The sequence below is a fragment of the Clostridioides sp. LIBA-6822 genome, assembly GCF_056688955.1.
Genome location: NZ_CP196995.1, coordinates 212,672 through 674,044, shown reverse-complemented (window position 1 = coordinate 674,044; position 461,373 = coordinate 212,672). Strand labels below are relative to the sequence as shown.

General features: G+C 28.9%; 411 protein-coding genes, 3 rRNA genes, 9 pseudogenes, 5 riboswitches and 1 other annotated feature (2 of these 429 only partly in view). Of the genes and pseudogenes, 101 read left to right on the top strand and 322 right to left on the bottom strand.

What is annotated here, in order from left to right; all coding sequences use genetic code 11:
* From ACTG48_RS03460 to ACTG48_RS03440, 5 genes are all read left to right on the top strand, one after another.
* Window positions 1-679, top strand: the 3' portion of a protein-coding gene (locus ACTG48_RS03460; RefSeq protein ID WP_479918141.1) for a sensor histidine kinase. The gene continues 149 nt to the left of window position 1, outside the view; the window shows 679 of its 828 coding nt (coding positions 150-828); the start codon falls outside the window, past its left edge; it ends in the stop codon at window positions 677-679.
* 699 nt (window positions 680-1,378) lie between these two features.
* The gene (locus ACTG48_RS03455) at window positions 1,379-1,753 is read left to right on the top strand and encodes a BlaI/MecI/CopY family transcriptional regulator (RefSeq protein WP_021383268.1); all 375 of its coding nucleotides are present in this window, start codon (window positions 1,379-1,381) and stop codon (window positions 1,751-1,753) included.
* Window positions 1,754-3,475, top strand: a complete 1,722-nt coding sequence (locus tag ACTG48_RS03450; RefSeq protein ID WP_479918140.1) for a M56 family metallopeptidase — start codon at window positions 1,754-1,756, stop codon at window positions 3,473-3,475.
* A 668-nt stretch (window positions 3,476-4,143) separates the two neighbouring features.
* Entirely contained in the window at window positions 4,144-4,773 is a 630-nt protein-coding gene (locus tag ACTG48_RS03445; RefSeq protein WP_479918139.1) for a class I SAM-dependent methyltransferase, read from the top strand.
* A 23-nt stretch (window positions 4,774-4,796) separates the two neighbouring features.
* Entirely contained in the window at window positions 4,797-5,324 is a 528-nt protein-coding gene (locus tag ACTG48_RS03440) for an ECF transporter S component (RefSeq protein WP_021383263.1), read from the top strand.
* Window positions 5,325-5,965: 641 nt separating this feature from the next.
* Here the strand turns inward: ACTG48_RS03440 and ACTG48_RS03435 are convergent.
* From ACTG48_RS03435 to ACTG48_RS03390, 10 genes are all read right to left on the bottom strand, one after another.
* Entirely contained in the window at window positions 5,966-7,207 is a 1,242-nt protein-coding gene (locus ACTG48_RS03435; protein WP_479918138.1) for a M56 family metallopeptidase, read from the bottom strand.
* A 12-nt stretch (window positions 7,208-7,219) separates the two neighbouring features.
* The gene (locus tag ACTG48_RS03430; protein WP_234781089.1) at window positions 7,220-7,597 is read right to left on the bottom strand and encodes a BlaI/MecI/CopY family transcriptional regulator; all 378 of its coding nucleotides are present in this window, start codon (window positions 7,595-7,597) and stop codon (window positions 7,220-7,222) included.
* 512 nt (window positions 7,598-8,109) lie between these two features.
* The gene (locus ACTG48_RS03425) at window positions 8,110-8,679 is read right to left on the bottom strand and encodes a GrpB family protein (protein WP_479918137.1); all 570 of its coding nucleotides are present in this window, start codon (window positions 8,677-8,679) and stop codon (window positions 8,110-8,112) included.
* A gap of 298 nt (window positions 8,680-8,977) precedes the next feature.
* On the bottom strand, window positions 8,978-9,985 hold the full coding sequence (locus ACTG48_RS03420) for a M56 family metallopeptidase (RefSeq protein ID WP_479918136.1): 1,008 nt from the start codon (window positions 9,983-9,985) through the stop codon (window positions 8,978-8,980).
* A 474-nt stretch (window positions 9,986-10,459) separates the two neighbouring features.
* Window positions 10,460-11,209, bottom strand: coding sequence for a GNAT family N-acetyltransferase (locus tag ACTG48_RS03415; protein WP_479918135.1), 750 nt, complete (start codon window positions 11,207-11,209; stop codon window positions 10,460-10,462).
* Between the two features lie 221 nt (window positions 11,210-11,430).
* Complete coding sequence (locus ACTG48_RS03410) at window positions 11,431-13,008, bottom strand: ClC family H(+)/Cl(-) exchange transporter (RefSeq protein ID WP_479918134.1); 1,578 nt, start codon at window positions 13,006-13,008, stop codon at window positions 11,431-11,433.
* A gap of 389 nt (window positions 13,009-13,397) precedes the next feature.
* Window positions 13,398-13,613 (bottom strand): hypothetical protein, encoded by a 216-nt coding sequence (locus ACTG48_RS03405; protein WP_479918133.1) that lies wholly within the window; start codon window positions 13,611-13,613, stop codon window positions 13,398-13,400.
* A 306-nt stretch (window positions 13,614-13,919) separates the two neighbouring features.
* Window positions 13,920-16,004, bottom strand: coding sequence for a bifunctional diguanylate cyclase/phosphohydrolase (locus ACTG48_RS03400; protein WP_479918132.1), 2,085 nt, complete (start codon window positions 16,002-16,004; stop codon window positions 13,920-13,922).
* Between the two features lie 45 nt (window positions 16,005-16,049).
* Entirely contained in the window at window positions 16,050-18,308 is a 2,259-nt protein-coding gene (locus ACTG48_RS03395; RefSeq protein WP_479918131.1) for a response regulator, read from the bottom strand.
* A gap of 25 nt (window positions 18,309-18,333) precedes the next feature.
* Window positions 18,334-18,723, bottom strand: coding sequence for an Hpt domain-containing protein (locus ACTG48_RS03390; RefSeq protein WP_479918130.1), 390 nt, complete (start codon window positions 18,721-18,723; stop codon window positions 18,334-18,336).
* Window positions 18,724-19,119: 396 nt separating this feature from the next.
* Between ACTG48_RS03390 and ACTG48_RS03385 the strand changes: the two genes are divergently transcribed.
* From ACTG48_RS03385 to ACTG48_RS03375, 3 genes are all read left to right on the top strand, one after another.
* The gene (locus tag ACTG48_RS03385) at window positions 19,120-19,743 is read left to right on the top strand and encodes a TetR/AcrR family transcriptional regulator (protein ID WP_479918129.1); all 624 of its coding nucleotides are present in this window, start codon (window positions 19,120-19,122) and stop codon (window positions 19,741-19,743) included.
* Window positions 19,744-19,749: 6 nt separating this feature from the next.
* Window positions 19,750-20,118 carry a hypothetical protein gene (locus ACTG48_RS03380; protein ID WP_479918128.1) on the top strand — a complete coding sequence of 123 codons (369 nt, stop codon included), beginning with the start codon at window positions 19,750-19,752 and terminating at the stop codon, window positions 20,116-20,118.
* Between the two features lie 181 nt (window positions 20,119-20,299).
* Entirely contained in the window at window positions 20,300-20,476 is a 177-nt protein-coding gene (locus tag ACTG48_RS03375; protein ID WP_479918127.1) for a hypothetical protein, read from the top strand.
* Window positions 20,477-21,120: 644 nt separating this feature from the next.
* On the opposite strand, the gene ACTG48_RS03370 is transcribed toward ACTG48_RS03375, so the two are convergent.
* Together ACTG48_RS03370 and ACTG48_RS03365 are read right to left on the bottom strand one after the other, a co-directional pair.
* A complete protein-coding gene (locus tag ACTG48_RS03370; RefSeq protein WP_479918126.1) occupies window positions 21,121-21,657 on the bottom strand; it encodes an IbrB-like domain-containing protein in 537 nt (178 codons plus the stop codon).
* On the bottom strand, window positions 21,654-22,988 hold the full coding sequence (locus ACTG48_RS03365; protein ID WP_021383262.1) for a phosphoadenosine phosphosulfate reductase: 1,335 nt from the start codon (window positions 22,986-22,988) through the stop codon (window positions 21,654-21,656). The genes ACTG48_RS03370 and ACTG48_RS03365 overlap by 4 nt, the downstream gene beginning before the upstream one ends.
* 641 nt (window positions 22,989-23,629) lie before the next feature.
* On the opposite strand from ACTG48_RS03365, the gene ACTG48_RS03360 reads away from it, so the two are divergent.
* A complete protein-coding gene (locus ACTG48_RS03360; RefSeq protein WP_479918125.1) occupies window positions 23,630-23,860 on the top strand; it encodes a hypothetical protein in 231 nt (76 codons plus the stop codon).
* A gap of 6 nt (window positions 23,861-23,866) precedes the next feature.
* Window positions 23,867-24,307, top strand: coding sequence for a DUF3788 domain-containing protein (locus ACTG48_RS03355; RefSeq protein WP_479918124.1), 441 nt, complete (start codon window positions 23,867-23,869; stop codon window positions 24,305-24,307).
* A gap of 571 nt (window positions 24,308-24,878) precedes the next feature.
* Here ACTG48_RS03355 and ACTG48_RS03350 read toward each other — a convergent pair.
* Together ACTG48_RS03350 and ACTG48_RS03345 are read right to left on the bottom strand one after the other, a co-directional pair.
* A complete protein-coding gene (locus ACTG48_RS03350) occupies window positions 24,879-25,322 on the bottom strand; it encodes a GNAT family N-acetyltransferase (protein WP_479918123.1) in 444 nt (147 codons plus the stop codon).
* 401 nt (window positions 25,323-25,723) lie between these two features.
* Complete coding sequence (locus ACTG48_RS03345) at window positions 25,724-26,188, bottom strand: GyrI-like domain-containing protein (RefSeq protein WP_479918122.1); 465 nt, start codon at window positions 26,186-26,188, stop codon at window positions 25,724-25,726.
* Window positions 26,189-26,378: 190 nt separating this feature from the next.
* On the opposite strand from ACTG48_RS03345, the gene ACTG48_RS03340 reads away from it, so the two are divergent.
* From ACTG48_RS03340 to ACTG48_RS03325, 4 genes are all read left to right on the top strand, one after another.
* The gene (locus ACTG48_RS03340) at window positions 26,379-26,522 is read left to right on the top strand and encodes a hypothetical protein (RefSeq protein ID WP_479918121.1); all 144 of its coding nucleotides are present in this window, start codon (window positions 26,379-26,381) and stop codon (window positions 26,520-26,522) included.
* Between the two features lie 276 nt (window positions 26,523-26,798).
* Entirely contained in the window at window positions 26,799-27,185 is a 387-nt protein-coding gene (locus ACTG48_RS03335) for a VOC family protein (protein ID WP_479918120.1), read from the top strand.
* Between the two features lie 421 nt (window positions 27,186-27,606).
* Entirely contained in the window at window positions 27,607-28,338 is a 732-nt protein-coding gene (locus tag ACTG48_RS03330; protein WP_479918119.1) for a CPBP family intramembrane glutamic endopeptidase, read from the top strand.
* 208 nt (window positions 28,339-28,546) lie between these two features.
* The gene (locus ACTG48_RS03325; RefSeq protein WP_021383241.1) at window positions 28,547-28,702 is read left to right on the top strand and encodes a hypothetical protein; all 156 of its coding nucleotides are present in this window, start codon (window positions 28,547-28,549) and stop codon (window positions 28,700-28,702) included.
* A gap of 334 nt (window positions 28,703-29,036) precedes the next feature.
* Here the strand turns inward: ACTG48_RS03325 and ACTG48_RS03320 are convergent, their stop codons facing one another.
* Window positions 29,037-29,231, bottom strand: coding sequence for an IS200/IS605 family element transposase accessory protein TnpB (locus ACTG48_RS03320; protein ID WP_021383244.1), 195 nt, complete (start codon window positions 29,229-29,231; stop codon window positions 29,037-29,039).
* A gap of 959 nt (window positions 29,232-30,190) precedes the next feature.
* On the opposite strand from ACTG48_RS03320, the pseudogene ACTG48_RS03315 reads away from it, so the two are divergent.
* Window positions 30,191-30,475: pseudogene (locus tag ACTG48_RS03315) on the top strand (plasmid stabilization protein); the annotation flags it as partial.
* Between the two features lie 551 nt (window positions 30,476-31,026).
* Here ACTG48_RS03315 and ACTG48_RS03310 read toward each other — a convergent pair.
* A complete protein-coding gene (locus ACTG48_RS03310; protein ID WP_021383245.1) occupies window positions 31,027-31,641 on the bottom strand; it encodes a TetR/AcrR family transcriptional regulator in 615 nt (204 codons plus the stop codon).
* Window positions 31,642-31,979: 338 nt separating this feature from the next.
* Here ACTG48_RS03310 and ACTG48_RS03305 point away from each other — a divergent pair, with 338 nt between their 5' ends.
* From ACTG48_RS03305 to ACTG48_RS03295, 3 genes are all read left to right on the top strand, one after another.
* A complete protein-coding gene (locus ACTG48_RS03305; protein ID WP_479918118.1) occupies window positions 31,980-32,624 on the top strand; it encodes a nitroreductase family protein in 645 nt (214 codons plus the stop codon).
* Window positions 32,625-33,217: 593 nt separating this feature from the next.
* On the top strand, window positions 33,218-33,616 hold the full coding sequence (locus tag ACTG48_RS03300) for a DUF6110 family protein (RefSeq protein WP_479918117.1): 399 nt from the start codon (window positions 33,218-33,220) through the stop codon (window positions 33,614-33,616).
* Between the two features lie 761 nt (window positions 33,617-34,377).
* Complete coding sequence (locus tag ACTG48_RS03295) at window positions 34,378-36,477, top strand: heavy metal translocating P-type ATPase (protein ID WP_479918116.1); 2,100 nt, start codon at window positions 34,378-34,380, stop codon at window positions 36,475-36,477.
* A 158-nt stretch (window positions 36,478-36,635) separates the two neighbouring features.
* Here the strand turns inward: ACTG48_RS03295 and ACTG48_RS03290 are convergent.
* From ACTG48_RS03290 to ACTG48_RS03260, 7 genes and pseudogenes are all read right to left on the bottom strand, one after another.
* Window positions 36,636-39,770: pseudogene (locus ACTG48_RS03290) on the bottom strand (hypothetical protein); the annotation flags it as partial.
* Window positions 39,771-39,896: 126 nt separating this feature from the next.
* Window positions 39,897-41,006 (bottom strand): IS200/IS605 family element RNA-guided endonuclease TnpB, encoded by a 1,110-nt coding sequence (gene tnpB / locus ACTG48_RS03285; protein WP_479918115.1) that lies wholly within the window; start codon window positions 41,004-41,006, stop codon window positions 39,897-39,899.
* Window positions 41,007-41,625: 619 nt separating this feature from the next.
* A complete protein-coding gene (locus ACTG48_RS03280; protein ID WP_479918114.1) occupies window positions 41,626-43,725 on the bottom strand; it encodes a hypothetical protein in 2,100 nt (699 codons plus the stop codon).
* A gap of 14 nt (window positions 43,726-43,739) precedes the next feature.
* On the bottom strand, window positions 43,740-46,235 hold the full coding sequence (locus tag ACTG48_RS03275) for an ATP-binding protein (protein WP_479918113.1): 2,496 nt from the start codon (window positions 46,233-46,235) through the stop codon (window positions 43,740-43,742).
* 267 nt (window positions 46,236-46,502) lie between these two features.
* A complete protein-coding gene (locus tag ACTG48_RS03270; protein ID WP_021383218.1) occupies window positions 46,503-46,790 on the bottom strand; it encodes a hypothetical protein in 288 nt (95 codons plus the stop codon).
* 19 nt (window positions 46,791-46,809) lie between these two features.
* The gene (locus ACTG48_RS03265) at window positions 46,810-47,085 is read right to left on the bottom strand and encodes a hypothetical protein (RefSeq protein ID WP_021383201.1); all 276 of its coding nucleotides are present in this window, start codon (window positions 47,083-47,085) and stop codon (window positions 46,810-46,812) included.
* Between the two features lie 303 nt (window positions 47,086-47,388).
* Entirely contained in the window at window positions 47,389-48,849 is a 1,461-nt protein-coding gene (locus ACTG48_RS03260) for an NADP-dependent glyceraldehyde-3-phosphate dehydrogenase (protein WP_021383207.1), read from the bottom strand.
* Between the two features lie 500 nt (window positions 48,850-49,349).
* On the opposite strand from ACTG48_RS03260, the gene ACTG48_RS03255 reads away from it, so the two are divergent.
* From ACTG48_RS03255 to ACTG48_RS03230, 6 genes are all read left to right on the top strand, one after another.
* On the top strand, window positions 49,350-50,138 hold the full coding sequence (locus ACTG48_RS03255; protein WP_479918112.1) for an EFR1 family ferrodoxin: 789 nt from the start codon (window positions 49,350-49,352) through the stop codon (window positions 50,136-50,138).
* Between the two features lie 337 nt (window positions 50,139-50,475).
* The gene (locus ACTG48_RS03250; protein WP_021383229.1) at window positions 50,476-51,054 is read left to right on the top strand and encodes a TetR/AcrR family transcriptional regulator; all 579 of its coding nucleotides are present in this window, start codon (window positions 50,476-50,478) and stop codon (window positions 51,052-51,054) included.
* A 50-nt stretch (window positions 51,055-51,104) separates the two neighbouring features.
* Window positions 51,105-51,338: a hypothetical protein gene (locus tag ACTG48_RS03245; protein ID WP_044212613.1), complete on the top strand. Its 234-nt coding sequence runs from the start codon at window positions 51,105-51,107 to the stop codon at window positions 51,336-51,338.
* Window positions 51,339-51,346: 8 nt separating this feature from the next.
* Window positions 51,347-51,940: an MFS transporter gene (locus ACTG48_RS03240; protein ID WP_479918111.1), complete on the top strand. Its 594-nt coding sequence runs from the start codon at window positions 51,347-51,349 to the stop codon at window positions 51,938-51,940.
* Window positions 51,941-52,039: 99 nt separating this feature from the next.
* A complete protein-coding gene (locus tag ACTG48_RS03235; protein ID WP_479918110.1) occupies window positions 52,040-52,597 on the top strand; it encodes an MFS transporter in 558 nt (185 codons plus the stop codon).
* Between the two features lie 159 nt (window positions 52,598-52,756).
* Entirely contained in the window at window positions 52,757-53,326 is a 570-nt protein-coding gene (locus ACTG48_RS03230) for a hydrolase (RefSeq protein ID WP_479918109.1), read from the top strand.
* 169 nt (window positions 53,327-53,495) lie between these two features.
* Here the strand turns inward: ACTG48_RS03230 and ACTG48_RS03225 are convergent, their stop codons facing one another.
* The 3 genes from ACTG48_RS03225 to ACTG48_RS03215 form a co-directional block, all read right to left on the bottom strand.
* A complete protein-coding gene (locus tag ACTG48_RS03225) occupies window positions 53,496-53,639 on the bottom strand; it encodes a cyclic lactone autoinducer peptide (protein WP_479918108.1) in 144 nt (47 codons plus the stop codon).
* A 3-nt stretch (window positions 53,640-53,642) separates the two neighbouring features.
* The gene (locus tag ACTG48_RS03220) at window positions 53,643-54,227 is read right to left on the bottom strand and encodes an accessory gene regulator ArgB-like protein (RefSeq protein ID WP_479918107.1); all 585 of its coding nucleotides are present in this window, start codon (window positions 54,225-54,227) and stop codon (window positions 53,643-53,645) included.
* A 73-nt stretch (window positions 54,228-54,300) separates the two neighbouring features.
* Window positions 54,301-55,641: a GHKL domain-containing protein gene (locus tag ACTG48_RS03215; RefSeq protein ID WP_479918106.1), complete on the bottom strand. Its 1,341-nt coding sequence runs from the start codon at window positions 55,639-55,641 to the stop codon at window positions 54,301-54,303.
* A gap of 324 nt (window positions 55,642-55,965) precedes the next feature.
* Between ACTG48_RS03215 and ACTG48_RS03210 the strand changes: the two genes are divergently transcribed.
* From ACTG48_RS03210 to ACTG48_RS03200, 3 genes are read left to right on the top strand one after another with little or no spacing between them, the layout of a single operon-like run.
* Window positions 55,966-56,286 carry a PadR family transcriptional regulator gene (locus ACTG48_RS03210; RefSeq protein ID WP_021383225.1) on the top strand — a complete coding sequence of 107 codons (321 nt, stop codon included), beginning with the start codon at window positions 55,966-55,968 and terminating at the stop codon, window positions 56,284-56,286.
* Between the two features lie 11 nt (window positions 56,287-56,297).
* Window positions 56,298-56,975: a permease prefix domain 1-containing protein gene (locus ACTG48_RS03205; protein WP_021383213.1), complete on the top strand. Its 678-nt coding sequence runs from the start codon at window positions 56,298-56,300 to the stop codon at window positions 56,973-56,975.
* Window positions 56,968-58,005, top strand: a complete 1,038-nt coding sequence (locus ACTG48_RS03200; protein WP_479918105.1) for a DUF4097 family beta strand repeat-containing protein — start codon at window positions 56,968-56,970, stop codon at window positions 58,003-58,005. Before ACTG48_RS03205 ends, ACTG48_RS03200 begins: the two co-directional genes overlap by 8 nt.
* Before the next feature lie 267 nt (window positions 58,006-58,272).
* On the opposite strand, the gene ACTG48_RS03195 is transcribed toward ACTG48_RS03200, so the two are convergent.
* The 12 genes from ACTG48_RS03195 to queG all read right to left on the bottom strand — a co-directional run bounded on the left by ACTG48_RS03195 (window position 58,273) and on the right by queG (window position 72,141).
* Entirely contained in the window at window positions 58,273-58,470 is a 198-nt protein-coding gene (locus ACTG48_RS03195; protein ID WP_021383233.1) for a hypothetical protein, read from the bottom strand.
* Between the two features lie 155 nt (window positions 58,471-58,625).
* Window positions 58,626-60,545: a threonine--tRNA ligase gene (thrS, locus tag ACTG48_RS03190; protein WP_021383236.1), complete on the bottom strand. Its 1,920-nt coding sequence runs from the start codon at window positions 60,543-60,545 to the stop codon at window positions 58,626-58,628.
* Window positions 60,546-60,608: 63 nt separating this feature from the next.
* Window positions 60,609-60,847: a binding site (T-box leader), on the bottom strand.
* 291 nt (window positions 60,848-61,138) lie between these two features.
* Entirely contained in the window at window positions 61,139-61,741 is a 603-nt protein-coding gene (locus ACTG48_RS03185) for a DUF445 domain-containing protein (RefSeq protein ID WP_021383203.1), read from the bottom strand.
* 164 nt (window positions 61,742-61,905) lie between these two features.
* Window positions 61,906-62,697: a putative sporulation protein YtxC gene (locus tag ACTG48_RS03180; RefSeq protein ID WP_479918104.1), complete on the bottom strand. Its 792-nt coding sequence runs from the start codon at window positions 62,695-62,697 to the stop codon at window positions 61,906-61,908.
* 29 nt (window positions 62,698-62,726) lie between these two features.
* Window positions 62,727-63,488 carry a DUF6873 family GME fold protein gene (locus ACTG48_RS03175; RefSeq protein ID WP_021383214.1) on the bottom strand — a complete coding sequence of 254 codons (762 nt, stop codon included), beginning with the start codon at window positions 63,486-63,488 and terminating at the stop codon, window positions 62,727-62,729.
* 152 nt (window positions 63,489-63,640) lie between these two features.
* The gene (locus ACTG48_RS03170; protein WP_479918103.1) at window positions 63,641-64,771 is read right to left on the bottom strand and encodes a BMP family ABC transporter substrate-binding protein; all 1,131 of its coding nucleotides are present in this window, start codon (window positions 64,769-64,771) and stop codon (window positions 63,641-63,643) included.
* 39 nt (window positions 64,772-64,810) lie between these two features.
* The gene (locus ACTG48_RS03165; RefSeq protein ID WP_479918102.1) at window positions 64,811-65,815 is read right to left on the bottom strand and encodes a BMP family ABC transporter substrate-binding protein; all 1,005 of its coding nucleotides are present in this window, start codon (window positions 65,813-65,815) and stop codon (window positions 64,811-64,813) included.
* A 292-nt stretch (window positions 65,816-66,107) separates the two neighbouring features.
* Entirely contained in the window at window positions 66,108-66,953 is an 846-nt protein-coding gene (locus ACTG48_RS03160) for a DegV family protein (RefSeq protein WP_479918101.1), read from the bottom strand.
* Window positions 66,954-66,987: 34 nt separating this feature from the next.
* On the bottom strand, window positions 66,988-67,458 hold the full coding sequence (trmL, locus tag ACTG48_RS03155; protein WP_021383223.1) for a tRNA (uridine(34)/cytosine(34)/5-carboxymethylaminomethyluridine(34)-2'-O)-methyltransferase TrmL: 471 nt from the start codon (window positions 67,456-67,458) through the stop codon (window positions 66,988-66,990).
* A 196-nt stretch (window positions 67,459-67,654) separates the two neighbouring features.
* Window positions 67,655-68,686, bottom strand: a complete 1,032-nt coding sequence (gene nth, locus ACTG48_RS03150; RefSeq protein ID WP_479918100.1) for an endonuclease III — start codon at window positions 68,684-68,686, stop codon at window positions 67,655-67,657.
* 197 nt (window positions 68,687-68,883) lie between these two features.
* Window positions 68,884-71,121 (bottom strand): Lon protease family protein, encoded by a 2,238-nt coding sequence (locus ACTG48_RS03145; protein ID WP_479918099.1) that lies wholly within the window; start codon window positions 71,119-71,121, stop codon window positions 68,884-68,886.
* A gap of 105 nt (window positions 71,122-71,226) precedes the next feature.
* Window positions 71,227-72,141 carry a tRNA epoxyqueuosine(34) reductase QueG gene (gene queG, locus ACTG48_RS03140; RefSeq protein ID WP_479918098.1) on the bottom strand — a complete coding sequence of 305 codons (915 nt, stop codon included), beginning with the start codon at window positions 72,139-72,141 and terminating at the stop codon, window positions 71,227-71,229.
* Between the two features lie 677 nt (window positions 72,142-72,818).
* Between queG and ACTG48_RS03135 the strand changes: the two genes are divergently transcribed.
* Window positions 72,819-73,223 (top strand): RusA family crossover junction endodeoxyribonuclease, encoded by a 405-nt coding sequence (locus tag ACTG48_RS03135; RefSeq protein WP_021383211.1) that lies wholly within the window; start codon window positions 72,819-72,821, stop codon window positions 73,221-73,223.
* A gap of 253 nt (window positions 73,224-73,476) precedes the next feature.
* Here the strand turns inward: ACTG48_RS03135 and ACTG48_RS03130 are convergent, their stop codons facing one another.
* The 10 genes from ACTG48_RS03130 to ACTG48_RS03085 all read right to left on the bottom strand — a co-directional run bounded on the left by ACTG48_RS03130 (window position 73,477) and on the right by ACTG48_RS03085 (window position 84,040).
* Window positions 73,477-74,472, bottom strand: a complete 996-nt coding sequence (locus ACTG48_RS03130; protein ID WP_479918097.1) for an aldo/keto reductase — start codon at window positions 74,470-74,472, stop codon at window positions 73,477-73,479.
* Between the two features lie 129 nt (window positions 74,473-74,601).
* Entirely contained in the window at window positions 74,602-75,438 is an 837-nt protein-coding gene (locus ACTG48_RS03125; RefSeq protein ID WP_021383237.1) for a deoxyribonuclease IV, read from the bottom strand.
* 587 nt (window positions 75,439-76,025) lie between these two features.
* Window positions 76,026-76,589: an ArsR/SmtB family transcription factor gene (locus ACTG48_RS03120; protein ID WP_021383224.1), complete on the bottom strand. Its 564-nt coding sequence runs from the start codon at window positions 76,587-76,589 to the stop codon at window positions 76,026-76,028.
* 97 nt (window positions 76,590-76,686) lie between these two features.
* Window positions 76,687-77,616: a glutaminase A gene (gene glsA, locus ACTG48_RS03115; RefSeq protein WP_021383210.1), complete on the bottom strand. Its 930-nt coding sequence runs from the start codon at window positions 77,614-77,616 to the stop codon at window positions 76,687-76,689.
* Between the two features lie 475 nt (window positions 77,617-78,091).
* The gene (locus tag ACTG48_RS03110; protein WP_479918096.1) at window positions 78,092-79,759 is read right to left on the bottom strand and encodes a uridine kinase family protein; all 1,668 of its coding nucleotides are present in this window, start codon (window positions 79,757-79,759) and stop codon (window positions 78,092-78,094) included.
* A 73-nt stretch (window positions 79,760-79,832) separates the two neighbouring features.
* Complete coding sequence (locus tag ACTG48_RS03105; RefSeq protein WP_479918095.1) at window positions 79,833-80,588, bottom strand: sugar phosphate isomerase/epimerase family protein; 756 nt, start codon at window positions 80,586-80,588, stop codon at window positions 79,833-79,835.
* 9 nt (window positions 80,589-80,597) lie between these two features.
* Complete coding sequence (gene lepB, locus ACTG48_RS03100) at window positions 80,598-81,134, bottom strand: signal peptidase I (RefSeq protein WP_021383221.1); 537 nt, start codon at window positions 81,132-81,134, stop codon at window positions 80,598-80,600.
* Window positions 81,135-81,299: 165 nt separating this feature from the next.
* Window positions 81,300-81,836: a signal peptidase I gene (gene lepB / locus ACTG48_RS03095; protein WP_021383227.1), complete on the bottom strand. Its 537-nt coding sequence runs from the start codon at window positions 81,834-81,836 to the stop codon at window positions 81,300-81,302.
* A gap of 99 nt (window positions 81,837-81,935) precedes the next feature.
* Entirely contained in the window at window positions 81,936-83,246 is a 1,311-nt protein-coding gene (locus tag ACTG48_RS03090) for an RsmF rRNA methyltransferase first C-terminal domain-containing protein (RefSeq protein WP_479918094.1), read from the bottom strand.
* A gap of 77 nt (window positions 83,247-83,323) precedes the next feature.
* A complete protein-coding gene (locus tag ACTG48_RS03085; protein ID WP_021383182.1) occupies window positions 83,324-84,040 on the bottom strand; it encodes a PrsW family intramembrane metalloprotease in 717 nt (238 codons plus the stop codon).
* Between the two features lie 256 nt (window positions 84,041-84,296).
* On the opposite strand from ACTG48_RS03085, the gene sleC reads away from it, so the two are divergent.
* On the top strand, window positions 84,297-85,568 hold the full coding sequence (gene sleC / locus ACTG48_RS03080; protein WP_021383172.1) for a spore cortex-lytic germination protein SleC: 1,272 nt from the start codon (window positions 84,297-84,299) through the stop codon (window positions 85,566-85,568).
* Window positions 85,569-85,926: 358 nt separating this feature from the next.
* Here sleC and ACTG48_RS03075 read toward each other — a convergent pair whose 3' ends face one another.
* The 24 genes from ACTG48_RS03075 to ACTG48_RS02960 all read right to left on the bottom strand — a co-directional run bounded on the left by ACTG48_RS03075 (window position 85,927) and on the right by ACTG48_RS02960 (window position 109,418).
* Complete coding sequence (locus tag ACTG48_RS03075; protein WP_479918093.1) at window positions 85,927-86,583, bottom strand: hypothetical protein; 657 nt, start codon at window positions 86,581-86,583, stop codon at window positions 85,927-85,929.
* 729 nt (window positions 86,584-87,312) lie between these two features.
* Complete coding sequence (locus ACTG48_RS03070) at window positions 87,313-87,888, bottom strand: indolepyruvate oxidoreductase subunit beta (protein WP_479918092.1); 576 nt, start codon at window positions 87,886-87,888, stop codon at window positions 87,313-87,315.
* Window positions 87,888-89,669 (bottom strand): indolepyruvate ferredoxin oxidoreductase subunit alpha, encoded by a 1,782-nt coding sequence (gene iorA, locus ACTG48_RS03065; RefSeq protein ID WP_479918091.1) that lies wholly within the window; start codon window positions 89,667-89,669, stop codon window positions 87,888-87,890. The genes ACTG48_RS03070 and iorA overlap by 1 nt, the downstream gene beginning before the upstream one ends.
* Before the next feature lie 694 nt (window positions 89,670-90,363).
* Complete coding sequence (locus ACTG48_RS03060) at window positions 90,364-90,774, bottom strand: hypothetical protein (RefSeq protein WP_021383191.1); 411 nt, start codon at window positions 90,772-90,774, stop codon at window positions 90,364-90,366.
* Window positions 90,775-90,940: 166 nt separating this feature from the next.
* Complete coding sequence (locus ACTG48_RS03055; RefSeq protein WP_479918090.1) at window positions 90,941-91,336, bottom strand: hypothetical protein; 396 nt, start codon at window positions 91,334-91,336, stop codon at window positions 90,941-90,943.
* Between the two features lie 208 nt (window positions 91,337-91,544).
* Complete coding sequence (locus ACTG48_RS03050) at window positions 91,545-92,918, bottom strand: M56 family metallopeptidase (protein WP_021383168.1); 1,374 nt, start codon at window positions 92,916-92,918, stop codon at window positions 91,545-91,547.
* Between the two features lie 10 nt (window positions 92,919-92,928).
* The gene (locus ACTG48_RS03045; protein WP_021383180.1) at window positions 92,929-93,288 is read right to left on the bottom strand and encodes a BlaI/MecI/CopY family transcriptional regulator; all 360 of its coding nucleotides are present in this window, start codon (window positions 93,286-93,288) and stop codon (window positions 92,929-92,931) included.
* Window positions 93,289-93,489: 201 nt separating this feature from the next.
* A complete protein-coding gene (locus ACTG48_RS03040) occupies window positions 93,490-94,269 on the bottom strand; it encodes a DUF975 family protein (RefSeq protein WP_479918089.1) in 780 nt (259 codons plus the stop codon).
* A 354-nt stretch (window positions 94,270-94,623) separates the two neighbouring features.
* Window positions 94,624-95,235 carry a DEAD/DEAH box helicase family protein gene (locus ACTG48_RS03035; protein WP_021383193.1) on the bottom strand — a complete coding sequence of 204 codons (612 nt, stop codon included), beginning with the start codon at window positions 95,233-95,235 and terminating at the stop codon, window positions 94,624-94,626.
* 92 nt (window positions 95,236-95,327) lie between these two features.
* Window positions 95,328-96,317, bottom strand: a complete 990-nt coding sequence (locus ACTG48_RS03030) for an ornithine cyclodeaminase family protein (RefSeq protein WP_021383161.1) — start codon at window positions 96,315-96,317, stop codon at window positions 95,328-95,330.
* A 66-nt stretch (window positions 96,318-96,383) separates the two neighbouring features.
* Entirely contained in the window at window positions 96,384-97,247 is an 864-nt protein-coding gene (locus ACTG48_RS03025; protein WP_021383164.1) for a DUF3298 and DUF4163 domain-containing protein, read from the bottom strand.
* 121 nt (window positions 97,248-97,368) lie between these two features.
* Window positions 97,369-97,950, bottom strand: coding sequence for a CheB methylesterase domain-containing protein (locus ACTG48_RS03020; RefSeq protein ID WP_044212594.1), 582 nt, complete (start codon window positions 97,948-97,950; stop codon window positions 97,369-97,371).
* Window positions 97,951-97,989: 39 nt separating this feature from the next.
* Window positions 97,990-98,793, bottom strand: a complete 804-nt coding sequence (locus ACTG48_RS03015; RefSeq protein ID WP_021383196.1) for a CheR family methyltransferase — start codon at window positions 98,791-98,793, stop codon at window positions 97,990-97,992.
* Between the two features lie 35 nt (window positions 98,794-98,828).
* Window positions 98,829-99,269, bottom strand: a complete 441-nt coding sequence (locus ACTG48_RS03010; RefSeq protein WP_021383177.1) for a chemotaxis protein CheW — start codon at window positions 99,267-99,269, stop codon at window positions 98,829-98,831.
* A gap of 12 nt (window positions 99,270-99,281) precedes the next feature.
* Complete coding sequence (locus ACTG48_RS03005) at window positions 99,282-101,408, bottom strand: chemotaxis protein CheW (protein ID WP_479918088.1); 2,127 nt, start codon at window positions 101,406-101,408, stop codon at window positions 99,282-99,284.
* Between the two features lie 60 nt (window positions 101,409-101,468).
* The gene (locus ACTG48_RS03000; RefSeq protein ID WP_479918087.1) at window positions 101,469-103,172 is read right to left on the bottom strand and encodes a HAMP domain-containing methyl-accepting chemotaxis protein; all 1,704 of its coding nucleotides are present in this window, start codon (window positions 103,170-103,172) and stop codon (window positions 101,469-101,471) included.
* 41 nt (window positions 103,173-103,213) lie between these two features.
* On the bottom strand, window positions 103,214-104,173 hold the full coding sequence (locus ACTG48_RS02995) for a GGDEF domain-containing response regulator (RefSeq protein ID WP_479918086.1): 960 nt from the start codon (window positions 104,171-104,173) through the stop codon (window positions 103,214-103,216).
* A gap of 135 nt (window positions 104,174-104,308) precedes the next feature.
* Window positions 104,309-104,827: a chemotaxis protein CheW gene (locus ACTG48_RS02990; protein ID WP_479918085.1), complete on the bottom strand. Its 519-nt coding sequence runs from the start codon at window positions 104,825-104,827 to the stop codon at window positions 104,309-104,311.
* A gap of 41 nt (window positions 104,828-104,868) precedes the next feature.
* The gene (locus ACTG48_RS02985) at window positions 104,869-105,354 is read right to left on the bottom strand and encodes a chemotaxis protein CheD (RefSeq protein WP_479918084.1); all 486 of its coding nucleotides are present in this window, start codon (window positions 105,352-105,354) and stop codon (window positions 104,869-104,871) included.
* Window positions 105,351-105,935, bottom strand: coding sequence for a chemotaxis protein CheC (locus ACTG48_RS02980; RefSeq protein ID WP_479918772.1), 585 nt, complete (start codon window positions 105,933-105,935; stop codon window positions 105,351-105,353). The genes ACTG48_RS02985 and ACTG48_RS02980 overlap by 4 nt, the downstream gene beginning before the upstream one ends.
* A gap of 97 nt (window positions 105,936-106,032) precedes the next feature.
* Window positions 106,033-106,395 carry a response regulator gene (locus tag ACTG48_RS02975; protein WP_021383186.1) on the bottom strand — a complete coding sequence of 121 codons (363 nt, stop codon included), beginning with the start codon at window positions 106,393-106,395 and terminating at the stop codon, window positions 106,033-106,035.
* Between the two features lie 985 nt (window positions 106,396-107,380).
* Window positions 107,381-107,680: a DUF6506 family protein gene (locus tag ACTG48_RS02970; RefSeq protein ID WP_021383155.1), complete on the bottom strand. Its 300-nt coding sequence runs from the start codon at window positions 107,678-107,680 to the stop codon at window positions 107,381-107,383.
* Between the two features lie 154 nt (window positions 107,681-107,834).
* A complete protein-coding gene (locus ACTG48_RS02965) occupies window positions 107,835-108,335 on the bottom strand; it encodes a GyrI-like domain-containing protein (RefSeq protein ID WP_479918083.1) in 501 nt (166 codons plus the stop codon).
* A 171-nt stretch (window positions 108,336-108,506) separates the two neighbouring features.
* Window positions 108,507-109,418: a helix-turn-helix transcriptional regulator gene (locus ACTG48_RS02960; RefSeq protein WP_021383170.1), complete on the bottom strand. Its 912-nt coding sequence runs from the start codon at window positions 109,416-109,418 to the stop codon at window positions 108,507-108,509.
* A 408-nt stretch (window positions 109,419-109,826) separates the two neighbouring features.
* On the opposite strand from ACTG48_RS02960, the gene ACTG48_RS02955 reads away from it, so the two are divergent.
* From ACTG48_RS02955 to ACTG48_RS02935, 5 genes are all read left to right on the top strand, one after another.
* A complete protein-coding gene (locus ACTG48_RS02955) occupies window positions 109,827-110,678 on the top strand; it encodes a DUF3100 domain-containing protein (protein WP_479918082.1) in 852 nt (283 codons plus the stop codon).
* Between the two features lie 3 nt (window positions 110,679-110,681).
* Entirely contained in the window at window positions 110,682-111,152 is a 471-nt protein-coding gene (locus tag ACTG48_RS02950) for a hypothetical protein (protein WP_021383183.1), read from the top strand.
* Between the two features lie 12 nt (window positions 111,153-111,164).
* Window positions 111,165-112,475: a M20 family metallopeptidase gene (locus ACTG48_RS02945; protein WP_021383156.1), complete on the top strand. Its 1,311-nt coding sequence runs from the start codon at window positions 111,165-111,167 to the stop codon at window positions 112,473-112,475.
* 327 nt (window positions 112,476-112,802) lie between these two features.
* Window positions 112,803-113,666 carry a MerR family transcriptional regulator gene (locus ACTG48_RS02940; protein ID WP_479918081.1) on the top strand — a complete coding sequence of 288 codons (864 nt, stop codon included), beginning with the start codon at window positions 112,803-112,805 and terminating at the stop codon, window positions 113,664-113,666.
* A 225-nt stretch (window positions 113,667-113,891) separates the two neighbouring features.
* Window positions 113,892-114,638, top strand: coding sequence for an MBL fold metallo-hydrolase (locus ACTG48_RS02935; protein ID WP_479918080.1), 747 nt, complete (start codon window positions 113,892-113,894; stop codon window positions 114,636-114,638).
* A 266-nt stretch (window positions 114,639-114,904) separates the two neighbouring features.
* Here the strand turns inward: ACTG48_RS02935 and ACTG48_RS02930 are convergent, their stop codons facing one another.
* On the bottom strand, window positions 114,905-115,966 hold the full coding sequence (locus tag ACTG48_RS02930) for a GGDEF domain-containing protein (RefSeq protein ID WP_479918079.1): 1,062 nt from the start codon (window positions 115,964-115,966) through the stop codon (window positions 114,905-114,907).
* A gap of 819 nt (window positions 115,967-116,785) precedes the next feature.
* Here ACTG48_RS02930 and ACTG48_RS02925 point away from each other — a divergent pair.
* A complete protein-coding gene (locus ACTG48_RS02925) occupies window positions 116,786-118,327 on the top strand; it encodes an AbgT family transporter (protein WP_479918078.1) in 1,542 nt (513 codons plus the stop codon).
* A gap of 33 nt (window positions 118,328-118,360) precedes the next feature.
* Window positions 118,361-119,467, top strand: coding sequence for a M20/M25/M40 family metallo-hydrolase (locus ACTG48_RS02920; protein WP_479918077.1), 1,107 nt, complete (start codon window positions 118,361-118,363; stop codon window positions 119,465-119,467).
* 138 nt (window positions 119,468-119,605) lie between these two features.
* On the opposite strand, the gene ACTG48_RS02915 is transcribed toward ACTG48_RS02920, so the two are convergent.
* From ACTG48_RS02915 to ACTG48_RS02885, 7 genes are all read right to left on the bottom strand, one after another.
* Window positions 119,606-120,892 carry a transcriptional regulator gene (locus tag ACTG48_RS02915; RefSeq protein ID WP_479918076.1) on the bottom strand — a complete coding sequence of 429 codons (1,287 nt, stop codon included), beginning with the start codon at window positions 120,890-120,892 and terminating at the stop codon, window positions 119,606-119,608.
* 515 nt (window positions 120,893-121,407) lie between these two features.
* Window positions 121,408-124,530 (bottom strand): bifunctional diguanylate cyclase/phosphodiesterase, encoded by a 3,123-nt coding sequence (locus ACTG48_RS02910; protein ID WP_479918075.1) that lies wholly within the window; start codon window positions 124,528-124,530, stop codon window positions 121,408-121,410.
* A gap of 710 nt (window positions 124,531-125,240) precedes the next feature.
* Window positions 125,241-125,945, bottom strand: a complete 705-nt coding sequence (locus ACTG48_RS02905) for a response regulator (protein ID WP_021383194.1) — start codon at window positions 125,943-125,945, stop codon at window positions 125,241-125,243.
* Window positions 125,936-127,543 carry an ATP-binding protein gene (locus ACTG48_RS02900; RefSeq protein ID WP_021383162.1) on the bottom strand — a complete coding sequence of 536 codons (1,608 nt, stop codon included), beginning with the start codon at window positions 127,541-127,543 and terminating at the stop codon, window positions 125,936-125,938. Before ACTG48_RS02900 ends, ACTG48_RS02905 begins: the two co-directional genes overlap by 10 nt.
* A 261-nt stretch (window positions 127,544-127,804) precedes the next feature.
* A complete protein-coding gene (locus ACTG48_RS02895; RefSeq protein WP_021383178.1) occupies window positions 127,805-128,983 on the bottom strand; it encodes a CD0519/CD1768 family membrane protein in 1,179 nt (392 codons plus the stop codon).
* A 224-nt stretch (window positions 128,984-129,207) separates the two neighbouring features.
* Entirely contained in the window at window positions 129,208-129,702 is a 495-nt protein-coding gene (locus tag ACTG48_RS02890) for a threonine/serine exporter family protein (RefSeq protein ID WP_479918074.1), read from the bottom strand.
* Window positions 129,703-130,464, bottom strand: coding sequence for a threonine/serine exporter family protein (locus ACTG48_RS02885; protein ID WP_065388354.1), 762 nt, complete (start codon window positions 130,462-130,464; stop codon window positions 129,703-129,705).
* 699 nt (window positions 130,465-131,163) lie between these two features.
* Between ACTG48_RS02885 and ACTG48_RS02880 the strand changes: the two genes are divergently transcribed.
* Both ACTG48_RS02880 and ACTG48_RS02875 read left to right on the top strand, forming a co-directional pair.
* Entirely contained in the window at window positions 131,164-133,998 is a 2,835-nt protein-coding gene (locus tag ACTG48_RS02880) for a sigma-54-dependent transcriptional regulator (protein ID WP_479918073.1), read from the top strand.
* Window positions 133,999-134,055: 57 nt separating this feature from the next.
* Complete coding sequence (locus ACTG48_RS02875) at window positions 134,056-135,285, top strand: D-alanyl-D-alanine carboxypeptidase family protein (RefSeq protein WP_479918072.1); 1,230 nt, start codon at window positions 134,056-134,058, stop codon at window positions 135,283-135,285.
* Window positions 135,286-135,822: 537 nt separating this feature from the next.
* Here ACTG48_RS02875 and ACTG48_RS02870 read toward each other — a convergent pair.
* The 8 genes from ACTG48_RS02870 to ACTG48_RS02835 form a co-directional block, all read right to left on the bottom strand.
* The gene (locus ACTG48_RS02870) at window positions 135,823-140,259 is read right to left on the bottom strand and encodes a cell wall-binding repeat-containing protein (protein WP_479918071.1); all 4,437 of its coding nucleotides are present in this window, start codon (window positions 140,257-140,259) and stop codon (window positions 135,823-135,825) included.
* A gap of 431 nt (window positions 140,260-140,690) precedes the next feature.
* Complete coding sequence (locus ACTG48_RS02865) at window positions 140,691-142,085, bottom strand: HAMP domain-containing sensor histidine kinase (protein ID WP_479918070.1); 1,395 nt, start codon at window positions 142,083-142,085, stop codon at window positions 140,691-140,693.
* Window positions 142,078-142,725: a response regulator transcription factor gene (locus ACTG48_RS02860; protein WP_479918069.1), complete on the bottom strand. Its 648-nt coding sequence runs from the start codon at window positions 142,723-142,725 to the stop codon at window positions 142,078-142,080. Before ACTG48_RS02860 ends, ACTG48_RS02865 begins: the two co-directional genes overlap by 8 nt.
* A 350-nt stretch (window positions 142,726-143,075) precedes the next feature.
* Window positions 143,076-143,915 (bottom strand): PTS system mannose/fructose/sorbose family transporter subunit IID, encoded by an 840-nt coding sequence (locus ACTG48_RS02855; protein ID WP_479918068.1) that lies wholly within the window; start codon window positions 143,913-143,915, stop codon window positions 143,076-143,078.
* 23 nt (window positions 143,916-143,938) lie between these two features.
* Window positions 143,939-144,697, bottom strand: coding sequence for a PTS mannose/fructose/sorbose/N-acetylgalactosamine transporter subunit IIC (locus ACTG48_RS02850; RefSeq protein ID WP_021382929.1), 759 nt, complete (start codon window positions 144,695-144,697; stop codon window positions 143,939-143,941).
* A gap of 45 nt (window positions 144,698-144,742) precedes the next feature.
* A complete protein-coding gene (locus tag ACTG48_RS02845) occupies window positions 144,743-145,216 on the bottom strand; it encodes a PTS sugar transporter subunit IIB (protein ID WP_021382910.1) in 474 nt (157 codons plus the stop codon).
* A gap of 27 nt (window positions 145,217-145,243) precedes the next feature.
* Window positions 145,244-145,651 carry a PTS sugar transporter subunit IIA gene (locus ACTG48_RS02840; protein WP_021382961.1) on the bottom strand — a complete coding sequence of 136 codons (408 nt, stop codon included), beginning with the start codon at window positions 145,649-145,651 and terminating at the stop codon, window positions 145,244-145,246.
* A gap of 67 nt (window positions 145,652-145,718) precedes the next feature.
* Window positions 145,719-146,771, bottom strand: coding sequence for a galactitol-1-phosphate 5-dehydrogenase (locus ACTG48_RS02835; RefSeq protein ID WP_479918067.1), 1,053 nt, complete (start codon window positions 146,769-146,771; stop codon window positions 145,719-145,721).
* 397 nt (window positions 146,772-147,168) lie between these two features.
* On the opposite strand from ACTG48_RS02835, the gene ACTG48_RS02830 reads away from it, so the two are divergent.
* Window positions 147,169-147,849: a phosphoribosylaminoimidazolesuccinocarboxamide synthase gene (locus ACTG48_RS02830; RefSeq protein WP_021382918.1), complete on the top strand. Its 681-nt coding sequence runs from the start codon at window positions 147,169-147,171 to the stop codon at window positions 147,847-147,849.
* Between the two features lie 136 nt (window positions 147,850-147,985).
* On the opposite strand, the gene sugE is transcribed toward ACTG48_RS02830, so the two are convergent.
* Complete coding sequence (sugE, locus tag ACTG48_RS02825; protein ID WP_021382962.1) at window positions 147,986-148,306, bottom strand: quaternary ammonium compound efflux SMR transporter SugE; 321 nt, start codon at window positions 148,304-148,306, stop codon at window positions 147,986-147,988.
* A 67-nt stretch (window positions 148,307-148,373) separates the two neighbouring features.
* A riboswitch (guanidine-I (ykkC/yxkD leader) is annotated at window positions 148,374-148,479 on the bottom strand.
* 206 nt (window positions 148,480-148,685) lie between these two features.
* Between sugE and ACTG48_RS02820 the strand changes: the two genes are divergently transcribed.
* Window positions 148,686-149,513, top strand: coding sequence for a carbon-nitrogen hydrolase family protein (locus tag ACTG48_RS02820; RefSeq protein ID WP_479918066.1), 828 nt, complete (start codon window positions 148,686-148,688; stop codon window positions 149,511-149,513).
* Window positions 149,514-149,680: 167 nt separating this feature from the next.
* On the opposite strand, the gene ACTG48_RS02815 is transcribed toward ACTG48_RS02820, so the two are convergent.
* Both ACTG48_RS02815 and ACTG48_RS02810 read right to left on the bottom strand, forming a co-directional pair.
* Window positions 149,681-149,857, bottom strand: coding sequence for an indolepyruvate ferredoxin oxidoreductase subunit alpha (locus ACTG48_RS02815; RefSeq protein ID WP_021382925.1), 177 nt, complete (start codon window positions 149,855-149,857; stop codon window positions 149,681-149,683).
* A 28-nt stretch (window positions 149,858-149,885) separates the two neighbouring features.
* Window positions 149,886-150,257: a pyridoxamine 5'-phosphate oxidase family protein gene (locus ACTG48_RS02810; RefSeq protein WP_021382922.1), complete on the bottom strand. Its 372-nt coding sequence runs from the start codon at window positions 150,255-150,257 to the stop codon at window positions 149,886-149,888.
* Between the two features lie 242 nt (window positions 150,258-150,499).
* Between ACTG48_RS02810 and ACTG48_RS02805 the strand changes: the two genes are divergently transcribed.
* The 5 genes from ACTG48_RS02805 to ACTG48_RS02785 all read left to right on the top strand — a co-directional run bounded on the left by ACTG48_RS02805 (window position 150,500) and on the right by ACTG48_RS02785 (window position 156,828).
* Window positions 150,500-151,003, top strand: a complete 504-nt coding sequence (locus ACTG48_RS02805) for an Rrf2 family transcriptional regulator (protein ID WP_021382933.1) — start codon at window positions 150,500-150,502, stop codon at window positions 151,001-151,003.
* 705 nt (window positions 151,004-151,708) lie between these two features.
* Entirely contained in the window at window positions 151,709-152,383 is a 675-nt protein-coding gene (locus tag ACTG48_RS02800; protein ID WP_479918065.1) for a response regulator transcription factor, read from the top strand.
* On the top strand, window positions 152,371-153,531 hold the full coding sequence (locus ACTG48_RS02795) for a sensor histidine kinase (RefSeq protein WP_479918064.1): 1,161 nt from the start codon (window positions 152,371-152,373) through the stop codon (window positions 153,529-153,531). Before ACTG48_RS02800 ends, ACTG48_RS02795 begins: the two co-directional genes overlap by 13 nt.
* A 166-nt stretch (window positions 153,532-153,697) precedes the next feature.
* Window positions 153,698-154,366, top strand: coding sequence for an ABC transporter ATP-binding protein (locus tag ACTG48_RS02790; RefSeq protein WP_479918063.1), 669 nt, complete (start codon window positions 153,698-153,700; stop codon window positions 154,364-154,366).
* Window positions 154,367-154,368: 2 nt separating this feature from the next.
* Window positions 154,369-156,828, top strand: coding sequence for an ABC transporter permease (locus ACTG48_RS02785; protein ID WP_479918062.1), 2,460 nt, complete (start codon window positions 154,369-154,371; stop codon window positions 156,826-156,828).
* 80 nt (window positions 156,829-156,908) lie between these two features.
* On the opposite strand, the gene ACTG48_RS02780 is transcribed toward ACTG48_RS02785, so the two are convergent.
* The 6 genes from ACTG48_RS02780 to ACTG48_RS02755 form a co-directional block, all read right to left on the bottom strand.
* Complete coding sequence (locus ACTG48_RS02780) at window positions 156,909-158,231, bottom strand: sensor histidine kinase (protein WP_479918061.1); 1,323 nt, start codon at window positions 158,229-158,231, stop codon at window positions 156,909-156,911.
* A gap of 120 nt (window positions 158,232-158,351) precedes the next feature.
* Window positions 158,352-159,044 (bottom strand): response regulator transcription factor, encoded by a 693-nt coding sequence (locus ACTG48_RS02775; protein WP_021382947.1) that lies wholly within the window; start codon window positions 159,042-159,044, stop codon window positions 158,352-158,354.
* 51 nt (window positions 159,045-159,095) lie between these two features.
* Complete coding sequence (locus ACTG48_RS02770; protein ID WP_479918060.1) at window positions 159,096-159,875, bottom strand: lantibiotic immunity ABC transporter MutG family permease subunit; 780 nt, start codon at window positions 159,873-159,875, stop codon at window positions 159,096-159,098.
* Complete coding sequence (locus ACTG48_RS02765; RefSeq protein ID WP_479918059.1) at window positions 159,872-160,642, bottom strand: lantibiotic immunity ABC transporter MutE/EpiE family permease subunit; 771 nt, start codon at window positions 160,640-160,642, stop codon at window positions 159,872-159,874. The genes ACTG48_RS02770 and ACTG48_RS02765 overlap by 4 nt, the downstream gene beginning before the upstream one ends.
* Complete coding sequence (locus ACTG48_RS02760) at window positions 160,635-161,357, bottom strand: lantibiotic protection ABC transporter ATP-binding protein (RefSeq protein WP_479918058.1); 723 nt, start codon at window positions 161,355-161,357, stop codon at window positions 160,635-160,637. The genes ACTG48_RS02765 and ACTG48_RS02760 overlap by 8 nt, the downstream gene beginning before the upstream one ends.
* A gap of 268 nt (window positions 161,358-161,625) precedes the next feature.
* A complete protein-coding gene (locus tag ACTG48_RS02755) occupies window positions 161,626-162,138 on the bottom strand; it encodes a hypothetical protein (protein WP_479918057.1) in 513 nt (170 codons plus the stop codon).
* A gap of 204 nt (window positions 162,139-162,342) precedes the next feature.
* Here ACTG48_RS02755 and ACTG48_RS02750 point away from each other — a divergent pair, with 204 nt between their 5' ends.
* On the top strand, window positions 162,343-162,600 hold the full coding sequence (locus ACTG48_RS02750; protein WP_021382953.1) for a hypothetical protein: 258 nt from the start codon (window positions 162,343-162,345) through the stop codon (window positions 162,598-162,600).
* A gap of 120 nt (window positions 162,601-162,720) precedes the next feature.
* Entirely contained in the window at window positions 162,721-163,347 is a 627-nt protein-coding gene (locus tag ACTG48_RS02745; protein ID WP_479918056.1) for a uracil-DNA glycosylase family protein, read from the top strand.
* Between the two features lie 229 nt (window positions 163,348-163,576).
* Here the strand turns inward: ACTG48_RS02745 and ACTG48_RS02740 are convergent, their stop codons facing one another.
* From ACTG48_RS02740 to ACTG48_RS02730, 3 genes are all read right to left on the bottom strand, one after another.
* A complete protein-coding gene (locus ACTG48_RS02740; protein ID WP_479918055.1) occupies window positions 163,577-164,356 on the bottom strand; it encodes an EFR1 family ferrodoxin in 780 nt (259 codons plus the stop codon).
* 68 nt (window positions 164,357-164,424) lie between these two features.
* Window positions 164,425-164,886, bottom strand: coding sequence for a MarR family winged helix-turn-helix transcriptional regulator (locus tag ACTG48_RS02735; protein WP_479918054.1), 462 nt, complete (start codon window positions 164,884-164,886; stop codon window positions 164,425-164,427).
* Window positions 164,862-165,539 (bottom strand): flavodoxin family protein, encoded by a 678-nt coding sequence (locus ACTG48_RS02730; RefSeq protein ID WP_479918053.1) that lies wholly within the window; start codon window positions 165,537-165,539, stop codon window positions 164,862-164,864. Before ACTG48_RS02730 ends, ACTG48_RS02735 begins: the two co-directional genes overlap by 25 nt.
* A 237-nt stretch (window positions 165,540-165,776) precedes the next feature.
* On the opposite strand from ACTG48_RS02730, the gene ACTG48_RS02725 reads away from it, so the two are divergent.
* Window positions 165,777-166,163 carry a BlaI/MecI/CopY family transcriptional regulator gene (locus ACTG48_RS02725; RefSeq protein WP_021382959.1) on the top strand — a complete coding sequence of 129 codons (387 nt, stop codon included), beginning with the start codon at window positions 165,777-165,779 and terminating at the stop codon, window positions 166,161-166,163.
* Between the two features lie 2 nt (window positions 166,164-166,165).
* Window positions 166,166-167,965 (top strand): BlaR1 family beta-lactam sensor/signal transducer, encoded by a 1,800-nt coding sequence (locus tag ACTG48_RS02720; protein ID WP_479918052.1) that lies wholly within the window; start codon window positions 166,166-166,168, stop codon window positions 167,963-167,965.
* 304 nt (window positions 167,966-168,269) lie between these two features.
* Here ACTG48_RS02720 and ACTG48_RS02715 read toward each other — a convergent pair.
* Both ACTG48_RS02715 and ACTG48_RS02710 read right to left on the bottom strand, forming a co-directional pair.
* Window positions 168,270-169,669 (bottom strand): annotated as a pseudogene (locus tag ACTG48_RS02715) (IS3 family transposase).
* 170 nt (window positions 169,670-169,839) lie between these two features.
* On the bottom strand, window positions 169,840-171,918 hold the full coding sequence (locus ACTG48_RS02710) for a penicillin-binding transpeptidase domain-containing protein (RefSeq protein WP_479918051.1): 2,079 nt from the start codon (window positions 171,916-171,918) through the stop codon (window positions 169,840-169,842).
* Between the two features lie 369 nt (window positions 171,919-172,287).
* Between ACTG48_RS02710 and ACTG48_RS02705 the strand changes: the two genes are divergently transcribed.
* Together ACTG48_RS02705 and ACTG48_RS02700 are read left to right on the top strand one after the other, a co-directional pair.
* Window positions 172,288-172,866, top strand: a complete 579-nt coding sequence (locus tag ACTG48_RS02705; RefSeq protein WP_479918050.1) for a TetR/AcrR family transcriptional regulator — start codon at window positions 172,288-172,290, stop codon at window positions 172,864-172,866.
* Window positions 172,859-173,518 carry a CatA-like O-acetyltransferase gene (locus ACTG48_RS02700; RefSeq protein WP_479918049.1) on the top strand — a complete coding sequence of 220 codons (660 nt, stop codon included), beginning with the start codon at window positions 172,859-172,861 and terminating at the stop codon, window positions 173,516-173,518. The genes ACTG48_RS02705 and ACTG48_RS02700 overlap by 8 nt, the downstream gene beginning before the upstream one ends.
* Window positions 173,519-173,636: 118 nt before the next feature.
* Here ACTG48_RS02700 and ACTG48_RS02695 read toward each other — a convergent pair whose 3' ends face one another.
* The 5 genes from ACTG48_RS02695 to ACTG48_RS02675 all read right to left on the bottom strand — a co-directional run bounded on the left by ACTG48_RS02695 (window position 173,637) and on the right by ACTG48_RS02675 (window position 177,729).
* The gene (locus ACTG48_RS02695; RefSeq protein ID WP_021382946.1) at window positions 173,637-174,686 is read right to left on the bottom strand and encodes an ABC transporter permease; all 1,050 of its coding nucleotides are present in this window, start codon (window positions 174,684-174,686) and stop codon (window positions 173,637-173,639) included.
* On the bottom strand, window positions 174,686-175,426 hold the full coding sequence (locus tag ACTG48_RS02690; protein ID WP_021382986.1) for an ABC transporter permease: 741 nt from the start codon (window positions 175,424-175,426) through the stop codon (window positions 174,686-174,688). The genes ACTG48_RS02695 and ACTG48_RS02690 overlap by 1 nt, the downstream gene beginning before the upstream one ends.
* A gap of 4 nt (window positions 175,427-175,430) precedes the next feature.
* Window positions 175,431-176,189 carry an ABC transporter ATP-binding protein gene (locus ACTG48_RS02685; protein WP_479918048.1) on the bottom strand — a complete coding sequence of 253 codons (759 nt, stop codon included), beginning with the start codon at window positions 176,187-176,189 and terminating at the stop codon, window positions 175,431-175,433.
* A gap of 102 nt (window positions 176,190-176,291) precedes the next feature.
* A complete protein-coding gene (locus tag ACTG48_RS02680; protein ID WP_021382939.1) occupies window positions 176,292-177,017 on the bottom strand; it encodes a PadR family transcriptional regulator in 726 nt (241 codons plus the stop codon).
* Window positions 177,018-177,123: 106 nt separating this feature from the next.
* The gene (locus tag ACTG48_RS02675; protein ID WP_479918047.1) at window positions 177,124-177,729 is read right to left on the bottom strand and encodes an MBL fold metallo-hydrolase; all 606 of its coding nucleotides are present in this window, start codon (window positions 177,727-177,729) and stop codon (window positions 177,124-177,126) included.
* Between the two features lie 179 nt (window positions 177,730-177,908).
* On the opposite strand from ACTG48_RS02675, the gene ACTG48_RS02670 reads away from it, so the two are divergent.
* From ACTG48_RS02670 to ACTG48_RS02660, 3 genes are all read left to right on the top strand, one after another.
* Complete coding sequence (locus ACTG48_RS02670) at window positions 177,909-178,547, top strand: TetR/AcrR family transcriptional regulator (protein WP_479918046.1); 639 nt, start codon at window positions 177,909-177,911, stop codon at window positions 178,545-178,547.
* A 116-nt stretch (window positions 178,548-178,663) separates the two neighbouring features.
* Window positions 178,664-179,326: a response regulator transcription factor gene (locus tag ACTG48_RS02665; protein WP_479918045.1), complete on the top strand. Its 663-nt coding sequence runs from the start codon at window positions 178,664-178,666 to the stop codon at window positions 179,324-179,326.
* Window positions 179,326-180,507: a sensor histidine kinase gene (locus ACTG48_RS02660; protein ID WP_479918044.1), complete on the top strand. Its 1,182-nt coding sequence runs from the start codon at window positions 179,326-179,328 to the stop codon at window positions 180,505-180,507. Before ACTG48_RS02665 ends, ACTG48_RS02660 begins: the two co-directional genes overlap by 1 nt.
* A 188-nt stretch (window positions 180,508-180,695) precedes the next feature.
* Here ACTG48_RS02660 and ACTG48_RS02655 read toward each other — a convergent pair whose 3' ends face one another.
* The 5 genes from ACTG48_RS02655 to ACTG48_RS02635 all read right to left on the bottom strand — a co-directional run bounded on the left by ACTG48_RS02655 (window position 180,696) and on the right by ACTG48_RS02635 (window position 186,665).
* A complete protein-coding gene (locus ACTG48_RS02655; protein WP_479918043.1) occupies window positions 180,696-183,356 on the bottom strand; it encodes an ABC transporter permease in 2,661 nt (886 codons plus the stop codon).
* On the bottom strand, window positions 183,353-184,036 hold the full coding sequence (locus ACTG48_RS02650; protein ID WP_021382952.1) for an ABC transporter ATP-binding protein: 684 nt from the start codon (window positions 184,034-184,036) through the stop codon (window positions 183,353-183,355). Before ACTG48_RS02650 ends, ACTG48_RS02655 begins: the two co-directional genes overlap by 4 nt.
* Window positions 184,037-184,184: 148 nt before the next feature.
* Window positions 184,185-184,691: a GNAT family N-acetyltransferase gene (locus tag ACTG48_RS02645; RefSeq protein ID WP_479918042.1), complete on the bottom strand. Its 507-nt coding sequence runs from the start codon at window positions 184,689-184,691 to the stop codon at window positions 184,185-184,187.
* 292 nt (window positions 184,692-184,983) lie between these two features.
* A complete protein-coding gene (gene blaCDD, locus ACTG48_RS02640) occupies window positions 184,984-185,922 on the bottom strand; it encodes a CDD family class D beta-lactamase (RefSeq protein WP_479918041.1) in 939 nt (312 codons plus the stop codon).
* 26 nt (window positions 185,923-185,948) lie between these two features.
* Complete coding sequence (locus tag ACTG48_RS02635; RefSeq protein WP_479918040.1) at window positions 185,949-186,665, bottom strand: hypothetical protein; 717 nt, start codon at window positions 186,663-186,665, stop codon at window positions 185,949-185,951.
* 330 nt (window positions 186,666-186,995) lie between these two features.
* Here ACTG48_RS02635 and ACTG48_RS02630 point away from each other — a divergent pair, with 330 nt between their 5' ends.
* Window positions 186,996-189,239, top strand: coding sequence for an ATP-binding cassette domain-containing protein (locus ACTG48_RS02630; RefSeq protein ID WP_479918039.1), 2,244 nt, complete (start codon window positions 186,996-186,998; stop codon window positions 189,237-189,239).
* A gap of 260 nt (window positions 189,240-189,499) precedes the next feature.
* On the opposite strand, the gene ACTG48_RS02625 is transcribed toward ACTG48_RS02630, so the two are convergent.
* From ACTG48_RS02625 to ACTG48_RS02615, 3 genes are all read right to left on the bottom strand, one after another.
* Window positions 189,500-191,614, bottom strand: coding sequence for a HelD family protein (locus tag ACTG48_RS02625; protein ID WP_479918038.1), 2,115 nt, complete (start codon window positions 191,612-191,614; stop codon window positions 189,500-189,502).
* A gap of 78 nt (window positions 191,615-191,692) precedes the next feature.
* Window positions 191,693-192,547 carry a helix-turn-helix transcriptional regulator gene (locus ACTG48_RS02620; RefSeq protein ID WP_479918037.1) on the bottom strand — a complete coding sequence of 285 codons (855 nt, stop codon included), beginning with the start codon at window positions 192,545-192,547 and terminating at the stop codon, window positions 191,693-191,695.
* A gap of 261 nt (window positions 192,548-192,808) precedes the next feature.
* The gene (locus ACTG48_RS02615; RefSeq protein WP_479918036.1) at window positions 192,809-193,705 is read right to left on the bottom strand and encodes a LysR family transcriptional regulator; all 897 of its coding nucleotides are present in this window, start codon (window positions 193,703-193,705) and stop codon (window positions 192,809-192,811) included.
* Window positions 193,706-193,825: 120 nt separating this feature from the next.
* Between ACTG48_RS02615 and ACTG48_RS02610 the strand changes: the two genes are divergently transcribed.
* Window positions 193,826-195,148, top strand: coding sequence for an MATE family efflux transporter (locus tag ACTG48_RS02610; RefSeq protein WP_479918035.1), 1,323 nt, complete (start codon window positions 193,826-193,828; stop codon window positions 195,146-195,148).
* 158 nt (window positions 195,149-195,306) lie between these two features.
* Here the strand turns inward: ACTG48_RS02610 and ACTG48_RS02605 are convergent, their stop codons facing one another.
* The 6 genes and pseudogenes from ACTG48_RS02605 to vanR form a co-directional block, all read right to left on the bottom strand.
* Window positions 195,307-195,669 (bottom strand): VOC family protein, encoded by a 363-nt coding sequence (locus tag ACTG48_RS02605; RefSeq protein WP_021382950.1) that lies wholly within the window; start codon window positions 195,667-195,669, stop codon window positions 195,307-195,309.
* Between the two features lie 241 nt (window positions 195,670-195,910).
* A pseudogene (vanT, locus tag ACTG48_RS02600) lies at window positions 195,911-198,058 on the bottom strand (serine racemase VanT catalytic subunit).
* Entirely contained in the window at window positions 198,051-198,854 is an 804-nt protein-coding gene (locus ACTG48_RS02595) for a M15 family metallopeptidase (protein ID WP_021382973.1), read from the bottom strand. Before ACTG48_RS02595 ends, vanT begins: the two are co-directional and overlap by 8 nt.
* Window positions 198,854-199,900 (bottom strand): D-alanine--D-serine ligase VanG, encoded by a 1,047-nt coding sequence (vanG, locus tag ACTG48_RS02590; RefSeq protein ID WP_479918034.1) that lies wholly within the window; start codon window positions 199,898-199,900, stop codon window positions 198,854-198,856. Before vanG ends, ACTG48_RS02595 begins: the two co-directional genes overlap by 1 nt.
* Before the next feature lie 140 nt (window positions 199,901-200,040).
* Complete coding sequence (vanS, locus tag ACTG48_RS02585) at window positions 200,041-201,183, bottom strand: vancomycin resistance histidine kinase VanS (protein ID WP_479918033.1); 1,143 nt, start codon at window positions 201,181-201,183, stop codon at window positions 200,041-200,043.
* Entirely contained in the window at window positions 201,173-201,874 is a 702-nt protein-coding gene (gene vanR / locus ACTG48_RS02580; RefSeq protein WP_479918032.1) for a VanR-ABDEGLN family response regulator transcription factor, read from the bottom strand. The genes vanS and vanR overlap by 11 nt, the downstream gene beginning before the upstream one ends.
* A 173-nt stretch (window positions 201,875-202,047) precedes the next feature.
* Between vanR and ACTG48_RS02575 the strand changes: the two genes are divergently transcribed.
* Window positions 202,048-202,188: a hypothetical protein gene (locus ACTG48_RS02575; RefSeq protein ID WP_479918031.1), complete on the top strand. Its 141-nt coding sequence runs from the start codon at window positions 202,048-202,050 to the stop codon at window positions 202,186-202,188.
* Window positions 202,189-202,378: 190 nt separating this feature from the next.
* On the opposite strand, the gene nhaC is transcribed toward ACTG48_RS02575, so the two are convergent.
* The 9 genes from nhaC to ACTG48_RS02530 form a co-directional block, all read right to left on the bottom strand.
* Complete coding sequence (gene nhaC, locus ACTG48_RS02570; RefSeq protein ID WP_021383003.1) at window positions 202,379-203,800, bottom strand: Na+/H+ antiporter NhaC; 1,422 nt, start codon at window positions 203,798-203,800, stop codon at window positions 202,379-202,381.
* 29 nt (window positions 203,801-203,829) lie between these two features.
* Entirely contained in the window at window positions 203,830-204,894 is a 1,065-nt protein-coding gene (orr, locus tag ACTG48_RS02565) for an ornithine racemase Orr (protein WP_479918030.1), read from the bottom strand.
* Window positions 204,879-206,288, bottom strand: coding sequence for a GlmL-related ornithine degradation protein (locus ACTG48_RS02560; protein WP_479918029.1), 1,410 nt, complete (start codon window positions 206,286-206,288; stop codon window positions 204,879-204,881). The genes orr and ACTG48_RS02560 overlap by 16 nt, the downstream gene beginning before the upstream one ends.
* Complete coding sequence (gene oraE, locus ACTG48_RS02555; RefSeq protein WP_479918028.1) at window positions 206,288-208,492, bottom strand: D-ornithine 4,5-aminomutase subunit OraE; 2,205 nt, start codon at window positions 208,490-208,492, stop codon at window positions 206,288-206,290. The genes ACTG48_RS02560 and oraE overlap by 1 nt, the downstream gene beginning before the upstream one ends.
* Window positions 208,486-208,860 (bottom strand): ornithine aminomutase subunit alpha, encoded by a 375-nt coding sequence (locus tag ACTG48_RS02550; protein ID WP_021382945.1) that lies wholly within the window; start codon window positions 208,858-208,860, stop codon window positions 208,486-208,488. The genes oraE and ACTG48_RS02550 overlap by 7 nt, the downstream gene beginning before the upstream one ends.
* 77 nt (window positions 208,861-208,937) lie before the next feature.
* Complete coding sequence (ortB, locus tag ACTG48_RS02545) at window positions 208,938-210,368, bottom strand: 2-amino-4-oxopentanoate thiolase subunit OrtB (RefSeq protein ID WP_479918027.1); 1,431 nt, start codon at window positions 210,366-210,368, stop codon at window positions 208,938-208,940.
* Window positions 210,361-210,669 carry a 2-amino-4-oxopentanoate thiolase subunit OrtA gene (gene ortA / locus ACTG48_RS02540; RefSeq protein WP_021382991.1) on the bottom strand — a complete coding sequence of 103 codons (309 nt, stop codon included), beginning with the start codon at window positions 210,667-210,669 and terminating at the stop codon, window positions 210,361-210,363. Before ortA ends, ortB begins: the two co-directional genes overlap by 8 nt.
* 34 nt (window positions 210,670-210,703) lie before the next feature.
* Window positions 210,704-211,771, bottom strand: coding sequence for a 2,4-diaminopentanoate dehydrogenase (gene ord, locus ACTG48_RS02535; protein ID WP_021382965.1), 1,068 nt, complete (start codon window positions 211,769-211,771; stop codon window positions 210,704-210,706).
* A gap of 230 nt (window positions 211,772-212,001) precedes the next feature.
* The gene (locus tag ACTG48_RS02530) at window positions 212,002-213,375 is read right to left on the bottom strand and encodes a sigma-54 interaction domain-containing protein (protein ID WP_479918026.1); all 1,374 of its coding nucleotides are present in this window, start codon (window positions 213,373-213,375) and stop codon (window positions 212,002-212,004) included.
* 277 nt (window positions 213,376-213,652) lie between these two features.
* Here ACTG48_RS02530 and ACTG48_RS02525 point away from each other — a divergent pair, with 277 nt between their 5' ends.
* A complete protein-coding gene (locus ACTG48_RS02525; RefSeq protein ID WP_479918025.1) occupies window positions 213,653-214,474 on the top strand; it encodes an MBL fold metallo-hydrolase in 822 nt (273 codons plus the stop codon).
* 253 nt (window positions 214,475-214,727) lie between these two features.
* Here ACTG48_RS02525 and ACTG48_RS02520 read toward each other — a convergent pair whose 3' ends face one another.
* Window positions 214,728-215,894, bottom strand: coding sequence for a MalY/PatB family protein (locus ACTG48_RS02520; RefSeq protein ID WP_479918024.1), 1,167 nt, complete (start codon window positions 215,892-215,894; stop codon window positions 214,728-214,730).
* Between the two features lie 14 nt (window positions 215,895-215,908).
* Window positions 215,909-216,814, bottom strand: coding sequence for a DMT family transporter (locus ACTG48_RS02515; protein ID WP_479918023.1), 906 nt, complete (start codon window positions 216,812-216,814; stop codon window positions 215,909-215,911).
* Window positions 216,815-216,992: 178 nt separating this feature from the next.
* On the opposite strand from ACTG48_RS02515, the gene ACTG48_RS02510 reads away from it, so the two are divergent.
* Window positions 216,993-217,883 (top strand): AraC family transcriptional regulator, encoded by an 891-nt coding sequence (locus ACTG48_RS02510; protein ID WP_479918022.1) that lies wholly within the window; start codon window positions 216,993-216,995, stop codon window positions 217,881-217,883.
* A gap of 1,031 nt (window positions 217,884-218,914) precedes the next feature.
* A complete protein-coding gene (locus ACTG48_RS02505; protein WP_021384215.1) occupies window positions 218,915-219,115 on the top strand; it encodes a cold-shock protein in 201 nt (66 codons plus the stop codon).
* Window positions 219,116-219,698: 583 nt separating this feature from the next.
* On the opposite strand, the gene ACTG48_RS02500 is transcribed toward ACTG48_RS02505, so the two are convergent.
* On the bottom strand, window positions 219,699-219,848 hold the full coding sequence (locus ACTG48_RS02500) for a phage tail assembly chaperone (RefSeq protein ID WP_479918021.1): 150 nt from the start codon (window positions 219,846-219,848) through the stop codon (window positions 219,699-219,701).
* On the opposite strand from ACTG48_RS02500, the gene ACTG48_RS02495 reads away from it, so the two are divergent.
* Entirely contained in the window at window positions 219,843-220,355 is a 513-nt protein-coding gene (locus tag ACTG48_RS02495; RefSeq protein ID WP_479918020.1) for a site-specific integrase, read from the top strand. The two genes, ACTG48_RS02500 and ACTG48_RS02495, sit on opposite strands and share 6 nt — an antisense overlap.
* An 84-nt stretch (window positions 220,356-220,439) precedes the next feature.
* Here ACTG48_RS02495 and rlmD read toward each other — a convergent pair whose 3' ends face one another.
* The 3 genes from rlmD to ACTG48_RS02480 are packed head-to-tail and all read right to left on the bottom strand — an operon-like array spanning window position 220,440 to window position 222,870.
* Window positions 220,440-221,795, bottom strand: a complete 1,356-nt coding sequence (gene rlmD / locus ACTG48_RS02490; protein ID WP_479918019.1) for a 23S rRNA (uracil(1939)-C(5))-methyltransferase RlmD — start codon at window positions 221,793-221,795, stop codon at window positions 220,440-220,442.
* A 23-nt stretch (window positions 221,796-221,818) separates the two neighbouring features.
* Entirely contained in the window at window positions 221,819-222,541 is a 723-nt protein-coding gene (locus tag ACTG48_RS02485; RefSeq protein WP_479918018.1) for a pseudouridine synthase, read from the bottom strand.
* Window positions 222,541-222,870 (bottom strand): DUF1904 domain-containing protein, encoded by a 330-nt coding sequence (locus tag ACTG48_RS02480; protein WP_479918017.1) that lies wholly within the window; start codon window positions 222,868-222,870, stop codon window positions 222,541-222,543. The genes ACTG48_RS02485 and ACTG48_RS02480 overlap by 1 nt, the downstream gene beginning before the upstream one ends.
* A 192-nt stretch (window positions 222,871-223,062) precedes the next feature.
* On the opposite strand from ACTG48_RS02480, the gene fba reads away from it, so the two are divergent.
* Window positions 223,063-223,989 carry a class II fructose-1,6-bisphosphate aldolase gene (gene fba, locus ACTG48_RS02475; protein WP_479918016.1) on the top strand — a complete coding sequence of 309 codons (927 nt, stop codon included), beginning with the start codon at window positions 223,063-223,065 and terminating at the stop codon, window positions 223,987-223,989.
* Window positions 223,990-224,099: 110 nt separating this feature from the next.
* On the opposite strand, the gene ACTG48_RS02470 is transcribed toward fba, so the two are convergent.
* From ACTG48_RS02470 to hadA, 9 genes are all read right to left on the bottom strand, one after another.
* Complete coding sequence (locus ACTG48_RS02470) at window positions 224,100-224,486, bottom strand: hypothetical protein (RefSeq protein WP_479918015.1); 387 nt, start codon at window positions 224,484-224,486, stop codon at window positions 224,100-224,102.
* 343 nt (window positions 224,487-224,829) lie between these two features.
* Window positions 224,830-226,461: a sigma-54 interaction domain-containing protein gene (locus tag ACTG48_RS02465; RefSeq protein ID WP_021383016.1), complete on the bottom strand. Its 1,632-nt coding sequence runs from the start codon at window positions 226,459-226,461 to the stop codon at window positions 224,830-224,832.
* 482 nt (window positions 226,462-226,943) lie between these two features.
* Complete coding sequence (locus tag ACTG48_RS02460) at window positions 226,944-227,981, bottom strand: electron transfer flavoprotein subunit alpha/FixB family protein (protein WP_021382901.1); 1,038 nt, start codon at window positions 227,979-227,981, stop codon at window positions 226,944-226,946.
* A gap of 18 nt (window positions 227,982-227,999) precedes the next feature.
* Window positions 228,000-228,785: an electron transfer flavoprotein subunit beta gene (gene etfB, locus ACTG48_RS02455; protein WP_021382957.1), complete on the bottom strand. Its 786-nt coding sequence runs from the start codon at window positions 228,783-228,785 to the stop codon at window positions 228,000-228,002.
* A gap of 32 nt (window positions 228,786-228,817) precedes the next feature.
* Entirely contained in the window at window positions 228,818-229,951 is a 1,134-nt protein-coding gene (gene acdB / locus ACTG48_RS02450) for a putative isocaproyl-CoA dehydrogenase AcdB (RefSeq protein WP_021382942.1), read from the bottom strand.
* Window positions 229,952-229,998: 47 nt separating this feature from the next.
* Window positions 229,999-231,126 (bottom strand): (R)-2-hydroxyisocaproyl-CoA dehydratase subunit beta, encoded by a 1,128-nt coding sequence (hadC, locus tag ACTG48_RS02445; RefSeq protein WP_479918014.1) that lies wholly within the window; start codon window positions 231,124-231,126, stop codon window positions 229,999-230,001.
* On the bottom strand, window positions 231,126-232,352 hold the full coding sequence (gene hadB / locus ACTG48_RS02440) for a (R)-2-hydroxyisocaproyl-CoA dehydratase subunit alpha (protein ID WP_021382983.1): 1,227 nt from the start codon (window positions 232,350-232,352) through the stop codon (window positions 231,126-231,128). The genes hadC and hadB overlap by 1 nt, the downstream gene beginning before the upstream one ends.
* 14 nt (window positions 232,353-232,366) lie before the next feature.
* Complete coding sequence (hadI, locus tag ACTG48_RS02435) at window positions 232,367-233,167, bottom strand: 2-hydroxyisocaproyl-CoA dehydratase activator HadI (RefSeq protein WP_021382982.1); 801 nt, start codon at window positions 233,165-233,167, stop codon at window positions 232,367-232,369.
* Window positions 233,168-233,205: 38 nt separating this feature from the next.
* Window positions 233,206-234,405, bottom strand: a complete 1,200-nt coding sequence (hadA, locus tag ACTG48_RS02430) for an isocaprenoyl-CoA:2-hydroxyisocaproate CoA-transferase HadA (protein ID WP_021382914.1) — start codon at window positions 234,403-234,405, stop codon at window positions 233,206-233,208.
* A 685-nt stretch (window positions 234,406-235,090) separates the two neighbouring features.
* On the opposite strand from hadA, the gene ACTG48_RS02425 reads away from it, so the two are divergent.
* From ACTG48_RS02425 to ACTG48_RS02415, 3 genes are all read left to right on the top strand, one after another.
* On the top strand, window positions 235,091-236,089 hold the full coding sequence (locus ACTG48_RS02425) for a D-2-hydroxyacid dehydrogenase (RefSeq protein WP_021382911.1): 999 nt from the start codon (window positions 235,091-235,093) through the stop codon (window positions 236,087-236,089).
* A gap of 332 nt (window positions 236,090-236,421) precedes the next feature.
* Complete coding sequence (locus ACTG48_RS02420) at window positions 236,422-236,949, top strand: TIGR04002 family protein (RefSeq protein ID WP_021382968.1); 528 nt, start codon at window positions 236,422-236,424, stop codon at window positions 236,947-236,949.
* 26 nt (window positions 236,950-236,975) lie between these two features.
* On the top strand, window positions 236,976-237,572 hold the full coding sequence (locus tag ACTG48_RS02415) for a TIGR04100 family radical SAM protein (protein ID WP_021382917.1): 597 nt from the start codon (window positions 236,976-236,978) through the stop codon (window positions 237,570-237,572).
* Window positions 237,573-237,756: 184 nt separating this feature from the next.
* On the opposite strand, the gene ACTG48_RS02410 is transcribed toward ACTG48_RS02415, so the two are convergent.
* The 11 genes from ACTG48_RS02410 to ACTG48_RS02360 all read right to left on the bottom strand — a co-directional run bounded on the left by ACTG48_RS02410 (window position 237,757) and on the right by ACTG48_RS02360 (window position 247,350).
* Window positions 237,757-238,620: a GRP family sugar transporter gene (locus ACTG48_RS02410; RefSeq protein ID WP_479918013.1), complete on the bottom strand. Its 864-nt coding sequence runs from the start codon at window positions 238,618-238,620 to the stop codon at window positions 237,757-237,759.
* 52 nt (window positions 238,621-238,672) lie between these two features.
* Entirely contained in the window at window positions 238,673-239,605 is a 933-nt protein-coding gene (locus tag ACTG48_RS02405; protein WP_479918012.1) for a D-aminoacyl-tRNA deacylase, read from the bottom strand.
* 143 nt (window positions 239,606-239,748) lie between these two features.
* A complete protein-coding gene (locus ACTG48_RS02400; protein WP_021383018.1) occupies window positions 239,749-240,300 on the bottom strand; it encodes a helix-turn-helix domain-containing protein in 552 nt (183 codons plus the stop codon).
* 225 nt (window positions 240,301-240,525) lie between these two features.
* A complete protein-coding gene (locus ACTG48_RS02395; RefSeq protein ID WP_021382913.1) occupies window positions 240,526-241,017 on the bottom strand; it encodes a hypothetical protein in 492 nt (163 codons plus the stop codon).
* A 28-nt stretch (window positions 241,018-241,045) separates the two neighbouring features.
* Entirely contained in the window at window positions 241,046-241,606 is a 561-nt protein-coding gene (locus tag ACTG48_RS02390; protein WP_021382987.1) for a 5' nucleotidase, NT5C type, read from the bottom strand.
* 151 nt (window positions 241,607-241,757) lie between these two features.
* Window positions 241,758-242,915: a class I SAM-dependent methyltransferase gene (locus ACTG48_RS02385; RefSeq protein ID WP_479918011.1), complete on the bottom strand. Its 1,158-nt coding sequence runs from the start codon at window positions 242,913-242,915 to the stop codon at window positions 241,758-241,760.
* Between the two features lie 36 nt (window positions 242,916-242,951).
* The gene (locus ACTG48_RS02380) at window positions 242,952-243,893 is read right to left on the bottom strand and encodes a hypothetical protein (protein WP_479918010.1); all 942 of its coding nucleotides are present in this window, start codon (window positions 243,891-243,893) and stop codon (window positions 242,952-242,954) included.
* Window positions 243,894-243,979: 86 nt separating this feature from the next.
* Window positions 243,980-244,672 (bottom strand): metallophosphoesterase, encoded by a 693-nt coding sequence (locus ACTG48_RS02375; protein ID WP_021382970.1) that lies wholly within the window; start codon window positions 244,670-244,672, stop codon window positions 243,980-243,982.
* Between the two features lie 109 nt (window positions 244,673-244,781).
* A complete protein-coding gene (locus ACTG48_RS02370) occupies window positions 244,782-245,594 on the bottom strand; it encodes a GTP pyrophosphokinase (RefSeq protein WP_021382941.1) in 813 nt (270 codons plus the stop codon).
* 50 nt (window positions 245,595-245,644) lie between these two features.
* Window positions 245,645-246,556 carry an MBL fold metallo-hydrolase gene (locus ACTG48_RS02365; protein WP_479918009.1) on the bottom strand — a complete coding sequence of 304 codons (912 nt, stop codon included), beginning with the start codon at window positions 246,554-246,556 and terminating at the stop codon, window positions 245,645-245,647.
* A 44-nt stretch (window positions 246,557-246,600) separates the two neighbouring features.
* Window positions 246,601-247,350: a YkgJ family cysteine cluster protein gene (locus ACTG48_RS02360; RefSeq protein WP_021382926.1), complete on the bottom strand. Its 750-nt coding sequence runs from the start codon at window positions 247,348-247,350 to the stop codon at window positions 246,601-246,603.
* 88 nt (window positions 247,351-247,438) lie between these two features.
* On the opposite strand from ACTG48_RS02360, the gene ACTG48_RS02355 reads away from it, so the two are divergent.
* The 3 genes from ACTG48_RS02355 to ACTG48_RS02345 all read left to right on the top strand — a co-directional run bounded on the left by ACTG48_RS02355 (window position 247,439) and on the right by ACTG48_RS02345 (window position 253,417).
* Window positions 247,439-247,690 (top strand): hypothetical protein, encoded by a 252-nt coding sequence (locus ACTG48_RS02355; RefSeq protein ID WP_021382967.1) that lies wholly within the window; start codon window positions 247,439-247,441, stop codon window positions 247,688-247,690.
* A 225-nt stretch (window positions 247,691-247,915) separates the two neighbouring features.
* A complete protein-coding gene (locus ACTG48_RS02350; protein WP_021382997.1) occupies window positions 247,916-248,335 on the top strand; it encodes a hypothetical protein in 420 nt (139 codons plus the stop codon).
* 24 nt (window positions 248,336-248,359) lie between these two features.
* Window positions 248,360-253,417, top strand: coding sequence for a DUF5724 domain-containing protein (locus tag ACTG48_RS02345; RefSeq protein ID WP_479918008.1), 5,058 nt, complete (start codon window positions 248,360-248,362; stop codon window positions 253,415-253,417).
* 162 nt (window positions 253,418-253,579) lie between these two features.
* On the opposite strand, the gene ACTG48_RS02340 is transcribed toward ACTG48_RS02345, so the two are convergent.
* Complete coding sequence (locus ACTG48_RS02340; protein ID WP_021382999.1) at window positions 253,580-254,317, bottom strand: LytR/AlgR family response regulator transcription factor; 738 nt, start codon at window positions 254,315-254,317, stop codon at window positions 253,580-253,582.
* A gap of 18 nt (window positions 254,318-254,335) precedes the next feature.
* Window positions 254,336-255,271, bottom strand: a complete 936-nt coding sequence (locus ACTG48_RS02335; RefSeq protein ID WP_479918007.1) for a sensor histidine kinase — start codon at window positions 255,269-255,271, stop codon at window positions 254,336-254,338.
* Window positions 255,272-255,478: 207 nt separating this feature from the next.
* On the opposite strand from ACTG48_RS02335, the gene ACTG48_RS02330 reads away from it, so the two are divergent.
* Genes ACTG48_RS02330 through ACTG48_RS02320 form a run of 3 tightly spaced genes read left to right on the top strand, consistent with a single transcriptional unit; the run spans window position 255,479 to window position 259,110 of the window.
* Window positions 255,479-258,055: an ABC transporter permease gene (locus ACTG48_RS02330; RefSeq protein ID WP_021382904.1), complete on the top strand. Its 2,577-nt coding sequence runs from the start codon at window positions 255,479-255,481 to the stop codon at window positions 258,053-258,055.
* 11 nt (window positions 258,056-258,066) lie between these two features.
* Window positions 258,067-258,729 (top strand): ABC transporter ATP-binding protein, encoded by a 663-nt coding sequence (locus tag ACTG48_RS02325; protein ID WP_479918006.1) that lies wholly within the window; start codon window positions 258,067-258,069, stop codon window positions 258,727-258,729.
* A 39-nt stretch (window positions 258,730-258,768) separates the two neighbouring features.
* The gene (locus ACTG48_RS02320; protein ID WP_021382906.1) at window positions 258,769-259,110 is read left to right on the top strand and encodes a hypothetical protein; all 342 of its coding nucleotides are present in this window, start codon (window positions 258,769-258,771) and stop codon (window positions 259,108-259,110) included.
* A gap of 360 nt (window positions 259,111-259,470) precedes the next feature.
* Here ACTG48_RS02320 and adhE read toward each other — a convergent pair whose 3' ends face one another.
* Window positions 259,471-262,113 (bottom strand): bifunctional acetaldehyde-CoA/alcohol dehydrogenase, encoded by a 2,643-nt coding sequence (gene adhE / locus ACTG48_RS02315; RefSeq protein WP_479918005.1) that lies wholly within the window; start codon window positions 262,111-262,113, stop codon window positions 259,471-259,473.
* Window positions 262,114-262,990: 877 nt separating this feature from the next.
* Between adhE and ACTG48_RS02310 the strand changes: the two genes are divergently transcribed.
* Complete coding sequence (locus tag ACTG48_RS02310; RefSeq protein WP_021382899.1) at window positions 262,991-264,589, top strand: putative manganese-dependent inorganic diphosphatase; 1,599 nt, start codon at window positions 262,991-262,993, stop codon at window positions 264,587-264,589.
* 82 nt (window positions 264,590-264,671) lie between these two features.
* Here ACTG48_RS02310 and ACTG48_RS02305 read toward each other — a convergent pair whose 3' ends face one another.
* From ACTG48_RS02305 to ACTG48_RS02250, 12 genes and pseudogenes are all read right to left on the bottom strand, one after another.
* On the bottom strand, window positions 264,672-266,336 hold the full coding sequence (locus ACTG48_RS02305) for a collagen-like domain-containing protein (RefSeq protein WP_479918771.1): 1,665 nt from the start codon (window positions 266,334-266,336) through the stop codon (window positions 264,672-264,674).
* Between the two features lie 63 nt (window positions 266,337-266,399).
* Window positions 266,400-266,903: pseudogene (locus tag ACTG48_RS02300) on the bottom strand (DNRLRE domain-containing protein); the annotation flags it as partial.
* A gap of 742 nt (window positions 266,904-267,645) precedes the next feature.
* Window positions 267,646-268,170, bottom strand: coding sequence for a peptidylprolyl isomerase (locus ACTG48_RS02295; protein WP_479918004.1), 525 nt, complete (start codon window positions 268,168-268,170; stop codon window positions 267,646-267,648).
* A gap of 64 nt (window positions 268,171-268,234) precedes the next feature.
* On the bottom strand, window positions 268,235-268,987 hold the full coding sequence (locus ACTG48_RS02290) for a patatin-like phospholipase family protein (RefSeq protein ID WP_021382895.1): 753 nt from the start codon (window positions 268,985-268,987) through the stop codon (window positions 268,235-268,237).
* Between the two features lie 30 nt (window positions 268,988-269,017).
* The gene (locus ACTG48_RS02285; RefSeq protein ID WP_479918003.1) at window positions 269,018-270,316 is read right to left on the bottom strand and encodes a M18 family aminopeptidase; all 1,299 of its coding nucleotides are present in this window, start codon (window positions 270,314-270,316) and stop codon (window positions 269,018-269,020) included.
* A gap of 16 nt (window positions 270,317-270,332) precedes the next feature.
* Window positions 270,333-272,597, bottom strand: coding sequence for a DUF3553 domain-containing protein (locus ACTG48_RS02280; protein WP_479918002.1), 2,265 nt, complete (start codon window positions 272,595-272,597; stop codon window positions 270,333-270,335).
* Window positions 272,598-272,851: 254 nt separating this feature from the next.
* Entirely contained in the window at window positions 272,852-273,670 is an 819-nt protein-coding gene (locus ACTG48_RS02275) for an energy-coupling factor ABC transporter ATP-binding protein (protein ID WP_479918001.1), read from the bottom strand.
* Window positions 273,663-274,361, bottom strand: a complete 699-nt coding sequence (gene cbiQ / locus ACTG48_RS02270) for a cobalt ECF transporter T component CbiQ (RefSeq protein ID WP_021382888.1) — start codon at window positions 274,359-274,361, stop codon at window positions 273,663-273,665. The genes ACTG48_RS02275 and cbiQ overlap by 8 nt, the downstream gene beginning before the upstream one ends.
* A 2-nt stretch (window positions 274,362-274,363) precedes the next feature.
* Window positions 274,364-274,648 carry an energy-coupling factor ABC transporter substrate-binding protein gene (locus tag ACTG48_RS02265; protein WP_021382896.1) on the bottom strand — a complete coding sequence of 95 codons (285 nt, stop codon included), beginning with the start codon at window positions 274,646-274,648 and terminating at the stop codon, window positions 274,364-274,366.
* Window positions 274,638-275,390 carry an energy-coupling factor ABC transporter permease gene (locus tag ACTG48_RS02260; protein WP_479918000.1) on the bottom strand — a complete coding sequence of 251 codons (753 nt, stop codon included), beginning with the start codon at window positions 275,388-275,390 and terminating at the stop codon, window positions 274,638-274,640. The genes ACTG48_RS02265 and ACTG48_RS02260 overlap by 11 nt, the downstream gene beginning before the upstream one ends.
* Window positions 275,391-275,574: 184 nt before the next feature.
* Window positions 275,575-275,767, bottom strand: a riboswitch (cobalamin riboswitch).
* A 132-nt stretch (window positions 275,768-275,899) separates the two neighbouring features.
* Window positions 275,900-277,675: a vWA domain-containing protein gene (locus ACTG48_RS02255; RefSeq protein ID WP_479917999.1), complete on the bottom strand. Its 1,776-nt coding sequence runs from the start codon at window positions 277,673-277,675 to the stop codon at window positions 275,900-275,902.
* Window positions 277,676-277,688: 13 nt separating this feature from the next.
* Window positions 277,689-278,618 carry an AAA family ATPase gene (locus ACTG48_RS02250; RefSeq protein WP_479917998.1) on the bottom strand — a complete coding sequence of 310 codons (930 nt, stop codon included), beginning with the start codon at window positions 278,616-278,618 and terminating at the stop codon, window positions 277,689-277,691.
* Between the two features lie 395 nt (window positions 278,619-279,013).
* Between ACTG48_RS02250 and ACTG48_RS02245 the strand changes: the two genes are divergently transcribed.
* From ACTG48_RS02245 to ACTG48_RS02235, 3 genes are read left to right on the top strand one after another with little or no spacing between them, the layout of a single operon-like run.
* The gene (locus ACTG48_RS02245; protein WP_021382894.1) at window positions 279,014-279,385 is read left to right on the top strand and encodes a GntR family transcriptional regulator; all 372 of its coding nucleotides are present in this window, start codon (window positions 279,014-279,016) and stop codon (window positions 279,383-279,385) included.
* Window positions 279,386-279,399: 14 nt separating this feature from the next.
* On the top strand, window positions 279,400-280,266 hold the full coding sequence (locus ACTG48_RS02240) for an ABC transporter ATP-binding protein (RefSeq protein ID WP_479917997.1): 867 nt from the start codon (window positions 279,400-279,402) through the stop codon (window positions 280,264-280,266).
* Window positions 280,254-280,895: an ABC-2 transporter permease gene (locus tag ACTG48_RS02235; protein WP_021382892.1), complete on the top strand. Its 642-nt coding sequence runs from the start codon at window positions 280,254-280,256 to the stop codon at window positions 280,893-280,895. The genes ACTG48_RS02240 and ACTG48_RS02235 overlap by 13 nt, the downstream gene beginning before the upstream one ends.
* A gap of 205 nt (window positions 280,896-281,100) precedes the next feature.
* Here the strand turns inward: ACTG48_RS02235 and ACTG48_RS02230 are convergent, their stop codons facing one another.
* The 6 genes from ACTG48_RS02230 to ACTG48_RS02205 form a co-directional block, all read right to left on the bottom strand.
* Window positions 281,101-281,709 carry a DedA family protein gene (locus ACTG48_RS02230; RefSeq protein WP_479917996.1) on the bottom strand — a complete coding sequence of 203 codons (609 nt, stop codon included), beginning with the start codon at window positions 281,707-281,709 and terminating at the stop codon, window positions 281,101-281,103.
* A gap of 168 nt (window positions 281,710-281,877) precedes the next feature.
* Window positions 281,878-281,994: ribosomal RNA gene (rrf, locus tag ACTG48_RS02225) — 5S ribosomal RNA — on the bottom strand.
* Window positions 281,995-282,108: 114 nt separating this feature from the next.
* Window positions 282,109-285,006: ribosomal RNA gene (locus tag ACTG48_RS02220) — 23S ribosomal RNA — on the bottom strand.
* A 220-nt stretch (window positions 285,007-285,226) separates the two neighbouring features.
* A 16S ribosomal RNA gene (locus tag ACTG48_RS02215) occupies window positions 285,227-286,729 on the bottom strand.
* Together the 16S, 23S and 5S rRNA genes form the textbook arrangement of a ribosomal RNA operon.
* Before the next feature lie 532 nt (window positions 286,730-287,261).
* The gene (locus tag ACTG48_RS02210; RefSeq protein WP_479917995.1) at window positions 287,262-289,649 is read right to left on the bottom strand and encodes a heavy metal translocating P-type ATPase; all 2,388 of its coding nucleotides are present in this window, start codon (window positions 289,647-289,649) and stop codon (window positions 287,262-287,264) included.
* A gap of 22 nt (window positions 289,650-289,671) precedes the next feature.
* Window positions 289,672-290,037, bottom strand: coding sequence for an ArsR/SmtB family transcription factor (locus ACTG48_RS02205; protein WP_021382879.1), 366 nt, complete (start codon window positions 290,035-290,037; stop codon window positions 289,672-289,674).
* A gap of 198 nt (window positions 290,038-290,235) precedes the next feature.
* Between ACTG48_RS02205 and ACTG48_RS02200 the strand changes: the two genes are divergently transcribed.
* Window positions 290,236-291,108 carry a hypothetical protein gene (locus ACTG48_RS02200; RefSeq protein ID WP_479917994.1) on the top strand — a complete coding sequence of 291 codons (873 nt, stop codon included), beginning with the start codon at window positions 290,236-290,238 and terminating at the stop codon, window positions 291,106-291,108.
* A gap of 271 nt (window positions 291,109-291,379) precedes the next feature.
* On the opposite strand, the gene ACTG48_RS02195 is transcribed toward ACTG48_RS02200, so the two are convergent.
* Window positions 291,380-291,589, bottom strand: coding sequence for a DUF6485 family protein (locus ACTG48_RS02195; protein ID WP_021382880.1), 210 nt, complete (start codon window positions 291,587-291,589; stop codon window positions 291,380-291,382).
* A 104-nt stretch (window positions 291,590-291,693) separates the two neighbouring features.
* Here ACTG48_RS02195 and ACTG48_RS02190 point away from each other — a divergent pair, with 104 nt between their 5' ends.
* Both ACTG48_RS02190 and ACTG48_RS02185 read left to right on the top strand, forming a co-directional pair.
* A complete protein-coding gene (locus tag ACTG48_RS02190) occupies window positions 291,694-292,617 on the top strand; it encodes a helix-turn-helix transcriptional regulator (protein ID WP_479917993.1) in 924 nt (307 codons plus the stop codon).
* A gap of 236 nt (window positions 292,618-292,853) precedes the next feature.
* A complete protein-coding gene (locus ACTG48_RS02185) occupies window positions 292,854-293,156 on the top strand; it encodes a flavodoxin domain-containing protein (protein WP_021382884.1) in 303 nt (100 codons plus the stop codon).
* 122 nt (window positions 293,157-293,278) lie between these two features.
* Here the strand turns inward: ACTG48_RS02185 and tnpB (ACTG48_RS02180) are convergent, their stop codons facing one another.
* The gene (gene tnpB, locus ACTG48_RS02180) at window positions 293,279-294,388 is read right to left on the bottom strand and encodes an IS200/IS605 family element RNA-guided endonuclease TnpB (protein ID WP_479917992.1); all 1,110 of its coding nucleotides are present in this window, start codon (window positions 294,386-294,388) and stop codon (window positions 293,279-293,281) included.
* A gap of 240 nt (window positions 294,389-294,628) precedes the next feature.
* Here tnpB (ACTG48_RS02180) and ACTG48_RS02175 point away from each other — a divergent pair, with 240 nt between their 5' ends.
* Window positions 294,629-294,778 carry a hypothetical protein gene (locus ACTG48_RS02175; protein ID WP_021384555.1) on the top strand — a complete coding sequence of 50 codons (150 nt, stop codon included), beginning with the start codon at window positions 294,629-294,631 and terminating at the stop codon, window positions 294,776-294,778.
* 246 nt (window positions 294,779-295,024) lie between these two features.
* Window positions 295,025-295,498 carry an EFR1 family ferrodoxin gene (locus ACTG48_RS02170; protein WP_479918770.1) on the top strand — a complete coding sequence of 158 codons (474 nt, stop codon included), beginning with the start codon at window positions 295,025-295,027 and terminating at the stop codon, window positions 295,496-295,498.
* A 235-nt stretch (window positions 295,499-295,733) separates the two neighbouring features.
* Here the strand turns inward: ACTG48_RS02170 and ACTG48_RS02165 are convergent, their stop codons facing one another.
* On the bottom strand, window positions 295,734-296,822 hold the full coding sequence (locus tag ACTG48_RS02165) for a hypothetical protein (RefSeq protein ID WP_479917991.1): 1,089 nt from the start codon (window positions 296,820-296,822) through the stop codon (window positions 295,734-295,736).
* Between the two features lie 124 nt (window positions 296,823-296,946).
* Between ACTG48_RS02165 and ACTG48_RS02160 the strand changes: the two genes are divergently transcribed.
* Window positions 296,947-297,675 (top strand): HAD family hydrolase, encoded by a 729-nt coding sequence (locus ACTG48_RS02160; protein WP_021382860.1) that lies wholly within the window; start codon window positions 296,947-296,949, stop codon window positions 297,673-297,675.
* A 183-nt stretch (window positions 297,676-297,858) separates the two neighbouring features.
* On the opposite strand, the gene ACTG48_RS02155 is transcribed toward ACTG48_RS02160, so the two are convergent.
* The 19 genes from ACTG48_RS02155 to ACTG48_RS02065 form a co-directional block, all read right to left on the bottom strand.
* Window positions 297,859-298,356: a hypothetical protein gene (locus tag ACTG48_RS02155; protein WP_021382836.1), complete on the bottom strand. Its 498-nt coding sequence runs from the start codon at window positions 298,354-298,356 to the stop codon at window positions 297,859-297,861.
* A gap of 10 nt (window positions 298,357-298,366) precedes the next feature.
* Window positions 298,367-298,807 (bottom strand): putative 'four-disulfide core' protein, encoded by a 441-nt coding sequence (locus ACTG48_RS02150; RefSeq protein WP_021382842.1) that lies wholly within the window; start codon window positions 298,805-298,807, stop codon window positions 298,367-298,369.
* Window positions 298,797-299,636, bottom strand: coding sequence for a DUF5685 family protein (locus ACTG48_RS02145; protein ID WP_021382868.1), 840 nt, complete (start codon window positions 299,634-299,636; stop codon window positions 298,797-298,799). The genes ACTG48_RS02150 and ACTG48_RS02145 overlap by 11 nt, the downstream gene beginning before the upstream one ends.
* A 218-nt stretch (window positions 299,637-299,854) precedes the next feature.
* Complete coding sequence (locus ACTG48_RS02140; RefSeq protein WP_479917990.1) at window positions 299,855-301,240, bottom strand: M20 family metallopeptidase; 1,386 nt, start codon at window positions 301,238-301,240, stop codon at window positions 299,855-299,857.
* 161 nt (window positions 301,241-301,401) lie between these two features.
* Window positions 301,402-302,145, bottom strand: coding sequence for a glutamine amidotransferase (locus ACTG48_RS02135; RefSeq protein WP_479917989.1), 744 nt, complete (start codon window positions 302,143-302,145; stop codon window positions 301,402-301,404).
* Between the two features lie 19 nt (window positions 302,146-302,164).
* Complete coding sequence (locus ACTG48_RS02130) at window positions 302,165-303,427, bottom strand: M20 family metallopeptidase (RefSeq protein WP_479917988.1); 1,263 nt, start codon at window positions 303,425-303,427, stop codon at window positions 302,165-302,167.
* Window positions 303,428-303,576: 149 nt separating this feature from the next.
* Window positions 303,577-304,575 carry an ABC transporter permease gene (locus ACTG48_RS02125; protein WP_479917987.1) on the bottom strand — a complete coding sequence of 333 codons (999 nt, stop codon included), beginning with the start codon at window positions 304,573-304,575 and terminating at the stop codon, window positions 303,577-303,579.
* Window positions 304,559-306,070 (bottom strand): sugar ABC transporter ATP-binding protein, encoded by a 1,512-nt coding sequence (locus tag ACTG48_RS02120; RefSeq protein WP_479917986.1) that lies wholly within the window; start codon window positions 306,068-306,070, stop codon window positions 304,559-304,561. Before ACTG48_RS02120 ends, ACTG48_RS02125 begins: the two co-directional genes overlap by 17 nt.
* A 53-nt stretch (window positions 306,071-306,123) precedes the next feature.
* Window positions 306,124-307,086, bottom strand: a complete 963-nt coding sequence (locus ACTG48_RS02115; protein ID WP_479917985.1) for a substrate-binding domain-containing protein — start codon at window positions 307,084-307,086, stop codon at window positions 306,124-306,126.
* A 47-nt stretch (window positions 307,087-307,133) separates the two neighbouring features.
* Window positions 307,134-308,027: a ribokinase gene (gene rbsK / locus ACTG48_RS02110; RefSeq protein ID WP_479917984.1), complete on the bottom strand. Its 894-nt coding sequence runs from the start codon at window positions 308,025-308,027 to the stop codon at window positions 307,134-307,136.
* A 41-nt stretch (window positions 308,028-308,068) separates the two neighbouring features.
* Window positions 308,069-309,091 (bottom strand): LacI family DNA-binding transcriptional regulator, encoded by a 1,023-nt coding sequence (locus ACTG48_RS02105; RefSeq protein ID WP_479917983.1) that lies wholly within the window; start codon window positions 309,089-309,091, stop codon window positions 308,069-308,071.
* 219 nt (window positions 309,092-309,310) lie between these two features.
* Window positions 309,311-310,288 (bottom strand): biotin synthase BioB, encoded by a 978-nt coding sequence (gene bioB / locus ACTG48_RS02100; RefSeq protein WP_479917982.1) that lies wholly within the window; start codon window positions 310,286-310,288, stop codon window positions 309,311-309,313.
* Between the two features lie 208 nt (window positions 310,289-310,496).
* Window positions 310,497-310,760 carry a hypothetical protein gene (locus tag ACTG48_RS02095; RefSeq protein WP_021382847.1) on the bottom strand — a complete coding sequence of 88 codons (264 nt, stop codon included), beginning with the start codon at window positions 310,758-310,760 and terminating at the stop codon, window positions 310,497-310,499.
* 69 nt (window positions 310,761-310,829) lie between these two features.
* Window positions 310,830-311,903 carry a DUF362 domain-containing protein gene (locus ACTG48_RS02090; protein ID WP_479917981.1) on the bottom strand — a complete coding sequence of 358 codons (1,074 nt, stop codon included), beginning with the start codon at window positions 311,901-311,903 and terminating at the stop codon, window positions 310,830-310,832.
* 498 nt (window positions 311,904-312,401) lie between these two features.
* Window positions 312,402-313,160: an ABC transporter permease gene (locus ACTG48_RS02085; RefSeq protein WP_479917980.1), complete on the bottom strand. Its 759-nt coding sequence runs from the start codon at window positions 313,158-313,160 to the stop codon at window positions 312,402-312,404.
* Window positions 313,157-314,077 (bottom strand): ABC transporter ATP-binding protein, encoded by a 921-nt coding sequence (locus tag ACTG48_RS02080; protein ID WP_021382865.1) that lies wholly within the window; start codon window positions 314,075-314,077, stop codon window positions 313,157-313,159. Before ACTG48_RS02080 ends, ACTG48_RS02085 begins: the two co-directional genes overlap by 4 nt.
* Complete coding sequence (locus tag ACTG48_RS02075) at window positions 314,074-314,274, bottom strand: PLD nuclease N-terminal domain-containing protein (RefSeq protein ID WP_021382852.1); 201 nt, start codon at window positions 314,272-314,274, stop codon at window positions 314,074-314,076. The genes ACTG48_RS02080 and ACTG48_RS02075 overlap by 4 nt, the downstream gene beginning before the upstream one ends.
* 4 nt (window positions 314,275-314,278) lie before the next feature.
* Window positions 314,279-315,373 carry a helix-turn-helix domain-containing protein gene (locus tag ACTG48_RS02070; protein ID WP_479917979.1) on the bottom strand — a complete coding sequence of 365 codons (1,095 nt, stop codon included), beginning with the start codon at window positions 315,371-315,373 and terminating at the stop codon, window positions 314,279-314,281.
* A gap of 223 nt (window positions 315,374-315,596) precedes the next feature.
* Complete coding sequence (locus tag ACTG48_RS02065; protein WP_479917978.1) at window positions 315,597-316,031, bottom strand: helix-turn-helix domain-containing protein; 435 nt, start codon at window positions 316,029-316,031, stop codon at window positions 315,597-315,599.
* 317 nt (window positions 316,032-316,348) lie between these two features.
* Here ACTG48_RS02065 and ACTG48_RS02060 point away from each other — a divergent pair, with 317 nt between their 5' ends.
* The 4 genes from ACTG48_RS02060 to ACTG48_RS02045 all read left to right on the top strand — a co-directional run bounded on the left by ACTG48_RS02060 (window position 316,349) and on the right by ACTG48_RS02045 (window position 319,392).
* Complete coding sequence (locus tag ACTG48_RS02060; RefSeq protein ID WP_479917977.1) at window positions 316,349-316,915, top strand: sugar O-acetyltransferase; 567 nt, start codon at window positions 316,349-316,351, stop codon at window positions 316,913-316,915.
* A gap of 213 nt (window positions 316,916-317,128) precedes the next feature.
* Window positions 317,129-317,440, top strand: coding sequence for a DUF6442 family protein (locus ACTG48_RS02055; RefSeq protein ID WP_479917976.1), 312 nt, complete (start codon window positions 317,129-317,131; stop codon window positions 317,438-317,440).
* Between the two features lie 4 nt (window positions 317,441-317,444).
* Window positions 317,445-317,654 carry a helix-turn-helix transcriptional regulator gene (locus ACTG48_RS02050; protein WP_021382875.1) on the top strand — a complete coding sequence of 70 codons (210 nt, stop codon included), beginning with the start codon at window positions 317,445-317,447 and terminating at the stop codon, window positions 317,652-317,654.
* 367 nt (window positions 317,655-318,021) lie between these two features.
* Entirely contained in the window at window positions 318,022-319,392 is a 1,371-nt protein-coding gene (locus ACTG48_RS02045; RefSeq protein WP_479917975.1) for an MATE family efflux transporter, read from the top strand.
* Between the two features lie 116 nt (window positions 319,393-319,508).
* Here ACTG48_RS02045 and ACTG48_RS02040 read toward each other — a convergent pair whose 3' ends face one another.
* Window positions 319,509-319,715 carry a hypothetical protein gene (locus ACTG48_RS02040; RefSeq protein WP_479917974.1) on the bottom strand — a complete coding sequence of 69 codons (207 nt, stop codon included), beginning with the start codon at window positions 319,713-319,715 and terminating at the stop codon, window positions 319,509-319,511.
* 407 nt (window positions 319,716-320,122) lie between these two features.
* Window positions 320,123-320,518, bottom strand: coding sequence for a pyridoxamine 5'-phosphate oxidase family protein (locus ACTG48_RS02035; protein ID WP_021382848.1), 396 nt, complete (start codon window positions 320,516-320,518; stop codon window positions 320,123-320,125).
* A 140-nt stretch (window positions 320,519-320,658) separates the two neighbouring features.
* Between ACTG48_RS02035 and ACTG48_RS02030 the strand changes: the two genes are divergently transcribed.
* Window positions 320,659-321,051, top strand: coding sequence for a winged helix-turn-helix transcriptional regulator (locus tag ACTG48_RS02030; protein WP_479917973.1), 393 nt, complete (start codon window positions 320,659-320,661; stop codon window positions 321,049-321,051).
* Between the two features lie 100 nt (window positions 321,052-321,151).
* Here the strand turns inward: ACTG48_RS02030 and ACTG48_RS02025 are convergent, their stop codons facing one another.
* The gene (locus ACTG48_RS02025) at window positions 321,152-322,117 is read right to left on the bottom strand and encodes an aldo/keto reductase (protein ID WP_479917972.1); all 966 of its coding nucleotides are present in this window, start codon (window positions 322,115-322,117) and stop codon (window positions 321,152-321,154) included.
* Window positions 322,118-322,241: 124 nt separating this feature from the next.
* On the opposite strand from ACTG48_RS02025, the gene ACTG48_RS02020 reads away from it, so the two are divergent.
* Window positions 322,242-322,850: a TetR/AcrR family transcriptional regulator gene (locus tag ACTG48_RS02020; RefSeq protein ID WP_479917971.1), complete on the top strand. Its 609-nt coding sequence runs from the start codon at window positions 322,242-322,244 to the stop codon at window positions 322,848-322,850.
* 126 nt (window positions 322,851-322,976) lie between these two features.
* Here the strand turns inward: ACTG48_RS02020 and ACTG48_RS02015 are convergent, their stop codons facing one another.
* From ACTG48_RS02015 to purE, 70 genes are all read right to left on the bottom strand, one after another.
* A complete protein-coding gene (locus ACTG48_RS02015) occupies window positions 322,977-323,393 on the bottom strand; it encodes a DUF3788 domain-containing protein (protein WP_479917970.1) in 417 nt (138 codons plus the stop codon).
* A 14-nt stretch (window positions 323,394-323,407) separates the two neighbouring features.
* Window positions 323,408-324,319 carry an AraC family transcriptional regulator gene (locus ACTG48_RS02010; protein ID WP_479917969.1) on the bottom strand — a complete coding sequence of 304 codons (912 nt, stop codon included), beginning with the start codon at window positions 324,317-324,319 and terminating at the stop codon, window positions 323,408-323,410.
* Between the two features lie 183 nt (window positions 324,320-324,502).
* Window positions 324,503-325,525, bottom strand: coding sequence for a spore photoproduct lyase (splB, locus tag ACTG48_RS02005; RefSeq protein ID WP_021382830.1), 1,023 nt, complete (start codon window positions 325,523-325,525; stop codon window positions 324,503-324,505).
* Between the two features lie 201 nt (window positions 325,526-325,726).
* Window positions 325,727-326,857 (bottom strand): iron-containing alcohol dehydrogenase, encoded by a 1,131-nt coding sequence (locus ACTG48_RS02000; RefSeq protein WP_479917968.1) that lies wholly within the window; start codon window positions 326,855-326,857, stop codon window positions 325,727-325,729.
* A gap of 299 nt (window positions 326,858-327,156) precedes the next feature.
* The gene (gene htpG / locus ACTG48_RS01995; protein ID WP_479917967.1) at window positions 327,157-329,097 is read right to left on the bottom strand and encodes a molecular chaperone HtpG; all 1,941 of its coding nucleotides are present in this window, start codon (window positions 329,095-329,097) and stop codon (window positions 327,157-327,159) included.
* A 114-nt stretch (window positions 329,098-329,211) separates the two neighbouring features.
* A complete protein-coding gene (locus tag ACTG48_RS01990) occupies window positions 329,212-330,615 on the bottom strand; it encodes a tetratricopeptide repeat protein (protein WP_479917966.1) in 1,404 nt (467 codons plus the stop codon).
* A 31-nt stretch (window positions 330,616-330,646) separates the two neighbouring features.
* On the bottom strand, window positions 330,647-331,021 hold the full coding sequence (locus ACTG48_RS01985; protein ID WP_021382745.1) for a FliM/FliN family flagellar motor switch protein: 375 nt from the start codon (window positions 331,019-331,021) through the stop codon (window positions 330,647-330,649).
* A 2-nt stretch (window positions 331,022-331,023) separates the two neighbouring features.
* Complete coding sequence (locus ACTG48_RS01980; protein WP_479917965.1) at window positions 331,024-331,905, bottom strand: FliM/FliN family flagellar motor switch protein; 882 nt, start codon at window positions 331,903-331,905, stop codon at window positions 331,024-331,026.
* A 22-nt stretch (window positions 331,906-331,927) separates the two neighbouring features.
* On the bottom strand, window positions 331,928-332,689 hold the full coding sequence (locus ACTG48_RS01975; RefSeq protein WP_479917964.1) for a flagellar hook-basal body complex protein: 762 nt from the start codon (window positions 332,687-332,689) through the stop codon (window positions 331,928-331,930).
* A 20-nt stretch (window positions 332,690-332,709) separates the two neighbouring features.
* The gene (locus ACTG48_RS01970) at window positions 332,710-333,483 is read right to left on the bottom strand and encodes a flagellar hook-basal body complex protein (protein WP_021382672.1); all 774 of its coding nucleotides are present in this window, start codon (window positions 333,481-333,483) and stop codon (window positions 332,710-332,712) included.
* Window positions 333,484-333,523: 40 nt separating this feature from the next.
* Complete coding sequence (locus ACTG48_RS01965; protein WP_021382735.1) at window positions 333,524-333,709, bottom strand: hypothetical protein; 186 nt, start codon at window positions 333,707-333,709, stop codon at window positions 333,524-333,526.
* Window positions 333,694-334,116, bottom strand: a complete 423-nt coding sequence (locus ACTG48_RS01960) for a flagellar protein (RefSeq protein WP_479917963.1) — start codon at window positions 334,114-334,116, stop codon at window positions 333,694-333,696. Before ACTG48_RS01960 ends, ACTG48_RS01965 begins: the two co-directional genes overlap by 16 nt.
* A 15-nt stretch (window positions 334,117-334,131) precedes the next feature.
* Window positions 334,132-334,833 (bottom strand): sigma-70 family RNA polymerase sigma factor, encoded by a 702-nt coding sequence (locus ACTG48_RS01955; RefSeq protein WP_479917962.1) that lies wholly within the window; start codon window positions 334,831-334,833, stop codon window positions 334,132-334,134.
* Window positions 334,834-334,847: 14 nt separating this feature from the next.
* Window positions 334,848-335,738, bottom strand: a complete 891-nt coding sequence (locus ACTG48_RS01950; protein ID WP_021382671.1) for a MinD/ParA family protein — start codon at window positions 335,736-335,738, stop codon at window positions 334,848-334,850.
* On the bottom strand, window positions 335,735-336,751 hold the full coding sequence (gene flhF, locus ACTG48_RS01945) for a flagellar biosynthesis GTPase FlhF (RefSeq protein ID WP_479917961.1): 1,017 nt from the start codon (window positions 336,749-336,751) through the stop codon (window positions 335,735-335,737). Before flhF ends, ACTG48_RS01950 begins: the two co-directional genes overlap by 4 nt.
* Window positions 336,726-338,801 carry a flagellar biosynthesis protein FlhA gene (gene flhA / locus ACTG48_RS01940; protein ID WP_021382733.1) on the bottom strand — a complete coding sequence of 692 codons (2,076 nt, stop codon included), beginning with the start codon at window positions 338,799-338,801 and terminating at the stop codon, window positions 336,726-336,728. Before flhA ends, flhF begins: the two co-directional genes overlap by 26 nt.
* Before the next feature lie 8 nt (window positions 338,802-338,809).
* Complete coding sequence (locus tag ACTG48_RS01935) at window positions 338,810-340,624, bottom strand: fused FliR family export protein/FlhB family type III secretion system protein (protein WP_479917960.1); 1,815 nt, start codon at window positions 340,622-340,624, stop codon at window positions 338,810-338,812.
* A gap of 11 nt (window positions 340,625-340,635) precedes the next feature.
* The gene (fliQ, locus tag ACTG48_RS01930) at window positions 340,636-340,905 is read right to left on the bottom strand and encodes a flagellar biosynthesis protein FliQ (protein ID WP_003435976.1); all 270 of its coding nucleotides are present in this window, start codon (window positions 340,903-340,905) and stop codon (window positions 340,636-340,638) included.
* A 12-nt stretch (window positions 340,906-340,917) separates the two neighbouring features.
* A complete protein-coding gene (gene fliP / locus ACTG48_RS01925; protein ID WP_021382683.1) occupies window positions 340,918-341,583 on the bottom strand; it encodes a flagellar type III secretion system pore protein FliP in 666 nt (221 codons plus the stop codon).
* Window positions 341,584-341,958 (bottom strand): flagellar biosynthetic protein FliO, encoded by a 375-nt coding sequence (locus tag ACTG48_RS01920; RefSeq protein ID WP_479917959.1) that lies wholly within the window; start codon window positions 341,956-341,958, stop codon window positions 341,584-341,586. It lies immediately after the preceding gene.
* A 13-nt stretch (window positions 341,959-341,971) separates the two neighbouring features.
* The gene (locus ACTG48_RS01915; protein WP_479917958.1) at window positions 341,972-342,415 is read right to left on the bottom strand and encodes a flagellar basal body-associated FliL family protein; all 444 of its coding nucleotides are present in this window, start codon (window positions 342,413-342,415) and stop codon (window positions 341,972-341,974) included.
* A gap of 11 nt (window positions 342,416-342,426) precedes the next feature.
* Entirely contained in the window at window positions 342,427-343,122 is a 696-nt protein-coding gene (locus ACTG48_RS01910) for an OmpA family protein (RefSeq protein ID WP_479917957.1), read from the bottom strand.
* Window positions 343,112-343,930, bottom strand: coding sequence for a motility protein A (locus tag ACTG48_RS01905; RefSeq protein ID WP_021382727.1), 819 nt, complete (start codon window positions 343,928-343,930; stop codon window positions 343,112-343,114). Before ACTG48_RS01905 ends, ACTG48_RS01910 begins: the two co-directional genes overlap by 11 nt.
* A complete protein-coding gene (locus tag ACTG48_RS01900) occupies window positions 343,930-344,133 on the bottom strand; it encodes a flagellar FlbD family protein (protein WP_479917956.1) in 204 nt (67 codons plus the stop codon). The genes ACTG48_RS01905 and ACTG48_RS01900 overlap by 1 nt, the downstream gene beginning before the upstream one ends.
* A 12-nt stretch (window positions 344,134-344,145) precedes the next feature.
* Complete coding sequence (locus ACTG48_RS01895) at window positions 344,146-345,132, bottom strand: flagellar hook-basal body protein (RefSeq protein ID WP_479917955.1); 987 nt, start codon at window positions 345,130-345,132, stop codon at window positions 344,146-344,148.
* A 26-nt stretch (window positions 345,133-345,158) separates the two neighbouring features.
* Window positions 345,159-345,779, bottom strand: a complete 621-nt coding sequence (locus ACTG48_RS01890; protein ID WP_479917954.1) for a flagellar hook assembly protein FlgD — start codon at window positions 345,777-345,779, stop codon at window positions 345,159-345,161.
* Between the two features lie 17 nt (window positions 345,780-345,796).
* Complete coding sequence (locus ACTG48_RS01885; RefSeq protein WP_479917953.1) at window positions 345,797-347,002, bottom strand: flagellar hook-length control protein FliK; 1,206 nt, start codon at window positions 347,000-347,002, stop codon at window positions 345,797-345,799.
* A gap of 28 nt (window positions 347,003-347,030) precedes the next feature.
* Window positions 347,031-347,477, bottom strand: coding sequence for a flagellar export protein FliJ (fliJ, locus tag ACTG48_RS01880; RefSeq protein WP_021382736.1), 447 nt, complete (start codon window positions 347,475-347,477; stop codon window positions 347,031-347,033).
* 31 nt (window positions 347,478-347,508) lie between these two features.
* A complete protein-coding gene (gene fliI / locus ACTG48_RS01875; RefSeq protein WP_021382704.1) occupies window positions 347,509-348,828 on the bottom strand; it encodes a flagellar protein export ATPase FliI in 1,320 nt (439 codons plus the stop codon).
* Window positions 348,829-348,831: 3 nt separating this feature from the next.
* Entirely contained in the window at window positions 348,832-349,572 is a 741-nt protein-coding gene (locus tag ACTG48_RS01870) for a FliH/SctL family protein (protein ID WP_202594848.1), read from the bottom strand.
* Window positions 349,556-350,632: a flagellar motor switch protein FliG gene (gene fliG, locus ACTG48_RS01865; protein WP_021382752.1), complete on the bottom strand. Its 1,077-nt coding sequence runs from the start codon at window positions 350,630-350,632 to the stop codon at window positions 349,556-349,558. The genes ACTG48_RS01870 and fliG overlap by 17 nt, the downstream gene beginning before the upstream one ends.
* A 12-nt stretch (window positions 350,633-350,644) precedes the next feature.
* A complete protein-coding gene (gene fliF / locus ACTG48_RS01860; protein WP_479917952.1) occupies window positions 350,645-352,195 on the bottom strand; it encodes a flagellar basal-body MS-ring/collar protein FliF in 1,551 nt (516 codons plus the stop codon).
* A 24-nt stretch (window positions 352,196-352,219) separates the two neighbouring features.
* Complete coding sequence (gene fliE / locus ACTG48_RS01855) at window positions 352,220-352,537, bottom strand: flagellar hook-basal body complex protein FliE (protein WP_479917951.1); 318 nt, start codon at window positions 352,535-352,537, stop codon at window positions 352,220-352,222.
* A gap of 9 nt (window positions 352,538-352,546) precedes the next feature.
* Window positions 352,547-352,951: a flagellar basal body rod protein FlgC gene (gene flgC / locus ACTG48_RS01850; RefSeq protein WP_479917950.1), complete on the bottom strand. Its 405-nt coding sequence runs from the start codon at window positions 352,949-352,951 to the stop codon at window positions 352,547-352,549.
* 7 nt (window positions 352,952-352,958) lie between these two features.
* Window positions 352,959-353,276 (bottom strand): flagellar basal body protein, encoded by a 318-nt coding sequence (locus ACTG48_RS01845; protein ID WP_479917949.1) that lies wholly within the window; start codon window positions 353,274-353,276, stop codon window positions 352,959-352,961.
* 406 nt (window positions 353,277-353,682) lie between these two features.
* A riboswitch (cyclic di-GMP riboswitch) is annotated at window positions 353,683-353,773 on the bottom strand.
* A gap of 133 nt (window positions 353,774-353,906) precedes the next feature.
* Window positions 353,907-354,404, bottom strand: coding sequence for a GNAT family N-acetyltransferase (locus ACTG48_RS01840; protein WP_479917948.1), 498 nt, complete (start codon window positions 354,402-354,404; stop codon window positions 353,907-353,909).
* Between the two features lie 36 nt (window positions 354,405-354,440).
* The gene (locus tag ACTG48_RS01835) at window positions 354,441-355,532 is read right to left on the bottom strand and encodes a DegT/DnrJ/EryC1/StrS family aminotransferase (protein WP_479917947.1); all 1,092 of its coding nucleotides are present in this window, start codon (window positions 355,530-355,532) and stop codon (window positions 354,441-354,443) included.
* Window positions 355,532-355,942 carry a sugar 3,4-ketoisomerase gene (locus tag ACTG48_RS01830; protein ID WP_479917946.1) on the bottom strand — a complete coding sequence of 137 codons (411 nt, stop codon included), beginning with the start codon at window positions 355,940-355,942 and terminating at the stop codon, window positions 355,532-355,534. The genes ACTG48_RS01835 and ACTG48_RS01830 overlap by 1 nt, the downstream gene beginning before the upstream one ends.
* Window positions 355,943-356,021: 79 nt before the next feature.
* Window positions 356,022-357,626, bottom strand: coding sequence for a glycosyltransferase (locus ACTG48_RS01825; protein WP_479917945.1), 1,605 nt, complete (start codon window positions 357,624-357,626; stop codon window positions 356,022-356,024).
* Window positions 357,627-357,660: 34 nt separating this feature from the next.
* Window positions 357,661-358,800, bottom strand: a complete 1,140-nt coding sequence (locus tag ACTG48_RS01820) for a DegT/DnrJ/EryC1/StrS family aminotransferase (RefSeq protein ID WP_479917944.1) — start codon at window positions 358,798-358,800, stop codon at window positions 357,661-357,663.
* 6 nt (window positions 358,801-358,806) lie between these two features.
* Window positions 358,807-359,340 (bottom strand): GNAT family N-acetyltransferase, encoded by a 534-nt coding sequence (locus ACTG48_RS01815; RefSeq protein ID WP_479917943.1) that lies wholly within the window; start codon window positions 359,338-359,340, stop codon window positions 358,807-358,809.
* A gap of 35 nt (window positions 359,341-359,375) precedes the next feature.
* Window positions 359,376-360,962, bottom strand: coding sequence for a glycosyltransferase (locus ACTG48_RS01810; protein WP_479917942.1), 1,587 nt, complete (start codon window positions 360,960-360,962; stop codon window positions 359,376-359,378).
* Complete coding sequence (locus ACTG48_RS01805; protein WP_479917941.1) at window positions 360,955-362,832, bottom strand: glycosyltransferase; 1,878 nt, start codon at window positions 362,830-362,832, stop codon at window positions 360,955-360,957. Before ACTG48_RS01805 ends, ACTG48_RS01810 begins: the two co-directional genes overlap by 8 nt.
* A 24-nt stretch (window positions 362,833-362,856) precedes the next feature.
* Entirely contained in the window at window positions 362,857-364,998 is a 2,142-nt protein-coding gene (locus ACTG48_RS01800) for a glycosyltransferase (protein WP_479917940.1), read from the bottom strand.
* Between the two features lie 92 nt (window positions 364,999-365,090).
* Entirely contained in the window at window positions 365,091-365,963 is an 873-nt protein-coding gene (locus ACTG48_RS01795; RefSeq protein WP_479917939.1) for a flagellin N-terminal helical domain-containing protein, read from the bottom strand.
* A 101-nt stretch (window positions 365,964-366,064) separates the two neighbouring features.
* Window positions 366,065-366,400 carry a flagellar protein FliT gene (locus tag ACTG48_RS01790; protein ID WP_479917938.1) on the bottom strand — a complete coding sequence of 112 codons (336 nt, stop codon included), beginning with the start codon at window positions 366,398-366,400 and terminating at the stop codon, window positions 366,065-366,067.
* A gap of 2 nt (window positions 366,401-366,402) precedes the next feature.
* Window positions 366,403-367,926 (bottom strand): flagellar filament capping protein FliD, encoded by a 1,524-nt coding sequence (gene fliD, locus ACTG48_RS01785; RefSeq protein WP_479917937.1) that lies wholly within the window; start codon window positions 367,924-367,926, stop codon window positions 366,403-366,405.
* Between the two features lie 22 nt (window positions 367,927-367,948).
* Complete coding sequence (fliS, locus tag ACTG48_RS01780; protein WP_479917936.1) at window positions 367,949-368,305, bottom strand: flagellar export chaperone FliS; 357 nt, start codon at window positions 368,303-368,305, stop codon at window positions 367,949-367,951.
* A complete protein-coding gene (gene fliS / locus ACTG48_RS01775) occupies window positions 368,305-368,700 on the bottom strand; it encodes a flagellar export chaperone FliS (RefSeq protein WP_479917935.1) in 396 nt (131 codons plus the stop codon). The genes fliS (ACTG48_RS01780) and fliS (ACTG48_RS01775) overlap by 1 nt, the downstream gene beginning before the upstream one ends.
* A gap of 22 nt (window positions 368,701-368,722) precedes the next feature.
* Window positions 368,723-368,935, bottom strand: a complete 213-nt coding sequence (gene csrA, locus ACTG48_RS01770) for a carbon storage regulator CsrA (protein ID WP_021382614.1) — start codon at window positions 368,933-368,935, stop codon at window positions 368,723-368,725.
* Window positions 368,929-369,321 carry a flagellar assembly protein FliW gene (locus ACTG48_RS01765; protein WP_479917934.1) on the bottom strand — a complete coding sequence of 131 codons (393 nt, stop codon included), beginning with the start codon at window positions 369,319-369,321 and terminating at the stop codon, window positions 368,929-368,931. The genes csrA and ACTG48_RS01765 overlap by 7 nt, the downstream gene beginning before the upstream one ends.
* Before the next feature lie 15 nt (window positions 369,322-369,336).
* A complete protein-coding gene (locus tag ACTG48_RS01760) occupies window positions 369,337-370,269 on the bottom strand; it encodes a flagellin N-terminal helical domain-containing protein (protein WP_021382616.1) in 933 nt (310 codons plus the stop codon).
* Window positions 370,270-370,287: 18 nt separating this feature from the next.
* Window positions 370,288-371,598: a flagellar hook-associated protein FlgK gene (gene flgK / locus ACTG48_RS01755; RefSeq protein ID WP_479917933.1), complete on the bottom strand. Its 1,311-nt coding sequence runs from the start codon at window positions 371,596-371,598 to the stop codon at window positions 370,288-370,290.
* Between the two features lie 17 nt (window positions 371,599-371,615).
* Complete coding sequence (locus tag ACTG48_RS01750; RefSeq protein ID WP_479917932.1) at window positions 371,616-372,032, bottom strand: flagellar protein FlgN; 417 nt, start codon at window positions 372,030-372,032, stop codon at window positions 371,616-371,618.
* A 4-nt stretch (window positions 372,033-372,036) separates the two neighbouring features.
* Window positions 372,037-372,312 carry a flagellar biosynthesis anti-sigma factor FlgM gene (gene flgM / locus ACTG48_RS01745; protein ID WP_054268788.1) on the bottom strand — a complete coding sequence of 92 codons (276 nt, stop codon included), beginning with the start codon at window positions 372,310-372,312 and terminating at the stop codon, window positions 372,037-372,039.
* 151 nt (window positions 372,313-372,463) lie between these two features.
* On the bottom strand, window positions 372,464-372,778 hold the full coding sequence (locus ACTG48_RS01740) for a FliM/FliN family flagellar motor switch protein (protein ID WP_479917931.1): 315 nt from the start codon (window positions 372,776-372,778) through the stop codon (window positions 372,464-372,466).
* A 23-nt stretch (window positions 372,779-372,801) separates the two neighbouring features.
* The gene (locus ACTG48_RS01735) at window positions 372,802-373,230 is read right to left on the bottom strand and encodes a YaaR family protein (protein ID WP_479917930.1); all 429 of its coding nucleotides are present in this window, start codon (window positions 373,228-373,230) and stop codon (window positions 372,802-372,804) included.
* Between the two features lie 8 nt (window positions 373,231-373,238).
* Complete coding sequence (locus ACTG48_RS01730; RefSeq protein WP_479917929.1) at window positions 373,239-373,907, bottom strand: lytic transglycosylase domain-containing protein; 669 nt, start codon at window positions 373,905-373,907, stop codon at window positions 373,239-373,241.
* Between the two features lie 38 nt (window positions 373,908-373,945).
* Complete coding sequence (gene rfbB, locus ACTG48_RS01725) at window positions 373,946-374,929, bottom strand: dTDP-glucose 4,6-dehydratase (protein WP_479917928.1); 984 nt, start codon at window positions 374,927-374,929, stop codon at window positions 373,946-373,948.
* A 37-nt stretch (window positions 374,930-374,966) separates the two neighbouring features.
* On the bottom strand, window positions 374,967-375,524 hold the full coding sequence (rfbC, locus tag ACTG48_RS01720) for a dTDP-4-dehydrorhamnose 3,5-epimerase (RefSeq protein ID WP_479917927.1): 558 nt from the start codon (window positions 375,522-375,524) through the stop codon (window positions 374,967-374,969).
* A 51-nt stretch (window positions 375,525-375,575) separates the two neighbouring features.
* Window positions 375,576-376,445: a glucose-1-phosphate thymidylyltransferase RfbA gene (gene rfbA, locus ACTG48_RS01715; protein ID WP_479917926.1), complete on the bottom strand. Its 870-nt coding sequence runs from the start codon at window positions 376,443-376,445 to the stop codon at window positions 375,576-375,578.
* A gap of 124 nt (window positions 376,446-376,569) precedes the next feature.
* Entirely contained in the window at window positions 376,570-377,427 is an 858-nt protein-coding gene (rfbD, locus tag ACTG48_RS01710; protein WP_479917925.1) for a dTDP-4-dehydrorhamnose reductase, read from the bottom strand.
* A gap of 208 nt (window positions 377,428-377,635) precedes the next feature.
* Window positions 377,636-381,442, bottom strand: coding sequence for a phosphoribosylformylglycinamidine synthase (locus ACTG48_RS01705; RefSeq protein ID WP_479917924.1), 3,807 nt, complete (start codon window positions 381,440-381,442; stop codon window positions 377,636-377,638).
* A gap of 24 nt (window positions 381,443-381,466) precedes the next feature.
* Entirely contained in the window at window positions 381,467-382,717 is a 1,251-nt protein-coding gene (gene purD, locus ACTG48_RS01700; RefSeq protein ID WP_479917923.1) for a phosphoribosylamine--glycine ligase, read from the bottom strand.
* Between the two features lie 10 nt (window positions 382,718-382,727).
* On the bottom strand, window positions 382,728-384,260 hold the full coding sequence (gene purH / locus ACTG48_RS01695; protein ID WP_479917922.1) for a bifunctional phosphoribosylaminoimidazolecarboxamide formyltransferase/IMP cyclohydrolase: 1,533 nt from the start codon (window positions 384,258-384,260) through the stop codon (window positions 382,728-382,730).
* Window positions 384,253-384,846, bottom strand: a complete 594-nt coding sequence (gene purN / locus ACTG48_RS01690; RefSeq protein WP_054268782.1) for a phosphoribosylglycinamide formyltransferase — start codon at window positions 384,844-384,846, stop codon at window positions 384,253-384,255. Before purN ends, purH begins: the two co-directional genes overlap by 8 nt.
* Window positions 384,840-385,916 carry a phosphoribosylformylglycinamidine cyclo-ligase gene (purM, locus tag ACTG48_RS01685; protein ID WP_479917921.1) on the bottom strand — a complete coding sequence of 359 codons (1,077 nt, stop codon included), beginning with the start codon at window positions 385,914-385,916 and terminating at the stop codon, window positions 384,840-384,842. The genes purN and purM overlap by 7 nt, the downstream gene beginning before the upstream one ends.
* Window positions 385,910-387,277 carry an amidophosphoribosyltransferase gene (gene purF / locus ACTG48_RS01680; protein WP_021382604.1) on the bottom strand — a complete coding sequence of 456 codons (1,368 nt, stop codon included), beginning with the start codon at window positions 387,275-387,277 and terminating at the stop codon, window positions 385,910-385,912. Before purF ends, purM begins: the two co-directional genes overlap by 7 nt.
* Window positions 387,278-387,288: 11 nt before the next feature.
* A complete protein-coding gene (gene purC, locus ACTG48_RS01675; RefSeq protein ID WP_479917920.1) occupies window positions 387,289-387,987 on the bottom strand; it encodes a phosphoribosylaminoimidazolesuccinocarboxamide synthase in 699 nt (232 codons plus the stop codon).
* 5 nt (window positions 387,988-387,992) lie between these two features.
* Window positions 387,993-388,469 carry a 5-(carboxyamino)imidazole ribonucleotide mutase gene (purE, locus tag ACTG48_RS01670; RefSeq protein ID WP_003425290.1) on the bottom strand — a complete coding sequence of 159 codons (477 nt, stop codon included), beginning with the start codon at window positions 388,467-388,469 and terminating at the stop codon, window positions 387,993-387,995.
* A gap of 901 nt (window positions 388,470-389,370) precedes the next feature.
* Between purE and ACTG48_RS01665 the strand changes: the two genes are divergently transcribed.
* Window positions 389,371-389,586 carry a hypothetical protein gene (locus tag ACTG48_RS01665; RefSeq protein WP_021364155.1) on the top strand — a complete coding sequence of 72 codons (216 nt, stop codon included), beginning with the start codon at window positions 389,371-389,373 and terminating at the stop codon, window positions 389,584-389,586.
* Window positions 389,587-389,591: 5 nt separating this feature from the next.
* Window positions 389,592-389,885: a spore coat protein gene (locus ACTG48_RS01660; RefSeq protein WP_479917919.1), complete on the top strand. Its 294-nt coding sequence runs from the start codon at window positions 389,592-389,594 to the stop codon at window positions 389,883-389,885.
* A 247-nt stretch (window positions 389,886-390,132) separates the two neighbouring features.
* Here ACTG48_RS01660 and ACTG48_RS01655 read toward each other — a convergent pair whose 3' ends face one another.
* From ACTG48_RS01655 to ACTG48_RS01610, 10 genes are all read right to left on the bottom strand, one after another.
* Entirely contained in the window at window positions 390,133-392,196 is a 2,064-nt protein-coding gene (locus ACTG48_RS01655; protein ID WP_479917918.1) for a sulfatase-like hydrolase/transferase, read from the bottom strand.
* A 17-nt stretch (window positions 392,197-392,213) separates the two neighbouring features.
* Window positions 392,214-392,939 (bottom strand): sugar phosphate nucleotidyltransferase, encoded by a 726-nt coding sequence (locus ACTG48_RS01650; RefSeq protein ID WP_479917917.1) that lies wholly within the window; start codon window positions 392,937-392,939, stop codon window positions 392,214-392,216.
* A gap of 345 nt (window positions 392,940-393,284) precedes the next feature.
* Window positions 393,285-394,016: an HAD family hydrolase gene (locus ACTG48_RS01645; RefSeq protein ID WP_479917916.1), complete on the bottom strand. Its 732-nt coding sequence runs from the start codon at window positions 394,014-394,016 to the stop codon at window positions 393,285-393,287.
* A gap of 87 nt (window positions 394,017-394,103) precedes the next feature.
* On the bottom strand, window positions 394,104-395,369 hold the full coding sequence (locus ACTG48_RS01640; protein WP_479917915.1) for a class II D-tagatose-bisphosphate aldolase non-catalytic subunit: 1,266 nt from the start codon (window positions 395,367-395,369) through the stop codon (window positions 394,104-394,106).
* A 91-nt stretch (window positions 395,370-395,460) separates the two neighbouring features.
* On the bottom strand, window positions 395,461-395,769 hold the full coding sequence (locus ACTG48_RS01635) for a PTS fructose-like transporter subunit IIB (protein ID WP_021382617.1): 309 nt from the start codon (window positions 395,767-395,769) through the stop codon (window positions 395,461-395,463).
* An 87-nt stretch (window positions 395,770-395,856) separates the two neighbouring features.
* Window positions 395,857-396,912 (bottom strand): PTS fructose transporter subunit EIIC, encoded by a 1,056-nt coding sequence (locus tag ACTG48_RS01630; RefSeq protein ID WP_479917914.1) that lies wholly within the window; start codon window positions 396,910-396,912, stop codon window positions 395,857-395,859.
* A 1-nt stretch (window position 396,913) separates the two neighbouring features.
* The gene (locus ACTG48_RS01625) at window positions 396,914-397,366 is read right to left on the bottom strand and encodes a PTS sugar transporter subunit IIA (RefSeq protein WP_021382613.1); all 453 of its coding nucleotides are present in this window, start codon (window positions 397,364-397,366) and stop codon (window positions 396,914-396,916) included.
* Window positions 397,363-399,393: a BglG family transcription antiterminator gene (locus tag ACTG48_RS01620; protein WP_479917913.1), complete on the bottom strand. Its 2,031-nt coding sequence runs from the start codon at window positions 399,391-399,393 to the stop codon at window positions 397,363-397,365. Before ACTG48_RS01620 ends, ACTG48_RS01625 begins: the two co-directional genes overlap by 4 nt.
* A gap of 261 nt (window positions 399,394-399,654) precedes the next feature.
* Entirely contained in the window at window positions 399,655-401,898 is a 2,244-nt protein-coding gene (locus ACTG48_RS01615) for a GGDEF domain-containing protein (RefSeq protein WP_021382626.1), read from the bottom strand.
* A gap of 326 nt (window positions 401,899-402,224) precedes the next feature.
* Window positions 402,225-402,806: a sugar O-acetyltransferase gene (locus tag ACTG48_RS01610; protein ID WP_021382665.1), complete on the bottom strand. Its 582-nt coding sequence runs from the start codon at window positions 402,804-402,806 to the stop codon at window positions 402,225-402,227.
* A gap of 281 nt (window positions 402,807-403,087) precedes the next feature.
* On the opposite strand from ACTG48_RS01610, the gene uvrA reads away from it, so the two are divergent.
* Together uvrA and ACTG48_RS01600 are read left to right on the top strand one after the other, a co-directional pair.
* Complete coding sequence (uvrA, locus tag ACTG48_RS01605) at window positions 403,088-406,516, top strand: excinuclease ABC subunit UvrA (protein WP_479917912.1); 3,429 nt, start codon at window positions 403,088-403,090, stop codon at window positions 406,514-406,516.
* Window positions 406,517-406,705: 189 nt separating this feature from the next.
* Window positions 406,706-407,539, top strand: a complete 834-nt coding sequence (locus tag ACTG48_RS01600) for a serine aminopeptidase domain-containing protein (RefSeq protein WP_021382615.1) — start codon at window positions 406,706-406,708, stop codon at window positions 407,537-407,539.
* Window positions 407,540-407,875: 336 nt separating this feature from the next.
* Here the strand turns inward: ACTG48_RS01600 and ACTG48_RS01595 are convergent, their stop codons facing one another.
* Together ACTG48_RS01595 and ACTG48_RS01590 are read right to left on the bottom strand one after the other, a co-directional pair.
* On the bottom strand, window positions 407,876-408,442 hold the full coding sequence (locus ACTG48_RS01595; protein ID WP_021382648.1) for a chromate transporter: 567 nt from the start codon (window positions 408,440-408,442) through the stop codon (window positions 407,876-407,878).
* A complete protein-coding gene (locus tag ACTG48_RS01590; protein ID WP_479918769.1) occupies window positions 408,439-409,005 on the bottom strand; it encodes a chromate transporter in 567 nt (188 codons plus the stop codon). Before ACTG48_RS01590 ends, ACTG48_RS01595 begins: the two co-directional genes overlap by 4 nt.
* A 112-nt stretch (window positions 409,006-409,117) precedes the next feature.
* Between ACTG48_RS01590 and ACTG48_RS01585 the strand changes: the two genes are divergently transcribed.
* Window positions 409,118-409,990, top strand: coding sequence for a LysR family transcriptional regulator (locus ACTG48_RS01585; RefSeq protein ID WP_044212096.1), 873 nt, complete (start codon window positions 409,118-409,120; stop codon window positions 409,988-409,990).
* Between the two features lie 151 nt (window positions 409,991-410,141).
* Here the strand turns inward: ACTG48_RS01585 and ACTG48_RS01580 are convergent, their stop codons facing one another.
* Window positions 410,142-411,533: a metallophosphoesterase gene (locus ACTG48_RS01580; RefSeq protein WP_021382641.1), complete on the bottom strand. Its 1,392-nt coding sequence runs from the start codon at window positions 411,531-411,533 to the stop codon at window positions 410,142-410,144.
* 512 nt (window positions 411,534-412,045) lie between these two features.
* Window positions 412,046-412,142: riboswitch (cyclic di-GMP riboswitch) on the top strand.
* Between the two features lie 53 nt (window positions 412,143-412,195).
* Between ACTG48_RS01580 and ACTG48_RS01575 the strand changes: the two genes are divergently transcribed.
* Window positions 412,196-412,372 carry a hypothetical protein gene (locus tag ACTG48_RS01575; RefSeq protein ID WP_021382611.1) on the top strand — a complete coding sequence of 59 codons (177 nt, stop codon included), beginning with the start codon at window positions 412,196-412,198 and terminating at the stop codon, window positions 412,370-412,372.
* A 305-nt stretch (window positions 412,373-412,677) separates the two neighbouring features.
* Here ACTG48_RS01575 and guaA read toward each other — a convergent pair whose 3' ends face one another.
* From guaA to ACTG48_RS01535, 8 genes and pseudogenes are all read right to left on the bottom strand, one after another.
* Window positions 412,678-414,213, bottom strand: coding sequence for a glutamine-hydrolyzing GMP synthase (gene guaA / locus ACTG48_RS01570; protein WP_021382647.1), 1,536 nt, complete (start codon window positions 414,211-414,213; stop codon window positions 412,678-412,680).
* Between the two features lie 220 nt (window positions 414,214-414,433).
* Window positions 414,434-414,535, bottom strand: a riboswitch (purine riboswitch).
* A 59-nt stretch (window positions 414,536-414,594) separates the two neighbouring features.
* Window positions 414,595-415,778, bottom strand: a pseudogene (larC, locus tag ACTG48_RS01565) (nickel pincer cofactor biosynthesis protein LarC).
* Window positions 415,779-415,865: 87 nt separating this feature from the next.
* A complete protein-coding gene (gene larB, locus ACTG48_RS01560) occupies window positions 415,866-416,606 on the bottom strand; it encodes a nickel pincer cofactor biosynthesis protein LarB (protein ID WP_021382633.1) in 741 nt (246 codons plus the stop codon).
* Between the two features lie 164 nt (window positions 416,607-416,770).
* Window positions 416,771-418,399 (bottom strand): chaperonin GroEL, encoded by a 1,629-nt coding sequence (gene groL, locus ACTG48_RS01555; RefSeq protein WP_021382622.1) that lies wholly within the window; start codon window positions 418,397-418,399, stop codon window positions 416,771-416,773.
* A gap of 32 nt (window positions 418,400-418,431) precedes the next feature.
* Window positions 418,432-418,716: a co-chaperone GroES gene (locus tag ACTG48_RS01550; protein ID WP_003420907.1), complete on the bottom strand. Its 285-nt coding sequence runs from the start codon at window positions 418,714-418,716 to the stop codon at window positions 418,432-418,434.
* 192 nt (window positions 418,717-418,908) lie between these two features.
* Window positions 418,909-420,399, bottom strand: coding sequence for a cardiolipin synthase (gene cls, locus ACTG48_RS01545; protein ID WP_021382666.1), 1,491 nt, complete (start codon window positions 420,397-420,399; stop codon window positions 418,909-418,911).
* A gap of 18 nt (window positions 420,400-420,417) precedes the next feature.
* Window positions 420,418-421,293 carry a DNA-3-methyladenine glycosylase family protein gene (locus ACTG48_RS01540; RefSeq protein WP_021382664.1) on the bottom strand — a complete coding sequence of 292 codons (876 nt, stop codon included), beginning with the start codon at window positions 421,291-421,293 and terminating at the stop codon, window positions 420,418-420,420.
* 293 nt (window positions 421,294-421,586) lie between these two features.
* A complete protein-coding gene (locus ACTG48_RS01535; RefSeq protein WP_021382619.1) occupies window positions 421,587-422,618 on the bottom strand; it encodes a YeiH family protein in 1,032 nt (343 codons plus the stop codon).
* A gap of 187 nt (window positions 422,619-422,805) precedes the next feature.
* On the opposite strand from ACTG48_RS01535, the gene ACTG48_RS01530 reads away from it, so the two are divergent.
* A complete protein-coding gene (locus tag ACTG48_RS01530) occupies window positions 422,806-423,696 on the top strand; it encodes a LysR family transcriptional regulator (protein ID WP_021382668.1) in 891 nt (296 codons plus the stop codon).
* 51 nt (window positions 423,697-423,747) lie between these two features.
* Here ACTG48_RS01530 and ACTG48_RS01525 read toward each other — a convergent pair whose 3' ends face one another.
* From ACTG48_RS01525 to ACTG48_RS01455, 15 genes and pseudogenes are all read right to left on the bottom strand, one after another.
* Entirely contained in the window at window positions 423,748-424,674 is a 927-nt protein-coding gene (locus ACTG48_RS01525; RefSeq protein ID WP_021382628.1) for a ketopantoate reductase family protein, read from the bottom strand.
* A 217-nt stretch (window positions 424,675-424,891) separates the two neighbouring features.
* A complete protein-coding gene (gene pyrE / locus ACTG48_RS01520; RefSeq protein ID WP_021382612.1) occupies window positions 424,892-425,476 on the bottom strand; it encodes an orotate phosphoribosyltransferase in 585 nt (194 codons plus the stop codon).
* Window positions 425,477-425,560: 84 nt separating this feature from the next.
* A complete protein-coding gene (locus ACTG48_RS01515; RefSeq protein ID WP_021382631.1) occupies window positions 425,561-426,463 on the bottom strand; it encodes a dihydroorotate dehydrogenase in 903 nt (300 codons plus the stop codon).
* A complete protein-coding gene (locus ACTG48_RS01510; protein WP_021382603.1) occupies window positions 426,456-427,148 on the bottom strand; it encodes a dihydroorotate dehydrogenase electron transfer subunit in 693 nt (230 codons plus the stop codon). The genes ACTG48_RS01515 and ACTG48_RS01510 overlap by 8 nt, the downstream gene beginning before the upstream one ends.
* 38 nt (window positions 427,149-427,186) lie before the next feature.
* Window positions 427,187-428,107 (bottom strand): aspartate carbamoyltransferase, encoded by a 921-nt coding sequence (pyrB, locus tag ACTG48_RS01505; RefSeq protein WP_021382639.1) that lies wholly within the window; start codon window positions 428,105-428,107, stop codon window positions 427,187-427,189.
* Between the two features lie 290 nt (window positions 428,108-428,397).
* A complete protein-coding gene (locus ACTG48_RS01500) occupies window positions 428,398-429,396 on the bottom strand; it encodes a C40 family peptidase (RefSeq protein WP_021382638.1) in 999 nt (332 codons plus the stop codon).
* Window positions 429,397-429,821: 425 nt separating this feature from the next.
* Window positions 429,822-430,070, bottom strand: a complete 249-nt coding sequence (locus ACTG48_RS01495; RefSeq protein WP_021382657.1) for a hypothetical protein — start codon at window positions 430,068-430,070, stop codon at window positions 429,822-429,824.
* Window positions 430,071-430,236: 166 nt separating this feature from the next.
* The gene (locus tag ACTG48_RS01490) at window positions 430,237-430,329 is read right to left on the bottom strand and encodes a hypothetical protein (RefSeq protein ID WP_234781077.1); all 93 of its coding nucleotides are present in this window, start codon (window positions 430,327-430,329) and stop codon (window positions 430,237-430,239) included.
* A 315-nt stretch (window positions 430,330-430,644) separates the two neighbouring features.
* The gene (locus ACTG48_RS01485) at window positions 430,645-431,775 is read right to left on the bottom strand and encodes a M56 family metallopeptidase (protein WP_479917911.1); all 1,131 of its coding nucleotides are present in this window, start codon (window positions 431,773-431,775) and stop codon (window positions 430,645-430,647) included.
* Window positions 431,776-432,105: 330 nt separating this feature from the next.
* Window positions 432,106-432,252 (bottom strand): hypothetical protein, encoded by a 147-nt coding sequence (locus tag ACTG48_RS01480; protein ID WP_479918768.1) that lies wholly within the window; start codon window positions 432,250-432,252, stop codon window positions 432,106-432,108.
* Window positions 432,247-432,759, bottom strand: a pseudogene (locus ACTG48_RS01475) (RNA-guided endonuclease TnpB family protein); the annotation flags it as partial. The pseudogene ACTG48_RS01475 and the gene ACTG48_RS01480, both read right to left, overlap by 6 nt.
* 75 nt (window positions 432,760-432,834) lie before the next feature.
* Window positions 432,835-432,933, bottom strand: a pseudogene (locus ACTG48_RS01470) (transposase); the annotation flags it as partial.
* A 583-nt stretch (window positions 432,934-433,516) separates the two neighbouring features.
* Window positions 433,517-434,431, bottom strand: a complete 915-nt coding sequence (locus ACTG48_RS01465) for a M56 family metallopeptidase (RefSeq protein ID WP_479917910.1) — start codon at window positions 434,429-434,431, stop codon at window positions 433,517-433,519.
* A 169-nt stretch (window positions 434,432-434,600) separates the two neighbouring features.
* Window positions 434,601-435,866 (bottom strand): NAD-specific glutamate dehydrogenase, encoded by a 1,266-nt coding sequence (gene gluD, locus ACTG48_RS01460; RefSeq protein ID WP_021382594.1) that lies wholly within the window; start codon window positions 435,864-435,866, stop codon window positions 434,601-434,603.
* A gap of 128 nt (window positions 435,867-435,994) precedes the next feature.
* Window positions 435,995-436,819 carry an ATP-binding protein gene (locus ACTG48_RS01455; protein WP_479917909.1) on the bottom strand — a complete coding sequence of 275 codons (825 nt, stop codon included), beginning with the start codon at window positions 436,817-436,819 and terminating at the stop codon, window positions 435,995-435,997.
* A gap of 277 nt (window positions 436,820-437,096) precedes the next feature.
* On the opposite strand from ACTG48_RS01455, the gene ACTG48_RS01450 reads away from it, so the two are divergent.
* Window positions 437,097-438,278 carry a class I SAM-dependent methyltransferase gene (locus tag ACTG48_RS01450; protein ID WP_479917908.1) on the top strand — a complete coding sequence of 394 codons (1,182 nt, stop codon included), beginning with the start codon at window positions 437,097-437,099 and terminating at the stop codon, window positions 438,276-438,278.
* 134 nt (window positions 438,279-438,412) lie between these two features.
* Here the strand turns inward: ACTG48_RS01450 and ACTG48_RS01445 are convergent, their stop codons facing one another.
* The 4 genes from ACTG48_RS01445 to ACTG48_RS01430 all read right to left on the bottom strand — a co-directional run bounded on the left by ACTG48_RS01445 (window position 438,413) and on the right by ACTG48_RS01430 (window position 443,218).
* On the bottom strand, window positions 438,413-439,639 hold the full coding sequence (locus ACTG48_RS01445; RefSeq protein WP_479917907.1) for an NAD(P)/FAD-dependent oxidoreductase: 1,227 nt from the start codon (window positions 439,637-439,639) through the stop codon (window positions 438,413-438,415).
* Window positions 439,614-440,087, bottom strand: a complete 474-nt coding sequence (locus ACTG48_RS01440; RefSeq protein ID WP_009895266.1) for a 4Fe-4S dicluster domain-containing protein — start codon at window positions 440,085-440,087, stop codon at window positions 439,614-439,616. Before ACTG48_RS01440 ends, ACTG48_RS01445 begins: the two co-directional genes overlap by 26 nt.
* The gene (gene cooS / locus ACTG48_RS01435; RefSeq protein WP_169467575.1) at window positions 440,080-441,981 is read right to left on the bottom strand and encodes an anaerobic carbon-monoxide dehydrogenase catalytic subunit; all 1,902 of its coding nucleotides are present in this window, start codon (window positions 441,979-441,981) and stop codon (window positions 440,080-440,082) included. The genes ACTG48_RS01440 and cooS overlap by 8 nt, the downstream gene beginning before the upstream one ends.
* Before the next feature lie 169 nt (window positions 441,982-442,150).
* Window positions 442,151-443,218 carry a CapA family protein gene (locus tag ACTG48_RS01430; RefSeq protein ID WP_479917906.1) on the bottom strand — a complete coding sequence of 356 codons (1,068 nt, stop codon included), beginning with the start codon at window positions 443,216-443,218 and terminating at the stop codon, window positions 442,151-442,153.
* A gap of 284 nt (window positions 443,219-443,502) precedes the next feature.
* On the opposite strand from ACTG48_RS01430, the gene ACTG48_RS01425 reads away from it, so the two are divergent.
* Complete coding sequence (locus tag ACTG48_RS01425) at window positions 443,503-443,673, top strand: DUF362 domain-containing protein (protein ID WP_009888017.1); 171 nt, start codon at window positions 443,503-443,505, stop codon at window positions 443,671-443,673.
* 169 nt (window positions 443,674-443,842) lie between these two features.
* On the opposite strand, the gene ACTG48_RS01420 is transcribed toward ACTG48_RS01425, so the two are convergent.
* Both ACTG48_RS01420 and ACTG48_RS01415 read right to left on the bottom strand, forming a co-directional pair.
* Window positions 443,843-444,382, bottom strand: a complete 540-nt coding sequence (locus ACTG48_RS01420) for an FmdE family protein (protein ID WP_479917905.1) — start codon at window positions 444,380-444,382, stop codon at window positions 443,843-443,845.
* Window positions 444,383-444,525: 143 nt separating this feature from the next.
* Complete coding sequence (locus ACTG48_RS01415) at window positions 444,526-445,158, bottom strand: redox-sensing transcriptional repressor Rex (RefSeq protein WP_021382595.1); 633 nt, start codon at window positions 445,156-445,158, stop codon at window positions 444,526-444,528.
* A 135-nt stretch (window positions 445,159-445,293) separates the two neighbouring features.
* On the opposite strand from ACTG48_RS01415, the gene ACTG48_RS01410 reads away from it, so the two are divergent.
* Window positions 445,294-447,207 carry an ABC-F family ATP-binding cassette domain-containing protein gene (locus ACTG48_RS01410; protein WP_479917904.1) on the top strand — a complete coding sequence of 638 codons (1,914 nt, stop codon included), beginning with the start codon at window positions 445,294-445,296 and terminating at the stop codon, window positions 447,205-447,207.
* A 15-nt stretch (window positions 447,208-447,222) separates the two neighbouring features.
* Window positions 447,223-448,599, top strand: coding sequence for an MATE family efflux transporter (locus ACTG48_RS01405; protein ID WP_479917903.1), 1,377 nt, complete (start codon window positions 447,223-447,225; stop codon window positions 448,597-448,599).
* A 136-nt stretch (window positions 448,600-448,735) separates the two neighbouring features.
* Here ACTG48_RS01405 and ACTG48_RS01400 read toward each other — a convergent pair whose 3' ends face one another.
* From ACTG48_RS01400 to ACTG48_RS01390, 3 genes and pseudogenes are all read right to left on the bottom strand, one after another.
* Window positions 448,736-449,425: a Crp/Fnr family transcriptional regulator gene (locus ACTG48_RS01400; protein ID WP_479917902.1), complete on the bottom strand. Its 690-nt coding sequence runs from the start codon at window positions 449,423-449,425 to the stop codon at window positions 448,736-448,738.
* An 85-nt stretch (window positions 449,426-449,510) separates the two neighbouring features.
* The gene (gene tnpB, locus ACTG48_RS01395) at window positions 449,511-450,620 is read right to left on the bottom strand and encodes an IS200/IS605 family element RNA-guided endonuclease TnpB (protein WP_479917901.1); all 1,110 of its coding nucleotides are present in this window, start codon (window positions 450,618-450,620) and stop codon (window positions 449,511-449,513) included.
* A 22-nt stretch (window positions 450,621-450,642) separates the two neighbouring features.
* Window positions 450,643-450,708: pseudogene (locus tag ACTG48_RS01390) on the bottom strand (transposase); the annotation flags it as partial.
* A 1,039-nt stretch (window positions 450,709-451,747) separates the two neighbouring features.
* On the opposite strand from ACTG48_RS01390, the gene ACTG48_RS01385 reads away from it, so the two are divergent.
* The 3 genes from ACTG48_RS01385 (at window position 451,748) to ACTG48_RS01375 (ending at window position 456,734) form a co-directional block, all read left to right on the top strand.
* Window positions 451,748-453,760 carry a sigma-54 interaction domain-containing protein gene (locus ACTG48_RS01385; protein ID WP_479917900.1) on the top strand — a complete coding sequence of 671 codons (2,013 nt, stop codon included), beginning with the start codon at window positions 451,748-451,750 and terminating at the stop codon, window positions 453,758-453,760.
* Window positions 453,761-454,127: 367 nt separating this feature from the next.
* On the top strand, window positions 454,128-455,348 hold the full coding sequence (locus ACTG48_RS01380) for a M20 metallopeptidase family protein (RefSeq protein ID WP_479917899.1): 1,221 nt from the start codon (window positions 454,128-454,130) through the stop codon (window positions 455,346-455,348).
* A 36-nt stretch (window positions 455,349-455,384) separates the two neighbouring features.
* The gene (locus tag ACTG48_RS01375) at window positions 455,385-456,734 is read left to right on the top strand and encodes an APC family permease (protein WP_479917898.1); all 1,350 of its coding nucleotides are present in this window, start codon (window positions 455,385-455,387) and stop codon (window positions 456,732-456,734) included.
* 84 nt (window positions 456,735-456,818) lie between these two features.
* On the opposite strand, the gene ACTG48_RS01370 is transcribed toward ACTG48_RS01375, so the two are convergent.
* The 5 genes from ACTG48_RS01370 to hpdB all read right to left on the bottom strand — a co-directional run.
* The gene (locus tag ACTG48_RS01370; protein WP_479917897.1) at window positions 456,819-457,286 is read right to left on the bottom strand and encodes a VOC family protein; all 468 of its coding nucleotides are present in this window, start codon (window positions 457,284-457,286) and stop codon (window positions 456,819-456,821) included.
* 483 nt (window positions 457,287-457,769) lie between these two features.
* The gene (locus ACTG48_RS01365; RefSeq protein WP_021382583.1) at window positions 457,770-458,732 is read right to left on the bottom strand and encodes a CPBP family intramembrane glutamic endopeptidase; all 963 of its coding nucleotides are present in this window, start codon (window positions 458,730-458,732) and stop codon (window positions 457,770-457,772) included.
* Between the two features lie 292 nt (window positions 458,733-459,024).
* A complete protein-coding gene (hpdA, locus tag ACTG48_RS01360; RefSeq protein ID WP_021382581.1) occupies window positions 459,025-459,975 on the bottom strand; it encodes a 4-hydroxyphenylacetate decarboxylase activase in 951 nt (316 codons plus the stop codon).
* Window positions 459,968-460,225, bottom strand: coding sequence for a 4-hydroxyphenylacetate decarboxylase small subunit (gene hpdC, locus ACTG48_RS01355; RefSeq protein ID WP_021382584.1), 258 nt, complete (start codon window positions 460,223-460,225; stop codon window positions 459,968-459,970). The genes hpdA and hpdC overlap by 8 nt, the downstream gene beginning before the upstream one ends.
* A gap of 3 nt (window positions 460,226-460,228) precedes the next feature.
* Window positions 460,229-461,373, bottom strand: partial view of a 4-hydroxyphenylacetate decarboxylase large subunit gene (gene hpdB, locus ACTG48_RS01350; protein ID WP_021382585.1) — the final stretch only. It continues 1,564 nt past the right edge of the window; the window shows 1,145 of its 2,709 coding nt (coding positions 1,565-2,709); its start codon lies off the right edge, out of view; it ends in the stop codon at window positions 460,229-460,231.

Here is a 461,373-nt window from a genome sequence, read left to right as displayed (position 1 = left end):
AATACTTCTTTTACAACCACTAATTGAAAATGTAAAGATGAAGATAGAAAAACAAGCAAATCATATAAAAGAAAAATACTACGATTTGCTAGAAAATCAACAAATTCAAATACGTAAAATACGACATGATATGAATAACCACTTTCAGATGATTGAATCGTATTTAGAGGTTAACGATACTGATGGTGCTAAAGAATATTTTAATCAGTTGAAAATAAGCCTTGGTACTCTTAGTGGAAAGCAATTTTGTAAAAATCAAGCTCTTAATTCAATTTTAAATCTTCGCCATACAAAATTAGAAGAAAATGGAGTTGATGTCCACTTTAATATAGACATAGACAATCACTTAGGTATAGAGCCTATAGATTTATGTACTATTTTTTCAAATTCTTTGGATAATGCTATAGAAGCTTCTTTGAAGATACAAGATTTATCAAATAGAAAAGTGGTGTTAAAGGCACGTTGTGAAAAGGAGTATTTTAGCTATTTGTTGACAAACAACAAAGTAAATCCTATCAATAAAAAGCAAGATTTATTTGTTTCAGACAAAAAAGATAGTTATTCTCATGGATATGGTATTGAGAATATTAGAGGAATTGTTGATAAGTACAATGGAGAATTAAATATCTCTTATACAGATAATGAATTTTCTTTATTTCTTTATATTAGATTATTTTAACCAAAACTATATTAGGTATCTTAATATAAATCTAAGAATATTCCTATTATCCAATCTCATTACTAGAATCTTTATATAAAAAATTATATATATAAAAACTTGCATATACATGGAATCAATAACAATATTTGTATTTATATGTTATTGGTTCTTCCTTTTTGTCATTAATATTTACTCTTGTTATTTCTTTTGTAATTATCTCTTTTTTTATAATTAATCTTTTATTCTTGTTATTTCTTTTTGTAATTACTTCTTTATTCTTATTTTTTATCTTTGTAATTAATCTTTTCTTCTCGCTATCTCTACTTATTATTAATCTTTTCTATTATTAGACTTTATTCTTATTCTTTATCTTTGTAATTAATCTTTTCTTATCACTATCTCTACTTATTATTAATCTTTTCTATTATTAGACTTTATTCTTATTCTTTATCTTTGTAATTAATCTTTTCTTATCACTATCTCTACTTATTATTAATCTTTTCTATTACTAGCTTTCCCATCTACCACTTATATTGATTTTTTCTATCTATCACTGACTTTCTTCTTTTAGCAACCATATTTTCTACCATTTCACCAAAAAATCCTCACTTCTAACTATCACTCCTTCTAAGTTAAATAAGTTTATTGACAAATGTATGACATGGCATTATACTAAAATAAAATGACATAATGTCATACAAAAGGAGGTAGATTCAAGTGGTTCAACAACTATCAGATGCTGAGCTTGAAATTATGAAAATCATTTGGGCAAATAATGAACCAGTACTTTTTGCATTTCTTTTAGACGAGTTAACATCATTAGGTAAAACATGGCAAAAAAATACACTAATAACACTTTTATCTCGACTTATGGATAAAGGGTATCTAAAAGCAAAAAAATTAGGACGCCGAAATGAATACACTCCCCTTATATCAGAAGCAGAATATCAGACAAGCCAAACAAAAAAACTACTTGATAAAGTCTATGAAGGGAATGTAAAAGGTCTTGTCTCCAATTTAATTCAAAGTGATTTGCTAACTGATGAAGAATACGATGAACTAAAGGAGCTTTTGGAGGGGGGAAAAAGATAAATGAATAATGTAATGAAAGTATTCTTGTCAATGTCCCTTTCTGGTTCACTGCTTATTCTAATTCTTTTTTCATTCAAGCAAATTTTTAAAGACAAAATAAGTAGGCAATGGCAATATTATATCTGGCTAATTGTCATTATGAGACTATTATTACCATTTACACCAGAAACAAACTTGATGGGAAGCATTTTTCAAATATTTGACAATGCTATATATCACACTGATGAAAATCACCCTACACAACAAAATCAATCTATTTTAAGTGATAATGAAAATACACAATCCATTAATAATGAACAAAACAATCAAAAAGATATAAATAAAACAGAGTCACCCACTAATAACCAGGCAGTGCAAGACATAATTACTTTATTAGTAAATAACACTTGGCTAATTTGGTTGGTAATTGCTCTTATCCTATTCATACGAAAGGTAACAATTTATCAAAGCTTTGTACGATATATACAAGCTGGACAAGTCCCTATTTCAGACATAGAGCTATTGGACAGACTTGCAATTATTGGAGGTCAAACAAAAATAAAAAGGGCTATAGAGCTTTGCATCAACCCACTTATTTCTTCTCCATTATTGATTGGATTTTTCCGTCCATGTATTGTACTACCAAGGGCAGATATTACAGAAAAAGATTTCCAGTATATCGTGCTACATGAACTTACACATTATCGTCGATTAGATATGTTCTATAAATGGCTAGTACAAATTACAGTTTGCTTACACTGGTTTAATCCCCTTGTATATCTTATGGGGAAAGAAATTAACAAAGCATGTGAGTTCTCTTGTGATGAAGCAATTATCAAAAAACTAGATTCAAGTAATGTACAAGACTATGGAAAGACTCTACTAGACTCTATAGCAACTGTTGGAAAATATAAAGAATCCCTTGCTTCTGTCACTCTAAGTGAAAGCAAGAAATTACTAAAAGAAAGGTTGGGGGCAATTATGAATTTTAGAAAAAAATCAAAATTAGTAGTCTTCTTTACACTTATGATAACGATTTTATTTACAGTTGGGGCAACGGCTATTGGAGCATATACAATACCACAAATTCAAGTTGATAACAATAAAAACAAAAAGATAAATTCTAATCCTTCTACTAAAAACAATTCAAATTCAGACACACATAAAAACAACAATAAATCAGCAGATAATACGCAAAAACTAGACGTTTCTAGTAGTGGCAAACTACCAGATAATATACAAAGTCTCGATATGTCTTTTGATATTTATAATGGAGGTTTGGAGATACTGCCTTCCTCTTCCAATGAAATAGAAGCTAGCTATGATGGTAAATACTATGATGTTCATATTACAAAAGAGAATGGTAAATGGATAGTTCGTATATCTGGAAAAGTTTCATCAATGGGTAACACAGACTTTGTTAAGCTTTATGTTCCAAATGTAAAACATGTTATGAATGTCAAAGTTCGTAATGGTGACTTTAGTTATGACTTGCCAAATAATTGTACTGATGTAATAAACATTGATGCTGCAAATGGAGGAATTCAATTTACTTCAAAGAATAAATATGATAATAGCAAGATTTCTTTAACAGCTACAGATAAAGACTTCTTAATATATGATTTACTTGTTTATCCTAATTATTTTACTAAGACAGATACTGGATTTAATTATAAGAAAGGTACTGAAGCCACTCAAATTGGTATTTCTCTAACTGGATATACTGATGTTGAATTTAAGTAAAGTTTTATGGCAGAAAGGGTTTATCAGTGACTGTTGTAATTTAAAGATATAAAATAAAGACAATATACTATGATTTTGTATGTTGTCTTTATCTATATCTTTTATATCTTTAAAAATTGTAATTAAGTTTTTTTAAAATTCATTATGACTATTAAGATACCTTTTATAAATTTTGAAGATACAAAAATATAGTAGGAATTAAAGGATTTATATTTCCTCAATTTTGGCAAAATGAATGAAAATGATTTGGTTAAAAAATAATACACTATCTAGAATATTCAAATAGATTTATTAGAATATTCTACCTCCTACATGATTCTATATCTCAAAAACATAGTTATACTTAAATATTATATTATAAATTATACATATAAAGCTAATTAAATGTGAACAGAATTGTTTTATATACAACAAATTAATTGCCTATTCCAATGAAAAGACACAACTAATATTTTATTTTCCTTGCCCCAAAAACAAAGTATTTCAAACTTTAATTATTAATAAAATTAAAGTTTATAAATATACTAAATATTCATTGACAAATATAGATAAGTGTTACTATAATTATACTAAAAATATAAATTTTAAAACCAAAACCATGAAGGTTTATAGAATCTTCATGGCTTTTTTTGTGTCCAATGGATTAAATATTTGCGACATGAAAAATAATGTATTATAGGGTTTTGGGTATAATGAAAGGGGGCTATATGATGAATCAAAAAGAGTTTTTTGACCAAATAGCAAAGGATTGGGACAATAGAATAGAAGTAAATGAAGGAAAGATAAATACTCTTTTGTCAAAGATAGGTATAAAAGATAAAGATAAGATACTTGATGTAGGTACAGGAACAGGAGTATTAATACCATTTTTGACAAATCTAAATCCTAATGGATATATAAAAGGAGTAGATATCTCAAAGGGAATGCTTGAAGTAGCAAGTGACAAATTTAAAAACTATAAAAATGTATCTTTTGAAATAACAGATGTAGAAAAAGACACAATAGATGATAGATATGACAAAATAATTTTATATTCAATGTTTCCACATCTTCAAAACAAAACTATGACTATAAAGTCGCTAGTAAAAAACAATTTAAAGAAAAATGGTAAGCTTATAATCGCTCATTCAAACAGCAGAGAGTTTTTAAACAATATGCATAAAGACGTTGATGAAAGTGTTAGTGAGGATAGACTCATACCTATAGATAAACAAAGAAAATTATTTGAGGAAATAGGCTTGGATGTTGAACAAGCTTTTGAAAATGATGAAATTTATTACATAGTAATAAAGAAATAAATAATTATATTAGGGGGATTTCCATGAAAACTAAAAAAATGATTTTATCTGGTATATTCATAGCATTTGGAATTATACTACCTATGTTTTTCCATACGTTTAATTTAGCAGGTCCTATATTTTTACCTATGCATATTCCTGTATTAATAGCTGGATTTTTATTAGGTCCAAGTTATGGGGCGATAGTGGGAATAATTACACCTATATTAAGTGGTGTTATGACAGGTATGCCACCTTTAGTTCCAGTAATGCCTATAATGGTTTTTGAGCTTTGTGGTTATGGATTAGTAACAGGGATTTTATTTTCTAAGAGTAATAAAATTTATTTAAGCCTTATAGGTGCAATGTTAGTTGGTAGGTTATTTGCAGTTGTAGGTGCATTTATAGTTTCGCTTACAATAGCACCTCAAGTAAGTCCTTTAATATTTGTTTTTGGAAACATAGTACAAGCTATTCCAGGTATGTTAGTTCAGTTGATATTTATACCAATACTAATCAAGTTTACGTCTAATAATGTTGAGATAAGAAAGGTATTAACTCAAGGAAAATAAAATGAGTTTATAGGAAGTAAATTAATATATTTGTAGAATATCCAATATAGATAAATTTATAGGTGTGTATTTTATGGAGTTACAAGTAAGTGGCTCCTCTACAATTTAAGAATATATCTAATAAATTAGGATTGAAAATGCTAAATGGCTATTTAAAAAAGTTTTGTTGGACATCAGTGTACTTTACTACTTAAAAAGTGGCTTAATGCTACCATTGCCAATGTATTTATCAATATATTATTATACAATCTTAGATAGCTAAAACCCTAGGTTTTGAAAAAAGGAGATGATACAAATTTGTATTTTGAGACATCTCCTTTTTATTTTATATTTATAAATCAAAAACTACTAAATTAACTGCTTTTTTCATATTCATAACATCTTTTGATTTGTCAAGATATTTGTCAAACCGCTTTATATCCTATCCCCACATATAAATCTATTCACCCATTAGGTTCTAATATTAAATCTATAATATTTTTATTTGAAATAATTAACATCATAATCTATTTTTTATTTGAAATGTAGCCAATTATAAAGTATCCAAGTTTTTTAATTAACATATAAGTATTTCTTTCATATTCATATCCTATTTTAAAATTATTTTTATCAAAATTCATTTGAGCATACCCTTTTTTCTTTTAATTAATTCTAAATCTTCCTATAATTTTTACACCTTCTTTATCATAAAGAGGTATGCTTCTTTTAAATATACTTAGATTTCTTTTTCTTGTATAGGCAACGGCTTCTTCTGGTGTTTTTGGTTGATTATCACAATCATACAAATCCCTTTTCCTTACATACCCTAATTTCTTTCCTAATCCTATTGCTGCTATAAGTTCTGGTTCAATTGAATTTCCATTTGAATCTGTTATAGATGGACCATATGTTTCTCCATTTTTATTATAACTAATATTACCACCAGTATCTCCTAATATATCCTCATTCTGTTCAGAATTAGCATTAATAGAAAACATAGACCCGATTATTATAAAAGTTAATAAAAGTTTAAAACCTAGATTAATTTTCTTTTTATCTTTATTAAACATACAATTCAACCTCTTTTTTAAAATAATATTTTTTTCATTTCTAAACTGAGATACATATACTGAATACCTTAATGTTTTTTTATATTTTATTGTATCTAATACTAGATACGCATATTCCTCGATTTCACTTGAGGTATATTCATCAATCACAATTTCATCACAAGATAATTCACATAATTCATTAAATTGTTTCTTTAATAAGTAACAAATTGGATTAAACCAGTGTATTGTACATACAAGACTAACCATAGCTTTAAACAAATTATCTTTCCTTTTATAATGAACCAGTTCATGTCTAAAGATAAAATTTAATTGTCTATTACTATATTCTTTTTCTGGAATTATTATTTTATAATCTCTTAAGCCTATAATAGCTGGGGAATAAATCCCTTTAACTCTATATACTTTAAATATTCTATTTATATTTAATTTTTTTACTTGTTCATTTAAGACATTAATGATATTTGCATCTAAAACTTCTTCTTGCAAATTTTCTACATAACTATAAAATTTAAAATTAGCTTTTAAATAATGAAAAGATATTAATACAATACCTAGCATCCAAATATACATAAATATATCTAGATTAATACTATAACCATATGATATATAACTATCAATACTATGTTTATAATTCTTAATTGTGTTACTATTGATAGTCAATATATTTAGATTTATTTTAGATATAAATAACAGTCTAAATATTATTAAGATACACATTAAGTAATAAAACTTACAGGTATATCTATTTACTTTTTTAGTAAATAAAATAAACAAAAGAATTGGTATACTCATATAAATATTTAATTTTACAATCTCGATAAAAAGTTCCATAAGATACTTCTCCTATTTTCTTTTTTTTATCCATTTCTCAAGCTCTTTTATATCGTCATCTGATATTTCATTTTCACAACCCAATGATGAAATAAAGCTATGCATAGAATTCTTATGCATAAATTCAAAGAAATCTTTTGTTTCAAACTTCAAATACTCTTCACGCTTAATCTTAACAGTATACACAGTATTTCTACCATCTTTTTCAAATTCTAAAAATCCTTTGTCGCTCAATCGAGAAAGGACTTTCCCTGTAGTCCCTTTTGTCCATTCATGACATTCTTCCATAAAATGAGCTACTTCTCTCGCAGGTATCTTATCCATATCTTTATCCCAGATAAAATTCATAACTAACAATTCAGACTTTGGTATTTTCTTCAATATAATCACACACCTTTAACTTTATTTTATTAGACATTTGTCTAAAGGTCAATATATAAATATTATATTAATACAAATAAATAAAACAAAATTTGCTACTTTTTGTATTCTGTACTTTATGATATATTTAATTTTTCTTATTTAAATAGTGATATACTATACCATATCCTTACAATTCTAGAGCTTCTAATATATCAAAACTCATTCATAAAATGAAACAACTTTTCAGCACTTTTAATTTAAAAGCTTTTAATAAAAGAAAAAGGGCAATCAATCTGATTACCTTTTTAGTTTAAATTTATATAACTTAGTCAATCTCATTATCCTTTTTTATTTAAGTTTATATAGTCTAATCAATCTCATTACCATTTTTGATTTAAATTCACATAATCTAAACAAGATAACTTCCCTTTTTATGTAATCTTATACAATCTAATAAACTCTATTTCTATATCTTTATATAACTTAACACACATTAAAAATCAATAAATGACCTAATTAAAAAATATATAAATAAATTTCTAACTGTATCTATTAGAATACAATACTTTTGCTCTTTCAGTAATTTCTTTAATAAAATCCGACTTACTATCTGTATAAGCATCACGATTATGCTCATACTTCTTCCATAGGTTTAACTTAAGTTCTTCATACTCTTTAGCAACACTTGGATTGTCAATTAAATAATCTCTAAAAAACAACTCATCATTATCCCCTACATATCTTATATGCAAATGAAAAACTCTTTCTTCAAAACCATCTATTGTATATCCTTTATTAAGTGAAACCCTGCTACTACTCCCCGACATACAAATATATCCCGTTGACTCAATTAATTCTTTAATATGTTTCATACTACAATCTTTTATTATCTCAATCAGTATATCAACAATTGGTTTGGCATAGATTGTACTCACAGAAGTGCTTCCAATATGACTTATTCTAACAATATTTTGCATAGGTAATACCTCAGTTAACCTGAATTTTTCTTCCTTAAACCAATCTTTCCAACAGTCCTTATGAGCAGTCAAGACGATTGGGAACAACTCCCATAATTCCTCTAAAGTCATATCTTCCAATTGCTTTTTCATAAGTCAATTTTTCTCCTTTAAACTAATTATTTTAAATACTATCTTTATCTATTCAATTACTATAACTAGCATACTTATATATAATAATTTATTATAGTAAGTGTATCCACTAAAATACTATAATCCAAAAGAATTCCCAAAAATATGATTTACATTATTACATATAAAAATAAAATCCTTTGCTCTTTACAATCAAATTTACTTAATTTATGTAATAGATTAATAAATACATCCTCTTCACTACTTAATGTATAAAAAACTGATTATAAATTTTTTCTACTATTATTTAAATTTTATATTACTCATCTGTATTAACAGTTCCTAAATACTTTAAGCTCTGATTATTATTCTCAATAGGCGACTGTTTATGTAGTGGATAATTTAATTGCGTGTAACTAATTATATCAAATTTAAAATATGTAATAGAAGATAACAAACATAAAATTACCACCATCAAAATACCACTTCTACACCTTTCATTAAACATACTAGATACTCTTTTTCTAATATCCGACTCCTTATGTAATCCAGCTACAAACTTATTTGAATGACTTGAACCTTTCCTCATTGCATTTATTATAGTTAATGCGTAATCCTGTCTCTCCTCTATAGTACGATTCTTTAAAACCCTTTCATCACAATAAAGCTCACAATCCAAATCTATAAACTTCTCCATTACATATATAAAAGGATTAAACCAATAAACACATTTTAAAAACAACACCAAATACTTAATATAAAGGTCTTTGCTCTTAAAATGCATAAGCTCATGTCTAAATATCCAATCCAACTCTTTTAAAGTATAATCATAAGGTGGTAAAATCACACTTGAATTAAAAAACACCGGAGTCTCAACTTCATAGGAGTATTTAAGCTGTATCTTTTTATTTATACTAAGTTCCTTTAATAAATTCTCATAAAGATTTTTTATCTCTTTATCCTCCACATCATAGGATAAATCATTTATTAAAATTTTAACCTTAACGTATTTCCAACTAATATAAACTAAATATATTATTATACTAGTAATCCAAATAAAAAATAAAATGCTATTTTTCGAAGTGAGAAGATTATTAATATTTTCTAAATATACCTTATTAATAGTATATTTGTATTCTTGTCTATTAAACGTAAAAGTATAGTATGTAAATGGCAGTAATAACTTAATAATTACAATCAACCAAATATAATAATTAAATCTTTTACTAAACCTTTTAAATATAGTCATTCTAAAACTCAATAGGATAACTATACATAAACCACTTAATACAACAGTCCTAAGAATGTCATTCAAAATTAAATTCATATAGCCACCTCTCTTCTTTTAAATCTAGAATAACTAAATATGTCAATATAAGTCAATCTTATATGTAAAATATTTGACTTCCCAAAAAATTATCTCTTATTTTAAGAGATTAAAAAAATGAATACTCTAAATTAAAATTATATGATTTTTAACACAACTCTTATTAATAGTATTGTTTTGAGTGATAACATAATCCAGGCATTTGCCTACACACAAACATAGCGGAAAATCTAAAGACTTCCGCAACCACAACAAAAAGAACATTACTTGGCTACAAACTTGTACCTGCACTATTTCTGTTTGTAGCCTTTTAGTTTCATTACTATTATTACAAAAATACCTAATAATAAATATACTTCCAAAATACAATATACTTCCTATAAAAACAATCTATTATATAAAATTAGAAATATAATATTTCTATCACTCACCATAACTTTCTTTCAAATCTTCAAATTTTTCTATGTAACTCCATCATTTCTTTAGTATTTTTTTCAAATGAGCAACATCTAATAAATTCACTGTTTCAAATTTTCCTTTATAAAATAATGCGAAGTTATTAAAAACACAAGGTAATTCCTTTGCTTTTTGTAATGTATCTATCTCAATAAATGAAGCTGGAACATCATGTGTCGTGCAATACTCTTTTAATATTTCAATATTTTGATAGATAAAAGGACATTGCATATCATAATAGATGGTTAGTTTCTCACTCTCAATTTCACACGATTTTGCATTTTGCTTGAACGCTGGTGTTGTTCCATCAAAAGAAAGTGCAAGTAGTTCATATCCGCTATCAGTACTATCAACTACCTCAAATCCAAATTTTTTCGCAAATGCTTGGTCTGAAAGCCATGCTTTTTGTTTTTTTGCTCCAAGCATACAAATACCAGATTTCCCATTCTCTTTAGCATCTGCCACACAATACTCCATTAACGATTTCGCATACCCTTTTCCTTTATAATCACCCAAGACCCACAAGCAATAGATATAGTAATAGTTATCACCAGTAATAGGAACCCATGCAGTCTCAACAGGTGCATACTCAATAAATACAGTACCTTTGACATTTAATTTTCTAAAGGTATGCCCTTCTCTTAATCGTTCAGAAATCCATTGCTTTTTGGCTTCAATACCTTGATGTGGCTTTCTGATACGGATAATACAACATAAATGTTCATTGGCAAGATTTTCTTCTGTTACGTTTACAAATTCATCACACATATTTAAATCTTCCTTTTTTCAAAATTTAATTTTTCCAGTTCAATAAATTGCATTATTGTAGCTTTTCACAGAATATAAATATACATTAGTCCATATAATTTCATTAATACACATATTCAATTAACTTATTTTTTCAAATTCTTCTACCTACATCTAAAACATTCACATTTTTATTTCTTATCAATCACTCATTGACACTTGCCTAAATCCAACATCATTACTTATCTATAAATATGTGACGTATTCTCTTTACACAAATTTTCCATCCTATCATACACAACACCACTGTCTCTCTCATCTGTCATAGTCACAATCACATCACTTGGCTTAAGAACAGTTTTTCCTCTAGGGATAATCTCTTCACCACCTCTTTGAATAGCTACCAAAAGACAATTCTCTGGCCATTGTATATCCTGAATCTTCTTGTTGGCAACAGGAGAGCCAAACATAACCGAAAACTGGTCTAATATCTTTTCTCCCCTCTCTTTAGAAGCAGGTTCTCCATTTTTCTCAAGTAATCGCTCTAAAAGACTTTCATAAATAGGTTTTGACTTCATAAGAGTAGCCACAATATATGCCACAATCGAAATTATAGAAAGTGAAAGCATTTGGCTAACAGAACCTGTCATTTCAAAAATCAATATGATACCAGTCAAAGGAGCACGTACAATAGCTGTAAAATATCCTGCCATAGCCAAAAGAACAAAGTTATTTATATAATCAGGGTCCATTCCAAAAACCTTCACACCTATCATTCCAAATATTCCACCTATAAATGCTCCTAACACAAGCAACGGAAAAAAGATACCCCCTGGTGCACCTGAGCCAAAACTTACAGCCGAAAATATAAAACGTACTACAAAAATCAAAACAACCATTCCAAAAAGATATTCATGACTTGTAAGTGCCTCCACCAAATTGTGCCCACTTCCCAGCACTTGAGGCATCATAAGTCCAAGAACACCAGCCATAGTGAATGGAATCAACAGTTTACCAAATGTACCGATTTTAGGAATCTTTTTATATAAAGACTGCACATATAGAGTAAACCAGTTATAAAATGCTCCCATAACTCCAAGAATAACACCTAGAATCACTATTAATCCATAATAATTCTGTGGCAATACATGCCCGATGTCAAACTGGAACACAGACTCCATACCTAGAAAATTAGCTGAGATATAGTCTGCTGTCAAAGATGCTGTCATAACAGAAATTAAAACAGATACTGAAAAGTTCTTATGCACTTCTTCCAGTGAAAACATAACCCCTGCCAGTGGTGCATGAAATGCTGCTGACAATCCAGCACTTGCCCCACAAGTCAGCAAAAACTTTTCCTCTGTCTTACCTCGGTCAAGTGCTCTAGAGATACCTTTCCCTGCCATAGCACCAAGTTGAATAGAAGGCCCTTCTCTACCTAATGCAAGACCACCCATAAGTGCCAAAAATCCTCCAATAAATTTTGTTGGCAACACACGCCACCATACTTGTTTGATTTTTCCTGTCATTTCTCCCTCAAGCTGAGGAATACCACTTCCAGAAATCATCGGTTCTAAGTCCACCAACTTTGATACAATCCAAGCAAGTAGTGCAAGCACTGCAAACCAAGCTATTATTTTTACTGTGGAACCTTCTACAAACTTTAAGATTTGACTGAGCCATATACCAGCCTGCCCCAAAAGTATCCTATATAAAAGTACAATCAAACCAGCCACAGCACCAACCATCAGTCCTTCTCCAATTAAAATTACCTGAAAGTTCTCTGCCCGTTTGATAACATGAGATGTATCCTTTTTCATGCTCTTCCTCCTTCTCCCAATAATTCTGTACAATATCAGCAAATATAGCTTTTAATTTACTAAATATAGATTACTTTATTACTTACTCATTATATTTAATAAATATAACTAATGATACTATAATGCAAACACTAAATGATTATTGATATATGATTTCATTGTATTTACTACTGAATAAATAATACAATACATTTTTGGAAAAATAAAGGAAAGAATGATATAAAGCTTACATCTGTCAGCCATAATTTATGTTCTTTTTTGTCTTAACTCTTTCTTCTTTCGTTTTAATTTTGCTTCTTTTATTTTAATTTTGACCTTTTTTACTTTAACTCTTCCATATTTTAACTTCACTTCTTCTTACTACTATTCTTCAATCTTCTTTATACAAACTATTGCCTCCAATGCTCTAGTTGGTCCCAACAAATATTAATTCCACTCTCATTACATGCAATCGAAATAGCCTGCCTTGTAGCCTCAACTGCATATTGGCAGTACAAGTCATTATGTCTAAGTTCTTTCTTAGAAAATGATAGCAAAGGATTAAAATCTTTTACTTGCCCTGCCACCTTTACAGGTAAATCTGTGGTATCAAACCTATCAATCATCTGTATACCATGATTACCTGCTTTTACATTACTCCAAAATTCTTAAGATATATAAATAATTTATATATAAAATTATTTATAATGTCTAAATTTAAAAGCGAGTAAAAATAATTTTCTGTGAGCATTTCTATTACTATATTATAAATTTGTATTGACTTGTAATTAATTGAACAAGAAACTTAGAAGTAATCAAAATTGATTTACTTCTATTTTTCTTTACTTATAATTGATATAAAGTTTTTACTCATATTATAAACAATAACTTAGAATAAATGTTTTTTACTATTCTATAATATTGTTTATGTTCTATTCACTTTCAATAGCTGATATTGTTGAAAATATATCTTTCATTGAATCATCGTAAAGACGAAAAATACCTCTTCCAGCAGATTTTGCTGCATAAAGAGCTTGATCTGATTGTTCAAAGAGCACATCATATTGATTGTTTGCTTTTTCAGTAGTAGATATACCCATACTTACAGATATTAAAAAGCCCTTATACTCCCCACAAATAGATTGGAAAATCTGTTCAACAAATTCAAGGAAGTTGTCATTATACTTAAAAAAAACAAGGAATTCATCTCCTCCTACTCTTGCGATAATACCATTATTACTCAAGCAATTTTTCAGACATTGTGCTGTATAGCAAAGTATTTTATCTCCGAACATATGCCCTCTACTATCATTAACCTGTTTAAAATTATCTAAGTCAAGTATAATCAAAGCAAACTTACTATCTGGTTCATCCATAAAGCTCTTTTGTATCTGTTCTTTTGCACAAGAATGAGTTAAAAGCTGGGTTAAAGAATCATGTTGTACCAGATGTTGAAGTTTTATAAGCTGACTACGCTCCTCATTAATATCAATTACTTTTCCAACTGCTCCCATATAGTGAGGAGTATCCTCAAGTAGCCATAGGGCATGACAAATAAAATGATACCATCTCTCCTCATCCCCTATCTGAATTTGAAAATCATGATGGATATCTGGAGATTCAGGAGTCGTCTGACGTAATAATCTATCTAATATTCTTAAATTATTTATACCCATGATATTGTAGAGCTCAGAACTATGATATGGGTCTATTGCACACTTTGTTAAACCAAGTTGTTTGGTACCCCAGTCTGAAAAAGTTACTATATGTGTTGCTTCCATGTATTCAAATTGAATTTCTCTAGACATCAAAGCTAAAAATTGATACTTAGTACGCTCATTTTCTAGTAGTTGTAATGTACGCTCAGATGCCAAAAACTCCTTATGTTGTAGTATATTTGAAGAAATATCGTGATGTTTCATCGGACCAGTAGTTGCTAAAAAATCATTTTGCAACTTATCTTGAATATGGTCAGAAATATCTATCAGACACTCTAGTAGAAGTGGATTAAATGCTCCACATTCACCATTCAAAATCATTTCGATTGCCTCTTCATGGGGAATTGCTTTTTTATAAACCCTATCACTGATTAATGCATCATATACATCTGCGAGAGCAACTATTTGTGCAGAGATTGGAATTTCCTCTCCTTTAAGAGCATCTGGATACCCCCTTCCATCATAACGCTCATGATGCCAATGACAAATTTCATAGCTAACTTTGACAATTGGTTCATTTTTATAAAAGGCTAATGTCTTCAGCATAGATGCTCCTGCCACAGAATGCGTTTTTATCACTTCAAATTCTTCTGGTGTAAGCTTACCAGGTTTGTTTAGAATTTCATCTGGAATAGTAAGTTTTCCGATGTCATGAAGAGATGACGCTGTGCTAATAAGTGAAATATCTGAATCTGTTAAATCATATTTATCTGTTTTTTCTACTAGACGATTAAGTAGCATATTTGTCAACGTATAAATATGTAGTACATGCAGTCCACTTTCTCCATTACGAAATTCAACAATATTACTTAAGATATTTATCATAATCTTGCTTTGCTTTTCATTTTCATAAATCTGATCTGTTACCATCTGAGCTAATTTTTTTTGCTTTCCATAAAGCATAAGAGTATTTACAACACGTCTACGCACTATTGTTTCATCAAAAGGACGATTGATATAATCCGTTACTCCAAGTCCATAAGCTTGATTTACATAAGAAGATGCATTTTCAGCTGAAATCATAATAACTGGTATATTTTCAATCCAATGGTATTGGTTCATTATAGCTAATACCTCAAATCCATCCATTCTTGGCATCATTATATCCAATAGAATAAGATCAATTTCTGTGTTAGTGCTTAATATATCTATAGCATTAATTCCGTCTTCTGCTTCTATGATTGTATATTCATCTTCTAACATATCAGTGAGGATTGCACGATTAATTTCAGTATCATCAACAATTAATATTTTTTGTCTTCTTGCCATTTGAGTTTCTTTAAATTCATTATTTATCATCATATATCGCCCCCTTTTGTGACAACACAATCATTTTTATAATATTTATTTTAGATATTTTTTTAAACAAATGTTAAGAGTTTCAAGTTCAATAGGCTTAGTGATATAATTGTCCATACCACAAGCATATCCTTTGTTAACTTCTTCAATGAAAGCATTTGCGGACATAGCCACAATAGGAAGATGGTTCATATTATTTTCTTTTTCTAACTGACGGATTTGTTGAGTTGCCTCATAACCATCCATTTTTGGCATCTGGATATCCATAAAAACTAAGTCATAATATCCTGGGTCAACTGTTTTAATACGGTTGACAGCCTCTAATCCATCCCATACCTTTTCTGTGGTTACACCAAAATAACTAATAAATTCTTCTGCAATATCCATATTTATTTCATTATCTTCAACTATAAGGACACGACCTGAATAAGTTTGCTTACTTTCAGCTACATTTACATTGGTTGTTTCCTTTGTTTTTTCACTTGATGTTAAGTTACTCATTATGTGATATAAACGGGATTTGAACACTGGTTTTGATAAAAATGCATTAATACCAACTGATTTTGCTTCTTCTTCGATGTCAGCCCAATCATATGCCGTAAGAACAATAATTGGTAATTCATCACCAACTATCTTACGTATCTGACGTGTTGTTTGTAGACCATCCATGACCGGCATTTTCCAATCTATAATAACAACATGATAATCTTGGTTAATTTCATGGGCCATTTTTGTTTTCTCCACGGCTTCAATACCACTAAGTACCCATTCACAATTCATGCCTATTTCCTGTATAATTCTTACTGTATTTTCACATGCAATTTCGTCATCATCTACAACTAGTGAACGCAAATCGTATAATTTACTATAATCAAATGTTTCTTCTTCACAGGTCTGTAACTTAATAGGAATAGTTACTATAAATGTTGTACCTTTACCAAGTTCACTTTCAATCTGAATTTGACCCCCCATCATATCTACAATATTCTTTGTAATAGCCATACCAAGTCCTGTACCTTCTACTCTACTTTTTGTGGAAGTTTCTGCACGTTCAAAAGGTTGAAATATCTTTTTTATAAAATCTTCAGACATACCAATTCCTGTATCACGCATTATAAACTGATAACTGCCATAACTTTTTGTAGTTGGTGGCAACTCTCGAATAGTTAAACCAATTTTACCACCAGGTTGTGTAAACTTCAAGGAGTTACCTATAATATTTGTCATAATACGATTAATTTGTAAGGAATCTCCAATCACTTTTTCATGAGAGATATCACTAACATTGATTTCCATTTGTATACCTTTCTCAACAGCTTGTGGATATGTAATACTAATAAAATCATCTATTAGTTCAGGAAGTTTAAAATCTTCTTCATTTAGTGAAACTTTTCCACTTTCAATTCTACTCATATCTAAAACATCATTAATTAGTCCTAACATATGACGTGAAGATGACAATATTTTGGTTAGGCAGTCTTTTACTTTATCCTTCTTATCAATATCCATAGCTGCAATTACAGTAAGACCAATAATAGCGTTCATTGGAGTACGAATATCATGAGACATATTAAATAAAAATTGAGATTTTGCCAAATTTGCACGTTGTTCTACTTCAAGTTCAGCTAGAGCAGAATTCATTTCTTCTTCAGATTTGTATTTAAGTCTCAGTATGTATTGATAAAAAATAATAGCAATTAAAACTGATCCACTAAGAATACTACCCATTATGACCATTATTTTTTTAGAATTGGTAACTAATTCGGAATATTGGTTAAGTTTTCTTCCTGCACCTTCTGTGATAGTAACAGATAATGCATCCAGCTTATCTAGTTTTGGTTGTATTTCTTTTGAAAAGTATGCTTCTATATCCTCCTCTGTATTGTTCTGTGATTCAGCCATTTTCAACATTTTTATCTGGTCATTATACAGTTGAGAATAAAGTGAACGCATGGCTGGAACACTTTGTTTATCAGCTAGGTAACGCTCATCTAAAAGATTAATTAATTCTGTCATTGACTTATCAATAGAACTGTAATGTGTTTTTATCCCAGTTATTACATCAGAGGCCTGGGAGTAAGATAAACGTTCTGGTAATGCACGTAATAATGTCAGATTAGCTTTAACATCACCTATTGCAACAGACACAGTATATGGATGTTCACTGACTATGTTCATTTGTTCATTCATAGTATTAGAACTATATATAGTTATTACATAGTATATAATAACTATCACAAATATGATGCCTGACATTATTTTTGATAATAGGTTTATGTTCGTTTTTATTAGTTTCTGAAACATATATTATTTGTTCCTTTCTTAAAGTTTAAGTTCTATTAGTAGAACCTTGATATTCCTTGATAGAAGCAACCACTGTGTTGTAATCTTCACTTACCTGTAAAAATAATGAAGTAGCTTTAATAATGTCTTCTTTACGAAGTGCTTCTGTAATAGAATGAGATGATTCTGCTAATCTGTTGAATCCAAGATTTTGAGAAACTCCTTTCAATGTATGTGCAGACCTGAAAGCCTCTTCAATATTACCTGTTTCTAACGATAATTTAAGTGTCTGAAAAGACTTATCCTGTAAAAACTTATTAATATATTTTTCTATACGTTCTTCTGAGCGAAAACGGTTAAATATATCCTGATAAGCTCCACCAAAAGATTGATAACATTCTTTAATTGTCATAATTTCACCCCCCTCTATATTCATATTACTTTATATAATATTATAATCGAATCTAGGCGACAAAAGTATTATATTTAGTTAATAAACCGAAATTTTCATTAGATAATTTATCTTATAATAAATATATAAATTTGCAGTGTACAACATTTTAAAAAGAAACAATGGAATGGTTGAAACAACTAGCTTACAAGGTTTTTCTAAAAAATATAAAAAACACTACTTATCACTCAATGAAATTATTGAAAATACCCAATTTATTTTGGGATTTTATATTAACTAAGTGGGATATAAATCAAAGTTCAGAAATGCTCATAAATAATAGTGTGAGAATATAATTTAGTCCCCTTCTTGACAAGTGAACATTTGTTAACTATAATGTTAGTGAACGATTGCTCACTATATTTATTGATGGAGGTTATTATGCCAAAAAATGAAACACGGGATACAAAGAAAGTTATTTTAAAAGTTGCACTAAAATTATTTTCTGAACGAGGCTATGATGGGGTTGGTATCCGCGACATATCAAAAGAAATTGGGATACGAGAGAGTGCTCTTTATAAACATTATAGTGGAAAGCAAGATATTTTTGACTCAATTCTAAAAGACATTGAGCGTCGTTATCAAGAAGAAGTTTCTACTCTTCTCCCTGAAAACATGACCAATATCCTCTCAGGAGAAAATGATGTAAGAGAGGAATTATTCCGTATTAGCATTACAATGTTTAACTTCTATCTCAAAACGGAGTATGGTTCTCAACTGCGTAGAATGTTGACATTAGAACAGTATAGAACTTCTGAGGCAGGTAAATTTTTTAGGAAATTGATAATAGACAAAGGTTTAGATTATATATCAGGTGTGTTCACTAGTTTAATAAATGATGGAGTTTATATTGATGCCAATCCAATGGTAATGGCCTTGCAGTTTTATTCACCTTTATATTTGCTGTTATCAAAATACGACAATCAGCCTGAAAAATATGAAGAAGCGATATGCTTTTTAGAAAGACATATTACGATATTCAATAAAATCTACTTGAAGGAGTGATAAACGATGAAAGGAATTGGAATATTGGTAGTAGAGTGGTTTATAACTAGTTTAATTGTTTATGCAGGGCTATCTGATAAGCAAATATTATTTATTAATGGACCTAGATTAGCTGTCATTACTTTGGGCGTAATAGGATTTGCAATGTGTATGATTATGCCAACAATTGGTAAATTTATTAGCAACGTACCTGCTCACCCCTTCACAATTATGGGATACATTTTTGGTGCAATTGCATTACTAACTACGGTAACACAAATATTTAAATGGAATATTCCTATCATCTATGACCCGAAAGCTGCACTTTTTGTAGTTGCTGGTTGCATTGTCATAAAGTCAATCATTGGCAGGTTTGCACTGTTGATAGTTAAATAAATAGATGTAATGATTTTAAATAATAATCTTAAAGATTCACTGTTTTATATTAGATAAGTAGCAATCAGAGTAGTTGTAAATACTCTGTTTTTTACAATTAAAAATCATAAAAAATTATAGATAAAGTGTATATATAATTTATAGATAAAACTATCAATAATGTTAAAAAAAGTTGTTTTATATGAGTAATTCAATTGACAAACCACGATTTTTATTAGATAAATTACGATATAATATATATAAATATGCAGTGTACAATATTTTAAAAAGAAACGATGTAATGTTTGAAACAGCTGAGTTACAAGGCATTTTTGAAAAACATCAAAAAACACTACTTGTGGCTCACTGCGATTTTTAATATTTTGTTTGGATGGAAGTATTGAAAATGCCAGATTTATTTTGGGGTTTTATATTAACTAAGTGGTATATAAATAAGATTTTCATACTTAACACCCTTTCACGAATATTAGTTTTATATTAACTAAGTGGTATATAAATATGACTAATTTGAAAATAAATAACACAAAATCTTCTTTTCAGTAGTGTTTTTGGGGGATTATTGGGTATTATGATAAAGTCCAAAAGTATATTAGCTACTTTTGGACTTGGATTTTATTCTATTTTTTCTAATGAAGTATAATTTTTAAGAATATGTAAAAAGTCATATTTATTATCTATATAGGCTTGTTTGGTAAAACTATCTATATTTTCTGTTGGCAAATCAGTTATAAGAATTTTTAATTTTTCAATATTGTTATCATTATCTTCATAGTCCTTTTCATATAAATTTTTTATAACATTAGGTTGTACACTTGGTAAGACGGCACGAAAATAGTTCAGATTATTATCTTGATAAAAAAAAAAAAAGTAATAAGAACTAACATATAAAAATCTAAAAAAGGCGTTGAACTCAAAATTTAATTAAAAAAAAATCAATTTTTAGACAACCCCTTTTCTCAGTATTTATATATAGCTAAAACTCTTCACTTTTAATATGTATTTTTAATTTTCTCCTCTAGTATCAAAATCAGATGGAATCCATGAATTACTAAAATCTTTATCCTTAAATAGATAAGCTAATCCAGTTATTTGCTTCAATCTAAGAATTTCATCAATCTCCATGCCTAGATGCTTAGATATCCATTCATCAGACTTTCCAATTTCACAAAGTTCAGTTATAATAGTACTCATTAAATCCACATTATGTGAGCCCCTTGCACGATTATGTCGAATAGTACTTGCCATTCTCTCATCAAGAGACTTATCAATTATTGAAACAGGAAGAAGTCCATTTTCTCTATCATATATATCCTTATTTTCAAGCATTATCCTATAACGATGAAAACCATCTACAATAATATACTTGTCTTTTTCCTGATTATAATAACAAACAATTGGCATTGTATACCCATCCTCTTTAATACTTTTATATAGCAACTTCATTTCTGGTGGGGCTACTGTGTTGGGATTATAGTCGTTAGATTCTATCTTTTCAATTGGTACTGAGATGATTCCATATACAGGACTTTTATATTTCATAGCATCTTAACTCCTATCTCATGAATTTTTTCATATTTTTTCTTAATATACTCTGTCCTAATTCTTTGTTCTTTTGTCGGGCTAAATCCCATAAACTTACACATATGGTCATTTTTTAAAATACAATAACACATTCTTTTCCAACTTGGTATATCTTTAGTAAACTTAATATCATCTGTATCATCAGGTATATCACCTAAAAATTTAACTCTAATTTTTTGGTCTTTTGTATAATTTGAAACTCCATTTAATTCTATTTCATATCCTTTCATTATCAATTCATGTATAACGACTTTTGGCAAACCTCCTCCTTTATTGTGCCAAAAATCAATAGATGTTGTAAATTTCTTAATATAACTATTTCTTATATTTTCAGGTAAAGTATCTAGTAAAAATTGAGTAAAACTTTTCCAAGTATGTCCATCTGGCAACGCAATACTACGATACCCCATGGCTTTTGTTTTTCCATAAATAGAAGTAAAATTAACTCCTTGCACTCTAGCAACCAATTTCATCCATACATCTGGGTCTAATACCCTGTATAAATTTAGGCTATCTTTCGCTGAATCATTAAAAGGAGATGCTACTCTCATTTTTCTTGGAGCTACTCCAGCTTTATAGAACAAGTCATAAATTTTATTGTAATCATAGTTGAATTTATAGTGAGCTAGCCAAACATCTTCTAACTCCCAATCATATATAGGAGATGCTGTCCAGACATTTTTAAATTCCTTAGTTATCCAGCATTTTCCTTTATATCCATGCTGTTTATTTACAATAGCACAATAGCGTTGTAAAGATTCTGACGCTCTTGTTCCTAATAAACAAACAACTTTTGCACCTTTATGCTTATCTCTCATCCACCTGCCAAATTGTTTTGCTAAACTTTCTTGCCTCATCTTATACTTATAATGGACAAATGGGTTATTTTCTTGATTTATTATGTATTCTTTGACTGGCATTTTTCTTACCCATAGCTCTTCTTTCTCATCATCCCACGGATACCAAAACATTTCATAATTTCCTACAGCTGTTCTTGTAGCCATTGGTAGACATACCCAATATGGTTCAATATCTTCAATATTCTCGTCAAACGTTTTTTCAACATATTCAGTTGTCATACTGTATTGAGCCTCAAAATCTTGATGAAATACTCCAATTTTGGAACTTATATTATGCTTTCTCTTATAATCCAAAATTAAATTCAATAATAAGCCACTATCTTTTCCTCCACTAAAAGATACATAGATATAATCAAATTCACTGAAAATATAAGAAAGTCTATCTTGAAAAGCTTCAAACACATTGGATTTTAAGTATCTTTTATCCATTTGGATTCTCCCCTTTCAATTAGAAGTTTATAAAACCTTACAACGTAGTATTATGCATTTTTAGCAATAATTAACATAAATTCTACAGTATTTAAATACACAGCTCCAATAAAATACATATAATTATAATATAATTTTCCTTTTATATTATAAACTATATTTTATCACTATTTTACATTATTTTCCAACATAGATAAATATCATATTTTTTCCGCCTTTTCTGTACATTAATATTAACTGCTAACATTAACTACTTTGTATTTTATACATACTACATGTATAAGACTTACAAAACATGACAAACTGTTGTCATAATTACTTTGCTATACTAAAAGTAAAAATAAGATATTTTATGAAAATATATATAAAAATAGCCCTTGGCTTACTTATAAGCTTAACAAGGACTTAAATTTATACTATAAATATTATCATGAAAGATACTAGTTTTGATTACAAATTATATATTTAAGAAGATATTAGTTTTAATTGCAAATTATATGTCTAAGGAGATACTGGTTTCGATTACGAATTATGTGTCTAAGGAGATAATAGTTTTGATTGCGAATTATATATCTAAGGAGATAATAATTTTAATTGCGAATTATATGTCTAAGGAGATAATAATTTTAATTACGAATTATATGTCTAAGAAGATAATAGTTTTAATTGCGAATTATATGTCTAAGGAGATAATAATTTTAATTGCGAATTATATGTCTAAGGAGATAATAGTTTTAATTGCGAATTATATGTCTAAGGAGATAATAATTTTAATTACGAATTATATGTCTAAGAAGATAATAGTTTTAATTACAAATTATATGTCTAAGAAGATAATAGTTTTAATTACAAATTATATGTTTAAGGAGTGAAATCTAATGTATGAACGTATGCTTGAAAAAAATAATAAACCTTGCTTATCTCAAATAATCGAATACATAGGTAAAGATGGGTATACACGCCTATGCAAGTTAGAAACTTATCTTGAAACTCAATACAGTTTATCAAAAGAACTTCGATTTCCTTTTGGAAACAATTATGGTTGGGGCTACAAATATAGTCATAAATCTTTTCATCTATGTTATGCATTCTTTGAAAAAGGTGCCTTTACTGTTATGATTCAGATAGGTGACAAGCAAGTTCCAGCAGTGGAAAAAATGCTAGTTGCCTTAACACCAAAAGCTAAAGAACTCTGGGTCAATCGTTATCCTTGTGGCAATAATGGTGGTTGGATTAAATATCATATTTTAGAAGATGCAGACTTACTCGACATTATTCAGTATATAAGAGCAAAAAAAACTCCACCTAAGCAAAGTTAATTTTAGGGTTTCTTTCAGATATATCACAATTCCATCTATTCCCTCTAGTTTATAAACTTGGAGTATAAAAAACTTTAGTAATATTGTCTACTAGTATATCTATATTTGATTTTTTTACAGTAAAATAATAAGTCTTATCATAACTAAAACATTGAAATCTAATTATCTAAACATCTTTTTATAGATATACTACACTTTTTATGACGATTTTATTTTTTATAGTAAACTCTCTGTATCTTACCATAAAATAGTTACATAACTTATCATAAGTCGTTCCTCAAACCGGCATTGCATAAGGCTTTTTAGATAATTTAATTTTTTGTCTCATAACTTCTCATAGGTTATTGTTGTAGGATTAGTGCCATTTAAGCAACACAAGCTATTCTTTTAATGTTGCAAATATGAATACCTAATATCTAGGAGCATAACCTCCCCTGCAAGTGGTATTCATATACTTTTGGTGCATACCTCCAACAAGCAAAATACACAAGTGTGTATACTCATGTACTGCTTGCCACTATTGAATTACCCGTATTCGTATCAGCTCCTTATACCAATAAGATTAACATAATTATAACTCTTTTTTTAAATAAACCATATCCACAAGCTGTACCCCATTTTCAAATATAGGGTGGTCGTAATTGTCTATAAAAAAGTTGTCAATCCTATGAGAAAGGTAAAAACCATTTTTTTCATAAAACTGTATAATTGAAGGAATATCGCCCGTTCCGACAAGCATTTCTTTATATTTATCTTTGTAAAATGTTGAAATATATTGAATAAGCTTACTGCCATATCCCATACCGTGCCACTTTTCGTATGTTGCTATATTTTTAAGCTCGCACGTATCAGAGCCTTCACTCGTGACCACACATATGCTTTTCAACTCATTATCATACAAGGTAAACAGCTCTCCACGTTCAAGATATTTGTCTATCATAGATTCTTGCTCATCAGCAAGCAAAAGTAAATCAATAAACTGCTTTTTATCCTCATTTACAATTTTAATTTCCATTGATTTCCCCCCCTAAACTAATTAGCTGTATTTGCCAAATATTCATTAACCACTTGACACTTGTTTCATTCTACGATTTTAATACAGTTTTGTAAAATGAAAATATATCACTTTAAAGCTTCTCACAAGCTGTTATTTTATTCGGTCGCTAATTTGGCACTACTTTATTACTTTATCCTTTTTCTAATATTACAAGAACACCCATATTCATACTCATTCCTAGCGATATTAAAAACTATAACATACTAAAATAAACGCTATTTTTTATTCAGACAATCGTGAAAGAGTGTATTATAAGCTCGGATTACTGTTCGTATAAAAAGCTACAAATTTGCATAAAATGAATATTTTACCGAATCAAAGTAAACGAAAGCACTCATTACTTTCATATATAAGTCTACTTATAATCTGCGTATTGGGAAAAACATATATCCTTTGCCAGTTACAGGACAATTAAAATCATGTACCGAGCCAGCAAGAGCAATATTGTTTTCATGTAGATACAAAATGACATTTTGGAAAGTATCATTACCCTCATTTTCTACATAGATATATTCATAGCTTGGTACAATCCACTTTGTCCAACCAATCGGTGGCTCTGCATCATCCAGACATTCTACTCCAGCAAGGTACAAACCCTGTGAAAATCCATTTTCCCATGGGTTGAACGAATGAGAAAAATCAGACATTGCACCCCATACTCCTAAAATATTCCCATCATCATCCTTTTTGGCTAGATGAGCTACTTCATTAAAATGGGAATTGGCATCTTCCCAAAGTCGCTGGATAAATTCCTTACCATCGGCAGTAGAACCTTCCTTCCCAATAACAGTAAAGGAAGCTTTTTCACATTTTTGAATATCCATTATAATCCCTCCATTTTTATAAACTGCATTATTGCTTTTTCTAAGTTTATTTTACCATTATCTACTTTTCGATTCAATTTGTATAAGAGTATATCCTCATATCTTCTTACTACTCATTATAAGTCTACAAACTTCCCCATTGTTTATACTACTAGTCTATTCTCCTCTTAAGCAAGGTGAATTTCAAATTATGACAGACATTTCTCTTGTTGACAGTACGAAAGGCAGAACAAGAACTTCTTCCAAGATGTATAGCACAGTAAATAAACTTTTATCGGAATCAGTTAGTATGATTGTAGAAAAAGTCTTTGAGATACTGGAAGCAATCAAATAAAGTGAAGGCGAATGGATAGCAGAATCTTCAATAGTTTATGATAAATCAAGTCAAGCTGTTTATTATTGCGATAATCAAGGTTTTGCAAATATTCAAGACTTTCTTTTTCAGTAATATAAATTTCAATTTATCTGAAAAATATGAGTCATTAATATGGAAAATAACATACACTCTCTTCTTTGTTATCAGTATTTCTGATATACTAATGTTAGTTATTCTTAATTTGTAGAGTAATTGTAACTATAAATTATTTACATTTTGTACTAAGGGAAGGAGATGTTAACCATATTAACTCCATATTTAACATTTAATAATACTTGTGAAGAAGCTTTTAACTTTTATGCTGAGGCTTTTGGAGGTGGAAAAACTCGATTTGCAAGACTAAACAACAACCCAAACAACCCTGTTATGCATGCAAGTGTCACTTTCACAAAATATGATGGTTGTATAATGGGTGCAGACACAGAAGAACCTGTTGTAATTTCTGGCATGGCAATTTGTGTTGTGTTGCCATCTCGAGAAGTAATTGAAGAAATATCTGTAAAACTTGCCGAGGGTGGTATACTTGTACAAAACTTTTTACCTCACCCACCACCAGATGAAAATGATGGTGCTGCTGAAATACTTGATAGGTATGGGTATACTTGGTATTTGAGTACATAGACAAAACAAAAAATCTACAACTAATAAATATAATGTAACTCAGACAAATTCAAATTTAATATTTTAATATAAGCCATTAATCTATCAATATTAATGGCTCTTTTCATATCCATAAAAGAAAAAACAGAATCTTTAAATACAAAAGAATCACCTAATTTCTAAAAATGTACTACTCTCTAAAAAATGGGATTATTCATATTAATGTAGACATACATGATATTTAAATATATCATTATATCATAGGTAAAATTTTTCATACATCAATAATTTTATGATAGCTATTCAGTTTAAAATTAATCATTTTTTCACTATAGCTAACTATTTTAATACTACAGCTATTTATTTTAATACTATAACTATTTATTTTAATGTTAATCATTTTAAAATTAATCTTAAAATGATTACTTTTTTAGGAGGATTTATGAACCTTTCATACGTAAAAAAATATTTTATAAACTTTTGTCTAGCAATATTAATATCTTTACTCATAGCTTTTGTGTATTTTATTACTTCAGCTTTTCAATCAATTAACAGTGCAATACAAAATCAGATGATTAAAACTATCTCAACTTTTATAATTTCTTTTATAATAGTAGTAATCTTAGCTAAAATGTATAATGAAAACATAGTAGAAAATACTTATAAAAAACTTTCTTTAAAAAGTCTCTTTAAATACGACAAAAAACATATATCAACTATATTATCACTACTAATGGTATCAATAATATTTGCCATAGGAACATCAATCTTTATTTCTAAATTAACAGAGGGATATGACTCTGATTCAAATTTTGGAATGATTGATTTTATAGCTGCTTTTACATATGTTCCATTTTTAGAAGAATTAATATTTAGAGGTCTATTTTTTAATATTGCCTCTAGCTTGTTAGATATGAAAAATCATATTGTAAAAAACATTGCAGTTGTAGCCAATATTATACTTTTTTTAACTATGCACTATTCTAGTTGTGGTTTTCCTAGATTTAATATACCTCTATCACTGTTAATATCAATTCTTCCAAGAATAGTTATTTCAGCATCAATGGTATATATTTATATTGAAACTAGAGATATTAAATACAATATTTTTTTACATATGATATATAATTTTACAGCTTATGTAATAAATTATATTTTGATGCCATACATGTAAATTACAATACTTTTTTGATAAATAATAAATGTTAAAATCATAGTATAAACTACTTTTTTATGATAAAATTATAAAGCTAGAATATGATTTTAGAGTCACCCTAACAACTACAACTTTATGCTAAATTTACAAATTATTCTTTATATTTTTATGGACACATATTTTTTTGACTAGATTGAAGGTAAAAAATAAAAGGATGGTGATTTAATTGAAACTCAATAAATTTATAGAATTTACAATAGGTCTATTTATAGATATAGAAATCAGTTTACTTTTAGACCTTGATTTTCTACTGACAACTTTATTTGCTGTATTATACATAACTCTATATATTCCAGATGTCTACAATAGCATAAAAAAATAAAAATTTATCCTTGATAAATTATATTTTATTGTTTAATATATTTATCTCATACTTCTAGCTATAAATGTACAAACAACGAATTGAACTACTTCACCTTAACTACCTTTGGTAACATTTGAAGGTAGAGATTCCTGTTCGATATTATTTTTGCACTAATAATTCATATGCTCTACGGGCTGTTCCATACCCACTAATCTTAATCCTTCTTTTAGTGTAATAACTAGCATTTATGTCTCTATCATACTCTGTATTACAGTCTAGACAAACCCATTTTCTAAGTACTAAGTTTTTTTACATCTTTATTTTTATTACCACATATATTACATAATTGACTTTATAGATATGTATTTCCTATTACAAAAATTAATATTCCATACCAAGTAGCTTTATACTCAAGTAACCTTCTAAATTCATGCAATGATACTTCGTTTATTGTATTTGCTAATTTATGATTTTTAATAATATTACTTACTTTCGAATCTTCTAAACAAATTATTTGATTTTCCCTAATTATTTTATAGGTATCCATTAGTAAAATATGTTATCAAAGTCGCTATAAATACTAACAAAATAATTATTATAACTTTTAACCATCTTTTTTTTATCATTTTTGCTACAAACACTACTGAAAAAGCAAGGATTATGTTTGATAACAATATTCCAATATTCATAGATATCAACTCATTTCTATTTATTTCTATTGGTAAACTACTGATTGACAATAATATTCTTCAATTTCTCCTGCAACTCCTATAGTTACCTTCTTAGTTCTTATTTTGTATATCATTCCGCCTTTTGGGTCTAATACCATAGTGAACTATAGAACTTGCTATAACTCCGATTACAGCTCCTCCAACTCCTGTAATTAACGCTGAAAGGATGCCAATTATCCCATTAACTCCAGTTGATTTTATAAGTGAAAGGTCTGATTTTTTTAGATATATATCCCAACCACCTTTTACCTTTACAGCTTTGTTAATGGAGTAATACACATAGTTGTTATCATTGTAGTTGCAAGTAGTTTATTTATTCTCTTTAACTTCATTTAAAGACACCATCCTTCTATTGTTCTATTTAATTATATAACAAATTAAACTCCTATTTTTAGAGATATATTATATAAATTTTTTAAAGTTTATTATCTATATAATAGTTAAAAAATAAAATAAAAAAGGATGTCTCAAGTTTGATTAAAAGTTTTTCTCTTAGTTTGTGATTCTCAGCTTTTAGTGAAATAAGTCCTTCCTCTTTACGCATAATGTTTATGTGGGTTATTCTAAGGAAAAAGGATTGAATTACTCTATAAATATAAATCTAAGAATAGCAGTAGCCAAAATGATTCATCATATATTTGTATAAAATTAATAAAAAAAATTATTAAAAACTAAATATAATATAACCGTTGCAGAATACAACACTTAAATTATGTTATAATAATAAAATAGGAGTGTGGACGGTATGGATGAAAAAATATTAACATTATTACATGAAATGCAAGGAGAAATCAAAGGAATTAATAGTAGACTAAACAATATGGAACATGACATTAAAGATTTAAAAACTGGACAAGTTGAAACTAACAACAGACTTAATACAATGCAAACTGACATTACAGAGATTAAAACAGATGTAAAAATTAATAGAAATACATTAGATGCTGTAATAAAACATACCTCTTCATTAGTAGAAGATACATCAGATATCAAAAATGACTTAAACAATATAGAGATTGTTACATCTAAAAATTGGAATGATATTGCTAAATTAAAGTAAATTAAATAATACATAAATTAAATTGGTTTAGAATTTGAATAGGTTCTTCAAAGAAATAGATGAATTTAGAAAAACATTGCAAAAAAATTAAGAATCACCTTAATAACAACTCAAGTAATTCATCAAATTAATTTGGTGTGCTTATTCAATTAAGAGACACTCTAACGTAAATAGTTTGTAGTCTCTCTTTACTTATTTTTAATACATAAAGGGGCTATCTGAAATTTGATTAAAAAATCGATTTTTATATAACCCCTTTTCTTGTACTCTTCTATGTATCCTTTAGTACCTGTAATAAATTGTTGCATCTTTTATTATATCCTTTAAAGTTTTGATTTATATATCGTCTATTATCATAAGTTCACTAGAATCTTCTATGGTTTCTTTTCAAGTGTTCCAAAGGTCTATTATCATACTACATAGATAGTTCACCCTAAATCAACTATAAAATGTTGTAAATGGGAGTCCTCTTTTTACAAGAACACCTTTTAAATATTTAAACAAACCCATTTTATCAACTCCTTGTATACTTACTTAATATCTAAAATTTATCATACATCTTTACGAATACCTACTGCCCTTAACGGACCAAATAACGACATTCTAGCAAGTATCAGTGCCATTTCCTCAGGAGATTCTTTCATGTTTTTTTCAAGCCAGTGTTGAATTACACCTAAGTCTGCTGAAAGTATATATTGTATAAAATATTCTTCTGAAATTACTGCCTCATCTATATTAAAATTTTTAATCTTTTGTTTCTCAAACAAATTACTTCCAATAAATCTTTTTATTTTTCTTTCAAAAGTAGGGTCACCCTTTGGACCTAAAATCGCTTTAATAATTACTGAATTTTCTCTAAAATATTCAAAAAGCTTTACCATAAATGGAAGAGGCTCATTCGAGGTATCTAGATTCATCATGTTGACTGAATCAAGATGTTTAGTCTCTTCTTCAATTTCCTGTATGATTTCATTTTCAATCTTCTCTAACAAGTCATACTTGTCAACATAGTGCAAATAGAAAGTTCCTCTATTTATATCTGCCCTCTGAGTTAAGTCAGTAACCGATATATTGTTAAATCCTTTCTCGTCTATTAACTCTGCTAAAGCAGACCTAATCATCTTTTTAGTACGTATTTTTCTTCTATCAATAGATGTTTTTTTCATGACTTATTTCCTCATTCTATATAAATTTTTTAACTTTAATTAACAATTCTCTAGTAAATGTCCATTACTTAACAGTTTAAATATTATTGTTTATTGCATAAAGCATTATAAATATTATAATATACATATAGATTATTAATCAACAATGTGTTCATAAAAAAAGCAAATTAATTTGAAGTAGATGTTTAACATGAGCGGAAAGTTTGCCTTTAATGGATACATTTTAGGATATCCTGAAAATAATATTAATGAAGATAAAAAATTAAATATAGATGAAATTGCGCAATAAATATAAATTTAATAATTTGGGTAGATGAATTGATTAATGGAGGATAAAAATGAACAATTTAGATAAAAACAATGTTAATGAAGTTTTAGATATGCTGTTAAGAACGCGAAGATCTGTAAGAAGTTTTACAAAAGAAGCACCCTCAAAAGAACTGGTTGAAGAAATAATTGAAACTGGAAGACTTGCACCTTATGCAATACTTGCAGTAGCAAAACAGACAGATTTCAGACATTTCTTTGTTATTTCAAATAACAGTTTACAAATGGATAAAATAAAAACTATTCTTGTTGATGTTATCAAAACTCAAATATCAAGCCTTGAGAAGGAGGCTGAGAACAACATTACTCTGCAATCCTTCATTGCTTCCTTAAAGATGCAAGTTAAAAAAGGTGTTCTCGGTATAGGGACATCACCTTATCTTATTATTGTAGCAGAACGTCGTGGAATACCAGCCATAGAACAAAAGTCATTATCTCATGTTATGCAAAATATGTGGCTTAAATCAACTGCTTTAGGATTAGGTTTTGAACTTGTTAGTGTAATAGGAAGATTGAGTAATAATAAAGATTTTTGCGATATTTTAGGATTACCAACAGGAGAATATGGATTTGATGCCTGTGCGATTGGCTTCCCTACAACATCTGTAACTAAGGAAGACAGAACCGTTCCTCATCCATCAATAAAATGGATATAATAAAATAAATATAATAAGGGAGTGTCTCAAAAGGAACCTTTTAGTTCATGAGACGCTCCCTTTTGTATGAAATCAAATATATTTTTATCATTTCGCCAATAAAAGAGAATTCTACCTCCATTTTTAGATAATCCTTATTAAGCATAAAATTCCACTCTAGAAAACTTCTTAATCTCATAATATTAAATACACCTACTCTACTCTTTCATAAATCAACTAAAATAATTGATATAAATTATCATTTGCTGTTGAAAATACCACTCGCTCGTGCTATACTTAATTTCATAAATGGTAATAAATGTCATATGATTTTGCAAATCTATTAATAATAATTATTATTAAGTTTTAAATTTTTGAAATTAATATCAAGAATTTTCTAAAATATAAAATAAATATAGAAAAATTGTACCAGTTAGCTAAGAGCTACTGCAACTTTCCAAACTACTTTTGTAAAATTATAAATTTACTGACATAGCTCAAGTAAAGCTTCTACACTCTATAAATAGTTTTTGTAAAACATACTCTACTTCTAGCATTTATTACTCTACACACAAATATAAATAAAATCTAATTAAACGAAAGGATAAGGTAAAATGAATATTTTAAAAATGAAAAAAACAGGGATATTTTTAGGAGGAGTACTTTTTGGTACTTTAGGCGTTAAGATACTTTCAAGTGACTGTGCAAAAAAAACTTGTACTCGTGCAACAGCAGGAGCATTAAAAGTTAAAGATTCTGTACTTGAAACAACTACTAAAATTCAAGAAAATGTAGAAGATATTTTAGCTGAAGCAAAAGAAATCAACGAACAGGAAGAATTATCGACATCTAAGGCAAATTCTGTACAAGAGGTTTCTAAATGCGAGCAAGAAGCTCCTAAGACTGATGCCGTAAAAACTGTAGAAGAAGATACTAATTCTAATAGCGTTAAATGTGAAGAAATCAAGGAAAATGAAACTGAAGATAAAAATAGTACTTGCACAGCAGAATAAATTTAACGATTATTATAATTAATAATATAAGGTACTATAGTTGATTATACCAAGTATTATAATTAATAATATAAAGTACTATAGTTGATTATACCAAGTATTATAATTAATAATATAAAGTACTGTAGTTAATTATATCAAATATTATGATTAATAATATAAGGTACTATCGTTGATTATACCAAGTATTATAACTAATAATATAAAGTACTGTAGTTAATTATACCAAATATTATAATCAATAATATAAAGTACTATAGTTGATTACACCAAGTATTATGATTAATAAAAATATTAGATATCATAGTTGATTATACCAAGTATTATGATTAATAAAAATATTAGGTATCATAGTTGATTATACCAAGTATTATAACTAATAATATAAAGTACTGTAGTTAATTATACCAAATATTATAATCAATAATATAAAGTACTATAGTTGATTACACCAAGTATTATGATTAATAAAAATATTAGATATCATAGTTGATTATACCAAGTATTATGATTAATAAAAATATTAGGTATCATAGTTGATTATACCAAGTATTATAACTAATAATATAAAGTACTATCGTTGATTATACCAAGTATTATGATTAATAAAAATATTAGGTATCACAGTTAATAGTTCCAAGTATTATAATCAATAATATCAAATATTATAATTAATTATACCAAGTATTACAATTAATAATATCAAGCATCATAGTTAATAGTTCCAAGTATTATGATTAATAATATCAGGAGGAAGTAAATTGAATTTTTATATAAAGCACGAAATAAGAGGTCGTATACGTTTTGATTTACAACTTGGTAAATTAAATAATAAGCAATCAGATACTCTCTTATATTATTTAACTTCTATAAATGGTGTTACTAAAGCAAAGGTTTACGATAGAACTGGTGACGCAGTTGTTTATTACACTGGAGAAAGAGAATACATAATAAGAGAAATCACCAAGTTTAGTTTTAATAATAGCGAAATAGAAAGCCTAGTCCCTGAACATACTAGCAGAGAATTAAATAATTACTATAGAGATAAATTAGTAAACAAACTACTAGTTAAAAGTGTATCTAAAATATTTTTTCCAAAGTCCTTAAGATTTTTCTTAATAGGATTTCACTCTATAAAATATTTTAAAAAAGGTATCTCTTCTCTACTAAATAAAAAAATAGAAATTTCTGTTTTAGATGCCACTGCTATAGGTATTTCTATTTTTAGAAAAGATGTCAATACAGCTGGGTCAGTCATGTTTCTTCTTGGTATAGGTGAATTACTAGAAGAATGGACTAGAAAAAAATCTATAGACGATTTGGCTCAAAGTATGTCATTAAACATTGAAAAAGTATGGTTAAAAAAAGATGATACTGAAATACTAGTTCCAATTTCAGAAATAAAGGAAGATGACTTAGTCAGTGTAAATATGGGAAACATGATTCCATTAGACGGAGTTATAGTGTCAGGAGAAGCAATGGTTAATCAAGCGTCACTTACAGGTGAATCTCTTGCAGTCAATAAAAGAGAAGGCTCCTACATATATGCTGGGACTGTAATAGAACAAGGCAATATTGTTATGTGTGTCAAAGAAAAAGCTGGTACTACTAGATTTCAAAAAATAGTAACCATGATTGAGGAATCTGAGAAGTTAAAATCTTCTGTAGAGAGTAAATTTGAACATCTGGCAGATACATTAGTTCCATACAGTTTTTTAGGAAGCATATTAACCTATGCAATTACTAGAAACCCAATAAAAGCACTCTCTATACTGATGGTCGATTTCTCATGTGCATTAAAACTTTCCATCCCTATTTCTGTGCTGTCAGCCATGAGAGAATGTAACAATCACAATATTACTGTAAAAGGTGGAAAATTCCTTGAAGGGGTTGCATGTGCAGATACTATTGTGTTTGATAAAACAGGTACACTGACAAAAGCTCAACCAACTGTTTCAGATATAATTACATTCCAAGATTATAATAAGAAGGATATGTTAAGACTTGCAGCTTGCTTAGAAGAACACTTCCCACATTCTATAGCAAATGCAGTAGTCTATGAAGCTGAAAAACAAGGACTTAGTCACAAAGAAATGCATACAGAGGTAGAATACATTATTGCACATGGTATCTCAACAAAAGTTGATGATAAAAAAGTTATAATAGGTAGTAAACATTTTGTATTTGAAGATGAAAAATGTACTATCCCAGATGGCGAAGAAGATAAATACAATAATCTATCAGATGAATATTCACATTTATTTATGGCAATATCGGGTAAATTATCAGCAGTTATTTGCATCAATGACCCTTTAAGAGAAGAAGCAAAATATGTAATTTCAAATTTGAGAGAATACGGAATCAAAAAGATTGTGATGATGACCGGAGATAGCGAAAAAACAGCTAAATCTATAGCAAGTAAAATTGGTGTTGATGAATATTATTCAGAAGTCTTGCCAGAAGATAAAGCCAACTTTGTCAAAAATGAAAAACTAAATGGTCGCAAAGTAATTATGATTGGAGATGGAATCAACGATTCCCCTGCTATTTCAGAATCAGATGTCGGAATTGCAATGAGTGAAGGTGCCGAGATAGCAAGAGAGATTTCAGATATTACTATATCAGCAGATAATTTGAATAACTTAATCGTTTTAAAACAGATTAGTAATAATCTTATAAAGAGAATAGATTTAAGTTCTAAGTTTATTATTAGCTTTAATTTAGGTCTGATTTTACTTGGTGTAGGTGGATTTATTAGACCAAGTACATCTGCCTTTTTGCACAATGCCTCTACTGTTGGAATAAGTTTAAACAGTATGACAAATTTATTAGAAGACTCTAATACTTATAACTACAATTAATCCTAATTATATAAAACATCCTTATAAAACACATGTACATATAAAAAATTTATAATTCATATTTAAAAAGAAGGAGTTGTCTCAAAATTGATTTTTTCTAATCAAATTTTAAGTTCAACTCCTTTATATACATTCTCTTTTATAAATTTCTTTAAAACTTATCCTTCAATTATAGTTTCAACTAACCTTTGTTCATAGCATTTTAAATCATTCTGTTTTAGATAATTAAATTCAGAATCTACATAAATACCACATCCCACAAATTCAATTGTCAAGTTAGGTATATTTTCTTTCAATATACTAGTCTGTTCATAAATAATTCTTTCCAATAAATCAACCTGTAATATAGAAAAATGCTTCATAATCTCTCCTTCATTATCTATATCTTTCTTGATTTCAAACCAATTTTTTGTCAAAACACCTTTCAAATCAACATATCCTATATTCTTTAATATGCTAATACTATCACTCCATGCATGTCTACTAGATTTTTCACTGTTCCCACTAGATTTTTCGAAATATAATTCTAATTTCTTCTTCTGTTCATTTGTAAGTAAATCATAAGAAAGCTTCTTATTAAAACGTGTCTTCAAAGAAACCTTTGCCATAGAATATGGACTTCTACCAGAGTTTAATCCTGCATTCTTGAATTTTTCTATTCCTTTATCTTCTACCGAAGACCATATTGAATTTATTGAATCTGAATCATTATACTTAATATCAAGACCATGTGTAATATCAATATAGTTTTGTGGAAATATATACTGATAATAGGCGTCTTTTATCTCATCATATAGTGAAAAATATCCTCTATCATATAAACGCATATGCACATTCACCTTTGGACTATCCTCTAAAATATATCGTCTAATATTAGGAATATTAGCATAAATAGTTACATATTTCATAGCATCAAAGTGTTGATTTACTGGAATCTCAAAGTTAATTTCCTCTCCAGTCAAAAGCTTTTTCACTTCTTCTTCACTACAAGCATATAAAGAATATGTATTTTCAAATCCTACTTTAGTCTTTCCACCTAAACTTCCTGCCAATGATACTTTTAGAATATGATTATCTGTTTTTTGCCATTGATAAGTATCTTGGTCTAGAAAATCTTTAATCTGTCTATTCTGCTCTTTAGCTTGATTTACAACCTCATTTTCGTCTTCTGTAATCCCTACATGGCATCTATTTAAGATATTTACTATATTACTTCCAAATGGGAATGTCCACAATTGAAAAGCTGCTGCCTCCACTTGACACAAATACCTAACCTGATTTAATTCAATTTGATGAATAAGTTTTTTCTGATACTCATTCATCTTATTACCACTATCCGACATTTGATAAATCAATTCTCCCATTGCAAGATTATCTTTTTTCTTATCAATCTTATCAGTAATGATAATCTGAGTTTCCATCATATCCTGCACTTTCTTGAATATTCCAGAAATCTCCTCTGAGTTTTCCATTTTTAACTTTGAAAATTTTATAATTAACTCCGTTAAAACATCCTTCATTTTTAACTTACTTATCTCATTTTCAAATATATCTTGATTTTTAACTGTACTATCAAATTTTTCTACAAATGGCACAATAGATTCTTTAAAAGTTTTATCTTTAAACTCTACCATCTGAGTATTTAACTCATCCAATTTTTTAATATTATTTTCTTTATCCTTAATTGCATCTTTTACAACCTCTATTTTACTTTCAAAACTAGACTTTACATTAAGACAATTATTAACACCACTAATTGCTGTATTGACAAGAGAACAAGCAGAACTACCAATACTTAAGACATTTTTAATAGTAGCTGTCTTTTGTTGTCTTTCAACAGCTTGCTTACTCTTTTCTAGTGCAGCCAGCTTGTCTTTTTGTTGCTTATTACTATAGTTTGCTTCTAACATACCTATTTCTTTTTTCTGGATTTTTGTGTAGATTTCCTCATACTCGCCTTCACTTAATCCATTTTTTGCTGCTGTGATATCACTATCTCTTTCTGCATAGTTAGCGTCATCTACAGACTTAACTATAATATCTTTAATCTGATTAAACTTCTCTCTTTTTCCTTCATCAACACCTGCTAAGTTATACGTCATTTTGTCTAAAACAATCTTTCTATCGTCATTTAACTGTTCTCCAAGAACAACACCAATACCATCAGAATCTAATTTAAAATCTGAAAACTCAACCATCCTGTTAGTCCAGTTGTATTCCTCTTCTTTAGCTGAAAGATTTTCATTCAAAGATTTTGCACTATCAAATGCTCCTAGACAAGCTTGACCAATACCACTAAATGCTGTTAGTAAGCTCAACGCGCTTTGTATTCCTGAAAGAATTAACTGTGTTTTCATTTGTTCCTCAAGTTTTTCCTGTTTTTCTTTTAGTTTCTCTATATCTTCTTTTTCATCTTCTTTCATCTTTAGAATCTCTTGAATTAATAGATTCATTTTTGCAGAAACAGAAAGCATTTTATTCTCAAGTTCATTTCTTAAAACTTCTATTTGTTTATTCCCAGATTCAATTTGAGTCAGTATACCTTCTTTATATGTGTTGAAATATCCTTCTTTTAATTTATCTTTCTGTCCTTGTTCCAATTCTTTTAAAGTCTTATCTAGATAATTTGTTAAAGCACGAATATCTGTAACACGATTTCCTCCAATTTCATTTTCCTCTATCATTTGCACATAGAATGCAGTCTTTTGCTCAAGTGCAAATAAAATCATACTCCATTCGCTAAAATTCTGTTTTTCTGCTATAAAAGATTCTATTTTATCAGACTGCATCAATTTATTTATAAGATATTCATAAATTTCTTTTGCCTCTTGATAAAATTCTTTCTTTATATTCATATCATCTATAGAAATTGGCTCTTTCTTTTTACTCTCAAATTTAAAGTACTTTTGAAGTATTTCTTTATTTAACTGCATCTCTACTTTCTCAACAGCATGAAAAATCTCATAAATATTTGAAAGTTCTAAAATATCAGCTTCTAAGATTCCTACTGCACACAATAGTTTAAGATTTCTATATCCCTTACTTCCAGTAAAACCGAATCTATCAAAGAACTCATAGAAGAATGTATCCATTGATAAAGAATACTCTTGCTTTAATAATTCCTTTTCTTTTAGTGCATTTCCAAAATGTCCTTCTTTTCCTTCTGCTCCATCTGAACCTGAATCTTCACGTTTGTTAATCGTCCAATCCTTATGCTTTTCATAAAGAGCATTTAATTTCACTCCATCATCTGCTACTTCATTTTCTATTGAAGCATGACTCAGTACATATCTCTGAACCTCCCATGACTAAAGTCACAGGGTTCCTGTTTCATAGAATTTCGCATACTAAAATATGTCTTACCAATTCTCCACAGGCTATCCCCGTAGTTCCTACGGTTCTTACATACGTTATCTATTTTAAACTGTTATTAGTCTTAATCCTTCTTTTAGTATATTTATACTCGCATTTATGTCTCTATCGTGAGTTACATTACAACAAGGACAAATCCATTCTCTTATATTTAAACTCTTAGCTTCCTCGTTTTTGTACCCACATTTATTGCATATTTGTGAACTTGCAAAGAATTTACCTACCTTTACAATTTGTCTACCATACCAATTAGCCTTATATTCTAATTGACGAACAAATTCTGACCATGACACATCAGAAATTAAGCGAGATAGTTTACTATTTCTAGTCATATTCTTTACTTGTAAATCCTCTATGCAAATAATATCATTCTCTCGTATTAATTTAGTAGATAGTTTTTGTAGAAAATCCTTCCTTTGATTAGCTATATGTTCTTGAAGTCTTGCAACTTTTAATCTTGCTTTATTTCTATTTAAACTACCAATTGTTTTTCTCGATAGTTCTCTTTGTAATTTAGCAAGTTTGTTTAATGACTTTAGAAGATACTTAGGATTTTCTATAAATTGTCCACAACTTGAGATACAAAATTCTTTAATTCCTAAATCTAAACCTATCTTACTATTAGTATTTTCAAATGCTTCAATATCTATATCAGTACAGCATAATGATACATAATATTTACCACTTGGCTCATTAGATACAGTAGCATTAAGTATTCTCCCTTGAGGTCCTTGTTTATCCCTTACTTTAACCATACCAAGTTTAGGTAATTTTATATATTGACCACAGTACATAATGTTTCCATTTGTAAAGTTAGTTCTATATGAAAACCTATTAGTTTTCTTTGATTTAAATTTAGGAAATCCTGTATTTTCTTTAAAGAATTTTTTATATGCGTTTTCTAAATCTTTTAAGGTGTTTTGTAGTGAAAATTTGTCAGGTTCTTTAAGCCACTTTAATTCTCTTTTTAAATTGGTCAAATCAGAACTGCACTGTTTATAAGTAAAAGTTTCTTTATCACTTTCATAAACTTCTATTTTTTTAGAAAGATATTTATTATATACAAATCTACAACATCCAAAAGTTTTGTTAATTAACTCTTGCTGTTTTTTATTTGGATACATTCTAAACTTATAAGCTTTTTCCACTACTATCACCTCACTTTAATTGTTTTTTATGATTATTAATATACATATCCGAGTAACTTCTATTTTTCATCACCCATTATAATATTAACAAACGTAATTATTTAAAACAATTATTTCGAAGGTTTTATATTTATTTCTAAATAACATATGTAAGAACCATAAGTCCTAACTTTTATCATTTTTGAGGTTGTCGTTCACATAAGTTCGCTACTACCTATGCAGTTCTCTTATGAACTTCTTACACTTTCATGCAAGCACAGACTATATCTTATCCTTCGGCATTATCCGTTAAGGTCTACCCACTTCCACTACCCATAACTTGTAGTGTACTTCCCTCAAGAGGAATAGTCGTTGAAGTTTCTCCTATTTGGAGTTTACCTGCTGATTGCCCATTTTAAAGTACTTAGGGTTTAACCTTATACCATCTAACCAATTTTTTCTACTTTCGTAACTTTCACACTTAGGTTTATTTCATCCTTATGTTTTAGTTTGGTTAGCTTTAGGGGTTTCCAGCAATTCAAGTAGTATTGGATAGGTTATATCCTATCTCTACATATAAGTTTCCCTATATGCTGACTATTTTAGCTACTAACTCATGACTAAAGTCACGAGTGTGCGTAGCTATTTTTTAATCAAAATAGTAGTAGTTTCTATCACTGTCATCTATTGGAGTAGAGATACCTATATATCTTATTGTCTCTTCATATATTCCTCTAATTCCTCCAAGACCCCCAGAGCCTCCTTTTCCTCCAGAACCGCCTTTTCCTGCCATACCATGATGTCCATCTTTTGTACTTATAGCATCTTTTAGTACAGATGCTTTTCCAAGGAGATAAATCTGTCCAGATTTGCTTCCAAGACCTGCATTTCCACCATTACCTCCTGTACCTCCAGTTCCACCTGGTTTTCCTTTTTCTGCTTTTACCACAAAATATTTTGTCTTGTTTTCCTTAGCAAATTCTTTCGACTCTTTTTTAGAACCTATCTTTGCATTTGCTCCAATTTCTCCAGTTATTCCTGTCTCTCCAATTTTTCCATCCTGTCCATTTCCACCTAATCCACCATCAGTATAGAGTTTAAGTTCTCCTTGTTTTTCTATCTCTTTAAAAGATAATAAAATATCTCCTGAAGTTCCTGCATTATTACCATTTCTTCCATTCATTCCATTATAAATAGTGTCTTCTCCAACCAATTTTTCTGCATCTTTACCAGATACGTTAATTGAATAAGAACCTTTTGGTATACATAATTTTTCTACCATCAATACAATATTTTTACCTGAAAAAACTTCTTTCTCCATATTACAATCAATTTTCAACTCACACTCTCCATACATATGTATAGAAGATAAAATATTAAGTTGATAACCAGATATTATTTCAGTTAAATCCGATAAGCTCACTTTAGGTATAGGTATATATATAGAAAGTATCTTTTCTTTCTCATATGATTTTATATATGTACAACTTCTAATTTTCTCTCTTCTATATTCTGCATCTTCGAGCCTTTTAGCCTCTTCTTTCTTATTTTCTTCTTCTACTATCCAGTTTCTAAGACCCCTTAACGTATCTTCTAATGTATTCTTCAGTAATGATTTTAATAACTCACTTAGACCAACAATATGAGTTTCACTACAGTAACTATTTAGCTCTAAAAGAAGGCGTATTTCTTCTAATACATTCACTTTTTGTAATCCATCACCATATGAAAGTTCTTGTACAAATTCCATAAGCTCCTTGATACTGCTTGTTTTACTACATAAATTTTCATAAATTTGTTTCAACTGAACTTCTTTATCTTTTAGATTTTTTATAGAAGGTAAGATGGAAATAGACTCTTCTATACCTTTTTTGACACTTTGTATATAAGGAACTAAAAGCTTTTCTATTTCCTTATATGTTATATCAACAGCTTTTTGTATTTCTATTTTACAAGAAGCTGTAAGCATCAAGCCCATATCTGTTTTTTCAAAAGTTCCAGGGAGATTTTTCATTTCATCTAATAAACCTTTTGGATTTTTATCCAGAGGATTACATAGTTTAATAGATACAGTATCTGATAATACTACATTTAATAGGTATACTAGTTCCTTGTAACCTTCATAATCTTTCTCTTGACTATCTAGGTCTTCTTTTACTTTTTTTAATATAGCCCTTATTTTCTCTTCTGTTACTGTATTGATGAGTAACTTAGGTATTTTATTGATAAGGAAGAAAAAATTTTCTTTATACTTTTCATAATCACCAAGCATATCTTTCAAGTTTTTACCGGTTTCTATTAATAATGTATGTCTAGAATCCATTAGAGATTGATAGTCTAAAATAACTACCATTCCTTTCACCTTTGAAGACGTAGTGATAGTTTCTCTTACCAGCATTGCACCTGCAATCATATATTCGGGTCCACGGTTATCAAAAAATCCTGGACAATCACATAATGAAAAGTCTCTATTTGTAACATCTACAACTTCTGGGCATAATGTCTTAGAGTATACACCATTTCCAATTTCAACAGCTGACTCTTTTGCAGTGATATATACTTGTCCAGTTTCTTCATCTGTTATTTCTTCCATTTCACAACCTTTTAAGTAATTGATACAAGTACTCTTTCCAACACCTGAAGCACCTAAAAATAATAAAATTGACTTTTCTTTTAAATTATAGTTTCTAAGTTCGTCCCTTCCATCTTCCAAAAGGTTTACGATTCCATTATAAAGTTTATCTGCCATATATACATCCCTTTCTATATTTCAGAACAATAGCTTTGATATTTTTCTTTAATAAAATTCTCTTCTACTTTTGAAACAGCTGTTGATGACTTAGTATTTGGAGTATTAAATCCTCCATTTTCTCCTCTGTCTCCATATTCAGCGTATTCTCTTGATGGACCTGTTTTTCCTTCGCTCCAATTTCCACCATAAAGTTCTACACGATAATAAAATACTTTCTCTGTCTTATAATCCCAGCTTGTAAAATATCCTGTATAGTATAAAGTCTTATCTATACCACTTGCAGAGAATGAAAGTGTATTATATCCATGATGACCACCTTTTCCTCCATATCCACCTAGACCTGGTCTACCATTTGGACCTACTTCTCCATCTCTCACTGTTATATCACAATGATTAATTATTCTATTTTTTTGTTCTTCTGAGTCTGCAATGAAGTAAATATTACCTTTCTTACCAGCATTTCCACCTCTTCCAGCATTTCCACCAGCTCCACCTTTGTCACCTTTTTTACCTTTTGTTCCTTCTGCAAAGTATCCTTTAAATATTTGTCCAGCGAAATAACTTGTATATCCTGCATCAGCTCCATTTGCTCCATTTGCTCCAGTTTCACCATATTTCCCATCTGTTCCTTTAGAGCCATTTCCTCCATTTGCAATTAGTGTTAAGCGATAATTTCTAATTTCTTTCTTAACACATAGGTAAATGTTACCTGCATCTCTACCATCTTTACCATTTTGTCCATAAATAGAATTATCTAAAATTTCTCCATCTTTTCCACTTACATTAATCTTTACATTACTACTTACATCAAGATTATTACAAGCAAGAATAATATTTTTTTCTGAGGCAAATCCCATTCCAAGGTTATCATCCATATAAATAGTTTCTTTAGCAAAGAACATAAATGTAGAAGTATTGTCATCTACTTTTCTATTTTTGAAATATTCCAATACACTACTAATTACTAAGTTTGGAATTAATGCTCTTATTTCAACACTCTTCTTATCATTAATATTGATTGTTTTTACTATAAATGGATTTAAAATGTATTTACTTACAAATTCCCTAACTATTTCGTTTCCTTCTTCTCCATATGTATTTAATCTTGTTATACTATCTCCTAATTTTTCACTCTGTATAGTTGTAACATTCATCAAAATTTCTTTAAAATCATTTATACTATATATATAATCCTTTTTATTTGCAACTTCCATTAATTTTTCTCTATTTTTTAATGTAAATATCTGTTTTTGTACTTCATAAGAAACTAAAACTTCTTCTAGGTTCTTTCTTATTATAGTAAAGTTTTGTTCCATTATCTTTTTACTTACTTTTTCTATAATAAATTCCATATGTACAGAAGGTAATAAAATTTCGCCAGTTCCATTTTCTGTATATTTACTTAAAGCATCAATTATATCTAAATTTCCCTTTATCTTATTTTGTAATTTCATACAAGTATCTTGCAAGAATAATCCACTTTCTTTAGACAGTACATTAATAAATTTGTCTATAGTAAGACTTGCTGTACTTTCTAACCAGTTTTTAAATACTCCTACGACTTTATCGTATTTTGATATTTCTTGAATCATTGTTATTCTTTCAATAACCTTGATAAAGTCTTGTGTATATGACTTAACATACTCTTCTAAACTGGATACGATACTACTTTGAATATCTTTTATTAACGTGTCTAAAACTAATCTTGCATCTGAACTAATTGGATATTGGAATGCCGATGTCTTATCTTTAACTTCATCTAATTCTAGCACTTGTTTTAATAAACTTTCCCTATCATCAGACGCAAGTGGCTTACAAAGGTGAATATTTTTTCCATTATCTTTTAGCAATTCCTCAAATAACCATGCTTTTTCATCTATGTTACTTTCTAAATTTTCACATAACTGTTCATATTTTTTCTTAATAATATTATATAATTGTTTTTCTGTTCTTCCTAAGAAGCTTTTTGAAACGAAAAAGGTTATACTTCCCTTAAAATTATCTCTATGAAGACACATATTTAACTGTTGGAATAAATCCAGCACTTTTGTAAGTCTAGAATCTAATATGTCTGCTTCTGGTATTAATACAACTACTGCACATATAGATGCAGAATTTTTAAATACTTCTCCTAACGAAACTGCTGCACTAATATCATGGGCTACCCCTCTATTATCACTAAAACCTGCCGTATCACATAATTTTGCATCCATTCCTTCGACTGATTTTCTCATATCTACAATGTTTGGATACAAAGTTTGTGAAACAGCTCCTGAACCAATCTCTGCTACAGGGTCTAAACATTCAATGTAGGATATACCAGTATCTTCATCTTCTACTTCTATCATTTTACATCCTGCAAGATAGTTAATTGCAGTACTTTTTCCACAACCTGTACCACCAAGAATTAGAATTAAATTTTGATTTTGAGCCTTATCTATTGCTACTTTTCCTTCATTTAATAAGACTGTGATTTCTTCTAATAGTTGTTTGTTATTTTCTGGCATTTATTTTCCCCCTTGATTATAGATTTTTATTTAAATAAAATTTATACTATTTAAGGTTATTTTCTACTTTTTACTTTTTTATTTGATAAGTGCCTTCCTTCTGTTTAGTAAAATAACTGTGTTGCAGAGTATAATTTTTACCAACACAGTTATTTTACTTAATACATTTATTTTATTATATTTTCTAAATACTATCTTTCCATGGTTATTACATTTATAGCCTTTTTTCTTTTTATTATAGCTATATTTCTATAAACAATTTGGACATTACACCACTACTGGCTTAAACATTACACTGCCATGATTGTACTGTCTATCTTCAACTACAATAAAAACAGGTTCTAAATTTTTAGTAGATGTTATTTTTAATTCTAAAAAAATATTATTAGTTGGTAGTATTTCTACATCATAATTATTTAAATTATTATTTGTGATACTGTTAAATACATCACCTTGACGTTCAAAGAAAACATTATCAACTATTACAAAATAGACATCTTCTTTTTTACTGTTTTCAACCTCTATAGTATTTTGTTTTGTTATATTTAATCTCATATTCCAGCTCCTATTAATATTATTTAATTATATTAATACTTGTAATTGTTGCATTATGTTCATCACAAGGAAGAGGCTTGAAAACAACTATCTCTGCTAAATAATCATGTGGAGGATTTGTAACTGAAGTAGCATTGCAAATAAATTTGAAATTTGTTCCTGCTACAACTTGAGTAGCAACAATAAGTGCTTCATAATCAACACCTTTTAACATTCCTACAGCTTCATTAAATACTTTTAAATCTTCTTCTTCGACAGCCCTAAATTTTGACCATCCACCAACAAAAAGACTCATATAAAAACCTCCTTTATATATATATTTATTTATATAATAGTACCAATTTTCTTAATATTCAACATATTTTGTGTAACTGGTCAATAAAAATGCATAACTGGATAAATAGTCCATTAGAACAATATTTTAAAACAATCTTCTATAATTTAAGATAATATCATACAGAAAATTAGTCATTCTATTAAGATAAAACATAAAAAATACCTTATAGAGTAAGCATCTATCAACTTACTTTATAAGGTAAAATATAATAATCCATTCTTTTCCCAATCAATATCAAATTTAGGTAAAAGAAACTATTTTTTATAACTCTTTAACATTTACCACTACTGCCTTAGGTCTAGTCATAGCCTCAATTGAATACTTAACACCTTGAGTTCCCATACCAGATGCTTTTACACCCAAGAATGGGAAATGGTCTGGTCCTCTTTCAGTCTTATTATTTATTTGAACAGTTCCAACCTCAAGTTTATCAGCAATATAAAACGCCTTATCAATATCACTTGTAAATACTGACGATTGAAGCCCATACTCTGACTGATTAGCAATTTCAATTGCTTGATTCATATCTTCAACTCTTATAATTGGAAGTACTGGACCAAAAGGCTCTTCCCAAGCAATCTTCATATCAACATTTACATTGTCTAATAATGTTGGATAGAATAAATTATTTTTTCTAACATTACCTGTTATTAATTTTGCCCCTTTATGTAGTGCATCATCAACTAAACCTTGAACAAAATCAGTTGCTTTATTATCTATAAGAGGTGTAATAACTACTTCATCCATTGGATTTCCAATTGTTAACTTCTCTACTAATGGCTTTATTTTTTCCACTAGTTTATCAGCTACACTCTCTTGTACTAAGATTCTCTTTACTGCTGTACATCTTTGACCTGAATATGAATAAGCTCCAGACACTATATTCTTAGCTGCAAAATCTAAATCCGCATCTTCTAATACTATAGCTGCATCTTTTCCACCAAGCTCCAATAATAATGGTACCATTCCAGATATTTTAGATATATGTTGACCAACTTCAGTACTACCAGTAAAGTTAATAAAATTAATGCCTTTATGGGTTACCACATAATCGCCTATCTCACTACCCCTACCTGTAATAGTATTAAGTACCCCATCTGGTATTCCAGCTTTTCTCATAATTTCTACTACATGAAGTGCACTAATAGCTCCTTGTGTGGCAGGTTTTAATACAACAGCATTTCCACCAATAAGTGCTGGTGCAATCTTTGACATTGACAGATTCACAGGATAATTAAAAGGAGATATTGCTAAAACAGTACCTAATGGAACTCTTGAAACATAAGACATCTTATTTCTTGTTCCACCAGGGAAATTATCACCACTAATAGCTTCACCTTCCATATTTTTTCCTACATCAGCTGTGTATCTTAAAAAATCTGCTGTTCTTTCGACTTCTGCTCTTGCAGATTTTATATCTTTGGCTATTTCAAGTACCAATATATTAGCTATTTCTTCCATATTTTCTAACAATAAATCAGCAGCTTTATGGAATATATTCGCCCTCTTATATACAGGCATTTCAGCCCATACTTTTATACTCTCTTTTGTATTTTTAATAACTTCATCTACTTCATGTTTTGTCATAGATTGTACTTTACCAACAAGAGAATTATCTATTGGTGAGTAAATTTCTATTGGTTTTCTTGAATTAGATTCTATCCATTTTCCATTTATTAAATTTTTATATACATTTTCTTTTGTTCTAAGTTCATTAAACATATTTTTATTCCTCTCTATGATATAACTTTGTGTATTTAAATTATAGCCATTTATTCTTTATATAAACATTTCTTTTTTTCATAAACGTTTACCTTGAAAAATTTTTTCATAATCCATGTTTTTTGTACTTTAAATAGCTTTATATTTTAAACAGATTTTTAATTTAAATATCTATTTTTTAATATATCTTTAATATGTCTTTGTAATTTAAGTACTTATTTTAATGTATTTTATTTTAATGTATTTTTATTTTAATGCATTTTTATTTTAAATAATTCTCTCATTATTTCACCATTACTTTTCTTACAAGATATGATTACACATATCATAATGTCAACAATAATAGAACAGATTATATAATTAAAAGAACACTATTCTGTTAATCATTGACCCTAATCTGTATCTATGATATAATCCAAACAGAACACTATTCTGTTTAAAACTCAGAATAAAAACAGACTGTCACAAGTCTTATTCAACAGATTTTGGAGGTAAAAAATATGCGTAATGTAATCTATTACTTTACTGGAACAGGAAATAGTATGCGAGCTGCTCAAGTAATCGCACAAGAACTTAATGATACAGAGATTATCTCAATGAGAACATCACCATCTGATTATTCAAAATTAGTTGTTGAACGAATAGGGTTTGTTTTTCCTGTATACCATTGGACTATACCAGAAACTGTAATTCAGTTTATAAAAAATTTAGACTTATCCCCTGATGCCTATATATTCGCAATCTCTATGCCTGCTTTTGTTAACGGAAAAAGCATGGAAGAATTAGCATTGTTACTCAAGGAAAAAGGGTGTAATTTATCTTATGGAAATAAAGTGTATAGTGTTGCAAACTATGTAGCCATGTATCCACCATTTCCTAACCCTAAAAAACGTGTTCCTAAAACGGAAGAACAGCTTAGAATTATCTCAAAAGAAATATCACAAAAAGAAATAAGAAACTACCCAAAACCTAATTTTTTAGTAAATACACTTTTTCATAAAATAATGGACCATTACATAAAGAATTGTCCCTCTAATGATAAATATTTCAAGGTTTGGGATGATTGTATTTCTTGTGGATTATGTGTTAAAGTATGCCCTTGCAAAAATATAATAATGCAAAATGGTAGACCAACATTTCAACATCAATGTAATCAGTGTATGGCTTGCATTTCCTTTTGTCCAAAAGAATCCATTAATTTCCCTTATTTCACTAGAAAACGCAAAAAATATCACAATCCTTACATTAACTCAAATGATATAGTATCAAATCGAAAACATTATAAATAAGGTTAAAAATCTGAAAAAATAAGATGCTTAAAAATTTTTCGCTATACTATCTCAAATGTAAATAAGAAAATCTTATCACTGTAGAACAATTAAATTTGCCGGTTATCAAATGCTCAGATACAAATACATAAAGCCAATAACCTCTAAGGAACATTCATTATGGCTATTGGCTCTTTTCATATAATAGTTTCCATATGAGATACAGATTGTAGTAAAAAACATTTCTTATTATCAGGGTCAAACTTGACAAATTTATAAATGAAGAATAATATATATCTATGACTTAAAATATTTTTTAAGTCATAGATATCACAATTTATAGAGAGGATTGATAAATATGGCTAAAAGCTTTACAGAAATAGAAAAAAATAATATTAGAAAAAGACTAATTTCAGAATGTGAAATTAACTGGTCTAAATATGGATACAAAAAAACTAACATTGACGACCTTTGTTCAAAATCAGGGATTGCAAAAGGCTCTTTCTATACATTCTTTGATTCAAAAGAAAAATTGTTTTTTGAAGTACTAAATGGAATTCAAAACAAGCTTATATCATCAGTAGATGAAATCTTAAGTAACATGCCTCAAAAAGAAGGTTTTGCAAAATCTTTAAAGATGTTATATCGCTTATATGATAAAAATCCATTTTTATATTCACCAAATAATGCTGATTACATCACCTTATTAAATAAGCTACCTAAGGAGATGCTTTCACAACTTGAATATAACAATGTACAAAGTTTTTACAACTTAATTGGAAGATACAATCTCAAGTTAAAAATAGAGAAAGAAAAAGCCTTTGGCGTTTGCAATGCCCTACTATCAAGTCTATTACTAAAAGAAGATATTGGATATGACTATATTGAAGTATTTGATTTTATGGTAGACAATCTTGTAGCACACATACTTGAGTAATAATTTAAGATAAACTTTTTAAATATTTCTTTATAACTAGGAGCGTTAATATGATTGAATTAATACAAAAACTAAACGATATCATTTACAAAATAAATGATAAACTGAATATCCACACAAAACTCGTAGACCCTAGCAGTGAGCTTATGCCCTTTTACTCTATTTTATCTATAATAGTTTCTATACTTTTAATAATATTAGGAGTTAAAATAAGAAAAAATTTCCTTATAGTAATTGCTGTCATAGCAATCATTATAAATGTTTTGATAATCTTAGATAGGTAGGTATATATATGGTAAAATCATTAAATACTTTTAATAAAAATTTTAACTTGATGGTATTGGGTCAGATAATCTCATTATTTGGTGCATCAATACTCAAGTTTGCTTTATCTCTCTACATACTTGATACGACTGGTAAAGCAGAAATATTTGCTACAATACTCGCAGTATCTTCAATTCCAATTATAGTATTCTCTCCTATTGGTGGGGCTATTGCAGATATATTCAACAAAAGAAATTTAATGGTTATTTTTGATTTTTCAAGTAGTATCGCAGTACTAATCTTAGCTTTCTTTTTATTTAATGATAATGGTTCAATACTACTTGTAGGAATTATTATGACCATACTTTCAGTTATAAGCACAATGTATCAACCAACAGTTCAGTCAAGTACACCTATTTTAGTTGATAATGAACATTTAATAAATGCAAATGGTATCGTAGCTGGAGTTGCCTCTCTTACAAACATAGCAGGACCAGTACTTGGAGGTGTCTTGTATGGTATCCTTGGTATTAATGCAATTGTAGTTATCAGTTGTATAAGTTTCTTTCTATCTGCAATTATGGAGATATTTATACAGATTCCTTTTGTTAAACAAGAGTAAACTGGTAACATTATAAAAACTATATTTATTGATATAAAAGATGGTATTGTCCATATATGTAAAGAAAATAGGTTTACATTAAAAATACTTTTTTTAGCTATGGCAATAAATCTATTTTTAAGCTCTATGCTAATCGTAGGTATCCCTTATATAGTAAAAATAACTATGGGAGCCAATAATTTTCTATATGGTCTAGCAGAAGGAGCAATCTCTTTTAGTTCGTTAATAGCTGCTGTGAGTATTGGTATTTTCTCAAAACATCTGAAAATAACTAATTTACATATTTGTTTCACCATATGTGCACTTATATTTATACCAATGGCATTTTCAGTCTATCCATTTATATTAAATACAGGATTTCCAGTTCCATTTTTAATCTTTATTGTATCCTCTATGTTAATATTTTTTACAACAACTCTTATCTCAATATATGCTATAACAATCATACAATTAAAAACTCCAAATGAACTGCTAGGAAAAGTGATGTCTATTCTTTTTGCAGGGACATCACTCGCAATGCCTCTTGGTCAGATTATATATGGTAAACTTTTCGATTTATTATCAGATAAAGTGTACGTTATTATAATAGGAGTCGGATTTATTACATTACTTATAGCATTTGTATCAAAGGTAACATTAAAGAATGAAAAACTCTAGATACAAAGAATTTTGACATAAAAATTTAATTTTCACTAATTTCTGAATTTAGATACAAAATTGTGTATAGTGTGTTGACGTATTGGAAATTGATTGATATAATCAATGGAAAACAAACTTTATAAAAATTCAAAATATTCAGCTAGAGGAGTGATAAAAATGAGTTACATGCCAAATATAGAACAAGCATGGGAAATATTAAAAAAATACAATAAGGAAGAATTTCATATAAGACACGCTCAAATTGTATCTGGAGTTATGAGATACTATGCAAAAGAATACGACCCTGAGAGAGTAGAATTTTGGGAAGTAGTTGGACTTTTACACGATTTAGATTTTGAAATGTATCCTGATGAACATTGTGTTAAACAAAGAGAATTAATGACAGAGCTTGATTTAGATAAGTCTATAATTGATTCTACTATAAGTCATGGATATGGATTGACTGGCTCAGATGTTAAACCAGAGCAGTTTATGGAAAAGGTATTGTTTGCTGTAGATGAACTTACTGGTTTAATTGGTGCAGCTGCAATAATGCGTCCTTCAAAGAGTGTTTCTGATTTAGAATTAAAATCTGTTAAAAAGAAATTTAAAGATAAGTCATTTGCTGCTGGCTGTTCTAGAGACGTTATAAGAAGCGGTGCAGAAATGCTTGAATGGGAACTTGATAAACTTATACAAACAACTATAGAAGCTATGAGAAGCTTAATCCCAGAAATGACGATATAGCATCTTGTACATAGATATTTAGTATAACAAAACTTAATTAAATAAATACCTAAAAATATATTAAATATAAATTTTTATATGTTCCTTTTAATAAAATAGAGTACTCATAATACATGGAGTACTCTATTTATAATATATAGGTATAAATATTTATGTACTTAAAATTACTCTAAATCTTTTTAAATCTCTTTAAATCCTTTGGTGCTTCTGGCTGACAATTATACCATGTACAAGTAGTATTTGCAGATAAATAAAGTGTAATAACTGATAAAAATCCTAAACATTTCATCATAAGTAATGTGTATTTTTTCATTTTTTAAATCCCCCTATTTTTAAGTTTTGCTAAAATCAACATAATATTTGACCAAAACATTGCAAATGATATATACAATGAATAATCTATCATATTAGTAAATTTTACACTAATAATTATAGTAACTAGTAATATAGTTACTATTAACTTTGATATTTTGCTGTATACTTCTTTCTCCTTTAGATTTAAAGGATTATTTCTATGTTCTATTGGAGACAAAATAAATATACCTATATAATTAAAGATTGAAGCTAATAGTATAACTATTTTAATATATTCTATGTGAATCATTATATTAGAAAATATTATTGTAGATAAAAACATACATAAAAACATCAATGTACAACTTCTATGATTTGATGCATGATATCCTCCTGCAAACTGTCTAAGAAAACAATAAGAAACTAAAAAAAAGATTGTATGTATAAGCTTATTAAAAATAAATCCAATAATTAATACTAAAGAAAAATTTATAAAAGATGCAATCATCACTTCAAAACCATATGAATATACACTAAATTCACTATCTTCAATCAAGTTATTATTTTTTAAAATATAAGCCATTTTTTCTGAGTAATCCTTAATCATTACTTCATCACCTAATTCTTTATATTTATAATTAACATTATCTTAATATTAATTAAATATTTATATATACTCGTTACACTACACAATTTTCTTTGTTTACATGTCTAATTGGCATAGTAATTTTAACAATAAATCTTTTATCATCATATTCAATAACTACAGTACCATTGTATTTATCTACAGCATTTCTAATACTTTTTATACCAAGACCATGTTGAAATTTATCTTCTTTATCGGTTATAAAACTATTATTTTTAACAACTACATTATTAACTTTTGTATTTTCAGCCCTTATAAAATAAAAAGAATTTTTTACATCTCCTTTAAGTGTTATTTCTTTAGTTCCAACTTTAATTTTACTGCATGCTTCTATAGCATTATCAAGTATGTTTGAAAATATATGACATATGTCTACCGAATCAACAAAATCACAATGCGAAAAATTTATATTTGTATTAAATTCTATGTTATTTCTAGCACAAAGTTCTTTTTTGTCACTTAATATAGCATCTAATATAATATTTCCTGTATTAAAAGTAATATTATTATCCTGAATTTCTAACTGTAAATTATCTAAATATAAACTTACATCAATATCTCTATCAATCATAGCTTTAATGCATAAAATATGATTTTTCATATCATGACTTAACAATCTGGTTTTCAAACATTTTTTCTCCATATTCTCATAGTATGTATTTTGCATCTCTCCGATTTTTTTAATCATATTATTTTCTAAGATAAGCTTACTATCTCTTTGTAGCTTTATAGTAATTAATATCAGTGATATATTAGATAAAAAAAGTATTGCTGATACAATTAAAATCTCATAACTATGAATCAAAGTTGCAGTTAATGGGTTAAATACATATTTAAAGATTACAAAGAAAGAAACTATATTAGCTATCATTGGTATAATTGTATATATTAAAGTCGTTTTACTTATTTCTACATCTGACTTTTGTTTAAATATCTTATATACAAACAAAACTAAAATTAAAAGTATCTTTCCTAAAGAAACTGATTCAATTCTATATATACCTTCAGTTAGTAGTTTAGACATATCATCAATTGAATTCATCCATATAGTTAGAGTCATACTTAAAGCATCTATTCCTATTAATAATAGCCAATACATTAGAGATATTAAAATAGATTTTACAAATTTAACTTCATATAATAATTTATAAAATGTAATTGTTATAACTAAAGATATTATTATTCTTAAATCTGGAAGGATATTAAAAAAATAAAGAATATTAGCAAAGGCAACTATTATTAACATACAAAGATTTATTTTATATCCACAAAACTTTTGTTCACTAGTGTAATCTAATATTTTTTTACACGCAAACCACTCTATCATAAAAGATACTGCAATAAAAACATTCCAAAAAAGACTCGAATTAGCCATAATACCTCTCCTATTATATTAATTCTTACAAAATATTTTTTTATACAACATATTACAATTATTATACTATTTACTACAACTGTAGTAAATAGTATATGAAAATTATGTCAAATAAATCTAATTTACATTAAAATTTTTGTTCTTTTTTCTTATTTATACTTTCAATACTTTTTCTTTATGTTTTTAATATTTTTATTTAATATATATTTTATCTAGTAAATCATAAAATTTAATTCAAAATTACAATAAAATATTTTTTCTCATGATATACCTTGACAGGCGAGGTATATCAAAGTATTATATATTTAATCGGAGGTGATGTTCATGACAATCGCATCTGACATGATAAGAGGTCATACAGAAACAATTATCTTAAAGCATTTACTTGAAAAAGACAGTTATGGTTATGAGATTAATAAATCTATACTTGAAAAGACCAATGGATTGTATGAGTTAAAAGAAGCTACTCTGTATACAGCATTTCGTAGACTTGAACAATCGGGTGCAATAACCTCTTATTGGGGAGATGAAGCTACTGGAGCTAGAAGAAAATATTATTCTATAACAAGTATAGGCAGAGAAAAGTATATAAAAAGCCGTGAAGAATGGGATAATACAAAAGCGTTAATAGACATATTAATTTAGGAGGTGAAAATATGTTAGATAAAATACGTACTTATATTAATAATAGCTTTACAGGAATTAATGAAACAAAAAAAGTCAAAGAACTTAAAGATGAATTATTTGAAAATCTAAAAGAAAAATACAATGACCAAATACAATGTGGTAAAACAGAACAAGAAGCATATAATTCAGTAATCTCAGGAATTGGCGATTTATCTGAGTTAATTGAAAGTGTTAAAGAACCATATTTTATACCTCCTGAATTAATTGAGGAAAAAAAGAAAAGAGCCTTAAGAGCATCAATAGCAATTGCCATTTTTATAATAAGCCCTTTCCTATTTGTAGTCTCAATTGTAAGTTTTGGCGTAGAACCAACTCTAGCTATTCTTTTAATGCTTATATTGATAGCAATTGGTGTAGGGTTACTAGTCTATAATCAAATGACAAAACCAAACTATGTTCTATACAATGATACTTCAACAAAAGAATTCAAAGAATTTAAGACAAATTATGATGATATAAATCCAGCTTACAAATCATTTATAAGTGCATATTGGATTATAATAGTTGCTATATATCTAATTACAAGTATGTTATTTGATATTTGGTCTTTTTCGTGGATACTCTTCATAATAGGTTCTGCTGGTGTTGAGATTATTAAAGGGATAATACAACTAAGTGAATCAAAGGAGGATGATAAGCATGAATAAAAAACTCATAAAGACAAAGATTTTCATATGGAGTATTATTGCAATATCACTTTCTATCATATTTGTCCTTCTTCTTTTTGGAAGTATAGTTTCACATTCTTTTAATTTTTCTTTTAGGAACTTAAATTCGGAATATAACTATGATAAGTATATAGTAACTAAAAGTGAAAGTTTTTCAGATAAAATAACTGATATTGATGTAGACTGGATTTCAGGCGAAGTTAGAATTAAGAAAAGTGATTCTAATAAAATCAAACTAATTCAAAAAACTCCTTCTAATTTTTCAAAGAAAAAACTTGCAAAAATAAAGGTTGATGGAAATTCGCTTTCTATAGATGATAATTCAGCTAAAAAATTCTTTATAGGGATTAATCTTCCAAAACCAACAATACTTGAACTATATTTGCCTAATAAGCTTTATGATAAAATATCGTTATCTACTGCCTCAGCAGATATATATAGTACTTACATAAAAGGTAATGTAATGGAAGCTAGTACGGTTTCAGGCGTAATAGAGCTTTCTGGTAATATTAATAAAATAAACTTAGATACAACTAGTGGTGATATTGATATAGCAAAACTAGATAGTAAAGATGCTAAATTTTCATCAACATCTGGTAAAATACAACTTTCTGGTAAAATTGATAGTTTAAATTTAGATACAACTAGTGGTGATATAAATTTAAAAGATATAAATAATAAAAGTCTTATCTGTAGTACAGTTTCTGGACAAATGAATGTATCTGGAACGCTTTCTGATATTGAAGCAGAAACAACTTCAGGTGATGCAAAAATTACATCTAACAAAATGTTGTCTTCTCTAAATTTCGAGACTACTTCTGCAGATGTTGATTTATCTATCCCTGATAATCCAGGCTTCACTTTAAATCTTGATAAGCTTTCTGGTTCCTTAGATAGTGATTTCGAATTGAATCATCATGATGATTTATACACTTATAAAAATGGGACTACAAATTTATATGTAAGTACTACAAGTGGAGATTTGACTATTATAAAGAATAAGAATTAGATAAAATGATTATTACGACTAAAATACTTCTATTATTATGGCAAAAACACTTTTATTATTAAAATCAAAACACTTCTATGGTAGATTTATTATTTATTGATAAATCTAATACTCATAGAAGTGTTTTGATATAATAATTTTTTGTTTCCTCATTTATTTTCACTAGTAAACGTCTTACTTGTAATCTCCAATACAGTATTCAAAATCATTTCTTTCATTTATTTTCACTAGTACACGTCTCACCTATAATACTCTACTAAATCCAATCTATTTACATATAATCTCAACATATCCTTTATATGCATCTATTCTCAAAGAATCAGCAGTTTTAATTAAACCTATTTTATACAACTTTAAATTAACACTTATAGGTATATTAATTAAACCTATTTTATACAACTTTAAATTAACCTTTATAGATATATTATTTAAGCATCTTTTATACATCATTAAATCAACATACATATAAATATTAATTTAGCTTACAGCAAAAAAATTAGAGGTACACTATCATAAAATATGACTAACTGTACCCCTAATTATATTTATTTTTTCATAAGTTTAATTTATATCTATCAACATATAGATTAAACTTATATTATCTATCAATATCTTAAATATTAGTTTTGAATAATACTTTCTCTTGATTCAATTTCTTTTGAAATACTAGCTATAAATTCATCTAATTTAATGCTACCTATTTCACCTTTATCTCTTGATCTAACAGAAACATTATTCTCCTCTACTTCTTTTTCTCCTACTATTAACATGTATGGAACTTTTTCAAGTTGAGCTTCTCTTATCTTAAATCCGATTTTTTCAGCTCTATCATCTAATTCAACTCTTATACCCTTATCAAATAACTCTTTCTTAACTTCATTTGCATAATCCATAAATTTATCAGATATAGGAAGTATCTTAACTTGAGTTGGAGATAACCAAACTGGGAATTTACCAGCATAATGCTCTATCAATATACCTATAAATCTTTCTATACTACCAAAAGCAACTCTATGAATCATAACTGGTCTATGTTTTTCACCATCTTGTCCGATATAAGTATTATCAAATTGTCTTGGAAGTTGCATATCTAATTGGATAGTACCACATTGCCAAGTTCTTCCTAAACAGTCTTTTAGATGGAAGTCTATCTTAGGACCATAGAATGCACCATCACCTTCATTTATAGTATATGGTAGACCTAGTTCTTCTAAAGCTTCTCTTAATCCATTTTCTGCTGCTTCCCACTCTTCTTCGCTTCCCATAGAATCTTCTGGTCTTGTAGATAACTCTAAGTTATATTCAAATCCAAAAGTTTTGTAGATACCATCTATTAGGTTAGCTACTCCTTTTATCTCATCCTTTATTTGCTCTGGTAACATGAATATATGTGAATCGTCTTGAGTAAATGCTCTAACTCTCATTAATCCTTGTAATGCACCAGATAACTCATGTCTATGAACTCTACCAAGCTCTGCAACTCTCATTGGGAAATCTCTATATGAGTGTAATTGAGAATTATAGTAAATTAATCCTCCAGGACAGTTCATAGGTTTTATAGCATAATCTTCATCATCTATTTTAACTGTATACATATTTTCTTTGTAATGATACCAGTGACCTGAAGTCTCCCATAATTTTCTATTTAATATAATAGGAGATTCTATTTCAATATATCCAGCTTTTCTGTGTATTTCTCTCCAGAATTTTAATAATTCATTTTTAAGTTCCATACCTTTTGGTAAAAACATAGGGAATCCAGGACCTTCTTCAGGTATCATAAATAATCCTAATTCTTTACCTAATTTTCTATGGTCTCTCTTTTTAGCTTCTTCTAATAAATGTAAGTACTCTTCTAAGTCTTTGTTTTTCTCAAAAGAAGTTCCATAGATTCTTTGAAGCATCTTATTTTTTTCGTCGCCACGCCAGTATGCACCTGCAACACTTTGTAATTTAACAGCTTTAACTTTTTTAGTAGATGGTAAATGTGGTCCTCTACATAAATCAGTAAAATCACCTTGCTTGTAGAAAGATATTATTTCACTTTCAGGTAAATCAGATATAAGTTCTACCTTATAGTCTTCCCCTTGTTTTTTCATAAGCTCTAAAGCTTCATTTCTAGGAAGTTCAAATCTTTCTATTTTTAAATCTTCTTTAGCTATTTTTTTCATTTCAGCTTCTATTTTTTCTAAATCTTCTGGAACTAATCTATGGTCTAAATCTATATCATAGTAGAATCCATTTTCTATACTTGGTCCTATAGCAAGTTTTGCTTCTGGGTAAAGTCTCTTTATAGCTTGAGCTAATATATGTGCTGATGTATGTCTAAAAACTTCTTTACCTTCTTTATCTTCAAACTTAAATAAATTTAAGTCACAATCAGTATCTATAATGTGGTCCATACCTACAACCTCTCCGTTCACAGATGCTGCTACCACATTTCTAGCTAATCCTTCGCTAATGGATTTTGCTACATCCATAACAGAAATAGCACTTTCAAATTCTTTTATTGAGCCATCTTTTAAAGCAACTTTAATCATTGTTTTTTCCTCCTTATTGAAATAATTTTTAGATTTTTTGTAATAAAAAATCGCCCCAAATATGTTTGGGACGATATTAATTCGCGGTTCCACCCAAGTTGGTGTATACAAGTATATACAACCCTCTTGATGACTATAAGGTCGTCACCCGAGCACTTTCACATATAGTATAAATACAAATACTGCTAATAAACTCAGCTCCAAGGTAGTTTTCAAATAGACCTGTTACATGGGCTCTCAGCCATAGACCCAAATTCTCTGAGAATGGTTTCTAATCTACTCTTCCTCTTCAACGCTATAATTTTTAATATATTTTCATTATAACAGATACTTATACATCAATCAACATTAATGTAATATAATAATTACCCATTATTTTTCATCTTAATCAACTGCAAATCAATATTCTAATATTTTTATATTAGTTTAATCTTTTGATTTATAGTTATATTATAATATTTTCACCAATTTTAAATTTTTAAAATATATCTACATGCATGATAGATATGACTAGATAAATACTAAAATTAATTATTATTGAAGTTAATTTTTAGTTTTTGTATACTTAAATACAATAGCTAATTATTGTATATTTAAATAAATATAGTAACCAAACCTTGAACTATACCTATTAAAAAACCTAAAACAAGACCTAAAAATTCTATATGCTTTAATTCTTTTTTAGCTATTCTTATTATTATCTCTTCTAATTCATATAAATCTAGTTCATTAATCTTATCTTCGACCATTTTTTGTATATCTATACGTTCATTTGCTTTATTTATTATATTTTTACTCAATTCATCTATACTTTGTTTAACTTCAGACTCAATTATCTCTCCTAGATAGTCTTGTATCATGTTTTTTATGCCACTCGGTATAAATGAGACTTTCTCATGTATTATAATTTTTACCCTTGCTTTTATGTATCTTACAACTTCTTCCTTATCTTCGTCAGTAATGATATTTGCAAGTATTTCGTCCATAGAAAGAAATTCTTCTTGAATTATTTCTCCTACATTTGCTGCTATTTCTGCTCTTCTCTTTGGTATAAGTCCTACTATTTCTATATTTAAAAGAGGTATTTTAATAGGCTCTATTGGTCTAAATATTAGTCTTATAGCAACTACATTTGTAACGTAACCTATAAATCCACCAATAACAGCTAATATCAGTATCCTAATTAAATTATCCATTATAAAATTTCTCCTTATCAATTGTATATTTGTCAGCTATATTACATTTAATCAGTCGATGTTTTTTATAGTTAATAGCTCTAGCTATATTATAGCTTTATATACAATTATAAGTCTTTTGTGTCTATTTAAAAAGAATTTTTTTAGTTTTATATCTTTAGCTCCTAATTCTCCATAATTATACTAACTTTATTTTCAAAAATTGCCTCTACAGTATCTATAATTTCTTTTGAACAATTATTATTTAATAAATCTAATATTTCTATTTTTTTAGGGCATAAGGTTAATAAGGTACTTATTAAAAAGTCCTCGTAGTTTAAATTCTCTCTTATTACCATATTTATGATTTCTTCATCATCTATACTGTCTATTTTGTTTCCATTTTTATCGTATAAAATAAATGTATTATCTTCCATTATATGAACTTTTAGCAAATCAATCTTTTCTTCTTGAGTATCTATAAAGTATTTTAAAACTCTTATAAACTCATCTTGGTCTTTCTTTATTAAATACTCCTCAACTGCAATATCACCTATAGCAGAAATATATTTCATAAATTCTCTCATTCTAAATCTGATAAAACCTTCTACATTTATAAAATCATTTTCCTCTATATAATTTCTCACCCTTGTAAATACTGTTTCTCTCATAAAAATCTCTTTTTTAGCAAATATGTTTAGTGAATATATGTATATATTATTTTTATCTTCAGGATATGTACGCCCATAGCATTTTAGAATGTATTCTTTTAAAAGTTTCTCTTTCATTATACTTATTATCATACTAGTTATTTCTGTTGATATCTCATCAATATTTAGAGCTCTTTGTTCATCTTTAGTACCATTAAGTATTCTTTTATTTAATACTTCTTGCTTTGCAGAATCTATTACTACTTCTACAATGTCATTCGTATATATTAATCTATCGTTTACATTATTATTCCTCAAAAATTTCATAGAAGAAATATTATCCTTCTCAACCAAAGTTATCGCTCCTTTCTTGTCATGAGAGGAACTATAGAACCTATATCTAGTAAATTTTCACAGCTAAGTGTAACTATCTCCTTGTTTTTGCTTTCTACAAAACTTTTTATACGTTCATAGTCAGGATGTTTTTTAACATCTCCACAAAAAGCTAGTTTATCCTTAGAAATTAACCCTGTACATCCACCTATAAATCCATAATTCATCTCAAATAAATTTATATGACCTTTTTCTATTAATAAACACTCTATTTCTGTATTCTTCATGCTTTTCCAAATACCTTTATCTGATGTTATTATAGATGTTCTATCTACTATACAGATTGAGCATTTAGAATAGCCCTGCTCTATATTTATCTTTTTAAGTTTATTATTTTCAATATAATCTAATATTACTCTGTCAGTGTACTTAAAGTTGTGTATAGCATAGTCACCAACTATAGCAATATTGTAAGGTATATCATAAGGGTATCTATTTAATAAATTAGCTTCTCCCTTAATTATATTAAATTTATATCTACTTAATAACTCTTTGTATTGATTATATACATTCGGCGCAACAATTATATCTCCTTTTCCTAAATTACAAATACATATATCTGGGTGATATTTTATGCTTTCATATAATTCTTTACATTCTATTGTTTTTATTATCTCTATATTTCTTAATTTTAATTCATTTTCCATTAGATAACTAATTCTTTTGTCCACCAAAGCTAGACACAAATCGTCATCTAGTATAAATGGCTCTCTTGTAAATTCCATTTTTTACTCCTTTTTCTTTTTTTTGATAAATTTTTTATTTGAAATAAATAAAGTGTGTAGCAGAATTTTTCTGCTAACACACCTATTATTAGACTCTTCTATAATTAACTTACACCTAAAAAGTGCATTTTTATAAACTTTTAAAACAATAATTAATATGTATTTTTCACTTTGTTATACTCTTTTTTTATGTACTCTAAAACATCTGGTGGTATATTTCTACTACTATTTGGAGTCAATCCAATTTCTCCATCTTTTATTTTAAACTCCATTACTTTACTTCCATGAAAACCATCTTTTACAACATTCTTTATTAATTCATAGACTGGTTGTTCCACATCTTTTACAATTGAACTTATTACATTGTTTGGTGCCATATCATATTGGTCTTTGTTAATAGCTATAACTTTACCACCATTTTCTCTTGCTACCTGAATAGCTCTTTTACTATCATCTTCTGTAGCTGAGAATACGACATCTCTATCAGAATCTCTCATTTCTTTTGCAGTAGTTCTAGCTGATTCAGGATTTTCAAATACATTTGAATATTTAACTAATAACTCAGCATTTTTATTTGAAGTTTTAAGACCTTTCCTAAATCCAGATTCATACTTATCTCTACTAGAACCCTCAATACCTCCTATGAAACCTACTTTACCAGTATCAGTCATTTTACCTGCAATAAGACCTGCTAAATATCCAGTAGCATTATCTTGAAATGATACTGAAATTACATTAGATGGTTGAACTTTATAAGCATAGTCAACTATTGCAAATTGTTGTTTTGGATATTTAGTAGCTTCTTCTTTTATTACCTCTGCAAATCTAGCTCCAACTGCTATTATCAAATCTGGCTCAGATTTATGTAGTTTTTCTATACTTTCTTTAAAGTTCTTAGAAGTCTTTGGTTTTTCAAGTTTTATTCTAATATCAAAATCTTCATCAGCTCTTTTTAGAGCTGATAGTACATTGTTATTATATGATTCGTTATTTAAATTTTCAGTGTCTAATAATACTCCAACAGTTTTTCTCACATAAGAATCATCATCTTTTATTTCATCTTCCTCATTATTACTTTTGTTATTTGATTTATCTTTATCTTCTTTATCTTTATTTGATGAGGTTGATACACTTTTAGACTCACTCTGTTTGGATTTAGCACTATTTATATTAGAATTAGCTTTATTTACTTTATCAAGCCCAAAGTCAAAATTGCATATAGCTAATATAAAAATTGTAAACACCACAACAAAGCAGAGCATCAATATCCTTTTTATTTTCACAAAATTCACTCCCTGATATAGAACCTGAAGTCTCTATAATTATTTATTGTTCTTATTAACATATTCTAACACATCTGGAGGAATATTTTGAGAGCTATTTGGCGCAAGTCCAGTACTTCCAGACTTAACTGTATTTTCTATAACTTTTCCACCTTTATAATTTTCCTTTACAAAACTTTGTATCAAATTATAAGTTGGATTTTCAAAATCTTTTACAATAGAGCTTATAACATTTTCTGGAGCCAAATCATGTTGGTCTTTATTAGTAGCTATAACTTTTTTATTTTTCGCTCTAACTGCATTTATTACAGTTTTTGAGTCATCTTCTGTAGTAGAGAAAATAACATCTACTCCATTATCCATCATTTTTTTAGCTATGGATTCAGCTGATTTACTATCCTTAAAAACATCCACATACTCAACTGAAACATCCTTTATACTGCTGTTAGAAAATTTAATACCTTCTTTAAAACCTGCTTCAAATTTATCTCTACTAGAACCCTTTTCTCCTCCTATGAAACCAACTTTATCACTTTCAGTCATCTTTCCAGCAATAAGTCCTGCTAGATATCCAGATTTATGGTCTTCATAAGAAATTGAAGTTATATTAGAAGGTTGCTTGTCATACTCATAGTCTATAATTGCAAATTGTTGCTTTGGATATTTTTTAGCTATTTTCTCCAATGGTTTTGCAAATCTAGCTCCTACAGCTATAATTAAATCTTGGTTGTCATTACATAAAATGTCTATGCTATTAGAAAAAGATGACGAATCATCTGATTCCACTTTATTTGTATCTATATTAAGTTTCTTTTGAGCATTGTTTAATGCCAATAAAGCAGCATTATTCATAACTTCATTGTTTGTTCCTTCAATGTCTAGTATCATAGATATAGATTTTTTTGAATTATTTTTGTCAGTTATATTACTTTTATTATCTTTGTTAGAATTAGAATTGTTATCAGGATTATTGCTACACCCAACCAACATTCCAGTTGTCATTGCTACGGTTAATATCAATATCAACACTCTTTTTAAACTCATCAAATTTCACTCCTTACACCTTCATGACATTTTTATATTCTATTTACAAATCTTTTATATACAATTTACAAATCTTTTATATACAATTTACAATCACGTTTTGAGATTTTTCCAATAAATCTTACTATAAAAAAGTGTGCAATAGATTCTTATCTATTTACACACTTCCCTAAAAACTAAATCCAATATATCAATACTTAATTTTATCTAAAATAAATCCAATTTAGCATATCAATATTTAATATTTTATCTTAATCTAATAAAAAACAAATAATCATTTAAAAAATATTATTTATTTTCTTAGACATATGATACCAGTGACACCAGGACCAGCATGTGCACCTATACACACGCCAATTTGGAAAAATCTAATTTCTTTAGGTCTTAATTCATCTTCCATAACCTTAGATAATTGTTCTTTTTCCTTAAAATCATCACTATATCCTATATACACAATTTGGTCTGATAAATCATCCCCACAATTTGATTTTATCAAGTCCATCATTTTAGAAATTACATTCTTCTTTCCTCTTACTTGAGATATTTGCGAAACTAGTCCACCTTTTATCTCTAAGATAGGTTTTATATTTAATATGCTTCCTATTGCTGCTTTAGTAGATGATATTCTTCCTCCCTTTTGTAAATATTCTAGTGTATCCACTGAAAATATAACAAAAGCTTTCTCTTTTAATTCATCCAAAACAGTCAATATTTCATCAATAGATTTTCCTTCACTTGCAAGTTCTCCTGCTTTTATTACAAGTAAACCAGTTCCCATACAAAGCAAGTTAGAATCGTATGTATATATTTGACCTTCTACATCATTCTTTGCCATTACAGCACTTTGATACGTCCCTGTGGCTGTGGCAGAACCTGCTATATAAAGTATCTCTCTACCTTCACTAGTATACTTCTCAAATATTTCTTTAAATTGGGCATAAGTAGCTTGAGAAGTTTTTGGATACACATTTTCTTCTCTAAGCCTTTTATAAAATTCATCTCCAGATATATCGATTCTATCCTTGTATTCTTTTTCCTCTAATATAACTGTTAACGAGACAATATCTATATCATATTTATCTAACAAATCTTTTGGCACGTCCGATAAACTGTCACAGATTATCTTTAGATTTTTCATCAAGTATGCTCCTTTCTCATTTAGGCTTGCTAAATTACCTCATATTAGGATATCCTATTTGTCTTAAAGCTTCGTACACTACTATAGCAACTGAATTTGATAAATTTAGTGACCTAGCTTTTTCAACATCCAACATAGGTACTCTAATACAAGTATCCATATTTGCTTTCAACAAAGGTTCTGGTAATCCCTTTGTTTCTTTGCCAAATACTATAAAACAATTTTCTTCATATTTCACATCTGAATGTGACTGATTAGCCTTTGTTGTAGAAAAAAAGTATTTGCTGTTTGGATACTTTTCTTGTAATTCTTCAAAGCTATCGTAATATTGTATATCAGCTATATCCCAATAGTCAAGCCCACATCTTTTTAGGTGTTTATCATCTAATGAAAAACCTAATGGCTTTACCAAATGTAAAGTTGAACCTGTTGCTGCACAAGTTCTTATTATATTTCCTGTATTTTGAGGTATTTCTGGTTCTACTAATACTATATTTAATGACATTTTTATCCTCCCTAAGTATTGCTCTTAATTTATTAAACTTTATTTTATAAACAGAATAACAATAATATTATACTATTATATATAATAATGTTAATAACAATTTTTACTTAGCTATATATAATAGTTTTCTATCTAACATTTTCATAAGTATTATTATATCAGAAAATCCCTCTTGTACAACTTACTTTGATAAAAGTTATTTCATTTCATTAATTTCTTTATAATAATTACAATCTTCTTTTATTGGGCAATCTCCACATTCTGGATTTCTAGCTTTACACATTCTTCTTCCATGAAAAATTAATACATGGTGTGAGTGTGACCATCTTTCTTTTGGTATGGCTTCCATAAGTGCAAATTCTGTTTTTTGAGGATTTGGCTCATCCACTATTCCAATTCTATTGGTAACTCTAAATACATGAGTATCTACTGCTATTGCTGGTTGATTAAAGGCGTTACTAAGTACAACTCCTGCTGTTTTTCTTCCAACGCCAGGTAATTTTACAAGTTCTTCTAAACTATCTGGTACTTCACCATCATATAATTCACATAGTTGTTCAGATGTATCTTTTATTTTTTGAGATTTACTTTTGTAAAGACCACAACTTTTTATCTCCTTACTAATTTCTTCAATACTCAAATCAGCAAAGTCTCTTGCTGTGTTGTACTTTTTAAACAACTCTGATGTAACTTTGTTTACCCTTACGTCAGTACACTGAGCTGATAGAATAGTAGCTATTAAAAGTTCAAAGGCTGTCCCATAATTTAACTCACATGTAGCATCTGGGTACAGTTTTTCTAATTCATCTAAAATCTTATTTACATCTTTTTCATTTACTGACTTATTCTTATTTTTAGATTTACTTTTAGCTTCTTTACTTGGTTTTTGTGTTTTCTTACTAGAATTAATACTCTTTGTTTTTTCGTCTGTTTCGGTTTTTTTGTTAGTTTTTTTGATACTTTCTTTAGTTCCTTCTTTAGTACTTTTTTTAGTGTTTTTTTTGACTGCTTTCACAGTTTTTTTATCTTCTTCAATATCACTAAAATTTTCTATATCTTTCTCATCAATTATCTTATCTTTTTTATTAATTGTTTTATCCATTCCTTTTTTAGCTTCAACCGTATTTATGTCTTTTTTATCTATATCTTCTTTCTCTTTTAGATTCTTCCCATTTATATCTTTATTATCTTTTATCTCTTCTTTCTCTTTTAGATTTACATTTTTCATAATTATCCCCCTTTAAAATACTAATTTATAAGACGCTATTTATACATAGTTTAATCATATCAACAAAAAATAAACATCAATATATAAAACATACAAAATAAAAATTTAAATTCCAGATATTTCACAAAAAAAGCAAAAACTTATTAAAGTTCTTGCTTTTTATTATACATAAATACCCATTAAATTCTACAATAAACTTATTCTTTTGACACAGTTTGTATCTTACTGAAGGATATTAATTTTTCTTTTACTAATTTCTTTATTTCTTCAAATTTAACATCCGTCAATATCTCTATAGCCTCTTCTACTCTTTCAACTGTATATATCTTAAATTTTCCATCTTGTATTGCATCATTAACCTCATCTGATAAAACGAGATTTCTCTGATTCTTCTTAGGAATTATGACACCTTGCTCACCATTTAATCCTTTAGTTTTACATATAGAATAAAATCCCTCTATTTTTTCACTTATTCCACCAACTACTTGTATATCTCCCTTTTGATTTATAGAACCTGTAACAGCAATATTCTGCTTAATTGATACTCCACTAAGAGATGATAATAGTACATATAACTCTGCTGAAGATGCACTATCTCCATCTATCCCACCATAATTTTGTTCAAAACAAATATAAGCATTTAGTGACATTATCAAATCCTGTGCAAAGTTCTCAGAAAGGTATCCACCTAATATAAGCACTCCCTTGTTATGTATAGAGCCACTCATATTTACTTCTCTTTCTATATTTACTATGCCTTTACTTCCTGGGCTAGTGGTTGCTGTAATCCTTGAAGCCCTACCAAAAGAATATTCTCCTGTGCTTAAGACTGATAGACCATTTATTACTCCGACCTTTCTTCCCTCTGTCTCTATTAAAGTAAAGCCATTTTCAATTGATTCATCCATATGTGTTTCCACTCTATTAATTCTTTTTTTCTTTTCACTTATTGCTTTCTTAACATCACACTGCTCTGTATATCTTGAATTTCTAAATTCTGCATATGCACTTCCTTCTATTACAACTTCCATTATTTTATTAAACTTAGTTGATAATTTTCCTAAATCACCAGACAATCTAGTGCTAAATTTGACAACTTCATCAACTGCTTCCTTAGTAAAATGTCTTAAATTATTCTTATCACATTGAGATGCTATAAATCTAGCAATACCTTCTTCATTGTCTTCGTTCTTATCCATTTCGCTATCAAAATCCACGAATACTTTAAAATACTTTTCAAAATCTTCATCGTATCTATATAAAATATCATATATATAGTGACTTCCAATCAATATTAACTTTACATTTAGTGGCATATTTTCTGGCTTAATTGCTGTCTGTGTTTCCAGTATTACTTTTTTTGTCTGCAAAGTCTTTTTAAGAATTTCCCAAGACATCGTATATTTTAACAATTGGTCTGCATAAATCACTAAATAACCACCATTAGCCCTATGAAATGCTCCTGATAATAGTTTTGTAAAATCAGTCTTTATATTGCCATTTGCATAATCGTATTCTGCCTTTCCAAATAGATTTGTAGGACTTGGATTTATCTCTACTATGACAGGTGCTGATTCTTTATTCTTTGCACCTCCGTTGTCTACAAATAGATTAATTTTATATTTAATAAAATGCTCTTTATCATACTTATCTTTTAATTCATCTTCATCTAAATAGAATAAGTACATATATTCTATTATATCTTTCTTTATATTTTCCAAATAAACTTGAATTTTATCATAATTTTCATATTTTTCACACAATCTTTTAATGTGAGGTTCTACCACAAGTTTAGCTATCTCTTCTTCAAGCTCTAAGACAGCTTTTTCAGCTATTTCTTCCAAATTTCTAATTTTATATACGACTTGTATAGCCATATTTTCTAGTTCTCTTTTTGCCTTATAAAACTCTTCATCAGATATGTCACTTTCATCTTCCTCTTCTTTCAAAGGTATAAAGACTATTCCCATTTTACTCTGTTTTAATTTAAACCCTTTTTCTTCTCCATATTTCTTAATTTGTTTTAGCAACATATCTTTTTCTATTTCATATTCATCCAAAAGTTTATTTTTTTCTATTTCAAAACTTTCACTTTCAAATGCATTTTTAAAATCCTCTAAAAGACTTTCAATTAACTTTTCCATATCTTTCTTAAGTTCTCTTCCAAACCCTTTTTCTAACTCAACTATAATAGGCTCTCTAGGGTTTTCAAAATTATATATATAGCACCAATCTTTATGTGTATTTTTTTTGGATGCATATTCATTCAAAACCTTTAAGGCATAAGTACTTTTTCCTGTTCCAGATTCACCAGCTAGGTATATGTTGTAGGCTGGATTATTTATTCTTAAACCTAATTCCATAGCTTCTACGGCTCTTTCTTGACCCAATATACAATCTAGTGGATTTATTTCAGATGTATTGTTATATTTCAATATTCCCCCACCTCCTCATATTTAACGTTAATGATATAATATGACTTTGACACAATAAGTGTTAAAGTAAATTCACATTAAAGTATATGAAATAGACTCTTATTATTAGTCATTATACTTATCTAAAATTATTTCCATATTTCTCTTTATTATATTTCTGCCTCTCCAACTAAATGCTCTATCCCCATATCTCCTTTTGAATTCTTTGTTTGAAATATTTTGTACCTCATCATAATCCAAATAATCTATTATATTTTCTTTAAACTCCAAAATATGAGTTGTTGGTATTCCAACATTATGTGGACATACTTCTTGACAAATATCGCACCCAAATACTTTTTTATTACTCTTTAACACAGCCTTTTCTTCCTCTGACAAATCTCCTTTTTTTTGAGTTATATATGATAAACATTTCTTGGGATTCATATCATAATTTCCTAATATAGCATTTCCCGGACAATATTTTACACACTTACCACATTTAAAACAACTTTTTTCTAGTGGTTTATCTTCTTCAAATTTATAATTATTTACTATATACCCTATAAATACATAAGAACCATATTCATCAGTTATGATATTATTGTTTATTCCAAAATATCCTATTCCTGATAAATAAGCTAAATATCTGTCAACTAGTGCCCCATTATCAGCAAATATCTTGTATTTAAAATCTTCTATCGTTTCAGATATATAATCACAAATTTGTTGCAAAAAGTCTTTTACTACAATATGATAGTCCTTACCATGACAATATTTTGATAAATTTGAATTTTCATTCTTTTCTTGTCTATTTATATGATATGGAAATGCACATACTATTATAGAATTAGCATCTTCCATTATATTTCTTGGGTTAATTCTGTTCTCAATTATTGGCTCTTCCATACCAGTCAAATAATCTTTTTCCTGTCTATCTTCAAGTATCTTTTTTAGATTATCATACTTGTCTATACCAGCTATTCCTACACACTTTAATCCTATAAGATTACAAAATTCTTTTAATTCCTTATTATTCATAAAATTATTCCTTTTTAATCTATTTAATACTACTTAATCTGTTTATTCCTACTTAATTTATTTAACCTACTTAACCTATTTATTCCTACTTAACCTATTTATTCCTACTTAATCTATTTATTCCTACTTAACCTATTTAACCTATTTAACCTATTTAATTTAGGTTATAAAACTACAATTATTATTACTATATTATAAAATGAACTAAATTATAATATAAGTCTCATCTCTCTATAATAATATCCATTTGTTCTTTAATATAACTATTTTATACGCTCTAACTCTTATTATTTTACAGTATCAACACATTTCAAACTTTTTTCTTACTATTTTTTTAGTAATTGTCTTACTGATATGATTTAGCTATTTTACTTCAATACTTACATAACTCAGATTCCACCATATAATTAAATTGTCATCTATTCTCCATTTTAATATAATATGATTTATCTACTTTCAACAATGTAATACATCTTATACTCATAATTTACAACTACAAGATTAAATATAACTTTGATTTACAATAATACACCCTATATCTTTAAAATTAGCACTCATAATAGACAGATAAATTTTATCCTCTACAAATTTATCACTTATAAAAACATCACAAATAAGAATTTGCTTTTAAAGCATCCACAGATTATAATAAATACTGTATAAGGATGGTGAACAATTTGATTAAAATAACAATTCCAGGTAGACCCATTAGTAAATCTAATTTTAAACTTCATAATATAAATGGTCAAGCATGGATGCCTTCAAAGGGAAAGTATTCTAAGTATCTTGCATACGAAAACATGATTGCAGGTTTTATAAACCAACAGTATCAAGGAGAAACTGTTGAAGAAAATCTAATAACTGTTTTAAAATTATACTTCCCAAACAAGAGAATGGGGGACTTACATAATTATCCAAAGAGTATTTGTGATGGTATTGAAAAAAGTGGAATAATAAAAAATGATAAACAACTTAAACCAGTACTTTTATTCGACTTTATAGATAAAGATAACCCTAGGGTTGAAATTGAGCTTTATCCAGTATCTAAATACGATATATCCTATAATATTTTTGAGAAATAAATATTTTATATACTACTTGATACTATAGTAATGCTATATCATTTGAAACTATAATAATATTTGTGCTATAGCTATACTTACACAAATTTTAAATTTATATGATACTTGTAGCTATGTAAATTTAATACTTATAAAATTACTGCACTCATATAAATTTAATATTTGTATACAAAGCCATATTCACATAAATAAAGCATATCCATATAAAAAGAAATCGGAGTAAACTTACTACACCGATTTCAATAAATAAAATCTATCCTAATTTTTCGACAACAGTCTTCAACATTTCTCTTATAGGAAGTTCATATGGACATCGGCTCTCACAAAGACCACAGTCAATACACTCAGTAGGTTTAACATCCATAACCTCATATTTTTCTTTAGCCCACTCTTTTAATCCATATCGAGTGTAATATCCTTCACATAAAAAGCTCAATGGTATATTTATTCCAACAGCACAAGGCATGCAGTATTCACATCTTCTACAGAATTTTTTGCCTAAAGAATTTCTTATTTCCTCAATTTCTTTATTATCTTTTTCATCTAGTACAAGATTTTCAAGTACAGCAACATTCTGTCTAACCTGTTCAACACTCTCCATACCTGGTATAACTACATCTATATAGTCTTTAGACAATATGTACTTAATAGCTAGTGTAGCATTATCTAAAGCTCCTCCAGCTAAAGGCTTCATTACTATTATGCCAATTCCTTTTTCATGAGCTTTTTTAAATACTTCATCTGCTTGACCTTCAACTATATTGTAAGGAAATTGTATAGTATCAAATTTCCCATCTTCTATTGCCTTTTCTATAGTATTTAAATTATGGCTAGTTATACCAATGTGTTTTATCTTCCCTTGCTCTTTTGCCTCTAGAAGAGCATTATAAGCCATTTTATCTTTAAAAAGATTGTCATATTCCTCTTCTTTAACATTATGGAATTGATATAAATCTATAAAATCAGTTTTGAAATTATTTAAACTTATCTCAACATCTCTCTTCATTGAGTCATAATCTCTAGACATACTTTTAGTAGCTAAGAAAAATTTATCTCTTTTTCCTTCAATAGCAATTCCAATTGCTTCCTCACTTATTGTATACCCTCTTGCACTGTCAATAAAGTTTATCCCTTGCTTTTCTAACTCATTTATAACTAAGTTAGTATCTTCTTGAGTAATTCTTTGTATTGGAATTCCCCCAAAACCAACTCTCTTTATTTTCATATTGGTATTGCCCAAATTTCTCATATCTTTCCCCACCTAACTTTAATTAATTTTTATATAATATAAATGTATCATCTTTAATTATACAACAAATTATGAGAATCTTTGCAATATATTTACATTCTATTAGAATTGTATATCGTAAATGAAATTTTATTTACTAGATAATATCTCTTTTATCATCTTAAGTTCTCTCTTATGACCTTCATCATCAAAAGGAGTTTCTAAGAAAAATGGTAGGTGTTTCAGACTAGGATGCTCCATAAAATCAATTAATGCTTTTAATCCTATCTTTCCTTCCCCTATAGGAGCATGTCTGTCTTTTTTATCTCCAAATGGCATCATGCTATCATTTAGGTGAACAGTTTTTAACTTATCTATACCTATAATCTTGTCAAATTCTTCTAAGACTCCATCTAAATCATTCACTATATCATAACCAGCTGAAAAAATATGACATGTATCAAGACACACACCTATTTTTTCTTTGTGTTCAATTTCGTCTATTATACTTTTTAATTGCTCAAACTTAAATCCTATTTCAGTTCCTTTTCCTGACATAGTTTCAAGAAGTATAGTTATATTTTCATCACCCTTAATAGCATTATTCAATCCTTTTACTATTCTGTCTATACCAAAATCTATTCCACCACCTACATGACTGCCTGGGTGAAAACACATGTATTCAATTCCTAACGAGTCCATCCTTCTTATATCCTCATCTATAACTCTTGTCGCAAATTCGTATACATCTTCCTTTGTTCCACCTAAGTTCATAGTATATGGGGCATGTGCAAGTAGTGGTGCAAAATTATTTGCCTTTCTAATCTCCTGAAATTTAGCTATATCTTTTTCATCAAATTCTTTAGCATTTCCTCCTCTTGGATTTCTACTAAAAAATTGAAATGTATTTGCATCAATGTATACAGCTGTCTCAGCTGCCTTAGCAAATCCTTTTGCTATTGAAAGATGTGTTCCTAATTTAATCATATTAATCTCCTTTTGTTTGTACTTAAACTCGTACTAAATTTTAATTATAAGTTTCTAACAAATAAGTTTTTATTTTAATGCAACTGTAATTTAATGTAACTACAATTAATTTCATGTATATTAATTTTAAATTTTAATATTTACAATTTAATTATACCCATTTTAAGAAATTTCAAATATTATAATCTTACATACTCTTTATAAATTATTTAGTCACTTCTTACATATTATAATCTATATACCTTACAATCCAGTTATATTTCTTTTGCAATCTAATTATATTTTTCTTACAATTCAATTATATATCTCCTACAATCTAATTATATTTTCCTTACAATTCAACTATATATCTCCTACAATCTAATTGTATTTCTTTTGCAATTCAATTAGATATCTCCTACAACTCAATTATATACACCTTACAAGTCAATTATATTTCTTTTACAATCCAATTATATAACCAAACAAAAAAATAGAGACTAAAAATCATTGTTTTACTCATACCAAAAAATATTTTTTGATTATTAAGTAAATTCTGATGTTCAATCTCTAATCTTATGTTTTTAATTAATCCATAATTAATGGTTCTAACTAGGACATTCTTCCTCAAGTGTAGGAATTACAACCATAGCTATATCATACTTAGAACCTTCAACGTTGTGTTGTCTTTTATTTAAAATTTCATCTATCTTTGACTTCATAGCATCATTAAGTTCAACTAATTCGTCGTGAGTAAGAGAAATATCATGATAATCAACTATATTTTCATTTTCTAAAACATCTTCTTCTGCTGCCTTATAAAAAACTTCACTCATGTTTTCAAATTTTGATATGTACAATTCTTCTTTTTCTTCCCCATTGTCTAAAGAAAAATTAAGTATCCTATTCCCTATAACCACATTTTTTGCGCTTGGATAATAGTATTTTTCCACAATCCCCGACTTTATTTTTTCCTCAACTAATTCTAAAATACCAACTTTGTATAACATTTTTATATGGTAGTTTATTTTTGCATGAGGTTCTTCCAATAATTGAGATAATTGTTTTGCTGACAATGGCGATTTGTCAAACGCTTTTAGAATATCTATTCTACGTGGATGCGCAATAGCCTTTATGCACTCCAAATCTCGTAATACCAATACCTCTTTCATTGACCCCTCCTAAAAAATTTATTTAATTCATATTTCTTTACAATTTAATTATATATTAAATTATATGTTGTTGTCAAAAAAATCCTTTCTTAAAATCTTAAAAAATATTTAATTTTAATTTATTTGACAACTCCTCTAAAACTTTAACTCCTGCGACGCTGTTACCTTTTTTGTCAAGTGCAGGTCCATAAACACCAATACCCATACGCCCTGGCACAGAAGCCATTATACCACCCCCAACTCCAGATTTTGCAGGAATGCCAACTTTAATAGCAAATTCCCCAGAAGCATCATACATTCCACAAGTCATCATAAATGTTTTGACAATTCTAGAAACCATTTCACTCATCAAATGCTCACCATTTTCTATGTCTACTCCATAGTTAGCAAGATTTATGCCAATTCTCGCCAAATCCACAGAATCTATCTCAATTGAGCATTGTTTAAAATAAAGGTCTAAAACATCCTCTACATTACCTCTGATAAATCCATCACTTTTCAATAAGTAAGCCATTGCTCTGTTTCTATCTCCAGTCATTTTTTCAGACTTATAGACATCATAGTTTATTCCTATATTATCATTTTTTGCCAATCTCCTAAAAAAACTAAGCATTCTTTCTTCTTTTTCTTCCAAACAGCTCCCATTTATAAGAGAAGTGGTTACTATAGCTCCTGCATTTATCATTGGATTACAGGGTTTTTTTGTGTCATTAATTTCAAGTTTCATTATAGAATTAAATGGGTCTCCACTTGGCTCCATTCCAACGTTTGAAAAAACGTCTTCCCAGTCATTGTCCATAAGTGCCATAGCAAGCACAATTGGTTTTGAAATACTCTGTATAGTAAACTTTGTGCTACAATTTCCAGCACTGTAAAGATTATTTTCGCTATCTATTATACAAATTCCTAAATCATTTCTTCTAGCATTTTTTAATTCTGGTATGTAACTAGCGACTTGTCCATAATTAGTATACTTCTTATTAGAACTTATAATTTCTTTTAATAATGTCTCATCTAACGTATTCATAGGCACCTCTTATATTATGTTATATATTCTATTTTAGCACAGATTTATACTATAATAAAACAGTGTTAAAAAAAATTATACTTTAAAACTATTTTTTACAAGAATTTATTCATTTTTCACTCAATTTAGATGTTTAAGTAGTTTAATAGTTCAACCTTTTAAACTCCAAATTTTTATGTTTTTATGTCTTCATGTCTTCATGTCTTCATGTCTTCATGTCTTCATGTCTTCATGTCTTCATGTCTTCATGTCTTCATGTCTTCAAATAGATTCTAATATATATTTTAAAATTTGTAACTATTATAGCAAAATAAAAGGGGGTGTCTCAAAAGAATTATTTAGTTCATGAGGCACTCTTTTTTGTATGAAATCAAATATATTTTTATTATTTCAACAATGAAAAAGAGGCTTATCTCTATTTTGAGACAGCCTCTCTTATTACTAACAAATCTAAAAACAAATACTATAGACCAAATTAATCCACTATTTTACTTCCTCCAATAAATTCCCTAAGAATTGAAGTTCCTGGTATATCAGAAGTATCATCTAGCTCTACAAAATATTGTAAAAACTTTAGTAGTCTAGTTGCTTCAATGTGTGCAGGATTATCTTCTTTTATTTCCTCCAACAAAGGCTTAGCAAATCGCTTCAAAACTGCTAACTCATATACACAAGCAGAATTAAATATAGCATCTGCTTCATCTTGATATGGGAATATATTCTTCTTTTCTCCTCTTCTAACTGATGCCCATTGTAAAATAGTATTATCAGCACTATAACCTCTAAAATTATAATCTCTAACAATTCTTCTTATCATTCTCAAATCAGCAGTAGGAATTCTATTATGGTCATCCAAATTTATTTGAGTAAGGGCACTTATGTATATCTTAAATTTATCTTCTTCTGGTATAGATGATGTTAAAATAGGATTTAGCCCGTGTATACCTTCTAATATAATCGGTTGATTAGAGTCTATCTTTATTTTTTTACCAGTATATTCTCTCTTTCCTTCTTTGAAGTTGAATCTTATAGCATCAATTTCTTCACCTGCTAAAAGTCTCTTTAAGTCGAAGTTAAATTTCTCTAAATCTATAGCATAAATTGATTCAAAATCATAATTTCCATATTCGTCTAAAGGAGTATGTTTTCTGTCTATAAAATAGTCATCTAAAGAAATCGAAATAGGATTTAAATTATTCACTCTAAGGTGTATAGATAATCTATGAGCAAAACTTGTTTTTCCAGATGAAGATGGAGCTGCTATTAAGATTACTCTCTTATTATTATCTTTTATCATGTCTGCTATTTGAGATAATTTTTTTTCATGTAACGCTTCAAATGTTCTTATTATGTCTCCATATTCATTGTTTTCTATTATCTTATTAAGTGACACTACCTTGTCAATTCCCATAAGTCTTGACCATTCTTCTGCTTCATAATACACACTTGATAACTTGGGTTGAGGTATAAATTTCATAGGTTTAGTCTTATCTTCTTCACTAGGGCCTAGAATTATAACTCCACCATTGTAAAGTTTAATATCAAATGATTTTATATAACCAGTTGATGGTAGCATATACCCATAAAAATGGTCTATATAGTTTCTACACTTATATACTTTAGCACTGTCATACTCTTTATATTTCAAAAGCTCTGCTTTTTCATACATTTCATTGTTTTCAAATATAGAAATAGCTTCATCTCTCGTAACTTCAATTTTTTCTATAGTATAATCGTTGTTTACTATCTCTTCCATCTTGTTTTTTATATTTTCAACATCCACTTCTTTAAGTTTTCTCTCTATATGAACTTCACAATATAGCCCATCAGATAATGAATGTTCTATTGTAACTCTGCTATCCCAAAATATTTCTCTACAAGCCATTACAAATACAAATGACATGACTCTAAAGTAAACTCTTTCCCCGTCTTCATTAGTAGTATCTAAAAAATTTATCTCACAATCATTCTTTACTCTGCAATTTAGCTCTTTTAATTTATTATCTACAACAGCAAGTGTTATATAACCCTTATGCTCATCACAAAATTCTTTTGCTATATCCCCTAGCCTAATTCCTAAAGAGTTTTCTTCTAATGAATATTCTTTATTTTTTCCGTCTATTTTTAAGTTTATTTTTTTCACTTCAACATCTCCTTCCTTTTGATGAATACAAATTTTAATCAACGAGGCATATTAACAAGTTAAAGAGAGGTGTTTAACCCTCTCCTACAATACGATTCAATTTACTTATAGTATCTTCAATATCTTCGTAATTTATTTCTAGTACTAAATATTCTGCATCTAATTTTAAGACCTCTTTAATCCCCTCTTCAGATAAAATTCCTTTTCCTATACCTACATGTGTATCATTGATACCATCATTATCACTTAAGTGTATCACTTTTATTTTATCCTTCAAGTTCTTTATATAATCATCCTCATCAATTAAACAGTGTCCAGTATCGTAACAAAAACAAATCTTAGAATTTTTAATTCTATTAAATATATATTCAAAATCATAAGATATATTTCCAATATTTGAAAAATCCCCATTTTTTGAATAAGTATTCTCCATAGATATATACGAGTTTGTATTTATCTTGTCTAAAAAGTCTACACTATTGTCTAAATACTTGTTCCTATTTTTTTTAACTCTATTTGTCATAACATATCCCAAGTGAAGATTAAAATACCTTATATCAAACCCTTTAAGTTCAAATTCTATTTTCTCAATAAAATTTATCCATGAATTTCGTATATACTCTATATTTTCGCAAGTATTTAACTCCATAGGTAAGTGTATCCCTACAGATAATCCTAGCTTAGAAATTCTATCTTTATATTTACGTAACTCACTACATTCAGATATATTGTCAATTCCAATCTCTAAATGAGTTATTTGCTTTATGTTTTCACAAATATTTAAAGCCTCCTCAAGATTAAACAATAAGGATGCTACACCAACTGCCATACAAATCACCTACTCAAAAATACCTATATCTGTAAAAGGAAATACTCTTAAAATAACTTTTCCTTTAATATTTTGTTCATCTACTAATCCTACTTCTTTATATCTACTATCCAAACTTATTTCTCTATTATCTCCCATCGCAAATACTTTCCCCTTAGGAATCACCATATCAATATCGCCTTCAGTATAATTATCATGTATATATGAAACTTCATTTAATAACTTGCCATTTATATAAACCTTCGAATCCCTAATCTTTAGATGGTCACCAGGTACACCTATAACCCTTTTTACAAGCTCTTTTTTTCTTCCATTGTCTTGTAATAAGTCAGTCTTAAATATCATTATGTCTCCACATTTTGGCTCTGACAATTTATATGTCATCCTATTTGCTACTAAATAGTCATGTGATTTAAGCGTCGGGTACATTGATTCTCCATTTACTAGTGTTGGTTTTATAAAACGAGTTATAATAAATGCAAAAAAAAGTGCAGTAATAATTATTTTTATCCACTCTACAATCTCTTCTTTAATAGTTTCATTCATTCACAAATTCTCCTTTATAGTTATATTATCTTTTTTGATAATGCTTTTTTAACATTATCTTTTAGATAAGTCTACTAAATAAGGTGTTGTCTTTTTTATACAGACAACTATTGTGCATGGTCTGGTGATTTCAGTTAATCAGCGATTGCTCCAAATTTTATATGTTTAGTCAATAGTTCCTATCTTAGAAAATGGATACAATCTGACTAGAACCTTTCCTAAAACGGTATGCTCGTCGACCAATCCAACCTCATCGTATCTACTATCTAAACTTTTTTCTCTATTATCTCCCATCGCAAATAATTTTCCTTCTGGAACTACTATATCAATATCTCCATCAGTACGATTATTATGTATATAGGAAGTCTCATTTAACAATTTATCATTTACATATACCTTGGAGTCTTCTATTTTCACATGGTCACCAGGAACCCCAATGACTCTTTTTACTAAATCTTTTTTCTTTCCATTTTCTTCTGTTAAGTCGGTTTTGAATACTATTATATCTTTGTATTTTGGCTCTCCTACCTTGTACGCGATTCTATTAACTATTAGGTAATCACGTTCAACCAGTGTAGGATACATTGATTCTCCCTTAACTATTGTTGGCACTATAAAACGAGTTATAGCAAATGCCAAAACAAGAGCTATGACAATCACTTTTATCCATTCTACAACTTCTTTTTTAACTGCTTCACCCACTAAAATCGTCTCCTCTGTATTAAATATTAAGTCAATCTACAGCAAAATAATCTACCATAAACTTACAATATAAATATTATACTTCTTTTTTCTACTAGTTTAAAATAATTTTCTAAGACCTTTAGGATAATGATTCTTAATTACACCAGCAGACTCTTTTCCCCAGCCTAAAGGTACACCTTCAACCGATACCAAAACCCAGCCTCTACTTTCATTAGAATTTACAACATCCCCTTTTAAGTATTTAAGAAGTGACTCACTCTGTACACTAAAGTTTTCGACATTTTTTACATCTTCAACCTTTAAATAATGAGATAGTGCATGAGAAGGCTCAAATCTATTCTTCTTTAAAACCCCTAAATGCAAACCGTATCTCAATACTTTCAGTTTTTTCGTATCTGGATATACTTCTGGAAGTAGGTACAAGTTTTCTCCTCTTAAATAAAATTTATTTTTTTTATTACTATAAAAATCAACCTTTAAAAATTTCTTTTCAAACTCCCTATAATCCTTTATTTCTTTATCTAAATTTTTTATTTTTAATTCCTTGACATTACACTCTTCGTCTTCTAATTTTTTTATTTTGGCAACAAAATGACCTTCTCCCTTTATTTTATGAGGCCATAACCTTTCCATTTCAATAAGTTCTGCATGTTTATATTCACTAATAAACTCATTTATAACATGTTCATTTTCTTCTCTTGAAAAAGTACATGTTGAATAAATTAAAATGCCATCCTTCTTTAACATTTTATATCCATCTCTTATAATTTCTTTTTGAATGGATTGACATTCTAATACCTTTGCATAACTCCAATCTGATATGGCAACCTCATCCTTTCTAAACATGCCCTGACCAGAACAAGGTGCATCTATAATCACCTTATCAAAATACCCATTAAATGCCTTCCTTAAGCTTTTAGAATCAGTATTTGTTATAATACAATTTCTCGCTCCAAATCGCTCTAGGTTTTCACCTAAAGCCTTAATTCTACTCGCATTAATCTCATTGGAAACCAATAGACCTGTATCATTTAATTCAGACAGTATATATGTAGATTTCCCACCAGGAGCAGCACACATATCGAGTACTTTATCCCCCTCTTTAATATCTGCTTTTGGTATCACACTCATGGCAGAAGGCTCTTGCAAATAGTATGCTCCAGCCTCATGCAGTGGATTTCTACCAGGTCTATTGATTTTATCATCATAATAAAAACCCTCTTCTGCCCATGGTATTTGATGTAAATCGAACAAATTTAAATCCAAGAGTTTGTTTTTATCAATTTTTAATGTATTTATTCTAAGACCAGTAGTCTTGTCTTCATCATAACTTTTTATAAAATCATCATATTCATCTTGTAGTATTTCTCTAATATCTTCTAAAAATTCTTTTGGTAAGTTTGCCAAATCTATAATCCCCCTTCAATCTGCTTTGCTTGTCTGTCATTTAATACTTTTAATTGTTTATGTTTTTCTTTTGAACTCTATTTTCTCTTCTTTTTCTTAAGATTACCGAAAAACACTTTTTTAGAGTGATTCATATATTTCTCAAGTTTATCGAGATTTATCTTCCACAACATTATCACATAAACTATAAGTAATATAATAGCCCATCTATATTCTATCATCAATATAAAATCAAAAACTCCATGTAATAAAATTGGAATCAATACAGCCATAAATAAGTACTCACGTCTTTTGCTTTTATTTCCTTCAAACTTATACTTAGAAATATAATATCCCATAGTAATAGCAAACATTACATGAGCTGGGATAGAGATAATCGCTCTATTAATACCAACTTGAAGTGCTAAGTTGCCACTCTCAGAAAAAATATAGACTATATTCTCAATTGTTGCAAACCCCAAAGCTAAAAATACAGAGTAAATAATGCCATCTAGTTTTTCCGTGAAATGTTTTTCTTTAATTAGTGCAGGAATTAGTATCAGAGCTTTTACACCTTCTTCCACAAGCCCTGCAACTACAAATGATACATATATTAGTTCTGAATATCCTTCAAATACATTAAATTTCATCATTAAATTTTCTAGAAGTATAATTATAATACTCAAAAAAGCACCTATTAGAAAAAATTTAATCAAATGAATTAGAGGTTCTCTGCAATATCTATCTTTAGACCTTATCCAAAACAGACCTATTAGTATAGGAACTATTGCCAATAAAAATAAATCCAGCTTCATAGATTATTTTCCTTTCAAAATTTTTAATTCATTTCTGCTCAAAATTCTTAATCCATTTCTGTTTTATAGCATCTATTTATTTTTAACTTATTTTGTTTTAAATACACTCTCAAATACACATTAAATTATTAAAAATCAAATATACTAAAACATTAAAAAAATTTAAATTTATATCTATATTATTTAACAAATTTCAAGCTATATTCATATCTTGAAATATAAGGGAACTAAATTCATTTAAAGAAAGGGTGATTTGATGCAAGATGGTTTCTTAACAGTAAGTATAATCGATGCTACTAACAATAGACCTATTCAAAATGCAACAGTAAACATATATTCAATGTCTAATGGTAGCCAAAGCTCATCAACTTTATACCAAAACCTAACAAGTAATGAATCTGGTCAAGTGATTGGATTAGTATTACCAGCACCAGATGTAGATTACTCTCTACAACCATCTGATGTTAGGCCTTACAGCCAGTATATAGTAGAAGCCATAGCAGATGGATATGAAACAGTTGTCATAGAAGGAACACAGTTATTAGCTACAATTGAAGCGAGACAGGGAGTTCCCATGTTTCCTAGAACAAGAAGTAAACGTTCTTTCTCAAGACAAAGTGAATTGATTTTTGACATAGGAGAACATACTTTATTTGGTACTTATCCTCCTAAGATTCCAGAAAGTAATTTAAAACCATTACCACCTCCTACTGGTTTCGTTGTATTAGATAACCCTGTAGTACCTGAATTTATAGTAGTTCATGATGGTTTACCAGAAAATTCATCAGCTCCAAACTATTGGATTCCATTTAAAGAGTACATTAAAAATATAGCATCATCTGAAATATATTCAACTTGGCCTGAGCAGACAATTTATGCAAATATAATAGCTATAATATCATTTACTCTAAATAGGGTCTTCACTGAATGGTATAGAAATAAAGGCTATAATTTTACAATAACCTCATCAACAGCATATGACCATAAATTTATAAATAATAGAAACTTATTTGAACCAATTAACGTAGCTGTAGATGCTATATTCAATACATTTATAAAAAGACCTCCCACAGCGAGACAGCCCTTATTAGCACAATACTGTGATGGTCAGAAATCTCAATGTCCTGACCAAATGACTCAATGGGGTAGTAAAGACTTAGGTGACCAAGGGTACGACTATGAAGGTATACTAAGATATTTCTATGGAGATGAGATAGTATTTGAAAAAGCACCTATAGTAAGTGGTGTTCCTGTATCATTCCCTGGTACTACACTACAGGTTGGTTCTTCTGGACAGTATGTTAGAACTATACAAAATCAGTTAAATGCTATATCTAACTCTTACCCAGCTATCCCAAAAGTAAGAGAAGATGGTATCTATGGAACAGACACAGAAAATGCAGTTAAAATATTCCAAGGAATCTTTGGTTTACCTCAAAGTGGAGTAGTAGATTTTAAAACATGGTATGAAATATCTAGAGTTTATGTGGCTACAACTAGAATAGCTTCTTTAAACCCTTTAATTTAAGACTCGAGTTAGAATTTATCTTAAATTATTGGCTAAAAATAAAAATGGCTGTTACGAACTAAGATATACTATAAGTATTTTAACTTCTAAGTATCATAGTCCTAACAGCCATTTTTGTAGTTATAACTTATTGTTTTAGAATCTTAAAACTTTAAATGGGGGATTTTAAGCTTCTTAAAAACAGTACTCGCAAATTTAGTTTTCTTTAAAATCTTATTTTTATTTTGAAATTTAATAAAATGTTAATTATAATGTTAAATTATAATGAAAATATTACGTATTATAAATATAATAATACTATTACTATTTTAAAAGATTATTCCTAGTTTAAATAATACCCCTTACTTCATCAATAAACTTAACTTGCAACTTTAGATTTATTAGCTAAAGCTAAGATTAGCCCTAAAGCTATAGATGCAAATGCAGATGCAATTACCCTATATTCAGCAGGGAATAAGAATACAATTGTATGGCATGGTATCCAGAAAAATGGTATGGTCTTTAAAACACTAAAACCAAGATAAGCATTCCAGTCCACAATATTTACCACATCTTTAAGTGTTACCTTAATCCCTTTTTCAACTTCATATTTTTTGTCTATAAAACAGTCCATAACCTTATGGAATAAAAATACAGTAGGTGACATTAGTATATTCATGGTTGCACTCTTAAATAAAGCATTCGCAAAAGCTATTCCCTCAAATGGAAGCATACCATCCACTTGTGCTTGACCTACACCTGTTGAGTAGATTGACATAGCATATGTGGTAGCTACACCTATTATTCCCCAGACTATTGCTCTGTAAAAGACTCCTACTGGTATTTTCCAGTCTTTATGCAAAATTCTAGCACCAAGCAAATCTCCCATTGTTGCTAGTACAGCAAACTTGAAAAAACCTCCAATATATGGATGTGCACCTGTTGCTGCCATAAATACTTCTCTACTACTTGGTATCGCTAAGATAGCAATAATACAAATAAGAATTCCACTCCATATAAAATCGCCTTTTTTCATATTATAAATCCTATTTAATATATAAATAGTTCTCCTTCCTGTCAAAGATTTATTTAATTTACAATCTATCTGTAATTATTTATTAATATTGCCTATTAGATATTCATTTTCCATATTTAAATTTATAAAATTCTATTTTTAAATGATTGTATTTTAATCTTAATTTTTATTTATCTTTTCATCTAACCCTTTATCTAGTTTTCAACTAGTCTTATTTACAATCACCTTATAATTGATTTTGTAATTGATTTCCACCCTAGCCCTTTATCTAGTTTTTAACTAGCCTTTTCTACAATCATCTTATAATTGATTTCCACCCTAGCTCTTTATCTAGTTTTTAACTAGCCTTTTCTACAATCATCTTATAATTTATTTTGTAATTTTTTCCACCCTAACCCTTTATCTAGTTTTTAACTAGCCTTTTCTACAATCATCTTATAATTTATTTTATAATTGATTTCCACCCTAACCCTTTATCTAGTTTTTAACTAGCCTTCTCTACAATCATCTATACAATTTGTTTTGTAATTTTTTTCTACCCTAACCCTTTATCTAGTTCTTAACTAGCCTTCTCTACAATCATCTATACAATTTATTTTGTACTTATTCTCTTACCCTAACCCTTTATTTATTTTGTTTTTTAATCATCTAATTTTATAGCCTTATATATGTTTCATTTACAGTTATTTTTTCTATACATTTACATACTTATAACTTCATTTTTATTTTTTAGATACTCATCCCTTCTTTTAAAGCCTTTATATTAATTTCTATAAACTTAGGCTTAACTTGTTGTGACACTATTTTTTCCCAATCTATATCATTTTCTACCTGTAAAGCTTTAATCAATGCTCCTAAAAGAACCACATTCATAACTTTTTCATTTCCAAGACCTCTTGCAATATCAACTGCTTTTACTACAGTTACATCCACTTTTTCTTTAATATCATCTATTATATTTTCAGGATAATCCACCCTACCTGTTAAAATTGGTGCTGAAGGCATTTCATAGTCATTCACTACTAATTTACCATCAGGTTTTAGAAAATCAAGATATCTCAAAGCTTCCATAGTCTCAAATGAAACTAACACATCAACATCTCCCTTTCCAAGTATAGGAGAATGTACTTTTTCACCATATCTAACTTGAGTTGTCACACTTCCTCCTCTTTGAGCCATTCCATGGACTTCTGACATCTTAACATCATATCCAGCATCAATAAGACCAGCAGAAAGTATTTTACTTGCTAAAACAGTACCTTGCCCCCCTACACCTGATAGCAATACATTTTTAACCTTTTTCATTATTTTTCACCAACCTTTTTTATAGCATTTACTGGACATACTTGTGCACATACTGTACAACCTACACATTGAGCTTGATTTATACTTGATTTCTTTTTAGATTTATCAAATCTCAGAGCTGGACATCCTGTTGTAAGACATTTCTTACATCCAATACACTTCTCATCATCTACACTACAAACTGATGGTATAAGGTCAAATCTCTTTTTGTCATCTTCCGTGAATTTTTTTAATGCACATGGCCATCTCGTAATTATTACTGAAGGTTCATCAATTGATAAAGCCCATGCTAATGCCCCTTTAACTTCATCCAACTTATTAGGGTTTACAACTTTTATATTCTTACATCCTAAAGCTTTTACTATAGTTTCTATATCCATCATTTCAGTAACATCACCTTGTAATGAAAATCCAGTTCCAGGATTCTCTTGATGCCCTGTCATACCAGTAATTCTGTTATCAAGAATACATGTTACAGTATTACTTTTATTGTAGATTATATCTATAAGCCCATTTATTCCTGTATGGAAGAATGTCGAATCTCCTATTGTACTTATAGTTCTCATATTAATATTATTTTTAGTAAATATTTTTTGTGCCCCATGAGCTACTCCTGGACCACCTCCCATACATATGCAAGTATCCTTAGCATTTAAAGGCTCTGCTCCTCCAAGTCCATAACAGCCTATATCTCCACTTATAAGTACATTTTTAACTTTTCCTAACTCATAGAAAAATCCTCTATGTGGACATCCTGCACATAATGTTGGTGGTCTGCCTACTATCTTTTCTTTACTATATTCTATTAGTTCTCTTTTTTCTCCTAAAATTGATTGTGCTATGATATCTGGGTTTAACTCGCCTATATTAGGTATCTTTTCCTTTCCAATACAAGGTATATTATTCTCTTTTAAATGTTCTTCTATATAAGGTTCCAATTCCTCAATTACATAAACAGTATCTACTTGTTCTGTAAACTCCCTAATTTTCTTAGTTGGGAGAGGATACGTAAATCCTAATTTCAAATATGATACAGTATCCCCAAACACATCTTTAGCATACTCATAAGAAGCCCCTGAAGTTATTACACCAATTTTTTTATCATTCCATTCTATAAAGTTTAAATCTGTTTCATTAGAAAACTCCTCGAGTTTTTTTAATCTATCTTCAAGTTTAACTCTAAGTACTCTTGAAGTAGCTGGTATAGCATCAAATTTAGAAAGATTTCTTTCATATTTTTTTACAACTGTTTCTTCTTTTTCTCCCAGCTCAACAAGACCTTTACTGTGACATACTCTTGTAACCATTCTGAATAAGACTGTAGTATCGTATTTTTCACTTATTTCAACAGCTACTTTTAACATATCTTTACATTCTTGGCTATTGCTTGGCTCTATCATAGCTATTTTTGCAAATTTAGCATAGTGTCTATTATCTTGTTCATTTTGTGATGAATGCATTCCAGGGTCATCTCCAGATACAATAATCATTGCACCATTTACTCCCATATACGCATATGTAAATATTGGGTCTGCTGCTACATTTACTCCAACATGTTTCATAGCTGCAAGTGCTCTTCCACCTGCAATAGATGCCCCTATTGCAGACTCTACTGCTACTTTTTCATTTGGTGCCCACTCTGCAATTATGTCATCTTTATATAGTGCTATATTTTCTAATATTTCAGTACTTGGTGTTCCTGGATAAGCAGCTGCATAAGATATTCCTGCTTCATAAGCTCCACGTGCTACTGCCTCATTTCCTGTAAGCAATTGTTTCATTACTCTCCCCCCTTAAAAATAATACGCTTTTAATAGCTTAGTGTACTTGTTATGATACATTTTAAAAGCTATCAACATATATTTATTATCAACATAGTATAGGTATTGATAAGTAAATAATGATAAAATTAATCCACAAATTTATAATCATATTATTACTTTATGTATTAAGCAATTGTTATGCCAAGAAGTTTAAATTTTTTAAAACCCCTTTTAAAAATACTAAATTGATTATTTCCTTTAACTTTTAATGAATCTAATAGATAATATTTAATTTTCGTTAGAATTTTCAGAATGTTTGAATTATTATTTTGGATAAAAAAAAATAATGTTAACATTTCTTAACATACATTAAAAAATGTTAACATTATAAATTGGGTTTAATACTTTTACTTTGACTTGATTTACTTTTATTTTGTTTTTCTTCTAATTCTTACTTCCTTTTTAGCTTAGACTTTAGCTCTTTTATTACTTATCTGAGTCTCATTTTATTCTTACTCAATATATTCAATTACACTTGTCTAAGTTTTTTTAATACTTTTTTACTTCACTTTAACAAACTTAAATTTCATTTGGGTAGTGCAGTTGATGAATATTTAGATAACCATCAACTGCATGTTTACATCACAGTAGCCTAATGTATTTAATCACGCTTATTTAGGGTTTTAAGATATCTTTGAGATTATATTTAACACTAATTAGTTGCTACAAAACTTGAAGAAACTGAAACTTGAGTCCCATCTTCATTTTCTATAGTGATAGGCTTCATAATTTTTAATCCTTCAGTTTTTATCTTTTCTAACTCTTGTTCCATTATCTTAATTGTTTTTTCAAGGTCCTCTTGACTTACATCTTTAGTTGCATTAGGGTCTTTAGCATATGCCTTTAATTCTTCAATATGTTTAGCATATTCTTCATAAGTATAATACTCTACTCCATACTTTTCTAATTCAGCAGGCTCAGTTATTCCTGATTTTATTAGAGAATCAAATTTCTCTAATGTAATATTAGAGGAATCATTTCCATTCGCAAATACTGCTCCAGTTCCTCCTAGTATCATAGCAGATACTATCATTGTACTTAAAAGGGATTTTTTTATTTTCATAACCAATCTTCCTTTCTTAAAGATTTATTTGGGTATTGTAGTCGGCAATGACTATTGCAATAGTTATTAACTACATCTTTAGACTATCACAATAGTCACTTTTCTGTCAAGCATTTTTATAAACTTTTTAATAAAAAAGCAATGTCAACACTACAAGCTGAGTAGATTATCTACCACAGAAAATTACAAGCCCATTTCCAGTCTCTACTCTAATAGGTTTCATAATCTTCAATCCTTCAGTTTTTATTTTCTCTAAATCTTGTTCCATTTTTTTAATTCTCTTTTCAAGGTCTTTTGCAGATACATCTTTAACTTCATTAGGGTCTTTAGCATATGCTTTTAAATCTTCAATATTTTTAGCATACTCTTCATAAGTGTAATACTCTACTCCATACTTTTCTAATTCAGCAGGCTCACTTATTCTTGATTTTATTAGAGAATCAAATTTATCTAATGTAATATTAGATACATTACTATTTTCATTCGCAAATATTGACCCTGTTCCTCCTAATACTATAGCAGCTGCCATCATTGTACCCATAAGAGATTTTTTTATTTTCATAACCAATCTTCCTTTCTTAGATATTTATTTAAGTATTGTAGTTGATAGTGACTATCGCAATAGTTATTAACTACACTTTTAGACTACCATGATAGTCACTTTTATGTCAAGTATTTTTATGATTTTTTTAATAAAAAATACTATCTCAAAATAATTAAACTTATTTTAAGATAGTATTTTAATTCTAAATCTCTTGTATCTCTAAGATTTATGGTTCCTTTACAGAAGTTCTATATTGTACTTTGCTTACTGACAACAAATTTCCTTGTCTTGATATAACTAAACCATTCTCATCATAACCAATTTCCTGAACTGAATAATTTTTTGAATTAGTATAAAATACATCATTGTAATTACTAGATTTATTCACAGACATATATTCATTACTTTTAGATTTACTTGATTTACTAATGGATTCATCTTCATTGCTTTTAGATTTACTCACTTTACTCATGGATTCATCTTCTTTATTCCTAGATGCCTTTGACATGCTAACAGAAATATCTGAATCTATACTTGAAGAATATAAATCATTAGATTTATTACTTAATGAAACTTCACTTTTATCACTTTTTGTTAAATCAAAAGATTCAACTTCATTAATTTCTTTATTCCCTGTTGCGAAAACAAGACTTGTTCCACAAACTAATACAGCTGAAACTAAAAAGGTAACATAAGTTGACTTTTTAAACTTCATAACATTAACTATTCTATCTTCTATCTTTGTCTTTCCAAATCCATTGTAAATCGCCATTGAAAATGGGTTATTCTCTTCTGCTAAACTTATCAATGCAGTTGCATAATCAGCTCTGTATTCTTCCCCAATCATATTCATCACTTTTTCATCGCAACTAAATTCTATATCTTTATTTAGTAAAAAAAACATTACCCAAACTAAAGGATTAAACCAATGAATAACAAGAGCCAAAAGCATAAACAACTTCAACATATTGTCAAACCTGTTAATATGAACCATCTCGTGAGTCAAAACAAAGTTTAAAGTCTGATTATTACTATAGTCCATTTGCTTTGGTAAAATAATACGTGGTTTTAAAATACCAGATGTAAGCGGTGTCTTAGTAAATTCAGATACACAAACCATAAATTTTCTAAAGCACCTATTTTCACATATCCATTTTTTAATAAAATCATGATTTTTTATATGTATTGAAGTTTTAAAAAGATTAATTATTTTAATATACTTAGAGCATAAAAACATACTAAGTATAATAGTAACCACAAGGGACAAAATACCTAACATTTCCAATATTGTAAGATTCTCAATATCAGATAGTACTTTATTGTTAGAAGTATTTTTACCTATAGATTTACTGACTTTCTTAAGAGTGTAATCTTCAGATGATGTGGCTCCTAACTCAACATTAAAAGTAGATTCAATTATACTATAAATACTAAAACCAGAGTTTAAACTTACTGGTATAAGAAGTTTAAGCAATACAATCAACCATAATAATACAAACACCTTTTTAGGTAATTTTTTAAATAAACATGCTCTTATGAAAATAATAATTAAAAGTAAAACTCCAGAAGTAAAACTCATTTCTAACAATTTAATGAACATAAATCTTACCTCACTTTAATTTTTCGACAATCTGCTTAAGTTTTGTAATATCATCACTTGAAAGATTTTCTTTATTAAGAAAAGCTGAAAGAAATTTCTCTGAAGACCCTCCAAACATCTTATTAATTAGTGTTTCTGTTTCCTGTTTTTGTATTTCTTCTTTACTTATTAAAGCTTTACAAACAAAATTCGGTTCAATTCTCTCTATTGCACCTTTTGCAACTAATTTTTTTATAACTGTATAAGTAGTATTCCTATTCCATCCAGTTTCTTCTTTTAATATCTTTACTAGCTCCCCTGCCTTACTTTCTCCTAACTCCCATAGAACTTCCATTACTTTAAGTTCTGAATCAAATAATTTTATTTCCATATAAAATCGCTCCTCAAATATGGTTATCGCAATAGTCATTACTATAATTAAAAACTATCATAATAGTCTATACTATGTCAACCATTTATTTTTTAATAACAAAAACTGCCTTTAAGAAAATAATTCCTCTAAAAGACAGTTTTGTCAATGTATACTTTACTATTTAAGTTAAACTATATTTTCTTTAACTATAAAACTATCTTAATACATAGAATAAGATTTTTCTTTATCTAATAATATATCATCTACATCTGGATTCTCTTTTAATAATTGTCTATAAAAATTACAGTTAGTAACTCCTACATATGGAATCAACCATATTAGACCTATTCCAAGAGTAACTATTGCCAGTATATACCATCCTATGAAGCTAAGGTTTAGTACAAATAATTTAAGTACATTTCCTTTCATCATATCTAAACTGGCACCCATAGCTTTAAATACACCCATATTATCCTTATCTTCACAAATTAAGAAAGCAGCTTGAGAAACATATAATAGCAATATATAAACTGGTAACATAAGAACAAATATTATAAGAATTAAAGTTATTCCAGTAGAAATAATTGTTCCTATCCCAACAGTATCACTTGATAGATATTCAATCGCTCCACTAGTAATTAAAACTCCAAATGATAAAAATGCTCCTATAATTGTGATTATAAAAGAATAAATATAAACAGCAATTGATTCTAATATATAAAATCCAAAACTTCTTAAATAAATTCTTCCATTTACAAAGATATCTCCTATTTTTACTTTTTCATCTTTAGTAATCTTTAGGAACATACATGTAAATCCTGCTGCAACGCAAAAACCTATTATAGCTACTACAATAGTAGTTAAAGGTTCAAAAGGCAATCCTACAATTGATATTAGTACTATCAATGCAATGTATACTGCCATAGCAATTGCACATGTACCCCAGTTTCCAGACAATTGAGCTTTGGACACTCTTTTTAATTCTTGCCTTGATACCATAAAAAACACCCCTCTCATTTCATATAAAATTTCTTTTAAAAAATACATAAGTAAATTTTTAACGCATAATATAATATTAATATATCATATTTTCGACTATATAACACACAATTATTCACCATGTTTTATCAAGATATCTCATAATTGTATTGCTAGTTTTATATAGTCAGTATTACCAAATATATCAAATTAATTTGGCTAATAGTACAATAAAATAATCAAGTAGGTCGTATTAAATACCCTGATAAAATACGTTACCTATAAAATATAATTTATATTTTTAGAATAAAATAAACTATCCTCCAAACATTTTATTATATGTTTAAAAGATAGTTTTTGTGTCTTTAAAATAAATTAAATTGTATATATTCCTTCACATAATGTTTGTATATTACTAGGTGGTTGCCATTTACCATCTTTTTTAGTATATGTAATTAAAGTTGTAACATCCTTAGTTGGCTTTTTATTGTAAAGGTCTATAATCATTTTTGCCATATCATCTTGAACTTCTTTTTCTTTTTTGTTGTAATTCTTTTCATCAGTTACATATGATTTTACTAAATTATTTGCTTCAGACATTACTTTACTAGTATCTAATGCTTTACTTACAACTTTTAAAGTTATCTTATCCTTACTAGAAGAGTCTACTGTTACAGTCTTTTCAACTCCTTGGATTAACTTAACAATTGTGTTGTATATCTTTTCAGCATTTTCTTTACCATAAAGAGGTGTCAATTGAGCTAACATTGAAACCTTGTCCTTGCTATTATAAGTTTGAATTTGCTTATATTCAACTTCTGTTAATGCGTCAGAAATTCCCTTTTCGTCATATTTATACATTTCTAGTGCAGCTAAATTGGCTTCAAAATTTGATTTTACTTTTTCTTCTGCATTAGAACACCCTATAGTTAAAACTAAAACTAGAGCCATAATCGAAGATAATATTAACTTTTTTACCATTTTCATACAAATATCCTCCCTCAACTAAGATAATAAAAAAATTTATTTATCAACATTATAACATAATTTTGTCTAATCATAGACTTATTTTGAAATTTTTACCACTGCCAGTCCATTCCAATACCGTTTTCTTTTGCTTTATCATATATTCTTTTTGCTGTTACGACATCTTGTACACCTATTCCGACAGTTTTAAACACAATTATTTCATCATCATTTTCTCTTCCAGGGATAGTTCCATTTATAACATTACCTAAATCACCGCTAAAATCATCTTTACTTATTTTACCTTCTTCTAATGGAATTAGTATATCTCCTGATTCAGATAAAACTGCATCTGTTGATTCAAAAAATATCTTAGATGCTCTAGTTAAGCAATTTGGGCACAACTCTTGCATATCTGGCATATATGAACCTACTGCACTTACTAAAGCTCCTTTTTTTACTAAGTTTCCATTAAGTACTGGTTGTTTTGATGGAGTAGCTAGAACTATTATATCTGCATTGTCTATAGCTGCATCAGAAGATTCAACTGCAATTATTTTAGTATTATATTTACTTAATTTTAAATTCATTTCTTCAGCAAACTTTTCTCTACTTTCCTTGTTTCTACTAAAAACTCTCACTTCATCCAAAGTTCTAGCTTCTATCATAGCTTCAAGTTGTGGCTCACCTTGTCCTCCTAGACCAATTAAAGCTCCTATCTTAGAATCTTTTTTAGCCAATACATCTATAGCTGCTCCAGATGCTGCTCCAGTACGAATCTGAGTTACATAAGTCCCATCTAAGGCTGCACTCACTTCTCCAGTTTCGCCATCTAATAATAATACTGTTGCTGGAATTACTGGTTTACCTTTTTGAGCATTTTTAGGAAATACAGATACAATTTTTATTCCCCCACATCCCAATTCTTCTACATATCCTGGCATAAATAACATACTAGCATCTTGGCTTGGAACTTGTATATTGGTTCTCAAAGGATTTACACTTTTTCCTTCACAATAAATTCTAAAAGCTTCCTTGTCAGCCTCAATTGCATCTCTCATTGTAAATACTTTTTTTATGTCGTCTTTTTTTAAAAGTAGCATTTTTATACCCCCAATTTTAATAAATCTCTATGCTAGATATTATAGCATAACATTTAATTTAAGTTTCTATTTCAAATTAAATAAATCTACATATTCTGGTTTTAACATATAGCTTATTAATTTTTTGTTTATTGAAAATTCTGGTATTCCTGCTGCATATGGAGTTATATCATATAAATCAAAATACATAACTAAATTCTCATCCTGTAAATAAAAGTTTTGATTTTCTTTTATACCTTTGAAATTGTATATTCCGATATTTTCTTTATCCTTTTTTTCCAACTCAGCTATTTGTCTTTTAATTTCTTCATCTATAACTTCCTTATATTTAGTGTTATCTTTAAATAAGTCCATTAGTTCTAAAAATTTTCCTGTTCTCATATCCACATTGTATGCTATATCTTGATAAAATCCATGTGCACCACCACTATAAGTATAATATCTTACTTTTATACTAAGAGCAGAGTCAGTATTCTTTTTAAGTTCAAAATCCACATTTGCAACAAACTTATTTTCTTCATCAGGATTATCCTTAAGATATTGTTTTGCTTCTGTATATGATTTATTATAAAATTCAAAGATATCATTTTTTATTTTATCATTTGTAGACCTTTCAACAATCTTATTTGAATTTGTTATTATAGGCATATTTATAGTACTTTCTAGATATTCATCATTTTTCACTATTGTTTTACTTCCTATTGTACTTACTGATAAAGTTTGTTTACTCTTTGTGTTATCTTTTGGCAATGATTGATTACTCATAACACTTACTGCTTCTTTATTCCTATTTAGATTAATTGAAGCATCTTTCCCTAAATTATTATATATATGGTCATGTTTAATTGCTAAAACAGCTATTATAGTCAAGGTTAAAACAAATACATATCTTAAAACTTTAGCTTTCATATCGCCTTTAAAAAATTTCATATTATCATTTTCCTCCTAAATATAAATCTCTCTTCTTATATTTGGAGTTTCTAGGGTTTTTTATCCATATAATTTAATAAAAGATTAATTTTTTATTTACAAAAAATTAATCTTTTCGTCTTTAAATATTAAGATGTCTCATCAAACAGTTTGAAATTTCAGCAAGTGGTAATTGTAATATAACAGAACCCCTATCAAAAGCCACCATTGGCATGCCATATACTATGCAAGAACTTTCATCTTGACCAATAGTAAATGAACCACTTTCTTTCATTTTTAAAAGTCCATTTGCACCATCAGAACCCATGCCTGTAAGTATTATGCCTATTGAATTTTTACCTGCTACTTCTGCAACTGAATCAAATAAAACATCTACTGACGGACAATGACCACTTATTCTTTCACCTTTTTCACAAGTTACATAATATCCGTCTTTATTCACATGTAATTTCATCTGATAGCCTCCAGGTGCAATTAACACAGTTCCCCGTTCTACTCTATCATTATTTTTAGCTTCTCTTACATTCATAACACACTGCTTGTCAAGCCGTTGTGCATACATATCAGTAAATATAGCTGGCATATGTTGAACTACAACAACTCCTGGTGTCGATTTTGGTAAGTCTTTTATAATTTCAAGTATTGCCTCTGTGCCACCTACAGATGCACCTATAGCAATTACCATATTATTAAAATGTTCCACATTACCGCCTCCACAAAATCATATATCAAAAATACTCTTTTATTTTTTATAGACAGCAGGTCTTACATATTTATATTTGGTATTGCTTCTATTAATTATCTCTGCATGACCTACAAATAAAAAGCTATCTTGTTTAGTTACACTATAAAATTTATTTATGAGTTCTTCTCTAGTTTTTAAATCAAAATAAATCATAACATTTCTACAAAAAATCAAATCAAAATGTTGATACGAGAAATCGTTCATTAAATTAAATGGTTTAAAAACCACACTTCTTCTAATCTTATCACAAACTTTAAATGTACCATCTTTGTTGTCTATGAAATACTTCTTCTTCCATAAATCAGGAACATTGTTAACATTTAATTCTGTGTATGTAGCTCTTTTAGCTTTTTCAAGTGAATTCATTGAAATATCAGTAGCTATAATTTTAATATTCCACAAATCTTTATTATGTCCAAAATAGTCATCTAAGGTCATAGCTATTGAATACGCTTCTTCTCCACTAGAACAACCTGCACTCCATATATTCAAGTTTCTTAATTTATTGTTTTCTTCCCAAAAAGGAAGTATATTATTATGTATAAACTCAAAATGCTGGGGTTCTCTCATAAAAAAGGTATGATTAGTACTCAGTCTATTTATTAGGTTTATAGCTTCATTTCCTGTCTTGTCTTTAAATAATAGATTCATATACTGACTAAAAGAACTAAACTTTCTTTCTCTCATTGTATTATATAACCGACCCTCAATTAATGCTCTTTTTTTGCTTAAATCAATACCATATTCTTTTTTTATATGGTTTACAAGAATTATAAATTCTTCATCAGTGAGCTTTATCATGCAAAAAATTCCTCCTGCTAATTTGTCAAAACTAACTACATGTTGTTAATCAAAAACTTTTGAATATCTAAAATTAGTATAGAATTATCTCCAACTTTTGCGATTTCTTTTACATCTTTATTCGTATTTATGTTGTTAGAATCGGTTGTCTCTAATATATTTAATTTCTTTATTTGGATAACATCGACAACTTTATCTACAATAATTCCAACTTGATACTCATCAACCTTTGTAATTATTATACATGTTCTCTCATTATAATCAGTCTCAGGAAGATTGTATTTTATATGCATATTAGTAATAGGTATTATCCTTCCTCGTAAATTAATAACTCCACTTATATACTTTGGAAGACATGGTACATATGTTATTGATTGAAATCTTATAGTCTCAATCACATTTTCTAATTCTATTCCATAAAGGACATCATTAACATAAAATGTTAATACTTGTTTAATAATTTCATCTTTAGACATACTTTAAATCCCCTAATATATTTCCATAATGTTATCTGCATCTATAATCAAGCTTATACTTCCATCTCCAAGTATTGTACATCCTGATAATCCATTGTTTTTCATATTGAACCTGTTAAAATAAACTGGAAATGGCTTTACAACAACTTGTTGATTTCCTATTATTTCATCAACAAAAATACATGCTGCTTTCTGCTCATTTTCAATAATTATCATATTACCATGCATTAGATTAGTTACCTCTGTTTGAATATTATATATTTTATGCAACCTTATAATAGGGATACATGCTCCATATATCATAATTAACTCTCTTGTATTACCTTCTGTAACTATTTGGTTTAAATCTGTGAGTTTAAACGTTCTTCTTATTGATGATATTGGTAAAGTAAATAGCGAATCTCCAACTTTAAACTCCATACCTTCTACTATCGAAAGAGTCAGTGGTATTTTCATAGTAAATGTTGTTCCTTCATCTTGTTTGCTTTTTACCTCAATTGAACCTCCAACCTTTTCAATACTTTTACGTACAATATCCATGCCTACTCCTCTACCAGAAAATTCAGTTACAGATTCTTTTGTAGAAAATCCTGGAGTCATAATCAAAGAATTGACCTCATCATCAGTATATTCATTGCTTGAATGTTTAAGGATACCTTGCTCTTTGGCTTTTGCTAAAATCTTATCTTTCATAAGACCTCTACCATCATCTGAAATACTTATTACGGCTTCTCCACCTAAGTTTTCAGCAGATAGAACTATCTTTCCTACTTCTTCTTTACCTTTAGCTATCCGTTCTTCAATAGGTTCTATTGCATGGTCCATAGCATTTCTTATAAGATGCATAAATGGTTCTGCTAAATTATCAATTACATTTTTATCTACTTCTGTTTCTGCACCTATAGTTATTAATTCTACATTTTTATCCAATTTTTTATTCATATCTCGTACAATTCTATGCATTTTTTGAAATACACCAGCAATTTGAATCATACGCATTGACATTACTATGTCCTGTAATTCATCTGTAAGCTTATGCAATTGTCTAGTTGCTTTATTGAAATTATCTATATCAACACCTGTAGAGTTCACACTATTTACAACCATTGATTCCATAATTACAATTTCTCCAACTATATTTTGAAGTAAGTCTAATTTTTCTAAATTTACACTCATAATACTCTGTTTACTTATTGGCAAATGTTCATTCTCATCACTTAGACTGTACTTTTCTATGTCTACTTTTTCTTTTAAAATATTTTCTTGTGATTCATATTCTGTTGTATAAGTGTTTTGATACTCTACACTTATTTCCTGATTATTTTTTAATTTATTTTCTATTTCACTATTATCCAAGGTTCTTTTTACTTCTATATCTTTTTCACTAATATTTAGGTATTCTTTTACATATAGATTCTCTTGTATAGTTCTATAAACTATGCTTTTGTCATCTTTAGCAATAAACTGTATATAAAACCCATATTTTTTAATATATTCTGCTGTTTCTGTATTTGTTTCCACATCTTTAGGATAAAATTCTAGAAATTTACAGTAGTCCCTTATTTCAAATATAAGCATAAAAGCTCTTACATTTTCCATCATGCAATCTTGTTCAAAGATTATTTTTGCTATATCAGAACCTTCTTTATATGAAAAAACTGAATCTATTATTTCTTTATCATCTGTACCTTCTAAGCTTGTATTTTCTTTTGGTTCCATAGAGCTTGATATCTCCAAAGTACTTACATAATCTTTAATTGTTTCTATAAAGTTAGAGTAATCAGAAGATATGCAATCTCCTGACTGCAACTTACCTATATCACATCTTATAAAATCCAAAGATTGAAAAACTAAATCAAACAAAAAGTCATTGTCTAAAACTTCTATTTTTTCTTCACGTATGACATAAAACAAGTCTTCTACACTGTGTGCCAAAGCGGCTATGTTGTCTAGCCCCATCATAGAGGCTGAACCTTTTATCGTATGCATTATTCTAAAAGTTTCATTAATATTGCTATAGTTAAATACTTTTTCTTTTTCTGTTTGAATCATAATTTCATCTAATTGTTCAAGTAATAGACTTGTCTCAAATATAAACATATCTAACATTGGTCTCATACTCGGTTCAATATAATTCATATTTATCACCTACGGCCTCAAATAATTTTCTATTTTCCGTTATATACAATATCTCATAACTTAAATCCACGATGATTCTCTTATCTCACTTTCTTTTAGATGAAATTTTTCTACTAGTTCTTTTAAAATTTGTGCTTGAGCCGACATCTCTTCTGAAGCTGCTGCACTTTCTTCTGCTGTTGCTGAGTTCATTTGGACTACTATAGAAATTTGTTCTATTCCAGATAAAATCTGTGTAATTGCTACTTCTTGGCTATGTACAGACGAAGAAATTCCGTTAATATAATCAGTAGTTTTTTCTACACCATTTACCACTAAATCTAATGCTTCTGCAGTCTCTTTAGCAATTTTAACACCATTTTCTACTGTTTTAATGGCTTCTTCTATAAGAATTGCTGTATTTTGAGCTGCTTTTGCACTTTTACCAGCCAAAGACCTAACTTCATCTGCTACAACTGCAAATCCTCTACCATATTGACCTGCTCTTGCTGCTTCAACAGCTGCATTTAATGCAAGAATATTAGTCTGAAAAGCTATCTCATCTATTGTTTTGATTATTTTTGATATTTCACTGGATTTTTCACTTATTTCATCCATTGAAGTCATCATATCATCCATACATCTGCTTCCAAAACTAACTTGTTGTGCCGATTGGTCAGATACTTCACATGCAAGACTAGCACTATCTGCACACTTCTTAATTCCATCTGATATCTCATTAATTGTGGAAGCTAACTCTTCTACTGAGCTAGCTTGTTCAGTAGCACCTTGTGAAAGAGCCTGAGCACCTGCTGCTACTTGTTCAGATGCACTTGCAACTTGTTCTGCTGATAAATTTATTTCAGAAAAATCATTATTAAAAGAGTTTATTATACTTTCTAATGATGTTTTAATTGATTTAAAATCTCCTATAAATTCTTGGTCTATCTCTACTCTTAAATCTCCTTTTGCAATACTAGTCAGTGTACTATCTATAAGGTCTATATAATTTAAAAGCATACTTTGCATCTTTTTAACGGAACTAACCAACATTCCTATTTCAGATTTACTTTCTTCAACATCTATACTTGTTCTTAAGTCTCCAGATGCAATTCTTGAAAAGTGTCTTTCTACTTTATTAATAGGAATCACTATCTTTAATTTTATTACTGTATATTCTATTATTGTCAGTATTATTAGTAGAGAAAGTATAAATATTGTTCTTAGTATTAAACTTTGTAATTCTTTTTTGACTTCTATAATTTCATTATTTGAACGAGTAGCTATATCCTCTTGAAATTCATTTATCAAAGAATCCATTCTTTCTTGAGAATTTATATACTCACTACCAAAAATTATACTCTGAGCCATGCTCTTATCGTTATTTTCAACTGCTTTCATAGCACTTTGTTCTGTTGGAGCCAAAGAATCTGATATTTCTTTTGCTTCTAAGATTTTATTAGATTCGCTCTTTGTAAGACCAATTCTTTCTAATTTATCTAAAGCCGACTCTCTTGTTTTTCCATATAGCTCTTTTTCATAAATATCTTTATCCTTTTTATCACCTGTAAATACATATCTTCTTAATACATCACTTACTTCTCTCGTTGTATCTTTTATATACTGACTTTGAGTTCTCAAATTATTCATATCATTAATGCTTTTTTCTACTTTTTCGAATGCCTTATAAGATGAAATCGAAGAAAAAATCCCTGCTAGAACAGCCATTACTATAATAATTAGCAATACAATTGCCAATTTAGAAAGCTTTACTTCTCTTTTCATATCTATACTCCTTTATAAAGTAAGTTTATTAAGATATTAGTTTATATCTTTTTTAACCCTTTCATTGTACTTACTACGCTACAATCTTTGCCTAAATTTTTACCCTCATACATTGCTTTATCTGCTAAGGATATGTTTTCTTCTAATGATATATTTGAGTTTACTTCTACTACACCTAATGTAATAGTGCATTTTATCTTGTTTTCTTTATAGTTGAATTCAAAACTTTTTATCTCTTTGCGGATTCTTTCCGAAAGTATTTTAGCACCTTCCATCGAAGTATTTGTAAGCATTATTAAAAACTCTTCTCCACCCCATCTTGAGACCGTATCAATCTGTCTACAATTCTTTTTTATTATACTTGATATTACTGTCAATACGAAATCCCCTGCTTCATGACCATAAGTATCATTGATAACTTTAAAATCATCAATATCACCTAGAATAAGAGATATAGATGTCTCATTAAACTTATTAATTTTTCTTTGTTCCATAAGTTGATTAATTATATGTCGTCTATTGTAAAGACCTGTAAGATAATCTCTTACAACGAGTCTATTCAATTTTTCAAGAGAAGATTCCAGCTCATTATTTATTTTTTTTAATTTATCTTGAGATTTCTTTACTTCAAGATGAGCCATAATACGAGCTTTTAATTCTGTCATACTAAAAGGCTTCACCATATAATCTATTGCACCTACACCAAACCCCTTTACTATATCTGTATCTGCATTTTTTGAAGTTATAAATATTATAGGTATATCTGCTGTGCGAAAATTAGATTTTACTTCCTTACAAAAATCAAATCCAGAGTTATCTGGTAAAATTATATCAAGTAAAATAATATCTGGTATACATTCTTCAATAAACTCTTTTGCTTCTATTGCATTAAATGCTTTTTTCACCTTAAAATTATCTTTTGTAAGTGTTTTATCTATTAAATCACACATTAGGACACTATCATCAACGACTAAAATTGTTCCTTGTTGCTTATTTTCCATATACAAACCTCTCTTAAACATAATATATTCAAATTTTAATAATTTAAAATTCTTATACTTAATAATTATACCACTACATTCTCAAATGTTCCCATCACAATCTCTTTATAATAACCTTTTAATTATATCTCTGTGTTACATGATAGTGCAATTATATTTATTAACTACTTCATCTATTAAAATTTCTTCTTTATCTGTCAAAAGTTTATCTAAATCTAGTAAGGTAATTATTTTACTCTCTATTTCTCCAATACCACTTACAAAATAATCTGAATATTCAAGAGTAACTCTTGGTGGAGGAGATATTTGACTTTTTTCTAAGCTTATTATCTCATCAACTTTATCAACCATAAATCCAACTAACAAATCTTTTGTTTCAATTACTACTATATATATACAATTAGTAATAATTAAATCAATTTTTTTAAGTCTCAAACGCATATCTATTATTGGAATGATTTTCCCTCTTAAATTTATTATACCTTTAGAATATGTTGGGAGTTCTGGAATAAATATAATTTCTTGATTTCCAACAATTTCTACAACCTTTTCAATCTCAATTCCAAAATCTTGCTCATCTACTTTAAATTTTAGATACTTAATTCCCTCATCAACTAACCTATAATCCAAATATGGGTCATCTGGAAACCTCATTTAACTCCTCCCTCCTAAATATACTCTCTATTAAATCTATATTATATTTTCTTTTTACCTTTATTTATTGAATCTACAAGCAATTCACCTGTCCCAGTACAAAAACGTATTGTCCTTCCATAATTCATACCTGTGTCTTCTGCTACTATTGGAATATTTAGCCCTAGAAGTGTTTTTTTTACTGCTTCAACATTTCTCTGCCCTATACTTGCAATTGATGAATTGCTATTTCCCAAAAACATTTGAGCTCCCCCAGCAATTTTTGCTTTTATATATATTCTATTTGCACCTATATACTCCATAGACTTAATAAGCTCATTTATTCCTGTATCAGCAAATTTGTATTTATTTTCAACGTTAATAGCATCTTTACTATATGGCAACATAACATGTAACATTCCACCAATTCCTGCTACCTTATCTATCAAACACACTCCTACACAAGAACCAAGTGCATAGGTAACCAAAACATTTGGCTTATAGGCTATCTTCATGTCTGCAATGTTTACTACTATCTCCTTATTCATACTTCTAATCCCAATCTCAACAATATTTCCTTAAGTGAGTCCATTTCTGGAATCATCAAAATGTGACTAGTAAAATAATTATCACTCATTTTGAACTTATTTTCTATAAATAAAACTTTGTCACCAACATCTGAAAATCTTATCATAGGTACATTTAGGACAGCTCCAACCATATCAATACACATATCTGGAACCGAAATACTTATAGTCATGTCTAACATAGATGCCATAGCATTTACATATGAACTTGCCATAATATTTCCTATTTCTTTGATTGCTGAAATTTCAATATCTTTAATCTCATCTAAAATAGATTCTTCTTTATTAAAAAGAGAATTTAGCATAAGTTGAGTGATTGATTCATCCAACAAAAACATAAACATCCCATTAATATCACCTTTCATATCGAGTAAAATACATGCTACTTTGTTTTCTGGACCACCAAGCAAATTTGTCGCTTCATTATATTCAAGTATCTTTACCATTGGTATTAATACTTCTATATTGCTATTTATCATAGATGCAAGTGAAGTAATTGCATTCCCAGAGCCTATATTACCAATTTCTCTAAGAGCATCTATATGAGCATCATCAAGTTCTAAATAATTTATAATATAAACCCCTCCTTTTATTATTGCATTTATGTACTTTTCACTGAATCAGTGCGTATTTACATTCTTATTTTAAGGCATTGTTCACAACTTTGACCAATGTATCCGTTTTAAAGGGTTTTACTATAAAGTCTAATGCTCCAAGTTTTATAGCTTCTACAATCATATTTTCTTGTCCTATTGCAGAACACATCACCACCTTAGCATTTGAATCTAACTTTTTTACTTCTCTTAGTACCTCTAAACCATCTTTTTTTGGCATTGTAATGTCAAGTAACATCAAATCAGGCTTTTCATCTTTAAATATATTACAAGCTTCTTCTCCGTCATTTGCTTCTACTAAATTCTCATAACCACTTTTACTCAGAGCTTCTTTAATCATCATTCTCATAAAAATAGCATCATCTACTATCAAAATTTTATTTTCCATAAAACTAACTCCTCCATATGTACAACAATAAATGCCTTTATTTTCAGTTATTATCTATACTATCTGACTATTTTTCGCTACATAATAAATGTATTTCATTGATAAATAAAAGTAATTATTTATGCCATATTATATTCAACCATATTAACACAATTTGTCAATGAAAAAACTTATATATATATTGTAATATATGTTTGGCATTTTGACGAGTTATTAAAAATATAATTGTATAAAACATAAAAGGTTGTCAGAAGTAATCAAATTAAGATAGAAATAACTTTATATCTTTTTATGTTTGTATGAAAAAAAATTTCAGATTCATCAAAATTATTTCTGTCTATTTATTTTTATAGTCTGCCGAATCTGTAATTTATCAAAAACGAAAATAGCTTCTAACACTACTCAAATATTCAATTACAAGTTTATTTGCTCTCTTCCAATATATCTTCTAGCTTACTTAACATTCAATAAAGAGTTGTTTACTTATTTAATTATATTTCTATATATGTATTATCGATTAAATTGGATTTAGCTTTATAGATTATTTTTTATATTTTTTTTAATTATATATTCATAAATCCAAAACTATTATCTTAATTTGTCCCTATATTTTTTTCTTTTCTATATTAAAAATTGCAAGATACATCCTGATAGTTATAAGTATCTTATTTCAAGTAAAAGTATTAAATATATAATAAAATAACATGTCTATACAAGTTCAAAGCGATATTGCTATTGTGAAGCATAAAAAAAGCAGTAAACCTTTTATAGATTCACTGCTTATAGTTATAAATAATAAAACATCATACAAGCATCATAGCTTTCTCTACTTATCTCTATTAATATAAAGTATAATACTTTAGAGTACTAAATGTATGCTTTTCTATCATTCTTTACTTTCTTTAAAATTCATTTTAGAGTATCTCTGAAAATACATTCTCATAGTCTACATTATGAAAAACACTGCCTATTAGAATATTTCCTATTAGAACATTTCGTCGCCACTCTTAAACCCAAAAGCTGGATGAAAATCAAATTTCACTGCACCTACAGCAACGTTTGGTCCAACAGCCTTTTTAATTCTGTAAATACCTTCATTACCAAAGCCAGCACATAATTCAATAGCTGTACATCCTTTTTCTACCATTTCTTTAGCTACAACTTCTGCTTCATCATAATTTTCCACACCAATAACATTCATATTGATAGTATCAGATGGAATAACTGCTCTTTGCTTCTCAGCACTAAGACCTTTAGCAACATAAATAAATGCACATTCAAACATAGGAAAATCCCCTTTCACAGTTCATGTATAAAAATTTTTCATAAAATTTTCAAACATTCTATTGTCTTGCTTCTAACATTTACTAGTTCATAATAACCCTTCATTTGACATCTGTCAATAAAAAATACATCTACCAAATATAGTACTGGTAAATCTACTTTATTCCTATGTAAATGTGAATTTCATGTTTATTATCATCATATGTATTACCTTGATATTCTTCAAAATCACTACTATAAGTTCTATCAAAATCCATTTGCCAAAATTCAACCCAGAAATCTCCTATCGCTTTGTGAATATCTCCTACTACAGTAAACTTTGCATACTTACCTGCTGGTATAACTTTACTTATAATAATTTCTCCAACAGCATCATTGGTATTTAATTCATCTAAATTATTGTCTTTATCAGCATTACTATTTACTTCACAACATGCAACAAAGTTATATGGATTTGTAAAATCTCCTTGGTAATCTGTATATAGACCTATTGTCTTTTCATTCTTTTTACCTTTTATAGAGTTATATATACCTTTCCCCATAAATTTCTTCCATGACTCACCTATATCTTTTAATGCTTGTCCATCTTGGTTTGTAGTCTCTTTTGATATTCCTACAACTATTTTCTCGCTTATATTTACTATTTCATAATCCATACTTTATACCTCACTTTGTTTTTATTAATGTGTTTTAGTTTTAAACTTATTTAATTCAATTATAATTTATAATATACGACACCTTTATGTCATATTTTTAATATAATTAGACTTAGTGAGATATTATGTAATGAATAAATTTTAAATAACCATTTTAATCCAATTATTATATTATAATGAGTAAATTTTAGACAACTCTTTTAGTCTAGTTATTACATTATCTCTAACTTCTTTAGGTTCAAGTATTTCAACATTATCCCCAAAAGATAAAATATAACCATAAATCCACTCACCAATAGGAAATTCAGCAATCACATCATATGTATTATCTTTGTTTTTAGTTATTAAATCTTTATTAAAATCATCAAACACTCTAAAAAGCATCTTCTCTTTAAATCTCAATTTCAAAGTTATAGTATTTTCCTTAATCACTTTAGAATCATTAAAACATACATCTTCTACTATTTTTCTTGAAAATACGTCTTCTTTTACATCTAAATTTTTTATCCTGCTAATTCTAAATATCCTAAAGTCATCCTTTAATTTGCAAAATCCATATAAATACCAAGTCTTACTCTTATACATAAGTTTCATAGGTTCAACAGTTCTATTTGTCTGACTTGATAGGCTATTTACATAATTAAAATTTATAGTATTACGTCTTAAAATAGCTTCTTTTATTTTTGTAAATTTATCATCTTCATTAAAATTACTTCCCCATTCAGTAAAATCTATTTCAATCCAGTTTGCAAAGTTCTGCTCTCCAAATATTGAACCAATTTTATTTACTACTGAATTTATTTCTGGATACTTTGTTGCCTGTAAAGTTTTGAGTGCCACTATTAAACTCTCTTTATCTTCTTTTGATAATATGGTCTTATCTATAGAATACTCTTCTATTAAAGATATTCCTCCTCCCTTACCTTTTGTCATATATACTGGCACTCCTGACATAGACAAAGTTTCTATATCTCTATATATGGTTCTTGTAGAAACTTCAAATCTCTCTGCCAACTCTTTAGCAGTTACTAGTTTTTTATTTAATAGTATTACTATTATTTCTGTTAATCTATTTATTTTCATTCGTTACCACCTACTATAATCATTAAATTTATTTAATCTAAGTTAGTCATACTAATTTTTAATGTTTATTTAAATCTTAAAATACTTTCATTCACTTGAAAATTTTAATTTATCATTTCTTAATTTTATATTATTTATTTTAAAGCTTTTTATCTATTATTCCTACAATATTTAAATAATTTTTCACGAATAAAATATATTACAGTATATTGAAAAATATGTAATATTTTACATTTTTTTCGTTGACAATGTTAAATTTTTGTTTTATCCTTAATTAAGGACATGTTAATGACATTTCTGAAACTTATTTGAAATAGTTATATATTATATAGGAAAACGTATTACACTTGAGAAAGCGTATTTTTTATTTCAAATAAGTACAATACTTATTCTTTTGGGGAGGAAATCATGGAAAGTAATAAAAAACATTTTATTCAAGTATTTTTAACTTGCTTAATATTAGTAGTAATATGTGAATTTATAGGGCAAAGAACTATAGCTATTGGAAAAGCTTCTATAGTACTATTTCCTATGCTCTATGCAGTTATAATTGGACTTATAATAACACCCGATTTATTAGGGAAAAAAATTAAAGCACTAAAAAAAGCTATTGGGGAAAAAGAAATAAACATTGCTGGGGAAGTTGTTGGAATTGCACTAGTAATGCTTGGTATAAAATATGGTACTACAGTTGGTCCAAACATTGATAAGATAATTCAAGCTGGACCAGCATTCATCGCTCAAGAGTTTGGTCATATACTTGCACCAATCGTTGCATTACCTCTTGCCTTAATATTTGGTATGAAAAGAGAAGCAATTGGAGCTACTGCAAGTATAAGCCGTGAACCTTCTTTAGGAGTTATATCTGAGAAATATGGAATAAATTCTCCAGAAGGTAGTGGTGTACTTGGTACATATTTAATGGGTACAGTTCTTGGTACTATATACTTTAGTGTGCTAGGTTCAGTCTCTATCTATAGTGGTCTTCATCCATATGCTTTGGGAATGGCTTGTGGTGTTGGTAGTGGAAGTATGATGACAGCGGCTGCTGGTTCATTGTCTACTATGGTGCCACCTGAAATGGCAGATACAATACTTGCCTATGCAGCAACAAGTAATATGATGTCCAGTATAACAGGAATTATATTCTTAGTTTTTGTATCCTTACCATTTACTAATCTTATGTACAAGATTTTAGAACCTAAATTTGCTAAAAATAAAAAGACTAAAGAAATTGAAACAACAGAAGGAGAGTGCTAATAAATGTTTGCTAATTTAAATTTAAAGAAAAGTTCATATCAATTATTGGTTATGTCTGTTATTGGAGTTATAATTCTTATAGGGCAAAGAATTAGCGTTGGGACATCTATAGTTACAGCTCTTCCTGGAATGGTCATGTTAATATTAGCTGCTATGGCTGCTATGATTGTAAAAGATTTATTTCCTAAATCAATCTTTCCAGCCTTTGGATTTGCAACTATAATAGGTCTTTTACTTAGTATGCCATATAGCCCAACATCTGAAGTATTCTTAACAAACACTAATAATATTAACTTTATGGCTGTAACTACTCCATTACTAGCTTTTGCAGGAATTTCTGTTGGAAATAAAATAGAATCTTTAAAAGAAATGTCATGGAAAATAGTTATAATATCACTTATTGTTTTCACAACTATATTCTTCGCATGTGCGAGTATAGCTCATATAGTTTTAAGTATTCAAGGTAAAATATAGGAGGAATTTATTATGAACAAAGAACAATTAAAATCTCTAGTAATAAAGACTATAGATGAAAATAGAGAAAAAATATTAAAAGTAGGTCAAGGAATATATAATAATCCAGAATATGGATATAAAGAATTTAAAACTACAGAAGCTGTTTCAAACTTCTTTGAACAAGAATTAAACTTATCTGTAGAGAAAAATATAGCTGTAACAGGATGTAAGGCAGATGCAAATTCTAATAAAAAAGGTCCTCATATATCTATACTTGGAGAATTGGATGGCATATCATGTAAAGAACATAAAGATGCTAATGAAATAGGTGCTTCTCATACTTGTGGACACAACATTCAAATAGCTGGAATGTTAGGTGCAGCTGTTGGTTTAGTAAAAAGTGGTGTCTTAGAACATCTAGATGGTAAAGTATCTTTTATGGCTACTCCAGCTGAAGAATTTATTGAGTTGGAATATAGAGAACAATTGAAAAAAGAAGGAAAAATAACTTACTTCGGTGGAAAGCAAGAGTTAATAAAAAGAGGTTATTTTGATGATATAGATATATCTATGATGTTTCACTCTTCTGATTTAGGAGAAGATAAAGCTTTAGTTGGTCCTGAAAGTAACGGATTTGTCGGAAAAAAAGTTAAATTTATAGGTAAAGAATCTCATGCTGGTTCTGCTCCACATGATGGTATAAATGCTTTAAATGCAGCAATGCTTGCTATAAACAACGTAAACGCACTTAGAGAAACGTTTAAAGAATCTGAAAGAGTTAGATTCCACCCTATTATTACAAAAGGTGGAGATATAGTAAATGTTGTCCCTGCTGATGTCCATATGGAATCATATGTAAGAGCTAGAACTATAAATGGTATGATTGATGCTAATTCAAGAATAAATAAAGCCTTAATGGCTGGTGGAATGGCAGTTGGAGCTGAGGTTGAAATAACTGAAATTCCTGGTTACTTACCAATATTACGATACAAAAATCTTGATAATTTATTTAAAAATAATCTTGAAGATTTGGGTCTAGAAGGAAAAGTTGTTGATGGTGGAGATTTTACAGGTTCTTTCGATTTTGGTGATGTATCTCATATAATGCCTACTCTTCATCCTATGATTGGTGGTGTAAAAGGTGCTCTTCATACAAGAGATTTTGAAATAGTTGATGAAAATTTAGCATATATAATCCCTGCAAAAGCAATGGCACTTACAGTTGTAGACCTTCTTTTTGATAATGCTAAAGATGCTAAAAGCATATTAGATGCCTTTACTCCAGTTATGACTAAAGAAGAATATCTAACATTCTTAGAAAAGCATGATAAAACTTTATAATTATATTTTTCTAATATGAAAGATGGTATACGCTCTAAAAGCTATACCATCTTTTCTTATCTTTCTCTTTATTTGTAGAATACCTTATTACCGACTTTTTACTTTTCAAATAAAGCACATCTCATAAATCACAACTAAAATAAAACATATTATTCTTAGTAAAATCCTTAATATTATTTAGAAAAAATATAACAAAGATATTGACCCTCACGTATAGTGATAGTATACAGTAGTAGTTAGAGATAGGGTTAATAAGTAAATGCTATTTCTTGCAAAAATAATATTAGCTAGGTCTCAATTACAGAGTATGAAAGAAGGTGAATTAAAATGATGACAGTAAAACAGGTCTCTTCACTAACTGGTATTAGTATACGTACTCTACAGTTTTATGACGAAATTGATTTATTTAAACCTACAAAAATAACGAGTGCTGGATATCGATTATATGATGAAAAAGCATTAGAAGTTTTACAACAAATTCTATTTTTTAAAGAACTTGATTTTACATTAAAAGAAATTAAAACAATCATGGAAAATCCTAAATTTGATAGGGTAACCGCATTTGAGAATCAACGAGAACTAATTCAAATAAAACGAGATAGATTAAATGCTCTATTAGAGCTACTTGATAAACTTATAAAAGGAGAAAACTGTATGGATTTTAAAGATTTTAATATGAATGAATATTTTCGTATATTAGCTGAGTTTAAAGAGACTCATACTGATGGAATTATCAAGCAATTTGGAAGTGTTGAAAACTTTGATGAAATGATTTCAGAAATGAAGTCTAATGAAAACAAAATAGCTGATATGGCAACTAAACAGTATGGAAGTATAGAAAAATACACAAAAGCTATGGAAAGTAATCTTCAAAATTTTATATCTAATGGCCCTACTATAGACCAATCAGAAGTATTCAACCTTATAAAAAAAGGCGATGATATTACAAAAAAACTTACAGAGAATCTAAGTAAAGATGTTACATCTTTAGATGTCCAAGAATTAGTTGGAGAGCTAATTTCCTTTACTGATGAAATTAACAACGGTATTGATATGGGAGATAACTATTGGTCTATTATGTCTGAAAATTATATATCAAATCCTACATTTATTGAAATTAATGATAAGAAATATGGAGATGGGGCATCAAAATTTATTGGGTTTGCCCTAAAAGCATATCTTGAAAAGTAACAACTTTACACTACAGTTATTATTTCATCTTATAAGTTGCTAATCCTATAAAGAATTAGTGCTAGCCCCACAAAACTCACAAAAAAGTAGCATCTGTAGATAATGCAAATATTTACTGGTGCTACTCACTTTAAAACTTTTAAGACTCTGTTGAAGTATAAATATAAGTATGATATATTCTTTCTAACTATACAAATTTCTATTTTAATTTAAGGTGGTGAAAAAATGTTTAATGCAGGAAACCTAATTGTAAATAATTGGTTATACCCTATTCAAGACGGTTTTGTCTTGATTGATACTGGATATGAAAATGGTTTTAAACATTTCAAAAAACAAATATTCAAATCCAACATAAAAATCAAAGACATTAGATACATATTTCTAACTCATGCCCATGATGACCATGCAGGTTTTATAAATCAGATTTTAGAAGAATCTCCTAATACAAAAATTGTCATGCATGATAAAGCTTTAAAAGCTCTATATAAAGGACAAAACTCTTTTATTGGTGGATGCACAAGTCGTACCGCTTTTCTCTTTTGTCAAATTATGAAACTGTTTGGAAAAGGTGGACATTGTTTTCCTACACTAAAGCAAGAGTTTGAAAAAAGATGTATTCTTATCTCTGACAATAATCTAAAAGAAATTGAAAAAGAATTAAATGGAAAAATCATAGAAACACCTGGACATACTTCTGATTCAATTTCCCTACTACTTAATAATGGTACTTTATTTTGTGGAGATTCTGCAATGAATGGCTTTCCAAGTATTCATAAAATCACCATATTTGCAGAAAATAAAATGGAATTTGCTCAATCTTGGGAAACAATTATAAAGATAAAACCCAGTATGATTTATCCTGGACATGGAAAACCATTTGAACATAGTAGATTAGAACAAAATCTTCACTATGCACGTAAAATAAAGTTATATCCTCTGCACAATTCAAAAGATATTCATAGATTTTTATAAAAAATATAAAACACATTACTTTTATTAATCTTTAAACTGTATCTAGATATAATTTTTTATCCCATATATAATCTCAAAAATACGATACTCTTATTTTTAGAGTTATAAAAGAAAGTACACTCTATTAAAAAATAATAAACTTAGATTAAGGAGCTGATACTATGGATATACACAAATAAAAAATCAATTTTGAAATACCAATCAAAATTGATTTTTTATTTCTAAAGATTCTATACATTTTTGGTAGAATATAGTAAAATATCTAACTAATTTATACGATAGCATCCTTTCCCAGCTTCCTTTGCTGAATAAAGAGCTTCATCTGCTTTACTATACAGCTCCTCAAAATTGATAATGTTTTCATCACAAATAGAGCATCCTAAACTGATATGAAATACATAATTATCCCTTGATAAATCTTCCATATCATTTAATACTTCAAATAATTTTTCAAATCGTATCCTACACTTCTCTTCGTTGGTTAATTCTACAGAATAGATAGCAAACTCATCACCACCTAATCTTAATGCAATACTATCATAAAACACATTACTTATATTTTCAGCCACAGCTTTTAAATAATAGTCTCCTACTATATGACCATAAGAGTCATTAATGTACTTAAAATCATCTATATCAATAAGAATAAAGGCACCATATTTTTTCTTAGACATGAGTTTTTCAATCATCTCAACTCCAGAACCTCGATTATATATACCTGTCAATAAATCAATTTCCGATTTTTCTCGATACTTAATATAGTTTTCTACACTTTCAATACGGTCATTTAGAATAAAGAAATTGACACCAACAGCTAAAAAATAAAATGTAACTAAATCAACTAAGTCTGCCATAAACATATTGATATCCTTTGCTATAAAACAACAGATACCATAAACTATAGCAGTTACTGTTATATAAAGAACTATTCTCCAAGGTTTATCTAATATAAATAGAGGAAGTACACATATAAATACCATGATTGTAATTGATGGTTCTGTTTTATCTAAAAAAGTTCCCATCAAAATACCCATTATCATAACTGGTGTTAATACTCCATAAAAAATATAGGTTATATATCTAGTGTGTTCTTTTAAATAGAATCTACAAAGGATATGAAGAATAAGAAAATATCCAAATATAAGAAAAAATTCTGTATTAAATGTAACTACTTCTGATAAAATCAATCCAAATATAAGAACCATAGCTGAAATGGTAAGCCCTACTAGAGATAAGCCACTCAAACTATAGTAATTTCTAAGTCTAATTTCAGATTGATACAAATCCATCTTCTTTGCTCTAAAACTTCTTAATATTGTCTCTAGCATCATATCCTCCTTATACATCACCTACACTTACTTATGAATCATTTAATACTTCTATCAGTACAAATACTATCAATACTCTTATAAATAAAATCTTATGTTACTGATTAATTTAAAAAGTGATTTAACTATGGTATTTTTTATAGTTTAAAGGATTTTTCTAAGAATTTATAATTATAAATGGTTTATATTTCCATTAGACTTTCGATAAAAAGATGCTAATATTAACATATATTTTAGATAAACCTACAAATATCTTAATTTTAATTTAATATTCCTTTACTTATTACTCGGATATATTATATCATTTCAATATACAAAAGTCATCAAAAAGAGACACACAGTAAAGAGATACACTCTCATATAAATTTTATAATCCTAATTTGCATAAATTGTTTGTATAGGTAATCTTTATACTATATATATATTACAAAGAACTAATAATTGATTTTTTCTTTTCAATTTTGAACCAAATCTACACTCTAATTATTCTAATGGCTTAATCTTATCTTAGAGTATTATTTTAATAACTTAATCTTCCACTAGCTTTTTATAAAATTTTGTTTTAAAATTAATTTTAAAGCGTATATATTATTCAAATACATTAGATATAGTTCGTCATTAATCTACTTAAAGCATATTTAATTAACACTACCCATCCAGAAAATTCAGAAAATTGCATTGACATAGTTAAAAGTTTATTTTATACTTTTTTTAGGACATATTGTGGACACGTCTTAAATCGACAATGGTAATTTTAATTATAAGCTTGACCACAATACTTATTTTTTAATTATATTTTTAAACATTAGGGAGGATATTATGAATGATAACGTAGTTAAGAAGAAAAACTTTTTTGACAGAACATTAAACAGAATAGAAACTGTTGGTAATAAACTACCAGACCCAGTTACAATATTTTTAGGGCTATGTGTACTCTTGCTTATACTATCTAGTATAGTTGGCTCTATGGGTATATCAGTAGTTCATCCTGGTACAGGTGAAACTATAACAGCTGTAAATTTACTGACTGTAGAACAGCTTCAAATTCTTTTAGGAAATATAGTTAGTAACTTCCAAGGATTTGCTCCTTTAGGACTAGTTTTAGTAACTATGATAGGTGCTGGTGTATGTGATAAAACTGGACTTATGACAGCAACAATCAAAGCATCAGTAAGCAAAATTCCTGAAACAAAAGTAACTCTTGTTGTAATGACTATAGGTATGCTTGCAAATATTGCATCAGATGCAGGTACGATACTATTTCCACCATTGGCTGCACTTGTATACCTTGGTGTTGGTAGACATCCACTTATAGGTTTATTTTCTGGATATGCAGCAGTCTGTCTAGGATTTGCCGCAAATATAATGATAAGTGTCAATGATATACTTGCTGCAAGTTTTACAGTTCCAGCAGCTCAAATGATTGATTCTGGATTTCAGGCTAATGCAACAATGAACTTATTTTTTATGATAGCATCAACTTTTGTTCTAATACTGTTGGCAACATGGGTAACAGAAAAAATTGTAGCACCTAGATTTGGTAAGTATGAAGGAAATGCAGAATTAGATGTTGATGGTAGTCTTAATGATGTAGAAAAAAAAGGTCTTAAAAAGGCTGGTATAAGTATATTAATATATGTAGCAATCATAATAGCTCTTAGTGTAATTGGTAAAAAACCATTCTTAGCTGACCCAGAAACAGGAGATTTACTATCAAATAATGCTCCTCTTATGAAAGGTATGGTACCTATCATAGCATTAGCATTTTTTATACCTGGTGTTGTATATGGAAAAACTATTGGTAAAATAAAGAAGGACAAGGACGTTGTCTCTATAATGGCTAGTGCAATGAGTGATATGGGCGGATATATAATACTAGCATTTGCAGCTTCACAATTTCTACAATTATTTACAAATAGTAATTTAGGTCTAATACTGGCTGTAAAAGGTGGAGAATTTTTAAAATCAGCAGGCATAAATGGACCTTTATTATTGATAGGATTTATTATCTTGTCTTGCTTTATAAATTTATTTATAGGTAGTGCATCTGCAAAATGGGCTATCCTTGCACCTATATTTGTACCAATGTTTATGATGGTTGGATATAATCCAGCACTTACTCAAATGGCTTATCGTATAGGTGATTGTATAACAAACCCACTTAGCCCATTATTCCCATACTTCCCTATTATACTAGCATTCACGAGAAAATATGATAAAGATGCTGGTATGGGTACTGTAATAGCTAACATGATACCATACTCAATCTCATTCTTAATAGTGTGGACTATATTATTGATATTATTTATGGTATTTAATATTCCATTAGGACCTGGAATACTACCTTCATATAGTATGTAATTTATTTAAATCTTTCTAAAAGGAGAAAAATTTATGTTAGATAAAAATAGACTTATAAATAATTTTATGGATATGGTTAGAATTGATAGTCCATCTAATCAAGAATTAGAAATGTCTAAATGGCTAGTAAACTACTTAAAAGAAAGAAATATAGATGCCATTATAGATGATGCTGGTGAAAAATATGGTGGTAATACAGGTAATGTTATTGCCTATATAAAAGGTGAAGAAGGAAGCCGACCACTTTGTTTATGTGCACATATGGACCAAGTTCAACCTTGCTTAGGTGTAAATCCTGTACTAGATGGTAATATAGTTAGAAGTGATGGAACTACTACACTGGGTGCAGATGATAAGGCTGGAATAGCTGCTATACTTGAAGCTTTAGAACATGTTATTACAGAAAAAATACCACATAGAGATATTTATCTTTGTTTTACAATCTGTGAGGAAGCTGGTATGCATGGTGTTAAAAACTTCAACCCTGACAATTTACCTTGTAAAGATATGGTGATTTTAGATTCTGGTGGAGCTATTGGTTCGATAGCATATAAAGCTCCTGCTCAACAATCTATAAAAATCTCTTTTTATGGAAAGAAAGCACATGCTGGTATAGAGCCTGAAAAAGGTATAAATGCTATATTGGTAGCCTCTCATGCAATAAGTAATATGCATATAGGTAGAATAGATTCCTTAACTACTTCAAACATAGGTAAAATAGAAGGTGGTGGGGCTACAAATATAGTAACTGACAAGGTTACATTGACTGCTGAAATTAGGTCTCATATACCTGACACATTAGAATATGAGCTTAATCATATGGAAAAATGCTGTAAAGATGCTGCATCTAAATTTAATACTACTTATACTTTTGAATATAATATGTCTTATCCTAGTTTTGAACTTAGTAAAGATAGCCATGTTTTCAAGTTGAGTGAAGAAGCAATAAGAAAAGTTGGTGTTGTTCCAAATCCAATGGTAATTGGTGGTGGAAGTGACGCAAATATATTAGCTAATCTTGGATATAATTGTGCTATATTAAGTCTAGGTATGTATGATGTTCACACAGTTAATGAATATGTAAATATAGATGAATTATATGATACTGCTAAAATAGTTTACCATATGATTAAATTATAAATATTACAATACATCTATTTAAATTATAAAACTAAAAACCTATGTATCTTCAACTTTATAAGTTATATCTTAAAAGGTTGTTTTACATAGGTTTTAGTATTTCATATAATAATTTATCACAGTAGTTTATATGGTTTTTTAGAACAATATTTCAGTAATATTTTTTGGTCTTCCTCCACCAACACTAGTTTCTTTAGCACATATTCTACCTAGGTCTGCACTCACTATTTTATTTAATATACGTCTTGCACTTCTTTCGCTTACATTAAGATATTCTGCCAATTCTTTTGAATCATAAATTTTACTTTTTCTATTTTCACTTATAGCAATAATTTTTGCAACTGACTCACAACTCATTCCCGTCTTTTTAGATATATCTATTACTTTTTCATCAGATAACATTAAAGAGTAATTTAACTCATTTTCTGAAGCTAAAGGACCTCTTATGTTTTCATCTTCATCTACTAAATATATGCCAATTTCTTTTGAATCTATAGAATGCCTTAATGCTTTATGTGCATTATTTTCAGCTTGATATGCAGTTACTCCAGTACCAATTCCTATACTAAGAGAAAATCCCATATCTTTTATATCTCTCTTTAGTTTAAATAACTTGTCATAATTATATTCATTATCAGCTACTCCTTTATGAACAAATACAACATAATCATTCCTTCCAAATAAAAATAGGGAGCCTTGAATACTTCTCACATAGTTTACTACAAGCTTATCCATATCCGATTTTTTTATCATATCAGAATAATAGTTATCTATCTTTTCTTTATAATCTATTATACTAAGGATTTCAACAGCAATTTGAGAAAATCTAGCCTTACTTAGAGCATATTCACTCTTTACTTTCTCATAGCTTTCTTTGATTAATTGTATAGTAGCTTGTAGTCGAAATACTGGATAACCTCTTTCTTTTAACTCATTGTATACTGCACCAAAACCAGTTAACATTATGTCTGTTTTCTTTTCTTCAAATAATTTTATGTGCCATTCTACAAGCTCAGATTCTCCAACTTCCAAAGAAAATGGATTACAAAACACACTTGTAGCTTTAATATCAAATTCTTTAAGTGCATCTTCTACTACATATTTATCTACTACATCTATACTGAATTTATCTAAATTTATATTTACGCTTTTGATTGCCCAAAATGCCTTCATTATACTTGTCCCACTTCTTGGTACAAAGGAATGTGGTTTACTTATCTCATACTTAGATTTTATAAATTCATAAACTGCACATCCTGTAAATATAATAGCATCACATTCATCTTCACATTTAGAAATAACTTCTATTGTATCTACCACTTTTTCTCTTACATATATTTTAGTTTCTAAATCACTGTCTATCTGTTTTAAATCATCCTTTATCTTAAAGCCAGAGTCTGAAGGACCTATAATACCCACTATCATAAACTTCGCTCCTAATCCATAGATTTTATACTTTCTAAAAATTATACCCTCATTGCTTTCTCTTTTTATCTAATTTATTATCTCACATTCTATATTTATGGTAAAGAACTTATACACAAACATCTTTAGATAAATTTTTTACTAAAAATTTGAATTTTAGACATTACAAAATTTGTATATGTTTAAACTTGGATTTTAAGTTTAAACACTACAGAGTCTGTACATGTTTAAACTTAAATTTAAATTTTAAATACTACAGAGTCTGCATGTGTTTAAACTTAAATTTGAATTTTAAATACTACAAAGCCTGTACATGTTTAAACTTAGATTTGAATTTTAAATACTACAGAGTCTGCATGTGTTTAAACTTAAATTTGAATTTTAAACACTACAAAGTCTGTACATGTTTAAACTTAGAAATGTTATTTTGTTAAACATATACAGACTATTTTTACAAGATTTTTAGATTCAATTTATTTGAAATGTTCTTAAACAATTTACATAAATCGTTTATCTTAAGTTATAACCAATTGACTCCCTTGATTGTTATATAATAAATTCTCAAAATCATCACTTGGGATTGGCTTACAATAGTAATAACCTTGGATTATTACACAATCTAAACTCAATAAAAATTCAGCTTGCTCTTTTGTCTCTACACCTTCTGCAACTACATTCATATTTAAATCTTTTGCCATATTTATAGTATGTTTTAAAACTATTTTTTCTCTTTCTGTAATTTCTTCATCATTAAAAAAACCACAGTCAATCTTTAATGTATCAATATTAATATTTTTTAACATGTTTAATGAAGAGTAAGCTGAACCAAAGTCATCCATATTTAAAACAATACCATCAGTTCTAAGCTCGGCTATTATCTTAGCAAATAATTTTATATTTTTAATAAATAAACTCTCTGTAAGCTCTAATTCCAAAAACGATATTGGTATATTATATTTTTCTATTAGGGTTAAAACTATTTCTCTAAAGTGTGGATTATGCAAATGCAATCTTGATACATTTACAGATATAGGAACTGGCTCTTCACCTGAATCTATCCATTTTTTAATCAAGAAACATGCTTGTTCCCATACATACATATCCAATTTAATGATAAATCCATTCTTCTCAAATAGAGAAATAAATTTTATTGGAGGTATTATACCTTTTTCTGGATGAACCCATCTAACTAATGCCTCTGCCCCAACAATTTTATTTATCTTAAGATTATACTTGGGTTGTAAATATACTTGAAATTGTCCATCTTCAAGTGCATATTCCATTTCTCTTTCCATCTGTTTTTCTTCAAGTGCATCATTTCTTATAGTCTCATCATAAAACATATAATGATTTATACTCTGTTTTTTTACTTTCTTATGTGCATACCCCGCCATTTCACAAGCATTTGTAATTGGTATATGATTATCTAAAATTCTATAAATCCCAAAACATGGTACTAACATATATTCAAACTTTTTCATATTTAAATTATTAGTAATTTTATAAATTAATTTATGAATATCTCTATCTGAATAACTCTCATAAAATATGTAAAATACATCTGCATACATACGGCAACATATATCATTAGAACCAAGGTTTTTTTGAATCAATTCTGCAATATATATTAAGGTTCTATCTCCTTCTCTAATACCATAAATGTCATTGATTACTTTAAATTTATCTATATCCATCATTATAATAGCATACTGTTTATCTGGATATTCTTTAAGTAATAGAGTTGTTTGTTGACAGAAACCTTCATAACTATATAAACCTGTCAACATATCCTTCTGATTTTTATGTATTTGCATAAGATAATCTATGTTTTTAATAGCAACTAAAATATGTGTCTGTTCATCACCTAACTTGTTTTTGTTGGTAATCTTTAGTACACAAATTGATGCCCAATAGTACCTTTTATCTATTCCTAGACGTCTATACTCAAAACTTAACTCTAAATCGTCTTTTTCATTGTTACAGAAATTATCAAGCGAATTTAAAAAATTATTTCCATCAAACAATATTCTATCACCAGGATGGATTAAATATTTTTTAATATATAAAAAAGTTTCCTCCATATTTTCCTTCATAGGGAAACTAAAAATATTATTTTCTGATTGATAAATTTGCGTAATTAAATTTTGTTCTATGGAAATAGCTAAGATTATATCATATGTATTATATGCCAATTTTTTATAAGCCTTAGAATAACCCTCACTCACTACATTATCAAAATACACCTCATTATCTAAGTCTCTATGCTTAAATAAAATATCGTTAGTAGAATCACTTAGATTATTCATTTCCTCTATTTCATTATTCTTCAACTTCTTCTTATTATAGTATCTTTTCTTATCTTGGTACATTCTCTCATCAGCAATTTTAGTCAATCTATATATGTCGATATTATTTTCACTCCAAATACTTCCTACAGCTACACTATATACCATAGTTTCCTTAAATTCTTCACTTAACCAAATTACTAATTCTTCAAAGAGTTGTTTTGAGATATCTTCACATAATACAACAAACTCATCTCCTCCAATACGGTAAACATTATGAGAATGAAAGTATTTTCTTATTGTTACACAAGCTGATACAATAGTAGAATCTCCTCTCGCATGTCCAAAGCTATCATTAATGTCTTTTAATCCATTTATATCTATAAATACAACACCCATGGATTTAACTTTATTATTGTCAAAATTATCTATATATTTAATATATTTATTTCTATTATATGCTCCAGTCAAGAAGTCATAATAACTCATATAATTTAATTTATTTTCTACTTTCCTTTTTTTCATCTCAGTTAATAAGAAATAAGATAGAGATGTTAAAAGAGAAGTGTCTCCAACAGCCTTTTGTGGATTGTCAACTCCAATAAATCCTATTATTTTATTATCTTGTTTTAATGAAGAAGCCATTAAACTCTTAATGTTTTGAGGTTTTAAAATTTCATACTCCATTGGCTGTGTTTCCCTTATACTCTCTATATTATCAATTATCACAAAGCCTTTTTGCTGGAATAATAAAAACCAATTTTTTAATTCATTAATATCAAGATTTTCCAATGATTGCCTCTGTTGCTCAACACCTTCGTTACACCATTCATATGTATTGGTTATTTTTTTTCCATCTTCAGAGACTTCAAAAACATATGCTCTATCAGCTTTGTGGAATTTCCCAATATTACTTAGAACCAGATTTACAGCATCAGAAAAATTAGATTCTGTTATAAGATGTTTAATACATCCAACTAGTAGCTCCTTTATTTCTAATTTTTCTGCTATTGACTTACTTATATTTTCCTTTTCCGTAATATCAAGAGCTATTTCTAATCGTGCATATTTACCTTCCCATTTAATCAACTTATCCTTTAATATAAAATGTCTATTTGTTCGAGTATTTGTATTTTCCCATATATAATATTTATCTTCTTTCAAAATGGAGTTTGTGCAAAATTCGCAAGGAGAATCTTTACCTTGTAATGCTTCATAACACTTTCTATTAGAGATATCATCAAGCCCCATTGTCTTTTTTCCAATTTTATTAATATATAAAAGTTCATATGTGTCCAAAGAAGAAACATATACAATTTCATCCAATTCATCTACTAAGTTTATCATCTTCATTTATGTATAACTCCTTTTATCCAGTTTGAGTTTTTGAAGCTTTAAAGTTTTGCTATACATTTGGTGATGATATTATACTTTTTTATAGTCGAAAATATCATCTTAATAACGTTATATTTTTTGATAAATAGAACGCACCATTATGTTAATTATAGAATAAAGTTTTGTAATACTTAATTTAATACATATATATAGTAATATCTTATATTTAGCTCTTCCAAACACGCAAATTATAAATATTTCTATAGAATAAATAGTTTAATCATACAGAAAGATAATACCTTATCTGTTTAAAAATATGCAAATTATTACTACAATTAATAATTGGTTAAAGTCCCCAATTATAATAAATTCTCCATATTATTCCTATAGATATATTATATAATATCACAAAGATTGATATAAAAATAAAAAAAATAACTTTTTATATCAATATATATTGTTTAAAAATAATCTATTATGCATAAATAAATTTTCTATAAAAGATAATGTTTATATTAGATTAATCCTCAATTTGAAATGTATTTTATTCCTTAAAGATATATATTTTATAATGCAAAAAGAGCTATATATATTTAAGATTAGATAACTTGATTTTATATCTATTCATTATAAAGTATATATAGCTCTTTCTATTCGTTTTAAAATATTTATATTTGCTCAAATGGCAAATAATTTTTATCCAATTACTATTCATCTTAATTTAGCAACTATTCATCTGCCATACGATAACCCACTCCAACTTCAGTCAAAATATACTCTGGCTGAGCAGGGTTCTTTTCAATCTTTCTCCTTATACTTGCCATAAATACTCTAAGGGACTGATTTTCACTTTCATAGTAATTTCCCCAAACTTTATCTATTATAAATTTATGAGTTAAAACCCTCCCTGAATACTTAGACATCAATTCGATAATCTTATATTCAATTGGAGTTAAATGTATTTCTTTATCATTAATTGAAACAGTATGATTTTCATAATCTATCTTTAGATTTTTAACTTCAAAATTCTTTGTAACATCATTACTGATATTACCTTGTTGAGCCTTATTTCTAAGTGCTACACGAACCCTGGCTAAAAGCTCTGTTACACTAAAAGGTTTTGTCAAATAATCATCTGCTCCTCCATCTAAAGCCTCAACTTTATCTCTCTCATGTTCCCTTGCTGAAACAACAATTATTTTGTTATTTTTGGCACACGATCTAACTCGTCCAATTACCTCAATCCCATCAATATCTGGCAGACCTAAATCTAAAATTATTAAATCTGGGTCAAGAGAATGTATGAGCGATATAGCTGTCCCTCCATTATCAGTCTCTACACACCTATAGTTTTGAGTTTCAAGAGACACTTTTATAAATTTACAAATTGGCTTATCATCTTCTACAACTAGAACCAATGGCTTTATTTCCACTCGTCTTTCGCCTCCTCTTCATATATAGGTATACTAAATCTAAATGTAGCTCCTCCAGAAGGATTATTGAAAGCGACAATTTCTCCACCATGAGCTTCTACTATAGACTTACATATCTCTAATCCAAGACCAATACCTCTTCTTTCAAGATTTCTAGATTTATTCTTAGTGTAAAATCTATTAAATATATTATCAATATCCTCATTTGGTATTCCTTTTCCATTATCTGAAACTTCAAATATAACTTGATTTGAGTCTTTACTTACAGTTAATTCTATTTTAGAATTTTTAGGTGTATGTCTTATAGCATTATCTATTAAGTTTACTAAAACTTGCTCTATTAACAGTACATCCACATGAACTACTATTATCTCTTCTGGAATATTAGTTTGTATATCTCTATTATTGGCAAATTTCTTAACTCTTAGTATGGATTCAGCTATTATCTCATCAACAACCTCTGGTCGTTTTTCAATATCTAACTTGCCTTCATCTATTCTAGTCATACTAAGTATATTCTCTACAGAATGAGTTAGCCAACTTGTATCTTCATATATATTTTTCAATAATTCTACTCTAGTTTCTTTATCTATAACATCATCATTTTCAAGTATAGTTGAAGATGAACCTAATATACTTGTAAGTGGTGTTCTCAAATCATGAGAAATTGACCTAAGTAAGTTTCCTCTTAATCGCTCTCTTTCTGCGTCAAGGTTCGCTTTTTTATTCTTTTCAAATAAATTTTCTCTATCAATTGCCAACGCGACTTGTGTTGAAACTGCTTCTAACAATATCTTTTCATTTTCTGTAATAATATCTATTTTAAAACATGCAATACCTATAACTCCAAGAACATTTGACTCTTGACCCTTTATAGGAAAATAGTATGCACTGCTCCTTTTACAATATTTTGTTCCTATTCCAACTGGCTCGCCTGTCCTAAAAGCTTCTTTTATGGCTTCCTTCTCTAATACTGAATGGAATATGTTCTCACTACCATCATTATTACAAATATAAATACTTGGCTTGCCTAAATTATTATCATCATCTGCAATAGTTACTATAACAGTTCTATTTAACATGTTTACTAAATTAGACCCACAAAATTCAATAATTTGGTTCTTATTTTTTGCTTTAAGTAATGTTTTATTATTCTCATAAAGCAATCTTATCATTTTTTCTCTTTTATGAGAAAGTCTCACTTCTCTTTTTATTCTAGAAGTTAAGGTACTTGTTATAATAGCTGCCATCAGCATAATACAAAATGTTATAGGGTAATCTTTCCTATACGCTAAAAAAGTATATAATGGGTGTGTAAAGAAAAAGTTAAATGATAGCACTCCTATTACTGAAGAAAGTATTCCAAAAAAATACCCATACGTTATACTTGTAGCAAACAGTACACCTAATATATATACCAGTATAATATTAGATTCATTAAAACCTATCTTTTCAAAAACTACTGATATTCCAGTAGCAATTATCATAACCAATATAGTTTTTATGAAGTCCTTAATAATCACCTTTTTACTGAGATAATCATCTTCATCATAATCATACTCTTTTAAGTCTTCATGATGTAGTCGTTCCTTTTTCATCTACTACAATTCCTCCTTATTGTTACTGTTTAAATTGGCTCTATTGTATATAATACAATTTTATCATAATAAATTCAATCAATACATTTAATTAATGTACTTAAATTACTAAAAGGTGCTGTCTTAAAATGAAAGTAAATCTCGATTTCAAAACAGCACCTCTATATATTTAAATTACTAATTTAATTTTACATACTTAAATTACTAGTTTATTCAATTTTATAAATTATAATATCTTAATATTTGATTTCTAGAACATTCTTATCCAACGAGCATAAATATAAAGTGGGCACATATACCTGCACATAAACCACCTATTGTATGTGAAAGTATTGCTTTACCAGCCAATGGTCTTGCTTCTAAAGCATCCATCATACCTATATGTGTACTTAGGTATCCACTCCAACACATACCCATTGCTGTAAATACTGCTATATCGTTAGGAGTTATAGCACCTGATTTTATAAATTCTGGTACTAAAGATATCGCTGCTCCAACAGCTCCTAATGCAGTTACAGGGAATGCTATTGCTTCTGGTGATGTGAATCCAAATAATGGCTCTATTATGAAACTAATTTTATCACCAATAGCAGGTAATAATTTTATACCTTCATATGCAGCACCTGTGTAAACAGCTTGACCTGTAGCAGGGTCTGTAGATGGTCCAAAAGTTAATAACATAACTAATGTACAAACTACTAAAACTCCTGGTATTATAGCCATACCCATTTCAACACCTAGCTTACCACCTTCAAGTATAGCATCTAATCCTCTTTGGAATACATTACCATCTCTTATTTCTCTAAACTCTTCAATTTTTGTACCTTTTTCATTTACTTGCTTTTCAGTATCGCTTTTAGGGTCATAATTATAATACTTTTTAGTAAAAGTCAACATAATTCTAACACTAATAATACTACCTATTATTGCCCCAACATTACCTATTATAGCTGGTAGTACATATTCTTTACCTTGAGCTATCATAAAAGTTGTTACAATAAGCCCCATACCAAAGGCTGTTCCTAAGTTACATAAAGCAGGTATCTGATACTTCTTAAAATATTGTGTAAATGTTTTGTCTTTAGCAAATGGTATAATAGCTGGATTATCAGATAAATATGTTGCAACTACTCCTGCTATACTAGCACCAGGTAAGCCCCATATAGGTCTCATAAGACCTTTAAATATCTTATTAACTAAAGATATTACTCCGAATTCTGAAAGCAATGCACTAAGTGCACCTGCAAGAACTGCCATAGCCATTATTAAAAATACTGTATCTAATAAAAGCGCATGTGCTGTACTCATTATTACTTTAAACATCATACCTGCACCCATGATGCTTCCTACATATCCAAATCCTACCGCCAATAGTACAATAAATACGAAGGTTTCCATACTTACTGCCTTGACTCTTCTCTTATCCGACAGCTTTTCCATCTTGAAATCTTCCCCCTTTTAATTTAAATTAAGGTTTCTAGCATTGGTACAAATTTTTTGGTACAAACTGAACACTAAAACTTACACCCATAATGCAAGTTGTCAGTTTTTTGAAATAAAAAAAAACTATTTCCATAGAATAAGAATATCTTATCTAATTTGGATATTCTTATTCTATTTTATGTTATTATATTATCATCCTTTTACCTAAAAGTCAATTTTTTCTATTTTTGTGGCTTAATTTTATTTATACCCTTCTTATGTTTTTCATTTTCTTTTATTTTTGTAAACATTCCATATAAGTTTACTTTTCTAAATACTGTAGTTATAAATACTAGTCCCAACGCAATTGAACTTGCACAGGATAATGTACTTACACCATACTCTACTGCTTTGATATAATTGTTTGTCAAGGCAGAATACATAGTATTATATATTCCATAGCCTGGTACTAATATTATTAAGCAACATACACTTAATGTAGTTGCTGGAGTCATATAAATCCTAGCACATAACTCGCAATATATTGCAAAGCATACTGTAGCTATAAAGAAACATAGATTTTCGGTTACTCCCATATTCAAACAAAATTTATATGAAAACCAAGCAATACTCCCACCTATCCCTGACAGTATCAAATTCTTTCCTTTCATATTAAATAGTACTCCAAAGCTTAAGGCTGTAAAAAAAGCTGCTATTACTTCTATAAATAAATGCATTTATATCCCCCCTAACTTGAAGTACAATCCAAGTACCAAGAACATTCCTACTGCTATAGATACACCTATAAAAAATACTTCTGCCAACTTTGCAAGACCAGAAATCAATTGTCCATCCAATAAATCTCTTAAAGCATTAGTCAGCGCTAGACCAGGGACTAATAACATTATCGCTCCTGCTATCAGATGGTCTATCGTCTTTATAAACCCAAGCTTCAAGATTATAATAGAACAAAGGGCTATAATAACTGCCCCAATTGCATTTACAAAGAAATCATTTAATGATGATTTATTTAAGTACATGGTAACGAACTTAGTCAGAATTCCCACAGTAAATGCGGCTATAAACTCTTCTATATTTCCTCCAAATAGTATAGAGAAAGTTGCTGCTGCAATACCTGCAAAAAATATTGTTATCAAATCTGAATAGTAATTATCTTCACTTATCTCGTCTAAAATTTTCTCACATAGTTCAATGTCTAAATTATTTATACTTATTGCCCTTGATAATGAATTAACCTCGTGAACCAGATTTAGGTCTACTCTTCTTGAACTTATTCTTTTAATTGCTGAATGTAATTTTCCATCTACAAACACAGACGCCATTACAGCTGTTGGAGTCGCAAATACGTCTACATGGTCTATCCCAAAAGATTGACATATTCTAGCTATCGTTTCTTCAACTCTATAAGTTTCTCCTCCGCTTTGCAACATAGCTTTACCTGCGTTTGAGGAAAAGTTTAAAATTCTATCTATATCCACAAAACATATCTCCCATTCTTTTATAGTATTATTCATATTTTATTACAAGATGTTGTTTATTTAAACTAGTTTAAATAAACAATATCCAATATTTACATTTTATGAAAAAATTTGTTTTTTATGCTTGTCAAAACTAAATTTTAAAGTTATTTACAGCATAAAATGGCTGAATAATATATAACAAACACTTTCAACCATTGATATAATCTTTTAAATTGTACAGACTTCTCTGCAATAAAACTATCTATTTTCCAATTTTTTGATTTTTAAATTTCTATAAATTTTACATCAACGTAATAGCTGTATATTTATAGTATAAAACATCACTCTTATGATACAAAATATAATTTGTAAATTTATCTATGTAAATTATCCATAACTTTATAAGTTACTTTCATATTGCTTCATATATATCTACCATACATCAATAAATGATACTTCATATATTAATTTATGGTAGATATATACTAAAAAACTCATATTTATTTATGTAACAACATAATATTCTACTTAAATTCATAAAAATCTATATCCAATATAATGCAACTCTTATTTTAACATCATCCATTACACAAAACAACATATTAAAAAGTAAAATACAAAATATCCACTATAAACCTTATTTTAATACTGAATATATATTATAATATATTTAATATAACTTAAATATAACTTAAATATAAAGAAAGGAGGCAATATATGCTAAGAAAAGATAAGGTTCTATTATCACTACATAAATTATGTGAAAATATAACTTTAAAAGACCTTCAATCAGATAAAACTGGATTTACTACAATAGAAGTTGCTAACCATTCATCTCTTGATAGAAGTAATACCAGTAAAGAATTAAATAACTTATTTAATGAAAAAAAAGTTATAAAGATACCTGGCAAACCCATTTTGTTTTTACATGCTGGAATTATTGAAAATTTAATTGGTCATACTTTAGACAGCTCTGAGTTTTCTATACGTAATTGTAATGAACTGCTTGAATCAAGTAAAAATGATTCAGAAGATATTTTTTCAACATTACTTGGACACGATTCTAGTCTTAAGTTAGCTATAGAAAAAGCTAAATCTGCTATACTCTATCCTCCAAAAGGTCTTAATACATTACTCATAGGACCTACTGGTGTTGGAAAAAGTACATTTGCTGAAACAATGTACAAATATGCTGTAGAAAGTAGTGTCTTTTCTTCTGAAAGTAAATTTGTTGTATTTAACTGTGCTGAATATGCAGAGAATGCTAACTTACTCTTAAGTAATTTATTTGGTTATGTTAAAGGTTCTTTTACTGGTGCTAATAAGGATAAATTCGGGATAGTCACACAGGCTGATGGAGGTATATTATTTTTAGATGAAATACATAGATTACCCCCAGAAGGTCAAGAGATGCTTTTTCTTTTGATGGACAAAGGCATATACAGACGATTAGGAGAATCTGATATCGTACATAAAGCTACTGTTTTTATTGTGTGTGCCACAACAGAAGATATACATTCTTCTCTACTTGGGACTTTTTTAAGAAGAATCCCAGTTACAATTAACCTACCTTCTTTACAGGATAGGTCCTTAAAAGAAAGATTATCTCTTATTAAATATTTCTTTATTATAGAATCTAAATATACTAATGCAACTATAAGAGTTCACAAAGATGTAATTAAATCTTTACTTCTCTATGATTGTTTTGGTAATATTGGTCAACTTAAATCTGACATACAACTTATGAGTGCAAGAGCCTTTTTAAATTATAAGACTGGTTTAAAAGAGAATATAGAAATAGATTTGTCCCTTGTTCCTGATTACATCTATACTGGTCTTTTAAAATTGAATGAAAATCGCAGTAATCTAAATAAATTATCAGAACTTGATTACATGCTTTTTTATGAATTTAATGGTAACAATTTAGAGGTTGAATATACAAAAGAACTGTCTAAATACAATATAGATACACCAAATAATGGGTTTAAATATTCTACAGAGATTCCTTATCTAGAAAATGATATAAGGAGTATGTTTATAAATTACATGGAGAAATACTCTACAAAATTACTTTCAATATCTTCAGTAACTCACTCTGATTATACAAGTAATGAAATTTTTAAGGTAATTAATCCAAAGATTTACTATGCTGTTGAACATTCTTTAAAAGAAGCTGAAAAAATATCGAGAAACAAATACACAAAACAAACTTATATCGCTCTTTCAATGCATATAAGTGCACTTATAGAAAATATAAATCAAGACACATATAATCCTAAGTACAATCTATATAATGATAAAATTTTCTTAGATAAAGATTTAAATATAGCTAAAATAGTTTTAAGTATAATTGAAAACGACTTACAAACATCTTTACCTAAAGATGAGGTAAAATTTATATCCATGTTCCTAAATAGCACATATCTTGAACCAAATAATCAATCTGAAAGTATAGGTGTCATAATACTTGCTCATGGAAATTCAACAGCCAGTAGTATGTGTGATGTAGCAAATTCATTACTTGGTACAAATCACTGTAATGCAATTGACATGCCTCTTGATGTAAAGGTAAGTACTATACTCGATAAAGCTATAGAATTGGTAAAAGAATGTGATGAAGGCAAGGGAGTGCTTCTTTTAACAGATATGGGCTCTCTTATAGCTTTTGGAGAACTTATTTCAGAAAAAACAAAAATTAGAATACGTTCTATTGAGATGGTGTCTACCCCAATAGTTTTAGAAGCAGTAAGAAAAAGTACACTACCAGAAATGACTTTGGATGAATTAGCTAATTCTTTAAGTTCTTTAAATCCATATATTGGACGAGCTGCAATTGACTCAACAGAAATAAATTATCCTGAGAAATCAAGAGAGTATGCCATAATAACGACTTGTATAACGGGTTATGGTTCAGCTATGAAGATAGCAGATTTTATAAACTCTTCACTTAAAAGTATCAATAAGTACAATATTAATTTAGTTCCTCATAATATAGAGAGTTTTAAAATGTATAGGAATAAATTTAGTAATACTAAAATCTTGGCAGTTGTTGGCAGTGTAGATTTTAATGTAGCTAATACCCCATTTATACACATAGAGGAACTCCTAAATGGGTATGGTCTAGATATGTTGAACAAGATAATAGAAGGTACATTTAACGCCAATAGTATTACTAATATAAAAGAAACAAATCTATCATATAACAGCTTAATAATAAATTTTATGTCTCAAAACTTAGAGCTTTTAGACTCAGTTAAGTTATTCAACTATGTCAATTCATCATTATTTTCACTAATAGAATTAATAGATGAAGGTCTAAAAAGTAAGTTTAAGCTAGGATATATACTTCACTGTTCTTTTATGATAGAAAGATGTTTTAAAAATACAAATTTTCCATATAATAACATTAATGAGTTAATTAGTAAAAATTATGAATTGTATAATTTAATACATGAGGCCTTTAAGCCAACAGAAGCTTATTTTAATATTTCAATACCAGATGAAGAAATTGCTTATATAATAGATATGATTAATGAGTATCTAGATAAATAAAACTTACAGCACCTACTTTGTGCATGTTAATTAATATATGAAACGGAGGATGAGATTTTGAAAAGAAAAATTAAACAGTTAATAGTACTTGCATTAATTTTTATATTTATAACTCCTGGATTTGCGTTTGCAGATACTCCACCAGTACCAAACTCTTCAAGAGCTGCACTACTTATAGACCAGGAAACTAAAAGAATATTATTTGAAAAAAACAGTGATGAAAAGATGCCTCTAGCAAGTTTAAGTAAGATGATGACTTTTTTACTTGCAATAGAAGCAGTCAATAAGAATCAAGTAAAAGAAACTGATATGGTAAAGATAGACAAGTCTACAGCTTCAGTAGGTGGGTCTACTTGTAAACTTAAAGATGGTGATGAAATATCTCTAGGAGAGCTTATGCAAGGTCTTATGCTTGTATCAGGAAATGATGCTGCTATGGCTATAGCAAAGTATGTTGGTAAAACTGAAAAGAATTTTGTAAATATGATGAATAAGAAAGCTGAAGAAATAGGAATGATTGATACGTATTATTTTAATCCAAATGGGCTTCCTATATATACTGACCCAGAGCATAAGGAAGCACCTATTGAGAATATATCAACAGCTCATGATATAGTCGAGCTTGGAAAGTATATGTATGACCATTATGAAAATCAAGTTACTAGAATAACTACTATGCAAGTGTATAATGATACTAAGAAAGATTTTACACACTATAACACAAATCCACTACTTGTTTCAGTTCCTGGTGTTGATGGAATAAAGACAGGTTATACAGATAATGCTGGATATTGTCTTGCATTTTCTATGATGGTACCTAAAGATGCTAAAAATGAAAGAAATCATAGATTAATAGGTGTTGTCCTTGGCGATGGTAATAAAAAGAATAGAATTTCTTCTTCTGCTACTTTATTGAAGTATGGTAAAGATAATTTCTATTCTAAGAAGATAGCTCATAAGGGAGATGTTATAGAAACTCCTTGTGTTGATGGTGTTGATGATTTTAAGATAACTGTTAAGGTCGATAAAGATTTATATGGAGTTGTTTCAGATAATGAGAATATCCATCCTAAGATAGTGTTTAAAAATATGAGTTATCCTATTCATAAGGGAGATATTGTTGGTGTTGCAAAGTATTATAATGATTCTGGTAAGTTTGTTGGTAGTGTTGATGTGAAAAGTGAAAGTAATATAGGATGTATTCCTTTGAAGGATAAGATTAAGATTAAGGTTGCTAAGATAAATAGAAAGCTTGAGGTTAAAAATTCTGTTTGTTTTAAGGCTTAGGTTAGATGAGATTTATGAGAGACTCCACTTTATGGTGGGGTTTTTTGTTTTATACAAAAAATTAAAATAGTGGCAACAATTGAGGATGTGAGGGAGAGTTGCCACTATTTTGTATAGGGTATTATATTATGTTTTTAAGCTAGTTTTACTATCTTCTATGTTTATATAATAACTCTTGTGTGTGAATTTAATAGATAATTCATATGAAAATTATGTGAAGTTTTAAATTAGTTTTCTAAAGTAGTAATACCTAGAAAATAATGTTACACTAAATTTTTTCTAAATACTCAATTCTCATATTATTTTATAAATTTATTCAAACATTACTCCAATATCTTGCAAATATTCTTGTATTTTCATAAGAAATATTATTTCTATTATATCGTTTCTAACTATATATACCTCATTTTTAATTATTTAAAATATTCAAAATTTAATATGAATCTGATTTTAAATTTACTAATTTAACATAAAAAAGAGGTATAAGTAAGTTTACTTTTATGTAAATTTACTTACAACCTCTTTCATATATTAATTCTATTTATTAAGGTTAAAAATATTCACTGCTATTCTCCCTAATAAAGATGATACAGTTGTTACTGTTTTAGCTGGTACTGTTACCTCTATCTCTGCTGTATCTGCTGTTTTACTACTTGATGTATGTGTTACTGTAAATACTAATTTTACTTTTGTTTCTGCATCTGGTGGCGCTATTGTTCCGTCTGTCGCTATAACACTTTCATTTGTTGATGATTTTATTTTTATTGTATAACCACTTGCTACTGTTGGCATAGTTAATGTTGTTGCATCTTGTGTTGGTGGAGTTACACTTGTTATTTTATCTGCCTCCGCGTTTACTGCTAATTGCTCCGCATCTACAGCTGTTTTAGCTGGTACTGTTACCTCTATCTCTGCTGTATCTGCTGTTTTACTACTTGATGTATGTGTTACTGTAAATACTAATTTTACTTTTGTTTCTGCATCTGGTGGCGCTATTGTTCCGTCTGTCGCTATGACACTTTCATTTGTTGATGATTTTATTTTTATCGTATATCCACTTGCTACTGTTGGCATAGTTAATGTTGTTGCATCTTGTGTTGGTGGAGTTACACTTGTTATTTTATCTGCCTCTGCGTTTACTGCTAATTGCTCCGCATCTACAGCTGTTTTAGCTGGTACTGTTACCTCTATCTCTGCTGTATCTGCTGTTTTACTACTTGATGTATGTGTTACTGTAAATACTAATTTTACTTTTGTTTCTGCATCTGGTGGCGCTATTGTTCCGTCTGTCGCTATGACACTTTCATTTGTTGATGATTTTATTTTTATCGTATATCCACTTGCTACTGTTGGCATAGTTAATGTTGTTGCATCTTGTGTTGGTGGAGTTACACTTGTTATTTTATCTGCCTCCGCGTTTACTGCTAATTGCTCCGCATCTACAGCTGTTTTAGCTGGTACTGTTACCTCTATCTCTGCTGTATCTGCTGTTTTACTACTTGATGTATGTGTTACTGTAAATACTAATTTTACTTTTGTTTCTGCATCTGGTGGCGCTATTGTTCCGTCTGTCGCTATGACACTTTCATTTGTTGATGATTTTATTTTTATCGTATATCCACTTGCTACTGTTGGCATAGTTAATGTTGTTGCATCTTGTGTTGGTGGAGTTACACTTGTTATTTTATCTGCCTCTGCGTTTACTGCTAATTGCTCCGCATCTACAGCTGTTTTAGCTGGTACTGTTACCTCTATCTCTGCTGTATCTGCTGTTTTACTACTTGATGTATGTGTTACTGTAAATACTAATTTTACTTTTGTTTCTGCATCTGGTGGCGCTATTGTTCCGTCTGTCGCTATGACACTTTCATTTGTTGATGATTTTATTTTTATCGTATATCCACTTGCTACTGTTGGCATAGTTAATGTTGTTGCATCTTGTGTTGGTGGAGTTACACTTGTTATTTTATCTGCCTCTGCGTTTACTGCTAATTGCTCCGCATCTACAGCTGTTTTAGCTGGTACTGTTACCTCTATCTCTGCTGTATCTGCTGTTTTACTACTTGATGTATGTGTTACTGTAAATACTAATTTTACTTTTGTTTCTGCATCTGGTGGCGCTATTGTTCCGTCTGTCGCTATGACACTTTCATTTGTTGATGATTTTATTTTTATCGTATATCCACTTGCTACTGTTGGCATAGTTAATGTTGTTGCATCTTGTGTTGGTGGAGTTACACTTGTTATTTTATCTGCCTCCGCGTTTACTGCTAATTGCTCCGCATCTACAGCTGTTTTAGCTGGTACTGTTACCTCTATCTCTGCTGTATCTGCTGTTTTACTACTTGATGTATGTGTTACTGTAAATACTAATTTTACTTTTGTTTCTGCATCTGGTGGCGCTATTGTTCCGTCTGTCGCTATGACACTTTCATTTGTTGATGATTTTATTTTTATCGTATATCCACTTGCTACTGTTGGCATAGTTAATGTTGTTGCATCTTGTGTTGGTGGAGTTACACTTGTTATTTTATCTGCCTCTGCGTTTACTGCTAATTGCTCCGCATCTACAGCTGTTTTAGCTGGTACTGTTACCTCTATCTCTGCTGTATCTGCTGTTTTACTACTTGATGTATGTGTTACTGTAAATACTAATTTTACTTTTGTTTCTGCATCTGGTGGCGCTATTGTTCCGTCTGTCGCTATAACACTTTCATTTGTTGATGATTTTATTTTTATCGTATATCCACTTGCTACTGTTGGCATAGTTAATGTTGTTGCATCTTGTGCTGGTGGAGTTACACTTGTTATTTTATCTGCCTCTGCTTGCACTTCTGCTTGTAATTCTCCATCTGTTGATTTTGCTGGTACTACCACATCTATTTCTGATGTATCTGCTGTTTTACCACTTGATGTATGTGTCACTGTAAACACTAGTTTTACTGTTGTTTCTGCATTTGGTGGTATTATTGTTCCATCTTTTTTTATTACAGACTCATCACCTGCTGATTTTATTTCTATTTTATATCCACTTGCTACTGTTGGCATAGTTAATTTAGTCGCATCTTTTGCTGGTGCAGGTACACTTGTTACTTTTGCTGCCTCATTATTTACTGCTGTTTGTAATTCTTCATCAGTTGATTTTGCTGGTATTGTTACAGAAATTTCCTTTGTATCTGCTGTCTTTCCACTTGATGTATGTGTTACTGTAAACACTAATTTTACTGTTGTTGCTGTATTTGGTGGTAATATTGTTCCATCTTTTTTTATTACACTCTCATCACTTGATGATTTTATCTTTATTGTATATCCACTTGATACTGATGGCATAGTTAATTTAGTCGCATCTTTTGCTGGTGCAGTCACACTTGTTATTTTTGCTGCCTCATTATTTACTGATGTTTGACTAGAAGAACTTCCTCCTGAAGAAGAACCTCCTCCATGTGAACCTCCTCCACTTGATGAACTTCCTCCTGATGAGTTAGAACTTGGATTATTTCCACTTATAGATGGAGAATTATCTCCTTTAACAGTACTTATTGTACCCTTATTATCTATAGTAGTTCCTTTAGAATTATTTGTAACTGTAGTTATCTTTCCACCATTAGTCACTTTTACTTGACTTGCTCCAGATGCTACTGTTAAACTACCAATCTCACCTTTAGAATTATTCTCTATCTTAGCTCCATTTTTATCATTAACCTTTAAGTTAGTTATTTTTCCATAGTTAATGAAAGTTCCATCTTTTACATCATCTATAACTACATCATCTACTTTTGCATAGTTGTTTACATCCCCATTAGGCATATTGATAGTTACAGTCTTTGTATATGTACCATTTAAGTTTACTGTTACTGCTTTATCAGTTTGTATTGTAAATGCTTCTTTAACTTCACTAGTTGGTTTAAAGTTTATAACATCATTAGCAGTAGCTTTATCTACAGCTGATTTTAACTCAGAAATTGTTTTAGCTTCAACTGTGCTTACTTCTTGTAATGATTTCATTTCATTAAATGCTGTCTCATTGCCATTTCCACCAACTTTAGTTATTTTGTCAAAACTCTTAGAGTTTACTAAAGATTTTTGCGAAGCTGATAAATTCTTTCCAACTAGAACTACTGGTGATTGGTTTTTAGCTCCTAATACACCTACTGCTAATGCATCTATAAGTTGGTCTTGTTTAGCCATACCATCTTTAGTTACATATGCATTTTTTAAATCTGTCTTTTTATAGAATTCTTTTACTACTTTTGCATTTGTATCATTTCTATCTGTTCCACCTAATCTTGTACTATTTGGCAGTTTATTTTTAACAGCTTCAGAAACTGAACTCTCCCCGCCAACTACATAAGATTGAGTTATTCCTGCATCTTTTATAAATTTATCTGCAGCTGCTGTTCCATTTTTAGAATCAGCAAGTATTACTGGCATATTATTTTGAGCAGCTGGTGCTCCCACGCTTACTGCATCTGCAAGTCCTTTTTCGCCATTAACTACAGCTATTTTCTTAACATCACTTATAGCATCTAATCTCTTAGCTAATTCTAATGATGTTTGGTATCTTTCAGATCCAGAGATTCTTTCAAAAGATATTTTCAAATCTTTTATTTGTTTTTCTATATTTGTACTTAATACAGAAGTTCCACCTATTAAGTATATTTTTTTAGCTTTTAATCTTTGTATTTCTGCTTTTGTCTTATCATTTAATTTATCTTTACCTGTTAAAAGTATTGGAGCATTTTTTGCCTTTGCAAATGGTGTTGCAGATAAGGCATCTGCTATAGATGAGTCATTTACTACTACTACTTCATCAGCATTTTTCCATCCATCTTGACTTATTTTAACAGCAGTCTCATATCTTTCTTGTCCTGTTAAATTTGTTGCTACAGTTTGTGCACTAGCTATCCCTGCTGTTGAACTTCCAGCTATCATTGTAACTGTAAGCATAGCAGCAATCTTCTTTGGTATTTTCATTATATTTTTCCCCCTTGTCCATTTGATAACACTTAAATTTTTCAGCTTTGTTCCCGTTCTAATTCTAAGGGATACTTAATGCCTAATTTTAAAGAGGTTTTCTAACTATAATGATTTCATAATTAATATATAATTTATTTACTATTTTTTTATATTGCAGTTATCATAAAGGAATAAAGAAGTTTTCTAATTAATTGAAAAATTAGTAAATTTAGATTTTAAAGTGAATTTAATTTTTTTGTTAATGAATTGTGGTAAAAAAGAGAATTTTGCACAAAAAAAGTAGCCTTTAGAATTAAAAGTACTACTTTATTTGCAAATAAATTTTATTATTTATACTTGTAATTATATATTAAATAACCAATTTTATCCATATGAAAAATAAATAATTATGATGTTTTTTTAATTATTCTTTATATTTTAATTTAAATTTAAATTACTTTTATAAAGATAATATAAAATTCTATCATTCCATCACAAATTTCAACCCTGTATCCAAAATTATTTTCTTCAAGTATAGTTCTCACTATAGTAAGACCAAGACCCGTGCCAGAAAGTTCTTTACTTCTCGACTTCTCTAAAACATAAAAAGGCTTCCATATATTCTCAATATCATCTTCCATATCATAATCTATACCATTTTTTATAGATAACACAACATTCTCATTCTCTTTAAAAAGATTAATCTCTATTTCATTATTACTAGTATACTTTATCGCATTGCTAATCAAATTATTAAATACCATATCTATACTATCTTTATCTGAACTTATTCTAAGTTCTTTATCATCTATACTACACTTAACTTTTATACTACCTCTATCAATTAAAAGCTCATAGTTTTTTAAACTTTTATACAATCTCTCCTTTAAGTCCACTGGATGCAAATTAACTTCTCTTTTCTCATATTTTGCCCAATATAAAAGAGTATTTATTGTATTAGTCATATTTTCTGCCTGCTCAATTATCGTATCAGTATAGGTACCATCATCCAACCCATCTTTCATCCCTATCGCATATGCTTTTATGAGTGCTATTGGAGTTTTCATTTCATGAGATGCATCTGATATAAAAGATTTTAGATTCTTATTTCTCTTATTCAATTCATTATGTGCTTTTTCAAGTTTTACACTCATTATGTTTATACTATAAGCTAATTCCTCTATTTCATCATTAGTTTTTATTGCTTCAGTCCTAAAATTTAATTCAGATATATCTTTAGATAGAAGCTTTAATTTTTCCATAGGTCTTATAATTCTGTTTGATAATATAAATATAAGTATAGTCATTATGACTACTGAAAAGATTCCCATAATTATATTAAACCTATTTACAATCCCAATAGTTTCTTCAGAATGTTCTATAGGTATAGATATGGCAAACAAGTAATTATCTTTCTTCATAAATTTTACAAGTAAACTATATTTCGTTTTACCCTGATTATATATTTTATTTATACTTTTATTATCAATATTTTTTAAGCTATCTTCTTCAATCCAAAATTTATTTAAACTTAGACCTTTCTTCCAAAATTCACTTAACAAATCTTGATTTATTTTATCTATATTACCTTTATCTTTGTAATTCTTATCTAATTCTATATATACAATAGCTGTATTATTTTTTGCTTCAATCGAATCAATATCTGATTTTAATTTATTTATATCGTTATGTTTGATTTTATCTGCAATATTATCCAATACATTTCTTTTCTCGTGTAAATAATATCTATGAATAAACATACTATTTATAGTTATAGACATTATATAAACAGCTACAACTACTATAGATATGCTTATGGACAATTTTTTGTTTAGTTTAGTCATCAAAATCCTCCAGACTATACCCTAACCCTCTGTAAGTTTTTATTATGTCCTCCCCTATTTTCGCCCTTAACCTTCTTATATGAGTATCTACTGTTCTAAAATCCCCATCATAATCCAAGCCCCATACTAAATCTAAAAGTTTCTCCCTAGATAAAACAATCCCCTTATTATTAATTAAACAACGCATTAATTCTAATTCTTTTTTAGTCAATATCAGCTCTTTCTCATTTTTAAAAACTTTATTTGCACCAAAATCTATTTTTAAATCTTTAATATTAATTGTATCTTTATAATTTACTAATTTCTTAGCCCTTATTATCAAAACTCTAGGGTCAAATGGTTTTTTAATATATTCATCTGCTCCTATATTGAGTGCTTCTATTTCATCTTCACTCTGACTTTTGGCCGTCAACATAAGAACTTTTGTATTACTATTTTCCTTTATCTCTTTGCAGACCTCTATTCCATCAATTATTGGCATCATCCAGTCTAGTACTGCTAGGTCTATCTTATTCTCATAAAAAATATCTAATGCTTCTTCTCCATTTTTTGCAGTAAGTACATTAAAGTTTTCCTTTTTAAAATATGCACAAAGTATCTTAAGCATGCTAACTTCATCATCAGCAATTAATATGTTCATCTATTCACACCCCTAAAATTTATTATCATATTTCATATTATATCCATTGTTTCAATTATATAAAATACATGTTACAAGAAGTTTACAATTATTTATAATATATTGATTACATATAATTGCTATCTTTTTGAGTCAACTTAAAATTTTATATCCAAATAAAAAAGTACCTCATCTAGATTAAAAATCTTTCTGAGATACTTTTTAAAAGATTATATACTCTGTGTAGCTTGTATAACCTTAAAAATCAATCTATTATAAATTTAATTACCCTAATCACTATACTTTTTACTACTCTCTTATAAACTTAATCAACCTATTTATAATCCTCTTTGACTATATAGTATATATATTTAAAATAATCCCACAATACCTGTAATAGCTCCCACTACTATTAATATAAACATTATTTTTATTGGAGAAAGACCTTTCTTTAAAGCAAAAAGTACTAATAAGGTAAGCACCAAAGGAATTAGTCCTGGGAATATCTTATCAAGTAAATCCGTTTGAAGGCTAAATTTAAAATCTCCACTAGTATAACTTATTGGTGTGGATAAATTAATAAATCTACCTACAAGCCCTCCCATAACTAAAGTTCCTAGTATAGAAGCTCCTTCTATAACCTTATTTACTATTCCACCTTGAAGTATACTTTCAACAGCTTTTTTACCATACTTATATCCACTTGTCCACATTCCAAAAGAAATTGAAGTCATTATTACATATTGAGCTATTACAAATAGTATAGGTCCTGCAATTGATGCTCCTCCCTCAGTTAAACCAATACAAACAGCTAATACTATTGGTGTTATAACTCCCTGAGTTAGAGTATCACCAATACCTGCTAATGGACCCATCAGGCCTGTTTTTATGGCATTCATACCATCGCCACTTATCTCATCTGCACCATTAGCTTTTTCTTCTTCCATTGCTATTGTTATTCCATGTATAACACATCCACATATAGGCTCTGTATTAAAAAATGCCAAATGAGTTTCAACTTCTTGTTTTAACTCTTCCTTATCTGGATATAATTTTTTAAGTACTGGTAACATTGAATGTGAAAATGCAGTTGATTGTAACCTTTCATAATTATAATTAGACTGTGCAAAGAAAAACCATCTTAGCCATGATTTTATTACATCCCTCTTACTTAACGTTTTCTTAGACACTTCACTTTTTGTATCTGACATAATATTTTCCCCCTCTCATGTATTTAAAATGTAGCACTATCTTTTCCGTACTTAATTGAAGTAATCGTAAGAGCAAGTATTACCCCAATAACAGATATTACTATTATATCCACTTTAAAATAAACAGCCATCAATATTCCTAATATGAAAAAGGGCATCGTAAATTTATTTCCAATCAATTTTAAATTCATAGCAATTCCAAGTGCTGGTAACATCGCTCCAATTACATTAAATACATGAAGTACATTCTCATTCATTACTTCCAACATACCATCTATAGCATTTGGACCAAAATAAACCACTAATAATGCAGGTATAAAACTCATTGCAAATAATAGTATCTGTGGTGGAACTATATTTATAAACGCTACCTTGTCGACATTACCCTTTTGAACTTCCTTATCAGCCCAATGTGCAAAAAAAGAATTTACTGTCATTTTTCCAATCCAAAGTACAGTTGCGACAGTACCTAATGGGACAGCTATTGCCATTGCAGTACTTACATCTAGCTTAGATGCTATAGCTAAAGCAGTCCCCACATATCCTGCAAAAGCTGGGTCTCCCATCTGTGCCCCTCCTGCTGATATAAAACCTAAATATATCATATTTATACCCGCTCCTATAATTGCTCCTTGGACAGGGTCTCCTAATATAATTCCTGTTACAAATCCTGCTAACAAAGGTCTATTCCATGTAAAAAATCCAACATAAGTCAGCCATGGACTCCAAGAAAGATAATAAAAAATTGCTATTAATACTGCTTGAATTAGTGAAATTTGCATAGATTTCCTCCTTATTTATTTCTAAAGATTCAAAAGATAGTATTTTTATAATAAAGTTCCTACATCAATTTTTTTTGCATCTGGTACTATTTGTATAAAGCACTTAATATCCTTTGATATTAGTTCTTTAAATATTTCTTTTTCTTCATCTGATACAGATATATTTTTATAAAAACTTCTTCTCCCAAGTCCGGCTCCCATACCCCCGACGTTTAGCTCTTTTAAATCTACTCCATTGTTTACTAAACCCAAAACAGTTTTAGGGTATTTAACTAAGACGATTAAATTTTCATCCCCATTATATGATTTTAATACCTCAGCACCTGACTCTACATCATGTACCTCAACCTTAACAGTTGATGGTGCTGCCATTTGTAAAACTTGAACTATGAATGGGTCTTTTACAACCAAATCATCCACTATTACTATCCTTTTTGCTGATGTAATCTTACACCAAGCAGTAATCACCTGACCATGTATCAATCTATCATCAATTCTTGTTAATGCTATATTACTCATAATAATTCCTCCAGTTTTTAATTTATTTTATATATTTAAAGCTGCTTTTACATCTTTAATCCCTGATACTCCAACTTCTTCACATAGATTCTTTAACTCTATTAACTTCATGTTCTCTCTATTTAAAAATAATTCTAAAAGCATAGGTAAATTTACACCTGTTAAACATTCCAAGTCACATACTTTAGCAAACTTATTTATTACAATCGCAGATGTATTAAATGGAGTTCCACCATAAAAGTCAAGCAATAATAAAACACCTTCATCTTTATATTTTTCAATTTCATTTTCTAATCTTTTACTAAAATCATCTATACTGTCACCATGGTTTAATCCTAAAGTTTCTACTTTTTCCTGTTTACCTACTATTAATTCAGCACTTTCTAACATTGCTTTAGCCATATTTCCATGTGCAGCTATAACTATTCCTGCCATATGAATCATACCTTTCTTAACTAAACTTTTTTATATAGATTATAGATTATTACTCTAGCATTCTAATCTAATTAGCTACATTAATCATTATCTTACCAAAGAAGATATCTCTTTTGTATATTTTTTCAAAATAAGATGGCACTTCGTCCAAGTTTATTCTATGTGTTACTAATTTTTCAACATTCATGTCCCCTTTCTGCATGTGATATAACCCAGCACTCCATTCTTTTCCTGGAAATGGGAATGAATTTCCAAACCAAGTTCCCTTTACGGTTAATTCACTTCTTACTATCTTCTCAAATTGTTCTCTAGTCAAAGCTACATCTCCATATGGTACACCTGCATACAGTACTGTCCCTCCTTTTTTGGCTAACAACAATACTTGACCGCATGTCATTGGAGTTCCTGCTGATTCAATAACAACATCTGCTCCAGCTCCATTAGTTAAATTTTTTACTTCATTTATAAGATTCTTATCTTTTGCATTTATACAAATATCTGCTCCTAACTCTTTTGCTAATTCTAATTTCTCATCAAATACGTCCACAGCTATTATTTTTGTAGAACCAAATATCTTTGCCCATTGTATTGAGAATAATCCTATTGGTCCTGTTCCAAGTACCACAACAGTATCTCCAACTCTAGTCTCTGACCTGAAAAGACCATGTCCTGCTATACATACTGGTTCTAAAGCAGCAGCTGTTTCATAGCTTATTTCATCTGGTATTTTTATTAAATTTCTTTCTTTTACCTTTGTATATTCAGCAAAGCACCCCCCAAGTTCTTTATTTCCTATTATCGATACATTATTGCATCTCGAATATAATCCTTTTTTACATTCATCACACTCAAAGCATGGCATCGCTGGGCAAACAGCAACTCTATCTCCTATTTTAAAATTTTTTACTTCTGAACCAACCTGAGCTACTTCTCCAGAAAATTCATGACCTAAAATTTCGCCTACCATATGTGGACCTGTCTTTGAATACTTCGATATATCAGAACCACATATTCCAGCTACTTTTACTTTAACTATTACATCATCTTTTTCTAATATTTTTGGTACCTCTACATCTTCAATTCTTGTGTCTCTTATACCATAGAATCTAACTGACTTCACTATTAATCACCCCTATTATTTATTCTATTTAAATATACATTCATTTTTATATGTTAAATATATAGAGCAATTTCCATGCCAATATATGTAAATACTGTTTTCATGCGGTTTGTCAAATTATCATTAAATGTGTGTTAAAGTGTGTCAAAAATTATTTATATTAAAGCCTATGTGTGTCAATGTAAATGACACTCACCTTCTACACTAAGTCTTTTATTATAAAACCCATAAAATGTACTTTTTTTATTATTTTTATAAAAATGTTCGGAAATTTTACTTCTATTTGTGATATAATATTAAATATAAGGTATCAATATAAATTTTCATGCGAATATCAGAACTTTTTTGACACTAATGCCTTATTCAATATAATAATTTAACTTTTTGGAGGTTGTTTATGAAAAAAGTGTATCAAGGAAAGACTAAAGATGTTTTTGAACTAGATAATGGAAATTACTTACTTAAATTTAAGGACGATGTAACTGGTAAAGATGGTGTATTTGACCCAGGCGAAAATAGTGTAGGTCTAAGTATAGATGGAATTGGTAGAGCTAATTTAGAGACATCTGTTAAGTTTTTTGAAATTCTAAACAATGCTGGAATTAAAACTCATTATGTAGGTGCTAACTTAGAAGAAGCAACTATGGAAGTTCTACCAGCAAAAGTTTTTGGTAATGGATTAGAAGTTATTTGTCGTTATAGAGCTGTTGGTAGTTTCTTACGTCGTTATGGTTCATGCGTTGAAGAAGGTGCTAAACTAGATTGTTATGTAGAAGCAACTTTAAAAGACGATGACCGTTGTGACCCACTTATAACATCTGAAGGTTTAGAAGCTTTAAATATTATGACTCAAGCTCAATTTGATTCAATGAAAAGTATGACTCAAAAAATTTCTAATATAGTTCGTGATACTATAGCTGAAAAAGGACTTGAGCTTTATGATATCAAATTTGAATTTGGATTCTACAATGATGAAGTAATATTAATAGATGAAATAGCATCTGGAAATATGCGTGTTTATAAAGATGGTGTAATAGTTGACCCTATGGATTTAACTGCTCTTTTATTAGCAAAATAATACATAGTATATACATATAATTTTCAAATATAATAAACTTATAAAAAAAGCTATGAAATGAAGACTTTTTCAATATTAATTATTTTAAAATATTTAAAAAATCTTTACTTTCATAGCTTATTTAAATTAATTCATTCTAATTAGTAGACAGTAACTTTAAACCTACAATCCCTACCACAATAAGACCTATACATGCAATTCTAGCTATACTGATAGGCTCATTTAATATAGCAATCCCCACAATAGCTGTACCAACGGTACCAATTCCAGTCCATATAGCATATGAAGTTCCAAGTGGAAGATGTTTAAGTGCTAATGATAAAAAGTAAAAACTTATAATCATTCCAACAATAGTAAGTATACTTGGAGTCAATCTAGAAAATCCATGCGAATTTTTTAGTTGAAAAGCCCAAAAAACCTCAAACAAACCTGCAATAAATAAAAATAACCATTTCATAAAATAATCCCTCTCCTCAAATTTCTCATTTTTTACAAATAAAATAACCTGAGAAATATTCTAAAATATCTCCCAGGTTTTTATCCTTCCGTGTTCACAGCAAAACTATGCTGTGGGTTTTATCTTGGACCAGACCAATCATTAATAATTGCGGAACCCTATAAAACTCTATTAATTATTCTATTGTATTTATAATAATACTATCAACATATATAAGAAAAGTCAATATATGGATACAACAGATAATTATAATAATATCTATGTACTTTTTTAGATATACTTATAAGTCCTTTTCTTACCTCTTTATGGAAATCTAAGAATATCTAATTTTTATTTAATATGTTATAATAACATAAAAATATTGAAAGGAGTAATTTCTATGAATTCTTATAAAATTGCAGTATGTCAGATGATAACTACAGAAAATAAAATTGAAAATATCAATCATGCTGTAGAAATGGTAACAGAAGCTGCCATCAATGGAGCTAAAATTGTGATTTTGCCAGAAATGTTTAACTGTCCATATGAAAATAAATATTTTCCTAAATTTGCTGAAGAATATCTAGGTGAAACAACAGCGGTATTGAGTAAGTTAGCCGAAAAACATGGAATCTATCTAGTTTCTGGTAGTATACCAGAATTAGAAGATGGAAAAATCTATAATACTTGCTATGTATTTGATAAAAATGGAACTCTAATTGGAAAACACCGTAAAATGCACTTATTTGATATTGAAGTTACAGGAAAGGTTAGCTTTAAAGAATCCGATACTCTTACAGCAGGAAATGATGTTACTGTAATAGATACTGAGTATGGAAAAGTTGGTATAGCTATTTGTTATGACATTCGATTCCCTGAATTATCACGTTTAATGGCTCTTAAAGGTGCTGAAATCGTTATCTTACCTGCTGCGTTTAATATGACTACTGGCCCTGCTCATTGGGAGTTATCTATAAGAATGCGTGCTTTAGATAATCAAATATTCTATGTTGGTGCTGCACCTGCTAGAAATAAAGATGCTTCCTACATAGCTTATGGTAATTCAAGAATTTCAGACCCTTGGGGAAAAATTATTGCTCAAGCTGATGAAAAGGAATGTATTATTTATGCTGATATTGATAGAGATTTAATTCCTGACATAAGACAGCAATTACCATTGCTTAAACATAGAAGAACAGACTTATATGAGCTTAAAACTTTGAAATAATAGACATATAATAGAAGAGGCTGTCGCATGAGCAAATTAAATTTGTTCTGCAATAGCTCCTTCTGCTTGTATATTAACAAATACTACTCTCTTCACTACATTCCATAGTTTTGACTTAACAAATAAATCATTATCTTACTGTCAATTACATTTACTTAATAACATTTCTATTGCTTTGAAGATATACATTTTTTAGGGCATATAAGTTGACAAGCTCCGCAGTCAACACATACAGATTCATTGATTATTCTTTTTTCTTCTAATTTTGTTATACACCCAACCTTACACACTCTCTCGCAAGAGCCACAACCTATACAATTAGATTTATTGATTCTTCTTGGCATAATTCTCTCCTTAAACTTAAGATATGTTTTATAAAGTTTGTTTACAAGACTCAACTGTAATTTCTAACACTCTTGTTAAAAAAGGAAATTTATCTGCCATCATTTTAAAATCACTTCCTTCTTTTAAGAATCTGGCTTTTCCTTCAAGTAAAAATCCTGTTCCCATGTATCTATATCCCATTACCTCGTGACTACCAATAGTTAATTTAACTTTAGAGTTGATATTTATATTTTCCTCTGTTTTAATCATTGCAGCTGCTGGAATTAAAATTTTATTTTCATCAGCAAGAACTATATAACTATTCCAAGTATTAGATACATGAGCCTCGCTATTGTTATAAGTTACTATGGAAACTACGCCTTCATTATTTAATACTTCGAAAAACTTTTCTGTAAACATCTTATATTTCCTCCTGTATATTAAGAATAATTTTTAAATTGATGAATATTTAAAAGATATATTAAAGATATTTATTATCGCCGATATATCTTGTCTTTAATTATAATATAATAGTTTTTATACTATGTCAATGATAAAAATTATATTATTTTATAAGATTTGATAATAAGGTAATGGGTTGAATGATAATTAATAATAATGTATTATTAAAGATATTATTTTAGAGAAGGAGTTTTGCTGTAATGAAGTTTTCAATAGGAGTAGAATATGCACTACATTGTTTATTATATATGGTAAATTTAGAAGAAGGTAAATCTGTTGGAATCAGAGATTTGGCAACATTTCAAGGAATATCAGAGACTTATCTATCGAAAATATATGCTAAATTAAGTAAATCAGGAATAGTAAAATCTGTTCCAGGAGTAAAAGGTGGGTATACATTAGCTCGTGATGCAAAAGATATAACATTTTGGAATGTTATTGAAGCAGTAGAGGGAAAGGAATCATTCTTCCAATGTGCAGAAATTAGACAAAATAACATATTATTAGATAAGGAAAATTTACCAGATACACATACTAAGTGTCCTTGTTTAATAAAAGTAGTAATGTTAGAAGCTGAAAATGAAATGAAAAATTACTTGAATAATAAGACTTTATCATGGTTATATAATCAAGTATATAATAATATACTTCCTAAAGAGATGGAAAAAGCTACAATAGAATGGTTTAAAAATACTGAAAAATGATTTATTAGAGAGGTTACGTACTAGAAAATAGCACCACACCCTTTTTATAGTATGTAACTTCCATCTTGATTACTAATCTATCCACTAATAAATATATATCATTATCTTATTAAATATCCTTAATGTTTTCTTTCATCATACCTTCCAACTTTACATTTGAATTATGAATACTTTATTTGGTATTATTATAATTCCTAAATAAATATTATTTTTTGTAGATACTTGCTCTTTTAGGCTCATTTGAATTTATTATTCTCTTATTTAAAACTATATAAAACAAAATTAGTTGATATGTCAATTATATTTTAATCCAATATAAAAAGCAATAATAATTGATATATCAACTAATTAATGTATATTCATTCGTTTTTATAAGTTTTTATAATTTATCTGATTTTTAATCAATCGCCTTACTCAGTTAAATCTTTTCCTTTCTATATATCTGTCCTCCATTCTACATATCTGTTTTCCATTTAAATTATAAGGCTTCATCAGTTAAAGTTTTACATTTACAAGTATTAAATATAAAATATATCTTCATTTAAAATTACCAACAATCATATGCTTGATTTATTTAATATATCAAAATATACTAACTTTAATGATTAAGTTTTGGCATATACCTAAAAATTTGAGAATTTATTGAGATTTTTATACTAAAATTAAACATACTTTAAATGCTTTTATTTAGAAAGGAGAATTTTTATGAACAATAAAATACTTGTTGTAGATGATGAAGAAGGTATAATAACACTCTTAAAAGACTACTTTGAAATGAATGATTATGAGGTCTACACTGCTCAAAGTGGAAAAATTGCATTAGAAAAAATATCTATAAACCCAGATATCATTTTACTTGATATAAATATGCCTGAAATAGATGGGATTGAGGTCTGTAATAGAGTTAGAGATTATGTATCATGCCCTATTCTGTTTCTTACTGCTAAGATTGAAAATGCCGATAAGATAAATGGTTTTCGTGCTGGTGCTGATGATTACATTGTGAAACCTTTCGACTTAGATGAACTTGGAGCTAGAGTATCTGCTCATCTAAGACGTGAACAAAGAAAATCAAATCAAACTAAAATTAAATTTTATAATGATTTAGTAATAGATTATGAGAAAAAGTCGATTTCTATAGATAATAATCTAGTCTCCCTTTCAAAGAAAGAATTTGATATAGTAGAGCTTCTTTCCATGAATCCTGGTCAAGTATTTGATAGAGAAAGAATTTATGATAGAATCTGGGGATACAATAGTAATGGTAATAGCGATGTTATAATGGAACATATTAGAAAAATACGAATCAAATTATCAAAATATACTCTTGAAAATTACATAGAAACAGTATGGGGAGTTGGTTATAAATGGATAAAATAAATGATATGTCACTAAAAAAATCTTTCTTTGTTCTTACCTTATCTTCTCTAATTATAGCATCAATACTTACAGCTCTATCATACATTTTACTTAATAATATATATAAGTCTATACAAGATAAATATTTGGGAACACCTCTACATACAGGGACTATAACCATAATGCAGAATAATATTAACCAGTTCAGTGATTATGATAAAACATTACTTAATATAATTAGTACACTTCAGTTTGTGCTTCCACTTGTATTTTTTATAGGTTTTTTATTATTGGCTGATATAATTTTTTATAGGATAAAATTGAAAACACCTATTGAAATACTCAATAAAGGTGCAATGGAAATATCCCATAATAACTTAGACTTTTGCTTAGAATACAAGAGTAATGATGAATTAGGTAATCTATGCAATGCTTTTGATAAAATGAGGACAGAACTAAAGAAAAACAATATAAATATGTGGACTATGATTAATGATAGAAAACAGCTTAATACTGCTTTTTCTCATGATTTAAGAAATCCTCTAACAGTTCTAAAAGGTTACTCAAATTATTTAACAAAATACATACCAACAGGAAAACTTACTGACGAAAAAATTTTATCAACTACTCAACTTATGTCTGAACATATCAATAGAATCGAATGTTATGTGGAAAATATGAGTAGTTCTCAACGATTAGAAGATTGGGTTGTTTCAAAATCTTTATCAAGTATAGACAAGTTTATAAAAAACTTAGATAGAAATCTATCTATTATTGCTGAACAAGAGAAAAAATCTTTTACACTTACAAACAAAATAAATAATATAAACCTATTGTTTGATGAAAATATTATTCTTAGAGTTATTGAAAATATAATATCAAATGCTTTTAGATATGCGAAAAATAATATATCCATACTTATATATCTTGAACAAGAGCTCCTTACATTTATAATTGAAGATGATGGTATAGGATTTAGTGAAGAATCTCTAAAATCAGCCTTAAAACCTTTCTATAGAGATAAGATTTCAAATAACAACAACATGCACTTTGGTATGGGTCTTTATATATCTAAAATATTATGTGAAAAACATGGTGGCTCTATTTACGTTGAAAATAACTCAGCCAATAGTGCTAAAATTACAGCTAAATTCTCAACAAAAAATTAAAGCAATTTTATAAGATTATTACTTCTCTTCTATAAATTTTGTTAATTAGAATTTATAAAGTATATCCTTTTGAAATAAACTCTTAAATAAATAAAATTAGAAAGTTGAGAAAAAATTGAGTTTTAAAACTTACACTCTTCTTATATAGAAAAGGAGAGTGTTTTTTATGATTATAAAAGCAAAGCAATTATCAAAGATATATGGTTCTGGCAACAATAAAGTTATTGCACTCAATAATGTCAATTTAGAAATAAAATCAGGTGAATTTGTTTCTATAATTGGACCTTCTGGAAGTGGAAAAAGTACGCTTTTACATATTTTAAGTGGTTTAGATAACCCTACCTCTGGGCAAGTGTTACTTGATGATAAAGATATATATAAATATAGTGAAAAAGAATTATCTGCTCTTAGAAGAAAGTCCTTTGGATTCGTTTTTCAGCAGTTTAATCTTTTACCTGTTCTTACAGCATCTGAAAATATTTCAATGCCTGTACTTCTAGATAAGAAACAGCCTGATAAAAAATACTTAAATGAAATCTCGTCATTACTTGGAATCACAGATAGGCTTCACCATCTTCCTCATGAGCTTTCAGGAGGTCAGCAACAAAGAGTTGCAATTGCTAGAGCACTTATTGCAAAACCAAATATAGTATTTGCTGATGAACCCACAGGAAACTTAGACAGTAAAAGTGGTAGTGAGGTTATGAATCTTCTTATCAAAACTTCAAAGCAGTTTGGTAAAACTTTAGTAGTAATCACCCATGATGATAGAATTGCAAAACTTGCTGATAGAAGACTTTCAATTATTGATGGTGTGCTTATGGAGGTGGAATAATAATGAAGAGTTACCTTTCACTTTCAATAAAAGAATTAAAAAACCAAAAACTTATGACTACACTTATTATTATAGCAATAGTACTATCAACCATTATGACGACTGTGATTGGGCAGTCAATTGCTATACTTCAAAATTTAAGAATTGAACAAGCTCGTTCTTTTAATGGTGATAGACATGTATCCTTTCACCAACTTACTAAAAATCAAGTTGATAAAATAAAGAAGGATAATAGAATTTATCAAGCAGGTACTTCAGTAGCCCTTGGTACTAGTAAAATAAAAGATTCTGGCATCTCTGTACTTGTAAAAGAATATGATAAAAAGGGACTTTCCAATTACCCAAAGTTAATGAAATTAAAATCTGGAAATCTTCCTAAAAATGAGAATGAAATAGCTTTAGATGAAAATACACTGAAACTTATGGGCATAAAGCCAAAACTAGGTATGACAATACCTATGAATTTAGATATTTCACTTTTAAAGGACACTATACCAGCATATAATTACACGGCCAACTTTAAATTGAGTGGTATTTTAGAAGATGATTATACTGGATATGCAAGTGGTACAGTAAATGGTATTGTAGGTAAAGGTACATCAGAAAATTTTCTGCCTAAAAGATATACTTTATCCTCATTGGATTTTAAAATAAAACAACAAGACAAGTTCCAAGAAATAGTAAATCAATTAGCCAAAGATATAGGTCTTTCCCACAATTCAATTCAGTATAATTGGATTTATTTAAATGCACTTGGAATACAGTTTGAAAAAGATAATTCTGACAATGACGGTATCTCTATTATTATATTGGTATCTTTATTCATTGCTTTATTAGTTTTATTGGCTTCGGGACTTGTAATCTACAACATTTTAAAAATATCTGTTACAAAGAAAATTAAGGAATATGGAAGTCTAAGAGCAATAGGTGCTGAACCAAATCAACTATATAAGATTATTATTTTACAAATTTTAATCTTATGTGCTATTGCCATACCTATTGGAGCTATAGTTGGAATTATATCTTCTAAGGGCATAACTGGAATGGTAACTAATATCTTAAACCCAGATATACTTCTAGCAAATAATAGTAAAGAAATAACTGAGCTTATACATAAAAACTCAACTGCTTATCTATTCCCATTATTATTAAGTGCTAGTATGTCATTGATTTTTTCATTTATTTCTGCCCTACCATCAGCAATATATGCTTCACATGTCTCTCCAAAAATTGCTATGGCTGGTAGTACTACTAAAATCAAAAGAAAGATTAAAAGAGAAAAAACAATAAAAAACTTTGAAAGGCATCTCGCATGGCTAAACTTAAAAAGAAATAAAGGAAGAACTATAATAACTATACTCTCTTTATTTATGAGTATAACAGTATTCGTCGCACTGAGTGAGTTTTCCAATGTATTAGATGTATCTAAGTCAGTAAGCAATTTAAAAGAAGGAGATTTTTCCTTAACAAGCGAAGTATCTGGTTTTGATAAGTCCACTCTAGATAAAATAAAGAGCATAAAAAATATCGACCGTACTTCTTTTATAAAATACTCTGAATATAAACAGGGCGAAATAGATACAAATATCCATTTTGAAAATAGTGGTGAGATGTTAAAAATCATTGGAATTGATGAAAGGACCTTAAAAGACTCAATACCTTCTATTACAAATTCCACATTAGAAGATTTTAAAAATGGCTCTATTTGCTTTATAAAAAATCCAGTTGCTATTTCTACCCCAGGTGTAAAAATTAAATATACAAATCTAAAACCTAAAGATAATATTACAATCAATAAAAATCAACTAGAAATATATAGTACAATAGATAAAATGTTTTTTTTGCAAGGTAATGGTTGGTTAAATGGTGTTGATGTTATTGTATATGATTCTGTTTATGACACCTTGACAAATAAAGACAAGTTTAATCAAATAAATATTTATGCTAAAAATAAATCAGATTTAGAACAAATAAGATTATCTATAGAGCATATTTGTAAAAACAATCCAGGCTCTCATTGGATATCATACATCGAATCAGACAAGCAACTTAAAGAGAGTTTTGAACAAATAGAATTTCTAGCATGGGCAGTAATACTTTTTGTGGGTTTGATTGGTACTTTAAATATAATTAACACAACTAATACAAATATAAATACTAGAATTAATGAGATTGGAGTTAAAAGAGCTATTGGTATGAGTAATAGTAGTCTATATAAGATGTTTTTATGGGAAGGTGCTTACTATGGAATTTTTGCATCCATATTTGGCTCCATTGCTGGATATGCCAGTGCTGTTATCATAAACATGGCAACTATAGAAAAGCTTGATTTTACTAATATACCAATTCTTTCAATTTCACAAGTTACACTTGTTTCTATACTTGCATGTATAATAGCTACTCTTATTCCATTGAGAAAAGTTAAAAAGATGAATATAATTGATTGTATAGATATTAATTAAAATTTAAGAAAGAGGAGGCATAATAGTCCTCCTCTTTTGATTTAAAATATATAAGTTAAATTCATAAAACTTTTAAGTAATTAAGTGCCATGCCAAAATGTCACACATGCTCCACCTGATTTTGAATTTTCTATTTTGACAGAACCTCCAAGCTGTTCCACTAATTGCTTTACAATATAAAGCCCAAGACCAGAATGACCACCTTTAGTTTGCCTAGCTTCATCGCCTCTATAAAACTTATCAAGAGCCTTTTTCAAATCTTTAGGGCTAAACCCACTACCAGAATCGCAAATCTTATAATAGATACAATTTTTTTCAGACTCTACACTGATGTTAATACTACCACCTACTGGAGTGTATTGCAGACTATTGGATATAATATTATCAAAAATTCTAGTCAATCTATCCACATCTATTTGAATTGGAAACTGCATATTACCCTGCATTTTCAGGACAAGCTTTATTTCTTTTTGATGAGCCTGTAATTCATAGTCTTGTACCTTTTGTTTCAAAAAATCAGGTAAATTTACAGGGACAAGGTTTAATTGTATATTTGATTTTTCCAAATCAGATGTGTATTGCATTTTCTGAACAAGAGAAGCACTTTTTTCTGTATTTTCTCTTATAACTGTGAGATACCTGTGTAATTTTTCGTTACCATCTAAATTATTATCAATAAGTGCATCTGTATATCCCAAAATAACAGAAAGGGGAGATTTCAAGTCATGCGCTAGAGCTTCTACCATTTCAACACGTTCTTGTTCTATTTTCCACTGTACAGATAAAGATTTTTTTAGTTCATCTTTCATTTCAGAAAAAGCACTGCAAAGTTTTCCAAGTTCATTATCTGAATAATAGTCGATTTCAAAATCAAGGTCTTTTTCTCTTATCTTCTTGGAAGCATCAATTAATAAATGCACTGGTTTATTGATATTTTTTACAAAGCGTTTAGAAAACCATACAGTAAACCCAATAATATATAAAAATGGAGAGAATAAAGCTATTACAATAATTACACCTATAAATCTTCCCCTATTATTTGCAAATGTCACTTTTACTTGATAGGACAGAATAACAGCTCCTTCAACCTTTCCATTATCATCTTTAATAGGAATAGTATAGATGTAACCTCCTTTACGAGCAATTTTTTTGCTAAAATTGCTAAATAGTTCTTCTTTTGTCTTGAATGGTTTTCGTGGATTAGTACTATACAATACATTGCCATTATCATCCACAACTTGATATAAAAGCCCATCTCCATGAATAATACTTTTTAATTCTTTTTCATTCGATTGAGATAACCAGTCTATGTTTTTTTCATTAATGTATTTTTCAATTCCAGGAACTTGTCTCTCATAATAATTTGATTGATAAATATCCTTATCTGCTGAATATATAAACAAGTAAATAGCAAAGACATAAGTAATTATTGTGGAGACTATACTAGCTATTATAATGAAAATAAAGGTATGCCTGAACTGGGTCGTAAGTGATTGATTTTTCATTTAATAATTTCTCCTCCCTTACATTTTGTTCCACTTGTATCCAATTCCCCAAACTGTAGAAATATATTCTTTTTCTGGCATCACAGCGGCAAACTTAGCTCGTATTTTTTTGATTCGTTCAACAACAGTTGCAGAATCGCCCTCAGAATCACATCCCCATACTTTTTCATAGACCTGTTCTCTGGAAAAAACTTGTCCTGCATGAAGTGCTAGTAGTTCAACAATATCATACTCTATTTTTGTTAAGTCAATATCCTTGCCATCAATTTTAACTGTACGCTCTCTCATATATAGGCACAACTTTCCAAAATACAATGTAGACCGTTTATTTTCTTCATTGATATACTGTGACCGCTTTTCTCTACGCAGATTGGCTTCAATTCTTGCCATCAATTCACGCAATCCAAAGGGTTTTGTTACATAATCGTCTCCTCCAAAAGTCAATCCTTTGATTTTGTCAGTTTCCGATTGCTTTGCACTCAAAAATATAATCGGACACAAAACATCATCTCGAATTGCCTGGCATACCTCAAAACCATCCATTTTAGGCATCATAATATCCAGTATAATAAGGTCAGGCTCCATTTTTGATAACTCTATACCTTTTTGCCCATCAGAAGCTACCAATACTTCATGACCTTTTTCTTTCAATTCATCTTCAAGTAACATTACTAAGTCTATTTCATCATCAATAATCAATATTTTGCTCAATATAACACCTCCTTTATATTATGGGAAGTTAGTTATTAAAGCAATATCCATCTACTCGTAGCTTTTCCTTCCCTCCCATATTTTAAACCAAACAACTCCTCCTATCAAGAATATAATTAGACCTATTGCCACTGCTACAAAATGTATAGTAGCTGATTGTATCATTCCAGAATAAATCTCTTCAGTTGGAATAGTTCCATCTCCTTTAATAAAGTAAGTGCCTGGAAGCATACCCAATTTTACTGGCCATGTCCATGGAACAAATGGGCCAACTGTTGAACCAATACTTGTTAACCCAAGTATTGCAGCCATTAAAATTCCACCAACACTAATACCAATAGATGCACCCATTCCCCATGCAAAACTCACCCAAAGGTGAATAGCTAATATTGGAAGTGACCCGATTACCACAAGAGCGGCGGCGGCCATAAATAGCCCTACTGGTGCACCAGATGGCACTGCAATATTCATGCCTATGCAAAGTATCAATGTAGCAATAAATGTACATACAGCTAAACAAAAAAGGAGAAAAAGAAATTTTCCAAGATATAATCTAACACGAGAAATACCTATACATAAAAAACCATTAAAATTTCCAGCAAGTTCTTCCTCATACACTATAAATCCTGACAGAATACCTACTCCAATAGGAATAATGAATACAGTCCATACTGTGAAAAACCCTTCAAAAGCAAATGCTTGTGTACTTCCAGATTTGATTGCAAGATAGGCAACCACACATAATGAAAAAATAACAGGCATAAAAAGAGTAAGCCATCGGACAGCTGTTCTCTTTGCTCGAAGCCATTCTGATGATAATAGTTTTATCATTTGTCATCCCTCCTACTAAACCAAACTGCAGTAAGTGCTGTTAATACTAGAAACACAACCAAAGAAACAACAATACCAATAGAAATTACTGAATTATTCAAAAGAGGGTCTCCAGCTTGTAATATAGTACCATTAGGATGTATGTTAATGATTGGACACACCATTCTAACTGCCCAACTCCATGGTACTGCAATCCAAAATGGTTGTGTCGCAGCAAGGACACCCAATATCATTCCTAAAAATCCAACTCCCATGCTTAAGAACATACCTTTCCACGTAGCAATCAATAACTGAATTGGAAGTATAGCAAGAGAGACAACCCAACATACAATACTTGCCCCTATAATCTGTCCAAAAGGAATTGGTCCAGCTTTCAATATTAAACCAGTTATAATTGTTACAACTATTAAAATTAATGTTGAAATCAAACTGTAGACTGCCATAGCTATAACTTTATTAATCCAAAGTACCATAGGAGATACATTGTGTGTACGTAAAGCACGATAATTTCCAGCTTTTCTTTCCTGTGCAGCTACTAAAGTAGCAAACAATGCAAATCCAATAGTCAAGAACATAAATGACCACCAGTTAAAAACTAATGCTAAAAGATTTTGCCACTCCCAAGAATCTGATTGGGATAATGGATTTTGCATAAGTGTTCCTTGCATTATAAGTGCATATGCTGCAAAGAATACTGGAAAAAAAACAATCAGTTTCCCCATAAATGTTCTTTTATATTTTAAAAGTTCAGATTGTAGACTATTCATCTTTTTTTCCCTCCTCTATTTGTCCTCCTTTAAGAATAACATTTGAAAAGAATTCTTCTAGATTTTCATTAGGGTCAGGTTCTCCTTGAAATAGTAGTCGTCCTCCACTTATAATCCCAATATTATCTACAACTTGAGCAACTTCTGACAGAATATGACTAGAAAGAATCACAGTTATACCTTTTTTTGGAAAAGAAGCAATCAACTCACGAAGTTCTTGAATTCCAAAGGGGTCAAGCCCATTAGTTGGCTCATCCAGTATCAACAATTCTGGGTCACTCAAAAGCGCAATAGCAATTCCCAACCTTTGTTTCATACCCATAGAGAATTGTGAAGCTCTCTTTTTACCTGTATTTTTCAAGTTGACTATTTCTAGCACCTCATAAATTTTATCTTTAGGTAATCCCAAAAGTTTTGTATGTACTAGTAAATTTTCTTCTGCTGTAAGGTTTCCATACAAAGAAGGTGATTCTATTAAGGCTCCAATATTTGCAAGAGATTCTCGTTTCCAAGGTTTCCTATCAAAAATAATACGTCCATGTGTTGGGCGAAGAAGACCAACAAGCATTTTAAGTGTTGTCGATTTTCCTGCACCATTTGGTCCCAAAAGTCCATAGATACTATTTCTCTCAATTTGCAGAGAAACGTTGTTAACCGCCATTTGTTCTCCATATTTTTTTGATAAATTTTTTGTTTCAAGAATTAAATCTTTCATATATATTTCTCCTTTCTTGTAATGCGTTGATTTCTATTACTAAGAAAATACTAACATGAAAAAATAACAATTCTATAACAGCTAGAAATTTTAATGAAATATAAAATTAAAAATAGAGTTACCAATTTTATTTTGGCAACTCTATTCAAGTTTACGCTTCTTTATGCTTAATATTTATATTAGATTTAAATTTAGTTGTATTAGACTTAAGCTGATATTTCATAATTATACTAGCTTCAAATTTATTCTATAATCTTTAATTCATATACTAATCTATTAATTCATATTTCTTTAGACATCTAACATAGTTTGCTACTAAATAATAATTATTTATATCATATTTATCTAATCCTTTAAATGCAGTTATCTCATCATTAAGTTCATCACTACCCTCTACAAATACACATCCTGTTTCAAACTCCATCCCAACCATAATTGGACAACCACTATACACTTCCTCTTGTGTATCGTATAATTTTTTTGCATTCCCTTCATTTTGAATTATAAATGCAACATGTTTTAATTCTGCATTATTGGGGATTTTTTCTGATAAAGGTTTATTTAATTTAATATTATGGATAATTACATCCTTGAATTCTTCTGAAGTTTCTTCTTTTATTATATAGTTTTGTTTTAAAAATTCTATTACTTCTAAAATAGGCTTAGAATTTACTTTTAAGATATCTTTATATTTTTCATATACAGATTTCCACTGCTCAATTTTTTCTTGAGATACTTCTTGAGTATATGTGCTTACTTTTTCTTGTGATATTTTTTTCATTTAAATTTCTCCTTCAATATCTATATAATCTCATTTACACATTTTCTTTAAACTCTACATCTGAAACTTATTTATTTTATTACTAGTATAATACTCTGAAAAACTTTACAAATCAATTTAATTTTGCTACCTTTTATTTATAACAACTTATAGTCCTTTTCTCCTCTAATTTCGATAAATTACTTTTACAAGGAGGTTGTCTTTATGATTTTAAATAGAACTGAGCTTTTCCGAGGATATTCTTTAGATAGATTTAATGAGATATGCAGTATATTATCAGTAAACAAAATTAAATATAAGTATAAAGTGAAAAACAATAATTACTCTAAAAGACCTTTTTCCAGTAAAATGATTCTTGGAAATTTAGGACAAAAGGAAGATTTTTCTTACGAGTATTCAATTTATGTACATAAAGATGATTATGAACAAGCAGATGCTCTAATAAATTCTAAGTTTAGATAATTTATCAATCAAACATGACATTCTGTTGTCATGTTTGATATGTTATTATGATTTTAAAATTATATACTTTAAGACTATTTTTTATAGTACTTAAAGCTTGAAACCAAGGAGATTTATCATATGAAAATAAATATAAAATCAACTTTAAATGAATTTATTAAGCAGAATAATCTTTTCGATGAAAACAAAATAGTATCATATCTTCCCAATATAACAATAGACACAGACTCCATAAAAACTATAATGATTAATGAGGTTGTACCAAATAACCCCAATGACGATTTTTATAGTATAAATGAAGATGCAGATTACTTGAAAACTACTCTCCCTTTATTTAACAATGCAGGCATAGAAGTATCTAATATAAATGATATATTAGATATGGGTATCTATGTAACCAATGCAGTAAAACTTCCTAAATCAGAATATACAATAACTAGTGATACAATTAAATTGCATATGCCTATTTTAGAAAAAGAAATTCAATTATTTAATAATCTAAAAGTAGTAATGTTGATGGGAGATGTTGCAAAGAAATCTTTTAATATGATTACTAAAAAACATACAAAAAAGAATGCTATCCCTTCTATCTCAACATATAAACTTCGTAACAATGAACTTTATTATGATAAATTAAGAATATTTCCATCGTATATCATGACTGGTGGAAATATATTGATTGAAAAATCAAAGTTTGAAATGGCATCAGATGATATAAAGAAAATGGTTGAACTTATAAAAGGATAGATGCTAGGTTAAACAAATAATAAGTGCCTCAAAAATTTTTATTTATGAGGCACTTTTATTTTTATATTAATATCACTATATATTTATTTATTATTATTTTTAATCTCTAATATACTTAGTATCATTACATATTACTCTTTACAATATTTCCATAAGATTGCTATATGTTTCTCTCTATTGCTCTAAAATTTTATTTGATAAGATAATTATTAATACAAATAAAATATATCTATTTATCTAAAAATATATCCTTAACAGTAACATTTGGATGATGATACTTCTTTCTATCTGTTAAAAATGATTTTTTTATATTGATAGCCTCTTTTGGACACCAGTGAAAACAAGCTAGACATCTTTCACACTCATTACCCCACTTTGGCTTTTTATCTACTATACTTATATTATCTACAGGACAAACTCTTTTACATGTCCCACATCCATTACATTTGTTTTCTGCAAAAAATTTAGTAGTTGCAATTTGCATATTCTTTCCTACTAAACGAAGCATAAAACTATCTATATATGACTTCAAATTATTTTTCCCCTCTATACTTCCCTTCTCCAAGTTATTGATACATTTTGCGACCTCATATACTCTATCAGTTATATTTTTCAATCTTTCTTCTTCAACATCTAGAGGTGTTGTCAAAGCATTTCCAGGCATATCAATTATAAAACCAGCAGATAATTTTTTACCCTTTTTCTTAAGTAGTTTATCTATAGTAAACAAACTATGCCCAGCTACTCCATTACAAGTGGCTATAGCGTATATATGAGTATTATTATTGAAATTTAATTTCTCTACAAAAAATTTTACTATCTCAGGAGCATCAGCAAAGTAAACAGGAAAAACAATTATTAATATATCTTCATTTATCTCTATATTTTGCTTTTTTCTATGTATGGCTAAAGGTATTATTTCTTTACTTTCATTCAACATTTCTTTTAAAGTCTTTGAAACTACTAGAGAATTCCCTGTCCCAGAAAAATAATAAATCTTAGAACTCATTCTTATCCCTCTTTCTATCATTTTGTATCATTAATAGTTAAAAAGACTTCCCAAAATAGAGTTTGTATTTACTTGCCAATTCTATCTAAAATATCGGCAAACAAAGGTAACTCTTCATCAGAAATAGATTTAAATGTCTCTACTGCGTATATACTTGCAATTTCATTTAAAGGCTCTTCTAATTCTTTGCCTAAATCTGTTAAAAATATTTGAAATTTACGTCTATCTTTAATATCTACTTTACGGACAATCAATCCTTTATTTTTCATAACATCTAAGATTCTTGTCGTATTAGATTTATCCTTACATGATTTTTCACATAAATCTATCTGAGAAATTCCATCTTGTTCCCATAGAAATCTTAATAACGCATAATGGTCAGCTGTTATATCATATCCATTTTGTTTAAACATTTTTTTCAAATCATCTTTTACTTTCAATGAAGTTCTTACTAACTTATTTGTAACCTCATATAGTTTCTCAAAATCTTTCATTTTACCTCCATCTAAATAATCCCTTGTTCCTCCCATCTATCAATTATTCCTTTATACTGCTCAATATTTTTAAATGCCATTGGCTTTAAAAAAACATTCATAGCAATAAAGTTATAAATTTGAGAAAACACAGGTGGATTTTTCTTTTCCTCTATGCAATAAATAAATTTTTTAGATACCTTTTGTATCTTTAATTCTACATTTTCAGTTATAGGATTTTGATTAAATCCAGTTTTTATAGATAAATTACCACAAACGTAACCTCCAGAATCTAAGACCATTGATTTCATAAAAGAAATCGCTTTTGAACCTCGAGCATTTTCATATGTAGTAACTGCTATACATGGCTTATGGTACAATAACCTTTCCAACATCATATGTGCTCTATCTGTAAATACCTTGAAAAGCCCAGTTACACTGCTTCCATAAGTCGGGCTACCAAATATAACACCATCACTCTTAGTAATTATATCATGAATATACTCTACTTTATCACTTTGATTAATACATTTCCCCATTTTATAACAATTTAAACAACCAATACAGTATGATGGATTGACTTCACTTAAATCGAAATAATTAATTTTTACATTTGGTATTAATCTTTCTATATCTTTATATAAATAAGCCAAAACTTTTGATGTAGCTCCGTTTTTTCTAGGACTCCCATTTATAACTGTAATTATCATTTCTATACCTCCTTATTTTAGTTGTTATATCAACAATAAGTATATCAACTATATTTTTAGCTGTCAATATAAATTCTATTTAACTTAAATGTGTATTTATACAGCTTAATTAATAATTCTATTTAACTATGTGCACTTGCTTAAACAACTATAAATGAATTATCTTTATGAATTGACAAACCAAATTAATGATAATATACTTTATATATTACAAATGTAAGTATAAGGAGGTATATCATGAAAAAATTACCACAAATTTCAGAAGCAGAATATCAAGTGATGAAGATTATTTGGAAATATGCTCCTATTAGTACTAATGAAGTAATTGAAAAACTAGTAGAAATAAGTACATGGAGTCCTAAAACAATTCAGACAATGTTGTTAAGATTAGTTAAAAAAGGAGCTTTGACATATGAAAAAAATAGTAGAGTGTTCGTTTATACTCCACTTGTTGAGGAAGAAGAATATGTAGCTAAAGAAAGTCGTTCTTTTTTAAATCGTTTTTATAATGGTGCTCTTAATTCTATGGTACTAAACTTTTTAGAAAATGATAAACTCTCTGAAGATGATATTGAGGAATTGAGAGAGATTTTAAACAAAAGGGTGACTAAGGAGGATAAGTAAATATGTATGCTCCATTCTTTATCCGATTCTTATTTAGTACATTAACCCTATCATTGTTGATTATTGTAATTTTATTTACTAAAAAAATATTTAATAAGCACATTTCTGCAAAATACCAATATAATATTGGATTTATATTGCTTATAACATTAATAATTCCATTTATACCTCTTAAATATATTAATCTCGGAAATATGTTTAACTATCTACATGGTTTTACTCAATTTGAAAACAATACTGCTAATACTTCTACAATAAAAAATAGCTCAAGTAGTATTATTAATAACTCAAATGCATTAAAAGATTTTTCAGTATCTCTGAATCAATCTAATTTTAGTAGTTTAAATATTTTATTATTAATATTATGGATAGTTGGTATTTCAATAATGATAGTTATTGCTATTCATTGTAATTTTAAAATAAGAAATATAAAAAAATCTGCACAAATTTTAGAAGATGATGAGATAGTTTCAATATTTCAACAGTGTAAAAAAGATATTGGGATAAATAAGAATTTTATATTATGTAAATCCTACATCATAAATACACCCATTACATTTGGATACTTTAAACCACATATTATATTACCAGATGAGTCTATATCTAAATTATCTTCAAATGATATAAAATATATTTTACTTCATGAATTACAACATTCTAAAAACAGAGATATATTGGTAAATTATATAATGTGCTTCTTCCAAATATTGTACTGGTTTAATCCTCTTGTGTGGTGTGCACTTAAAGAAATGCGAGTAGACCGTGAAATTGCATGTGACATTTCAGTTTTGAAAAAACTTGATAAAGAAAATTATATAGAATATGGACAAACACTAATAAATTTTGTAGATACTATTTCAAGACCATATAATCTCACACTTACATCAAATATCAGTGGGTCAAAAAAACAGATAAAAAGAAGATTATTAAAGATAGCAAATTTTCATGCTGAATCAAAATTTTTAAAGTTTAAAAGCATTTTAATTTTTACATTGATTGCTTTAATTGTATTTGGAAACAGCCCTACACTATCCATTGTGGCAGATGTTAATGAAGAATATAAACCTATAAATAATCAAACTATATATGAAGACCTAAGTAACTACTTTGAAGGTTTTGATGGTAGTTTTGTTATGTATGATTTAAAATCCAATCAATATCATATTTACAATGAAGAAAAAAGTAAAAAAAGAGTTTCTCCAAATTCTACATATAAAATATATAGTGCTTTGTTGGGATTAGAAAATGGGATAATAACAAGAAATAATTCATATATTCCTTGGGACGGAAAACATCATTCTAACAGCTCATGGAATAAAGACCAAGACCTATTTTCTGCTATGGAAAACTCTGTAAATTGGTATTTTCAATATATAGATAAAAAAACAGGAATAAAAGATATACAAACTTATCTTAAACAAATTAAGTATGGTAATTACGATGTTTCAGGAGGCATATCACGCTTTTGGCTAGAATCCTCATTAAAAATCTCACCTATTGAACAGGTGAAATTACTTAAAGATTTTTATACAAATGAGTTTAAATTTAAAGACAAAGATATAAAAACTGTAAAAAATTCATTGCTAGTATCAAAAAAAGATGGAGTATCACTTTCTGGTAAAACAGGCACTGCTACTATAAATGGAAAAGATGTAAATGGTTGGTTTATAGGTTATGTAGAAAAAAATGAAAATACTTATTTCTTTGCTACAAATATTCAAAGTAAAGATTATTCTAATGGTAGTTCAGCAGCTAAAATAACACTATCTATATTAAATGACAAAAAAATCTATAACTCCTAATACCTTTACTATAAAGTCCAAAAACTTCACATAATTTTCATATGAATTATCTATTAAATTCACACACAAGAGTTATTATATAAACATAGAAGATAGTAAAACTAGCTTAAAAACATAATATAATACCCTATACAAAATAGTGGCAACTCTCCCTCACATCCTCAATTGTTGCCACTATTTTAATTTTTTGTATGAAATCAAATACATTTTCATCATTTCAACAATGAAAAAGAGGCTCTTCTGTACTGAGACCCAAAAGTTGGACTTTATACAGGAATGGAATTTTCATTCCTGTTTTTTTACTTTATGTAACTTTAGATACATATTCAAGTCTATATTTAACAGGGCTACGCCAATTTAATTTTTCTTTAATTCTTTTGTTGTTATAATAGTAAATATATTCTGTTATAGCTGTCTTTAATTCGTTGAAACTTTTATATGTTTTTCTATAATACATTTCTTGCTTCATTATTCCAAAGAAATTTTCCATAGGAGAATTATCAAGACATGTACCCTTACGAGACATACTTTGAAATATTCTATTTTTCTTAAGTGTTTTGCTATACTTATTCATTTGATATGCCCAACCTTGGTCTGAGTGAAAAGTTCTTCTATAAGGACAATCTTTTGTAATATTGATGGCTTCATTTAAAGCATCACTTATTGATTTAAAGTTAGGTCTATCTGAGATTCTGAATGATAAAACTTCTCCATTAAACATATCTAAAAATGGATCAAGATATGCTTTTTTTATAATTAAATTTCCATTTTTATCAGTAGTATATATTTTAAATTCTGATGTATCAGTTGTTATTTTCTGATGTGGAATTGATGTTTTAAATCTTCTATTTATTTTATTATTTACCTTTCCAATTGTACCTTTATAAGAATTATATTTACGTAATTTACGAGAAAAAGCTATGCATTTAAGTTCTAATTTTCTCATAATACGTCTAACTTTCTTTTGATTAATAACGATACCACTATTTTTTAATGTAGCTGTAATTCGGCGATAGCCATATCTGCCATTGTGATCTTCAAAAATAGACATGATTTTTTCTTCAATATCTTTATCTGGATTTTCAATATCAAATCTCTTCTGGTAATACATATATGTTGATTTAGGAAATTTAGTAGCTTCAAGAATAATGGAGAGTTTAAACTCCTTACGAAGATCATAAATTACTTTTGCTTCGTATTGTTTTTTAACCTTTCGGGAACATTCATCCCTGAAGCACGCAACTTTTTTAGAAATGCAAGCTCCGCTTTTAAAAGTTTATTTTCATATTCTAATTCTTGTTCTCTTGTTAATTTATTTTTTTCTTTAGTGTTTTTGTTTTTATTCATTGATGGTCTTCCTTTCATTTTAGACAAGGCATCGACACCACCATGTAAAAATTTTTGTTTCCATATTGCTATAAGTGTACTATTGTTCATTCCAAAGTGGTTAGCGACTTCTTGTGCACTGGATTTAGTTGTTATCATATAGTTTATAACATCTAGCTTGAACTGTATAGTATAGAAAGTATTTTTATTTTTTCTTTTTAGTCCATTCTCTCCTAATGTATTATATGTATTAACCCATCTTTCAACTTGAGAATGGTTAGCAACTCCATGTTGTTTTGCTATTGAAACATATCCTCCTTCTTTATTTAAATAGGATTTAACTACTTTTAATTTGAAATTAAAATCGTATTTAGCCATATAGAAACACCCCAATCGTTAGATTTTTAGTCCAACAATTGGGGTGCAGTACATTCTCTATTTTGAGACAGCCTCTTTATTTATTTTAAAATTTACCAACAAATTCGAAAATAATACATCTAAAATACTATCCCCCAAGCGAATTAGATTAATCTTCAAATTGAATAAAATTAATCTTCAAATATTGATTTAACAATAGGTATAACATAATGGCTTCCTCCACGATTCTTTACGTCTTCAACCATAGCAATTGCCATATACTGTTTATCACTGTTTTCATCTACAGTAAAAGCATTGAACCATCCAAGTTCTGTCCCTGTAACATCATCTTTAGATTCTTTAATTTCTGCTGTACCAGTTTTCCCAGCAATAGTAATTCCCTTAGTCACAGCACTATGACCTGTACCATTAGGACTTTCAACAACTTGAATCAAGTCATCACGAATAATTTTTACAGATTCCTTAGAAAACACACCTTTTTTCCAAAACTCAGCATGTGGATTCTCTTTAAATTCAAGGTAAGGCTTTATCATGTCTCCATCATTAACAAAAGTTGAGTATATTGATGCCATGTGTACTGGATTTACAAGAACCTTACCTTGCCCATATCCACTATCTGCTAATTGTATCTCAGTATCAAATTTATTGTCCGTACCAAACCTTGAAGAAGATAATCCAAATTCAAATGGCATGTTTTCCTCAAATCCAAGTTTTAACAACTCTTTTGATAATACATCTCCACCTATTTTTAATGCTGCTTTAGCAAAATAAATATTGTCAGAATAAATTAGCGCATTCTTCATATTTACAGTATTCCCATAATCTTTTAATGTGGTTACCTTATAACTCCCCCAACTAGAATCTTTTTGCCAACTAAGACCACTATGCCCAAAGTTTTCATTTGGATTAATCTTTCCTGTTGTTATACCAATACCAGCAGTAACTGGTTTAAAAGAAGACCCAGGACACAATCGTGCTTTAAATCTATTGTACATTGGCTTGTTTTCATTTTCATTGACTTCTTTCCATCTATCTCCTGACATCCCCAATATAAACTCATTTGGATTATACGATGGACTACTTACAAGTGATAAAATCTCTCCTGTTTTAGGATTCATAACTACTGCACAACCTTTATCATTTTTCATTTGCTCATATAGTTTACTTTGTAGTTTTGAATCTATAGTTAGCTTTACATCTTCTCCATCTATTTTAGGCTCAGTTACTAGAGTTTTTTTCTTATCTCCATATCTATCAGCTATGATAATCTCATATCCATCAATACCACGTATCCTATCTTCCAATAAACTCTCTAAACCAATCTTACCAATTATACTATTAGAATTATATCTCTTACCTTCTTTTTCCTTTAATATCTCTGCGTTTACATTTTGAACATATCCAGTTAAATGACCAGCTTTTTCACCCAATGGATACACTCTGACTTCTGTATTAGATATCTTAACTCCTGGAATACTAAGAAGTGAGTCTTGCAACTCTTTATCTTTTTCTTTTACAGTTCCATCCGCATTTTCTTCTATTTTTTCAATGGTTTTTATAGGTACCATTGAATTTTCTTTTACCCAAGATGCCTTTAATTTCTTTTGAATTTGTTCAACTGGTACATTTAGTAAAGCAGATAATTTTTTTAAGTCCTCTATATTATCACTCATTTTTTTAGGAACTAACCCTACCATAGATGCAAGACCTTGACCAGCAATCATTACACCATTTCTGTCTAAAATACTTCCTCTCTTAGCTTTAAGCTTTGATATTCTTACAGTATTATCTTCTTCAAGTTCTGGAAATATAACATCTGACTGCCATTTTATTCTATAATTTTTATGTCTATCTCTAGTTAGTAGTACTTCATTTGAAAATGAAATTTCTCCTGCTAAAGTATCCATCTTCGAATCATATTTTATTATTTTGTCATTACCTTTTTCTTTTTTAATATCATTAATCTTGACACTCATATTGTGTGAGTTAATTCCTTCATATATCTTTTTATTTCTTAAAATAAAATCTTCTTTTTTATTTTCTGACTTACTCTTTTCATCTAACAAATCATACATTTTTTCATATTTTTTTTCATTTGCAAAAGATATATATTGCTTAAATACTTCATCTGGTTTGCTTTTATTGAGTCCATTTAATATAAATTTTGCTGAAAAAGCAACAATAACTGTAAATAGACAAATTAGAAAACCAAAAACTATCATTCTTCTTGTTTTTTTATTTTTTCTCATACAAACCACCTTTACTATTTAATATATTACACATGTAAGCTTTAAATTTAAAATAATCTTATGAATATAACTGCTCTATGGTTTTATTATGTTTTAATTATCCCTCGAAATATGTAAGCAGTATATAATTAATAGTAACTTATATATTACACACGTAAGTTTTAAAAGTCAATAATATTATTAGTATTTAATTACTCTTTACATCAATTTAAAAGTAAATCAATCCTATTGCATTGTCCAGTCATTTTATAAATTAATATTACAGTATTATCCAGTCATTTTAAAGTAAATAAATTTGCATTGACAAAACGACACAAGTGTCTCATAATTAAAAGAGACACTCGTGTCGTTAAAAAGGAGGTACAAGATATGTCAACAAAAGGAGAACAAACCAAACAATTTATCATTGATACATCAATAATGTTATTTTCTGAGAAAGGATACAGCAATGTAACAATGAAAGATATTTGTGAAGCATGTAACTTAAGTCGTGGTGGACTATATAGACACTTTAATTCAACAAAAGAAATTTTTATCAGTATATTAAATACTCATAAAGACAATTCTCAAAGTTTATTAGATAAAAGTATCAAAGAAAATACATCAGCTAAGCATATATTAGAATATTTTTTACAACAACAAAAAAATGATATAAATAATAAATATTGTGGTTTAAATTTTGCAATACATGAATTTGCTTTTGTAGAAAAAGACCAACGTGATTATATGAATAAAAGATATAATTCAGCTATCACAATGCTTTCAAATTTAATCGATTATGGGCAATCTAAAGGTGAATTTAAAAGATGTGATTCTAAAAAAATTGCAATACACATAATGTTTTTATTTGATAGTATGAAAACATCTTCTCCTGTTTTGAAGCTTACAAATGAAGATATTGATAATCAAATAAATATTATAAAGGATATGGTGATTTTATATGAGTAAACAAGAATTCCATAAAATTGATTTACAAAACTGGGAACGATATACACATTTTTACTATTTCTCAAAAATGACAAATGTAGGATTTGATTTGACTATAGAAATAGATATTACCAATTTACTTAATGAAACGAAAAAAAGAAATATCAAATTTTATCCAGCATATTTATACATAATAACAACTTGCTTGAATCTATATAAAGAATTAAAAATTGCATATGATGAAAATGAACTTGGCTATTGGAGCACATTAATACCATTCTATGCAATTTTTCATGATGATAATAAGACTTTTTCATCAATATGGACAGAATATGATAAAGATTTTTCGATATTCTATGAAAATTATTTGGCAGACATTAAAGAGTACGGAAAAAATCATGGTTTTCTAGCAAAACCAAATCCACCAAAAAATTGCTATACAGTTTCTTGTATTCCGTGGATTAGTTTTAAGAGTTTTACTATACACAATCATGGTCTTGAAAATTATTTTTTCCCTACAATTGAAGCAGGTAAATACTATCAAAAAGATGAAAAAATACTTCTACCTCTTTCTATAACCGTACATCATGCATCTACTGATGGATACCATGTAAGTTGCTTTATTGATGATATCCAAAAAATGTGCTTTGATACTAAGTCATGGTTATACTAAGAATTTATATTCTATTATTTTAAATTAAATAAAAGGCTTAGATACAATACTAAAAGCCAATAACTTTTAAAAATTAAAGTTTATTGGCTTTTTTGTATTATACAAAGTTTTATATTAGTCAATTATTACGACTTGAATACTTACTTGTTTGAGTAAGTTTCATAGCTAATAAAATTAAAACTACTATCATGAATGTTAAAATGTAAATATAATTCATATTGAAAAAACTTCCTTTTCTCTCTTCTACATAAGTCACAAAACTGATAAACCATCGCATTGGACTTATAATACTAATTTTTTGTAACATTGTTGGCATTTTCTCAATTGGAATGAATGAACCACCAATAAGTGATAATATAAGTGATATACATGTAGAAAATAAATTTGCATACATCTCTTTATTGAATAAAGAAGATACAAATGTTCCAAAAGAAGTTGCTAAAGCTGATACCCACACCCCTATAAAAATTAGTTCTATGTAATCCATTCCAATATCAATATTAAGTAACTTAATTATGGATATTGAAACTATGTACTGAAAATATGTTATTGTAAAGTTGTATAACATATTCCCTAACACATATCCTTTTATATTTTGCGGAGAATAGAGTATTCTTGTAAATGTACCTGATTTTTTATCTTTAATAATCATAGATGCTGTTACAGTAGATGTTATCATTAAAAACAACACAATAAATGCAATTATTCTTTGTAAAGCTCCTAAAGAAATTTCTTGTAGTTTATTTATATCTATAGTCGTTGGTTCTTTTTTATATCTTTCTATTAAATACTTTAATGTATTATTTGTATCTTTATCTTTTATAGAGTATAATTTAAAATCATTTTTATTAAAATGTATAACAGCTGAATACTTTCCAGTTATAATATCAGTTTTAACTGTTTTAAGGTCTGCAGTCTCTACATTTATTCCTTGAGTATTTTTTAGAGCTATTATTGTGTTTTCATATATTCTTTTTTCAGATGCATTTAGAACTTGTTCATTTTTATAATCATTTAAAATACCAATGTTGAAAGATGGTTTACTTATGTAATTTGCCAATACCCCGAAAATTACTACAATTATAGGAAATAAAATTGTAACTAGAAAAACCAATCTTTTATTCATATTCCTTCTTAAATTATTCTTAAAAATATTTATTAAATTCACTATATAAAGACCTCCTTCTTAAAAAACTTAATTGTAAATATAGTCATCAATATACTTATGATTATAAATATACATGATATATTAAAAAGGAGATGTAAATTATTATCATAGATACAAGCAACTATAGCTCTATTAATCCATGTTAATGGTGATATATGGATTATTAATGAAATGACTGAATTTAGAGAGCTAACTGGAAAAAATACTCCTCCCAAAAAACCAAAAATCACTATTGGTATATTAATGATATTACGTAACATATCTAAATTTTTACAAACAAGTCCCAAAAACAAACCCATAGATGATACTACAATTGATTCACACATTAATAGAAAAATAACAGCTAAAAAATTTCCTCCAAAACTCATCTGAAATATACCTCTTAATAACACCAAGGTTAGCAAATTACATAGTGAAAGTACTATTGTGCAAGAGAAAAGTTTTGAAAGAACTAAATCTGCTATTGAAATAGGAGAAATCATATAACGATATGATGTGCTAGAAATTTTTTCATCTTGTGCTGCATAGGATACACTAATGATTCCCATAAGAACACAAAATGGTATTGTGACAATAGTATAATAGTTATATGAAGTAAAATCCTCACCATAAGATTTTGATGTCAAATAGCCTAATAACACTATAATTATTATTGGAAAAACAATATTGTAAAATAAAACAAAAAAATCTTTACTTCTTCGTTTCACTCCTAATTTGAATAATGGTAAAAAACATCTCATCTCTCTATCCCTCCAAGTCTCTTAAATCTGTACCTGTAAGATATAGAAAAATATCTTCTAATGTCTTACAACCAAATTTTAAATATTTATTTTTATATAAACTCTTATCTAAATCTTCTATAATCACCCCTTTATCTATTAAAACAATTCTATTACATAAAGTTTCAATCTCTTCCATATAGTGGCTAGTATATATAACTGTTGTGCCACTAGCATTAAGGTCTTTGATTGTTTGCATAATTTTGTTTCTTGATTGAGGGTCGATGCCTACTGTTGGTTCATCCATGATGAGAATTTTTGGGCTATGTGCAATTGCACAAGCTATATTTAGCCTACGCTTCATTCCTCCAGAGAATTTTGTTGGAAACTCCTTATATCTATCCCATAGTCCAACAAACTCCAAAGCTTCTTTAGTTCGACGTTTAAGTTCACTACCTCTAAATCCATATAATGAGCAGAAAAATTTAACATTATCATATGCACTTAAATCTTCATATATAGCTAATTCCTGTGGGACAACACCAAGTGAACGCTTAAAAGTATTTTGTTGATTATCAATATCTTTTCCTTTATAATATATATTTCCAGTGTCTGGAGATACAATTGTAGTAAACATATTTATAGATGTACTTTTACCTGCTCCATTTGGTCCAATAAAACCTAAAATATCTCCTTCCAATACCTTAAAACTTTCTCCTGATACAACTTCTTTATCGTTATACTTCTTACATAAATTTTCAATCTCTAACAATACATTACTCATTTATAAAATCCTCCTCAATATTTACCCAATATTATATATCCAACATTGTATATATTACTTTTTTAAAACACGAGTATTGTACTCGTGTTATTATAATGAAATTTACTGCTTATTTTGTAATTTTAATATTATTTTATCTATGTTTTCTATAGCTTTATCTGGATTATCAATTATTTCATCCCTAAGTCTCTGAACTTCGAGTAACTCATTTGTTGTTTCAGATGTAAATAAAAAATTTTCTTCTATATTTGAAAAGTCTATAGATTTAATTATGTTCTGTGTTTCACAACCTACAGATATATACTTATCAAGATTATTTAGTATTTCTTCATGCCATAGGATTTGATAATTTAGATTGTCTATTGTCATATCAAATGCAATTTTTTCTGTTGCAAGACTCTTGCTATCAATTTTTTTAATCTCTTTCCAATTTTCCCAATACCTCTTCTGCTCTATCAAATATTTTATATGCTTTTCAAGATTTTTTTGTAAAGTATCCTTAGGTAATATATCCAAAATATTATGTAACAGAAATTTATTTGAACCCGTTGGAACTATTGGCATCTGAAGTTCTTTTTGTATTTCTTCCTTTAATTCTAGTTTGCCACTTTGGGTAATCTCATAGATTTTACGAATTCTAGCACCAGTTTTTTCTTCTCTTAAAACTCTAACTGCTCCATCTTTTTCTAATTTTGTCAACGCATAATATATTGACCCAGACTGTATTTTAGTCCATCTATCTGCACCAGACACCTGTAGAAACTTTTGAATCTCATACCCATGTGTTGGTTTAATATTTAAATAATATAAAATTAAAGTTCGTATCATAAAATTCACCACCTATACTATATCTTGGATATTATATTATCACCAATGTTGGATATAGTCAATAGATAATATAGGATATAGTATATATGTTATAAATTGCTATTTTTTATTTAATACAAGGAGTCCCATGAGACATACATATCCATTTGTATTTTAAATTATCTAACTCTTTTATAGATTTCATCATCTTTTTAGAATCCCAATTCCAAAGATTAGGATAAGGAATTATACTGCCATTCTTATTTTTAACTAAATCCCCTGCGAATAATACGTCTTCAAAAATCATACATACATGTCCTGGAGTATGACCAGGAGTATGGATAATTTGTATATTTCCAACCTTCATATTTTCTCCATAAGGTTTAATATCCTTAATAATTCTTCTAGAAATTGTCTTTCCAATAAACTTTTTGAATCCAAGTCTATCCTTCTCTCCTGTAATAAAAGGTATATCTTCTATATGAGCCCACACTTCTGCTCTTGTATGTTCTTTTAATAACTTAATATTAGATATGTGGTCAACATCATGATGTGTTAGTAAAATGTGCTTAATATCTGTAAGTTGAATCCCAAGTCTTTTTAATTCTTTAATCATATTATTACCCATAAAAGGAAGTCCTGTGTCTATAAGAGTAATTTCTTCATCAAACACAATAAAACAATTTGAGCCACGAGTACTATCCAACATTAATACATTTTCTGTTATTTTCATAAATAAATTCCCCCTATTTAGTATTTTGCCTATATAATTAATTAGTGAAGTTATAAATATCTATAATCCCTGATATCAATTTTATTTTTATAAAAGTATACCATCAGTATATAAATATATTGCAGTTACATAAGTATACCATCGGTATACATTATTATCAATAGAAAGGAACAATTTATATGTCAGAATTATCAAGAAGAGATAAAGAAAAAATACAAAAAGAAAATGATATTATTGATAAGGCAGAAATATTATTTTGTCTTAATGGATTTGATAATACAACTATGAACGAATTGGCAAAAGAAGTCGAATACACTAAACGCACCATATATAAATATTTCTCATGTAAAGAGGATTTATTTTTTGCGGTTGTTTTAAGAGGATATAAGAGACTTTGGGATAGTATTGAAATAGAGAGTGCAAAGGGTAAAACAGGTTTTGAAAAAATAAAGTTTTCATACTTTGCATTTCATAAATTTTACTGTATGGAACCATCCCTTCTATCCCTTATGGGAATGATTGGTATTGTAAAATCTAAAAACTCAAATACAGAAATGCCATTTAGGAATAAGTTTTTTTCTTTTAATAAATTTATGTTTAATGAAATTCAAGAAATGTTTGAAGTTGGGAAAAATGATGGAAGTATTAGGTATGATATTGAAATACCTACTCTCATGTATTCATCAATATTTACACTTACAGGATTTTTTAATTTATTATCTGTAACAGGAAAATCATACCTAAACAATTTTAATATAGATGAGGATAAATTTATTGAAACAACACTTTTTCTTTTGATAGATTCACTTAAAGCTTAGACTTAAGTTTGTAAAATAAATTTTATATTACTTAAATGATATTTTTCCCTATTTCCAATATGATAAAATATTAAGTCTAAAGCTACTAATTTAAACTAAGAAAGGATTTAAAGTAAATGGCTAAAATACTACTTCTAGAAGATGATGATACAATTACATTTGGGATAAAAACGTCTCTTGAAAAGAAAAATCACACAATATGTTGTTATAGTACAATTGCTGAAGCTAAGAAAAACTTCGATAAAACTATTGATTTGGTTCTGCTTGATTTAAATTTACCTGATGGTGTTGGATATGAATTTTGTCAGTATATCAAAAGTATAGAAAATACTCCAGTGATATTTTTGACAGTCCGTGATGATGAAAAAGATATTATACATGGATTAGATATGGGAGCAGATGACTATGTGATTAAACCATTTTTGCTTTCAGTACTCCAATCTAGAATTAATGCAGTTCTTAGACGAACTCATTTTGAGACTAACAATACTATTACATGCGAAAATATAAAATTGAATAAAGTTGAAGTCAAAGTATATTTAGATAATGTTGAAGTGCTTTTGACTGCAGGAGAATATAAACTTCTTTTGAGCTTGATGGAAAATAAAAATAAAGCTATGACTCGCACAAAGTTATTAGAAATGCTATGGGATGTCGATGGCAACTTTGTCAATGACAATACTCTTACTGTCACAATAAAGCGTCTTAGGGAAAAATTAAAAAATCCACCTTGTATAAAAACATTGAGAGGCATAGGATATAGAATGGAGGACAGCTAGTGAAAACTCCAAAAAATATCAATAATACATTTGTTTTTATAATATTCTGCTTAGCTATAACTATTTTGTTAAGTGTAATTCTAACAACTGTAACTTCTTTTGATGAATATAAGATGATGTCTAAAGCTATTGGTGCATCATACGAGTTAAATCCTAAGTCTACAGAATATATACTAAAATCTCTAAAAGATTCTAGTAACAATGACTTTAAAATAGGAAATGAGATTTTATTAAAGTATGGATATTCTAAAAATACATTTTGGAGCAAAAACTTTTTTTACTTTTTAGGAGTCTCATTTATTATAATTTCAACAATAACTCTAGTAGTATATATAATTAAATGTAGGCAGAATAAACAAAAAACAAGTAGAATAAACAATCTTACTCGATATTTAGAAGAAGTAAATTCAGGAAAAGAATCTGTACTTGTACGATGTGAAGATGAATTTTCTCACCTTGAAGATGAGATATATAAAACAGTAGGAGAACTTCGTTGTTCAAAAGAATTTGCTTTGAAAGAAAGACAGTCTCTCTCTGATAATCTTGCGGATATTGCACATCAACTTAAGACCCCAATTACTTCTATGTCACTTATGGCACAATTACTTGCAGAAACTTGTCCAGATGAAGAACTAGATTATATTAATAGACTAACAAATCAAATTTCAAGACTTGAGAGATTAGTTTCATCTTTACTTATATTATCAAAATTGGATGCAAGTACTTTAATATTTGAAAGAAAACTTATAGATATATATTCTCTCCTTACTTATGCAGTTGAGCCTATAGAAGATTCTTTAAAAGAAAAACATCAAACACTTTCTATCGAAGGTTCCGATTCAGTAGAATTTGAAGTTGATATTAATTGGACGTTAGAAGCTCTTTTAAATATTTTTAAAAATTGTAGTGAACATATAGAAGATGGTGGACATATTATTGCTTATTACAGCAAAAACCCTTTATATGCTGAAATTATTATAGAGGATAATGGTAAGGGGTTTTCTCAGGAAGAACTCCCATATATCTTTAATAGATTTTATCGTGGTAAAAATGCTCATAAAGACAGTATTGGTATAGGACTTGCTTTATCAAGGTCTATTATAGAACGTCAAAATGGTACTCTACATGCAGAAAATTGTCATAATGGTGGTGCAAGATTCATAATTAAATTTTATACATAAAAAGCTGGATTATAGGTAAAATCCTATAATCCAGCCATATTTATTATTCTATATATTATTTAAACAATATATTTCTATTTATATTTTAGACTTTATCAAATAAATCAGATTTTATTAAATAAATAATTTAACTATACTTATAGATAGTCTTGACGTGCTCCTCTTAAATTAATTCAGATAACTTTTATTTATATTGTTTCATTTTTTATAGATTCTACTATATTTTCATTCTTTAATTGCTTATATCCTATCATATATGATGATATTACAATAAAAAGTATCAATACAGTAAAACCTATTATTGTAGATAAAGGTGCAAATGGCAGATACTCTATAAAGTGTATTTCATTTATACGTAGAAAAATATACACTATTGCTATTTGTACAGGAATACTAAGTAATAATGGTGTAATTCCTAAAAATAAGCCTTCTAAAACAAGCATCTTTTTTATACCATCTGGTGATAATCCAACAGAACGTAACATGGCAAACTCTTGTCGTCTGCTTCTAAGATTTCCTGATACTGTAGCCAGTACATTAGATAATCCAATCATAGCCAACAATCCTGTAATGAAGCTTACTATTAAATTCATAGTATTTCTTCCACTAGCACCTTTTTCTTCATTTTCTACGACATCCTCAATACTATAATCTCCAGACCCATAAGCTTTATTGTAAATAGACTCTAGTTTTTCTCTTACTTTTGGAATATCTTCACGATTATCTACTTTAAATAATCCCATCATATTATTTGAACGTAATCTACCTTCTTCATTATAATTTTTAGATATTTCCTGTACTATAGATATTGGTACTATTTGAATTAATGTATATCTTGAATTAGTATTTATTATTTGAGGAAGTGTATTTGTAATAGCTCCCACTTTCATATTAAAAGTATAATCGCCTTTATCTTCATCAGATATTCTTTCATTTAATTTAAGATTGTCTCCTATTGAAAGATTTAAATAATCTATATATACTTTATCTCTTCGTGTACTACGATTAATATCCTCCTCTTTATTATATACAATTGAAGTTGGATTTTCTGTATCGTAGAATAACTTTGGGTCTACAGAAATTTGTCTACAGTATTCTGTAAAACTATCATCATCAAGCCCAATTATAGCTGAATATATACGAAACTTTCCATTACGTTCTATAGGAGAGTATTTTTTAGATGAAACTACATCTTTAAATCCACCATTTTTTGCAAGCTCTTTTGAGGCATCTTTTTCAGTTAGCCAAGTAGTAGCAGACATTTTAAGATAATATAATGAACTCTTTACACCTTCTGTCTTACTTAACTTTTCAATAAAAGTAGGCTCTACAGATTCTCCATTTGCTAAATGGATTGATATATCCCTCTGTTTTTCATAAGCGTCACTTCCATAGACAGCTTCTGCTCCTTCTTGGTTTGCGATTATATGCAAAAAACCTGTAAGCAATAGAAAAGATAGTGTTAAAGATATTGTTGCAGTACGATAGGATTTTTTACGTGCATGAAGTGCATTCATTGCAAGTTCTCCTTCTATACCAAATATCTTTCCTAGCGAATATTTATATGATTTTTTTATCTTAATACTATCTCCTTGTCGTATTGCTTCTATAGGAGATATCTTTGATACTTTTCGTGCTGGTATAAGTGCAGAAATCCAGACTGTTATTATTGTAAGTAAAACTGCTGGTAAAAAAGCAGGAATACCATAAGTATATACCACACTTTGAGTACCTGTAGAAGAATTGATTGAATTAATATAAATTATAAGTCTATCACACAATAACCAGCCTAAAAATAAACCAATTGGCAGAGGTATAATAGTTAATAAAAAGCCTTCAAATAGCACAGATTTCCTAATTTGTTTTGGTGATGCACCAATACTAGATAATATCCCTAATTGAGTAAGCCTAGCATTTGCTGATAATGAAAATGCATTGTAAATCACCATTACAAATACTGCTACTGTAAAAATTGCTATTGTAAAGTACATAATTGGAGTTGCAAATTTTTCTATACTATTCATGGATGCTTTCTGTTCTGGAGAAAAGACTAACATATTTAAAAGATAATTGCTATTGTATTTAAGATTGTATTTTCCATATTCGTTAGTTTTCCATCCCAATGACTTAGCAAGCTTTGGGAGTTCTTTATATGTATCTCTTATATTTTTAAATCGTAAGTACACAGTTATATTATCATTGGGTTTTATACTTTTTTTGTCCAAATATCCTAAAGCTGTGTATGCAGGTACAACTGATGATGTTGTAACATCCATTTTTCCTACTATCGTTAATGTGATTTCTGAAGTTTTTTTAAAACTCTCGCTTTTTGATTTTGGGGCTACGGGTTCAAGAGAATTTCCATTTAAAGTTCTATTTCCTATTGGAATAGTAATCTTATCGCCAATCTTTGTACTTGGATTACTTTCAAAGTACTGTTTTGAAAGTGCAATTTCATTAACATTCTTTGGTTGACGACCTTCTAGTATAGTGTCTTTTTCTGGCATGGAGTTCCAGTATTCTGATGTAGCATTTCTATAAATTATATAATCTCTTTTGTCATTACTAATTTTTCCTACATACCATTGCCCTTTTACCATTACATCATCAACTGAAGAAAAATTTTCAATTAATGATAGGTCGCTTCCATAAGTAGTATCAAATAATTCACCATGCCAGTTGCCTTCTTTCTCTATTGAAAGTCTTACGAAATCACTCCACATAGTATACAACAATCCACATAAAGAAGACATCATTGTTGTAGTAAGTAATATGGCTAGCATTATAGCTATACTACTGCGTTTATTGCGTCGTACAAAGTCTAAGGTGTATTCTTGAAGAATATTCATTTCTTCACCACCTTTTCAGAGACAATCACACCATCTTCCATAGTTACAATACGATTTGCTTCTAGTGCTATTTTCTCATCATGAGTAATAAGAAGTATTGTCTGATTAAATCTTTTATTCGATAAGTTTAGTAAATCTACAATTTCTTCTGAATTTTTTCTATCGAGATTACCTGTTGGCTCATCTGCTAATAAGATAGCTGGTCTATAGATTAAACTTCTAGCTATAGATACTCTTTGTTGTTGTCCACCTGAAAGTTGACTTGGAAGATGATTTAATCTATCAGATAATCCTAGTATTGATACAATTTCAGAAAATCTATCTTCATCAACTTTTCTTTTATCAAGTAACATCGGTAATAATATATTTTTCCTAACATCAAGAGTTGGTATAAGATTATAAAATTGATAGATAAGACCCACTTTTCTACGTCGAAAAACTGCAAGAGCTTCTTCTTTTAAACTTGCTATTTCTGTATCTTCAATATAAATTTTCCCAGATGTGGGTCTATCTACTCCTCCAAGCATGTGTAATAATGTAGATTTACCAGAGCCAGATGCTCCTACAATGGATACAAAATCCCCTTTTTGAACTGATAAATTCACATTATTTAGGGCTGTCACCCTAGTTTGATTTGAACCATATATTTTTGTGAGATTTTCACATTTTAGTATTTCCATATACAATCATCTCCTTTATGGTTAAATTTTATCAACCTAAAATGACATTATAGTGACACAAATCTAAATATAAACAACTATTAAAATACCTGCTTTAATTAGGCAAATCATATTTTATAAACACATCTATATTTTTAATTATTTTTAATCAGTCTAAATCATTTTTGCTCAAAAAATCACTCTTACTCAAGTAATATAAATCATTTTCTTCATCGTATTCAAAATTATTCGTTCTTAAAGAATTACAAGAAGCAAGATTTTCTTTTTCTGGCTTCACTACTATTCTTTCAGCTTCTGTTTCGTTAAATATTTTATGTATAAGTAATTTAATGATTGCTTTTCCAATACCTTTCCTTAAATATTCTTCCTCTCCAATTAAATAGTCTATACTAAATGTACCTATAATTGGTATGTCAGGATGAAAAACTTCATTAGCACTAAGACAGTCATAATATTGACAAAACCCAATTGGCATATTATCATACATAACAATAAAGTGTTTTACAAAGCTAAATTCTCCAAATCTAGCTTTAATTTCTTTTATCCATTCTTCAGAACTTTTAAACCATTTAAGTATATATTCTTGCTCAATCCAATCTTCTATCAATTTAATATCTTCATCATATACAGGTCTAATATCTAGTAGTCTATCCATAACATTCAGCTCCTTAAAATATTATTTCATTTTTTAATTTCATTTATTATATCTTTGTATATTATTTAAGATTATAATGTAAAATAAAAACTATGCAACATATTTTATTTATACTTTTAATACATTACATAGTCTCTAAGAGATATTAACATTTATTTTAATATATATTAGGATTTATTTTATTACTCAATAGCAAATATTTTATGTACTATAGAATTTATACTCTATCTATATTTAACTTAGTAAAATTATTTAATAATTAAATAGGCTATACCCTCAAATAAAATTGAGTTTATTTTGTGACATTATAGTATTTCTTAATTATATTAATTGCAATCTCTTTTACCTTTGGACCTGTAACTTCTTTATTGGAATCATCTGATTTAATAGCAAAATAATAAGTATCATCTTTAATTTGTACCATACCAACAAACCACGCATCTGCACGTTGATTTTTTCTATCATATCCTGTACCAGTTTTTCCATACAAATTTATGTTTTTATCATTTACATCTATTTTCATAATATCTTTTAAAATATTAATATGCTCTTTTTTAAAGCTTGTATCTCCTTCAAATATCTTTGCTACTGTTTCCGCTTGCTCTTTTGGAGATATTTGTAATGAAGATTCTAACCAAAATCCATTTAAATATCCCTTTCCATTTTTTAAATCGCCTTCCCATTCACTAATATCACAGTTACCATATTTTAAATCATCTAGAATTTTTTGAACAGATTTAGAGTCAACTTGATTTAATAATTTTTTGTAGTACCAAACACAAGATTCCTTAAATGCCTCTTCTAAAGTAAGATTTCTATTCCAATTTTCATTTTTATAAATTGTACCATCATATCCCATAACTGATTCTTTTGAGTTTATTACCCCTTTTTCTAGACCAATTAGAGTTGAAATTATTTTAAAAGTAGAACATGGTGACCTTCTTGTTTCAATTAACTCTTTGTTATATATATTATATTCTTTATTTTTACTGTTATAAAAAATAGCTCCTCCACTAATATTTTCAAAACAATCGCTATAATCAACTATATTAATTTTTTCCTTTTTATTTTGATTATTGTTTTCAATTTTAGATTTATTTAATTCAGAGTTTATATAATTCTTATCATATTTTTGTTTTGTATTGTTATGCTTTTTTCCTACATAATATACTCCTATAGCTATAACAATCAATAAGATAACTAGCCAAATAAAATTATTTTTTCTTTTCATACTTTATACTATCTCCTCTATATAAGTTATAGTCCACCTTTAAAATAATAGACATTGTTTGTAATATGCTCCAATCTAGGAGCTTGAATACTTCTGTTGATAAAATCTAATTTTGGTTTAGCATCTTTCAAGTCTTTAACAATTACAACTCCATCAACAGATTGTAATTCGGCTCCAAAGAAAAAATAGACTAAATTTTTATCTCCAGAGATTTTAACTACATTTAAATTTCTATTTAATTTTTCTATTTTTTTTATTACTTCTTTAGAAAATATTTTCTCCAATTCACTTGTATCATATTTAATATAAAAATTACATTCATCGCTTAACTTTTTTTCATCATAAGCTTTTAAAATAGCTTTAGCTACTACATTATAATCTTCTTCATAAAGTTTAAATCTAAAACTTTCACTTGGACTAGGAATAAATATAGTACCTATACTTATAAAAATACTAAATATACATCCAATCATTTTTCTTTTATTTAGAGCTTTTTTATAGTAAAGCTTAACCATATGTACACAAATCCATATAAATGCAATTAACATCAATGGTATTGCAAATAAACCTATAAATAGTAGAATTAATCCTCCCCTAAATATGATGTTTCCACACAAAAATAAAAAATCACTAACAATAAATAGGATTAAAGGAATAGCAATGTCTCTTATATTTTCTTTACCTAATATAATTATTTTGATTAAAGTTATGATGAAGATACTTAATATAACTATTAATATCATTATGTCCTCCTTTCAGTTTGTGAGGTAATAATTTATTCTTTTTTAAAACTTACTATTGTAATATTTAAATATTACAATAGTAAGTTTTAAATGTCAAGTCGTTTTAATTGTATAAGTATCTTTATATTTATCAAATTGTTATTATCTACTATGTACTTTTTTATCTATTATCAACTACTATTTATTCAGATTGTGTAAGACTGGTTGAACTTAGAAATACTTTCTATAACATAGCAGAATATATCAAGAAAGTAGCTTTTAATTTTATTATAATATGCTTACACAATAAAATTACTTTACTAAAATATACTCAGAAAGGATTTAACATTCATGTCAAATATTATAATAAAAGGACTTACACAAAATAACCTAAAAAATATATCATTTAAAATTCCTAAAAATAAAATTATTGTTTTTACTGGGGTTTCTGGCTCTGGAAAATCCAGTATTGTATTTGATACAATTGCAGCAGAATCACAAAGACAGATGAATGAGACATATTCTTCATTTATCAGAAATAGATTGCCTAAATATAGGAAACCTCAGGTAGAGCTGATTGATAATTTAACTGCTTCTGTAATCGTAGACCAAACTCCTCTTGGCGGCAATGCACGTTCCACAGTTGGTACTATAAGTGATTTGTATTCATCATTAAGACTATTATTTTCTAGAATTGGAGAACCTTACATAGGAACAACTTCACATTTTTCTTTTAATGACCCCAATGGTATGTGTAAAAATTGTTCTGGAATTGGTAGGGTTAAGGTAATCAATATTGAATCTATTCTAAATACTGAAAACTCATTGAATACAGGATGTATAAATGACTCTTTATTTAAACCTAATTCATGGTATTGGAAGCAGTACGCAGAGTCTGGACTTTTTGACTTAGATAAACCTCTAAAGGATTATTCTTTAGAAGAATATAATTTATTGCTTTATGGCTCAAAAAATAAAAATGGCAAACAGGAAAATCCCAAAGTAGAAGGTATTTTTAACAAATATAATCAAACATATCTAAATCGAGATATTAGCAATATGAGTAAACACACAAAGGAAAAATCAGAGAGACTTATAACAGATGAAGAATGTCCTATATGCCATGGAAAAAGATTAAATAAAGAAACTCTTAACTGCACTATTTTAGGATATTCGATTGCAGATATGTGTGATATGGAACTTACCGACCTTTATGATTTATTGTTACAAATAAAGGATAAAAGAGTTGAAACTGTAATAAAAACTCTTGTTGATGGTTTAAAAAGGATGATTGATATTGGACTTCCCTACCTACACCTAAATAGAGAATCATCATCTTTATCTGGAGGAGAAGCTCAAAGATTAAAACTTGTGCGATATATGGGAAGTAGCCTCACAGGTCTGACTTATATTTTCGATGAACCTAGTACTGGTATGCATCCACGAGATGTACATCGTATGAATCAGTTATTAAAAAATCTTAGAGATAGAGGAAACACTGTCCTTGTCGTAGAGCATGATAAAGATGTTATATCCATAGCAGATGAAGTTATAGATATTGGTCCAAAAGCTGGTACACATGGTGGACATATTGTGTTCCAAGGTTCTTATGATAAGTTACTTCTAGCAGACACTCTTACTTCAAATGCAATGAATCTATCATTACCTATAAAAACTAATGCTCGTCAGTCAAAAGGTATTCTTCCAATTAGAGATGCTTGTATAAATAATCTAAAACATGTTGATATAGACTTACCAGTTGGAATTATGACTGTTGTTACTGGAGTAGCTGGTTCTGGTAAAAGTACTTTAATTTCTCATGTTTTTGCAAAAAAGTATGAAAAAGATGTTATTAAAATCGACCAGAGCCCCATTACAGCTACAAATCGCTCTACGCCTGCTACATTTCTTGGTTTCTTTGATGAAATAAGAAAAGTATTTGCTAAGGAAAATAATGTTGAAGAAGGTTTATTCAGTTTTAATTCAAAGGGTGCTTGTCCTGTTTGTGATGGTAAAGGAGTACTTGTTACAGAGCTTGTATTCATGGACCCTATTATTAATACATGTGAAGCTTGCAAAGGTACTAGATATAGTAAGGAAGTTTTGTCAAAATTATATAAAGACAAACATATAGTTGATGTACTATCTATGACAGTAGATGAAGCTCTTGAATTTTTTACAGAAAAGAAGCTTTGTAAAATCTTACAAACTATGAAAGATGTTGGCTTATCTTATATGACCTTAGGTCAACCGCTTAGTACACTATCTGGAGGAGAGCGTCAAAGAATTAAGTTAGCTAAAAACCTCAATAAAAAAGGTACTATCTATATTTTAGATGAGCCAACTACAGGACTCCATGGGTCTGATATTGAAAACCTTATGCTGATTTTTGAGCATATAGTAGAGAAAGGTAATACTGTAATTATAATTGAACATAATTTAGATGTATTGAAACAAGCGGATTGGGTGATTGATATCGGTCCTGATGGTGGTAAAAATGGTGGTCAGGTCGTATTTGAAGGTACTCCAATAGAAATGGTGGAAAAAGGTCGTACTATAACATCAGATTTTCTTAGAAAATCAATAAATGTATAGATAATATAATATCAGCATTAAGAAATTAGGAACTATTATAGATATATTGCTATTTCATTCTAATTTATAAACTTAAATTGCAACTTCACTTTGAGAGAAATTAACATTATAAAAGCTATAAATTATAAAATTTTAAATATGATTTATAGCTTTTATTTTTTATACGTATTTTTTATTGATTTATTAATGAGTTATTAATGAGTTTTAGCAGTAAGTTACATTTATAATACATAAACACATATAATGACTAAATATATAATCTACATACCTATAAGTTGAGTTAATTTCCCAACATATGTTAGTTTAAGTTTATGCATAGCTCGTGTACAAGCAATATACAACAAGCTTCGGTCATAATCACTATAATACGTTTTATTATTTACTGAAGGGACAATAACTTCATCAAACTCTAGGCCTTTTGACATTTTAACAGAAGTTATGGATACTCCTTTTGTAAAGCTAGAACTTTCAGAAGATATTAAGTGAACACTATATTCTTCTCTTAACGCATCATACATAGCTTTAGCGTCATTATCTGTCTTTAATATAATGCCAAGAGTAGCATTATCACTCTTTTTAAATTCTTCAATTTCTGTTTTTATCTTATTTATTTCATCTTGCTCGTTATTACATTTTAATAAAGCTGGTTCTTCTCCATGTCGTTCAATAGGTTCTAATGAAGATATGTCTTGAATTTTTTTTGCAAAGTTAATAATCTCAAAGGTAGAACGATAACTTTTGTTTAATGTAACTAATTCTCCATCATTATATAGTTGTCTCATATCATCTAGTGTATGAGTATGATTAGGATTAACTAATTGTCCAAAGTCTCCAAGAATAGTCTTTTTACACTTAAAAAGTAAGTTTATTACAGCGTATTGAATAGGTGTATAATCTTGCATTTCATCAATAACAATATGTCTTATAACTTTATCTTCTTGTATTCCTTCATATGCAGCATGAATATATATAAATGGGTATACATCTGACCACTCAAGAGTTTTCTTTGATGCCATCACAAACATATTTGATATATCCATTTGTTTAAAAAAATCCTTATATAACGTAAGAGTATTTTTTATTGTCAACATTCCATTCAAGTTCTTAAGTATGCTTTTTACTCTTGGTAAATCCTCTTCCATAATATTATCTGTTTCAAATCTATAATGAATATCTTCAGCTACTTTCTCTAGCCTTCTCTTAACTGGATATTTATTATATGCCTCAAATCTACTCTGTATCCAATCACTTTTAGCTATGAAGCTTCCAAAAGTATAATCTTCTGGAATAAAAATCTTATTAGGCATCTGTTTTATATAACTATCCATAAGTTTTACAAAATCGAGCGTAGACTTAAATCGCACTCTTTCAGTCCATTTATCATCATTTATTTCTAATGGGTCTCTTTCATTTTCAAAATTAATAATTCTCTCTAATTGTACTTCTGCTATATTTTCAAAACTTAATTCACATAATGGTTCTTCTCCAAGCTCTGGTAGAACGTTGGAAATATAGTCTCCAAAGACTTTATTAGGTGATAAGATAATCACATTGTTTGCTTCTATTTTATCTTTAAATCTATAAAGAAGAAATGCAATTCTATGTAATGCTATAGATGTTTTCCCAGAACCAGCCACCCCTTGAATAATTAATGTATCAGCTTTATCGTTTCTAATAATTTGATTTTGTTCTTTTTGTATTGTTGAAATAATAGACTTCATTTTTTCATCTGAAGTATGACTAAGCTCCTTTTGAAGAATATCATCTTGTATATTAATAGAACTTTCTAATGCATATTCCAATTTTCCATTTTTAATTTTAAACTGTCGCTTTCTTGTTATTTCTCCGTCTACCCATCCTATTGGTGCATCATATCCTGCTTTCCCTATTTCATAATCATAAAACATACTGGCAATTGGAGAACGCCAATCAAGTATTAACAGTTCATCTTCGTAATCAAATGCAAATCTACCTATATAGTACTTATATTCATCACCCATATCTTTCAATCTAAAATCTATTCTAGCAAAGTATGGAGAATCCTTAATCTTATCAATCTTATCTCGCACTTTCACCATAAAAGCTCCATAATTATCTATTTGTTTTAGTGATTGTTCATTTTGAAACATCTCATGTGGGTCTATTTCTCCCCGATTTTTTACCATATACATTTTGGCTTCCATATAGTCTCTATCAAGTTTTCCAACAAGATTTTCAGCTTTCTTAAAAGCATCTTCTAACTTGTTATTTATATCTATTAGATGTACAATCTCATCTGGAAAAAAAGTTAACAACTCTGTATCATTTTCATATATGTTATGTTCATAATCAGATGCAATAGAATCATAATTTACTACCTGTTTATTTTCAGACATTTAAATCCTCCTTGTTAATTAAGTACTTGTATTGAATCATTATACTTAATTGTGTTTTGGAGTTTTTAATCATTCTTGCTATTTATTCTCCTTTTTATCTACAGAATTCAGGATAAATTTTTGAGTAGGATATCCAAACTCCACAAGTAATTCTGCCTCTGCAAAACCCAACTTCTTTATCATATCTCTATGCCCTGTATCAGCCTTGTCACCTTCTCGAAATGTAGTAATTGAGATATCTGTATCTATCAAGAAATCTTCAATAACTTTCTTCAAAAACACTTGTGCAATATCTGAATTACGATATTGTGGATGTACCCCAAAAAAATCAATACTTCTAGTTTCTCTATTAAATACCATGTTGGCAATAGCAGTGTTATTAAGCTTTAATATCAAAGCTCTTTCTTCTAAAATATACTGTTCCAATTGAGAAATATATTCTTCCTCTTGCAAGTTTGGAAATCCATCTATGACTAATCTCACTAAATTCATCCATAATGGTATATCGGACTTATTTGCAAGTTTAATTTCTTTTTCTAACTCTAGCACATTTTTTGAAAATAAATTGTCTCTTTTCAAAACAAATCTTAGCTGCAAAGGATAAAATTCTTGTTCTTTTCGATATTTATTTGGAGATTTTTTGTACATAGCTTTAAATATAGAAGTGAATGCCTGTTGACTTTCATATCCAGCTATTAACGCAATTTCAATTATTGGTTTCTTTGAAAATACCAATAGTTTTGCTGCTTCTGTTAATTTTCTTCGCTTTATATAATCATGCATCGTCAAGCCAACAGAAGATGTGAAAGTTCTATGTAGATGATATTTTGAATAATGAACAGCATTAGCAACTATATCTAAATCCAATTTTTCTGATAAATGTTCTTCTATATAGTCAATAGCTGTTATGACATTAATTACTTTATAAGACATTGCAGCTTTCCTCCTTTTATCCATGCAACATTATATCAATCATCACTTAATCAGATTTAATGAATCTTGCTCTTTTTCAAACAAATTTATTTTTATATGTACTTTATATTTACTATCATATACTTTATAATTCATATACTTGATAATTTCCTTATATTTTTTCCACTCCTGATAATAATTATTTCTAAAATAATGTCTTAACCTCATAAATAATGTCTTAACCTCATAATAAATTTTTAGTTCAAGAGTTTAATATAACTTTTACTTTTTAATTAAAGACTCTAACCCTTTAATTTTCAATAACTTTTCATTTAGTAAATATAAAAAATTATTTATTATTTCCGTCTTACTAGATTCCTTAATTAGGTAGTAAATAAATCTATCTGGAGGTGCATCTTTTATATAATGTATTTCAATATTTGATATTTCTTTAAGATGATATGCCACTGACACTGGTACAATAGCCCATACATTCTCTTGTCTCATAAAGTATTCCAAAAGTGACATCTGGTCTAGAAATACTTTAGGCTGAAGAGTTGAGCGGAACCAAAAATTATGCCATAAATCATATTCAGGATTCCACGGAAGCCTTATCTCATCAGCAACATCCAAAATAGACGGATGCAATTCTCCCTTGTACTTTGAACCATAGCTTGTTACTAGTAACATAGCTTCTTTAAAGATTGGTATTGTCTCTATATTATTAAAAAACATATCATCAGAAATAAGTGCTATATCTACTTCTCCCTTTGAAATGTAATCATATGCTTCATAAGAATGATAGTGGTAAAAGTTTATATTATATTCTGGATATGTGTTCATAAAGCATGAGAATACATCTGGAAGTATATATGAACTTACACTCCCTATAGAGGATATGTTTAGAATTTTACTCCTATCCATTTTAGTTATAGCCTTGGCTTCTTGTAAAAGGCTTTTATATTTTTCTGCAATTGGAACAAATGCCTTTCCCTCTTCTGTCAACTCTGATATTCGTATGCCTTTTTTTCGTCTAATTAATTTATATCCTAATTCTGTTTCTAACGCATTTATTCTTCTACTTAATGCTGGCTGAGTAACATATAAACTTTCAGCAGCGGCAGAAATACTTCCTAACTTTATAACAGTCAAAAATGCTTGTATTTCAAGTTCTGTCACAGACTCACCTCAATTCATAATATAAATATTTATTTATATTATATGGCTAAAAACGGCATTTTACAATTATTTGATATGACTGTAAACTAGTTGTATCTTAAAATTTAACGAGGTGCTATTATGAAATATACAACTAACTTAACAGAGGGAAACATAAAAAGAGAATTATTCATACTTATGCTCCCATTACTTTTAGGAAACATACTTCAACAGCTTTACAATACTATTGACGCAATTATAGTTGGTAGATTTGTAAGCCAAACTGCTTTTGCTGCTGTAGGTGTAGCAGGTACTATTATGAATCTTTTTATATTTATACTAAGCGGAAGTTGCACAGGTATTTCAATTATCTTTGCACATTTTTATGGTGCCAATGACTTATCTTCATTTAGAAAAGAATCTTTTTTAGCAACTATTTTCGGAGCTACGCTGACTTTTGTATTAAGTATATTCTCAATACTTATACTCTCTCCACTACTAAACATAATTAATACTCCACACGAAGTTGCAAGTATAGCAACATCTTATTTAAATATTATTTTTTGTGGACTCATTGCAACATATTTTTATAATCTGTTATCAGCAACTTTGAGAGCTGTTGGTAATACCAAATCGGCTCTTATTATCTTAATGTTTTCAATGATAATGAATACTGTTTTAGATTTAGTTTTTGTTGCAGTATGCAATTTTGGAATTCAAGGAGCCGCCTTTGCAACTGTATTATCACAGGCACTTGCATCACTTCTTTGTTTTATTTATATAAGAAAAAATATCTCATTTCTTTTATTTAAAAAAGAAGATATGAAGTTTGAATGGAAATTATTAAAATTAACTATCTCTTATAGTTTAATATCTGCTCTCCATCAATCTAGTTTATATATTGGAAAACTACTAGTACAAGGTGCTGTAAATATAATGGGAACAGATATGATTACAGCATATACTGCCACAACAAGAATTGAAGGTTTTGCTAATTCTTTTGGAGATAGTGGAGCTGAAGCCATATCTATATTTGTTGCACAAAATACTGGAAATAAAGATAGAAAGAGGGCAAAACAAGGATTTTATACAGGATTGATTATCATGGTATGTCTGGGAATTGGTTTATCTTTAATAATGTACTTTTTTTCAGAAACTGCTATTAGACTTATGATGAGTAATACAAATAATGAAATTATGAGAAATGGTGCAGAATATATGCAAACTATCGCTATTTTCTATGTCTTATGTTTTATAGGAAGTGCCTTTGTTGGTTGGTACCGAGGAAGTGGAAAGGTAAACATCCCTGTAATTGGAACTATCTTACATATATCAATTCGTGTAATTCTTTCTTATTTGCTTATTCAAAGATTTGGTCTAAAGTCTGTAGCATTTGCTACTGGAATAGGTTGGGTTTTTGTTGTATTATTTCAGTACGTTATTTTCTATCTCTCAAAAGAATAAAAAGGTGAACTCTATATAAAGTTCACCTTTATGTAATAACTTTCTATTCTATTTTGAGTATACTAATTTGATTTATAATATATTGAAACTAAAAGTAACAAATTTGGCTTGTCAATATAGATTATAATTAGTTGTTTATTGACAAAGTCTATTTTTAACTAATCTTTTTTTGTATGTTGAACATATTCTACAATTGTACCATCTGGATGTTTTACTGTCATATTATATCCTGTAGGAACTTTTTTCTTATCTCTTATCAGAACTGCTCCATTATTTAATAGATAACTTCTCCATTCATCAACAGAGTCAACCATAAAAGTAGATTTTGTTTCTATAAATGGTTTGAGAGCATCATCAGAACCAGATAATAATAATACATTTCCAACCTGCGCTAGCTCCAATCCAACTTCTTTATAAGAAAAACGTAAAGAGCATTTTTCTTTTAAAAGATTCTCATAAAAAGATATCGCTTTTTCTATATCTTGAATATAAAAACGTGTTAATATATCATATATCTCCATGTTGTTCCTCCTGTATCTACTTCTCTTATTTATCCTAAATTATACCACTCTATAAATTGTATGACAATAAATCAAGTATTATCTCCTAACCATCTTAAGTACAATATGTTATTGATTTTATACGGCAGAACATCATAAATTATATAAAATACAAAACCATACTTAAAAGTGAAATAATCTATATCAATCTTCTAATAAGATACCATACGAATACAATAAGATTAATAAATTTTTAATACTGTTACTTCTCTACGAATTTCAATCTAGACCCCATTCTACTCAGCAACTCATTTGCTATGCTACCAGAAGCATCTGCAACTTCAGGAGCAGATAGTTCAGACAAATCATCTTTTCCAATTAGTGTTCCTACACTCCCAACCTCTACACTAGGAATATCTGTAACATCAACAATAAGTTGGTCCATACAAATTCGTCCTATTATTGGTGCAAAACACCCATTTATTATTACATTACTTTTTCCACAAGATAAATTTCTAGGTAGCCCATCAGCATAACCTACAGATAGTACTGCAATTATACTATCTCTATTTGCAATAAAAGCTCTTCCATATCCCACACTTTCACCATTTTGTATTCTCCTAATAAGGACAACTTGTGATTTTAAAGATAAAACAGGACGTAAATCAAGCTGTAGCTTAGTTGTATCATTTGGAGAACTTAGTACCCCATATAGTGCAATTCCAATCCTTGCATAATCACACTTAAGTTTAGGATAGTTTAAAAATCCATAGCTACTTTGAATATGTATTTTAGGAATTTTTATCTCCCTTTTTGATAGCAAATCAATTAACTTATAAAAATATTCAATTTGTCTATTTGTAAAGTTTATGTCTTCTTCTATCATACTGTCAGAAACACACAAGTGTGTAAATATACCACAGACGTCTAAATGTTTCAACTCAAATGCTTTTAATATTGATACAATGTCATTAGCATCAAAACCAAGTCGGTGCATACCTGTGTCAATTTTGATATGTGATTTTATATAATATCCTTGCTCATTTAAGCATACAGCATGATTAAGGTCAACAATGCTCTGTATAAGATTGTATTTATGAAGCTCCTTCGCTCTTATTGGATTAGTATATCCAAGAATTAATATCTCTCCCGATATTCCATAATGTCGTAGTTCAATAGCTTCATCTATTGTTGCTACTGCAAATGATTTTACACCCATTTGATTTATATGAGTTGCTACTTCAAAAACGCTATGTCCATACGCATTAGCCTTCATAACTGCCATCAATTCACAATTTTGTGGCATAGCTTTTTGTAATACTCTTACATTATGTTCCAAATTATTTAAGTCAACTTCAATCCAAGCTCTGTTAGTATTTACATTTCAAGTCTTTCTATGTTTTCCTTTTTTCCCTTTTATCCTGTTGAGAATCAATATAATTATTATTGAAGTTATAAAAGATGCTATACTTACCACTATATAATTAATAATACTATTGTCAACCAAGACTGTTTGTATTCCAAGTATTTTAGAAAACATACGAATAATAACAATCATCATAGGATGTATAATGTAAATAATTAATGATGATGTTCGTAAAAATCTGACTCTATTACCCTTAAAAAACGTTAAAGCTGTAAATAAGAAATACATACATGGTAGTAACATAATATACATACTATCATGACGCTGTACGCCTAGATTGTGTAAAATAATACCCTCACAAAACATAAGAGTAAATGATATAAGAAATCCAATCAAGCTATTTTTAGATGATATACTGACAGATTTATTTGCTATTATGGCACCTAGTATGAAAAATACTGGAGCAAAAAACACACCATTTCGTGTATAGTCTGAAACTTCAAAAATATATCCATAAAAATTCTTTAATAATGGTAATTTTTCTAGAAAACCATAATAACTGTCACCAAGCATACCAATTATGTAAAGGATAACAGAAATTATAAATGACCACTTTATACCCAAATTTTTTACAAGAAAATATGCAATACTTGCACCAATAATTGAAGCAGGAAGATACCATAAATGATATAGAGTTCCATCAAATACAATATCCTTAATAACATTTGGTAGCAAATTATCCATAGAAAAATATCCATTGTAAATATTTAATGGAATATAAATAAAGATAGCTATACCATAGATAAATACTGTATTTTTTAGAAAAACTTTCAGCTTATCATAATTGTAATTATGTCTTGAAATTAGAAAAAAGCCTGATATCATAAAAAAGAATGGCACAGCAATACGAGCAATTATACGAGTCAGTATAAAGTCACTCATTTTACTATACGATAATAATGGTGATGTATGAATTGCAATTATAAGCAATGCAGCTATAATCCTAAAATAATCAAGTCCTGCATAGGATTTATTCTTAATCATTCTTGTTCCTCCAAAGTGTCATAATAAAACCATCACTATTGTTACCTGACATTTGATAATCATATTGTCTAGGTATAGAAAATTGTATCTCTTCTTCATTATCAAGAGGTATATAAAAAATCTCTATAATTTTTTCATTATCTTCTACCTTAAAACAATCTTCATAAGAAAATCTCTTAATATATTCTATGTATTCTTCAAGAGCTAAATTCATTTCACTGATAATTTTAGAATGGGGATACCCAACATAACGAAAATGCCATGGCTCTTGAGATATTCCTGTTATCTCTTCTTTTTTATACTGATAACGCTCTATAAAACCATAATGTGGAGCTACTTTACGAAACTCATTACAGATACCATCATAAGGAAATTCTGGACAAATAAAATCTATAACATCTTTCTTAAGACCTAAATCAATAGCAAGCCCTGTCTGATGCTCACTGCAATTTGGAAGTGCTACAAACTTTTCAGTAAACTCTTTTCCATTATCACAAAGAGAGTTTGAATATATATATTTTTGTTCATTTGCAGTACGATATCCACTTACTGGCACTATCTCATTTGTACTTCCTATATTTTTCAAAATATTTTGTAAAGCATTTACAGCTTCACATTTCATAAGAATACTTGGAAATTTTGTATCTACAGGTATTAACTCCGCATTGAAAGATATTTTAATTGGTAAAAAAGCATTTACAAGAATTAGATTACCATCATAAACTTTATCTTTAGTTAGTGAAATAGTATTCATCACTTTAGATTCTTTATCTTTGATTAATAAAATATTATTCATTATTTTGCATGCACCTCAATTATTTTGTCTAGGATTTCTTTAAAAGACAATCCAATACCTTTCATCATATTTGGATAACGGCTATGAGAAGTAAATCCTGGAATTGTGTTTACCTCATTAAAAACAATTTCACCATATGGAGTCAGAAACATATCTACTCTAGCAAATCCTGAACATCCAAGCGTTCTATAAATAGTTTTTGCCATCTCTTGTATTTTTTTCTCACAATCAGCATTAATTCTAGCTGGCATATGAATTTTTGAGCTTTTTAATGTATACTTTTCTGTATAATCAAAAAATCCTTTTGATAATTCTATTTCGTCTACTCTTCCAACTAGTAAATCATCAATTCCTAAAACTGCACAGCCTACTTCAAATCCATCAATATTTTCCTCAATTATTACTTCATTATCATGTTCAAAAGCTATGTCAACTGCTATTTCTAACTCTTCTTTCTTATAAATTTTACTAATTCCAAATGATGAGCCTGCACGCACAGGTTTAACAAATAATGGACAAGTTAAATCTTTTGACAATTTAATTACGTTAGATTTATCTGAATGTTTTAATATGATTGATTTTGGTACTTTGACACCTTCTGCATGGACAAGTTTATGCGACTTATCTTTGTCCATACATAATGCTGAAGAAAGAGTACCACATCCAATAACCTGTATACCTGCTAATTCAAATAACCCTTGTACTGTACCATCTTCTCCATTCTTTCCATGCAATACAGGAAATGCAAAATCAATTTTAGTATATTTAATATGGTTTTTATAGAATTCAATAATACCATTTTGTACACGATTATGAGATACAGCAACAGGAATTAGATAAGTGGAATCTTCACACCAAGTGTCATTTTGGATGTTTTCATAATTTCCTATATAACGATACCAATTACCATCTCTTGTAATTCCAATTGGCATAATATCATATTTATCTGCATTTAAATTTTCAAGTACTGCAAAAGATGATTGTAACGATACATCATATTCTGTTGAATTTCCACCAAATATAACTGCAATTTTTTTCTTATTCATAGTCAATTCTCCTTTGTCATTGATATAATTACTGTATTAAAACAAAGCACTCTTGTTTTGATACAGTAATTATATCAATAACAAGAGTGCCTTTTATCTATTTATCCTGAAGGATTTCTTATTTTTTTATACGTAAATTCTTAATATTTTCTTAAATTGGGAATAATAACTTCAAATACAATGATGTTATCCTTACTATATGCTGTTATTATCCCATTATGAAGCTCAACAATTTCTTTTGATATAGCAAGCCCCAAACCAGCTCCACCATTATTTGAACTACGAGATGCATCTAATCTATAGAATTGTTCAAAAATACGATTAATTTTTTCTTCTGGTATTGTATTACCATAATTCATAAACTTTAGATTTATGTTTTTTTCATCCTGCATAGCTGTTATTTCAATAGTAGTACCTTCATAGCTATAATAAACAGCATTGCGTAATAAATTATCAAATACACGCTGCATTTTATTGACATCGCATTTTATCATCGTATTTGGAGCTACATTCAATGTATATTTTAGATTTTTACTTGTTAAAATAGGGGTAAATTCATACGTTAATTGTTCAAGCATACGTATTAAGTTTACCTCACTGTATTCAAGAGTTATACTTGATAGATTAAATCTTGTAATTTCAAAGAATTCATTGATTAAATCCTCAAGACGTTCAGCTTTATCTAGTGAAATAGATAGATACTTATCTCGCAATTCTTTAGAAATCTGATTTTCATCTCGAAGCAATGTTAAATATCCTATAACTGAGGTAAGTGGTGTTTTTAAATCATGTGCTAGATAAACAATAAGGTCATTCTTACGTTGTTCTGCAATTTGTGTATCAGACTTACGTTGTTCAAGTGTATGTTTAATTGAATTTATCTTTTTTTCCACAGCAGAAAGCTCTGTAGATAAAGTAACTTCTTTAATATCCTCTTTAATAAGCGAATCAATACCTTGATTAATTTCACTAAAATATTTTGTAAACCAATTTAAATATAAACGGAATATTATAAAAAATACAATCGTGATAGCTATTATTATAAAAATCTCCATATTATTACGAAAAATCTGCTGATACAAATTTAAAGCTGCTTTATATTCCATACGAAAAACTTTTACAAAAAAAGATACTACCCATTCAGAGAAATTCCTATATAATATAAAAGAATATAAAATCCAAATAAATATGGTTGATATAAATGCCATTACAGCTGTTTTTATAAAAATTTTATTCTTTACTTGAGCAAAGTCAGAATTCTTCTTAATATTTTTATTTTTCAATTGTATAACCTACTCCCCATACAGTTTTTATAAATTTTGGATTTCTAGAAGGTTCATGTAATTTTTCACGTATACGTCCAATGTGAGACATAACTGTATTGTTATTGTCGAAATATTTTTCCCCCCATACAGCTTCAAATAATACTTCAGAAGGAACAACTTTCCCTTGATGTTTGCATAAGTACCATAGAATAGAAAATTCAATTGGTGTTAGTAATATTTTTTTACCAAATAAACTACATTTATGTGTTTCTTTATTGATAATTAGTCCTTTAATATCATATTCATCAACAGTTGTCGTCTGCTGTTCAGAAGAATTATTATATCTCATATATCGTCTTAGCTGTGTTTTCACTCTTGCAACAACTTCTAAAGGATTAAATGGCTTTGTTATATAATCATCAGCACCTATAGTTAAACCCATTATTTTGTCTATGTCTTCAACTTTAGCTGTTAGCATTATGATAGGATAGTAGTATTTCTCTCGGATTTTTCGACAGATATGAAAGCCATCAGTATCTGGAAGCATAATGTCTAAGATAGCCATATCTAAATTTTTAGATTCAATACATTCTAAAGCTTCTTTACCTGTGTAAAACTTGTATACAGTAAAACCTTCATTTTTTAAATATACTTCAATTAAGTCGGCTATTTCTTTTTCATCATCTACTATTAAGACATTTTCGTTCATATATTATTTTTCACTCTCCTTTTAAACACAACTTTTCTAGTATGTCCTTGTTATTATCGCATAACATATAGTAACTTTCAACTTTGTGTGTATAACATACTTACTTTTTGACTCTATTCTATCATGAATACTACTTTTAAAAGGCATACTTAAATACAAGGAGGTAATATATATTGATAATTGAAGATAATATAGAATTATTTGACTCCATAAAAAGAGGTCTAAAAAAACAGTTTTGCACAAACGTTCCCAATGCAGTAGTTTATGGTAGAGAAAAAACCTTTATAAATCAAAAGAAAAATGCCCTTTATTAAATAATCAAGGAATTTTATTGAGTGTTAAATAATTAAAATGCTTATATATTTTAAATACACAATAAAAACCTACATTTATTATCTTGCAAACAAAATAAAATTAACCTTCGAATATAAAACTCAAAAAAAGCTACAAGTAGATTTTTATAATAACAAATTTACTTATAGCTTTTTTATCATATAATTAGTATCAGACATCAAAATTCAAACAAGTTTCAGGTTCATCTTCTATTTTTGCTACTTTAAATTTACATGCAATTAAAACTAGAGATACCAACGGATTTATAATATTTAATAATGCATATGGACCATATGTTAATGCTGATACACCTAATGTTGCTGTTATATATGCTCCACATGTATTCCATGGGACTAACGGAGAAGTTAAAGTTCCACTATCTTCTAAAGCTCTTGATAACATTTTAGGATGTATACCTCTTTTTTTATATTCCTTATTATACATTCTTCCTGGTATAACTATAGATAAGTATTGTTCACCTGCGATTATGTTGGTAACTGTACAAGTTACCATCGTACATAAAACTGTTCCAAATACACCCTTTGCTAGTCTTAATAAAGAAGATGCTACTACTTCAAGCATACCTGTTTTTTCTAAAATACCTCCAAGAGATAGAGCACATATTGTTAAAGATACAGTAGACATCATATTCATAATACCACCTTTAGATAATAGGGCATCTACCTCTTCTATTTGTGTCGATGAAACGTATCCATTTTGTGCTGCATCCAATATTGTACTCATAGATTCTCCTTGGAAAACTACTGCAAACAATACTCCTAATACAGCACCTACTATAAGTCCTGGTATAGCAGGTACTTTAAATACAACTAATCCAATTACTACTACTGGAGCTAATAATAATACTGGTGATAAAGTATTAAATGTAGAATCTAATGTAGACCTAATTAATTCTATCTGCTTTATATCTAATGCTTGACCTGAATACTTCATTCCAATTACACCATAAATTACTAAACAAATTAATAATGATGGTATAGTTGAATATAACATATATTTTATATGTGTAAACAAATCTGTCCCTGCCATTGCTGGAGCTAAATTAGTAGTTTCAGATAAAGGTGATAATTTATCTCCAAAGTAAGCTCCAGATATTATAGAACCTACTATCAATCCAACTGGCATACCTAAACTTTGACCAATTCCTAAAAGAGCTACTCCAACTGTCCCCATTGTGCTCCATGATGAACCAGTTGCAAGAGACACTATTGCACAGACTAGTGTTGATGCTACTAAAAAAATATTTGGTGATAAAATTTTTAGTCCCCAGTAAATCATACATGGAACTACTCCACTTACTATCCAAGTTCCTATAAGTACGCCTATTATAATTATAATTAAGATTGCTTGCATTGCCATCTTTATACTATTAAACATACTTAACTCTAAGTCTTTCCATTTAAATCCAAGCCTATATACAGCTACAATCCCTGCTACTGCTGCAGCTCCTATTAATGGTACATGAGGTGATGAACCATATATCAAGACTCCTAGACTTAAAAATAATATCAAACAAGTAATTGGTATCATTGCATCAAACAGACTTGCTTTTCTACATTCTCGCTCTTTCATAAGGTAATTTCCTCCTAATTATTTGAACACTACACTATAATTTTTTTTGAAACATATTCACTCGTACTAGATGACATGATACCTCCATAAGTTAATAAGAATTCCACATTATCACCTACTTTATAATCATGTTTTGTGTTACTTACATCTAATATCATGTGGTCTGAACTTGCCCCTAATATTTTTATATAAGTGTCTATTGGAATTAAAGAGTCAATATTTATATCCTGTTTACCTATAGCTATGATTGCCCTTTTTAAGATTCCTTTATCCTCATAAACAGGTTTATTTCTAAAAGCATCAACCCCTATTTCTCCAATGGGAACTGATGGCTTTTCTTTACATTCAATTATTTGACATACTAATTTAAATGCATCTTGATATGTTCCATGTATATTTTTACCGTATGCTGTTTCTCTACCAAGTATAATAGATTCACCTATCCTCAAATTAGTAATACCTTCTGGCATAGTATTACTCATAATTAGATGCATAGAACTTGAATTACCTCCAGATACTATTTCTGTATCTATCCCAAATTTTTCTTCCATTTTTCGTGCTATACTTACTAATCTTCCTGTATTTTCCCTAGATGGTATAACAGCTCCATAACAAGTTAAGTTTGTAGCTATACCAATTATTTTAATATTTTTTAATCTTACTATCTCTCTTACACTGTTAAAGAAGTCTTCTTCATAAAAATATCCTTCTCGTAAATCTCCTAAGTCAAACATAATAACTATCTTATGAATAATATTTTTACTTTCACACAATTCATTTAGTTTCTTTATGGTTTCCAGTTCTGAATTAAGGCTAATATCACAATAATTGATAACTTCTTCTAGTTCACTTATCATGGGTATTCTAATCAGCATTTTAGGCAAATTTATATTTTGTAATTTTTTTAAGTTTTGTATCCTCGAATCTGCTATATGGTCTATTCCTTCACAACATACTGATTCTACTACCTCTTTTTGTGCACAAAATGATTTAGTTACAAAAGATACCTTAATATTTCTTTCATGACACTTCTGTGAAATTATTTTGACATTATGTTTTAACTTCTCTATATCTATTTCTAATCTAGGGTACATAATCTTTCCTCCTTGAAGTTTAAACTTTTTAATAGGAGCTTAAGAGATGCTTCTTCATATTTTTTAGATAAAACACCCATAGATGCCATAATATAGTCATTATCTATCAATATTTTTGTTTTTTCCTTTGGAAATAGTAATTCTTTATTTTTATTGTATTTAAGCATATTGTTTAATATTTTAATTCTACTAGGGAGCCTAGTAAGTGCTCCCCCTGTACCAACTATATATCTTACTTCTGTTAAATCTTTCCCTTCTGCAATTTTAACTTTTCCAGTTGTTCCATAAATATTTCTTATTTTCCCGGAGTGTCTTAACATAGCTTTGATAACAGCTTCTGTTGTCAATCTCTCAACAAATAAAATTTCTTCTTTTGATTTTGGTATTGGTGGATAATTATCTATTATTGAATCAATGTCTATAGATAATTCATTTTGCAAGTTTTCTTTACCTATAACTTCTACTATGTTTTTCATATTTACATATACACCTAAATCCCCCTCAACACTTCTCTTTGCTAGAGGCTCAGGATTAACTAAGATTTTATTGATATAGTCACTTCCATCTGTAACAGAGTGTACATCAGTAGTTGCTCCACCTACATCCAAAGTTAATAAATCTCCAATATTTTTATATAAGAGTTTAGAAGCTTCCATCACAGCTCCTGGAGTTGGAGTAATATTTTCATTAACCATTTCTTTAATATACTTCATTCCTGGAGCTGTAGTTATGTGGTCTTCAAATACACCTTGAATAATTTTTCTTGTAGGCTCTATATTCAATAAATCTATTTTGGGGTATACATTTTCTGTTATATAAAGCTTATAATCTGTATCTTCGAATATTAACTTTACTTCCTCTTGATTTTCAATATTTCCAGCATATATAACTGGTATGCCTAAATTCATAGAAGCTATCATTTCTGCATTATAAATAGCTGTATCTCTTTCTCCATAATCAACTCCACCAGCTATTAAAATTATGTTTGGATTTATTTCTTTTATTTTATTTAAATCAGTTCTTTTAATTCTACCTGATGTTACTTGACGAATAACAGCTCCAGCTCCTAGAGCAGCTTCTTTAGCTGCTTTTACTGTCATATCATAAACTAAACCGTGAACAGTCATTTTTAATCCACCAGCTGCACTAGAAGTTGCAAACATATCATTATACTTTATATCCTCTACAGATAATTTATTAGCTAAATCCTTAATAGCACCTGATAAGCCATTTCTTACATCGCCACCTTCAAACACTGTTGTTGGAGCTTGACCTTGACCTAAAAATACAGGATTCTCAGTATCAATATTATGGAAAGCATTTACTACAGTGGTAGTACTTCCAATTTCAGCTACCAACACATCTATTTTAAAAGAAATTTTTTTATTTTCCATTACTCATTATTCATTTCTCTTCTTTTTTCAACTAAGAAAGTGGCTACATGAATACCTTTACTGTTTCTTCCAAATCCAGCATCTATTCCTTGTTCAACGGCTATTTCAGGTGTTACTTGTGTTCCTCCACAGGCTATCATTACTTTATCTCTTATACCTTTTTCCACACAATAATCATGTAATTTCTTCATGTTTTTATAGTGAATATCATCATGACTTATTATTGTAGATGCAAGTATTGCATCTGCATTTAGTTCAATTGCTGCATCTACTAATTTTTCTACAGGCACAGAAGTCCCTAGATAGTGACATTCTATACCATATTTTTCTATACCACCATGTTTTATATCTATTATTTCCCTTAAACCAACTGAGTGTTCATCTTCTCCAACTGTAGCTGAAACTATTTTCATAGGTCTTTCTTCTATATCAGCTCTTATTTCTTCATCAGTCAGTACTTTAGGCTCTTCTGGTATTACTAAACTGTTTAAATCTATATCAAATGGAACTCTTCCCTTCACTTCTATTCTAGTACCTTCAGATTCATGCATCACTTCTCTACTTATAACTTCAACTTCTTGCAAGTTCATTTTCTTTACAAATTCCAAAGCTGCAAACTCAGCGGTTCTTTTATCAGTAGGTAGCATCATAGTTATCATTACAATTCCATCTGCACACCATTCCATTTCAGGCTTGATTTTATCTCCATTTCTGTATTCTTCTGATTCTTTTAGTCTGTTTTCCACATTGTCAAAATCATCAAGCTCATCAATATATATGATTTTATCTGGATTTTCAAATGTGCATCCATCTATTAATATTGACGGATTATCTATAGCATTTTCATCATACTGAGCTACATTGTTGTATCCAAAGTGAGCAGTTACAGGTGCTAGATAATCTTCTTCTCTTTCATAAACAGTACCTTCTCCAACTCCGCCTTTTATTTTTCTAGATATACCATCACCATTTCTTTCTGGATAATTTCCAGAATCAACGAAAAATCCTTGTTCTACAGACTCAAAATATCCACCAACTTCAAATATTTCTTCCATATATAATACAGCTCTTTCTTTAAGCTCTCTTGCTTTGTCTCTCAATTCACCAATATCTTTAAGTTCTATCATATCCATAAGACCATCCATACCAACCAAAGCTTGTTTTGCTGTATCACATGCTTCTATGTTGTATATATGCCAAGGTACATTTCTACCTTCGTCAGGTGTTATAGTTGATTGTATGTCTGCTCTAGTTAGTACTGATGTCAATAAATTTAATACATGAGTAACTGTTGCTTCTCTAGTTGATGATTCCATATATTTAGTATTCATTTGGGCTCTCATCTTATAATCACTAAATAATTCTCTAAGTGCAACAGCATAAGGTAAGTCTATTCTTAAACATGGTGCTGGAGGGGCTGTTGGTGGAACTGTTGATAAACATATATTACTTTTATCTATTCCTATTTTCTCAGAGAATATAGAGTTTAAAGCATGTTGAACCATAAGTTCAGGCATTACCTTCCACGCTTCTCTAGCAGTAGCATTAGCATTATGTGCTCCATCTATTTGAGCTATGTTGGCAAAAGCCATTATTTTTTTAGCTTCACAAGCATCTACAAAAGACCTTATCATATTTATATTTCTATATAGAACATTGTATTGTGGGTCTTGATGTGCTCCATTGACTCCTTCTTCAGCAAACATTACTGCTACTTCAGGACCAGCAACACCACTTACATATGAATGGTAATTAATAGGTCTGCCAACTTCTTCTTCTATAAAATCAAGAGCTTTTCTTTGAGCTCTTACTTGTTTTCTTGTTATTGGAACTCCACCTATACCTTGAGGAGTACCTTCTATAAGCCCGTCAAAATGTGATTGTCCAGCAGTTCTAATAACCATTAAATGGTCAGCTCCATGATGAGCTGCCATCCTCATTCTTCTTATATCATCTTCAAATCTACCAGAAGCTATTTCAGTAGTAATAACTGGGCTTGGTTGAGGGTCAATATTATTGAAATATTTAGATGATGGTAACCCTACACTCTTATTTAAAGGTTTTGTACAGTCTTTATATTCAAAAGGTCCCATTTCAAGATTTTCCAAATGCTCTCTCCAAACCCAACCTCTTCTTTTTGGTTTATATTTATCCAAATCTTTTAATATATAGTCTATATCTAGTTTTTTATTTTCCTTTAACATGATTCTACCCCTTCTCTAAATAAACATGTAACTTCATCCCAGTATTCACCATTAACTAATAATAAACCAGCTTCTCTAACTGTTATATTTTTAGATTTAGCCAACTTATAAACTACATGCCCTGCCCCTTTACCTATAAGACCTCTTTCCATAACACCTTCTAAAATAGGTTTTACCTCAAGAGAAGAAAATCCCATTCTTAACAAAACAGACCTTTCTATTGATGGTGTTGTGTTCTTTTTGCCAAGGTCTATCATTGGCTCTACTATTTGGGTAGCTAAACTCCAAAACCTTTCTTTTAACTCATCATCACTTAGTTCTTGAAGATGTTTTCTTCTAACTTCAAAATCATCCTCTCTTTTTTTCATGAACATTCCCCCGTTCGTATAAATTTAATTGAATTTTCCGATTATTTATTTTGTATTAAATTGAAAATTAGTCATTATTATAAATTATTTAACGTATCAATAACAAAATCTCTTGAACTTTTTACTTCTTCCATTAAAAACTCTATATCTTGATTACTTAAATTATCAACATTATCAATGTTATTGTTAGATATACAATTTTTTATAAATGATTTTCTTATTTTATTCATATCAATATCAACACATTTTAATAATTCTGGTCTTTCTGGTAATATTAAGTTTACTCCTGCAATTTCTTCTCTTGGATTTCCAAATTTTATATCTATTCCATTTTCTCTTGCAAAAGTAAGCTGTGGACATATATGTTTACCTGCTCCTGTATACTCTGTTTCTTGTACTACTACAACTTTATCCTCATCTAATTCTTGGGCTAAAGAGAATGCTGCTGCTAAAGATGTATTTCCTGCAGGACCTCTTTCTATTCCTTCTAGTTGTGCCAATAATTCAGTTGTATAGAAAACTTCCCCTTGTTTTACTAATACATATCTATCCATATATCTAAGTGGTCTAGCTGCAGACCTAGGTACATCTGACCTATCAGGCCACGTACAGAAAGGTATACCAAAACCTGTATGCCCTGTTGTAAATGATTTTTTATTAAATTGATTATCACTAGCCATGTGTAATCCTTTTAAGTCAACACTTGCTCCTACTACTTTAGTATTAAGACAACCAGCTTTTATCAATCCCCTTGCAGTTCCAGTGAGATTACCTCCACCTGCATTTGTACAAACAACTACATCAGGGTCTTTTTTATATTTTTCTCTAAATTGAATAGCTAACTCATATCCTAAAGTCTCTACACCTGCAATTCCAAATGGTGAATATAATGATGCATTAAAATATCCTGTTTCTTCTAATAAAACTAAGAATGTGTAAAATAATTCTGGACCAACTGTTAATTGGATAACTTCTGCTCCATATGCCTCACATTTTCTTGCTTTTTCTATAATTTCGGGTTGACCTACACCATTAGAATCATAACATTCTTGAACTATTATACATTTTAAACCCTGCATAGCTGCTTGAGATGCTACAGCTGCACCATAGTTACCACTAGTAGCTGCTATTACGCCTTTATAGCCCATTTTTTTAGCATGATATACGGCAGTAGCTGCTCTTCTTGCTTTAAAGCTACCAGATGCATTCATTGCTTCATCTTTTACAAATATTCTAGCTCCTTTACCTTCTGGAGCACATTTTCTAGCTAACTTAGTCAAATTTTTAAGTTCTATTATAGGAGTATTCCCAACAGCATATTGTGATTGAATCGCTTCGATATCTTGTAATGTATATCCTGTTTCACCCATCATTTTTTCATAATCAAATCCTATTCCTTCTTGTTCAAAAGATGAGTAATCCAATCCAATTGCATTTTTCATTATTTCATTATTTCTTCCCATAACAGCTTGATAGCTCATATCTTTCATTGATGCTGTATTATTCATTATATACACCTCCAAATAATATTTCTTTAGCCTGTATCCCTATTTGGAGTAACTCTGGTATACATTTACCATAGTCATGAGTATAATATGGATTTACTTTAAGTAAGTTACCTTTTACAAGTCTACCTGTAATTGTTTTAACTTCTACTAAATCACCTATAGAAGCATCCTTTTGTATAAATCCTTTAACCCACATTTCTAAGGATACTTTCTTAGTATCCTCTGGAACTTGTGGAGCTCTTTCTTCTGGAGTCAGTACTATGTTGTGTATAATAACCCAATCATTAACTTTAGCATCCATTTTTTCATCTCCTTATTAACCAGCTATTATTTTATTAATTGGCATTTGATTCTTCCTCTAATTCAACTTCAATCTGATTTCTTACATCTCCCATTATTGCTCTAGGTACTGGTATATCTAACATAGTTTTAAGACCTGGTCTAGCATTTATTATTAATGGAATAGAGTTTACTATCATTGCATAAGTTCCTACTCCTCCAGGTATCTCAGGATTTATTTGCAAATCAATGTTTGGTATACCTTTTATTGATACATAATCTCCTGTTTTAATGCCTTCTGCTTCAGGTATTATCTGTTGTGGATGCTCCATTTCAATCAAAACATCTCCATTTACATATCCATATCCACATTGTCTACAACCAGCAACATTTCCAGCCAATGCCTCTCCATATTTAGATTTTCTATCTACTGTAGTCATTATTGGCTCTTTTGTTTGTTCTATCTTATCTAGTTTCCATCCCAATCCATCAGCTATCATGTTTATTGATTCTACAAATCCTACATGACCTGCTATAGTATTATTTTCTACACCTTTTATAAATGCCTCTCTTGTTGCTCCTACACCTTGTTCTACCATAACAGATTTTCCAAATGGCGATAAATCATTTACTCTCTTCGCTTTTATACTAGTAACTTCCTCACAAGTCCCTGAAAGAGCTAATACTAGTAAATCCAACACAAATCCTGGATTTATTCCTGTTCCAAGTATACTTACTCCATTCTCCTTTGCAACTTCATCCATTTTTTTAGCTAAATCTGCATCATCAGCTTGTGGATATGCCATTTGCTCTGCTGTTGATATAACATTTATTTTTCTATTTAATAAGAACATTATTTTATCAAAAGCCTTTTTAGTAAATGAATCAGTTGCTAATAAAACAACATCTACACTTTTTTCTTTAAAAACTTCTTCATAATTTCCATTGATAATAACTTCCGGTCTTTCTCCTCTTTCAATTTCTAAGATGTCATACATGCTTTTCCCTGAAGTACTTCTACTACAAACAGATACTATTTCCATACCTTCTTTTTTTAGAATCATATTAGCCATACCTATTCCCATAGCTCCAAATCCCCATATTCCAACTCTTACTTTTCTCATATATACACCCTCCTAAAAATTTATATCTTCTCAATAATTAGTTAAAGCATAAATCATGCCAACTTTGAAATTAAAATAAATATTTATTGAAACGTTGAAACTATAATTACTTTGTTATGTGTTTTCATAAATAAAAAATAATATTTTATTTAAGAAATAAAAAAAGAGCAAAAAATTTTGCTCTTTTATAATAATTTTGCTCCTTTATTTTTCTTTTTTATTTTACTTCTTTATAAGACTTTGATATTATATTTTTTCATTTTATATTGTAAATTTTGCCTATTCATACCTAAAATAGATGCAGCCTTAGTTATATTATACGAGGTCTTTTTTAATGATTCACAGATATACTTTTCTTCTATCTCACCAAGGATGCCATTAAGTGTCTTATTCTCTAAATCATTTAAAGAGTAATTATTAATCTCTTTATTCTCTTTAAGATTGTAATAGTCATTTAGATTAATCATACTTGTTTCTATTTGTATCTCATCTTCCATCATACTCATAGTACAATAAATTATGTTTTCTAGTTCTCTTATGTTACCTTGCCAGTCATAATTTTTTAGAACTTTGATAGCTTCATCTGAAATTCCTATCACTTTTTTATTTAATTTTTTATTATACTTTGAAATAAATTTTTTGCATAACAAAGATATATCTTCTTTTCTATCTCTAAGAGGAGGAATCTCTATATGAATTATGTTAAGTCTGTAATATAAATCTTTCCTTATTTTATTCTCATTTAAAATAACTCTTGGACTTTCATTTGTTGTTGCAATAATTCTTACATCAACAGGTATGTCCTTAGTTCCACCAACTCTTCTTACATAACCTTCTTGTAAAACCCTTAGTAATTTAGCCTGTAACATAATAGGCATGGAATTTATTTCATCTAATAATAAAGTTCCTTTGTTAGCTTGTTCAAACAAACCTGGTCTATCTACTGCTCCTGTAAATCCTCCCCTGCTAGTCCCAAATAGTATTCCTTCAAATAGCGACTCTGGCAAAGCTGCACAATTTTGTGCTATAAATGGATAATTTTTTCTATTACTTCCATAATGAATAGACTGACTAAATAACTCTTTACCCGTTCCAGTTTCCCCATATATAAATACTGAAGCGTCAGACTTACAGGCTTTCTTAGATTTTGATATTGCCTCTTTAATCAGATTACTTTCCCCTAAAATATCATCAAAGCCATAACCTTTCTTTTGTTGATTATTAACTTTGTTGATTAGATTTTTTTTATAATTTCTGTTTAGTAACGTTTCTATGGTTGTCATATTCTTTGATATTTCAAGTGCCCCTACAAATTCTCCTTTAACATCAATTGGTATCGTAGTATTAATTGCTGTTATCTCTTTCCCATTTTTATCTAGATATTTTTGAACATTGTCTTTGATAATTTTCCTATTCTCCAAAACTTCTACTAGTGTACTTCTATTTATTTTCATTTTGCTGACTATATCAAAAAATGAATTCGTTAAAATATCTTGTCTGTTCATTTTTTCCATTTTTTGTACAGAATCATTGTAGATTATAGTTTTCCCTTCTTTGTTAACAAAATGGACCCCTTCGTCAATATTTTCTAATATTTCATTCATTATTTTAAAAAATATCTCTTGGTTCAACTATATCACCCCAATACTTAAATATATAAAAACCCAAAAAATTAATAAAATGGTATTACTGTATTTATATTATCATATATTTATGATATTTTTTATGCACATTGTATTAATATATCCTTAAGCCTATTCATATATTTCTGTTATTTCATATTTATACATGATATAATCTACTAAATCAAAATTTTGTTAAGCAGTTTTAAGTGTAGATTATTTATGTAATCTAATATTTTACTAAGGAGGTATGATAACTTTGAAATTAAAAATTATTGGTAGTGGTGGTATGTCAATTATTCCAAGTTCATTTTGTAAATGCAAAATATGTGAGGAAGCCAGGCAAAAAGGTGGAAAATATGAACGATTAGGCCCAAGCCTATATATTGATGATATAAAAATGTTGATAGACACACCTGAAGATATTGCAGTAGCTTGTAACAGACAGAAAATCTCAGAAGTAAAACACCTTTCGATTTCTCACCATGACCCAGACCATGTTAAAGGCATTAGAATTGTCGAAAAAATTGGCTATGATTTTATCGCAGATAAAAATACTCCTATTGAATTTTATGCATTGCCTGAAGTGATTGAAGATATAAATCGAATGAACCTTGATTGTCTTAAATATTATGGGGATATTCTACACTGCATTTCTGTTAATGAAACTTCTCATATAAAGATAGATAATTTTGATATTGATTTGTTTAACAACAACCGAGATAGGAATATAACTTTCTATGTTATCAAAGAGAATGATAAAAAGGTCATATATGCTTGTTGCAATCCAAAGCCATTTACTCATAATGATATGTACTTTGATGCAGATGTTTTAATAATCAGTTTAGTTTCTGATGATGGCATATTAAATGATGGAACAGAACTTAAAGATGCACCATTCAAGGATGAAATATTTACTTTGGATGAAGTTATAGAAATTAAAAATTATTACAGAATTAAAAAAGTTATAGTTACACATATTGATGAAATGTGGGGAAAATCCTATGGTTATTATAGTGAATTAGAGAAGGGGCTTGATAATATTTCCTTTGCTTATGATGGTATGGAAATTATAGTTTAAAGTTTCAGATAATAAGCACAATGCAAAGTTGGTAAATTTAACATTATAGTTAAAAGCCGTGACCTCAAACTGACACGGCTTTTATTTGTATAAAATCTCAAGTAATGTATAAAGTAAACATTGAATTCCCACCATTTACTGTAAAAAGTGTTCCTATCTTTGAGATTGCTGAAGCCAACAACAAAAAAATTCTGCCTCAATTTTTTCTCCAATTAAAAAACCTATATTCATTTCATCATTCCTTTTCTTTTGCTCAAATTGAATCATCTATTATGTGTACCATTCTTATCAATGCTGCATCAAGAAGTGAGCGTGGACAAGCTAAATTTATTCGAATGAATCCAGCTCCATCCTTTCCATATTCTAAGCCATCAGAAACGTATACATTTGCCTTTTCAGAGAAAAATTCCTTAATAGATTTTCCCCCAGTCTGTAATTCTGAACAGTCCACCCAAATCAAATATGTTCCTTCTGGATTCACAGCTTTACATCCTGGAAATTTTTTTGAAATGAAGGTCAAAGCAAACTCTTTGTTTAACTTTAAATATTCCTTCAATTTGCTAAGCCATTGCTCTCCATTTTTATAAGCAGTATAAAAACTATACATTGCAAAAATATTAGGCCTTTTACTGTCAATAGCCAACAGCTCCATCTCATATTTCTCCCACATATTTGGATTTGGAATGATATTAACTGCTACCTGCAATCCCGCTATATTGAATGTTTTTGTCGGTGACATACAGGTAATGGTTATATTTGCTATTTCTTCATTCAACGATGCTATTGGAATATGTTTATGTGGTTTATATACCATATCACAATGTACTTCATCTGAGACAATCACGACTTGATTTTTTCTACATATTTCCCCAATACGGAGCAGTTCCTCTCTAGTAAACACACGCCCAGTTGGGTTTTGCGGATTGCATAGCAGAAATATTTTGGCTTTTGGATTTTGCACCTTTTTTTCTAAATCATCGAAATCAATACGATATTGTCCATTTTCATAAATGAGGGAGTTACATACTGGTTGACGCTTGTTTGTTACAATCAGTTCATGAAACAGATAAAATGCTGGGGTTTGATAAACAACCTGATCACCTATGTTTGAAAATGCTCGCACTGCATTTCCCATACTCGCAATTACTCCATGCGAATAACTTAACCATTCTTCTTCTATATTCCATTTATAATGATTTTTACACCACTCTGAAAAAGGATGGTAATAATCTGTTCTTGGAACCACATATCCATATACCCCAAAAGCAGCTATTTTTTTTACTTCATCAACAATAACATCTGGTGTATGGAAATCCATATCAGCTGTGCTGAGTGCAATGCTATTTTTATCTTTTACACCACTCCATTTCATTGAAAATGTATTATTCCTATTTATAATCTCATCAAAGTTATACTCCATAGTACACGTCCTTTCTAAACATTTTTCATAGTTTCTTTAGATGGTCTGCATAATAAAATAAGTGCAGTAATGGTAACAGCCAGCCCAAAGACTGACAAAGCTGTAGAATTTTCCGAGAAAAACATTATCCCAAATATCATAGCAGCTATTGGCTCTCCTCCAGCAACCAAAATGGATGCTTTCACTGTTTCGATAAAAGTGAGTGCAATTGTATATAGAACATAAGGTAGTACAGAAGTACATACAGAGTGCATCGCTAAAAATATAATATTTTCCACTGGAGCTATGTCTATAAAACCACCTACTGTTGCCCAATTTGTAAAAGGCAGTAATACAATCGTATTGATTAACAAACTATAGAACGTAATCGTAAATACGTTATATCCCTTTTCCATCCCTATTTTTGAAAATACACTGTACATCGCATAAAAGAATGCAGATAATACACCTATAAAAATTCCTACCATTGACCATTTTATTGCAGAATTGTTTTCCAAAATTCCACTTGATAGTGTACACCCCACAATTGCTAAACACATACATCCAAATTTCTTTAATGTGATTTTTTCTTTAAAGAGAACAGCCGCCATAAACATAACAAATATAGGGAATAAACTGAGTAAAACTGCTGCAAGGGATAAGGTTAGGCGATTGATAGATTCGTTATAACAGAAATTTAATCCAAGCATTCCGAGTAATCCTCCACCAAGAAACACCCATATATCTTTTACTCTGATTTTAAGCAATGATTTATCATAAATCAGTATACCAATAAGTAATATAAATACTGCTACAAGCGTCCTTGATGATAACACGGTATAGCTATCCATTCCATATGTGTTCAACCGCCTCACAAATATACCAACTGACCCCCACAAAACACCAGATAATATTGGTAGCAAAAGTAATAATTTTTTCATTTTTTCCTCCTTGTGACCTTTAACTAAATTCTAAATAAAAATCTCATTCTTCTCTCTAGCAACTATTTATTTCCCTCAATATTGTATATTATCACATATTAAATCATGTAATTGTTGCAAAATACCACCTATTTATGGTAAAATATCACCAAAATAAAAGAAAGGACACAAAAACATCATGCAGATTTTTGAAATTACAACAGACGATACGCTCAAATCAACTACACAATCTGGCACATCTGAATTTCGCTTTGAGTATTACTTTGATGAAATTGAAAAATATAAAAACCAATGCGTAGAATGGCATTGGCATAATGATTTTGAATTTGTTTATGTTTTATTAGGACCTGTTGTTTGTCAAATTGGAAATACAAGCCTTCTAATGGAAGGTGGCGATGGCTTATTCATAAATAATGGAATTATCCATCGTTTTGAGACAACTGCAAATGGGCAGATGATTTCTATTTTGTTTGCACCTGAATTTGTAGCTCCCTCATCAACTTCCATATATAATAAATACATTTCTCCTGTACTGACTTCTGACTGTAAATATTATTTTTTGCAAAAAAATAATCCAGCACATACAGGATTATTGCAAACATTAAATTCGATTCGCCAGCAAGCGCAGCAAAAAGATTCCTTATGGGAACTTAGAATATTTAGAGATGTTGTTTTATTGTGGGAAAAACTTTTTGTCACGATAAAAGACCAGCTTTCAATCCAAAGAAATTCATCCAATTTTCTTCGTCAAGCTCGGATGCAAAAAATGCTACAGTATATACACGAACAATATATGACATCTCTAACGTTGGATAAAATTGCCCATGCTGCCAATATAAGCAAAAATGAATCTTTACGTTGTTTTCAGGCAAGTATTCAAACTACACCTATCAATTATTTGAATAAATACCGTTTGGAACGTGCTAAGGATATGTTACTTACTACAACAGATACTATCACTTTTATTTCGTCAAGTATAGGGTTTGAGAGTGTTGGATATTTCTGTAAAGTATTTAAGAAATATTTAGGGCAAACACCTGCTGAATATAGAAAATCCAATCTGCCATAATAAAAATTCTTATTTTTAAATATTTTCTCTTGCTGCTTTCCTGCTAGAAATGTTGTATTTAGATGGACACTTAAGAGAAAATATCTGAATTAAAACTACTATGGGCACTCAAGAATGTATTACATCCCTCTAACATTTACGACACCAGATTTATTGAAACTACTGCACTATATCATACTATATTAAATTTTTTAATAAAAAACAAATTATTTTAAATAGGTGGTAAAACATAATTTGCCACCATTTTATTCATCATCTTTTAAATTTCTAAACTCTTCTTCCATCTCATATCGCTCCCTAATTCAGTCTAACTTAAACTGATAATAGGAGCTTTTTAAGACAAAAACTACAGGTGAAATTTACCACACATTCTACTTTTTTAGTTTTTTTTAATATAAAAAATATTATTTCATATCTATAAACTTATTCAGTTTTCAAACATACATGTTGAGTAATAACTAGTTATATTATATTGTTTTAATTGTAGCATAAAACTAAATCAGTAAAACTAGAGAACTTTAGTAGCGTAAATATACATGGACTAAGACTTGTAAAATGAGTTATAAGTTATATTAGCAAGTTATCAAAAACATATACTTTTTTGTTTTTGTGAAAGTTTTTTAGGTGTGTAATAATATATATTTAAAAATAAATTGTATCGATGTACACATATATTAACTGCTTATACTGATATTTAATATGATTATTATAATTTTATAGATATGCACTTAGATGATACTATAGTATAGAATCATCTATTAGAATCTTATTCACATCAAGTGATAGTATTAGTAAGTATAATTAAATAGATTTTGTTTTATAGAAAATCCTTTTTAGCTTTATCTATATTCGTATTAATCTATAGTAATACAAAGGTCTTAAATATATTTTCAATATTAAGAATAAGCAGAAATGTTAACTAAAAAATACAATTAAGTAGACATTTCTATTACTCTGTGATATAATAATATTTGTGTTAATGCACAATTAAATCAAGTATATCTTGATACAGGTTAATAGGAGTATTTTTAATGAATAATGGAATAGTGAAATGGTTTAATAATGAAAAAGGATTTGGATTTATATCAATAGAAGGTGGAGATGATGTATTTGCTCATTTCTCAGCTATACAAACTTCAGGATTTAAGTCATTAGAAGAAGGTCAACAAGTAAGCTTTGATATAGTTAAAGGTGCTAGAGGTCCTCAAGCAGAAAATATAACTATATTATAATATATAGATTTTTCGGGAAAGACTCTTTTAGGGTCTTTTTTTATTGCTAGTATATATAATATATAATTATTGATGAAGTAGGTAATGTTATTTGGAGAAATGAAAAAGTACCCGCCTACATGTTTGTAAGTGCTTACTATATACAACATTTTATAATTAAATTTATTCATCCAGTTATATTCATCATTATTATGTATAAAAAATTTCATCTTTTTATTGACTATAAAAAATATTATAGGCAATATTTTGTATCGGTTGGTGTCCATTGTTCCACCATTTTGTCGCATAATACATTCTACTATACAACATATATCCATCTATTTCCAAAATTGTAACATTTTCATATATTAGTAATGTGACTATACCAATTTAATCTTTAGCTTTAAGTTCTATCTTCTCCTACCTCTCTTTTTCTCTCTTTCAGCTTCTTTCATTGCTTCTTCTTCATCTTCTATCTTAACAAGTAATGAGGTGGCTGCTAATGCTCTCTCATTAACTTCTAAATTCATATATTCACTAGGTTTCCACTTTAATTTTTGGATACAATAATGAGTAAAGCTATCATCAAATCCACCACCTCGAATTAGTTTTTTGCTTCTTCTACTTTATCTTCAAAAGATGTATCAAATCCATTAACTTCATTTACTTTTACTATATAATTTACATACTCTCCTACTGTAAGCATTGTTTTTAATAACTGGTCTTCTTCCATTACTCCATAGCTATTTTGCAAATCAGCATCCTAACTGCTTTACAATGGGATGATGTATACTTAGAAAACAAAATTATACACGTTAGACATACTTTGATAAGCAAAGGAAAAGAAGGTTTTGAATTAGGCACACCTAAAACAGAAAGCTCTTACAGAAAAATAAATATCAGTGATACATTAACAAAAGTTTTAAGGGAACATAAGAAGTTGCAAAAAGAAATGAAATTAAAATTTGGTGAATGGTATATAAACTCTAACTTTATATGCACAAAAGAAATGGGTGAATATGTAACAACAAATAGTTTAAAATATTTAGGTAGAGTTGTTAATTATGATCTTAGTATAGATTTTAATTTTCATAGTTTAAGACATACACATGCTACGATGTTATTAGAAAATGGTGCTAATATAAAATATATACAACATAGATTAGGGCATGCTAAAATGTCAACAACTATGGATACATATTCACATGTAACTAACAACATGAGAAACCAAACAGTAAATATTTTTGAAAGCATTGTATAGTAAATTTGCCACCGAAAAATAATTACGGTGGCAAATCGGTGGCAAATTCACCTTTATAGTATCATACAAATAGCTAGAACCCTGCTATTCTCTAATAAGTTTAACTACAGTCTCGCAATGAGGTGTATTCGGGAACATATCCATACACTTAACCATCTTAATCTCATAACCATATCCCTTAAAATCAACCAAATCAACAACCAAAGACTTCGGATTACAAGAAATATAAACAATCTCCTTAGCGCCAAATCCACAAATATCCCTAATAGCATCCTTATGAATACCTGGTCTAGGAGGGTCAACAATAATCAAATCAGGCTTGTCCTTCAAATCCTTAACAACCTTCGCCACATCTCCAGCAATAAACTCACAATTAGTAAGCCCATTCAACTTAGCATTCTCATTAGCCGCAACAACAGCTTCCTCGACTATCTCAATACCATACACCTTCTTAGCTGCACCAGCCATAACCTGTCCAATAGACCCAGTCCCACTATACAAGTCAAACACAACCTTGTCATTGTAATCTCCAATAAAATCTCTAGCGATACTATAAAGAACCTCGGCTCCCTTAGTATTAGTCTGGAAAAATGAGAATGGAGAAATCTTAAATTTAAGACCTAAAATTTCTTCTTGTATATAATCTCTTCCATACAATACTCTTAACTCATCACATTGGACTGCATCTGCTAAACCATCATTAATAGTATGAAGTATCCCTACTAACTCAGCTTTGAAATCAATCCCTAAAAGCATCTCTTTAAATTCGCCCATGTCAAAATCTTCTTGAGAAGAAGTTACTATATTAACCATAATCTCATTAGTATGAATCCCTTTTCTAACTACAAGATGTCTCAAATATCCTTTATGATTCATTGTTCTATAATAAGGAAGCTCTTTTTTATTAAAAAACTCTACACTAGAAACTAATATCTTTGAGAAGTCTTCATCAACTAACATACACCCCTCAACAGTTTGTATATCTATATGCTTTCCTTTTTTATGAAGCCCTAATGTCAAAGGTCCATTTTTTACTTCATCTCCAAAAGTATACTCCATCTTATTTCTATAATATTTGTTTTCTGGACTTCCTTCTATCCCTAAAAATTGAAATCCAAATAAATCTTGCTTTAAGAATAAATCCATAACTTGCTTTTCTTTTATTTCCAATTGCTTCTCATATGGTACTGATAGTAATGTACATCCTCCACACTCTCTAAAATGCTTGCAAGCTTCTTCAGTTTCAAGTGGTGAGTACTCTAATAATTCTATCATCTTAACTTCGGCTTTCTTACTTCTAACTTTTTTAACACCAGCTCTTACCTTTTGACCACTTATTCCACCCTTCATGTGAATAACTCTGTCTCCAATTTGGCCTAATGATGTACCACCAAATTCCATTTTATCTATTTCAAATTCTACAATATCCTTTTTCTTCACAAACCTTCCTCCAATTTATTATATTATCTTTCTTCAATCATCTTTACTTCTTCATCTGTTAACTCTCTATACTCACCCAGTTCTAAACTCTCATCCAATTTCAAATTACCCATAGACAATCTTTTTAAGTATACTACTTTTTTACCCACACTTTCAAACATTCTTTTTACTTGGTGAAACTTACCTTCATGTATTGTAAGTTCTATCTCTGATTCATCATCGCTCTTTAATATATTTAACTGAGATGGCATAGTTTTATATCCATCATCAAGCACTACACCTTCTGCAAAATCTTCTACATCTTCTTCAGTAACTACTCCGTCAATTTTTGCATAATAAGTCTTAGGCACATGCTTCTTAGGAGATAAAACTCTATGAGAAAGCTTTCCATCATTAGTTAAAACTAATAATCCCTCTGTGTCTTTATCTAGCCTACCAACAGGAAATGGTTCAAAGGCTAAGTATGATAAATCAATTAAATCTAAAACTGTTGGGTCGTATTTATCAGTAGTTGCCGATATATATCCATCTGGTTTATTCATCATTAAATATATATATTCTCTATATACAACTTCTTCTCCATTAAATAGTATCTCATCATTTTCAGTGTCTACTTGAGTTCCTGGATTTGAAACTTCACTTCCATTTACTACTACAGACCCCTGCTTACAATATTTCTTTATTTCACTTCTACTTCCATAACCTAAGTTTGAAAGAATTTTATCTATACGTTGCTTTTTAGCCATTAAAAATGTTCTCCATTCTCATAATATTTTTCTTTTTCAAATACTGTAAATGCTAAATCCATACTTTCTACATCTAAATTATTTCTTATACTATCAGTTATTATTCTTGCTACTATATCTTGTACTTCTTGCCCTCTATCAAACCAAGCTACTTCAACAAAAGGGTATACATCTGCTATTTTGCCATCCCTTATTGCAATTGACTTTATACATTCTATCTCAAAATAATCCCTTGGACATTTTACAGCTTCAACTAAATCATCTATCATCTTTTCACTTATTTTGCATATATCATTCTCATGAATTCCTCTTATTTTTATCTGTGGCATAGTTAAGTCTCCTTTATCTTAATTCTTCTTAAAATGTTTATATTCTTTCTTATTTTACCTAATCCTATTATCTTATATTTAACATTATACTTGTAATTTATAGTTATTACAATTTACTATATACTTTTTTTGATTTAACGTTATAATATAAGTGATGGGTAAATTTTAAAAGTTAATAGGAGGAGTTTTAAAATGGCATTAATTACTACAAAAGAAATGTTTAAAAAAGCTTACGAAGGTGGATTTGCTATAGGTGCATTTAACATAAGTGACTTAGAACAATTACAAGGTGTTTTAAAAGCTGCTAAAGCTAAAAACTCTTATGTTATGATACAAGCTTCTATGTCAGCTGTTAAATATGCTGGACCTCATACATTAGTTGAAATGGTTAAAGTTGCTTCTGATGAAATAGGTGTAGACGTAGCTCTTCATTTAGACCATGGTCCAAATATGGATGCTATTAAAACTTGTATTGATGCTGGTTTCTCTTCAGTTATGATAGATGGTTCTCATTTTGACTTTGAAGAAAATGTTAAAATAACTAAAGAAGCTGTTGAATATGCACACTCTAAAGGTGTTGTTGTTGAAGCAGAACTTGGTGTTTTAGCTGGAACAGAAGATGATGTTACTTCTGATGTTCACAAATATACTCAACCAGCTGAGGCAGTTGAGTTTGTTGAAAGAACAGGAGTTGATTCATTAGCAATAGCTATAGGAACTTCTCATGGTGCTTTCAAATTCAAAGGAGAAGCTAAATTAAGATTTGATATACTAGAAGAAATCCAAAGCAAGTTACCAGGTTTCCCAATAGTTCTTCATGGTGCATCTGCTGTTGACCAAAATGCAGTTGCTACATGTAATGAATTTGGTGGAGATATAGCTGGAGCTAAAGGTGTACCTGTAGAAATGTTAAGAAAAGCATCTTCTATGGCTGTTTGTAAAATAAACATGGATACTGACTTAAGACTAGCTATGACTGCTGCTATCAGAAAATTCTTAGCTGAAAATCCAAAAGAATTTGACCCAAGAAAATACATTGGTGCTGGTAGAGATGCTATACAAGCTGTAGTTGAAAGCAAAATAGATGATGTTTTAGGTTCTGCTAACTCTATAAACTAATATAACTTTTAAATATTTATAAAAGAAAAGAGATGACTTATAGTAATTAAATTTACTTCTAAGCCATCTCTTTTAAGTTGCATATATCTTTTTATATAAACAAAGATATATTATTTTTCTACTTTATCTTTAATGATAGTACCATCTTCAAGTCCTTTAGATATTTCTTCTGAACTTAATTTAGTAGAGGCTTTATCAGATGTTTTTTCATTATCTATAGTGATTTTATTTTCACCAGTACCTTTTCCTGTATTTGCATCTTCATTCTCTTCAGTAGTTATTTCATACTTATCAGTACCTTCTTTTTTATCTCCATTTTTATTATCTTCTTTCACAGTATCCTTAAATATAGTACCTTCTTTAAGTCCTTTAGATATTTCTTCCACACTTGTTTTTACCTTATTAGAAGTATCTGCAAATGATTTATTTGTAAGCAAACCAAATCCACCTAAACCAATCAATCCTGTTAATCCTAAAACCATAAATTGTTTTTTCATAATTATTATCTCCTTTTTATTATTTTCTTAAGAATACTATAAAAATGTTTATTGAATGTTTATGTGCTAATACAAAAAACACTTTTAGCAATAAGACTCCTTACTACGATTGGTGTAATTATAAATGTATTATTCAATCTAGTAGATTCTTACTTTTTTAGAAGATTGGAACAAGTCAGATGAGTACAAAATCTACAGTACTTCTACCAAAAAACAAAAAAATATTACTGGAATCAAAACTTCCAGCAATATTTAATAATAAAAAATATATTTACATAAATCTATGTACATTTTCCTAATAAGTTATATCTTATCAATTCTAATTACCTTACTAAACTAATAACTACACATGAATGTGTCCACTCTTTATCTTTCTATGAATAGTAGAAGGATATATACCTATAACTTCAGCAGCCTTTGTTATTGAACCATACTTATTTATAGCTTTACTTATCATCATTTGGTCTACTATTTTATATGCATCATTAAGATTCATAATTCCATTTACCACTATTGGTGATAAATCATCTGTTTCATTATCAATCATATCTAGGTTTATAAGCATATTAAATTCATCTTCTCCAATTATATTTTTAGCTGATAAAACTACGAATCTTTCAATGATATTTTTCAATTCTCTTATGTTACCTGGCCAAGAATATTCTTCCAATAATTCAATAACCTTAGGTGAAACTTCTACTTCTCTATTATACTTTTCATTGTAAAGTTTTAAGAAATAATTTACTAATGGTACTATATCCTCTTTTCTTTCTCTAAGTGGTGGTATTTTTACTGGGATAACACTCAATCTATAGTACAAATCTTGTCTAAATTTAAGGTTGTTTCTAAGGTCTTCATGAGAAATATTAGTAGCACTTATGTACCTAACATCTATCTTTATAGGTTTGCTACCACCTATTCTAGTAATCGTATTTTCTTGTATAACTCTAAGTAATTTTTTTTGCATCTGCATTGGTAACTCACCTATCTCATCCAAAAAGATAGTTCCACCATTTGCCTCTTCAAAAAGTCCCTTTTTACCTTTTTTCTTAGCTCCAGTAAAAGAACCTTCTTCATATCCAAAAAACTCTGATTCTAATAGTTCATTTGGTATAGCTCCACAGTTTATTGCAATAAAAGGCTTTTCCCTTCTCGAACTATACTTATATATCGTTCTTGCTATTATTTCTTTTCCTACACCTGATTCTCCATTTATAAATATAGAAGAATCTGACGCTGCAGCTCTCTTTACAACTTTTTTTATGTTGTCCATAATCTTACTTTGACTTATATACTCTGTATCCTCTGACATATCACTATATCTTATCTGAGATTCAAGCTTAATGACCCTTGAAATATCTCTTCCTGTAAGTACTCCTCCTGTAAGTTTTCCTTTAGAGTCCCATCTTGGAACTGCTGTATAAGCAATAAGTTTTCCATCAGGATAAACGATATTTCTATAAATCTTTTTCTTCACTTTGAGCATATTTAATATTATTGGTTCTTCTACTAATCCTTGTCTTACAAGGTCTGTTATATTTCTACCAAGTACTTCAGTTCTTTTAAAAGGTAATATCTCATCACTAACATTATTCATCTTTTCAATTACCCCATCTTTGTTAAATACAACGACAACTTCATCTATATGTTCTATTATATCCTCAACTACTTTATCCGATATTACAGATTTCTCAAATAAATAAACTATAGTATTTTCATTATTATTATCTTTCATATTGTATATATGTGCAGTCATTCTTAATTCTCTGAAAGCTATTTTCTTTTTACTCTCTGTCAGAATTTCTTTTTTGTCAAAGTTAGAATCTAATTCATTTATATTTTTAGGCTTTTTTATATCTAGAAAACTAAAAATACTATCTATTAGATGATTACAATATATTATTTCGCCTGATTCCTTACATAAAATAGCTGGATTTTCTACATGTTCTATAAGCCCTATTAAGTTATTATCCATTAATATTCGCACCTTTCATTAAGTAATTTATTGAACTACATACAAAATTTATTGTTTGCTTACAATAAATACCATTAGCACATACAACCAACTCCTTGTAATATTTGTCTTTTTAAATAGCTTTCTTCATTAAAATGTAACTAAGATATAATTTTAATGATTATAGTTTGTTAAAAATTTCATTTTGCTTTTAATTGTATTTTATCACACATTTAGTAATTATTTGTCTATTTAGTACAATTTAATTAAATTTAAGATTTATTTTAAAAAACAAAGATAATCCTTATAGAATATAACTCACATTTTGTAAGCAATACACATATAAGGATTATCCAAATTATCTTGTATTATAAAATTTTATTCAAACAGACTTTTTAATAACTGACAAATACACACTAGCAATAACTTATCAAAGGGTTAATAATTATGTTACTAACTAATAAGACTTATTCAATCAGTAATATTTATATAATTTGTGTCTATTAAGCTTTTATAGCTTCTAATAAATCATCAACGCTATCTAATTTATCTATAAGCATTGGTACTATTTCATGTAAATCTCCAACTACTCCATAATCAGCGATTTCTAAAATTGGAGCTGCTGGGTTTTTGTTTATAGCAATTATGAAATCTGATGATTGCATACCTGCTAAATGTTGTATTGCTCCTGATATACCACAAGCTATGTATAGGTTTGGTTTAACAGTAGTTCCTGTTTGACCTACTTGGTGAGAATGGTCTATCCATCCAGCATCTACAGCTGCACGAGAAGAACCAACTACTCCACCTAATTTGTCAGCTAATTTCTTAAGCATTTCAAATCCTTCTGGTCCACCTAATCCTAAACCACCTGATACTATAACATTTGCATCTGTAAGAGATACTAAATCTTTTTTAGTTTTAACTGTTTCTAAAACAGTAGTTCTTATATCATCTTGAGTTATTTTATAGTCTAATGCTATAACTTCACCAGTTCTTGTTTCGTCTTGTTCAGCTTTATCCATAACACCAGGTCTAACTGTAGACATTTGAGGTCTATGGTTTGGACATATGATTGTAGCCATTATGTTTCCACCAAATGCTGGACGAGTTTGTTTTATTTTCTTATCTTCTGGGTCTATTTCTAACTTAGTACAGTCAGCTGTTAATCCAGTTCCAACTCTTGAAGCTATTCTAGGTGCTAAATCTCTACCTATATGAGTTGCTCCGAAAAGCATTATTTCTGGTTTTATTTCATCTATTGCATCTTTTATTACTTTTGTATATGCATCAGTTGTATATTTTTCTAAAAGAGCATCATCTGCAACATAAACTTTATCTGCTCCAAAAGTGATTAACTCTTTAGCTAATCCATCAACATCTTTTCCTAATAATACTGCACAAAGCTCAGCATCTACTTCTGTAGCTAATTTTCTTCCTTCTCCTAATAATTCGATAACTACTGGAGCTATTTTTCCTTCTCTTTGTTCTGCAAATATCCATACGTTTTTATAAGAACTTAAATCTTTTATATCATTCATAGTTTGTACTCCTCCAACTTATATAATGTGCTTTTGTTTTAGACCGATTATTATTTTGTTAGCTATTTCATCAGCTTTACCTTCTAAGATTTCTCCTTTTCCTCTTGGGTCAGGAGTAAATGATCTAAATACTTTAGTTGGTGATGCTTTTAAACCAACCTCTTCTTTATTTACATCTAAATCATCAATTGTCCAAACTTTTACATCATGTTTATATGCTTTTACTATTTTATCAACAGACATGTATCTAGGTGCATTTAACTCTTTTACTGCTGTTAAAAGTACAGGTGTACTTACTTTTATTAATTCATATCCATCTTCTAATTGTCTTTGAACTATTATGTCTTTTCCTTCTATTTTGAAGTCTTGTACATATGTAACTTGAGGAATGTCTAATTTTTCTGCAATTTGTGGTCCAACTTGTGCAGTATCTCCATCTATTGCTTGTCTTCCTGCAAATATTATGTCATAGTCTCCTACTTTAGCTATCCCTGCTGCAATAGTATTTGATGTAGCCCAAGTATCAGCTCCTCCAAATGCTCTATCACTTAATAATATTGCATCATCAGCACCCATAGCTAAACACTCTCTTAGCATAAAGTCAGCTTGAGGAGGTCCCATTGTTATAACTGTTATAGTTACATCATCATGCTCATCTTTAATTTTTAAAGCTTCCTCTAATGCGTTAGCATCATCTGGATTTAATATACTTGGAACTCCATCTCTTATAAGAGTACCTGTTTCTTTATTTATTCTTACTTCGTTAGTATCTGGAACTTGTTTTACGCAAACTAATATTTTCAAAGTCTATACCTCCAATTTCATTAGATTATTTATTATTTTAATACGTTTGATGAAATTACCATTTTTTGAACTTCTGATGTACCTTCGTATATTGATACGATTCTAGCGTCTCTGTACATTCTTTCGATTTCATAATCTTTTATGAATCCATATCCACCGTGAAGTTGTAATGCTTTATAAGCAACTTCATTTGCAACTTCTGCTGCATAGTATTTAGCCATTGCAGATTCTTGAGCAACTCTCATTCCTGCATCTCTCTTTTGTGCTGCATCATAAACTAATCCTCTAGCTGCACAAACTTTTGTTTCCATATCAGCTATAGTAAATTGAGTATTTTGGAATTTAGCGATAGGCTTACCAAATTGAACTCTTTGTTTTGTATATTTAACAGCTTCATCTAAAGCACCTTGAGCAATTCCTAGAGCTAAGGCAGCAACACCTATTCTACCTACTTCTAAAGTACCCATTGCTATTTTAAATCCATTACCTTCTTTTCCTATAAGGTTTTCTTTTGGAACTTTAACATTTTCAAATATTAAGTCAGAAGTTTCAGTTCCTCTTATACCCATTTTATCTTCATGAGCTCCTGTTGAGAAACCATCCCATTTACTTTCTACTATAAATGCTGATGTACCTCTAAGACCTTTACTTCTATCTGTAACTGCTATTACTATAGCTATGTCGCAGAATGGTCCATTAGTTATGAAAGTTTTTCTACCATTTAATATATAGTGGTCTCCAACTAATTCTGCTGTTGTTTGTTGCCCACCAGCATCAGAACCAGCTCCTGGCTCAGTTAAACCAAATGCTCCTATTAATTCACCTGTTGCTAAACCTTTTAAGTATTTTTGTTTTTGCTCTTCAGTACCATTGTAAAGTATTGGTAATGTAGCAAGAGAAGAACCTGCTGTAACGAAAGTAGCTGTTGATGCACATCTTCTAGCTATTTCTTCCATTATGATAGCATAAGAAACATATCCTGCTCCCCCACCACCATACTCTTCTGGAATATTACTGCTTATAAATTTTGTTTCAGCTAATTTTTTGATTAATTCCTTAGGCATTACACCTGTTTTATCCATTTCTGCTGGCAAAGTGTCTAATTCTTTACTAACAAAATCTCTTACTGCTTTTCTTAAAAGTTCTTGTTCTTTGTTATATAACATAGCTTCCTCCAATTTTCACATTTTATAGTAAATTTATTTTAATGAACTTACGCTAAACTCATCATCTCAGCAAAAGTTTGAATACGAGTTCTGGCTTGTTCATTATTCTGAGTTTGTTGGTCAATTTCAACATATAAAGTAGGTATTCCACTATCTTCTATATCTTTTCTAACTAAAGGATAATCGTATTCTTCTGGGTCACAGAATTTCATCATACAGAAGATAACACCATCTATATCTTTCTTTTTAACTTCATCTACTATAAGTGACCCACGTTTTTTCTTAGGGTCATAAGCTAATGAACATCCTTCTATATTTGACCATTGTCTTGCTAATCTTTCTAACGCATCATCACCTGCTGGTACATCTGTTCTGAATTGTCTTGTTTCCTGAGCTAAATCATCTGCTACAACTGATATATTGTTGTCTTCTAAAATATCTAATATATCTTTAGAATCAGCTACTATACCTGTTAATAAAACTTTCTTTCCAGAACAGACTTCTTCTGGCATAGCATTTAATTTTGCTATTAATTCTTTTACTAATTCAGTGTGCTCTTCTTTTCTCATAAAGAATCCACTTTTGATTACTAAGCTTCTTACTGATGGTTTTATAGTATTAGAATGTTTATAAGCTACTTCAACAAAGTCTCTCATAGTTTTTCTATGTTCATTGTAAACTTCTATACTTTCATGAATTTTTGCTTCTTCTATTTCATAACCACATATTTCTTCAAGCTCTCTTTTCACACCTTTGTACTCACTGATTAGGTATTTTACACCAGCTTCAAGTTTTCTATTTTGTGGGTGTACTAATGATATATATTTTATATGAGGTACTGCTGATTTCCAGTTTTGTCCTAGACAAATTAGTGTATCACACATACCTGGTATAATAACTCCAGATAATTCATCATAAGCACCTTTTAATCCATATTCTAAACATGATTGCATTATTGAACATGCAAATGCAGGGAAATATTGTTTAGCTAAATCTAATTCTGTTTGTCCTCCCCATATACCAACTGGAAGCATTCCAGCTGCATGTATAATCTCTTCTGGGCAGTAAACTGGGAAACAACCTATAGCTTTTTTACCAGTTTCACTTTTATATCTTTTTACAGCCGCATTTGGATTTTCAACTACTTCTTTCATTTTAGATAAAATAGCTTCCATTATATCTCACCTCTATTAAGTTTTTTTCTTTCTTCCATTACTTCAACTAAACCTTGAATTCTTGTTTCAAACTGAGCATTAGTAAAAGCTCTAGGGTCTGCTTGATCACCATCAAATCCAGCATATGGTAATCCAGTTTCTTCAGCTGCTCTTCTTTGCATTTCATATTGTATTAAACTCATAAGTTTACAGCTTCTGTTCATATGATAGAATGCTCCATCACATTTACCATCTACTAAAGAATCAACTCTATATTTTGTCATACGGTCTAAGTTTACGTTGTTAAACATAGTACTGTATGCTACTGCCATTCCATCTAAATCATTAACTTCATATTGTAATGCCCAAGCATGTGGGTAAACACTACCTGTCATGTTAACTCCAAATTTAGCTAATGTTTTCATTTTGTATCCTATATATGGCCAACAAGGTATACCTTCCATCATTATTCTGTATTTTTCTTCTCCTCTGAAAGAAGATTTACCAGTTTTCATGTTGTCCTCTAATTCTTCTATAAGTAATTTAAATGCTTCTGTAGTTTCTTTTTTACCTCTAGCACAAACTATTACAGCCATGTAAGTAAATAAGTCAAATCCATTCATTGGTGAAGGTGAAGAATCTGCTGGTAAACTCATAGAGTATTTCCATAGTCTTCCGTTTTCAGCTGATATTTTCATTACTTCTTCAAACTTCTTAGGGTCAAATTTCTTCCCTGATATAATTTCTAATTGCTTTATAGCTTCTTCAAATTGAGCTTTTATATAGTCAATTCTTGATTGAGTAACTTCATCTTCATTATTGAAAGTTGTATCAATCATTATTAGAGGTATATCTAATTCTCTTGAAATATTTTCATACCATTTTATAACTTGGTTACATATATTGTTACAGCAAAGTAGGAAATCTGGAGCTGGCATATCTAAAGCTTCACAGCCTCCATTTTCTAAAAGACCAAAATTTGTTCTTGCATATGCACATAGGTCGATAGAATATCCTTTAGATTCAGCCATTTCACATAACTCTAAAGAACCTTTTTTAGCCGCTACCCCAGCTGCTTGATTTTCTGGATATAATACGTTTAAGTCAAATACTTCTGCTAATTCTTGAGGAAATACTGATGTTGACCAACCTACAGGTCTTCCTTCTTCTTTAGCTTTAAATGCATTTGCATATTGTTCAGCTAATAAATCATTTATTACTACTCTAGCTTCTTTTTTTTCAGACATTTTCATCCCTCTTTTTATATATTTTTCACTTCTTTTTGTGATGTTTTTGCTTCATCAAAAGCGTATAACGCTGCTCCTAAAGCACCCGTTAATTGAGGTATATCAGGTACAATAATTTCTGTGTTGATTTCTCTTGCCATGGCTCTTACGATGCCACTATTTCTAGCAACTCCACCAACCATAACTACATTTCTTTGTACTCCTATTCTTTTTACTAGGCTAGAAACTCTCTTTGCTACTGAAGTATGAATACCTGCCACTATATCTTCAATTTTTGCATTTTCAGATAAATGTGATATAACCTCAGACTCTGCAAATACTGTACATGTACTGCTTATTGATACTTCATTTTGAGAATTCATAGATATACTTCCGAGTTCAGATACATCAACCTCTATTATCTTTGCCATTACATCTAAAAATCTTCCTGTACCTGCAGCACACTTGTCATTCATAAGAAAGTTTAGTAGTCTTCCATTATTATCTAACTTTAATACCTTTGCATCTTGACCACCTATGTCAATAATGGTTCTTGTCTCTGGAATTATGAAGTTTACTCCCCTGGCATGACAGCTTAATTCACTTATTTGCTTATCAGCATCTGAATAATTCATTCTTCCATATCCTGTAACTACCACTTTTTCAATATCTTCTCTTGCAAGACCAGTCTTGCCATATAATTTTTCTAAAACTCTTGATGGTCCAGTAGTCCCAGTACCAGAAGATATTGTCTCATAAGCTACAATATCTTCTCCATCTTTTAAAATTACTCCCTTTGATGCAGTTGAACCTATATCTAATCCCATTGTGTACATCTTTAGCATTCTCCTTTTATTAAATCTAGAATTACTAATTAGTATCTTACAACTTTACTATCTTTGAAGCTGTTTATTTTTTCTTCATCATAGCCTAAAGATTTTAATACTTCTACAGTATGTTGACCTACTTTTGGTGCTGGTGTATAATCTTTAATTCCTTCATTTCTAAACATAACTGGAGTATTAACTAAGACACCTGTATTTCCGCTATCATATTCTTTCTTAAATAAGAAGTCATTTGCCCAAGCTTGTTCGTCGTCTAATAAATCTTCACAGCTTTGGATTTTTTCAAATGGTAAGTCTGCTTCTTCTAATAAAGCTGACCACTCGTCTAATGTTTTTTCTAACATAGCTTCTCCAACTATCTTAACTAAACCTTCAACATGATTAACCATTGAATCTATGTTATTGTATCTATCATCTTCTAATATATATTCTCTATTTATAACCTTACAGAATTTACCTAACCACTTATTGTATTGTATTAAAGCTAATTGAATCCATCTTCCATCTTTACATTTATATGTAGTCATTAATGGACTGTTTGGATTTTCTCTTGATAAAGGCATTTCATTTCCGTATTGTGCTGTTGTTATCATTGTTCCCATTCCATATATAGCAGTATGGAAAAGACTTACTGTTACTCTTTCACCTTTACCAGTTTGACCTTTTTTATGTAATGCTGCTAAACTTCCTGCTGCTAATGCTAGACCTGCATAATGGTCACCAAATCCTGCTGCTGTATTTGCTGGAGATGTTCCTTTTTCCATAACAGATTGGCTAACTCCTCCTCTTGCGAAGTATGCAGTGTAGTCAAATCCTGGTTTATCTTTTAAAGGTCCTTTTTCACCATATCCTAATATTTGAGAGAATATTAATCCTGGATATTTATCTTTTATTTGGTCATAAGCTATTCCCATTTTTTCTAATGCTTGAACTCTAACATTAGTTACAAATATATCTGCTTCTGATAATAATTTATGTAGTATTTCTACTCCTTCTTTTGATTTTACATTAATACTTACACCCTTTTTATTTCCATTTTCTAATTCAAACATAGGGTTTTCATCATCTGATGCTGGAGATTTAAATGTTCCACCCATAACTCTTATTCCATCACCTTCTATAGGTTCAATCTTAATAACCTCTGCACCCCAGTCACCTAACATTTTTGCACAACATGGTGCTGCGATGAAACTTGAAAGTTCTACTACTTTAACTCCTTCTAAAAGCATAACGTTTTCCTCCTTAATAGTATCAATTATAAAATTTCGATTAACTCACTCATAAAATACTTTAAATACTTTTTTCTGATATTAACTATTTGATGTCAAAGTTCCTAATCTTATCTAAAATAACTTAAAAATTATTAAAATTATTTTTTATTGTTTTATTGTCTTACACCTATATTGTTAAGCATTTATCGTGCCAACTTTATATTTAAGCAAAATATCGCTTGATTTGAATGTTTTTTAACAATATGCAATTAAATTATTTTTTCCAAATCGTGGCATTATGCAACTCTCCATTGCATTTTGCTATTCTTTCTATGCATATAAAAGTTTTTTTTATATATTTTTTTGTGAAAAAGCTTGACATTTCAAAAAAAGTTTTCATTGCTAAACTCAAAAACACATGTTATCATTGTAATTAATCAGCAAGTTAGTTAACTAATTTCAAACTTAGATAAATTTTTAATAATATTTAATCTAAAAAATAACAATTTCTTTGATAAATTTTTAAAGCAATTATTACATTAAATAAAAAATAACTAAATATCGAAATATGACAGGGAAAACAATTTCAAAACTAAATTTTTAACCTTAAAAATTTTGTATAAAAAACATAGCCTTATATGTTACATATTATTTCTAAATGAAAGATTACCATATAATTTAATAATTACAGGAGGGTATTGATATGAAAATACTAGTATTTGGAGCACGCGATTATGAAGAACCAGTAATAAAACAATGGTCTGAAGAGCATAAGGATGTTCAAGTGGATATTTATCCTGAAAACATGACTGAAGAAAACGTGGTTAAAGCTAAAGGATATGATGGTATATCTATACAACAAACTAACTATATAGATAACCCTTATATTTATGAGACTTTAAAAGATGCTGGAGTTAAAGTTATAGCTTCAAGAACTGCAGGAATGGATATGATACATTTTGGTTTAGTTAATGAAAATGGGCTTATTGTTACTAATGTTCCTTCTTATTCACCTAATGCAATAGCTGAATTAGCTGTTACTCAAGCTATGAACCTTTTAAGAAAAACTCCTTTAGTAAAGAAAAAAGTCTGTGAAGGTGACTATCGTTGGATAGCTGAACTTCTTGGAACAGAAGTTAGATCTATTACAGTAGGTGTTATAGGTACTGGAAAAATAGGTGCTACTTCTGCAAGATTATTCAAAGGCTTAGGGGCTAACGTAATTGCATTTGACCAATATCCAAATAATGATTTAAATGATATATTAACTTACAAAGATACTTTAGAAGACCTTTTAAAAGAAGCTGACCTTATAACATTACATACTCCTTTACTTGAAGGAACAAAACATATGATAAACAAAGATACTCTAGCTATAATGAAGGATGGAGCTTATATAGTAAATACTGGACGTGGTGGTTTAATTAAGACAGGGGACTTAATAGAAGCACTAGAATCAGGAAAAATCAGAGCTGCTGCCCTTGATACATTTGAAACAGAAGGATTATTCTTAAATAAAAAGATGAATCCAGGTGAATTAACTGACCCAGAAATAAACAAACTTCTTTCTATGGAACAAGTTATATTCACTCATCACCTTGGCTTCTTCACTAGTACAGCGATAGAAAATATAGTTTATTCTAGTTTAAGTAGTGCTGTAGAAGTTATAGAAACAGGAACTGCTACTAATAGAGTAAATTAGTATTTTATAAATATATTTTTTTATTAATTAGCTATTATCTAACAAAATAGCCTTTAATTTCCCAAATATAAGAGAGTCCACTCAATGGACTCTCTTATATTATTTTTTATATCATTTCATTACCTCTAATACATTCCATATTATGTTTATACTTATCCTATTTTGACTATTACTCTATTATATTTTTCTATTTATATACATTTGAATGGGTACAATCTGTGTTTTGCAAAAAAAACGCCAAACAAACTATGAAAATTGTATGATTAATATTAATATATGTATAAGAAAACATTACAATTATGTTAGTTCTGGATTTCTAGGGAGGGAGTATATTGGAAAAAATGAATAAAGTTACTTCTAAAAAAACGACCTATATTGTTACTTCTGCGTTATTTGCATCCATAATATGTTTGACAATAGCGTATATACTACATATCCCAGTCGGTGGAAATAATGGATATGTTCATATAGGAGATGCTTTTATTTATCTAGCTGCAACTATTTTACCAACAAACTATGCTATAGCAGCCTCTGCAATAGGTGCTGGTCTAGCTGATTTATCTACAGGTGCTGCTATTTGGGTAATACCAACTATAATCATAAAGCCAATACTTGTATTATTTTTCACTTCTAAAAGCGACAAGATAATAAATAAAAGAAATATAGTTGCTTCTATTGTAGCAGGTATAGTGGGGTTAGTCTTATACATGTTTGCTGAAGGAGTAATCATTGGAAGTTTTACAAGTGCATTTGTAATGAGCTTACTTGGTTTATTACAGCCAATAGGAAGTTTTATTGTCTTTATAATTTTAGGTATAGCACTCGATAAACTTGATTTTAAAAGACGTTATTTTAATTAAGAATTTAAATTTATGGAGGGAAAATTATGAATATCTTATATACAATTGAAAATAGTATCTATGTAAATATAACTAATACATGTCCATGTAGTTGTGTTTTTTGCATAAGAAATGAAAAAGATGAAGTAGCAAATAGTGGTAGTCTATGGTTGGAACATGAACCAAGTATAGACGAGGTAAAAGAAGCTTTCAACAAATACAATTTAGACGATTACGATGAAATTGTATTTTGTGGATATGGCGAACCATTAATGAGAATAAATGAATTAATAGAAGTTGCTAAGTTTATAAAAGAAAAAAGCAACATAAAGACAAGAATAAATACAAATGGTCTAAGTGATTTAATACACAATAAAAAAACAGCTATTCTATTAAAAGATGTTATAGATGCAGTATCAATAAGTCTTAATGCTCCAAATAAAGAAGCTTATAACAGGGTTACACAACCAAAGTTTGGAGAAAAATCATTTGATTATATGTTAGATTTTGCTAGAGATTGCAAAAAACATATAAAAGATGTAGCTTTTTCCGTAGTAGATGAAATATCTCCAGAAGAAATAGAAGAATCTAAGCAATTAGCAAAAGAACTTGATATCCCACTAAGAGTTAGACATAAGAACTAATGATTGTAAGATTCATATTATAAGATATAAAAATCAATATAATCAAAATAGGGAATATAAACGAATTTATCTAAATAAATATGTTTGTATTCCCTATTTATTAACTATGTATTGGCTATTTATCAAACTGCTTTTAATTATCATACTTCTTGATTACTTCTTTTTATATTACTTAATATAATGATTAAAGCAACAGTAGCCATCCGCCAATTAGTATTAAAATTGAACCTGGTATCTTTTCTTTTATATTTTCTTTGAATATAAAATGAGCAAGTATCAAAGTTATTATCATAGACACCTGAGAAAATGGTTCAGCTATACTAAGTTCTAGATTATTTAAAGCGATTAATAATGCTAAATAAGAATATCCATTAATAGCACCACTTACAATTGAAAGACCCTTTTTATTCCTAAAAATCTCATAAATTACTTTTTGCTTCTTTTTAAATGCTAAGAATACAAATAGATTTAATCCCACAAAGAAATAAAGTATAGTCGAATATAGTATAGGAGATACTTGCACAAAAAAAGCCTTATCCAACACTCTCCCTACTGATTGTAAAAATATGTACAAAAACATTAATCTACATGGCAAGTTGTTAAAAATTATAGATACATTTTTTAAAAAAGAGCTTACTTTTTTTAATATGAACACTCCACCAATCATAACTATGATTCCTGCAACTTTTGCTAAACTTAAACCTTCACCTAAAAATATAACTGATAAAAGTAATAGAAACAATGAATTTAGACTGTTTATTGGAGTCACAAGTGAAACTTCACCAGTTGCTAAAGATGTCACATATGCTACTGAGCCAATTGAATAAACTAAGCTACTTATATAACATGGTATTAAAAATGACCAATCACTAACTCTATCCATTATACTAAATGGCAATAAACATACTCCCCCAATAAAGAAAAATAGAAATGATGAAGCTATATTTTTATAAATATCACCTTCTTCATCACCTAATAACCTTACAACTACTCTCTCAAAAGCTAATAGAACTACTCTAATTAATAATGCAAAATAAGATAATATCATTTTTGACCTCACTTAAAAATTAATCTGACTTCTTATTATATTGATTGTATAACTACCATATAGGTAAATCTTTTGGATTTTTTAATATTTTATGTTTAAATACAGGTATATTAAGTTTTTCACCTAGTTTACGGCATTGCTCTTTATAAGTACCTTTTAATTTATCATGAAAAACTATCCCATCAATTCCACCTTCAATACTATTTACACACTTCTCTAATTTCTCAAATCCAGATTCATCATCATACATTCCACTTACAATCCACTGATTTGGAAGTACATGTCCAATTGATATGTTGTATTCTTTATTTTTTATAACATCTGCAAAAGATTTTTCAAAATGTACTCCTCCAACACACAATAGAGTTTTTAAAGGTTCATCATTATCAAATACTCTAACCAGTGCTTTTGCTAATACTTGTATTGCTATCTTATTATTAAAACTGTCACTACTACTTCCTATCTCAATGTCTAACATAGGTACAGAATATTCTGTAATTAATTTAGACACTTCTCCATATGTTGTTCCAGACCAATGAGTTGCCTCTGTTAATGTAGTAAATTCATCAAGTGAGTTTTCATTTTTTATATCTTCAATTGCATTAATTAGATTTTTAAAATATTTTGGATTTGAGTTTCCAAACTCTCCTGTTGGTACATCTCCAATTGTATGAGCTGTTAAAATATGCTCTGGAGCATTTTCTCCTTCATGCCAATTTACAACTCCTGCGAAATCAAAATTTTTAAAATGCTTATTTAAAATTGTCAGATAATATTTATAGTCATGGCTTATTACATCTTTTGTATTTACAAACTGAAATAAATTGTTATTTTTATCAGTAAATTCCAATACAAAGTTATCATCAACAATAATATTAGTTTGTTTTAAATCCATTATTTCCCTACAACAATTAAAAACATTGCTAGCTACTGGGTCTTTATTTAAATCATTACAAAAGAAGAAAACAGCTTTTTTATTATTCATATATGAATCACGCTCCTTATTTAAATATATTTTCATTATATACCTTTACTTTTTATCACTCTAAATACATTACTTCACTATATTATTTATACAGTAAGATACCCTCTTGTAATATACTATTTTGATTCTATTTATAATGGTGTTTACACATAATATACTACCATACTCATTTTAGCTATCCCCTTACCTGAATTTCTATATATATGTGATACATCTGCTTTAAACCTTATAGAATTTCCACTACACACAACATAATCTTCTCCATTTATTTTAATAGTTATCTCACCACTAAAAACAGTTATAAATTCTTGTGTCCCTGGAAGTTCAGCATTTGAATCTAAACTTCCACCCTCTTCTATTTCAATCATAAATATCTCAAATCTTCTTTTGGAATCAAAAGGAAATATTGGATAGCTTATATATTTTCCATTATCTTCAATAAAATGGTCTACATCACTTTTTTGAACCAATTCTATATCACTTTCCTGTCTCTCCATCAATGATGTAAATGAGATTTTTAGTCCATTAGTTATTTTCTTTAAAGTAGATATAGTAGGATTTACCTCACATTTTTCTATTTGAGACAACATACTCTTGCTCACTCCACTAAGTTGAGCAATCTTATCTAAACTAAGATGTTTTTCTTTCCTTATTTTTTTTAAATTCTCAGAAATTATTTCATTTAAATTTTGCATAAATTTTCCCCCTAATATACTCAGATAAAAATAAATTATTTTAACCATTTAATAGATTTAATAATTCAACTTTTATCCAATATATCGAACATTACGTTTAATATACATTACTTTTATAAGAATGTAAATAGTTTTCTGAAATTTTGTGAAAATGTACAAATAAAAAACTAGTAGCCTAATACTTTTACAAGGCCACTAGTTTTTTTAATACAATAAGATTCTATTTTAACTATAAAATTTAGATGCACCTATAAGCTGTCTTTTAGAAACAATCTTAGCTAGGTTTGCTAATGAAGAAATTTTTATATCTTTAAAAGAAACTAAAAATACAAACTTAAAATCGGTAAATTCTTGATTTATGTTGTATATATCAAAATAACATCTCAAATTATCAAATAAGTAATTTTCTTGCAAGTCTGCTTCTATCTCATCCGTAGCATCTTTTAAATAAGCTCTTACATCTTCAAATAAAACATTGAAATAAGACTCATCTATTTCTTCACCCAATTCTTCCAATATTTCTTCTATATCTAAATCATCCATATCAAAAGAATTTCCTGTCAACTGACAATCAAACACCAATATGTTTTCTTGATTTATAGTATTTGATATATCTTGCACATATTCAAAGTCTGGACGTAATTCTAAAATATCTTTTACTTCACTGCTCTTTACATGAATCTTTCCTTTTCTATTTTCAAGTTTTAAATCTATCATATGCTCCCCCTTTCGATTTACAAATCTTTTAAATACTTTGTTTTATAATCTTTTCAATATCTATCCAATTATTAACTCTAATTATATTTTGATGTCTAACAGCTTTATTATAGTTAGTATCTAGAAGTATTACTTTAACACCATCATCAGCTAATTGTACTGAATTTAAAGGATTATCTTCTATAAATATATCACAGCTCAGTTCTCTTGCCTTTTCAACTTTATAATCACTTCCTAATAAGTAAACATCTATATCTGAAAATCCTTGTCTCGATAGCCAGTTTTTAGTTACATCAGTTAAACACTCATGCCTAGCTGTTACAAAAGATAAATTATGTCCTTTAGATAATGTGCCAATTACCTCAGTAGCACCCTCCACAATCTTTGCTTCATCATAGGAATGTATATACTTATTATTAAATTCTGCATATACATCTCTTATTCCTGAACCATATAATTCTTCCCAATTATGTGTTATACACTCTGCTTCAGTTATGTTTTTATTAAAAATATCATTTAGGTATGGAAGAAAATGATATGGGCTTGTTATTGTTCCATCTATATCAATACATATATTCAATTTGTTCATTTTTACCTCCATGTAACGTTTATTGATTTGATTAATCACATATTATAGCACAGCTTTAATTATAAATCAAAACTCTAGATATGACTATACCTATATAATACCAAAAAGCTTGCATATTTAAGCAAGCTTTTTGTAAATTTTACATTTTTAACTAATATATAAGTTTTTCTAAGGTTGGTTCAACTCCAAATTGTGCTTTCAGTTCTCTATATTCTTTTAATGCTTTGTCATTATTTGTTTTAGTTTTTATTGCTCTTATCATTAAATTTTTTGGTGTGTCAAGTGGAGATATGTATTCTACTACAGAAGTATCATATCCATTGCCTTCTAATAACAAGGTTCTTAGGCCATCAGTTATTAAATCTGCAAATCTAGCTTTAAATACTCCGTGTTTTAATATTGGTTCCATAGCTTCATATTTATATTGCCCTAATAACTCCTTATGGCAACATGGTACTACTACTATAGCTTCAGATTTTGCTCTAATCCCTAGACCTATTGCCATATCTGTTGCTGTATCACAAGCATGTAAACTTATCACAAGGTCAACATCTCTATTTGGTGTATAATTAGTTAGGTCCTCCTTTATAAACGACATATTTTTATATCCTAAGTTTTTAGCCATATTTCTTGATGCTTCTATAACTACATCTGAATAATCTATCCCTATAAAATAACAGTTTTTCTTTAACACTTCTTTTATATAAAAGTTTAAAACAAAACTTAGATAAGATTTACCACAGGCACAATCAAGGATTGTTATACAGTCTTTATCCTGTATTTCCTTTAGAATACTATCTATCAATTCCACAAAATGGTCTATCTGATTGTATTTTCTTATTTTATCATTTTTTATCTTACCATCTTTTGTAAGTACTCCAATTTCTTTTAGAAGTGCATTTGCCTGTCCTACTTTTACATAATAATCTCTGTTTTTTATTTGAGATGCTGTAAACTCATCTATTTTAGGTACTTCTTCTATATTGTCTAGATACTTTACATTTACCTTCTTATTATCGCCTTCAATTACAACAATAGTTCCTCTCTCAATATATTTAAATACTAAGCTATCATAGTTTTCTGCTTCTTTAGAAATATTCTTAAGCAATTCATTAAATGTATATAAATCTGATTTTCCTTTAAAATTAAATTTATACTTATTATCTTCTTCTATTGCCATTCCTTTAAATTCTTTTCTTCCAGATTTAAAAATCACTTCTAACTCAATAAAAAAATCCCTATTATCAAGGTTTCTTTGAGTAATCCCCATAAAAAACATGTTTAGTTTTCCAATACTCTGCTTATTCATCTTAATCTCCCTTTTAACTTATATCCTTAATTCTTATTAATTAATATTATTTATTTCTGCTCCATCTATTTCTTCTTTTAAATCATTTAATCTATTTTTAAAACTTTCTATCTGCTTATCTGACAAATCAAGGTACTCAGTTATCTTCCCTATATATTTAGGGCTTTTAGTATTTATTAACTTTAAAGCACTTTCCATAGATTTTTGTCTAAGTTCATATGCTTTCTTTACATCATCTCTAGCATTACTCAATGTTTCTGTATACTCTTCCTTAGAAAGTTCTGGAATCTGCATATTTTTATACTCTTTTACAACTTCTTTACACTTATCTCTAGCATTTGTAACGTCTTTTTTTATACTAGACAATTTAGTTATATTTTTTGCTATATCCTTAGTATAAGGTATACATTCTCTCATTGGAACTAAAGCGACTCTTTCTATATTATAAATTTCTTTCTTAAAAATTCCTATACTTTCTATATCTATTTTTTTTATATCTTCACTATTTTTTTCTTTACTTGTTTGATTACTATTTTCTTTTGTTACGCTTTCTTGTTCTTCTGATTTATCATTTACTGAAACATTATTCTCTGAATCACTATCTTCTTTTACATCCTTATTTTCTTCTTTATTACTTTCTTTATTTTGTGCATTTTCATCTTGCTTACTATTTAAATCTTTATTATTTGATACCTCTTCATTCTTTTCCTTGTTCTGTTTTAAATCAGCACTTTCTTTTTCATTAAAGTTTGATACATACTTTTCATCATATGTCTCATCAGAAATATAATTGTGATAATACATAGATTCTTTTATCTTATTAAGTCCACTCATATAAATATTACTTATCATTATTGTTGTAGCTAATACCACGTAAATACTACTGTAGATACAAGACCTCTTAAAATTCTTGTAATTTCTGAATATCACTACTAAAGGAATAAGATATAAAAATATAAAAACTAATATCCACCTCATAAGTCGTGTCTCCTTTCTCAAAACCGAAATCCCTCAAATATTTATTTTTAATCATGTATCTTATAGTATTTACCAATTTATGTTTTTTAATCGTTAACTTTTATTAAATTAAATTCTGTATAGTCACAGGATGCTAATATATATTCTACTCCATTTCGAACTCCCTTTAATCCCATTTTAAAAGATTCTTTACCATGTAAATGACCATAAATCACTTTCTCTACGTTATATTCTTCAAATAACTTTGTAAATAGAGATTCTTCTAGTTTATCATTTGTAGGAGGATAATGAGTAATCACAATTATTTTTGAGTGACCTCTTTTACGAGCAGACTCTAATGATAATCTCAGTCTATTTTCTTCCCTTTTATAAACTTTCTCATCAGTCTCATCAAATTTAACATCATTAGGGCATATCCAACCCCTACCTCCACAAATTGCATAGTCTTTATATTCATAAAAATTTGTCTGAATGAAACTCATATTTTCATATAATTTATTTAAACTTGTAACGGTTGTCCACCAATAATCATGGTTTCCCTTTATAAGTATTTTCTGTCCTGGAAGTTCGCTTATTATATCTAAGTCTTTTTTAGCTTCTGATAAATTAATTCCCCAAGATGTATCTCCTAATACTAAAACTAAATCTTCTTCCTTAACAACCTCTTTCCAATTATCTATAATCTTCTTTTCATGACCATCCCAATTACTTCCAAAGATATTCATTGGCTTATTGACTGATGTTGAAAAATGTAAATCTCCTATAGCATATAAACTCATAATATCATTCCTTTCTTGATTACACTAAATAGGCTGTCTCTTTTTAGAAATTATTTTCCATTAAGAGGCAGCCCCATTAATATTTAGCAAATTTTATATAAGTAGCTTTTTATTGAACTACTTTATCATCTACCTTGGTATTTTTATATTGCTCTAATAATATATCTATTTCTTGTTTTAATTCCAAAATTTCGGTTATATTTTTATCCGTTTCAGTTCTATCCAGTTTTCTTTGATACTGCATAGCTTTATGTGTATCACCCAAGTCGTATAACTCTTGTATTCTATTTAGAGTGTCTCTAATAGCTATAGACTTCATTTGATACATAGCCTGAGCTTTCATTATATCCTCTCTTATTTCGCTCATTTCTTGGTCTAAAAGAAACGCAGCATCAGATGCCCTTCTAAGTCTTTCGGCAAGAGTCTCAGGTATGTAATGGTCATATTTATATTTTAATGAATGTTCTATTGTAGCCCAGAAATTCATTGCAAGAGTTCTTATTTGTATTTCACATATGATTTCCTTTGAACCCGCAATTGAGTTTATAGGGTATTTTATTATAACATGAAAGCTTCTATAACCACTATCTTTGTAATTTGTAATATAATCTTTTTCTCCTATTATAGTCATATCATTTCTTACTTTTATCAAATCAACTATAGCATATATATCTTCAACAAACTGGCACATTATTCTTATACCAGCAATATCATCAATTTCAGTTTCTATATCTTTTGCATTTATCCTTTTTAATTTAGATATTATGGAAGATATTTTTTTTGTTCTACCTGTGACAAACTCTATGGGAGAATATTCACCTTTTGCTAAATATTCTTTTCTTATATTTTTAAATTTTATTTTCAATTCTTCTACTGCATGTTCATAAGGTGCTAGTATCTCATTCCATTTTTCGTATTCCATATTGCTCACCCTTTATTTGTTTTTTATGACCTTCTTTATTTTATCATAATTTATTTTGTTTTTGTATAGTAAAGCAATTCCCCATTCTCCAATATATATCCTATTTCTTCTAAATCAACTAAGTAACTTATAACAGATACTAACGAAGATTTAAAAAAATGATACTCTTTATAATTATTGCTTAAATTATTGTTATTTATAATGTTTTTTAATAAAATTTCTAAAGATTTTGGCTCTTCAAGTAACTTTCTTATTTGACATAGATATTTTTGTAGTGCATTTAAATGTTTTTCGATTAATTTATAGGAATCTTCTTTTGATATTACTTGCTTACCATGCCCTAAAACTAAGTACTCAAAATCTATATCCTTTAATTTCTCTAATGAATTTATTTGTTCTTGTATATCATATAGAAACAAGAAATCATATTTTGATAGAATTTCATCTCCTATTAATAAATCTCCAACAAAAATCACCTTATCTTTTGTCAAAACGGCTATACTGCCAGGTGTGTGACCTTGGAACTCAATTATTTCAAACATTTCATTGTTTAATTCAAGCTTACCAGCTTCTATATATTTATCTATTTTTATATCATCCAGCATTTTACTTTTTAAAATATTATCCATAAATATATTGCTCTTTCCCCCGACAATATACTTTGAAAATAGTTCTGGATTTTCTATATATAATTTATCGTATTTAGATGACATTATGCACACATCTTTATAATACTCTTTAAATTGATTACATGCTCCATAGTGGTCATCATGCCCATGAGTATTTATAATATATTTAACATGTATTTTATTTTCATCTAAAACTTTATTTACTCTCCTAGGCCTTGAACCACATAATCCTGGGTCTATCATAAGTGCTGTGTTATCTTCAAATACATATATTCCTGTGTTTGTGCCACCTTTTATAAAAAAGGTATTTCCTTTTACTTTTGTAAGATTCACCTTCTTCACCTCATTTTGACAATATTTATGCTACAATTAATTTATTACTTACTAGTATGAGAATCTACAAGAATAATCCTTTTTATTCTATCAATAGTTCTTCTTCTTATGTTGGACTCTTTAGATATCCTTATTTTTACATTATACGATAAGTCTCTATAAAGTAATGACTCCATAAAATATTCAACTATACCTCTATCTCTAAAATCTATATCTATAAGCCCATTAGAATAAATTTTTGAATCTAATATCATAAGTTTATCAGAAAAACTTAATCTCTCAGATTTATTTAAATAAGCTTTATTTGGTATAAAGCTGTCACAATAATCTATTCTATAATTTACTACTTTATCATTTATTTCAAATCCATACTGTTTCTTCATCAATACTTTATATTCGTTATTTTTCTTAGTAACATTAGCTAAATTTTTATTATAGTCTTCTTTTTTCCAATGTCCAAAAAGTCTACAGTTTAATGGTCTAACTTCATATATTAAGCATTTGTTTTTATTATCTTTAAATGGACATGGATTCTTTCTCGTATACTCTTCAAAGTAGTAATCTAATATCTTGCTTGTACAGCTTTCTTTTAAATCAACTCTATCTTCAAGATAACAAAATATATTCAAAAACTCAATTAAATTTATACCTACCGATTCCATACAACAATTTCCACATCCAGAACAATTTCCTATTGGTAAGGATTTATATACATCATTTAGTTCATCAAAGAGCTTGTTTTTAATGGAATAATCTATACAATTTAAAATATCTTTATTTTTTATACTAGTCATTATTAATACTCCTTGTTATAATTATTAAGTTAATACAAACAATTATTATAACATATTTTTAAAATTTAATCGCATGAGGAGGCATTTTATGAATAGATATACAAAAATAATCAATATGATGGGAAGTTATTACACAAAAGACTTCGAGAAAGAAAAAAAGAATGTAATAAAGGTTAGAGAAGTTAAAGAAGATACTGTTAAAAAATTTTTCTTACAAGGTGACTGTGAAGTTCTTGTAGTATTTGAAGATACTGGGAAAGAAATACTTATTGATGACTTTTCTCCTGAAGAAGAAATCAAAAAATATTTAGGACCAAAATTCGTAAATAAAAAAAGATAGCTATCAAAAGTAATTCTAAAATTAAAATTTAATAAATGTATAGTTATAATTTTATATACTCATAGTTAAAAGTTATCTTTTATTGCTTTTTTAGACTTTAAGATAGCTTTTTTTCTATTTTTTGTAAAATAATCTCATAATTCACATTAATAATTCACAAAATGATATAATATAACAAATAGATAAATTTTTAAATATATAATTAATGTTTTGCGAGGTGATTTTATGCAAATTTATTTTAGAGTTAAAGCCGTTGGCAAACGCAAACCTATGCTAGAACTTACCCCTTTTGATTTATCTGACAACATCAATTGCCTAAAAGAGGCTATCTCTGAAATTGTATCTAAAAATGTTCTTGAATATAATGAGAAAATCCCAGAAAAATCAATAATAAACTTCTTAACTAATGAAGAAATTGAATCTCAAGCTGATATTGGAAAGGTTGGATTTGGTTCTATTTATAATGAAAATAAACAATCTGTAGAAAAAGCAATAGAAGTTGCATTACAATCATTTGAAGATGGAATCTACAAAGTGCTTATAAATGAAGATGTTATTGAAGAACTTGATTCCCCTATAAATCTAAAAGATGGAGATATATTTACCTTTATAAGACTTACCTTACTTGCTGGAAGAATGTTTTAAAATAAATAATTTGGAGGTACATAAATGTTGGAACGTACTAGAGTAGAAAAAAATCCTAAAATAATTGAAAATTTTAAAAATAATTTCACTAAATCTTCTTCAAAAAAGTACTATGACTTAGCAAAATCTCTTTGGGATTGTATAGAAAACAGCTCATACTATTATAGAGACCCTGAAGATAAATTCTTAAATATGATAAATAAATACTACAATTGCTATTACTATGAGATTAAAAATATTGATGAACTCCTTTCTGGACCTTTAAAGAATGCATTGGAATTAATATTTACTTCTGAGCAAGTAGAAGAACTTTGTCAGTTAATTAAAAGAAAGATGGATTATACATATTCAGGAGGCTATTATCGCAAGGGTTATCGTTCAAATAAACTTGTAGATTATTTTAGAAGTATAATCAGATTTATTTCAAACTATGTCGATTTAATTTATTATGATTTCTCAGTTATAGATTACCTTACCCTTCCAAATAAGGTCTTATACTATGACTCTGTAATGAGTGATAAAATAGCACTAGAAATAGATAACGGAAATCAAGAAATAATCAGTGCCTTGGAAGAAGTAATATTTGGAGAAAATCAAACTGCCCTACTTACAAGACAAATGATAATTGGTATTATGAAAAGCCATAGTGAGAAATGCTATGAAATGCTTTCTAAACTTCTTTTGGCAGCTAAGCAACAAGAAGGTCTTAGACAACAAATTGTAGAGAGTTTAGATGAAGGTACAATTTCTGCATCAATATACATGTTAAAAACTATCTTGGACAATAATTTAGAGAGATTTAGTTCTGTTATAAGAGCTTTGGATACATGGACAGGACTTGGTTTTTCAGACCAAAAACCTGGAATAATACGTAAGTGCTTAGAACTTTCATATAAATCATTGACTGATGAAAAATTCCGTACAGAATCAGTTAATAGTGATGATAATCTCGAAATTTATTTTGCTTTATGGGCTACTGCAACTTACAATATATATGACTCTTACTCTCTTATTGAAGATTTACTTTCTTGTCAGGAAAAATATAAAAAGCTTATAGGACTTTACTTCCTATCACATACAGAAAGTACATATTTCAAACACTCGATAGCATCTAAAAATATCAAGGGAGATGATTTAGAGATTCTAGCATGGGTAATTAGAAATTTCTATGTAGAAAGTTCTGTTGGCTACTACTATAATTGGCAAAATAAAGAAACTGACTTTGACCTATCAAACACTCCAATTGATAAAGACTTTAATGCTAGAAAAGAACAATTTGAAAATTTAAAACATACTTTAGAAATTTTAAATTCAAAGACTAAATCCTTTTTAGGAAGTGTATTTCCATGGACTTGGATTGAAATTTCTTCTCACGATATACTTAAGTGTATGATGACACTAACAGCGTACGATATGAATGAACAGTTTATAGAGGTTCTTATGGAAAATTGTCACCTTATGAGCTCAGACTTAAGAGCTTCACTTATAGTTAATTTTATAACTGAACCAAAAACGGATAGACAACGTGAGTTCTTACTAGAATGTTTAAGTGATAAGAGTGTTTCCAATAGAGAAACTGTGCTTAGCCTACTTAGAAAACTTGAACTAACAGACATAGAGTTAGACAAAATAACCAATCTACTTTCTTTAAAGACAAGCTCTATTAGACAGACAGTAATAAAAATTTTACTTGAACAAGATGATTCAAAATTAGAGAATATTACTTCCTCACTTATAAAATCTTCAAACTCACAAAAATGCCTTGGAGGTCTTGAAATTGTAAACTTATTAAAAGACAATTCTGGTAGACAAGAATTATATGATAAGCTTATTTTACTGATAGAAGATATTGATAAATCTAAAAAAAATACATCTCAAGTTCAAATATTAATTGATAATTTATTAGGGAAAGCAAAAAATGATTATTGTAAAGAAAATGGTTTTGGAATATACAGCCCCAAAAACAAGGTTCAAATTCCTGAGCAATTTGGTTTTAAAGATGATTCTTCTACTACATCAAAACTTAATAAAATTATTTCAAATATAAGTTTATCTTCAAGTGAAGAATCTGTTTCTATATCAACAAAAAAAGAAGCTAAAAAAATTCTTGATACGGACATAAATAAAATAATACAAGTTTATGAAAAATTTGATGAACTTATTACTGAAAATGCAGATTATGAATATGAAGTTGAAAGATGGTCAGGAAATGTGGAAAAAGTGCTTTTAGGTTACTCTACTTATAATCTGACTCCTATTAAATATAAGACTTCTAATGATACTCTTGATAATTATCCATTGGCAGGACTTTGGAGGGGAATTAGTAAAAAACTCGATTTAGACTACAAATTAATACTTGATATTTTATTTTATAATATAAATACATGCGGATATAATGAAATAGAAAAAAGTTGGTTTTCGTCTATCTATTCAAATGTTCTTGACTATAAAAAACAAAAGAAAATATCTACAAGACTTCAGAAATTAAAATTCGATGCACTTACAAGAAGACTTCTAAGAGTTTTACTAAATGAGTTTGACCATAAAGAGATATTTGACTATTGTTTAGAAATATATTATAAACTAAGAAATTTATTAACTACAGAACAATGTAAAAAACAAAGAGTTGAATTTACTAAAAACTATTATAGACAAAATGAATACTGCCCTGCTTTAGATGCCCCTATTTTAAATTATTGGCTTGATAAAGCACATTCATTTATTTATGATGATATTTCTTTTACTAAGTTTTTCTATACTACATTTTCAAATTATCAGTTATTAGAATATAAATTTCCTTTTTATACTAGCATAGGTGTATTTGCTCGTGCTCATGAATTAGGATTAATGACTGAAGAACAAGTTAATAGAGAAATTATAAGTGGATACAATTCATCAAATATAATAAGAACACTAACAAATCCTAGATGGGCTGGAGACACATTAGAAAAGTATCCTTGGCTTAAAAACAATTTAAAAACTGTTACAAATAGAGTTATAGAAATTGAATCACGTAGAGGTGATATGCCAACAGAAGTTTCTCATCTAGCTAATAACATACAATATTTTGAAGGTATAAATTATTTTGTCAATCTGTTAGTTGCTCTTGGTAAAGAAACTTTCCAGAGAGGATATTCATATGGTAGCAATTATTCAAAAAAAGACGTTTTAAGTTCTCTTCTTAAAAATTGTTATCCTACTAAAGAAGATGACTCAAAAGAATTAAAAAAATTGCTTAAAGGCACTGACATTACTGAATTAAGATTGATAGAAGCTGCTATGTACGCTCCTCAATGGGTTAATATAATTGAAAAGTATTTAAACTGGAAGGGTCTAAAGAGTACAATTTGGTACTTCCATGCACATATAAATGAAGGATTCTCTGCACAAAAAGAATCAGAAGTTGCTCTATTCTCTCCTATTTCACCACGTAGTTTCATTGATGGCGCATTTGATGTAGATTGGTTTTTAGATTCATATAAGACTATTGGCGAAGAGAGATTCAATATACTTTACAAATCAGCTAAGTATATAACTAGTGGTGGTAACTCTCATAGACGTGCACAACTTTATGCTGATGCTACACTTGGTAAACTTGATAAGGAGATGTTAATGAAAGAAATTGAAACAAATAGGAATCAAGACAAATTGAGAAGTCTTTCTTTACTTCCTATGAAAAAAGGAGACCTTAAAGAAGCAACTTTCCGTTATGAATTTATTCAAAAATTTGCTAAAGAAAGTAAACAATTTGGAGCACAACGTCGTGAAAGTGAATCAAAGGCTTGTACAATAGCACTAGAAAATCTAGCTAGAAGTGCTGGATTTGGAGATGTCAATCGTATGATGTGGGCTCTTGAAACTGAAAAATTAAATGAAGTTGCTCATTTATTTAAGCCAAAAGATATTGATGGAACTTCAATTTGGATAGATGTTGATGAAAATGGTAAAGCATCTACTAAAGTTCAAAAAGGTAATAAATCTTTAAAAAGTATACCAAAATCCATTGCCAAACATCCATATGTACTTGAACTTAAATCTGTTCAAAAAGATTTAAAGAGTCAGTATTCTCGTGCAAAACAGAGTTTAGAGCAAGCTATGAAAAATGAAATAATATTTACAGTTAAAGAAATCTCCAATATTTATAAAAATCCAGTTATCTGCCCTTTGATTAAGAATCTAGTGTGGGTGTGTGATGATAATATTGGATATGTTTATAATGATAAATCTAAGTTTTTTATTTGCAATATAGAGGGCGAAACTTATAAATTAACAGCAAAAAATAAATTAAAACTTGCACATCCGGTTCATCTTTTTGAGTCTGGTAAATGGAGCGAATTCCAACATGACTTATTTAATAAGCAAATTGTTCAGCCATTTAAGCAAGTATTCCGTGAGTATTATAGAATAAATAGTGATGAATTATCTGAAAAAACTATATCTCGCAGATATGCTGGGCACCAAATCCAGCCAAAGAAAACTGTAGCACTTCTTAGAAATCAGCTTTGGACTGTTGATTATGAAGAAGGTTTACAAAAAGTATTTTATAAAGAAAATATAGTAGCAAAAATGTTTGCACTTGCTGATTGGTTTTCGCCAGCAGACATTGAGCCTCCTACTATTGAAACAGTAGAATTCTTTGATAGAAAAACTTATAAAAGCTTAGAATTGGCTTCAATACCTCCAATTTTATTTTCAGAAGTTATGCGTGATATAGACCTCGTTGTAAGTGTCGCTCATGCTGGTGGTGTTGACCCTGAAACAAGCCACTCTACTGTAGAGATGCGTATAGCAATTGCTAAAGAATTACTATTATTGTTAAAGATTAAGAATGTAAATTTTGAAGGTTCTCACGCTCTTATAGCAGGTAATTTAGGTGAGTATTCTGTACATATGGGTTCTGGTGTTGTACATAAAAAAGGAATGGGAGCTTTAAATATACTTCCTGTACATTCTCAAAGTAGAGGTAAGATATTCCTTCCTTTCGCTGATGAAGACCCTAAGACTGCTGAGATTATGTCTAAAATCTTATTACTTGCTGAAGATAATAAGATTAAAGACCCTAGTATCTTAAGCAACTTATAAATATAAATGTTATCTCTAAAACATATTGGACTTTCTATCTTTCCATGAAAGTCCAATATGTTTTTATATTATATTTTATATAAATTAATTTATAATTATAATGAATTTATATGATATCTTCATAATACATATTCTATAGGAATGAAAGTTTTTTTCTCTTCACTAGAATCTTTTAACCCTATAAAACCTATATAGAAAATCTTTTTCTAGTGATTTATTTAAGATAGCACTTTCTTGAAAATTTATAAATTTTATCTCTAGAGAAGACTTATTTATAGGTATAACCTTATGTATAAGCCTTAAATTTACTATGTATTGTTTATGAGTCATAAAGAAATTAGGAGGTAGGCGTTTTTTTAAATCATCAAAGTTCTCATAAAATTTTATCGTATCTTCATCTCTAGTATATAAATTGATAGCTCTTGAATTTTTCTCAAACATGACTATATCATCAAAATTAATCATATGTATCTGTTTCCTTATTTTATATACAAAAAGAGTGTCTTCTATAAAATTATTTTTAGCAATTTTATGAGAGTTAATATGGTCTATTGCTATGTTAATTGAATCAAGAATTTTTTCTTTTTTAAATGGCTTAACTATAAAATCTATAGGATGTACTTTAAAACTCTCAAGGCTATAATCAGCAAAACCTGTTACAAATACTATATGTATATCTTTATCTATAGAAAGAATTTCTTTGGCAGAATCAATCCCATTTTTATATGGCATATCAATGTCAATAATCAATAAGTCTATTTTCTCACTTTTTATAAATTCAATTGCTTCTATACCGTCCTTGACTTTCTTAACATAATCTACATATCCAGACTCTTTAACTATATTTGCTATATCATCTCTTACAATTTTATCATCATCACAAATCAAAACTTTTATCACAGACTTCTCTCCTCCTAACTAATAATATTTTGGTATTAAGATTACAAATTCAGTTAAAAAATCATCACTATTTACAAGTATACTATAGTCATACTTATCTAGTATATTTTTAACTAGATATAACCCAAAACCTCTGTCTTGTCCTTCTTTAGTGCTAAACCCATCCAAAAATATACTTTCGGCATTAGGTATTTTAGGACCATTATTTTTTATGGCTATAATATACTGAAATTCATCTTCATATGCATGTAATCTTATATACTTATTTTCCTTTTGTATAGCAGACAAAGTTTCTATTGCATTGTCTATTATATTTAATAGTACTGAACTCATATCGTTAGGTTCAATTTCTAAATTATCCATAAAATCTTGGATATATACATCAAAAGATATGTTCTTTTCAAGACATTCCTCATATTTTAAGGAAGCTATAGCATCTAAATAAGATACTTTCCCATATCTTGAATTTTTTGATTTGAAACTATTTGATATATTCATTATATATTCTTTGGCATCTTCAGCTAAGCCAGTATTTAATAAAGAATATACTACTTGTAAATGTTTTAAATAGTCATGTTTTTGACTTCTTAATTTCACGATTATATTGTCCTTATGATTTATTTTACTATCTAGTTTTTGTAACTTGTACTCTTGTTTATTGTTATTGTCTAGCAATCTTATAAATTTAAATCCTATATAAAGACTTAAAATAATTAAACTTAAAAAAAGTATAATATTTAATACTCCTTCAAGTAAAAAATTATATCCTAAACTTAATTGTATATACTCAATACCCTCCATGAATAAAATCCATACAAAACACGATACAAAAAATGTTAATATTCCTCTTTTTAATATGTCTAATTCTTTATAAAACCTGTACTTATTCATTATAAGATTGCTAAATATAAACAAAGTTAGTATTACTATAGGAAATACAAAATGGTTATCCATGATTCCCCTCCCCTCTACAATTTATATAGGGATTATATCATTTTAAAAAAATTATGTAAAAAGTCAAAATTTACATGTACATTAATTAAACTTGCAAAAACATATATAAATTTGTACAATTAAGTACTCAAAACTTGAAGATACTTACTTTGATATATATTTTAAATAAACATATAATTAAGTTAGCTAAGAAAGGAAGTGGTAAATATGAAAGATAATTTGAAAATAGTACTAAGATACATAAAAAGTTATAAAGCAAGATCTTTAGCAATTACTCTGAGTATAATTCTTGCTACATCACTCATTGTTGGTATTGGCACCCTCTCAAGAAGTGCTCAACAAGCAGATGTAGATAGATTGAAAAGAGAGCTTGGAACTGACCATGCATACTTTAAAGATATAAAGAGAAATCAATTAGAATCCATAAAATCTGGTAAAGATATTAAAAACCTAGGTATAACATCTTATTATGCATCTACAGATGTTAATGAAAAATTACCTATAAACATACAATATGCAAATAAAAATTACTTGACTAATCAATCTAAACTTATAAAAGGTCACCTTCCAAAAGCTAGCAATGAGGTGGTAGTAGAAAAATGGGTTTTAAATAGTATGGGTCTAAAACCAGAAATAAATCAAAACCTTACTTTTAAATTATATCAAAAAGAAAAACCAGAGACTTTTAAAGTTGTAGGAATACTTGAAGATAGATTTATAGAGAAACAAAAGGGGAAATGTGAAATTTTTTTAAACCTACATGAATCAAAATTGAATAAGTTTACAGCTTCTATTGAATTTAATGAAGGCAGTGATATAAATACAAACATAGACAATATAGTAAAAAATGCTATGTTGGATGAGAAAAGCGTAGGAAGAAACTCAATGCTTATAGACGCTACTATGGAAAATGGTACTTTAGATAATTCAAGTAAATATGTTGCAATTGCTATGAGTATATTTTCTGGTATTGTAATCTATAGTATCTATGTTATATCAATATACCAAAGAGTACAAGAATATGGTATCTTAAGAGCTATTGGCTCCACTAACTTTAGGATTTTCAAACTTATGTTTTATGAACTTTTTATACTTGCTCTGATAGCAATGCCTCTAGGTATATGTACAGGTATGGGAGGTGCACAAATATTTAATAGGTCTGCAGGAAATATTCAATTTGAAGGAAATATAAATGTTACCCCTTTTGTTATTCCAGATAAAATAATCCTCTTATCAATTGCATGTATAATACTGACAATACTCATTATAAGTTTCTTTACATATTTAAAGATAAGAAGAATTTCTCCTATTGATGCTATAAGAAAAACTTTTGGAACTGATAAAAATATAATCAAAGTTAATTCTTTAATATCAAAATTGACTTTAAATATGTCAGTAACAAAATCTATATCTGCAAAAAACATCTTTAGAAATAAAAAGGGATTCCTTATAATTGTATTATCTATGAGTATAGGGGGTATAATTGTCATAAAAGACAATTATAAATATTCTTTTTTAGATGTCCAAAATAAAAACATCCAAGAGCAAGCATATATGAATGCAGATTTTATTCTATCAAACACTCATCTCAATGAAATTGGTGACAATACTTCTTTTAAAGATATAAGGGGTTTTAATGATAATCAGATAGATAAAATTAAAAATATAGATGGAATTGATAAAGTCAAAACTGCTAGCATCTTAAACACTAGAATAGAGGTAAATAAAATAAATAGATTAGATTACTACGAAACTATAAATTCAGCTCCTTATTATAAGAAAAATCCTCTATTCATCAAAAATAAGACTACTGGAAAATATACATTAAAGCAAAAACTAAAAGGTTATAATGATGAGATGATAAATTCATTAGAAGATTACTTAGTAAGTGGAAGTATAAACTTGAAAAAAATGAAAAAAGAAAACTTAGCTATAGTATATGTACCAGAAATTTCTGAAACACAGAAATACACAAAGACCTTTACTCCTGGTGAAGGAACACCAGCTATAGATATAAAGGTAGGTGATACTATAAAAGTTAAATATCCAAAGGCCGGAATGGATACAGGACTTTATGAAAGTCTAAAAGATAATTATGAATACTTAGAATATGAATTTAAAGTTGGAGCTATTATAAGTTATACTTTTGCAGATAATGGTATGTACTCTGGAGATGATGGTGTAGATGTAATAACGAGTAGCGAATATCTAAAAAAATTAACTGGTGTAGATAAGTATAACTTAGTTTATACAGACCTTAATAAAAATGCAAACAAGAAAAAAATAAATAAACTTCTAGGCAAAATTGGAAGTGAAGTTCCTGGAACTACAACAGTAGATATGATGGTAGAAAAAGAAAATTCTGATAAGATGACATCTAGATCCATGATTTATAGTTATGGCATAGTAGCAGTAATGTTCATAATTAGTGTACTTAACATAATAAATAACATAAGTTATAACTTAACTTCAAGAACTAGCGAATTTGGAATGTTGAGAGCTATTGGTATTTCTGAGAGAGGCTTTAAAAATATGATACTTTATGAAGGAATATTATATGGAACACTCTCAAGTGTAATTACCATTGTTGCAGGACTTATAATACAATTTAAAATGTATTATATGCAAGGCTTTGTATCATATGGATTAGATTTTTCAATAGATTACAAAATATATATCCTAATTGTTTTAGCAAACATAATTGTAGGTATTCTAGCTACATATATTCCATTAAGGAAAATAAATAAAATTAGTATAGTTGAAGCTATAAACATTACAGAATAGGAGGAGTAATTATGCCTATATTAGAGATTCTTAACTTAGGTAAGATTTATGGAAAAAAGGAAACATCTGTACATGCACTAAAGGATGCAAATTTAAAAATAAATAAGGGTGAATTTGTTGCGATAATTGGCCCAAGTGGAAGTGGAAAAAGCACATTTCTACATTTAGTAGGAGGTCTTGAGAGACCAAGTAATGGAACTATAAAAGTAGATGGTAAAGATATATGTTGCCTTTCAGATAAAAGATTAGCAAAATATAGAAGACAAAAAGTAGGATTTGTATTTCAACAGTATAACTTAATTCCAGTATTAAATGTAAAAGAAAATATAGAATTACCACTAAAGTTAGACAATAAAAAAGTTGATGAAGAATACATCGAAGACCTTATAAATTTATTGGGTCTTAGTGAGAGAAAAAATCATCTTCCAAATCAATTATCTGGTGGTCAACAACAAAGAGTTGCTATTGCTCGTGCTTTATCTGCAAAACCAAGTATAATCCTAGCAGATGAACCAACAGGAAATTTGGATAGTAAAACTACAGAAGAAGTCATGGATTTACTAAAAAATTCTATAAAAAAATATAACCAAACTCTTATAGTAATAACACATAATGAAAATATTGCTAGAAAAGCAGATAGAGTTATATCTATAATAGATGGAGAGCTTAGTTAAACTAATACTCTAAAACTACTTATAGAAAAGAGGATTTAAATGTTATTGGTTTTAGGTAATTTAAATTTAGACTTGGATTTTGACTATAGAATAATAAGAGAAGAAAACGATGATGTAGATGTATTTATAGATATTAATTATCGTAGCTTAGATATAGATACTGACGGTTCTAACTTATTTAATTCTAGAATCCAATTTCCCTTTGTAAGAGCATTGATTCTAAGGGTAAATAAGAACAATCAATGTATGACAATTCATTTATTAAGGGACATAGATTTATTCTCTGCTTTTGCTAACTTTGAAGTAGATTATACTGATTCTATAATAAATATAAAAAATCAAAGTGAGAAAGTTATTCTAAATAAATCTATCAAAAAATAGTAAGGGGGCCTTAATAGGCCCCAATTCTTTTTCTTTTCTAAACTTATTATATCATGATAAATAAATTAGTCAATAGAATTTTCTGAATATTTTTATAATTTTTTCATAAAGTTTTTTATATATTCTGCTTTAAAATTATATGTAATAAAAAAATTTTCCGACTAATTTTAAAGTTAATTGATTAAATACACATATTCAAAATCAATATGAATTTCCTAACTTTTTATCATTTCTATTTAAGATTTAAGTTATAATGTATTATTAACAACTATTTATATACGAATCTAATAAAACTCTATTTATATTCAAATCTAATAATTTATATACAAGTCTAATAGAACATATATTGTACAATGAATATTATTTACCATAATAAACTTTTAGATATATCTCTTTTAATTCACTCATCAATGGGTATCTAGGATTAGCTCCTGTACATTGGTCATCAAAAGCTTGTTCAACCATAGCATCCAATCCTTCTAAGAATTTAGATTCCTCTACCCCAGCCTCTTTTATAGTCTTAGGAAGACCTACTCTTGCCTTTAAGTCATCTATTGCTTTTATAAGGTTATCTACTTTTTCTTGGTCTGTGTTTCCCTTAATTCCTGCAAAAGAAGCAAATTCAGCATATCTTTGTATACAATCAGGATATCTGTATTGTGAGAATGCACCCATCTTATTTGGAGCTTCTGCACAATTGAACTTGATTACTTCATTTATTAACAATGCATTTGCAACACCGTGTTGAACATGGTGGAATGCACCTAATTTATGTGCTAAAGAGTGGCATATTCCTAAGAAGGCATTTGCAAAAGACATACCTGCCATAGTAGATGCCATTGCCATTTTTTCTCTTGCTTCTTTATCATTCTTTCCATTTTTGTATGCACGAGGTAGATATTCAAATATTATCTTACCTGCTTGAAGTGCCAATCCATCAGCTGGTTCAGTTCTTAACATAGATACATATGCTTCTAGGGCATGTGTTAATGCATCAACACCTGATGCTGCTGTTAATCTTGGTGGCATTTCCATCATCATATCAGCATCAATTATAGCCATGTTTGGCATTAATTCATAATCTGCTAATGGATATTTTACACCTGAATCTTGGTCAGTTATAACTGCAAATGGAGTTACTTCTGAACCAGTTCCTGCTGAAGTTGGGATAGCAGCAAAGTATGCTTTTTCACCCATCTTAGGGAATACGTATACTCTCTTTCTTATATCCATAAATCTCATAGCCAAATCTTGGAAGTCTACCTCTGGATGCTCATACATTACCCACATTATCTTGCCAGCATCCATTGCACTACCTCCACCTACAGCTATTATTAAATCTGGTTGGAAATCAGCCATAGCTTTAGCTCCTTCTCTTGCACAAGCTAATGTTGGGTCTGGAGCAACATCAAAGAATGTAGTATGCTTAATTCCCATCTCATCTAATAAATCAGTTAGTTTCTTAGTGTATCCATTATTATAAAGGAAAGAGTCTGTTACTATAAAGGCTTTCTTTTTATCCATAACATCTTTAAATTCTCTTGCTGCTACACCTAAACATCCTTTTTTGAAATAAACTTTTTCTGGTGCTCTAAACCAAAGCATATTCTCTCTCCTTTCAGCTACTGTCTTGATATTAAGTAAATGCTTTACTCCTACGTTTTCAGATACTGAGTTTCCACCCCAAGAACCACAGCCAAGAGTAAGAGATGGTGCTAATTTAAAGTTATATAAGTCACCTATACCACCTTGTGATGATGGAGTATTAACTAGTACTCTACAAGTCTTCATTGCATTTACAAACTTTTCTACTCTATCTGGATGATTTATAGCGTCTGCATATAATGAAGATGTATGACCATATCCACCATCTGCAACTAATTTTTCAGCTTTAGCAACTGCATCTTCAAAACTTTTAGATTTATACATTGCAAGTACAGGAGAAAGTTTTTCATGTGCAAAAGGTTCATCTAATTCAACAGATTCTACTTCACCAATTATTATTCTAGCTGTTTTTGGAACTTCTACATCTGCCATTTTAGCTATAATATGAGCTGGTTGTCCAACTATTTTAGCATTTAATGAACCATCAATTATTACTACTTTTCCTACTTTTTCTGTTTCTTCTTTAGTTAAAAAATGTGCTCCACGATATTTAAATTCTTTTTTAACTTCTTCATATATTTTTTCTGGTACTATCACTGCTTGCTCAGAAGCACATATCATACCATTGTCAAATGATTTTGATACCAATATTGAACTTACAGCCATTTTTACATCTGCACTCTCATCTATTATTGCAGGTACATTTCCAGGTCCAACTCCAACAGCTGGCTTTCCTGAAGAATACGCAGACTTAACCATTCCAGGTCCACCAGTAGCCAATATAAGGTCTGCCTCTGCCATAACAACATTAGTAAGTTCGATTGAAGGTACATCTACCCAACCTATAAGTCCTTTTGGTGCACCCGCCTTGACTGCTGCATCATGTACAACTCTAGCAGCTTCTATAGTACAGTTTTTAGCTCTTGGATGAGGAGAGAAAATTATACCATTTCTAGTTTTTAGTGCTATTAGAGATTTAAATATTGCTGTTGATGTAGGATTAGTTGTTGGTATAACTGCTGATAAAACACCTACTGGTTCAGCAATCCTTGTAAAACCAAATGCTTCATCTTTTTCTATGACACCACAAGTTTTAGTATCTTTATAAGCATTATAGATATATTCTGACGCAAAATGATTTTTTATAACTTTATCTTCAACAATACCCATACCAGTCTCTTCTACTGCCATCTTTGCTAGAGGTATTCTTTGTTGATTTGCTGCAGTTGAAGCAGCTAAGAAAATTTTATCCACTTGCTCTTGTGTAAATGTTGCAAATTCTTTTTGTGCTAGTCTTATTTCTTCTAATCTTATTCTTAATGTCTCAACACTATTCACAATTTCAGGACTACATACTTCAACACTTGATTTTTCTACAACCTTTTCTTTTTTCTCCATACTAAAAACCTCCCTAAATAATTATGCATCTCCTATTTTTATAAATCTTAAATGCATCATCTATATTTTTACTTATACTTAAAATAATTTTATAGATTTCATCTCTATACTTTAGATTTTATTTACTTTGTGCTCCTAGGTCAAGAAGTTTTTTTCTGAATATTTTGTCAATTTATTTTTTAACAAATACATTATTTTTTTTACTTTTATTTAAATTTTTTATCTAAATGAGATATTTTTCATTTAAATAATTTACTTTGACTAAATAAAATACTAAAATGATAATTTATATCTTTCACTTTTTTTACTTATTAAATTTTATATGTTATTTATGTATTATTTGTATAAATATAAGATAAAATTTTTGTCGTATTTTCATAAAATAACGATTATTTTTGATTTATATGCAATTTTTCTTTCTACAACCTCTGTATAATTTTTTTAAAAATATAAACTGGAATTATTATAGTTTATATAAGTTATTTTTTAATCAATATAGCATAATTATGCTTTTCATATGTATAAATAAGTTTTATGTTAAATCCGTTAATTTTTTACTTATAATATATATACAAAAATTTTTATAGTATAAAATATTTATAAATTTTTAATTTATTATCATATTAATTAATTTTTTCGCAGGTATATTTAATCAATTTATTTCAAATAAAAGTAAATTTAATTGTGTATATGATTGGGTAAAAGTATAATATAATAATAATTTTTATATTAAATTCGCAGTATTTATGTAAGAAATAAAATTTTATATAATATTTTTTCACTAAATTTTTTTCTTTTTACAACAAATACTCACCACCTTTTGATATAATATTTTTATCAATTATTATTATATTCAAGTTTTGAAAGGAGTATTAAAATGAGTTTATTAGTTTTCGGACATAAAAATCCAGATACAGATTCAATATGTTCTGCAATTTCATTAGCACATTTAAAGAACAAATTAGGAATGAAAGCAACAGCTTATGCTTTAGGAGATATCAGAAAAGAAGCTAAATATGCCTTAGATTACTTTAAGGTAGATGCACCTGAAATCTTAGATAATGTTAGAATACAAGTTAGAGATTTAAATTATGATAAAGTAGTACCTTTAACTCCAACTTCATCTATATTAGAGGCTTATAATCTTATGGATGAAAAAAATGTTAAAACACTACCTGTAACTTATGATGATGGAACTTTTGCTGGTATCATTACTATGAAAGAAATAGCTAAAAACCTACTTCATCAACACTTTACAACTATACACACATCACTATCAAACATTTGTAAAAATCTTGATGGTACTATCCTTGTGAATTGCGGAGAGGATGTAAAAGGTAGAGTGGTTACTTTATCATTTGGTATGGAAACCCTAATAGAAACTTTAAAAGAGGGAGACATAGCTATCGTTGGTGACAGATATGATAGTATTGAATATGCCATTGATACAAAAGTTAAACTTTTAATACTTACTAATCATACAGAAATTTCAAAAGACTTGCTAGCTCTTGCTAAAATAAATGGAGTGTCTGTTGTTTCTGTTGAAAGTGACAACTACAAAACTTCTAATGTGATAAATCAGTGTAGTTTCTTGGACTCTATAGAAGCTACAGAAAATTTAATTACATTCAAAGAAGATGACTACATGGATGAAATAAAAGAGATTATGCTAGAGACAAACTTCAGATCTTATCCTATATTAGATGATGATAATAAGTTTTTAGGACTGATTTCAAAAGGTCATCTATTAAATCCAACTAAAAAGAATGTTGTTTTAGTTGACCATAATGAATATGCTCAAAGTGCTGATGGAATTGAACAGGCAAATATAGTTGAAATAGTTGACCATCATAAACTTGGTGGTATTTCTACTGATGTTCCTATGTCTTTTAGAGTTATGCCTGTTGGATGTAATAGTACTATAATTTATCAAATGTACAAAGAAAATAATGTTGAGATACCTTATGAAATAGCCGGACTTCTTTTATCTGCTATATTATCAGATACATTATTATTTAAATCTCCAACAACAACTGACATGGATAAAAGAGCTTGTGAAGAACTAAGTAAAATAGCAAAAATAGATATGGAAAAATATGCTATGGATATGTTTAAATGTGGTACTTCTCTAGATGAATATACTATAGAAGAAATAGTAAATATGGACTTTAAAGAGTTTAATATGAGTGGACACAGAGTTGGTATTGGACAAGTATTTACTTTAGACATAGACTCTATATTTGCTAAAAAAGATGACTTTTTATCTTATATAAATTCAACTGATTATGATAAATTGGTTCTTGCAGTTACAGATATAATCAAAGAAGGTTCTTATTTAATTTATAAAGCAGAAGATAGATTAATTGCTGATGCTTTTGGTGTTGAGGGTGTTCAAGGTACATTTGCACCAGGTGTTGTATCTAGAAAGAAACAATTAGTGCCTAATTTAACTACTGCAATTAAGAACTTTAAATAATATAAAATTTTTAAACAATAAAAAACTGTTTCAAATATATATTTGAAACAGTTTTTTTGTTGTAGATATATTAAATATAAAATTAAGTCATAATAGTATCAGCTATTCTAAATATAGTCAAAGTAGCTGCTGTTCCTGCTGATTGACCATTTAGTATTCCTACTGACACGGATGAAAAGTTATTTATAGTAAATGTAGTTCCACCAAATAGAAAACCAACGAAATATCCAGAAATCAAACCTCCACCACCTGGTTCAGTAGTAAGACCTGCTAAGTCTTTACCTCCTAAAACAGGAAATAAAAATGAAAAAGAGTATTGATTTATACTTGATGAACCTGGTTGCAATGCTATTGAAACTGAGATATAGTACACACCATTTTCTTGTACTTTAAATGCCCCATTTGCATCTACTGTTATACTTGAACTATTTCCTATCACTGCCTGCCAATTTTTTATAGCTTCCCCATTGCCTAAAATTTGTGCAGATGGTGCGTTTAAAAGAAAGTTAGCAATCGGCTGTGAGGAATTGCCTGTCGCTCCGGTTGGACCAGTTACTCCCGTTGCTCCTGTATTTCCTGTTGGGCCGGTTACTCCTGTTGGACCTATTTCTCCTGTATTTCCTGTTGCTCCTGTTGGCCCTATTTCCCCTGTCGCTCCTGTGTTTCCTGTTGGACCTGTTACTCCCGTTGGCCCTATTTCTCCTGTCACTCCTGTATTTCCTGTTGGGCCTATCTCCCCTGTCGCTCCTGTGCTTCCTGTTGGACCGGTTGCTCCTGTTGGCCCTATCTCCCCTGTCGTTCCTGTGTTTCCTGTTGGACCGGTTACTCCTGTTAGACCTATCTCCCCTGTCGCTCCTGTGTTTCCTGTTGGACCGGTTGCTCCCGTTGAGCCTATTTCCCCTGTCACTCCTGTGTTTCCTGTTGGACCGGTTGCTCCTGTCTCTCCTGTATTCCCTGTTGGACCGGTTGCTCCCATCGGTCCTATTTCTCCCGTTGCTCCTGTATTTCCTGTTGGCCCTATTGCTCCTGTTGCGCCCGTTGGGCCTGTTATTCCTATTCCTGTTGCTCCTGTTGGGCCTATTTCTCCCGTTGCTCCTGTATTCCCTGTTGGACCAGTTGCTCCCATCGGTCCTATTTCTCCTGTTGCTCCTGTGTTTCCTGTTGCTCCTGTCTCTCCTGTATTCCCTGTTGGGCCAGTTGCTCCCATCAGTCCTATTTCTCCTGTTGCTCCTGTGTTTCCTGTTGCTCCTGTTTCTCCCGTTGCTCCTGTATTCCCTGTTGGACCGGTTACTCCCATCGGTCCTATTTCTCCCGTTGCTCCTGTATTTCCTGTTGGTCCTATTTCCCCTGTTACTCCTGTGTTTCCTGTTGGACCAGTTGCTCCTGTATTCCCTGTTGGACCAGTTACTCCCATCGGTCCTATTTCTCCCGTTGCTCCTGTATTTCCTGTTGGGCCTATTTCCCCTGTCACTCCTGTGTTTCCTGTTGGACCAGTTGCTCCTGTTGGACCTATTTCCCCAGTTGCTCCTGTGTCTCCTGTTGGACCTATTTCTCCAGTTGCTCCTGTATTCCCTGTTGGGCCAGTTACTCCCATTGGACCTATTTCTCCAGTTGCTCCTGTATTCCCTGTTGGGCCAGTTACTCCTATTGGACCTATTTCTCCCGTTGCTCCTGTATTCCCTGTTGGACCGGTTGCTCCCATTGGGCCGGTTGCTCCAGTTGCCCCTGTTGGGCCAGTTATTCCCATTGGAGGACACCAAGATTTAGGAGGACAACACTCTTTTTTTCTTTCTTCAAACGTTATAAGTATATATGGTTTGTTACGTCCTCTACTAGACGTAAATTCTATAATTTTACAAGGATAGTTTAAAGATAGAGCTAATCCATAATTAGGATATTTACCTACTGCCCATGCTTTTACAACATTTGTAATATTTAAACAAATATAATTAGATGTATCACTTATGCCAATTGGTAGATATCCTCCAATATTTTCTATAGGCAATTTATCATTCCATGATATAGTCCTTGAATTATAATATTCGACTATTCTTTTTACTTCAATATCTATTTTTTCATTAAAAACATAATTATTCTCTGAATTAATATGAATAAATAACTCTGCTTTTAATATATTTTTATCTTTTAATATCTTTGGTATTCTTACTTTAAAAAAAGTAAGGAGCCTTTCTTCTATAAAAGTACTTGAATATTTAGTTCCTATCAAACAATATTCTAAAAAACTAAAATTTTTATCTGGATATTTTTTTGATATAAAGGTATCATCATTTAAATAAAGTATAATATTTCTCATTTATAATCCCTCCATTTTGGGTCTATATTATACTATGTTAAAGTACATACTTAGTTACAGCATAGTTAGAAATTTACTCATTAAATATTTATATAATAATACTAATTTCTACAAAAAAAGAACATGTATTAGAAATTTCTAATAACATGTTCTTTTTCATTATTATATATTACACTTTAAATTATTCCTTGACTGGCCTAGCTGGTGTAAACTAAACCAGTCTCTCTCAAATATTAAGCACTTTTTTCTTCTTATGTTTTTTAGGATTTATTGTCTCTATTATTGTAAACCAAAGTTATAAAATTGTAAATAGAAGATATTTCCATAATGATATTTTTTTATAAACAAAAAGTACAAAAAAACTTATTTTTCTTAAATAAAATAGATAAAATAACTTCAAAAAATACTGAAATAAGTGTTTTCCATATATCTTCTGTATCTATTTAATATATTATTATATAAAAACTTAGATAAAAATAATTTTAGTAAACTTTTTTTAATTATACTTTACCTTTCAATTAAAATTTCATAATAATAATTTTATAGAATAAATAATTTGAAAATTCAATACTATTTTTAATTAATATATTTTGTAATTTACCATTTAATATTTTGATATAACTTTTCCTTATATAAAACAAATTAAAAAATGAGATGTATTCGTCTAAAGACGCAACTACATCCCACTTTATCTTCATTAAACAACATATATCTTTACTTATAGTTAAATTTTATATATGTTTTAGTTTTTTTCTACATCTGAGTAATCTATTCCAAAAGTCTCCACAGTAACAGATTTCATAACTTGTGGAGTTTGTGGCTTATCACCTGCATCTGTTCTAACTGATGCTATTTCATCAACAACATCTATACCTTCTATTACTCTACCAAAACCTGCATATTGACCATCTAAATGTGGTGAGTTTTTATGCATTATGAAAAATTGAGAACCTGCTGAGTTAGGTGCCATAGTTCTAGCCATTGATATGACTCCTCTCTCATGTTTTAAATTGTTAGTAAATCCATTACCACTAAATTCACCTTTTATAGAGTGACCTGGCCCACCCATTCCTGTACCATTTGGGCATCCACCTTGTATCATAAATCCTGGTATTACCCTATGAAAGATTATACCATTATAATATCCTTCATTTACTAACGATACAAAGTTTTTAACTGTGTTTGGTGCTATATTTGGATATAACTCAATTTTAATTTCTTTTCCATTTTCCATTTCTATAGTTACTATAGGATTTTTATTTTCCATAATTCATTACCTTCCTTTTCATTAGTTAAATTATACAATTACATTTATTATATTATACTCTAAATTAAAGTCTATCAAGTATATTTTTTCCTATTTCATATCCTTCTTGGTAAATAGCTTTGCAAAACTCATCATCAAAATTAAGAGTGTCTTTAGGTGCAAATTGAGTATTTGGTCTAACTACTATTATTCTGTCTTCATCATATATTTTTTTAATATCTTCTGGTAACTCATAATTATATTTTGTTGATATTAAAATAATCTTATCCACATTATCCCCAATTAAAGGTTCAATTAATGCACTCCTAATTAGACCTCCATCTAATTTAAAACCATCATAGAGTCCTTCTTGAACATCTTTTACAAATTGTTCTTTAAATCCAAGAGTAGCCTTTGGATTCGATGGTAACAATCCACTGTATGAAATGCTGATAATTGCTTCATTACGAGTCATTTTTGATACATTAACAATCTTTTCTGATACTACCTTATTATTGACTTCTACATAATTAACATAAAAGTTCATTTCTTCTATTTTGCTATCATCCAGTTCCCTTAAATTGTCTATAGCAGGAGAGTTATCCACAGTATTATTTACTATTTTTACATTTCCATTCTGGATATCTTTTATATTTGTCCACATTTTTTCCAACTTATCAACATTACCTGTGTACAAATAATATCCATTTATTGCTCCTATTGATGTCCCTGAAATTGAATAAAATTTATTTATTCCTCCATCATACAATGCCTTTACTACTCCAGCCTGGTAAGCTCCTTTTGCGCCTCCACCCTCTAAGCATAATCCTAATTTCATAGTCTCATCTCCAAATTGTTTATCTTATATTTATATTTCAAAAAACTTACTAAATGTTTTATATATACTATAATGGTCCTCAACATTGCCTAATTCTCTTATAGAGTGCATTGCTAAAATTGGACTTCCCACATCCACAGATGGTATATCTATATGAGTAGAAGATATTGGCCCTATAGTACTTCCACCTCTTTCATCTGACCTATTGACAAATTCTTGATACTCAACATTAGCTTCTCTACATATATTTTTATAAACAGCTATAGAATATCCATCACTTGTATATGCCTGACTAGCATTTATCTTTATAACTGGACCTTTTCCCATAACTGGTTTATTAGTTGGGTCATGTTTTTCTGGAGTGTTTGGATGTATAGCATGAGCCAAATCTGATGATATCATAAAAGATGAATAAATAGACTCAAAAAACTCTTCTCTATCTTTACCTATTGATAAACAGATTCTCTCTAATATATTTAATAGCATGTTTGAATCTGCACCTTGTTTAGTAGAACTACCAACTTCTTCATTATCAAATACAGCCATTACATTTACGCCATTTTTACCTTTAGTATCAACAAGAGCATTTAAACTAGCATGTACCATTGCAAGATTGTCTTGTCTTCCAATAGATATAAATTCATCATTAGCCCCTATTAAGCTTCCTTTTTCAAATTCATATAAAAATAAATCAAAATCTATAACATCTTCCATGTTTACATCCAAATTAGATGCTATTTGTTTTAAAAGAAAGTTGTCTTTTTCTAATGTATCATTTAACAGACCAACCAAAGGTAACATATCTTTTTGTTTGTTATATGAATGACCATCATTTATACTTCTATTTAAATGTATAGCTAGATTTGGTATTATACAAATTGGCTTTTTAAAGTCTATAAGTCTTTCACTTGGTTTTAATATATTATCACTCTTTAAAACTACCCTACCAGCTATCCCGAGAGGTCTATCTAGCCATGTACTCAATATTGCCCCTCCATAACACTCTGTATTCAACTTTAAATAAGATTTTTCAGCTTCTATTTCTGCATTTGGTTTAATACTAAATGTAGGAGAATCTGAATGAGAACCTATTATCCTAAATCCATCTTTCTCTATGTCTTCTGAATTAACTACAAAAGCCACTATAGCAGATAAATTTTTAGTAACATAGTATTTTCCACCTACTTTTAGGTTCCACTTATGATTCAAAGTTAGTTCTTGAAATCCATTTTTATCTAGAATTTCTTTAGCACTATCAACTGCATGAAAAGATGATGGACTATCATATATAAAGTTTATTAAGTCTTTAGCAAAATTTATACTATCCATTCTTTATTAACCTCCTTTATAAAATATTTAGTGTTGTATACTCTTTATTTATTTTTTTAATTCCCTGCTTGTCAAAAGCTATAGTAACATCTGTTCCAATTATGGATACTACTGTACCAACCCCAAATTTAGGATGATGTACTTTAGAACCAAGTTGTATATCATCTGGATTAGTTTCTTTATTAGAATCCTTTATCGTTGCATTAACTTTATCTGCCACTTTAGATTTACTTATAGTATTCATATACTTTTTAGTATATTTATCTAACATATTATAACTTGCTTTAGAGTAACTCAGCTCTTTTTTTACTTTGTACAGTCTTTCTATACATTCTTCTGGTAATTCCTCCATAAATCTTGAAGCTATTGCAACATTCGTTTTACCATATAATGTCCTCTTCTCTGTCAATGACATATACAACTCTTCTTTAGCCCTAGTTATACCAACATAACAAAGTCTTCTCTCTTCTTCTATCTGTGAATCACTTAGAGATTTTATGGCTCTTGATATAGGGAATAATCCTTCTTCCATGCCTATTAAGAATACTACAGGGAATTCCAGTCCTTTAGATGTATGAATTGTCATAAGAGAAACTCTATCATTGTCTTCTTCATCATTTGATTCAGACGTAAGTGCTATACTAGTTAAAAATGTCTCTAAATCTTTATTTTCATAATTCTCATCGTTACTACCTTCAAACTCCAAAGCTATAGATATAAATTCTCTTAAGTTATCAATTCTATCTTGAGCTTCCTCACCTTTACCAGTTAAATCTTTTTCATTTTTATTTCTTATCTCTACAAGCTCATCCATGTATCCTGTAGTATCCAAGACTTTTTCTATAAGTTTACTAACAGGATATACTTCTTTTATAGTTCTAAGAGTCCCTATAATATCAACAAATCCACTTATACTTGCTCTTGCTTTAGTAGATATATCTGAATTTGTCTCTATATCAATTAGTACTGAATATATACTCTCCTGCTTTAAATTAGCTCTATCTTCAATTTTTTCTATCGTTCTAAGCCCTATACCCCTTCTAGGTACGTTTATAATTCTTTTTATAGATATATCATCTTGTGGATTTTGAATAACTCTTAAATACGCCAATAAATCCTTTATTTCTTTTCTCTCATAAAATTTTGTACCACCATATATATTGTATGGTATTTGACTTCTATTTAAAGCATCCTCTACAGGTCTAGCTTGTGCATTTGCTCTATAAAGTACTGCGAAGTCTTTATAAGGTCTCTTCTCTTTTCTAGCTATTTGTGCAATTGAATCAGAAATAAAATCAGCTTCTTCTATTTCACTACCAGTTAATTGTATCTTTATAAGCTCTCCTTCTTTTTTTTCACTCCAAAGTTTTTTCCTTTTTCTTTCTATATTATTAGATATAACTTTATTAGCTGCATCTAATATCACTTGTGTAGACCTATAATTTTGTTCCAATTTTACAACATGTACATTATCGTAATCTTTCTCAAATTCAAGTATATTTCTTATGTCTGCACCTCTCCATCCATAAATACTTTGGTCATCATCTCCAACAACGCAAATATTTTGATGTTCTCTTGCTAATAATTTTATCAGCTCATACTGAGCTTTACTTGTATCTTGATACTCATCTACCATTATGTATCTAAATCTACTTCTATAATATGCAAGCACTTCTTCATTAGCCTTAAAAAGCTCTACAGTTTTAAGTATTAAATCATCAAAATCAAGTGCACTATTTCTTTTTAAACGGTCTTGATATAATGCATAAATGTCTGCAATCTTACTCATTCTATTATCTGCCATGTTGATATCTTTAAACTGTTTTGGAGTATAAAGCTTGTCTTTTGCTCCTGAAATGGCACTTATAACTGCTTTTGGCTCAAACACCTTATCACTTAAATTTAATTCTTTAAGACAGTCTTTAACCAATGTAACTTGGTCCGCAGCATCATAAATTACAAAACTCCTGTTGTAACCAATCTTATTTATGTCTTTTCTTAGTATACGAACACAACAAGAATGGAATGTACTTATCCACATTTCCTTAGTTTCAGAGCCTATATTTTGTTCAACTCTCTCTCTCATTTCATTTGCAGCTTTGTTTGTAAATGTTATAGCTAATATATTTGGTGGTTGTACACCTTTATCTTCTATAAGATATGCCATTCTTGTTGTTAATACCTTAGTTTTACCTGAACCAGCTCCAGCCAGTATAAGTACTGGACCCTCAGTCTTTTCTACTGCTTCTCTTTGAGCAGGATTTAATGTATCTAAATTCATATTTCTCCTCCTGTTAACAGCCATAAATATATTTTAATCTAAAATATGAATTACTTCAAATTATAATTATGTATTATACTAATAGATTATTTCCAATATATTACAATTAAATAACACTTTTCCACATAATTTATTTTACTACTTAATAAAAAAAATAACCTTATGATTTGGGGAATCATAAGGCACCTTTAAGGGGTCTAGGTTAAGGGTTATTATATATAAATCTATTTTTTTAAAATAGGTTTAGGGCTTAATTATTTGTTTGTATTAAGTTCTCTTTCTTTCCAGTACTTATACAAATCTTCTTCTTTCTTAAATAAAGGTAGATTCATATTTTTATGTATCTTTACTAACCATGGGGATTCTAAGCCAGCTTGTATAATGTTATTTTCATTTACAAATACGTCTTCTGCTTTTCCTTCATCAATTAAAATCCCCTTATCCAATACATATATGTAATCGCATATTTCATACATTAGATTCATATCATGACTGGATATTACTATTTTTATATTATCTTTATTCAATCCCTTTATTATATCTACAATAGACCTAGTACTTACTGGGTCTAAACCAGCTGTAGGCTCATCAAGCAATATAATTTCATTTTCCATTGCTATAACTGATGCTATTGCTACCCTTTTTTTCTGACCATAACTTAAAAAATGTACTGGTCTATCTATAAAATCTATTCCATTAACAGCTACTAGAGCTTTGTTTATTCTCTCTTTAATTGTTTTTTCATCTATACCAATATTTCTCATTGCAAATGCTATATCGTCGTATACTTTTGAATAGAAAATTTGTTTTTCTGGGTCTTGAAAGACAATACCCACATTTTTTCTAAGATTATACAAACTTTTTTTATCATATTTTAATTTTTCTTCTTTAAAAAGAATTTCTCCAGATGTAGGTTTTAATATACCCATTAAATTCATAAATAATGTTGATTTTCCTGAACCATTTGAACCTATTATACCTATAACATTTCCCTTTGAGAAATCCATATTAATGTTTAATAATGCATTAGCATTCTTTTCATATTGATAAGTTAAATTATTTATTTTAAACATCATTATCCCCTACTATGTGAAATTTACCATCATACAATTTTATGTCTAATGATATGCACATATCATCATACCTTGTCATAAGTCTTTTGTACAGCATACTTCCAAGAATTCCTAAGGATTTATATGAAGTTTTTAAATTTATGTACCCAAATCTTAGTTCTTGTGATTTATATATTTCTGAGAATTCCTCTAAAAATATGAATATAAACCTATATATTAACATTGATAATTCAACAAAAGTATCAGGCAAATGCATTTTTTTAAAGAAGAATATTAATTGATTAAAAGGTGTTGTAAGTATACAAAAATACACACAAGTCAAACAAGACATAGCTCTAAATAACACGTGAATAGACATGTCAATAGATGCTTTTGATATTCCTACATTGAAACTAAAAATTTTAAAACTGTATAATAAGTCTGCCTTATTAAAAGATATATTTACAAGAGTTATTCCTATACTAAGAAATAAAAAGTACATTGGTATTCTGAGTAATTTTAAATAATTCTTTAAATCTATTCCAGCCACACAAACAACTAAAATACTCATTAAAATCATAATTCCACTTAAAACAAATATATTTTTTATTACCATAGAAGCAATCAGAAAGATTACTCCTATGGCTACTTTTTTATTTGGATTTACTTTACTTAATCTATTTGTATATGCATATTTATCAATTATAAGCATAATTAACTTCTCTTTCCTTTTTGAACACCTAATATGTATCCTATTACACCTGCACCTAATGCCGCTTGTGCAGAGAATAATAAACTTTCTATTTCTCCACTTGGTGGCTCATATGGACTACTAAACCATGGTTCATAATCTGGATTTATTTTAGTAATTTCACTTTCAGCTTCACCATCTGCTCCTCCATATTCAGCACCTGAGTTAACAAGTAATGGGAATATAATAAGAGCCACTACTAATAAAAGTAGTAATATATTAGTTTTCGTTTTTGTTTTAGCACTCATTAGCTTTAACTCCTTTATCATTATTTTCTAGTATGCTTTTTTCTCCATTTTCTGTAACTAAGTTATATACAATTACAGTAAGTATACCTTCTGCTATTGCTATTGGTATTTGAGTCATAAAGAAAATTCCTAAAAACTTAATTGCTGAAGCCATCACTCCACCTGATGGGTCTGGAAAAGCCAGTGCTAACTGTATCGAAGTTATCGTATATGTAGCCAAATCTCCTATTGCTGCTGCAAGAAATACTGGTATTGCATTATTTCCGTCTTTTTTCTTTAATGCTTTAAATATTAAGAATGATATAATTGGTCCTATAATAGCCATTGAAAAAGCATTAGCTCCTAAAGTAGTTATTCCTCCATGCGCTAATAGTAATGCTTGGAATATTAAAACTATAGTTCCAAGAACAAACATTACACTTGGTCCAAACATTATTGCTCCAAGACCTACTCCAGTAGGATGTGAACAACTTCCTGTTACTGAAGGTATTTTTAGTGCTGACAACACAAATACAAATGCTCCACATAGTGCTAATAATACTTTCTTTTTAGGGTCTTGCTTTACTATTTTTCCTATCGATTTTAGTCCTACTAAGAAAAATGGTATAAATATAACGCCCCATGCTATAGACCATTTTACTGGTAAGTACCCTTCCATTATGTGCATTGCATTTGATGTAACTGGAGTTAAAATGATTAACATAAGTGCAGCTATAACCCCTAATTTGATATTTTGTTTCATTTTACTATCCCCTCTCTCCCTTTTCTAATAATTAAAATATAAATAATACATGTCTGATTTATTTTAAAAATAAAAAAGCCTAACTCGATGGTTAGGCTTCTAATTTTTGACAATCCAAATACAAACACATAAAATAAACATATCTGTATAATTATTATAAGAAACTTTCTCCATCCCCGAAGAAATTACTTTAATATTTTAGGCAGGTCTCCTGACTTAGCTTCTTCCTACTCCTCTTCCTTCCCATGAAATATAAAAATATATCATCATAGTGGCTAACAAAAGTTTCGTCTGCATCACAGTAGCGGGGGCTGTAAAGGAATTTAACCTTTTTCCCTATTAATCTTGCTTGAAGAACCTATAATATTATATATTTAATTTTTAAATTATTCTTAAATCATTTTCTATATAAATCATTGTATACCTTTTCTGTGAAAATTTCTACATTTTTTACAGATTTTATTTGTTTTTATATTTTTATGTATATAAATTATTTTTTACAACTTTAATTAATTTCTAATTATCTTCTTCAAATACATTGAAACCACATCAGAAAATCTAGTTATATCTTTTGAATATATAAAATCATTTCCATATATTAATCTTTCAGCTTCAAGCTCTGATTCTTTCCCTGTAAATACTCCTAATACCAATATATTTTGTTTTCTAGCCTTTCTTACTTCATTTGCTGTATCTCTCAAACCAATTATACCTCTATAAGCTTTTTCTCCTCTTAAGGTTCTCTCACTATTTTTTCCTATCTTTACATCATTTGGTCTTCCATCACTAAGAACTATCAAAATTTTATTTTCTTCATCTCTATTTATTAGACCACTACATATGGATTTTATAGCTAAACCATCTCTATTATTACCCGCACAAAAGTATTCAAAGATATTTTCACTATTTTTTAAACTATCATCATAATCTTTAAATCTTTTTAATATTGTATAGTCTAAAAAACTAGAGAATCCCATAACTCTATTTGGTATACCAACTTCTGTTAGAGCATTTGCTATTATATAAGCCTGAATTGCTACATTTCCTTGATTTCTACTTTGAGAACCACTTGCATCCAATAATATATCAATAACATATTTCCCTTTTTCATTTTCTATATCTTTATAAAATATTTTATTATTATTACTTCTACCCACTCTCCAAGCTCTATTTGCTAATATAGTGCCACAATCAGAGTACACTCTAGTTTTAGCATTTTCTTCTATTAAAATTCTAGCTAAACTTTCTTTTAATCTTTTTATCTGCTGTCTATACATTCTAGCATGTTCTCTAAATTTTCCTAAATTATTTTCTTTTTGTCTTGTTACATATTTTAGTTGGAATACATTATTACACTCACTTCTAAGAACTCCATCCGTAAAGTGGATTCTACACCCTTCATGAACATTTCTACAGTTTTGTGTTTCAATCTTCTTAATTTCACCTTTACTCAAATAAGTTTTTCCATAATAATGTTCTATCTTTGAATATATTTTATTTGCAGTCTCTTCATCAACATATATAACTCTATCTGCTGAATTACTAGATTGAGAATCTTCAAAATCTCCCACTCCTTCTACAAGCATAGATGAAGATATAGAATCTATATCACTTTCAATAATATTTTCTTCTTCTTCACTATAAAGTTCTTCATACATAAAGTCAGCAAATGTATCAAAGTTTACTTCAACATCTTTTACATTATTTTCATCATATGTAGAACTACTTTCTTCTCCATTTAATATATATTCAAAATAAGTTAAATATATAACATCTAATGCTTTTAAAATCGCCATAATATCTTGATTTGTATCTACATTCCTTATGTCATTAACTATTCTTCTAGTCAAACTGTCTAATGCTGGATGCTTGTCCATATTATAAAGTACAAATGCATATTTAATTTTATCCATAATATTGTCGTTGTGTATTTTGGTAAAACGTGAAACAATATCTTTATAAGCATTTCTTCTTATATCTTCTATTCCTGGCCTATCTTTAATGGCTTTTTCTTCAACTATTGTATTTAATATAACTTGAATTAGACCCAATATAATATCTTTGTCATATCCTTTTCTAATTCTATTTGTAAGATATTTTTTAACTATATCCCAATCTACATACTTTCTTCTAGCTCCTGCAATTATTGCAAAATATAGACCTATTTCTTTTGATGAGTAATCTTTTTCTGATATGTCTATATTCTCATTGTAATCACCAGCTATTGTCCAAGATAAGTTATTAGCTCTATTTTCAAATTCATAATCATCATATATCCATTTCATAATCTCACCTATATTAAATATGACTTATTGGAAATACATCTGTACTCTCCCATTTATTAGGTATTCTAGTTTTAATTACATCTCCAACCATTTCTTTTTCATATATATCGAAAGTCTTTCCTGTAATCCCCATATTAATTGCAAGAGTTGGTTTCAAGCCTCTTCTTATAGCCTTAAGAGATGCCATAAGACCACGTAAGTCAATAGCTTTACTAGATATTTCACCATTTTGAGACTTCAATTGTAAATCTAAAAATATTCCTGCGAAATGCATTAATTTTTCTTCATTAGCATCTGAAAATTCATTTTTTAAAATCATCATTAACTTGTCTTCTTCTATAGGAGGAATATCTATTACCATAAATCTAGATACTAGTGCTTCATTAAGTTCTTTTGTTCCTGCATATTCATAATTCATAGTTCCAATAAATCTTGTTGCTGGATGTAGGTTGACTCTTTCATATCCAGGAACATCAATCAATCTTCTATAATCTAAAGCTGAATGTACCACAACTATAGCATCATTCTTTGCCATGTTAATTTCATCAAATACACCAAAGCCCCCATTGATGGCACATTCATAGACTGAACCCCTTCTAAGTTTAACTTCATTATCTATAAAAGTATCTGTACCTATAAGTGTGGAACTGTCTGTATTTATATGAAATGATGTATTCCATTGGGGTCTATTAAATATCTCACCCAAATTATCAGCAAGTAAGTTTTTTCCTGTTGCCTTTGGTCCTGATAATAATATATTTTCTTCTTCTAAAATAGCTGCTATACACATAGACAAAATATCTCTTCCATAAAAATAAGTTTTAGACTTTGTTACCCTGTATTCTAAATTTTTCTCTAGAGCATAATAACGTCTAAAATACAGTACATCTTCAATAAGTTTCTCATCTACCCCTTGTACCCTTAGATTATCTATTATATCCATATTCTTACCCCTTTTATATAAATAGTATTTGTTTCATTTCTTAACACCATTTTAGCATAAAAGGATATAAGCTAAAATCGATTTTATAAATTAATGATACCTCTTTCTCTATTTTAAAGAAAAAATTACCTGTAGATATATCTTATAGATTTTTTTACGGAAATAATTGAAAATTGTCAGGTTATAGCTTATTTCAATAGTCATATACTGAACTTTATAGATATATCTTATGATGGACAACCATACTGTATCTGTGAAAAATACACAATATATTGACCAATATATCAATTATTGCATTATTCTCTCTTTTATATTTATTATCTTGACAATACTTATTTATAAGCCTATACTGTACTTAACCAATAAGTACAGTAAGTACAGTATAGGAGGATTAAATGGAAATAATCATTAGCAACAGTAGTGATAAACCTATATATGAACAAATATGTTTACAGATTAAAAATCTTATAATGAATGGAACGTTATCTGCTGGTGAGATGCTCCCATCTATGAGAAGTCTAGCAAAAGATTTACATATAAGTGTAATTACTGTTCAACGGGCATATGAGGATTTAACTCGTGATGGATTTATTGAAACTGTCTCTGGTAAAGGTAGTTTTGTTTCTAGTCAAAATAAAGAGTTCATTCAAGAAGAGCAGTTAAGAATAGCAGAAGAATTATTACAAAAAGTTTCAGAAATTGGTCGTACACATGGTATATCTTATGAGCAAATGACAAATATTCTAAAATTATTCTATGAAGATTAAGGAGATGTGAAACTATGGAAAATAATAATGTTTTAGTTCAAAACTTATATAAAGATTTTGATGATTTTTCATTAAAAAATATTTCATTTCGGGTTCCAAAAGGTAGAATTGTTGGTTTTATTGGTGAAAATGGAGCTGGAAAAAGTACAACAATCAACTTGATATTAAATGAATTTGAAAAAGACGCTGGAAAAATTGAAATATTTGGAGTAGACAATACAACAGATTCAATTAAAAATGATATCGGTATTGTCTTTGATGAGTGTAATTTTCATGAGATTTTTACTGCAAAACATATTGGAAAAATCCTCTCTGGCATATATACATCATGGGATGATACGCTTTATAAACATTATCTAGAAAAATTCAATCTCCCATTTAAAAAACCTATTGGCTCATTTTCTAAAGGAATGAAAATGAAACTATCTATTATATGTGCCATCGCTCATAAACCAAAGCTTCTAATTCTAGATGAAGCAACAACTGGGCTTGACCCTGTTAGCCGAGATGAAATCTTGGATTTATTTTTAGAGTTCATCCAAGATGAGGAACACTCCATTTTCTTTTCATCTCATATCACATCAGATATAGAAAAAATTGCAGATTATGTAGTGTTAATTCATAAAGGAAAAATTGTTTTTGAAGAACAAAAAGATAACTTAATCTATAATTATGGAATTATTAGATGTGGAAAAGAAAAATTTAAAACTATCTCACAAGATGATTATCTTATTTGCAGACAAACAAATGTAAGTATAGAATGTTTAGTTGATAATAAAGAGACTACAAGAAGAAAATATAAGGATGTAATTGTTGATAGTGCAACATTGGAAGATATTATGCTTTTCTATATCAAAGGAGGAATATTATGCGAGGATTAATCTACAAAGACTTCTACCTCTTTTTAAAAAGTATTGATAAGAAACTTATTATAATTTCAATAGCGGCTATTATCCTTCTCATTATGAATATGGGAATATATGCTGGGCTAATGACTTCAATTATGTTTTCTATTACAATAGGTATGCAAAATATTATAAGTTTTGCAAGTGATGAAAATGTAAACTGGAAAAGATACCAATTAGCTATGCCTGTTAGTGGATATTCTGTAGTTGCAAGCAAGTATATTTCTGTTATATGCACATTGGTTTTCAGTTTATCTGGAAGCATTATATTTAGTTTAATGAGCAGCATTTTCTATAGTAATTTTGAAATCAGTCTCTTGGGCTTATCTATCATTGCTTCAATTATTTTGCCACTTACTTGCACTGCTATTTGCTTACCTCTTACATATTGGTTTGGCTTCCGTTCAGCACAGACACTAGGATTACTTTTCGTCGTTCCTATTTTCTATTTCATCAAATATTTTGAGGATGGACCTGGATTTTCCGCTATTCCAACTTCAACACAATCCTATTTGTTAGTAACTTGCATCACAGTTATAACCTTATTCATTGTTTCTTTTGCAATAAGTGTACTTGGATATTCAAGAAAAAATAGCCATATATAAAAATAAAACTGATAATTAATTATATATTAATTACTACTTAATATGCTATTTCATTATTAAATTCAACATATTCACTACCTATTTGGCATTAAAAATCCCCGTTTCCACACTAGGCTAAAAACGGGGATTTTGATTATTAGAAATTAACTCAAGCATTTAAATCTTACAGTAAGTATAGAAAATAATGAGAAAATCTACTATTTTTTTATAATCTTATCTTGTGATGTTTTTTATGTATATATGACTTAATAGCAAACCCAATGATAATTATAGATATTGGTATAATTAGAACTAGGAATTTATAATCATTATAATGCGACATTATTTTTACCCAACTCTCTGAGAAAATATACCCAATACTAATTAAGGAAGTATTCCATATGGTAATTCCCACAAGAGATGATATTACAAAAGTTATAATATTTTGACCTGCTATACCTGCTATAAAAGATATGTATGTTCTACATAATGGAATTAATCTACATACACAAACAGAAATAGAAGAATATTTATTAAAATAGTCCTGAGATGCAAATATTCCTTTTCTTGCCTTTGGACATATCTCTACTATTTTATTTGTGATAGATTTACCACCCCAATTTCCTACTGTGTAACAAAATATTGAACCAAGTATACCTGCAATTATACTTAAAATTAGAATTGTCAAAAATCCAAAATGATTTCTTGCAGCAATTGCTCCGCATAATGGTAAAACAACTTCACTAGGTAATGGAAAACAAGCATACTCAATCATAATTAATACAAATACAGAGATTAATCCATATTGTAAAATAAAACTATTGATTACAGACACTTACTTATCTATCTCCTTTCTTATTTAAAAGTACATATCTATAAGAGTTACACCCTATATTTAAAGAATCAATCTCTTTAAACTATTATATGTATTTATACAAAGTATTTATAACACACTTTAAAAATAGTACTTTAAAAATAAGAAACTTAATAAATAAAAAAAATTACGTGGCTACGTCCTACTCTCCCAGGCAGTTTCCCACCAAGTACCATCAGCGCTAGAGAGCTTAACTTCTGTGTTCGGAATGGGAACAGGTGTATCCTCTCTGCTATTGTAACCACATAATTTCTATGCTTAATATATCTATTAAGTTATTAGAATCTAGCAATACTAGTTTCTTTAGAGTTAGCACTCTAAAAACTACACATATATTTTACTGAATGGACATCAAATAATTTGGTCAAGTCCTCGACCTATTAGTATCGATAAGCTAAATACATTGCTGCACTTACACCTTCGACCTATCAACCAGATAGTCTTTCTGGGGTCTTACCCTTGCGGTGGGAAATCTTATCTTGAAGTTGGCTTCGCGCTTAGATGCTTTCAGCGCTTATCCATTCCGTACATAGCTACCCAGCCATGCCCTTGGCAGAACAACTGGTACACCAGAGGTACGTCCATCCCGGTCCTCTCGTACTAAGGACAGGTCTTCTCAAATTTCCTACGCCTGCGACGGATAGGGACCGAACTGTCTCACGACGTTCTGAACCCAGCTCGCGTACCACTTTAATGGGCGAACAGCCCAACCCTTGGGACCTACTACAGCCCCAGGATGTGATGAGCCGACATCGAGGTGCCAAACCTCCCCGTCGATGTGGACTCTTGGGGGAGATAAGCCTGTTATCCCCAGGGTAGCTTTTATCCGTTGAGCGATGGCCCTTCCACGCAGAACCACCGGATCACTAAGTCCGATTTTCATCCTTGCTCGACCTGTATGTCTTGCAATCAAGCTCTCTTTTGCCTTTACACTCTACGTACGATTTCCGACCGTACTGAGAGAACCTTTGAGCGCCTCCGTTACCTTTTGGGAGGCGACCGCCCCAGTCAAACTGCCCACCTGACAGTGTCCCAAGACCAGATTCATGGCCTATGGTTAGAGTCCCAGTACTACAAGGGTGGTATCCCAAGGATGGCTCCGCCAAAACTGGCGTCCTGGTTTCAAAGCCTCCCACCTATCCTGTACATGTAGTACCAAGACCCAATGTCAAGCTACAGTAAAGCTCCATGGGGTCTTTCCGTCCTGTCGCAGGTATCCGGCATCTTCACCGGAATTACAATTTCACCGAGTCTGTTGTTGAGACAGTGCCCAAATCGTTACGCCTTTCGTGCGGGTCGGAACTTACCCGACAAGGAATTTCGCTACCTTAGGACCGTTATAGTTACGGCCGCCGTTTACTGGGGCTTAAGTTCACTGCTTCGATTGCTCTAACAGATCCCCTTAACCTTCCAGCACCGGGCAGGCGTCAGCTCCTATACATCGTCTTGCGACTTAGCAGAAACCTATGTTTTTGGTAAACAGTCGCTTGGGCCTATTCTCTGCGGCCACCGGATGGTGGCACCCCTTATCCCTAAGTTACGGGGTCATTTTGCCGAGTTCCTTAACAACAGTTCTCTCGCGGGCCTTAGGATACTCTCCTCACCCACCTGTGTCGGTTTGCGGTACGGGTACCTTTAACCTCGATAGAGACTTTTCTTGACAGTGTGAAATCAGCTACTTCGCTACTAAATTTCGCTCCCCATCACATCCCAGCATTATCAAAGCGGATTTACCTACTCTGACTGCCTCAATGCTTGGGCACACATAACCAACAGTGTGCTTAGCTTATCCTACTGTGTCATCCCATCTCTCAAACGGTTATCGGTAGTACAGGAATATCAACCTGTTGTCCATCACCTACGCCTTTCGGCCTCAGCTTAGGTCCCGACTAACCCAGGGCGGACGAACCTTCCCCTGGAAACCTTGGGTTTACGGCCTGTGGGATTCTCACCCACATCTCGCTACTCATGCCAACATTCTCACTCCCATACTGTCCACATGTCCTTACGGTCATGCTTCAACCCATATGGGAAGCTCCCCTACCCATCATTACTGATGCCGTAGCTTCGGTAGTAAGTTTTAGCCCCGGAAATCTTCGGCGCAGGATCACTCGACCAGTGAGCTATTACGCACTCTTTGAATGAGTGGCTGCTTCTAAGCCAACATCCTGGTTGTCTGTGCAATCCCACATCCTTTACCACTTAACTTACATTTAGGGACCTTAGCTGACGATCTGGGCTGTTGCCCTTTCGACTATGAATCTTATCACCCACAGTCTGACTCCCAAGTATAAGATGACGGCATTCGGAGTTTGATAGTCTTCGGTAGGTGCAATACCCCCTAGGACATTCAGTGCTCTACCTCCGTATCTCTCACCTTGAGGCTAGCCCTAAAGCTATTTCGGGGAGAACCAGCTATCTCCGGGCTCGATTGGAATTTCACCGCTACCCACAAGTCATCCCCGAGCTTTTCAACGCTCGTGGGTTCGGACCTCCACGAAATTTTACTTTCGCTTCATCCTGCTCATGGGTAGGTCGCCCGGTTTCGGGTCTACGTCAAGTAACTGAACGCTCAGTTAAAACTCGCTTTCGCTACGGCTCCACACCTTAAGTGCTTAACCTTGCTACTTAACGTAACTCGTTGGCCCGTTCTACAAAAAGTACGCGGTCACACAAGAAATGTGCTTCCACAGCTTGTAAGTGCAGGGTTTCAGGTTCTATTTCACTCCCCTCCCGGGGTTCTTTTCACCTTTCCCTCACGGTACTATACGCTATCGGTCACTAGGTAGTATTTAGCCTTGGAGGGTGGTCCCTCCTGCTTCCCACAGGGTTTCACGTGTCCCGTGGTACTCTGGATCATATCTGAAGTCTTCTCGTTTAACATACAGGACTATTACCTTCTGTGGTGGGTCTTTCCAAACCTCTTCAATTACGATACCTCTTCGTTATGATATGTCCGCAACCCCAATAAAGAAAACTTTATTGGTTTGGGCTATTCCGCGTTCGCTCGCCGCTACTTACGGAATCGAATTTCTTTCTCTTCCTTCAGGTACTTAGATGTTTCAGTTCCCTGAGTTCCCCTCATTAAGCTATGTATTCACTTAATGATACTTAGACATTACTCTAAGTGAGTTTCCTCATTCGGAAATCTTCGGATCAAAGTTTACGTGCAACTCCCCGAAGCTTATCGCAGCTTATCACGTCCTTCATCGGCTCCTAGTGCCAAGGCATCCGCCCTGCACCCTTAATAACTTGACCAGTTAAAAAGGTTTGATAGATTAAAGTCTATCAACTTGATAATTTTTAAAAGTTATCAGCTTTATATATTACAAATTAGATGTCATATCACTAAATATATATGCAGTTTTCAAAGTGCTAACGCACAGTGCCAACGGCTAAATCCCGTTGCTTTAAGTGCTAGTTTTGAGTATTCGTAAAAACGAACCCTCAAAATTAAACAGTAGGTAATTCTCCTTAGAAAGGAGGTGATCCAGCCGCACCTTCCGATACGGCTACCTTGTTACGACTTCACCCCAGTTATTGATTCCACCTTCGACGACTTCTTCCAAAAGGTTAGATAGTCGGCTTCGGGCGTCTCCAACTCCCGTGGTGTGACGGGCGGTGTGTACAAGACCCGGGAACGCATTCACCGCAGCATTCTGATCTGCGATTACTAGTAACTCCAGCTTCATGTAGGCGAGTTTCAGCCTACAATCCGAACTGAGAGTAGCTTTAAGGGATTAGCTCCACCTTACGGCTTGGCAACCCTCTGTACTACCCATTGTAGCACGTGTGTAGCCCTAAGCATAAGGGGCATGATGATTTGACGTCATCCCCACCTTCCTCCAGGTTATCCCTGGCAGTCTCTCTAGAGTGCCCAACTTAATGATGGCAACTAAAGACAAGGGTTGCGCTCGTTGCGGGACTTAACCCAACATCTCACGACACGAGCTGACGACAACCATGCACCACCTGTCACCAATGTCCCCGAAGGGAAGTCTCCGATTAAGGAGATGTCATTGGGATGTCAAGCTTAGGTAAGGTTCTTCGCGTTGCTTCGAATTAAACCACATGCTCCGCTACTTGTGCGGGTCCCCGTCAATTCCTTTGAGTTTCACTCTTGCGAGCGTACTTCCCAGGCGGAGTACTTAATGCGTTAGCTGCGGCACCGAGGGGGGTAACCCCCGACACCTAGTACTCATCGTTTACAGCGTGGACTACCAGGGTATCTAATCCTGTTTGCTCCCCACGCTTTCGTGCCTCAGCGTCAGTTACAGTCCAGAGAGCCGCCTTCGCAACTGGTGTTCCTCCTAATATCTACGCATTTCACCGCTACACTAGGAATTCCACTCTCCTCTCCTGCACTCAAGTCTCCCAGTTTCAAGAGCTTACTACGGTTGAGCCGTAGCCTTTCACTCCTGACTTGAAAGACCGCCTACGCACCCTTTACGCCCAGTAAATCCGGATAACGCTAGCCCCCTACGTATTACCGCGGCTGCTGGCACGTAGTTAGCCGGGGCTTCCTCCTCAAGTACCGTCATTATCTTCCTTGAGGACAGAGTTTTACGACCCGAAGGCCTTCATCACTCACGCGGCGTTGCTGCATCAGGCTTTCGCCCATTGTGCAATATTCCCCACTGCTGCCTCCCGTAGGAGTTTGGACCGTGTCTCAGTTCCAATGTGGCCGATCACCCTCTCAGGTCGGCTACTGATCGTTGCCTTGGTAAGCCGTTACCTTACCAACTAGCTAATCAGACGCGGGTCCATCCTGTACTGGCTCACCTTTGATATTTAAGAGATGCCTCTCAAATATATTATCCCGTATTAGCATACCTTTCGGTATGTTATCCGTGTGTACAGGGTAGGTTACCCACGCGTTACTCACCCGTCCGCCGCTCTTTACCGAAGTAAATCGCTCAACTTGCATGTGTTAGGCACGCCGCCAGCGTTCATCCTGAGCCAGGATCAAACTCTCAAATAAAAGTTTATCAGGCTCAGATACTATTGTTATCAAAATATCTGGCTTTATGGTTTGTTTCTTGTTTTATAAATTAACCTACTGTTTAATTTTCAAAGTTCATTTTTCATGTTTGCCCTTTTCTTAAGGACAAGTAATACTATATCACCTTAAAAATAATCCGTCAACACTTTTTCAAATTATTTTTTTAAAATATTTACTTTTTTATATTATCCAGTTTACTGAATAGTAGTTATATCATATGATTAGAAACTTTTTATATATATTTTTTTTTATAAAATTATAATTACTAATCTACACATTTGTAATTCTTATTTCTTTATATAAGCTTAGTAATACACATGAATCACCTATATAAGTTAAAAAATATACCACATAAGAACATTAAATCAAAATAATAGGTATAGATTTATATACAAATAAAAAGTATCAATAGGTTCAAAATAAACTTATTGATACTTTTATTTATAATTATATACTTCACTATTATATTACTATATGTTTTTTAATAATAGTATATATCTATATTTATAATTTATCTCATAGCTCTCATAGCATTTAATACTGCTATAAGCGCTACTCCTACATCAGCAAATATAGCTTCCCACATAGTAGCTATACCTCCAGCTCCTAATATCATAACTATAATTTTTACTCCTAAAGCAAATATTATATTTTGCCATACTATTTTATTAGTCTTGTTTGCTATCTCAATAGCTTTAGATATTTTACTAGGTTCATCTGTCATAAGCACTACATCTGCCGCTTCAATCGCTGCATCTGAACCTAAACCTCCCATTGCTATACCAACATCAGCACGAGCTAGGACTGGAGCATCATTTATTCCATCACCTACAAAGGCTATTTTTTCTTTTTCAGTTCTTCCTTCATATAAAGATTCTAATCTATCAACTTTTTCATTAGGAAGTAAATTTGAATAAACTGTATCTAATTCTAATTCTTGAGCAATATTTTTTGCTACTTTCTCATTATCTCCAGTTAACATTACAACTTCTTTTATTCCTATTGATTTTAAACTTCTTATAGCATTTTTACTATCTTCTTTTACTTCGTCAGATATAACTATATAACCTCTGTACACTTTATCAACAGCAATATAGACTACTGTGCCCACTTCTTTAGCTGGTGAATAGGATATATTCTCCTTCTTCATAAGTTTCTCATTACCTGCTAATATACATTTTCCATTATAGTTTACTCTGATTCCATAAGCTGCTATTTCCTCATAGCTATCTATTGTATCTAAATCAATTTTTTTATTATAGTAACTTAATATAGATTTAGCTATTGGATGGTTTGAGTTTACTTCTGCAATAGCTGCAAATTCTAGTAACTCTTCTTCTGATATACCTTCAGGATTTAACTTAGTTACATTAAATACACCTTTAGTAAGTGTTCCTGTTTTATCAAACACTACTGTATCTACACTTCTTAAAGCTTCTAAATAATTACTTCCCTTAATAAGGATACCATTTTTAGATGCAAATCCAATTCCACTAAAGAAACTAAGTGGTATTGATAAAACTAGCGCACAAGGGCAAGAAACAACCAAGAATATCAATCCTCTATACAACCAATCACTAAATACTTCACCTGAGATTACAAGGGGTGGAACAAATGCTATCAATAAAGCAGCTATAACTACTATTGGAGTATAATATCTTGAAAATTTAGATATGAAGTTTTCTGTTTTTGATTTTTTAATACTAGAGTTTTCAACAAGGTCAAGGATTTTTGAAACTGTTGATTCTCCAAAACTCTTTGTAACTTCAATACTCAACAAAGCATTCTTATTTATAACACCAGATAAAATTTCATCCCCTTTTTCAACTTCTCTCAATACTGATTCACCTGTAAGTGCAGAGGTATCTAGCATAGAAATACCATCTACTACAACACCATCTAGTGGCACTTTTTCACCAGGTTTTACTACTATTATATCACCCACATTTACTTCTTCTGGTGACACTACCTTAACTTCAGAATTAACTTTCAGATTTGCATAATCTGGTCTTATTTGCATAAGTGAAGTTATAGACTTTCTAGACTTACCAACTGCAACACCTTGTAAATACTCTCCTATTTTATAGAATAGCATAACCCCTACTGCTTCTGATAGTTCTCCTATTGCTAACGCTCCAACTGTTGCTAGAGCCATCAAAAAGTTCTCATCAAATACTCTTCCCTTTGATATATTTCTTATTGCTCTTAAAAGTACATCGCCACCTACTATTACATAAGCAACTATAAATACTATATTACTAAATTGACTTTCATAACCTGTAGCTGTTTGATATATACCAAAGATATATACGAGAGCTCCAATTATAAGTGGAATTAATTCCTTCTTATTTGTATCATTTACAGTTCCTGCTTTTTCAGTAGTTCTAGATTTTACTTTGTTAGCAGACTCTACTTGTATATCAAGCCCTGGCTCTGTAGAATCTATTATTTCCTTTATTTTGCTTATAACATTATCCTCTTCAAAATCATTAAGTATATTTACTGTAAGTTTTTTATTTACAAAGTTTAAGTTAGAAGATTCAATTTCTTTTAATTTAGAAACTTTATTGTTAATCTCTTCTGCACAATGCGCACAGTTTAAGCCTCCTAATATAAGTTCTTTTTTAATTGATGTCTTATTAGATGAATTTCCTTTAGAACTTATTTGTATATCAAGACCTGGTTCTGTTGAATCTATTATATCTATTATCTTTTCTATAGTAGTATCTTCATTGAAACTATCTTCTATATTTACTGTAAGTTTTTTATTTATAAAATTTAGGTTGGAAGACTTAACTTCTTGTAGCTTAGAAACTTTATTATTAATCTCTTCTGCACAGTGTGCACAATTTAAGCCTCCTAATATAAATTCTTTTTTAATTATATTGTTTGCTTCCATATATGTTCACTCCTCTCATTTATCATTTATAAGTCTCTCTAATATGGTTTAATCCACAATCAAATATTTGGCTTATATGACTATCATCTAGTGAGTAATACACTGTTTTTCCTTCTCTTCTAAACTTTACTAACCTAGCCTGCTTTAATACTCTAAGTTGATGAGATATTGCAGAATGAGTCATATTTAATAAACTCGCTATATCACATACACACATTTCATTTGCAAATAATGCATATAATATCTTTACCCTAGTAGTATCTCCAAACACTTTAAATAACTCTGCTAAATCATATAGCATTTCTTCATCTGGCATAGTTGATTTAGCTTCTATTACTATTTCTTCGTGTATTATATTACAATTACAATCATTTATCTCTTCTCTCATTTTAATCCTCCGTCATTTTAATATATGAATAACTGTTCATATGTTCATTATATGCTATCATTTCTGAATTTGCAACAATAATTTTTATTTATTTAATAATAATTAGAATGCACATATTATCACCTTTTTTAATATATATATTATTAGAATAAGTTTTTGTAAACTTTTTTATAGTTTTCTAGGAGGTGCAAGTTTAATATGAGTAACAAGAAAAAAAAGGATTTAGACACTAGTTACATGCCTTACTTAGACCCAGCTAACTATGCAGATTATATTACTAACGAAGAAATTCCCCAAGATGAATTGAGAAATGACCCACAAATTTCTAATGGTTATACAAAACTACCTAATAATCAGAATGTAAATAATATTTATTCTAACAGCGCAAATAATTATCCTAAAAGCAGTAATTCTCCAAACAACTTGCCTAACACAAATAATACATCCGGAAATATGAATTACAACACATCTACTACAAATAATATGCCTAATAACATGAACTATAATGCATCTAATAACATGGGTATGCCTAACAATATGTCTGGTAATATGAACAATAATAACATGGGTATGCCTAATAATATGTCTGGTAATATGAACAATAATAACATGGGTATGCCTAACAATATGTCTGGCAATATGAACAATAATAATATGGGTATGCCTAATAACATGTCTGGCAATATGAATAATAATAACATGGGTATGCCTAATAACATGAATAATAATATGGGTATGCCTAACAACATGTCTGGTAATATGAATAATAATATGTATGGTAATACTGGTATGCCTGGAAATATGAACAGTAATATGGGATATAATATGAACAATAACATAAATAATACTATGGGTATTCCTAACTTCTCATGTAATCAAAATATGCCTCCTAATGTACTTATGATGATACCAGGTGTCATATGTCATAATACAATGCAAGGTATGCCTGTAGTTATGCCTAGTACTATGCCTCCTAGTATATATCCTACTCCTTATGGTTCTAGTAATATGTCTATACAAGGAATGCCACAAAGTACTAATATTGAAGAATTTGATGAGGAAGAAATGTAAAATATTTTTATTTTTTAAGTAATTTCAAGTAAATTGTATAAGACATCAATAATTGGCAATAATAATAAATGTATTCCTCATAATATTCCCCCAATATTATTATAGGTATAGAGAGTTGACTGAATATATTTTTATTCGGTCAACAAATATTAACATAATCTAATAAAATAAATATAAAAAAATCAGATAAAATTTAGTTTTATCTGATTTTTTTAGTTAAAGTTAGATTATTGAAATCAAATCACTATTAATAAAATATCACTATATACTATTATTTGCCTTTGTGCTTATGAAAGTATCTCACAAAGCCTTCCATTGAATAATCAGTTACATCACTGATATCCTCATTAACTATACCAAAAAAACAAGCTGGCATTTTCTTCTTTTCTAGATTATCAATAATACATGAATCACACCCTTTATCATGATTTTTTGGATTCCTTGGGCATTTGTCAACTGGACAAGTACAAAAATGTTTCATAACATCTCCTCCTTTTTTAATATTTAAATACTTACTTTGTTATAATACCAGCATAATGTTGACATCTATATGTCATACATCCTATAATTATTTTGGGTGATTATATGAAATTAGCAAGAATGTTATCTATTGTTATGTTATTATTGCAACATAATAAAATAAGTGCATCTTCTTTAGCAGATATATTTGAGGTATCAAAACGAACAATATACCGAGATATTGAAGCAATTAATGCTGCTGGAATACCTATTGTGACCCACATGGGAGCTAAAGGAGGCATTGCTATTATGGAACAATACAAACTTGAAAAAGGTCTATTTACAGTTTCTGATATTACATCTTTACTGACTTGTCTTGACAATTATCCATTATCAAATGATGATATTATATATACCATTGCAAAGATAAAAGGTCTACTACCAAGTTCACAAATAAATGATATTAAAATGCAGACAAATAAAATTTTTATAGACAATACACCTTGGCAAGGTATACAAGTCATACCTGCACATATCAAAGAATTAAAATATGCATTAGAGAAAAACCATTATGTAGAATTTCAATATACTGATAGCACAAATAAAAAAAGTAAAAGAATTGTAGAACCATACAGATTAGTTTTAAAACAGTCACTTTGGTATTTACAAGCTTTTTGTATCTCAAAAAATGAATTTAGAATATTTCGTTTGTCACGTATGGATTCTCTTACCATTCAAGAAAAATCTTTTGTTTCTAGAGAATTTAATTATGAAAAGTTAGATAGCCCAAAAGAAATTGAGCATAAAATTAAAGTTAAATTACTAGTTGATGAAACGCTTCTCGGCTGGATGGCCGATTTCTGTGGAGAAGAAAATATTACACCATGTGAAAATAATAAGTATATTGTAAATTTTCCATTTATCAATAATGATTATGGTTATGGTCTTATTCTACGTTTTGGAGATAGATGTGAATGTATTGAACCTGAGTCAATACGTAAAGAGTTGATTCATAGAGCACAGAATCTCTTAAAACAATATCTAAAATAAATACTTTATATATTCTCTATGTTTTATTTAAGTTTAAATCGATATCTTAACTTGTTAAGATAAAATATTGTACATTAGAATCTTATTAATTATATAAGTAATACCTCTATATAAATATATTCTTCTACCTTGAAAATACTAGCGATTTAAATATTTTTGTCCTTCTATTAACTTAATTAGTTCTATGTTATAATGACTCTAACAAGTGACTATTTTATTTAATAGGAGGTATTACTTTGAATAAGTTATGTATATTTTACTTTTCTGGAACTGGCATGACAGAATATATAATTAATAAACTAAAGCAAGAATTGGAAAGTCAACAATTTTGTGTCGAATGTACAAAAATTGAAAATATTAAAAAATCTAAAATTCATTTAACATCATATAATATGGTAGGAGTAGCTTACCCTGTACATTCCTTTAATGCACCTCAAATTGTATTAGACTTTGTAAAAATTTTGCCTAACACACATTCTATGGATACATTTATAATACATACGGCTGGTAAAGATAGTTATGTAAATTATGCTTCCTGAACCTCCCATGACTAAAGTCACAGGGTTCCTGTTTCATAGAATTTCGCATACTAAAATATGTCTTACCAATTCTCCACAGGCTATCCCCGTAGTTCCTACGGTTCTTACATACGTTATCTATTTTAAACTGTTATTAGTCTTAATCCTTCTTTTAGTATATTTATACTCGCATTTATGTCTCTATCGTGAGTTACATTACAACAAGGACAAATCCATTCTCTTATATTTAAACTCTTAACTTCCTCGTTTTTGTACCCACATTTATTGCATATTTGTGAACTTGCAAAGAATTTACCTACCTTTACAATTTGTCTACCATACCAATTAGCCTTGTATTCTAATTGACGAATAAATTCTGACCATGACACATCAGAAATTAAGCGAGATAATTTACGATTTCTAGTCATATTCTTTACTTGTAAATCTTCTATGCAAATAATATCATTCTCTCGTATTAATTTAGTAGATAGTTTTTGTAGAAAATCCTTCCTTTGATTAGCTATATGTTCTTGAAGTCTTGCAACTTTTAATCTTGCTTTATTTCTATTTAAACTACCAATTGTTTTTCTCGATAGTTTTCTTTGTAATTTAGAAAGTTTGTTTAATGACTTTTGAAGATACTTAGGATTTTCTATAAATTGTCCACAACTTGAGATACAAAATTCTTTAATTCCTAAATCTAAACCTATCTTATTATTAGTATTTTCAAGTGCTTCAATCTCTATATCAGTACAACATAATGATACATAATATTTGCCACTTGGCTCCCTAGATACAGTAGCATTAAGTATTCTCCCTTGAGGTACTTGTTTATCCCTTACTTTGACCATACCAAGTTTAGGTAATTTTATATATTGACCACAGCACATAATATTTCCATTTGTAAAGTTAGTTCTATATGAAAATCTATTAGTTTTCTTTGATTTAAATTTAGGAAATCCTGCATTTTCTTTAAAGAATTTTTTATATGCGTTTTCTAAATCTTTTAAGGTGTTTTGTAGTGAAAATTTGTCAGGTTCTTTAAGCCACTTTAATTCTCTTTTTAAATTGGTCAAATCAGAACTACACTGTTTATAAGTAAAAGTTTCTTTATTGTTTTCATAAAATTCTATTTTTTTAGCAAGATACTTATTATATACAAATCTACAACATCCAAAAGTTTTGTTAATTAACTCTTGTTGCTTTTTATTTGGATACATTCTAAACTTATATGCTTTTTCCACTACTATCACCTCACTTTAATTGTTTTTTATGATTATTAATATACATATCCGAGTAACTTCTATTTTTCATCACCCATTATAATATTAACAAACGTAATTATTTAAAACAATTATTTGGAAGGTTTTTATATTTATTTCTAAATAACATATTTAAGAACCGTAAGTCCTAACTTTTATCATTTTTGAGGTTGTCGTTCACATAAGTTCGCTACTACCTATGCAGTTCTCTTATGAACTTCTTACACTTTCATGCAAGCACAGACTATATCTTATCCTTCGGCATTATCCGTTAAGGTCTACCCACTTCCACTACCAATAGCTTGTAGTGTACTTCCCTCAAGAGGAATAGTCGTTGAAGTTTCTCCTATTTGGAGCTTACCTGCTGATTGCCCATTTTAAAGTACTTAGGGTTTAACCTTATACCATCTAACCAATTTTTTCTACTTTCGTAACTTTCACACTTAGGTTTATTTCATCCTTATGTTTTAGTTTGGTTAGCTTTAGGGGTTTCCAGCAATTCAAGTAGTATTGGATAGGTTATATCCTATCTCTACATATAAGTTTCCCTATACGCTGACTACTTTAGCTACTAACTCATGACTAAAGTCACAAGTGTGCGTAGCTATTTTTTAATCAAATTTATTAATCAAAAAATTAGATGCTAAAGGTTTCAAAGTATTTTATAATAAATTAGTTGCTATGCCATCAAATTTTATGGTCAAATACGATGACACAAAAACAAGAGAGCTTATTGATAAAGCAGATAAAGAAATAACTAATACTGTACATAATTTAATTAATCGAATTTCATACCTTCCAAATAGTAGCACTTTAGTAAAAACACTATCCTTTATTGGTAGGTCAGAATGGTATGGAGCCCATATCTTAGGTAAATTTTTTTATGCAAAAAAAAATTGTATACACTGTTCTAAATGTGCCAACAATTGTCCTAAACACAATATAAATGTTACAAAATATAAGGTTAAATTTAATTGGAGTTGTTGCTTATGTATGAGGTGTATTTATAATTGTCCTGAAGATGCAATTGATATACATCAACCATTTAAATTTATCCATTTTGATAAATGGTATGATTCTAACCTATTCACAAAGAAATAGAGATACCTAATATTTTACAAATCAACCCATATATCTAAATAAATACTAAAAATTAATATTGGTCGATAATATAAGGAGAATTATAATTTTTTTTATTTTTATAATAAACTGTATAAAATTTTAATAATTGACCACAATAATAAATGTATTCCTCATAATATTCCCCCAATATTATAGAAATTAATTTAAGCGAGATTAAATTCAGTTAATCTCGCTTAAATAATGTCCAAAAATATTATTCCAAAAAATCATCAAAATCTATTGAACCTGATTCTGCAAAATCATATAACGCATTTTGTTCAAAGAAAAACTTTTCTTCAAACTTGATATATTTACTATAGTTAGATTGACTTATCTCATTAATATAATTGCAATCATTTTCATTATAAGTACCAATAAAAAGTTTATTTCCCATTAAGTAATATATAGCTTTCATATCATTATTTATTATATACACATTTTCTTTGACATGGTCATTATTAAAATTAAATCTAGTAAAAAATATACCTTCATTCATATAGCTTTTTAGTAAAAATGGATTCTCTTTATAAAATATTTTTGCAAATTCCTCAGACGAGTTTACACTATACACACTTACAAATTCATTTTTGGAAATCTCATCAAATACCTCAAAATCATACATAGGTTCTTTATCTGTTACCAACAGAGAATTGATTTTAAAACCTGTTTCATTACATTTACTTATACAAAAAGCAATTTTACATGTATAATACCCATCATTATCTTCATATAAAGCTTCACTTATATATCTACCTTGCCCTTTATCACTTACTACATTTTTAAGCAATGTACCATTTATATTTGTAATATGCATATTTGCAATCTCATCACTTCCAGAAAAATATCTCAGACTTTCTCTATCCCAAGCTATAAATCGCATAGTCATGTAGTTTATAAACTCAACTTCTTCATCAACTCTTTTGCATATTTTATTATATAATTTTTCTATAACTAAATTTGTTTTATAATTTTTTATAATATCAATATACTCACTTTTATCTCCTGGTAATAATTTGTCATAGAAAATATTCTTGTTTCCAAAATAAGATACTAAAAACAATGATTCATCCTTTGTTAATTCAACTCTATCTGAGCCAAATCCACCCATTAATCTTTCTTCTTCCATATAAGCTTCTTCTTGTGTTGGATTTTTTAAACTCACATAATCTGCCAAACCTAATCCCTCTGCATCTAATAGAAAATATTGACAGAAATGATTATTTTTATCATCTATCCAATTTATTATAAGACCTAAACTACCCATAAGTCTAGAGTTCGTAGCCTTTGCAAAATTAAAATTCATATAATCACATCCTTTAGACTTTAAAATATTTGTTTTTTAATATATAAATTATTATACATATATTTTAACAACTTAGATACAATTTATAATATAATATAAGGAAATGATTAATTGAGGTGGTCTTATGAAAAATATAGCAGCTTTTTTTGATATAGATGGTACTCTTTATAGAGACTCTCTTATGGTTGAACATTTTAAGAAATTAATTAAATACGATATAATTGACCAAAAAAATTGGTATAAACATGCTAGAGACACTTTTATGGATTGGGATAAAAGACAAGGTAATTATGATGATTATCTATTAGAGATATGTGACCTTTATGTTGATTCATTAAAAGGATTAGATAAAACTTGCATTAATTTTACAAGTGACCAAGTAATTAAATTAAAAGCAGATAGAGTTTATAAATACACACGTTCACGAATTGATTGGCATCTAAATCAAGGTCATATAGTCATATTCATATCTGGTAGTCCTGGATTTCTAGTTGAAAAAATGGCAAAAAAATATAATGTAACTGATTTTCTAGGAAGTGACTATGTATTTGAAAATGAAATATTTACAGGTACAGTTATTCCAATGTGGGATTCTATAAGTAAAAATAATGCTATAAACGATTTTGTTGTAAAGTATGATTTAGACTTATCAAACTCCTATGCTTATGGTGATACTAATGGTGATATAAATATGTTAAAAAGAGTTGGAAATCCAATTGCAATAAATCCAACAAAAGAACTTTTATCTCAAATATCACTTAATAAGGAAATTTCTAAAAATGTTGAAATAATAGTAGAAAGAAAAGATATTATTTACTCTTTATCTACAGATGTAAATATAGTGGATATTTAATTTATATTATATCTTTTAAAGTGAATCATTATATCTAATATATAAAAAGCTTTGACTAAAAATCAAAGCTTTTTATATATTAATACTAAGTATATATTAAATTTATTTTTACATATCAATACATATTCAGATACATTATTTAAGTTTTTTAAATTACAATTCTATTAAAATTAAATATAAAAATCAACTGTTATTTTTAAATAGCATCTTTCTTAACTTATTATTGTAATAACTTATAAAAGAACTGTAAACATAGTCATATACTATAAAGGCTATCTCAAATGAGCCTATAATAAAAATATTTATTGGAATATAAACTATTGTTCTTAATAAAAAATACAATATAAGTATCATTATATTTGCAAACACTAATTTCATGAAATATTCAACATATATAGACCTATCTTTTTCTATAAGATATTTTGCAATACCATATATTCCAAAGGTAAGTGAATACACAATCCATTGAGACTTACTTGCCATCACTATAAATCCTAAAGCTATAGAACCTATATAAAAAGCAATTCCACTTTTAAAACCCCATTCCATTATTACAATTGATACTAAAAGTGATGCTAGACCCATAATAAACAATGTATTTACAGGAATAATATTTGTAAGAGTCAACAGTATCACATTTAATGCTAATAAAACTCCTCCATAAGCAACTTTTATACTCATATTTATCATCCTAACAACAAGTTATTAAATCTCCACCAAAACATTCACAGCATGAATCTAAACACCAAAGCTTAGCACAGTTTTCACAACAATCATCACCTAAACAACAGCAACAATCATCACAACAACAGCAACATCCACCTAAATCATTACGTCTTCTTCTATTATAATTATCAGCCCTGTTGTTATATTCATTTCTATATTGTGTATAACTTCTAAGTGCATCACTATATTCATGATTTTCTGGCTCCATAAATTTTGCTCTTTTTAAGAAGTCTTCTCCTTCTTCATAATATCCTATGTTCATCGCAGAAAAACCAGTTAGATAATACCATTCTGCACATTTGTCAGTCAACGTCTTTAAAAAATCATATGCTTTTTTAAATTCACTATTTTCTATAAAAGCTCTTGCTCTCATAAAACTTTCATTATTATAAGTATTACTGTACATTCTTTCCACCTCTGCTTTCTAATATATTCATATATCTTAAATAAACACCAGAATAAATTATATTTTCTATTATTCCGACATTTGTATTTAGATTTAAATTATCAATTCCTCTAGCCAAAAAACCTAATGATGTTACAATTATTTTTTTTACCTTTTCTTTTAACTCATCGTTTTTATCTATATACTCTATAAAAGGATTATATCTTCCTTTCTTAAAATCTTCATCTAAATCTTCATATGCATCCAGTAGATATATATATTTACCTATATTAAATCCTATCATTCTTAAGTTTCTCTCATTTTCATCTTTTTTATAGGCAAATACTTCACCCATTATATTTCCAAAAATACTAGATACTTCATCTATATTTATATTTTTGTCATTTTCCAACTTATTTAATTCATTTAGCTGTTGTTTTATATACTCTGCTTTTTCAGAATACTTTTCATATGCTAAATTTAATTTGTTTTTATATATATAATATGCTAATTTATCTTTTATGCGTTTATCATCCATTAAATTATCTTCCAGTTTATAATACGTTAAAAGAATATTCATACTTGCTGCATATTCTGTAATATCATTCGTAATTACCTTTTTCTTTTTAAATGGATTGACTATACATACTTCCTCTGTATTTATAGATTCTGGCTTGTATACTGAAGTTAATAAAATAATTAAAAATGTTATATCGTAGTTCAGAGAAAATCTAGAAATTTCTCCATGATTTCTTTTTAAATATTTACATAGACCACAATAATAAGCTTTGTAATGGTCATATTCTCTAAATGTTAAATCCATTTTGTTTATTTTAACATATCCAAACATAAATACTCCTTTTTGTACTACTTTTTATATAAATTATATATAGTATAACACTTTTAATCAAGATTATATAAGATACAGTATTCTAAAAAACTTTAAAAACACCTTCTAATTATTGTATCTTAGATTGAAAATAATTAGAAGGTTAAGTTAAAAATAATATTAAATTATATATTTATACTAATTCATACAGTTCAATCTCACTTACATTAACTTAATTTTTAAATAATTGGAGTATATTTAAAATTACCTACAGTATCCTTTAATTCCTTTTTTGCCTTACTTACAATAGACTCATCAAGAACTACATCATTTATTGAACACGCTATAGCTTTAGATGCTAACAACATCGCTTTAAATCCCATGTTAGAACCTGCACTAGCACAAGACTGCCATGTATGAGCAGAAATCCCAATAGGCCAAACTGAACAAGAGCATTGAGCTGTAGGGATTATGTAACTAACATCTCCAATATCTAATGATAATGATATGCAGTTATTATGAGTAAATGTATCATCTGTAACTTCATCATGTAAATTCATCTTAGTTATATCTTTGTTTCCACTCAATACACTAGAAACACTAATCCTTTTGTCTATAGATACTGTTTCAGCTAATTTTTCTGCAAAATAGTAGTCATTTTCATCATAATTTTGAGTTCCTATCAATTTCATATTTTGTGATAGAATATCTGTTAATATTGTATTAGGGATATAATCATATACCCCACTTATAATATTATATTCCATACTAGTACCTGTCATCAAAGCTGCTCCTTTTGCTATATCAACAATTCTGTCAAATACATCTCTTACATGCTCCATTTTAACACCTCTTATGTAATACCATACTTCTGCAAAATCTGGAACTATGTTTGGCATTTTTCCACCATTAGTAGTTACATAATGTACTCTACAACTATCAAATATATGTTCTCTTAGATAGTTACAGCCTATGTTCATAAGTTCTACTGCATCAAGTGCACTTCTTCCATTGTAAGGAGCTTGTGCTGCATGGGAGCTAATTCCCTTATATCTAAATTTTACAGAATAATTGGCAAGGGTTGGAATTCTTATTGGAGTATTTATATCAAATGGGTGCCAGCTAAATGCACAGTCTATACCATCAAAGATATCTTTTTTTATCATTAATACCTTTCCTGATAAATCTTCTTCTGCTGGACATCCATAGTATTTTATAGTCCCTTTCAATTTTTTTAGTTTAATTAATTCTTTTATTGCAATTACAGCTCCCATTGAACCTGTACCAAGTAAATTATGTCCACATCCATGACCTGCACCACCATCTGAAATAGCTTCTTTTGTAATGGATATTTTTTGGGACAAACCATCTAAAGCATCATATTCTCCCAAGACTGCTATAACTGGTTTACCTTGTCCATAACTAGCTACAAATGCTGTATCCATATCTTCTAATTCTTCTATATTAAAATCATACTTTCTTAAATATTCTTTTTGTAAGTTTGAAGCATAATATTCTTTATATTGAAGTTCTGGATTTTCCCATATCTTATCTGATATATTTCTTAACTCTTCTTGTATCTCATCTATATATTGCACTAAAAAATTTTTATTTAAATCCTCCATATTAATTGTATAATCCTCCTTAACTTTAACAAATTATCAGCCATTATCTAAAATAATTAGTTTAAAAATATTTTCTACTGTACAGCCATTTTATACAATAAAACCTCTTGACTTGTAAGCTTCACTTTATCAAGTAAGAGGTTTCAAATTTTATAAAATTTTTAACATATTAACCAATCAAGCATATTAACCCATAATTTATTATAGTATTTCCAATCAGTAAATTCTTTTGGTCCCCAATGAGGCGCACAGTCAGAACTAAATATAGCAGACTTTCCTTTTCCAAACTCACCAACAGCTACAAATGGGTCTCCTCCAATAGTTGCCAATACAGGGCAATTCTCTCTAGCAACTGTCTTGTTATATCCTAAAAATTTTGGCCAGTCTGTTGGTATATCTTTTAATACTGGATGTTCAGAGTCAACAACTTCTGGAATTATTCCTGCTGGTTTTTCGACTCTATCATCTTTATCTATCATAGTTATTGGTAATACATCCTTTATAGCAGTTTCTCCAAATCTAGCTTTTGCATCTATACCTGTAAATGACATGTATCCACCCACCATAATTAATGCTCCACCATTATTTACATACTCTTTGATTAATTCAAGTCTATCTGGATTACTATTACAATCTATAAAAGTACTATTAGATAATAAGAAAGTATTAGAACCTATATCAGATAATATTATACAATCGTACTCATTTAACTCTTCTAATTTATATGGAAAACTATCTGCTGCCACATGTGCAGGCATATGAACTGTTTCATATCCTCCAGATTCTATTGCTTCTTTTAACCACTTTACAGCTTCTTCATAGTGAGTTGTAACAAATGTATCAAACCCTTTTATATGAGTTATATTTTTCACCCAAGATTCCCCTACTATTAATACTTTTTTCATTTATATATTCCTCCTACTTTTATAAGTTTAATATTAGACTTGCATACATAAGTATACTGTCTAAATACTCATTGATTTCAACATACTCATCTATTGAATGGCATTGTTCTATTGAGCCTGGTCCCAATATTAATGTTGGTATTTTAGCTAAGTTTTTCATCAATCTTGCATCATTTCCAGCTGTCGAACCTTTTATTTCTAATTTTTTCTCTAAAACATCTTCTAGTATTTTATGTGCCTTCACTACAAAATCAGAATTCTTATCCATCTCAAAACCTAATCCTGATTGATATATGTTTATATTTGGCTTATTATCTTTAAGCCACAAATCTCCATTAGCCCTTGTCATTATGATATTAGTTACATCGTTTACAACTTGTTCATAACTCATTATATTTGGTAAGAAGTGTACACACAAATTGAATACACACTTATCTGGCACAGTAGAACCTGCTGTTCCACCATTTATTACACCCAAATTTATTGTAGGTGAAGGCAATAGTGGATGTTTATATATCATAAGCCAGTTATGTTCTAATTCTTTTATATCTTGAATCAGTAACATAGCCTTCTCTATTGCATTAACACCCTCCCACTTACTACCACAGTGAAGAGATATACCTTTAACCTCAACTTCAAAGAATACAAATCCCATATGTGCAATTATTAAATTCTGTTCTGATGGTTCACAAATTACACAGTAATCTCCATCAATTCCATTCATAACTGCATTTATAGTACCATTTCCCCCACCTTCTTCATCTACTACTGACATTATCTTTACATTACCAGGTACATTTAAACCACTATCTTTTATAAGCTTTACAGCTAATATTGATGCTATAAGCCCAGATTTCATATCTGCGGTTCCAAGACCATAAAGTTTACCATTATCTTCTGTCCCACAGTATGGATTATATTTCCACTTACTTATATCGCCAGGTGGCATAGTGTCTACATGACCATTAAATACAATCGTCTTGCCAGGTAAATTACCACTATATTTGCAAATTAAATTATATCTATCTTTATAATTGTGACCTAGGTTTCCTTCTTTATATGTATCTTTTGCTTTTTTAATTAGTTCTTCACTCATTTCTTGTCTATCTACACTAAAACCTATATCATTTGCAAGTTTCTCAACATATTCTTGCCCCTCTTTTTCAAATCCACCTAATATTCCATGTCCAATATCTTCAGTCTTTATGCTTACAAGTTCTTTTAAATAATCTATATATTCTTGTTTTTTATTATTTAGTGTATCTAAGAGAATTTTTTTCATATTTCCTCCTAAGATTTATTTTTACATTTAAAATTTCAAGTCTAACACTCTATACTTAAACGATAATAAATTTTTTTACTTACCATATTTTCATTTAGCATATTCAAAAGCGTAATAATTTTTATAATTCACTAGCTAAAATTTAAATATTATTTGGCTTTAGCTGATTTTTTTAATTTTATATTATTTATCCATATAGCAAATAACATTACCAACCCTTTTATAATCATTTGATTATATGAAGATACACTTAGTAGGTTTAGACCATTTCCTAATATTCCTATTATTCCAACACCTATGCATGTCCCTACTATAGAGCCAGAGCCACCCATCATGTTAGTACCACCAAGCACAACTGCTGCTATAGCATCCAGCTCTGCTCCATCTCCTACAGTTGGTGAACCTGATGCCAAACGTGATGATAGTATTATTCCAGCCAATGCTGTTAGTAATCCAGCTAGTGCATATACTTTTACTATTACTTTATTTACTTTTACTCCACATAATCTAGCAGCTTCTTCATTTCCACCTACTGCATGTACATGACGTCCAAAATTAGTTCTTTTTAATAGAAAATGACCTGCTATTACAACTATAATCATAATTATAACTGGTATTGGTATCGGTCCAACATATCCTCTACCTAGCATCTTAAATACATCTGTATTTACTGATATAGGTCTTCCTCCTGTGAATACAAAGCTTGCTCCACTTATTATCGTCAACATGGCTAAAGTTACAATGAATGGCGGTAGTTTTTGAGTTGAAATAATTGCACCTTTTATAACGCCTAATATTGTCCCTATTGCCAATGCAAGTATCATACCTACCCATATAGGCGCATTATAATTTACTACTGTTGTAGCCCAAAATGTACCTACTAGAGCAATTACTGCTCCTACACTTAAATCTATTCCTCCAGTAATTATTACAAACGTCATACCTACTGCAAGAATTGCGTTTATTGATATTTGTCTTCCAACGTTAATTAAATTATCTAAAGTTAAAAAATTAGATGAAGCTACACTCATTATTATAAAAATTATTACAAGTCCTATAGCTGCACTCCCCTGGTCCCTAAATGCACTTGTTAATTTTGTTAATAATGGAGATGAATTATCTTCTTTATGCTTAGTTATTGAACTCATTAATTTTACCTCCGAAAGCCAATTTTAATACATTATTTTCAACCATTTCTTCACCTTCTAAAAATCCACTTATATGACCTTCTCTCATAACCATTATCCTATCACTCATTGATATTAATTCTGGTATTTCAGAAGATATCATTATGATACTTACACCACTCTCTACTAAATCTCCCATTAGATTGTATATCTCTGCTTTAGCATTTACATCTATACCTCTAGTTGGTTCGTCCATAATTAATATATCTGGTTGTAATAAAAGCCATCTTGCTATTATAGCTTTTTGTTGGTTCCCACCACTTAAACTTTGTATAACTTGGTTCATATGTGGCGTTTTTATCTTCAATGCATCTATGTATTTTTCTAGTACTTCTTTTTCCTTTTTTCTATCTATAACTGATTTAAATTTAGATATCTTTTTTAATCCAGCCATAGTTGTATTTTCTTTTACACTCATCTGCAAAAACAGTCCAGTACCTTTTCTATCTTCTGTTATTAATCCTAGTCCATTTTCAATGGCATCTGATGGAGTTTTAAATTTTATTTCTTTATTATTTAAATATATTTTCCCATAATCATATGTTCTAAGTCCAAATATAGCTTCTACTATTTCACTTCTCTTGCTTCCAACTAATCCACCTATTCCCAATATTTCGCCTTTTCTTATATTAAAACTGATGTCATTAAAAACGTTGTTCTTAGTCAGACCTTCCACTCTCATAATCTCTTCTTTTATCTCTACATCTCTTTTAGGGAAAAATTGGTCTAGCTTTCTATCTATCATTAAATTAACTAATTCTTCTTCAGATGATACTTCTTTAGTATTCAAAGTCGAAATCGTTTTCCCATCTCGCATTATAGTAATTCTGTCACAAATCTCAAAAAGTTCTTCCATCCTATGAGAGATATATATTATGCTAACTCCACTATCTTTTAAATCATTTATAAGTCTAAAAAGTATTTCAGTTTCTTTTTTACTTATTGAAGATGTAGGCTCATCCATTATTAATACCTTAGTCTCTAATGATAAAACTCTTGCTATTTCTACCATTTGCTTTTGAGCTATACTAAGCTCTTTGACTAGACCATTTGGATTTATATCTATTCCCATATTGTCAAAAATCTTTTTAGCCTCTTCATTCATTTTTTTATCGTTAGTTAAGACTTTACCATTTATTTCTTTTCCCATAAAAATATTTTGTGCTACTGTCAATTCATCAAATACTGTTAATTCCTGATAGATTGCATTTATACCTATCTTCTTAGAAACATCTGGTGATATATTCTCTATTTCTTTACCTTCAAAAACGAATTTACCAGAAGTTTTTGAGTGTGCACCAGTTAAAATCTTTATCATTGTTGATTTACCAGCACCATTTTCACCCAGTAGTGCATGAACTTCACCATGAAATAGCTCAAAATTAACATTATCTAATGCTCTAACGCCAGGAAATTCTTTAGCAATATTACTTAACTTCAGAATTGTATTACTCATAATGACACTCCTTTTTAAATAGGATTTCTTTCAAATAATCTTATTTTATTTTACTAATTCTTAAAGTCTTTTATATTTTCTTTATCATAAAGTAAAGCTGGTACTGGTATATTTTTTTCTACCTTTTCACCTTTTATAGCTTTTACTACTGCTTCTACAGCTAAACGTCCCATTTCTTTAGGTTGTTGCTGAATCATTGCAAGAATAGTTCCATCTGTTATTCCACTTGCTGCTTCTTCAGTTAAGTCAAATCCTACTATCTTAACATCTTTATTCTTTGCAGATTCAAGTGCAGCTTTAGCTCCTAATACACTATTTTCAGCTGTTGCATATATTATATCTACATCTGGATTAGATTGTATTAAGTTTTCTACTGTATTAAGAGATTCTTCTCTATCATATCCTGGTTGTGAATTTAATATTTTAACATTTGCTGAACCTTTTAATGCATCCTTAAATCCATCTATTCTTTGCATTTGTATTTGAGATTTTAAATCTGTTACTATGGCTATTTCTGATTTTCCACCTAATTTTTCATCAATGTACTTTTTAGTGTATTCCCCTAACTTTTTACCAGCATCATAACTAACTGTTCCTACGTAACTTGTAATATTCTCAGTATTTAATACAGCATCTACTGTAACTACTGGCATTTTTTCAAACGCTCCTTCTACTGCTGGTACTATAGCTGAGTTATCTGTTCCAAGCACTATCATTCCATCCACATTTTGTTGTATAAAATCTTCTATTGCTGATGTTTGCTTAGCTACATCTTGGTCTGGGTCATTTACTATAACTTTTACACCTAACTCTTTGGCTTTTTCTTTTATTCCCTCATCAATGTCTATAAAAAATTGATGCTGAAGAGTTATTGTAGATACTCCTATAGTTAAATCTTTCTTGTCTGAACTACCTTTGTTATCTGATTTACTTGGCCCTTCCATTGAACATCCTGTTAACATTCCTATTGCTAGTGTTCCAGCAATTCCTAAAGATAAAATTTTTCTCACTCTCATAATTAACCTCCATTTTTAATAGTTTTAAGTTTGAACAAATTAGATTTTTATTTATTAATATTTAAATATTTTTCAACATCTTCTTTATAAGGCATACCAGATTGTGCTCCTAATTTTGTTACAGAAAGACCTGATGCTACTACTGCATATTCTACTGCTGTATATAGATTTTTACCTTCTGTTATAGCCACCGACAATGCTCCATTAAATGTATCTCCTGCCCCTGTAGTGTCTTGGACATCAACCTTTATACAGGATACATGTTTAATTTTCTTACCATCATAAAATCTAGCTCCATTTTTTCCTTCTGTTATCACAAGTTTATTAGGATATTTTTTTAATATTTCCTCTATTTCTTCCTCTGTGTCAAAAACTACCTTATATTCATGTTCATTTGGTGTTAAGTAAGTTACTTTTTCTATTATATCTCTATCTAATTTTATTGCAGGTGCTGGATTTACTAAAACTTTTATCTTATTTTCAAAACAGAAATTCACCACATAATTTATTGTTTCCAATGGAATCTCTAATTGTAGTAATACTATATCTGCATTCTTTATCTCTTCTTCATTCTTTTTAATTAATTCTATATCTACTAATTCATTAGTCCCTGCCACAACAACAATACTATTATCATTTTCACATAGTGTTATGACCGCAACACCAGAGCTTTTATGTTTATCTCTAGATACTAGGCTATAATCGACTTTATTATTTCTAAAATTTCTTATTAGCTCCTCACCTAAGCTATCCTCACCTACACATGATATCATTTTTACATTTGCTCCTAGCTTAGATGCTGAAATAGCTTGATTAGCACCTTTTCCACCAGGTGATGTGAAAAAGCTATTACCTAGCACTGTTTCTCCTTTTTCTGGTCTTTTATCTACAGAACATACCATGTCCATGTTTACACTTCCTATGACAACTATGTTTCCCATTACATTACTCCTTTACATATCTATTTATGTCTTTCATGCTGTTATTCATTATCTTTTGTTGAATCTCTTATAACTAGTTCTGGCTTAAAAATTAACTCATCAAATGATTCTTTTTTCTCTCCTCTTAAACAATTTATCAGTATTTCACTAGCCTTGTATCCTATGTCATAAGATGGCTGTCTCACTGTTGTAAGAGAGGGACTTATTAGACTAGATGTTTGGATATCATCAAATCCTACAACATTTACATCATTTGGTATATTTAATCCTCTTTCCTTAAGCCCTCTTATAACGCCTATTGCAATCAAATCATTTGCACAAAATATTGAATCAAAATCTATCTTTTCTAGATTTTTTATGAATTCTTGTCCCCATTCAATTTTATATTTTCCTTCAAACACATAATCAGAGTTATAATTTAAATCACGCTCAATTAGAGCCTTTTTATATCCTTCTAATCTATCTACTGCTATTTCATTTTGAAGTGGACCACTTAGGTATATTATTTTCTTACTTCCAATATCTAATAAATGTTTTGTAGCTATATATGCGCCTTCAAAGTTGTTTATTTTAACTATTCCTTTTAAAGTCTCTTTGTTCATACTTATTTTTTTATCAATTAATACTGTTGGTATTTTTATGTCTTTATAATTTGCCTCTTTCCAGTTTGTATTTGAAGAAGCTGCAAATATAATTCCATCTATCATTCTCTCTGATAATGTTCTTATCCCTTCATATTCTTTTTTAGCATCTTCATCTGTATTACATAAGATTATGTTGTAACCTTCTTCATTAGCTTTATCTTCTACGCCTCTTGATACATCTGTAAAAAATGGATTTCGTATATCTGGTATAAGAAGCCCTATAGTATTAGTTTTTTTAGTTACTAGACTTTGTGCTAATTTATTTGGTACATAATTTTTTTCTTTCATTATTTTCAAAATTTTTTCTCTTGTTGCTTTACTTATATTTTCATCTTTATTATTAATGACTTTTGACACAGTTGTTTTAGAAACACCAGCCAATTCGCCAATTTCTTTTATAGTAATACTCAAGAAGTTCACCCCCATAGTTTAGGAAACCGTTTTACTTAACCGGTTACCTAGATATTAGCACATCCTTTTTTCCTTTGCAACTATTTTATATAAATTTTGATATTTTTCTCATTTTTCGGAATACTGCAATTTATAATTCAATTTTAATATTTTAATTAATATGCAAAAAAAAATTAATATACTTTTATTATTATTTAAAAGTATACTAATTAATTTAAGTAATCTTTATCAAAATTCAAGTCCTTGTTCTATAATCATTTTTTTATCATTTTCAATACCATTTCCGACAGTTGTTAAATAATCACCTACAATTGCAGAATTTACACCACCATTAAATCCAACTTTGTCATATCCTTTTAATGATAACCTTCCACCAGCATATCTTATGTATGTATTGGGAATTATGAACCTAAATACTGCTGTCGTTTTTAATATTTCCATTGGTTCTAATACATTATAATTTTCCATAGGAGTATTCTTAATAGGATTTAAAATGTTTATTGGGATTGATTTTACATTTAATTCTCGTATTTCAAAAGCCATTTTTAGTCTTTGTTCTTTACTTTCATTCATTCCTATTATTCCACCTACACATACATCTAATCCAGCCTTTTTAGCATCTTCAATTGTTCTTATTCTATCTTTATAGGTATGCGTTGTACATATATTATAAAAATTATCTTTTGATGTTTCAACATTATGGTGATATGTAGTCACACCTGCTGATTTTAGCTTTTTAGCTTGTTCATAATCTATAATACCTAAAGATGCACATAATTTTAAATTAGTATTTTCTCTCAATCCTTCATAAATATTTAAAATATCATTAAACTCTTTTCCTGTCATACCTTTACCACTTGTAACCAAAGAGAATCTATGTACTCCTTTACTTTCCATTTCTTTAGCTCTCTTTAAAATCTCATTATAATCTAGCAATGAATATTCTTCTATCCCAGTTTTATAATGAGATGATTGTGCACAAAATTTACAGTCTTCACTACATTTGCCAGACTTAGCATTCATTATTGTACATAAATCTACTTTTCTTCCCATAAAATATTCTCTTATTTCATTTGCAGATTTTAATAAGATATCAAAATTGTTTTTGTTATTAGTGTCAATACTTATTAAATTAAGAGCTTCTTCATAATTTATTTCTTTTCCACTTAATATTTTATTTTTTAATTTGACTATGTATTTTTCCATATATCCTCCTATTTGTCAACTTATATTTTTTATATAGTTTACTTATTATATATAGTATTACATAGACAATATTTATTGGTCAACTTTATTTTATATATAGGTTTACTATTACGCAAAAAAAATACTGTTCTAAAATAGTATTTGTATAATATCTTATACGTATCATTATTAAAACAGTATTTTTTATTAAAGAATCATTCTTATTAATTTATAAAACTATTCTTGTCTTAACTCCATCCAAGCTTTCCATTGTAACAACCTCTAAGCCTTCATACTCTCTAAATAGCCATTTTAAATCCTTCATAGCTTGATTAACCTGACTTTTTGTTAGATTATTTATAAAATATTCTTTTCTAGTTTCCTCATACTCTTTGCTAGTTAAAAAGTTTCTTAGAAAATTAAATGCAAATACACTTGGGATATTGTTTACATTAGCTTTCTTGCTATTTTCTTTCTCATAGTAAATTTTCATAAATGCATACTCCTTTGATACTTTTAAATTTCTCTTACAATAATTATATGCATCTAAGTCCTACTATTCTTATAATTTTATTAATTCATATTCTTTATTTCCCATTCCCATTTCACATGCATAGTCTATTATTCTAGTTCCATTTACATGAGGATGCTCATGTTTGAACACATCATGACCCATTTCCTTACAAATCAAATCATAACATGCTTGTTCAATAGCTACAGGGTCTGTTGATGCTAATATTCCTATATCATGTGCAATCGGTCTACCTGACCAAGGTACACAGTCACAAAGTGGAGTTACATTCATAACAAAAGTTATATATCCTACCTTATCTTTTTTATTTGATACTGCTCCATAAGCGTATTCTGCCATCTTTTCAACAAACACATCTGAGTCACTTTCCCATTGTATAGTTACTGCTCTAGTTGGACAGACAGTTGGACATTCTCCACATCCATAACATACATCAGAATCTATAATTGCCTTCTTATCTACTATACTTATAGCTTTTGTAGGACAAGAATTAACACACTTTCCACAACCTATACACTTCTTCTCCTTTACTACTGGAGTAACATCAGAATGTTGCATTTGCTTTCCTGCTGCACTTGCACATCCCATAGCTAAATTTTTTAATGCTCCTCCAAAACCTGCTGCTTCATGACCTTTAAAATGACTCATTACTATCATTGCAGAAGAATTATAAATTTCTCCACCTATTTTCACACTTTCAAAATGTTTTTTATCTATTTGTACATTTTCATAATTTCTACTATACAATCCATCTGCAATTATTACTGGTGCATTTACCACTGCATAAGCAAAACCATTTTCTATAGCTGTTGTAAGATGGTCTACAGAATTTGTTCTACTTCCTGTATATAATGTATTTGTATCTGTTAAAAATGGCTTTCCTTCGCAATCTTTAATCTTATCAACCACTTGTCTAACTGCTACAGGACTCATATATGTAGTATTTCCTTTTTCTCCAAAGTGAAGTTTGATTGCTACTTGGTCATTCTTTCCTATTAAATCTTTGAATCCTGCTATATCAAATAATCTTCTTACATTGTTTGGCACATTTTTATTTTGCGAATTTGAGTATAAGTCACAAAAATATACTTTTGACTTTTCCATATCTACACCCCTTTAAAATATTTAATTAAATTAATTTTATCACTTTTAAAGTGATTTTTTAGTATATTTTACCACATTTAAAGATTCTTATCTTTATTTAATAAAACAATATTATTTTAACTCCTTACTACATTGTTTTAACTCTTTACTAGTTTAGGCTCTATATACTTATAGCATATCTTAAATAACTGATAATCACTAGATTATAATCTATCTCCTTTTTTATTTTTAAACAGTTACTTAAGGTAATAATTTAATTATTATAAGATATAATGAGTACGACTAAAACAAAAAAAGAGGCTGTCTCAAAAGAGAGATAAACCCTTTTTTCATTGTTGAAATGATGAAAATATATTTGATTTCACACAAAGAAGAGCGCCTCATGAACTAAAAAGTTCATTTTGAGACACCCCCTTTTTTACTTAGATATATTCTTATACATTACTAAGTATATTTTTACACAATACAGTGCTATTTGCATTTATAATAAAGATATCATTAAACTGGTTTTTTATTAAATAAAATAACAGCTGATAACAGACACACTATTGAAATAATGATTGTTACAATGATTGGAATAATAAATTCTGGAGCTGTCACTTTCCCTGAAATCAAATCTATATTTTTTGATAATATGAAATTAGGGGTATAAGGTGCAACCTGTTTAGGAATAGAAATTAAACTCAAAGCAATAGTTACTACTAATACAAGTAATACACTTGCAAATGCTGGTCTAAATAGTACACAGCCAAGAATTAATATAGTAATATACATAATACCAATTATCCATAAGTTAAATGCTGAAAATACAACATGATTAAGATTTGCAGTTGGCCAAAAATACATTGTATAACCATAAGTACATAAAAAGCTCAACCAGAAACCAATGGTCATAATAATTACTGCAATAGAAAATTTAGACAATACTACAGACGAACGTGACAATCCTTTAGTCAACATAATGACAAGTGTTCCTTTAGAATATTCGTTTGATAAAATATTGCAAAAAATAATTAGAGTTAAACTCATTCCAAGACCAGAAATATTGCTAGAAAACTGTGTCCAAGAATCTAAAGCAGTTGGTAGAGCAGTAACTTTTAAAGTTGGGGCAAAATGAGCAATCAAATCTGGCATAAATTTAGCAGAAAGAGGACTCATTATTCCAAATATCAAAAATAAAATAATTAGACTAAATAATTTATAATTTCTTACGTTCTCTACAAATTCTTTTTTTGTAAATGCTATGTATTCTCTCACTTTACTACCTCCAAAAATAAATTTTCAAGTGACAATTCTATTAATTCCATCTTTATTGGACAAAGATTCATTTCTGCAAGTGTAGATATAACTGTTTGTTGTATTGATTTTATATCTTTACCATGGAAAATAATTTCCATATTAGTCTCTTCTGAATCTTTAAGTAAGGATTTAATACTACTACTAGACTTAAATGCTTGGATTTCATCATCACTTGAAAACTCCAATAAAAGTCTATCTTTTCCATGCATACTTTTTATTTCTGAAAGTGTACCACTAAGAGCGATGCTTCCGTTATTTAATATAGCAACATGGTCACAAATTCTTTCAACATCTGACAGTATGTGTGTTGAAAATATTACAGTTGTTGAGTCTTTGATTTTAAGCATAATATCTAATATTTCTTTTCTACCAACAGGGTCAAGTGCACTTGTTGGTTCATCACAAATAAGTAATTTAGGGCGTGAAAGTAATGCTTGAGCTATCCCAAGACGTTGTTTCATTCCACGAGAAAATCCACCTATTCGTTTCTTTTCATTTCCAAGTCCCACGAGTGACAACAACTCTTCACTTCTTAACTTTATTTCTTGTTTTGAAAGCCCTGTAATTTCTCCACAAAGAGAAAGATATTCAAGTGGTCTCATATAGTTATAAAACTCTGGAACATCAGGTAGATAACCTACATGTCGATTAGAACTTGTTCTTCCATATGTCACTTTCTCACCACAAACATTTATAGTTCCACTATCTGCTTCAAGTAACCCAAGTACCATTTTCATGGTTGTAGTCTTGCCTGCACCATTCTTACCTACAAAGCCAAAGACTGACCCTTCTGGTACAGTAAAATTTAGATTATCTATTATCTTTCGATTACCAAAACTTTTTGATAACCCATTTATTGAAACAATATTCATCATTCATCACCTCTTCCTATGGTAAAGTATAAAATTGGACCTATTATACTGATAAATAGTACTAAAAGAATCCATATTGCCTTATTCCCAATTTTATAATTTGGATGTTTTATTATATGAATAAGTGCAGTAACTACAAGTATTAAATTTAAAATAATAACAGGAAGCAAAAGTGGTAAATATTCCATTAAATTTTCCATAATTTTATTCCTCCAATAAAGATAATTTTTCTATAAGAAATCTGTATTCTTTGTTCTCATTTAATACAGAGAACATAGGATTGTTCTTAATAGCAGCAACAATACCTGCCTTTACAATTGTATCATCACGTGTAATACCTGTTCCAATCTCAGAAATCCAGCCATCGATATGATTAAAAAAGTCATCACTATGTAGCATAATTGGATATATATCACTCATTGCCAAATCTACATATCTTTGTAATGACTTAATAGCTCCTTTAGTATTTCCATGTATTAAGTTCATTTGTATCTGTGTCAAATATACAGAAAACATAATGCCAGGAGATAATGCATCAAGGTCAAATATATCTGAAATTATTAAAATACGTCTTTCTATTTCTTCAATTTGTGATTTATCTGAGTTTTGCAGGAGTCCCACTAAATCTTGAACTAACAACGTAAGATTCTGATATGCTCCTATCTGTAACGTTTCATTAGCTTCATTAGTTTGACCATTCATCATTTGTCCCTGTGCAAGAAGTATGCTTTCATTTACCATGGGAAAATTACTATCTTGAAATAAATCAATAACTTCTATAGGTTGATTTAACAAGATATAACAGGTTGCCTCCATACCTTTTGATTGACGACAAATTTCTATATCATCACTTGTTTCTCGTATTCGAATAAAAATTTCTAATGCTTCACTAATTAATAGTTCACGTTTTTCTTCATCTACAAGGTCATAATGATTAATTATCAAAACACCCATCTGATAAATCAAAGGAAAGCATGAATAATATTTTTTTATGGTTTCTCGTATTTCATCCATAACTTCGTCAAATGGTTTAACAGTAAAATCTTTACACAATCGCTGATATAGTTTATTAATATCTTCCTTAATCATTTGTGGCTCGTAACAAATTAATTCATCAACTGTAATGTTGAAATATGTCGCGAGTTGTGGCAAAAAAGTGATATCAGGATAGCTTTGCCCAGTTTCCCATTTAGATACAGAAGCTTTAGAGATACCTATATAATTTGCAAGTTCATCTTGTGTAATTCCTTTTTCTTTACGCTTTAAAATCAGTGTTTTTGCAATGTTTAATTCATTCATATCAACGCCTCCTTTGTATAATTATATCCTTAAATCCATGAACCTAACAAGCGATTTAAAGTTGACTTTTGATGAAAAAATCAACCATAGAGAAACAAATAAGCAGATATCTTAGATACCTGCTTAAATATATTTTAAAATTCAATTTATATATTTTTTATTTATTCCAATTATTTCCACATTTTTATACAAAACCATAGATGAATATATCCAAATATAGTTTTTATTTATCATGCCTTTTAAATGTCTTGTATAAAATATCTTTTAATATAAGTACATTATTCTCATTGCTCATCTTGTATTCTTTTTCAAATCTTGAATATAATTCTTCAATAGCTATTTGATACTTTTCTATCCCCTCTATATCAACATATGCTTCTAAAATAGGATACTTAGAGCTCCATGCTTTTGTCCAGTCAACATCCTTACTAATATTATCAGTTATATCTTTAGAGCATAAATTACTTTCATCAATTATGTAATCATAAGTAATATCAAATAGCTTTGATATATTTTTTATATTTTCTAAATCTGGCTTAGCTTGTCCTAATTCCCACTTACTAATTGTTTGTCTAGATACATTTAGCCTTTCTGCCAACAACTCTTGAGAATAATTATATTTCTTTCTTAGTTTTGTAATCTTGTCTCCTAAATTCATATATTAAGCCCCTTTCAATTTAAAATAATTATATTTCAATTATAAAGTATTAAACTCAACTGTTCTACAAAATAAGGTTTGAAATATGTAAACTTTAGTTTACATACATAATGAAACATTCTATATGGACAAGACTAATATTAATGTTTAATTACAGTTTTTAATAAGACTCAATTATTTATTCTTAAATAATATAAAAAAGGCTTGTGTTGTAGTTAACTCCAAGTAGTATACTCTATTTAAGAGTTGAGTAAATATAATGAGTTTTACGTAGAGATATTGTACAGTTTGTAAGTAAAATCGATAGGAGGAAATTTATGAGTAATATAGATATATTTGAGAGAGACAAATCTGGCGAAGTAATTTCAGATTCTGACCCAGATATGGATAAAATAAGATATGTAATAGAAAGAGCTAAAAAAATAACTGCTGAGCTAAATAACTCGTATCATACTAAAAAAGAAATAAGAAAATTATTTTCTAAACTTACAGGTGTTGAAGTTGATGAAAGCTTATATTTAATACCACCATTTTACACAGACTTTGGAAAGAATATAAGAGTTGGAAAGAATGTATTTATTAATCATGCCTGTACATTTATGGATAGAGGTGGTATTACGATTGAAGATGATGTACTTATTGGACCTAAAGTAAATCTTATAACAATAAATCATCCTTTAGAACCATCTGATAGACATTCCACCGTGTCTACACCTATAGTTATAAAGAAGAATGCTTGGTTAGGAGCAGGAGCAATGATTATGCCTGGTATTACAATAGGTGAAAATGCTGTTGTTTCAGCAGGAGCAGTAGTTACAAAAGATGTCCCTCCAAATACTGTGGTTGCAGGTGTCCCTGCTAAGATAATAAAGAATATATGTTAGATTCTAAGTAGAAATTTAACTATTGGATTAATAGAATATTATTATAGTGTTTCAATAAAAAAAGACATTCTTAATTAAATTAAGAATGTCTTTTTTTATTGATTAATATCATATTTATGCCAAGTTTTATTGTCAAAGTTCTTGACAAGTAAACTTGGCATGATATAATTAAAGTACCAAGTAAACTTGGCATCCAATTAGGAGGTGTCTCATATGAATAAAGAAGAAATTTTAAGTAAGAGTCGTCAATCTAATAAAGATGAAGGATTAGAGTATATTGAAAATAAGGGCAGAAAAATAGGATATTTAATTTTCATATGTGTCTGCTTTTTCATTGGAATATTTAATGCCTTTATTGGACAAAAAAACGATGCAATAGTTGCTTTATTTTGGACATTTGGATTTGCTGAAAATATAGTAAAATACCAATTCACACATGAAAAAAAGAATTTAATTTGGGCTATTATTTTCTTAATTTCAACTATCTTCTCATTGACTAATTTTGTTTTATCATCGTTGAGGTAAGCATATGAATGAAGAATTAATATTAAAAAATCACTTAAAAATAGCAAGAACAGAGAAAAAATTATCTCAAAGTCAACTAGCTGAAATGGTAGGCGTATCAAGAAATACTATTAGTTCAATAGAAACAGGTCAATTTAATCCAACAGCAAAATTAGCACTTATTTTATGTATAGCTCTAGATAAAAAATTTGAAGATTTATTTTACTTTGAATAAAATCTATTGTAGCCATAAAGTATAAAATAAAGTGTAGTCATTGTATATTTTATTAACTTCCAAAATTTAAAATAAAAAGATTTAAATAAATAAAACAAAAAGAGTAAATAATTAGATATTTATTATCTTATCACTTTACTCTTTTATTTATTTTAAAGTCTCATTCATCTCTTTAATACCCTATATTCCATATTTATTAGAGCCTCTTCTGTTTAAAAAAAACTCAATTTTAAGTCTATATATTACCCAAATACAGCGCAATTATACAGGTACCTTAATAATTGCCTTGCAATTTTAATAAGGTACCTGTATAATATATTTCATAAGGTACCTTAGTATTATAAATTATATTATTTAGGAGGGTAACATGGAAAATGAAAAATCAAACATTAAATATTTAAAAGAAGAACCAATAAAAAAAACTATTCTTTATTTATCTATCCCTATGATGATAGGAATGTCAGCAGGGACTATTTATAATGTAATCAATGCCTACTTCATAGGATTAGTTCATGACACAGCTATGCTTAGTGCAATAACATTAGGACTACCTATATTTACAATTCTAATGGCTTTTGGAAATATGTTTGGTGTTGGTGGTAGTACATTCATAACTAGGCTAATCGCACAAAATAATAGTGATGAAGCTAAGAAAATTGCTGGATATACTTTCTATGCAAGTATTATAACAGGTTTATTGATAGGTCTACTTGGCTACTTATTAATGAATCCAATTGTTAAATTATTAGGTTCTGACATGGCTACATTTGAATATACAAAACAATATGCAATTACACTATTTGTTGGTGGATTTTCTATTATATTGAACTTCTCACTTGAACAAATAGTAAGGTCTGAAGGTGCATCAAAAGAATCTATGTATGGTATGTTTGTAAGTGTAATAGTTAGTATCATATTAGATGTTTTATTTATACTGGTTCTTAATATGCACGTATATGGTGCTGCATTATCAATGGTGCTTTCTAATATTGCTTCTAGTGCTTATTATGTTTGGTATTTAAATGTTAAAAGTGAAAACCTTAGAGGATTTTTACATTACATGAAAATCAGCATAAACAGTCAAGTTGAAATATATAAAGTTGGTGTATCCCAATTAATCCAATGCTCTTTCTTAATTGTGACTACACTGTTATCCAATAATTACTCTATGCAATATGGAAATAACATAGTTGCTAGTTTTGGTATAGCACTTAGAATTGCTCAAATTCCAGAATTCTTTGTTATGGGTATTGTTTTAGGTGTAATGCCACTTATAGCATATAATTTTTCTAATAAGAATATACCTCGTTTAAAAGAAAGCATAAAGTATTCTGCTTTATTCATATTTGTAATCGCAGTTGTATTTTCAGGAGTTGTTTATATATTTAGAACTCAAGTAATACAAACATTCTCAGTTGATACATCAGTTATTGAAATAGGAACGTATGTATTGGTAGCTATGCTAGTATCTGCCTTATTCAATGGAGTTACATCTTTATTTATGACAATATATCAAGCATCAGGAAAAGGCATTGAAACAGGTATAATGTCTATAAGCCAAGGTGGATTGTATATACCTATAGTAATATTTCTTAATTATTTTTATGGACTTGATGGATTGATATGGTCTATGACAGTAACAGAAATTATAACATTTTTAATAGGTGCAGTTTTATATATCCCTTATAGTATAAAACTTAAAAAGGCATCAACTAAAAATAAAGTAAGTCTTATATAAGATTTGCTTTATTTTTAGTTTTAATATTAGTCAATACAAATTATTTTATTATATGTAATTATTAATAGCTTACTGAACCTCCCATGACTAAAGTCACAAGTGCGCATAACTATTTTTTAATCAATTTTATCAAAAATAACAGTCTTTTCTTTTAAAGAGATTTTTCCTACTTGGTATCCATATTCATTTAATTCTTTTTTATATTTTAAAAACGAATGGTCTATCTCTATTCCTGCAATATCCTTTATTTCTTTAAAAGTTAATTTAAATGATTGATTACCATTTTTCTTGACATATTCCCATAGTGAACTATATTTGCTCATTTTATATCACTCCTTTTAAAATTATATCTTATCTATTAATTTATATTCTATCACTATTAATTTAGAAAATCATGCTACTTATTATTTATATATAAAAATATATAAATAATAAGTAGCAATTTTTTATAATCATCATATTTTCTTCATATTGAAGAAAAATCATTTGTAGTTAAAATATTTTTTAAAAGGAAGTCTACTGAATCATAAAATAAATTTTAATTGTTCTTATTTCTATTATGTAATTATTCAAAACAATATATATCATGGTCGAAATACAAATCTAATAACTAAAAATTTTTACACATTTATTACTTAAAAATCTTTTTTATTGAATTTAAGTTAAATTTATCAACATTTCAGTAGTAACGTTTTCTTCATTTTCACTATAGATATCGATTCCATTATAATTAAAGCTCTACATCAATCTTTTTCCCACTCATTGAACAACAACTAACTTTTGCCTTATCAATAGAGAATATTTCAAATTTGCCATCTCCTACAGAGTACATCTGACCTAAACTTGGCATTATTTCAAGTGCCTTAGCTTGTGTTTCTTTTGATGTAACGAATACTGCTTCACCCAAAATACGTAGAGTATTAAGTTTTTGGTCTATACAGCAAAGCTCAAGCTTTGGATTAAAAATAAGTTGCTTAAACATATCTTTTTGATTAGATGTGCAAAATGTAAGTTTGCCATCATACTCCATAACAAATCCTAGAGGACGCACATGTGCCTGATTGTTCTCATCAGCTGTTGCTAAATAATAAACTCCTGCTTTGTTCAAAAATTCTAATACTTTCATAATTTTTACACCCCTTTTAAATACTTGTATTAAGGATTATCCTTTGATATAATTTTAATATAAAATACAGAAAAAACAAGTATGCAGTTTTTTCTGATAAAGTATAAAAAAGATACTACTATAAATAAGGAGTAATTATAATGAGTTTAGATAATGAAAAGAATATGGCTACAAATATTGAAGAATTAACCTGTCCAATACGTTATGCTTTAGATATTGTTGGTGGTAAGTGGAAATTACCTATTATATGTATGTTGGCAGTTGATAATCCTATTAGATATAGTAGCATAAAAAGAAAATTAGATGGAATTACAAACACTATGTTAGCTCAATCATTAAAGGATTTAGAATCTGATGGTATTGTTCATCGTAAACAATATAATGAAATCCCTCCAAAAGTTGAATATACATTGACAAGTAAAGGTAAAAGTATTGTGCCTATTTTACAACAATTTGCTAATTGGGGAGCCATAAATATGCAGGAAAAAAGCATATGTGGACTTAATTGTAAAGAGTGTCGAAAAATAAAGTAAATTGAAGTTTATTAGATTATTTGCAACTTATATATTGGTTTATTTAACTGAGTGTAAAAAGCCACCCTGTGAAAGAGTGGCTTAAAAATTAAATACTACCCTACCTAACTACCTTACCATTCTTAAACCTCATATTTGGAAAACTTGCACCTAAAATTTTATTCTTGTCTATAGCATTTTCAATTCTTCTTATATTCTCATCGCTCAATTTAATATCTTTAGCTTTTAAAGAGTCCTCTAATGTGACCCTTCTTGATGCTCCAACTAAAGTTATAATATCATCACCTTTTGATAAAACCCATGCAAGAGCTATTTGTGGAATAGTAGCTTCTTTTTCATTTGCTATTTCTCTTAAATTCTCTACAAGTTCAAGATTTCTATCTATATTTTCATCAGAGAATAAAGGTATCCATTTATATCTTTGAGCATTAGATTTTGAGCATACTCCACTTAAAAGACCATGAGCAAGAGCCCCAAAAGCAACAACCCCTACTCCTAATTCTCTAGCAGTTGGTAATATATTTTTTTCTATATCTCTATTAAATAAAGAATACTCCGTTTCTATAAGGCTTATATGGTGAACCTTATTAGCTCTTCTTAAAATCTCTTCATCAACTTGAGTAATACCTATATGTTTTATATATCCTTCTTTTACTAAGTCAGAAATAGCTCCAATAGTCTCTTCTACTGGTATTGCTAAATCTATCCTTGCAGGCTGATAAAGGTCTATGTAATCTAGATTTAATCTCTTAAGAGTCTGTGCTACATGATTTTTTATATTAAAAGGATTGACATCAAGACCATACATTTGACCATTAGGTGCAACAAGAGCCCCCATTTTTACAGATACAAAAGCCTCTTCTCTTTTTCTGCCCTTAAGAGCTTCACCTATTATCATTTCACTTTGACCTGCTCCATAAAAATCAGCTGTGTTTAACATATTGATACCACTATCTAAAGCTTCATGTATTGTAGCTATATTTTCAGCTTTATTATCAAGGTGTATCATACCTCCACAACCTAGTCCAAGTTTATAAAGTTCTAAATTATCGTTTTTGTATCTCATTGTAAAACCTCCCAATATAACTTAAATATTATTTTAGTACATTCGTACTTTACTTGACATTGTAGTACGAATGTACTAAAATGTCAAATAAATGTTATCATAAATTTTTATTGGAGGATTCAATATGGCAAAACAGACAAAAGTGGATATTTTAATTAAAGCTCGTGACTTATTTAATGAATATGGCTATAACAATGTATCTATGAGAAATGTTGCTGATGCTTTGGGAATGAGTGTAGGTAACTTAACTTATTATTTTAAAAAAAAGGAAGATTTAATTGAAGAAGTTGTTGAATACAAACACAAAAACTATAAAAAAATAGACATGCCTAAATCATTACAGGATTTAAATAATTTATTTTTAAATTCACTAAACATTCAAAATGAGAATGCATACTATTTTAAGCATTATGACCAGTTATCTCAAATAAGCCCTAAAATATATAGATTTCAGCTTGATTTTATAAAGGAACTTAAGCAGTTTTTAAAAGAAAGTTTCATCAATCTGCAAAACTCTAATTTAATTCAGGAATGTAATATTCCTAACCAAATAGAAAATATTATTGAATGTATTTTAACAATACTTATATATAAACCAGTTGGTACTAAAGAACTTGATGAACATGACAGTATAGAAAGTACTCTAAACTGTTTATGGAGTATTATTTTTATGTCTCTTACTGATAGAGGAAAAAATATATATTTAAAATCTATATCAAGTCAGTTTAAATAATAATTGATAAATTAAATCTATATAATATTATGAAAAATTAATATACAAAAGCTTCTTTAGTTTCTATAAGTTATGAAAAATTAATATGCAAACAGGATGAGGATATAAATCATCCTGTTTTATATCCTAGGCTCTAAATTTAATTAGTTCAAGTGTATCATTCAATATAGATATATTATCTATTTGAATCATTAACCACTTACTGCCATTAAAAAAATTTATTTCGTTGTATATTTGTTTAATATAATCACAACAAGTATTGATAAATAAATCGACTTCTACTCTATTACTCTCATTTACAATAACCAAAGCTTTAAAAGAACCTTCTTGTGGGTATAAAGTACATAATGATTTACCTCTTTTTTTGTACTTTATATTCCAACCTCTTTGCATTGAACATTTACTATATTCAAGTTTAGGCTCTACATTATAAGTTGAAGTCAAGATGTTGTTTAGCTTGTCCCATAATGGGCTATTGATAAATGTTTTGATTTGCTCAAGTGTTGGTTTATTATCTTGAAAAAACATATCTTGCCACTCCATATTCATCACCCTTTCTATTGTCCAATAGACACTGGAATAGTCCAATGTTCCATATATGCCACTTCAGGTGTAGTAGGATAATACATTTCAATCGCAAAATCAGTGGCTATTAAATTATGATTCTTCATCCATCTTTCCATAAACTTATCTGCTTTAAAAACAGCTGAATCAACTAACTCATTAAAATTTTCTGCTTCAAATCCACATACTAAATACTCTTTAACTGGTAACTCAAAAGTACTGTATCCTTCCACCAATGTACCTGGCTCCACTTCTATCCCTGCCATATACATACAATTTCCTTCTTTTGCATTTCTCATATAAAGAGCAGCAAATTCATTTCCATCTGGGATTTTATTTGGTATATTATGTTTTTGATTTCCAAGTTCCATCCATAATTCCTTTGCTGTTGCGATACCAGTTGTTTCACCTCCCATTAATTGACAAATAGGTATTTCTCCCTCTATTCCAATAAAAGTCCTTGGATTACTCAATTTTCTGCGAGTTACTTCAATTACTATATCATCTGCAATTAATGGCACGCCTTCATCAACCATAATGTAATTTAAAATTAATTCTGGCTTAACAAAGTGATTGAGTTTTACTGGATTTGCTCTATATTCTTCTGGAGTTAATCCATATGCTTTTTTAAAAGCACGTGTAAACGTCTCATGGCTTTCAAATCCAAAACTTAAGGCTACATCAAGTATACGATTCTTATGTTCTGCTAAATGTTCAGAAGCTTTTGCAAGACGACGAAGTTTTATATACTCCATTACGGTTTTGTTTACTAATCTTTTAAATAGTCTTTGATAATAAAATGGTGATAAGTTTGCCTCATTTGCTAGTTTACTAATTGATATTTCTTCTGATAACTTTTCTTCTATTAAGTCTAATGTGATTTGAATAGATTCCCATGCATGCAAGTTATAAGTACCTCCTAATATTTTTATTAATCTTATACCTTTATATTATCAAAACTAAAAAAAATGTTCTTGATATACAATGCCCTTTTTAATTTTTTATATAATAGTACTGAGTTTTATCACTTTTTAAGCAAATAAAATACATATAAACATAAAATATAGCAAATCTTATCTAAAGATTTGCTATATTATATATTTTATTAAACTATTTTCAAATACTTCATTTATCTCCTTATGAAAAAAATCTTTCATATCATCTATTTGTTCTTTATCATACACATACTTGCCATATCCAAATTGACCATATTTAAACTTTCTATCTTCATTTTCCATTGGCAACAATGTGTCTGGATAAATTTCTAATATTCTATTCTTCGCTTTAGTAGTATATCTATGAGATATAACTTCAAATATAATTTTTCTATCAAAATCCTTTGGTAAAGCTTCTTTTATGTTTCTAATAAGACTTCTATATTCTTCTTTCCAACCTTCATATAGAAACACAGGTGCTATTATAAAACCAATCTGATAGCCAGCTTTAGCAAGTTTTACAGCTGATTCTATTCTTTTATTAGCAGATGCTGTATAATGCTCATGTCCATCTATAATTCTAGGAGTGTTTATACTGAATCGTATTTCTGTATGATTATTATGTTTGGCATCCAATAAGCTGTCTACATCACTGTATTTAGTAACAAATCTAAATCTTCCTTTTTCTTCTCTTCCAAAAAATTCTATTGTTTTTTTCAATGAATTAGTATATGGTTCTACTGGAACTGGGTCTGATGTAGCTGCACCTTCAAATATAGTAACTTGTGGTTTTCTATCTTCAATATATTTCTTTGTTTGTTCAAGTATTTCATCTATATTTACAAATACCCTTATAAAGGGTTTATCACCTAATTGTGTGTTTAAATAACAATATTCACATCTTCCCATACATCCACTAACAAGTGGTAGTTGATAATTAGCAGAAGGTTTACATGTTTGAAACTTCATACTTTTCCTAATCCCAACTACCATGGTCTGTTTTCCACTTCTGTATTGTTCATATAGATTTTCACCTGGAATATGTTCCTTAATTCTATTTGAGGATATATTAATTATCTCTACATCTTTTTTATCTTTAAACTTATCATATATATTTTTACCGACATCAGTATCTAAGGTACCTTTTTCGAATATTATTCTTTTGGGATTAAACATTTATTTCACCTCTACTTAAAGTTTTTAAATTGAAGATTTTTATAAAATATTACTTAGTTAATCTTCCCTTTTTTAATCCTCTTTATTTATTAGAAAGTAAAATAAAAGTTTAAGATAAATTTACTATATGTACACTATTAGTTATAAGTTTCTTACTGACAATAAATTTTTTTACCTTAAAATTAAATATATAATATTAAGTTATAGAGATTTGTGGTATATTTCCCTTATTTGTTCCTTATTAAAAGTTTTTGGATGTCTCTTAATATTTGCAGCTGATATTTTCATGCAATTATCAGTTAACCAGTCTATATCTGATTTTTCAACACCCAAATCACTTAGTTTTATATCTAAATCTATTTTTTTAAGGAAATTTCTAATTGCATCTGAACAATCTTCTGCACAAGTTCCTCCTAATATCTTTGATATTTTCCCAAATCTTTCAATATCATTATCCCATGAACTTTCTACAATACTTGGAGTCAAAGCTGCAAGTCCTTTTCCATGCATTACATCTCTAAGCCCACTTACAGGATGTTCCATTCCATGTGGCAAGGCTGTACCTGCTGTACCAATTGTCATGCCTCCAATAGTGCTTGCAAGTGTTATTTTCTCCCATGCTTCTAAGTCATCTACATTATTATATACCCTTACTAGGTTTTCTGATATAAGTTCAATCCCGTAAATAGCCTGTACATCTGCAAGAGGATTTCTTCCATTAGAAAGATAGGCTTCCATATTATGAGCAAGTGCATCAAACCCAACCGATGCAATTATATGCTTTGGCATTGTAACCATAAGTTCTGGGTCAATTATTGATGCCCTTGCATACATACTATTCTTTTTTATAGATTTTTTGTCTTTAGTTTCTGAATTTGTAAGTACTGCAAAACAATTTCCTTCGCTACCTGTACCTGATGTAGTTGGAACTAAGATTATAGGTAAAGCTTCTTCTCCTTGTCTGATTCCAAATATATATTCATTTAAATCTCCTGGATTTTTATAAGAAAAAGCAATACTCTTAGCAGCATCCATGATACTTCCTCCACCAAGACCTAAGACACAATCACATCCAGTTGCTTTTATAATTTCTACACCTGAATATATAGTAGTTATAAGAGGATTTTGTTCTACTTTATCAAAAACTTCATATTCTATTTTAGAGTCTTTTAGTAAGTCTATTGTTTTATCAAGTAATCCAGTTTTCTTTGTACTATTTTTGCCAGTTACAATCAATACTTTTTTACCGTATTTAGATACTTCTTTTCCTACATCATTGATTCTACCTCTCCCAAACAATATGTTTACTGGTAAGTTATAATTAAAATTCATGCCAAAACCTCCTATTTCTACTTTAGTAATAATTTTATTTTTCAACACAGCGTAATTATGTATTAAAACATAAATTACAAAACAATCTTTTACTTAATTATATGTATTATTTTATCCTATATCAAGTTAACTCTATTTAACCAAATACAATTTTTAATTGTAATCTATTTAAATATTTGAAACTTTAATCAAAGATAAAAAATAAAGAAGAGTTACACAAAGATAATTTCAATTATCTTAAAATAACTCTTCTCATAATATTAGATATTTTTTACAAATTTACTTTAATATATTTAATCTTATAATTCTATTAACATCTTCATAAGTTTATTACTTCTTTGAACAAATGAATCTAATTCATCTGGTTTTAATTCTTTATTAGAAAGTAAAGCTAAATCTGCTATTTGATTACATATAAGTGCAACTTTATCTTTCTTTTCTTCATTATCTTTAAGAGAAACTAATTTTTTAATAATTGGGCTATTCTCATTTATCACAAGAGTCTTTTCTTCCTCAAAGTTCATTCCTAAATCCATTCCAGCAAATCTTGACTGCATTTCTGACATTCTTATAGATTGTTCAGATACTAATACCATAGCTGGAGTATCTTCATTTTTTAATCCTTCTACAGAATAATTCTTCACTCTTTCTCCAACAGCCTCTTTAAATAAACCTTCTATTTTTGCTATTTCTTCTTTATTTTCTTCACTATCTTTGTTTTCATTTTTGTCTTTTAATACATCAGAAAGGTCTGCATCTATTCTATTAAACTTAACACCATTTTCCTTATACTCCATAAATGAAATAAAGTGAGTGTCTATTGATGAGTTTAATACAACAGCATTTAAGTCGTATTCTTTAAATAACTTAATGTATTGTGATTGTTGTTCCTTGTCACTTACATAAAATACTTTATTTTCATGCTTGTCCTTACATTTCTCTAAATAATCTTGTAATGTTATATATTCATCATTAATAGTTTTAAATAATATACATTCTTTTACTTTTTCGTAGAAACTTTCATCTTTTAAGCAACCATATTTAATAAATATTTGTATATCATCCCAAAACTTATTGTATTCTTCTCTTTCATTTTTGCAAAGAGACTTTAACTTATCAGCTACTTTTTTAATTATATGTTTAGAAATTTTGCTTACATCTCTATCATTTTGTAAAAAGCTTCTTGATACATTTAATGGTAAATCTGGGCAGTCTATTACACCTTTTAATAAAAGTAAAAATTCTGGTATAACTTCTTTTATATTATCAGCTACAAACACTTGATTATTGTATAATTTTACTTTTCCCTCTGTCAATTCAAACTCATTTTTTAATTTAGGGAAGTAAAGTATACCCTTTAAGTTAAAAGGATAATCTACATTTAGATGTATCCAGAATAAAGGCTCATCAAATACATGGAATACCTTTCTGTAAAACTCTTTGTATTCATCATCAGTACAATCTTTTGGAGATTTTAGCCATAGAGGGTTAGTATCGTTTAAAGGCTCAATTACCTTTGCATCTATAACTTCTTCTTCTTTTCCATCTTCTTTTTGTTTTTTAGCTTTTTCTTCTGCTTCCTTAGCTTCTCTTTCTAATCTTTCAACATCTTCTAGATATATTTCTACTGGTAGGAAAGAACAATACTTATCTATTATCCCTCTTACAGTAAATTCATCTAAGAATTCCTTACTATCATCATCAATAAATAATGTTATAGTAGTCCCTCTCTCATGTCTAGCATCTGATTCAGATATTTCATATTCTGTACCACCTTCAGATATCCATCTTACTGGAATTGCTCCTTCTGTATATGAAAGTGTGTCTATTTGAACTTTTTTAGACACCATGAATGCAGAATAAAATCCTAATCCAAAGTGACCTATTATGTCATTTGATTCTTCCATCTTATCCTTATATTTATTAAAGAAATCCTCAGCACCTGAAAAAGCAACTTGATTTATGTATTTTTTTATCTCTTCTTCAGTCATACCAATTCCATTGTCAATAAATTTAAGTGTGCCTTCCCCTTTATTTACAGATACTGTAATTTTATAATCTGATGGTTCGTTTTCTGATATTTCTCCTAATGATACAAGTCTTTTGTGTTTACTTACTGCATCACATCCATTACTTATAAGCTCTCTTATAAATATGTCTTTATCAGAATATAACCATTTTTTAATTATAGGAAAAATATTTTCTGTATGAATTGAAATACTCCCTTTTTCAAACTCCATTTTTATCCCTCCTCATTTTATAGTTAATATTTTAAATTTTTTAAAATAGTATGTCAATATATTATAAGGAAATTGTTTTAAAATAAAATAATTTCTCTTTCTTATCTAATTTAATTATTCTTCTTTCAAAATTTCTTTCACTTTTGAATTATTATACATGCTATTAGGTACCTTATTAACTAATTTTTTTAATGTTAATTTAGAATTTTTTAAATCTCCTTTATTATAATACATCATACCTAAGTTATAATAGGATTCATCAAAATATGAATCTTTTTCTGAATAATTTTCTACATACATTTTGTAATATTCTTCAGCAGTATCATAGTCTTTTAACTTTTCACTAAGAACAGCAACTTGGTAAGTTGCCTCTGATGTATTTCCCTTATTTTTACCTACATCTACAACTTTTTTATATAATTGTATAGAAGATTTGGTTTGCTTTTCTGACTTTAAGGTATTTGCCTTAGACATCAATTCATCCTCTGTAAATAAATTAGACTCTTTATCACTTTCATTCTCATCTTCTACCGTGTTTTTTTTGGATTTTACATCCTCTTTATTAATATTTTTAGTGTTATTGGTATTAAGAGTTTTATCAACACTCTCGTTTTCTTCTTTATCATTTTCTTTCTTACTCAAACTAGAATCTATTGACTCTTTGTCTTTAGTTTCATTATTTTTAGATATTTTATTAGTTAAATTATTCGCCCTATAAGAACTATATATATTTTGTCCTATTAATAATATGCCTAATATTATTGCTATATATAAATACTTATTTTTTCTAATACTTTTTTTCTTATTAGAATCTGAATTTTTCTGTTTCTTATCTTTACTTCCTTCTTTAGATATATTAATAGTTTCATCAATTTTATGACTATTAATATTTTTATGTACAAGTTCATTCTCATAATCATCTGATTTCACATTACTTTTAACTTGTCTGTTAACATTATTATATATATCTAATGTATCATTTTCTTGATTTAATAAATGATTTTCTTTATCGATGTTCTTCAATACTTCTACACATTCATCAAACTTTATATACTCATCTTCCTTATCATAAAGTAAGGCAAGCAACTCATAAGGTTCTATTAAATCACTGTATTGCTCTGTTATAAGTTTAAAACCTTGTATGGCTTCTTTATACATTCCTTTGTTGATTAATCTTATAAGTTGATTGTACCTTTCAAAGAAAATTAAAAACTCCTCAGATGTAAGCATGTTTATATACTTTTCACACAGAGCAGTTTTTTCACAAAGTAAACTCTTATAGAAACTTTCTACAGCCTCATCAAAATTACATTTTAATAAATTTACAAGACCTATGAGATTTAATACATCCACATCACCTGAATTTAAATCTCTTGCTTCTTTTAAAAACTTTAATCCACTTGATATGTAATTATTGTTTATATTATTAATAGATTCATTATAGAGAGCACATGAGTCTTTTTTATTGAGTTTTAATATATCTTTTTTTATATCATTTAAGTTTAAAATAAATACCACCTCATGCCTTAAGTATTAATTAATGTTATTTTTAAACAAGAGATTTCACCATATCCTCTTCACTTACTATACTTGTTACTTTTACACCAAAATTCAAATCTACTACCACTACTTTTCCATAAGCCAATACTTTATTGTCTATTAGTATTTCTACATCTTGGTCTGCTAAAGTATCAAGTTCAATAAGAGAGCCTTTATTTAGATTCAAAATATCTCTTAGACTCATCTTCGTTCTTCCTATAACTACAGACAACTCCAACTTAAGGTCAAGTATTCTTTGTATATTATTTTTATTAGCTTCAGAGACATCTAAAGCTAGTTCATCATCTCCATCAATTTCACTTTCAACTTTATCATTTAATAACATCTTTGCTTCTTCATCTGAAATAAGATTACTATTATCCATAACTATACCTCTTTTCTGACAGCATCATTTATTTTCACACCTTTTTTACTTGATATAAATCCTGGCGTTGCTGTGTATGATTTTGAATTTTCTACAAATACATCTATATAATCATTTATTTTTTTATTTGTTACTATTACATCTCCAACCTCTAACTTAAGTAAATCTTCAACATTAATGGATACTTTTCCTATCTCTGCAATAATTGATAATTCTATATTAGATACACTATTGTATATTTTATTAGTGAATTCTTCTGAGTTATCACCTGTATCCATGTCTAAAAATTCTACAACAGAAATACTCTCCAACATAGCCTCTAAGGCATTATATGGAAAACAAAGAGAAACACTACCAACATATTTATTATCATTTACCACCTTTAAATCTACAACGCATACAGGTGCAGTTGGAGAACACAATTGCGGTAAATTAATATGTGTATGTGTATCTAATACTTGTATTTTTTCAAATCCTTCAAATAAATGCATATTTCTTACTAAATCCTCCATAAGATGTAAAAGCACTTTCTTATCAAGTTCTGTAAGTTCTCTATTATTATCTTTTACAACTCCATTACCACCAGCTGTCACGTCAATCCACATATCAGCTACACTTCTATCTATTCTAAAAGAAAAATTTTTCATGATAGGTTCCATCGAATTCTGTACTATTATACATGAAGATGTTATTCTATCTAAAAAAGTTTGATAATTTACTTGGTCTATACTCTCAACTATCATACTAGAATTACACTTAAGTTCATAAATTATATAATTTTTATACTTTTTACAGAATTCAGCTAATAAAAAATTTAAACATGTTAAATTTTCTCTTGAATAACTCTGAGGTTTGCCGAAATCATAATCTTTCATATCATACATGAATATTCCTCACCTTACATAATTATTTAGCTCTTAAATTATTAGCTATTTGCCACATTTCATCTGCTGTCTTTATTCCTTTTGAATTCATTTGAAATGCTCTTTGAGTGGCTATTAAGTCAACAAATTCGTCTTGTAAAGAAACATTTGACCTCTCTCTATATCCTTGAACTATATCCACCTTATCAACTTGTTTAATCTGTGCTGCATCAGTTGAAACAAATAAACTATCACCTTCAGAGATGAAATTTTGAGTTCCTATAGGTTGATATAAATTTATTTTGCCTATTTTCTTATTATCTACAGATAAATCTCCATTTCTTGCAACTGTTAAGTTTGTGTTATCTATATTTGTATTATTATAGTTATATCCTGCATCAAATTGAACATCTAATATATTTCCATTAGCATCTACAATCTTACCTAAAGCATCTACATTAAAGCCACCATCTCTTGTATATGCATATGTACCATCTTTTCTTATTACTCTAAAGAATCCTTCTCCATCTATTGCTAAATCACTCTTAATACCTGTAGGTGCCAATGCACCTTGTTCATAATTTCTCATAGGGGCTGATGCCTTAGCTCCAGTTCCAGTTGATATATCTTTACCATTTGTAGGGTATGATGGTCTATTTAGTACTTCATCTACTAAGTCAGAGTATTCCATATTTATTTTTTTATATCCATTGGAATCATTATTTGCTATATTATTAGATATTACATCTAATTTACTTTGATTTGCTGATAAAGCTGTTTTACTAGTATAAAACATTGTGTACATAAAAATTCACCTCCTATTATCTATCTTACTGAGCCAATCTCACTCGCTATCTTTGCCAATTTAGAGTCCATAGCTTGAATTATTTTTTGATTTGCCTCGTATTCTCTTGATATTGTCATCATATTATTAATTTCAGATACAATATCTACATTCGAAGACTCTACTGCACTCTGTATTGTAAGTGCATTATTTGCCTTTACAGCTCCTCCTCCAGAATACAAGTTATCTCCTTCTTTTTTTAATTTATTATAATCATTAAAATCTACCATATTAAATTTGTACATAGCATTTCCGTCCAGTGATATTGTATTATCTTTTGCTACTTCAAATTTTTTATTGCCAACATTTATATGTCCTACAGCACCGGTTGCAGTATTTGTTCCAAGTACATAATATCCTTCACTAGTTATGAGGTCACCCTGATTATCTGTTCTAAAGTTACCATTTCTGGTATAAAATTGATTCCCAGCTGCATCACTAACTAGAAAAAATCCCTTACCTTGGATAGCTACATCCATTTTATTATCAGTTGTTTTTATAGGACCTTGGTTAAAATTTGTGATAGTTTCATCCATAGAAACACCTGGACTTAACTTGCCTATCTCTTGCTTTTGTTTAGTTCCATTCACATAATTATTGTAACTATCTAACTGTAATTCATCAAAACTTTTAGTTAGAAGTAGTTTATTCTTATATCCATTAGTATCCATATTTGCTAAGTTATTGACAACAACATTTTGCTTTTGTTGATTAGTTATCATTGCAGAAACTGCTGTATATAATCCTCTTATCACGTTATGACCTCCTTTTTTGTAAATTATCCAACAATATTATCTATTCTAAAACCTTCATCTCACTTGCATATTTCATACCTAGCTCTCTTGCCTTTTTTTCTATTTCTGCTTTACTCATATCATTATTACTAAAAAGCATTATACATAGAGTTGATATTAATATACCAATCCCTATTCCTAAAAGGACTTTTTTATCAAACAATAATGTTCTTATATCTTGTAACAACTCCTTATTAATGACAGTTCACCCTTTCCAATACCTAACATCTTGCATATTTCCACATCCTCATAACCTGAATTTATAAGATGTTTCACTTTAAGAGATAGCTCATTTTCTTTTTTTATTTCCTGTTTTGATTCTATAAAAATATCTTCTTTCTTTACTGAACTAGTCTTTATTAAGTTATAATTTTCATAAACTTTCATATAATTATTACTTTTTATTTCAGCAATCACTTTATCTAAAAAAAATCTTCTTTTTTCTGCAACTACCAATCTATCATTTGCCTCATATTCCTGTTCAAATATTTTATCAAAGTACCTGTTATCTTTGTTTTTTGATTCCTTATGTAAATTTGCAATTATAGTTACTATTATCAAAATAGACACTACTATTAATATAATTTGTATCATCACATCAATCACCATCTATATAGAATATTTAAGTTCTTTTATTTTACTTCTTAGGTTTCTTATTGATTTTCTATGGAGTTGTGAAACTCTTGATTCTGAAACACCTAGCACTTTCCCTATCTCCTTTAGATTTAAATCTTCATAATAGTACAGTGAAAGTATTAATTTTTCCTTTTCTCTTAAGTTATTAATTGCTTTAGATAGAATATCTAACTTTTCTTCTTCTTCTATTATGTTTGCTGGAGTATATTCCTCCTTATAACTTATTACATCTTGTATAGTTTCATTTGTATCTTCAAAGATTACATGGTTTAATGACACAATATTTAACATATCTATATTACTTTCAATATCATTGAGTTCCTTTTTTGAAATATTTAATTCGCTTGCAATTTCATGTGAAGTCGGTTCTCTTAATAATTCAGCTTGCAATTTTTCTATTACTTTATTATACTTATTTACTTTTGTTAAGTTATGTTTAGAAATTGGACTTTGATTTCTGATTTCATCTAATATAGCAGATTTTATCTTTATATAGGAATAACTAGAGAACTTTGCTCCTTTTTCAACATCAAATTTATTTATTGCATCAATCAACCCTATGACTCCACTATTTACTAAATCTTGATATTCAAAGCCTTTCCCTGGTATAAAAAATTTTCTTGCTATACTCTTTACAAGAGGCATATTCTCTTTTATTAATTCTTCTCTATTCATTAAATTACGCCTCCTTAGCTTTTAAATATACTAAACATTTTTCTTAGTAAACCTTTATTATCAATAAGCTCTTCTTTTTGCTGTTCTTTTGGCTGACTTACCATTCTCTTTGCTATAGATATAATGCATTTTGATGCAATACTTGTAGGGTATTCTAGAATAAATGGTATCTGTTTCTTTACACATACACTCACTTTTTTATCCTCTATTATATATCCATACAATTCTAAATTAAGATTTAAAAATTTATCTACAACCATATTTATTCTGTTATATGTAGTTTTTGCCTCTTCTAAATTAATCACTCTATTGATTATTATGTTTGCACTTCTCTTTATACCAAAATTACTTATGGCTTTTAATAGACTGTATGCATCAGTCAATGATGTAGGTTCTGGTGTTGTTATTAAGAAAAATTCAGTACTACAGTATATAAATGACAATAGACTTTTACTCATACCAGCTCCTGTATCAATTATTATAAAATCCACATCATGAATCTGTTCTATACTATGTATAAACTTATTTCTTTGAGTTTCTGTGAAGTCTTCTATATGATTAAGAGCAGAACCTCCAGAGATTATGTTTACACCATATTTAGTCTGTGAAATTATGTCTTCTATATTTTTTTCACCATTAATTACATCAATTATAGTTCCTTTTACATTTACGCCCATTATTATATCTATATTAGACATTCCTATATCTGCATCTAATATAAGAACTTTTTTATTAAGTTTAGTCAAGCATATAGACAAATTTGTAGCTAGATTACTCTTTCCAACTCCACCTTTACCAGAAGCTATTGTAATTATCTTAGGTGTATTTCTATTCTCTGTAATAGATTCATCAAGTCCTTTTTTTTCGATTGCCATTTTTCTCAAGATTTGAGCTTGGTCCATCATATACTTTCAACTCCTAATAGTAGTCTTATAATCTTATCTTCATTAGGTTTTATAATATCATCAGGAACATTTTGTCCTGTTGTAATATATGATATTGGTTTTTGTGCATAATTCATTATGTTAAATATTGAGCCATATGTATTTGTTTCATCTAGTTTTGTAATTATTAAGCTTTTAAAGTTCACATTTCTATACGAATCTATAATAGCTTTTGTATCAGTTTCTCTTGTTGTACAATTCAAAACCAAATGTATATTATCAGTTTCAGCTTTATCTATAAGGTTTTTGATTTCCAGTATTTGCATAGAATTTTTATAACCTCTACCTGTAGTATCTATCAATACAACATCACAATCTTTCATCTCATCAAGTGCTAACTCCATCTCATCAGGGCTTATTACCCCTTTAAAAGGAATATTCATTATATCAGTATATATCCTTAACTGTTCTACAGCACCAATCCTATAAGTATCTATAGTTATTACACCTACTTTTTTATTTTCTTCAAAGACTAATTTAGCAGCTAACTTTGCTATTGTAGTTGTTTTACCTACTCCTGGTGGTCCAACTAGAGCAATTTTTCCAGTTATTGTTTGATTTTCTATTTTAATCTTTTTCTTTAGGCTTTCTACTAAATTTTTGCTTGTATCAATTCCATTAAATTTCATTTCTTGTAAATCAGCTCTTATAAAGTCTACAATTTCTTCATTTAACTCTAAATTTAGTAGATTCTTACATATTTTGTCTATATCATTATCATTTTTATTATCAAACCCCATGTTACTTATAATTGACTTTAACTGTTCTATCTCTCGTTTTAAATCTTTTTGTTCTATATTATCTCTCTTTTCCCATCCAACAGTTAATTCAATATCTTTCTTTGAAAAAATACCTCGTATGCCAGATTTTCTTACTTCTTTTTTATCTATTAATGTAATATTGTCACCTAATTCCATTTTGGCTAGATTCATAGCATCCTGAATTGTATCAGCTGTATACTTTTTCGTCATCATATATGCTCACCACACCTTCTGCTTTGATTTTAACATCGTTAGGTATTTCGTTTAATGATAATACAGTCAAATTAGGATATACAAGCTCAACTAATTTTCTAAATGGTGCTCTTATCTTTGGTGATACTACTATTACTGGTATATTATGATTGAAATATACATTACTCATTACATCTTGTATACTCTCAAATATTTTGTTTGTGTTTTCTGGGTCAACGGCTGGATATGTCCCATTTACAGACCTCTGTAAATTATTAGATACTAATTCCTCCGTTTCTGGAGACAATGTAGCCACTGTAATTGACTTGTCTTCATCTACCAAATTTGTACAAATACTTCTAGCCAAAGCTATTCTCACATATTCAGTAAGAAGCTCTATATCTTTGGTGTTTCTAGACTGGTCTGCAAGTGTTTCAAGTATTGTAACCCTATCCTTTATATTTACTTTTTCTCTTAACAGATTTTTAAGTACTTTTTGAACTTCACCAAGTGTCATTAAGTCTGGTATTAACTCATCAACTACAGCACTATAATTTTCTCTTGCTGCATCTATAATAGTCTTAACTTCTTGTCTTCCCAATAACTCATGTGCATTGGATTTTATTATATCTAGTAAGTGAGTTATAAGTATTGTAGATGAATCTACCACTGTATAACCTTTTAACTCTGCATCTTCTACCTTGTCACTTTCTATCCAAAGTGCTTCTATTCCAAAAGTAGGCTCAATTGTCTTTATTCCAAATATATTAAAGCCTTGATTCATAGGGTCCATACATAAAACCATATTAGGCATTATCTCATATCCACCAACTACATTGCCTTTTATCTTTATATTGTATTGATTTGGATTTAATTGTAAATTATCTCTTATTCTTATAGGTTGTACAACTATACCCATGTCTATAGCACACTGTCTTCTTATTGATGCTATTCTCTGAAGCAAGTCTCCTCCTGCTGATTCATCAGCTAAAGATATTAATCCATATCCAATTTCTACTTCTATAGATTCTACATTTATTAAGTTTGTTACATCTTCTACTTCGTTTTTATCTGGATTTACCATATCAGGTTTTTCAAACTCTAAATCTTCTAAAGTATCTTTCTTTTCTCTTCCTAAAAAATAACCTGCTGCTATTGCACCTATACCCAGTGAAAAGAATGCTGGTTTAGGTAATCCTGGCATCATGCCAAGTACAATTAAAACACATCCAGTCATCATTATTGCCTTTGGTATTGCTGTTAATTGTTTACCTACTAATCCACCAAAATTTTCATCAGTAGAAGCTCTTGTTACAATTATCCCTGCTGATGTTGATATTAATAGAGCTGGTATCTGACTTACAAGACCATCCCCTATAGTAAGCCTTACATATGTTTGTGCTGCACCCATAAGAGTCATATTTAGCATTACAGCACCTATTACAATTCCTCCTATAATATTTATTGCAGTTACTATAAGACCTGCTATAGCATCTCCTTTTACAAACTTATTTGCACCATCCATAGAACCATAAAAATCAGCTTCTTGTTGAAGTTCTTTTCTTCTTTTTCTAGCAGTTTTATCATCTATAACTCCTGCATTTAAATCTGCATCTATACTCATCTGCTTACCTGGCATGGCATCTAACGTAAATCTAGCTGTTACTTCAGATACTCTTCCAGAACCATTAGTTATAACAACAAATTGAACAATTAATATAATTAGGAATATAATTATTCCTACTACGTAATTTCCACCTACAACAAAACTTCCAAATGCCTCTATAACTTCACCTGCATATCCCTGAGTTAGAATCAATCTAGTTGATGAAAGATTCAATCCCAGTCTAAATAGTGTTGTCACAAGTAACACTGTTGGAAATATAGATAAATCAAGTACATTAGTTGTAAATAATGTCATTAATAAAATTAGCACAGATAAACTTATGTTAATTGCCAGTAAAATATCTAATATAAATGTAGGTAATGGCACTATCATCATAAGGACAATTCCTACAACACCAAAAGCCACTATTACATCCATATTTTCCTTTAGATTAAACTTATTCATTACTTATCCTACCTTTTTGGGACTTTGTATCTATTTTTGATTTTATATACTGCTACTAATATTTCTGCAAAAGCTTGATACATGTCCTCTGGAATTTCTTGGTCTATTTCTACTTGTTTATATAACAACCTAGCTATAGGTTTATTTTCTATTATAGGGATGTCATTTCCCTTTGCTATTTCTCTTATTTTAAAGGCTAAATAGTCTGCACCTTTTGCCACTACTACTGGAGCTTGGTCCTTCCCTTTTTCATACCTTACTGCTATAGATAAGTGGGTCGGATTGGTTACTATTACAGTGGCACTTGGGACTGCTTGCATAGTCCTTTGAGATGAAATTTGCCTTTGCTTTTGTTTTATCTTAGCTTTTATTTCTGGGTCTCCCTCTGCGTTTTTATATTCATCTTTAACTTCTTGTTTTGTCATTCTCAGTTGCTTTTTATGGCTATATCTTTGATAAAAGTAGTCTGCGACTGCTATAACTACCATAGCTATACAAATTTTACTTAATATGGAATATACTAAATCTTTAACTGTATACATTAAACTAGGTAGGTATATATTACCTAGCTTTAATATATCTAAGTAATTATCTTGAAAAAATGTATATCCTATATAAGCTAATACAGATATTATTGCTGTATCTTTTATTAAAGTTGATAAGCTTCTCATAGAAAACATATTTTTAAATCCACTAACAGGATTTAATTTTGATAAATTTGGTTTCAAAGTTTCTCCAGTAAACAAGATTCCTACTTGAAATAAGTTAGCTACTACGCCTAAAACCAAGAATGGAATAGCTATTGGCAAAAATGTCTTAAAAAAATCCATTAATCCCACTATAATTAAGTTTTCTAAATTTGAATAATTTATGTTCATATAAAAATTCACATTTAAAAAATAATTGAGTGAAGATTTAAGTGTATCCACTACATATGAAAATAATGTAGGAACTAATAAAGTGAATGCAAATAGAGTCATTGCAACGGGTAATTCTCTACTTTTTGCTATATTACCCTTTTTTCTTTGTTCACCCTTTTTCTTTGGAGTAGCTTCTTCTGTCTTATCTGTTGAACCCATAAAAAACATAGGAGCCAGAGCAAAGGTTCCCTCATACATCTTTGGTATTTGACTAAGTAGATGACTTATCTGGCTAACAATTAAAGGTATCGATATGATAAATAAGGCTATACCAACCAATATTTTTAATGGCATACCAACTATCATTACATTTAACTGAGGAACACTTCTTGATATAAGCCCTAAGATAAAATCTGCCATCAGCAGACAAAGCACGATAGGTATTGCTATTTTGAATCCAGTTATAAAGCACTGTACAAATATGTTTATTATATAGTCTATATTATTATCTACAAATGATTTTCCTATTGGAATTAACTCGAAACTATACCTTATACCTCGAATTAAAATATGATGTCCATCCATGCTAAAAAATATCATTAGCGCTGTCCAGTTCATAAGATTGTCGATTAAAGTTGTCTGAGTCATTGAGTTTGGGTCAAACATATTAATCATTGACAATCCCATCTGTTGGTCCATCATAGAACCAGCCATTCTGATACTATAAAAACACAGATTAGTTATATATCCAAGTATAATACCTGTTATAGTTTCATTTATTCCATATAACGTAAACATTATAATATTATCTATATTTGCAACATATTCAATTTGCATAGTACTTGAAATCAGTATTGATATAATGATTGCAAAAATTGACTTAAATAAAGCAGGTGTACCAGCTGGAAATAGTATTCTCAACGTTCCAAAAAAGGCTACTATTCTAATAAATACAAAAATCATATGTACCCTACCTACTTAGTTATAAGAGATATCATATTAAATATCTCAGAAGTAAAACTAATAAGAGTATGTAACATCCAGCTTCCACCAATAGCTACTACTAAAAGAATTGCTATCAGTTTTGGTACAAAAGTCAATGTTTGCTCCTGGATTTGAGTTGTAGCTTGAAACACACTAATTAAAAGTCCAACTACAAGAGAAACAATTAGTACTGGAGCTGCAATCATAGCCCCTGTAAACATTCCATTTTTAAGAACACTCATTATCATAAATTCACTCATACTATTTTTCTCCTATCCAAATCCCAATATCAATGTTTTTACTATCAAATTCCATCCATCCACCATTACAAATAATAGTAACTTAAATGGTAATGATATCATAACTGGAGGCAACATAAACATCCCCATAGACATTAGAACACTTGCAACAACAAGGTCTATTATCAAAAATGGTATATATATTAAAAATCCTATTTGAAAAGCAGTTTTTAATTCGCTTATAGCAAATGCTGGAACTACAACAGATAATGGTATGTTTTCACGAGTTAATTTTTTTTCTTTTAAACCAGCTTGTTCCACAAATAAATCTAAGTCTGTTTGTCTAGTTTGCTTCAATAAAAACTCTTTAATAGGTCCTTCTGCTTCCTTCATAGCTTTTTCCATAGTAATTTCTTCTTTAATATATGGTTGTAATGCCTTTTCGTTTATTTCATTTAATACTGGTCTCATTATAAATATTGTCAATACTATTGCAAGCCCTACCAAAACTTGACTCGGAATTGCCTGCTGTGCTCCTAATGCTGATTTTAAAAATGATAAACTTATAACTATTCTGACAAAACTTGTCATCATAAACATTACAAATGGTAAAAACATTAATGCAGTTAAAAATAAAAACAATTGCATTGAACTTGTATATGGTACATCAGCCAAAGGTAATTTTGATAATAGTTCCATTTACTTATCTTCCTTTTTTGTAAATTTTCCAATATATTTACTGAAATCATATTTTGTTTTAATTCTTTCTATTTTAAAATCTTGGATTTTAAAATTTCTTTCTTTAATATCATCTTCTATTTTTGATATTTCTTCCTTGGTCAAATCTTTTATCTTATCCATACTAGACGAAGAAGATGCAACAATGCATCCTTCTTCACCTATCTTCAAAATTATTATGCTATTATTTTTATTTATATTTACAATATCTAATATTTTTACATATTTATCATTGTATTTTTTTAATAAACTTCCTTGGCTAATTTTTAAAGATAAGACTATCAATATTAAAATTATTGGAATACATATTAATATCTTTAATAAATAAAGTATCATGTCTTACCATCCTTTATTGCACTACTATATTTGTAAAATATATATTTTGAATTACATTTCCACCTAGGTTTGTATTTAGTGTATTTTTTATCTCTTCTTTTATGTTATTTAAATTCTCAGCAGCAAAATCATCTGCTCTTTTTGCCATAAGGCAATTTATGATATTGTCTCTAATTAAAGGTGTATTTTTTTCTATATCTTTATATGAAGAATCATAAGATACAGTTATTGATACTTTTAGATATCTTACACCTTCATCAGCTAGTTTCAACACCATTTCTTCTAAATCAAGATTTTCTGTTTTTATTTCATTTTTATCTTTTCCTGTTGGAATAAACAAACCTATAATCTTATCAACTTGTTTATTCCCGCCTTCACCTAATATAAAAAATCCTGCTCCTGCTGAGAAAATAATTAGTATCAAAATAATTAGAATAACTTTTTTATTTTTGAACAAATCTCTTCCTCCTAGTCGATAGTTATAAGTATATTAACTCTTCTATTCTCAGCTCTCCCTTTTGCTGTTTCATTTGAAACCAAAGGCTGATACTCTCCACATCCTGTTGCTGAAAACAGTTTAGGGTCCATGCCCTTTTCTTCTACAAAGTATCTTACAACACTTACTGCTCTACTAGAAGATAAATCCCAATTGGATTCATGTGTACTTGATTTTACAGGTACATTATCAGTATGACCTTCTATAACTATCTTATTTTTCATCATTTTTATCATGTCATATACTTTATTGAGAGTAGCTTTACTATTAACTTTTAACTCTGAAATTCCAGAGTCAAATAGTATTGAATCATCAAGCTCTAGTAAAATCCCTCTGCTATCATCCTTAACTGTTACACTGTTTTGTAAATTAGAATTATTAACCTTATCTTTTAAATCTTGTTCTAAATTTGACTTATCATTTTTATCCACTAAAGTACTATCTATTGGTGATTTCTCACTTGTGCTTGAACCTGTACTAAACATACTTATTCCAGAAAACTGACCTTTTAACGCATTTGATATGTTTTTGAATTTTTCCATATCTACAACTGATGTAGCATACAGTAATACGAAAAATGTAAGAATCAGTGTTATGGTATCAGCATAGGTAGCTAGCCATGCATCTGGATTTATATCATCCTTTTTCTTATTTTTTTTACGCCCCATTACTCATTGCTCTTTCTGTATTTTTATTGGATTTTGTAAACTGTAATCTCTCACTTCTTGAAAGGTATGTTGCTAAGCGCTCTTCAACCACTATACTGCTTTCACCAGACTGTATGCTTATTATTCCTTCAAGCATCATTTCCTTCACATAAACTTCTTTTTCTGTTTTTTCATCTATATTATATGCAATTGGATTCAAAGCGATATTAGCAAGTAAAGAACCATAGAATGTTGTAATTAATGCCTTTCCCATCCCAGATGCTATTAAGTCTGGAGATGTAAGGTCTGATAGCATTTGTATAAGACCTATTAAAGTCCCCAGCATCCCAAACGCAGGCGCAAAAGTACCCCAAGTTTTAAATATCTTAGAATACCTGTTATTTGTATCTTCGATAGAATCTATCTCCAATTCCAATATAGACCTTATCTCATTTACTTCCAAACCATCAATACATAACTCTAATCCTTTTTTCATGAATGGGTCTTGTATTTTCATTACATCACTTTCTATTGATAGAAGACCTTCTTTTCTAGCTTTTTTAGAAAGTGTTTTAAATTGATTTAATAAATCTAATTTTGATACACTCATTGTCTTAAACGAGTATTGTAGTGCATTCTTTATAAGTTTTATATCATCAAAAGTAAATGTAATCATTAAAGCTCCAAACGACCCAAATACTGTGATTAGTATTGATGCAAAATCAAAGAAACTTTTTAGCCCTGAACTACTACCTTTTACTGCTCCAAATAAAACTAATACTGTAGATAATATTAGTCCAATAAATGTCAGTGAATCTGTTTTTTTCATTATTTTTCGCTCCTAATATAACCTACATTTATTTTCCTTTTGTACTTTACTACTTTATCTACTATCTCGTTTACAGACTCTTTTACAAGGTTTTTTTCTCCTGTTGTAAGGAGTATTCTACTTTCTGGCACTGAGTCAATTCTTACTATAAGGTCTGAGTTTAATATGTAGCTTCTTCCGTTTAAATCGGTTACTCTTATCATAATATGTACCTACTATCTCTTAAGACTTATTATCTCTTGAAGGATTTCATCTGATGTTGATATTATTTTGCTGTTTGCTTGGAAAGACCTACTTGCTATTATCATTTCTGTAAATTCTTCTGCTATGTCTACATTGGAAGCTTCTATTGCTCCTTGTATTATTGTTCCTGTAGCTCCTGCTATTTGTGGGTCTCCTGAGTTTGCTGATGGTTTGAATAAGTTTCCTCCCTCTGCATCTAGTCCTGCTGGATTTTGGAATGCATATGTTTGTACTTTTTGAATAGTTCCCTTTAATTTATCGATTCCAGCAGGTGTATCTCCTACCTTAGCATCATCAGGAATATTATTATACACAAACTGAGTTCTTTGACCATCACTCAATAAAAATTCTATTGTCCCATCCTTTGATATGTTATACTCTAGTACATTTTGCACTGTTCCATCTTTAGGACTTATACTTTGAAGAGGTATTACAATAGGTTCTTTTCCTTTGGCATCACCTTTTTTAACAAATTCTCCTGTATCTGCTTTATATTCTCCCTCATAAATCATACCTTGTAACATATACCCATCACCATTTACAAGTCTTCCGCCTTTGACATCTTTTAAAGGTCCAGCTGCTGCTTTAAATCCTGTATCTAAGTTAAAAGAACCATCTCTTGTATACATAACTGTTCCTTGCCTTACTACTGGAAGATACCCTTCTCCATCTATCATTAAATCTGATGGTCTATTAGTTGGTTGTACATTTCCTTGTATCATATCTTTATTTATACTTGATATCTTACTACCTACACCTACTTGTCCTAAGTTTGTTCCTCCTAATGCAGCCGTTGGAGCACTTGCATATAATACAGTTTGATAAAATGAATCTGTTATTCTAGCAGAACTTTTCTTAAAAGCAGTAGTCCCTGCATTTGCTACATTGTTACCTATTACATCTAGCTTTGTTTGATTTGCTTTCATCCCACTTACACCTGAATACATTGCTTTTATCATGAATATACCTCTTTTCTAGTTTAATATTATATTTCTTCTGGAGAATTTTCTTCTTCACCTGATTCTGGAGAATTTTCTTCTTCATCTGAATTTGTGTTTACTTCTCCTATTTTAAGTAATTTTTCATATTTAACATCTACAGTTTTATCACTGCCTTCTACTTTCAGTTCTAAGTGTACCTCTCCATCTTTTATATATGTAGACTTTACTACACCTACAATATTTTCATCTTCTTTCTCTTCTCCAGATACCTCTACTTCTTTACCAATTAATGATGTTGCCATGCTTAATGCAGAATTTATTAGAGTAGAGTTGCTTAAAGCTAAAAGTATATCTAACTTATCATTCATAGCAGACATCTTTTCTAAAGTCGCAAACTGAGCTAATTGTGATACATACTCTGTTGGGTCTTGTGGATTCATTGGGTCTTGATTACCCATTTGTGCTACAAGTATTTTCATAAATAAATCTTTATCAGCATCATCACCTTGTCCTATAATTGGAGTTCCATTATCTGTTACTGTCTGATTTCCTTTACTTCTAACTTGTTTATTCGCAATATCATTAATATTTCTTTCAAGCTGGCTTAAATTATTTGACCTATAATTTCCTTGAGTACCTGCTAAAGCTGTTGCTACTCCGTACATACAATACTTCCCCCTTATTAAGCTAATAAATCTACTCTATCATCATCAGTAATATTTTCTTTAATCTCATCTTCTATAGTGATATTGTTACGCTTATTATTTGTACCCTGCTTGTCCATATTTTCTTGGTTATTTTGTCTATTCTGCTGTTCAAATGCTTTATCAAAAGTATCTGATGTATTTCTATTGTCACTATGCATTTGCACAGATACATCTTTTATGTTTACATTTGTAAGTTCAAGATGTTGCTTTAAATCTGTAATATTTTTATTTATAGAGTCAAATACATCTTTATTAAAAACAGTCACAACAGCTTTCATACTCTCACTATCTTTCAGTAATTGTATATTCATATCTCCCAATTCTTTTGGTCTTAATTTAATGGTTAGCTCTTGTATATCATTTGTTTTCATATGTTTGATAGCTTTAATAGAATCGTCCATAACGTTTGATTCTATATGTTTTAAATTAACATTGTCATTTTTAGTTTTGTTTATATCCATACTTTTATTTATTACTTGGCTAAAGTTTCCGCTCTTATTTCCATTAGCCCCTGCTAGTTTTTCCAAAATATCAGAACTATCATCTCTTTGTTTATTTAAGTTAAGATTATCCATTCTATTACTATTAAAATTGTATAAGTCTATGCTTTTAGTATCCTCTTCTGTAGTTTTACTAATCACTTCAAAGTTCCCATTAGCATTATTGTCTAAAAGCTCTCTTAACTTCATCATATCTAAATTTTGCACATCATCAGATTTATTCATATTATCCTTATTTAACTCTGGGTTTTGGTTTGCAATCTTATTCAACAGATTTTTATTAATCTTAAGCTCTTGTTTCAATTCATCTGATATACTTAGCTTTTCTATATTACTTAACATAGAGCTTATATCTTTTTCTTTTTTATCATCATTATTTAAAATATTTAACAATTGTTGTAAAATTTCATTAATCTTACTTCCATCTTTTTCATATGTACTTTCATCTTCTAAGTGATTACTCTTATCTTCATCTAAATGACACTCATTATCACTATTTTCCGATTTATCTGAACTAACATTTTGATTATTTGTTTCTTTTCTATCTTTAACTGGTTTATTGTCTGTTGCTTTGTATAAATTGTCTTCAAATTTATTTTTTTTCACATCTTTATTCTTAGATGAGCTTTTTTTATCCCCAATATCTTTAATAACATTATAAGAATCTGCTTGTATCTTCATACAATAATATCCTCACTTCCTACTATTCTTATAGAACTTGTCTATTTCTTAAATAACTCATACTTGCAAACTCATCATTAGTTTTTTGTTCCTTTAGATTTTCTTCTCTATAATACTGTCCATACTTTTTCTCTTTTAGTTTTTCTAAAGATTTTCTTTCTATCTGTTTGTCTATAAGCTGTTTTCTAGCTTTTTCAAGTTCGTTTGTCGACTTATCTAGTTCCTCTGATAAATCCATTATAGAGTTATTTAAAGCTAACAAATAATTAATAGTTATCTTTTGTTTCTGAATACTATCGTTGTCTTTACTTATAGAATACTTATTATAATTATTTTCTAAGTTTTCCAAGTTATTCTCTATATCTATTTTTTTTTGTTGAATTTTAGCAAATTCCATTTTTATCTTTTCTTCGTCTTTCATTTTTAAGTCTAAAACTTTCTGTAATCTAAACTTAAAATTTTTATCCAATTTCATCACAACCTATTCAAATATTTTTTTAAATTATTTATTCAAATATTCTTTTCAAACTACTTATAGTTTCATTAAAAGAACTTTTTTCATTTATCCCTTGTTTTAAAAAGTTGATAATATGCTCATGGTAGTAGATTGCTTCATCTATTTTTTTATTGGTACCTGAAGCATATGCACCTATATTTATCAAGTCTTCTGCTTCTCTATATTCAGATAACATATCTCTTGCAAATGATGCTATTTTTATATCTTCTTTTGAAGCAATCTCATTCATAAGTCTGCTTAAACTATTCAAGACATCTATGGAAGGATAATGGTTCTTATTTGCCAAATCTCTAGATAAAACTATATGACCATCAAGTATCCCTCTTGTTGTATCTGCTATTGGCTCATTAAAATCATCTCCATCAACTAATACTGTATAAAATGCAGTAATAGAGCCTTTATCTGATGTGCCTGTTCTCTCCATGAGTTTTGGTAAAATTGCAAATACAGATGGTGTGTATCCTTTTTGAGCTGGTGGCTCTCCTATAGCTATTCCTACTTCCCTTTGTGCCATAGCAAATCTAGTTACTGAGTCCATCATAAGTATTACTTTTTTGCCCTGGTCTCTAAAATACTCAGCTATTGCAGTAGCAGTAAGAGCTCCTTTAAGCCTAACCAGAGGGGCTTTATCTGATGTAGCACATACAACAACAGATTTTTTCATTCCCTCTTCTCCTAAATCTTTATCAATAAAATCTAGGACTTCTCTTCCTCTTTCACCAACAAGAGCAATTACATTTACATCTGCTTTTGCATTTCTAGCAATCATACCTAGAGTTGTACTCTTACCTACTCCACTTCCTGCGAATATTCCTATTCTCTGTCCTTCACCACAAGTAGTAAATGCATCTATTGCTCTTACACCTGTTTCCATTATATTTCGTATTTTTTTTCTCTTCATTGGGTCAGGAGGTTCATTATTCAAGTTGTATCTATCCCCTAAAACAAGTTCTGAGTTGTCTATAGGATTCCCAAGACCATCAAGCACTTTACCTAATAAATTATCACTACACATAACACTTAAAGGTATCCCCTTAGAAATAACTTTACAACCAGGTGCTATTAATGTTAGCTCTCCTAATGCCATTAATATTACTTCTTTATCTTTAAAACCTACTACTTCACAATTAACTGGTTTGTTGACTTGATTGTATATAACACATAGCTCTCCAACAAAAGCTTTTATTCCTTCAACTTCTACAGTAAGCCCTATTATCTTCTTAACTCTACCCTCTGATATAGTAAGCTCTAAATTTTCTATTTTCTTATTTATTTTGTCAAAATCTATAGATATATCAGTTTTATACATACTTTATTCACCAAGCAATTCTTCTTTTAGTTTTTCTATAGCACAATCAATACCAACTATTATTCTTCCATTTTCCTTTTGTATAATAGCATTTCCTTTATCTATACTATCATCTGCAATAACAAATACACTTGACTTTAATGATGTTTCTTCTTTGAATATTTCAAACTCTTTCTCTATATTATCTTTATATAAAGAATTACATCTTACTATGAATGAACTGCTTCCTTCATAATCTTGAATAATTTGCTTTAATAAATCACTCATAGATTCTTCATCTTCAAAATGCTTTTTTAGGGCAGAACTAGCCATGTTAATAGCAAGTCTTATAATTTCTTTGTTTTTTTCCTTTATGTACTCAGTCATTTTCTCATTAGCTTGTAATAAAATTAAATTTGCCTGATTTCTTATAAAATCTGCTTCATCTTTAGCTTTTTGGGTATATTCATCATATGATTCTTTATATCCATCCTCATATCCATTTTTTTGACCTTGGCTATATCCTTTTTCATAGGCTTGTTTTTCTATATTTTGTGCACTTGTTTTTGCTTCTTCTAATATCTCATTCTTTTTTAGCTCGGCAGATTCTATAGCTTCTTTTATTACTTCATCTCTAAATCTACAGTCATTCTCTTCATTTATGTTTGGTTCTCCTACTCTAGCTTTATCTATTATAGATAAATCTAGAATTCCTTTATATGATGCTTTTTTACTTTTAATAATTTTATTATTCAACAAAGTCATCACCAAAATTCCTTACAATAGTTATGGCACCTTCTCTTTCAAGTTTTCTTACACTGTTTACTATTTTTTGCTGAGCACCTTCAACTTGTGCAACCTTTATGACACCAACCATTTCCATCTCTTCTTTAAGTGCTTCTGCTGCTCTAGAAGATTGATTCCTATATACAGCATCCGATATTTCATCATCCACACCTTTTAATGCATAGACTAAATCCTTCATAGTTACTTCTTTTAGTACTTTTTGTATGCTCATATCATCTAGTTTTACAATATCTTCAAATACAAATATATGAGATTTAATTTGGGCAGCTAAAGCTGGGTCTCTTTCTTCAACAGTACTCAAAATATTCTTTTCTGTTTTTCTATCAGAATTAAGCAATATTTGAACTAAAGTAGCTATTCCGCCATAATCTTTAAAATCATCACCACTTATTGAATGTAATTTATCTTCTAATGAATTTTCAATTACTTTTATAACTTCTGGAGATATTGTGCCCATTGAACTTATTCTCATAGCTACCTCATTTTGTAAATTAAGATCTAAATGCGCTAAAACTTCTGCACCATTTTGTGGTTCCATATGTGCAAGTAAAATAGCTATGGTCTGTGCACTTTCATTCCTAAGTATTTCTAATATCTTCTTTGCATCTAGATTTATAATATGTTTAAAAGGCTTTGTACTTGTATCCATTGATATGCCTTCAAGTAATTTATTTGCTTTAACATTTCCCAAAGCATTACTTAGTAATTCTCTTGCATATTCTAGTCCACCTTCTATAACATAATCTTTTGCTTTATTTATTTCTACAAACTCTTTTAATATTTCTCTTCTTTCTTTTGAAGCTATAGAAGAAATATTTGCAATTTCCAAACCTATTTTTTGAACCTGTTTATCTGGAAGACTTTTTATTATATCACTAGACACAGTTGGTCCTAATGTCATTAAAAGTACAGCAGCTTTTTTTAAACCTTCGCCTTCTATTTTTTCATTTTGCTCTTTTTCATTTTCACTTATATCACTTAAGTCAAATGCACTAACATTTGTAATTTCTGTGGACACATTCTATCCCCCTTACTCATTTAACCAAGTCTTTATTATTTCTGTTACTTGGTCTGGTTTTTCTTCTGCATACATTTTAACAGCTTCCTCTAATGTCAATTCTGGATCATCCCCTAATAGAGGATTATCTTTTTTATCAACAGTACCAGAATTAGCACTATAAACTTCATCCTCATAATCCATATCTTCTTGTTCACTTCTCTTCTTATATATTAAGTATCCAATGGCACCTACTGCAACAACTGCCACTACTCCAATAACTGCCTTCATTATATTAGCTTTGAAACCTTCTTTTTTAATCTCTTCCAGTTCTTGTTTAGCCTCGGCTTTTCCTTTAGGGTCAAAGACCATTGAAACAACACTAAGAGTATCTCCCCTCGCTCCATCCATACCTATAGCATTATTAACAATATCTTCTACATCAGCTTGAACACCTTTAGCTATTTTTCCATCTATAGCAACAGAAGCTGTCAATCTTTTAAGTTCTCCTGGTGCAACTATCGTATGAGTTTCAATCTTACCTGTCTCATATTCAAAGCTCTCATCCAAACTATCTTCTGTGTTAGTGCCATTTTTATTTCCTTGATTATTCATATTAGCATCTACACCTTGGACATTATTTGTCGCAGATTTAGATGAATTTTTTGACCTTGTTTCTTTTATTGCAACTTTATCAGGGTCAATCTTTATTTCAGTTTTTTCAGCTGTATCAAAACTTAAATCAGCATTTACTGTAGCTTTTACTTTGCCTGTCCCAAATATTGGTTCTAACATTTCCAAAATAGACTTTTCTAATTGTTTATTCAATGCTTGTTCAGATGCCTTATTTTTATCAACACTAATACCACCATTTATTGGTTGATTATTTTCATCAACTTCTTCATCGTCTAAGATACCTTCTGATAATAAATTCATCTTATTATCAATAACTTGAACATTTTTTTCTGGTATATTTGTAACACTTCCTGATACAAGTGCCATAACAGATTTTATTTGATTTTTTTCTAAGGTTGTTCCTGGTTTTAACATTAAGTAAACTGCTGCACTTCCTGGAACTGCCTCTTTCTCAAACACTGATGATTCTCCAAATGTTATATGTACTCTAGTATCTTCCACTTGTGGAAAACTCTTGATTGTTTTTTCTATTTCACCTTGTATGATTCTTTGCTTCTTAATTTGAAACTCTTCATCAGTAAGCCCTATAGATGAACTATCATCCATTAGTGCAAATCCTTTAGAACCACCTGTAAGACTTGGAGCTAACTCCAGTCTCAATTTATCAACTTCTGTTCTAGGCACATAAATTGTGCTTCCTTTTACCTTAGTATCTATCTTTCTAGACTCTAATTCTGCTGATATATCTGCAGCATCTTGAACATCTAGTTCTGAAAATAAGACTGCATACTTATTTTTACTTGCAGATATTGCTGTAAATACTAGCGCTAAACATATAGCAACAATCCCTATACCTAATGCTATCTTGGTCCCTTTTTTTAAAGAACCTATTTTTGTCCTAGTTTTAGCAACTTGCTCCTTAATCTTATTTTTAAAACTGGTTATCATTGATTATTACTCCTGTTCAAAAGGCTAAATTTGTACTTTATTCATTTCTTGATATGCATCATGAATCTTGTTTCTAACTTCTATTAGATATTGCATAGATAGTTGTGCTTCTTGACCTTTTAACATAACTTCATGCATAGAAACATCTTCGCCTTTTATAAATTTTTCTTTCATATTATCTGCTGTCACTTGTTGAAAATTGACTTTGTCTATAGTATCTATTATTACATCTTCAAAATTCTTTTTTTCTTCTTTATTATTAAGATTTAATGGTTTTATTTCTCCAACTAAATTATCTAACTTTGCACCTTGCATTAAATTGTTAATTTGTGTAATTGGCATAATTTATCCCTACTTTCCTATTTCCAAAGCTTTAGATATCATAGACTTCTGAGCATTCAGTGTATCTATGTTGGAATCATATGCTCGTGAAGCTGTTATTAAATCTGTCATTTCAACTAATATATTTACATTTGGATATTCTACATATCCATTTGGCTTTGCATCTGGATGAGCTGGGTCATATACTTCTTTAAGAGGTGATTTGTCATCTTCAACAGATGTGACTTTTACTCCTAACATACCTAATTTATTATCATAGTTTTCTTCAAATGAAACAACTTTTCTCCTATATGCTTCTCCATTTGGACCTCTTGTAGCATTTATATTAGCTACATTTGATGATATGATATCCATTTTCAAACTTTCTGCTGTTAATCCACTAGCAGAGATTTCCATTCCACTGAACACACTCATCTTCTAGTTACCTCCCACCTATTATTGATTTAGTCATTGCGATTTTGCCATTTGCAAAACCTATTAAAGCATTATATTGCAGTGTTGTCATTGCTTGCTTTACTTTCTCTTCTTCTATATCTACATTATTGCCATCTACTCTTAACCCTTTGGAATTGTCTATTTTTTCTTCTATTTTTGGCATGGCCTCATTTAATGTTTCTTCAAAAGTTACATAATGTTTTTTGTAACCTTCAGTATTTATATTTGCTATATTATTTGCTATTGTTTGACTTCTTAGATTAGTTGCATCTAATCCCATTTTTATAATGTCATATGTATTCATACTCACCCCTCCTCAAAATATATTTATTTGCTATATTTAATGATTAAAAAATGAAGTTGCTATATTACAAAAAATGACTTCTTTGTCCATTTAAATCTATTGCAATTCTATTACATTAATATAATAATGTATCATTTTAGTGAGAAATCTAATTTAAATTTAATTAACTTCAATAAAAATAAAAAAAAATTTTAATATGTATTTAATTTTTTCTTTGTAAAGTTGCCTTTTTTTGTAAAATAGCAACTTTTTCAGATAGTTTTTCTTTATTTCTTGTTATAATTGGTAAAATATGTTATTATATGTATTTTCTACTGTAATAAAGTAATTTTTCCATAATAAAATGACCGCCAAAAAAGCAGTCACTTCGACTAATCCTACGTATACAATTATACTTAGGACTCTTTTTGGCAACTGGCTAGCATAGTTCGCATATACAAACTTTAGCCCCTATAGCTTTGCGTCACTAGATTTCTCTAGTTTTGCCTATTTAGTTTTAATTTAAGTATACAATAAATGATAAAATTTTTAAACATTTTTATCATATTTTATATTATTATTTTATAACTATTATCAAAAAATCTAATCTAGTAAAAAATAACCCTATACTTTTTATATCATATACTCTTTCTATGTGCTTAAATAATTAAAAATTGAATACCATTTTATATTCATGAACATATTGTTTAAAAATATATGCTCTCTAAACTCTCCTTCATATATAAATCCCATTTTCTCATAAAATCTTATAGCTCTCTCATTGTGTGAGTAAACATTCAAATAAACTTTTTTCAGATTAAGATTTTCAAAAGCAATTTTTAATATTTCTTCTGTACCCATCTTAGCTACACTCTTTCCAATAGCTTTTTTTCTTAATACTATAGCATATTCTGCGTTTCTATTAATATAGTCTATATTCTTTAAACTAACAGTTCCAAGATATTCATCTGAATCATCAACAATTGCCATATGAATACTTCTATTAGTATAACTATTTAAAACAAATTCCTCTATTTTATTTTTATCCATATCATTAAAATTTATTTTAAAATTTTTATTTATGTCATCATCCTTCATCCATTCGAGCATTAAACCTATGTCTCTTATATCAAGCCTTCTAATTTTCATATTATTACACCTACTTTAATTTTATACTTTAAAAACCTAGTACTTATTTATAGCATCTATTATGACATCTATATCCTGTTTATTTAAGTATGGATATATTGGCAAACTTAAAACTTCTTCTGATATAAGTTCTGATACCTTGAGTATCCCTGTTAGATTACTAAATTCTGAATATGCCTTCTGTTTATGTATAGGTATTGGATAGTGTATCATAGTCTCTATATTTTTTTGATAGAGATAATCTCTTAATTTATCTCTATGCTTTGTCCTTATTACAAATTGATGCCATGACGGCTTTGTATCATCTAAAACCTTTGGTAATATTATTTTTGAGTTATCTATTCCCTCTAAATAATATCTAGCTACATCGCTTCTATAGCCGTTAAACTTATCTAAATACTTTAATTTTATATTTAAAACTGAAGCTTGTACCTCATCAAGTCTTGAATTCTTCCCTTTATATTTATTATAATATTTCTTTTCTGAACCATAGTTTCGTAAAACTCTTATCTTTTCAGATACATCCCTATCATTAGTGGTAATTGCTCCTGCATCTCCAAGTGAACCTATATTTTTACCAGGATAAAAACTTATACCTGCAGCATCGCCTAAGTTCCCAGTTCTCTTATTTTTATACAATGCTCCTTGAGCTTGTGCATTGTCTTCTATTAATTTCAAATTATATTTTCTAGTTATTTCCTTTATTGAATCCATATCAGCTGGTTGTCCATATAAATGAACTGCTATTATGGCCTTAGTTTTATTTGTTATTTTATCTTCTATCAAATTGGCATCTATATTATAAGTGTTGCAATCTGGTTCTACTAATATAGGAGTAGCTCCGACATTGCTTACAGCCAGAGCAGTTGCTATATATGTGTTGGCTGGTATTATAACTTCATCTCCAACTCCAATATCATATGCTTTTAAAATCAATTCCAATGAATCTAATCCATTACCTACACCAATACAAAATTCAGTTTCACAATATCTTGAAAAGTTTTTTTCAAATTCATGTACCATTTCTCCTAATATAAAATAATTTGAATCATACACCTTTTCAATATTAGATAATATCTCTGTTTTTAAATTTTTATGCATTGGCTTCATATCTAAAAATTTTATCATTATATATTGCTCCTTACATATCTTAGAAATTCATCGTAATCTCTTATATAATCACTCTCATCATAAAAATCGGATGCTAGAACAATTAATAGAGTATCTTCCTTGTAACCAGACATCTCATGCCATATATTTTTACCTATAAATAAACCTTCATTAGGATTATCTAATAAAAAGGTTTCTTCTTTTACACCATCACTGCACTTAACTTTTAATTTTCCTTTTAGACAAATTAGTACTTGTTTGAGGGTTTTATGAGCATGTAAACCTCTTTTGATTGTATTAGGAACATTATATGTATAATATGTCCTTTTGATATCAAATGGTATATTTTTATATGATTCTAATGAAACTAAATATCCTATATCATGACTTCCAATAGGATTCCATTCTATTAAGTAGCATTTATCCATAATTTCACCTTATTTCTTTCTTAACACTATATTTAATATAATATATACAAACTTTTATTTTTTATTTTTATTAATGAATTTAGCTTTTATTTTCTATTACTATATTACATTCTTCCAACAATTTATCCATATCATATTTTAATATATTATATTCATTAAAATTGTTTTCACTTGACATATGTTTATAAAATAATTCTATTAAGTAAAAGTTTTTTTGATACCAAGATGCTTTTAATTCATCAAGTTGTTTCTGATATTTAATAAATAGTTTATTTTTATAACAATACTCTATTATGTTATACCAATCTGGAGCAGACCCACTAATTATAAATAAGTTATTACTATTTTGCTGGTCACTAGTTCTAAATGAACTTAAAACTTCGTGTAGGTATATCATATTTCCTCTTTGCAATAGTTTTATCCATGCAACCACATCACCCAATGCATGTATATACTTACCTTCTAAAGTAAGTATTTCTTTATCTTGTAAAATATTTTTAAAAACAACCATTGATGGTGCACCAATAAAATTTTCAAGTTTTGTTAAAGTTTCTTTTATTACATCTTCTCCTAACATTTTAATATCTTTTTCTGGGGAGATTGAGTGTGTTCTTACTACATCACCATTCCCATTTATATAATTCAAGCTAGAAGTAGCCAACACTAATGATTCGTCATTAATTAAATAAGACATCATTTTTTCAATTCTAGTTTCACTATATAAATCATCATGAAATAAAAAACTTATATAACTTCCATTTGCTAAATTCACTAAATTTTCTGAGTTTCTTATTCCGCTTCCTCCTAATGGCTTAGGATTTTTAATATACTTTATATTATCATGATATTTCATATAGGATTTCACTAGATTTTCTACATCATTAGTGGTACTATCATCACCTATAATTATTTCAATTTTTTTATAGGTCTGATTTAGAGCAGATTTCAGTGCTTGTTCAAAAAATATAGTTTGATTATATGCTGGCATTAAGATACTTACTAGAGGTAAATTTGAATATAATTCTTTTTCATATTCCTTTATAAATTTTTTTCTATAATTTTCATAAGATTCAGTTCTTTCGATTTTCTCTCCATTATATATACACCAAGCTTTTTTCATATTTGGAATGGCCACCTCATATTTTTTTCTTTTAAACTCCATACTCTGAGATGTATCATAAAAGTAAACTCCATCAAAAATATCATCTCTCCATTTAACATCATATTGAGTAGCCATCATCATTCCATCTATCGCTTCTACTATCTCATAATCACCTTCAATAGGGTTTTCATTTAAAACAGCCATACTTCCAAACAAAGTAGAATAAATATTTACCACTCTGCTTTCCTCTAATTCCCACCATTCACCACTTGTAGGTAGTTTTTTTATACCAGCAATACCTATCATTCCAATGCTTTTATTTTTATTAAATAGCTCTAAAATATCAAATATAAAATTCTTATTTATTATAAGTGTATCTTCATCAATATACACCTTATATTTTGCATTTGTTTTTTCTAAAGCCATGTTGTATCCAACTGGTTGACATAAGACATCTCTTAAGCCAAGTATTTCTATACTAAAACCACTTGGTATATTCAAATGATTTATATAAAAAACACATTCTTCATAATTTCTTTCATTACTTACACATGTTATAAAACATAATTTTGTAGAATCCATATTCAGCTCCCTTTTTAGATTAATATAAATAACTTTAACCCTTCTTTGTAAATTTATTTATTTCTTCTACTATGTACTTTATATCTTCTTTTGTTAAATACATATGAAGTGGTAAAGAAATTATTCTTTTGGACACTTTGTTGGCATTTGGACACTTACCATAATCATATGAGTACATTTTATACTCCGTATTGTCTCTATAATGTACCCCTGGATAAATTTCTGCTTTATTTAAAGCTAACATAAGATTATCTCTATCATCCACTTCTATTGCATAAATGTGATAAGAACACTCATCACTATAGGAAGCTGGTACTGGTTTTACATCGGGATTACTTGCAAAAAGTTCATCATAATATTTACATAATTCTCTTCTATACTCATTGTCTGAATCCAAATATTTTAGTTGTACCAAAGCAATTGCTGCCATTATTGAGTTTCCATGGTTCTTGAATCCTAAATATTCGACATCGTATTCCCATTTATATATACCTTCACTACTACTTCTTGTATAAGTATCCTTATTTATTCCAAGCCAAGTAAATTTCCTGCACATACAATCTAAATCTTCATTGTTAAAACAAATCATTCCACTATCAGCTGTTGGTAAATTTTTTACTGCTTGATAAGAATACACTGCTACATCTACCCCATCTAATGTTCCTGGAAATACACCTTCTATTCTAGTACCTGACATATGAGCAGCATCTAAAATTAACTTCAAATTATATTCCTTACATATTTTTATTATTTCTTTAAGTCTACCTACTCTTCCACCATACCCTACAAAAACAATCGCCCTAGTTTTTCTATTTATCTTCTTTTTAACATCAACAGGGTCAATACACAAATATTCATCTATATCTGCAAAACGTGGTATTAATTTTTCATGCATTATGGCATGATTTGTGGATACAAATGTAAGTGGAGTTGAAATAACTTCATCTCCATCATCCCAATTATTCTCAAGTTTCAAGATTTTAATTGCGAGTTGAAGACCTGCTGTAGCTGAATTTAAATAATGGGAGTTTTTATGTCCTGTATATTCATTCCATTTCTTTTCAAACTCAACAGTTTTAAATCCCAACCCTGTCCAGCCTTTTTCTAAACATTCTCGAATTTCTTCTAAACATTCATCAATCTTAAACGATGGTTTAAAAAGTTGTATTCCCATCACCAACTACCTCTCTTTTCTTTTGATAATAAAACTTTCTTTATTTAATTCCATGTGCATAATATCAGTATCTTTCTCATATTCAATTTCTATAAATCCAATTTTTTTATATATTTTTATTGCTTTTAAATTTGCTTTATACACCTCTAAATTAATTTTTTCTAAACCCAATTCTTCAAATCCAATTATACAAGCTCCCATCGTCGCATCATATCCTAATCCTCTTTGTGCAGTATTACCATCAATAATAAGACGTCCAAATTCTCCACTTCGTATCTCCTCATTAATATTATATAAAGCTACACTTCCTATGATAATCCCTTCATTTATTGTCTCTTCTACAATAAACATAAAGTCATTCTTTTTATTTTTATAACTCTCAAACCATTTTTTTTGATCACTACTTGAAACTTTATTTGAATCTATAAACCATACTCTGTTGTGTTTCTTATTTCTCAAGTCTCTCAAAGATTCAATATCATTTCCTTCTAAAGGTCTAATTTTTACCCTTTCTAACTCTATGTTGTACTTATGTCTCATCTAACTATTTTCCCCTGCAATATAAAAATTTAGATTTAATTCAACATATAATTTTTCAAAAGATTATCTATATCCCCTTTTACTCTTTCATATTCATCTATTTCATTACTTAATGGCTTATACTCATATATAGCATTCATTAAATCTATATATTTATCAAACCATAGACTTATAATATTGTCAAAGTATTTCCTTTCCTTATCAAGTATTTTATTTTCATAACAGTATTTGATTACATAATACCAGTCTACTGCACTACCACTTTGTATAATTTGATTATATGTATTTTGTTTTTCATGATATCTGAATGCACTTAGAGGTTCTTTTATGTAAACCATGCTTCCTTTTGATAATATTTTAATCCATATTCCGACATCAGCTAGACATGTAAGTTGATTACCATCCAAATCGATTAATTCTTCATCTATTATATTTTTTTTAAATATAGCAGTAGTTGGTTCACCTATAAAATTTTTCAAATTCAATAGTATAAGTTCTATTGCCTCTCTATCCTCAAATTTCATATTTGTATCCACAGCTATCGATAAAGTATCTAGTATATTATTTTCTTCATCAATTAGATATCTACTTGATGTAACTAAAGTTAAAGATTTATCATTTTGGAAATAATTCATCATTTTCTCAATCTTATTCTCAATATATAAATCATCATGCATTAAATAATTTACATAATCTCCTTTAGCTTCTTTAAATAAATTTTCCATATTTCTTTTTCCTTTTTCACCTAAGGGACCATTATTATCAATATATCTTATATTTTTATACTTAGACATATATTTTTCAACTAAAATTTTGACATCTCTATTGGTACTATCATCACCTATAACTATTTCTATCTTCTTATAAGTCTGATTTAAAGCTGATTCTAATGCTTGAGAAAAAAAATTAATTTCATTATATGTAGGTATAAGTATACTTACAAGTGGTAAATTTGAGTATATCTCCTCATCATATTCCTCTATATACTTCAATCTGTATTTTTCAAATCCATTATTTGTATTGGCTACACCTGAATCATGCATACACCAAGGTTTATCTTGCTTTGGTACAACAACTTTGTAGTTATTTTTCTTGAATTCTATACTCTGTGACAAATCATAAAAATGCCATCCATCGAATTTATCTTCTCTCCAAAATAAATCATACTGAGTAATCATAATTAATCCATCTACAACCATTACTTCATTAATCAGTTCTTCAACATTACTAAATTCATAAAGATCCATTTTACTTGTATGACTATCATAAACTTTTCCAACTTTGTTATGAGAATCCCACCAAATCCCACTTATAGGTATATCTTTAGCTCCAGCTACACCAATCATTCCTATATCTATATTATTTTTAAATATATGTAAAATATCATATATAAAGTTCTTATTAATTATAAAAGTATCTTGATGTAAATATACTTTATATTTAGAATCTATTTCTCTAATAGCTTTGTTATACGCAGATGTAATAGAACTCTCTCCTCTTAAAGCAATCGTCTCTATACTAAAATTTGGAGGTACATCTAAGTTATTTATATATAAAAGACATTCCTCATAAAGCCTTTCATTATTTACACAAGTTATAAAACATATCTTTTCATTATTCATATTTTTTACCCTCAATAAAATAAAGTATCTCTTGTATATCATTTTCACTCTGTACTTTGCCACTACTATTTATAATTAAGTTATAAGCAGCTTCAAATTCTCCTAACTCACAAAATACATTAGTTATATTATATATCGTATCAATATCATCTTTATCCATATTTAATGCCATCATAAACATTTGAACACTAAAATCTCCTATGCCTCTATTGAATGCTTCCACGCCTAACCTATTTAACACATTTTTCTTGTTTATTATAAACATATCAATTAGATATTCAATATCATCAATAAAGCACTCATAAGTTATGTTATAATTATCAAATACATAACTCAAATTATTATCTATATCTAACTCATTATCGATTCTCATTAAGGCGTATTTTAAATTAACCATACTAATGCTATCATACTTCTTAGTATCTAAACATTTAGTGGCTTTTACTATATATTGATAAGATTCATACTGCACTCTAAAACCTTCATTACTTTCTTTACACATTGTATCAACAAATTTATTGTCATCTTCTGAAAGTGGAATTCTAGTAGAACTGACATTGTCTATTATGTAATTACTACTATTAAACATTTTTATTATCTCGCTTAGGGTAAAAAATCTTAAATGAGTCCTGTCCAAAATTCCTGAATCAGCATATGTGAAGCTCCCTTGTACAAGATTTCTCAAAACAGATACATGCATAATATTTGGTATACTTGACAGTAAGTAACCATCTTTCTTTAAATATTTTTTCAACTCATTAACTAACTTCCATGGGTCTATTAAATGTTCTATAACATCTCCTAATATTATATAATCAAAGAATTCTTTTTCATAATCTAATTGCATTTCCTCTATATTTCCTATTAGCACATTTGCACTATTTCTTGCTAATTTACCTGAAGATTCACTTATTTCTATTCCATATACTGATGAATTTTTATATATATTTTTTATTTCTAAAAGCGTTGCTCCCATACCACATCCTATTTCCAAAACATTAATATTTTCCTCTAAATCATTATCTATCTTAGAAATTAAATCATTTCTTATTATTCCACTATATTCTGAATTGAATCCCCACTTAATTTCAAATTTTCTTCTATTAATATTCATTATATCTGTATATTTATTGCTATTTTCTTTAAAAGATACACTTCCAAAATGGTGTATAAAAGTGTCCTGGCATAATAATAGCTTGTAGCCTGCTTCCAACATCCTAAAAGACAAATCATCATCTTCAAAATTTCCAGGTGTAAATAGCTCATCTAAAACACCCACATTATCTACTACGGATTTCTTTATTAACATACAGAAACCAACTAGTTTAATTCTATATTTCCATGAGTTAATGTCAGATTTATTTATTTTTTGTGCAAATATAAACATATCCTCAATTGATTTATAGTCAACATCAATCTGTTGATAGTATGAACATGCATTTGTTATTGGTCCTACAGCTCCTATATTATCTTGTGACCATAAAGCTTTGTCCAAATTATAAAGCCAATTAGGAGTAACTATTACATCATTATTTAATAATAATATGTTTTCACCCTTAGCCAACTCTATACCTTGGTTACACCCTTTTGGAAATCCTAAATTTTTGTTGTTATATACAGATTTTATATCAGATTGTTCCTTTAGCCAATCAACTGTCCCATCAGAAGAGTTATTGTCAATTATTATTATTTCATATTTATTTTTGGGCGTGAATTTTCTAATACTTTCAATACATAATTTAGTATATTCTATTTGATTGTATGTCAATATAATTATACTTGTAAATTTTATATCTTCATTTTCACATGTACATTGCCAATCTTTTATTATATCCTTAGATTTTTCATTAACCATTATTGGTGTATTCATTCTCCAATTCTCCTATTTTTGAGTTTATCTTAAACTTTTTAAGTATTCTATATTATATATAGTATCTTCATTTTCTACATCTAATGATAATGCCTTTTTTAATATAAAATCAGCTTCATCAAGCTTATCTTCAAACAGATATAAAATTCCCTTTATATTTAAAATTTGTACATCATCCATAAATGTTTTTGAGTAGTCTTCTACTAATAATTTTGCATCATTTATTTTCCCATTTTCAATCATATTTTCTATACTAATAATAAAGCTATTTTTTAATTCTTTAAATTCTTGACTTTCTTTTACAGTTTCTTCAAATTCATTTATAAGTATTTTTATTATTTTATTATAAAAAGGATATTCATTTAGTAATTTCTTCAGATTACGTATATATTCTAATTTTTCATTATCATCATTTACCTTATTTTTAATATCAAGTATATGTTTAAATTCTATAGTAAATTTATCTAAATCATTACAAACAAACTTTATTAATTCAAAATCATTTAGATTACTATATATGTATTTTATGTATTTATAAGAGTACATTATATAAAGATAAAAAATATCCTTATACTTTTCGTCACTTAAACTAATGTTTTCTAAAACTACTTTAGATATAACTTTATATACTCTTATCTTTTCTATTTCTGATGTATTTGGACGATTAATTATGTATTTATATAGTTTTAGATTAAAACTTCTTTCAAAAGCTAAAAGATATTTTAGATATTTCTCTATCCATACATATTCCATTTCATAAAAAATATCTAACAAATCAATACGTTCTTCAAAAACTGTTTTTATAATATACGCATAAATTACTTCTTTTTCTTCATTGAGTATTTCTTTGCGTCTATCTATAGATACATATTTATTTATTCTTATCTGATTTAAAAGACCATAATTACCTTCAATATCACAAAGAGTTTTATATACATACTCTTTTTCATCGTCTTTGAGATTATTGATAACTTCTTCTATATTTCTATAAAAACTATTTTTTTCAACCTTAGAATTTGGAACTTCTTTATAATATTTTTTTATATCTTCAAATCTATTTAATTTATATAAGGACATAAATACACTAAAATACACATTTTTCCTTTTTTCAATATCTTCAATATTGTTGTATTCCAAAATTACTGAATCATATTTTTCAAGCTTATAATAAACTTTTATTAGCGTAATAATGGCTTCATCTCTAAGCCCTACAGTATCAGTATCTGAAAATAAACTATTTGCTTGTGTACTTATTTCATAATTATCTAACAAATAAAGATATCTTCTATACGAATCTATACTATTCTCATATTTACCTAAATCTACTTGCGCTCGCGCCATATAATAATATATATCAATATTATTCATATCTTTCTTAATGTATTTTAGACATAATTTTTCACACTTCTTATGCTTTCCTAAATATAAATATGTTTTTACAAGGCTTGTTATCAAGTAACCAGGTGCAGATTCTAGTTCAGAGTATAATTCATAAGATTTTTCAAGATAATCTAAAGCTTCTTGATATTTTCCTAATATAATAAAATTTTTACCTAACTGATAATTTATATATGGAGAACTTTCATTCTCTTTTAACTCTTCAAATAATAATGCTTCATTTCTTTTTACTTTGTTTATCCTTATTTCTTCATCTTCAAATAAATATCCATAATGTTCAAAATTAGCAACATTATTAAATATAGGATTTTTGTACATTGGTTGTTCATGTACTTTACCACGATATTTAAAGTCAATGTTTTTGAAAAGTCTTAGTACTGAACAATATCCATATGATTTTTTATCATATGAGTAAAGGTTTTTTAATTGTATAGAAGCAGAATTGAATTTTTTATCAAGCCCATCTTTAAAAAAGCTTACAATAGTTGAAGAATCAATTAGTATTTCATCTGCATCTAATATAAGTAACCATTCACCCTTGGCATAGGATATTGATATATTTCTCATACTAGAAAAATCATTATTCCAATTATGAAAATATACATTTTCTGTATATTTTCTAGATATTTTTATACTATCATCTGTAGAACCTGTATCGACTATTATAAGCTCACTATCTACAGAACTTCTTAATGTGGTTAATGATTTTAAAGTTTTTTCAAGTATCTTATCTTCGTTTTTGACAACCATAACTATACTAAGTAACATATGTATTTTCCTTTCAAAGATATATTTTCTAAAAAAGAAAAGAGTAAAGCAAAGCCCTACTCTTTCTTCTCTATCTAATATACAAAATTATTTTATCCTAATAATTGTAAAACTCCTTGTGGCTGTTGATTAGCTTGAGCAAGCATTGATTGTGATGCTTGAACTAATATATTCATTTTAGATAAGTTAACCATTTCTGAAGCTACATCTGTATCTCTTATTCTTGATTCAGCAGCTGTAACATTTTCTAAAGTATTACTTAAGTTAGTTTGAGTTGATTCTAGTCTGTTTTGTTGTGCCCCTAATTTAGCTCTTGATGTATTTAATTCTTTAAGAGCTGCATCTAAGCTAGATACCATTTGTTTAGCTGCCTCAGTTCCTGAAGTTCCATCTACATTCATACTTGCTATTGTAGAACTTGTTATTCCAGCTGAACTCATTATACTTGCAGTGTTTACTAGTGCAACTTTTATTTCATTGTTATTATAACTTGTACCTGCAACATTTGTTCCATAGTTAGCTCCAACTTGTAATCTTACCTCTGTAGAACTTCCATCAAGTAGTTTCTTACCATTAAACTCTATTGAACTTGATATTCTTTCAACTTCATCTTTTAGTTGTGATAACTCATTAGCTATTTTTTCTCTTTCTTCGGCATTATTAGTTTCATTTGAAGATTGTACTGATAAAGTTCTCATTCTTTGTAGTATATTTCCAGTCTCTTCCAATGCACCCTCTGCTGTTTGTACAACAGATATACCATCTTGAACGTTTCTTCCTGCTTGGTCTAAACCTTTTATTTGAGCTCTCATTTTCTCAGATATTGCAAGTCCAGCAGCATCATCAGCAGCTCTCTTTATTCTAACCCCAGAAGATAACTTCTCCATAGACTTACTTTGAGCATTTACGTTTCTTCCCATTTGATTGTTTGCTATCAAAGCACTTACATTTGTATTAACTCTCATTATTTTACCCTCCTTAGTATAGTTGACATCCTTGTCATTTCTACTTTTCACTTTTTATATTAATTCTTCATTTATATAATCGGACAAGCTCACATATAACTTTATACTTTTTTATTAAAAATATTTACTTTTTCTCTATTTAAGCTATAGTACATCGTGTTTACTTGTTTAGTAAGCTTGTACTCATGTAACTCTTTTTTTACCTCTGACAACTGCTCTTGTAAAGAGTTTCTTATTCTATCATCAATTTCAATTAATTCCATATCATTATAAAGCTGTATAAAATCATTTTTATCCACTTCACTTATACTATTTATAATATCTTGCCTCTCATTTATCCTATTACTTATATTTTTATACTCCTCTTTTTTAATCAGGGCTATAATTTGTAAAGATATATCTTTATATAAATTTATTTTTTCTTCTAATTTATCCATGACTAATTACCTTGTGCTTGTGAGAAATAGTTCATCTGAGAAGAATATTGATTTAATAAAGACTCCAAAGCTGAATATTTAGCATAAAGACTTTTTTCCTTATCATTCATTTTTTCAACTAGTCTGTTTATATTTTTCTCTTGCTCTGCAATTTGTTTTGAATATACATTTTCACTGGCAGAAGAAGTCTTTTCTATCCCAGATTTTTTAACAAGTTTAGAAAATGAGCTTCCTGAATAATCATATACAATATCTTTTAGTTTTTCAAACATTCCTTTATCATCATAATTTGAAGAATACCCAGCTAAAGTTTTGTACACTTTGTCACTATCATCTATAAGAGCTTTTGAAAAATCATCTGCATTAAATGATATTTGACCTTTCTTATTATAGTTCTCATGTTCATTTATCCCTAGTTTACTTAATATAGAAATATTTTTTCCATCTCCAAAAAATGCAGATTGAATATCTTCAACAAAAGCTCTTAGTTCATCATCATTTCTAAGTATACCTTCTTTAGCCTTTTTTTCCCATTTTTCTATTTCCTCAGTTGTCATGTCTTCTTTTTGATCATCTGTAAGAGGAGGATAATCTTTTGGTTTTTTAGTAGTAACAAGTCCATAAACCTTATCCATCAACTTATTATAATCATCTACAAATGCCTTCATGTTTTTAGTAGCTTCTTCAGTATCAGTAATAGAAACTAGTTTGGAAGTACCTTTTGAATTTACATTGTAATCAATATTATCTATTTTAAATGAGTTCTGTTCCTTACTTATATGCGTTACTCTTCCTTGCTCATCAGTTACATCAGCTTCCATATTCTTCCCATTTACTACTGCAAACTTACTTCCACTAGTATCAGTTCCAAATGTAATACCATTATCATCAGCAATTTGTTGAGCTAAATTATCATTCCCATTTACTTTTAAATCAAGTTCTGATGACGAACCAGTCTGTTTTCTCGAAATAATCAATTCACCTGTCATCTCACTATAAGAAGCCTTTATATCGCTATCTGCACAAAGTGAATTTATTTTGCTTACAATAGTACTTGTAGTATCTTGTTCAGATATAGGTACATTTACACCTCCTATAGTTAAAGAACTAGCTCCACTAGCATTTGGTGGAAATTGTTGAACAATAGGATCACTTGAGTTTAATTTAATAGTCACTTTTGCTGGTTCAGCCATTTGAGAAACTGCAAACTGATAATTTATTTTTTCTGCACCAGCTGACCCTTTTGCTACTATAATACTTTCATCAGAACTAGTTATTCTTGTAGCAGAGTATGCATTTTTACTTACTATACTGTTAGGAGAGTCTATACTTAGATATTTATCATAAAGATCCTTTGATTCCTGTATAATATTTCTATATATTTCTTGCTTCCATTTAACTATTTGTTGATCCTGTTTTGCTTTATCAACTTTTTCCTTATCTCTTGTCATACTAGCTTCTATTATACCTTCCATATCAAAATTTCCTGAAAGGCCTGTAACTCTTATAGGACTTATACTCGACATATATTTATCCCCCCATCTATAATTATATTTCTAATTTATTATAAACTTCATGCCATGTATCTCTGATTTGTTTTACTATTGGTAATATATCATCAACTATTTTAATATCTTTATTTTCATCAGCTCTTATTAATTCAGATTTTGTAAATTCATAAACCTTATACATATCCTTTGCCCATTGCCCTGCATTTTGGTCTAATGTAGTCATTAGTTCTGTAAATATATTTTGAACTCTTACAAGTTCATTATGTGCTTTTAAATAATCCTTATCTAAAAGTGCATCCCTTGATATATTAGTATATTTTACTGTCCCATCTACAAGCAGTAGTAATAACTCTTCTTGTGATAACTCATTTAGTTTATCTAAATTTAAATCCATTATTTATACCTACTTCTTTCTTCTTTACTTTTTTTATCAGCTTCATGCCATGTATCTTTAATTTGTTCTATTACAGGTAACACATTATCTATTATTTTAATATCTTTTCTAATATTGGCTCTTGAAAGTTCATATCTTACAAAATCATAAACTTTGTACATATCTTTTGCCCATTGCCCTGCGCTTTGGTCCAATGTAACCATCAATTCTGTAAATATATCCTGAACTCTTATAAGCTCTCTATGTGCTCTCTGTGTATTTTTATCTATAATAGCTGCTCTGGCTATTTTTGTATATTTTACTGTGCCATCAACAAGCATAAGCAACAGTTGCTCCTTTGATGCCATAAAAACTGCATTTTGCTTGTACGAATTATAAGGATTTTCTCCATACATAATACTACTTCCTCCAAACATTTTATTTTAATGATTTTAGAATTTTTATATTTTTATTTGTGGCCTTTATATTTTCACTTTTTACTTTCTCATATATTTCTTTTCTCAATATAGTTATGTTATTAGGAGCAGATATAGCTAGTTTTATATTATTTCCATCTACTCCTACAACTTTGACTTCTATGTTATCTCCTATAAGTACTGCTTCATCTTTTTTTCTTGAAATTACTAGCACCCACCATCACCTCGCAATAGTGGATGCTTGATTGAATATTCCTCATCCGGTAATATTATTTGCATTGCAAAATTATTTCTTATATTTATTACTATAGGAGCTTTCATGTTCACAGTTGATTCTTCAAGTGTCCTTCCAACAGTGATTATGTTAAATAACATAATCTCATTTGGAGACTTTATATCTAGTTTTTCAATTGTCTCTTGACTTAAAAATACTTCATATTCATTCATAATTTCAAATGGTGATACAACAATGAATCCTATACAATCTTCTTCAGTAGAATTAAATTCTTTTAAAACATCATTATTTTCTATATCTAAAAGTTCATATTCTCTTAAATCTTCAAATCCTAGTATTCCTTTTTTTAATGTAACCTTCATCATATCTGCGTTATTTTACTATATGTAATCTAATATAGATACATTAAATAACTTTCCTCCTGTTTGTAGTGAAGCTTGATAAGTTAACTCTGCTGCCTTTAATTGAACAAGCTTTTCTCCATAATCTATTTCCTCATTTTGTGAAAGAATATCCTTTAACTGTATCAAGCTATCATCATTTTTCTCCTTCATAGCCTCTACTGTATTTGCTTTTGTTCCATATATAGACCTAACATTTACTGTATTTTCTATTAGTTTCTCCATATCACCTAGACAAGTTGTTGTCAGCTCTTTTATAGCATCAGCATCTGGATTTGCCAATTTTTTTGATATGTTATTTAACTCTTTAAATGGGTCAGCCTGTGTTGGGTCAAATCCAAGACTACTCAATTTAACATTGTAATCTACACTTATTCCTTGAGCTATGTCCATACTCAAAGAATCATTTAATTTATTAAGATTTATACTAGAATTAAACTTTAAACTCACTGAGCCATCAGCATTATCTATACATTCAACAGGTGGTATACCTGTATTTGAACCTGAAAATATATATTTCCCTTCATGTGTCGCATTTAAAGCATTTGCAATTTCTTTCATTTTTTCATTAGTTTCTTTACTAAGGGTTGTTAGCTCTCCCTCTGAATATGCACCATCACCACTTGCTACCAAAGTTTTCTTTATATCTGATAGTAATTTACCAAGTTGGTCTAATGCAGTATCAGTAGTTTCTAACCAATCGCCCGTATCTTTGCAATTCTCAACATAAGTCTCCATAGTTTTTATTTCACTCTTTGAGTTCAATATTTTTATTGCTTTATACGGATTATCTGATAATTTGTTTATTTCTTTTGTTGTATTAACTTGTCTATTAACCTTATCTAATCTTTGTAGATTATCTTGTAGCGAGTTTAGATAACTACTAGACATCATACCTGTACTAACTCTCATTATAAATTCCCCCTTCTATTAAATTATTCCATTTATTACAACATCCAGTAGTTGAACAGCTGTTGACATAACTTTTGCACTAGCTTGATAGGAACGTTGTACTTTTATAAGCTCTGTCATTTCTTCATCTAGGGATACACCTGAAACACTCATTCGTGAGCTATCAATATTATTTATAATTTTTCGTTGATTCACTTCATCTTGATTTACTTTTTTAGAATCTAAACCTACTGATTCTGCAAAAGCTTTATAGTGGTCACTTATTGTACTTACTTTTCCACCACCTACCCCAATATCTATTTTTTCATCCTTTAACTTAGCAATTTTTGAAGCCTCATCAGCAGTAAGCTTTAATTCATTTGGGTTATTCTTTATAGCTGGATTTACCTTTATGATATCTTCACCAGCTACATTTGAAGTTATAAAAAAATCTGTTACGGTTATTCCAGCGGAGGTATTATAAACATCATTTATCTGTTTAGCTAATCCATCAGACACATCTTTTAAATCACTTTTATATGTATCAACCTTACCATGCATTTCAAACAAACCTTGTAATGTTCCTGATACACCTGTTTTCCAAGTTCCATCTACATTTTTTAATTCATTAAGTTCTAATTTACCATCTGCAAGCATATTTTTAACATCACTATTTTCAAGGTCTAATTTAAAACTTAAGTCATCTAATATTCTATCTCTTTCATCAAGTAAATCATTTGGAGTAGAACCAGAGCCAGATATAACATCAATAGATTTATTCAAATCTTCAAGACTTTTTAACATATCATTTATTTGTTTTATTTCAGAGTTTATATTATCATCTATATCTCCTTTTAACTTATCAAGCTTCTTATAACTTTCACTTATTAAAGTTGCTAAATTTGATGCATTTTCTACCACGAGGCTTTTTTTACTGTCACTATTTATATCCTTTGCTAATGATTCCCATCCTTTAAAAAAATCATCTATACCTACAGATATTCCATAATCTGATGGTTCATTTATTATAGTTTCTATAGTATTATAATAGTCATACTTTGAAACTGTCTTACCATATTTATGAGCTTCTGCTCTAAATTGATAATCATAAAAACTATTTCTAGCCCTTGTTACATCTGTTACATGTACACCTGTACCCAGCTGACCTCGTCCAATTGCATTATTCAAGCTGGGCATATACATTGGACTATTTGTAGCAAATTCAGTCCTTTGCCTAGAGTAACCTTCTGTATCTAGATTACTTATATTATGAGAAATTGTCTGTATTGCTTTTTGATGCGCATTCATACCTGAATTAGCTGTATTTAAAATGGAAAATAATCCTGCCATATTTCTCCTCCCAATATCTATTTTCTAATATTTCCATAAGAATTATAAGTTGTAGTTTGTTTATCAACTGGCTTTATAAAATTAATCATCTTTTTCGTAAATATAAGTTCTTTTTTTATTAGAGAATCATTTGACTCTTGTTGATTTTTAGCTAAAGCAATAATATGCTTTAAATCTGTATATATTTCTTTTAAATATTCATCATTACTATTTTCAACAACTTCACTCATTGGAACATCATCATTAAGAAGTTGTCTTCTCTTTATCTCTGTAGATGCAAGTTCTCTACTGATATCTTCTAGTTTAGGATTTAACCTATTTAAATTTTCTATATCTTTTACAACTATATAATCAAATTGTTCTTTTAATAATTCCATCATATTACTAAGTATCTTTTTTTCTTCATATATTATAACTTTTAAGTCTGTAATCATGACTTTATCCTCGCATATCTTCTATCATTTTTTTAGCAATTTCTTCTGGTTTTATTTTGTAAGTTCCACTTTCCAATGCATTTTTTATTTCATCTATTTTTTTATTTCTAATAGTCTCATCATTCATATTTGATACGCTCGCCATTTCCTTTGCAAATTTAGATAGTTCTATCTTGTCTGTTTTATTAGTTTTTTGAACTTCTTGTACTTTTTTTACATCAGATGTGTTCTTTAAATAATTATTTATTACAATATTTGAACTCACATTTTTAATATCCATAGTTTCACCTCCAAAATTACATTCTTATATTTTAGTTATCGCTCAGAAAATAAAAACATTTATATAATTCACATACATTTTAAAATTTTTATAAAAATATCCCCTTAGCTAAACTCATACAGAATAACCTAAAGGGATACTATTTAAAATGTTAATTTATATCTGAATCTTCTATTTTAGACAATCTTACAGACAATTTCTCATTTGTAATAATGCTTTCTCCATAAGCAAACAATCTATCATTTGCATATATATCTAATTTCTCATCTACATTCTTATTTAGTTTTATTATAGAGCCTTCTTTTAAACCTAATATATTTCTTATTGTTTCTGTTGTTTTTCCTATAGAAACAGATACATTTACTTTTGCATTAAAAACATTTTGATTTTCTTCTATAACTCCAGTCTTTTCTTCTATTAGTTGTCCAAAATTCAATTCATATATATCCTCTTTTTTACTATTCATAAAACGTTTCTCCTTGTGTAATCTTATCTATACATGTCTATCAACAAGCCTTGTATCATATCAACAGTAGAAACAATATCTATATTTTCTTTTTCTTCACTAAGTAACTCACTAGTCATCTCTTCAAGTTTATTATCAACAATCTTTACATTCTTATAATACTGATGCTCCCAAAAACTACTATTTTTATCAAGTGAATACATGTTATCTACGACAGATTTTAGATATTCTTTTACAGCATTTTTATAACTATTAATATCTCCATAATTTTGAGTAAGTACAAGCCTTTCACCAGCCTTTTTTACACTTTCTAAATTTCTTTTTATATCATCTAATGAAGAAGATTGTTTTACAAAGTTTAGGCTGTCAGAAAACTTATTTTTTTCCTTTGTTTTCTTAACCTCTATATTTCTACTTGGACTTATATTTAGCTTATCTATATTTATACCCATGATAAATCCTACCCTCTATAATATTTCATAACTTTAGGAATATAATTTTGTGTTTCTTTTGGCATTTTATACAAATCTGAAATAGATTCTACCCCTCTACTTTTCATCCTTCCAGGACCACCATTATATGCCATCAGTCCCATTTCTATGCTACCTCCAAACATATCTATATATTCTTTAATATGTCTAGTTCCTGCATCTATATTTTGTTCTATATTAAAAGGGTCTGTAACACCCAAGTCTCTGCAATTTTCTGGCATAAGTTGCATAAGACCCTTAGCTCCAGCAGAAGAAACTGTATTGGGATTAAAATCTGATTCAACTTTAATTATTGCTTTTATAAGATTCGAATCTACATTGTATTTTTTTGATGCTTGCTCTAAAGCATTTTCAATTCTTGTCTTTACACTTTTATCTTTTGTATCAACATCTATAAATCTACTAGTTGTATTATTTACTACATTATCAAGCTCATTAAATAACTTTTCAGAACTAGATAATAAATTGTATACATTAGAAGTCTGTTGATTATTTTGTGATATTGCTTTTAATAAGGTCATCATAATCATGTCAAACCCAGATGAATTATTATATGTACAGTTACACTGATTTGCAGTGTTGCTACCAGATAATTGACTCAATGCCAATAGATTAATTAGTGAACTTATATCATTCAATATAAAACTCCCCTTTCTAAATTTTATAAACTTCAAAATTAAACTGATAAAATAGCTTTCCACCAATATTCATGTTCTACATACCATTTAACCGTTTCTTTTATGCCTAAATCAAAATCATATTTTGCCTTCCAACCTAGCTCATTCTCTATTTTAGATGGGTCAATAGCATATCTTAAATCATGACCAGGTCTATCATTTACATAGGATATTAAATCCTCAGATTTACCTAAAAGATTTAATATACTCTTTACTACCTCTATATTACTTCTTTCATTATGACCACCTATATTATAAACCTCACCAATTTTTCCTTTATGTATTATTAAATCTATAGCAGTACAATGGTCGTATACATGCAACCAGTCTCTTATATTTTCCCCATTACCGTATACTGGCAATTGTTTGTCTTCAAGAGCATTTAAAATCATAAGTGGAATCAATTTTTCAGGAAAATGATATGGTCCATAATTATTAGAGCACCTAGATATAGTTGTTGGAAGTCCATATGTCCTGTAGTAAGAACTTACCAATAAGTCTGCAGCTGCCTTAGATGCTGAGTAAGGTGAGCTTGGGTTAATAGCTGATTTTTCTGTAAAAAATAAATCCTTTCTATTAATTGGCAAATCACCATAAACTTCATCTGTAGAAATTTGATGATACCTTTTTATTCCATACTTTCTGGATGCATCTAAAAGTACTTGTGTTCCCATAACATTTGTTTGGATAAATAGCTGTGGATTTTCAACTGATCTATCCACATGAGATTCAGCAGCAAAGTTAACAACTATATCAAATTTTTCTTCTTCAAATAGTTTATAAACCTGCTCCTTGTTTGAGATGTCTCCTTTGACAAATTTATAATTTGGCTTATCTTGTATTTCTCTTAGTGTTTCCAAATTACCAGCATATGTTAATAAATCTAAATTAACAATAAAATAATCTACATACTTATTGAGTATATAATGTGCAAAGTTACTCCCAATAAAGCCTGCTCCTCCAGTTATTAATATTTTTTTCATATTTTCTCTCCCAAATGTCAATTCTCATAAACTTTTATTAAAGTTCCATACAAATATCTTTAAAATCCTTATGGTTTTTATCCTTTGATGACAAAAATATCTCTTCAATCCCTTTTAAAGGCCAGTCAATAGATACATACTTATCATTCCACATAAAACCCATTTCAAATTCTGGATAATAATAATTTGTACACTTATAACTAAATATAGCTTTGTCTGATAAAACTAAAAAACCATGAGCGAAACCTTCTGGAATATAAAATTGCCTTTTATTTTTATCAGACAATATTACTCCTTGCCACTTTCCAAATGTCTGTGAATGTTTTCTTAAATCAACTGCAACGTCAAAAACTTCGCCCTCTGTAACTCTAACTAATTTTCCTTGAGGATACTTATTTTGAAAATGCATGCCTCTTAAAACACCTTTTCTAGAGCTGGATTCATTATCTTGAACAAAACACATATCAAGTCCAAACTCCAAAAACTCCTTCTTATTATAACTTTCCATAAAATATCCTCTGTCATCATAAAATGCATTTGGCTCAACTATATATAAGCCTTCTATTTCTGTCTTTATAAAATTGAATTTTCCCATTATAATAAACTCCCTTAGTAAAATAAAATTAGTAATAAATTTTATGTAATACTACATATCTTCTCTAGCTAAGTTTAATAGATACTGGCCATACTCAGTTTTTATCAGTGGCTTGGATAGTTCTATTAATTCCTCTCTACTTATATACCCTTTTGTATATGCAATTTCCTCTAGACATGCTATATATAATCCCTGTCTTGTTTGAACTACTTCAACATAATTAGAAGCATCCAATAAACCCTTATGTGTGCCTGTATCCAACCAAGCCATACCTCTTCCTAAAAGTTCTACTTTTAGTTTTCCTCGTTTTAAATACTCATTGTTAATAGAAGTTATTTCTAATTCACCCCTATATGATGGCTTGGTAAGCTTTGCTATTTCCACAACATCATTGTCATAAAAATACAATCCTGGTATGGCATAATTGGATTTAGGTATCTTAGGTTTCTCTTCTATTGATAATACATTGAAATCTTTATCAAATTCTACAACACCAAACGAATTCGGATTGCTAACATGATAACCAAATATAGTTGCTCCATCCCTTTTGACTGCATTTTCTAATCTTTCACTAAATCCATATCCATAAAATATATTATCGCCTAGTACAAGGCAAACACTATCATTTCCTATAAATTCTTCTCCTATTATAAATGCTTCAGCAATTCCATTTGGTTTTTCCTGAATTTCATATGTTATTTTAAGCCCTAATGAACTTCCATCTTCAAACAAATCCTGAAACGCTGTTATATCTCTTGGTGTAGATATTATGAGTATTTCTTGTATCCCTGCCAACATAAGAACTGACATAGGATAATATATCATTGGTTTGTCGTATATAGGAAGTGTTTGTTTTGATATACATTTTGTTATTGGGTATAGTCTTGTCCCAGATCCTCCTGCTAAAATAATTCCTTTCATATTTATTCCATCCTTAAATTTGTTTTTGTTATATTATGATTATCGGATAAATAAAAGAAATATTTATATTTTATGTAATATCTTATTTTATTTTCTAAAAATAGTATGTTTACCTTATATTGATTTAATGTTTCTTTAAATACTCTTCAATAGACTCCTCCCACTTCCTAAACGAATTCAATCCAATTAATTTCAACATAAAATTATCTAGTACAGAATATGCTGGCCTTTGAGCTTTGCTTTTAAAATCTTCACTTTTAATTGGATTTACTTTTATATCTATATTTTTTAATTCAAATATCTTTTTAGCAAAATCATACCAACTACACTCACCTTCACATGTAGCATGATAAACTCCATAATTATCTGTTTCCATAAGATTTATTATAGCCTTTGATAAGTCCACAGTGCTTGTTGGACTTCCAAATTGGTCATCAACCACACTAATTTCTTTATTTTCTACAGATAGCCTTATCATAGTCTTCACAAAATTATTTCCATCACCATATAACCATGCTGTTCTCAATATAAAGTATTTATGTGAGAATCTTTGCACAAAGTTTTCTCCCATTAGTTTACTACTTCCATACACAGAATTGGGCTCAGTTTTATTGTCTTCTCTATATGGGTACTTAGAAAGACCATCGAATACATAGTCAGTTGATATATGTACAAATTTGGCATTTACTTTTTCTGATGCTATTGCTAAATTTTTAACTCCTAAAGCATTCATTTTGTATGCAGTTTCTATATTGTCTTCACATTCATCAACTTTTGAGTATGCTGCACAGTTTATCACTATATCAGGCTTATTATCCGAAATAAAACTATCCACGTTAGTTTGATTAGATATATCCAAATCATCCCTTGTCGTGGCTAATGTGTCATACTTTGGTTGATCTATACTTTGATTGATTGATTTTAATTGATTGACCAATTCTCTTCCTAATTGACCATTAGACCCTGTTATTAATACTTTCATTGATTATGTTTGCCCTCCAATAAATATTTAACTTCTCTTAGTAATTAATTATAACATATCTTATTTTTTAACCTAGATATAATACATCTTATTTTTTATGTAAATAAAAAAGAGATGTATTATTAGATGATTATCATCATATTATTACATCTCCTTAATTTCAGATATCTAAAATATATATTGTAATTTTATATTAATTCTTAAAATCTTATCTAAAATACTTAACTCCAGATTCAAATATCATTTGGTCTTTTTCACCTATGATATTCTTATATACTGCCTCACCAATTCTCTCAGAATGTCCCATCTTACCAAACACTCTACCATCAACACTAGTTATACCTTCAACAGCATAGAATGAACCATTTGGATTAAATTCAATATCATAAGTAGCCTCATTATTAAAATCAACATATTGAGTTGCTACTTGTCCATTAGCAATTAATTCTCTCATAACTTCTTCACTAGCAACAAATTTACCTTCTCCATGAGAAACTGCTATATTGTGAATATCACCAACATTAGTTTGAGCCAGCCAAGGAGACTTATTAGAAGAAATTCTAGTTCTAGCAATCTTAGCTTGATGACGACCAATATTGTTGTAAGTAAGTGTTGGTGCATTTTCACTTTGAACTCTTATTTCCCCATATGGAACTAATCCTAATTTGATTAATACCTGGAATCCATTACAAATACCTAGCATTAGACCATCTTTTTTAGTTAAAAACTCATTTATAGCTTCTTGTACTCTAGGATTTCTAAATACAGTAGCTATAAATTTACCAGAACCATCTGGCTCATCACCTGCACTAAATCCACCTGGTAACATTATTATTTGAGAAGATTTTATCTCATTTACTATTGTATCTATAGAATCTTCTATATCTTTATAAGTTAAATTCTTGAATACTCTTATATTTGCATTAGCTCCTGCTCTTTCAAATGCTCTTGCAGAATCATATTCACAGTTTGTTCCAGGGAATGCTGGTATAAATACTCTTGGAGTAGCTATACTTAATGATGATTTTTTAGCCTCCCCTTGTGATATATAACTTATAGTCTCTATTTTTGATTTTACTTCTTCTGCTTTAGTTGGGAATATAGGCTCTAAAGTACTACAATGTGCTTTATATAATTCATCTAATGAAAGTTCTTCACCTTTGATGAATAAACTAGCTTCTTTAACTGTACTTCCAAGAACCATGTAATTATATCCATCTAAAATACTTAAATCATCATTTGCTAATTCAAGTACTATATTTCCATAACTAGCCTCAAATAATTTATCATCTGTAAGTGCCTTTTCAGCTTCTTCACTAAACTTAAATCCTACTTTATTACCAAAAGACATTTTACTTATTGCTTCACCAACACCTGCAAATCCTAATGCATATGTTGATAAAACTTTATTTCCATGTATAAGTTCTCTTACTTTATCCAAGTTTTTCTTTAATTCTTCAAAATCTATAACATCATTTTCTGATTTATTTACACATAACATTACTACTTTTGAGTCTGCTTTTTTAAATTCTGGAGATACTACTTTTCTAGCATCTACTGTATCAACAGCAAATGAAACTAATGTTGGCGGAACTTCAATATCTTTAAATGTACCAGACATACTGTCTTTTCCACCTATAGCAGGTATCTCAAATTTACTTTGTGCATAGAATGCTCCTAAAAGTGCTGAGAATGGTTTACCCCATTTTTTTGGATTGTTACCAAGTTTCTCAAAATACTCTTGGAATGTAAGTCTTGTTGTACTGTAATTTCCTCCAATAGCAACCAATTTACACACAGATTCTACTACTGCATATAAAGCACCATGGAATGGACTCCATTTTCCTACCTTTGGATTGTATCCATAAGTCATTATTGTAGAAGTATTAGTTTCTCCACCAAGTACTGGTATCTTAGCAACCATACCTTGAGTTGGAGTAGCTTGGTACTTTCCACCAAATGGCATAAGTACTGTATTGCCACCAATTGTATTATCAAACATCTCAACTAATCCTTTTTGAGAACAAACATTAAGGTCAGATAATACTTTTGTAAATTTATCTTTCATACTTGCACATTTAACGTCTTTTACTACTTCATTAGAGTTAAAGAATGTATTTTCTTCATCTACTTTAGTAACATGGACATCAGTAGTTTGTTTTACTCCATTCGTATCCAAAAACTCTCTATTTATATCTACAATTGCTTTTCCATTCCAGAACATTCTTAAATATCCTGTATCAGTTACTGTAGCTACATGTGTAGCTTCTAAGTTTTCTTCTACTGCTAATTGTATAAATTTATCTTTATTTTCTTTTTTTATAGCCACAGCCATACGCTCTTGTGATTCTGAAATTGAAAGTTCAGTTCCATCAAGTCCATCGTACTTTTTAGGCACTAAATCTAAGTTTATGTCCAAACTATCAGCAATCTCACCTATAGCCACACAAACTCCACCTGCTCCAAAGTCATTACATCTTTTTATCATTTGAGCAACTTCTTTATTTCTAAAGAATCTTTGTATTTTTCTTTCGTTAGGAGCATCTCCTTTTTGAACTTCTGCACTACAAGTTAATATTGATTCTTCACTATGCTCTTTAGATGAACCAGTTGCTCCTCCACAACCATCTCTTCCTGTTTTTCCTCCAAGAAGAACTATTACATCTCCTGCTTCTGGTCTTTCTCTTACTACATTTTCTTTTGGTGCTGCTGCTATAACTGCGCCTATTTCCATTCTCTTTGCAACGAAGTTTTCATCATATACTTCTGCAACTTGTCCAGTTGTAAGACCTATCTGGTTACCATATGAACTATAACCATGAGCAGCTTCTGTAGTAATTTTTCTCTGCATAAGTTTTCCAGGTAAAGTATCCTCTAAAGTTGTTCTTGGGTCAGCACTTCCTGTAACACGCATTGCTTGGTAAACATAACTTCTTCCTGATAATGGGTCTCTTATAGCTCCACCTAGACAAGTAGCTGCTCCACCAAATGGTTCTATTTCAGTTGGATGGTTATGAGTTTCATTTTTAAACATTACTAAATATTTTTCCATCTTACCATCAACTTCAACATCTACATTTATACTACATGCATTTATCTCTTCACTTTCATCTAGGTCATTTAATTTTCTATTTTTCTTTAATTCTTTTACTGCAACTGTAGCTATATCCATCAAACATATATCTTTATGTCTGTTCACATATACATTGTCTCTTGAGTTAAGATACATTTGATACGCTTCTTTTACTATATCATTAAACTTACCATCTTCTATCTTTACATTTTCTATTTCAGTCATAAAAGTAGTGTGTCTACAATGATCAGACCAGTAAGTATCTAGAACTTTTATTTCTGTTATAGTTGGATTTCTTTTTTCTGTATCTTTAAAATATTTTTGAACGTGTTGTAAGTCTCCTAAAGTCATTGCTAATCCTTTTTCACTTACAAATGTTTTTAGTCCATCTTCATCTAAATCTATAAACCCATCTAATACTTCAACTGTTGTTGGTATTTCAGTTTCCATTTTTAATGTTTCTGGTTTTTCTAAAGATGCTTCTCTACTATCTACTGGATTTATACAGTAATCTTTTATTTTAGAAAACTCTTCATCAGTTACTTGACCTGATAATATATAAACCTTTGCTGTATTAATAGCAGGTCTTACACCTTGATTTACGATTTGGATACATTGAGCTGCCCAATCACCTCTTTGGTCATATTGACCAGGAAGAAATTCTATCGCAAATACTCTTTCACCATTTAACTCTGGTATTTCTTCATAATATACTACATCTAGATTCGGTTCAGAAAATATTGTTTTTGCTGCATTTTCATAAACTTTTTCTGATATTCCCTCTACATCATATCTATTTAATATTCTTAAATTTTCTATATTGCTTATGTGTAAACTTTCTAACAAGTCTTTTTTTAAAGCTTTAGCCTCAAGGTCAAAACCTTCTCTTTTTTCAACTAGTACTCTTCTAACCATTGAGTCTTTATTTTCAGTATTCAACATACCTTATCCTCCATTTTAGAAAAATTATCTTCCTATGTCTGTTCTATAGTGCATTCCTTCAAAGTTTATTTTCTTTATATTCTCATAAACTTTTTCTGCTGCGTCCTTAACTGTAGTTGATTTTGCAGTTATACCAATTACTCTTCCTCCATTAGTAACTAAATTACCATCAAGCATCTTAGTACCACTGTGGAATACTACTATATCATCATCCAGGTTTTCAAGACCAGTTATAATTTTTCCTTTTTCATAACTGTCTGGATACCCTCCTGATGTAAGCATAACACATACTGCTTCATCATCACTATAATTTATTTCTATATCTTTTAATTTATTATCCAATATAGCTTCCATTATCTCATGTAAATCTGTTTCTAGTCTAAATAAAACAGATTGTGTCTCAGGGTCTCCAAATCTTACATTGTATTCAAGTACTTTCTCTCCATCTTCAGTTATCATAAGACCAACAAATAAAATACCTTTAAAGTTAAGACCATCTTTTTTGAATCCTTCTAAAGTTTTTTCTAATACTGTCTCTTTTACTTTATTTGCTAATTCTTCTGTATATATTTCACTAGGTGAAAAAGTTCCCATTCCACCAGTATTTGGCCCTTGTTCATAATTATTTACTTTCTTATGGTCTTTTGCACTTGCCATAGGAACTATTGTGTCATTGTCTACAAATGCCAAGATTGAAGTCTCTATTCCTTTTAAGAACTCTTCAATTACTATTTTATCTCCAGCAGCTCCAAACTTCTTATCTGACATCATTTCTTTTAAAGTTGCTATAGCATCTTCTCTATTTTCAGGTATTACAACACCTTTTCCAGCAGCTAATCCGTCCGCTTTTATTACTACTGGATATCCAAAGCTATCTATTTCTGATATAGCTTCTTCTAAGTTTGTATATTCTTTATATTTTGCAGTAGGTATGTTATGTTTTATCATAAAATCTTTTGAAAAAGCTTTACTTCCTTCAAGTTGAGCACATTTTTTATTAGGCCCAAAAACTCTTAGACCTTCCTTTTCAAACTCATCTACTATACCCATAACTAGTGGTACTTCTGGCCCTACTATTGTAAGACCTATTTCATTTTCTTTTGCAAATTTTAAAAGTTCTTCTATATTAGTATCACTTATATTTACACATTCTGCTACATTTGCAATTCCTGCATTACCTGGCGCGCAATAAACTTTATCTATATTCTTTTCTTTGCTTAGTTTCCAGCATATAGCATGCTCTCTTCCGCCACCGCCTACAACCAATATCTTCATAATATCCTCCTTAGTGTTTGAAGTGTCTTATTCCTGTAAATACCATAACCATATCATACTTATCACAAGCTTCTATTGAATCTTTATCCTTTATAGAACCACCTGGTTGAACTACTGCTGATATTCCATATTCATGAGCTAATGTTACACAATCATCAAATGGGAAAAATGCATCTGATGCTAAAACAGCTCCTGTAAAATCTTTATCTTTGTTGTTTTCAAGAGCATTTTTTAATGCCCAAATTCTTGATGTTTGCCCACAACCTAAAGCTAAAGTTTGACCATTTTTTACTATCGCAATTGCATTTGATTTCATATTTTTTACTACTCTCATACCAAATTCCATATCCTTAAGTTGCTCGTCTGTTGGTTTTGCTTTTGTTACATTCTCACTTTTTTCTGCTAAAGTACTATTTCTATCTTGTATTAATAATTTTCCATCTAAATATTTCATTTCATATGGTTGTAAACTATCTTCTATCTTAGCTAATTTTAGTATTCTTAAATTTTTCTTTTGTTTAAGTACCTCTAAAGCTTCTGGCTCAAAATCATATGCTACTACTATCTCTAAGAATATTTCATTTAATTTCTCTGCTGTAGCTTTGTCTACAGTAGAAGTTATTCCTACTATTCCACCAAATATTGAAACTTTATCTGCTTCATAACATTTTGTATATGCTTCAAAAGCATCTTTACCTAATCCCACTCCACATGAATTAGCATGTTTTATAGCTACTGAAACTACTTCTTCGCTATCTTTAAATTCTCTCATTACTTCTAAACATCCATGTAAATCGTTTAAGTTGTTAAAAGAAAGTTCTTTACCGCCTAATTGTTCATAATTTAAGATTGGATTTTTTGCATTTGATTGTGAATATAAGAAACCATTTTGATGTGGATTTTCTCCATATCTTAAAGTTTGTTCTTTTTGGAAAGTTAAATTTAATATGTCAGGATATGTATCTCCAACTTCTCCAGCAAAATAACTAGATATTAACGCATCATATCTTCCTGTAGTTGAGAAAGCTTTATATGATAATTTTTTTCTGTCTTCTAATGTCATTGTGTCTGTTTTTAATTTTTCTATTATAGAATCATAATCTTTTATATCTACTACTACTATTACATCTTTATAGTTTTTAGCAGCAGAACGTATCATAGATGGACCGCCAATGTCTATGTTTTCTATCATTTCATCATGGCTTTTTCCAGCCTTTAAAGTTCCTTCAAAATCATATAGATTTACAGCTACTAAATCTATTGAATGTATTTTGTGTTCATTTACAGTTTCCACATGAGATTCTTTATCTCTTTTGTAAAGTATCCCACCATGTATATATGGATTTAATGTTTTTACTCTTCCATCCAATATTTCTGGGAAGTTTGTAACATCTTCAACTTGCATTACATTAATTCCATTTTCTTTTAATGTCTTGAAAGTATTTCCTGTAGATATAATTTCATAATCTAGCTTATTTAACTCTTTAGCAAATTCTACTACACCTGTCTTATCAGTTACACTTATTAAAGCTCTCTTACTCATTTATAAACACTCTCCTACCTTGAAGTTTTAATTTATTTTCACAAAAAAGACTCAAACTTTCTATTAAAATCCTATGTTCAACTTCTAACACTCTTTTTGCAAGTGTCTTTGCATCATCATCTTGATTAACCTTAACTACATCTTGCATTATAATTGGTCCAGTATCAGCACCCTCGTCAACAAAATGAACTGTAGCTCCAGTTACTTTGGCTCCATAATCTATAACACCTTGATGAACTCTTTCTCCGTAAAATCCAGCTCCACAGAATGAAGGAATTAATGATGGATGTATGTTTATCATTTTGTTTCTAAACTCATTAACCAGCTTTGGGCTGATTATTTTTAAATAACCAGCCAAAACTACTAAATCTATTTTATTTTCTTTAAGAATTTCTATTATCTTGTCTTCATTAGTTTCACAAATTGCCTTTATGTTATGATTTTTAGCTCTCTCTAAGCCATAAGCATCTTGCTTACTTGAGATAACTACTTTAACCTGACCTTTTATTTTTCCAGATTCAGTTCCATCTATAACTGCTTGTAAATTTGTTCCCCCACCAGATATTAAAACTCCTATATTTAACATAATTCTACACCTTCATGACTCTCTACTACTTCACCAATTATATATGCTTTATCTTCTAATAATTCACTGTATTTTTTATCTACATAAGCAGCATTGTCATTTTCTCTATTGTTTATAAAGTCTACAACATTGTTAGCATCTTCTTTATTTACTATTAAAACTAGTCCAATACCCATGTTGAAACTTTTGTGAAGTTCTCTCTCATCAACAGCATTAAAATCTTCTATCATTTTAAATATAGGAGGCTTCTGCCAAGATTTTTTATTGATGTCTAATCCTAATCCTTTAGGTATAACCCTTGTTATGTTTTCTATAAGCCCTCCACCAGTTATGTGAGCTATAGCTTTTATATCATGTTTAGCTAATACATCTAAAGCTAATTTAACATATATTTTAGTTGGTGTTAAAAGCGCTTCCCCAACTGTCATTCCTAGTTCTTCAACATATTGTTCCATCTTGTAGTTGTAAGTTTCTAAAAATATCTTTCTTATAAAAGAAAATCCATTACTGTGTACTCCACTTGAAGATATACCAACTAATACATCTCCTGATTTAACATCATTTCCAGAAACAATCTTTTCTTTGTCTGCTATACCTACAGAGAATCCTGCTAAATCATAATCATCATCTCCATACATACCAGGCATCTCAGCAGTTTCTCCACCAATTAGTGCACAACCAGACATTTTACAACCATCTGCAATTCCACCAACTATTTTTTCTATATGCTCAGGAACTAATTTCCCAAGAGCTATATAATCAAGGAAAAATAATGGCTTTGCTCCTTGGCAAATTAAATCATTTACACACATTGCAACTAAATCTATTCCAACAGTATCATGATTGTCCATCATTTGAGCTATTTTTAACTTAGTCCCAACACCATCTGTAGATGCAAGCAAAACTGGTTCTTTCATTCCCACAAAATCTTTTAAACTGTATAATCCACTAAAGTTACCTAAATCTCCAACTACATTTCCATCATAAGTTCCTTTTATTTTACCTTTTATAAGGTCTACTGCTCTATTTCCTTCATCTATATCTACACCTGATTCTTTATATGTTAACATGAAAGTAATTCCTCCTTATCAATTTTCTTAACTGGGTATTCTCCATCAAAACAAGCTTTACAGAAAGTAGACTTGTGCTCTGCTGCATCTAACATTCCTTCTATATCTAGGAATTTTAGACTATCACATCCAATATATTCTCTCATTTCTTCTACATTGTTACTTGATGCAATTAATTTAGAACGATTTGGAGTATCTATTCCATAATAACAAGAGTAAGCTACTGGAGGAGATGTTATTCTAAGATGAATTTCTTTTGCTCCTGCTTCTCTTAAAGATTTTACTAACTGTTTAGATGTAGTTCCTCTTACAATTGAGTCATCTACTAAAATTATAGATTTTCCTTTTATTATTGTTGAAAGAGGGTTCAATTTTATTTTTACTGCTATTTCTCTTTCTTCTTGTGTAGGTTTTATAAATGTTCTTCCTACATATCTATTTTTAACTAAGCCTTCACTTATTTTTAATCCACTAGCATTTGCATAACCAATAGCTCCTGGCCAACCTGAATCTGGAACTGGAACTACCATATCTGCATTTACATTTTCATTTTGAGCTAATCTTTCACCACATTTAATTCTAAATTCATATGCATTTACATTGTCTATAGTTGCATCGTTTCTTGCAAAGTATATGTGTTCAAATATACAACTCTTCTTAACCGGCTTATAATTTTCTGAATAAAAATATGATTTTAATTCTCCATCTTTAACTATTATTATTTCCCCTGGCTCTACATCTCTTATAACTTCTCCGCCAAGTATGTCTATTGCACAATTTTCTGATGCAAATATATATTCATCGCCCTTTTTACCAAGTACAAGAGGTCTGAATCCATGTGGGTCTCTAACTGCAACCAATTCTTCCTGACTCATTATTACAAGAGCATATGCACCTTTGATATAATCCATAGTCATTTTTAAACTTTCTACTATATCACCTTTGTAATATCTTGCAAGTATATATAAAATCACTTCTGTATCTGAATTAGTTTGGAACATATATCCATCTTCTTCTAACATGTCTTTTAAATAATTTGCATTAACTAGATTTCCATTATGAGCTATGGCTAATTGTCTTTTTCTACAACTTCCAACTAAAGGTTGACAGTTTGAAACATGACTTCCCCCAGCTGTTGAATATCTAACATGTCCAATACCTATATTTCCTTTTAACTTAGATAGTTCACTTTCTTTAAAAACATCTCCAACTAATCCCATATCTTTTTTGTACTTAATTTCTCCATCATCCAAAAGAGCTAAACCACAGCTTTCTTGCCCTCTGTGTTGCATAGAATATAAAGAATAATATAGTTCTTTAGTTACATCTTTATTAGAGTAAATCCCTAAAACTCCACACATACATTTGCCTCCTATTTATTATTCATTCTTGAAAGTACTTCCGTATAACCTTCTACAAGGTCTCCAAGGTCTCTTCTAAATCTGTCCTTATCTAACTTTTCATTTGTATTTACATCCCAAAGTCTACAAGTGTCTGGTGATACTTCATCTGCCAATATTATGTTTCCTTCTGAATCTTTACCAAATTCTATTTTAAAGTCAACTAACTTTAGGTTTAATTTTAAGAAAAATGCTTTTAGTAATTCATTTATTTTTAAAGTTTCTTCTCTTAAGAATTTTAATTCTTCTCTAGTTGCTAATTTCATTGCTACTGCATAATCATCATTTAACATTGGGTCTCCATAAGCATCGTTTTTGTAGCTTATTTCAAAGATTGGCTCATCGAAAACTTCACCTTCTTCAAGACCAACTCTTTTGCAAATAGAGCCCGCAGCAATATTTCTTACTATTACCTCTAATGGTAAAATCTCTACTTTTTTAACTAGCATTTCTCTATCTGATAAACTTTTTATAAAGTGTGTATTTATATTATTTTCTTTTAACATTTCAAAGATTATTGTTGATATCTTATTGTTTAGTATACCTTTTGAAGATATTTCTGCTTTTTTTTCTCCATTAAATGCTGTTGCATCATCTTTATAATAAACAACATATTCATTTTCATTATCTGTAGAGTATACTTGTTTTGCTTTTCCTTCATATAATAACATTTCTGCTACCCCCTTAAATTCTTGTCGTCTTCTAGCACCTTTTGTGCCATCTCTTCTCTATATGATTTCAAATCCTCTTTTAATTTTGGGTATTTTAAAGTCATTATCTGTAATGCCAATAAAGCTGCGTTTAAACCTAAATCTATTGTAACTGTCGCAACTGGTATTCCTTTTGGCATTTGAACTATTGATAAAAGTGAGTCTAGTCCGTCCATAGTTGATGATTTAATAGGTAATCCTATTACAGGAATTAGTGTTTGTGAAGCTATTACACCTGGTAAATGTGCTGCCTTTCCTGCTGCTGCTATTATTACATCAGTATCATCTTCTATTTCTTTTAGGAATATTGAAAGTTGTTCTGGTGTTCTATGAGCAGATAATGCTCTTGCTACAACTTCTATTCCATATTTTTCAAGTAGTTTTATCCCTTCTTCTAATTTTGGATAATCTGATTTTGAACCCATAACTACTGCTACTTTCATTAGACTTCCCCTCTCCGTTTATAAGTTATTTTACATTTCAAATCATTCGTATCATTATACGAATTATACACCTTAAATTTTATATTAATATACATATATTATCAACTCTTTTTTGAAATTTTTTAAAAAAAATATTTCTTGTATTTTTTTCATTCGCCCTGTGTCGAACTATATTTATATTTTTTTGTTAAAATAAAAAATGGATAGTCTCAAGATTGATTTTTTTAATCAACTTTTAAATTTAACTCCTTTTTTGAATTTTTATATATTATTTTTTATTACTTCTTTTTTACCTTATCAACTATTTTTTAAAAGAATGCTGTTAAATATCATAATATAAACCTTCTTTTCTAATATTATTTATATATTAGTTAACAATAAATCGTTTTTTAGAGATGGCAACAGACTCATGATTATCAAATACTACTGAATCATATTTAACTTCATTCATTTGTATAATTATAGTCATTTCTTTTTTAACTATGTCATCGTTTCCGTAAACATCTCAAGCCTCACTAGGATATTGCTCCATTGTCTTAAACCATCTGACTCATAAAAATCTACTAATGTCATATTATTTTCTTTTTTCTTTATTTATTTTTTAAGCTATATTATATGTAACTTCTCCATGTAAGTCTATAGTTGCTAATATATTGATTTCAGTTGTTTCCTTCTTTTAGGATTCGTACACGATGTAGATATCATTAGTATTGATATTAAACATAAACTTAATACTTTGGTTTTATTTTTAAAATTCATTTTATCCTCCTAAAAAATTTTATGAGTTGATTAAAATTTGATATAAATAGAATATAAGATACTGTAAAAAAATGTTATGGTTATTTCATTAAAAAGGAAGACATAATATTAAAGAATAAATTACAATATAGGAGATGATTAAATGAGAATACTTTCAGAAACTGAAAAAATATCTTTAGCAGCTGTTATAAAAATGGAATCTGATGGATTACTTATGCAAAGAGCAATAAATATGTTAATATCAGATGAAGACCTAAAAAGACAATCAGAATCTAGTATATTAGCAACAGAAGGAAGAATTAAAGCTATGCAACAATTTATAGTTGAAAATGAAATACTAATTTCTGAGGAGGTATAAACAATATGAGAAATATGATAGAAAATCTAATTAAAAACAATACTTACATAGACGATAAAGTAATAATATTAAGTATGCTTGCATCTTCTAAAGCATCTGCTAATATGTACCTTAACTCTGCATTAACAAGTAGTACCCCTGAATTGAGAGCTATATATTCAGCTTCACTAACTCAAATGGTTGAAGGTCATACAGCACTTACAGAATTAAGTATTAATAAAGGATGGGTTAAGCCATACGACAAGCCTATTCAACAGTTAACATGTAGTTATAAGGAATCTCAAAACGTTATCGATTAGGCTAAATAAAATATATTCCTAATTATTTAACTTTAACTAGATAATAAAAAAGAGATATCTCAAAATAAAAATTTGAGTATCTCATTTTTTGTACAAGAAAAGAAAATAGTTTACCGAAAAATCTTTTTTATTAAATTTGATATATAGAAATTCTTACTACCTAAATTCAGTAGTTCTATTTTAAAAGTAGAATGTTTATTAAAATAAAATAAACTGTATCTATTTAATATCTAAATAATTTTTAATATTAATATTTAATATTTCTCTTTATATGATTATATACTATCTCTCTATAATACTCTAAAATGTCATTATCTTTAATTTCTTTACCTTCCTTTTTATCAAAAACAGAATCACTATATTCATCAAAATTAATTGTTCCATCTATATTAGTAATATCTTTTGTTTCTAATATATAACAATATTTATCATTATTAACCATAGCTTTATAAGTCTGACCAGGATATATTGATTCACTATAAGTGAACTCACGACCTTTACCTCCTAGTGTCTTTGGAAGTACACAATCATACTTCGATAAATCATATTCTATATTTGCCAACTTCAAAGTTATAGGAATTAAATCCATATTACTTATATACTCAGTATTATCATTGGATATACTTCCAGACCCTCTAACCATTAATACATTATTAGTTATATTTGATTTTAATAAAAAATCATCTTTGCCTAAAAATGAAGCACCATGGTCTGAAAAAATACTAATTAAATACTCTTCTTCAGAGTAATTTTGTAATATATAATCATAGATTTGCTTCAAATTACGATCTAATTGTCTAAGAGCTACTTCATATTTTTTAACAGTTTCCTCATGATATTCTTGTCGTACACTTACACCTAAGTTCATCTTTGATAAAGATGTCTCTATATCTAAAGATGTTTGATTAACAATATTATAATCAATTCCACGGCATTCAATATCTTCTATTGGCTTGTGAACATCGTTTAAAGACATAAATACGAATTGATTCGTTTCTTTAAATGACTCAATATGTTCAATAACATCATTAATTAATATTGAATCACAAAATCCTAGACTATTCTTAAAAACAGTTCTGTCAAATCCTCTAAAACCACTACTGTATGGAGCAATTGCATATGACCCACCTATGTTTGCAGTGAAGTATTCATTTTTTTTCATAATCTCACTAAATAAATCTATGTCATCTGGAAATTTATATCCCGTACTATGATGTATAAAGTGATGATTAGTTGTGTATAGACCTGTAAATACACTTGTAAAAGATGGATATGTCCACTCTCCTGTTGTATAGCAATTTTTAAATATAATTCCTTTATCAAAAAACTCTTTTGTATAAGGCATTGATTTATATTCTGTTTCTGATAAATATTGTTGAGATAAAGAATCTATAAATATAGTGAGAACTAATTTTTTATTATTTTCTTTAAATCCTAATTCGATTGGTTTTCCAACTATAATATCTTTATCTGAATTCAAACTAACTCCTTTATCTACTCTATAGTACTTAAAAAAATCAGGTGGATCTACTTGTTGTGATTTTAAATTAGTATTTCCAACTTTAAAATCAATAACTTGATTATATTCAGTTGTAGCTATTGGAACAATGTATTTTCCATTATCTAAATTAAATTCCTTTGTAGTCATAGATTTAAAACTCTCTATTGGACATATTGAATATAAATTAGGAATATTAAGACTCATACATATTTTTTTTTGAAGGTCTCCTAAAGAATTATAATATGTATCAGAGTAAAAACATATATAGTCATTATATTCAATGTTTGAATTTTTATTGAAATACTCACCTACCATAACTTTCCATTTATCATCATAAAAGTATGTAGGAAAACTAGTAACACTTAGCTCAATAAATCCAAAAAATCTTTTTAAGTCCTCAATTACACTTATGTCTTTTATATTTTCAATACAATAATCAATAAGATTTTTTACTTGTTCATTAGCATAAACTAATTTATCATCTACATAATCATATTCTGGAAGCTTAGCAAAATGTTTTAAGAATGTCACACTCAACATAGCTGCTTTAATAGCATCAGAATATTTACCCTTAGCAATCAAAATATTTGCTAAATAAAAGTTATTATCATAATTATTGGGCCTAAATTTCAAAGCCTTTCTAATATGTTCTTCCGCAAGTTCATATTCTTCTGCAAAAAAATATGTAACTGCACGCGCAGTGTGAATCTCACTGTCAAAAGGTAATACTTGCTCATATTCATTAATATAATCTAGTGATGTTTTTACATCAAAAGATTCTTGGTTCATTATTTTATTTAAAATTCCCATATAAATTCCTTCCTAATCTACTTAGAGTATTGTAAAGACTTGTTCATCATAAAATTATTATTTTGAACTATACATCTTTCTGAAAACTTCAAATCTTCTTCAGTATCTATTTCAAAACAATCCTTAAAATCTATTTTCTTAATGTACATATTTAAATTCTCTTTATTTTGCATTACAACATCATCCCAAAATAAACTTCCAAAATCTCCACTACTTACTGTTTCTTCTAATTTTTTTGCTATAATATTTCCATCTGTTAATGACCAGTAGGACACACCACATAATATATAGCCATTATTATCACCAACATACATATCATAAATCTTGTCATTTTTATCAAATTCAAATATATACTCATTATTAAAATTTTCCCTATAAAAAGTAAAATAAGTAGATTTATTTATATCTGGATCTATAAAGTTATTATATAAGTATACATCTCCCTCTATAACATAACTATCAGGTAAATACTCTCTTAATAAATACATAGTATAAATATTATTATACATATCGTATTTATCATTATATATTAATTCCACATTATATTTTTCTGATAAATAGTAAAACTCTTCTTTTAGATATCCTACAGCCACTTTTATATCTCTTATACCCTTTTCCAATAGACATTCTATTTGGGTTTCTATCATTGGTTTTCCATTAACTTTAACTAATGGTTTAGGCGATTCCAAAGTTAATGGTCTCAATCGCGTCCCCATTCCCGCTGCTAAAATTATTGCTTTCATATCTAACCCTACCTTCCAATTGAATATTGTGCTTGTTTATAAAATTTAATCTAGTATTTATTTTTGTTATTTTAAGGATTTAAATATAATATAAATTTTAACTTATCATCCTTAGTATAATTCATCAAAGTCTATATAACTTAAATTAATAACTACCTATCCTTTTATTTATCGGACAATTTGTTAAAAAATTTATATTATCAATACAGAAAGTTTTTTAAATTAAAAAGTACTTTAATATTCTTTTAAATATTAAAGTACTTTTTCTAAATAATCTATTTTTTAATATAAAACAAATTATTTACAATTTAAATATATGATTTTACATATATATTTTTAATTATTTTATATAATTCTATTACTAATATTTGATTTACTACATACTTTCATAAGTAAAGACAATAAATCCTTATATTCCAAAATTACAAAATCAGGCTTATAAAACAATTCTTCTACTCCATGACCTCTATGATTCATCCAAACACTCTTCCATCCAGCTTTTCTAGCACCTACTACATCATTTTTATAAGAATCGCCTATATAATATGTATTTTCTCTATCTAGATTCATGACATTCTCAGCCACTCTAAAAATATTGATGTCTGGTTTAGAAAAACCAACCTCACTAGAAATAAAAATATGGTTTTTGTCAACCCATTTTTCAATATTCAACTGCTTTAACTTCATCCTTTGATGCGCTGATGGCCCATTCGTTATGATTCCTATATTAATATTTCTTTCTTTAGAAAAATTCAAAATCTGCTCAATTTCTGGTATTAAAGTAATTTGTGATTGCTGATATATATACTCATCTTGAAAATTTTGAGCATCCTTTTCTGTAATAGGATTTCCTAATTCTTCAAAAGCCTTCATTATTCTATATACATGCATTTTCTCAATTGGCATCTCTCCACTCTCAGTCAAATGGAATACTTCATCACTATATTTTCTACTGCTTATATATAAATCTTCAACAGAAACACCTTTTATTGAAGAAAACAACTTATCATATGCAATATAAAAAGGTGTCAATTGGTTGTATAAAGTATCATCTACATCAAAAATTAAATTAATCAAAATATTAATCCTCCTAAATTTAATAGTGGTAAGTATAATTATAACTATAAATACCTAGTATAACAATACTTACCACTATAAGTCCTATTATTTATTTAAAATTCTTGTAGTAACACCTTTTAAATTATAACATTCTGCATAATCACGTAAAGGTCGTTTAATATAGTCTACAACAAATCTTTGACCATCAATATTATTTTTGCTTAAATTACTATAAAGCATTTCTATCTCTCTTTTAACATCATCATTGTTGAATGTATAATGACCTGCAATATCTAATATCTCATTAGATAAAACTTCATCCTTAAATATTTCTTCAGTAGTTAGATTTTTCTGTTCTCCCATTACCCACTTTCTCCAACGTCCACATTCTATAGCATCGACAAGAAGAACGTGTCTAATATTTGAAGTTTTTTCAATTAATCCTTCTTCCTTTAGTTTTCTTTCAACTTCTGCTAGTTTCAAGTATGCTCTAGTCTCTTCAGTTCCATATTGAGGAGCAACATTTGTAGCAATAATTTGAGAAGGTATATGTTCTAATAAAGTTACATCATCTAAATAATCTCCATTATGCTCTTTTAAGCCAACTCCATACTTTTTAGCCATTTGAGCTAAATCATAAGCATTCTTAAAATTAAAAGTGCCTACTTGCTCTGTTTTTCTAGTTAGAGTCCCTGTCTGACCAACTATAAATGTTGGCATTGGTAAATCTCTCTTTTCAAGTTCAATTTTTAATCTAGTTATAAATGTTTCATATGTCTCAGTTGAAGTTAGTCCTCCATTTGTTTCCTCTGTCCCAACTTCATAGCCTATTTCTGGTAGGTTGAGTCTTCTTCTTTCATTTTCACAATATTCAATTAATTCTATAGTTCTTTGTAGGACTATATCTAAAGGGATTACCTTTCCCATTTCAAACGGGTCTTTTGTAGGGTCAATCATTAATAAATCAAAACCTGCCTCGATATCAGCTAAATAAGATTTTTTTCCTAATTCCATGGCTTTGTCAACAGGCAAATGGTCATTTCTTTCTTTGTCTCTTTGCCATGGGCCTCCATGATCTCTGCATAAGTAATATAAACCATCAAATCCAACTTTATCAGCTATCTTCTTAATATCCTTTGTAAAAGTTTCTTGATTCCAACCATTTACATAACCACCACCTAGTTTATCTGCATCTACTTGATTTCTGCTGGCAATAAACATTAAAGGAAAATCATCATCTTTTGCTAGTTCAAAACTTGCCTGTAACAAGTTTGGTGACATAGGACCAATTCCTAAAAGTGTTGCACTTTTCCCCTCTTCTTGTAAGTCTAGTAGTCGTTGTACGACAGTCTTTATTGGTAATTTTTTCATGACTATATCTCCTTTTATTCTATTTTTAAGATGTATTTAATAGAATTAATATCAAATACACCTTTATGTTATATGTAAAATAAATCAAACTTTATTGAAAAGTATCTTTTATTTTCTTAATTAATGCATCAGATTTTTTAATTATGTCAGAAACACTCATTCTTACAACTTTTTTTCCTTTAAATCTATCCATATTTCTAATTTCAACATCATTAGTTAGTATTACACAGGCTGCTTCTTCAATCTCTTTAGGTAATAACTCATTGTCTATTCCAGAACTCCCCTGAGTCTCAACCTTTATTTCTATACCAAATTTTTTTGCTGATAATTCAAGTGATTCAGCTGACATATAAGTATGTGCTACTCCACTAGGGCAAGATGTTACTGCTACAATTTTCATATTCTTATCTCCTTTAAAATTAGAATTTTGTATGATTATTTTTATAATAGGTTTTCATATAAATTAACAGTATTTATATCTATATATCTATAATTCTTCAAATACTAGTTCAATAGAATCGTCTATATCTTCTTCAATTTCTTCGTCTTCTTTTACATCCTTCTTTACTAATTTCATTAATACTGCAACGACTATTGCTCCAGTTGTGACTGATGCAATATATCCCAATCTATTATCAACAACTGGTAATACTATCAGACCTCCCCAAGGTGCATGATTTAAACACCCCAATAAAAAGGCCATAATGTTTCCTATAATCGACCCAGCCATAATACATGGAATTACTCTAACAGGGTCTGCTGTTGCAAATGGAATCGCTCCTTCTGTAATTCCAACACATCCCATTAATAGAGAGGCTTTTCCTGAGTCTCTTTCCTCTTTACTAAATTTTTTTGGGAACAATAATGTAGCTAACCCTAATCCAATTGGAGGTATACAAATTGCAACACCAACTCCTCCCATTAAATATGGAAGTGTATCAACTTGAGTTTGGGCAAAAGTCGCAGCTACTTTATTTATAGGACCACCCATATCAGAAGCTATCATTCCTCCTAGGATACCACCTAAAGGGATTTTAGAAACACCAGACATTCCATTCAACCAATTAGTCATCCATGTCATAAAAGAAGCTATAGGTTCTCCAATTAAAAATACAATTATACCACCTGTAATCAATGTTCCAAGCAAAGGATAAATGAATATTGAACCTAAAGTTCTCATTGTAGGTGCCAATTTAATTTTCTTTAATTGCAAAACAACAAATCCCGCTATAAATCCTGCTATGATACCACCTATAAAACCAGCATTTACTTCTTTTGCTAAATATGCACCTATCATGCCTGGAGCTAACCCTGGCTTATCTGCCATACTAAATGCTATATAACCACCCAATATTGGAATAAACAAAGCTAGACCAGCGGCTCCAATTTGATTAAGTTTAGCTAGCCATCCAGTTTCAGGAACAGCAGCTTGTCCACTTAGAGTTACTGATAGAGCAAATAATATACCTCCAGCAACTACAAATGGAATCATATATGAAGTTGCTGTCATAAGATGTTTTTGTAAAAACTTTAAAATCCTCATTCTAATCTTCCTCCCCTATTTTTTCTTTTATAAGATTATAGACTGTTTGTTCGTCTGACTCTCTAATTTGATTTCTAAAACTTTCATGCATTAACAAACGTGCAAGCTTTGATAAAATCTTTAGATGAAGATTATTTTCATTGTCTTTTGCCACAGATATTAAAAATATTAAATCTACCTTTTCACCTTCTTCTGTCCATTCAATAGATGTATCAAGTTTTCCAATTGTAATACAAGAATCCTTAACTCCAATACTTTGACTGTGAGGAAGGCCTATACCATGCCCAATATAGGTTGACAGTGTTTCTTCTCTCTTTAAAACATCTTCTAAGAATTGATTCTTTTCTTTCAGATAACCCTCTTTTGATACTACATCTACTAATGATATAATAGCCTCTTCTTTTGAAGTTGCTTTCATCTCAAATGAACATTTTACATTGACTAATTTGCTCATTCAGTGACCTCCTTCTCATATTTATGAATTAAACATTCTGCTTCTTCTTTTGTCTTTACACTTTCTAACATAGTAATAAAATTGGTCTTATAAACCATTTTAGTTAAATTAATTATTGCAGGAATTTGCTCTTTTTTATCTCTACTTGCTAGACAAAATATGATTTTAACTTTCTTATCTCCAAATTTGACTGCTTCTTTGCATATTAATAAACTTATTGAACTTACTTTGACCAATGAACTATCATTACCATGTAACAAAGCAAATTCGTCATCCTTTACAGCATAGAAACCTACATTATTTAGAATATCTATAATATTATCAGCATATTGTGCTGACACAAAATCACAATCAGCAAGTATATTTGAACTAATTTTCACAGCATCTTCCCATTTTATTTCTTTATCAATCACGCTTATTGTATCAATACCTATTAAATCACTTAGTTTAAGCTGTCTAGATAGCATTCTCTCATCACTATATCCTAGTTCTTGCCATATAATATTCAGTACTCTTTTTTGAGCATCTTCTTCTAAAAAATCTAATCTCTTTTTAATTGATATGTAATTGGTCAAGACATTCTTTCTTTTTATTCCTTTTTCTTCAAGTTTTAAATAATCGTTTTCTTGTAAAAAAGGATTAATCTCAATAATTGTTTTAGGTAAGTCTACTACTATTTTTGATGTTGTTACGATAAAATCTATATTTTCCCAGTCTTTGTAATCTTGTAATTTGTATGATGGAATGCTATCTACTATATTTATCTGATAGTCATTTATTAAAGTATCTTTTAATATAGCAATTACACCATACCCAAATCCACAAACTAATAATATATTTTTATAATTGTTACTTTCGTTTCTTTGTACACTTCCTAAAAAATGTATTGCTAGAAGTATTATTTCATTTTCATTCTTTATTTGATTTAACATCCTATTTTTTTGTACAGAAGTTTTGGTAGCTTCAAGTACATATTGATATTTATCTGGTATTACATGGAATAACTCTTCATAAATCTGTATATTTTGTTTGATTCTCTCTATCAATGGAGCGATATGATTAAGTAGACCTTTATAAAGAATCATATCTTCTTTAAAATCAATGTTCAGTATTTCAGACATATTATAAATTAAATCCTGAACTATTATCTCTGTACTAATTAAATCCATATCTTCATTTAAACTTGCATACTTATTTGTAAAAAATACAAAACTATTTAACAATAAAATCTGTTCTTTAGTTAACTTCTTTTGAATGATTTGTTCAAATTCTTGGTCAAATTTATTCTCAAAATATGGTTCACTCAATGAAGAAGATTCTAAAGGATGTTTTTCATCTGAATGTATGTACCATGTAAAAAGAAAAATATTTGATACATACCATGTAAAAGACTCATCATTTAGAGTCCAGCCCATTTGTAAAAGTAAATCTGTAGACCAATTATATATATCATTCAAGGAAAGTCCTTTGAATATTTTTTCGATTACCTTCACTATATACTTCTCAAACACACTCAAATCAGATTTTTCTTTACCAAAAAGGTAAGAATATAATTTTAATATGTTTAACCTTTGTTTATATATAGTATCTTCATCTCCATTTATTTTGAAAACTTTATCATAAGTAATAGTTATTTGATTTCTCTCGAGTTCATTTGATAAAACATTAAGGTCATTTTTAATCGAACTTCTAGAAACTTTAAACTCTTTGCTCAATTTTTCTAAGTTTAACTTATCTATTTTAAACATTGATATAATCTTCATAATAGATACTCTTTCAGTTAAGGAAAATACATAGTCATTATTGTCTATATATACTACTTGGAAATCACTTGGAATAATTAATGAACCTTTATTCATCCTTTGTATTAGTGGTTTATTTAATGATTGCAAAAGAACATTTAGATTGTCTATGTCATATCTAACTTTTCTTTCTTCTATGCTTAACTGTTGACTAATTTCCCGGTAACTTGTCTTACTTTTATCTTTTAGAAAATTCATAATGAGTAACATTCTTCCACTTATCATACTTTCCTCCTTTCAAAATAATTAGAGTTATAAAAACAGCAAATTTTATATTATTATGTATATTTTACTTTCTTTATGTCTGAAAATAGGAACTGACTTTCTATATATTCAGAATAATACAATAAAGCTTTAACGACAACTTACAACATTTGAAAATTGTTTTTACAAAATCTGTAGCTTTCTTTTTTATTAAATATACAAATAAAAAAAGCAGGTTATATTTTCAATCATATAACCTGCTTAGATTTTTCTTTTAGATATTTAATCATTCGATATTTTTAAACTTTTTATTTTATTATCAGCATATGTGAACTCTTCAAATTCAGATATTAATAGTGGTTTAGAGAAAACATAACCTTGAATATAATCACATCCTATACTTTTTAGAAACTCAACTTGTTCTAACTCTTCAATTCCTTCAGCAATTATCTTCATACCAAGTCTTTTGCCAAGTTCAATAATAGACTCAATAACTACCTTACCACGGCCTATATTATTTTTGCTGACAAAGAATGAACGGTCCAATTTAATTATATCAACTTTAAAATCTTTTAATATCCCTAATGATGAGTATCCAAATCCAAAATCATCTATAGAGCACTTAAATCCCTTAGAATGAATATCATTTATTACATCTATAGCTTCTGGATTTTCTAAGAAGATAGATTCTGTAAGCTCTAAATCTATCAGATATGTTGGTACATTATATTTATTACATATAAGTTCATATTTTTCTAAAAAAGACTTATCATTTAAATATTGTCTTGATACATTAACAGAAATTCTCAATACTTCTTTACCTTCTTTTATCCATTTAGAAATCAATTTGCATGTCTCTTCAAGTATATATAAGTCTAATTTACATATAAATCCACTTTTTTCAAAAAGAGGAATAAAATCACTTGGATAAATTATACCTTTTTCTGAATTTCTCCAACGCACAAGAGACTCTGCTCCACTGATTTTACCATTTTTTATATCAATTTTTGGTTGTAAACATATAAAAAAGTCTTTATCTTCAAGGGCTTTTTCCATTAAATTTGAAATTTCCTTCTCAGATATTAATCGCTTTCTTTCTATATCACTATAAAAAGAAAAATCACTTTGATGAGCTTTATTGAAGCTTTTTCTTGCTGTATTTGCATAGTCTTGTATTGTGATTAAATCTTCATTACGATTTTCAATAGTGTAAATACCTGCTGATATTCTTAAAAAGTACGGATTTTCTCTACTCTCATTAAAATAATTTATATCAGCTTCTATTTTATACAATAACTCTAAAACTTCTAACACTGGTCTATTTTTAATAAACAAATAGAAAAGGTCTGCATCATGACGACATACAAATTCTTCATTTTTAGTAATATTTTTAGATAAAACATTATAAATATGTTTGAGTGTCATATTTCCTTTATCACTACCAAAGCAATCATTTATTAACTTAAACTCCTTTATATTTATCGCTATCATCATATAGGTGCTATCTGGCGATTCTGAAATTAAGGGTTTTACTAACATACTAAATTTGGTTTGGTTAATACCATTTGTTATATTATCTAAATATGCAATATTTTCTATTTGATTTACATATTTTTTTCTTATAGTATATAAAAGCCATGTTATAATTCCAATAATACATGTAACTATAAACGTCATTATTATTGTAAAAGAGTTTAGCTTATTAAGTTCACCAAGTACAGCTTCTTCAGGCACTATAAGAACAAAATACCAATCATTTAGACCTTTTGTAATTGGATAATAAGTTAATAAACATTTTATATCTTTTGATGATGTTATTATAATATCTCCTGACTTTTCATTTTCAAAATCATTAAGCATCTTTTGAGCCCAAGGCTCATTTATTGAATCTTTATATTTGTAACTAAGGTCTTTTATTAATTCACTGTTTTTGCCTATAAAAAGAGGGCTTCCCTGTCTATTAATAATTTCAATAGTTCCTTTTCCATTAAAATTATCTATTTTAAGAATATCATTCATACTTTCTTTATCAGAGACACCTATTAAAAGGCTAGAAATCTCATGCTTATCATCAAATATAGGCACAGTATAGAGAACAACCCCTAAAGACTCTATTACTTCTGAGTATTCTTTACCTTCTATTCCTTTTTTATATGAAACAGTATCCTTCAAGTCAAGTTTTTTTCCACTTAAAAACTCTGCCTTACCTTCTAAATCAATTATTCCAATGTCATAATACTTATAACTAGTCTTTCTTTTAGATAAGTACTCATATCGACTATCACCCTCATATTGTTTAATAAAATCTGCCATTATTCTTAAATCAGATAAGATAAATTTTATTTTAGAATCAACATTCATTACAATTTGTGTAGATACATCCTTTAAATAGCTTTTAGTTTGTTTATTAGATATATTGTGCAGTTTTATGGTACTGAAAATAATAATTACAAGGATTGAAATAATAAGTGAATATAAGATTATAGACAAAACTAAACTATTTTTCTTATACCTTGATAATTTCATTTTTTGTCCTCCAGGTTATAAATCTATTTTTTAAATGTATATTAGCACCTACAAATTTCGTTACTAAGAATCTATTCACACTATATTATAGTACCCTATTTCTTAATATTCAAGAATTCCATATTAACATTATGTTAATAATTCATAAATAATATCTTTATTAATCAATCATATGAGATATAATTCTTTATGTGCATAAATATGGTAAATGGAATAAATACAATGGCTAATATCTATTAATAAAAAAAACTACCCCTAATTTTGAGATAGCTCTTTATTTTAATAATGTCTTCGATATTTCATGAATAAATATATTACAATAGTTCTCACTTATTTTCTCTAATAACATGACAAGGATTACCGTAAGCTATAGTATTAGATGATATTGATTTTGTCACAACACTTCCTGCACCAATAGTTACATTATCTCCTATTGTTACACCTGGTAAAATAATACTTCCTCCACCAATCCAAACATCATTCCCAATTTTAACTGGAGCTGTTATAGTTTTACAAAACTTAAATCCATCATCAGTTTTTTCTCCAAATCTATCTTTAGCATTTGTTGGATGAAAAGCTGTATATATTTGCACATTAGGTGCAATTAGGGCATTATCACCTACTATTATTTCATTATCATCTAAAAAGGTACAATTCATATTCACTTCACAATTGTTTCCAAAATAAATGTTATTTCCATAGTCAACATAAAAAGGTGCCGTAATCCATATATTCTCCCCTCTTTTACCTAAGAGCTCAGTTAAAATACGTTCTTTATTAATCTTGTCATCTGATTTCAAATTATTATACTCTCTAGTCAAATCTTTTGCCTTATGCCATTGATATAACAATTCCTTATCTCCACAATCATATAACTCTCCTGCTAACATCTTTTCACGTTCTGTCATCTCAGCCTCCTACAATATCCCATTGCAAATTTTAACAAACTGTAAATACAACTTATACTCATTACAACAAATATAACACAAACTATATTTGTATTACAATTCATCATTATATTATTTTTTTATTTATTTTTAAATTTTAACACCTAAACTAAGTATTATTTATTATTTCATTAAAAATTTAATGTTATCATGAATTAAAACAATCCCGAGAAAAATTTAAATTTCCCTTGAATCTAACACCATGTTAGGGTATATTATGCATTCAGAGAGGTGAAGAATAAATGAAAATAAACAATTATAAAGAACAAAGTATTATTACAAATCCTAGAATATTTGAAAATAAATATCAAAATTTACCAAATACTCCAGTAGAATTATTAAAAGTAGTCCAAAACCTAGTAATTCATGGAGACCAAGGAAAACTATATGGTATAACCTTTAATAGGCAACAAGCCGATGAAGAATTACTTCGTACAATTCCTCAAATGTTAAAAAGAATATTTGAAATAGATTCTAACTCACTAACTATTCCAAGAAAGCCAAAACAGAGATTAGTTGGTATGTGCAGAGACTACTCTTTACTTCTTGTATCCTTCCTAAGATATAGAGGTTTTGAAGCTAGAATGAGAGCAGGTTTTGCTAATTATTTTGAAAGTGAGCTTCCTTATGAAGACCACTGGATTGTAGAATACTATGATACGGTAACAAAAAGGTGGATAAAAATAGATTCGCAAATAGATAACATACAAAAAAATTATTTTCAAATTAATTTTGACACTCATGATGTCAGAAAAATAGATGGGTTTTTAACTGGCTCAGAAGCCTGGATAAGTTGTCGACAAGGTCATACTCACCCAGATGACTTTGGATATAATAAAAATTGGAAAGGTTGGAACTCCATAAAGGGTAATCTTCTACATGACTTTAATAATATGATTGGTTTGGAATTGCTTCCATGGGATTTATGGACAGAATTAAGTTCTAAAAAATACAATCAATTAACAAGAGCAGAAAAAAATTTGTTAGATGAAATGGCAGAGATATTATCAAGTGGCAATATAAAAATAGAATACCTTAATTTGTTAATAGAAAAATTGCCTGAAGATTATTTGACATCAATCTTTTCTCAGTTAAAAATATTAGGCATTTCGGAAACAAAAGAATTAGGTAATCCTCTTGAACTAGAAAAAAAATTCAAATTTACCAAAGCAATAAATAAACCAATTAAAAATTCACTTTGTCACAATAAAAGTTCTATTTATTTAAAAGGAGGAAGGCAAAACAATTTAAAAGATGTTGAGGTTACAATCCCAAAGAATCAAATAACTGTTATTACAGGTGTAAGTGGTAGTGGAAAATCCTCTTTAGCTTTCGATACGATTTATGAAGAAGGGAAAAGACGTTATTTTGAAAACCTAAGTAATGGAGCAAAACTTTCAGAACATCTTCAAAAACCTGAATTCGATTTACTTCAAGGATTAACTCCTACTATAGCTATTGAACAAAAAAAAGGAAGCCAAAATCCTCGTTCTACAGTTGGTACTCTTACAAGCATTTGGGATTACTTAAGAATGTTATTTGTATCAATTGGAAAAAGTTACTGTCCATATTGCAAAATTCCATTAGAAAAAAAGAATACTACAAAAAATTATTGCCCACATTGCCAAACTATTTTTTCTAAGATAAATACTTCAACCTTCAATGCTAATTCCCATACTGGAGCTTGCCATGATTGTAATGGATTGGGTTTTACCTATCAAGTTAATTCTCAATTAATTATAAAAGACCCTACTATTTCAATATTGGATGGAGCTACTTACTACTTTGGAAAATTGAGGGGGAAAAAGCCAAATGGTAATTGGATGGTAGGTGAATTATATGCAATCGCAAAAGATAAAAATATCGACCTAGATATGCCTTGGAATGAATTGCCAAGAGATTTTATAGATGCAATCTTATATGGTACAGGCGATAAGATATATGAATTTAGCTTTGAATCAAGGGGGCGAGAATCAAAGATTAAAAGACCTGCATCAGGGGCAATCAACCACATTCAAAGACTTTTTAGAGAATCCAGTTCTCAAAATAATGCCTTACATCAATATATGAACAAAATTCCTTGCCATACATGTGGTGGTGAGTTGCTATGTATTGAAGCTAGATTCACTACAATCAAAGGTTATCGCTTCCCTGAATTAACAAAAATGACGATAGAACAGTTGTGGAATTGGTTGTGTGAATTACCAAATCAACTTCAACAAAATGAGATATTTTTGGTAAATGATATATTAACAGAATTAAAAATTCGAGTTAGTTATCTATTAAAGGTAGGTCTTAGCTATCTATCAACAGATAGAACAGCTCCAACCTTATCTGGAGGAGAGCTACAGAGAGTACGATTATCAAGTCAGCTAGGAAGTGAATTAGTAGGCTTAACCTATATTCTAGATGAACCATCTATTGGTTTACATCCAAGAGACCATAATCTAATCATCAAAACTATAGAAGAGCTAAGAGATAACAGTAATACTGTTATAGTCGTGGAACATGATAGGGATACAATACTGGCTGCTGATTATATTATTGATGTAGGTCCAAACGCTGGTACAAAAGGTGGCTTCATTATTGCAGAAGGTACAACTCAAGAAATTATAGAAAATCCAAATTCTATAACAGGTAAATATCTGAGTACATCAAATAAAATAAGTTCAAAAAATAATGTTAAGCCAAGTAAATGGTTAAACTTAAAGGGATGCCATGCAAATAATCTAAAAAATATTGATATAGAAATTCCCTTAAACTGTATGTGCTCTATTACAGGTGTTAGTGGTTCTGGTAAGAGTTCTCTTGTATTTCACAGTTTACTTCCTGCTTTAGAAGAAAAATTAAACCAAAAATCTATCCCAAATAAAAACTATACCGAACTTACTGGATTTGATACTATTGATGATTTTATCTTAATGGACCAAACACCTATTGGAAAATCTAGTCGCTCTACACCTACTACCTATATCAATATCTTTGATGAAATTCGTTCTCTATTTGCTAAAACTTCGCAAGCAAAACAACAATTATTGGATGAAAGCCATTTTAGCTTTAATAGCAAAAAGGGGCAATGCCCCAACTGTCAAGGATTAGGAAAAACAAAAATTATTCTACAATATATGGCAGACCAGTGGGTAACTTGTAGTGAATGCCAAGGTAAGAGATATCAAAAAGAAATACTGTTTGTACAATACAAAGGAAAAACAGTGGCAGATATACTTGACATGGAAGTAACAGAAGCAAAATCATTTTTTAGTGATTGTCCTGACATATATAGAAAACTCTCCCTATTAGATGAAGTGGGACTTGGCTATCTAAAACTAGGACAAAATACATTAGGATTAAGTGGAGGAGAATCTCAAAGGATAAAATTAGCAAAAGAATTAGGAACAAAAACTAAAAAAAGAATGTTATACATATTAGATGAGCCTACTACTGGACTTCATTTTAAAGATATAGAGAATTTGCTAATTACTTTTAAAAAACTTGTAAATGAGCAACATTCACTTTTAATTATTGAACACAATACAGAAGTTATATGTGCTTCTGACTGGGTTATTGATATAGGTCCAGACAGTGGAATAAATGGAGGAGAAATTGTTGCTTCAGGAACGCCTGATGAAATAAGAATAAATCCAAATAGCATTACAGGACATTTTATATAAAATTAAGGTATTGCGAATGAAACTAGAAAAAATTGAAAGATAAAATTAGCAGTTATTATGAAAAAATTATTACTGTAGCTACATAAGAAAAGAGTTAACTTTAATATATTGCTGTGATAAAATATGACTAACCTATAAATTAGATTCTAGAAATCATTATATTTTTGTAATATAAGGAAAGGAAACCAAATGAATTGGCAGCATATAAAAATACCAAATGGAGATATAAATATTTTTTGTAATTCATTCATCACTGGAAAATCATCTATGAATATTATTGTTACGCATACTCCCATTGTTACTACACTTGAGATGCAAAAAGCCTATGAACCACTTACTCAATATAATGTAAATATCTTCGCTTTTGATTTTTCAGGAACAGGGAGAAGTGATGGAAATGAAAAAGATTTCTCTCGGAATTCAATTGTAAAAGACTTAGATTCTGTTGTTACATATATAGAAGAAAATTACTCTTCTAACATACATCTATATGGAAATACTGGTATTGGTGGTATGTTTGCCCAATATTATGCATGTTCAAACAATAAGCTAAAAAGTTTTGCTCAGTTCGCTTGTGTTGATTATAAAAATACGACAGGAGTAGGTTATCCCTATCCAATTGTTAAATTATTGAACTTTTTTCTCAAATATCTCCCTAATTTCCATATAACATTAAAACCTCCTAAGTATGAAGGTTATAACGAAGTCTATGATAACGAATTTTATAAAGTATTGGAAAAGAAAAATCCTCATATTTGGAAAAATAGTACAAAAATGATTAGCACCATGTTAGAATGTTTTGTTGCACAAGATAGTACAATAAAAAATGGAGTTAATATACCCACTCTTGTCTTCAAAACACTTCATGACAGATATTTTAAAATACAATATTTTGATAGTTATTATAATTCTTTAAAATGTAAGAAGAAGCTTATTGAAATTGATAATGTTCATAATAGTTACTATTTAGACAGTGATAAATTTTGTCGAGAAGCATATAATTGGTTTTTAGAAAATCAATAATGTGTAGGATTATGTTACTAAGTAAATATTATATTGATGGTCAATACACCTATTTTAACATTAAGTATTGATATATTAAACTCAAATGAATTCTTGGCATAAACAATTATATCTATAGCTTAATTTAATAATATCTATTCAAAGAAAAATCATTTCTTGTATGGTAAATAATAAATCTAATCTAAAGACTATGTAAGTTTTAGATTGTCTTTTCAAATCTTCTTAAACGTCTGAATAGCCTTACTCTATTGGCTATTTGGACATTTTTATTATTGATTGACATGTGCTAAAACTCACCCAAACACGGAACTTGTATAATGTGTTTGAGTGATGACATTATAAATAAAAAAGCACTCCCACTATACCACTTATTAACATAATTACGATGGGATTAGTCTTCCATTTACGCACTATAAATAACATAACACAAAATATTACTAGTGCAATCCAATTTAACGTCTTAAATATGGAATTAAAACACATTGTACTCGTTCCAAATAATGCAAGGATTATAATTGTGGCGGCAGCTGAGATAATTAAACCTAATGATGCTGACTTTAGACCGTTTAATATTTCAAATATATAGGTAGAATTTTGGTGCCTTTGAAAAAAATTATATAAAAATAGAGATATTACTACCCCACATAATACACAACCTAAAGTAGCCGCAACTGCTCCCCAAAAACCTCCAATTTGAAGCCCAACAAAAGTAGAAGTATTAACAGCTAATGGTCCTGGTGTCATTTGCGAAATAGTTATAATATCTGTAAACATTTTCTCACTTATCCATCCAGTTTGATTTACTACTTGCTCTTGAATTAAAGGTATTATTGCATAGCCACCACCAATACTAAGCAATCCTATTTTCAAAAATATAAAAAATAAGTTCCAAATTGTATTCATTTATTTTCCCTCTTCTTGTAAAAAACTCGTATTACACACATAAAGCAACAAACAACTAATATGAGAGCTACATTTATACCCATCACAAAATTTGCAAAGAAAGCAATAGGTATCATAGCTGATAAGAATAGAGAACGTTCTTTTAGTATCATAGAACACATATCAATAATCAAATCTACGATTAATGCAGCAACACCAGCTTGCATTCCTTTTAATACTGCAGCAACAATAACATTGGAGATAAAAGTTGTGTAAAATACTGATACTAATCCAAGAATAGCAAGTGGAGGTATTATAGCAGATATACAACTAATAACAGCTCCTAAAGTACCTGCTACTCGATAACCTGCCAAAGCAGATAAATTGATTGCAATTGCTCCAGGAGTTGATTGTGCAACTGCCGCCATACTCATCAAATCATCCTCTGTAAAGTATTGCTTCTGTTTTACAAAATAACGTCTAACCATAGGTACAACTACATACCCCCCTCCAAAAGTGAATGTGCTAATGAATAAATTGATAGTTAGAAGCCAAAAATATGGTTTTTTGCTTTTCTTCAAAATCTACCTCCTTCTTCCTTCTCTTATTTAGTATATCTCTTGCCCTTCAATCTGTAAAATGATAGAATTTAATAGAATCAATTAATTTTATTCATGTCTAGTGAGGATACTTATTATGAACATACGATATTTAGAGATTTTAGAGGCAATTGAGCAAACAGGAACATTCACAGGTGCTGCAAAAAAATTACATATCACACAATCTGCTGTATCTCATGCCATAGCTGAACTTGAACAACAGGCTGGCACAGCACTATTTGACAGATTACCACGAGGAGTATGTCTGACTCGTTGCGGTATTTCTCTTTTAGAAGAAGCACGCAGTATACTAACCGCTTGTCGCAATTTAGATAAGAGAATTAGCCATTTAGAGGAAAGTACACCTATAAATATTGTATCTAGCATTACAATTGCTTCTTTTTTACTTCCTCCAATTTTAAGTCGATTAGAGAATTCATTTCCATCTCTTAAAGTGAATGTACGTGTTGAAAGTGCTAATTCAGCTATGGATATTTTAAAAAATGGAGAAGCCGATATAGCTTTTTGGGAAGGTACAGAACCTCAAGGGGCATTCCGTACAATTTTATTAGGTTCGTATAAATTATGTGTTGCATGTGCTCCGACTTTTCCTTTATCAGAACAAGTAATATCTCTACACCAATTATGTACGTTTCCATTGTTGTTACGTGAAAAAGGAAGTGCTATTCGTGATACTTTAGATAGTGTATTATCTCTTTCCAGCCAAAAGGCTTATCCCGTTTGGGAAAGTGTTAGTTCTTTTGCACTTATTAAAGCTGCAGAGGCAGGGTTAGGTATAACCATTTTACCAGAAAACTTATTATCAGATTCGTTATTACATAATAAATTACGATTGGTTAAATTAGATGGAATAGATATGGAAAATAAAATGTTAGCAATCTTACATAAGGATAAAAATATCACACAACCTTTGAAAATAATATTAGACAATATAACCAATATACTCTAGTTTGAAAATTTGATTTTTTAACATCAATTTTTGTTAAATGGAAAAAGTGTGTACTATTCTTTGATATTGTGATATTTTAATTATCACCACTCTTTAGAATAATACACACTTTATTTTAGACATCATCTAAACTAAAATAAGACGAGAGTCTCTATTGTATATGTTTTAAATTAATAATATATTCTTTTTTACCTTTCTCAACTCTAAACTTATCATTTTTATTAGGATAAATGGTCACAACATTATCTTTATACTCTGATTCATCACATTTTATATTAAGTGGCATAATTTCAGATTCTTCACATAGATAGGTAATAGGCTTATCTTTGTTCATTACAACAACCTGTACCATACCATCACCTTTTGGAGATGATATATTTCTCCATTTATATCCTACTGTTTTATATATATCCTCTGCTGGTGTCCCAGATTTAAAAACATATATTTTATCCCATTCAGGAGTCGTTACTTCTGATAGTCTTATTTCGCTCTTACCTTTACTGATTTTATTAACTGAAGAAATGAACTCTCCAAATTTTTCATCTTCTTTATTTTTTTCAAATTTAACTAATTTACTAGTTTTGTCAACCACATTCCATTTGTCATTATTTTTCTCTAATTTAAAGTTAATCTTAGAAATACATTCCCCATGTTTACCTGGTTCAGTAACTATAACATTTTCTCCTGATTTATTTTTATAATCATGCTGCTCAATTTGAACATGATTATGTCCAGCAACTATAGCATCAATTCCATCAACTTGTTGCGCTAAGTCTTGTATTCTATTTCCTGGGTTTCTAGGTTTTTTGGGTTTTTCGCCTGTATGTGCAACCGCTACTATGATGTCAGGTTTCTCTTTTTTCATTATACCAACCCATTTTTTAGCATCCTCTACCAAATCATTCATATACAATTCACCATTATATCCTTCTTGGTCTTTTAACTCTAATGATTTAGAATCTACAAGCCCTCCATCTTTCCATTGTTTTCTCTCTCCAACTTCTTTTATAGTAAGCCCTAAAATTCCAAGTTTTACATTTCCTTCAGGTGTATTAATGTTTTTTATTATGTATGGTTTTGTATAATTTTCCCCATTTTTCTTATAAGTATTTGCTGATAATATATTTATTTTTTGTTTTTCAAAATCAGATATCATATTATCTAAATAGAATTTATTATTAGCTATGAATTCATGATTTCCAAGAACTGCAACATCATAACCTACTTCTTTCATATCTCTTGCAAGAGGTGCCTCAATATAACTCTCAGTGTTATTGTCACTGTTTTTATATCTAGCACTAAAATAATCATCCATACTGCTACCTAATACCTGTCCACTATCAAAAAAATCTCCAGCATCTACCAAAGTTATATTTTTATCTTTTTCTCTTTCTTCTTTTACGTAAGAAGTTAATTCATAAGGTATAACACCATGTAAATCAGTAGTCGCTAACACATTTATTTCTGTTGTTTTCTTTGAGGCACACCCAGACATCAGTGCTGCAAATAGAAAAGTAACTACTATAATTATTTTATTTTTCATAATCCCTCCATCTTCTAAAATATTCATTTTAATATATTAACTACCAAATTATTCTATAGTATTAATATTAATACATTATGTACAGAAAGCATATTTATTTTCATATACATAAAATGTTAAAAATTAAAAAACTAGATAACTTAATCTCTAGTCTTTTTTATCTTATCTTACTTAATACTATTTTCAACATTATCTGACCTTTGCTAATAAGTATAATTTATATGCTTATTACTGTCAAGTTTACCTCATCTCCTCTACAATATATCCCAAAGTTACCTAATTTCTCTCTACTTAATTTATTAACTACTTCTATTTGCTTCAATTTATACCATCTTCTTAATTTAATAATAGAAGCTTTTTAATAGAAAAACTACAGGCAAAATTTATCATAATCAATACATCTGGTCTGTTTTTTGAAGTAAAATAACATTCATATGCATAAATTTATTCAATTTTCAAATAATCATGTTGAATAATAAGTAATTCTGTTGTATTATTGTAGTTGTAGAATAAAACTAAATCGGCAAAACTAGAGAAATTTAGTGACGCAAAGCTATAGGGACTAAGACTTATAAAATAAGTTATAGGTTATGTCAGCCAGTTGCCAAAAAGATATAATCTTTTTGTTTTTCATGAAAGTTTTTTAGGGGGATAAATATATTATGTTTGGAGATAAAATGGATAGATGTACACATATATTGACTGCTTATATTGGTAGTCCATATGATTATTGTGATTTTATAGATACACAGCTAGATGATTTTATACTAGAGTACGGAGAAAATGTGGTAGAATCTTGCCTACATCAAGTGATGATATTGGTAAGTAAGTATAATTAGGTAGGTTTTGTTTTCTAGAAAGACCTTTTTAGTTTTATCTACATTTAAATAATCTTATAGTAAAAAATTTAAATATCATATGTTAGTTCTACTACAATTAAACTTGGTCAATATCGAAAAAAATCTGGACGAGTTTATTACAAGTTAAATAATGATGAAATCGAAGAAATAATAAAATAACTTGAAAATCTATTATTTAAATAAATTTGATTAATGTAGATAAACAAGTCTAGGTGAGTTTATTATTAGATAAATTTAAAAAGCTATAAACCTTGAAATCACAAGGTTTATAGCTTTTTTATTTATTATTCCCATTCAATAGTACCTGGTGGTTTAGAAGTTATATCATAAACTACTCTATTTACTCCATCAACTTCATTTATTATTCTATTAGAAATTCTTTCTAATACATCATAAGGCATCTTGTACCAGTCAGAAGTCATTCCATCAGAAGAAGTAACTGCTCTTAAACCAACTAAATAAGCATATGTTCTTTCATCTCCCATAACTCCAACAGTCTTAACATCTGGTAATGTTGCAAAAGCTTGCCATATTTCTCTATATAGACCTGCTTTTCTAAGCTCGTCCATATAAACAGCATCAGCTTCTCTTAATATATCACATTTTTCTTTAGTTACATCACCTATAACTCTTATTCCTAGACCTGGTCCTGGGAAAGGATGTCTAAATATTAATCCTTCTTCTATACCAAGCTCTAATCCTATTTTTCTAACTTCATCTTTAAATAACTCTCTTAATGGCTCTACAATTTCTTGGAAGTCTACATCTTCTGGAATTCCACCAACATTGTGATGAGACTTTATAGTAGCAGCATTTCCATGCCCACTTTCTATAACATCTGGATAGATTGTTCCCTGAACTAAGAAATCCATTTTTCCTAATTTATTTGATTCTTCTTCAAATACTCTTATAAATTCTTCACCTATTATTTTTCTCTTAGCCTCTGGCTCAGAAACGCCCTTTAACTTAGATAAGAATCTATCTTCCGCATTAACTCTTATTAAATTTATATCAAATTTCTCTCTAAATATTCTTTCTACATCATTTCCTTCATTTTTTCTAAGTAAACCATGGTCAACAAATATACAAGTTAAGTTGTCCCCAATTGCTCTATGAATAAGAACTGCAGCAACAGAAGAATCAACTCCTCCACTTAAAGCACATAAAGCTTTTTTATCACCTATTTTTTCTTTTAATTCTTTTATTTTATCTTCTATAAATGAATCTGTAGTCCAGTCACCTTTTACCTTACAAATATTGTATAAGAAATTTGTAAGTATCTTATCGCCTTCCAAACAGTGTTCTACTTCTGGATGGAATTGAACTCCATATAAGTTTTGTTCTACATTTTCCATAGCCGCTACTGGACAATCGTTAGTATTTGCAACTATATTAAATCCTTCTGGAACTTTTTCTATTAAATCCGTATGACTCATCCATACACTATTTGTAGTTATACCTTCAAATAATGATGATTTTCCATAAGTTATAGCTGTTTTTCCATATTCTTTTTCTTGTTTATTACCTTTTCTTACAACTCCGCCTAATACATGAGACATTATTTGAATCCCATAGCATATTCCAAGTATTGGAACTCCTAGTTCAAATATCTCTTTTGATATTGTTGGTGAATCTTCTAAATATGCACTATTTGGTCCACCAGTAAATATTATCCCTTTTGGATTTTTTTCTTTTATTCTTTCTATGCTTGCAGTACATGGAAGTATTTCACAATATACGTTGTTTTCTCTAACTCTTCTAGCTATCAACTGATTATATTGTCCTCCAAAATCTATTACAAGTACTAATTCATGTTTCATAAATTTACATCTCTCCTTGTATAATATAGTTTTTATATATTTATTTTAACACAATACAGTCTAAATTATATTAAATCTTTTTACACAAAAAACCTGTATAGTAACTTCCATAATTTCTAACAAAAGTGAAATTACTATACAGGCTTCCAAAATACCTTTATCTTATAGCCAACACATAGGGAGTATAACTCAGCCTACACATTTACTTAACTAGGTCTTTTGGTATAATAATTTCACTCATAGTCAAGATATTTACGGTATCTTGGTAGAGACTCTCAGACCATATTTCTGAGCATATACGAGTGAGTTTATATTTTATATATTTTTTTCTGTTTGCTTTTATTTAATAAAGCTGAGTATTAATTTATCAAAATTTATTGCTTATGTCAATAAGTTTTCACTAAATTCTTCTTTTATTCTAAAATTTATATCAGCAAACACTTTTTTTATAGGAATATCTTCATTTTTTGCTATAGTTTTACATTCATTATATTCTGGAGTAGCTTTGACTAGTTTATCTTTATAATACCCTAATTTTACTGTGACCACTCCATATTTTGTATCCAATTTTACAAATTTTCTCTCTAGAATTTCTCTATTGTATGCATTATATCGCACTCCAAAAGTACTAGTTTCTAAAAGTAATATTTTAATAAATTTTTCTAAATCTGATTTATTACATAAAATAGATACTTTTGTTGCAGGTCTATTCTTCTTCATATAGATGCTCTCTGTATAAATATCTAACGCTTTCTCATCTAATACTTTTTCATACAAATAAGAATAGATTTCTGAAGACATATCATCAATGTTTGCACTAATTTCATAAATTAACTCTTCTTTTTTTTTTCACCTAATACAGTTCTTAGCATGTTCGGCACTTCAAACTTTTTATGACCTATTCCATATCCAATTTGTTTTGGAGAAAATTCAAACTCATCTACAAACTCATCACACAAAACTTTTATGATTGCAGCTCCTGTTGGAGTTGTACATTCCCCTTTTACATTATTTAATTTAATTGGTACATCTTTTAAAATTTCCATAGTTGCAGGTGCAGGTATAGGTATAATTCCATGTTCACATTTTACAAATCCTGAACCTACAGTCACTGTACTGGCACAAACTTTGTCTACACAAAGTAAATCAACTAATATAGAAGCTCCTACTATATCTACAATTGAATCTATAGCCCCTACCTCATGAAAGTGTATCTTATCTATCGTAGTTCCATGAACTTTTGCTTCTGCTTCTCCAATTACCATAAATATTTTTTTTGCTTTAGATTTTACATTTTCATTTAGACCACTTTCATCTATAATCTCAAATATATCCACTAAATTTCTATGTGTATGCGTTTCTTTTGTAATTACTTCTACTTTTGTACCTACTATTCCATTCTCATTTTTTGAGCTGATGTTTATATTAAATTCATCGCTCATATTTAGTTTATGAATTTCCTCCAGAAAAATTTCCTTAGGTACACCTAAATTTAATAAACTTGCAAGGGTCATATCCCCTGATATACCACTTATTATATCAAAATAAAGTATTTTTTCACTCATATATGTCTCCTTAATTTTAACAATAAAAATATAATAGAAATTAGATTTTATTATGTAATTTATGTTTAATTTATATCAATATATTTATTATAATTTATTTATCATTGCTGCTAAATATCCTGCTCCAAATCCATTATCAATATTTACAACAGATATCCCAGATGCACAACTATTTAACATAGCTAGCAATGCTGCTAACCCTCCAAAATTTGCACCATATCCTACAGAAGTTGGAACAGCTATCACTGGAACATCAACCAATCCTCCAACTACACTTGCAAGTGCACCTTCCATTCCTGCAACAGCTACTATTACTCTAGCACTATCTATTTTGTGTCTTTTGTTTAAAAGCCTATGTATGCCTGCCACTCCTACATCATAGATTCTATCAACATCATTACCTAGAAATTTAGCTGTATAATATGCTTCATCTGCTACTGGTATATCAGAAGTTCCCCCTGTAGCAATCACAATTTTGCCTTTTCCTATATTCTCTATATCATGGTTTTGAATTTTAAGAATTTTAGATAATTCTTCATACTCAGCATGATTATAGATTTCTTTAATTTTTATAAATGTATCTTTTCTACATCTTGTCCCCAATATATTGGAGCCTTTTTGATTCATTTTATCAATAATTCCTAAAATATGTTCGTCACTCTTTCCTTCACAATAAATAACCTCTGGGTATCCATTTCTTAGCTCTCTATGATGGTCTATATTTGCATATCCAAGGTCTTCATATGGTAAATCTTTTAATTTATCCAATGCAACATCTATATCAATGTTCTCATTTTTAACTTCTTCAAGCAACTTTCTTAAGTCCATACTCTCGCATCCTTTTTAATTTTAATTTTTTATCTAATAACAATTATACCTCAATTAATATTTATGTAACATTACTTATACATAAAAGAACTATTCCAACTTAGAAATTAAAACTAAGTCAGAATAGTTCTTTATATTAAGATTTATGTTCTAAATTTTTTAAATTACATCATACCTGGCATTCCGCCACCCATTCCTGGCATTCCTGCATCTTCTTTCTCAGGAAGGTCAGCAACAGCAGCTTCAGTAGTTAAGAAAGTACCTGCTATTGATGCAGCATTTTGTAAAGCACTTCTACTAACTTTAGTTGGGTCAACTATACCAGCTTCTATCATATTTACATATTTTTCATTTAATGCGTCAAATCCAGTTTCTGCTTCAGAATTAACAATATTTTGTACAATTACAGCACCTTCAAGACCAGCATTTATAGCTATTTGTCTTAATGGTTCCTCTAATGCTTTTTTAACTATTTGAGCACCTAGTTTAACTTCTCCTTCTAAACTTTCAACTAGTGTACCTATTGCTGGTATAACACTAACAAAAGCAGTTCCTCCACCAGCTACTATTCCTTCTTCTACTGCTGCTCTAGTTGCATTAAGAGCATCTTCTATTCTTAACTTTCTTTCTTTTAACTCAACTTCTGTAGCAGCTCCAACTTTTATAACAGCTACTCCTCCAGCAAGCTTAGCTAATCTTTCCATTAATTTTTCTCTATCAAAATCTGAAGTAGTTTGCTCTACTTGATGTTTGATTTGAGCTACTCTATCTTCTATAGCTTTTTTATCTCCAGAACCATCTACTATCGTAGTATTTTCTTTAGTTACTTTAACAGATGAAGCTCTACCTAACATAGATAAATCAGCTTCTTTTAAATCATAACCTAATTCTTCTGATATTACTTGAGCACCTGTAAGTATTGCTATGTCTTGAAGCATTTCTTTTCTTCTATCTCCAAATCCTGGAGCTTTAACTGCTACTACATCAAATGTTCCTCTTAATTTATTAACTACTAATGTAGATAATGCTTCACCTTCTACATCTTCAGCTATTATCAATAACTTTTTACCTTGTTGAACTATTTGCTCAAGAACTGGTAATAATTCTTGTATGTTAGATATTTTTTTATCAGTAATTAATATATATGGGTCATTTAAAACTGCTTCCATCTTGTCTACATCTGTAACCATATATGCAGAAACAAATCCTCTATCAAACTGCATACCTTCAACAGCATCTAATTCAGTATTCATAGTTTGAGATTCTTCAACAGTTATAACTCCATCTTTTCCTACTATTTCCATAGCTTCTGCTATTAATTTTCCAACTTCTTCATCACCAGCAGATATAGAGGCAACTTGAGATATAGCTTCTTGTGTTTCTACTATTCTTGATTGATTTTTTAATTCTTCTACCGCTACTATTACCGCTTTTTGTATTCCTTTTCTTAATAATATTGGGTTAGCCCCTGCTGTTACATTTTTTAAACCTTCTCTTATTATAGCTTGTGCTAAAACTGTAGCAGTTGTAGTACCATCTCCAGCTACATCGTTAGTTTTTGTTGCAACTTCTTTAACTAATTGCGCACCCATATTTTCAAATCTATCTTCTAACTCTATCTCTTTTGCTATAGTTACACCATCATTAGTTATAAGTGGAGAACCGAATTTTTTATCTAATATAACATTTCTTCCTTTTGGTCCTAATGTTACTTTTACTGTATCTGCTAATTTATTTACACCAGCTTCTAAAGCTCTTCTTGTTTCCTCTGAAAATTTAATTTCTTTAGCCATTTTAAACCCCTCCTAATAAACTTATTCTATATTTATTCAATAACAGCTAATACATCACTTTGTCTTAGTATTGTATACTCTTGTCCTTCTATCTTAACTTCTGTTCCAGAATATTTTTGGAATATAACTTTATCTCCTACTGTTAATTCCATTTTTATTTCTTTTCCTTCAACTATTCCACCTGGTCCAACTTCTACAACTTCAGCTATTTGAGGTTGCTCTTTAGCTGCTCCTGGTAAAACTATTCCACTTGCAGTTTTTTCTTCTGCTTCTACTTTTTTAATTACTACTCTGTCAGCTAATGGTCTTATTTTCATTCTTTACGCCTCCTAAAATATTAAGTATAGACTAGTTCGCCTATGTTTTTAGTTATTTTTAAATTAATACTACTTTTATATGTAGATTTATATATATACTTTTTGTTTATTATCACTCTATTCAATAGAGTGCTAACAATTATTATAATATACCAATCACACATAATTTTCAATACCTTTTTTAATAATTTTTTATAATATTGGTGAAAATAATCTGGCTACAGATTCTTTGATTTTTTGTATTATACTTCTATTCTTAAATACCTCCAGATTCAGCTCTTCACAGTGACTTAAATCTTCAAAGAAATCATCTGTCATTACTCCAATAACTTCTTCATCATAGATAAATGCATTTACTTCAAAGTTAAGCATAAAACTTCTTAAATCCATATTAGCTGTACCTGCAGAAGCAATTTTATCATCTATTATTACGACTTTAGAATGTATAAACCCTTTATTATACAAATAAACCTTACCACCTGCTCTTAATATTTCTTCAAAATAGGAATAGGATGCTATATTTACTATCTTGTGGTCTGCAATCTTTGGAAATATTATTCTCACATCTACTCCACTAAGTGCAGCACTTTTTATTGCTTTTAGTAAACTCTCATCTGGAATAAAATATGGAGTTTCTATATAAACATTTTGTCTAGCTTGACATATCGCAGAAAAATAAGCATAATGAATATCTTCCCAATCACTATCTGGTCCACTTGCAACAACCTGTATCATACTTTCACCAACATTACCCACACTTGGAAAGTAATTTTTAGTCACTAAAACTTCTTTAGTTGTGTAATACCAGTCAATTAAGAATGTCATTTGAAGCATGTATACAGAAATACCTTTAATTCTGATATGAGTATCTCTCCAATACCCAAATTTATCATTTTTTCCTAAATATTCGTCTCCTATATTTATTCCACCTGTATATCCAATTATTCCATCAATAACAACAATTTTTCTATGATTTCTATAGTTCAATTTTCCTCCTATTATAGGAAATTTTGTAGGTAAAAATGCTGCTATTTCTATACCAACTTCTCTCATTTCTCGGAAAAATTTTCTATTAAACCAAAATCTCCAACATCCTACATCATCATATAAAATTCTTATTTTAACGCCTTCTTTGGCTTTCTTTATAAGTTCCTCTTTTAACACTCTACCTATATCACTATCTTTTATAATAAAGTACTCTAGATGTATATGGTCTTTTGCTTCTCTTATATCTTCTATAAGCCTTTTAAACTTTTCATTTCCATCTACAAATACATCTACTTTATTATTTTTAGTGAAGGGAAACATACCAGTCTTTAACAACATATTTATTACTCTTTTTCTGTAACTACCATCCTCTTCATCTCTTAAAAGCTTGTTTTGCTTTATAGATTCTTTTTCTAGTTCAACGATTTCTGTTATCTTTTCTAATGTATCAAAAAGTTTCTTTTCTTTTATATTGTTAGCTAGTTTTTGAGTCTTAAATAATTTTCGCTTTCTAATATTTCTACCTGATATAGCATATACAATTAAACCTATCCCTGGAAATATAATAAACATTAGTAACCATGACATGGTTTTTGCAGGATCTCTATTTTCAAGTAATATAATCACAGAAATTATGGCTCCAGCTAGATATGATATAATTAAATAGAACAGAAATATTGTTCCTATTACTCCCATAATTTCTCCCCCTTAATTCTATTTTCCTATACCAAGTTCTCTTGCATAGTAAAATAAATACTGTTGAGCAAATCCAGACATATCTCCGAATTTATCAATCCCATAAGTTCTCATTTTAGGTAAACTCATATCTTCATCTATGTAGAACTCTTGCATAACTCTCTTAACCCAAACATCAACTGGAAAAGAATCATATTTTTGCATGCCAAATAATGCAATACAATCACATACTTTAGGTCCTACTCCATTGAATTTTAAAAGTTCTTTTCTACAATCATCTGTAGTTAAATTTGTATATTCAGATACCTTATCATTATTTTCTATAACTGCCTGTGTAGTACTTTTTATGTACTTGTCTCTAAAACCTGTTTGACATGCTCTTATTTCCTCTTGAGAGGCCTTATTCAGCTCTTCTGGTGTTGGGAATGCATAGTATTCAACACCCTCATACTCACCTATGTACTTACCAAATTTTTTTGATAAATTTTCTATAGCTCTTTGTATCATAGGAATTCTATTATTAGAGGAAATTATAAATGATATAAGCATTTCCCACCCATCTTGTCTTAATATTCTTATTCCACATCCAAACTCAGTAGCTTTATTTAAATATTCATCCATATTTTTTAGCTTATTCTTTATTTCTGTATAATCAGTTCCTAAATCAAAGTAATTATACCAAATACTATTAAACTCCTCTAAATTTGTATTATTTAAATATACTTTATCATTTTCTTTTTTTACATTTAATATTCTACCCTTTGCAACACCAGTGTATGAGTCATCTTCTTGTTTATGCCATCTAAAACATTGACCACACTCAAATATATGTTTTGGATCAAAATCTGTTACCCCTTCTAGTATAACTCCATTATCCTTTTCATAAACATTCATATACCAAATCTCCTTAATATTTATATTTTTATTTTGTCCATTTATTTAAAAACTTAACTTTAATATGTGTATTTTACTTATTTTAACACAAAGATAAGTAATTTCAAAATTTATAATGTTATTATTATGTAAAATAATATTTTACTTTAAATTTTCACTTTAAATAAAAAATGAATTTCTATAAGTTTATACCCATTTAAACTTATCGAAATTCATTTTTTATTTATATTATAAATTATTAGTATCATATTATTTTAATTAATCAAATTAATATTACAAACACTATTTTTGTACTATATAAATATTTTTATTAAAACTATAGCTGATACAACTTGCACTGTACCTACAAATAAACCATATAAAGAAACTTCTTTCCCTTGTTTCACTAAATCTTTTACATTAACCTTCAAGCCAATTGCTGCTAAAGCTATTATTTCAAATTTATTACTTATTTCTTTACACAATACAGATACTTCTTTTGGTATAATGTTCATTGAGAAAAGTGCACAAGTTATAAAAAATCCAATTACATACCATGGTATATTTACTTTTTTCTTTTTTATCTCGTCCTTTTCTTCTTCAAATATTTCACTATTAGACTGATTTTTCATATGCCCAAATACTAATACAACAACAACTAAAAATATCACTCTTACTATTTTAAAAATAGTTGCCAAATCTTTTACATTTTCTCCAACCATTGCTCCACTTGCTACAACTTGACCAATTGATTGTAAAGTCCCACCTATCATTGCTGATGTTTTTACAAGTTCATGGCTATATAAAAGTTGAGCTATTATTGGAAGTAAAAACATAAGAAATATACCAGTAACATTTACAATAGTTATTGCAATTCCCTTCTCTTTGTCTGTAGCACCAACTACTGGAACTGTTGCTCCTATAGCAGAAGAACCACATACTGCGTTTCCGCTTGCCATTAAAAATCTAAAATTTTCTTCAAAACCTAACTTTTTGCCTATATAAAGTGCTGCTATTATTGTTATTGTCATTTGTAATATTATAAATAAAATTCCTGAAACTTTTAAGTCTATTAAGGCAGATACACTGAGTGTTGCTCCTAATAGTACTATTGAATATGATAGTAAATCTGTCTCTGAAAATTTATAGCCTTTTTGAAACACCTTTTGATTTAAGAATAAATTTCCTACAAACATGCCTAAAAATATAGAAATTGATGCTGCTCCTACCTTAGGAATTAGAGTAGAAATAAATATACTCATGTAGCCCACTAGTACTGATACAATCAGTCCAGGTAATATTTCTTTTATAGTTTTTGATGTCAAATTACTTTTATTCTTTAACATAATATACCTACCTTATAATTAATATAGTTTTCTTTACAATAATAGTATATAATTGTAATAACCATAAGTAAAATAAATATATAATATCGTAATGATTAATATTTTTGATGATTATTACATGTAGTATAATTATTTGTAGAAAGCATATAAAAAATGTAAAATTTCATTAAGTAAAGGAGATATAAAATTGTTTGAGGAATTAAAAACATTTGTGGCTGTAGTTGAATATAAAAATTTTACTAAAGCTGGTGAATACTTAAACTTATCACAGCCAAGTGTAAGTAAACACATTAAAAATCTAGAAAACTACTTTAAAGTTGTACTTATAAACAGGTCTATTAAGCAAAAGACTATTTTTATAACAGAAAGTGGACAAATATTATATAAAAGGGCTAAAGAAATATTAAATCTTTTAAATATTACTTATCATGATGTAAGCCAAGTTTCAGATGTTATAACTGGACGCTTAAAAATTGGTGCTAGTTTAACCATTGGAGAGTATATTCTACCTAATTTCTTAGCATTATTTTCACAAAAGTATCCTGACATAGATGTAGAAATTTTCATAGAAAATACATCAATTGTATCTTCTCATGTTAAGGATTACATTTTAGATATTGGACTTATTGAAGGCACTTGTTCTTCTCCTACATTTATTCAAGAATATTTTTTTGAAGATAAGATGGTTTTAGCACTTCCATATAATAGCCCTTTGTTAAAAGACTTTAGCTTTGACAAGCTACAAGACCAGAAGTGGATAGTAAGAGAAGATGGCTCTGGTACTAGAGATTATTTAGATATGTTTTTAAGTGTTAAAGAGATTATTCCAAAAAGTATGATGGTTTTTGGAAGTAACTATGCTGTCAAAGAATCTGTTAGAAATAATTTAGGAATTACAATAGTTTCTAATCTAGTTACAAGCTTACCTGTTTTAAATAATGAACTGTCTGTCATAGAGCTTGGAAGCAACTACAACAGACATTTCTCATATATACATCCAAAAGATATAACTTTATCAAAAGCAGCAAATATTTTTATTGATGAGTTAAAGGTATTTAGCAATTTAAACAGTTTATAATATTAATAGAATTTAAAATCAATTCTTATCAAAGTTTTGTATAAATAATCTTTAAAATCTACTTTCAATTACTTTTATCATGTAAAAAAAAGTCTGATTTATAGGGGTAGATATGTTATATTTCTTTCCAAGTTCACAAATATTTTTAGAAAACATATCTACTTCTGTAAGTCTATGAGCTTCTACATCTTGGAGCATTGATGTTCTTCCTTCTTTTGAATGTTCTAATATTCTATGTAACGAATTTTCTACATCATCTTCTGTAAGATGTATGCCTTTTGCTTGAGCTATATCAACTACTTCTCTCATTGCAGACTTTGCTAATTCCCTTAGATGCTCAGAGCTTTGAAATACCCCATAAGATGCACCTAGTATAGCTGACGTTTGATTTACACCTATATTAACCATGTATTTCCACCATATATCTCGTTGAATATCTTTTGATAGAATATATTCTATATTTACACTATCAAATACCTCAGTTATTATATTAGTTTTTCTATCTTCATTATTATCTTTGTTTCCAAATACAATGATTCCATTAGTAGTATGTATAATATTATTATTAATTTTCTTAGCATCTATATTGGTAACATATGAGTATACCATTTTTTCAATTCCAAATCTTTCTCCTATTATCTCTTCACTATCAACTCCATTTAATAAAGACATTATCACTGTATTTTTTCCAACTAATCCGTCTAATTCTCTTATATTTTCTCTCAAATTATTATATTTTAAGCCTATAATTATAAAATCAGCCTCTTGTTTATACTCATCCTTAGTTACATAATCAAAATCATACCTTTTCCCATTTATTATAAATCCATCTTCTAAATATCTTTTCTTTCTTTCCTTGTCACAAAGAATTTTAAAATCATACTTGGAATTTAAAAATTGTTCTGCAAAAGTAGCCCCTACAGCTCCTACTCCAAAAAATATAACCTTTTTCTGAGTTTCATTCAATTGATTTTTCATACTTATCCCTCCTCAATATATATAATAATTTTTTTATCTTATACTTATATTGTACTGCTACTAGCTCCTATTTTGTAAATATTTTTTTAACAAAAAAACAGTTAGCCTTAGTTTATAAGGCTAACTGTTTTTTCTTTAATCTATATCTCACATTAATAGTTTTTACTCTAAAAAATTTATATTTTCTAAGTACCACTAAAATTAATCAAGTTATTTGTTACATTCCTAATTCTTTAAATTCTCTACTTCCAGGTTTAACAACTGGTAATTTTCCTTCTTTACATAGAGGACATTCATCAGATTCATAAACTTGTATATCAAGTTTTATAGCACTATATATAGGCATACCTATATCATGATTAGTTCTGTCTGCTATACATGCAACACCTATAACTTCTCCACCTAATGCTTCCAATACTCTTTTTGTCTCTATAGTTGATTTACCAGTAGTTACAACATCTTCAGCAATTATTATTTTTGCACCTTTTTTAACTTCAAATCCTCTTCTTAATTCCATTGTATTGTCTTTTCTCTCAGTGAATACAGCTTCTTTCCCTAACTGTCTTCCTAATTCGTAAGAAACTATTACTCCACCCATTGCTGGCCCTACTACTAAGTCTATATCTAAATCTTTTATTTGTTCAACAACTGTACTTAATACTTGAGCAGCATACTCTGGAAATCTTAATACTTTTGCACATTGTACATATCTATTACTATGCTTTCCTGAAGATAATAGAAAATGTCCTTCTAATAATGCATCACTTTTCTTTAATATATCTACTACATCTACTTTACTCATATTATTTTTCCTCCATATTAATATTATAAAATTATTGTTTACTTAATCTATATTTTTTATTTTTAAAATACTATTTATACTACCTTATATAATTCCTTTTATTTCTTCTAAACTCTTTATTCCTTCTTTTTCCATAAATTTATTAATTCCATCTATTATTTCAAGACCAATTTTAGGATTCATAAAGTTTGCAGTTCCAACTTGAATACAAGTAGCACCTGCCATTATAAATTCTATAGCATCTGTAGCTTTAGTTATTCCGCCCATTCCCATTACAGGTATATTTACATTTTTACACACTTCATGTACCATTCTTAAAGCTATAGGTTTTATAGCTGGACCAGATAACCCAGCATAGACATTTTCAAATACTGGTCTTCTATTTTTTATATCAATTGCCATTGCTTTAAAAGTATTAACTAGAGATACCCCGTCAGCACCCTCTTCTTCACAAACTTTTGCCATTCCTACAATGTCTTCTGCATTAGGTGATAGTTTTATTACTAAAGGTAGTTTCGTTATGTTTCTTACCTCTCGAACGACTTCCCTTGCCACTTCATTTTTTATACCAAAAGCCATGCCTCCAGCTTTAACATTTGGACAAGATATATTTAATTCAATAATATCTATAGGTTTGTCATTTAACATTTGAACACCTAATAAGTAGTCTTCTAATGTACCACCTCCAACATTAGCGATTCTAACTAAATCTAATTCGCTAAAGAAAGGCAATTCATTATCTATAAATCCTTGAACTCCAGGATTTTCAAGCCCAACGCTATTCATCATCCCAGATGGTGTTTCATGAACTCTCATACCATTGTTACCAGGTTTTTTATTTAAAGTAAGTCCTTTACTGCTTATACCACCAAGTTTTTGTATATCATAAATGTCGTTATATTCTCTTCCAAATCCAAAAGTTCCAGACGCCATTATTACTGGATTTTTAAATTCTATACTTCCAAATTTTACATTTAAATTAGCCATTAAAAATCACGTCCTCTCCCCAGAACACTGGGCCATCTTTACAAGTCTTTTTATTTCCTTCATTAGTTTTACATGTACATACTAAACAAGCACCGACTCCACATGCCATATGGTTTTCAAGAGACACCATAATTCTTGTTTTAGTACCTTCTACCATCTTAACTAATTTTTCCATCATTGGAGTTGGACCACATGTTAATATGTAATCGTATTTCTCCACATCAATTATATCTGTTACAAAAGTATTACCTACTGTTGTATGGACTTCATTACACACTTGCTTATATTCATCTTCTAATATAACATCTTCTCTAAATCCAAGATATGCGTCACAGTTTTTTATGTTTTTAGCAACTAAGTATAGTGGCGCTACACCGATTCCGCCTCCTACTAGAGCTACTTTTCCATCAACCTTAGTATATCCATTACCATAAGGTCCTTCTAACTTTATAGTATCATTTACTTTTAGGTTACTTAAAATTTGAGTTCCTTCTCCTACTACTTTATAAAGAAAAGTTATTCCTTCTTCATCTATATCATGTATACTTATAGGTCTTGAAAGTACTGGATAAGTGTCCCATGCTCTTAGCATATAAAATTGTCCCATTCTACCTTCAAAATTACCTTTTATTTTCATTCTATACATATCTTCGCCTATGTATATATTTTCCAGAATTTTATACATCCCAAAATCTCCTTTACTTTACTATTATATGAGGGCTATTAATCTTCATTTATACCTAAAAGTTTTATTATCAAAGCCATTCTAACATACATACCATATTTAGCTTGTTTAAAATATACAGCTCTATCATCATCATCTACATCTATATCTATTTCATTTACTCTTGGTAATGGATGCATTACCAGCATGTCTTTAGATGCTTTTTCTAATTTAGCTTTATTTAAGATATAATAGTTTTTAAGTCTTTCATATTCTGATTTATCTTCAAATCTTTCTTGTTGAACTCTAGTCATATATAAAACATCCAAGCTTCCTATAACATCATCTAAATTATTAGTTTCATAGTATGCATGTCCTTTTATAGCTTCTTTTATATAATCTGGCATTTTCAATTCTTCAGGCGCTATAAATACAAACTTTGTATTTTTGTATCTGGCCATAGCCTTAACCAAAGAATGCACAGTTCTTCCATATTTTAAATCACCACATAATCCTATCGTATGGTTTTCTAAAGTTCCTTTTAATGATTTTATAGTAAGTAAATCTGTAAGTGTTTGGGTTGGATGTTGATTTCCGCCATCTCCTGCATTGATAAATGGCACTTCCGTAAATCTAGCAGCCTCTGACGCTGCCCCTGATTGAGGATGTCTCATAGCTATTATATCAACATAACTAGATACTATTCTCATTGTATCACCTAAAGTTTCACCTTTTGATGCAGAGGATGAGTTTGGCTCTGAAAAACCTACAACACGACCTCCTAGCCTGTTCATTGCAGATTCAAAGCTTAATCTTGTTCTTGTTGATGGTTCATAAAATAATGTAGCTAATAGTTTGCCTTCACATATACGAGAATATTTTGACGGATTGTCAATTATTTTTTGAGCTAATTCTAATATTTCATCTATTTCTTCTATTGAAAAGTCTTCTGGTTGGATTAAATTTCTTGATTTTAACATCTTTCGTCCTCCTTTTTTAGCCTCTCTGAACTAAAATTAAAAGTATTTTTGTACTGTTAGTAGCTTACCACCTTTGCCTTATCCTGTCAAGGGATTGCACAAATAATCATTATATGGAAAGACTACTATTTAATAGTAATATTAACTTGAATATTGGTTAAATGTAAATCCATACAAAAACGCTCTATATTACATTTAAAATATAATCATTTTTTGTTTCCTGATTAAATTAAATATAATATAGAGCGTTTATACTTATGTATTTATCAATTTGTCAAATTACAAAGTGACTATAATATTCTTTTTGCTGTAACAAATCTTGCTGTATAGTATGCTGAATTTATACTAGTTACACGAACCGTTTTTCCTGTTGATGGTGAATGTATCATATTACCTCCACCTACATATATACCAACATGACTAACAGAACCAGAACCATTAGTTGTGAAGAATACTAAGTCTCCTGGCTGTAAATTTGCTTTGCTTACAGTTTGTCCATAATTAGATTGTGCTTTAGATGTTCTTGGTATTTTCTTGCCTACTGCATTTTTATATACATATTGTGTAAATCCAGAACAGTCAAAAGTATTTGGTCCTTCTGCTCCCCAAACATATGGGCAACCTTGTTTAGAATATGCCAAATTAAGTACAGCTTGAACTGCATTAGAGTTAGCTGTTGGCACATTTGTATTATTATTTTGTTGATTATTATCTGTAGAATTTCCATTTTGATTAATACTTGGGTTTACTTCTGGTTCTTCTATTACTGGAGCTTTATCTGATATATAAGATGTTTTTACATATCCTTCTGTTTCTCCATCTTTAACTTTTAACCACTCACCATTTTCTTCCAACACCAATAAAGAGCTTCCTTTTTCTAGCTCCTCAATTACTTCTGAACTTTCGCTCTTATCTTTTCTTAAGTTTACCTTATCAGCGTTAGTATATCCTACACCTTCAGATATATCTACATATCTAGTAGCTAACCAACCTTCACCATCTTCAACTTTAACCTTAACCCATTCCCCTTGAATTCCTAGAACAGTAAATTCATCACCAGAATAAGCTATATTTTGAACTTGACCTTCTTCTCTTATCTTTATAGCTACTCCATCTTTTATCTTTGCAACTTTATATTTTACTTCTTTATATTCACCTAAATTTAATTCAGTATTTGTTTTATCATCCTTATTTTGAGATGAATCATTTACTTCATCCGCATTTACAATTGAACTTACTGATAATGCCATAACTGATGCAAATACTGGTATTAATATCTTTTTCTTCACGATAAACCTCCTAAAATTTTCCCATAATTATCTTATGATTCTATTTTGTAGGTGAAGTGTACCTAAGGATAAAATACTAATACACAATACATTAATAAAAGCTCTATCTGTAACTTTTTTGTAAACCACTTTATATAACTTTTATAGTATCATTATATTAATAAAATAAATAACTTAGTTTATCCAATATGTCACCTAAATATACATTATTTACTTAATTATATAATACGAGTCTGTAAAAGTAAAGAATTTTGTACCTTTAGAGACCAAAGTACGCATAAATATTGTTTTATGTGTTTTTTTATGCGTTTTCATGTGGCGTATATTTTTTGAGTGAATTACTATAAAGTTAGTCATTTTGTGATTTTTTTAACTTTGAATAAAAAACTCTTCTATGCTTATTCTTAAGTAGTAATTACTCTAAATTAATCAGCCGAAAATTCAGGAGCTAATTTATTATAATAATCTACGTCAATCATTGCTATTACCTCACAACCTTTGGGTGTAATGCCTAATCGTTTACATTTTTCTTCATATTTCTTTCTCATATATTCAGGAACATCTACATATGTAAAAGATATGTATGAGAATATAGCTCTAGAAGTAATCTTTTCATTCTCAGTATTTTTAGGTAATATATCAAAATTACTGATACTAGTTGAATTAACTTTCAAAAAGTGATAGAAGATAATAAGCATAAAATTAGTGCCATCAATATACAATTCTTATACTTTTCATTAAATATATTCTTTACTCTATTTTTAATATCAAATTGTTTATGTATACTAGCTATAAATTTATTTGAAGTATTTGAGCTTTTTGTCATTACATTTATAATCGTCAAAGCGTAGTCCTTTTTCCTCTTAAGTTTCTATTTTTTAAAACACGTTCATCACAATAAAATTCACAATCTAAATCTATATGTTTATCCATTATATATACAAATGGATTAAACCAATATACTATTTGTTAAAATAAGATTATATATTTTAAATAAATGTCCCTACTCTTAAAATGCATACGTTCATGCCTAAAAATCCAACCTAATTCTTTTAGTTTATAACCATGTGGTGGCAAAAGTAACATGAATTAAGGAAGTCTAGAGTCTCAACTTTATAGGATAAATCACTCATTAAATTTTTAAGTTTTATATATTTAAATATAGTGCAAGTTGAATATGCCACCACAGTTATAATCCAAGTTTACAATATGATGCTATTACTTATAGTTTAAACAATATTTTCTTAATCACTTTGATAGACTGTCATAATACCTCACACCAACACCTATTGGATCAGAGTCTTTAGGAATCAAACCCAGTTCTTCACAATTTCTTTTATGTGCCTCTCTAACATTTTTAGGAGCATCTGCATATGTAAATTCTATCGTTGTGACAGTTATGCTATTAATAATATGGGCATCTTCCATGTCTTTAGGCAATACATTAAAATTAATCATACTAGTTGAATTTACCTTCAAAAAAGTAATAGAAGATAATAAACATAGAGTTAATGCCATTAATATACCATTCTTATACTTTTCATTAAACATATTCTTTACTCTCTTTCTAATATCAGATTGCTTATGTAGACCAGCTATAAATTTATTTGAAGTATTTGTTCCTTTTCTCATTGCATTTATAATCGTCAAAGCGTAGTCCTTTTTTTCCTCTGAGTTTCTATTTTTTAAAACACGCTCATCACAATAAAGTTCACAATCTAAATCTATGTGTTTATCCATTATATATACAAATGGATTAAACCAATATACTATTTTTAAAAACAAGATTACATATTTTAAATAAAGGTCCCTACTCTTAAAATGCATAAGTTCATGCCTAAAAATCCAATCTAATTCTTTTAATTTATAATCATGTGGTGGCAAAAGCACACATGAATTAAAGAATGCTGGAGTCTCTACTTCATATGAGTACTTGAGCTTTATATTTTTTGTTATATCAAATTCTTTCAATATACTTTTATAAAGATTTACTATCTCTTCGTCATCAACTTCATAGGATAAATCGCCTATTAAGTTTTTAAGTTTTATATATTTGAATATAGTATAAATTAAATATATCACTACAGATATAATCCAAAGGTATACTAAAACACTACTAATTATAGTTGAAATATTATTAAATCCTTCTAAATTTATGTTATTGATATTAATATCTTTTTTACTTCTCAATATATTTATTGTAAAAGTATAATATGTAAATGGTAAAAATAGTTTGATAACAATTATCATCCATATATAGTAATTAAATTTTTTACTAAATCTTTTAAATATATTTTTCTTGAAAATTAATATCAGAAAAATACTTAAACTACTCACTATAACAGTTCTAAAAATCCCATTTAGAATAAAGTTAGACATATATTTTTCCCCTATCTTATTTAATAGTGTTTTATAGTTAATTTTAATTAGTTCTTAATACCTTCATATCATATTTATTACTTAAAATATATGTTTTCTGTAATAAATAACTATGTTTTATTGTCTTATATTATAGTTATTTTAAGGCATGATTTATGAAATATCCTTATACTTAATTATAGCTTAGTAATGATTACTGTGCATTAAACATCATTAATTTAATATCTATAAATTTGACAGTTAGAAATATACAAAGTCGAAGCTATAATTAAGATTTGATAGTCTAAATATAAAAATTTCATAATATTAACTTTAAGATTAAGTCTAACATTATTTTTTTATATCCATGCAATCTTTAAAAAATCTAGGCATCATTTCTATTGGATCTGAATCTTTTGGAATTATCCCAATTGCTCTACAATTTTCTTCATGTTCTCTCCTAAATTTTTTAGGTGCATCTGCATATGTAAAATCTATATCAGTACAACATAATGATACATAATATTTTCCACTTGGCTCTTTGGATATAGTAGCATTAAGTATTCTCCCTTGAGGTACTTGTTTATCCCTTACTTTAACCATTCCAAGTTTAGGTAATTTTATATATTGACTAAAGTACATAATATTTCCATTTGTAAAGTTAGTTCTATATGAAAATCTATTAGTTTTCTTTGATTTAAATTTAGGAAATCCTGTATTTTCTTTAAAGAATTTTTTATATGCGTTTTCTAAATCTTTTAAGGTGTTTTGTAGTGAAAATTTGTCAGGTTCTTTAAGCCACTCTAATTCTCTTTTTAAATTGGTCAAATCAGAACTGCACTGTTTATAAGTAAAAGTTTCTTTATTGTTTTCATAAACTTCTATTTTTTTAGAAAGATATTTATTATATACAAATCTACAACATCCAAAAGTTTTGTTAATTAACTCTTGCTGTTTTTTATTTGGATACATTCTAAACTTATATGCCTTTTCCACTACTATCACCTCACTTTACTTGTTTTTTCTGATTAATTAATATATTTTCTTATCTGCTCCTTTGTATTTTCTGATACAGTAACAACTAAATATATTAATTAAATCTTCTTCAATTTCATTTGTTAATACTGGATGTCTATATTTTACACACCATGTTATATGGTATTGTACTAAATATACATATCTGAGTCACTTCAATTTTTCATCACCATCCTAATATTAACAAGTACAATTTTTTTAAACAAGTATTTTAAAGGTTTTTATATTTATTTTTAAATAGAATATGTAAGAACCGTAAGTTCTAACTTTTATCATTTTTGAGGTTGTCGTTCACATAAGTTCGCTACTACCTATGCAGTTCTCTTATGAACTTCTTACACTTTCATGCAAGCACAGACTATATCTTATCCTTCGGCATTATCCGTTAAGGTCTACCCACTTCCACTACCAATAGCTTGTAGTGTACTTCCCTCAGGAGGAATAGTCGTTGAAGTTTCTCCTACTTAGGAGCTTACCTGCTGATTGCCCATTTTAAAGTACTTAGGGTTTAACCTTATACCATCTAACCAATTTTTTCTACTTTCGTAACTTTCACACTTAGGTTTATTTCATCCTTATGTTTTAGTTTGGTTAGCTTTAGGGGTTTCCAGCAATTCAAGTAGTGTTGGATAGGTTATATCCTATCTCCACATATAAGTTTCCCTATATGCTGACTATTTTAGCTACTAACTCACGACTTAAAGTCACGAGTATGCGTAGCTATTTTTTAATCAAATTTTAAAAATGTAATAGAAGACAACAGGCTTATAATTAAGGCTATTAAAATACCATTTTTATATTTTTCATTAAACATATTTGTTATTCTTTTTCTAATATCAGATTGTTTATTTAGACCAGCTACAAATTTATTTGAAAAATTTGTACCTCTCTTCATTGAATTTATAATGGTTAAAGCGTATTCTTGTTTTTGCTGTACATTGCAATTTTTTAAAACTCTTTCGTCACAATAAAGTTCACAATCTAAATCTATTGCTTTATCCATCATATATACAAATGGATTAAACCAATATACTATTTTTAAAAATAGTACTATATATTTTAAATAAAGGTCTTTACTTTTAAAATGCATTAGCTCATGTCTAAAAATCCAATCTAACTCTTCTAATTTATAATCATGCGGTGGTAAAAGTACACATGAATTAAAAAATGCTGGTGTTTCAACTTCATAAGAATACTTAAGTTTTATTTCCTTAGATATATTGAATTCTTTTAACAAACTTGTGTAAAGGCTTATTATTTCTTTGTCATCAACTTCATAAGATAAATCATTTACTAAATTTTTAAGTTTTATATACTTCAAAACAGTATAAACTAAATATATTATTACGGTAAAAATCCAAATATACAATAAAATACTATTACTTGAAGTTGATACTTCATTAAAATACTCCAAATTAATATTATCAATATTTATATTTTCTTTACGTCTAAAAATATTTAAAGTAAGAGTATAGTATGTAAAAGGTAATAACAATTTAATAACTACTATTATCCATATATAATAGTTAAATTTTTTACTAAATCTTTTAAAAAAGCTTTTCTTAAAAGCTAATATTAAAAGAATACATAAACTACTTACTATAAGAGTTCTAAAAATTCCATTTAAAATTAAATCAACCATTAATTCTCACCCATCTTACTTATAGCACTTTAATTTTTATATTACATAATTTATAAATTAAAACAAAAAATGACCCATATTATCTGAGCCACATAATTTAAGGGCTGTACTATGTACAGCCCCTTTATATCTTAAATAATTATATCCTATTATTTATTAAGAGTAAATCCTAGTACCATCCTCTTAATTTCATAGCTTCAGCAACTTTCTTAATTGAATGCATGTAAGCAGCTTCTCTCATTGTAACATTGTACTCTTCTTTGATTTTCCAAATAGATTCAAATGCTTTAACCATAGCTACTTCTTCTTTTTGCTCTACTTCTTCTTCTGACCAGTAGTATCCATATAAGTTTTGTACCCACTCGAAGTAAGAAACTGTAACTCCACCAGCATTAGTTAATATATCTGGAGTAAGAACTATTCCTCTTTCAGCAAATACTTCATCAGCTTCTGGAGTAGTTGGTCCATTAGCAGCCTCACAAACTAATTTAGCTTTTATAGATTCAGCAACTTCTTTAGTTATAGAGTTTTCTAATGCAGCTGGTATTACTATATCAACATCTGAAGCCCAGAACTCTTCTAAAGATATTCTCTTAGCTCCTGGGAAGTTTAATAAGTTACCATGCTCTTTCATGTGGTCTAACATAGCTTGACCATCTAAACCATTTTCATTGTATATAGCATAAGAACCTTCTGATTTGCACCATTCAGCCATAGCTACAACAGTACCACCAAGTTTTTCACAGTTAAGAACTGTGTAAGAACCAACGTTTCCTATACCTTGAATAGCTAACTTAGCTTTTTTCATATCTATTCCTAATTTAGCAGCAGCTTCTCTTGCCGTAACAGCAACACCAAATCCAGTAGCAGCTGTTCTTCCTAAAGAACCACCAAATTCAACTGGCTTACCAGTTAAAACACCTATAGCACTTTGTCCAGTTAATTTATTGTACTCATCAACCATCCAAGACATTATTTGTCCATTAGTGTTTACGTCTGGTGCAGGAACGTCAACTTTCTCACCTATTAATTTATATATTCCATCTATGTATCCTCTACTTAATCTTTCTAATTCACCTTGAGATAAAGTTGATGGATCTACTATTATTCCACCTTTACCTCCACCATATGGTATACCTGTTACAGAACATTTGAAAGTCATCCATATAGATAAAGCTTTTACTTCGTCTCTTGAAACATTTTGATGGAATCTTATTCCACCTTTTGTTGGCCCTACTGCATCATTATGTTGTGATCTAAATCCTTTAAAAGTTTTTATAGAACCGTCATCCATTTTAACTGGAATTGAAACTTCTATAACTCTCATAGGTTCTTTTAATAATTCATAAACTGCTGGTTCCATACCTAATTTATCACATGCATTTTTTACTTGAGATTGCGCCATCTCGAAGACATTTACATCTTTTCCTGACATTTGAAAGCCCCCTTATAAATACGTTATAATTATGTATACTCCATTTAGAAAAAACCATTTCCTAAATTTACAGTTTAATTATAGCACACTTTATTGCAAATTAGTATATCATTTTTTCAGTTTATTTTTTAACATGGGAGGAAGTTTATTTTTTTAATTTTATGAATGTTAATATCTATTTTTTGTACATTAACTAAAGTCATTTTCTCAATAGACTTTTTTATTATCTGTTGCATACTTTCAATTTTTTTTATAACTTCTAAATCATTGATATTTATACTTACAAAAATATTCATAAAATTATTGCAATTCTCTATATTGATTTTATTTATTCTATCAATGCTCCCAAAGTTGTACACTTCATATTCAATAATCTGTTTAATTACTTCTTCACTAATATAAAATTTTCCGATATAGCTAAAAGTTGGTCTTATTATTGTTTTTTCCAAAACTACCATATTCCTATTATTTCCTTTTCTAAAAAGTCTCTTTAATGGATTTATACTAAGGCCACTTGCCATACTTTTTATTTCAACTGCTGGAACAGGAATTACATGATTTCCTTCTTTTCTAGATTGTTTTGCTATTTCTATTTCATATTTAGTACTTATCTCTTGGATATTCACAAATTTATAAACTCTTCCAATTGATAATCTATCTACAATCTGATTAACCATTTTTTTTGATGTTCCAATAATAAGAATTCTTCTTATATTTTCTTTTTTAATTGTCTCCCTAACTTCTTTCCTATGTTCCAAATTATAAAAAATAGCCCTTTTAACTGCTTCTATAGTAGTACTTGCTTGTTTGGCTGATATTCCAGCTAAAACCTTGTTTTTATATATTAAAATTCCATCATCAATTATATAATCTATATCATTTTCATATGCAAACTCTAAAGCCTTAAAACTCTTTCCTGTACCACTTGACCCAACCAAAGCATATACTTCCATTTCACATCTCCTTCATAAAATAGCTTAAATCTATTTACTACAAAATTTTATTACACTTTATTGATTAAAATTATTATATCATTAACAGTTGAATATTATATCCAATATGAAATTTTATAAGCAAAAAATATACTACAATATGAAATTCTTTTACAAAAGATAAATTTCCTTCAAATAGAAAATTTACTGAAAAAAATTTTACTTTTTTAAAAAAAGGAATATAATATACTTTAAGCAAGGAAAACTTACTGGATTTACATTAGAAGGAGCTGGTAATATGAATATTACAAAAAATTTTTTAAGAGACTATTTAGAAAGATTTGGCGAAACACCATTTCTAGTTAGGCTTAAAGACGGAGAAGAATTTCTAATTGGAGATGGCTCTCCTCAGTTTAAAGTTATTGTAAATAATGATATTAGCAAATCTGAATTACTAAAAAGTACATCTTTAGCACTTGGAGAATCCTACATAAATAGAGATATCGAAGTTGAAGGAGATTTATTCTTAACTTTGAATCTGATTTTGAAACAAATAGACAAATTCAATATTGATAATTCAGCTGTAAAACATCTATTACACTCATCAAATTCAATGAGACATCAAAAAAAAGAAATACATGCTCACTATGATATTGGCAATGATTTTTATAGCTTATGGTTAGACAAAACTCTTAGTTATTCTTGTGCATACTTTAGAAATGATAATGATACTCTTTACGAGGCTCAAGTCAATAAAGTTCACCACATATTAACTAAACTAAATTTAGAAGAAGGTATGAGTCTTCTTGACATTGGTTGTGGTTGGGGATTCCTATTAATAGAAGCAGCAAAAAAATATAAGATTCATGGCGTTGGAATTACACTCAGTGAAGAACAATATAAAGAATTTAATAAAAGAATCCAAGAAGAGAATCTTCAAGATTATCTCGAAGTAAAACTTATGGATTATAGGGAGCTTAAAAACTCAGACCTTATGTTTGATAGAGTTGTAAGTGTTGGTATGCTTGAACATGTTGGTAGAGAAAACTATGAACTTTTTATTAAAAATGTAAATGCTGTCTTAAAGGATGGAGGATTATTTTTACTTCACTATATAAGTGGTCTTAAAGAATCTTATGGAGACCCTTGGATAAAAAAATACATTTTCCCAGGAGGGGTTATTCCTAGTCTAAGAGAAATGATACATATTTGTAGCGACTACAAATATCATACTATAGATGTAGAAAGTCTAAGATTGCATTATGTAAAAACCTTATTACATTGGCAAAAAAATTTCTATGAAAATCTGCCAAAGATTAAAGAAATGTTTGATGATAAGTTTATAAGAATGTGGGACTTGTACCTTTGTTCTTGTGCTGCTGCTTTCAATACTGGTATTATAGATATACATCAGATACTCTTAACTAAAGGTATAAAAAATGATTTACCTCTTACTAGAGAATATATGTATTCTCATTAAAAATAATAGTTTTATAAACTGTAATATAGTTTAAACTTAAGTATAAAAATAGAGCTATTCCTAAATAAGATTTCTTATTTTAGAATAGCTCTATTAATTGATTTTTATATTGTAAACATTACTCTACTATAGCTTTATACGCTATAACAAAATTCTCCATTTTCTTTTATATTAAAAAAGTCTGCATAGCATACATCAAATATTCTATTTTCTAAATCAGATATTTCAACTTTGTTTTTTATCAAATAAGTTAATACTCCTACATATGAAATATCTCCTTGTATAACAGCTCCATAAATTACATTGTCTTTAAAAACAAATTTTTTATAATCATCAATTCCATCTCTAATTAATACTTTATAACTATCATCTAAAGGTGTATTCATACCTATAGAAATAGTTGGTATATCCATGAAATTCATACTATTTTTAAAAGCAAATTCGTCTTCTATCTTTTTATCTTTTCCAACCATATTATACGCAGCTACAATTCCTTGCTTTACTGCTAAAGGCCAAATAGCATTTTTGCCAACAACATCTCCTGCTGCATAGATATATTTTTGTGTTGTTTGGCATATATCATCTATTATTATACCTCGATCATATTCTATTCCTGTTCCATCTAAAAAATCAGCATTCGGTTTAACACCTGTAGCCACAATTACCATATCTGCATCAAGAATATCTCCATTTGAAAACGCAACACCTTTAACATTTTTACTATCATCTAAGACAATTTCTTGAATTGATGCACTTGGGTAAAATTTTACACCCTTTTCTTTAAATTTATTTTCATATACTGATGCTGTATATTCATCTAATTGTCTATCTAGAATGTATTTTTCCATAAACGCTACAGAAATATTTAACTGCTCGTATTTAAATAATCCAACTAATGCATCTATACCAACTAGACCAGCACCAATTATAACTACATTTTTAGAGCTTTCTGCTTTTTCTTTTATTTTATAAATATCATCTATGTTTCTCACAGAGTATACAAAATTTCCATCTCTTAAATTTTTTATTGGAGGAATAGCAGAAGATGCGCCTGTAGCTATTAAAAGTTTATCATAATTTACAGTAATATCTTCTGTCTGAACCTCTTTTTTATTTATATCTATACCTTTAACAGTTTTACCTGAAATCCAATTTACATTATTTTTCTCCATAAAATCTTCATCAACAAAATTTATTTGTTTCAAAGTTCTGTGTTCAGATATAACATGATGTAACATACATCTTGAGTATATATTTTCATCTTTAGAAATTACTACTATGTTTGAATCTTTATCTAATTCTCTTAATGTTTTTACTGCATTGATACCAGCAGCACTAGCTCCTAACACTACATAATTCATCATTTTCCTCCTTCTGTAATTCAATTGCTCCACTTGGGCAATTAGCTACACATCTAGGATACTCCTCATCTTTACATAAATCACATTTAAGTATGTTTTGCTTGCTTCTATCATCTGGTTTTAATAATCCATATGGACAAGACATTACACACATATAACATGAACCACATTTTTCTTCATCATATGAAACGATTCCACTTTCACTGTCTTTATGCATTGCACCACTCATACATGCTAATACACATTCTGGTTCATCACAGTGTCTACAAAGAATTGGAACTGGATTATTATGCTTGCTATCTAACTCTATATGTCCTCTACTATCATTATCTATATTTTCTAAATCAAGAGTATACATATCATAGTCTTTATTGTGTTTTAGCATACATGCTAATACACAACTCTTGCATCCTGTACATAAATCTTTATTTATAAAAATTCTATGCATTACATTCCACATCCTTTAACCCTAAATTTTTTCTTCTGTCTATTATTATTTCTTCTAATTGATTAGCTGAAGATTTAGGGTCTGGATTCACTATAACATGTCCTCCTGTTAAGTCTTTTAATTTTTCTGTTAATACTTCTGTTACTAATTTTCCTCCTGTTATAAATGGAGGTAAAGCTAAATGAAGAGGTAAACCAAGGGCAAGACCAAAAGCTCCATCAGCCAAGGCTTGTTCTTCCAACCATTGTGGAGCTGAAAGCACCAATGGTAATTGTGGTAAGTCTATTCCAAGTTCAGCTGCTAATTCAGTTGCTACTATTTCCAATCTTCCTATCGCTAGACATGGTCCAAAGTTTAATACTGGTGGTATTCCTAGAGTCTTACATACTTCTTTTAAATTTTCTCCTGCTAATTCTTCTGCTCCAGGTGACATAAGACCAACATTTTCTAACCCTCCAGTAGAGCATCCTGCTGAAAGTACTATTATATCTTTTTTAATCAATTCTTTAGTAAGCTCAACAGTATTTACATCATGTCCTCCTGCTGTCATATTTGAACATCCTACAACAGCTGCAACACCTTTAATTTTTCCTTCTGCAATTAAATTAATAAGAGGTTTCCATGAATCTCCTAAAAACGCTTTCAAGTTCTTTTCACTTACACCAGTTAAAGATTGTTCAAATCCATGGTCTTTTGGTATGTCTATTTCAACACTTCCTCTTCTCTCTTTATAAGATTCTAATGCTTTTTCTATCAATGTATTACTAAGTTCATCTAATTTACTTCTGTCTAATCCTATATATTCTGCATTTGCTTTTTTAGCAACGTCATCTAAGCAAACCATTTTCACTTTATATTTATCTGCTATTGGCTCAAGACCTGGTATAGTACAGTTAAACTCCGAAAGAACTATATCTATTGCTCCAGTTGATAAAACAGCTTCACTTGTAAAGTTATTACCAGCATGTCCAGCAAATACTTCTTGATAGTGTTCTCCTCTTAATTGTAGATCTTGACCAACACATGTACATCCTACTAACTTAAATCCTTTTGCTCCAACTGCTTGAGCTAATTTTATAACATCTTCATCTTTTAATCTATCTTGGAAATTTGCAAATGTTGAATGTTGATGACCTGTTATCATTATATTTATGTAGTCTGGGTCTATTACATTAAATCCTACAGGAGCCATTCTTATAACTGGTTCTCCTAGCATAACATCATTTAAAAGATTAGTTAGTGTAAGACCATATAACCCTGTTGATATACCTAGATTTAAACAGTTAACTAGCATGTCTACTGGGTCACTATTTAAATTTGTTGATGATTTTACTATTGCATCAAAAACTTCTGACTTTGCACCACCAGGCATTATCCCCAGCTCTTTCCATTTCTTCACTCTAGGTGCATAAGCTATTTTTTCTACCAATTCCATTTTGTCATCTCTTGATTTATATAAATCATTAATAACTTTATCAGCAACTTTTATACATTTATCATATTTTTCATCACTTTCTATACCAAACATCTCTGCTAATTGATTTAATGTTTTTTCTCCTTTAATAACACCTTTAGTTATTCCAACATTCTTTAAATTCTTAGCTGTATTTTCTACCACATGTAAATAACAAGCTGCTCCAGATGCTACAGCTCTTAAAAAGTTTCTTGCTACTATAGTGTCTGCATCTGCTCCACATATACCTCTTGGAGATTTAGGAGTTACTCTACATGGTCCATTTGAACAGAGTCTACAACAAACCCCCTGAAGTCCAAAACCACATTTAACTTTTTGATCTTCTGTTCTATGAAATGCTGTTTCAACATCCTTTGAAGCTACAAAACTTTCTAATTTCTTGTCTGCACTTTCGCACATTTTACAAGTGTTACAAGCCATTACAAATTCCCCCTTATATTTTATATTAAAAAAGTAGATTAAATAGCTTTATTATAATTGATTATAATTTAACTATTAAAATCTACTTATTTAATACCACGTTTTACCATATCCTAAACAAAATATAAATTATTAAAATAAATATATATATTTATTTTTTTTTACATTTTTATTTATTCAAATCTTTACTTATTTTTTCTAGTTTATTTAAAACTCTATCTTTCTCACTTCCATCCAGTACTTTTGGTTGATAATTATTTCTAGAGCTACTAGATGTTATTGATGTAGGGATTATATTTGGCTCTTTAATTGAAGTTAACTTGTTATCTGAAAAAGAAAAAGTTTGTTGATATATATAACTATCTGTATCAGAAGGATTTTTATTTCCTCCAAAACAAAAATTTCCTAGACTATAAGCTATATACTTATCTTTATATTTTTCTATACCTTGAATAACGTGTGGATGAGAACCCATAACTAAATCAGCTCCCTTATCTATTACATAATGAGCAAAATCTTTTTGTTTTTTATCTGGATAATAATCTAATTCTATACCCCAATGAAAATACACCACAACAATATCTGATTTTTTCTTTAGAGTTTTAATATCATCTTCCATTTGTTTCAAGTTCTTTTCATTATATTCAGTTGATAATCCATTATATCCTAATAATCCTACCTTAATTCCTTTGACATCTATAACAGCATCTTTGCCTAGACCAAAATAATTTATTTTATTTTCATCTAAGATAAACTGTGTGTCTTTCATTCCTTCTTCAAAATAATCTTCTGAATGATTATTCGCAACACTTACTGCCTCTACACTTCCAGATTTTAAAATATTTACATATCCTGGAGCCCCTTTAAATGCAAACTTCTTTTCTTTTGCATTTGACGCAGTAGTAAGTGGCCCTTCCAAGTTAACTACTGTTAAATCATCTTTCTCAAATACAGGTTTTACATTTTTAAGAAAGTAATCATAGTCTTCTCCTTGTCTTTTAAATTCATGGTCAAAGCTACCATAATATGATGAACCTTTATAGTTTCCCATAGTTACATCACCAGCGAAACTTATAGTTATGTCTTTTTTTACAGGTTCTCTTTTTTCTTCTTCAACCTTACTTTGGCTATTCTTAGAATCCTTTTTAGTATTGCTTTCCTTATTTGGATTATTAGAACATCCTACTACAAATAACACCATACTCATAATACATATGTAAACTAATTTATTTTTCATATTAAATCTCCTTTGCATTAATAGATTTTAAGATAATATATACTTTTTTAGAGTATAACATTTTTAAATAGAATCGATACCATATTCTTTAACTTTAATTTTATTTTTAAAATAAATCCCTTTAAGATAAATAAAAATATAAGCAGATTAAACTTTATTGTAAAACTTTCAAACAAGAATATCACAATAAAGTTTTTGTTGTAGAATTAATTTAATTGTTATATTCAATAATATTTGTTATAATGTTATTGAATTACAATACATATAAAAGGGAGGATTTCAAAATGGCATATAAAATTACTGACGCTTGTATAAGCTGTGGTGCTTGTGAGGCTGAATGCCCTGTTAGCTGTATATCAGCTGGAGACGACGCATATGTTATAGATGCTGGTTCTTGTATAGACTGTGGTTCTTGTGCAGGAGCTTGTCCTGTAGATGCACCTCAACCAGAATAATAATTCGTTATTCATAAAGAGACTGATTTTATTTTATCAATATTAATCAGTCTCTTTTTAATTATACATAATTCAAGTATCATAATTTATATATTTTGTTATATTCTCTATATGATTCTTCTTAATATACTATTAATATGCATCTAAATACTTTCAATTTAATATAAATTTAATCCTCTTCATAAAACCTTTCATATTTATCAAAACAATCGAGACATACTTTCTTCCCTTCTTGAATTCTTATGTACTGTTCAGGTGCAAATTCACCACATACTTCACATTTAAGAGATTTAAATATTCTCGCTTTCTCAGGAAGCCTTAACTTCGTATCTGTAATATCAAATATTTCTTCAAAATCACTTTCTAATAAGTATTTTTTATATCCTTCTCTATCCATATCAAATGGTTTAGACTTTACATATATTCTTATAGATTTTCCGTTTTCTCTATTAAAAAAATGATATACTGATTTTCCAGTCATCCTAAGTAGTAAATTACCTTTACCCATTGTGCAACTTAACACGACTTGTATACCATCTATTCCACAAGCATCATTTTCAGAAATACATACAATCTCCTCATCTCCTGATTGTTTACATCCTAAGTATTCTCTTGCTGCGAGTGCTGCTTTAAAACCTATAGCCAACCCTGGACATTCATGCCCATGAAATTCAATAACCTTTTTCCATAATTCCTCCACTAAAATCACTCTCCCTAAGATTGTTTATTTGTATACATTATTTAAATTTTTATTTTATCCTAATACTTCAAAAAGCCAGAGGATTTAATATTAAATCTTCTGACTTTCTCAATACTCTTCATAACTACTTATTATTAATATATTTAAGTTGTCTACTTTCCTTCTTTCATTAAATATGATAAGGTAAATAAGCTTTCTGTTAGGTTTACATTTTCAACTATAACACCTTTCGGAACTTCTAAATCTAATGGTGCAAAATTCCACACACCTTTTATTCCAGCTTTTACAACTCTATTAATAACTTCTTGTGCTCCATTCTTAGGTATACATAATACAGCAATATCTATATCATTATTTTTTATAAAGTCTTCTAAAGTATCTGAATCTAATACTTCAAATTCTCTTATCTTTAAACCTATCATTCTAGGATTTGCATCAAATAAAGCTTTTATCTCGAATCCAGCTTTTCTAAATCCTGCATAATTGGCTATGGCTTGTCCTAAGTTACCTGCTCCTACAAGAACTGCGTTGTATGGTCGATCCAATCCAAGAATTTTACCTATCTCAGTATGAAGAGCCTCTACGTTATAACCATATCCTTGTTGTCCAAAGCCGCCAAAGTTGTTTAGGTCTTGTCTTATTTGAGAAGCGGTAAATCCTATTATATCACTCAATTCTTTAGAAGATATTCTTTGTATATCCCTATCTAATAAGTCTCCAAGATATCTATGATATTTTGGGAGCCTTCTTATAACTGCCATTGATATATTTTTATTTCCCAACATCTTCACCTCCTAAAAGTGTCCTCTTTTTTGTTTGATTCACAATAAAATATTTCTTTTTCAAAACTAATACATATAACCTTGATTATATTATATCAAAACATTATAATTTTAGATAGTTCAAGGAGGTAGAAATTTATGATTGTTTTGTCATGTAATAACTTAAATAAAAGTTTTGGTATAGATTCTATATTAGAAAATATTAGTTTTACAGTAAATGAAGGCGATAAAATTGGTATAATTGGGGTTAATGGTACTGGGAAAACTACTTTATTTAAAATAATTTCAGGAATTTATGGTTATGATAGCGGAGATATTTACACTTCTAAAGATTGTGAAATCGGATATTTAGAACAAAATACCAATTTTTATTCGGATAATACGATTCTGGAAGAAGTATTGGAAGTTTTTAAAAATTTGATAGAGATGGAATCTTATTTAAGAGAATTGGAGGTTAAAATATCTGAAGAAAGTACAAAAACAAACTCTTCAATTCTAGAAAAAATAATGGATGAGTATTCACATAAACTGGAATTATTCTCAGATTTAAATGGATATGGATATAAGTCTGAAGCCAAAGGGGTTTTAAAAGGATTAGGATTTAGTGAAAATGATATGGATAAACCAATAAGTATACTTTCTGGTGGTGAAAAGACTAGAGTTCTTTTAGGAAAATTACTTCTTAAAAAACCAACTTTATTGCTACTTGATGAGCCTACTAACCACTTAGATTCTGAGGCTATAGAATGGTTAGAAGTATTTTTAAAGCAATATAAGGGTACTGTTATGTTAATATCTCATGATAGATATTTCCTAGACCAATCTGTAAATAGAATTTTTGAAGTTCACAATAAAAGACTTAAAGTATATAATGGTAACTACTCTAAATTTGTTGAGTTATCTAAAGTAGAAAAAGAACTAGAACTTAAGAAATTTGAAGACCAGCAAAAAGAAATAAAAAAACAGGAAGAATCAATAGAAAGACTTAAAGCTTATGGTAGAGAAAAGCATCTAAAACGTGCAAGAAGTAAAGAAAAAGCATTGGATAAAGTAGATGTTCTAGATAAGCCAGAAGCTTATAGAAAAAAAGCTCGTATACAATTTACTCCATCTGTCCAAAGTGGTAATGATGTTCTTCAAATCAGAGATGTATCCATGGGTTATGGAGAACGGGTACTTTTTAAAGACTTGGATTTAGATATATATAGAGGAGAAAAAGTTGCTCTTATTGGTGCAAATGGCATTGGTAAGTCTACATTATTTAAAATAATAACTAATGAATTACAACCTATTAGTGGTAATATTAAATTTGGTACTAATGTCCATGTTTCTTACTTCCATCAGGAGCAAAAAACTCTTAATTTGGATAACACAATAATAGATGAGATTTGGGAAAATAATAATCATCTTACTCAAACTACTTTGAGAAATATGTTAGGAGCATTTTTATTTGTTGATGAAGAAGTTTTTAAGAAGATTTCTACATTAAGTGGTGGAGAAAGAGCTAGAGTTGCTATACTTAAACTTATACTATCAAATGCAAATTTATTATTATTAGATGAGCCTACTAACCATCTAGACATTGATTCTAAAGAAGTTCTTGAAGAGGCATTAACTAATTATGATGGGACTATATTTACAATATCACATGATAGATATTTTCTAAATACAGTTGTTGATAAGATTTTAGTTTTAGATGAAAATGGAGTTACTGAATATCTAGGAAACTATGACTATTATATCGATAAAAAAAGGCAAATCCAAGAGATGAGTCTTATAGAAGAAAAAGAAGAAAAAACTAGAACTCAGATAAAAGATGAAAAAAGAAAAGAAAGAGAACAAAGAGAAGTAGAAAAGAAAAATAGAATAAAAAGACAAAATATAGAAAAAGAAATTGAAAAGTTAGAACTTAAAATTGAAGAATTAGATATACTTTTATGTCAAGAAGAAGTATACTCTAATCCAGATAAAGCTAAGGAAGTTAGCCAAGAAAAAATTAATTTAGAAAATAACCTTGCCTCTCTGTATGATGAGTGGGAAGAATTTATGTAAAAAGGAGAGGATTATTTGCAAGAACTATTTTCTTTAAAAGACGAAAATAAAAGATTTTATAAAATACTGTTATCTTTATGTATACCTATTATTATACAGAACTTAATTTCTACTTCTGTAAATGTAATAGATACAGTTATGATAAGTAGTTTGGGGGAGGTATCTGTAGCTTCAGTTGGAGTTGCAAACCAATTTTTCTTTCTTTTTAATATGTCCCTATCTGGAATTACAGGAGGAGCTGGAGTTTTTATTTCACAGTTTTATGGAAAGAAAGATGTCAGCAATATAAGAAAAGTTACAGGTCTTACTTGTATATTGGCCATTATCTTAAGTTTTATATTTGTTATTCCTGCTTTACTAACACCAAAGCCAATTATACATATATTTTCTTATGATTCAGAAGTTGTAAAACTTTGTATAGATTACTTTAGTATTGCAGTATTTAGTTATCCATTAATAGCTATAAGTACAGTATTTAGTACAGGTTCAAGAGGTGTTAGAAATCCTAAGTTAGGTATGATTTGTAGTGCCTTTGCTCTTGTAACAAATGTTATTTTAAATTATGGATTTATCTTTGGTAATTTTGGTCTCCCTGCATTAGGTGTAAAAGGAGCAGCCTTAGCAACTGTTATTGCCAGAATATGTGAATTAATTTTAATGATTACTTATGTTTATTTTTATAAAAAGGACTATATATTAAAATTTGGCTTAAAAAATTTAAAAGCTATTGATAAGATTTTTGTAAAATCTTTTTCATCAAAAAGCTTTCCTATATTTGTAAATGACTCTGCATGGGCAGTTGGAACTGTCCTGTACTCTGTCGCATATGCAAGAGCAGGTACATCAGCTATAGCAGCAAGTCAAATAGCAACCAGCACAGGAAACTTCTTTATAATGACGGCTGTATGTATTGCATCTGGTGCATCTATTATGCTTGGAAATGAACTTGGAGCAGACCATATTAAGAGAGCTATTGAGTATGCTAAGAAATTTTCTATATTGGTGTTTTTGGCTGGCTTAATACTTGGAATTATTTTAATTTTGAATATCCCATTATTATTAAAAATGTTTAGTGTTTCTGATAGCTTATCTTCTGATATAACTAAGATATTCTTCATAATGGGTATACTAATGGCTCTTAAATCCTTTAATACATTAGTCATAATTGGTATTTTAAGAAGTGGAGGAGATACTAAATACGCTCTGTTTTTAGAATTAGGATGTATGTGGCTAGCTTCTATTCCTCTAACTTTTATAGCCGCATTTAAAGGCGCACCTATATTTATCCTTGTTCTACTCACTTACAGTGAAGAAGTTGTTAAATTTATATTTGGTGTTCCTAGAGCCTTATCTAAAAAATGGGCTATTAATATAGTAAAGGAAATTGATTAATAATACTATATCTTGTAAGTATATAACATTTATAAATAGTCTCATTGAAAATAACTAAAATATTTTTGTTTTTCAGTGAGACTATTTCTATTTTTATAAATGCCATTATATACTATTTTGATTGAATAATAAGTCTTTATTCATCTTCCAAAAACTCTTTTACTTCAAATGCTAACCTATGTAATTCATCATAATTTAAAATTTCATATGTATTACCTATTTTTTTTATTATCCCTTTCTCAGTTAACTTTAATAGGGAATAATATCTACTTTTTCTACTGATTGAATATATTTCACTAAAATTGCGTATAGCTTTTATATTACAGATATTATTTTCTTGTTTTTTTAAAATACAATATGCAATGACTTCTGTACAAGAAAATAACTCTCTTACCATTCTAGTTTTATACAACTCATATATCCTTCTTGTACATTTGCTGTGAAATAGAGCAATAAAATCTGGTTTAAGATAAAACTCTTCAAATATATGTTTTTCAAATCGAAATAATTTTATGTTAGTCTTGGCAAATATATCACATTTCAAATTATGTTCATATATATAGCTGATTTTACCTATAAATTCATTTTCAGGTACAATGTCAACAAGAAATTTATTTCCTCCTCTAGTAGTACATTCTACTAAAGCAACTCCCTCTATTATAAAAAAAACTTCTTGTAAATCTTTATCTGATGCTACAAACCTTTGACCCTTTTTATATTCAACAATTGACACTTGATTTAAATTATTTTTGATAATCGGGTATATGCTTGTTTTTTCTGCTTTCCTGAACCTCCCATGACTAAAGTCACAGGGTTCCTGCTTCATAGAATTTTGCATACTAAAATATGTCTTACAAACTCTCCACAGGCTATCCCCGTAGTTCCTACGGTTCTTACATAAGTTATTTATTTTAAACTGTTATTAGTCTTAATCCTTCTTTTAATATATTTATACTTGCATTTATATCTCTATCATGAGTTGCATTACAACAAGGACAAACCCATTCTCTTATACTTAAATTCTTAACTTCCTCGTTTTTGTACCCACATTTATTGCATATTTGTGAACTTGCAAAGAATTTACCTACCTTTACAATTTGTCTACCATACCAATTAGCCTTGTATTCTAATTGACGAATAAATTCTGACCATGACACATCAGAAATAGAAAGAGATAATTTACGATTTCTAGTCATATTCTTTACTTGTAAATCCTCTATGCAAATAATATCATTCTCTCGTATTAATTTGGTAGATAGTTTTTGTAGAAAATCCTTCCTTTGATTAGCTATATGTTCTTGAAGTCTTGCAACTTTTAACCTTGCTTTATTTCTATTTAAACTACCAATTGTTTTTCTTGATAATTCTCTTTGTAATTTAGCAAGTTTGTTTAATGACTTCTGAAGATACTTAGGATTTTCTATAAAGTCTCCACAACTTGAGATACAAAATTCTTTAACTCCTAAATCTAAACCTATCTGATTATTAGTATTTTCAAATGCTTCAATATCTATATCAGTACAACATAATGATACATAATATTTTCCACTTGGCTCTTTGGATATAGTAGCATTAAGTATTCTTCCTTGAGGTACTTGTTTATCCCTTACTTTAACCATACCAAGTTTAGGTAATTTTATATATTGACTAAAGTACATAATATTTCCATTTGTAAAGTTAGTTCTATATGAAAATCTATTAGTTTTCTTTGATTTAAATTTAGGAAATCCTGTATTTTCTTTAAAGAATTTTTTATATGCGTTTTCTAAATCTTTTAAGGTGTTTTGTAGTGAAAATTTATCAGGTTCTTTAAGCCACTTTAATTCTCTTTTTAAATTGGTCAAATCAGAACTACACTGTTTATAAGTAAAAGTTTCTTTATTATTTTCATAAACTTCTATTTTTTTAGCAAGATATTTATTATATACAAATCTACAACATCCAAAAGTTTTGTTAATTAGCTCTTGCTGTTTTTTATTTGGATATATTCTAAACTTATATGCTTTTTCCACTACTATCACCTCACTTTACTTGTTTTTTATGATTATGTAATACTGGATGTCTATATTTTACACACCATACTATATGGTATTGTACTAAATATACATATCTGAGCTACTTCAATTTTTACTCACCCATCCTAATATTAACAAGGTAAATTTTTTTAAACAAGTATTTTAAAGGTTTTTATATTTATTTTTAAATAACGTATGTAAGAACCGTAAGTCCTAAGTTTTATCATTTTGAGGTTGTCGTTCACATAAGTTCGCTACTACCTATGCAGTTCTCTTATGAACTTCTTACACTTTCATGCAAGCACAGACTATATCTTATCCTTCGGCATTATCCGTTAAGGTCTACCCACTTCCACTACCAATAGCTTGTAGTGTACTTCCCTCAAGAGGAATAGTCGTTGAAGTTTCTCCTATTCGGAGCTTACCTGCTGATTGCCCATTTTAAAGTACTTAGGGTTTAACCTTATACCATCTAACCAATTTTTTCTACTTTCGTAACTTTCACACTTAGGTTTATTTCATCCTTATGTTTTAGTTTAGTTAGCTTTAGGGGTTTCCAGCAATTCAAGTAGTATTGGATAGGTTCTTTCCTATCTCTACATATAAGTTTCCCTATATGCTGACTACTTTAGCTACTAACTCACGACTAAAGTCACGAGTGTGCGTAGCTATTTTTTAATCAAAGTTCTCCTTTATAGTATATTGTATAAAATATTTTAATTTATATTATTTTTAATAAAAGATGCTATTACTGTTAAATTAGTCTTGACAAATTTATTCTACTCACGCAGAATAAACTTATACATATATATTTTCATATATTATTTATTTTAATACAATTCTATATTTATGAAATTATTTTATCAATAGAATTTATTAAAATAAATTTTTTAGGTGTATATTATAATTTAATCGAATAGAAATGAAAAATATACATACAGTTTGAATTTTAAGCAACAATTAGGGGGATTTGGTGACAAGATTTAATTATAAGAAAGAAAGTGTCTTAAGGCGACTTTTATAAAGTCATGGATAGACACTTTCTTTTTTATTTGATAAATTTAAATTACCAGAATCATATAGCTCTATACAACCTTTTTGTTAGAGACTATTTATTATATAAGGAGAAGTTAATGAAAAAATCAGTGGCATTGGTAAATGATAGTAGAAAAGATTTAATAGATTTTTTAGAAAATAATTTGAAATTAGTTTTTGGAGATTATATAAATATTAACAGATACTTTATAGATGAAATAAATGATAATGATATTATAAATGATGATGTGATACTAGTAATGTCAGTAGAAAGATTAGATAAAATTATAAATAATATATTAGATAAGAAAAAAGTTATTGTTATAAGAAGAACTTTTAAGGAAGATAAAATATATAATTTATTATCTTTACCACAAGGTACAAATGCTCTAATCGTAAACGATTCTGATGAAACTACTCTAGAAACCATAAGTTTGTTTTATAAAATTGGAGTAACTAATATCAGACCAATTCCATATATGAATGACAATAACTATAAGGATATAAAGATAGCTATAACTCCAGGAGTTCCAGAAAAAGTGCCTAGCTTTATCTCAGATATATTTGACTTGGGTCATAGATATATAGATATATCCACTTTTATAGAAATAATAAACTTATTACAAATTGATTCAAAAGAAATACAATCTAATCTAGTTAAATATTCAGAAGAGATAATAAGTTTAGATACTGGTATAAAAGATAAATATAAGGAACTATTCTTAAAAATAGAAGAATTAGATACAATATTAAACTTATCAAAGGATGGTATACTATTTACTTCAAAAGATGGTGAAATAAATACATATAATAGTAAGGTAAAAGATATTTTAGACATAAAAGAAGATATATATGGAAAACACATTGAGGAAATATTTATAGATAGTTTAAAAGTTTTATTGAATGAACAAGAGATACTAGACAAAGTTATTATATTCAATAAAAAATATATAAATGTAAATAAAAAAAATATATACAATAGAGATGAAAAAATGGGTACATACTATAGTTTACAAGAAATAACATACATAAAAAAACTAGAACAAAATCTCACTAAGAAGTTAAGAGAAAAAGGACAAATAGCAAAATACACATTTAAGGATATAAAAACAAATAGCTCCAAGATGATTGAATGCATCGAATTAGCTAAGAAGGTTTCTAAATCTGATTTAAGTATACTTATTAGAGGCGAAAGTGGAACTGGTAAAGAACTAATAGCTCAATCTATACATAATAATTCAAATAGAAAAAATCAGCCCTTTATAGCAGTAAATTGTGCAGCTGTTCCTGAGAATTTACTAGAAAGTCAGTTATTTGGATATGATAAGGGAACTTTTACTGGTGGTCTAAAAGATGGAAAGCAAGGACTATTCGAACTTGCTAATAACGGGACAATTTTCTTAGATGAAATAGGCGATATGCCCTTAGAATTACAAACAAAACTACTTCGAGTTCTTCAAGAAAAACAAATAATGCCAGTTGGTTCTCACAATGTAATTAATATAGATGTTAGAATCATATCTGCTACAAACAAGAACTTAGAACAAATGATTGATAAGAGGCAGTTTAGGGAGGATTTATATTATAGATTAAATACAATACCAATAAATATCCCTCCTCTAAGAGAAAGAAAAGAAGATATATTAATTATTATGGAAGATTTAATTAACAAGAAATTAGTAATTACACCAGAGGCGAAAAAACTTATACAAAACTATAAGTGGAAAGGCAATATAAGGGAACTTCAAAATGTAACATCTTATTTAAATATTATGTGTGATAATATTATATTAGAAAAAGATTTACCCCCAAATTTAAGAACTTTAGATAACAAAAATTCATCATTGAAATTAAAATATAATAAGAATGATATATTAAATATACTCGAGATATTAATTTTAAATAAGGAATCAGATGTTGGAATTGGTAGAGGATTAATTTTAAAGACATTACTAGATAAAAATATCCAAATTACAGAAGGTAAAATTAAAAAAATATTTGAATATCTAAAAAAAGAAGAACTTATAATTTGTGGTTCAGGCAGATATGGAAGTAAAATAACTCAACAAGGAGAAGACTTTTACAATAAATTAAAATATGAAAGTTTATAAATTTATAATATATTAAACAAAGAAATCTATTCAGGTGCAAGACGCTTCCTCAATAGATTTTTTATTTTGCAGATATGTAAATATAGTACATTATTTTGCATGTAATTAATAGGAATTAATAGGAATAGGATAAATTTAATAATTCCTATTATCTTTATATAGATTAATATATAAGATTATTCTTATCTAGAACAATATTTTTTTCCGAAAACTGCAATAAAATAATCATTTTTTATATTTTGCCAACAAACAAATGATTATTTTAATTCAAAATTCTTATAAAAAACAAATTTTATTCGTTAAAAATTATGGCATAATAATTGCTACTATATTAACCAAACAATAAAAAGTAATTGGAGGAATAAAAATGCAACAGGCTTTAAAATTAGAATATCAAAATAAAGAACTGGGAAAAGATTTTGTAATAGAAAGTTGTAATTCTATAAAACCTTGGCTAATAAATGTAAGAAGAGAATTGCACAAAATTCCAGAATTAGCTCTTGAAGAAAACCTTACCAAACAAAAAGCCATTTCTTACTTAAAAGAAATAGGAATTGATTATATGGAATTTACAAAACATAATGGGATTATGGCATATATTTTAAAAGAAAATGCAGATAAAACTATTTGTATAAGAGCGGATATGGATGCCCTTCCTATAGAAGAAGAAAATAATATACCTTATAAATCAATACATTCTGGAAAAATGCATGCTTGTGGTCATGATGCACATACAACTATGCTACTTGGAGCATGTAAAGTTTTACATTCAATAAAAGATAAATTAAATGTAAATGTAAAGTTCTTATTTCAGCCAGCAGAGGAAGGTTTTGGAGGAGCAAAATTCTTAGTTGAAGATGGATGTTTAGAAAATCCTAAAGCTGATTATATATTTGGGCTTCATGTTATGCCACATATTGAAACAGGATTTATTGAAACAAAATATGATACATTAAATGCTAGTGTTGACACTATAAAAATAAATGTCAAGGGTAAAAGAGCTCATGGTGCATATCCTGAAAATGGTATTGACGCAATAGTTACAGCTTCACAAATTGTTACATCATTACAAACTATAATAAGTAGAAACTTAGAACCAAATAATGCTGCTGTTTTAACTATAGGTAAAATATATGGTGGAGATGCACACAATGTAATATGTGAAGATGTAAAACTAGAAGGTACTTTAAGAACTTTAAATAGCAAAACGAGAAACTTTATGATTGATAAGATATCTAAAATTGTTGAAGATACGGCTTCTGCATTTGGCTGTATTGGGACATTGCATGTAAGTGATGAAAATTATCCCGCTGTTATAAATGAAAAAGAATTAGTAGACACTGTTATCTCAAGTACTAAAAAATTACTTGGAGAGGAAAAATTTATATTGAGACCAAACCCTTCTTTAGGTGGGGAAGATTTTTCTTTTTACACAGAACATTGCAAAGGAGCATTCTTTCACTTAGGATGTAAAAGTGAGAAAAAGGGGTTAACTTCACCTCTGCATACCTCTAGCTTCAATATAGATGAGGATTGTCTACCAATAGGTGTTATGATGCATGTAATGAATACTTTATATTTTAATTAGTGCGATAATTAATAAAAGAATAGGAGATAAATTAATATGGAAAAAGCTAAAAAATTAGGGTTATTTAGTATGATATTATTAGGAATTAATAGTATAATAGGTTCAGGTATATTCTTACTACCAGGTAAAGTTTATAATCTAGCAAGTCAAAACAGTATATTTATATATATTTTTGCTACAATTCTAGTTCTATCAATACTTTTATGTTTTGCAGAAGTTGGAAGTATGTTTGATAAAAATGGAGGTGCATATCTATATTCCAAAAAAGCTTTTGGAGATTTTATAGGTTTTGAAGTTGGTACCATGTCTTGGGTTATAAGAATTATATCATGGTCTACTCTAGCAGTAGGATTTGCAACAGCTTTAGGTTCATTTTGGCCAGAAGCTGCAACTGAATACAAGGGCTATATAGCAGCATTGCTAGTAACACTACTTTCTATAAATAGCTTATTTGGAATTAAAAGCACAAAGATAATGAATAACGTAATAACTATAGCTAAATTAGTACCATTAATAGTTTTTGTAATAGTCGGAATATTCTTTATAAAATTTGGAAATATTGTCCCTTCTGGTAATGTAGTTAACTCTAGTGTAGGACCAGCTATCATATTGGTATTTTACGCATTTACTGGATTTGAATCATTTATTGTAGCAAGTGGAGAGATGGAAAATCCCAAAAAGAATCTTCCAATTGCCTTAATAACTACTATATTTATATGTGCAATAATTTATATTTTAATTCAAGTTGTCTGTATGGGTATACTTGGAGATAAACTATTTGAAAATAGTATTCCAATTGCAGATGCTTCAAGTGTATTTTTAGGTAACTATGGTAAGGTCTTTATATCTGTAGCAACATTAATCTCTATATTTGGAATAAATATAGGTTCTTCAATAGTAACTCCTAAATGTGGTTCTTCTCTAGCAGAAGAAGGTTCTCTTCCAGCATTTATAGGAAAAACAAATAAATATGATGCTCCATATGTAGCAATAATAATATCTTTAATTTGTTGTATACCACTTGTACTGACTGGAAGTTTTGAACAGCTTGCAGTAATGAGTGTAATTGCAAGATTTGCTCAGTATATACCAACTTGTTTATCAGTAATAGTTTTAAGAAAAAGAACAGACATTCAAGCTTCTTTTAAGATTCCATTTGGACCTGTTATACCAACAGTAGCTATTTTAGGTAGCTTATGGTTGCTACAGCAAGCTTGGGCAGAAGATATGGCAAAACCTATAACTCAAAATAGAGTTTTAATAGGATTAGGAGCAATGTTATTAATAGCACCTCTATACATAATTATGAAAAAAAATAAGGGTATTGAGTATGAAGATAAATCAGAAGATTCAAAATTATATATTTCTGGAGAAAAAATTCAATAACATTTTATAAACTCATTATGAAAAGTAATAAATAAAGGCGAAAGCATAGATTAGCTGACGCCTTTATTTTAATATAATCTATGCCTAGTTTAAAACTGATTCAATATATTCAACAGTTACATCCATTCTTTTGGCTACCTCATCCATTGAAAGTCCACTATCTAAAAAACGTCTACACACAGATGACATAGTTTCCCCAACCTCAATAATATGCTTATCTAAATCATAAAATCTAATTGCTCTTTGACCCCAACTATGTTCTACAGCCAGATGAACATAATCTATATCTTTCATTGTACTCAATCTTTCAACAAAAGTATCAAAATATTCTTCCTCAAAATATAACTCAGCATCATTTCCTTTGAATTTAACTTCATTGTCACTCTTATTAATAAACTCTAACCAAAGTTTTTTTTCTTGTAATGATATATCACCTTCTAATACAACATTTTCTCCAAAATCACAGATTACCTTTAATCCTAAAACATCATAATAAAACTTTTTTGATTTCTCAATATCTTCAACCACTATTAAAGCATTTAAAAATTTCATATTACCTCCTTGATATATGTATATTTTATTTATATTGTATAAGTAAAATTAAACTATGTAGATTTCAATAAAATATGGTATAAATAAAAAAATATAAGTCTTATTGAAATAATTGAGTCGATTATATCATATAATATACATTTAATCTTGTAAAAAACAGACATCTATAAATAAACTATATACTTTTGTACCTTTTATTTATAATTTCTATAAAATTAGTCACTTAAAGATATGTAAAAAAAGTTTATATTAAGCTAATAGACAAATAAAAAGAATAACAACTATTTATGTCTTATTAGTTGCTATTCTTTATTTTACTTGAATATAAGGTATTATTTTATATAAATATTTTCAAATTGACTGTGTTATAAAGAAATACTACTAATGTGTAAATCCATACACACCTTTATTAGTATCATCTCTACCAAATAACATAATTTACCTGTAATAGTATTGATTTATTTTAAAATTTATACTAATTAACTAATTCTTGATATTGTGCATATTTACTTTATTACTAATAAAATCATACTTAGAATCTCTATAGTAATACCATACAAATATAAAACTAAGTATGTTAATAAAAGTAGTCAAAATCCCACCTTCAATACCAAACATACCACCATTTAATAGATTACTATTAGTAATTTGTGTAGTTATAATCCCTGGGACTTGAAGTCCACTAACAGGCATACCATATATAATTCCTTGGAATACATTCCATGTAAAATGATAGCCTATACACATCCATATATTTGAGGATTTTATAAACATATATGAGAAAAGGATTCCAACAATTATAATATTAACTATAGATAAAAATGTAACATCAGGATTTGATATATGAATCAATCCAAAAACAACAGATGGAACAATCATTATAAAATAAATATTGTTACATCTCCGTAAAACTGCCATTAAAAAACCACGATTTAAAATTTCTTCTGCAAAAGCAACTACAATAAAGACAGCTATCCAGGAAACTGTTAAAAGTGAAAGTTTTGGTACCCATGAAACAACATGCCCTCCACCAATTGTTATTGTTATAATAAAAACTATTGTACAATTGACTATTCCTAACAACATTCCCACATATCCTTCTTTTTTCTTAACCCTATAAGAATGTAATCCCATTTCACTAATAGGATGTTTCATAATAAATCTCCATACAATTATTGGAATAATAATCATAAGAGCATCTGTTAGAATTTGAAATACAATTGGTAAACAAACATCATTTAGCCAATTAGCATATTCCGAAAAATAGTTTGTTTTTGGATTAATATCACCTGTAGCAATCAAAATTTTTCGTAATATTTGTATAAGTATAGAACTTGAATAATACTGAAGTATGTAAAAGGTAGCCATAACGGCTATAATAATCCACCCTGAACGTACTTTTTTGTCTTTGTTCTTAATAAAAAAGTTGTTCCATAATTTGTTCATATAGATATCTTCCTCCTAATTATTATTTTTGGTTGTTTCTAATACAGATTATATTAAATTTTTTCATAGTAATATTTTACCATAAGGCTTCTACTACTATAAAGTAAACATAATAGGTGTTCTAGTCATAATTTAAGCTATACAAAATAGATATTTAGGTATAAATTTGAAGCAATCTTTATGGATATTAAGTAATATATAAAACTTTACTTGATTATTTTTACACAAAAAAGGATGTCACTCTAACTTTTAGTGTGACATCCTTTTTAATTAAAATTTATGGCATTTACTTTTAAAAAGCTGTCTCATGACCAACATAACAAGCTATACCATTATCCAAAAATATATCTTGTAATTCTTCAAGATGCTCTTCATCAACATCTCCCTTATCAGAATACTCATACTCCTTGCCTAATTGAATCCACTTTGATTCTCCTAGCCTATGAAATGGTAACAAGTTAATCTCTACCAAATTATTTTTGTGCATAAAAGATATAATATCACTTATATTTTCAGTACCATCATTAAATCCTCCTATGACTGGCACTCTAAGTACCAATCTTCCTTTCCAGTCAGAGTTAGCAAGATTTGATACGTTTTCCAATATTAAATCATTATACACACCAGTTTGCTCTTTGTGTTTTTCTCTATCCATATGCTTTATATCAATAAATGCAAAATCAATATCTTTAAATATTTTATTAAAAACTTCATTGGAAACACATGCACTTGTTTCAATAGCAGTGTGCACATTTATCTCATGACATTTCAATAATACTTCATGTAAAAATTCATGTTGAAGTAGTGGCTCTCCCCCACTAAATGTTACTCCTCCATTACTTCTCCAGTTGTTAGAATCACGTTTAATTACTCTTATAAGCTCATCTACAGTATAAGGTTTTGCACATAGCTTAAACGCATTATAATAACATGAGTTGACACATTCAAAACTTTCACAGTCTTTACATATGTTCCAATCTATGGTTGGCTTATTATCAAGATTAAAACTCAATGCACCTTTTTTACATTTGCCATGGCATACAGTACACCCATCTTCATATTTACAAGATAACTCACTAAACATCATATGTGGTCTTACAGTCCAACTTTCAGGATTTGCACACCATTTACAACTAAGTGGACATCCATTTAAAAATACTGTTGTTCTGCAACCTGGTCCATCATGGACTGAAAAGCTTTGTACATCAAAAATCATGCCTTCTAGTTGATTTTGACTACTCATTAAACGTATGTCCTTCACAAGTAATTGCATTTAATGTTGAATATACCCAGTCTTCCCTTTCAAGACCAACACATTTGCCTATACCTTCATCATTAACATCAATAAAATTTTTACAATTTTTACATTTTGGCATTGTTTTTATTTCTTCACAAGCTTCATCATCTAAGTTAAGCATTTGTTTTGATAATCTACAAATTCCTTTAGTAGCATCTACTGCACAAAAATTCATACAATCACTATGTTTTTTCATATTTTACACCCCTTCATACTCTGTTCTAGCAATTACTTCGTCCTGTATTGGTTTTCCTAATTCACACCAGTATTGAGTGAATCCAGCAACACGCACCATTAATTGACGATAATTATCAGGATTTTTCTGTGCCTCTTTTAATGTTTTTGAATCCACAACATTGTATTGTATATGGAAGCCACCTTTTCTTAAGTAACTTCTTGTTAAGTCTAATAATTTTTTAGTACCTTGTTGTCCTTTAATAGTTGTTGGGTGAAGTTTTAAATTCATTTGAGAATTTTGAACTACCGCTTGGTCCCAAATAGTTGCAGACTCAAATAATGCATAAACACCATTTTTATCAGTTCCTGCATATGCAGAAACTGAACCATCTGAATATGTTGTCCCACTTAATCTACCATCTGGAGTAGCTAAAGTAGCAGCTCCTTGTGGACCGTGTGTAGAAACAGATATTTGACAAGGGTACATCTTTTTAGCATATAAAGATTGTGCTTCTTCACATACTTTTGCTAACCATATTTCATAGTTTTTAAGAATGCTATCTGCATATAAATCATTATTTCCATATTTAGGTGCATCAAGACAGGCCTTGTAAATAGCATCATATTTACCAGTTTCATCTACTTTTACTTGGTCTGCCATAGAATAATTTCCAACTTCTAAAGCATCTTTAAATCCAAAGTTATTCAAAATAGCCTCTTTCATTTCTTCAAGTGTAAAAGATTTGTCATCATATACAAGTTTTTTAAGTGCTGCAAATGAATTAACCATAGTAACAGTACCGCAAGTCTCTACATTTAATGTTGCATTATAACGATATCCCATATTTCCTATATGTTGACCTTTGTCTAAACAATCTGGCTTTAATAGTGAATTTATTACAGAGGTATCAAACTTTCTCCATATATCTAGCTCAATATTATTTGCTCTTTCAAGAACATTTATTGCTTGTTTATAATAATCTTTAAATACTTCTACAACCTCTTCATATGTATCTAGAGGTTTATTATGAGGTTCAAATACTTGTACATTCATACGATGGTCTTTACCATTCATAAGAACAAGTTCTAATATTTTAGGATTAGCTAAAAAATGTACTCCAGAACCAGCTGTTTGCCCTGCTCCACCTGCTATAGAATATGTTTTTC

What these genes read in the sequence shown, in the direction of transcription:
- ACTG48_RS03130 (WP_479918097.1), bottom strand. Translation starts at nt 74,472, where the DNA reads ATGAGAAATTTGGGCAATACCAATATGAAAATAAAGAGAGTTGGTTTT.
- ACTG48_RS02485 (WP_479918018.1), bottom strand. Translation starts at nt 222,541, where the DNA reads ATGGCTAAAAAGCAACGTATAGATAAAATTCTTTCAAACTTAGGTTAT.
- ACTG48_RS03350 (WP_479918123.1), bottom strand. Translation starts at nt 25,322, where the DNA reads ATGGAAATTAAAATTGTAAATGAGGATAAAAAGCAGTTTATTGATTTA.
- ACTG48_RS01485 (WP_479917911.1), bottom strand. Translation starts at nt 431,775, where the DNA reads ATGTCTAACTTTATTCTAAATGGGATTTTTAGAACTGTTATAGTGAGT.
- ACTG48_RS03410 (WP_479918134.1), bottom strand. Translation starts at nt 13,008, where the DNA reads ATGAAAAAGGATACATCTCATGTTATCAAACGGGCAGAGAACTTTCAG.
- ACTG48_RS02195 (WP_021382880.1), bottom strand. Translation starts at nt 291,589, where the DNA reads ATGAAACATTTTTGTACTTGTCCAGTTGACAAATGCCCAAGGAATCCA.
- ACTG48_RS02130 (WP_479917988.1), bottom strand. Translation starts at nt 303,427, where the DNA reads ATGAAAAAAATTCTCTTAGATACACTAAATAATAAAAAACAAGAATAT.
- ACTG48_RS03445 (WP_479918139.1), top strand. Translation starts at nt 4,144, where the DNA reads ATGTATTATAGGGTTTTGGGTATAATGAAAGGGGGCTATATGATGAAT.
- ACTG48_RS02075 (WP_021382852.1), bottom strand. Translation starts at nt 314,274, where the DNA reads ATGGAAAATTTAATGGAATATTTACCACTTTTGCTTCCTGTTATTATT.
- ACTG48_RS01835 (WP_479917947.1), bottom strand. Translation starts at nt 355,532, where the DNA reads ATGATAAAATTTTTAGATATGAAGCCAATGCATAAAAATTTAAAAACA.
- ACTG48_RS02930 (WP_479918079.1), bottom strand. Translation starts at nt 115,966, where the DNA reads ATGCTAGAGACAATATTAAGAAGTTTTAGAGCAAAGAAGATGGATTTG.
- ACTG48_RS02605 (WP_021382950.1), bottom strand. Translation starts at nt 195,669, where the DNA reads ATGGAGATATATGATATATTAACACGTTTTTATATTCAAGATATAGAA.
- purN (WP_054268782.1), bottom strand. Translation starts at nt 384,846, where the DNA reads ATGTTAAATATAGGAGTTTTAATATCTGGTGGGGGAACAAATTTACAA.
- ACTG48_RS02620 (WP_479918037.1), bottom strand. Translation starts at nt 192,547, where the DNA reads ATGTCTTATAAAGTAATTAATGTCATAACAGCTATTGACTATATAGAA.
- trmL (WP_021383223.1), bottom strand. Translation starts at nt 67,458, where the DNA reads ATGTCATTAAATATAGTATTAGTAGAACCAGAAATACCTCAAAATACA.
- ACTG48_RS01765 (WP_479917934.1), bottom strand. Translation starts at nt 369,321, where the DNA reads ATGATGAAGGTTACATTAAAAAAAGGAATACTAGGATTTGAAGATTTA.
- ACTG48_RS03255 (WP_479918112.1), top strand. Translation starts at nt 49,350, where the DNA reads ATGCGTAATGTAATCTATTACTTTACTGGAACAGGAAATAGTATGCGA.
- ACTG48_RS02725 (WP_021382959.1), top strand. Translation starts at nt 165,777, where the DNA reads ATGAAAAAATTACCACAAATTTCAGAAGCAGAATATCAAGTGATGAAG.
- ACTG48_RS03345 (WP_479918122.1), bottom strand. Translation starts at nt 26,188, where the DNA reads ATGGATATTCAAAAATGTGAAAAAGCTTCCTTTACTGTTATTGGGAAG.
- ACTG48_RS03310 (WP_021383245.1), bottom strand. Translation starts at nt 31,641, where the DNA reads ATGAAAAAAACATCTATTGATAGAAGAAAAATACGTACTAAAAAGATG.
- ACTG48_RS02650 (WP_021382952.1), bottom strand. Translation starts at nt 184,036, where the DNA reads ATGGAAATACTAAAATGTGAAAATCTCACAAAAATATATGGTTCAAAT.
- ACTG48_RS02690 (WP_021382986.1), bottom strand. Translation starts at nt 175,426, where the DNA reads ATGAGATGTTTTTTACCATTATTCAAATTAGGAGTGAAACGAAGAAGT.
- sugE (WP_021382962.1), bottom strand. Translation starts at nt 148,306, where the DNA reads ATGAAATGGTTATTTTTATTTATTGCAGGTTTGTTTGAGGTTTTTTGG.
- ACTG48_RS02740 (WP_479918055.1), bottom strand. Translation starts at nt 164,356, where the DNA reads ATGAGTTCTAAGATTTATTATTTTTCTGGGACAGGGAATTCTCTAGTA.
- ACTG48_RS02285 (WP_479918003.1), bottom strand. Translation starts at nt 270,316, where the DNA reads ATGGATAGTATAAATTTTGCTAAAGACTTAATAAACTTTATATATGAT.
- ACTG48_RS02645 (WP_479918042.1), bottom strand. Translation starts at nt 184,691, where the DNA reads ATGGATAGACTACTAGATATTAGACCTGTATATGATGAAGATATTAAA.
- ACTG48_RS02795 (WP_479918064.1), top strand. Translation starts at nt 152,371, where the DNA reads ATGGATAAAATAAATGATATGTCACTAAAAAAATCTTTCTTTGTTCTT.
- ACTG48_RS02625 (WP_479918038.1), bottom strand. Translation starts at nt 191,614, where the DNA reads ATGTCTGAAAATAAACAGGTAGTAAATTATGATTCTATTGCATCTGAT.
- ACTG48_RS03195 (WP_021383233.1), bottom strand. Translation starts at nt 58,470, where the DNA reads ATGTATGTTGATTTAATGATGTATAAAAGATGCTTAAATAATATATCT.
- ACTG48_RS03085 (WP_021383182.1), bottom strand. Translation starts at nt 84,040, where the DNA reads ATGAAGCTGGATTTATTTTTATTGGCAATAGTTCCTATACTAATAGGT.
- ACTG48_RS01540 (WP_021382664.1), bottom strand. Translation starts at nt 421,293, where the DNA reads ATGAATGTTTATGAAAAGGATAATGGAGTTATACTAGAAGGGGTAACA.
- ACTG48_RS02050 (WP_021382875.1), top strand. Translation starts at nt 317,445, where the DNA reads ATGAATGAAGAATTAATATTAAAAAATCACTTAAAAATAGCAAGAACA.
- fliF (WP_479917952.1), bottom strand. Translation starts at nt 352,195, where the DNA reads ATGATAACCAGTTTTAAAAATAAGATTAAGGAGCAAGTTGCTAAAACT.
- ACTG48_RS02025 (WP_479917972.1), bottom strand. Translation starts at nt 322,117, where the DNA reads ATGAGATACAAAAACGATAATTTAGAACTTTATAAACTTGGACTAGGT.
- ACTG48_RS01905 (WP_021382727.1), bottom strand. Translation starts at nt 343,930, where the DNA reads ATGAAAAAAACAGATTCACTGACATTTATTGGACTAATATTATCTACA.
- ACTG48_RS02145 (WP_021382868.1), bottom strand. Translation starts at nt 299,636, where the DNA reads ATGTTTGGATATGTTAAAATAAACAAAATGGATTTAACATTTAGAGAA.
- ACTG48_RS03300 (WP_479918117.1), top strand. Translation starts at nt 33,218, where the DNA reads ATGAATATTTTAAAAATGAAAAAAACAGGGATATTTTTAGGAGGAGTA.
- ACTG48_RS01610 (WP_021382665.1), bottom strand. Translation starts at nt 402,806, where the DNA reads ATGACAGAACGTGAAAAGATGTTAGCAGGAGAGTTATATGATTGTGGA.
- ACTG48_RS02820 (WP_479918066.1), top strand. Translation starts at nt 148,686, where the DNA reads ATGAATTCTTATAAAATTGCAGTATGTCAGATGATAACTACAGAAAAT.
- ACTG48_RS01525 (WP_021382628.1), bottom strand. Translation starts at nt 424,674, where the DNA reads ATGAAAAATCAATTGAATGAAACTCAGAAAAAGGTTATATTTTTTGGA.
- ACTG48_RS01840 (WP_479917948.1), bottom strand. Translation starts at nt 354,404, where the DNA reads ATGAAAATTAGAAGGCTTGATATAAGAGACATAGGTTTAATGCTCGAA.
- ACTG48_RS01820 (WP_479917944.1), bottom strand. Translation starts at nt 358,800, where the DNA reads ATGGGAATACAACTTTTTAAACCATCGTTTAAGATTGATGAATGTTTA.
- ACTG48_RS01950 (WP_021382671.1), bottom strand. Translation starts at nt 335,738, where the DNA reads ATGATGGACCAAGCTCAAATCTTGAGAAAAATGGCAATCGAAAAAAAA.
- ACTG48_RS02510 (WP_479918022.1), top strand. Translation starts at nt 216,993, where the DNA reads ATGCAGATTTTTGAAATTACAACAGACGATACGCTCAAATCAACTACA.
- ACTG48_RS02895 (WP_021383178.1), bottom strand. Translation starts at nt 128,983, where the DNA reads ATGGAAAAGCTGTCGGATAAGAGAAGAGTCAAGGCAGTAAGTATGGAA.
- purD (WP_479917923.1), bottom strand. Translation starts at nt 382,717, where the DNA reads ATGAAGATATTGGTTGTAGGCGGTGGCGGAAGAGAGCATGCTATATGC.
- ACTG48_RS02950 (WP_021383183.1), top strand. Translation starts at nt 110,682, where the DNA reads ATGTTTGCTAATTTAAATTTAAAGAAAAGTTCATATCAATTATTGGTT.
- uvrA (WP_479917912.1), top strand. Translation starts at nt 403,088, where the DNA reads ATGAAAATAAACAATTATAAAGAACAAAGTATTATTACAAATCCTAGA.
- ACTG48_RS02520 (WP_479918024.1), bottom strand. Translation starts at nt 215,894, where the DNA reads ATGGAGTATAACTTTGATGAGATTATAAATAGGAATAATACATTTTCA.
- ACTG48_RS02080 (WP_021382865.1), bottom strand. Translation starts at nt 314,077, where the DNA reads ATGATGAATATTGTTTCAATAAATGGGTTATCAAAAAGTTTTGGTAAT.
- ACTG48_RS02310 (WP_021382899.1), top strand. Translation starts at nt 262,991, where the DNA reads ATGAGTTTATTAGTTTTCGGACATAAAAATCCAGATACAGATTCAATA.
- ACTG48_RS01890 (WP_479917954.1), bottom strand. Translation starts at nt 345,779, where the DNA reads ATGTACGGAGTAGCAACAGCTTTAGCAGGTACTCAAGGAAATTATAGG.
- ACTG48_RS02480 (WP_479918017.1), bottom strand. Translation starts at nt 222,870, where the DNA reads ATGCCACAGATAAAAATAAGAGGAATTCATGAGAATGATATATGCAAA.
- ACTG48_RS02115 (WP_479917985.1), bottom strand. Translation starts at nt 307,086, where the DNA reads ATGAGAGTGAGAAAAATTTTATCTTTAGGAATTGCTGGAACACTAGCA.
- ACTG48_RS03230 (WP_479918109.1), top strand. Translation starts at nt 52,757, where the DNA reads ATGAGTTACATGCCAAATATAGAACAAGCATGGGAAATATTAAAAAAA.
- ACTG48_RS02900 (WP_021383162.1), bottom strand. Translation starts at nt 127,543, where the DNA reads ATGAAAAAGGAACGACTACATCATGAAGACTTAAAAGAGTATGATTAT.
- ACTG48_RS02155 (WP_021382836.1), bottom strand. Translation starts at nt 298,356, where the DNA reads ATGAGTATAAAAGTTGCTTATGGAGGAGTTTTATTAGCATTAAATGTG.
- ACTG48_RS01760 (WP_021382616.1), bottom strand. Translation starts at nt 370,269, where the DNA reads ATGAGAGTTAGTACAGGTATGATGTCTAGTAGTTATCTAAACTCGCTA.
- ACTG48_RS01845 (WP_479917949.1), bottom strand. Translation starts at nt 353,276, where the DNA reads ATGAATACATATGACATTATAAAAATGGGATTAGATGCAACTAATCTA.
- ACTG48_RS01595 (WP_021382648.1), bottom strand. Translation starts at nt 408,442, where the DNA reads ATGAATACAATTTGGAACTTATTTTTTATATTTTTGAAAATAGGATTG.
- ACTG48_RS01705 (WP_479917924.1), bottom strand. Translation starts at nt 381,442, where the DNA reads ATGTTGAATACTGAAAATAAAGACTCAATGGTTAGAAGAGTACTAGTT.
- ACTG48_RS02380 (WP_479918010.1), bottom strand. Translation starts at nt 243,893, where the DNA reads ATGAGGTGGATATTAGTTTTTATATTTTTATATCTTATTCCTTTAGTA.
- acdB (WP_021382942.1), bottom strand. Translation starts at nt 229,951, where the DNA reads ATGTTATATAACAAAGAACAAGAACTTTTAAGAAAAGCAGTAAGAGAT.
- rbsK (WP_479917984.1), bottom strand. Translation starts at nt 308,027, where the DNA reads ATGGGAAACATAGTTGTCATAGGAAGTGTAAACATGGACATGGTATGT.
- fliQ (WP_003435976.1), bottom strand. Translation starts at nt 340,905, where the DNA reads ATGAGTGAATTTATGATAATGAGTGTTCTTAAAAATGGAATGTTTACA.
- ACTG48_RS02770 (WP_479918060.1), bottom strand. Translation starts at nt 159,875, where the DNA reads ATGATAAAACTATTATCATCAGAATGGCTTCGAGCAAAGAGAACAGCT.
- ACTG48_RS03050 (WP_021383168.1), bottom strand. Translation starts at nt 92,918, where the DNA reads ATGTTCATTAAATTGTTAGAAATGAGTTTTACTTCTGGAGTTTTACTT.
- ACTG48_RS02135 (WP_479917989.1), bottom strand. Translation starts at nt 302,145, where the DNA reads ATGAAAAAAGTATTAATAGTAGGGGAATCTTGGGTGAAAAATATAACT.
- ACTG48_RS01425 (WP_009888017.1), top strand. Translation starts at nt 443,503, where the DNA reads ATGGCATATAAAATTACTGACGCTTGTATAAGCTGTGGTGCTTGTGAG.
- ACTG48_RS03030 (WP_021383161.1), bottom strand. Translation starts at nt 96,317, where the DNA reads ATGCTACTTTTAAAAAAAGACGACATAAAAAAAGTATTTACAATGAGA.
- ACTG48_RS01410 (WP_479917904.1), top strand. Translation starts at nt 445,294, where the DNA reads ATGATTGTTTTGTCATGTAATAACTTAAATAAAAGTTTTGGTATAGAT.
- ACTG48_RS02810 (WP_021382922.1), bottom strand. Translation starts at nt 150,257, where the DNA reads ATGTTTACAGAAAAGTTTTTCGAAGTATTAAATAATGAAGGCGTAGTT.
- ACTG48_RS03120 (WP_021383224.1), bottom strand. Translation starts at nt 76,589, where the DNA reads ATGAAAGAGGTATTGGTATTACGAGATTTGGAGTGCATAAAGGCTATT.
- ACTG48_RS02210 (WP_479917995.1), bottom strand. Translation starts at nt 289,649, where the DNA reads ATGGAAGCAAACAATATAATTAAAAAAGAATTTATATTAGGAGGCTTA.
- ACTG48_RS02125 (WP_479917987.1), bottom strand. Translation starts at nt 304,575, where the DNA reads ATGAGTTCAATAACTAAGCATAAAGAAGATAATTCATCTCCATTATTA.
- ACTG48_RS01575 (WP_021382611.1), top strand. Translation starts at nt 412,196, where the DNA reads ATGTTTGGAGATAAAATGGATAGATGTACACATATATTGACTGCTTAT.
- ACTG48_RS02965 (WP_479918083.1), bottom strand. Translation starts at nt 108,335, where the DNA reads ATGGATTATGAAATAGTAAATATAAGCGAGAAAATAGTTGTAGGAATA.
- ACTG48_RS02345 (WP_479918008.1), top strand. Translation starts at nt 248,360, where the DNA reads ATGTTGGAACGTACTAGAGTAGAAAAAAATCCTAAAATAATTGAAAAT.
- ortA (WP_021382991.1), bottom strand. Translation starts at nt 210,669, where the DNA reads ATGGATGCTAAAGTTAATGATTGGGTTATTATACACAACATAGTACTG.
- ACTG48_RS01465 (WP_479917910.1), bottom strand. Translation starts at nt 434,431, where the DNA reads ATGGTTGATTTAATTTTAAATGGAATTTTTAGAACTCTTATAGTAAGT.
- hpdA (WP_021382581.1), bottom strand. Translation starts at nt 459,975, where the DNA reads ATGAGTAGTCAAAATCAACTAGAAGGCATGATTTTTGATGTACAAAGC.
- nth (WP_479918100.1), bottom strand. Translation starts at nt 68,686, where the DNA reads ATGAAAAATGTAAATCTAAAAGAGAAAGAAGAGATAAAAGATAATAAA.
- ACTG48_RS02405 (WP_479918012.1), bottom strand. Translation starts at nt 239,605, where the DNA reads ATGAATAATAAAAAAGCTGTTTTCTTCTTTTGTAATGATTTAAATAAA.
- ACTG48_RS02995 (WP_479918086.1), bottom strand. Translation starts at nt 104,173, where the DNA reads ATGGAAAATAAGCAACAAGGAACAATTTTAGTCGTTGATGATAGTGTC.
- ACTG48_RS02360 (WP_021382926.1), bottom strand. Translation starts at nt 247,350, where the DNA reads ATGACTAGTATAAAAAATAAAGATATTTTAAATTGTATAGATTATTCC.
- ACTG48_RS03225 (WP_479918108.1), bottom strand. Translation starts at nt 53,639, where the DNA reads ATGAAAAAATACACATTACTTATGATGAAATGTTTAGGATTTTTATCA.
- ACTG48_RS01790 (WP_479917938.1), bottom strand. Translation starts at nt 366,400, where the DNA reads ATGGATAAATTAGAAGAAAAAATAAATTTATATAAAGATATATCTTTA.
- sleC (WP_021383172.1), top strand. Translation starts at nt 84,297, where the DNA reads ATGCAAGATGGTTTCTTAACAGTAAGTATAATCGATGCTACTAACAAT.
- ACTG48_RS02275 (WP_479918001.1), bottom strand. Translation starts at nt 273,670, where the DNA reads ATGTTTAAAATAAATAATTTAACTTATCAATATGAAAAGAATGCTAAT.
- ACTG48_RS03105 (WP_479918095.1), bottom strand. Translation starts at nt 80,588, where the DNA reads ATGGCAGTTGGTGTAGCATCCTTATTGTTTAATCTTGAGGAGGCTTTA.
- ACTG48_RS03035 (WP_021383193.1), bottom strand. Translation starts at nt 95,235, where the DNA reads ATGAAAATGGTAAAAAAGTTAATATTATCTTCGATTATGGCTCTAGTT.
- ACTG48_RS03270 (WP_021383218.1), bottom strand. Translation starts at nt 46,790, where the DNA reads ATGAGATTAAATATAACAAAACAAAATACTATAGAGGTTGAAAACAGT.
- ACTG48_RS01750 (WP_479917932.1), bottom strand. Translation starts at nt 372,032, where the DNA reads ATGATTACAGACTTAAAAGTTATAATATATGAAGAAAAAAAGATACTT.
- larB (WP_021382633.1), bottom strand. Translation starts at nt 416,606, where the DNA reads ATGGACTTAAGAAAGTTGCTTGAAGAAGTTAAAAATGAGAACATTGAT.
- ACTG48_RS01985 (WP_021382745.1), bottom strand. Translation starts at nt 331,021, where the DNA reads ATGGATAATAGTAATCTTATTTCAGATGAAGAAGCAAAGATGTTATTA.
- ACTG48_RS03075 (WP_479918093.1), bottom strand. Translation starts at nt 86,583, where the DNA reads ATGAAAAAAGGCGATTTTATATGGAGTGGAATTCTTATTTGTATTATT.
- fliP (WP_021382683.1), bottom strand. Translation starts at nt 341,583, where the DNA reads ATGGAACTATTATCAAAATTACCTTTGGCTGATGTACCATATACAAGT.
- ACTG48_RS01955 (WP_479917962.1), bottom strand. Translation starts at nt 334,833, where the DNA reads ATGAATAGAGAAGAATTAATAAAAGAGAATATGCCTCTTGTAAAGAGT.
- hadB (WP_021382983.1), bottom strand. Translation starts at nt 232,352, where the DNA reads ATGTCTGAAAAAAAAGAAGCTAGAGTAGTAATAAATGATTTATTAGCT.
- ACTG48_RS01620 (WP_479917913.1), bottom strand. Translation starts at nt 399,393, where the DNA reads ATGATAAGTGGAAGAATGTTACTCATTATGAATTTTCTAAAAGATAAA.
- ACTG48_RS01640 (WP_479917915.1), bottom strand. Translation starts at nt 395,369, where the DNA reads ATGAAAAAATTACCAATAAAGACTGTCGTACAACGACTACTAGACTTA.
- ACTG48_RS01740 (WP_479917931.1), bottom strand. Translation starts at nt 372,778, where the DNA reads ATGAATAGTAAAAAAGAGGATATATATGAATTGAATTTTGGACAACTA.
- orr (WP_479918030.1), bottom strand. Translation starts at nt 204,894, where the DNA reads ATGTACCCTAGATTAGAAATAGATATAGAGAAGTTAAAACATAATGTC.
- thrS (WP_021383236.1), bottom strand. Translation starts at nt 60,545, where the DNA reads ATGATTAAAGTTGCTTTAAAAGATGGCTCAATAAAAGAATTTGAAAGT.
- ACTG48_RS02815 (WP_021382925.1), bottom strand. Translation starts at nt 149,857, where the DNA reads ATGCCAAGAAGAATCAATAAATCTAATTGTATAGGTTGTGGCTCTTGC.
- bioB (WP_479917982.1), bottom strand. Translation starts at nt 310,288, where the DNA reads ATGGAAAAATACATAGTCAAATTAAAAAATAAAATATTAAGTGGAAAA.
- ACTG48_RS02045 (WP_479917975.1), top strand. Translation starts at nt 318,022, where the DNA reads ATGGAAAATGAAAAATCAAACATTAAATATTTAAAAGAAGAACCAATA.
- ACTG48_RS01415 (WP_021382595.1), bottom strand. Translation starts at nt 445,158, where the DNA reads ATGTTGGGAAATAAAAATATATCAATGGCAGTTATAAGAAGGCTCCCA.
- ACTG48_RS02745 (WP_479918056.1), top strand. Translation starts at nt 162,721, where the DNA reads ATGAAAATAAATATAAAATCAACTTTAAATGAATTTATTAAGCAGAAT.
- ACTG48_RS03265 (WP_021383201.1), bottom strand. Translation starts at nt 47,085, where the DNA reads ATGAGTCTTTTTGTTGGTGGATGGTCAAAATTTAGGGCTGTCGAAGAA.
- ACTG48_RS02350 (WP_021382997.1), top strand. Translation starts at nt 247,916, where the DNA reads ATGCAAATTTATTTTAGAGTTAAAGCCGTTGGCAAACGCAAACCTATG.
- hadC (WP_479918014.1), bottom strand. Translation starts at nt 231,126, where the DNA reads ATGGAAGCTATTTTATCTAAAATGAAAGAAGTAGTTGAAAATCCAAAT.
- ACTG48_RS03425 (WP_479918137.1), bottom strand. Translation starts at nt 8,679, where the DNA reads ATGAAAAAGCAATTGGAAGATATGACTTTAGAGGAATTATGGGAGTTG.
- ACTG48_RS02410 (WP_479918013.1), bottom strand. Translation starts at nt 238,620, where the DNA reads ATGATATTATCTTATTTTGCATTATTAATTAGAGTAGTTCTATTAGCT.
- ACTG48_RS02635 (WP_479918040.1), bottom strand. Translation starts at nt 186,665, where the DNA reads ATGATATTAATAGTTATATTAAGTATCTTCATCATAACTTTAATCAAA.
- ACTG48_RS02505 (WP_021384215.1), top strand. Translation starts at nt 218,915, where the DNA reads ATGAATAATGGAATAGTGAAATGGTTTAATAATGAAAAAGGATTTGGA.
- ACTG48_RS02280 (WP_479918002.1), bottom strand. Translation starts at nt 272,597, where the DNA reads ATGAATTTAGATACATTAAATCCTGCTCAAAGAGAAGCAGTAGAAAAG.
- groL (WP_021382622.1), bottom strand. Translation starts at nt 418,399, where the DNA reads ATGGCTAAAGAAATTAAATTTTCAGAGGAAACAAGAAGAGCTTTAGAA.
- ACTG48_RS01380 (WP_479917899.1), top strand. Translation starts at nt 454,128, where the DNA reads ATGCAACAGGCTTTAAAATTAGAATATCAAAATAAAGAACTGGGAAAA.
- purF (WP_021382604.1), bottom strand. Translation starts at nt 387,277, where the DNA reads ATGTGTGGAGTTTTAGGGATTTACTCTAATAAAGATGTAACTAAAGAA.
- ACTG48_RS03420 (WP_479918136.1), bottom strand. Translation starts at nt 9,985, where the DNA reads ATGAATTTAATTTTGAATGACATTCTTAGGACTGTTGTATTAAGTGGT.
- ACTG48_RS01365 (WP_021382583.1), bottom strand. Translation starts at nt 458,732, where the DNA reads ATGAACAAATTATGGAACAACTTTTTTATTAAGAACAAAGACAAAAAA.
- hadA (WP_021382914.1), bottom strand. Translation starts at nt 234,405, where the DNA reads ATGCTTTTAGAAGGAGTTAAAGTAGTAGAACTTTCAAGTTTCATCGCA.
- flhF (WP_479917961.1), bottom strand. Translation starts at nt 336,751, where the DNA reads ATGATGACGAAAAAGTATACAGCTGATACAATTCAGGATGCTATGAAT.
- fba (WP_479918016.1), top strand. Translation starts at nt 223,063, where the DNA reads ATGGCATTAATTACTACAAAAGAAATGTTTAAAAAAGCTTACGAAGGT.
- ACTG48_RS01825 (WP_479917945.1), bottom strand. Translation starts at nt 357,626, where the DNA reads ATGGATTCTACAAAATTATGTTTTATAACATGTGTAAGTAATGAAAGA.
- ACTG48_RS02920 (WP_479918077.1), top strand. Translation starts at nt 118,361, where the DNA reads ATGTTAGATAAAAATAGACTTATAAATAATTTTATGGATATGGTTAGA.
- ACTG48_RS01400 (WP_479917902.1), bottom strand. Translation starts at nt 449,425, where the DNA reads ATGAAGCAGGAACCCTGTGACTTTAGTCATGGGAGGTTCAGGAAAGCA.
- ACTG48_RS01600 (WP_021382615.1), top strand. Translation starts at nt 406,706, where the DNA reads ATGAATTGGCAGCATATAAAAATACCAAATGGAGATATAAATATTTTT.
- ACTG48_RS02560 (WP_479918029.1), bottom strand. Translation starts at nt 206,288, where the DNA reads ATGGAAAATAAAAAAATTTCTTTTAAAATAGATGTGTTGGTAGCTGAA.
- ACTG48_RS01490 (WP_234781077.1), bottom strand. Translation starts at nt 430,329, where the DNA reads ATGGATAAACATATAGATTTAGATTGTGAATTTTATTGTGATGAACGT.
- ACTG48_RS02800 (WP_479918065.1), top strand. Translation starts at nt 151,709, where the DNA reads ATGAACAATAAAATACTTGTTGTAGATGATGAAGAAGGTATAATAACA.
- ACTG48_RS02040 (WP_479917974.1), bottom strand. Translation starts at nt 319,715, where the DNA reads ATGAGCAAATATAGTTCACTATGGGAATATGTCAAGAAAAATGGTAAT.
- ACTG48_RS02375 (WP_021382970.1), bottom strand. Translation starts at nt 244,672, where the DNA reads ATGAGTTTATATGCTATAGGAGATTTACATTTTTCAACATCAGTCAAT.
- ACTG48_RS02890 (WP_479918074.1), bottom strand. Translation starts at nt 129,702, where the DNA reads ATGCATTTATTTATAGAAGTAATAGCAGCTTTTTTTACAGCCTTAAGC.
- ACTG48_RS02705 (WP_479918050.1), top strand. Translation starts at nt 172,288, where the DNA reads ATGTCAACAAAAGGAGAACAAACCAAACAATTTATCATTGATACATCA.
- cbiQ (WP_021382888.1), bottom strand. Translation starts at nt 274,361, where the DNA reads ATGCTTATAATTGATAAATATGCATATACAAATAGATTAAGTAAAGTA.
- ACTG48_RS02245 (WP_021382894.1), top strand. Translation starts at nt 279,014, where the DNA reads ATGGAAATAATCATTAGCAACAGTAGTGATAAACCTATATATGAACAA.
- ACTG48_RS02515 (WP_479918023.1), bottom strand. Translation starts at nt 216,814, where the DNA reads ATGAAAAAATTATTACTTTTGCTACCAATATTATCTGGTGTTTTGTGG.
- ACTG48_RS03415 (WP_479918135.1), bottom strand. Translation starts at nt 11,209, where the DNA reads ATGTGTGATGAATTTGTAAACGTAACAGAAGAAAATCTTGCCAATGAA.
- ACTG48_RS02790 (WP_479918063.1), top strand. Translation starts at nt 153,698, where the DNA reads ATGATTATAAAAGCAAAGCAATTATCAAAGATATATGGTTCTGGCAAC.
- ACTG48_RS03360 (WP_479918125.1), top strand. Translation starts at nt 23,630, where the DNA reads ATGTCTAAGAAGATAATAGTTTTAATTGCGAATTATATGTCTAAGGAG.
- ACTG48_RS03185 (WP_021383203.1), bottom strand. Translation starts at nt 61,741, where the DNA reads ATGGATAATTTAATTAGGATACTGATATTAGCTGTTATTGGTGGATTT.
- ACTG48_RS02385 (WP_479918011.1), bottom strand. Translation starts at nt 242,915, where the DNA reads ATGAATAAGCAGAGTATTGGAAAACTAAACATGTTTTTTATGGGGATT.
- ACTG48_RS02845 (WP_021382910.1), bottom strand. Translation starts at nt 145,216, where the DNA reads ATGAGTAATATAGCATTAACAAGAATTGATGATAGATTGATACATGGT.
- ACTG48_RS03180 (WP_479918104.1), bottom strand. Translation starts at nt 62,697, where the DNA reads ATGAAATTTTTGAGGAATAATAATGTAAACGATAGATTAATATATACG.
- adhE (WP_479918005.1), bottom strand. Translation starts at nt 262,113, where the DNA reads ATGGAGAAAAAAGAAAAGGTTGTAGAAAAATCAAGTGTTGAAGTATGT.
- ACTG48_RS02460 (WP_021382901.1), bottom strand. Translation starts at nt 227,981, where the DNA reads ATGAATGATATAAAAGATTTAAGTTCTTATAAAAACGTATGGATATTT.
- ACTG48_RS02940 (WP_479918081.1), top strand. Translation starts at nt 112,803, where the DNA reads ATGATGACAGTAAAACAGGTCTCTTCACTAACTGGTATTAGTATACGT.
- ACTG48_RS02370 (WP_021382941.1), bottom strand. Translation starts at nt 245,594, where the DNA reads ATGGAATACGAAAAATGGAATGAGATACTAGCACCTTATGAACATGCA.
- ACTG48_RS03440 (WP_021383263.1), top strand. Translation starts at nt 4,797, where the DNA reads ATGAAAACTAAAAAAATGATTTTATCTGGTATATTCATAGCATTTGGA.
- ACTG48_RS02945 (WP_021383156.1), top strand. Translation starts at nt 111,165, where the DNA reads ATGAACAAAGAACAATTAAAATCTCTAGTAATAAAGACTATAGATGAA.
- ACTG48_RS03385 (WP_479918129.1), top strand. Translation starts at nt 19,120, where the DNA reads ATGCCAAAAAATGAAACACGGGATACAAAGAAAGTTATTTTAAAAGTT.
- ACTG48_RS01655 (WP_479917918.1), bottom strand. Translation starts at nt 392,196, where the DNA reads ATGGGAATTTTAAATAAAATAATGAACCAAGAATCTTTTGATGTAAAA.
- ACTG48_RS01535 (WP_021382619.1), bottom strand. Translation starts at nt 422,618, where the DNA reads ATGTTAAAGAATAAAAGTAATTTGACATCAAAAACTATAAAAGAAATA.
- ACTG48_RS01450 (WP_479917908.1), top strand. Translation starts at nt 437,097, where the DNA reads ATGAATATTACAAAAAATTTTTTAAGAGACTATTTAGAAAGATTTGGC.
- ACTG48_RS02720 (WP_479918052.1), top strand. Translation starts at nt 166,166, where the DNA reads ATGTATGCTCCATTCTTTATCCGATTCTTATTTAGTACATTAACCCTA.
- ACTG48_RS03280 (WP_479918114.1), bottom strand. Translation starts at nt 43,725, where the DNA reads ATGGCAGATAAACTTTATAATGGAATCGTAAACCTTTTGGAAGATGGA.
- flgK (WP_479917933.1), bottom strand. Translation starts at nt 371,598, where the DNA reads ATGGCAGGATTATTTTCCATTTTAAATACAGCTAATTCAGGTATGAAT.
- guaA (WP_021382647.1), bottom strand. Translation starts at nt 414,213, where the DNA reads ATGAAACATGAATTAGTACTTGTAATAGATTTTGGAGGACAATATAAT.
- ACTG48_RS03015 (WP_021383196.1), bottom strand. Translation starts at nt 98,793, where the DNA reads ATGATAAAGCTCACTGATGAAGAATTTATAATTCTTGTAAACCATATA.
- hpdC (WP_021382584.1), bottom strand. Translation starts at nt 460,225, where the DNA reads ATGAAAAAACATAGTGATTGTATGAATTTTTGTGCAGTAGATGCTACT.
- ACTG48_RS03040 (WP_479918089.1), bottom strand. Translation starts at nt 94,269, where the DNA reads ATGGTATCAAGGCAAGAATTAAAAAGAGTGTCCAAAGCTCAATTGTCT.
- ACTG48_RS01830 (WP_479917946.1), bottom strand. Translation starts at nt 355,942, where the DNA reads ATGGATAAATGCTACTTAATAGAATGGAATCCTATTGGAAGTCATGAT.
- ACTG48_RS02710 (WP_479918051.1), bottom strand. Translation starts at nt 171,918, where the DNA reads ATGAGAAAAAATAAAAAAACAAGAAGAATGATAGTTTTTGGTTTTCTA.
- ACTG48_RS02470 (WP_479918015.1), bottom strand. Translation starts at nt 224,486, where the DNA reads ATGAAAAAACAATTTATGGTTTTAGGATTAACAGGATTGATTGGTTTA.
- ACTG48_RS02465 (WP_021383016.1), bottom strand. Translation starts at nt 226,461, where the DNA reads ATGGATAATAACTTAATAGGGCTTATAGAACATGTAGAAAATCCAGCT.
- ACTG48_RS02530 (WP_479918026.1), bottom strand. Translation starts at nt 213,375, where the DNA reads ATGAATGAAATATTAGAAAATATTGACGAAGGGGTCCATTTTGTTAAC.
- ACTG48_RS01440 (WP_009895266.1), bottom strand. Translation starts at nt 440,087, where the DNA reads ATGCATAGAATTTTTATAAATAAAGATTTATGTACAGGATGCAAGAGT.
- ACTG48_RS01510 (WP_021382603.1), bottom strand. Translation starts at nt 427,148, where the DNA reads ATGTATAAAATTCTGGAAAATATATACATAGGCGAAGATATGTATAGA.
- ACTG48_RS02830 (WP_021382918.1), top strand. Translation starts at nt 147,169, where the DNA reads ATGAAAAAAGTGTATCAAGGAAAGACTAAAGATGTTTTTGAACTAGAT.
- ACTG48_RS02630 (WP_479918039.1), top strand. Translation starts at nt 186,996, where the DNA reads ATGTCAAATATTATAATAAAAGGACTTACACAAAATAACCTAAAAAAT.
- ACTG48_RS01635 (WP_021382617.1), bottom strand. Translation starts at nt 395,769, where the DNA reads ATGAAAATTGTAGCAGTAACATCTTGCCCTAGTGGAGTAGCACATACT.
- ACTG48_RS02175 (WP_021384555.1), top strand. Translation starts at nt 294,629, where the DNA reads ATGCAAGCACAGACTATATCTTATCCTTCGGCATTATCCGTTAAGGTC.
- ACTG48_RS02160 (WP_021382860.1), top strand. Translation starts at nt 296,947, where the DNA reads ATGAAAAATATAGCAGCTTTTTTTGATATAGATGGTACTCTTTATAGA.
- ACTG48_RS02260 (WP_479918000.1), bottom strand. Translation starts at nt 275,390, where the DNA reads ATGAAACAAAATATCAAATTAGGGGTTATAGCTGCACTTATGTTAATC.
- ACTG48_RS02990 (WP_479918085.1), bottom strand. Translation starts at nt 104,827, where the DNA reads ATGAGGTTTCCAGATGACCCATATTTGGATTATAGGTTAGTTGATGAG.
- ACTG48_RS02840 (WP_021382961.1), bottom strand. Translation starts at nt 145,651, where the DNA reads ATGGCAGGAATAGTTATAGCTGCACATGGAAATATGGCTAAAGCAATG.
- vanG (WP_479918034.1), bottom strand. Translation starts at nt 199,900, where the DNA reads ATGAATAAGAAAAAAATTGCAGTTATATTTGGTGGAAATTCAACAGAA.
- ACTG48_RS01385 (WP_479917900.1), top strand. Translation starts at nt 451,748, where the DNA reads ATGAAAAAATCAGTGGCATTGGTAAATGATAGTAGAAAAGATTTAATA.
- ACTG48_RS02985 (WP_479918084.1), bottom strand. Translation starts at nt 105,354, where the DNA reads ATGAATAAGGAGATAGTAGTAAACATTGCAGACATGAAGATAGCCTAT.
- ACTG48_RS02395 (WP_021382913.1), bottom strand. Translation starts at nt 241,017, where the DNA reads ATGATAGATTTAAAACTTGAAAATAGAAAAGGAAAGATTCATGTAAAG.
- ACTG48_RS03340 (WP_479918121.1), top strand. Translation starts at nt 26,379, where the DNA reads ATGACAGACATTTCTCTTGTTGACAGTACGAAAGGCAGAACAAGAACT.
- ord (WP_021382965.1), bottom strand. Translation starts at nt 211,771, where the DNA reads ATGAGAAAAGTAAGAGTTGGAATATGGGGATTTGGAGCTATGGGAATA.
- ACTG48_RS03240 (WP_479918111.1), top strand. Translation starts at nt 51,347, where the DNA reads ATGGTAAAATCATTAAATACTTTTAATAAAAATTTTAACTTGATGGTA.
- ACTG48_RS01515 (WP_021382631.1), bottom strand. Translation starts at nt 426,463, where the DNA reads ATGGCTAATTTAAATGTAAAATTTGGAAGTATAGAATTTAAAAATCCA.
- ACTG48_RS03365 (WP_021383262.1), bottom strand. Translation starts at nt 22,988, where the DNA reads ATGGATAAAAGATACTTAAAATCCAATGTGTTTGAAGCTTTTCAAGAT.
- fliI (WP_021382704.1), bottom strand. Translation starts at nt 348,828, where the DNA reads ATGTATAAAACTGATATATCTATAGATTTTGACAAAATAAATAAGAAA.
- ACTG48_RS02595 (WP_021382973.1), bottom strand. Translation starts at nt 198,854, where the DNA reads ATGAATAATATTTTATTAATCAAAGATAAAGAATCTAAAGTGATGAAT.
- ACTG48_RS03260 (WP_021383207.1), bottom strand. Translation starts at nt 48,849, where the DNA reads ATGTTTAATGAACTTAGAACAAAAGAAAATGTATATAAAAATTTAATA.
- ACTG48_RS02330 (WP_021382904.1), top strand. Translation starts at nt 255,479, where the DNA reads ATGAAAGATAATTTGAAAATAGTACTAAGATACATAAAAAGTTATAAA.
- ACTG48_RS02850 (WP_021382929.1), bottom strand. Translation starts at nt 144,697, where the DNA reads ATGCAAATTTCACTAATTCAAGCAGTATTAATAGCAATTTTTTATTAT.
- fliD (WP_479917937.1), bottom strand. Translation starts at nt 367,926, where the DNA reads ATGTCGAGTATAAGTCCTATAAGAGTTACAGGCCTTTCAGGAAATTTT.
- ACTG48_RS02700 (WP_479918049.1), top strand. Translation starts at nt 172,859, where the DNA reads ATGAGTAAACAAGAATTCCATAAAATTGATTTACAAAACTGGGAACGA.
- ACTG48_RS01585 (WP_044212096.1), top strand. Translation starts at nt 409,118, where the DNA reads ATGAACATACGATATTTAGAGATTTTAGAGGCAATTGAGCAAACAGGA.
- ACTG48_RS02250 (WP_479917998.1), bottom strand. Translation starts at nt 278,618, where the DNA reads ATGGATATAATAGATAATCTAAGGGTACAAGGGGTAGATGAGAAACTT.
- ACTG48_RS02190 (WP_479917993.1), top strand. Translation starts at nt 291,694, where the DNA reads ATGAAATTAGCAAGAATGTTATCTATTGTTATGTTATTATTGCAACAT.
- ACTG48_RS02805 (WP_021382933.1), top strand. Translation starts at nt 150,500, where the DNA reads ATGAAGTTTTCAATAGGAGTAGAATATGCACTACATTGTTTATTATAT.
- rfbB (WP_479917928.1), bottom strand. Translation starts at nt 374,929, where the DNA reads ATGAAAAAAATATTAATAACTGGAGGAGCAGGCTTTATTGGGAGTAAC.
- ACTG48_RS03005 (WP_479918088.1), bottom strand. Translation starts at nt 101,408, where the DNA reads ATGAATTATATTGAACCGAGTATGAGACCAATGTTAGATATGTTTATA.
- ACTG48_RS01960 (WP_479917963.1), bottom strand. Translation starts at nt 334,116, where the DNA reads ATGATACAAATTATATTAATAGTAGTGTCTATTTTGATAATAGTAACT.
- ACTG48_RS01810 (WP_479917942.1), bottom strand. Translation starts at nt 360,962, where the DNA reads ATGAATAATGAAAAGATATGTTTTATAACTTGTGTAAATAATGAAAGG.
- ACTG48_RS03070 (WP_479918092.1), bottom strand. Translation starts at nt 87,888, where the DNA reads ATGAAAAAGGTTAAAAATGTATTGCTATCAGGTGTAGGGGGGCAAGGT.
- ACTG48_RS02755 (WP_479918057.1), bottom strand. Translation starts at nt 162,138, where the DNA reads ATGAAAAAAATATCACAAGAAAAAGTAAGCACATATACTCAAGAAGTA.
- ACTG48_RS01580 (WP_021382641.1), bottom strand. Translation starts at nt 411,533, where the DNA reads ATGAAAAATAAAATAATTATAGTAGTTACTTTTCTATTTGCAGCACTG.
- ACTG48_RS02860 (WP_479918069.1), bottom strand. Translation starts at nt 142,725, where the DNA reads ATGAACATATTAATTGCTGATGATGAAGTTAGCATGCTTAAGATACTT.
- ACTG48_RS03450 (WP_479918140.1), top strand. Translation starts at nt 1,754, where the DNA reads ATGAATAATGTAATGAAAGTATTCTTGTCAATGTCCCTTTCTGGTTCA.
- ACTG48_RS01870 (WP_202594848.1), bottom strand. Translation starts at nt 349,572, where the DNA reads ATGACTTTGTTGAATAATAAAATTATTAAAAGTAAAAAAGCATCATAT.
- ACTG48_RS01935 (WP_479917960.1), bottom strand. Translation starts at nt 340,624, where the DNA reads ATGATTTTTGTATTTATTAGAATAGTAGCCTTTTTTGGAACGTTGAGA.
- ACTG48_RS01885 (WP_479917953.1), bottom strand. Translation starts at nt 347,002, where the DNA reads ATGAAGATACAAGCAGATTCTTATAATGTTATTAAAGATATTGGGGAT.
- ACTG48_RS02955 (WP_479918082.1), top strand. Translation starts at nt 109,827, where the DNA reads ATGGAAAGTAATAAAAAACATTTTATTCAAGTATTTTTAACTTGCTTA.
- ACTG48_RS01650 (WP_479917917.1), bottom strand. Translation starts at nt 392,939, where the DNA reads ATGAAAGCAATAATTTTAGCAGCGGGAATGGGGACGCGATTGAGACCA.
- ACTG48_RS02655 (WP_479918043.1), bottom strand. Translation starts at nt 183,356, where the DNA reads ATGAATATTCTTCAAGAATACACCTTAGACTTTGTACGACGCAATAAA.
- ACTG48_RS02880 (WP_479918073.1), top strand. Translation starts at nt 131,164, where the DNA reads ATGCTAAGAAAAGATAAGGTTCTATTATCACTACATAAATTATGTGAA.
- ACTG48_RS02030 (WP_479917973.1), top strand. Translation starts at nt 320,659, where the DNA reads ATGAGTTTAGATAATGAAAAGAATATGGCTACAAATATTGAAGAATTA.
- ACTG48_RS02070 (WP_479917979.1), bottom strand. Translation starts at nt 315,373, where the DNA reads ATGAATGAATTAAACATTGCAAAAACACTGATTTTAAAGCGTAAAGAA.
- ACTG48_RS02320 (WP_021382906.1), top strand. Translation starts at nt 258,769, where the DNA reads ATGTTATTGGTTTTAGGTAATTTAAATTTAGACTTGGATTTTGACTAT.
- ACTG48_RS02550 (WP_021382945.1), bottom strand. Translation starts at nt 208,860, where the DNA reads ATGAAAAAAAGAGAGGATGATTTTGAAGTTAGAAGAAAACATCTTCAA.
- ACTG48_RS02915 (WP_479918076.1), bottom strand. Translation starts at nt 120,892, where the DNA reads ATGATAGTGGGTATTATAGGTCCTTCAGACTCTGGCTTTAAGATAAAG.
- ACTG48_RS02730 (WP_479918053.1), bottom strand. Translation starts at nt 165,539, where the DNA reads ATGATAATTACAGTTATAAATGGGAGTCCTAGAAAAAACGGAGCTACA.
- ACTG48_RS01795 (WP_479917939.1), bottom strand. Translation starts at nt 365,963, where the DNA reads ATGAGAGTTAATACAAATGTAAGTGCTTTGATAGCAAACAATCAAATG.
- splB (WP_021382830.1), bottom strand. Translation starts at nt 325,525, where the DNA reads ATGTTTAATCCCAAAAGAATAATATTCGAAAAAGGTACCTTAGATACT.
- ACTG48_RS02735 (WP_479918054.1), bottom strand. Translation starts at nt 164,886, where the DNA reads ATGGGAGGAACAAGGGATTATTTAGATGGAGGTAAAATGAAAGATTTT.
- ACTG48_RS01550 (WP_003420907.1), bottom strand. Translation starts at nt 418,716, where the DNA reads ATGAAAATAAGACCATTAGCTGACAGAGTAGTAATTAAAAAAGTAGAA.
- ACTG48_RS03335 (WP_479918120.1), top strand. Translation starts at nt 26,799, where the DNA reads ATGTTAACCATATTAACTCCATATTTAACATTTAATAATACTTGTGAA.
- ACTG48_RS03165 (WP_479918102.1), bottom strand. Translation starts at nt 65,815, where the DNA reads ATGAGTTTAAAAAGAGTGTTGATATTGATATTAACCGTAGCAATGACA.
- ACTG48_RS02665 (WP_479918045.1), top strand. Translation starts at nt 178,664, where the DNA reads ATGGCTAAAATACTACTTCTAGAAGATGATGATACAATTACATTTGGG.
- cooS (WP_169467575.1), bottom strand. Translation starts at nt 441,981, where the DNA reads ATGGCTTGTAACACTTGTAAAATGTGCGAAAGTGCAGACAAGAAATTA.
- ACTG48_RS02610 (WP_479918035.1), top strand. Translation starts at nt 193,826, where the DNA reads ATGAAATATACAACTAACTTAACAGAGGGAAACATAAAAAGAGAATTA.
- ACTG48_RS02140 (WP_479917990.1), bottom strand. Translation starts at nt 301,240, where the DNA reads ATGGAGGATTTAAATAAAAATTTTTTAGTGCAATATATAGATGAGATA.
- ACTG48_RS02240 (WP_479917997.1), top strand. Translation starts at nt 279,400, where the DNA reads ATGGAAAATAATAATGTTTTAGTTCAAAACTTATATAAAGATTTTGAT.
- gluD (WP_021382594.1), bottom strand. Translation starts at nt 435,866, where the DNA reads ATGTCAGGAAAAGATGTAAATGTCTTCGAGATGGCGCAATCTCAAGTA.
- ACTG48_RS02855 (WP_479918068.1), bottom strand. Translation starts at nt 143,915, where the DNA reads ATGTCAGATACAAAAAGTGAAGTGTCTAAGAAAACGTTAAGTAAGAGG.
- purH (WP_479917922.1), bottom strand. Translation starts at nt 384,260, where the DNA reads ATGAGTAAGAGAGCTTTAATAAGTGTAACTGATAAGACAGGTGTAGTA.
- ACTG48_RS02265 (WP_021382896.1), bottom strand. Translation starts at nt 274,648, where the DNA reads ATGAGTGCTAAAACAAAAACGAAAACTAATATATTACTACTTTTATTA.
- ACTG48_RS02970 (WP_021383155.1), bottom strand. Translation starts at nt 107,680, where the DNA reads ATGTTTGAATGTGCATTTATTTATGTTGCTAAAGGTCTTAGTGCTGAG.
- ACTG48_RS02120 (WP_479917986.1), bottom strand. Translation starts at nt 306,070, where the DNA reads ATGAGTAATACAATTCTGAAGTTAAGTAATATTGCTAAAGAATTTCCT.
- ACTG48_RS01895 (WP_479917955.1), bottom strand. Translation starts at nt 345,132, where the DNA reads ATGATAAAAGCAATGTATTCAGGTGTAAGTGGGATGAAAGCAAATCAA.
- ACTG48_RS03175 (WP_021383214.1), bottom strand. Translation starts at nt 63,488, where the DNA reads ATGGAATTTACAAGAGAGCCATTTATACTAGATGACGATTTGTGTCTA.
- ACTG48_RS03320 (WP_021383244.1), bottom strand. Translation starts at nt 29,231, where the DNA reads ATGGATACCTATAAAATAATTAGGGAAAATCAAATAATTTGTTTAGAA.
- ACTG48_RS03200 (WP_479918105.1), top strand. Translation starts at nt 56,968, where the DNA reads ATGAATAAAAAACTCATAAAGACAAAGATTTTCATATGGAGTATTATT.
- ACTG48_RS02295 (WP_479918004.1), bottom strand. Translation starts at nt 268,170, where the DNA reads ATGGAAAATAAAAATCCTATAGTAACTATAGAAATGGAAAATGGAAAA.
- purC (WP_479917920.1), bottom strand. Translation starts at nt 387,987, where the DNA reads ATGTTATTATATGAAGGAAAAGCAAAACAAGTATACTCTACAGATAAT.
- ACTG48_RS03160 (WP_479918101.1), bottom strand. Translation starts at nt 66,953, where the DNA reads ATGAAAAATCTAAAGATAATCTGTGACAGTTTATCGGACGTGCCAAAA.
- purM (WP_479917921.1), bottom strand. Translation starts at nt 385,916, where the DNA reads ATGTTAACATATAAAGAATCAGGTGTAGATATAGATGAAGGAAATAGA.
- ACTG48_RS02060 (WP_479917977.1), top strand. Translation starts at nt 316,349, where the DNA reads ATGAGTAATATAGATATATTTGAGAGAGACAAATCTGGCGAAGTAATT.
- ACTG48_RS02065 (WP_479917978.1), bottom strand. Translation starts at nt 316,031, where the DNA reads ATGAATTTAGGAGACAAGATTACAAAACTAAGAAAGAAATATAATTAT.
- ACTG48_RS01815 (WP_479917943.1), bottom strand. Translation starts at nt 359,340, where the DNA reads ATGAGACATAAGTACAACATAGAGTTAGAAAGGGTAAAAATTAGACCT.
- ACTG48_RS02335 (WP_479918007.1), bottom strand. Translation starts at nt 255,271, where the DNA reads ATGGATAACCATTTTGTATTTCCTATAGTAATACTAACTTTGTTTATA.
- ACTG48_RS01625 (WP_021382613.1), bottom strand. Translation starts at nt 397,366, where the DNA reads ATGAGCAAATTAGTCAATGTAAAATGTTCATTTGAGATGAAAGCAACT.
- ACTG48_RS01735 (WP_479917930.1), bottom strand. Translation starts at nt 373,230, where the DNA reads ATGGGTATAAATATAGATAAGCTAAATATAAGTCCAAGTAGAAATATA.
- ACTG48_RS02685 (WP_479918048.1), bottom strand. Translation starts at nt 176,189, where the DNA reads ATGAGTAATGTATTGTTAGAGATTGAAAATTTATGTAAGAAGTATAAC.
- ACTG48_RS02415 (WP_021382917.1), top strand. Translation starts at nt 236,976, where the DNA reads ATGAATATCTTATATACAATTGAAAATAGTATCTATGTAAATATAACT.
- ACTG48_RS03000 (WP_479918087.1), bottom strand. Translation starts at nt 103,172, where the DNA reads ATGAAAAGAGAAGTAAAGCTTTCTAAATTGGCAATTGTATTGCTAATT.
- ACTG48_RS03275 (WP_479918113.1), bottom strand. Translation starts at nt 46,235, where the DNA reads ATGCCAGAAAATAACAAACAACTATTAGAAGAAATCACAGTCTTATTA.
- ACTG48_RS02400 (WP_021383018.1), bottom strand. Translation starts at nt 240,300, where the DNA reads ATGCAAAATTTAAATGAAATAATTTCTGAGAATTTAAAAAAAATAAGG.
- ACTG48_RS03045 (WP_021383180.1), bottom strand. Translation starts at nt 93,288, where the DNA reads ATGGAAATAAAATTATTTGATTCAGAACTTAAAGTAATGGAAGTTCTA.
- htpG (WP_479917967.1), bottom strand. Translation starts at nt 329,097, where the DNA reads ATGGAGTTTGAAAAAGGGAGTATTTCAATTCATACAGAAAATATTTTT.
- oraE (WP_479918028.1), bottom strand. Translation starts at nt 208,492, where the DNA reads ATGTTAAAGGAAAATAAAAAACTAGATATAGACTATATATTAAAAGAT.
- ACTG48_RS03125 (WP_021383237.1), bottom strand. Translation starts at nt 75,438, where the DNA reads ATGATTAAATTAGGAACACATCTTTCAATAGCAAAAGGATTTGCTAAG.
- ACTG48_RS03220 (WP_479918107.1), bottom strand. Translation starts at nt 54,227, where the DNA reads ATGATTAAGGATTACTCAGAAAAAATGGCTTATATTTTAAAAAATAAT.
- ACTG48_RS02670 (WP_479918046.1), top strand. Translation starts at nt 177,909, where the DNA reads ATGTCAGAATTATCAAGAAGAGATAAAGAAAAAATACAAAAAGAAAAT.
- flhA (WP_021382733.1), bottom strand. Translation starts at nt 338,801, where the DNA reads ATGAATAAGTTTAATCTAAAGGAAAATATGGATGTAATAGTGGCTTTT.
- ACTG48_RS02355 (WP_021382967.1), top strand. Translation starts at nt 247,439, where the DNA reads ATGAATAGATATACAAAAATAATCAATATGATGGGAAGTTATTACACA.
- ACTG48_RS03405 (WP_479918133.1), bottom strand. Translation starts at nt 13,613, where the DNA reads ATGATTGATAGGTTTGATACCACAGATTTACCTGTAAAGGTGGCAGGG.
- ACTG48_RS02015 (WP_479917970.1), bottom strand. Translation starts at nt 323,393, where the DNA reads ATGGAGTGGCAAGATATGTTTTTTCAAGATAATAAACCAACACTTGAG.
- ACTG48_RS02910 (WP_479918075.1), bottom strand. Translation starts at nt 124,530, where the DNA reads ATGAAGATGATAAACTTAGTAGATGAATTGGATGAAATTGTATATGTT.
- ACTG48_RS03370 (WP_479918126.1), bottom strand. Translation starts at nt 21,657, where the DNA reads ATGAAATATAAAAGTCCTGTATATGGAATCATCTCAGTACCAATTGAA.
- ACTG48_RS02255 (WP_479917999.1), bottom strand. Translation starts at nt 277,675, where the DNA reads ATGAAATGGATATATGATGATTATGAATTTGAAAATAGAGCTAATAAC.
- flgM (WP_054268788.1), bottom strand. Translation starts at nt 372,312, where the DNA reads ATGGATATTAAAAATGTGAGTTCAAATATTGTAATAAATAATTATTTA.
- ACTG48_RS03010 (WP_021383177.1), bottom strand. Translation starts at nt 99,269, where the DNA reads ATGTCTAAAGATGAAATTATTAAACAAGTATTAACATTTTATGTTAAT.
- ACTG48_RS02870 (WP_479918071.1), bottom strand. Translation starts at nt 140,259, where the DNA reads ATGAAAATACCAAAGAAGATTGCTGCTATGCTTACAGTTACAATGATA.
- ACTG48_RS03375 (WP_479918127.1), top strand. Translation starts at nt 20,300, where the DNA reads ATGAGTAATTCAATTGACAAACCACGATTTTTATTAGATAAATTACGA.
- ACTG48_RS03395 (WP_479918131.1), bottom strand. Translation starts at nt 18,308, where the DNA reads ATGTTTCAGAAACTAATAAAAACGAACATAAACCTATTATCAAAAATA.
- ACTG48_RS01630 (WP_479917914.1), bottom strand. Translation starts at nt 396,912, where the DNA reads ATGAGGATTTTAAAGTTTTTACAAAAACATCTTATGACAGCAACTTCA.
- ACTG48_RS01665 (WP_021364155.1), top strand. Translation starts at nt 389,371, where the DNA reads ATGAGAATACTTTCAGAAACTGAAAAAATATCTTTAGCAGCTGTTATA.
- ACTG48_RS02035 (WP_021382848.1), bottom strand. Translation starts at nt 320,518, where the DNA reads ATGAAAGTATTAGAATTTTTGAACAAAGCAGGAGTTTATTATTTAGCA.
- ACTG48_RS03210 (WP_021383225.1), top strand. Translation starts at nt 55,966, where the DNA reads ATGACAATCGCATCTGACATGATAAGAGGTCATACAGAAACAATTATC.
- ACTG48_RS02750 (WP_021382953.1), top strand. Translation starts at nt 162,343, where the DNA reads ATGATTTTAAATAGAACTGAGCTTTTCCGAGGATATTCTTTAGATAGA.
- fliS (WP_479917936.1), bottom strand. Translation starts at nt 368,305, where the DNA reads ATGGATTTAAATTTAGATAAACTAAATGAGTTATCACAAGAAGAGTTA.
- ACTG48_RS02165 (WP_479917991.1), bottom strand. Translation starts at nt 296,822, where the DNA reads ATGAATTTTAATTTTGCAAAGGCTACGAACTCTAGACTTATGGGTAGT.
- ACTG48_RS02200 (WP_479917994.1), top strand. Translation starts at nt 290,236, where the DNA reads ATGAGTAACAAGAAAAAAAAGGATTTAGACACTAGTTACATGCCTTAC.
- ACTG48_RS01370 (WP_479917897.1), bottom strand. Translation starts at nt 457,286, where the DNA reads ATGAAATTTTTAAATGCTTTAATAGTGGTTGAAGATATTGAGAAATCA.
- pyrB (WP_021382639.1), bottom strand. Translation starts at nt 428,107, where the DNA reads ATGTTAAAATCAAGAAATTTAATCCAACCAGAAGACTTTTCAATAGAA.
- ACTG48_RS02390 (WP_021382987.1), bottom strand. Translation starts at nt 241,606, where the DNA reads ATGAACAAATTGAATATATGTATTGATATAGATGGAACAATAACAAGC.
- ACTG48_RS02425 (WP_021382911.1), top strand. Translation starts at nt 235,091, where the DNA reads ATGAAAATACTAGTATTTGGAGCACGCGATTATGAAGAACCAGTAATA.
- ACTG48_RS03055 (WP_479918090.1), bottom strand. Translation starts at nt 91,336, where the DNA reads ATGAAAATAAAAAAATCTCTTATGGGTACAATGATGGCAGCTGCTATA.
- ortB (WP_479918027.1), bottom strand. Translation starts at nt 210,368, where the DNA reads ATGAATAATACAGCATCAATGAAAGATATGAGCTATCAAGCTGTTATG.
- ACTG48_RS03435 (WP_479918138.1), bottom strand. Translation starts at nt 7,207, where the DNA reads ATGGAACTTTTTATCGAGATTGTAAAATTAAATATTTATATGAGTATA.
- ACTG48_RS02925 (WP_479918078.1), top strand. Translation starts at nt 116,786, where the DNA reads ATGAATGATAACGTAGTTAAGAAGAAAAACTTTTTTGACAGAACATTA.
- ACTG48_RS03025 (WP_021383164.1), bottom strand. Translation starts at nt 97,247, where the DNA reads ATGAAATTTTTTAAAGGCGATATGAAAGCTAAAGTTTTAAGATATGTA.
- nhaC (WP_021383003.1), bottom strand. Translation starts at nt 203,800, where the DNA reads ATGAAAGAGCGAGAATGTAGAAAAGCAAGTCTGTTTGATGCAATGATA.
- ACTG48_RS01975 (WP_479917964.1), bottom strand. Translation starts at nt 332,689, where the DNA reads ATGTACACAATGTTTTATACTAGTAAAACAGCTTTATCAGCAAATCAA.
- ACTG48_RS03235 (WP_479918110.1), top strand. Translation starts at nt 52,040, where the DNA reads ATGGCAATAAATCTATTTTTAAGCTCTATGCTAATCGTAGGTATCCCT.
- ACTG48_RS01660 (WP_479917919.1), top strand. Translation starts at nt 389,592, where the DNA reads ATGAGAAATATGATAGAAAATCTAATTAAAAACAATACTTACATAGAC.
- ACTG48_RS01430 (WP_479917906.1), bottom strand. Translation starts at nt 443,218, where the DNA reads ATGAAAAATAAATTAGTTTACATATGTATTATGAGTATGGTGTTATTT.
- ACTG48_RS02020 (WP_479917971.1), top strand. Translation starts at nt 322,242, where the DNA reads ATGGCAAAACAGACAAAAGTGGATATTTTAATTAAAGCTCGTGACTTA.
- ACTG48_RS02325 (WP_479918006.1), top strand. Translation starts at nt 258,067, where the DNA reads ATGCCTATATTAGAGATTCTTAACTTAGGTAAGATTTATGGAAAAAAG.
- queG (WP_479918098.1), bottom strand. Translation starts at nt 72,141, where the DNA reads ATGAATAATAAGGAATTAAAAGAATTTTGTAATCTTATAGGATTAAAG.
- ACTG48_RS02205 (WP_021382879.1), bottom strand. Translation starts at nt 290,037, where the DNA reads ATGAGAGAAGAGATAAATGATTGTAATTGTAATATAATACACGAAGAA.
- ACTG48_RS01910 (WP_479917957.1), bottom strand. Translation starts at nt 343,122, where the DNA reads ATGGGGCGTAAAAAAAATAAGAAAAAGGATGATATAAATCCAGATGCA.
- ACTG48_RS02290 (WP_021382895.1), bottom strand. Translation starts at nt 268,987, where the DNA reads ATGAAATTAGGATTATGCTTAGAGGGTGGAGGCGCAAAAGGAGCTTAC.
- ACTG48_RS02865 (WP_479918070.1), bottom strand. Translation starts at nt 142,085, where the DNA reads ATGACTAAACTAAACAAAAAATTGTCCATAAGCATATCTATAGTAGTT.
- ACTG48_RS02305 (WP_479918771.1), bottom strand. Translation starts at nt 266,336, where the DNA reads ATGGGAATAACTGGCCCAACAGGGGCAACTGGAGCAACCGGCCCAATG.
- fliJ (WP_021382736.1), bottom strand. Translation starts at nt 347,477, where the DNA reads ATGAAATTGGATAAAAATTTTAAGTTTAGATTACAGAAAGTTTTAGAC.
- ACTG48_RS02055 (WP_479917976.1), top strand. Translation starts at nt 317,129, where the DNA reads ATGAATAAAGAAGAAATTTTAAGTAAGAGTCGTCAATCTAATAAAGAT.
- ACTG48_RS03245 (WP_044212613.1), top strand. Translation starts at nt 51,105, where the DNA reads ATGATTGAATTAATACAAAAACTAAACGATATCATTTACAAAATAAAT.
- ACTG48_RS03305 (WP_479918118.1), top strand. Translation starts at nt 31,980, where the DNA reads ATGAACAATTTAGATAAAAACAATGTTAATGAAGTTTTAGATATGCTG.
- fliS (WP_479917935.1), bottom strand. Translation starts at nt 368,700, where the DNA reads ATGTATGGAGAAAATCCTTATAATTCGTACAAGCAAAATGCAGTTTTT.
- iorA (WP_479918091.1), bottom strand. Translation starts at nt 89,669, where the DNA reads ATGAAACAATTGCTTACAGGAAATGAGGCAGTAGCACGTGGAGCTTAT.
- rfbD (WP_479917925.1), bottom strand. Translation starts at nt 377,427, where the DNA reads ATGAAAGTATTAATAACAGGGTCTAATGGTCAATTAGGAAGAGAATTG.
- pyrE (WP_021382612.1), bottom strand. Translation starts at nt 425,476, where the DNA reads ATGAGTAAAGTAGATGTAGTAGATATATTAAAGAAAAGTGATGCATTA.
- ACTG48_RS03330 (WP_479918119.1), top strand. Translation starts at nt 27,607, where the DNA reads ATGAACCTTTCATACGTAAAAAAATATTTTATAAACTTTTGTCTAGCA.
- ACTG48_RS02235 (WP_021382892.1), top strand. Translation starts at nt 280,254, where the DNA reads ATGCGAGGATTAATCTACAAAGACTTCTACCTCTTTTTAAAAAGTATT.
- ACTG48_RS01800 (WP_479917940.1), bottom strand. Translation starts at nt 364,998, where the DNA reads ATGTTACTTAGTATAGTTATGGTTGTCAAAAACGAAGATAAGATACTT.
- ACTG48_RS03060 (WP_021383191.1), bottom strand. Translation starts at nt 90,774, where the DNA reads ATGAAAATAAAAAAATCCCTTTTAAGTACAATGATAGTATCTGCTATG.
- ACTG48_RS01455 (WP_479917909.1), bottom strand. Translation starts at nt 436,819, where the DNA reads ATGGAAGTATATGCTTTGGTTGGGTCAAGTGGTACAGGAAAGAGTTTT.
- glsA (WP_021383210.1), bottom strand. Translation starts at nt 77,616, where the DNA reads ATGAATACGTTAGATGAGACATTATTAAAAGAAATTATAAGTTCTAAT.
- ACTG48_RS02935 (WP_479918080.1), top strand. Translation starts at nt 113,892, where the DNA reads ATGTTTAATGCAGGAAACCTAATTGTAAATAATTGGTTATACCCTATT.
- ACTG48_RS02960 (WP_021383170.1), bottom strand. Translation starts at nt 109,418, where the DNA reads ATGAAAATAAATAGATTAACAGAAATAATAGTAATACTATTAAATAAA.
- ACTG48_RS03355 (WP_479918124.1), top strand. Translation starts at nt 23,867, where the DNA reads ATGTATGAACGTATGCTTGAAAAAAATAATAAACCTTGCTTATCTCAA.
- hadI (WP_021382982.1), bottom strand. Translation starts at nt 233,167, where the DNA reads ATGTACACAATGGGATTAGATATAGGTTCAACTGCATCAAAGGGAGTA.
- ACTG48_RS02680 (WP_021382939.1), bottom strand. Translation starts at nt 177,017, where the DNA reads ATGATACGAACTTTAATTTTATATTATTTAAATATTAAACCAACACAT.
- ACTG48_RS01920 (WP_479917959.1), bottom strand. Translation starts at nt 341,958, where the DNA reads ATGATACTTTATTTATTAAAGATATTAATATGTATTCCAATAATTTTA.
- ACTG48_RS02090 (WP_479917981.1), bottom strand. Translation starts at nt 311,903, where the DNA reads ATGGAAAAGTCAAAAGTATATTTTTGTGACTTATACTCAAATTCGCAA.
- ACTG48_RS02975 (WP_021383186.1), bottom strand. Translation starts at nt 106,395, where the DNA reads ATGGAAAATAAAATTTTGATAGTAGATGATGCTATTTTTATGAGAATG.
- ACTG48_RS02000 (WP_479917968.1), bottom strand. Translation starts at nt 326,857, where the DNA reads ATGAATTTTAATTATAACTTACCAGTAAACATATTGTTTGGGAGAGGT.
- ACTG48_RS03400 (WP_479918132.1), bottom strand. Translation starts at nt 16,004, where the DNA reads ATGATAAATAATGAATTTAAAGAAACTCAAATGGCAAGAAGACAAAAA.
- ACTG48_RS01805 (WP_479917941.1), bottom strand. Translation starts at nt 362,832, where the DNA reads ATGAATACACCAATAATGGTTAATGAAAAATCTAAGGATATAATAAAA.
- ACTG48_RS01375 (WP_479917898.1), top strand. Translation starts at nt 455,385, where the DNA reads ATGGAAAAAGCTAAAAAATTAGGGTTATTTAGTATGATATTATTAGGA.
- rfbA (WP_479917926.1), bottom strand. Translation starts at nt 376,445, where the DNA reads ATGAAAGGAATTATTTTAGCAGGAGGATCTGGGACAAGACTATACCCA.
- blaCDD (WP_479918041.1), bottom strand. Translation starts at nt 185,922, where the DNA reads ATGAAAAGAAAAAATAATTTTATTTGGCTAGTTATCTTATTGATTGTT.
- ACTG48_RS01980 (WP_479917965.1), bottom strand. Translation starts at nt 331,905, where the DNA reads ATGTATGATATGAAAGATTATGATTTCGGCAAACCTCAGAGTTATTCA.
- ACTG48_RS03390 (WP_479918130.1), bottom strand. Translation starts at nt 18,723, where the DNA reads ATGAATATAGAGGGGGGTGAAATTATGACAATTAAAGAATGTTATCAA.
- ACTG48_RS02785 (WP_479918062.1), top strand. Translation starts at nt 154,369, where the DNA reads ATGAAGAGTTACCTTTCACTTTCAATAAAAGAATTAAAAAACCAAAAA.
- cls (WP_021382666.1), bottom strand. Translation starts at nt 420,399, where the DNA reads ATGGGAGTAATAGGAACAATATTTCTGTTCTATTTAATTATATCATAT.
- flgC (WP_479917950.1), bottom strand. Translation starts at nt 352,951, where the DNA reads ATGAGTGTGTTCAGTGGAATGGAAATCTCTGCTAGTGGATTAACAGCA.
- ACTG48_RS03205 (WP_021383213.1), top strand. Translation starts at nt 56,298, where the DNA reads ATGTTAGATAAAATACGTACTTATATTAATAATAGCTTTACAGGAATT.
- rfbC (WP_479917927.1), bottom strand. Translation starts at nt 375,524, where the DNA reads ATGGGAAAATTCAATTTTATAAAGACAGAAATAGAAGGCTTATATATA.
- lepB (WP_021383221.1), bottom strand. Translation starts at nt 81,134, where the DNA reads ATGAATGAAACTATTAAAGAAGAGATTGTAGAGTGGATAAAAATAATT.
- vanR (WP_479918032.1), bottom strand. Translation starts at nt 201,874, where the DNA reads ATGAACGAAAATGTCTTAATAGTAGATGATGAAAAAGAAATAGCCGAC.
- fliE (WP_479917951.1), bottom strand. Translation starts at nt 352,537, where the DNA reads ATGCCAATTACACAAATTAACAATTTAATGCAAGGTGCAAAGTTAGAT.
- ACTG48_RS02095 (WP_021382847.1), bottom strand. Translation starts at nt 310,760, where the DNA reads ATGAAAATTTACTATGAGAAAGAAAATAGCAAGAAAGCTAATGTAAAC.
- ACTG48_RS03380 (WP_479918128.1), top strand. Translation starts at nt 19,750, where the DNA reads ATGAAAGGAATTGGAATATTGGTAGTAGAGTGGTTTATAACTAGTTTA.
- purE (WP_003425290.1), bottom strand. Translation starts at nt 388,469, where the DNA reads ATGAAAGTAGCAGTAGTTATGGGTTCAAAATCAGATTATCCAAAATTA.
- ACTG48_RS02150 (WP_021382842.1), bottom strand. Translation starts at nt 298,807, where the DNA reads ATGTACAGTAATACTTATAATAATGAAAGTTTTATGAGAGCAAGAGCT.
- ACTG48_RS01615 (WP_021382626.1), bottom strand. Translation starts at nt 401,898, where the DNA reads ATGAAATTATCAAGGTATAAGAAAAATAGTTTAGTTTTGTCTATAATC.
- ACTG48_RS01900 (WP_479917956.1), bottom strand. Translation starts at nt 344,133, where the DNA reads ATGATAAGAGTAACCGATTTAAACGGAAGAAGCTACATATTAAACTCA.
- ACTG48_RS03250 (WP_021383229.1), top strand. Translation starts at nt 50,476, where the DNA reads ATGGCTAAAAGCTTTACAGAAATAGAAAAAAATAATATTAGAAAAAGA.
- ACTG48_RS01445 (WP_479917907.1), bottom strand. Translation starts at nt 439,639, where the DNA reads ATGAATTATGTAGTGTTAGGAGCTAGTGCTGCTGGTATCAATGCAGTA.
- ACTG48_RS03215 (WP_479918106.1), bottom strand. Translation starts at nt 55,641, where the DNA reads ATGGCTAATTCGAGTCTTTTTTGGAATGTTTTTATTGCAGTATCTTTT.
- ACTG48_RS02760 (WP_479918058.1), bottom strand. Translation starts at nt 161,357, where the DNA reads ATGAAAGATTTAATTCTTGAAACAAAAAATTTATCAAAAAAATATGGA.
- ACTG48_RS02675 (WP_479918047.1), bottom strand. Translation starts at nt 177,729, where the DNA reads ATGAAAATAACAGAAAATGTATTAATGTTGGATAGTACTCGTGGCTCA.
- ACTG48_RS02765 (WP_479918059.1), bottom strand. Translation starts at nt 160,642, where the DNA reads ATGAATAGTCTACAATCTGAACTTTTAAAATATAAAAGAACATTTATG.